This window comes from Streptomyces sp. G5(2025) (genome assembly GCF_049542075.1).
Lineage (GTDB): Bacteria > Actinomycetota > Actinomycetes > Streptomycetales > Streptomycetaceae > Streptomyces.
Genome location: NZ_JBMUZT010000006.1, coordinates 4,852,866 through 5,308,584, shown reverse-complemented (window position 1 = coordinate 5,308,584; position 455,719 = coordinate 4,852,866). Strand labels below are relative to the sequence as shown.

Below are 455,719 nucleotides of genomic sequence, written 5' to 3'. Positions count from 1 at the left end.
GGCAGGTGGTCCAGCGCCTGCGACTCGGCGGAGCGCAGACCGGTGGACATGTGCGACTCGGCGCGCGCCAGCTGCCAGTCCTCGATCTCCTCGGCGGCACTGCGCTGGGGCTCGCGCTGCTTCTTGCGGTACGAGTTGATGAACGTGTTCGTGAGGATCCGGTACAGCCACGCCTTGAGGTTGGTCCCCTCGCGGAACTGGTGGAACGACGCGTACGCCTTCGCGTAGGTCTCCTGGACCAGGTCCTCCGCGTCCGCCGGGTTGCGCGTCATGCGCAGCGCCGCCGAGTACATCTGGTCGAGGAACGTCAGCGCGTCCCGCTCGAAGCGGGCCGTGCGCTCCGCGGCCGTCTCGGAACCCTGCGCACCCTCTCGGGGCTGCTCCGCCTGGCCGTGCTCGGTCCCTGCGTCGGTCCCAGTGACCGGACCCACCTCCTCCAACGACGTGGCGGGGCCGAAAGCAGCCCCACTCGAATCGGAGGATAGACGACGATCCGCTCCGCGCGCCGCCCGAATAGTTGCGGTTTTGGGTGCGCTCAAGACCGTCCACTCCAGGTCAGAGGCGCTGGAGCGGTTCGGGCAGATGGTCGAACCCATGCGGCGGACTCCCTCTCGTACGAACACGTCTGCGACGGCGTTCACCGTCTGTTCGCGACAACAGGGGTCACCCGCTCAACATTCCCGCCCACCGTGTGACGCCGTCCGTGATGACCGCCACGGCCTCGTCCTGCGTCAGCTCCGCCTTCTTCGGCACCTTGAACCCGTGATCGCCGAAGGGCACTTCGAGCAGTTCGTACGAGCCCTCGGGGAACTCGGCGGGCTTTCCGAAGGGGTCGTTGCCGCCCTGCACGACGAGGGTCGGCACCCCGGCGCCGAGCAGTTCACCGGCGCGGGACTTCTCGGGCCTGCCCGGGGGGTGCAGGGGGAAGGAAAGCGCGAGGACGGCGGCGGCGCCCAGTTCACCGGCCGTGCGGCACGCCACGCGCGCGCCCGCGCTACGGCCTCCGGAGATCACCGGGAGCCCCTTCTTCTCCAGGGCGGGCCAGATCCCGCGCCACCCCACGTCCAGCGTCTTCGGCGCGGGCGCCAGCTTCTTGCCCGCGACGCGCCAGGGCTGCTCGACGAGGGCGACACTCACGCCGTGCTCGGGCAGCGTGGCGGCGAGGGCCTGGAGGTCGCGGGCCTCGATGCCGCCGCCCGCCCCATGGCTGACGGCCAGCAGGAGGCGGGCCTTCTTCTTCGCCTGGTGCCAGGTGATGCGCGCCGTACCGGCGTCGGTCTCGACGGTCTCGCTCACAGGCGTGTGTGTTTCGTGCGTCACGTCAGAAGAGTGTGCCCTCTTCGGGGCCGTCCAGCTCCTTGAGCAGCTCCGGGCCGTTGTTGCGTACGTTGCTGACCGCCGTCGACACGGGGTACGCGCGCATCAGCCCGACCGGGGGCGGCTCCAGGAGGGCGCGCAGGTCCTCGACGTCCGTGCGGGACGGGTCGAGCCAGGCGTCCCAGCGGTCGGGGGTGAGCATCAGCGGCATCCGCGGGTGGATGTCGGCGAGCGCGCGCGGGCCCTCGGCGGGGGCGACGGCGAGCGGGGTGGTCTCGGCCTCCGTGGTGATCACCGTGCAGGTCACCCACCAGGCGAGGGGGTGCTCGTCGGGCAGGGTCTTGTCCCGCCAGAACTCGTAGAGCCCCGCCATGGCGAAGACGGAACCGTCGGCCGGGGTCACGAAGTACGGCTGCTTGCGGGGCCGCTTCTTCTTGCCCTCGACCTCCAGCCGCCGTTCCTCGGGAGCGGTCACCCACTCGTAATAGCCGTCGGCGGGCAGGAGGCAGCGGCGCGCGGCGAAGGCGCGGCGGTAGGAGGGCTTCTCGTGGACGGTCTCGGCACGGGCGTTGATCATCCGCGCGCCGCCCTCGGGCGTCTTGGACCAGGACGGGACGAGGCCCCACTTCAGGGTGCGCAGCTGGCGAACCGGGGCCGGGTCCTCGGCGTCTTTCAGTGGACGGTCGAGGACCGCGTAGACCTCTTTGGTGGGGGCCACGTTGTAATCGGGGGCGAGGGTCTCCTCCGGCTCCTCCCACTTCTGGATCTCGAAGATCCCCGCGAGATCCTCGGGCCTACGACTCGATGCATACCGTCCGCACATACGTGCCAGACTGCCACGACCCCGTCCCCCAGAGGAGCCGGTTCCGCCCATGGAAAGCACCGCCAACGCCAGCCTGGCCGACCTCTGGGGCCGCGTCTTCGGCACGCAGTCCGCGCCCGAGCAGTGGCTGGTGATCGCGGCCGGCGTCGTCGCGCTCACCGTCGTCGTCCCGCACGGCATATGGCGCCTCGCCCGTAACGCCATCACCATCGCCCACGAGGGCGGCCACGGCCTGGTCGCGCTGCTCACCGGGCGCCGCCTGGACGGCATACGGCTGCACTCCGACACCTCAGGCCTGACCGTCTCGCGCGGCAGGCCCACCGGGCTCGGCATGATCCTGACCGCGGCGGCCGGCTACACCGCGCCCCCGCTGCTCGGCCTCGGCGGCGCGGCCCTGCTCTCCTCGGGGCGCATCACGGCCCTGCTGTGGATCGCCACCGCGCTGCTCGTCGCGATGCTGGTGATGATCCGCAACGCGTACGGCGCCCTGACGGTCGTCCTGACCGGCGGCACCTTCCTGCTGGTGTCCTGGCTGGCGGAGACGGACGTGCAGGCGGCGTTCGCGTACGCGGTGGTGTGGTTCCTGCTCCTCGGCGGTGTCCGCCCCGCCTTCGAGCTCCAGGCCAAGCGCCGGCACGGGGGCGCGGGCGACTCGGACGCCGACCAGCTCGCGCGGCTCACCCACGTCCCCGCCGGGCTGTGGCTCTTCCTCTTCCACGCCGTCTCGCTCTGCTCCCTGATGGGCGGGGCACGCTGGCTCCTCGCCGTCTGAGCGGGGTCCGCGGCAGCCACTAAAGTGAGGGCATGACCGAAACCCCGGCGCACACCGCCCTCTGGCCCGCCCCGCACGCAAGCGGAGCCGTCACCGCGACGGTCCACGTCCCCGGTTCGAAGTCGGTCACCAACCGCGCGCTCGTCCTCGCCTCCCTCGCCGCGGAGCCGGGCTGGCTGCGCCGCCCCCTGCGCTCCCGCGACACGCTACTGATGGCGGGCGCCCTGCGCGCGATGGGCGTCGGCATCGAAGAAGGCATCGGCCCCGACGGCACCGGCGAGGCCTGGCGCGTGATCCCCTCGGGCCTGCACGGCCCGGCCACGGTCGACGTCGGCAACGCCGGCACGGTCATGCGCTTCCTGCCCCCGGTCGCCGCCCTCGCCGACGGCCCGATCCGCTTCGACGGCGATCCCCGGTCGTACGAGCGTCCCCTGACCGGTGTGATCGACGCCCTGCGGGTGCTCGGCGCCCGCATCGACGACACCTCCCTCGGCAGCCCGGGCGCGCTGCCGCTGACCGTGCACGGCGCCGGGGCCCTGGACGGCGGCGCGGTCGAGATCGACGCCTCGTCCTCCTCCCAGTTCGTGAGCGCCCTGCTGCTGTCGGGCCCGCGCTTCAACCAGGGCGTGGAGGTCCGGCACGTGGGCGGCCCGCTGCCCTCCATGCCGCACATCCGGATGACGGTCGACATGCTGCGCTCGGCGGGCGCCCAGGTGGACACCCCGGAGGCGGGTGGCGAGCCGAACGTCTGGCGGGTCACCCCCGGCGCGCTGCTCGGCCGGGACCTGACCATCGAGCCGGACCTCTCCAACGCCCAGCCGTTCCTCGCCGCGGCCCTGGTCACCGGCGGCACGGTCACCGTCCCCGACTGGCCCTCGTACACCACGCAGCCCGGCGACGCGCTCCGCGAGATCTTCACGGAGATGGGCGGCTCCTGCGAACTGACCGAGCAGGGCCTGGTCTTCACGGGCTCCGGGTCCCTCCACGGCCTCGACGTGGACCTGAGCGAGGTCGGTGAGCTGACCCCCGGCATCGCGGCCGTCGCGGCGCTCGCCGACTCCCCCTCGACGCTGCGCGGCGTCGCCCACCTGCGCCTCCACGAGACGGACCGCCTCGCCGCGCTCACCAAGGAGATCAACGAACTCGGCGGTGACGTCACCGAGACCGCCGACGGCCTGCACATCCGCCCGCGCCCGCTGCACGGCGGTGTCTTCCACACCTACGACGACCACCGCATGGCGACCGCGGGTGCGATCATCGGCCTCGCGGTGGACGGCGTACGAATCGAGAACGTCGCGACGACGGCGAAGACCCTCCCGGACTTCCCCGCACTCTGGGCCGGGATGCTCGGGAACTGACGGGCGGAACGAGAACATGCGCCGCTACGGCAAGAACCCCGACGAGGACGACATCCGCGTCCGCCCCAACCGCAAGGGCAACCGCCCCCGCACCCACATCAGGCCCAAGCACGAGGACGCCGCCGAGGGCATGGTCCTCACCGTCGACCGCGGCCGGCTGACCGTCCTGGTCGACGACCGGATCGTGATGGCCATGAAGGCCCGCGAGCTGGGCCGCAAGGCCGCCGTGGTGGGCGACAGGGTCGCGGTGGTCGGGGACCTGTCCGGCAAGAAGGACACCCTCGCCCGCATCGTGCGGATCGGCGAGCGCACCTCCGTCCTGCGGCGCACCGCCGACGACGACGACCCCTACGAGCGGGTGGTCGTCGCCAACGCCGACCAGCTCGCCATCGTCACCGCCCTCGCCGACCCGGAGCCGCGCCCGCGGCTGATCGACCGGTGCGTCGTGGCGGCGTACGACGGCGGGCTCGAACCGATCCTCGTGCTGACCAAGTCGGACCTGGCGTCGGCCGACAAGCTCCTGGAGACGTACGCCACCCTCGACATCCCCTACGTGGTCACCAGCCGCGAGGAGTTCACCGACGGCGCGGAGCTGGCGCGGGTGCACGAGCTGCTCGACGGCAAGGTCACGGCCTTCGTCGGGCACTCCGGGGTGGGCAAGACGACGCTGGTGAACGCGCTGGTGCCTAAGGAGCGGCGCCGCACGACGGGCCACGTCAACGCGGTCACGGGACGCGGCAGGCACACCACGACCTCCGCGCTCGCGCTGCCGCTGGCGGATGTGGGCGGCTGGGTGATCGACACCCCCGGCGTGCGGTCCTTCGGCCTCAACCACATCGACCCGTCGCGCGTCATCCTCGCCTTCCCCGACCTGGAGCCGGGGACCGTGGACTGTCCGCGCGGCTGCACTCACGACGAGGTGGACTGCGCGCTGGACGCATGGGTCGCCGACGGGCACGCGGACCCGCAGCGCCTGTACTCCCTGCGCCGGCTGCTGGCCACGCGCGAGCGGCGCGAGGAGGACTGACTCCCGTTGCTTCGGTGACCTCCCCGTTGTTTGCGCCCCCCGTGGCGCAGGTAAATGCATAGTCGCACCACACCGGGTCGATCGGACCGAGCCGGGCGAAGCGGTCGCGGAACGTGGACGAGCGCGGGAGGCAGGGACACATGGCGTGGCTGCTGGTCATCGTGGCGGGGATTCTTGAGACCGGCTTCGCGGTCTGTCTGAAGCTCTCGCACGGCTTCACCAGGCTCTGGCCGACGATCGCGTTCGCCTGTTTCGCACTCGGCAGCTTCGGTCTTCTCACGCTGGCGCTGAAGAAGCTGGACGTCGGGCCCGCGTACGCGGTCTGGACCGGCATCGGCGCTGCGGGCACCGCGATCTACGGCATGATCTTCCTCGGTGACCTGGTCTCCACGCTCAAGATCGTCTCGATCTCGTTCGTGATCATCGGTGTGGTGGGGCTCCAGCTGTCGGGTTCCGCGCACTGAGCGCCACCGCGCGCGTGAGCTGAGCGCCACCGCCCGCGTGAGCCGAGCGCCACCGCGCGCTTACTTGCCCGCCACCCACCGCCCTATGGCCCCCCGGACCAGCTCTGCGGGGTCGTCCTCGTCCCGGGCGGGCGCGACGACGTACGACAGGGCGAGGCGGACGGCGCTCTCGCAGGCGAGGGCCAGCTCCGGGTCCCGCGCCCTGCCCCGGCCGCCGAGCGCGGCCACCGCCCGGTCCCGCACCAGCCCGAGCAGCTCCGCCGACGAGGGCACCCCGGCGTCCGCGCGGCGCTGCGCGGGCACCGACGCCGTGGACCCGGTGACCCTGCTCGGCGCGGGCAGCCGCTCGCTCCAGCAGCCGGTGAGCGCGGCCCGCACCAGGGTGTTGGCGCGCGCGGCACCCACCGTCCAGGCGGCCACGGCGGCCAGCCGCTCGGCCGGCTCACGCTCCTGTGCGAGCGCGCGGTCGACTCCGTGCAGATAGCCGTCGGTCTCGCGGCGCAGCAGGGCGCGGGCCAGGCCTTCCTTGCTGCCGAACTCGTTGTAGAGGGTCTGCCGGGACACCCCGGCGACGGCCGCGACATCGACCATGCGCACACCCGGCCAGGGGCGCCGGGCGAGCGCCGTGCAGGCCGCGTCCAGTAAGGATTCCCGTGCTGCGGGCATCGTCGCCTCCCCGGGCCGATGCGGCTCCGGCTGCCAGCGTTGACGCGCTCGGAGGCACTGTCAAGAGCTCCGGCGTGAGCCCGCGCGAGCGCATGCGATATGGCGCTGTAGCTCGGGTGGTTCGAGATCGATACTGTTCACCCATGCCCGACTACCACGATGATCTGCGTCTCGCCCACGTCCTCGTGGACGCCGCCGACGCCCAGACCATGGACCGGTTCAAGGCCCTCGACCTCAAGGTCGAGACCAAGCCGGACATGACGCCGGTGAGCGAGGCCGACAAGGCGGCCGAGGAGCTGATCCGCTCCCAGCTCCAGCGCGCGAGGCCGCGGGACGCGATCCTCGGCGAGGAGTACGGCGTCGAGGGCACGGGCCCGCGCCGCTGGGTGATCGACCCGATCGACGGCACCAAGAACTACGTACGCGGTGTCCCGGTCTGGGCCACGCTCATCTCCCTGATGGAGGCGGGCGAAGGGGGCTACCAGCCGGTGGTCGGCGTGGTGTCCGCGCCCGCGCTCGGCCGCCGCTGGTGGGCGGCGAAGGGCGGCGGCGCCTACACGGGGCGCAGCCTCACCTCGGCGACCCGGCTGCACGTCTCGAAGGTCTCCCGGCTCTCGGACGCGTCCCTGGCGTACTCCTCGCTCTCGGGCTGGGAGGAGCAGGGCCGCCTGGACGGCTTCCTGGACCTCACCCGCGCGGTGTGGCGCACGCGTGGCTACGGCGACTTCTGGCCGTACATGATGGTGGCCGAGGGCGCGGTCGACATCTGCGCCGAGCCCGAGCTCTCGCTCTGGGACATGGCGGCGACCGCCATCGTGGTGACGGAGGCGGGCGGCAGCTTCACCGGACTCGACGGCAGGCCGGGCCCGCACAGCGGCAACGCGGCGGCGTCGAACGGCCTGCTCCACGACGAGCTGCTGGGTTATCTGAACCAGCGCTACTGAGCGGGCCCCGCGCGGCCGTTCCCCTCGCGCCCCCCGAACTGACCACGCACGCCCCCTTGTTGCCCTCGGCTCCGGCTGCGACATTGAGAGTCCCCCCACTTGTGAACTTGTGAATCCTTTCTCCAAGCAGGGAGCGGAGGCAATCCTTCGCCCACCGGGAGGTCGTGGATTCACCAAGGAGGTGGCTCACGCCCATGCTTGTCCGCGACGCCATGAGCACGGTGGTCCTGACCATCGGCCCCACCCATACCCTGCGCCAGGCGGCCAGGCTGATGTCCGAGCGCCGTGTCGGCGCCGCGATCGTCCTCGACCCCGACACCTGCGGGCTGGGGATCCTGACCGAGCGCGACGTTCTCAACTCCGTGGCCCTCGGCCAGAGTCCGGACACCGAGATCACAGGCACCCACACCACGACCGACGTCGTCTTCGCCACCCCGGCGTGGACCCTGGAGGACGCGGCGGACGCCATGGCGCACGGCGGCTTCCGGCACTTGATCGTGCTGGAGGCGGGCGAACCCGCGGGCATCGTCTCGGTCCGCGACATCATCCGCTGCTGGGCTCCGGTCCGGCGTGCGGCGGCACAGGAGCTGGCGGTCTGAGAAGACAGCGGCAGACGGAGAAGAAACGGCGGCGGGCCGGGCCCCCGAGGGGATCCGGCCCGCCGTCTCGACGACAAGTGGTACTGGTCAGCCGCGCAGGGCCTGGACCGCGGCCTCCAGCCGCTTGCCGAAGTCGCCGTCCGCCTGACGGAAGTTGTTGATCGCGCGCTCGGCGATCTCATCGCGCGAGACCTTGGCGATGAAGCCCGACAGGTTCTCGATCAGGCGGTTCTTCTCGTCCTCGGACATCAGGCGGTAGAGGTTGCCCGCCTGCACGAAGTCGTTGTCCTCGGCGTGCCGGGGCGTCTCGTGGTTTCCGGTGCCGCCCGCGACGGGGACGGACCCCCACAGTGGCCGGTCCGTCTGGAACGGGCCGCCGAAGCTGTTCGGCTCGTAGTTCTTCGCGCCCTTGTGGCGGCCGTCGTACAGGAAGCCGTCACGGGAGTGGGTGCGCGCCTCGGTGGCGTGCGGGCGGTTCACCGGCAGGTGGTCGGCGTTGATGCCGACGCGGTAGCGGTGGGCGTCGCCGTACGCGAAGAGACGGCCCTGGAGCATCTTGTCCGGGGAGGGGCCGATGCCCGGCACGAAGTGGGCGGGGCTGAAGATGGACTGCTCGACCTCGGCGAAGACGTTCTCCGGGTTGCGGTTGAGCTCCAGCTTGCCGATCTCGATGACCGGGTAGTCCGCGTGCGGCCACACCTTGGTGAGGTCGAACGGGTTGAAGCGGTACGTCGCCGCCTCGGCCGCCGGCATGATCTGCACGCCCACGGTCCAGGTCGGGTACTCGCCCCGCTCGATGGCCTCGCGCAGGTCGCGCTGGTGGGAGTCGGGGTCCTCACCGGCGAGCCTGTTGGCCTCGGCCTGGGTGAGGTTCTTGATGCCCTGGTCGGTCTTGAAGTGGTACTTGACCCAGAAGACCTCGCCGGCCTCGTTGTTCCACTGGAACGTGTGCGAGCCGAAGCCGTCCATGTGGCGGTACGAGGCCGGGATGCCGCGGTCGCCGAAGAGCCAGGTCACCTGGTGGGTGCTCTCCGGGCTGAGCCCCCAAAAGTCCCACACGTTGTCGGCTTCCTGCGAGCCCGTGTACGGGTCGCGCTTCTGCGTGTGGATGAAGTCGGGGAACTTGATGGCGTCCCGGATGAAGAAGACCGGGGTGTTGTTGCCGACGAGGTCGTAGTTGCCCTCTTCGGTGTAGAACTTCAGCGCCCAGCCGCGCGGGTCGCGCACCGCGTCGGCCGCGCCGAGGTTGCCGGCCACGGTGGAGAAGCGCAGGAACGTCTCGGTCTCCTTGCCGACCTCGGAGAGGAACTTCGCCCGCGTCCACTGCGAGACGTCACGGGTGAGCGTGAAGGTGCCGTAGGCCCCCGCGCCGCGTGCGTGCACGACGCGCTCCGGGATCCGCTCGCGGTTGAAGTGGGCGAGCTTCTCCAGCAGCAGCTGGTCCTGCACCAGAACCGGTCCGCCGGCGCCCGCGGTCTCGCTGTTCTGGTTGTCGGCGACCGGCGCGCCGGCCTCCGTGGTGAGCGGTCCCTGCGTCACGTGCGCCTCCTGCGTATTCAAAACCTGCGGTCCTGTCCCTTGGCCAATGCCGTACCTGATCCTACAATGGACTCTGTCTAAGTCAAGCAATCATCCAAAGTCACACCCGTTCGGGACTGGCTCCCTCGCCTGTTAGGCTGGTTTTCATGAGTGACCTGTTGGAACGACTGCGCGGACGCGGCTGGCGCATGACCGCACAGCGGCGCGTCGTGGCCGAGGTCCTCGACGGGGACCACGTCCACCTCACGGCGGACGAGGTGCACGCCCGCGCCGCGGACAAGCTGCCAGAGATCTCCCGGGCGACCGTCTACAACACCCTGGGCGAGCTGGTGAGCCTCGGCGAGGTCCTCGAAGTCTCGACGGACCGCCGCGCCAAGCGGTACGACCCGAACGCCCACCGCCCCCACCACCACCTGGTCTGCGCCCGCTGCGGCGCGATCCGTGACGTGCACCCCACGGGCAACCCCCTGACCAGCCTCCCCGACTCCGAGCGCTTCGGCTTCACAGTCGAGGGCGTCGAGGTCACGTACCGCGGCGTGTGCCCGAGCTGCGCGGCGGCGTAGCGCTTTTCCGTACCCCCTGAGGCAGGCGCTTCCCGCCCGTACGCCCTGAGGCAGGCGCTTCCCGCCCGTACGCCCTGAGGCAGGCGCTTTCCCGTACGCCACCGAAGGCCCCGGCACCGAAAGGCGCCGGGGCCTTCGGCGTGCGGCGGCCTCGAAGCGGGACGGCTGACCCCGGCCAGCACATTCCGGAATCTGACGGAGCGTCATATCGTCGGGGCGCCCGGACCATCCGCCCGCCCTCCGCGAGGAGACCCCCGTGGGAGACCCGCACCCCAAACTAGAAGCCCACGCACTGACCGGGGCCTTCGGCCGCGCCACCAAGGCGGTGCACGCGCTCGGCCCCGTCGACCTGGAGATCGCCCCCGGCGAGTTCACCTGCGTGATCGGCCCCTCCGGCCGCGGAAAATCGACCCTCCTCCGCATCGCCGCCGGCATCCTCCGCCCCAGCACCGGCGAGCTGACCATCCGCACCCGGGCCCGATGCCCGGCCGCGATGCCCGGTGTGGCGCAGGGTCGACGGCCACAAGCGGTACGCGTTCCTGGGCGGCCAGCCCCGGGGCGAACCGCTGGGCGGCCTCCTCTTCGGCCCGAGCCTCCTCAAAAAGGACCCGGACGCGGGCGTCGCCCTGCTGCGCGCGTACATCAGGACGGTAAACACGTACTTCGCCGGTGACTACAAGTCCGACGAGGCCTTCACCAAGGAGCTGGCCGAGCTGCTCAAGACGGATGAGAAGGTCATGCTCGCCACGCCGTCCCTGCGCATGGACTGGGAGATCCGCGCCGGCACGACGGACCGCCTCCAGGACGTGTACCGCGCGGCGGGCGTCTCCAGGGGCGACAGTCCCGGAGGAGAAGGTGGTCGACCGGGAGCTGTACGGGGAGGCAGTGGGCCACCAGTAGGCATACAGCTGCGTACATCCGCGAGCGGGGCATCCGCGTACATCCGGATACATGCCGAAGGCCCGGAGTCCATTCGGATTCCGGGCCTTCGGTTTCAGTAGCGGGGACAGGATTTGAACCTGCGACCTCTGGGTTATGAGCCCAGCGAGCTACCGAGCTGCTCCACCCCGCGTCGATGAACACAACAGTACGTCAGGGCCACGACCAGCGCAAATCCGTTCCGCGGGCAGGCGCTCGCGCCGGAGGTTCCACGACGCCGTGGGGCGGTTACGACGCCGTGGCGCGGTTACGCGGACAGTTCCTGCCGCAGCGCCTCGCGCAAACGTCCCGCCCTCTCGGAGACCTCCGCGGGGCCCAGCTCGACCGCCCGCGACGCCCACCGCTGCCCCTGCGCCAGCTGCCCGCGCCGGGCGTAGAGGAGGGCGAGCCGCAGGGCCGCCCTGCCGTGCCCCGCGTCGGCGGCCCGCGTCCACCAGAGCGCGGCCTCGGGCTCGCTCCCCTCACGGGCGAGCAGCAGGCCGAGGTTGAACGCGCCGTTGCGGCTGCCGGCCTCCGCGGCCTTGCGGTACCAGCGCGCGGCCTGGACGACATCGCCCCGCCCGGCGGCCAGCATGCCGACCCGGACCTGGGCCCGGCGGTGGCCCTGCTCGGCCGCGCGCTCGTACCACTCCTCGCACTCGGTCTTCTCCGCCGCGGGCTCGCCGAGGGCGGGCGGCGCCGCCGCGGGGCGGCGCGCGTCGAGCAGCGTGCCGAGCCGGTACGCCGCCTCCGCGCTGCCGCCTCCGGCCGCGCACCGCAGATGCCGCTCGGCCTCCTGCTCGTCACCCTCGCGCAGCCGCGCGGTGCCGACCTGGAGGGCCGCGTCGGTGTGCCCGTCGGCCGCCGCGCGCTCGTACCAGCGCAGGGCGGAGGTCTCGTCGCCCCTGCTCGCGTAGAGGATGCCGAGGTTGAACGCCGCGTCGACGCTGCCCGCCTCAGCGGCCTTGGAGAACCACGGCTCGGCGCCCGCCGCGTCCCCGCCCTGGAGCAGCAGCACGGCCAGGGCGTTCGCGGCTTCGCGGTGCCCGGCGTACGCGGCGCGGCGATACCACTGGTCGGCCTGCGCGGTGCGGCCCTGCTCGGCGCAGAGCAGGCCGAGGTTGTACGCGCCGTTCACGTCGCCCGCGTCCATGGCGGCGCGGTACCACCGCTCGGCGGTCTGCGTCTCGCCGCGCTCGGCGTGCAGCGCGCCCAGCGCGTTCGCGGCGTTGCCGTCGCCGTCCTGCGCGGCCTTGAGCCACCACACGGCGGCGCTCTCCTCGTCACCCGCGTCCCGCAGCAGGAAGCCGAGGGCGCAGGCCGCGCGGGACTCGCCGTCCTTGGCGGAGTTGAGGTACCAGCGCCCGGCCTCCTTCAGCTCGCCGCGGTGCTCCAGGATCGCGCCGAGGTGCAGCGCGGCCCGCCGGTGGCCGCGCGCGGCGGCCTGGCGGTACCACTGCTCGGCCTCGCCGGCCGGCGTGCCCACCTCCGCACGTCCGGTGCGCGCGGCGCGACGGACCGGCACGGGGCCCTCTCCGCACTCGGCGGGCTCACCGCGCTCCGCCGCCGCCCGCCGGTCCAGCGCACGGGCCAGGCGGTACGCGGCCTCGCGGTGGCCGCGCTCGGCGGCGACCCGCATCCAGCGCTCGGCGCCGACGTCACCGCGGTGTTCCAGGAGGTCGGCGAGCGCGTACGCCCCGAGGGTGTGGCCCTGCTCGGCGGACTGGCGCAGCCAGTACTCGGCGGCGGGCTCGTCGCCGCGCTCGCGGTGGTGCCGGCCGAGCGCGTGCGCGGCCGCGGCGGAACCGGCGACGGCGGCGACCCGCCACCAGCCGGCCGCCTCGTCCGCGTATCCGCGCTGGTGAAGAAGGACACCGAGGTTGTTGGCGGCGGCGCGGTCACCCTCCGCGGTCGCCGCGCGCAGCAGGGATTCGGCCCCGTCGAGGTCACCGCGGCGCAGCAGAAGGCTTCCCAGGACGCTCATCGCTTCGACATCCCCGGCCTCGGCGGCCAGCCGATGACGCATCTCTTCGGCGGCCGTCCCGGGATCGTCCTCCCGGTCGGCCGCCTGCACAAACCGCCCTGTATCCAACAGAGTTGCCTTGTCCCCCATAACGTCCATCGTCGCACCACCTGCAACCTGGGTATACCTGATATACCGCAGCCAGTGAGGTCACTTCAGCGTTTTGTCGACATGCCCACAGAGAGATAAGTGAAACACAGATCCCCCAACTCTCCCCCGGCACCGCGCCGTTCACATGACTTGGCATAGGACACCCGCACACGACCGGCATCGGCCCATGGCACACGACGAAGGCCCGGATCCATAAGGATCCGGGCCTTCACCTTGCAGTAGCGGGGACAGGATTTGAACCTGCGACCTCTGGGTTATGAGCCCAGCGAGCTACCGAGCTGCTCCACCCCGCGCCGTTGTGTTCAAACCGTACCACGGCGCGGGGCGGGTCCTTGACCAGCCGCTAGCCGCCGCTGCCGGCGCCCTTGTCGGAGGCCTTGTCGCCCTCCTGGTCGCCCTCCTTTTCGGAGGCCTTGTCCGCGCCCTTGTCGGCGTTGTTGTCAGCGCCCTTGTCAGAGGCCTCGTCGGCACCCTTGTCAGAGGCCTTGTCAGCGCCCTTGTCGGCGTTCTTGTTCGCGCCGTCGGCGGCGCCCTTCTCCGCCGCCTTGGCCGACGCCTCCTCGGCCCGCTCCAGTGCCTCCTGGAGACGGTCCTGAGCCTCGCCGTACTTCTTCCAGTCGCCTTCCTTCATGGCCTTCTCGCCGTCCTCGAACGCCTGCTGGGCGTCGTCGAGCGCGGCCTGGACCGTCGGGTCGTTCGTCTTCGGCGGCTTGGTCGGCTCGTCCGTGTCCGCGTCGCCGTCCTGGTCCTCGGCCGGTGGCTTCGTGCCGCCCGCCGCGCCGAAGACCTGATCGAGGCCCTCGCCGAGCGTGTCCGCGAAGACGGTCTCCGTGCCGTACGACACGGCCACCTTCTTCAGCAGCGGATACGCCGACTTGCGGCCCTGCACATAGACGGGCTCGACGTACAGGAAGCCGTCGTCCAGTGGCACGGTCAGCAGATTGCCGTAGAGGACGTCGGAGTCGGCGCCCTTCATGTCCCGGACGAAGGTGCCGACCTCCTTCATGGAGTTCAGCTTGTTCTGCACCTGTTCAGGGCCGTCGACGTCGCCGGTGACTCTCAGCAGCTGCATCTTGCCGTAGTTCTTGCTCCTGGCGTCGGCGTCGACCGTCATGAAGGCCCGTAGGTTGGGCCGCTCACTCGGGGTGAACGTCGTCGTCAGCGCGAACTGCTGCTTGTCCTGGCCCGGCGCCTTCAAGGACAGGTAGTACGGCGGGACCGCGCTGTCGTCCTTCTTCGTCGGGTCGTTCGGCACCTGCCAGGCGTCACTCGCGTTGTAGAACTGGCCTGCGTCCGTGACGTGGTAGAGCGTCAGGAGCTCACGCTGCACCTTGAACATGTCCTGCGGATAGCGCAGGTGGTCGTTGAGCGCCGACGGGATCTCGCTCTTGTCCTTGACGGTGCCCGGGAACGCCTTCTTCCAGGTCTTCAGGACCGGATCCTTCTCGTCCCACGTGTAGAGCTTGACGTCGCCGGTGTACGCGTCGACGGTCGCCTTCACGGAGTTCCGGATGTAGTTGACCTGGTTCTGCTGGGCGATCACCGTGCGCTGGCTGTCCGCCTGCGACAAGGAGTCGGCCGTGGTGTCACCGAGCGTGGTGCGCGAGGCGTACGGATAGCCGTTGGTGGTCGTGTAGGCGTCGACCACCCACTGGATGCGGCCGTCGACCACCGTCGGGTAGACGTCGCCATCGATCGTCAGCCAGGGGGCCACCGCCTCGACGCGCTCCTTGGGGGTGCGGTTGTAGAGGATCCGCGAACCCTCGCCGATCGCCCCGGAGTACAGGATCTGGGGCTCTCCGAAGGACACCGCGTATGCGGCGCGGTTGATCGGGTTGGAGAGGTTGACCCCGCTGTCGCCCTTGTAGCTGTACGTCTTCTGGCCGCCGTGGTCCTCTTCGTAGTCGAGCTCCTTCTGGGGCCCGCCCACGATCGAGTACTGCGTCGTCTTCTCGCCGTAGTAGATCCGCTGCTCGTACTTGCCGAGATTGCCCTTGGTCGGCAGGCCGGACTCGGTGAACGCGGGAGCGCCCTTGGAGCCCTCCTTGGTCTCCGTGCCCTTGGCGGCGACGACGCCGTAGCCGTGCGTGTACGCGAAGTGGTCGTTGATCCAGTTCCGCTTGTCGAGCTTGTTCACGTTCAGCTCGCGCAGGCCGACGATGGTGTCCTGGCCGTTGTAGCGGTCCACGTCCAGCGTCGTCGGGAACTGGTAGTAGCTGCGCTCCTGCTCCAGCTGCTGGAACGTCGGCGAGACGATGTTCGGGTCGTTCAGCCGGTAGTTGGCCGCCGTGTCGGCGTTCTCACGCTTCTTCTGGCGGTCCTCGTCGACCCTGCCCGCGCCCCGGAAGTCCTCGGGCTTCACGCCGCTGATGCCGTAGGCGTCGCGGGTGGCCTGGATGTTCTTCTTGATGTAGGGCGCTTCCTTGGCCTGCTCGTTCGGCTGGACCTGGAACTTCTGCACGATCGCGGGGTAGAGACCGCCGATGAGGATCGCCGAGAGGACCATCAGGCCGAAGCCGATGACCGGCAGCTGCCAGGTGCGCCGCCACAGTGTCGCGAAGAAGAGCAGGGCGCAGATGACGGCGATGCAGAACAGGATCGTCTTCGCCGGCAGGTAGGCGTTGGCGTCGACGTACCTCAGGCCGGTCCAGTTGCCCGTCGCCTTGAAGTCACTGGACTTCACCGCGAGGCCGTACCGGTCGAGCCAGTACGCGATGGCCTTGAGCGAGACGAAGACACCGAGCAGCACCGAGAGGTGGCCGGTCGCGGCCGCGGTCGCGCGCGCGCCGGGGCTGGTGATCCGCAGCCCGCCGTACAGGTAGTGCGTCAGGGCGGCGGCCACCAGGGAGAGCACCGCGGCCGCGAAGCCGAAGCCCAGCAGGAAGCGGTACCAGGGCAGGTCGAACGCGAAGAACGACACGTCCATGTGGAACTGCGGGTCCTTCTGGCCGAAGGGCACGCCGTTGACCCACAGGAGCCAGGTGCGCCACTGCCCCGCCGCGGAGGCGCCCGCGATCAGGCCCACCAGAGCGGTGATCCCGATCAGCAGCCACTTCTTGTAGGGGGCGATGCCCATGCGGTACCGGTCGAGGCTCTGCTGCTCCATCGACATGGCGCTGAGCGGCGGGCGCAGCCGGTGCGCCAGCCAGATGTTCACGCCGACCGCCGCCGCCATGAGGAGGCCGAAGAAGAAGAACAGGCCGATCTTGGTCCACAGGGTCGTCTTGAAGACCGATGAGTAGTTGACCGATCGGTACCACAACCAGTCCGTCCAGAACCCTGAGAACATGACGAAGGCCATGGCCAGCACGGCCAGCACACCCAACGTCATGAGCAGGGTCCGGACGCGACGGGAGGGTCGGCCCACTCTGATCCGTGGCCCCGTCGGGCCTCCGCCGCGGTCCGGCATCTGGAAAGCCAAGGTGCGCACCTCGAAGTTCGCTGTTGATTCGGTGTTGGTCCGTCAGGCCCCCGAGATCGCGGACCCACACCTATGCAACTTACTCACGCTTTACTCGGTTCCCGATTCCGGGGACGAACGAGGCAGGATTGTGACCATGTCCAACACTCCCATGGCAGCGAGCCCCCTCACCCGGGCCGTGCTCGAGATCGACGAGTACGTGTCCGGCCTGGGCTGGGACCGGCCCGCCCGCCTCTTCGCGCTCGTCGACACGGCGCGTCTGCGCACCCAAGAACCCGGCCTCGCCTCCCAGCTCGGCCTTGACGACGGCGTGGAACACGCCGGTTTCACCCCCATCGAGCAGGAGGAGATCCCCGCGGACAAGCCGCTGGACGAGTTCCTCGGCACCATCGCCTGGCCGGACGCCGTGACGGGCTGCGCCCTCACGGTGGAGCGCCTGATGCTGCCGCCGTCCGCCGAGACGTCCGTACCCGAGGGCCTCAGCGAGGCCCAGCTGGCGAAGTGGGTGGCGCAGCACCCCGACCGCCAGGAGGTCCGCATGACGGTGGCGGTGCTCCGTGACGGCGCGCGCGAGTCGGCGCTGCGGCTGCGCGAGAAGGACTCGCCGACCGAGGTCCTCACGGGCTCCGACCTGGTGCCCGGCCTCGCGGACGCCCTGGCGGCGACCTTCGCGTAAGAGTCCTCTGCCGCGCGTACGCGGGTGGGGCGCCGGCACGCCGGTACGCCGAGGGGTGCCCCCGCCCGTGTACGAACGACGTACGGCTGTGTCCTGACCGAGCCGTTACTTCGCAGTGGCGGTGCAGCTCGGCAGGGCGCCGGTGTCACCCTTGCGGATCTTGTCCAGGGACTTCACCGCGTCCTCGATCGTGTCGACCTCGACCAGGGTGAGGCCGTCCGGGACGTCGCTCGCGGCCGCCGCGCAGTTGTCCTTCGGGGTCAGGAAGTACTCGGCGCCCTTCTCGCGCGCGCCGACGGTCTTCATCTCGATGCCGCCGATGGGTCCGACCTTGCCCCTTTCGGTGATGGTGCCGGTGCCTGCGACGAACTTGCCGCCGGTGAGGTCCTTCGGCGTCAGCTTGTCGACGATGCCGAGGGCGAACATCAGTCCGGCGCTGGGACCGCCCACGTCGGCCAGCTTGATGTCGATCGTGAACGGGAAGGTGTGGTCGGTGCCCGCCTCGATGCCGACGATCGCGCGGTCGCCGCCCTCCGCCTTCTTCGTCGTGATCTTGATCTCCTCGGTCCTGCTCGCCTTCTTGCCCGACTTCTCGGCGGCGGCCGCTTCCTTGACCGGGACGATCGTGAACGTGACGCTTTCACCGGGCTTGTGCTCGGTGACGAGCTTGGCCACGTCCGTCATCTCCTTGACGGGCTTCCCGTCGACCTTCTGGATGACGTCACCCGCGTGGAGCTTGCCCTCGGCCGGGTCCCCCTTGAAGACGGTGGCGACGATGACCTGGGACTCCACCGGGAGGTCGAGCTCCCTGAGCGCCGCCACCTTGGCGCTCTCCTGGGACTGACTGAACTCCTCGGCGTTCTCCTGTGTGGACTGCTGTTCGGTCTTGCCGTTCGGGTAGAGCGTGTCGTGCGGCACCACGATGTTGTCGTGGGCCAGCCAGCCGTAGACGGCCTCCGCGAGGTTCATCTTGTAGTCGGCGCTGGTCACCCTGACGGTCGTCATGTTGAGGTTGCCGCTCGTGGGGTACGTCTTGTGCCCGGAGATCTGCAGCACCGGCTCGCCGTCGTGATCACCGAGGGTGTTCACCGTGGGGCCCGGGGACATCTCCGAGTAGGGCACTTTGATGAGCACTCCGGCGCAGAGCAGCGCGATCAGCATCAGGGTGGAGGCGAGCATCGTCGCAGTGCGGCGTGGCATGGAACGACAGTACGGGACAGGCCTGTCGCCGCACCTGTGGGGCCGGTCCGTACGGGGACACGGCCACCGGAGCCCCGATAGTGGAACATCACGTACCGGAGCGGGACTTCTCCATCGCCTCACGGAAGGCGGCGTAGCCGTTGAGCTCCACGTTGTCGCCGGTCCTGCCGGACTTGCGGTTACGGGCGGCCCAGCCGCCCCACAGTCCCGCCCCGACGGCCGCCAGCAGCGGAATCAGCAACCAGGCAAGTGATGCCATGTCGAACTCCCGACCCCATGAGCGACCACAACTGACTGATCAGCAGATTAATCATCCGCAAGGTCAACGCTCGCGGCAGGGGTCCGGTTACGCAACTGGAGCCGCACGAGTCATCACGGGGCCGGGGGCTCCAACCCTCCGGGAGTCTGCCTCAACAGGCGCCGACCCACTCCTCCTTGCCGTCGGAGAACCGCTGGTGCTTCCAGATCGGCACCTCGTGCTTGAGGTCGTCGATCAGCTTGCGGCAGGCGTCGAAGGCCTCGGCGCGGTGCGGGCAGGAGACCGCCACGACCACCGCGAGGTCGCCGACCGCGAGATCACCGACACGGTGCACGGCGGCCAGGGCGCGCACCGGGAACTCGGCGACGACCTTCTCGGCCACACGGCGCATCTCCGCCTCGGCGGTCGGATGCGTCGAATAGCCCAGCTCGTCGACGTCCGCGCCGCCGTCGTGGTTGCGCACGGTCCCGACGAAGAGCGCCGTACCTCCCGCCGCGTCGTCACCGACGGCCCGGAAGACCTCATCCAGGGAGAGCGGGGTCTCGCGGATCGCAAGGAGGCGGATCGGGTCCTGGGCGCCCTGCTCGCCGGGGTGGTCCATCGTGGTGCGTGCCATGCGGCCATGGTGCCGCACGACACGCACGACACGGAATAGGACGTCCCTACAGCGGTCCGCCCCGCAGCCAGGCATTCCACACGGCAGACACCCATCAGTCTGCGGGCAGACCCCCGCCCGACCCCCTCACCCCCGGCTGCGGACAGACGCCCCGCACAGCGCCCCCGGCCCACAGCCGCGGCACTCCGCACGGCGATCCCCACCCACACAAGCCGCCCCCGCTGTGGGCAGGCGTTCCGCACGGCGGAACGGGTGGGCACAGCGCCGGCTGCCGGGTGCGGTCCAGCGAGGCGGCCCGCCAAGCCCTAACCGGGCGCGCAGCAGGGCGGCGCCCACCAGGACGCCTACAGGGCGCGCACAGCACGGCGGCGCCCGCCAAAACGCCTACAGGGTGCCCCAGCACGGCGGCACCGACCAAGGCACCGGAGCCCTCAGATCCGCCGCCGCGCCTTCCGCGCCCGACGCACCACCGCCGCCGCCCCCAACAAAGCCACCGTCGCCCCCGCAGCCCCCGCAGCCGTCGCATCCTTGCGCCCAAGCCGCCGCCCGGCCACGGTCCGCCGCCCGGACACCTCTTCGAGCAGCTCCGCGAGGACCTCCTCATTGGTCCACTGCGGCCGCCACCCCGCGTCGTGCAAGCGGCTGACGCTGACCACCCAGGGATACATCGTGTAGGCGAGGTCACCGGCCGGGGACGGCGTGAGCCCGATGCGGTGCAGCCGTGCCGCCGCGCCGAGCGCGACCGCCGAGGGCAGCTCCATCCGGCGGATCCCGCTGAGCTCCTCGACCTCCTCCTGCTCCAGCCAGCCGTCACAGCCCACGGCGAGCTCACCGTCGACCTTCTCCAGGACGGCGTACTCCAGAGCGCTGCACAGATCCTCGACGTGACAGAACTGCCAGGCCGGCCGGGAACCGGCCACGACCAGCAGGCGGGGCGACTCGAAGTAGCGCGTGAGGGCCGTGTCGGTGCCGCCCACCAGCGTCGCGGGCCGCACGACGGTGACATTGAGCCCGGGATGCGCCCGGGGCGCCCTACGGGCGAGCCGCTCGACCTCCAGAAGGTCACCGACACCGGTGGCCTCCGCCGTCGCCCGCAATTCGGCGTCTTCGGAGAGGGGCAGTTCGTTCTCGGGCAGCGCTCCGTAGACCATCGCCGAGGTGCACAGGACGACACGGTGGACGCCCGCGGCTGCGGCAGCGGTCAGAACGGTCTGCGTGCCGCGTACGTTGTACGCCGTGCGGGCCGCGCCATCGGTCTCCAGGTCGAGATCGAGCGCCAGGTGCACGACGACATCCGCGCCGCGAAGCTTCTCGGCGATCGCGGGGTCCCGCACGTCCAGGAGGTGCCACTGGGCCTGCGAGCAGTCGCCTCGGCGCTCGTCGATGGCGATGACCTGCTTGATCTCCTCCGACGAGGCAAGGCGCTCGGCCAGCAGCGCGCCCACGCCGGAGGCGGCGCCGGTGACTGCTACTACGGGCCCACGTGCGGGCGCCGGGGTTGACGGGTTTCGCGCTGCGCGAACCTGTGGATCTGGGGAACTCACCGGGCGTCTCCAGCGGTTGTCTTCAGTACGTAAGCGAATGACGCGTACGTACCAGGTGGCATCCATCCTGCCGCAGGCCATCAGTCGGCGAAGCACCGAGGCTCGAACCCGTCACGGTGTCTACGCTGGGTGGTGTTGTAGGGCAGCCGCCGCCGGAACGATACCGGCGGCCTGACGAGCCGAGGAATCCCGTGAGTGACACCCCATTCGGATTCGGCCTTCCGCCGGAGGAGCCGGAAGACGGCGACGAGGGCAAGAAGAAGGAATCCCCCGGACAGGGCCAGGGCGGGGGCCAGAGTGCCGGCGGCCCCGGAAACCCGTTCGGTTTCGGGTTCCCCGGCGCGGGTGGCCCGGGCGGCGGGGACAACCCGTTCGCCGCCATGTTCGGTTCCATGAACCCGAACGACCTGGGGGCCGCCTTCCAGCAGCTCGGCCAGATGCTCTCGTACGAGGGCGGTCCGGTGAACTGGGACATGGCCAAGGACATCGCCCGCCAGACCGTCTCCCAGGGCACGCCTGACGGCACCAAGGACGCCAGCGTCGGCCCCGCCGAGCGCTCCGCCGTCGAGGAGGCCGTGCGCCTGGCCGACCTGTGGCTCGACGACGCGACGTCGCTGCCGTCCGGGTCCGGCACCGCCGTGGCGTGGAGCCGCGCCGAGTGGGTCGAGGCGACCCTGCCGGTGTGGAAGGAGCTCGTCGACCCGGTCGCCGAGCGCGTCGGCCTCGCCATGGGCGACGTCCTCCCCGAGGAGATGCAGGCCATGGCCGGCCCGCTGATCGGCATGATGCGCTCCATGGGCGGCGCCATGTTCGGCCAGCAGATCGGGCAGGCCGTCGGGGTGCTTGCCGGTGAGGTCGTCGGCTCCACCGACATCGGTCTGCCGCTGGGCCCCTCCGGGAAGGCCGCGCTCCTGCCGGTGAACATCGAGACCTTCGGCAAGGACCTCGGCGTCGACAAGGACGAGGTGCGGCTCTATCTGGCGCTGCGCGAGGCCGCCCACCAGCGGCTCTTCTCCCACGTCCCGTGGCTGCGCTCGCACCTGTTCGGCGCCGTCGAGGGGTACGCCCGCGGGATCAAGGTCGACACGGCCAAGCTGGAGGACGTCGTCGGCCAGCTCGACCCGCAGAACCCCGAGCAGCTGCAGGAGGCCCTCCAGCAGGGCATGTTCCAGCCGGAGGACAGCCCGGCCCAGAAGGCCGCCCTGGCGCGCCTGGAGACCGCTCTGGCGCTCGTCGAGGGCTGGGTGGACGCCGTCGTGCACGCCGCGGCAAAGCCCCGCCTGTCGTCCGCCGACGCCCTCCGGGAGACGCTGCGCCGCCGCCGTGCCTCGGGCGGCCCCGCGGAGCAGACGTTCGCCACGCTGATCGGCCTGGAGCTGCGTCCGCGCCGCCTGCGGGACGCCTCGCGCCTGTGGGCCTCGCTCACGGACGCGCGCGGCGTCGACGGCCGCGACGGCCTGTGGGAGCACCCGGACATGCTGCCGACGGCGTCCGATCTGGACGACCCGGACGGCTTCGTCCACCGGGAGCAGCTGGACTTCTCCGAGCTGGACAAGATGCTCGGCGAGGCCGCGGGCGGCACTTCCTCCGCCAAGCCGGACCTCACGAAGGACGAGCGCGACGACCAGTCCCCGGAGGACGGCGGTAAGTGAGCCTTTACGACGACGCCGTACTCGTCCTGAAGGGGTACGAGGGGCGGGCCGACCAGGCCGAGCTGCGCCAGGCCTATCTGGACCACCTGTCCACGCACGGCGACGACGGCATGTGGAAGGCCTGCACCGCGGGCCATGTGACGGCGAGCGCCCTGGTGGTCGACCCGTCCAGCGGTCGGGTCCTGCTCACCCTGCACAAGAAGCTGCGGATGTGGCTCCAGATGGGCGGCCACTGCGAGCCGGGCGACACATCACTGGCCGTGGCCGCGCTGCGCGAGGCCACGGAGGAGTCCGGTGTGCCTGGCCTGACGCTGCTCTCGGGCGGCCCGATCCGCCTGGACCAGCACCCGATTCCGGGCCCGTGCACGCAGCATCTGGACGTGCAGTACGCGGCGCTGGCCCCGGCCGACGCGGTCGAGGCGATCAGCGACGAGTCTCTGGACCTGCGCTGGTTCGCGTACGACGAGGTGGCGTCCGTGGCCGACGAGTCGGTCGTACGCCTGATGGAGGCGACGAGGGCGCGCCTGTAAGAGGCAGCCGTCAAGGAGCTCCCGAAGGGGCGCGGGGAACTGCGCGACCAGCCACATCCGGCCCGCAGACAACCCGCGCCCCTTGCGTCACCGCTTGACCCGCGGAGCGCTCAGCTCCAGACGCTGCCCTGGTTCTGTCCACGGGCACCCTGCTGCCCCACGCCGAACTGCGCCCCGGCGCCCCGCCCGATGACGGCGTTCTGCGGCGGCAGCATCTCGCTCGGCTGGACAAGCGCGTAGCCCTGTCCCATGAAGCTGAGCTCCCAGCCCTCGCCGGTGTTGCCGCGGCGCCGCCAGACGCCCGAGGAATGGGTCTGGGCCTGCATCTGCACCCGCAGGCCGTTGGACCAGGCGACGATGGCGTCCGCGTCCGCGTTGACGTACCGGTCGGGCGTGACCTGGAGCATCAGCGGCTGACCGGACGTCATGAGAGCGACCTTGCCGCGCCCGGAGATGTTGAGCTGGTACTTGCCCGAGCCGGAGATGCCGTACTGGCTGTCCACGGCGATGACCTGGTGGGTCAGCGACGAGTCCATCGCCAGGACGTAGCTGCTGTCCACGGTCAGACCGTCCTGGTCCACATCCACTACGTGGATGTACTGGGCGAGGTTGGCGAGGTAGACGGTGCCCTGGCCGTGGCAGCGCATCAGCTCCAGGCCCTCGCCGGTCTGCGCGCGGGCGCGCTGGTTGCCCCGGCTCTGGTACTCGGCGTCGAACTCGATCAGCCCCTGGTAGGCGACCATGGCGCCCTTGCGGGCCAGGACGTCGTCGTGCCCCTCCAGGGCGACCCGCAGCAGCTGCGGGTTCTGGACGGAGTAGCGCTCCGGGGTCTGCTGTTCTGCGTGCGCGAAAAGCGGGCTCTGCATGGTGTGTTGCTCCCCCTCAGCCCCGTGCTCGGAGACGGTCGGTGCTGTCCTCGCTGGGCTGTACGACGACGATGCCCTCTCCGGAGAAGCCCATCTGATAGGCCTCGCCGCTGCCGCGCCCGATGAGGGAGCCGGCCTTGAAGCTGCGCTTGCCCTTCACCTTGAGGTTCGGGGACCAGGCGATCAGGGCGTCCGGGTCGACGTACGTCTCGTCCTCGCCGCGGCCGCAGTCGACGACGATGGGCGTGCCGCGGGAGGTCAGCGCGACCCATCCCTGGCCGGAGATCGTGATGTTCCACAGGCCCTGGCCGGCGAACTTGGCCATGCCTTTGACCCGCTCGACGCCCCACTGGAGGGACGCGTCGAAGGCGAGCAGGTTGGTGCCGTTCACCGAGAGGGAGTCGCCCGCCAGGTTGATGACGACGACGTCCGCTCCGTAGTCGGCGAGGTAGAGCAGGCCGTCTCCGGAGCACTTCATCAACGGCGCGCCCTCGCCGGTCATCCACTCGCGCGCGACCTGGCGGACGGCTGGAGGGTTCGGCTCGTACTGCACGAACCCTTCGTAGGCGACCATCGAGCCCACGCGCGCGAACAGGTCGTTGCCGGTCTGCATGGCGACCTTGACCATGTGGTGGCCGTGGTTCTCCATGCGGGTGGTGACGGGTGCGGGAGCGAAGCCCGCGAGCTGCTGATTCATGACGGGCTCCCTCAGACCTCGTACGGCTGGACGACGATGAAATTGCCGGGCGCGCCACGGAACTGGAGGTTCACGCTCTCCCCCGTGGAGCCCGCGTAGGCGTTGCTGCGCAGCCGCACCTGGCTGGAGACGATCGCCTGTGAGGCGGCCGACCAGGCGACGACGGCATGGCAGTCGGCGAACGTCGTCGGCGTGACGGGCAGCACCACGGGCACGCCGTGGGTCTTCACGATGACCGTGCCGTTGCCCTGGAACTGCATGACGAACAGTGCGCCGCCGGGGATGCCGTGGCCCTCGATCCTGCGCACCTCGTGCTGGAGGGACTCGTCGAAGGCGAGGACGTTCTCCGCGGAGACGCAGATCGCGTCGCCCTGGAGTTCGATGGGGTGCAGGTGCGTGCCCTCTTCGGCGAGGAAGACCTGGCCGCGGCCGGAACAGCGCATCAGCTGCATCTCCTGGCCGGTGGCGTTGCCGACGATACGGCCGGCGAAGCCCGCGCCCTTGTAGCTGAACTCGACCTTGCCCTGGTAGAGCACCATGGAGCCCTGGCGGGCGAGGATCGGCTGGTCGGCCACGCCGAGGTCGACACGGATCAGCTTCTCGTTCTGCTGCGTCCAGCGCTGGCCGGTGGGAGCTTCGCGGTACTTCTGGAGAGCGGCGGCGACACCGGCGCCCTGGGGGGCGGCACCCTGCGGGGCTCCCTGGGGTGCCGGGGGCGGGAACTGGCCGCTCGGCGGCTGCTGGCCGTATCCGGGCGGCATGGGGGTCTGCGGCGGCTGGCCGTACCCGGGAGGCAGCGGAGCCGGCGGCTGCTGGCCGTACCCCGGCGGCAAGGGCGCGGTCTGGCCGAGGGCCTGCTGCTGGTTGGGTACCTGGCCGTACTGGGGCTGCTGCGTGGGCTGCTGACCGGGCCCGCCGTACGGCGCGGGGCCGGCGCGGGCGGCATCGTGCCACCGGACGGCTGGTTCACCGGCGCCACGATGGTCTGCGCGGCGTGCGCCGGCGGCTCGGCCGGGGCGGGCGCCGGGGGCGGGGTGGCGCCCTGCGGCGGCGCGAAGCTCTGCGCGGGGGCTTGGGGCGGCGCGGCAGCCGCGGGGACGCCGAACGCGGGTGGGGCCGCCTGCGCCGGGGGCGCGAAGGAGGGCGCTGCGGCCTGCGGCTGTGCGGGCGCGGGCTCCTCCTCGGCGACCTCGCCGCCGAAGTTCCTCAGGAGGGCGTCGAGTCCGCCGTCGAAGCCCTGGCCGATCGCGGCGAACCGCCAGACGTCCTTCAGGTAGAAGTCGCCCAGCATGACGGCGCGCTCCGTGGAGAACTCCGCGCCGGTGAAGGCGTAACGCGCCACTTCCTCACCGCCCGCGACGATGCGGATGTATCCGGAGGCGACCTGCGACATCTGCCCGGCGCCGTCGATCGTCGCCGTGAACGAGAGCCGCTGAATCTGCGGCGGAATGCGGTCGAGCGTGACGCGGAAGGACTCGGTGTCGCCCGCCTGCGCGCCCAGGAGCTGGATCGACTCCTCGGGAGACTTCGGCTGGTTGAAGAAGATGAAGTAACGGTCGTCCGACAGTCGCTCACTGGCGTCGAGGCCGAAGCAGCTGATGTCGAAGGTCAGCCCGGGAGCCGAGATCTGCACGCCTACGTACAGATCGGTCCCTGCGGTGAGGTCACTGATCTTGGCCTTGTGGCCGCGTTGGAATTCCCTGGCCATACGTAACGACCGTCCCCCATCCCGAATGTGAATGCGTCGCGCCAGGCTAACCGCAAAGTCTGACAGCGAGCGAAGCCGGTACAGACCCGCTACACAGCCGTGGAACGCGGCGCACCTTCACTCCTCGCGGGCGGCGGGCAGGTGCGGCAGCCGACTGGCGGCGACGACCCCTTCGAGGTAGCCCCTGGCCCGTTCCGTACGTGGATAGGCCTCCAGCAATCGCCAGAAACGCGGCCCGTGCCCTGGGACGAGGAGGTGGGCGAGCTCGTGGACGAGGACGTAGTCCACGACGTACTCGGGCATGCCCTGCAACCGGTGCGAAAGGCGGATGCTGCCCTCCGACGGGGTACAGGATCCCCAGCGGGTGTTCTGGTTCGTGACCCAGCGAACGGAGGCGGGCCGCGCCCGGCCGTCGAAGTACTGGTCGGAGAGCTGCTCGGCCCGCTCGCAGAGCTCCACGTCACCGAGGAGCCGCTTGCTCTCCTGTGCCGCGAGCTTGTCGAGCATCACATTCACCCAGCGCTGCTCCTCCGCCTCGGACATGCGGGCGGGGATGAGGACGACTGTGCGATCACCCTCGCGGTACGCCGAGACCGTTCTGCGCCGACGGGCGCTGCGTCTGACCTCGACCGCGCTGGGCCCCGCGCCGGAGGGCGGCGGACTGGTCGTGCTGCGCTGCGGAGTTCCGGCGCGACGCGCTGAGGTCTCCCCAGCGACGCGGGAGGAAGGGTCGGCGGGCACGCCCCGACGTTACCCGCTGGGCAGGGGGGAAGTCCCGCCTCCGGGACGGTTCGGCGGCGATCCGCTTCCCGGTGGTTTGACCCGTGCGGCTGATTAGTACGACAAGCATCCCCTGCCTGTGGATAACTCGACGCGGACAGGCGGCGGGGCGGGCATTCTGGCAGTCGATCGGCGCGGCGGACGGGACCGCGCCGGGCGGACGACGGGGGACGACCATGCATCCGACCTTGAAGCCGGCGCTGCGGCGCGGCTGGCGGGACATGAGCACCATGCAGTTCGGGGTGGCGCCCGCGCACGCCTTGGTGCTCGGCCCGATGGACACGGCGACCGGCAGCTTCCTGACGCTGCTGGACGGCACCCGCGGGTTGCCGCTCCTGCGGGAGGAGGCCAGGCGGATGGGCCTGCCGGACGGTCACGTGGACAAGTTGCTGGGGGAGCTGTCGCGGGCCGGTCTCCTCGACGACTCGACGGGCGGCGGTCCCGCGGCCGACGCCCTGCGCAAGCGGAGCGGAGCCATGGACCGGCTGCGGTCCGACCTGGCCTCGCTGTCGCTTCTGTCGTCCGAGCCGGGGGAAGCGGTCGAGAGGCTGGCGGCGCGCCGGGCCATGCGCGTCCGTGTCCAGGGAGCGGGGCGAGTGGGCGCCGTCGTGGCCTCGGTCCTCGCGGGGGCCGGGGTGGGCCGGATCGAGGTGCTGGACGGCGGGCATGTGGAGCCTTGGGACGTCGCGCCCGGCGGGCTGCCGGCGGAGGCGATCGGCGAGCGTCGGGACATGACCGCGCGCCGGCTCGTACGGCAGTCGGCGCCGGACCGGCCGCCCCGTGCGAACCGCCCCGCGTCGCCCGGGTCACAGGCCGCGCCGCTCTCGGCCTGGCAGGCGTCGGTGGCCGAGGGCCAGGCCGGACTGTCGCTCGTGATCATCGCCCCGCGAGACGGCCTGGACGCGTACGCCCCCGACCCGGTCCACGCCGAGGGCTTCCTCGCGGCCGGCACACCTCATCTCTACGCCGGGGTGATCGAGGGGACGGGCGTCGTCGGCCCCTTGGTCCTGCCCGGCGCGACCGCCTGCGCGGGCTGCCTCTTCCGGCAGCGGGCGGACCGCGATCCCACGTGGGGCCGGATGCTGGCGCAGTGGCGCTCGGGGCGTGCGCGGCCCGTACCCGCGTGTGACCTCGCCCTGTCGACCTCGGTCGCCGGGCTGGTCGCGGGGCATGCGCTCGCTTTCCTGGACGGGGCGTCCATGGCCGCCTCGGGAGTCCGTTGGGAGGCGTCCGTCCCGGGATTCGACTGGCACGCGCGTCCGATTTGGCCGCATCCCGCATGTCCGTGCGGGGCGGGTGCGGAGGTCACGGAGGACGTTAAGGGGGATCGGCTCACCGCAGCCGGGGAGCGGCACGCAACAATGGCCGGGTAACCGCCTGAGAAGGCGTGGCTGTCTGGGACTTGGAGGGGCGCATGTCTGATCTTCCCCGGAAGGCGGTCACCCGAACCGCCAAACTGGCCGCGCTGCCACTCGGCTTCGCGGGACGCGCGACCTGGGGGCTCGGCAAGCGGATCGGGGGCAAGTCGGCGGAGATCGTCGGGCGCGAGCTGCAACAGCGCACGGCGGAGCAGCTCTTCAAGGTTCTCGGCGAGCTCAAGGGCGGCGCCATGAAGTTCGGGCAGGCCCTGTCCGTCTTCGAGTCGGCGCTGCCGGAGGAGGTCGCCGGGCCCTACCGCGCGGCGCTGACCAAGTTGCAGGAGGCGGCGCCGCCGATGCCGACGAGCACCGTGCACGCGGTGCTCGTGGAGCGGCTCGGCGAGGGCTGGCGTGACCTGTTCCTGGAGTTCGAGGACAAGCCCGCGGCCGCCGCGTCGATCGGCCAGGTGCACCGGGCGGTCTGGGCGGACGGACGCGAGGTCGCGGTCAAGGTGCAGTACCCGGGAGCGGGCGAGGCACTACTGTCCGATCTGACCCAACTCAGCCGATTTGCCCGCCTTCTGGGCCCGTTGATTCCGGGGATGGACGTCAAACCGCTCATCGCGGAGCTGCGGGACCGGGTGTCGGAAGAGCTCGACTACGGCCTGGAGGCACGGGCACAGCAGGCGCACGCCTCGGAGTTCGCCGACGACCCCGACGTGGTGGTGCCCGAGGTGGTGCACCAGGGCGAGCAGGTTCTGGTCACGGAGTGGATCGACGGCATCCCGTTGTCGGAGGTGATCGCGGACGGCACTCAGGAGCAACGCGACCGGGCGGGCCAGCTCCTGGCCCGCTTCCTCTTCTCCGGCCCGGCACGCACGGGACTCCTGCACGCCGACCCGCACCCGGGCAACTTCCGCCTGCTGCCCGACGAGAAGGGCGGCTGGCGCCTCGGCGTCCTGGACTTCGGCACGGTGGACCGGCTGCCGGGCGGGCTGCCCACGACCATCGGTGAGTCGTTGCGGATGACGCTGGACGGCGAGGCCGACGCGGTCTACGAGATGCTGTGCGCGGAAGGCTTCGTCAAGGAGACGGTTGAACTCGAACCGGCCGCGGTGCTCGACTACCTCCTGCCGATCATCGAGCCGATGCTGGTGGAGGAGTTCACATTCACCCGCGGCTGGATGCGCAGCCAGGCGGCTCGCGTGGCCGATCCCCGCTCCCCCGCCTACCAACTGGGCAAGCGGCTGAACCTCCCGCCGTCGTATCTGCTGATACACCGTGTGACGTTGAGCACCATCGGGGTGCTGTGCCAGCTGAACGCGACGGTGCGGATGAGGACGGAGCTGGAGGAGTGGCTGCCTGGTTTCGTCATCGAGGAGGGCGAGGCCGTGGCCGGCGCCTGAGACCGAGCCCTGAAGCCGGAGGCACCGGAGGCACCGGCGCCGGACGTCTCAGGCTTTTCGGGGGCTACGGCTACCACCAGTCGGAGTCGAGCCGGCCCTCGATGGCTCGGATGTCTCCCGCGCACAGGCTTCGCAGTAGTAGCGGCGGACGCCGCTCTCCACGGAGCAGGTCCAGGTCGGCGGTGTGCCTTGGACGACCGTGCCGCAGCGGGCGCACACCCGGTTCTCCGCGGCGGTGTGCTGCGGCTTCTGCTCGTCCACCCGGCGACGATATCGCCGGGCAGTCAGCTTCGGTGAGCGCGACGCACTACGGGGGCCGGTCCGTTGGGACCGGCCCCCGTCGGGACTTACTGCATGACCGCGATGGCGAGCGCGCGCCGGGCACGCAGCGAGGCGCGCTCCGCGCGGCGCTGCATGCGGCGGGCCGCCATCAGGCGCTCGGCCGGGCGTTCCGCCTCGGCTTCACGCAGTCGTTCGTGCATATGCGCACGAGCCATGGCTTCTGGGATGAGTTGCATCTCTCGGGTCCTGTTCTGGCGCGAGGTGTGCGCGCTGGTGGTGGTGAAGTCTCGGGTCGCGGAGCCTGCGGGCTCGCGGGTGGCTGCCTTCATCGGGGCCTGCTTCTTGGGGTCGTGCGTCAGGGGGCGGTCAATGGTTCCGGCGGTGCTCATGCGACGACCGGGTTCTTGCGCGGGCGGCCACGGGGCCGCTTGCGGGCAACGACCACGCCTTGGACGAACAGCTCGCCGCCCCAGACGCCCCACGGCTCACGCCGCTCCTTGGCGCCCGCGAGGCAGGCCTCCACCAGCGGGCAGGTGCGGCAGAGGGACTTCGCGTATTCGACGTCGGCCGGGGACTCGGCGAAGAAGACCTCGGGGTCGTAGGCGCGGCAGGGGACGGGAACGCCGAGGTTCTCGATGGCGTCGTCGAGCGCGGTGAGCGCGGTGAGGGGAGTCAAGGTCGGGTCCTCCGTGGGAGTGGGCGGGGAGATCACCTGTGAAGGCGGTACGGACGGGGCGTGCGCTTCGAGTTGCACGGTGGTGTTTTCCTCGTCTGGTCGTGCCGGCCTGGGTCGGCCGGTTGGCGGCTGGTACCGGGTCTTGCTCTTGACCCCTTCGCTGTGTCTCCCTGTTTCGGGGAAAACAGAAGGGCCGCGGATCCCGGGTGGGGTTCCGCGGCCCTGAAGGCGCCTGTCTGATCGAGGATCAGACTGGATCACTCCAGGGTTCGAGCCCACGGAAGGCCCACATCATGTGGTGGTGCGTCGTCTGCTTCCGGAATCCGGCACCGGCCGCGGCAAAGGCATAGGCCTGAGCCTGCGCCTCCGCTACTGCTGCTTCCGGTGCCTTGGTCGGTCGCTCATTGCCCTCATTGGCCTCGCGAATGGAGAGACCGGAGAGAGGCAGGGAGGAGGACATCGGCAGGACGGCGGGGATGCCGCCGGACAGACCGGTGCCCTGGTTCGAGAAGCCGAGCAGGCAGGAAGCGACGACCGAGCGATCGGTCATTTTGGCGGTGCTGATGAAGCTCTTGTTGATGCTGATCACTGGAATTCGCCTCCTCTCGGCGTCTGAGGGATCGACCGGAACCGATCCTGCGGACTGACAAGTACAGCACGGCCCAGGGGCTTCGAAGAAGCCGCTGTTCCGTGCTTAAGAACCTATGGGTCTTCCTTGCGCATGCGCAAACTATTTTTTCGACGAGTTTGAATCATTCTCCATCGGCGCCCCTTACACCCTCCTGACCTGCGCAGATGGCGAGGACCTCGGCGCCGAAGCGGTGGAACTTGCGGACACCGACACCAGGGATCCGCGCCAGCTCGCCCTCGTCGTCGGGCACGGCTTCCGCGATGGCGATCAAGGTCTTGTCCGTGAAGACGCAGTACGCGGGCTGTCCCAGCTGCTTCGCCTGGGCCGATCGCCACTCCCGCAACCGCTCGTAGAGCCCTTCGTCCATGTCGGACGGGCAGTCCTCGCACCGCATGAGCTTCATCTCGCCGGCGTCGGTAAGGGTCCGGCCGCAGACGCGGCAGCGGGCCGGAGTGCGGCTCTTGCGCTGGCGGCGGCCGACCACCGGGGCCGCGCCCTCACCGGCGGTGCCGCGCTCGACGCCGCCGGGGCCGCCGCCCGCGGCCCGGCCTGCCGTGCCCGCTCCGGAGCCCGGGCGCAGACCGTCCAGGAAGCGGCTGGGCCGGCGGTTCGGACGGCCGCCCGGTGAGCGGGACAGGGCCCAGGACAGCGAGAGGTGGACGCGGGCGCGGGTCACTCCCACGTAGAGGAGACGGCGCTCCTCCTCGATCTGCTCGTCGGTCTTGGCGTAGGTGATCGGCATCATGCCTTCGGCGAGACCGACGAGGAACACGGCGTCCCACTCCAGTCCCTTGGCCGCGTGCAGCGAGGCCAGGGTGACGCCTTCGACGGTCGGTGCGTGCTGTGCGTTGGCCCGCTCGTCGAGCTCGGCCACCAGATCGGCGAGGGTCGCCTCCGGCTTGGCCCGCACGAAGTCCTCGGAGAGGCGCACCAGCGCGGCCAGGGACTCCCATCGGTCACGGACCGCGCCGGAACCCGCCGGGGGCTGTGTCGTCCAGCCCTTCGTCGAGAGGACGGCCCGCACCTGGGAGGGCAGGTCGACCACGTCGTCCAGGAGTGCGTCGTTGCCCCCGAAGCGGGCGGCGCCGCGCAGGGCCGCGCCCGCTTCCCGGACCTCGGTGCGCTCGAAGAACCGCTCGGCGCCGCGCAGCTGGTAGGGCACGCCCGCGTCGGCGAGCGCCTGTTCGTAGATCTCCGACTGGGAGTTCGTGCGGAAGAGGACGGCGATCTCGCTGGCGGGGACGCCGTCGGCGAGCAGGGCGCGGATGCGGCGGGCGGCGCCTTCGGCTTCGGCCGGTTCGTCCGCGTACTCCGTATAGACCGGATCTGCGCCGGGGTCGCGCTGGGAGATCAACTCCAGCCGGTGGTCGGCGGCGCGGCCGCGGGCCTGGGAGAGGAGGCCGTTGGCGAGGCGGACGACCTGGGGCGTGGAGCGGTAGTCGCGGACCAGTTTGACGACCGTCGCTCCCGGGTGGCGGGTGCGGAAGTTCAGCAGGTGGTCCGGGGTCGCGCCGGTGAAGGAGTAGATCGTCTGGCTGGCGTCGCCGACGACGCAGAGGCTGTCGCGGTCGCCGAGCCACAGCTCCAGGAGGCGCTGCTGGAGGGGGCTCACGTCCTGGTACTCGTCGACCACGAAGTGCTGGTACTGGGCGCGGACCTGCTCGGCGATGTCGTGCCGGTCCTCAAGGATGCCGACGGCGAGGAGCAGGACGTCCTCGAAATCGATGACGGCGCGGTCGCGCTTGAGGTCCTCGTAGGCCGCGTACAGCTGGGCGATCTCGGCGGGGTCGCGTGGGACGTCGCGGCCGGACTTGGCGGCCGCGGCGGCGTAGTCCGCGGGGACGGTCTGGGTGACCTTGGACCACTCGATCTCGCTGGTCAGGTCGCGCAGCTCATTGCGGTCCAGGCGGATACGGCAGGCGGCGGCCGCGTCCGCGACAACTTTGATCTTGCGGTCGACGATCCTGGGCAGGGAGCCACCGACTGCTTTCGGCCAGAAGAACTGGAGCTGACGCAGGGCCGCGGAGTGGAAGGTGCGGGCCTGGACGCCGGAAGCGCCGAGCTGGCGCAGACGCCCGCGCATCTCGCCCGCGGCCCGGTTGGTGAACGTGACGGCGAGGACACTGGCGGGCTGGAGGATCCCGGCACGCACCCCATAGGCGATCCGGTGAGTGATCGCCCGAGTCTTGCCCGTGCCGGCGCCCGCGAGGACGCACACCGGCCCGTGCAGGGCGGTGGCCACCTCGCGCTGCTCGGGGTCGAGCCCGGCGAGCACCGCGTCGGCCGAGTCCGGGACCTGCGGGAAGAGGGTGGAGTGCGTTGCTGATGTCACCCCGCCATGCTGCCAGGTCGCCAGGGGCAAGTGAGCCGGTTGTCCACAGGGGAGCCCTGCGGTCGTACTAATGCGGGAATGGGGGCCGTGTCTCGTACGTTCGATCCATTGCGATGATGACGGACCCCCGCGTCATCGCGATGACGCACCCCGAGCGACGAAGGAGCACACGAGACATGCCGGGCACTGTGACGATGTACAGCACCACGTGGTGCGGCTACTGCCGCCGCCTCAAGGGCCAGATGGACCGCGAGGGCATCGCGTACACCGAGATCAACATCGAGCAGGACCCGGACTCGGCGGCCTTCGTCGAGAAGGCGAACGGCGGAAACCAGACAGTTCCCACCGTTCTCTTCCCGGACGGCTCGACGCTCACGAACCCTTCGCTGGCGCAGGTCAAGCAGAAGCTGGACGTCTGAGTCCGGCGCCTGGCCTCCGAGCCGGGCAGTCCGGCTAAACCACGGTCCCCGGCTTCGGCAGGGGCTTGCCGTACCAGAGTTCGATCAGGCGGGCCGCGATCGAGATGCCGTAGGGAGGCACGACCTCACCGGACTCGAACGCGGCTCGCAGCTCGTCCCGGGAGAACCAGCGGGCCTCGTGGATCTCCTCACCGTCGACGTTGATCTCCGAAGAGGTCGCGTCGGCCATGAAGCCCAGCATCAGGCTGGAGGGGAACGGCCAGGGCTGGCTCGCGACGTACTCCACGTCGCCGACCGTGACGCCCGCCTCCTCGAAGACCTCGCGGCGCACCGACTGCTCGATGGACTCCCCCGGCTCGACGAAGCCGGCGAGGGTCGAGAAGCGTCCCTCGGGCCAGTGCACCTGGCGGCCGAGGAGGATGCGGTCCTCGCTGTCCCGGACCGCCATGATCACGGCGGGGTCGGTGCGCGGGTAGTGCTCGGCGCCGCACGCCTGGCAGCGGCGGATGTGGCCCGCCGCGGCGATGACGGTGCGCTCGCCGCAGCGCGAGCAGAAGCGGTGCAGGCGCTGCCAGTTCTCCAGGGCGACGGCGTGCACCATCAGTCCCGCGTCCCGGGGTGAGAGCAGCAGGCCCGCCTCGCGCAGTCCCGCGGGGCGCGCCGACTGGTCCATGCGGCCCGGCAGGGTGTCCTTCTGGAGCGCGAAGTAGCTCACGCCGTCGTCGTCCGTACCGAGGAAGTAGCGGTGCTCCTCGGTGAGCGGCGCGTCGAAGGCCGGGGTCATCAGCAGCTCGGTCTGGCCCTCGGGCGTCTCGTCGATGAGCACCTGACCGCCGGACACCACGAAGACCCGGGTCGTCGGGTGGCTCCAGGCGGCGGCCAGCCACGCCTCGTCCATGCGGTGGTGCGCCGCGCGGTCGATGCCGCTCGGCGCGGTCAGCGAGACGGGGCGGTCTGCGGTGCGGTCGGTCCAGGTGGTCACAGGTGCTTCCAACTCCCCCGATGGAATGGGTGGTGCGGCAAGGCGGGCGGCAGGGCGGGCTCGGCTTCGCGGCGACGGTCAGTGGGCGTGGGCGTCCCGCCAGGTCTCCGCGAGGTCACCCCACAGGTAGGCGGTCGTCTCGACGCCCTTCAGGAGCAGGTCGATCTCGACCTTCTCGTTCGGCGCGTGCCAGCCGTCGGACGGGACGGAGATGCCGAGGAAGAGCACGGGTGCGGCGAGCACGTCCTGGAGGTCGGCGGCAGGCCCCGAGCCGCCCTCACGCGTGAAGAGGATCGGCTGCTCGAAGGCGCGGCCCATCGCGCGGACCACGGACTGGAGGGCCGGGTGGTCCAGCGGGGTCAGGCAGGGGCGGGTACCGGGACTGAAGGTGACGGTGTGCCGGATCCCGGCGGGCACGGTGTCCGCCACCCAGGCGCGCACGGCCTCCTCCAGACGGTCCGGGTCCTGGCCCGCGACCAGCCGGAAGGAGAGCTTCACGAGGGCGGACGACGGGATGATCGTCTTGCTGCCCGCTCCTTGGTAACCGCCGCCGATGCCGTTGACCTCGGCCGTGGGGCGGGCCCAGATGCGCTCCAGGGTGGTGTACCCGGCCTCTCCGTGGGAGCCGTGCGACTTGGCCGTACGCAGCCAGCGCTCCTCGTCGAAGGGCAGCTCGGCGAAGAGCGCGCGCTCCGCGGCGGTGAGTTCCGTGATGCCTTCGTAGAAGCCCGGGATCGCCACGCGCGCGTGCTCGTCGTGCAGGGCGGCGACCAGCCGGGCGACCGCGGTGGCGGGGTTGGGCACGGCGCCGCCGAAGGAGCCGGAGTGGATGTCCTGGTCGGGGCCGCGCAGCTCGATCTCGCACTCGGCGAGGCCGCGCATGCCGGTGCACACGGTCGGGGTGTCCTCCGCCCACATGCCGGTGTCGGAGACGATCACCGCGTCGGCGGCGATGCGGTCCTTGTGGGCCTCGATGAGCTGCCGGAAGTGCGGGGAGCCGGACTCCTCCTCGCCCTCGACGAGCAGCTTCAGGTGCACGGCGGGGGCGGTGCGGCCCGTGGCGGCGAGATGGGCGCGGACACCGAGGGTGTGGAAGAAGACCTGGCCCTTGTCGTCGGCCGCCCCGCGCGCGTGGAGGCGGTTTCCCTGGACGACGGGCTCGAAGGGGTCGGTGTGCCAGCCGTCCTCGCGGGCGGCGGGCTGGACGTCGTGGTGGCCGTAGACGAGGACGGTGGGCGCCTGCGGGTCGTCCGATGGCCACTCGGCGAAGACGGCGGGCGCTCCCGCGGTCTCCCAGACCTCCGCGGTCGGGAAGCCGGTCTCCTTGAGGCCGGCGGCGAGCCATTCGGCGCTGCGGCGCACGTCCCCGGCGTGCTCGGGCTGAGCCGACACCGACGGGATGCGCAGCCACTCGGCGAGGTCGTCGAGGAAGGCGGCACGGTGGTTCTCGATGTACGTACGGACGGCGCTGTCCGGTGTCTCGCTCATGGTCACGAGCCTATCCGCCATCCGGGGTGGGCTCGTCCGACGGTTCGCCGCCCTGGGCACCGGCCGGTTCTTCGAGCAGGAGGCGTTCGAGAGCGGCGCGGCCGGGGAGGTTCCTGGGGCGGGCCACTTCCCCGCTGCGCACATACAGGAAGGCGGCCTTCACCGATTCCGGCGGGACGCCCTGCTGCTCGGCCCAGGCGAGGCGGTAGACGGCGAGCTGGAGAGGGTCGGCGGTGCGGGTGCGGCTGGTTTTCCAGTCGATGATCTCGTACGTCGTCTCGTCGCCGTCGCCTTCCTTGTAGACGGCGTCGATACGGCCCCGGATCACACGGTTGGCGATGACGAACTGGAAGGGCACCTCGACACGGTGGGGTGCGCGACGGGCGTACTCGGTGCGCTCGAAGGCTTCCTTGAGTGCTGCCAGGTCACGCTCGTCGGCGATCTCCGCCTCGCCGGGGGCGCCGCCCGGCAGGTCCTCCGGGGCGAGCATCGGCAGCGGGAGCTCCTCGAAGCGGGATTCGACCCAGGCGTGGAAGCGGGTGCCGCGGCGGGCCGCGGGCTGCGGCGGGCGGGGCATGGGCCGGGCGAGGTCCTTGGCGAAGCCATCGGGGTCGGCGGCCAGGCGTATCAGCTCGGACGCGGTGAGCGAGGGCGGTACGGGGATGTCCCTGACCGCCTCACGGGCGCGCAGGAGCTCTCCGGTGAGGGCGTCGAGGTCGCGGTCCCAGGAGGCGAGAGTGCGGGCTTCCTCGGGGGTGAGGCGGGTGCGCGTGACGCGGTCGCCGCCTTGATCGCCTTCGTGACCTTGGTCGCCTCTGTGGTCGTGATCGCCTTCGTGCTCGGGGTCTGCGGGGTGCGGGCGGGCCTCCGAGGGCTGGGCGGGGAGCGGCACGCGCGCGTGGGCGGTGTCCCGGGGCTCGGGGACCTCCGGGGCTCCCAGGACCTCCGGGGCTTCGGCGGGGTGCGGGATCGTCGGGCGCTCCGTCGGCAGGGAGTCCCACTCGGCCAGGTCCACCTCGGCGTCCGGGTCGGTGAAATCGGCGTCAGCGAGACCGGCGTCCGGGAATCCCGCGTCTCCGTAGGGCGCTTCTTCGTCCTCCGGAGGGGGCGGCCACTCCGGGTCGTGGGCCAGGGGGGCGGCTTCATACGCCGAAGGGTGAGCCGTCTCGTGGGAGTGGGCGGCCTCCTGGCCTCCCGTGAGGCGCTCCAGGTGGTCGAGGACGGTTTGGGCGGCGGCACGGCGGCGGGCAAGGGAGGCGTCGTCCAGCGGCAGCGGCCACGCCTGCTCGGCGCTCGCCTCGCTCAGGGCGGGGTTCTCCTCGTCGTCGGCCGGTTCGTCCGCCCACGCCTCGATCTCGCCATGGCCCGCCACGCAGTGGTCGTGCAGGGCCCACAGGAAGTCCGAGGGGCCGCGCGGCTTCTTCTGGGAGGGACCCCACCAGTGGCCCGACCCCAGGAGCAGGGAGCGGGGGCGGGTGAAGGTCACGTAGCCGAGGCGGAGTTCCTCGGTGCGCTGGTGGTCCTTCATCGCTTCGTGGAAGGCCTTCATGCCCTTGGCGCCCCACGCCTCGATGTCGGGCAGGGTGGCCGCGTCGCCGCGCAGCTCGTGGGGGACGACCTTGGCCTGGGCTGTCCATTTCTCGCGGCCCTGCGCGCTCGGGAAGGTGCCGGTGACCAGCCCGGGGACGGCGACGACGTCCCACTCAAGGCCCTTGGACTTGTGGGCGGTGAGCACCTTGACGGTGTTCTCGCCACCGGGCAGGGCGTTGTCGAGGCCCTTCTCGTACTGCGCGGCGGTGCGCAGGAAGCCGAGGAAGGCGAGGAGCGACGCGCTGTTGTCGTTGGCGGCGAAGGAGGCGGCGACGTCCAGGAAGTTCGAGAGGGTCTCGCGGCGGCGGGCCGCCAGAGCGCCCGGCGACGCGGAGAGCTCCACCTCAAGGCCGGTGACCGCGAGCACCCGGTGCAGTACGTCCATCAGCGGGTCGGACAGCGAACGGCGCAGCTCACGCAGCTCGGTGGCGAGCCGGGCGAAGCGCACTCTGGCGTCCGCCGAGAAGGGCAGGCCGTCGTCCCTGGAGGCGTCGGCCGGGTCGAGGGGCGACTCCAGGAACGTGTCGAGGGCGTCCGCAAGCGATATCACCTCGGCCGGGTCAACCCCCTCGACGGCTTCGGCGAGGCGCCGGTCCGGGTCGTCGGGGGCGGTGTGCCCGGGGCGGACGAGCAGACGGGCCCGGCGGCCCAGGAGAGCGAGGTCGCGGGCGCCGATGCGCCAGCGCGGGCCCGTGAGCAGCCGCACCAGCGAGGCGTTCGCCCCGGGGTCCTGGAGGACTTCGCAGACGGCGACGAGGTCGGCGACCTCCGGGAGGTGGAGGAGTCCGGAGAGGCCGACGACCTCCACGGGGATGTCGCGGGCGACGAGCGCGCCCTGGATCTCGGCGAAATCCGTGGCCGTGCGGCACAGGACGGCGATCTCGCCGGGCGCCTTGCCCGTGCGCACGAGGTGGGCGATCGAGTCGCCCAGCCAGTCGATCTCCTCGGCGTGTGTGCGCAGCAGGGCGCAGCGGACCACGCCGTCGCGCTCGGCGCCGGGCGCGGGGCGCAGCGCCTCCACGCCCGCGTGCATCGCGCGCAGGGGCGCCGCGAGGCCGTTGGCTAGGTCCAGGAGGCGGCCGCCGCTGCGGCGGTTCTCGCTGAGCGCGTGGCGCGTGGCGGGGCGCCCGTCGGCGTACGCGAAGTGCTCGGGGAAGTCGTCGAGGTTGGCCACCGAGGCGCCGCGCCAGCCGTAGATCGCCTGGCAGGGGTCGCCGACCGCGGTCACCGGGTGGCCCGTGCCGCCGCCGAACAGGCCGGACAGGAGGATGCGCTGCGCCACCGACGTGTCCTGGTACTCGTCGAGGAGTACGACGCGGAACTCGTCCCGCAGGATGTCGCCGACCTCCGCGCGGGTGCGGGCGAGCGTCGCGGACAGGGCGATCTGGTCACCGAAGTCGAGGAGGTCGCGGGAGCGCTTGGCCGCGCGATACCGCTCGACGAGTTCGGCCAGCTCCAGCCGGGCCGCCGCCGTCTCCGGGACCTTGCGCAGGTCGGCGTTGGTGAGCTTGGCGCCGTCCAGGGCGCGCAGCAGCTCGGTGTCGTACGCGCGGAGGCTTTCGGGGCGTACGAGGTGCTCGGCGAGCTCGCTGTCGAGGGCGAGGAGGTCGCTGATGAGGTCCGGGAAGGACCGGGTCAGCGCGGGATAGGGCCCGGGGGCCTCGCGCAGCACGCGCGCGGCGAGCTGGAAGCGGGTGGCGTCGGCGAGGAGGCGGGAGGTCGGCTCCAGGCCGATGCGCAGGCCGTGGTCGGTCAGGAGGCGGCCGGCGAAGGCGTGGTACGTGGAGATGACCGGCTCGCCCGGAGGGTTGTCCGGGTCGACGGTCTCGGGGTCGGTGACGCCCGCCTTGATCAGGGCCTGGCGCACGCGCTCGGCGAGCTCGCCCGCCGCCTTGTTGGTGAACGTCAGGCCGAGGACCTGCTCGGGGGCGACCTGGCCGGTGCCGACCAGCCAGACCACGCGCGCCGCCATCACCGTCGTCTTGCCGGAGCCGGCTCCGGCCACGATCACCTGAGGAGCAGGCGGCGCGGTGATGCAAGCCGTCTGCTCCGGAGTGAAGGGGATCCCGAGGAGCTCCTTGAGCTGCTCGGGGTCGGTGATACGAGGTGGCACGTCAGAGAGGCTAGCGGTGGCCACTGACAACCGGGACGAATCCGGTCGTCCGTGACCACCGCCTCACGTGTGGACCACCGCCTCGCGTGTGGGCCGATGCCTCACATGTGGGCCGATGCTCCTCATGTGGGCCGATACCTCACGTGTGGCGTCAGGAGGACATGAGTTCCTTGAGGTCCATGACCTCGCTCGCCGGCGGGGCCTTGACCTCGACGGGCTGGCCGTAGTCGGAGAAGTGCATCGTGCCCGGGTCGTCCTTGCCCGTGGTGACGACCTTCAGGAAGTAGGGCTTGCCCTCGGTGGCGACGTAGAAGGTGGACTTCTTGCCCGACTTGTTCTTCGTCAGGACGGCCGCGTTCTTGCCGTCGACCTCGGCGTCCTTCTCACGCTTGAGGCCCTTGAGCTCGCTCGACTTGAACATGTCGTCCGCGTCGCAGAAGCCTTCCTTCTTCTCGTTCGGCGTCTTCACCCACTTGTCCTTCATGCGGGAGGCCTGGGAACCGCCCATGGCCTCCTTCCAGAACGCCTCGTCGCCCTTCATGTACTGGGTGTCGCCCGTGACGAGGAATTCGGCGGCACCCTTCGCGCCACCGTCCATCTTGCCCTTGCAGTCACCGGCCTTGGACACGGAGAAGTCCACCTTGAGCGGCTTGCCGTCCTGCTTGCCCTCACCGGAGACCGTGAAGGAGCCCGCGCCCTTGGACGCGTCGGCCGCCTTGTCGGCGATCTTGTCCGCGCTCATGCCCTCGAAGGGGTCCTTCTCCTCGTCGCTGCCGCAGCCCGCCAGGCCGATGACGGCGGCGGAGCAGGCGACGGCCACCGCAAGGAGCTTCCGATTGGCTGCCATATATGTGCATCTCCTCAAAAATGGTGCACCATCAGTCGGTGCACAGCATGTCTTTACTGAGACTTTAGATCGCTGGAGAGGGTGCTCCGGCACCAGGTCACTCCACCACGTGCCGGCCCTCCGGGCGCGCGCTGCACGAGGCGCGGAACGCGCAGTGGGTGCAGTGCTGTCCGGTGGTGGGCGTGAAGCGTTCGTCGAGCACCTTGCCCGCGGCCGTCGCCAGGAGGTCGCCGATCCACTCCCCGGAAAGGGGCTCCTGGGCCTGCACCTTGGGCAGGGCGTCACCGCCGTTCTTCTTTGCGGCGCCCTGACGCAACTGCACCAGTTCGGCGCCGCCCGGCTCGGGACGCACCCCTCCGAAGGCCTCGTCCGCGGCGCCCTCGCGGATCGCCAACTGGTAGACGGCGAGTTGCGGGTGGCGGGCGACCTCCGCGCTGCTCGGGGCCTGTTTGCCGGTCTTGAAGTCCACTACGTAGGCGCGGCCTTCCGCGTCTTGTTCGACGCGGTCCATCGAACCTCGTACGCGTACTTCGTAGGGGCCCGCTTCGAGTGTCACGTCGAAGCCGTGTTCGCTCGCGACGGGGGTGCGGCTGCCGCGGGCGCCGTTGGAGTCGACGTGCCACTGGAGGAAGCGTTCGAGCGCCACGCGCGCGTGCTCCTTCTCCTGCGCCGACTTCCACGGGGCGTCGAAGGCGAGGGCGTCCCACACCGAGTCGAGGCGCGCCATGAGGACGTCCAGGTCGGCGGGCGTGCGTCCGGAGGCGACCTCGTCGGCCAGGACGTGCACCACGTTGCCGAAGCCCTGGGCGGCGGTCGCGGGTGCGTCCGCCTTCACCTCCCTGCCCAGGAACCACTGCAGGGAACAGGTGTTGGCGAGCTGGTCGAGGGCGCTTCCGGAGAGCACCACGGGCTTGTCGCGGTCCCTCAGGGGCACCTCGCTCGCCGTCGGCTCGTACATGCCCCACCAGCGGTACGGGTGCGCGGACGGCACGAGCGGACGGCCGTCCGCGTCGTTGAGGGCGGCGAGGCGGGCCAGCCGCTGGGCCGCCGCCTCGCGCAGGGTGTCCGAAACGCGCGGGTCGACGGTGGTGGCGCGCAACTCGGCGACGAGCGCCGCGACGGACAGGGGACGGCGCGGACGGCCCGTCACGTCCTTGGGTTCGACGCCGAGTTCCGTGAGGAAGCGGGAGGGCTGGTCGCCGTCGTCCGCGGGCGCCTTCACCGCGGTCACGACGAGCCGCTCACGCGCGCGCGTGGCGGCCACGTAGAACAACCGGCGTTCTTCGGAGAGAAGCGCTCCGGGGGGGAGCGGTTCGGCGAGGCCGTCGCGGCCGATGCGGTCGGCCTCCAGGAGGGAACCGCGGCGGCGCAGGTCGGGCCAGAGGCCTTCCTGGACGCCCGCGACCACGACGAGGCGCCACTCAAGGCCCTTGGAACGGTGCGCCGTCATCAGGCGCACGGCGTCGGGGCGTGCCGCGCGGCGCGTGAGCGTGTCCGCCGCTATGTCCTGCGCCTCGGTCTCCTCAAGGAAGTTGAGGGCGCCACGGCCGCCCGTACGCTCCTCCGCGCGGGCCGCGGCGGCGAACAGGGCGCACACCGCGTCGAGGTCGCGGTCGGCGTTGCGTCCGGCCGCGCCACCGCGCCGCGCCGCGCGCTCCAGGCGTCCGGGCCACGGTGTGCCGTCCCACAGCTCCCACAGCGCCTCTTCGGCCGTGCCACCGCCCGCGAGGCGCTCACGGGCCTTGCGGAGCAGCGCGCCGAGCCGCTGGGCACCTCTGGCGTACGTCGGGTCGTGCGCGACGAGCCGCTCCGGCTCGGCGAGGGCGCGGGCCAGCAGCTCGTCGGAGGGCGGCGGCAGGTGGTTGCCCGCCGCGCGCTCCTCCTCGCGCAGCGCACGGCCGAGCCGACGCAGGTCGGCGGCGTCCATCCCGGCCAGGGGCGAGGTCAGCAGAGTCAGCGCGGTCTCGGTGTCGAGCCAGGCGGGGGGCGTTTCCAAGGCTCCGGGCTCGTCGGAAGTCCCGGCCCGCTCCCCGTCCTCCAGCACGGCGGACGCCACCACCCGCAGCGCCGTCAGCAGCGGCGTCACCGCGGGCTCATGGCGCAGGGCGATGTCGTCACCGTCGATCTCCAGAGGGACGCCCGCCGCGCTGAGGCTGCGGCGGACGGCGGGGATCACGCGGGCGCCGGCGCGGACGAGGACTGCCATGTCGCCCCAGGGGACGCCGTCCTCCAGGTGCGCGCGGCGCAGGATGTCCGCGATGTTGTCCAGTTCCGTGCCGGCCGTCGGGTACGTATACACCTCGACCCGGCCGCCGTCCCGGGCCGGTGTCAGCTCCCGGTGGGCGCGCACCTTCTCCGCGGGCAGCCTGGTCAGCGGCATGCGCCGGGTGAGCAGCCGGGTCGCGGCGAGCAGCTGTGCGCCGGACCTGCGGGACGTCGTCAGGACCTCGACCGGCGCCGGGGTGCCGTCCGCGCGCGGGAAGTCGTACGGGAACTCCAGGATGCCGTTCACGTCGGCGCCCCGGAAGGCGTAGATCGACTGGTCGGGGTCTCCGAAGGCGACGAGTGTCCGGCCGCCCCCGGCGAGCGCGTGCAGCAGCCGTACCTGTGCCGGGTCGGTGTCCTGGTACTCGTCCACGAAGACGGCGTCGTACTGGGCGCCCAGGGCGCGCGCGACCTCGGGGCGGCGCGCGAGCAGGACCGCGCGGTGCACCAGTTCCGCGTAGTCGAGCACTCCTTGCAGGTCGAGTACGTCCAGGTACTCGGCGAGGAAGGAGGCCGCCGCCCTCCAGTCCGGGCGGCCGCTGCGGTGGGCGAAGGCATCCAGGGCGCCCGGGCCGAGCCCCAGCTCACGGCTGCGGGCGAGCACCGCGCGCACCTCGTCGGCGAAGCCGCGGGTGGTGAGGCAGGCGCGCAGTTCGTCCGGCCAGCGGACGTGCCCGTGGCCTTCCTTCGCCAGGTCGATCTGGCCCGCGAGCAGCTCACGTACCGCCACGTCCTGCTCGGGACCCGACAGGAGCCGCAGCGGCTCGACGAACAGGTCGGCGTCCTGGTGGGCCCTGACCAGGGCGTAGCAGAAGGAGTGGAACGTCGTGGCCTGCGGGGCGCGCGCCGCCCCTATGCGCAGCGCCATGCGGTCGCGCAGCTCGACCGCGGCCTTGCGGCTGAAGGTGAGGACCAGCAGCCGTGCCGGGTCCGCGCCGCGGGCGACGCGTTCGGCGACGGCCTCCACGAGGGTGGTCGTCTTGCCGGTGCCCGGACCCGCCAGGACGAGGAGCGGGCCGCCCTTGTGGTCAACCACCGCGCGCTGACCTGCGTCCAAGCGAGGGGGCTCCAACGGGTCCTGCGGGGTACGCACCAGTCGGTAGGCACCCGGAGTCCCCTGTCGTACCTGGTGGTGCGACAGGTGCCGAACGTGCCGGGCAGAAGAGGGGAACTCACGTGGGTCGCCGGTCCTGGTGGGGGTGCTGGTCGAAAAGTCGCCGCGCGGGAGCCGCGGGATGATGGGGATGTGTGCTGTCGACGCTACGCCAGTGGGCGCGGTGGACGCGTGGCTTCCCCCGTACGGGCCACCGGTCCCCCCTCGGGCCGCCGGATGCCGGAAGCTGTCAGGTGTGAGCCTTCGGAGTCTGCGGGCGAGCGTCACCCGCGGCGTCGCCTCCCGCGCCGCCGTCCCACCGCGCCCGCCGCATGTCGAGCTTCGGCACGTGCCCCAGGGCGGCGGGCGAAGCCTGCCGCAAGGGCGTGCCCTCCTCACGGTAGCGTTCCAGGGCCCGCAGTTCGTGGCCCGGCAGCAGGACACCATCCGAGCGGACGACCCGCCACCATGGAACGGCGCCTCCGTAGAGGGCCATCGCCCGGCCCACCTGGCGCGGGCCGCCCTCCTCCAGCCACTCGGCGATGTCCCCGTACGTCATCACGCGCCCCGGAGGGATCAATTCCGCGACCTCAAGGACCCGCTCTGCGTACTCGGGGTACTCGGGGTACTCGGGGTACTCGGGGTACTCGGGGTACTCGGGGTACCCAGGGTCCTCAGGCACCGCGTCGCCCGCAGCGTCGATCGGCGCCTGTCGCTCTCGCTCTCCGCTCTCGTCGCTCATCCTGACCATCCTGCCGTACCCCACCGACACCGTGACCGGCCCGCCACAGAGCGTCCCGCAGGGCGGCCGACAGGGCACAAAGTGTCGTTTCGTGACCACTTCGCGTCCTTGTGTTGCCCCCTGCCGCCCCCCTGTAGCGATCCGGCATGCCACCATCGTGCGGGCGGTGACTGGTGATACGAGATCAAGAAGAGACGACGGAGCAGCAGGGCGTGCATCCCGATGAGAAGGCGGGCAGCTCTGCGTCCGAGTCACACCTGGACACCGGTGGGCCTGCCCTGAACGCCGAGAACGACAGCAACGACAGCAACGACAGCAACAGTGACAAGGGCGGCAAGGGCGGGGCCTTCGGCAGCGACGACTGCGCCGAGAGCAGCGGCGCCCACACCGACCAGGTCGAGCGGGACGAACCGCTCCTCTCCGCGCGCGTGCACCGGCCTTCCGACCTCATGCGGCTACTCGTCGGCATTCTCGCGATCGTCGTGCTGCTCGCGATCGCCGCGTTCGCGCACGGCACGACGTCCGGGCTCGAACAGGACATCGACAAGGGCACGGACCAGGCGCCCGACCTGCTCATCAAGGTGGCGGGCCTGGTCGCCAGCATCGGGGTGCTCCTCGTCCCCGTCGCCTTCGCGATCGAACGGCTCATCAAACGGGACGGGCTGCGCATCGCCGACGGCGTCCTCGCGGCCGTCCTCGCGCACGGTGTGACGCTGGCCACCGACCTATGGGTCGCCAAGGCCGCCCCCGACTCCATCCAGGACGCGCTCACCAAGCCGTCCCCCGCGGACCTCCACGCGTTCACCGATCCGGTGCACGGCTACCTCGCGCCCGTCATCGCGTACATGACCGCGGTCGGCATGTCCCGCCGACCGCGCTGGCGCCTGGTGCTCTTCGTCGTGCTGTTGCTCGACGCCTTCACGATGCTGGTCACCGGCTACACGACGCCCTTCTCGATCCTCCTGACGGTGCTCATCGGCTGGGCCGTGGCGTACGGAACGCTCTATGCCGTCGGCTCGCCGAACGTACGGCCGACCGGACAGACGCTGCTCGCGGGTCTGCGGCATGTCGGATTCCACCCGGTGAGCGCCTCCCGCGAGGAGTCCCCGGACAGCGAGCACGGCGACCGCGGCCGCCGCTATTTCGTCACCCTGGAGGACGGCCCGCCCCTTGACGTCACGGTCATCGACCGCGAACAGCAGGCGCAGGGCTTCTTCTACCGCGTCTGGCGCCGGATGACGCTGCGCGGCATCACACAGCGGCGCAGCCTCCAGTCGCTGCGTCAGGCCCTGGAGCAGGAGGCCCTCCTCGCGTACGCGGCGATCGCCGCCGGGGCCAACGCGCCGAAGCTGATCGCCACCTCCGAGCTCGGCCCCGACGCGGTGATGCTCGTCTACGAGCACACCGGCGGCCGCTCCCTGGACTCCCTGCCGGACGACGCCATCACCGACGACTTGCTGCATGACACCTGGCGGCAGGTGCGGGCGCTCCAGTCCCGGCGGATCGCGCACCGCAGGCTCGCGGGCGACGCCGTCCTGGTGGATCGTTCCGGCACGGTGATCCTGACGGACCTGCGCGGCGGCGAGATCGCCGCGGGCGACCTGGTCCTGCGGATGGACGTCGCCCAGCTCCTGACCGCGCTCGGACTGCGCGTGGGCGCCGAGCGCGCGGTCGCCTCCGCCGTCGAGATCATCGGTCCGGACGCGGTGGCCGACTGTCTGCCGCTGCTCCAGCCCATCGCCCTGACCCGCTCCACCCGGTCCACGCTGCGCAGGCTGGCCCGGGAACGGTCCCAGCGCGAGCGCGAGGCCGTCCTGGAGGCCTCCCGCAGGGCCAGGAGCGTACGCGAGGAGGCGTCCGAGGACGGCCCGGCGCAGGAGCCGGGTCCGGCGCAGGAGCCGCCCCAGGAGCTGTCGCAGAAGCCATCGCAGAAGGCGGAGAAGCAGGCGGCCAAGCAGGAGCAGCAGGCCGAGAAGCAGGCCATGGACGACGCCCTGGAGCAGGCCCGCGAGGAGGATCTGCTCACCCAGATCCGCCACCAGGTGCTGCTCATCCGCCCGACGGCACCGGTCGAGCCGGCGCAGCTGGAGCGGATCAGGCCCCGGACGCTGATCAGTTTCATCGCCGGGGCCATCGGCGCGTACTTCTTGCTGTCGCAGCTCACGCACGTCGAGTTCGGCACGCTCTTCCAGGAGGCGGAGTGGGGCTGGGTGGCCGCCGCGGTGGGCTTCTCCGCGCTGAGCTACTTCGCGGCGGCGATGAGCCTGCTGGGCTTCGTACCGGAGCGGGTGCCGTTCCTGCGGGCGGTGGCGGCGCAGGTCGCCGGGTCGTTCGTGAAGATCGTGGCGCCGGCGGCGGTCGGCGGTGTCGCGCTGAACACCCGGTTCCTACAGCGGTCCGGGGTGCGGTCGGGGCTCGCGGTGGCGAGCGTCGGGGCCTCGCAGCTCTTCGGGCTCGGCTCGCACATCCTGCTGCTGCTGGTCTTCGGCTATCTGACGGGAACGGAGAAGACCCCGTCGTTCACGCCGTCCCGCACCGTCATCGCCGGCCTGCTGTCGGTCGCGGTGCTGGTGCTCGTCGTCACCGCGATCCCGTTCCTGCGGAAATTCGTCGTCACGCGCGTGCGGTCGCTTTTCGCCGGTGTCGTGCCGCGCATGCTGGATGTGTTGCAGCGGCCGCAGAAGCTGCTCACCGGCATCGGCGGGATGCTGCTGCTCACCCTGATGTTCGTGCTCTGCCTGGACGCCTCGGTGCGGGCCTTCGGCAACGAGCAGATGACGTCGCTCAGTCTCGCGAGCGTCGCGGTCGTCTTCCTCGCGGGCAACGCCCTGGGGTCGGCGGCGCCGACGCCCGGCGGTGTGGGCGCGGTCGAGGCGACGCTGACCGTCGGTCTGATCGCGGTCGGTGTCCCCAAGGAAGTGGCGGCGCCCGCCGTGCTGCTCTACCGGCTTCTGACGCTGTGGCTTCCGGTGCTCCCGGGGTGGCTGTTCTTCAACCACCTCACAAGGAAGGGGCTGCTTTAGCGCTCTGCGGAGGTGACCGCCTCGGAGGGCGTGCCACCGCATCGGCGCCAAACCGCAGCCGCCGAAGGAAAGCGGCACCCGCGCCCGCCGACGCGCTGCGCGACCCGGCACCCCGGCACCCCGGCGCACCGCCGCACCGCCGCACCGCGGAGGGTTGCGCCCCCGCACCCTGAGCCCCGGCCCCACCCCCGGCCCCCAGACCTCAGCCCCTAGCCCTCGGCCCTCAGCCCCCAGACCTCAGCCCTCAGCCCTCAGCCCTCAGCCCTCAGCCCTCAGCCCGCGCAATCTCACCCGCACGGCCCGCGCCCCGAGCGTCCCGTCAGGACCGCCGTCAGGATGGGCACATGCCCTCACAGCCCCCGCCACGCGCCGCCGCCCTGGCCGCCGCCGTCCTGCTCCTGTCCGCCACGCTCGCGGCGTGCGACGGCAGCGGCAGCGGCTCGAAGGACTCCAAGGACGACGACCTGTCGGCTCAGAAACTGAGCTGGAAGGACTGTCCCGCGCCGGCCGACTCCCAGGGCGGCGGCGGCACCCCCTCCCCGCTGCCCGGCGGCACCGAGTGGCAGTGCGCCACCATGAAGGCGCCCCTCGACTGGGCGAAGCCGAAGGGCGACACGATCGACATCGCGTTGATCAAGGCCGCCGCGAGCGGCGGGAAGGGGGAGCGCATCGGGTCCCTCGTCTTCAACTTCGGCGGGCCCGGCGGCTCCGGGGTCACCACGCTGCCGGCCTTCGCCCCGGACTACGCCAAGCTGCGCACCCGCTACGACCTGGTGAGCTTCGACCCGCGCGGCGTCGGCCGCAGCGCGGGGATCGAGTGTGAGGACGCCGAGCAGCTGGACGCGTACTTCCAGGAGGACTCCACACCCGACGACGGCGCCGAGACGAAGAAGCTGCTCGACAACGTCAAGGCGTTCAACGACGCCTGCGAGAAGAACTCCGGCAGGACGCTCCCCCACGTCCGCACCACCGACGCGGCCCGCGACATGGAGCTGATGCGCCAGGTCCTCGGCGACGACAAGCTGCACTACTTCGGCATCTCGTACGGCACCGAACTCGGCGGCGTCTACGCACGCTTGTTCCCCAAGCGGGTGGGCCGGGCCGTCTTCGACGCCGTCGTCGACCCCACCCAGAACGCCGAGCAGGGCTCGCTCGGCCAGGCCAAGGGCTTCCAGCTCGCGCTCGACAACTTCGCGAAGGACTGCACGTCCCAGGAGGCCGACTGCCCCGTCGGCGACACCGAACAGGACGTCAAGGACAAGATCGCGAAGCTCCTGAAGGGCCTGGACGCCAAACCGATCCCGGGCCTCCCGCCGCGCGAGCTGACCCAGACCGCCGCCACCAACGGCATCGTGCAGTCCCTGTACTCCAAGGACTTCTGGCCCTACCTCACCCAAGGCCTCGAAGAGGCCTACGAAGGTGACGGCAAGATCCTCATGCTGCTCTCCGACTCGATGAACGGACGCAACGAGGACGGCGAGTACAGCAACATCCAGGCCGCCAACGTCTCCATCAACTGCGCGGACGACAAGGCGCGTTACTCCCGGCAGGATGTCGAGGAGAAGCTGCCCGCCTTCCGCGAGGCCTCGCCACTGTTCGGCGAGTACCTGGCCTGGGGCATGCTCGGCTGCACCGACTGGCCGGTCGAGGGTCAGGCCGACCACCCGGATGTCAGCGCCGAGGGCGCGCCGCCCATCGTCGTCATCGGCAACACCGGCGATCCGGCCACACCGTACGAGGGCGCGCGCAAGATGGCGCGGGCACTCGGCGAGGGCGTCGGTGTCGAGCTGACGTACAAGGGCCAGGGACACGGGGCCTACGACAGCAAGAACACCTGCGTACGCGACGCGGTGGACGGCTATCTCCTCGACGGCAAGGTCCCGAAGGCGGGAACGGTCTGCTCCTGACCGCGCCGGGACCGACCCCGCCGAAACCCCTCCACGTCACTGTCAGTGGCCCCGCCTACTATGGCTGGACTGTCTTCCAAGGGGGGAAGCGCCTTCATGCAGCGTTACGTACGATCCGCGGCACTGGCCGCCGCAGGGGTTCTGGTGGCGGGACTCGCCGTTGGCTGCGGCGGTTCGTCCGACGACGGCAAGAGCGACGGTCAGGGCGGCAAGGGGGATGAGAAGGGCGGCGGGAAGGGCCTCGCCTCCCAGACGCTGGACTGGGGTCGCTGCGACGCCCCCGAGGGCGGCAGCGCGCCGGGCTCCGAGTGGCAGTGCGCCACGCTCAAGGTCCCGTTGGACCACGCGAAGCCGAGCGGCGAGACCATCGGCCTCGCCCTGATCCGCGCCAAGTCCACCGGCAAGGGCGACCGCATCGGCTCCCTCGTCTTCAACTTCGGCGGACCCGGCGGCTCCGGCGTCTCCGGCCTGCCCTCCTTCGCCGACATGTACGGCTCGCTGCGCGAGCGTTACGACCTGGTGAGCTTCGACCCGCGCGGGGTGGGAGCCAGTGAGGGCCTGCGCTGCCGCGACGACAAGGCCACCCAGGCCGCCGAGGAGAAGGTCGACCTCACGCCGGACACTCCGGCCGAGGAGAAGGCGTACTTCAAGGACGCGGCCGACTTCGGAGCGGGCTGCGCGCGTGGCGCGAAGAAGCTCATCGGTCACGTCTCGACCACCGACGCCGCCCGTGACATGGACCTGATGCGCCAGGCCCTCGGCGACGACAAGCTGCACTACATGGGCATCTCGTACGGCACGGAACTCGGCGGGACGTACGCCCACCTGTTCCCCAAGCGCGTCGGCCGCCTCGTCATGGACGCGGTCGTCGACCCCAGTGCGGACTCCGTCGGCCACGCGGAGAACCAGGCGCGGGGCTTCCAGCGCGCCCTCGACAACTACTTCACGTCCCGCGGCCAGGACCCGAAGGCGGGCACCGAGAAGGTGGCGAAGCTGTTCGAGCGCCTGGACGCCGAGCCGATGCGCACCTCGGGCGACCGGAAGCTGACCGAGTCCCTGGCGAGCACGGGCGTCCTGGTCACCCTGTACAGCAAGCAGACCTGGCCCATGCTGACCAGCGCCCTCAATGACGCCGAGCAGGGCGACGGCACGGCGCTGCTCCGGCTCGCCGACGCCTACAACGAACGCGACCCGTCGGGGCGTTACAGCACGCAGAGCCACTCGCAGCGGGCGATCTCCTGCCTGGACACCAAGGCGCGCTCCACTCCGGAGGAGGCCAAGAAGCGCCTGGACCGGTTCCGGGAGATCTCGCCGGTCTTCGGAGGGTTCCTCAGCTGGGACACGGCAGGCTGGTGCTACGACTGGCCGGTGGCCGGACAGCACGACTCCCCCGAGGTCAGCGCGCCGGGCGCCGCCCCGATCCTGGTCGTCGGCAACACCGGCGACCCCGCGACCCCTTACGAGGGCGCCCGCAAGATGGCCGATGAGCTCGGCAAGGGCGTGGGCATCCACATGACGTGGAAGGGCGAGGGCCACGGGGCGTACGGCAACGGCAGCGACTGCGTGGACGACACGGTCGACGACTACCTTCTGAAGGGCGAGGTCCCCAAGGACGGCAAGGTCTGCGAGTCCTGACCCGCACATACCTGATCGTCACCTGACCCGCGCATGGCAGTGGCCCCGCAGCATCACATCGCTGCGGGGCCACTGCTCAGGCGCTACGGCCAGGAGATCTGCTCAGGCGCTACGCCTAGTAGACCGGCTTCTGGGGCTCGATCTGGTGGACCCAGCCGATCACGCCGCCGCCGACGTGGACCGCGTCGGAGAAGCCCGCGGACTTCAGGACCGCGAGGACTTCCGCACTGCGGACACCCGTCTTGCAGTGCAGGACGATCTTCTTGTCCTGCGGGAGGCTCTCCAGGGCGGTGCCCATGAGGAACTCGTCCTTCGGGATCAGCTTGGCGCCGGGGATCGAGACGATCTCGTACTCGTTGATCTCGCGGACGTCGATGATCTCGATGTTCTCACCGTCGTCGATCCACTCCTTGAGCTGCTTGGGAGTGATCGTCGAACCGGCCGCCGCCTCCTGCGCCTCCTCGGACACGACACCGCAGAAGGCCTCGTAGTCGATGAGCTCGGTGACGGTGGGGTTCTCGCCGCAGACCGCGCAGTCGGGGTCCTTGCGGACCTTGACCTGGCGGTACTGCATCTCCAGGGCGTCGTAGATCATCAGGCGGCCGACCAGCGGCTCGCCCGTGCCCGTGAGGACCTTGATCGCCTCGGTGACCTGGATGGAGCCGATCGACGCGCACAGCACGCCGAGCACGCCGCCCTCGGCGCAGGAGGGAACCATGCCGGGCGGCGGCGGCTCCGGGTAGAGGCAGCGGTAGCAGGGGCCGTGCTCGGACCAGAAGACGGAGGCCTGGCCGTCGAAGCGGTAGATCGAACCCCAGACGTACGGCTTGTTGAGGAGCACGCACGCGTCGTTGACCAGGTAGCGCGTCGCGAAGTTGTCCGTGCCGTCGACGATCAGGTCGTACTGGCTGAAGATGTCCATCACGTTGTCGGCTTCCAGCCGCTCTTCGTGGAGGATCACGTTCACGTACGGGTTGATGCCGAGGACCGAGTCCTTCGCGGACTCCGCCTTCGAGCGGCCGATGTCCGCCTGGCTGTGGATGATCTGCCGCTGGAGGTTGGACTCGTCGACCTCGTCGAACTCGACGATGCCGAGCGTGCCGACACCGGCCGCGGCGAGGTACATCAGCGCCGGCGACCCGAGGCCTCCGGCGCCCACACAGAGCACCTTGGCGTTCTTCAGCCGCTTCTGCCCGTCCATCCCGACATCCGGGATGATCAGGTGGCGGGAGTACCGGCGGACCTCGTCGACGGTGAGCTCAGATGCGGGCTCGACCAGGGGTGGCAGCGACACGGGGACTCCGTTGGTCGGTTCCTACGTACGGTTGTTCTCTCCGTAACACTGCCACGCCCTTCTTCATTCCGAGACACCCGTTCCGACCCGCGAGACAATGTCGTCCCAGTAGCCGGGCAGGGACTCCCAGGGGCCGCCCGCCCCGCCCCTGTCCACGCGGTCGGTGAAGTAGATCGTCGAGGCGCCCTGCCAGCGGGCGATGCGCAGCGCCTCGTCCAGATGTCCGCGTGGCATGCCGTGCACGAAGTGGCAGAAGCGCTCGGGCGGGTGGTCGGCGGTCCACTCGGCCACCTGCGACCAGCGGTAATCGCTCCACGGGCCCGCGAAGGTCACCAACTGGTCGCCCGTCTCGGCGTATCCGGGGTGCGGATGCGTCCCGTGGCCGAGCACGATGTGCGCGTCGTCGACGAGTGCGCGCAGGGTGGTGACGGCTCTGCGCACCTCTGGGACCGCTGCCCGCCCCGTCGGGCAGCGGTCCAGGGAGAAGCCGTCGACCAGGTACCAGTCGAGGTAGCGGTGCGCGTCGGAGATCAGCTCCCCGAAGGGCCGGGCGCCGTACATCGTGTCGAGGTGGCCGAGGACGCGGATGCCGGCGTTCCGCAGGCGGCCCGCCGCCTCCAGGCAGTGCGGATCGGGCCGTTCGCCCGGGCCGTTCGCGACATTCAGGACAACCCACTTCAAAGGGGCACCGGGTCGGGCGAGTTCGGCCCATTCGACGGGGGCGACGAGGGGGTGGGCGAAGCCCGGGACGCCGAAGCCGATGCGCACCTCGGTGCTCGCGGCACCCCGCGTGGTCCTGGTCAGATGCGGCATGCGGCCTCCATCCAGATGTCGGCGAGTGACTCCTCGAGGTTGATGCGGGGCCGCCAGCCGAGCCGGTCGCGCGCGGTGCGCACATCGGCCTGCTGCCAACTGCCGCAGCCGTCGGGGTAGGGGTACGCGGTCGGCATGCCGTGCTCCGACTCGGAGCGCGGATGGCCGATGGTCGCCCGCATGGGCACTTGGTCGAGTTCGTGCAGGGCGCCGCCGTACCCGGCGACGCGGGCCAGTACGGCGGCCGCGTCCCGCAGGCGTACGGCACGGCCCGAGCCGATGTTGACGACGCCCTGGGCGGCGGAGAGCGAGGCGGCGTGGACGGCCCGTGCCACGTCGCGTACGTCGACGAAGTCCCGCTGCACGCCGAGTCCGCCGAGTTTGAGCTCGCCGTCCCCCGCCTGCATCGCGCGCCGCATGGCTTCCGCGAGGCGGCCGAGGGGCGAGCCCGCGGGCGTGCCGGGTCCCGCGGGCGAGAACACCCGCAGGACGACGGCGTCGAGCCCGGAGCCGAGGACCAGCTCCGTGGCGGCCAGTTTGCTGACGCCGTAGGGGCCGCCGGGGCGGGGCACGGCGTCCTCCGCGGTGGAGGAGCCGGGCTGGCTCGGCCCGTACTCGGCACCGCAGCCCAGTTGCACGAGGCGTGCCCCGCAGCCGCTGCGGCGCAGGGCCTCGCAGACGGTGGCGACGGCGACGGTGTTGTGCCGGGTCAGTTCACGGGCGCCGCCGCGGGTGGCACCGGCGCAGTTGATGACGACGCCCGGGTGCACGGCGTCCAGGAAGCGGGTGAGCGCGCCGGGACTGCCGCTGGCGAGGTCGAACCGTACGTCCGAGTCGTCGCCGCGGCCGAGCGCGGTGAGCTGCACCGCGGGGTCGGCGAGCAGCCGGTCTGCTACGAACCGGCCGAGGTATCCGTTGGCTCCGATCAGCAGCACCCTCATCGGGCGCCTCCTGGAGTGGCCGCTCGGAGGCGGAGACGGCTGCGGGTGGTCATCTGGTGTTCTCCTTCGAGGTGTCGCCGTGGGTCACGGGATCCGGCCCGCGGTGTCGGCCCCGCGGGAAAGTGGTCTGGTGGGTCGGTGGTCGGGACGGCTCATGGCGTGTCGCCGATAGCGGCGTGGGCGAGGGTGGCGCCCGCGTGGGCCGAGGCCTCTGGGTTCGGGACAGCTCATGGCGTGTCGCCGGTAGCGGCGTGGGCGAGGGTGGCGCCCGCGTGGGCCGAGGCCTCTGGGTTCGGGACAGCTCATGGCGTGTCGCCGGTAGCGGCGTGGGCGAGGGTGGCGCCCGCGTGGGCCGAGGCCAGGGGCAGGGTCCTGGCCGCGTGGATGAGGAGGGCGAGTGCGGCGGCACCACACGCGACGGTGGGGACGGCGCCCGGGCCCCAGGCGGTGACGGCCGCGTCCACGGGTGCCGCCGCCGCGTCGCACCCCGGCAGGCGCCCCGCGAAGACCAGGGCCAGGGCCCCGGCTTCGCAGGCGCCCGCGGCGCCCAGCAGCAGGGTGGGCGCGCGCGTGAAGCCGTGGACGCCGAGCAGCCGGGCGAGCAGCAGCAGCGCGCCGAGCGCCCAGGCTCCGGCGAGGGCCGAGGGACCGCCGGGAGCCGCGCCGGGCAGCGCGTCCGTCGCCGCGAGCAGGGCGCCGAGGGCGGCGAGGAAGAGCGTGACGACGCCGAGCAGCAGCGGCCTCACGGAGGCGGCGAATTCGTCGAGCCCCCGGCTCGCCCGCAGCCGCCCGCCGGCCCGGACGGCGAAGAGGCGGGCGCACCAGGTCGCGGGCGCGACGGCGAGGGTGAGGGCGAGCAGCGCGGCGGTGGCGGGCTGCCAGAGCTCGCCCGGCCCGTCGGGCCCGCCCGCGACGGCGCTCCGCAGCAGTGCGTCGCCGAGCAGTGCGTACGTGAGGAGCCAGCACACCCACGCGCGCGTGGCGGGCGTCAGGCGGGTGACGGCCCGCAGCGGTCCCTTCCGCAGGGCGGTCCGCAGCGCCAGGGCCACGGCGAGCACCCCGCCGAGCACCACCGCGAGCCGCGCGCCCCCGGTGGCCGACCCGAGCCCGGCCACGGCTGCCGCGCACACGACGCCGGGCAGCAGCGCGAACAGAGCCCATCCGGGGGGCGTTTCGGGCACGTGGCGTACGTCGCCTGGTGCCCGGCCCGCGCCCTTGCCACGCGCCGTGGTGCCGGGGTGCGGCCCCCCACCGCTGTCGTCGTCACCGCGCGGCACGCGCGCGTACATCTCCTCGGCCAGGGCGAACACGTCCCGGTGCCGGTACCGCGCGGCGACCCGGTCGGTCACACCGTGCGCCTCCAGCCCCGCGGCGATCTCCAACGGGTCGACGGCCCGCTCACACAGTTCGCGGTGCCGGTGCATGAGGGCTTTGACGGGGTCGGGGGTGCCGCGTCGGGCGGGGGGCGTCTGGGGAGAGCCAGGCTCGGCGCCACCACGCGGCGTGGGGCCGGCCGTCGTCTCGGGGATGGGCGCATCGGAGACGCCGCGCCGGGGGACGGTGGCGGTGGCGGTCGGTACAGGGGAGCACACCTGGTCGGCGGCTCCGCGCCGCGTGGGGCTCGCCGTCGCCTCGGGAGGGAGCGCGCCGTCCCCCTCCACCGCACCGTCGCCCCCCACGGCGCCATCACCCCCCACCGCGCCATCACCCCCCACGACCTCCGCAACGCCCTCCCGCCCCGTCATACCCCGGCCCCCTTCAACTGCTCCCGTTCCCCCGGCTCCTGGGCGGCCCAGCTGGGCGCCCCTCCGCTGTCCGCCGCGGAGGCTGGGCCCGGGGCCGCCCACCGGCCCGGCACGTACGCCTCGGCCGGGTTCGCGAACGGCACCGGCTCGCCCGCCGCGTCCAGCGCGTCCCGCCGCACCGGGCAGTGCGAGACGATCTCCAGGTAAATGCCGCGAAATGCCGCGACGTTCTGCTCGACGGTGAAGAGTTCGAGGGCCCGCGCCCGCGCCGCCGCGCCCAGGCGTGCGCACCGCTCGGGGTCGCGCAGCAGCGCCACGCACGCCTCCGCGAGCGCCCGCGGGTTGCGCGGCGGCACGACGAGGCCCGTGCCGCCGATGACCTCCACCACCGCGCCGACGTCCGTCGAGACGGTCGCCCGCCCGCAGAACATGGCCTCGACCAGGCTGATCGGAAAGCCCTCGACGACGCTGGAGAGCACCACCACCCCGCCCGCGGCGTACGCGTCGGCGAGGCCGGGCACCCCGGGCCCGCCGATCTCCTCGAAGGAGACGGGGTTGTCGCCGACGGCGTGCGCCCCCGCCGCCTCGTCCGGGAAGAGCTGCGCGGCGAGCGCCCGGCACTGCGCGAGACAGTCCTCGCTCTCGCGCCCCTCAGGCGGCGCCCCGACGATCCGCAGGCGCGCGCTCGGCCGCTCCTTGCGCACCTCGGCGAAGGCGTGGAGCAGCGAGATCAGGTCCTTGGCGGGTTCGACGCGGCCGACCCACAGGAGCGTGTCGGGGTCGGCGGCACCGTCGTCGTAACCCCGCTCGCCGATCTCCGCGAAGCGCTCGGAGTCCATGCCGGGGTGGACCGTGCGCAGCTTGGCCCGGTCGGCTCCGCAGCGCTCCTGCCAGCGGCGGGCGTGGGTGTTGCCGGGGGTGATCAGCACGGCCTGGTGGTACACCTCCGCGGTGAGGAGGCCGTGGAAGGAGGCGAGCAGCGCCCGCGCCGGCGCGCTCAGTTCCATGCTCCCGGCGGCGAGGAGGTGCGCGCGCAGGTGGACGCCGTACTCGGTCACGAGGAGCGGCACTCCCGCGAAGTGCCCGGCGAGCAGCCCCGTCAGCGCAGCGGGTCCGCCGGAGGTGGCGTGGCACAGGTCGACCGCGCCGAGCCCATCGTCGTCGTACCAGTCGAGGGAGAGCGGGCGCAGCGCCCGCTCCATCAGACTCGCGGCGACGAGCAGGTCGGACACCCGCGCGCCACGGGCGGCCCGCAGCGCGCCGGGCGCGCGGCAGGCGCTCTCCAGCGCGCGCACGGCGGCCTCGGAGCGCAGCGCGCCGACCAGGCCGCCCTCGTCGCGGGCGAGTTCGGCGAGCCCGTACAGCGCGTTGGCGAAACGGTCCGCCACATCGTCGGAGTGGCCCTCCGGGGTGGCGGTGTCGGGACTTCGCGTAAGGGCCGCCGCGCCGGGTCGCGATGAGCCACCGGCCAGCGATGAGCCGCCGGGTCGCCATGAACCGCCGGGCCCCGCTGAGCCACCGAGCCCCGGTGAGCCGCCGAGCCCCGGTGAGCCGCCGTGTCCCAGTGAGCCCCCGGCCCCGGCAGCGCCACCCCGGCAGACCACATCCGCCAGCTCCGCGAAGCACTCCGCGAACCGCCGCCGGGCCCGGCGCCCATGCCCGCCGCGCGGCCCAGCGCCATAAAGCGTCGCCCGGTTGTCGGTATTCCACAGGGGGGCCGTGCGCACCCGGCGCACGTGGGGCGGCAGTTCGAGCCTGCCGAGGGCCTCCTGCCGCTCGTCACGGCTGAGCGCGTACACGTCGAACTCGTGCTGCCCGAGCCCGCGCACGAGCCGGTCGCACCAGAGTCGGCCCTCACCACCCACATACGGATAGCCACCCTCCGTAAGCAGTGCAACGCGCACGAGTGCACCCCCGATCTCCCGTTTGGGGAGCCGCCGTTGGCTCGGCGGCTCGCAGCGGGATGAACGTATGCGGTCATGCAGGTGGCGCGACGGACGGTTGTCCATCGCGCCACCAAAAGGGGTGAACGTCCGTAACTTTCCCGCGCCGGTGGCGTTCCGTCGCGCTATGGCGTCCCGCAACCCCGCTTCCGCTACGGAGAGTCAGGCCGCCGCCAGCTCCCTGCGGGCCGTGCGACGTCGCAGGGCCGCCTCCGGATCGAGCGACGGCACGGCCGCCAGCAGCTGCCTCGTGTAGGGGGCCCGCGGCGAGCCGTACACCTCGCCCACGCTGCCGTACTCGACGAGCCGCCCCCGCCTCAGCACCGCGACACGGTCACTGACCTGGCGTACGACCGCCAGATCGTGCGCGATGAAGACGAGCGCGAGGCCCAGCTCCCGCTGCAACGCGGCGAGCAGCGCCACCACTTGGGCCTGTGTCGTCACGTCGAGTGCGGACACGGGTTCGTCGCAGACGATGATCCGCGGCTCGGCGGCCAGCGCACGCGCGATGCCGACGCGCTGCCGCTGTCCGCCGCTGAACTCGTGCGGATAGCGGTCGTAGTGCGCCGGTTCGAGCCCCACGCGCTCCAGGAGCTCGCGCGCACGCCCTCGTACGAAGGTGTCGCTCTCGCCCCGCGCGCGCAGTGGGTCGGCGATGGACTCGCCGACGGAGCGGCGCGGGTTGAGCGAGGAGACGGGGTCCTGGAAGACCATCTGCACCTTCGGGTCCACCCGGCCGCCGGGCCGCTCGGCGCCCTCGTGCAGCAGCCGGCCCGCGCTCGGCTCCAGCAGGCCCACGAGCATGCGCCCCAGCGTCGTCTTGCCGCTGCCGCTCTCGCCCACGATGCCGAGGGTCTCCCCGCGGCGGACGGCGAGCGAGACGTCGTCGACGGCGGTGACGGCGCGCTTGCCGCGTCCGAACTCCCGGCGCAGCCCGACCGCTTCGAGCACGACGTCCCACTCATCCACCTCCTTGGAGGGCGACAGGAGCGGCGCGTCGACCCTGGGGACAGCACTCAGGAGTTCCCGGGTGTACGGCTCCTTCGGCGCCGCGAGGACGTGCCGCACCGCGCCCCGCTCCACCGCGCGCCCGCCCCGCATGACGAGGACCTCGTCGGTGCTCTCCGCCGCGACGCCCACGTCATGGGTGACCAGGAGCAGCCCCATGCCGGTTTCCTCCCGCAGCGTGTGCAGCAGGTCGAGGATCTGGGCCTGGACGGTGACGTCGAGCGCGGTGGTCGGCTCGTCGGCGATCAACAGCGCGGGTTCGCACGCCAGGGCCATGGCGATGAGGGCGCGCTGCCGCATGCCGCCGCTGAACTCGTGCGGGCGCGAGCGCGAGCGGCGCGCGGCGTCGGGGATGCCGACCCGGCCGAGCACGTCCACGGCACGCGCGCGTGCCGCCCGCCGGGACGCCCCGGTGTGCACGCGGTACACCTCGGCGATCTGGTCGCCCACGGTGCAGTACGGGTCGAGGGAGGAGAGCGGGTCCTGGAAGACCATCGCGGCCCGCCCGCCCCGCAGCCGCCGCAGCTCGGCCTCGGTCGCCTCTTGTACGTCGATGCCGTCGACCCGTACGGCACCGGCGACGCGCGCTCCGGTGCCCCGGTGGAGCCCGAGCAGCGCCGACGCGACGGTCGACTTGCCGGACCCGGACTCGCCGACGAGGGCGAGCGCGCCGCCCGCCTCCAAGGTGAAGGAGAGCCCGTCCACGGCGCGCACCCCCGAGGCGAACTCCACGCTCAGGTTTTCGACCCGTACGAGACTCACGACAGCACCACCCTTCGGTCGGCCACCGCGTACAGCACGTCCGCGACGGCGTTGGCGAGCACCACGAAGAAACCGGTGACCAGGACCATCCCGACCACCACCGGCAGGTCGACGACCTTGACGGCGCGGACGAGTTCGCGTCCGATCCCGGGCAGGCCGAACAGCGTCTCGGTGAGCACGGCACCGCCGAACATCGACCCGACGTCGTTGGCGGTCAGCGCGATGACCGGCGCCACGGCGCCCCGCAGCGCGTGCCTGCCGATGATCGAACGCTCCCCCACGCCGTACGCGCGAAAGGTCCGCACGTGGTCGTCGGCGAGGGTCTCCAGCATCGAGGAGCGGGTCAGCCGCGCGTACTTGGCGGCCTCGATCAACGCGAGCGACAGCCAGGGCAGCAGCAGGTTCCACCCCCACTGCGTCGGGTCGTCGCCGAAGGCCACGTACTGCGGGAACGGCAGCCACTGGAGCCGGCCGCAGACCAGGATCATCAGCAGCAGGCCGATCACGAAGACGGGCGTGGCGGTGCCCGCGAGCGTGAGGGCGGTCAGGACGCGCTCGCTGACCCGGCCGCGCCGCCAGGCGGAGAGCACACCGGTGCCCACGCCGAGGATCAGCCACATCACCATCGCGCCCAGCGCCAGCGACGCCGTGACCGGCAGCTTCGCCAGGATCAGCGCGGTGACCTGCTGGTCGCTCCGGTACGAGACGCCGAGGCAGGGCGCGGCGCAGTGCTCGGTGCCCGTGCCGGTCGAGTAGTCGTGGCCGACGAAGAGGCTCTGGAGGAAGTCCCCGTAGCGGACGTACAGGGGATCGTCGAGGCGCAGTTGCTCGGCGACCTGCTGGACCTGGGCGGGTGAGCAGCGCGGGCCGCAGGTGATCTGGGCGACGTCGCCGGGGGCCGCGTAGAACACCCCGTAGACGATCACAGAGAGGGCGAGGAGGGTGACGAGGGCGCCGAGGAGACGCCGCGGCAGGAAGCCGGAGAGGCGCGTGAGCCCTGTCATGAGCGGACCTCCCGCCCGCTTGCCGTCGGTGCCCCGCGCCCGCGCCCGGTCCCGACGCGCAGCCGGGAGGCGGCCCGCGGGTCGAGCGCCGTGCGCACCCCGTCGCCGAGGACGGTGAGCGCGAGCACGGTCACGAACAGCGCGCCCGCCGGGTACAGCAGGTACTGCGGTGCCGCCTGGTACCAGACGTCCGCGGACGTGAGCATCTGTCCCCATGAGGCGGTCGGCGGTGTCACGCCGACGCCGAGGAAGGAGAGGGCGGCCTCGGCCGTGATGTTCGCGGGGACGAGCAGCGCGGCGTAGGTGATGACGGGCGCGGCGAGCGCGGGCAGCAGCTCGCGCCGGGCGATCCGTACGGGGCCCCAGCCGCTGAGCCGCGCCGCGGCCACATGGTCGAGCTCCTTGAGCGTGACCGTCCTCGCGCGGACGATCTTGGCCATGGTGCCCCAGGCGACGAGCCCGATGACCAGGGCGACGAGCACCGGCCGCGGGAACCCGCTCGGCACGACCGCCATCAGCGCGAGCGCCAGGACCATCAGCGGCAGGGCCACGATGACGTCGGTGGCGCGGCTGAGCACCTGGTCCACCCACCGGTTGCCGATCCCGGCCGCGACGCCGACCACGACCCCGACGAACACCTGGACGACGGTGGCCGCGAGCGCGACGCCGAGCGAGACCCGTGCCCCATACACGAGGCGGGCGAAGAGATCCCGCCCGGTCTGCGGTTCGACGCCGAGCCAGTGCTCGCCGCTGATCCCGCCGAGCGGCCCGACCGGCACGCCACCGCGTGCCGAGTCGATCAGATCCGGGTGGTACGTGGTGGGGTCCTGCCCCTCCAGGGCCGCGAGCAGCGGCGCGGCGAGCGCCACGAGAACGAGCAGGGCGACGACGCCCGCCGCGACGAGGGCGGCGGGCCGCTCGCGCAGCCGCCGCCAGAAGCCGGAGGCGTCGGTCACGACTGCTCCACCGCGACCTGGGAGACGTCGAGGACGCCGGTCCAGTCGCTGATCACGACGTTCGTGACGTCCTTGCCGTACAGCCGCTTGTAGACCGGGTGGAAGAGCGGCACGGTCAGCGCCTTCTCGCCGATCTTCTTGTCGAGGGCGCCCCAGCGCTTGGCGGCGGCGTCGAGATCCGTCAGCTTGTTGATCTCGTCGATCTCGTCGTTGACGGACTTGTCGTCCAGGAAACCGGTGTTGAAGTTGGCGCCGTCCTCCACGATCTGCCGCCCGTCGAAGATCGGGGCGAGGAAGGGACCGCCGGAGGGCCAGTCGGCGCCCCAGCGGGTGAGGAAGAGGCCGGGCTCGTCCTGGACGCTGTGGATCTTGTCGGCGTAGTCGTTCTCCTCAAGTCCCTCCAGTTCGACGGTGATGCCGGCCTTCTTCAGGGCGTCCTGGATCGCGGTCGCGATCTCGGGGCTCGTCTCGAAGTCCTTGGCGTCGGAGTGCGTGAGCGTGATGGTCAGCCCGTCCCCGTGACCGGCCTCCTTCAGCAACTCCTTGGCCTTCTTCGGGTTGCCGTTCGGTCCCGCCGGGAAATGGTCGTACTTCGTGTATCCGAAGGACTTCTGGTTCGGCAGATACGTGGTGGCGGGCTCGGCGAGCGAGGAGCCGCCGGCGGCGTTGACCACGGAGGAGCGGTCCACGGCGTACGAGATGGCCTGCCGCACCTTGGGATCGTCGAAGGGCTTCACCTTCGGGTTGAAGGCGAGGTAGTTCGTGTACCCGAAGTGTCCGGTGCCGACGTGCGAGGCCAGTTCCTTGTCGCCGGTGACCTTGGCGAGTTCGGCCGGGCCGAGGTTGGTGTCGGTGGTGACGGCGGCGGCGTCCGCGCCCTGGCTCGCGGAGAGCCGCTGGTTGATGACGGACGAGTCGAGGCCGGAGCGTACGTCGATGACATCCGGGTAGGCCTTGCGCTCCGCGTCGGTGGCGGCGGACCAGTGCGGGTTGCGCTCCAGCCGCAGCCGTTCCCCGTCGTTCTCGTTCCTCACGACCTTGTAGGGCCCGGACGAGAGGGGGTGCTCCTCGTACTTCGTGCCCTTGTCCTTGCTCTTGGGGACGGGGGCGAACTGCGTCTGGGTGGCCAGGAACGGGAACTCGCCCTCGGGCTTGGCGAGGTGGAAGACGATGGTCCGCTCGTCCGGCGTCTCGATGGAATCGAGCCCCTTGCCGCTCTTGTCCTTGTAGGGGCCCTGGTAGGTGTCCCCGCCGATCAGCCAGTCCCTCACGTAGGGCGCGCCGCCGCTGAGTTCGGCGGCGAAGGAGCGCTCGATGCCGTACTTCACGTCGGCGGAGGTGATCGGCGTACCGTCCTCGTACTTGAGCCCCTTCTTCAGGGTGTACGTCCACACCGTGGCGTTCTTGCTCGGTCTGCCCAGGTCGGTGGCGAGGTCCGGCACGACCTCGGCACCCTTGGCGCCGTCCTCGCGGTTGCGGGTGGTCAGCGTACGGAAGACGAGCGAGGGGATGTTGCCGCCGCCGGAGGTGTAGAGCCGCGCGGGGTCGAAGTCGGTCTGCGGGTCGCGGTTGAGAACGGTGAGCGTGCCGCCCTTCACCGGCCGGCCGCCGCCACCGCCGCCGCTCCCGGCGCCCTCGCCCTTCGGGCCCGCGCAGGCGGCGATGCCCGAGACCAGGATCAGACTGACGGATGCCGCTGCCGCGCGGCGGGCTATGACGGACGCTTGACGCATCGGGAAGTACCTCTCGGGAAACACCGCGAAAACGCGGCGGGTCAGCGGGAATTGGGCAGAGCTGACCCCGGGGAGGCGCGGGAGAAAACGGCACGGAGCTGTGGGACGGAACCAGCACGAGAAACTGTGGACGGAACCGGCACAGGAAACTGTGGGACGGGACCGGCACAAGAGGCTGGAGGATGGGACCAGCACAGCCGAGGAGCCGTGGGAGAAAGCGACGCACTCGCCGGGGCGGGCGTCAGCAACAGTGGATGTCGGCCACGCAGAGCGCGGTCACGCCGAGCAGCGCGCGCTCGATGGCGGCGCTCGAAGGGGCGTGACGGTTCGACATGCGCAGAAATATGAACGAACTTCCGGCAGATGTCAAAGCGTCCGCCTCGACCGGCCTCGGCGCCCGACTCAACTCTTGGGGAACGCCCAGGGGTTGGCCTTGCACTTGATCCCGTCGTGGTTGAGGAACTTGGTCTGCTGCTGCATGACCGGCGCGAGTTGGCCGTCCTCCGTGCAGTCCGTGTGATTGAAGCCGAGCCGGTGCCCGACCTCGTGGTTGATCAGCATCTGGCGGTACGGGAAAATGGCGCTGCCGTACTTCTTCTTGACGGCATCGCCGTAGGTCTTGGCGCCCTGCGCCCACCGAAAGGCATTGATCATCACGCGTTCCGTCGCCGCGGAATCGCACGAGACATTGTCCTCGGTCGTATCCAGGCCGGATTTCGCGCACCATGCGGCGGTCGTCCCGGGGCTCGCCAGCGTGATGACGAAATCAGGCTTTCCCGACGAGATCCGCTCGAAGGCGCGGGCTCCGCCATGCGCCCAACTCCGGTCGTCGTTCAGGGTTTTCTGTACTGCCTGCGCGAAAAGGGTGCCGTCCAGACCGAGCCCCTGCTCGACGTCGACGCGGTAGCGGTAGAGCTGCCCCTTTCCGGGCGCCTTGTCGAATCCGGGAATCACCTCGAAGTCACCGGAGGCCTTGAGTTCGGCGTCCAGCGGGTATTTCTTGGCCATTTTCTGGTCGTACGTCACCGGGGCCGCTTTCGGTCCCTTGAGAGGCGCCGTGGGCGGCGGCGGCCGCTCGTCGGAGCGTGAGGCGGGGTCCTCGGTGTCGCGCGGGCCACCGCCGGGGGCGGCCTGAGGGTGAACATCGGCGTCGTCGGTGCCGTCGGCGACCTGGCCCGCCACGACGACCGCGAGGACGGTGGTCACCGCGGCGGCCGCGATGCCGGTGAGGACGCGGGCCCGCCCGCCGCCCTTCTTGACGCTGCGGTCGCCACTGTCGCCGCCGGGGGAGTCATCGCGGTGCGCGGGGCTGTCGTTCCAGTCGGTGACGGAGGCGTACGGATCGCGGGCCGGCGGCGCGCCCGGCCCGGCGGCCGCGGCCGCCGGGTCGCCCTCGGGGAAGGCCTCCACGTAGTCCTGGCGGGGCCCTGGCCGCCTCCGCCGACCGCGAGGCGGCCGCGGCAACCCCCCGCGCCCGGCAGCGTGACCCCACCCGCCACCGGCCTCCCGCTGCTCCGGATGCCCACCGCGAACCTGCGGGGCTTCGGGCGGTGGCGGTGACTGGGGGGTACTGAGACTTTCATGGTCGACGGTGCCGGGCTTGGGGGCTTCGTGCGCGGGGGCCACGGAGCCGGGGGCGCCGGGCTTGGGGGCTTCGTGCGTGGGGGCCACGGAGCCGGGGGCGCCGGGCTTGGGGGCTTCGTGCGTGGGGGCTTCGTGCGCGGGGGCTTCGTGCCCGGGGGTCCCGGCCCCGTGGCCACCGTCAGCCGGCGCCTCGTGCGCGGGCGCTCCGGGGGCGGGGACAGGGGACGTGGGCGCGCCATGCCCGGGAACCTCGGGCGCGGGCGTGCCATGGCCGGGGGCACCGTGGGGGGGCGTTCCGTGAGTGGGCGTGCCGGGCGCGGGCGTACCGCCATGCCCGGAGATTTCGTGGCCGGTGGCCCCAAGCCCGGCAGCACCGTGCCCGGGTGCTTCATGCCCGGTGGACCCGGCCCCGGCGGCGCCGTGAGCGGGCACCTCACGCACAGGCGTTCCATGCCCGGAACCCCCATCGGCAGCCGCCCCGTGCCCTGGAGCACCATGCTCGGGGCCTCCCTGAGCGGGCGTGCCGTGCCCTGGAGCACCATGCTCGGGGCCTCCCTGAGCGGGAGTGCCGTGCCCTGGAGCACCATGCTCGGGGCCTCCCTGAGCGGGCGTGCCGTGCGCGGGCGTTCCATACCCGGGAGCGCCGCACCCGGGAGCGCCGTGCGCGGGCGTGTCGTCCGCCTGCACCCCGCGCACGGGCTCGCCGCGCCCAGGAGCCCCATCAGCAGCCGCCCCATGCGTCAACTCCCCGGACAGCGGCATGCCCTGGGCCGGCGCCCCATGAACGGAAGCCCCATGACCAGGCGCCCCGCCCACAGGCGCCCCTTGTGAAGACGCCCCGTCGCCCCCGGACGCCCGCCTGCGACGCCCCGTGCCCGGCCCTGGCTGGGTCCTGGGCTGGGCGCCGGGCTGGCCGCCCGCACCGCCCCCGGCGCCCCGCGCCCGCGGCGTACCCGTGGTGCTCGTGTTGTCAGCGTTGGCTGCCGGGCCGCGGCGGCTGTGTCGTCCCACGCTCCGCCTCAGCTCCCCGAACCCGTGCGGGCGTCACGAGTACCACCGGCAGCACTGGCACCACCGGCAGCGGTGCCACCACTGCCACCACTGCCACCACCGCTCTCACCGGCGCCATCAGCCTCAGGAGAGCGGGCCACCCCCGAACCGCCCCGCGTCACACTCAACTCCCCCACGTCGTAGAGGAGTTCACGGAAGGCCGTGGCCACGCTCTGCGGGTCCTCCATCATCGCCACGTGCCCCACCTCGGTCAGCGTGAGCAGCCGCGAGTCGCGGAACGCCGCGGCCGCCTTGCGCGCCATGCGGTACGAGACGAGGAGGTCCCGCGCGCCGTACACCAGCAGGGTCGGCGCGAGCACCCGCTCGGCCTGCCGCCACAGCCCGTGCTGCCCGCCCAGCGTGTACGCGTCCACGACCCCGCGCGCCGAGCGCGCCATCGCGTCCCAGAAATAGGGGAGCTGGAGCCGGCGCTCCATCTCGCGGACCGCCGCGCTGAAACCTTCCGGCGTGACCTTGGCAGGGTCGCCGTAACAGAGCCCCATGACCCCGCGCACCCGCTGCTCGGCGGTCCAGTCCCTGGTGAGCCGCGTGAACAGCCCGGCGACTCCCGGCACCGCGAGCAGCCCGGTCGGCACCGCTGTGCGCTGCACCCGCAGCTCGGGCAGCGCGGGCGAGACCAGCGTCAGGGTGCGGACGAGATCGGGCCGCACCGCGGCGACGCGCGTGGTGATGGCGCCGCCCAGCGAGTTCCCGATGAGGTGGACGGGCCCGCGGGCGCGGGCGTCGAGATAACGGATGACCGCGCGGGCGTGCCCGGTGATCGAGTAGTTCCCGTCGTCCGGTGGCGGTGAGTCACCGAACCCCGGCAGGTCGATGGCCTCGCAGTCGACGACGTCGTCAAGGAACGGCATCAGGGCCGACCAGTTCTGCGAGGAGCCGCCGAGCCCGTGCACGAACAGGGCGGGCGGGAGCCCGCCGCGGACCGAGGGCCGCGAACGCACGGTCAGCGTGAGCCCCGGCAGCCCGACCGAGCCGAGCCGCTCACCCTCCGCGACCGCGACGGCACCGGGCTTCGGCGCGGCGGTGGCGGCCAGCAGATTCGGCAGCTCGGTCGAAGACATGCGGCAATGTTACGAGACGATCACGCGCCAGCTCACGTGTTCGCCGTCACAGATGGCCCACGGGTTTCGCACGGGACGGCCCGCGGATCGCACACGGGATCGCGCATGGATCGCGTAGCGCCACATCCGGGTGTCTCCTACGCTCATAGAAAGCGGGCGAAGAGGGCACTCGCACCACGAAGGGCCGCCAGTACCGCAAGGGAAGAGAGAGCCACACATGAGTGTCGACCCGACCGACCCCGAGACCTTCGAGCCGGACGAGGACGCGAGCGCAGCCGAGGCGGACGTGGAGGCCCCGGAGGCCGACACCGCCGAGCAGCAGGCCGATCTCGCCCCGCGCAGGGACGACTCACTGAAGGACGCCGACCCGAACGCCGCCAACGAGGCGGACCTCGCCGAGCAGGCCCGCGTGGTCGATCTCGACGAGGACGACTACCGCTGAGCCGTCCCCCAGAGCGGCGGCCGACACGGCCTGACCGTGTTTGCCCCGCTACGCACCGCCGCGAAGCGCTTCTGCGGCGGTCCAGTCCGTGAAATTCTGCGCCCGCACCGCACACATCGCTGTTACCGAAAAGTACGATGGCGGCGCGGCGCTCACCGCACACCGGACGATTTGGGAGGCGGCGTGACAGCCATCGAGCAGACAGAGGCGGCACGCCCGCGGGGCACCCGCCTGCCGCGTCGTGCCCGACGCAATCAACTTCTCGGCGCGGCCCAGGAAGTTTTCGTCGCACAGGGTTACCACGCGGCCGCGATGGACGACATCGCCGAGCGCGCCGGAGTCAGCAAGCCGGTGCTCTACCAGCACTTTCCCGGCAAGCTCGACCTCTATCTGGCCCTGCTCGACCAGCACTGCGAGTCGCTGCTCCAGTCGGTGCGCACCGCTCTCGCGTCCACCACGGACAACAAGCTGCGCGTCGCGGCGACGATGGACGCCTACTTCGCGTACGTCGAGAACGAGGGCGGCGCCTTCCGGCTGGTCTTCGAGTCGGACCTGACGAACGAGGCCGCGGTCCGCGAGCGCGTCGACCGCGTCACCCTCCAGTGCGCCGAGGCGATCTGCGAGGTCATCGCCGAGGACACCGGCCTGCCGCGCGACGAGGCGATGCTCCTGGCCGTGGGCCTCGGCGGGTATTCGCAGGTGGTCGCCCGTTACTGGCTGGCCAGCGGCAGCACGGTTCCGCGCGACAAGGCGGTGGAACTGCTCACCTCGCTCGCCTGGCGCGGTATCGCGGGCTTCCCCCTGCACGGCACCGAGGGCCACTGACGCCCCACCCCGGCCGCCGCCTCTTTTGTTCCCGTTCCGTGTTCGCTACCGGCGTGCACGGCAGCGGCCGTCCACGTCCCCTCACCGGGCTAATGTGTGCTGGGTACGGCGCGGACGGCCGCGCACAGTCTGACCGTCGGAGGGACAAAGCCGTGGAGGTCAAGATCGGCGTGCAGTACGCGCCCCGCGAGATCGTGCTGGAGAGCGGCCAGAGCGCCGAGGAAATCGAGCACGCGGTGTCCGAGGCGCTGACCGGCAAGTCGCCGCTGCTGAGCCTCGTGGACGACCACGGCCGCAAGGTCCTGGTTCCGGCCGACCGCCTCGCGTATGTGGAGCTCGGCGAGCCCACGGCGCGCAAGGTGGGCTTCAGCGCCCTGTAGAACGCTCCGCTCAGGACGCGCATACGAGCGTACGAGTACGGCCCGGTGGTTCTTCAACCACCGGGCCGTACTCGTACGTCCTCGTACGTGTGTGGCATACGGACTTGCGTGACTTGTGTGGTGTACGGGGTGACAGCGGGGCCACCGGGTCATGGAGGGTTGCGTTCCGGCTGCCGGGGGTAGACCGGCTACGACCGATTTGCACCTGGCCGCGAAGGAGGGCACCACCGTGATTCTGGAAGCACTCGGGTCCACCTTGCTGGGCCTCGCGCTGGCCTGGGCCGCGGCCCACCGACTGGCGCACCGGCTGCCCGCGCGCAGCCTGGTCCTGTCGACAGGCCCCGCCGGCGCCCTCATCGGCGCCTTCATCACCCACATGGCACTGGGCTCCGGCCACGCCCCCGCGGTGATGCTGGGAGCGGTGACCGTCTCGGTGGCCCTGCTGTCCCTGCTGATCCGCCCGTCCCGAGCCGGAATGCACCGCTCAGCGACGGCGTGACCGGGGCGCGCGGGGGCGCCCCGCAGGGGCGGGGGGAACTGCGCGCTCAGCGCAAGACGCCCCGCACCGGCACACCCGACCTCAGGCGGCCAGCCCCAGGGCGGCCATCCGCTTGGTGTGCGCCTCGGTGATCCGGGAGAACATCCGCCCGACCTCGGCGAGGTCGAACCCGTCCGCGACGCCGCCCACCAGCATGGTGGAGAGCGCGTCCCGGTCCGCGACCACCCGCTGCGACTGCGAGAGCGCCTCGCCCATCAGCCGCCGCGCCCACAGGGCGAGCCGCCCGCCGACGCGCGGGTCCGCCTCGATCGCGGCCCGCACCTTCTCCACGGCGAAGCTCGCGTGCCCGGTGTCGTCGAGGACGGCGAGGACCAGCTCGCGCGTGTCGGCGTCGAGCCGGGCCGCCACCTCGCGGTAGAAGTCACTGGCGATCGAGTCGCCGACGTACGCCTTGACGAGGCCCTCCAGCCAGTCGGACGGCGCGGTCTGCCGGTGGAAACCGTCGAGCGCCGCCACAAAGGGCTCCATGGCCTCGGTCGGCTCCGCGCCGATCGCCGAGAGCCGGTCCCGCAACTGCTCGAAATGGTGGAACTCCGCCGACGCCATCTTCGCCAGCTCCGCCTTGTCGCCGAGGGTCGGCGCCAGCTTCGCGTCCTCCGCGAGCCTCTCGAACGCCGCGAGCTCCCCGTAGGCGAGCGCGCCGAGCAGGTCGACGACCGCGGCGCGGTAGTGGGGCTCGGCGGAAGCTTTCGCCCAGTCCTGGGCAGCGACTCCGGTGACTTCGGCGGGGGTCTCGGGGGCGGATTCGGCGGGGATGTCAGGCGTCTCCATGAAGCGCACAATAGCCCGCTTGCCGTAAGGCGTAAGGCCCTGGTCAGTCACTGTGACCACGACCATGTGACGAATTCGCCGGACACGCCTGCGGGATTCCGGGGTACAGTGGTAAAGCGCCTGCCGAATATTCGACGGGCCGTATGAATGAGGATGCCCGGTCGGTGGCCCGATCGGCTCCGACCCGACAGCCCTCCGGGCGGTACGCGCAGATGCGTACGGCACGAGGAGGGAACCTCAGCGGTAAGAGCGCTCGAGCGCAGGCAGTGGTCCCGCGCCCCCGGCAAGCCCCCCAGCAGCCGGCGGTAGTGGCACGGTCACGACCCCCAGCGTTCGCCTCACGCCGCGTCTCACAGAAGAGGCATAGCCCTGACTACGACTTTCCGAGAGCTCGGGATTCTTCCCGAGACAGCCGAAGCCCTTGAAGCCGTCGGCATCATCAACCCCTTCCCCATCCAGGAGATGACGCTCCCCGTCGCCCTTTCGGGCAAGGACGTCATCGGCCAGGCCAAGACCGGCACCGGCAAGACGCTCGGCTTTGGACTCCCGCTCCTGGAGCGCGTGATCGTCCCCGCCGACGTCGAGGCGGGCCGCGCGAAGCCCGAGCAGCTGACCGAGGCGCCGCAGGCCCTCATCGTCGTCCCCACCCGCGAGCTCTGCCAGCAGGTGACGAACGACCTCCTGACCGCCGGCAAGGCGCGCAACGTCCGCGTCCTCGCCATATACGGCGGCCGCGCCTACGAACCACAGGTCGAGGCCCTCAAGAAGGGCATCGACATCGTCGTCGGCACCCCCGGTCGTCTGCTCGACCTCGCGGGCCAGCGCAAGCTCGACCTCAAGCACGTCAAGTGCCTCGTCCTCGACGAGGCCGACGAGATGCTCGACCTGGGCTTCCTGCCCGACGTCGAGCGGATCATCAACATGCTGCCGCCGAAGCGTCAGACGATGCTGTTCTCGGCGACCATGCCGGGCGCGGTCATCGGCCTCGCCCGCCGCTACATGTCGCAGCCCACGCACATCCGCGCCACCGCGCCGGACGACGAGGGCCAGACCGTCGCGAACACCGCGCAGTTCGTCTACCGCGCGCACAACATGGACAAGCCGGAGATGATCTCCCGCATCCTCCAGGCCGACGGCCGTGGGCTCGCGATGGTCTTCTGCCGCACCAAGCGCACCGCCGCCGACATCGCCGAGCAGCTGGAGAAGCGCGGCTTCGCCTCCGGCGCCGTGCACGGCGACCTCGGCCAGGGCGCGCGCGAGCAGGCCCTGCGGGCGTTCCGCAACGGCAAGGTGGACGTGCTCGTCTGCACCGACGTCGCCGCCCGCGGCATCGACGTCGAGGGCGTCACGCACGTCATCAACTACCAGTCGCCGGAGGACGAGAAGACGTACCTCCACCGCATCGGCCGCACCGGCCGCGCGGGCGCCAAGGGCATCGCGATCACGCTGGTCGACTGGGACGACATCCCGCGCTGGCAGCTGATCAACAAGGCGCTGGACCTGGGCTTCAACGACCCGGTCGAGACGTACTCCAGCTCCCCGCACCTGTACGAGGAGCTGAACATCCCGGCGGGCACCAAGGGTGTTCTGCCGCGTGCCGAGCGGACCCGTGCGGGTCTGGGCGCGGAGGAGATCGAGGACCTCGGCGAGACCGGCGGGCGTGGCCGTGGCGGCCGCGGCGGCCGTTCGCAGGACCGAGACCGTGACCGCGGTCGCGACCGTGACCGTGACCGTTCCGGTGGTTCTGGTTCCGCTTCGGGTCCGGGTTCCGCGTCGGCCGAGCGGGAGCGCCCCGCGCGTACGCCGCGACGCCGTCGGCGCACGCGTGCGGGTTCCCCCTGGAGAACACGGGCACGGCCTCGGCGTCGACGGCCACGGCCACCGCTCCGGTCGTCGAGGAGTCCGCTCCGGCCGCCGCCGAGCCGACGGAGGCGCGCACCCCGCGTCGCCGCCGCCGGACGCGTGGTGGCGCCGCCGCCGAAGCGGTGACCGCCGCCGAGACGACCGTCACGGAGCCCGAGGCCCCGGCCGCGGAGCCGAAGGCCCCCGTCGCCGAGCCGGAGGCTCCGGCCGCGGAGAAGCCGAAGCGGCGTACGCGGAAGACCGCCGAGCCCGTCGCCGACGCCGCAGCCGAAGCTCCGGTCGAGGAGAAGCCGAAGCGCCGTACACGCAAGGCCGCGGAGACGGTGACCGAGGCGGACGCCCCGGCTCCGGTTGCCGAGAAGCCCAAGCGCCGTACGCGGAAGACCGCCGAGCCCGTGGCTGACACCGAGGCCGAGACCCCGGTTGAGGAAAAGCCCAAGCGCCGCACCCGCAAGGCCGCCGAGCCCGTCGCCGACGCCCCAGCCGAAGCTCCGGTCGAGGACAAGCCCAAGCGCCGTACACGCAAGGCCGCGGAGACGGTGACCGAGGTCGACGCCCCGGCCGCCGAGAAGCCCAAGCGTCGTACCCGCAAGGCCGCCGAGCCCGTGGCTGACACCGAGGCCGAGGCCCCGGTCGAGGAAAAGCCCAAGCGCCGCACCCGCAAGGCCGCCGAGCCCGTCGCCGACGCCGCAGCCGAAGCTCCGGTCGAGGACAAGCCCAAGCGCCGTACACGCAAGGCCGCGGAGACGGTGACCGAGGTCGACGCCCCGGCCGCCGAGAAGCCCAAGCGTCGTACCCGCAAGGCCGCCGAGCCCGTGGCTGACACCGAGGCCGAGACCCCGGTCGAGGAAAAGCCGAAGCGGCGTACCCGCAAGGCCGCCGAGCCCGTCGTCGAGGCCGAGATCCCCGCGCAGTCGACGGAGGAGCCGAAGCCGCGTCGCCGTACGCGCAAGGCGGCCGCCGCCCCGGTCGCGGACGTGACCGAGGCCGAGGCGCCTGTCGCGGCCCCGCGCCGCCGCACGCGCAAGAAGGCGGAGCCCGTGAAGTCCGCGGAGAGCTGAGCCTCCGCCCTTCCGCACCGCCGAAGGCCCGCCCCTCACCAGGGGCGGGCCTTCGCGCGTTCCCGGCACGAAGCACGAAGCCGCGGAGTCACGAAGCCGCCCGGTACCCCCCGGGGTGACGGGCGGGTGGGTGGGAGAGCCCCCGTCGCGCAGCGGCGGAAACGGCCACCCAAATCCCGGGCCCCGCCGACCCACGCCTACGCCCACGCCCACGCCCGAGAACCCGCCCGGGGCCCCGCCACCAGAACCCGTTAGCCTCGCCCCATGAGCAGGCCTCCCACCTTCACGCCGCCCCCGTGCACGACCGCCCGCGTCCTCCACACCGCCCGCGGCGACTTCGCCGTCCTCGACGCGCTTCCGCCCGAGGGCGCCCAGGTCAACGGGACCGCCCTCCTGCTCCCCGGCTTCACCGGCAGCAAGGAGGACTTCATCGCCCTCCTGGAACCCCTGGCCACCGCCGGTTACCGCGCCGTGGCCGTGGACGGCCGGGGGCAGTACGAGTCACCGGGGCCGGACGACCAATCGGCGTACGCCCAGGGCGAGTTGGCCCGCGACGTACTGACGCAGACGGCGGCCCTGGCGGCGCCGGTCCCGCCCCACCTCGTCGGTCACTCCCTCGGCGGCCAGATCGCCCGCGCCGCCGTGCTCCTGGACCCCGGCGCCTTCGCCTCGCTCACGCTGATGTCCTCGGGCCCCGCCGCGATCACCCCGGCCCAGCAGGCCCGCGCCAAGATGCTGGCCGACGCCCTCGCGGTGCTCTCGATGGAGGAGGTGTGGCAGGCCATGCAGGCCATGGCGCCGCCGCCCCCGGAGGACACCGACACCGGCGGCGCCCTCGCGGACGGCGGCGACGACAGCGCGGCCCTGCGCGCCCGCTGGCTGCGGCACAACCCCGCCCAGCTCATCGCGACCGGCGGGCAGCTCTCCACGGAGCCGGACCGCGTGGCGGAACTCGCCGACACCGGGCTGCCCAAGCACGTCATCTCGGGCGAGCGTGACGACACCTGGCCCGTGCCGCTCCTGGACGACATGGCACACCGCCTGCGCGCCCACCGCACGGTGATCACCGGCGCCGAGCACTCCCCCAACACCGACCGCCCGAAGGAGACGGCTGCCGCCCTGACCGGCTTCTGGGACGGCCTCGGCCACCGCCGGGACGGCTAGTTTCAGTACTGCGTCCGCAGGTGGTCCCAGAATCCGTCCCGCAGCGCCCTGCGCAGATCGGACTGGCCCCGCAGCGAGTACTGCAGCATCCGCTCCGCCTCCACCAGCAGCTCCTGGTCCACCGACCCCGGCAGGTACGGGTGACCGGGCAGCAGCCCCACCAGCGCCTCCCGCCCCCGCGCCGCGAGCCACTTCGCGGCGATCTGCGCGCCGACGAAGCGGACGTCCTCGCGCGTGGGCCGCTGCGCGGCGGGCCCCGCCTCGTACGTCGGGGTGGCGGCGCGCCGGGACACGTACGGCTTGAAGAAGTCGAGGTCGAACGTCCGCTGGCTGTCGACCTCCCAGAGCAGCGGCTCCGCCTGGTTGCGTCCGTCGGGTGCCTCGATGCCCCACAGATGGACCCGCGCGCCGTACCCCTGCGCCGCCTCGACCGCCGAGACGAGGTCCTCGTCGCCACCGATGAGCGCCGCGTCGCTGATGGCGCGGTGCCGGGCCAGGGACTCCAGGTCGCTGCGGATGAGGGAGTCGACGCCCTTCTGCTGATTGTTGGCGTTCAGGTTGCCGAGCCTGACCTTGACGTCGGGCAGCTCCGCGATCGACTGCTGTTCGGTGGTGTGGATGCGGCGCCTGGCCCCGTCGTACCAGTAGACGCGCAGCAACCGGCTGTCCGCGAAGATCGTGCGGGCCTTGTCGATGAGCGCCTCGATGAGGCCCTCGGCGTCGAGGTCGAAGGACCGCCGGTCCTCGGTGCCCGCGGCGAGCCGGCCCGCGGCCGCGTAAAGGTACCCGGCGTCGACGAAGATCGCGTGCGTGGACGGGGTCTTCGCCACCTCCGCGAGCACGCGTTCGAGCAGCCCGTTGGCGCGCTCCAGCTGAGCGCTGATGTGCCCGGCGGCGCCGTGGTCGGCTGTGCCATGGTCGGCTGTGCCATGGTCGGCGGCACCATGGTCGGCTGCGCCGTGTTCGACGTTGTTCATAGGGAACCCAGTCTCCCGCCGGTCACACAGCGAACACAACTGGTGCCGCTACTCGCGGGTAATTAGGTACTCGAAAAATTTCCTTAGCGTAGGGAATGTTTGCACGGGGCAACTCGTTGTACCCATCAGGAACGCGGGCACGGGAGCCCGCAACCGACACTTCATGGCCGGGAAACAGCCTGGCCATCTCCAGTAGTTCTCCTTCAGGAGGATGACCAGACGAAGGGAGAAGCCTCATGCGCTTCGAAATCATGCGACTCGACGACGTCGACGGCAACGCCGTGGACAGCACCGTCGTGGACGCCGCCTCCGTCAATCGGATCGTGCAGCAGGCCGCAGCGATAGGCCAGCGCATCTACATCCGACCGGCCGAGTCCTCGGCCTCATAACGCAGGACGACCCGGTCGTCGTAGGGCCCCCGTACGAAAGCCGTACGGGGGCCCTTCGTGTGTCCGCCCCCCCCAGGGCGGGACGGCGGGACCTCACGCCCCGTCGATCACCTGCATCACGCCGTTGATGATCTGTTGGACCGCGATGGCGGACAGCATCATGCCCGCGAGCCGCGTCACGAGCACCACGCCGCCGTCCTTGATGACGCGGATGATCAGCAGCGAATACCGCATCACCAGCCACAGCACCACGTGCATCGCCACGATCGCCGACCAGACGGAGAGCTGCGTACCGACACTGTCGGCGTTCTGGACGGCGAGGATCACCGAGACGATCGCGCCGGGCCCGGCGAGCAGCGGCATGCCGAGCGGGACCAGCGCGACGTTGACGTCCTTGGTCTGCTTCGGCTCGTCCGTCTTGCCGGTGAGCAGGTCGAGCGCGATGAGCAGCAGCAGGAGCCCGCCCGCGATCATCAGCGCCGGAACGGACACGTGCAGGTAGTCGAGGATCTGATGGCCCACGAGGCCGAAGACGGCGATCACGCCGAAGGCGACACAGACGGCCTGGAAGGCCATCCGCTGCTGGACCTTGGCGGGGCGGCCCGCGGTCAGGCCCAGGAAGATCGGGGTGATCCCAGGGGGGTCCATGATCACAAAAAGCGTGAGAAAAAGGGATCCGAAAACGGCGACGTCGAACACAGTGATGCCTTGCAGAGAGTCGTACGAAGGAACCGCACCGGACGCCGCCATGCACAGGGCACGTCGGCCACCGGCACGGAACACGGGAACGGTGGAGCGAAGGAGGAAAAGAGGGTGCGCGCGGTGTGCGTGGTGCCCGCGGTGCGCGCGGTGCGTTACGCGGCCGTGCCGCTGCGGCTTCCGCCCGCCCCGGGCACGGGGAACGCCCCGGTGGCCCGGCGCGTGATCTCGCCGTAGACCTCGGGATCGGTGGTGAACTCCCCGAGTACGCAGGTCTTGCGGCTGCCGTGGTAGTCGCTGGAGCCGGTGACCAGCAGGCCGAGGTCAGCGGCGAGGCCGTGCAGCCGGGTGCGCGTCTGAGGCAGGTGATCCATGTGATCGGCCTCGATGCCGTCCAGACCCGCCGCCGCGAGTTCGGCTATCGCGCTCTCCGGCACGACCTGGCCGCGCTTGGCGGCGGCGGGGTGCGCGAAGACGGTGACACCGCCGGCCGCCTTCACCAGGCGGATCGCATCGAAGGGGCCCAGCTCGTGCTTCTCGGCGTACGCGCGGCCGCCGTCGGCGAGCCACTCGGGCGTGAAGGCGTCGGAGACGGTGGGCACGACACCCAGCTCGACGAGCGCCTCGGCGATGTGCGGGCGGCCGACCGAGCCGTCCCCCGCGATCCGTGCGACGTGCTCCCAGGTCACGTCCACGCCGAGCCCCTGGAGCTTGCCGATCATCGTCTTCGCGCGCGGCACCCGGTCGTCGCGCACCAGCTCGCGCTCGCGGGCGAGCTCCGGCTCCTCGGGGTCGAAGAGGTACGCCAGCAGGTGCAGCCCCACGCCGTCGAGACGGCAGGAGAGTTCGGCGCCCGTGACGAGGGTCAGGCCGCAGGGCAGCGCGGCGATCGCTTGCGCGTAGCCGCGCGTCGTGTCGTGGTCGGTCAGGGCGACGACGTCGAGACCGGCGGCCGACGCGTTCCGCACCAGTTCGGCCGGGGTGTCCGTGCCGTCGGAGGCGGTGGAGTGAGTGTGCAGATCGATGCGCACGGCGCTGACTCCAGGCTCTGACGGGGCGGAGGGGCGGACGAAGGGAACGCTCAAGGATGACGAAGGGGACGCCCAAGGATAAGGACGCTCAAGGATAACGGGAATCGAACACTCCCCCGCCCGCCCCGGAAGAGGCATCGCTCACCCCCGCGCGGCCCGGCGGGCCCTGCCTCACGGCGTGAGCAGCCGGGGCGACAGCGCCCCGCACGGCAGCAGGTCCACCTCGGCGCCCGCGTCCCGCAAATCGGTGAGTACCAGCTCGTCGTACATCAGGAGTCCCGACTGCTCGGGCCACGCGATGGCCCACAGCCACAGGCCCCGCGCCTCGCCCGCGAAGACGGCGCGGTCGTCCGGCGTCCCGGACACGTGCCACAGCGGCGTGGGCCGACCGGCGGCGTGGACCTTGGCGTGCGCCGGCTGGTCCACGCTCAGGTAGGGGCCGGGGTCGGGGCCGTCGACGCCCGCGTACCGCGCGCCGAGGCCGATGCCCAGTTCCTCGGCGACCAGGACCAGTTCGCCGACGCCGCCGAGCGGCGCGGGGCCCGAACAGGCCACCGCGGTCGCGCGACCACCGCTCCTGTCGTCGCCCGCGCACGCCACACCGGTGAACAGCCAGCCGACCGGCAGGGGCCATGGCATCCACACCGGGACCTGCGCGCGGTGCACCACGACCTGGAGGGCCTCGACGCTGGGCGGGATCACGGGTTGAAGCGGGTGCACGGTGCCGTGCACGTCGCACTGCCAGGAGTCGGCAAAGAGACCGGGAGCCCTGACCCGGCCACCACACTTCGGGCAACTGGGTTCGCCCCTCATAGCGACCAACGGTCCTCTTCGGTCGTCGGTCCGTCAAGGACGATCACCCGTCCGGTGGCCCTGTCACCGGAGAAATTTAAATGTAGCTTGCACTCTTTAGTCTATCTAACTTAATATATGCATACGTCAACGAACTCGCCCGAGTAAGGAAAGCGAAGGAGCGGCTGTATGAACAGCAGGACAGGAGGCCCCGCCGAAGGGGACCCGTTCGACGCCGGGGCAGGTGGCATCCTGCGGCAACCGAAGGCGGTGTGGGCCACGGCGGGCGCCTCCGTCGTCGCCTTCATGGGCATCGGGCTCGTCGACCCCATCCTGCCCTCCATCGCCGAGGGCCTGGACGCGAGCGCCGGTCAGGTCTCCCTCCTCTTCACCTCGTACTTCCTGATCACGGCCCTCGCCATGCTGGTGACCGGCTTCGTCTCCAGCCGCATCGGCGGCAAGAAGACGCTGCTCCTCGGCCTCGCGCTCGTCGTGGTCTTCGCGGGCCTGTCCGGCACCTCCGGCTCGGTCGGTGAACTCGTCGGGTTCCGCGCGGGCTGGGGCCTCGGCAACGCGCTCTTCGTGTCGACCGCCCTCGCCGTGATCGTCGGCGCGGCGGCCGGGGGCAGCGCGGCCGCGATCCTGCTGTACGAGTCGGCGCTCGGCCTCGGCATGGCCTGCGGCCCCCTGGTCGGCGCGCTGCTCGGTGACGCCAGCTGGCGCTATCCGTTCTTCGGCACCGCGGTGCTGATGGCGATCGGCTTCCTCTGCGTCACCGCGTTCCTCAAGGAACAGCCGAGGCCCGCCAGGAAGACGTCCCTGCTCGACCCCCTCAAGGCCCTCGGCCACGGCGGGCTCGCCTCGGCGGCGGCCTCGGCCTTCTTCTACAACTACACGTTCTTCACCGTGCTGGCGTTCACGCCGTTCGTGCTGGACATGACCCCGTACAAGTCGGGCGCCGTCTTCTTCGCCTGGGGTGTGCTGCTCGCGGTCTTCTCGGTGCTCGTCGCGCCCCGGCTCCAGGCACGGTTCGGGTCCCTGAAGGTGCTCGGCGGTTCGCTGGTGCTGCTCGCCGTGGACGTGCTGGTGCTCGGGTACGGCGACCACACCGCGGCCATCGTCTGCACGATCCTGTCCGGCGCCTTCATCGGCGTGAACAACACCGTCTACACCGAGCTGGCCCTCGGCGTCTCCGACGCGCCTCGTCCCGTGGCCAGCGCCGGCTACAACTTCGTCCGGTGGTTCGCCGCGGCCGCCGCGCCCTTCTTCGCGCCGAAGATCGAGGAGTGGAGCGACATCCACATCCCGTTCGTCGTCGCGGCCGTCACGGCGGTGCTCGGCGCGGTCGTGGTCTGGGTACGCCGCGCCTCCCTCACCCGCGAGGCCGAGGAGCTGGAGCCGCAGCACGCCACGGAGGACGGCGTCGGCGTCTTCGCCAACTGAGGCCGCGCGTGCGGTCGTTCAGTCCAGGGACACGGACTTGCGCAGAGGGTCGCGCAAGTCCGTCCCGCTGTTCAGCCAGCGCTCCTGGAGAGCCGCGGCGCCGTGCACCCGCTTCCAGGCCGCCTCGTTCGGCGTCATGGGCAGCAGCGGCAGGAACCGTACGGGATCCATCGGGGCGTCGAGCTCCAGGTCCTCCAACAGGCCGCCGGACTCCGCGACCAGGACCGAGGTGAAGGGCGCGCCCGGCCACAGCGGGTCGCCGACGTCCAGCGAGGCGCCGGGCGCCACGACCAGGCCCTCGACCTGCGGCGAGGCCGCCAGCACCGCGAGGGGCCGCAGCACCTTGTCCGTGTCGGCGACTCCCGCGCGTACGGAGAGCACGAGCTCGGCGCGCGGACCCTTGACGGGGTCGGCGAGCGCGGCGGTGGGATCGGTCATCGGCTGGGCGGACATACCGAGCGTGGCGTAGCGCACTACGTCGCCGTCCGTGAAGCGCAGCACTTCGATCCGGTCGGTGCCGAGGAAGGTCACCGCGGCGCGCGCGTCCGGCTCCCCGAGGCCAGTGCGGTATCGGGCCTCGACCAGCGCAAGAACATCAACCATGACGCGAGCATAGAACTCGTCAGTGAAAGGCAAAGCGGCAGCTTGACACTGCGGTCGGCTGATAGTGTTGGCCGCTGGCCCAGGGCAGCACGCAGAAGCGTCGCTTTCAAGCCCTGCGGACAGACACTGACTTTGCGCCACGGGCGCAGAGGGCGCATGGGACTTCCCTTACGGGGGACCGGCCGGAGGAGGTGGGGCTGCAATGGACCGAAGTCGACCGTGCAGTACCACCCGCTCTTCCGCCCGGTGAATCACGCAGCTCGGTAGCTGCACAAGCACAGGCACGCGCCGCATGCACCGCATGCGTTTGTCGTGCCGGGTGCGACGGAAGAGCACTTCGTTTCCACCTGATCTGTCTGAGTTCTCTGATCTGTGTCAGTAGCGAAGCTGCCACCGCGACGGTGCGGTGCTCCCCGCTTTGTGGACGTGCCAAACATCCCGTAGCAGGACGTCCCCATTCCGGGCAGTTCCAACCGTCGTAGGCGGCCTCCCTCACAAGGAGCCTGCCCATGTCGATGATCCGCGACCTTCGTGCCGCCGTCCGCCCCTCCCTGCGCAAGGACGGCACCTCCCCCTACTCCTCCTACGACGCCACCCGTGACGCCGCGTCCGCCGTCGTCGACTGCGCGGTCTATCGCGACGGGCGGCGCATGGAGTGCGCCGACGCCCTCTCCCCGCACGAGGCGATGCTGGAGGTGCGCCGCCAGGGCGGCTTCGCCTGGATCGGCCTGCACGAGCCGACCGAGGCCGAATTCGCCGGTATCGCCGCCGAGTTCGGGCTGCACCCGCTCGCCGTGGAGGACGCCGTCCACGCGCACCAGCGGCCCAAGCTGGAGCGGTACGACGACACGCTGTTCACGGTCTTCAAGACCATCCACTACGTGGAGCACGCCGAACTCACCGCGACCAGTGAGGTCGTGGAGACCGGCGAGGTGATGTGCTTCACCGGCCGGGACTTCTTCATCACCGTCCGGCACGGCGGACACGGCTCGCTGCGCGCGCTGCGCCGGCGCCTCCAGGAGGACCCTGAGCTGCTCGCCAAGGGGCCCTCCGCCGTCCTGCACACCATCGCCGACCACGTCGTCGACGGCTACCTCGCGGTCGCCGACGCGATGCAGGACGACATCGACGACGTCGAGACCGAGGTCTTCTCCGCGCCGAGCAAGGGCAAGGGGTCCGCGCGCGGGGTCGACGCCGGGCGGATCTACCAGCTCAAGCGCGAGGTCCTGGAGTTCAAGCGGGCCGTCGCGCCGCTGCTGCGCCCGATGCAGCTGCTCAGTGAGCGGCCCATGCGGCTGGTCGACCCCGACATCCAGAAGTACTTCCGTGACGTCGCCGACCACCTGACGCGCGTCCAGGAGCAGGTCGTCGGCTTCGACGAACTGCTCAACTCGATCCTCCAGGCCAACCTCGCGCAGGCCGCCGTCGCCCAGAACGAGGACATGCGCAAGATCACCTCGTGGGCGGCGATCATCGCCGTGCCGACGGCGGTCTGCGGGGTCTACGGCATGAACTTCGACCACATGCCCGAACTGCACTGGCGGTTCGGGTACCCGATGGTGCTCGCCCTCATCGGCGGCGTCTGCTTCGCGATCCACCGGACGCTGAAGCGCAACGGCTGGCTGTGAGCCGTGACGGGGCGGCTCGCCCCGGCCGTCACTCGATAGGCTGCCGTCATGACTGCTGACGCGCTGCTCGGCCCCGCCCTCATCGAGGAGGCCACCAAGAAGTCCGGCCTCATCTGGGTGCGGGGCGAGGGCTCCCCCGAGCGGGCGCTCTGGCACGTCTGGCACGAGGGCGCCGCGTGCCTCGTCGGTGACGGGCCCGGCGAGCAGCCGCTGCCGGGGCTCGTGGACGGCGGGCTCGCCGAGGTGACCGTACGCAGCAAGGACAAGGGCGGCCGGGTCATCGCCTGGACGGCGGAGGTGCGGGAGCTCGCGCCGGGCTCGGAGGCGTGGGACGCGGCCGTGGCGGAGCTCAAGGGCAAGCGGCTGAACGCGGTGGACGCGGAGCGGATGCCGCAGCGGTGGGCCTCGGAGTGCCGCGTCGTGCGGCTCACCCCGCGTGAGGCGGTGACGGAGTTGCCCTCGGACTCGCTCGCGGCGGTGCCGTTGGCCACGGGGGTCACCACTCGGCAGGCGGTGCCTGCGGGGCTTCCCCGGTTGCTGTTCAAGCGCAAGCGACGCTGACCCCTGCCCCTTTGGAGGGCTTACGACGTCGGGAGCTGCTCGCCGTAGTCGACCATCTCGGACTTGTCCGGTTCCTGGAGGGGGAAGTCCTGGTTCCAGTCGGTGAGTTTGAGGGTGCCCGCGTGGCCGCCCCGGTCCAGGCGCAGGGGGTACGGCTTTCCGTCCAGGGACACGCTCAACGTGCCGCCCGCGCCCTCGTCGCCGGTGATCCTGATGGTGCGTACGGCGCCCGACTTGCCCCGCTCGCCCTTGGCCAGTGCGCCGTGCAGGGTGAGCATGCCCTCCAGGAGCACGTCCTTGTCCGTGAAGCCGCTCAACTGTTCGTAGGCCGGGTCACCCTTGGGGACCTTCACGTACTTGCCGTCGAGCTTGGCCGCCGCCGCCTCGTCCGCCGGCTGAGGAGTCCCGTCCTTCTGGGGGGTTCCGTCGCCCTTGCCGCTGTCGTGGGTCCAGAACCGCGAGTCGGCCTTCAGGAACAGCTGCTCGCCCACCCGCAGCAGCTGGAACGTCTGCCCCTTGGAGGTGACCGAGCCGGTGCCGCCCTCGGCCTTGAGGCGCATGTCCAGGCTGTAGGTGTGCCCCTTGCTCACCACCGTGCCGGAGAGCCGGACCGCCGACGCCGCCTCCGCCACCCTGGTCGACTTGCTCTGGATCTTCGGCGCCGAGAGCTTCCCGACGCCGTTCGTCCCCGCGTCCGGATCCTCGGTGCTGCCGCCGCAGCCGGCCAGACTCGTGACCGCCGCGACCGCGCCCACGCACATCGCGCTCACGAACGCTGCCCTACGGGCGCGGCTGACCAGGGGAAGTACGGTCACAGGGGGCGCTGCCTCTCGTGCGGACGACCTCTACGGCTTCGGCAGTACGGCAGCGTACCCGGGCCGGCACGGCGGAGCGGAGCCAGTCCGTCCGGACTCTCCGCCGGGGCGTATCCGACCGGGACGGGCTAGCCTGAAGCCCGTATTGCCGGACAGAACGGCAGGAATCGGTTCAGCGCGCGAGACGCTCGCGAGAAGGAGGCGCACGCATGGCGGCAGGCGCCCCCAAGGTCTTCGTGTCCCACCTCTCCGGCATCCCCGTCTTTGATCCGAACGGCGACCAGGTGGGGCGGGTGCGCGACCTGGTGACGATCCTGCGCGTCGGCCGCAAGCCCCCGCGGCTGCTCGGCCTCGTCGTCGAGCTGGCCACCCGGCGCCGCATCTTCCTGCCCATGACCCGCGTCACCGGCATCGAGTCGGGCCAGGTCATCACCACCGGCGTGCTGAACGTGCGGCGCTTCGAGCAGCGGCCCACCGAGCGGCTGGTCCTCGGTGAGATGCTCGACCGCCGGGTCCACCTGGTCGAGACCGGCGAGGAGGTCACCGTCCTCGACGTGTCGGTGCGGCAGCTGCCGGCCCGCCGCGACTGGGAGATCGACCGGGTCTTCGTACGCAAGGGGAAGGGGGGCACCTTCCGGCGCAAGGGCGAGACGCTGACCGTGGACTGGACCGCCGTCGACGGCTTCTCCCTGGAGGAGCACGGGCAGGGCGCGGAGAACCTGCTGGCCACCTTCGAACAGCTGCGCCCCGCCGACCTCGCCAACGTGCTGCACCACCTGTCGCCGAAGCGGCGGGCCGAGGTGGCCGCCGCCCTCGACGACGACCGGCTCGCCGACGTCCTCGAAGAGCTGCCCGAGGACGACCAGATCGAGATCCTCGGCAAGCTCCAGGAGGAACGCGCCGCCGACGTCCTGGAGGCCATGGACCCCGACGACGCCGCCGACCTCCTCGCCGAGCTGCCCGAGGACGACAAGGAGCGCCTGCTCACCCTGATGCAGCCCGACGACGCGGCCGACGTGCGGCGTCTGATGGCGTACGAGGAGCGCACGGCCGGCGGTCTGATGACGACCGAGCCGATCGTGCTGCGCCCCGACGCCACCGTCGCCGACGCCCTGGCGCGGGTGCGGCAGCAGGACCTCTCCCCCGCACTCGCCGCACAGGTGTACGTGTGCCGGCCGCCCGACGAGACGCCGACCGGCAAGTACCTGGGGACCGTGCACTTCCAGCGGCTGCTGCGCGATCCGCCGTACACGCTCGTCGGCTCGATCCTCGACGACGACCTGCAACCGCTGGCCCCGGGTGCCGCGCTGCCCACCGTCGCCGGGTTCTTCGCGGCGTACGACATGGTGGCCGCGCCCGTCGTGGACGAGGGCGGCGCGCTGCTCGGGGCGGTCACCGTGGACGACCTGCTGGACCACATGCTGCCCGACGACTGGCGTGAGACGGAGTTCCATCTGGAGGAGGAGGCCGACCATGGCGGCGGCTGACCGGGAGCGCGAGAACCGCGCCGAACCACGGAGCCCCCGGTTCCGCCTCGACCAGCCGCGCACCCCGCGGCCCAGACTGCTGCCCGACTACGACCCGGAGGCGTTCGGGCGGCTCTCGGAGCGGATCGCGCGGTTCCTGGGCACCGGCCGGTTCATCGTCTGGATGACGATCGTCATCATCCTGTGGGTGGTGTGGAACGTCTCGGCCCCGGCCCACCTGCGCTTCGACCAGTACCCGTTCATCTTCCTCACGCTGATGCTCTCGCTCCAGGCGTCGTACGCAGCTCCGCTGATCCTCCTCGCGCAGAACCGTCAGGACGACCGCGACCGCGTCAACCTCGAACAGGACCGCAAACAGAACGAGCGGTCGATCGCGGACACCGAGTACCTCACCCGGGAGATCGCCTCGCTGCGCATGGGCCTCGGCGAGGTCGCGACCCGCGACTGGATCCGCTCCGAGCTCCAGGACCTGGTCAAGGAGCTGGACGAGCAGCGGCACGGGCAGCGCGCGGAGAACCGCGTCGTATTCCCGCCGGAGGGCTCGCGGGGACGTGACGTAGGCGACCGCTGACGGCCCTTTCCCGGGCGGGGTTACCGCGCCGTACGCCCACCCGTCGCCCACCACCACCCTTCCAAGGAACGGCGCTGCGCGCCGCCGTACTATCGGGGGTATGGCTACGGAAGACGCGGTGCGTGAAGCACTGGCGACGGTGAACGACCCCGAGATCCAGCGACCCATCACCGAGTTGGGGATGGTCAAATCGGTGGACATCGGCGCCGACGGGGCGGTGGCGGTCACCGTGTACCTGACGGTCTCCGGCTGCCCGATGCGCGAGACGATCACCAAGAACGTGACGGACGCGGTCGCCGCCGTCGAGGGCGTCACGCGCGTCGACGTCACCCTCGACGTGATGAGCGACGAGCAGCGCAAGGAGCTGGCGTCCGCGCTGCGCGGCGGCACCGCCGAGCGCGAGGTCCCCTTCGCCAAGCCCGGCTCGCTCACCCGCGTCTACGCGGTCGCGTCCGGCAAGGGCGGCGTCGGCAAGTCCTCGGTGACGGTGAACCTCGCGGCCGCGATGGCGGCGGACGGCCTGAAGGTCGGCGTCGTGGACGCGGATATCTACGGTCACTCCGTGCCGCGCATGCTGGGCGCCGACGGCAAGCCCACCCAGGTCGAGAACATGATCATGCCGCCGTCCGCGCACGGCGTGAAGGTCATCTCGATCGGCATGTTCACCCCGGGCAACGCCCCGGTCGTGTGGCGCGGCCCTATGCTGCACCGCGCCCTCCAGCAGTTCCTCGCGGACGTCTTCTGGGGCGACCTCGACGTGCTCCTCCTCGACCTGCCGCCGGGCACCGGCGACATCGCGATCTCCGTGGCGCAGCTGGTGCCGAACGCCGAGATCCTCGTCGTGACGACGCCTCAGCAGGCGGCGGCCGAGGTTGCCGAGCGGGCCGGTTCCATCGCCGTACAGACCCACCAGAAGATCGTCGGCGTCGTCGAGAACATGTCGGGGCTGCCCTGCCCGCACTGCGGCGAGATGGTCGACGTGTTCGGCACGGGCGGCGGCCAGAAGGTCGCCGAGGGCCTCACGAAGACGACGGGCGCCACCGTGCCGGTCCTCGGCTCCATCCCGATCGACGTCCGCCTGCGCGAGGGCGGCGACGAGGGCAAGCCGGTCGTCCTGACCGACCCGGAGTCCCCCGCCGGTTCGGCGCTGCGCACCATCGCGGGCAAGCTGGGCGGCCGCCAGCGCGGCCTGTCGGGCATGTCGCTGGGGATCACGCCGCGCAACAAGTTCTGAGCGGCTTCGCTTCGAGCGCCCCGTCAGGGGCGCGGGGAACTGCGCGACCAGCCACGACCGCCCGCAGCCGACCACGCGCCCCGCGGAGCGTCAGGCGTACGCCCCGATGTCCTGGATCACGGCGAAGCCGAGTCCGTACGCGCTCATGCCGCGCCCATACGCACCCAGGTGGACGCCCTCCTCCGTGGAACCGGCGAGCACCCACCCGTACTCGGACTCCCGGTAGTGGAACGGCGTCGGCACCCCGTCCACCGGCAGCGAGAGCGTCGACCAGTCGGCGCCCTCCAGGTCGTCCGCGAGGACCCAGGCCGTCTCGGTCTGCTGGTCCAGCCAGTCGTCGCGCAGACTGTGGTCCATCTGGCCCGGCCAGGTGTAGGCCAGCAGGCCGACGCCGGCGAGCCACGCCGCCGAGGAGACCGAGGTGGCCTCCAGCAGGCCGGTGCCGTCCGCGCTGCGCCGCACCGGGTTGGCCGCGACGGTCACCACCACCGCGAAGCGCTCCTTGTCGCTGTTGCCGAGGCTTCCCTCGGCCAGGACCGACGGCTCGTCACCGTGGCCGATCGACCCGTGCTCCACGGAACCGTCCGCCGTCGAGCCGACCTGCATCAGCCAGCGCTGCCCCGTGAAGGCCTCGTCGAGGCCGTACCAGGGGAAGGGTGCCAGCAGGTAGCCGTCGACCGTGCGCCGGGCGGAGGGCACCGCTTGTGCGGTGCCGTCCGCGGCCGGCGCCTGCGCGCCTACGCGACTTGTCGTCTCCATGTACCGGCCGCCTCCTCGCTCTCGTCCGTCCGGAGCGGCCCGCCCCCCTCGGGCGTCCTCACGCCGGACAACAAGGCAGGATAGCCACACCGGTCGGCGGCGGCGGTTCAGGCGATCCTCTAGGTGGCGTCCGCGTCGAACGGCGGACGGTCGCCGGAGTCGAGCTTCTTGGGTTCGGCGGAGTTCTTCCGCATGTCCACGCGGGCCCCTGCCGAGGTGGTGGCGGCGGCTCCCGAAGAGGCGTCGGACGAGTCGCTGTCACGGCCGTGCACGGCGTCCGCGACCTCGTTCATCTCCTTCTTCAGGTCGAAGCCGTTACGGATCTCCTTGAGCCCGAGCTCGTCGTTGTCGAGCTGCTTGCGGATGAACTTCTTGGGGTTCAGATCCTCGAACTCGAAGTCCTTGAACTCCGGGCCCAGCTCCTCGCGTATGTCCGCCTTCGCGCTGTCCGAGAACTCGCGGATCTTGCGGATCGTGCGGGAGATGTCCTGAATGACCTTCGGCAGCTTGTCGGGGCCGAAGATGAGCACGGCGAGGACGACCAGCGCCACTATCTCGAGTGCGCCAATGTCATTGAACACCTAGAGCTCCTTGCGATGTCCTCAGCCCGCAACAGGTCGTCGTCCGAGGTCTGGACCGTGACCACGGTACCCGCCGCTCATGGCTGTCCGGTAGCCGCTGCGCCACAACCCGGGGCGGACATGGCCGGACCTTTGCGGACCCTTGCCCGGCCGCCCGGCTCAGTCCCCGTCCGCCGAGCCGAGCACCAGGGTGACCTCGCGGTCCCGGCCGTCGCGCTCGATGGTCAGGTCCAGGCGGTCCTTGGGCCGGTGGGCACGGACCTTGACGATCAGTTCGTCGCTGGAGTGCACGGGCGCGCCGTCCACCTCGGTGATGATGTCGCCCGGCTTGAGGCCCGCCTTGTCGCCGGGGCCGTCGGCGTTGACCGCGGGGCCGCCGTTCTTGCCCTTGTCGGCGATGCGGGCGCCGTCGCCGCTGAACTGGGTGTCGAGCGTGACGCCGATCACGGGGTGTGTCGCCTTGCCGAAGTTGATCAGCTCTTCGGCGACGCGCTTGCCCTGGTTGATGGGGATGGCGAAGCCGAGGCCGATGGAGCCGGCCTGGCCGCCTTTCATGTCCGAGCCGTCGCCGGCGGAGCGGATGGCGCTGTTGATGCCGATGACGCGTGCCTTGGAGTCGACCAGTGGGCCGCCGGAGTTGCCGGGGTTGATGGGGGCGTCGGTCTGGAGCGCGTCCACGTAACTGACGTCGCTGCCGTCGCCCTTCTCGCCGCCGGCGGTGATGGGCCGCTCCTTGGCGCTGATGATCCCGGAGGTCACGGTGTTCGCCAGGTCGAAGGGGGCGCCGATGGCCACGACGGGGTCGCCGACCTGAACGTTCTCGGAGTTGCCGAGGGTCAGGGGCTTCAGGCCCCGTACGTCGGTGACCTTGACGACCGCGAGGTCGTAACCGGAGTCGCGGCCGATCATCTTCGCCTCGGCACTCTCGCCGCCGCTGAAGGTCACCGATATCTCGCCGCCGGTGCCCGCGGGCTCGACGACGTGGTTGTTGGTGAGGATGTGGCCCTTGCGGTCGAGGACGAACCCGGTGCCGGTGCCCTGCGCCGAGTCACCGCTGACGTGCAGGGTCACGACGCCGGGCAGGGCCGCGGCGGCGATGCCGGCCACGCTGCCCTTGGGGCGGTCGGCGGACTCCGAGCCGACCTGCGGGAGTTCGACCTCGCCGACGCCGTTGCGCTCCAGGTACGAGCCGAGGGCGCCGCCGATGAGGCCGGACACCAACGCGATGAGGACGACCCCGACGACGACGAGCCGCTTGGCCCGCTTGCGCTGCTTCTCCCGCGTCTCCGGGGGCAGCGAGCCGATCTGCTGAAGCGGTTGGTTCCACGGGTCATACGGCTGCCGGTGCCCCGCCCCCTGAACAGCCTGGGGCTGCCCTGCCTGAGGCTGCCCTGCACGAGGCGCGGAAGCCTGAGGGTGCGGGGCAGGAGCCTGGCCGTGCGGAGCGGGGGCGTGCGGGGCAGGAGCCTGGCCGTGCGGGGCGCCGCCATAGGGGGTGGGCGTGGGGGCGGCTGCGCCGAGCGGGGGCGGTGTGGTGCCGTGCATCGGGGCGGGGCCCTGGGTGCCGTGCGGGGGCGTCGCTCCAGGCGCCGGCGTCAGGTCGGGCGTGCCATGCGGGGGCGTGCCGCCGTGCATCGAGGCGGGGCCCTGGGTGCCGTGCGGGGGCGTCGCTCCAGGCGCCGGCGTCAGGTCGGGCGTGCCATGCGGGGGCGTGCCGCCGTGCATCGAGGCGGGGCCCTGGGTGCCGTGCGGGGGCGTGCCGTTCTGGGGGGTCGCAGGGAGCGTGGTGCCGTGGGCCGGGGTCGCCGCCGGGTGCTGCACCGGGGGTGCGGGCGCCCAGGGGCCCGGCTCGCCGTACGGCGGCGTGCTGTACGGGTCGGGATCGTGCAGGGGACGGGGCCGCTCGACCTGCGTGGACGAGGCGGCGCCCGCGGGCTGCACCGTGTCCGGGCCGGTGCCCCGCGCGGGCACGGCAGGGCCCTGTCCGGCCTGGACCGCCCCCGGCCGCGGGGCCACGGGCCGCTCCAGGGGCTGGCCCTGAGCGAAGGCCCCGGTGTGGCCGGTGGCGGACTGCTCCAGGGGCTGACCCTGTGCGAAGGCCCCGGTGTGGCCGGTGGCGGACTGCTCCGTACCCGTGGCGGGGGTGCCCTGCGCGGGCACGGCAGGGCCCTGTCCGGCCTGGACCGCCCCCGGCCGCGGGGCCACGGGCCGCTCCGGGGGCTGACCCTGCCCGAAGGCCCCGGTGTGGCCGGTGGCGGGATGTTCCGGCTCTGTCGGGGGTGGCTGATGCGTGGTCCCCGGCGATTCCTGCCGGGGACGGCTCCACCACTTGGCCTTCGTGGGCCTGCCCTCGTCCATGCTCTCCCCGCAACTGGCCCTCGGCGGACGCCGATTACATGCTCGAACCCCGCGCCCGCCAAATCCCCCCGGCAGGCACGGCCCACCGAGATTCAACCAGGTTCCCGCGCCGAAGCGCAGGGCACCGTTCCTTCGGCCGTCGCTTCACCGGGCCCGCGAGGTGCCAGGCAGAGGGCCCGACCCCGGGGGCGTGGCGGCCGCGTCGGTGACGGCGGCAGTCTCCAACGGATCCGCACCCGTGCCGAGAGGCCCCACCGCGGGCGGCCGGGCCAGGCCGGGCGTCGCTGGAGACCGGCGGTCCGGCTGCGGCGGGCGTATCAGCGGGGAGATCGTGGCGGCGCCCGCCAGCATCGGCGCCGTCAGTTCGTACACCGCGTCGTGGGCGCGGGGCGGCCTCGCGGTCCCGGGCAGCAGCGGGCCCGTCACCTCGGTCGGGGCGACCGGGGCGGACAGGGCGCCGGGGCGCTGGCCCTGGGCCGACAGCGGATTGCCGGCGCCGCGGCGCCGGACGGAGTCGGAGGTCGCGGCGACGCCCGAGCCCTGGGTCCGCTGCGGCGTCACATTGCTGTTGGCCTTGGAACCGCTGGCCCTGGGGTCGCCGGTATCGGCGGGGACGCCCGCCGTGACCCCGCCCAGCGCGATGGCCGCCAGCGACACCGCGCCCGCCGCGGCGAACGCGAAGCGCCGTCCTCGCCAGAGCGAGCGGTCGCCGTCGTGCCGGGTGACGCCGTGGATGCGGAAGCCGCGCCCCTCGCCGGGCAGCACCGCGGCGTGGACGCCCGAAGGGTCGTACGCCACGAAGGACTCGGTGCTCACGCCGAAGAGCCCGGTCCGCGGCAGTCCGGCGGAACCGGTGGATCCGGTGGCGAAGCCGTCCCCGCCGCCGGTGGGCCCGGGGCCGTCGGGCGGCTCCGTGCCGCCCGCTGGGAGGCCTTGGAGGCGGGCGAGGAAACTCTCGGAGGGCGGCGGCAGCGCCGCCTGCGCGAAAACGCTCTTCAGGCGACGCTGGGCGTCGGCCTCGGTCTTGCACATCGGGCACGTCGCCAGATGCGCGAGGACGCGCTCGCGCGCGTCATGGCCCAACTCCCCGTCCACCAGGGCGGCGAGTCGGTCCCCCAGATGCTGCTCGGCGTCGGCCAGATGCCGCTCGGCAGGATTCGACCGTGATCCACTCACGCGGTCGCGCCCCCTCCTCCCAGCGCCAGAGCCCCCGTGACCGCGAGCGAACGACGCTCGGCGCGGGCCTCGGGAGAGCGGTGCTGGAGGGCCTTGCGCAGCTGCGAGCGGCCCCGGTGGATACGGCTGCGGACCGTACCGAGCTTCACGCCGAGGGTGGCGGCGATCTCCTCGTACGAAAGGCCCTCGATGTCGCAGAGGACCACGGCGGCGCGGAATTCGGGCGCGAGGGTGTCGAGCGCCTGCTGGACGTCCGCGTCGAAGTGCGTGTCGTTGAACACCTGCTGGGGCGATGGCTCGCGGCTCGGCAGGCGCTCCGCCGCGTCCTCCCCGAGGGCGTCGAAGCGGATGCGCTGCTTGCGGCGCACCATGTCAAGGAAGAGGTTCGTGGTGATGCGGTGCAGCCAGCCCTCGAACGTGCCGGGGGTGTAGGTCGAGAGGGACCGGAAGACACGGACGAAGACCTCTTGGGTGAGGTCCTCGGCATCGTGCTGATTGCCGGTCAGGCGATACGCCAGGCGGTATACGCGGCCGCTGTGCGTGCTGACGATCTCCTCCCAGGTGGGCGGAGTCCACGCCTGCGATTCCGCGTCAGCGGCAAAGGTCGCGGTCTGAGCGGAGTCGTTGGCACGGATGCGGTCAGCGGTGTCGGTCACGGATTTCGGCTCACCCGCCAATCCGAGAAAACGCCGGAGCGCTCCTCCCCGATCCGCGGACGCAGCCGCACCTCCCCTGTCGGCTCTGGTGGTGTCCAGTGGAGCCCCTACCATAACCACCTCGCCCGTTAGCTCCGGATAAGCGTTTTTACGTGAATTTGGTACGGGCTTCTCCGCGGCTGTCCTGCCGCTGCGACGCGCCCACTTCCGGTCTCGGTCCATCAGTGCCCCCCGCTGTCTTCCCACCCCCTGTAAACGCGCGGTCCCATCTGCGGGTTCCCGGCACCAACGGATACAGTCACGGCCAGGCAACCACGGGGACAGGAGAGGGCCATTACCGGCAACCGGCAGACGAGCTGGGCGTTCGCCGACGCCTTTGTCGCCGAGGACGAGGCGGTGCGCTGGGCCCGGGACCGGGCCCGGGAGGCAGGGCTGCCCTCGGTGTCGCCCGGCACCGGCGCCGCGCTGCGGATGCTCGCCGCCACGGTTGACGCGAAAGCGGTGGCCGAGATCGGTACCGGCACGGGTGTGTCGGGGATTCACCTGCTGCACGGCATGCGGCCCGACGGCGTGCTGACCACCGTCGACCCCGAGCCGGACCGCCAGCAGTTCGCCCGTCAGGCCTTCCGCGCCGCCGGGTTCGCGGGCAACCGCGCGCGCTTCATCCCGGGGCGGGCCCTGGACGTCCTGCCGCGCCTCGCGGACGGCGGTTACGACCTCGTGTTCTGCGACGGCGACCGCGTGGAGTCCATGGAGTACCTCGCTGAATCGTTGCGCCTGCTGCGGCCGGGCGGTCTCGTCTGTTTCGAGGGTGCCTTCGCGGACGGCAGGACCGTGGACTCCGGGCCGCAGCCGGTCGAGGTGCTGCACCTGCGGGAGCTGTTGCGCACCGTGCGGGAGAGTCCGGACCTGGTGACGTCGCTGCTGCCGGTGGGGGACGGGCTGCTCTGCGCCGTCAAGCGGTAGCGCTGCGCCGGCTTGGGCGGTTCTCTGTTCTGCGCGATGGGGGCTGGCGGCGGGGCGGCGGCTGTGGTTTGTCACATGCGGGCCGGTTGTGGCTGGTCGCGCAGTTCCCCGCGCCCCTTTCGGGGCCTGACGCACGCACTCCGGTGCGGGTTGTCCGTGGCTGAGCGCGCAGTTTCCCGCGTCCCTTCAATGCCTGCGGCCGAGCCTCAGGCCCGCGCCCCTTCCGGGGTGGGTACAGCACTGCCCCGGATCGGCTTCGCGGATCCGGGGCAGTGAAAAAGTGTGGCGCTTGCGCGTCAGCCGACGACCTTCTTCAGAGCGTCGCCGAGTGCGTCGGCCTCGTCCGGAGTGAGTTCGACGACAAGTCGTCCGCCGCCTTCGAGCGGAACGCGCATGACGATGCCCCGCCCCTCCTTGGTCACCTCGAGCGGGCCGTCGCCCGTCCGCGGCTTCATGGCCGCCATGCTCGTTCCCCTTCCTGAAACCAGCTCATCGCAGCCGACAACCCAGGTGTCACCGGCATCGAACACATTGCTTCCAGGTCATTATCCCGCATGGCGGGACCCGATGACCAACATCGGCCGGCATCGCTTGCGCAACGCGCGCCCGCAAAACCACCCAATTCGCCGATGTGGCTGCGATACTTCGCCGCCCCATACGCCTCACAGACCCGAAATTCTTTGACGCAGGTCACATATCCGGCCTCATGCCGGACCTCGATGATCTCCGTCATGCTGAAGTCCACGTACTGGACCGACGGAGGGGAACACCATGGCCGACAGCGTGCTCTACGAAGTGAGCGACGGACTCGCGACGATCACGATCAACCGTCCCGAGGCGATGAACGCCATGAACGCGGAGGCCAAGGTCGCCCTGCGGGAGGCCGCGCGGTCGGCCGCCGAGGACACCGCCGTGCGCGCCGTTCTGCTCACCGCGACCGGGCGCGCCTTCTGTGTGGGGCAGGACCTCAAGGAGCACATCGGCTCCCTCGCGGCGGACCGCCAGGCCGGCACCGGCCAGACCATGAGCACGGTCAGGGAGCACTACAACCCCATCGTGCGGGCGCTGGCGGGCATGCCGAAGCCGGTCGTGGCCGGGGTGAACGGCGTCGCCGCCGGCGCGGGCCTCGGCTTCGCGCTCGCCGCCGACTACCGCGTGGTCGCGGACACCGCCGCGTTCAACACGTCCTTCGCCGGGGTGGCCCTGACCGCCGACTCGGGCGTCTCCTGGACGCTGCCGCGCGTGGTCGGCCCCGGCCGCGCCGCCGACCTGCTGCTCTTCCCGCGCAACATCAGCGCCCAGGAGGCCTACGAGCTGGGCATCGCCAACAAGGTCGTCCCCACGGCCGAGCTGGCCGCCGAGGCCGCGAAGGTGGCCCGCGCCCTGGCCGAGGGCCCGACCCTCGCCTACGCGGCACTCAAGGAGTCCCTCGCCTACGCTGCGGGCCACTCCCTGGACGAGGCGCTGGACAAGGAGGACGAACTCCAGAGCCGGGCGGGCGCGTCGGAGGACCACACGATCGCCGTGCAGGCCTTCATCGCCAAGCAGAAGCCGCAGTACCTGGGCCGTTGACCGAAGTACTTGGGCCGTTAATTCGTGCGGGTCGGGCGCGACGCCTCGCGGGCCACGCAGTCCGCGAGGTGGTCGTCGACCAGGCCGCAGGCCTGCATGAGGGCGTACGCCGTGGTGGGGCCGACGAAGCGGATGCCGCGCTTCTTGAGGGCCTTGGACAGGGCGATGGACTCGGGCGTGATCGGCGGCACGTCGGAGAGCGCCTTCGGGGCCGGGCGCGAGGCCGGGTCCGGGGCGAACGACCAGATCAGCCCGTCCAGTTCGCCCTCGGGCCAGTCGGCGAGCACGCGCGCGTTGGCGAGGGTCGCGTCGATCTTGGCGCGGTTGCGGATGATCCCCGGGTCGGCGAGGAGCCGCTCGCGGTCCTCGTCGGTGAACTCCGCGACCGAGGCGATCTCGAAGCCGGCGAAGGCCGCGCGGAAGCCCTCGCGGCGGCGCAGGATCGTGATCCAGGAGAGGCCGGACTGGAAGGCCTCCAGGCAGAGCCGTTCGTAGAGCGCGTCGTCGCCGTGGACCGGGCGGCCCCATTCGTCGTCGTGGTACGCGACGTAGTCCTCGGTGGACAGGCCCCAGGGGCAGCGCAGCGCCCCGTCCGGACCCGGGACCGCGCCGCTTTCGATCTCGGTGCTCACTGGCCGTCGTCGCCCTTCTGGTCCTGCGCCTGAGCGGTGCCCTCGGCCTTGTCGTCGGCGGCCGCCTCGCGCGGGCGCGGGTCGTACCCCTCGAAGAGGGCGGGGCCCGCGACCGCCGTGGCCTGGGCGCCCGCCAGGGCGGCCTCCAGCTCGGCGATGCGGGCGTCCCGCTCGGCCAGCTCGGCACCGACGCGGCCGAGCACGTCGTCCACCTCGCCCATGTGATAGCCGCGCAGGGTCGTCGGGAAGCGCACCGCGTCGACATCGGCCCGGCGCAGCGGCCGGTCGACGGGCAGCGGGTCGGTGAACCGCTCGGGCGGGGCGTCGGGCAGGGCGGCGCTCTCGCCGCCACCGACCACGGCGAGGGTCACCGCGCCGACCACCACCACGAGGGCGATGACCAGGAACAAGAACAAGACCATGTCGTCAGGCCCCCACGCTCTGCTGCCGTGCTGAAACTGTCGCTGAAACTGTCAGGGTCCGATCGTGCCATGCGGCTGTGACAGTTAAGGTCGCAGGCGGCCGAACGCGACGAGGACCCAGGAGGGCCACAGGGGATGCTCAGGCTTGGCAGGCGCGAGTTCGACGCGCACGAACCGGTGATCATGGCGATCGTCAACCGGACCCCGGACTCCTTCTACGACCAGGGCGCCACCTTCCGCGACGAACCCGCGCTCGCCCGGGTGGAGCGGGCGGTGGCCGAGGGCGCCGCCGTCATCGACATCGGCGGGGTCAAGGCGGGCCCCGGCGAGGAGGTGACGGCCGAGGAGGAGGCGCGCCGCACGGTCGGCTTCGTCGCCGAGGTGCGCAGGCGGTTCCCCGAGGTGGTGATCAGCGTCGACACGTGGCGGCACGACGTCGGCGAGGCGGTCTGCGAGGCCGGCGCCGACCTGCTCAACGACGCCTGGGGCGGTGTCGACCCCAAGCTCGCGGAGGTCGCCGCGCGGTACGGGGTGGGGCTGGTGTGCACGCACGCGGGCGGCGCCGAGCCGCGTACGAGGCCGCACCGCGTCACGTACGACGACGTGATGGCCGACATCCTGCGCGTGACGGTGGGTCTGGCCGAACGCGCGGTCGAGCTGGGCGTCCCGCGCGAGTCCGTGCTGATCGACCCGGGGCACGACTTCGGCAAGAACACCCGGCACAGCCTCGAAGCGACCCGCAGGCTCGGCGAGATGGTGGAGACGGGCTGGCCGGTGCTGGTCTCCCTGTCCAACAAGGACTTCGTGGGCGAGACCCTGGACAAGCCCGTCAAGGAGCGCGTGCTCGGCACGCTGGCGACGACGGCGGTCTCGGCGTGGCTCGGCGCGCAGGTCTACCGCGTGCACGAGGTCGCGGAGACCAAGCAGGTGCTCGACATGGTGGCGACGATCGCGGGCCACCGCCCACCGGCCGTGGCCCGCCGAGGACTGGCCTGAGAAACCACGCCAGCCCAGCCGGCCCGGCGGAGCCCGGCACAGCCGCGTGAGGCTCGGGGGCCGCGCCCGCGCCGAGCGGTGCGAGGCGGCACGAAGGAATGGCCGTGGTGGCGACGGCCACGGGGCACCGGCCCCCGACCGTGGCCGGGCGGGGCCGGCCTGAGAAACCACGCCGGCCCAGCCGGCCCGGCGGAGTCCGGCACAGCCGCGTGAGGCCCGGGGGCCGCGCCCGCGCCGAGCGGTGCGAGGCGGCACGAAGGAATGGCCGTGGTGGCGACGGCCACGGGGCACCGGCCGCCGACCGTGGCCGGGCGGGGGCTGGCCTGAGAGACCGCGTCCGCCCCCGGCGGTCGGCCGCCGGGGGCTTGCCTGAACTCCCCCTACGGGGGAGCTACTTTCCGACTTCCTTGGTCACCAGGGAGATCGCCTCTTCCACGTCGTCCGTGACGTGGAAGAGCAACAGGTCGGCCTCCGAGGCCTTGCCCTGGGCGATGACCGTGTTCTTCAGCCAGTCGATCAGGCCGCTCCAGTACCGCGAGCCGAAGAGGACGATCGGGAAGCGCGTCACCTTGCGGGTCTGTACGAGGGTCAGCGCTTCGAACAGTTCGTCCAGCGTGCCGAGGCCGCCGGGCAGCACCACGAACCCTTGTGCGTACTTCACGAACATCGTCTTGCGGACAAAGAAGTAGCGGAAGTTCACGCCGATGTCGACGTAGGGGTTCAGGCCCTGCTCGAAGGGGAGCTCGATGCCGAGGCCGACCGAGGTGCCCTTCGCCTCTACCGCGCCCTGGTTGGCGGCCTGCATGGCGCCGGGCCCGCCGCCCGTGATGACGGCGAAGCCGGCCTCCACGAGCGCCTTGCCGATCTCCACCCCGGCCGCGTACTCCGGTGAGCCCACGGGTGTGCGGGCCGAGCCGAAGACGCTGATGGCGGGCGGGAGTTCGGCGAGGGTGCCGAAGCCCTCGATGAACTCCGACTGGATGCGCAGGACCCGCCAGGGGTCGGTGTGCACCCACTCGGAGGGTCCCGCGGAGTCGAGGAGACGCTGATCGGTGGTGCCTGCCTGGACCTTGTCGCGCCGGCGCAGCACCGGGCCGAGCCGCTGCTCCTCGGGACGCTTCCTGGCAGCGGGGGCACCACTGTTATCGGGACTTGTCATCGTCTGCTCCCTCCATGCGTGCGTGACTCACAGCGTAGGTCTACGCGGGTTACGCCCGAGGGACCTCGGGAGGACCGGCCCCGAAGCCCGCTCCGAAGCCGCTCCGAAGCCGCCTACGAAGCCGCCTACGAAGCCGCCTACGACGTCAGCCAGGACCGCAGCCGCTCCTCCGCCTCCGGGATCAGCGACGCCTTCACGCGCTCGTCGATCTTGTGGGCGAGCAGCGGGTCTCCGGGGCTGAAGTTCACCGCGGGTACACCGAGCGCGCTGAAGCGGGACACGTCCGTCCAGCCGAACTTGGGGCGGGCCTCGCCGCCGACGGCCGCCATGAACGCGGCGGCCGCCGGGTGGGTCAGACCCGGGCGGGCCGGGCCCGTGTGGTCGTCGACGATGAACTCGTCGACGCCGCAGTCCGCGAAGTAGTCCCGTACGAAGGCGAGGGCGTCCTCCTCGCTGCGGTCGGGCGCGTAGCGGAAGTTGACCGTGACCGTGCACTCGTCGGGGATGACGTTGGTGGCGACGCCGCCCTCGATGCGGACGGCGTTGAGGCCCTCGTGGAACTGGAGGCCCTCGACGACCGGCTTGCGCGGTTCGTACGCGGCGAGCTTCGTCAGGATCGGGGTGGCCGCATGGATGGCGTTGGAGCCCATCCAGGCGCGCGCGGAGTGCGCCCGTACGCCCTTGGTCTTCAGCAGGACCCGCAGCGTGCCCTGGCAGCCGCCTTCGACCTGGCCGTCGGTGGGCTCCAGGAGGACCGCGAAGTCGCCCGCGAGCCAGTCGGGGTGGGCCGCGGCGACGTGCCCGAGGCCGTTGAGGTGCGCGGCCACTTCTTCGTTGTCGTAGAAGACGAAGGTGAGGTCGCGGTTGGGCTCGGTCACCGTCTGGGCGATCCGCAGCTGGACGGCGACGCCCGACTTCATGTCGCAGGTGCCGCAGCCCCACAGGACGCCGTCCTCGTCGAGGCGGGACGGCACATTGGGAGGGTTGTCCGCGATCGGCACCGTGTCGATGTGCCCGGCGAGGACGACCCGCTCGGCGCGGCCGAGGTTCGTGCGGGCCACCACGTTGTTGCCGTGCCGGTCGACCGTGAGGTGCGAAAGGCCGCGCAGGGCCGTCTCGATGGCGTCGGCGAGGTCCTTCTCCGAGCCGCTCGGGGACGGGAAGTCGACGAGCCGGGCGGTCAGCTCGGCGGCGTCCAGCGTGAGGTCAAGCGGGGTCTGAGGCATGCGGAAGACCCTAACGTCACAGGAACTCCTGAGGGCGCGTCGGCCTGTCAGTGGACTCCAGTACCTTGGACGCGTGCCTGAGCCCCCCGCCCTCCTCCTCCGGCGCGGCCGCCTGAGCCGTCTCACGACCGCGGTCGTCGTGCTGCTCGCCGTAGCGGGCTATGTGGCGGTCCAGTACGTCTACGGGGGCAAGCCCTCGCCCCGGTGCACGGTGGTGTCGGCGAACGACGACGGCGCCTCGTACGAGTTCACGGCGGAGCAGGCGCAGAACGCCGCGACGGTCGCCGCCGTCGGCACCTCGCGCGGCATGCCCGAGCGCGCCGTGACCATCGCCCTGGCGACCGCGCTCCAGGAGTCCGGGCTGCGCAACATCCGGCACGGCGACCGGGATTCGCTCGGCCTCTTCCAGCAGCGCCCCACGCAGGGCTGGGGCGATGAGCGCCAGATCATGGACCCGGCGTACTCGGCGGGCCGTTTCTACGAGCATCTCGCCGAGGTCCCCGGTTATTCGCGGCTGCCGCTGACGGTCGCCGCGCAGCGCGTGCAGCGCAGCGGCTATCCACAGGCCTACGCCAAGCACGAGCCGGACGCCGTGCTGCTCGCCGCCGCGCTCACCGGCCGCGCGCCCGCCACGTTCACCTGCGAGGGCCGCCCGGGCCCGGATCCCGGCGGCCCGGCGAGGGTGCGGGCCGCGCTCGTGCGCGACTTCGGCCGCGAGGTGCGGCCGAAGGCGGGTCGGGGGCGCACGGTGACGGTCCCGGTGCCCGCCACGGCCGCCGCCGACGGCAGGGCCCCGCAGCGGGGCTGGGAGCTGGCGCACTGGGCGGTGGCGCACTCCTCGGCGCTGCGGGTCGAGCGCGTCTCGTACGGCGGGCGGGAGTGGCGCGCCTCGGACTCCGGGGCGTGGCGCACGGTGCGCCGGGACGGGGCCGCGGGGCCCGGCGGCGCCACGGACGAGGTCCGAATCGTCACTGGGCAGTAGTGCGGCCGGTCCCCCGATCGGGGGACGGCGAGCACGGCGGGGCGGCGCGCCGCCCGGAATTCCCGCGGGCCTGCCACGGCATCCGCGAAATCCTTGCGGGCCAAGAGGATTAAGGATTCGGCAGCGCATCGGAAACGCGAGCTTTTTGCCCGTTTTTATCCAGAGCCGATAATGCGACGCATTGCCAACTCTTTACGTTGGCGCACCGCAACCTTCGCGGACTTCGAGCGGTAGTCACTGTGTCCGATCGCCGGAAGCCATCCGGTGGGACGCCGGAGCCGATCCGGCCGGACACCCCAACGTTCTCTCCCCGTCTGAAGGAGCATCATGTCCCTCCCCCTGACCCGCCGGATCGCCCGCGCCGCGCTGCTCAGCGCAGCAGGCGCAGCTTCCGTGGTCGGTGCGGCCGGCTCCGCGAGCGCCGTTGGCCTGCCTGCCGCCCCCGACCTGGGCGGGCTGACCGCGCTGGACGGCGCCGGCCTCGGCAACACCGTCGACAGCGCCGCCCAGAAGACCACCAAGGTCGCCGGCGACACCGGCAGCAAGGCCGTGAAGAAGGGCGTCCCGACCGCGGGCAAGGTCGTCGGCAAGAGCGCCAAGACCGCGACCCCCGCCGCGCAGAAGGCCGCCGGTGAGGTCGCGGGCAGCGCCGGCGAGGTGGTCGGCGAGACGGCGGGCACGGCCACCGGCGCCGGTCTGCCCACCGACTCGGTGGCCAAGGGCGGCCTGCCGACCCAGGGCCTGCCCCTCGGCTGAGCCGCCGTCCCTCATGACGCGGGGCCCGGAGCCATCGGCTCCGGGCCCCGCGTCATGCTCAAGGGGGCGGGCTCATCCCAGGCGCTCGACCGCCGCGGCCACCCGCTCGTCCGTCGCCGTGAGGGCCACGCGTACGAAGCGGTCGCCCGCCGGGCCGTAGAAGTCGCCGGGCGCCACCAGGATGCCGCGCTCGGCGAGGTGGCCGACGGTGTCCCAGCAGGACTCCTCGCGCGTCGCCCACAGGTACAGGCTCGCCTCGCTGTGCTCGATGCGGAAGCCGTGCTTCAGGAGGGCGTCGCGCAGGGCGGCGCGCCGGGCCGCGTACCGCTCGCGCTGCTCGCGGACGTGCTCGTCGTCGCCGAGCGCCGCGACGACGGCGGCCTGGGTCGGCGCGGAGGTCATCATGCCGCCGTGCTTGCGGATCTGGAGCAGGTCGCCGAGGACGGCCGCGTCACCGGCGATGAACGCGGCGCGGTAGCCCGCGAGGTTCGACCGCTTGGAGAGCGAGTGGACGGCGACGATCCCCTCGAACGAGCCGCCGCACACGTCCGGGTGCAGCACCGAGACCGGGTCGGCCTCCCAGCCGAGCTCCAGGTAGCACTCGTCGCTGACCAGGAGCACGCCGTGCTCGCGCGCCCAGGCGACGGTGCGGGTCAACTCGTCGCGCGTGAGGACCCGGCCGGTCGGATTGGAGGGGGAGTTGAGCCACAGGAGCTTGAGGCGGGTGGGGTCGAGGTCCGTGGGCTCGTCGTAGGCCACGTGGTCGGCGCGGGCGAGCCGGGCGCCCACCTCGTACGTGGGGTAGGCGAGGCGCGGGTGGGCGACGACGTCGCCGGGGCCGAGGCCCAACTGCGTGGGGAGCCACGCCACCAGCTCCTTGGAGCCGACGACCGGCAGGACCTCGCGGTGCGTGATGTCCCGTACGCCAAGACGCCGCCGGCACCAGCCGGTGATCGCGTCACGCAGTTCGGCGGTGCCCCACACGGTCGGATAACCCGGGGAGTCGGCCGCCCCGATCAGGGCCTTCTGGATCAGCTCGGGGACCGGGTCGACCGGCGTGCCGACGGACAGGTCGACGATGCCGCCCGGGTGCGCGGCCGCCGTGGCCTTGTAGGGCTCCAGCTTGTCCCAGGGGAAGGCGGGAAGCCGATCGGAGACTGCGGACACGTGCTCACTCCCGTGGTGCGCTTGTACGTCGGGGCGTCTCGCGCGCCCCCGTGGAAACACCTCGGCCCCGTACGCGGGACGTGCCGTACGGGACCGGGGCGGTGATCGGGTTGCCGTTACTGGTTCTGCGGCGGCAGTGCGGCGATGAAGGGGTGGTCACGCTCGATCAGGCCGAGCTTGCTCGCACCACCGGGCGAACCGAGCTCGTCGAAGAACTCGACGTTCGCCTTGTAGTAGTCCTTCCACTCCTCAGGAGTGTCGTCCTCATAGAAGATCGCCTCGACCGGGCAGACCGGTTCGCAGGCACCACAGTCGACGCATTCGTCCGGGTGGATGTACAAGGACCGGGAGCCCTCGTAAATGCAGTCGACCGGGCACTCCTCGATGCACGCCTTGTCCTTGACGTCGACACAAGGCTGCGCGATGACGTAGGTCACGCTGTCGTTCCTCCTCGATACGGGCGCTGGCGGGCCGTCCTCAGGCTCCGCTCGCCTGGCGCGCGGGAGCGCGGCGTCGTCGATGCCCGCCCCTAGTATCTCCGTTCCTGGGCATGATCCGAACAGGAGGGGCGTACAGAGCTGTGGAATTCACTGCGGGCGGACGGCTTGAGGTCCGCATCACCCCTGCTGACGTGGGAAAACGCGTCTCCGTTCGTTGCTTGCGTGAGGCGTCATCACCTGGCGGCAAGTTCACCGACACGGTCGGTGTTCTCACATCGTGGACCGGAGGTGTGGTGCTCATCACACGACGGGACGGCGAGAGCGTCCGCATTCCGGAACAGTCGCTGGTCGCGGGAAAGGTCGTGCCGTCCGCGCCGGCGCGCCGCCGGGGGCCCGCCGCCTCGTACGCGGAGCTGGCCCGGGTCTGTGCGCGGGCCTGGCAGCCGGTGGAGAGCGAGCGGCTCGGCGACTGGGAGCTGCGGGCCGCCTCCGGGTTCACGCGGCGCGCCAACTCGGTGCTGCCGCTGGGCGATCCGGGACGGCCGCTGGATGAGGCGCTGACGTACGTACGCGAGTGGTACGCGGCGCGCCACCTGCCTGCCTACGTGCAGACCGCGACCGGCGCCGAGGGCACGCAGGAGGTGCTCTGCGCCGAGTTGGAGGCGCGCGGGTGGGAGCGCGAGGTGAGCGCCGAGCTGCACGTCTGCGCTCTCGCGCCGGTCGCGGATCTGGACGTGGACGTGTCGCGCGTAGACCTGTCCCGGTCCTGCGACGAGGCGTGGTTGCGGCGGTACGGGCGGGCCGGGGACTTGGCACCTCATGTGCCCAAGGTGCTGGCGAGCGGGCCCTCGGTGTGGTTCGCTTCCGTGCCCGGGAGCGGTGACTCCACGGCCGCGATCGGGCGGTGCGTGGTGGACGGGCGCTGGGCCGGGTTCATGGCGGTCGAGGTGGACCCGGAGCACCGGCGGCAGGGACTCGCCACCGCGGTGATGGCCGCGCTGGCCCGACAGGCCCTGTCCGACGGCGCGTCGGCGGCCTGGCTCCAGGTCGAGGACGGCAACGACGGCGCGCGGGCGCTGTACGGCCGGATGGGCTTCGCGGCACATCACGCCTACCACCACTACCGGCACGGCGGGTCCTGAGCGGGACGGACCGGCGAGGCGGCACGGCCCGGCGGGCGGAACGGCACGGCGGGCCCGAACAGGACGGCCCGGCGGCAGAACGGCACGGCACGGCACGGAAAGCAGCCCGGCTAGGGCATGAGACACGAGGCACGTATGCACGCGGAGTCCGGCGAATGGCGGCGGCGGTTCGCCGAAGAGGCACGGTCCGAACGGCCCGGACTCGCCCTGCTGTGCCTGCTGATCGGCGCGGAGGCCGACCCCGCCCTGGACGAGGCGGGCATCGACGCCGCCGAGATCGAGCTGGACCGGCTCGCGGGGCTGCTGCCCTTCAGGCCCGGCGGCCCGCGCGCGTGGGCTACCGCGATGGCTGAACTCCTCGGTGAGCGGTGCGGGTTCGAAGGGACGCCGGGCGACTACCAGCGGCTGGAGTCCTCCCTGCTGCACCAGGTGCTGCGGCGCCGCAGAGGGCTGCCCATCCTGCTCTCCGTGGTGTGGATGGAGGTGGCGCGGCGGGCGGGCGCCCCGGTGTACGGGGTGGCACTACCGGGCCACTTCGTGGTCGGCTTCGGGCCCCGGGACGACCAGGTGCTCGCCGACCCGTTCGACGGCGGGCGGCTGCTGACCGGGCAGGACGCGGAGCTGCTGGTGGCGGGGACCGCGGGCACCGGTATCCAGCCGTCGATGCTGACGCCCGCCGATCCGCTGAACATCGTGCAGCGCATCCTGAACAACATCCGCGCCTGGGCCGCCGCGCGCCCCGAGCGCTCGGAGGTCGCGCTGTGGGCCCTCGACCTCTCCCTGCTCCTGCCCGCGCACCCGGCGCGCCTGCGCTACGAACGCGCCCAACTCCTCGTCCAGCGCGGCGACTTCCTCGGCGGCGCGGCGGAGCTCGACGAGTACGCCGACGTGGTCACGGCCGTGGAACCCACCACGGCGGAGCGCGTACGCCAGCAGGCACGGGCGGCCCGGGCCATGCTGAACTGAGCGAACGACAAGCGGAACGGTCCGCGCACGGCCACCGGGGCCGGGCCGCCGCCCTCGGCGGGCAGCGGGGCTTCGGGGGCGGCAGCCGGGTGACCGCCGACAGGCGGGACCGCACGCCGCTGAGCCGAGCCAACACCAAGCGGAACAGGCCGCGCACGGACACCAGGGCCGGGCCGCCCGCCCTCGCCACACCTCTGCGGACAGCGGGGCGTCAGACGCAGCCGGATGACCGCCGACAGGCGGGACCGCGCGCCGCCGAGCCGAGCCAACACCAAGCGGAACAGGCCGCGCACGGACACCAGGGCCGGGCCGCCCGCCCTCGCCACACCCCTGCGGACAGCGGGGCGTCAGACGCAGCCGGATGACCGCCGACAGGCGGGACCGCACGCCGCTGAGCCGAGCCAACACCAAGCGGAACAGGCCGCGCACGGACACCAGGGCCGGGCCGCCCGCCCTCGCCACACCCCTGCGGACAGCGGGGCGTCAGACGCAGCCGGATGACCGCCGACAGGCGGGACCGCACGCCGCCGAGCCGAGCCAACACCAAGCGGAACAGGCCGCGCACGGACACCAGGGCCGGGTCGCCGGCCCCGCCGAAGGCTTCGGCGGACATCGCGGGTTCACGGGCAGCCGGGTGACCGACGGCGGGCGCAGGTCCGGCGCGCGCGGACGCCACTGAACCGGGCAAGCGGCAAGCGGAACGGCCCGCGCAGGGCCACCAGGCCCGGGCCGCCCGCCCCCCGCCGAACACCTCGGCGGACAGTGCGGGTTCAGACGCGACCGCGCGCCCGGAGCGTGCGGTGGGCGCCGCTGAGCTGAGCGGGCGGCAAGCTGGACAGGCCGCGCCGGCCGCTGGCCTCGCCGAAGGCCCCGGTGCTCAGTGGCCGGGTGATCGACGGCGGGCGCGGGCGCCCCTGAACCGGGTGGGGCGGGCGTCGGTCAGAGCCAGCCCTTGTCGCGGGCCGTCCTGACCGCCTCCGTGCGGTTGCGGACGGCGAGCTTCTGTATGGCCGTCGAGAGGTAGTTGCGGACCGTGCCCTGGGAGAGGTGCAGGGCGGCGGCCAGCTCGGCGTTGGTGGCTCCGTCGGCCGCGGCCCGCAGGACCTCGCGCTCGCGGTCGGTGAGGGGGTTCGCGCCCTCCGCGAGGGCGGCCGCCGCCAGCGTCGGGTCGATGACCCGCTCCCCCGCGAGGACCTTGCGCACCGCCGCCGCGAGCTGGGCGGCCGGGGCGTCCTTGACGAGAAACGCGTCGGCGCCGGACTCCATGGCGCTGCGCAGGTAGCCGGGGCGGCCGAAGGTCGTGAGAATCACGATCTTCACGTCGGGGCAGGCGGCGTGCAGTTCGGCCGCCGCCTCGATGCCCGTGCACCCGGGCATCTCGATGTCGAGCAGCGCCACGTCCACCGCGTGGGCGCGGGCCGCCGCGAGCACCTCGTCGCCGCGGGCCGCCTGGGCGACCACCTCCATGTCCGGCTCCAGGCCGAGCAGCGCCGCGAGGGCCTCGCGGACCATCGACTGGTCCTCGGCGAGGAGCACCCTGATCGTCGCGCTCCCGTCCCCTGCCACCCCGTGGCCGTCCTCGCTGGTCATGAGGGGGATCCTACGGCCGCCCCGGTCATCGGGACGCGGGCCGCCAGGCGGAAGCCCCGGCGGCCCGCCGGGCCCGTCTCCAGGGCGCCGCCGACCGCCTCCACGCGCTCGGCGAGGCCCGTCAGGCCGTTGCCCGCGGCCGTGCCCGGGCCGCCCACGCCGTCGTCCTCCACGGACAGTTCCAGGAGCGGCCCGGCGAGGGTCTGGCGGGCCGCGAACGCCACCGTGCAGCGCCGGGCGCCGCTGTGCCGCACGACGTTGGTCACGGCCTCCCGCAGCGCCCAGGCGAGCGCCGCCTCGCCGTCCTCGCCGGGCAGTTCGGCGGGCGCCTGGGGCGGGACGTCCGCCTCGATGCCCGCGGCGGTCAGTGCCGTGCGGGCGCCCGCCAGCTCGCCGGCCAGGGTGCGCCTGCGGTACCCGGAGACGGCCTCGCGGACGTCCACCAGGGCCTGGCGGCTGACCTGTTCGATGTCGGCGACCTGCTGGGCGGCCTTGCCGGGGTGGTCGGGCAGCATCCGCCCGGCCAGCTCGCTCTTGAGCGTGATCAGGGAGAGCGAGTGGCCGAGCAGGTCGTGCAGGTCCCGGGCCAGCCGCAGCCGCTCCTCGTTGGCGGCGAGCTGGGCGACGGTGGCCCGTGCCTGGCGCAGCTGGATCGTCGTACGCACCAACTGGCGTACGCCGCTCATCGCGAAGCCGGTGAGGACGCTGAGGATCGCGAGGTTGCCGAGGAGGTCCTGGAGGCTGTCGGTGCGCAGGCCCACCCCGATCAGCACGGCGGTGACCGCCGGGATGAGCCACGCCGCGTGCCGCAGCGGCAGCACCGCACCCGCGGCCACGGAGACGTAGACGAACAGCCCGAGCCAGTTGGTGCCGAAGCTGAAGGCGAGGATCACCGCCAGGACGAACTGCGCCGCGAACCAGCCGTGCACCCTGCCCCAGTCGAGCACCCGTGTGGTGTACCGGAAGACGAGCGCGAGGTAGCAGACCACGAAGACCGACAGGCCCAGCCAGCCCAGCGCGGTGGCCGCGGTGCCGCGCTCCGCCGTCAGCAGGTCTCGCACGGGGCTCGCCATGAAAACCAGCCAGACGCCGATCCACAGGGACTTGGCGAGGATCTGGCGGCGGTCGTGGACGGGCCGGCCGAAGGTGTGCAGCGGGTGGGCCTCTTCGAGGCGGTCGATGGCGCGCGCGTCCTCGGCGCGGGGGATCTCGCTCACGCCTTCAGTGTGTCCTTCCGGTACAGCCACGCCGCGCCACCCGCGAAGAGGAGGAAGTAGGCGACCAGCAGGGTGACGTCCTTCGCGTGCGGGGCGTCGCCCAGTTCGATGGCCTGCCCGAGGGCAGCGTACGCGTGGGTGGGCAGCCAGGACGCGACGTCCCGCAGCCACTGCGGGAAGGTCGTCGTGGGCATCCACAGGCCGCCGAGGAGGGAGAGCCCGAAGTAGACGATCATCGTGATCGGGCGGACCGCGTCACCGGAGGCGAGATAGCCGATGGCCACGCCGAGCGCCGCGAAGCAGAGGCTGCCCGCCCAGATCGCACCGGTCAGCGCCAGCCACTGCCAGGCCTCGAAGCGGACGTCCTTGAAGACCGCGGCGACGACGAACACCACGACGATGGACGGCAGGCTGACCACGGCCGCGCTCGCCGTCTTGGCCAGCACATAGCCGCGGCCGGGCAGCGTCGTCAGGCGCAGCTGCCGCACCCAGCCGCTCTCCCGTTCCTTGGCGATGCGCTCGCTGTTGCCCATCAGGACGGCGGTGAGGGCGCCGAAGGACGCCATCGACACCATCATGAACGCGGGTACGGACAGACCCGAGCCGTCGTCGACCTCGTCGGAGGCGCCCTGGGTGCCCGCGATGATCAGGAACAGCAGCGAGGGGTAGAGGACGGAGAAGAAGAGGAACTTGCGGTTGCGCAGGGCGCGGGTGATCTCCAGCCGGACCAGGGCCCAGGACGTCAAGGTGTTCAGCATGCCGACTTGGCCTCCTCGGCCGCGGTGATCGCCACGAAGGCCTGCTCCAGGCCCAGTCCGGCGACTTCGAGGTGGTGGGGGTAGACGCCGAGTCCGTACAGCGCGTGCACGGTCGCGTCGGCGTCGGTGGACTGGAGGCGGACGGTGTGCCCGGCGACGTCCAGCGACGTCAGGAACGGCAGCTGCCCGAGGCGCGCGGCCAGCTCGGCGTCGATCTCCGCGAGGTCGAAGGAGACCTTGCGGGCGCCCGCCTTCGCCTTGATCTCGGCGGCGGTGCCGTCGGCGAGGAGGCGGCCGCGGTGCAGGACCAGGACGCGGTCGGCGATGGCGTCGGCCTCCTCCAGGTAGTGCGTGGCGAAGACCACCGCGCGGCCCTGGTCCGCCTGCTCCCGCATGGTGGCCCAGAAGGCCTGACGGGCGGTGACGTCCATGCCGGTGGTCGGCTCGTCCAGGACGATGAGGTCGTTCGCGCCGGCCGTGGCGAGCGCGAAGCGCACCCGCTGCTCCTGGCCGCCGGAGAGCTTGTCGACCTTGCGGTCGGCGATGTGGGTGATGCCCGCGCGGGCGAGCACGTCGCTCGCGCGGTGGCGCCTCGGGTGCAGGGCGCAGGCCAGTTCGACCATCTCGCGCACGGTGACCTCGCCCATCAGGCCGCCGCTCTGGAGCATGGCGCCGACCCGGCCGTCGGTGATGGCCTCGCGCGGGCTCGTCCCGAAGACGCGGACGGTGCCGCTGTCCGGGCGCCGCAGGCCGAGCAGCAGGTCGAGGGCGGAGGACTTGCCCGCGCCGTTGGGGCCGAGGAGCGCCACCGTCTCGCCGGAGCGCAGGTCGAGCGTGAGGCCGTCCACGGCGCGGACGTCGCCGTAGGACTTGGTCACCCGCTCGAAGCTGACCGCGCTGGTGGCCGCGGGTGGTGCTGTGGTCGTCGTCATGCCGACCATCGTGACAAAAGCGCAGGTGGGGGCGGCAGTGCCGGGAGTGATGTCTCCGGGATGACAGATGTCATGCCGGAGGCCGGACGGTTCGCCCGGTCACCTGGGCGGGCCGTCCGGCCTCCTCGCGACGTACGGGCGTACGGGCGTACGGGCGTACGGGCGTACGGGCGTACTGGCGTACTGGCGTACGAGGATCAGTCGGCGTTCGTCTCGATCACACCGATGCGCTCGGCGGGCGTCTTGCCGAGCAGCGCCTTGTTCATGGCACCGGCCACGTCCGTGGGCTGGACGGGTGTCTTATCGCCATTGCCGCGCTGGACCAGGACGCCATCGAAGATGTTGCCGTACAGCTTCTTGAGCTCTTCGAGGTTGTAGTGCGGCTGGAGGGTGCCGTGGTCGGTGGCCCTCGCCTCCAGGATCTTCGGCAGGGACCTCGCCGGGCCGAACGGGATCTCCCGGCCGCCCGCCTTGATCGTGACGTTGGCGGACATGGCCGGCTTCGCGAAGCGGGTCATGAACTTGTCGACCTCGGTCTTGGAGACCGTCGGCTTGCGGGTGGTGACCGGCACCTGGACGGCGCCCGCGCCGCCCGTCTCGACCTGCTTCTTGTACGCCTGCGCGACGGCGGTCGTCGATGCGTCGGCGTCGATGCCCTTGCCTGCCCTGCCGTAGACGGGGACGGCCTTGCCGGGCAGGAACTTGACCGTGCCGTCCTGCGCCGAGCCCGAGCCGCCCGCGGCGCGCTCCAGGGCGGCCGCCAGCTTCTCCTCGTCGACCGGCATGACCGGCTCGACGACGCGCTGGTTGCCGAGGAGCGAGCCGATCACGGAGACGGGGTTGTAGTCGCTGCCGGCCGCCGCGCGGACGGTGGCCTGGCTGTCCAGGGTCAGGCCGGCCTGGTCGGGCTTGAGCGTGACCGTTTCGCCGCCCACCGCAAGCTTCAGGGGCTTGGCGACGCGCGCGCCGAGGGCGTCGTCGAGCTTCTTGACGGCCTCGTCACGGGTGCCGCCGCCGATGTCGACGCCGAGCACCGTGGTGCCCTTCGGCACGTCCGCGTGATTCATCAACAGGCCCGCGCCGTACGCCCCACAGGCCACGACGACCACGGCGGCCGCGAGGAGGACGAGCTTGTTGCGGCCCTTCTTCTTCTTTGCGGGCGCGGCGGGCGTGGCGGGCGGCACGTCGGAGCGCACCGGCTCCGGCAGCTTCGGCGGGGTGTGCGACATCGCGCCGTCGCCCTGCGGACCGGCCGGGAAGGGGGAGTTGTCCTGCGTGGGCGGCACGACGGGGATGCCGCTGGTCAGCGTGTCCCCGGAGACGTTGGTGCCCGGCGTCGGGGCGCCGGGGCCGCCGGGCAGCGAGCCGGGGCCGCCCGCGGGCGGACGGGGACCGCCGGGGGGCGGCGAGCCGGGCCCGCCCTTCTGCGGCGTCAGGATGGCGGTGTCGTCGCTCATGACACCCGAACGCGGCGGGCCCCCCGCGGGACCACCGGAGCCGCCGGGACCGCCAGGTCCGCTGACGCCGCCGGGACCCGAGGGCCGGGCGCCGGGCGCGGCCAGCGGGCTGTCACCCGTCACCGGGCCGCCCGTCGGGCCCGCGGGCCCCCTGGAGTCCCGCCCGTCCCGGGAGCCGCCGGAACCGGCGCCAGGTCCCTGGGAGAAGTACGGCAGGTCGCCGCCCTGCGGCGCCCCCGAGCCGAGGGGACCCGACGCCACGGCGCCGGACACGTCGAAGGAGCCCGAACCGGAGCCGCCGGGGCCGCCGGAGCCACCCTGGCCGCCCGGACCGTTCGCGGGCGAGCCGCCGCCCGCCGCACCGCTCTCGTTCCGCGCGGGCCTGCGCGGCGCGAACCAGTCGCTGGTCTTCTCCTCCGAGCCGCCGGAGCCACCGGAGCCGCTGGAGCCCGCGCCGCCGGAACCACCCGCACCGCTCTCACCGGGGACCGGCCCGGCATCGCCGCCGCTGCCGGCACCGCCGCCGAAACCGGAACCCTGGGAGCCGGAGCCGCCGCTCGCGTCCGCCGCGCCGGGAGCCCCTGGCGCACCGTCACGGCGGCTCTCGCCATCCGAACGGTCCGCACGCGGGGCGTCGCCCCGGGAGCCGCCCTCGTCACCGACGGGCGTCCGCATGACGACCGGCGGGATGGGCCGGGAACCGGGGATGTTGATCCGGATGCGGGTGGTCAGCGTGGTCTGGGTCTCGGGTTCGCCGGGCCGCCCGCCGTCCGCGCCGCCATCCGCGGCAGCGCCCTGCGCGGGGGAGCCGTACGGCGGCGTCCCCGAGGGGTATGCGGCTCCACCGCGCCCCTGGGGCCCGGAGGACGAACTGTCAGTTTCACGACTCAAGGCAGGTTCTCCTGGTTGACTCCGCCGCCCGTCTCGACCTCATCCGGGGTCCCCCCGGCCGGAGGTTGGGGGAGGCTCGGCGGCCGCACCACCATACTGGCCGCCGTCGGCGCTCATCCTGTGACCGGCGTCAAACCCGTGCGGGACACGGGCTGAAGTGGTACGTCACTTGCCAAGTCGGGCGGTGGGCGGGCCCGGTTGCGGCCGCTGCCCGAGCGTGGCGCACATCACAGCCACCGCCATGCCGCCGAGCAGGAAGCCGTACGAGCCGAGGCCCGCGCCGAAGAGGAAGTCCCCCTCGGGTCTGGTGGCGGTGAGCAGCATGACGGCTACCAGCCAGCCGGCGGCGGCCGCGACGGCCCCCGCCTTCGTGCCGACCGCGCGCGCCCCGCCGTAGAAGGCACCGGAGGCGCCGAGGAGGGCGAGCAGCAACCCGGCGGGGAAGAAGCCGCCTTGGACGAGCGCGCCCGCGACGCCGACGACGGCGCCGAGCACGAACAGCGCGGCGTACACGGCGAGTCGCCCCGCCCTCAGGGGCTGGGCGAGGAAGCTCCCCGCGGGCGCCTGCACCGAGGGGTCGGGTCCCGAAGCGGAAGCCGCCCCGGAGGCCTTGGCGGCCCCGGAACCGGCCCCGGAACCGGCCCCCGACGACGCACGAGGTCGCGTACTCACAGCGCGGTCACCTCCGCCACATCCGTCACCCTTTCGAGTCCCGCGAAGAGATCGGTCTCGCGGGCCGCGCTCCGTCCACGCGCGCCTTCCGCCGACGCTTCTCCCCGTGCCAACTCGTAGTACTCCACCTCGAAGAGCGGCTGGGCGAGGTCGTTGGAGAGGACGAAGAGCGGCTCGCTGACCGTGATCTGCGTGGCGTGGGCGCGCATCGCCGCCGCCTTGGCCGCCTTGAAGGGGCCGCCGTCGATCTCCGTGGTGATCCGCTCGTCGTCCGTCACACCCGGCACGTCGGCGACGGCGGCGGCCTTCGTGAACGGAGAGAACCGCAGTGGGTCGGCGATCCGCCGGAACCGCTCCTCGACCACGGACCGCGGGACGCGGTTCCAGTAGACCTTGGCGATGGCGTGCGGCTCCCCGAGGTCGCGGCGGAAGCCCGGCTCGGCGGCGAGGTCGGCGGCGCGCATGGCGACGCGGTGCGCCTGGATGTGGTCGGGGTGGCCGTAGCCCCCGTCGGGGTCGTAGGTGACCAGGACCTGCGGCCGGACCTCGCGGATCACCTCCACGAGGTGGGCGGCCGCCTCGTCGAGGTCGGCCGACCAGAAGGCGCCGGGGCGGTGGTTCTGCTCCGTACCCATCATCCCGGAGTCGCGGTAGCGGCCGGGGCCACCGAGGAAGCGGTGGTCGGTGACCCCCAGCTCCTTCATGGCGGCGGCCAGCTCGCCCACGCGCCAGGACCCCAGGGAGTCCTCGCGGTCGGCGGCGAGGTGGGCGAGCCCTGCCGGGATGACCTCGCCCTCCTCGCCCAGCGTGCAGGTGACCAACGTGACATGGGCGCCCTCGGCCGCGTACTTGGCCATGGTCGCGCCATTGTTGATCGACTCGTCGTCGGGGTGCGCGTGCACGAGCAGCAGGCGCCGGGCGGGCGGTTCCGTCATGGGACCACCCTACGAGGAGGGTGAAGGACAGAAGGGACGGGAGGGACCGGAGGGAGGCGTCAGAACTTGATGTCGCCGATCATCCCCGCCACGTTCGTCGTCAGCTCGCTGATCGTCGGCGCGATGGACGAGCTCGCCAGGTAGAAGCCGAGCAGCGTACAGACGACGGCGTGCCCCGCTTTCAGCCCTGACTTCTTGACCAGCAAGAAGACGATGATCGCCAGCAGCACCACCGCCGAAATCGAGAGTGCCACGGCGGTCACCTCCAAGTCGTTGCCGTAACCCAGTGCGGACGCCGGCAGGTTCATACCCACCAAGCGCTACGGATCATAACTATCCGTGCGGACGCATGACTCGGAGCACGGCAGCACAGGGGGGCGCATGCGGCCTAGGCTCGGGGGATGACCACCGAGAACCCCGGAATCCGCAGGCCCGACGAGAGCCCGGCGCCACGGCTCTCCTTCCCGCGCCAAAGCGCCCGCACGCAGCGGTTCACCCTGGGCGCGCCCCGGGCGTTCACGGTGGCGCCCGACGGCTCCCGGGTGGCGTTCCTGCGCTCGCCGTCCGAGACCGACCGGGCGAACCAGCTCTGGGTGCTCGACCTTTCGGACGGCGTGGGCGAGCGGCTGGCGGCCGATCCGGGCCTGCTGCTCGGCGGCGCGCCCGAGCGGCTCTCGCCGCAGGAGCGGACGCGGCGCGAGCGCAGCCGGGAGAGCGGCGCGGGCATCGTGGGCTACGCGACGGACGCGGCGGTGGAGCTGGCGGCGTTCGCGCTGTCGGGCCGGCTCTTCACGGCGGAGCTGCGCGCGGGCACGGCGCGCGAACTGCCCGCCCGGGGTCCCGTGATCGACCCGCGCCCCTCGCCGGACGGCCTGCATGTGGCGTACGTCGCCGGGGGCGCCCTGCGCGTGATCAGTGCCGACGGCGGGGGCGACCGGGCGCTCGCGGAGCCGGAATCCGGCCATACCGGAACGGTCACGTACGGTCTCGCGGAGCATGTCGCCGCCGAGTCGATGGCGCGGCACCGCGGCTTCTGGTGGTCACCCGACTCCACGCGGCTGCTCGTCGCGCGGGTCGACGACAGCCCCGTCCAGCGGTGGTGGATCACCGATCCCGCGCATCCGGACCGCGAGCCCGTGAAGGTCGCGTATCCCGCCGCGGGCACGGCCAACGCGGACGTACGCCTGTTCGTCCTCGGTCTGGACGGGGCGCGCACGGAGGTGGTGTGGGACCGCGTCCGCTTCCCCTATCTGGGCCGGGTGCACTGGTCGGCGGACGGTGCCCCGCTGCTGCTCGTGCAGTCCCGCGACCAGCGGAGCCAGTTGTACCTGGCGGTGAACCCGGAGGACGGAACCACCCGAATGGTGCACGCCGAGGAGGACGCCGACTGGCTGGAACTGTTCCCCGGAGCGCCCTCCTGGTCCCCCAGCGGCAAGCTGGTGCGAATCGTCGACGAGGGCGGCGCGCGGGTCCTGGCCTGGGGCGAACGGCCGCTGACGGGCGGGCAGTTGCACATCCGCGCGGTCCTGGACGTGACCGAGGAGGACATTCTCGTCTCGGCGTCGGCGGGCGAGGCGGCGGCCGACCCGGAGACCGGTGAGCTCCACGTCTACCGGGTCAACGAACTAGGGGTGGAGCGCCTCTCGCGGGAACCCGGCGTGCACTCGGCGGTCCGCGCGGGCGGGGTCACCGTGCTCGTCTCGGCCACCCTGGAGCGTCCCGGCGCGTCGGTCCAGGTGCTGCGCGACGGCAAGCGGATCGCCACCGTCGCCTCACACGCCCAGCGTCCGGGGCTCACGCCGCGCGTGACGCTGACCGAAGGGGGCACGCGGCGGATTCCGTGCGCCGTCCTGCTCCCCACGGATTACAAGGCGGCGGACGGGCCGCTTCCGGTACTGCTCGATCCGTATGGCGGGCCGCACGGACAGCGCGTCCAGCGGGCGCAGCACGTCTTCCTCACCTCGCAGTGGTTCGCCGATCAGGGCTTCGCGGTGGTCGTCGCGGACGGCCGCGGCACCCCGGGTCGCTCCCCCGCCTGGGAGAAGTCGATCAGGAACGACCTCACGCTGACCCTCGACGACCAGGTCGAGGCCCTGCACGCCCTCGCGGCGACCGGGGCGTACCCCCTGGACCTGGACCGGGTCGCGATCCGCGGCTGGTCCTTCGGCGGCTACCTCGCCGGGATGGCCGCGCTGCGCCGCCCCGACGTCTTCCACGCGGCGGTGGTCGGCGCGCCCGTGACGGATATGCGGCTGTACGACACCCACTACGAGGAGCGGTACCTGGGCGACCCGACCCGGACCCCGCAGACGTACCGCCACAACTCCCTGGTCTGGGACGACGGCCTGGTCGAGGCGGCCGAGCCGCACCGCCCGATGCTGATCGCGCACGGTCTCGCCGACGACAACGTGGTGGTGGCGCACTCGCTGCGGCTTTCCTCCGCGCTGCTCGCCGAGGGCCGCCCGCACGAGGTCCTGCCGCTGCCCGGCGTGACGCACATGACGGGGCGGGAGGACGTCGCGGAGAACCTCCTGCTGCACCAGGTGGACTTCCTGAAGCGGTCGCTGGGCCTCGTGTGACAGCCACTCGGGCGCTACGGCACGACCTGCTTCTCCTCGGCGAAGTGGCAGGCCGAGTCGTGCGCCGCGGGCCCCTCCGCGTACCGGAACTCCGCGGGCACCGCGAGCGCGGGCACCTCCAGGGCGCACCGCTCCCGCGCCTTCCAGCAGCGGGTGCGGAAGCGGCAGCCCGAGGGCGGGTTGGCGGGCGAGGGCACGTCGCCGCTGAGGATGATCCGCTCCCGGTGTTCGCGTGCCTCGGGGTCGGGGACCGGGACGGCGGAGAGCAGCGCCTGTGTGTAGGGGTGCGTGGGGTGTTCGTAGATCTCCGCGTCCGTGCCGGTCTCGACGATCCGGCCGAGGTACATCACCCCGACCCGGTCGGAGATGTGCCGCACGATCGACAGGTCGTGGGCGATGAAGACGTAGCTGAGGTCGAACTGGCTCTGGAGCTGGTCCAGGAGGTTGATGACCTGCGCCTGGACGGAGACGTCGAGCGCGGAGACCGGCTCGTCGGCGACGATGACCTCGGGCCTGAGCGCGAGGCCGCGCGCGATGCCGATGCGCTGGCGCTGGCCGCCGGAGAACTGGTGCGGGTAGCGGTTGATGTACTCGGGGTTGAGCCCCACCACGTCCAGGAGCTCCTGGACCTTCTGGCGGCGCGAACCCTTGGGGGCCACCTCGGGGTGGATCTCGTAGGGCTCGCCGATGATGTCGCCGACGGTCATGCGCGGGTTCAGCGAGGTGTAGGGGTCCTGGAAGACCATCTGGATGTTGCGGCGGACCGCTTTCAGGGCCCGGCCCGAGAGCCGCGTGATGTCCTCGCCCTTGTAGCGGATCTCGCCGGCCGTCGGCCGCTCCAGGTTGACCAGCATCTTGGCGACGGTCGACTTGCCGCAGCCCGACTCCCCCACGATGCCGAGCGTCTCGCCCTGGAAGAGGTCGAAGTCGACGCCGTCCACGGCCTTGACGGCGCCGATCTGCTTGCGGACCACGATGCCCTGGGTCAGGGGGTAGTGCTTGACCAGGCCGCGCACCTGGAGGATGGGTTCGCGCCCGGGTTCACCGTGAGGCATCGAGCGTCTCCTTCCAGAAGTGGCAGGCGCTCCTGCGTTCCGCGACGAGGCCTTCGTACGTCACGCGCGCCAGCGGCGGTTCCTCGGTGACGCAGATGTCCTGGGCCATGGGGCAGCGGGGGTGGAAGGCGCAGCCGGGCGGGATGTCCATGAGGTTCGGCGGCAGGCCCTTGATGGCGTAGAGGTCCTGGCCCTTCTGGTCCAGGCGTGGGATGGAGGCGAGCAGACCGCGGGTGTACGGATGGGCGGGCGCCCGGTAGATCTCGTGGACAGGGGCCCGCTCGACGATGCGGCCCGCGTACATGACGGCGATGGTGTCGGCGACGTCGGCGACGACCCCGAGGTCGTGGGTGATGAGGATCAGGCCCATGCGCAGCTCGCGCTGGAGCTCCGCGAGGAGGTCCATGACCTGCGCCTGGACGGTGACGTCGAGGGCGGTGGTCGGCTCGTCGGCGATGATGAGGGAGGGCTCCAGGGCCATCGCCATGGCGATCATGATGCGCTGGCGCATGCCGCCGCTGAACTGGTGCGGGTACTGTCCGACGCGTTCGCGGGCGGCCGGGATGCGTACCCGGTCCATCAGTTCGATGGCCTTGGCTCTGGCGTCCTTCTTGGACATGCCCCGGTGGACGACGTACATCTCGGCGAGCTGGTCGCCGACGCTGAGCACCGGGTTCAGGGACGACAGCGCGTCCTGGAAGATCATCGCCATGCCGGCGCCGCGGACCTTGCGCCGCTCGTCCTCCTTGAGCTTCAGCAGGTCGCGGCCCTGGAAGAGGATCTCGCCCGCGGTGATCCTGCCGGGCGGCGTGTCGAGGATGCCCATGACGGCCTGGGCGGTCACGGACTTGCCCGATCCCGACTCGCCGAGCACGGCCAGTGTCTCGCCCGCGCTGACGGCGTAGTCGACGCCATTGACGGCCTTGGCGACGCCGTCCCTGGTCCGGAACTCGACGTGCAGGTCGCGTACTTCGAGGAGCGTGGCCGGCCTGTTGTCCGACGTCCTGTCCGACGTCTCGGAAGCGGTTGCCATGGCGCCTACCTCAGCTTCGGGTCGAGGGCGTCGCGCACCGCGTCGCCGAGCATGATGAACGCCAGGACGGTGACGGCCAGCGCGCCGGCCGGCCAGAGCAGCATGTGCGGGGCGTTGCGGATGTAGAGGGAGGCGGCCGAGATGTCGATGCCCCAGCTGACGGTCGGCGGCTTCAGCCCGACGCCGAGGTAGGAGAGCGTGGCTTCGAGCGCGATGAACGTACCGAGCGCGATGGTCGCGACGACGATCACGGGGGCGACGGCGTTCGGCGTGATGTGGCGCAGCAGCAGCCGGGAGTTGGAGGCGCCGAGCGCCCGCGCCGCCTGGACGTAGTCGTTCTGCTTGGCGGTGATGACCGAGCCGCGCGCGATGCGGGAGATCTGCGGCCAGCCGAGCAGCACCATGAAGCCGACCACGGGCCAGACGGTGGAGCTGGTCACCACGGACAGGAGTACGAGGCCGCCGAGGACGACGGGGATGGCGAAGAAGACGTCGGTGATGCGGGAGAGGATCGCGTCCCACACACCGCCGAAGAACCCGGCGAGGCCGCCGAGCACGCTGCCGAGGAGCGCGACGCCGAGCGTGGCGCAGACGCCGACGGTGACGGAGACGCGGGTGCCGTGGACGACGCGGGTGTAGACGTCGCAGCCCTGTTCGTTGAAGCCGAAGGGGTGGCCGGGGGCGGAACCTTTCTGCGCGTTGGCGAGGTCGCAGGCCAGCGGGTTGCCGGTGGCGATGAGCGAGGGCCACAGGGAGATGACGAGGAGGAAGACGATGATCAGGCCCGAGATGATGAAGACCGGGTTGCGCCGCAGGTCGCGCCAGGCGTCGGACCAGAGGCTGCGGGCGGGGGCCGCGGGACCGGTGCCGTCGGGGCCGCCGGGGCCGCCGGGCGTCGCTTCCAGCGAGGTCGCCTCGCTCGCGGCGAGATCCATGGCACCGCCCGCGCCGGTCGCCGCGATCGCGCGCTCCGGCTGATGGGGTTCAGGCATAGCGGATCCTCGGGTCGAGTACGGCGTACAGGAGGTCGACAATGAGGTTGGCCAGCAGGAAGACCAGGACGAGTACGGTCACGAAGCCGACGACGGTCTGGGTGCTCTGGCGCAGGATGCCCTGGTAGAGCTGGAAGCCGACGCCGTGGATGTTGAAGATCCGTTCGGTGACGATCGCGCCGCCCATCAGCGCGCCCACGTCCGTGCCGATGAAGGTGACGACGGGGATGAGGGAGTTGCGCAGCAGGTGCCGGGTGATGACGCGGCGCCGGGGCAGGCCCTTGGCGACGGCGGTGCGGACGTAGTCGGCGCGCCGGTTCTCCGCGATGGAGGTGCGGGTCAGGCGGGTCACGTACGCGAGGGAGACCGAGGCGAGGACGAGCCCTGGGATCAGCAGTTCGTCGAGGGGCGCCTCGGCGGACACGGACGGTTTGATGACGCCCCATTGGACGCCGAGCAGCAGCTGGAGCACGAGCCCGGTGACGAACGTCGGGATGGAGATCACCACGAGCGTGAGCAGCAGGACGCCGGTGTCGATGGGCCGCCCGCGCCGCAGCCCGGTGAGGACGCCGAGCGAGATGCCGATGACGATCTCGAAGACGATGGCGACGAGGGTCAGCCGGATGGTGACGGGGAAGGCGGCCGCCATCAGCTCGGTGACCTTCTGGCCGTTGAAGGCGGTGCCGAAGTCGCCGACGAAGACGTTGCCCATATAGGTCAGGTATTGCTGCCCCACCGGCTTGTCGAGGCCGAACTCCTGCTTGAGCCGGGTGGCCGTGGCGGGGTCGCACCGGCGGTCGCCGCACAGGCCCGCGACGGGGTCGCCCATCACGTGCACCATCAGGAAGATCAGCAGGGTGGCGCCGAAGAAGACGGGGATCATCTGCAACAGACGCCGGATCACATAACGTCCCATGAGCGGCTCCGGGGTCGGGGGCGCGGCCCGGCACGAGGTGCGAGGGGGCCGCTCCCGGCGGCTCGGTCGTCAGTCGACCTTGATCTGGTCGTACACCGGCACGCTGAACTGGTTCAGCGCGACGTCGGAGATCCGCTCCGAGTGGCCCGCGCTGCCGTTCTGGTACCAGAGCGGGATGGCCGGCATCTTCTCGGCGAGGATCTTCTCGGCCTCCTGGAACGTGGCGACGGCCTTGGCGTCGTCGGTCTCCGCGTTGGCCTCGTTGACGAGCCTGTCGAACTTCTCGTCGGAGAACTTCCCGTCGTTGGACGAGGCGTCCGTGAAGTAGTTCGGTTCCAGGAAGTTCTGGATCAGCGGGTAGTCCATCTGCCAGCCCGCGCGCCAGGGCCCGTCGAGCTGCTGCTGGGACGCCTGGCTGCGGAAGTCGGCGAAGGTGCCGACGGGGTTGCCGACGCAGGCCTTGTCCTTCTCCAGCGCCTTGTTGATGGAGTTGCAGACGGCGTCGACCCACTCCTTGTGCGAGCCGGTGTCCGCGTTGTACGTGATCCTCAGCCGGCCGCCGGGGATGCCGCCGCCCTCCTCGACCAGCCGCTTGGCCCGCGCGGCGTCGTACGTGCAGGCGTCGCCGCAGAGCCCGGACTTGTAGCCGCCGTCCTCGCCGAGCACCGGGGAGGTCCAGTCGGTGGCGGGCGTGCGCGTTTTCTGGAAGATCGCCTCGGTGATCTGCTCACGGTTGATCGCCATGGAAAGTCCCCGGCGGACCTTCTCCCGGCCCGGCTTGCTCCACTCGGGGTCGTAGAAGGGGAAGGCGAGGGTCTGGATGATGCCCGCGGGGGTGTTGATGTAGCGGTCGCCGAGGTCGCTCCCGGCGTTCCTGAGCTGCGCCGCGGGCACGTCGTCGACGAGGTCGAGGTTGCCGGCCATCAGGTTGGTGTAGGCGGTGTTGTTGTCGGTGTAGACCTGCATGTCGACCCCGCCGTTGCGGGCCTTGTCCGCGCCCGGGTACGCGTCCCACCTGCGCAGGGACATCTGCGAGCCCTTGGTGTACGCGTCGACGGTGTACGGGCCGTTGCCGACGGGCTTGGACAGCCAGGCGTCGTGGTCGTCGTAGAACGCCTTGGGCAGCGGCGCGAACGTGGGGTAGCCGAGGGTGTCGGGCCAGGTGGAGAACTTCTGGGTGAGCTTGACGGTGAAGGTGGTGTCGTCGACGACCTTCAGCCCGGAGAGGGTCTTGGCGCTCGGCTCGCCCTTCTCGGGGTGGACCTTGTCGTATCCGTCGATGTAGCCGAAAAAGTACGCGTTCTTCTGGTTGTTCTCGATGTTGGCGCCGTAGTTCCAGGCGTCCACGAAGGACTTTGCGGTGATCTTCTCGCCGTTGCTGAACGTCCAGTCCTTCTTGATCTTGACGGTGAAGTTCTGCGCGTCCTTCGTCTCGATCGACTCGGCGACCATGTTCTTGGCCTCGCCGGTCTTCGGGTCGTACCGCTTGAGACCCCGGAAGATCATGTCGAGGATCTTGCCGCCCTGGACCTCGTTGGTGTTCGCGGGTTCGAGCGGATTCTGCGGGTCGCCCCAGGAGGAGGTCACGATTCCGTCGTCGCCACCGCCGCCGCCGCTTCCCCCGCCGCCACAGGCCGTCGCCACGAGGACGGCGGTCACCGCGCATGCGGCCCACTTGGCGTGCGTGGCTCCACGCATGGAGATCTCCTGTTCCGGGTTCCGGGCTGTCACCTGAACGAGTCACCTGATCCAGGTCGGTCACGTACGCCCCAATATCGCCGCAAGCGGAATGAACCGCATATTTACTCCACCCGTACGAGGCCGGGCCCCTCCGTACGAGAACCGGACCCATCCGGATGTACGCATTCCGAGACGGCGGCGCCCGCATATCGGACTCATTGCCGTGCTTGCCGAAACTTCCGCCCTTTTGTCCATCACGCTTGATTACGCCAAGGCAATGCGGAGGCATTGTTCGAGCAAAGGGATGGTCAAGGACCTCAAGAGCCCCTCAAGTCGGACCAACATTCATTGACCGCGTGGGAAACGCCTTGCGAAAGTCGCGCCTAGCCCGTGGGCGCCTGGTTGTCCTGCGGAATCCTGATGACCCCTCCGGGCCTGGAGCGCCATGACCTCGCCAACCCCCGCCGCTGCCGCCGCACTTGACGTGACGGACAGAACCGACGGCACCCCCTCCTCGCCCAAGAAGCAGGGCAGCGAGGGCCGTTCGCCGGGGCGGCTCGCCTGGACTCGGTTCAAGAGGGACAAGTCGGGGGTGATCGCGGCGTGCGTCGTGCTGTTCTTCTTCGTCGCCGCCCTCTGCGCGCCGCTGATCGCCAAGGTATACGGCAAGAATCCGTACGACACCTACGGACTCGACCGGCCCGGGCTGCTCAACGACTTCAACTACCCGGTCAAGCCGAACGGCGGAATCGACGGGGAGTTCTGGTTCGGCATCGAGCCCGTCCTCGGCCGGGACGTCTTCACCTTTCTCCTGTACGGGATCCGCAACTCCCTGCTGATCGCGACCGCGACGACGATCCTGGTGACGCTGCTCGGGATCACCGTCGGTATCACCGCCGGCTACGTCGGCGGCAAGACGGACTACCTCATCGGCCGGGTCATCGACATCCTGCTGGCCTTCCCCTCCACGCTCTTCTACATCGCCTTCTTCCCGGTGATGATCTCGATCCTGGTCAGCCCCGAGGACAAGATCCCGCAGTGGCTGACCGTCACCAGCCTCATCACCGTCATGACCGCCTTCGGCTGGGCCCCCATGGCCCGCCTGCTGCGCGGCGAGGTACTCGCCCTGCGCGAGCGGGAGTTCGTGGAGGCCGCCAAGGTCACGGGAGCCTCTCCGGCGCGCATCATCTTCAAGGAACTGCTCCCGAATCTGTGGACGCCCATCCTGATCCAGGCGACGCTCCTGCTCCCCTTGTTCGTCACGGCCGAGGCGGGACTCGCCTTCCTGGGCGTCGGACTTGAGGAGCCCACCCCGGACTGGGGCGTGATGATCCAGAACGGCTCGAAGTACTACCAGGACGACATCACGTTCATGGTGTTCCCGGGCCTCGCCATGGTGATCTTCGTGGTGGCCTTCAACCTCCTCGGCGACTCGGCGCGCGACGCGCTCGACCCGAAGACCAAACGCTGACACTCCCCGGGACCGGCGCGCGCGACGGGGCGGCGCCGGTCCGCTCTCCGCTCTTCTCCTTCACACAGGGTTGGTGGCCACATGGCAATCTCACGCAGAAACCTCCTCATCTCGACGTCCGTGGCGGCGGGCGGTTCGCTCGTCCTGTCCGCGTGCAGCAGCGGTGACTCGGGCGGGGGCAACGGCGGATCGCACGGCGGTGCCACCGAGTACACGAACGCGTCCGTGAAGATCGGCACCAAAGAGGACTCCACCGGGCCCGCGCCCGAGGTTCCCGGCGGGCGGAAGGGCGGCACGATCTACGGCGTCGCCGAGGACGACGTGTCGCACATGGACCCCCAGCGCATCTACTTCGCGTACAACGCCTCCATCGCCAACCTCTTCGCGCGCTGCCTGACCGGCTACCAGACCGACATGAAGGGCCGCCAGATCCTCGTCGGAGACCTCGCCACCGACACGGGCACGGCCTCCGACGACAACAAGACCTGGACCTTCACGCTGAAGGACGGCCTGAAGTGGCAGGACGGCAGCGAGCTGACCGTCGACGACGTCCGGCACGGCTTCGAGCGCGCCTGGGCCTCGTTCGTCACCGAAGGTGCCATCTACGTCCAGCAGGCGCTGACCGGCAAGGGCGCCAAGTGGCGTGACGGATACGAGGGTCCGTACAAGGGAAAGCACCTGGACTCGATCGTCACCGACAAGGCGAAGAAGACCATCACCTTCCACCTGAAGGAATCCCGCCCGGAGTTCAACTTCACGCTGGCGATGCACTCGTACGCCGCCACGCCCGTGAAGCACGACACCAAGGAGAAGTACGACAAGGCGCCCTTCTCCTGCGGCCCGTACATCGTCAAGCACCGCTCCATCGACAAGTCGCTCACGATGACGCGCAACAAGCACTGGGACCCGAAGACCGACCCGATCCGCAACGCCTACCCGGACAGCTTCGAGTTCGAGTTCGGGCCGACCGGTCCCGAGTCCTGCGACCGCTTCATCGCGGACCAGGGCACGGACCAGCAGATGGTCGCCATCTACGAGCCGATCCCGGCCGAGCGCATGCAGAAGGTGCTCACCACGCCCGACCTCAAGAAGCGCAGCTTCAACGGCCTGTCGTCGGGCACCTACTACTTCGCCATCAACATGACGCGCGTCACCGACGTCGAGGTCCGCAAGGCCCTCCTCGTCGCCTGGCCGCTGGAGCAGAGCCGCAAGATCTACGGCGGCTCCACCGCGGGGGACTACGCGACCACGATCCTCAGCCCCGACATCGTCGGCCGCGAGAAGTTCGACCTCTACGGCAAGCTGGACAAGCCGCAGGGAGACGTCAAGAAGGCCCGCGAGATCCTGAAGGCGGCCGGGAAGCTCGGCACCAAGATCGTGTACGCCTTCCCCCGTCGTCCCACCTACGACAAGACCAAGATCGTCATCGAGAAAAACCTGAAGGCCGCGGGCTTCGACCCGGTCATCAAGCCGCTCAACTCGACGGACTTCTACGACCAGGCGCAGCGCCTGGACAACAAGTTCGACGTGATGTGGTTCGGCTGGTCACCGGACTGGCCGACCGCCTACACCATGATGCAGCCGATGTTCGACGGCTCGGCCATCGGTGACGGCCAGAACAACGTCTCACAGTGCGACGTCCCCTGGATCAACGAGGCGATCAAGAAGAACGCCGTCATCTCGGACCCGAAGGAGGCCGGCAAGGCCTGGGCCGAGCTGGACAAGCGGATCATGAAGGAGGTCGTGCCGATCATCCCGGAGACCTACCAGCGTCGCTGGTACCTGCACGGCTCCAAGGTCGGCGGCGCCATCCACGACCCGCAGTTCGCCGCGACGCTGCTCCACAAGACGTACGTCAAGGCCTGACGACCGGCCCTCCGGGGCGGGCTCCCGCGCGGCAGCCCGCCCCGGCCCCCACTTCCCTTACGGCATCCGTCAGGAACCCCAACTCCCATGCTCCGCTTCCTCATTCGCCGCATCATCGGCGGCGCGGTGATCCTGCTGATCATCAGCGCGATCGTCTTCCTTCTCTTCTACGCCGCCCCGCGCGATCCCGCCCGTCTGGCCTGCGGCAAGGTCTGCCCGCCCGACACGCTGGCGCTGGTGAAGCAGAACCTGGGGATCGCCGATCCGCTGCCCATGCAGTACTGGCACTGGTTCGAGGGCCTGTTCGTCGGCCGCGACTACGACACATACGGCTTCTGTGACGCGCCCTGCCTCGGCTACTCGTTCCGCAACCGTGAGCCCGTCCTCGCCACCATCCTCGACCGCTTCCCGACCACGGTCTCCCTCTCGCTGGGCGCCGCCGTCGTGTTCGTCGTCTTCGGCGTGGGCACCGGCATGCTGGCCGCCCTCAAGCAGGGGAAGGCCCTCGACAAGATCGCGTCGTCCGCGTCCCTCATCGCGTCCTCGATGCAGATCTACGTCGTCGGCGTCTTCGCCGTGTACCTCCTCACCGACCAGATGCACCTGCTGGAACGGCCTTCGTACACACCGATCTCCGAGAACCCCGCCAAGTGGTTCTCCGGGCTGCTGATCCCCTGGCTCGTGCTCGCGCTCATCTTCACCGCGAACTACACCCGCATGTCCCGTTCGCAACTGGTCGAGACCATGAACGAGGACTACGTCCGTACGGCCCGGGCCAAGGGTCTCTCCCGGCGCACGGTCTTCTTCCGCTTCGCGTGGCGCGGCGCGATGGGCCCGATCGTCACGATCTTCGGCCTCGACGTCGGCGTCCTGCTCGGCGGCGCGATCATCACCGAGAAGACGTTCGCCCTGCACGGCATCGGCGAACTGTCGGTCAAGGCCGTCGACACCAGCGACCTGCCCCTGCTGCTCGGGGTGGTCCTCGTGGCGGCCGCCGCGATCGTCGTCTTCAACATCATCGTCGACGCCCTGTACGCGTTGATCGACCCGCGCGTACGCCTCGCCTAGGGCTCAGGGAGAGAGATCTGATGAGCACCCCCTTCTTGTCCGTACGCGACCTGCGCGTCCACTTCTCCACCGAGGACGGCGTGGTCAAGGCCGTGGACGGCCTCGACTTCGACCTGGAGCAGGGCAAGACCCTCGGCATCGTCGGCGAGTCCGGCTCCGGCAAGTCCGTCACCAACCTCGCCATCCTCGGCCTGCACCACAAGGACAGCACGGCGATCGACGGCGAGATCCTGCTCGACGGGCAGGAGTTGCTCACCGCCACCGAGCGGGAGCTGGAGCGGCTGCGCGGCAACAAGATGGCGATGATCTTCCAGGACGCCCTCGCCTCCCTTTCGCCGTACCACACCATCGGCCGGCAGATCGGCGAGACGTACCGCAAGCACACCGGCGCCTCCAAGAAGGAGGCGCGGGCGCGCTCGATCGAGATGCTGACGAAGGTCGGCATCCCGCAGCCGGACCTGCGCGTGGACGACTATCCGCACCAGTTCTCCGGCGGCATGCGCCAGCGCGCGATGATCGCGATGTCGCTGGTCTGCAACCCGACGCTGCTGATCGCCGACGAGCCGACCACGGCCCTCGACGTGACGGTCCAGGCGCAGATCATGGACCTGCTCAAGGAACTCCAGCAGGAGTTCGGCACGTCGATCATCTTCATCACCCACGACCTCGGCGTGATCGCGGACATCGCGGACGACGTCCTGGTGATGTACGGCGGCCGGTGCGTGGAGCGCGGCACGAAGAAGGAGGTGCTGCGCTCGCCGCAGCACCCCTACACCTGGGGGCTGCTGGGCTCCATGCCGTCGCTGGACGGCCCGGTGGACGTACCGCTCTCGCCGATTCCCGGTTCGCCGCCGAGCCTCCTCAACCCGCCGTCCGGCTGCCGCTTCCACCCGCGGTGCACGTTCACCGAGCAGGTCGGGGGCGGGCGCTGCTCGGGCGAGCAGCCGCTCCTGCAACTGACCGGGGGCCGGGGCGCCGCCTGCCACCTCACCTCGGAGCAGCGGTCGGAGTTCTTCGCGGACTTCGCCGGCTCGGCGGGGTCCGCGGGCGGTGCCGGGCGGGGCGCGCGCACCGCCGATCGACGCGACCGACGCGACCGACGCGACTGACGTACAAGAGACGGGACTTCACGACGATGAGCAGCACCACTCCCACTCCTCTCCTGGATGTCAGCGGGCTGACCAAACACTTCCCGATCATGGGTGGCTTTCCGTTCAGACGGAAGGTCGGCGCCGTGCAGGCGGTGGACGGCCTGGACTTCACCGTCGCCGAGGGCGAGAGCCTCGGCCTGGTCGGCGAGTCCGGCTGCGGCAAGTCGACGACGGGCCGCCTGATCACGCGCCTGCTCGAACCGACCGGCGGGAAGATCTCCTACCAGGGCAAGGACATCACGCACTCCTCGCGCAGGGAACTGGCGCCGGTCCGCTCCGAGATCCAGATGATCTTCCAGGATCCGTACGCGTCGCTGAACCCCCGCCAGACGGTCGGCAAGATCATCTCCGGCCCGATGGAGGTCAACGACATCAACCCGGCGGGCGGCCGGGAGGCACGGGTCCGCGAGCTCCTGGAGACGGTCGGCCTCAACCCCGAGCACTACAACCGCTTCCCGCACGAGTTCTCGGGCGGCCAGCGGCAGCGCATCGGCGTGGCCCGCGCCCTGGCCATGGAGCCGAAGCTGATCGTCGCGGACGAACCGGTGTCCGCGCTCGACGTGTCGATCCAGGCGCAGGTGGTCAACCTGCTCCAGAAGCTCCAGAAGGAACTGAACATCGCGTTCCTGTTCATCGCTCACGACCTGGCGGTGGTCCGGCACTTCTCCCAGCGGGTCGCGGTGATGTACCTGGGCCGGATCGTGGAGATCGCGGACCGTGAGGACCTGTACGGCAATCCTCGCCACCCCTACACGAAGGCCCTCCTGTCCGCCGTCCCCGAGGCGACGGCGGACGACGTCCCGCGCCGCGAGCGCATCCTGCTCACGGGCGACGTGCCGTCCCCGGTCAACCCGCCCTCCGGCTGCCGCTTCCGCACGCGCTGCTGGAAGGCGACGGACAAGTGCGCGTCGGAGAACCCGCCACTGGTCCAGATCGACGGCAACCGCGACGGTCACCTGACGGCATGCCACTACCCCGAGGGCTCAGCGGAGTTGGCCGTCCCGGCGGCACGCAAGTCCCTCTGACCGCCGCCCCCCTGACTGCCGCCCGGCCGCCCGCCCCCAGCTGCCGAGCCGGGGCCCCGCCCCCCACCCCTCCGGGTCCGGGCCCCGCCGCCCGGGACCGGCCCCCGCCCTTCCCCCTTGACCCGAGCGGGGCGCGGCCGGTTCCGGGGCGGCTGGGGTTGGGGTTGGTAACGGGGTCGGTTCATGGCTCTTCCTTCTGTCGGGCTGTGGACCAGAAAGGTACGAGGACGCGTCCTTCGTCACCGGCCCCTCGCCGACTCCTCGACCTCCACCTCCACCACCGAGACCCACTTCCCCCAGCGCTCGACCTCCACCCGCAGCCACGAGGAGGACTCGGTCGTGCCGGACCAGTGGGCGGCCGTTCCCTTGCCGTGCCGCTGGAGACCGCACTCCGTCAGCGCCTCGTCGAGCAGGGCGGCCTCGCGTCGTGCGACAGACGCGTTCTCGTACGAGGTGACGCGCTGCCGCGCGTTGGCCCCCTTGTCGCTGTAGTACTCCGTGCCGTACTGGGTCTGGTCGGGCGCCGACCGCTCGGCGTACGAGGCCGGGCAGCTGTCGCGTCCCCCGACCCTCGGCAGCGGGTTGTTCTCCATCGTTTCCTCCCCGTACCCCGTCCACTGCCACTTTCCGGCGGCCGGCATCCGCTCGGGAGGCAGCAGGCGCACCATGCCGTCCACCAGGAAGGGGTTCTTTGTGGGCGTGGCCGCGGGGCGTATGTCCCGGCCCTCCTCGCCGCCCCCGGACAGCGCCGCCATCGCCAGCGCCCCTCCGGTGACCGCCACCGCCGCGGCCACCAGCGCGGCCCGCCGCCGCACCCTTCGGCGGCGGCCTCGCGTCCGCAGCTCCGCGCCGCTCGGCATCCGTACGGTGACCTCGTCCAGCAGCTCCTCGACCTCGACCTCAGCCATGGCTGGTCGCCCCCTCGGCAGTGTGTGCGGATGTGTCGGACAGTCGCTCCCCCAGGACCTTCCTGGCCCGGCTCAGCCGGGTGCGGACCGCGCCGTTGGAGGAGCCCGTCTCGCGGGCGACCTGCTCCAACGGGAGGTCCAGGAGGTGGTGCAGGACCACCGCCTGCCGCTGCTGGGGTGGCAGTTGGCGCAGGGCGGCCACCAGGGCCACCCGGTCCGGTGACAGCTCCGGGGCATCCGAGGCCGCGCCGTGCCGCAGCTGCGCCCGCAGCCGGTTCCGGGTCCGCCGCCAGGTGCTGATGGCCAGCCGCGAGGCCACCGTCCGCACCCACGGCAGCGGATCGCCCTCCCTGGTCAGCCGCTCCCACCGCTGCCAGGCCCGTACATACGCCTCCTGCACCGCGTCCTCCGCCTCCGCCAGGTCCCCGGTCATGGCATAGACCGTGGCGACCAGGCGCTTGGCAGTCGCGGCGTAGAACGCGTCGAACTCCGCGGAATCCGCAGAGCCTTCCGACCGCGTCGCCATCGTCTCTCCCCCGTCTGTCCCCGCCCGCGCTTGCGCTTGCTTCTGCTTGCTTTTGCCGGCTTCTGGTTGATACACGCACGGTGACCACGGGTTGTTACACACGAAGGCGCCCCCGGCCCTGACGGCCGGGGGCGCCTTCGGTCTCGTGCAGGCCGGAGGGCAGGAAAGTCACGCCGCGTGCACGACGTCCTTCTCCTCCGCGAAGTGGCACGCCGACTCGTGCGCCGCCGGCGTGTCCTGGCCGACGAAACGCTCCGGGATCGCCAGCAGCGGCACCTCCGTCGCGCACTTGTCCTCCGCCTTCCAGCAGCGGGTACGGAAGCGGCAGCCCGAGGGCGGGTTCGCGGGCGACGGCACGTCTCCCGTCAGGATGATCCGCTCGCGGCCCTCACGCGCCTCCGGGTCCGGGACCGGCACCGCCGACAGCAGCGCCTGCGTGTAGGGATGCGTCGGGTGGTCGTAGATCTGCTCGTCGGAGCCGATCTCCGCCATCTTGCCGAGGTACATGACGCCCACGCGGTCCGAGATGTGCCGGACGATCGACAGGTCGTGCGCGATGAAGAGGTAGGAGAGGTTGAACTCGTCCTGGAGCTTCTCCATCAGATTGATGACCTGGGCCTGGACGGAGACGTCCAGGGCCGAGACCGGCTCGTCGCAGATGATGATCTCGGGGTTGAGGGCCAGGCCGCGCGCGATGCCGATGCGCTGGCGCTGACCGCCCGAGAACTGGTGCGGGTAGCGGTTGATGTACTCGGGGTTCAGGCCCACCACGTCCAGGAGCTCCTGGACCTTCTGGCGGCGCGAACCCTTCGGGGCCACCTCGGAGTGGATCTCGAAGGGCTCCCCGATGATGTCGCCCACCGTCATACGGGGGTTGAGCGAGGTGTACGGGTCCTGGAACACCATCTGGATGTTGCGGCGGACGGCCTTCAGCGCGCGCCCGGACAGCTTGGTGATGTCCTGGCCCTTGTAGAAGACCTCGCCCGCGGTGGCGCGCTCCAGCGTCATGAGGAGCTTGGCGACCGTGGACTTGCCGCAGCCGGACTCGCCCACGATGCCCAGCGTCTCGCCCTGGTAGAGGTCGAAGGAGACGCCGTCGACCGCCTTGACCGCACCGATCTGCTTCTTGATCAGGATTCCCCGCGTGAGCGGGAAGTGCTTGACCAGGTTGCGGACCTGGAGGATCGGCTCGCCGCGCTCGACCGGGGCCTCGATGGCGGCCACGGCCTCCATCTCGGTGGCGGCGTCGACCGTCTCCACCTCGGAGACGTTCGGCGTCGCGGCCAGCGGCTTCTCGGCCTTGGCGGCCTTCGGGGCCTTGGCGGCCTTGGAGGCCTTCGTCGGCTCAGCCATGGATCGTCTCCTTCCAGAAGTGGCACGCGCTGCGGCGGCCCGGCAGCGACGCGCCGTCCTGCTCGGTGACCGGCACCAGGGCCGGGACCTCCGTGCGGCAGATGTCCTGCGCCTTGGGGCAGCGCGGGTTGAACGCGCAACCGCCGGGGATCTTGAGCAGGTTCGGCGGCAGGCCCTTGATCGCGTAGAGCTCCTGGCCCTTCTGGTCCAGGCGCGGGATCGAGTCGAGCAGGCCACGGGTGTACGGGTGCGCGGGGCGCTTGTACAGCTCGTGGACCGGTGCCGTCTCGACGATCCGGCCCGCGTACATCACCGCGATCTTGTCCGCGACGTCGGCGACGACACCGAGGTCGTGGGTGATCAGGATCAGGCCCATGTTGTACTCGCGCTGGAGTTCCGCGAGCAGGTCCATGACCTGGGCCTGGACCGTCACGTCGAGCGCCGTGGTGGGCTCGTCCGCGATGATCAGGTCCGGGTCCAGGGCGAGCGCCATCGCGATCATGATGCGCTGGCGCATACCGCCGGAGAACTGGTGCGGGTAGTCGTTCACCCGCTCCTTGGCGGCCGGGATCTTGACCTTGTCCATCAGCTCGATGGCCTTGGCCTTGGCTTCCTTGCGGCCCATTCCCTCGTGCACCCGGAACATCTCGCTGAGCTGGTAGCCCACCGAGAGGACGGGGTTGAGGGACGACAGCGCGTCCTGGAAAATCATCGCGATCTTACGTCCGCGGATCTTCCTGCGCTCCTCCCCCGACATCTTCAGCATGTCCTGGCCGCGGAAGAGGATCTCGCCCTGCGGGATCTTTCCGGGCGGCATGTCGAGGATGCCCATGATGGCCTGCGCGGTCACGGACTTGCCGGAGCCGGACTCGCCGAGGACGGCGAGGGTCTCGCCCGCGCTGACGGTGTAGTTCACACCGTTGACCGCTCGGACGACACCGTCACGGGTGTGGAACTCCACGTGCAGGTCACGGACTTCGAGCAGCGGACCGCCGTCGTCCGCGCCGTCGCGCGGCGCGGGAACACCCGCGGTTTTCTCGATGATGGTCACGTACGCCTCCCTCAGCGCAGCTTGGGGTCGAGGGCGCTGCGTACCGCATCGCCGAACATCAGGAACGCCAGGACGGTGATCGACACCATGACCGACGGGATCAGCAGGACATGCGGCGCGGTGCGCAGCTGGTCCTTGGCCGCCGAGACGTCCAGGCCCCAGGAGACGGCGGGCTCGGCCAGTCCGATGCCGAGGAAGGACAGCGTGGCCTCGGTCGCGATGTAGCCACCGAGCGCGATGGTCGCCACGACGATCACCGGCGCGACGGCGTTGGGCAGGATGTGCCGCAGCATGATCCGCGACGTGCTCGCGCCGAGCGCCCGGGCGGCCACCACGTAGTCGTTGTGTTTGATCGAGATCACCGCGCCGCGCGCCACACGGGCGATCTGGGTCCAGCCGAGGAAGGCCAGGGCGAGGATGATCACCGGCAGCTTGCGCTCGGCGAAGGTGGTGAGTACGACCATGGCACCGAGCAGGAAGGGGATACCGAAGAAGATGTCGATGATCCGGGAGAGCACGGCGTCCAGCCAGCCGCCGAAGTAACCGGCGGTCATGCCGACGACGGTGCCGACGGCGGTGACGATCAGGGTCACGCCGACGGCCACGGCGATGGAGTTGCGGGTGCCGTGCACCACGCGGGCGTAGATGGAACGCCCCTGCACGTCGTAGCCGAACCAGTCGGGGGCGAAGAAGTTGCCCCAGTGCGGCTTCTGCAGATAGCGGTTGGCCAGGTCGCCGTCGCGCGGTGAGGCGCCGGTGAAGAGCCCCGGCGCGATCGCCATGACGAGCAGCAGCACGATCAGGATCGCGGAGACCACGAAGAGCGGGTTGCGCCGCAGTTGGCCCCAGGCATCGGTCCACAGGCTGCGCGCCTTCTCGGGCTTGCCCGTCCCGGGCAGCACCTCGACGGTCGGCGTCTTCGGGCTCGTGGTGGTGGGTTCGATTACCTCAGGCATAACGGATCCTCGGGTCCAGAACCGCGTAAAGCAGGTCGACGATCAGGCTGGCGACGAGGTAGATGATCACGATCAGCGTGACGATGCCGACCACGGTGGATCCCTCACGCCGGGTCAGCGCCTCGAAGACGGTGTTACCGATACCGCGGACGTTGAAGATGCCCTCGGTGACGACGGCACCGGCCATCAGCGTGCCCAGCTCCGTGCCCAGGAAGGTGACGACGGGGATGAGGGAGTTGCGCAGCAGGTGGACGGTGACGATGCGGCGGCGCGGCAGACCCTTGGCGACCGCGGTGCGGACGTAGTCGGCGCGCAGGTTCTCCGCCACGGACGTCCGCGTCAGACGCGCGACATAGGCGAGGGAGAGCGCCGCGAGCACCACGGCGGGCAGCATCAACTGCCCCAAATTCTCCGAGTCCTGGACGTTGGGTGTGGTCAGCCCCAGCTCGAAGGCGAAGACGTACTGCGCCAGGTAACCCATCACGAAGGACGGGATGGAGACCAGGAGGAGCGTCAGGATGAGCAGAGCCCGGTCCACCAGGGTGTCGGGGCGCAGGCCGGCGATCAGACCGATCGTGATGCCGACGACCGACACGAAGACGAAGGCGAAGAGCGCGAGTCTGAGGGTGACCGGCAGCGCCTCGGCGATCACTTCGGAAACCGGTCGCTGGCTGGCGATCTGGGTGCCGAAGTCGCCCTGGAACAGCCCCGTGAGGTAGTCCCAGTACTGCAGCAGGAAGGGCTTGTCGAGACCGAGGCTGTGCTTGATCTCGTGGATCTGTGCCTGGTCGAGTGCCTGTTCTCCGTAGAGCGCCCGTACGGGATCACCGGGAAGGGCGAACATCATGCAGAAGATCAGGAAGGTGGACCCGATGAACACCGGGATCATCTGGAGCAGTCGCCGTGCGACAAAGCGCCCCATGGTGCCTCCGAGGGGTTTGAGACGGCCCGGAGGGCCGCTCCGCGTGTGCGGTGGAGCGGCCCTCCCTGGGCTGGCCCGGCGGCGCGGGCTGCGCGCCGCCGGTATTCGGCCGAGTGGGGAAGTGGCCCGTGGGCCCGCTTACTTGACGGTGATGTCCGTCATGATGATGTCGCCGTGGAAGTCGACCGTGACGTTGTCGACGTTCTTGCTGTGGCCGGCGTCGATGCCGTAGTTCCACAGCGGGATGGCGGGCATCTTCTTCAGCAGGGCCTTCTCCGCCGCCTGGTACAGCTTGATCGACTCGTCCAGGTCCTTGGCGTTGTCGCCGGCCTTGAACATGTTGTCGATCTCCTTGTCGGAGAAGTGGCCGTTGTTGGCCTCGGCGGTGGTGCCGTACAGCTCCCGCATGAAGTTGACGTTCAGCGGGTAGTCGGCCGTCCATCCACCCCGGTACAAGCCCTTGACCTGCTTGTTGTCACGAGCCTCAAGGTCGGTCGGGAAGTCCGGCTTGGCGTCCGGCAGGCACTCGATGCCGGTGGACTTGCGGATGGACTCGCAGACCGCGGTCACCCACTCCTTGTGGCCACCGTCGGCGTTGTACTGGATCCAGAGCTTGTTGCCCGGGACGCCGCCGCCGTCCTTGATGAGCTTCTTGGCCTTCTCGGGGTTGTACGTGAAGACATCGGTGTCGAGCTTCTGGTTGCCCAGGACCTGGGGCGGCGTGAAGCTGGTGGCCGGCACGCGGGTGCCGTGCAGGATGTTCTTGGTGATCGTCTCGCGGTCGATGCCCATCGACAGACCCTGAAGGACCTTCGGGTCGACGTCCTTGAAGGTCTTGCTGTAGAACGCCGGGACGATCGACACGACGCCCGCGAAGGGCTGGTTGACCGCGCCCTCACCGAGGTCGGACTTGTACTTCGGCAGGTCCTTCGGGCCGATCTGGCGGCTCACGTCGAGGTTGCCGGAGCGCAGGTCGGTGTAGGCGGCCTCAAGCGAGGTGTAGCTCTTGAAGAGGACGCCCTTGTTCTTGGCCTTGTTCGGACCCTGGTAGTCAGGGTTGGCCTTGACCTGGATCAGCTTCTTGTGCTGCCACTTCTCGAACTTGTACGGGCCGGAGCCGATCGGCTTCTGGCCGAACGCCTTCGGGTCCTTGAAGAACGCCTTGGGCAGTGCCGCCCAGGTGTAGTAGCCCAGCTTGTACTCGAAGTACGGGACCCGCTTGGAGAGCGTCACCTCGATGGTGGTCTCGTCCAGCGCCTTCAGGCCCGACATCTTGTCGGCCTTGGGCTTGCCCTTCTCGGGGTGGACGTCCGCGTAGCCCTTGATGTCCTCGAACCAGAAGCTGTTCTGCTGCTTGTTCTCAAGGTTGGCGTTCCAGTTCCACGCGTCCACGTAGGACTGGGCCGTGATCGGCTCACCGTTGTGGAACTTCCAGCCCTTCTTGAGCTTGATGGTCCACGTCTTCGAGTCCTTGGTGTCGACCGAGTCCGCGTGTACGTACTGGATCTTGCCCTGGTTGTCGAAGTCGATGAGGTGGGCGTAGAGGGCGTTGACGACGTACGCGCCGTTGGCCTCGTTCGTGTCTGCCGGGAGGAGCGGCTTCTGCGGCTCACCGACCTCGATCGACACATAGCCGTCGGGCTGGCCCGCAGTCTTGTTGTTGTCACTGCCACCACCGCCACAGGCGGTTGCGGCCAGGGCGACGACTATCGCGCCCGCGACACACTTGGCACTCTTGGCACCACGCACAGGGTTCCTCCTCATGAGACCACTTGATCGCTACAAGAGGGGGTACGAGAGATCACGCCGACACCCCTGACGGCGGAGATCAAGTACCCCAGTGTGCTCGTGAGTCGGCGCTCCCCACAGCGCGTGACCCATTGACCCGAGCCATATGAGCCCAACTATTAGCCATGAGTCCCCCGCCGACCACAGCCTTTTGGTCTCGGTTCAATCACACCTGGCCCGTACAACTTCCAATATCCGGACATATCGATCCGAGATAGATGGCCGCGAAACGGACTCGTTACACATCTATCGGTCAAGGGCGTCCGTTAACCGGACGTCTGGCGCAGAGAAACCAGTTGCGCGGGCGCCACTCGCGTTGCAGGACAAGCGGACGACCGTTGCGAAGCCGTGACGGGACGATGACCGTGCGTGACTGTCGGGCCGGGCGGCCGTGGTGCCGCACACGACGCTGGGCCCGGCATCCTGGAGGATGCCGGGCCCAGCGTCGATCAAATCAAGCCAACGAGCCGTGGTGACGAATCAGCAGTAGCGCTTCTGCACGTACTTCGCGAGGGACTTCTTGGAGACGCGCTCACCGCAGCGCACCGCGCCGTCCACCTCCGCGCTGAAGGTCCTCGCCTTGCCCCACGACGACTTGATCCACTGGGTGCCGCCGTCGCAGCGGTAGCCCTGCCACGTTCCCGTGGCCTTGACGGTGCCCCGGTAGAAGAAGTACTGGCCCTTCTTCGTGAGCTTGTCCTTGACCTTCACGGTCCGCGTCGTGGTGTTGTCCTTCTGGTGCGTGAAACTGCCCGAGACCTCCACGTCGAGGCTCTTCAGGATCTTGCCCACACTGAATCCCGCGGAGCCGCCGGCCTCGACGGACCTCCCCGAGGTGACCGTACTGGTGTGCGTAAGGGTCTTGGTGATCGTGCGGGCGCCGCCCGAGTAACCCTTCTCGTACCCCTTCACCTTGTGCGTGAGCTTGCGCCCCCGGTCGGTGGTCACCCAGTCCACCTTGCTCGTACCGCGCTCACAGATGATCGGCGCCGCACTCGCCGTCGTGGCCGGAACCGCGACGAAGAACGAAGCGGCGAGGCCGGTCGTCGCCATGGCCGCTGCCAGTCTCCTGGTCAATGTGTCTCCCCGTGAAACAGGGGGAGACGCATGCCGCCCGCTCCCCCAGTTGACGCCCCATCACCTGACGGAACACGGTCACCTTAAGAGCCGGAGAACACGCCCCGCCACAGAGTTGAGCGAAGCTTGAGCTTCAACTCGTCTTGTGGCAGCCGTAGTTACAAATTCACCCATCCGAAACCCGTCCGGAAACCTGCCGGAATCCCCACCGGAAACCCGCCGGAGGTGAGAACCACGGGCGGCGACGTCAAAAGAGGGGCCGCCCCTCCGTGGAATTCCACGGAGGGGCGGCCCCTTCGCATGTCGCCATGCGGTCGGCCCCCAGCGGGGTCACCGCACCGCCGGCGTCAGCTGTGCTTGGCGCGCGACGCGGCGCGCCCGCGCTCCTTCTGGTCCAGGACGACCTTGCGGATACGCACGGTCTCCGGGGTCACCTCGATGCACTCGTCGTCCCGGCAGAACTCCAGGGACTGCTCAAGGGACAGCTTGCGCGGCGGGACCACGTTCTCCGTGGAGTCGGCCGACGCGGCACGCATGTTGGTGAGCTTCTTCTCCTTGGTGATGTTCACGTCCATGTCGTCGGAGCGCGAGTTCTCACCGATGATCATGCCCTCGTACACCTCGGTGCCGGGCTCGGTGAAGATGACACCGCGCTCCTGGAGGTTGATCATCGCGAACGGCGTGACCTTGCCGGCGCGGTCGGCGACCAGCGAGCCGTTGTTACGGGTCTTCAGCTCGCCGAACCACGGCTCGTGGCCCTCGAAGATGGAGTGCGCGATGCCGGTGCCGCGGGTCTGGGTCAGGAACTCCGTACGGAAGCCGATGAGGCCGCGGGACGGGACGATCCACTCCATGCGGATCCAGCCCGAACCGTGGTTCGTCATGGTCTCCATGCGGCCCTTGCGGGCGGCCATCAGCTGCGTGATGGCGCCGAGGTGCTCCTCGGGCGAGTCGATCGTCATGCGCTCGATCGGCTCGTGGACCTTGCCGTTGATCTCCTTGGTGACCACCTCGGGCTTGCCGACGGTCAGCTCGAAGCCTTCCCGGCGCATGGTCTCGACGAGGATGGCCAGCGCCAGCTCACCGCGGCCCTGCACCTCCCAGGCGTCGGGGCGCTCGGTGTCCAGGACGCGGAGCGAGACGTTACCGATCAGCTCCTTGTCCAGGCGGTCCTTCACCTGGCGGGCGGTGACCTTGTGGCCCTTGCCGCCCTTGCCGACCAGCGGCGAGGTGTTCGTACCGATGGTCATGGAGATCGCCGGCTCGTCGACCGTGATCAGCGGCAGCGCGATCGGGTTCTCGGGGTCGGCCAGGGTCTCGCCGATCATGATGTCCGAGATACCGGCGATGGCGCAGATGTCACCGGGGCCGGCCTTCTCGGCGGGCTTGCGGGTGAGCGCCTCGGTCATCATCAGCTCGGTGATGCGGACGTTCTGCTGGGTGCCGTCGCGCTTGATCCACGTGACGGTCTGGCCCTTGCGCAGCTCGCCCTGCTCGACGCGGCAGAGCGCGATACGGCCGAGGAAGTTGTCGGCGTCCAGGTTGGTGACGTGGGCCTGGAGGGGGGCCGACTCGTCGTACTCCGGAGCGGGGACGTGCTGGAGGATCGTCGAGAAGAACGGCTCCAGGCTGTCGCTGTCGGCCGGGACGGTGCCGTCCTCCGGCTTGGTCAGCGAGGCGATGCCGTCACGGCCGCAGGCGTAGACGATCGGGAACTCGATCTGGTCCTCGTCGGCGTCCAGGTCGAGGAAGAGGTCGTACGTCTCGTTGACGACCTCGTCGATCCGGGAGTCCGGGCGGTCGGTCTTGTTGATGCACAGGATGACCGGCATCCGGGCCTGGAGGGCCTTGCGGAGCACGAAGCGGGTCTGCGGCAGCGGGCCCTCGGAGGCGTCGACGAGCAGGACGACCGCGTCCACCATCGACAGACCGCGCTCGACCTCACCGCCGAAGTCGGCGTGGCCGGGGGTGTCGATGATGTTGATGGTGATGACGTCGCCGCCATCCTTCGGGTGGTACTTGACGGCCGTGTTCTTGGCCAGGATCGTGATGCCCTTCTCACGCTCCAGGTCGTTCGAGTCCATCATGCGGTCGTCGAGCGACTCCGCGGCGTGGGCGGCGAAGGCGCCGGCCTGCTTGAGCATGGCATCGACGATGGTCGTCTTGCCGTGGTCGACGTGGGCGACGATGGCGACGTTACGAATGTCGTGGCGCGTGGGCATACAGCTGCGCTTCTCCCGGGAAGAGTGGACGGCGGCGCGTACGGTCCGGTACGCGTACCCTGCCGGGCAGACAACACGCCACGGCCTTACCCCAGTCTACGTGGCTTGCGCGGAGGCAGCCTCCGCGGGGGGTTTCCGGGCAGCGGCGAGCGCGCGCCCGGGATAGGGGTGTCAGGGGTGAAACCGCAGGTCAATGGGTTGATACGACCTTGCCCGCCGAGGTGGTCGGCGGGCAAGGGAGTTGAGCGGAATCTGAGCGTCGGTCCCGTGAAGAGATGGTGTACGTCACTTATACCGGGCGTACGTCACGGTGTGCGGGTCAGTTCTTCGAAGGCGCCCCCGACGGCTTCGCACCCGGCTTCAGGAAGCCGATGTCCTCGTAGTTCGGGGCCTGGAAGCCGAAGGCTCCGGCGTTGGCGAGGTTCGGGCGGGCCGCCATCAGCTGGGGCCGCTGGTAGAGGGGGATGGAGCCCGCCTCGGCCCAGATGCGGGCGTCCGCCTTCTTCACCAGGGAGCGTGACGTTTCTTCATCGAGCTCGCTCATCGCCTGATCGAACAGCTGGTCGATGTGGTCGGTGCCGACGCGCGTGTAGTTCTGCTCGACGTTCAGCGAGCCGTCCGCGGCCGGGACCGGCTTGGCGTAGATCGGGCGGGCGTCGGTGGCGGGGAAGGCCGACGCGGGCCACGAGTAGAGGGCGAGGTCGTACTGACCCGAGGCGATGTGGTCCTTGAAGTAGCTGCTGTCGGAGACCCTCGCCGTCTCCGTGCGCACGCCGATCTTCTCCAGCATCCGCGAGATCCGATCGGCCACCGCCCGCAGCGGTTCCGAGCCGTCTCCGGAGGGCAGCACGAAGCGGAGGGTGAGGGGCTTGCCGTCCTTGGCGAGCGGCGCGCCCGCGGCGGGCGCGGGGGTGCCCTTGGGGGCGTACGCGCCGGGGGCGCCGCCCTTGGCCTGGTCCCGGGAGTGGGATCTGACCGCGGACTGCCGGTCGCCCTGCTGCCCCGTGCGGTCGGCGGTGTCCTTCCTGTCCAACTTCTGCCCGGCTCGCTCCTCGGACCGCTGCTCGGAGTCCAGCTCGGACCTCAGCTCGGATCGCGGTCCGAACCGCTGTCCGGACCTCTGCTCGCGCTCCTTCTCGGCTTTCTTGACGGCCTTCTTTGCGGCTTTCTGCGCGGCCTTCTCGCTAGCTTTCTGGGCGGCCTTCTCCTTCTCCGCCCGCTTCTTCTCGGCCTTCTTCTCGGCCTTCTTCTCGGCCTTCTTCTCCGCCTTCTTCTGCTCCGTCTCGGCCTCGGCCGGCAGACGCAAGATGTCCGCCTGACGCGTCAGCGCGGCCTTCTGGCGGGCGGCGGCGGGGGCGGGCGCGAGCACGGGGGAGCTGCTGTCGCCGGGCTTCCCGTCGTCCTCGCCGACGATGTACGTGCCGTCGCCGGAGCGGGACCCCGAGCCGGACTCCGAGCCGGACTCCGTGTCCGATGGCTCGGCGGAGGACTCGCCGCCCGCCGTCTTCGTCTTCTTCTTGTCCTTCAGCTCGTTCTTGACCGGCCCACCCGGCACCCATCCCGCGTCCGCGAGGAGCGCCCGCGCCTCGGCGGTGTCCTGCTCGCCGAGGGCCCCGCTGTTGTCCGCGTACGCCTCCTGTCCCGCGAGCGCGAGGTGGCTGCCGACCGGCACGGCGGGCAGGCCGAGCGGCTTGAGCACCGCCTCGGCGATCTCCTCGCGGTCCAGGGCGCGGGCCACCGCCCGGCGCACCCGGTCGTCCGCGAGCGGGCCCGCGGAGCCGTTGAGGGCGAGCTGCGTGTAGGCCGGTTCGAGGGACTTGCGCACTACGTAGCCGCTCAGGCCCGCCTGCTCGGTCGCGTACTTCTTGACCGCCCTGCGGGTCTTCTCGCGGGCCTCGTACTCGGCCTGTGCGGCCTCCTCGTCGGAGCCGTTGACGATCGCCCAGGAGCGCAGGGCCTTGGCGGGCGTCAGCTGTGCGCCGGGACCGTGGGCCGGTGACCCCTCGCCGGCCTTGTCGTGGGTGGCGAGCGAGATCCGCCCGGCCTCCGTGGAGTCGATCTCGGCGAGGTCCACCTTGCCCTTGGCCAGCGCCTCGGCGCGTTCGCTCCGGGACACCTCGCGCAGCACCAGCTTGTCGAGCTTGGCCGGCCGTCCCCACCAGCGCGGGTTGCGCCCCAGGGTCACCTCACCGGCCGACCGGTCGATGTCCGTGACCGCGAAGGGGCCCGCGGTCGCCTTCAGCTTGCGGCGGGCGCCGTCGTTGAAGGAGTCGGGGCTGCCCATGACCTGCTTGGGGTAGAGCGGGGAGAACAGGGAGCGCCAGTCCGCGTACGGCTTGTTGAAGGTGACCCGCACCTCCAGGTTGTTCGCGCCGCGCTCGATCTTCTCGATGCGGTCGTATCCGGCGTTCCGCGCCGTCCAGTACGCGGTGTCCTTGCCGGACAGGGCGCGCCACTGGGCGGCGAAGTCGTCGGCGCCGATCTCGCGGCCGTCGCTCCAGACCGCCTGCTGGTTGAGCTTGTACAGGACGACCTGCCGGGGCTCGCGCTCGACGACCTTCGCCGACTCCAGGTAGTCGGCGTTGCACTGCGGCCTGCCCCGCGCGTCGAGGCGGAACAGGGAGGGCAGGACCGCACCCGCGATCCGCGAGGTGCCCGCGTCGGCGTCGGACTGGAAGGTGTTGAGGGTCTCGGGCAGCGCGTCGAGCGCCCAGTTCATGGTCCCCCCGTCGGCGACCATGCCCCGGGCCGCGGGAGCGACGTCCTGGCCAGCGGCCAGCCCGCCGGCCTCGTCGTGCGAGCTGCATCCGGTGAGGGCGGGCAGAGCCAGCACCCCCGTCGCGAGGAACACGACAGATCTGACTCCGACGCGGTCGTGGGACATGGCTGGTACCTCCGGGGTCCGGGGCTCGCCCGGCCCCCCGCTACCAGGACCGGGCCGGGATTGATCACGTTTGGCGGTATATGGAGCTGATCACATCTATGGCCCCACTGAAGGTGACCGGGCGGGGCGCGCGCCGCAGACACGGCGTGGCGGGGTCCGGATGCCACCCGTGCGGCCCAACGCGCCGGAGTGCTCGGGGCCGGGAGCGGTGCGACGGGAGCGGCGCGATGGGGCGGTGCTACGGGAGCGGCGCGATGGGGGCGTGTTCCGGCGCATTCGTGGCAGGGGCGTGATCCGGCGTATCCCCGGCAGGGGCGTGATCCGGCGTATTCACCGCCCTCGATCCGGCAATCGGTGCAGATCTCTTCACAAGCCGGGATGTGACGCGCGACACTCGCTGGCGCATGAGCGTTGCCACCGCACCCCAGAAGTGAGGGCAAGTCATGGCTCTGCACGATGAACTGACAGCCGTACAGCGCTGCGTCGACGAGTTGGTCCGCACCGTCGGCAGGCTGGAGCGCCAGGCCGGCGACCAGTTGGCGGGCGTCGACGTACGCCGGGTGCGCACGGACACCGACCGGCTGACCGAGAGCGTCGCCCTGCTGCGCTCCGCCACCGCGCCGCCCGCGCCGCGCGAGCAGCCGCTGCGGACCGACCTCGTGACCATTCCCGACACGCCGTACGACAGCTCGCTGTGGACGAACGCCGGGGACTGCGACGACGAGGGCCTGGGGGCCCGCGACCGCCACGCCCCCTGACGCCCGTCCCGCCGAGCCCCTCCCCCGCGTACGCCCGTACGCCCGTATGCCTGACACCGCGGTACCCGAGGACAAAGGAGTGGAGCCTCGTTGGCCACCGGCACGGAACCCCAACCGAAGAGCGGAACGGCCCCCGGCGGCGGCGTGCGCGACGGCACGCGCGCCGCGATCGCCGCTGCCCACCTGCGGACCGACCGCTGGTGGCTGGCGCCCGCGGCGACCGCCGCCGGGTTGCTCGCCTTCGTCGTCTACTCGACCTGGCGGGCGTTCGCGAACGCGGACTACTACCAGGCACCCTACGTCTCGCCGTTCTACTCGCCGTGCCTGGCCGACAACTGCGAGCCGATGCGCTCCGGCCCCAACTGGGAGATCTTCGGCAGCTGGTGGGGCCTGTCGCCGGCGCTGCTCATCCTGATCTTCCCGCTCGGCTTCCGGCTGACCTGCTACTACTACCGCAAGGCCTACTACCGCGGCTTCTGGGCGTCACCGCCCGCCTGCGCGGTCGCCGAGCCGCACAAGAAGTACACCGGTGAGACCCGCTTCCCGCTGGTGCTCCAGAACATCCACCGGTACTTCTTCTACGCGGCGGTGCCGGTCGCGGGCATCCTCACGTACGACACCGTGCTCACGTTCCGCGACGAGCGCTACGAGTGGGGCCACATGGGCCTCGGCACGCTCGTCTTCCTGGTCAACATCGGGCTGATCTGGGCGTACACGCTCTCCTGCCACTCGTGCCGGCACATTGTCGGGGGCAAGCTCAAGCACTTCTCCAAGCATCCGGTCCGCTACCGCCTGTGGCAGTGGGTCGGGAAACTGAACGCACGCCACATGCAGCTCGCGTGGGCGTCGTTGGTGAGCGTCGCGCTCGCCGACTTCTACGTGTACCTGATCGCGTCCGGCGCCTTCGACGATCCGAGGTTGTTCTGATGTCTCAAGTGGAACGGCAACAGTGGGATGTTGTCGTGGTGGGCGCCGGGGGTGCCGGTCTGCGGGCCGCGATCGAGGCGCGTGAGCAGGGCGCCCGTACGGCCGTGATCTGCAAGTCGCTGTTCGGCAAGGCCCATACGGTGATGGCCGAGGGCGGCATCGCGGCCTCCATGGGCAATGTGAACTCCGGCGACAACTGGCAGGTCCACTTCCGCGACACCCTGCGCGGCGGCAAGTTCCTCAACCAGTGGCGGATGGCCGAGCTGCACGCGCGTGAAGCACCGGACCGGGTCTGGGAGCTGGAGACGTGGGGCGCTCTGTTCGACCGTACGCCGGACGGGCGGATCTCCCAGCGCAACTTCGGCGGGCACGAGTACCCGCGCCTCGCGCACGTCGGCGACCGCACCGGGCTCGAACTGATCCGCACTCTCCAGCAGAAGATCGTCGCGCTCCAGCAGGAGGACTTCCGGGAGCTGGGCGACCACGAGGCGCGGCTGAAGGTCTTCCAGGAGTGCACGGTGACCCGTGTGCTCAAGGAGGGCGAGAGGGTCGGCGGGGCCTTCTGCTACGACCGCGAGTCGGGCCGCTTCTTCGTCCTTGAGGCGCCGAGCGTGGTCCTCGCGACCGGCGGCATCGGCAAGTCCTTCAAGGTGACGTCGAACTCGTGGGAGTACACCGGAGACGGGCACGCTCTCGCGCTGCTCGCCGGGGCGCCGCTGCTGAACATGGAGTTCGTGCAGTTCCACCCGACGGGCATGGTCTGGCCGCCGTCGGTCAAGGGCATCCTCGTCACCGAGTCGGTGCGCGGTGACGGCGGGGTGCTGCGGAACTCCGAGGGCAAGCGGTTCATGTTCGACTACATCCCCGACGTCTTCAAGGAGAAGTACGCGCAGTCGGAGGAGGAGGGCGACCGCTGGTACGACGACCCGGACCACAACCGCCGCCCGCCCGAGCTGCTTCCCCGCGACGAGGTCGCGCGTGCCATCAACTCCGAGGTGAAGGCGGGCCGCGGCTCGCCGCACGGCGGCGTCTTCCTGGATGTGTCGACGCGGATGCCCGCCGAGGTCATCAAGCGGCGGCTGCCGTCCATGTACCACCAGTTCAAGGAGCTCGCGGACGTCGACATCACCGCGGAGGCGATGGAGGTCGGGCCGACCTGTCACTACGTGATGGGCGGCATCGCGGTGGACTCCGACTCCGCGGCGGCGCGCCGCGTGCCGGGGCTCTACGCCGCGGGCGAGGTCGCCGGCGGCATGCACGGCTCCAACCGGCTCGGCGGCAACTCCCTGTCCGACCTGCTCGTCTTCGGACGGCGCGCGGGGCTGCACGCGGCGCGGTACACGGCCGGGCTCGCCGCGCGGCCCGTCATCGACGAGGCGCAGGTGGCCGCCGCGGCGGCCGAGGCGCTGCGGCCGTTCAGCGCGGAGGGCCTGGCGGACGGGGCGACGCCGGAGAACCCGTACACCCTGCATCAAGAACTCCAGCAGACCATGAACGACCTGGTCGGCATCATCCGCCGCGAGGCCGAGATGGAGCAGGCCCTGGAGAAGCTCGCCGAGCTGCGGGTGCGGGCGCGGCGGGCGGGCGTCGAGGGGCACCGCCAGTTCAACCCCGGCTGGCACCTCGCGCTCGACCTGCGCAACATGCTGCTGGTCAGCGAGTGCGTCGCCCGCGCCGCCCTGGAGCGCACGGAGAGCCGCGGCGGCCACACCCGCGAGGACCACCCGGAGATGAGCCGCGAGTGGCGGCGCGCCAATCTGCTCTGCCAACTGACCGACCCCAGTGACGGATTGGCCGCGACGGACCCCGTGCGTGGCCAGATCGACCTCGTCCGTGTCACGACCGAGCCCATCCGCCCGGACCTGCTCGCCCTCTTCGAGAAGGAGGAGCTGGTCAAGTACCTGGCTGAAGAGGAGCTGTACGAATGAGCTCGACGAGTTCGTACGACGCGCGGTTCAAGGTCTGGCGCGGGGACCTCGGCGGCGGTGGCCTGGAGGACTTCAAGGTCGAGGTCAACGAGGGCGAGGTCGTCCTCGACATCATCCACCGCCTCCAGGCGACCCAGGCGCCCGACCTCGCGGTGCGGTGGAACTGCAAGGCGGGCAAGTGCGGTTCGTGCTCGGCGGAGATCAACGGCCGGCCGCGGCTGATGTGCATGACGCGCATGTCGGTGTTCGAGCGCGACGAGGTCATCACGGTGACGCCGCTGCGGGCCTTCCCGGTGGTGCGGGACCTGGTGACGGACGTCGGTTTCAACTACACGAAGGCGCGGGAGGTGCCGGCGTTCGTGCCGCCGGCGGACCTCGGACCCGGCGAGTACCGCATGCAGCAGGCGGACGTGGACCGTTCGCAGGAGTTCCGCAAGTGCATCGAGTGCTTCCTGTGCCAGGACACGTGCCATGTGGTGCGCGACCACGAGGAGAACAAGGGCGCCTTCGCCGGGCCGCGCTTCTTGATGCGGGTCGCCGAGCTGGACATGCATCCGCTGGACGCGGCGGCGGAGTCGGGCCTCGACCGCAAGCGGACGGCGCAGGAGGAGCACGGGCTCGGCTACTGCAACATCACGAAGTGCTGTACGGAGGTGTGTCCGGAGGGCATCAAGATCACGGACAATGCGCTGATTCCCTTGAAGGAGCGGGCGGTCGATCGTAAGTACGATCCGCTGGTGTGGCTGGGGAACAAGATCCGGCGGCGGAGGGAGTAGCCCTCGGGGGCGAGCCTCAGGGTTCGTGGCGCTTGGGGTTTGTGGCTCTGGGGGCTCGTGACACTCGGGGCTTGCGGGGGCTCTTGACGCCCGGGGTCGTGGCTCTTGGGGCTCGTGACACTCGGGGCTTGCGGGGGCTCTTGACGCCCGGGCTCGTGGCTCTTGGGGCTCGTGACACTCGGGGCTTGCGGGGGCTCTTGACGCCCGGGGTCGTGGCTCTCGGGGTTTGTGGGGGTAATCCCCCAGTCGGGATTTCCGTGGTTTCCCCCATGGTGGCGGGGGGTCGGCAACGATCAGCATGGAGGCATGACTTCTCCTGCCTCCCTGACCCGTCGCTCGCTCCTCGGGTTCACGGCCGCCGGGCTCGCGGCGGGCCTGGTGCCGACGCCCGCGGCCGCCGCCACGCCCCGCACCGGTGCGCGGGTCCGACTGCCCGCGCCGACCGGCCCGTTCGCGATCGGGACCGTGTCCGCCCGGCTCGTCGACCGGTCACGGCCAGACCCGTGGGTGCCCCCGCTGCCGTACCGCGAGCTGATGATCGACGTCTGGTATCCGGCCGCGTCCGACCCCGGCGGTGGGCACCGCCGCGCGCCCTACATGGCGCCGGGCGCCGCCGCCCACTGGGACGCCGCCGCGCCGCACGGCATCCCGCAGGGCGCCCTCGACTTCGCCGCCCTGCGGACGCACGCGCGGCAGGCGGCGCCCGCCGAGGCGCGCGGCGGGCGCCGTCCCGTCCTTCTGTACGCGGCGGGCGCGGGCGACCCGCGCACGTGGGGCACCACACTGGTCGAGGAGTTGGCGAGCCGCGGCTATGTCGTGGTGACCGTGGACCACACCTACGAGAGCCCCGGTGTGCAGTTCCCCGACGGCTCGGTCAAGGACAACGGTCCGCTGCGAGCGGCCATCGCCGAGGCGCAGCGTGACGGGACGATGTCCGAGCTGCTCAAGAAGGTCCTCGGGGTCCGGGTCGCCGACGCCACGTTCGTCCTCGACCACCTCGGCTCGCTGCCGCACGGCCTGTCCGCGATCGTCGACCGGGGCCGCGTCGGCATGGTGGGGCAGTCCGCGGGCGGGGTCTGCGCCGCCGAGACGATGTACGAGGACCGCAGGGTCAAGGCGGGCGTGGACCTGGACGGCACGCTGGAGCTCAACCCGGAACCGAACGGCACGAACCTGCTGCCGGTCGCGCGGCACGGCCTGGACCGCCCCTTCCTGCTCATGGGCCGCGAGGGCAGCGACCGTACGACCGAGCCGTCATGGCGGTCCTTCTGGTCCCACAGCACCGGCTGGAAGCGGAACCTCACGCTTCGGGACTCCAGACACCAGACGTACACCGACCTGACCACCCTGCTGCCGGCGGCCGGGGTGGACCGCGCGACCATCGAGGAGAAAATCGGCACGATCGACCCGGCCCGGGCGGTGACGGCCCAGCGGGCCTACGTGGTGTCGTTCTTCGACCGGTGGCTGAAGGGTGAGGACGACGGCCTCCTGAAGCGGCCCTCCGAACGCTACCCGGAGAATTCGCGGGCTGACGGTTCATGAGTGGACGGTTCGTTCCCTCGGGCGGGGCGTGGGTGATCTCCGAGGGCCGCGTCGCCCGGTGTTCTGCGCGGTTCAGCCAGTGGAGGTACCAGGCGGCGAACCAGTGGAGGTACCGGGCGGCGAAAGTGACCCGGCCGGGTCCGTCCACGAACTCGACGGGGAGTACGCCCTCGGCGGCCGCTCTCGCGTCGTGCCACATCGTGCCGCGGTCGGGGCCGGTGACGGCCGGCAGCGTGCAGGAGCCGCAGCCCTGCTCGCTCACGCGGAGCGTGCCCTCGGTCAGGACCTCAAGGAGCTCGTCCTCGCGCCGGTCCCAGGCGTGGTGGTCGCGGCGGAACCGCGCCTCGTCCTCCGGCGTGTTGCCGTACGCCGCGCGCAGCGGCTCCGCGTCCTGGTGGTCCGCGAACTCCCGGGTGCGTTCGGGGCGGAAGGGGCGCGCGCAGTGGTGCCTGGCGGGTGGCGTGTCCGGGCCGGGCGGGCGGACGGGGAACAGGCCGTAGTCGGGTCCGGCGCCGCCCGCGCCGACCTCCAGCAGGAAGCCGCGGTACTCCGCGGGGAAGGTCACGCCGCGGTGCCGTTGGACCGCGGCCACCTGCTCCTCCGTCAGCACGGGGAGCAGCGCGAAGCCATGACCATGCCCAAGGAACTCGGCGCCGAACACCGCCCTTGCGGTTCGGCGCGGAGCGCAACGCGAGCACCCGCTCCCGCCCCCGGTCCAGACCCCGCCCACCTGCGCCCCTCCCACCCGCACCCTCTCTCCCGGCCGCCTGTCGACGCGTACCGCGCCGCGGTCACCGTACGCGTCCGGCGTACGCGGCCCTCGGGGCGGTGGCGGCCTGCCGCCCGGGGCCGCCGTCCGGTCGCGGCGCCCCGGAAGCCGCCATACGCTCGCCCATGTGACGCCTGCGACGCCGTCCCCCGGCTGCCCGCGCGGGCAGCCGCGGTCGCCGTGGCCGCGCTGCTCGCCGGGTTCGCGCTGCTTTGCCCCCCGGCGGCCTTCGCCGAGGACCCCGTCACGCTCTCCCGCACCGGCCAGATCACCGACAAGGCGGCCGCCCTCGGGGAGCGCGGGGACACCGCGGAGCAGGCGCTCGACCGGCTCTACGACGACCACGGCGTGCAGCTCTTCGTCGTCTACGTACGTGATTTCTCCGGCCGTTCCCCGCAGAGCTGGGCGGACGCCACCGCCGAGCGCAACGGCCTCGGCCTGGACGACGTGCTGCTCGCCGTCGCCACCCACGACCGGCAGTTCGCCTACTCCGTGGACGAGGCCTCCCGGCTCGGCGACGCCCGGCTCCAGGAGGTCGCCACCACCGCCATCCGGCCCGCCCTGCGGCAGAACGACTGGGCCGGGGCCGCCATCGGCGCCGCGAACGGCTACCGCGCGGTCCTCGCGGGCCGTCCCGTGCCGGCCCCGGCGATCACCCCGGGCCCGGCCGACCCCGGCGGGCGGGACGACTCCGTGGCCGGTGACCTCGTGCTGCCCGTGGCGGCGGCGGGCGCGGCCGGGATCGCCGCGCTGGTCGCCTACCGGCGGCGCAAGAAGCGGGCCGCCACGCGTACGACGCCCGGCGGTGGCTGGGGCCGTGGCGCGGGCGCCGGCCTCACACCGCTTCCCGAGCTCGACACGAAGGCCCGGCTGCTGCTGGTCGAGACGGACGACGCGACCCGCACCAGCACCGAGGAACTGGGCTTCGCCACCGCCCAGTTCGGCGAGGACGCGGTCAAGCCCTTCAGCGAGGCGCTCGCGTACGCCCGTTCGGAGCTGATGGCGGCCTTCCGGCTGCGGCAGGAGCTCGACGACGCCTACCCCGAGGACGAGCCGACCAGGCGCCGCATGCTCGACGAGATCATCGCGCGCTGCACGGAGGCCGACCGCCGCCTGGACGCGGAGACGGCCGCCTTCGACGAGCTGCGTTCCCTGGAGAAGAACGCCCCGCGGGCCCTGGAGCAGGCCGAGACGGTGTTCCGGCAGGTCGCGGTGCGGACCGGCACGGCCGATGAGAGCCTTGCGGCGCTGCGCCGGACGTACGCGCCGAGCGCCTTCGCGGGCGTGGTCGGCCATGTCGAGCAGGCCAAGGACCGCCTGGTCTTCGCCACCACCCACCTCAACCAGGCCCGGCAGTCGCTCGACGCGGGTGAGAACGGCGTGGCCGCCGTTCATCTGCGCGCGGCGGAGGGCGCGGTGGACCAGGCGGGCACGTTCGTGGCCGCCGTCGAGCGCCTCGCCGGGGAGCTGGCACTGGCCGCCGAGCGGCTGCCCGGCGCGCTCACGGAGACCGAGACCGACCTCGCCGACGCGCGCGGGCTGCTCGAAGGCACCGCGACCGGGGTGCCCACGGCGGACCTGCGGGGCCGTCTCGCGCGGGCGGAGGCCGTAGTCGCCGAGGTGCGGGGCGAACTGGCCGCGGGGCCCTGCGACCCGATCGCGGCGCTGCGGAGCGTGGAGGAGGCCGACGCGGCGCTCGACGCGGCGCTGGGGGGCGCCCGGGAGCGCGAGGTCACCGACCGGCGCTCCCGCGACCTGCTCGGGCAGGCCCTGCTCACCGCCCGCAGCGCCGTCGGGGCGGCCACGGACTACGTCACCACGCACCGCGGCGCCGTCGCCAGTGAGGCGCGGACCCGCCTGGCCGAGGCGGGGCGGCACCTCGCGCAGGCGGAGGCCTTGCAGGACGGCGACGTGACGGCCGCGCTCGCCGAGGCGCAGCAGGCGGACGCGCTGGCCCGCCAGGCCCACCAGCTCGCCGAGCGTGACGTGCGGGGCTACGGCAATCCGTACGGAGGTCTCGGTCCGGGCGGCAGCCAAGGCGGCGGCATGGGCGGCGCGGTCCTCGGCGGCATCATCCTGGGCGAGCTGTTCGGCGGCATGGGCCGCGGGGGCGGCGGCTTCGGGGGCGGTGGTCTCGGCGGCGGCTTCGGGGGCGGTGGTCCCGGTCCCGGGAGCTTCGGCGGCGGGGGGACGCGGGGGCGCAGGGGCGGGGGCGGCAGGTTCTAGTTCCGCCTCGCGGTCCAGCCGGCCTGACCAGCAGTTTCCGTACATCCGTCACGGAACACTTGTTACGCACCATCCGTCACGCACCATCCGTCGCGCACCTCGGACAAGGAGGACCAGGCCATGACGAAGCAGACCGTCCTCGGCCGTGTCACCCAGCTCGCCAAGGCGAACATCAACGCGCTCCTCGACCAGGCCGAGGATCCGCAGAAGATGCTCGACCAGCTGATCCGCGACTACACGAACAACATCAAGGAGGCCGAGGAGGCGGTCGCGACCACCATCGGCAATCTGCGGATGCTGGAGCAGGACCACAAGGAGGACCAGGACGCGGCCGTCGAGTGGGGCGGCAAGGCGCTCGCGGCGAGCCGCAAGGCGGACGAGCTGCGCGCGGCCGGCAGCGCGGGCGAGGCGGACAAGTTCGACCGGCTCGCGAAGGTGGCCCTGGGGCGGCAGTTGCAGTCCGAGAAGGAGGCGCAGGCGGCCGAGCCGACCATCGCCTCGCAGACCGAGATCGTGGACCGGCTCAGGTCTGGACTCGACCGGATGAAGATGAAGCTCGCCGACCTCCGGGCGCGCCGCGACCAGTTGGTGGCGCGTGCCAAGACGGCACAGGCGCAGAACCGGATGACGGACGCCGCCGGGGCCATCGACGTACTGGACCCGACCAGCGAGCTGAGCCGCTTCGAGGAGAAGGTGCGGCGCGAGGAGGCGCGGGCGCTCGGCAAGCAGGAGCTCGCCGCGTCGTCGCTCGACGCTCAGTTCGAGGAGCTGGAGGGCCTGGGCGACGCGGCGGAGGTGGAGGCCCGCCTCGCCGCCCTCAAAGCGACCACTTAGAGACCGGCGCGGGTCAGGACAGGCTGACGCGGGTCGGTCAGAACAGACTGAGCAGGGCCTCCGCCGCGTCCATCGGCTCCGTCTCCCCGTCCGGCAGCGGCAGTTCGAACCAGACCGTCTTGCCCCGCGGGGTCCGGCGTGAGCCCCACGCGGCGCTGAGCAGGCCGACCAGCTGGAGTCCGCGCCCGCCCTCGTCGGTGTCGCGTGCCCGGCGGCGGCGCGGCTGGACGAAACCGCCGTCCCAGACCTCGCAGACCAGGGTGCGGTCCAGGAGGAGCCGCAGCCGGATCTCGCCCTCGCCGTACCGCAGGGCGTTGGTGACGAGTTCGCTGACCAGCAGTTCCGCCGTGTCGCAGAGCGGTTCCAGGTCCCAGGCGCGCAGCTTGGCGCAGGCCAGTTCGCGGGCGCGGCCGACCGACTTGGGGTCGCGCGGCAGCGTCCAGTCGCCGACGTGTTCGGCCGGCAGCCCTTCGACGCGGGCCATCAGGAGGGCGATGTCGTCCTCGCCGTGGTGGGTGTCGAGGGTGTTCAGGACGTGGTCGCAGACGTCCTCCAGGGCCGCGGGCGCGTCGCCGAGTGCGCGAACGAACGCGTTCAGCCCCTCGTCCAGCGGGTGGTCGCGGGACTCGACGAGGCCGTCGGTGTAGAGCGCGAGGAGGGCGCCCTCGGGGAGTTCGACCTCCACGTCCTCGAAGGGTTCGCCGCCGACGCCGAGCGGCAGCCCCGGCGGCACGTCCAGCATGAGCGCGGGCTGACCGGAGTCGCCGGGCTCGACGAGGGCGGGCGGCAGGTGTCCCGCGTTGGCGAAGGTGCAGCGGCGGGTGACGGCGTCGTAGACCGCGTAGACGCAGGTGGCGAGGTACACCTCGCTGAGGTCGGCGTCCGCCGTCTTGCGGGCCGCACGGGTGTTCTGCTGGGGCCCGGCCGGGTTGCCGAGGCCGCGGGCGATCTCGTCGAGGGCGGCGAGGACCTCGGCGGGCTCCAGGTCGAGCAGGGCCAGCGTGCGCACGGCGGTGCGCAGCTCCCCCATGGCGACGGCGGCGCGCAGGCCGCGGCCCATGACGTCGCCGACGACCAGGGCGGTGCGGTGGCCCGGCAGCTCGATGACGTCGAACCAGTCGCCGCCCACCTCGTTGGCGGCGTTGCCCGGCAGATAGCGGCAGGCGATGTCCAGGCCGGACGCCTCGGGGTCGCCGGGCGGCAGCAGGGAGCGTTGCAGTATCAGCGCGCGTTCGTGCTCGCGGCGGTAGAGGCGGGCGTTGTCGATGCAGACGGCGGCGCGGGCGGCCAGTTCGACGGCGAGCGCCCGGTCGCGCTCGCCGAAGGGTTCGCTGCCCTTGGTACGGGAGAACTGGGCGAGGCCGACCACGGTGTCGTGGGCGACCATCGGCACGGCGAGCGTCGACTGGATGAGACCGCCGGTGAGGCGGCTCGCGGAGCCGTCGTCCTGCGCGGTGGTCAGCCGGGGCCGGGCCGCGCGCAGGGCGTCGGCGCAGGGCGAGGTGAAGGGGAAGCGGTGCACGGCGCCCACCTCGACGGGCGCGCCCCCTTCGGGGAACGGGGCGTCGGCGACGGCGCTCGCGAAGGCCACGCGGCGCAGCTCCGCGCTGCCGTCGGCGAGGCCGGGCGGGGTTTCGTCGCCGGCGAGCAGGCCTTGGTAGAGGTCGACGGAGGCGAGGTCGCAGAAGCCGGGGACGGCGACGTCGAGGAGTTCCCTGGCGGTGGTCTCCAGGTCGAGGGAGTTCCCAATGCGGGCGCCCGCCTCGTTCAGGAGGGCGAGGTTGCGCCGGGCGTGGGCGGCCTCGCGGGCGGCGGCGTGCCGCCGGGTGACGTCGGTGCCGAGGCCGGCGACTCCGATGGGGCGGCCGGAGCCGCTGTGCACGCGGTAGAGGTTGATCGACCAGTGCCTGCGGTCGTTGCTGCCGGGGGCGGGGCCCACGATCTGCATGTCCGTCACGGAGTCGCCGGTCTGCAGGACCCGCTTCATGGCGGCGGCCATGCGGTCGGCCTCGTGGCGCGGCAGGTAGTCGTGGACGGTGCGGCCTCGGTGGTCCACGGCGTCGCCGCCGAAGACGTCGGCGAAGCGGCGGTTGGCGCGCTGGACCCTGAGGTCCGTGCCGAAGAGGAGAAAGCCGAACGGAGATTGGCCGAAAATGGCCTGCGAGGCGGCGAGGTCCGTCTCGATCTGCCGGAGCGCGCGGACGTCGACGACGATGCAGACCGCGGCCCGCTCGCCGTCCTCCGTGCGGGTCGGCATGACGTAGACCTCGGCGACGCCCTCCAGGCCGGATTCCCCGGCGCGCTCCCCCTCGGGCACCCGGAAGGGGACGACGCCCGTCCACTCCCGTCCGTCCAGGATCTCCGCCATCTTGCGGTAGCCGCCGGCGCGCAGCTCGGCGGGTACGAACGCCTCGATGGGGTCCTTGCCGACGGCATCCCGCGCCACCACACCGAACAGCCGCTCGGCGCGCGCGCTCCACTGGTCGACGAGGCCGTCGGGGCCGATCGAGAACGAGGCGACCTTGATGTAGTCATAGATCGACCCGGGCGGACTGCTGTGCCACGTCTCATGGACCGCCCGGCCCTGGCCTGGCACGTCACCGGGGGCCTCGCCCGGTGCGTCGCCGGGGGACTCGCCCGGCGCGTCGCCGGGGGCCTCGCCCCCCGGTACCTCCTCGGGGGCCCGGCCCGGTGTGTTGCCCGTTGGTTCGCCGGTCGTCGGGGCGCCCGACGGCCGCTGCGTCTGCGCGTCGCCCGACGGCCCGTCCTGCTCCGTCGCCTTCGCTGGTATCTCGCTCACGCGAACCGTCCCCTCCAGCTCACCGCGTCCGGCACCGGTCACCGCGTACGGCTGACCGCAGTATCCAGCACTACGGCGCAGCACCACACGGCGTTCACGATCACAGCACGGTCTCGACGCTTTTTGGCCCGTGCCGCTCTTGTGCCCGACGCCCTTCGCACACTGCAAGTCTTCTAACCCGGCAGCGCCAGCTCGAACCACACCGTCTTCCCCGTCCTGCCCGTGCGGCCCTGCCGTGTGCCCCAGCGCCGCGAGGCGCGGGCGACCAGCTGAAGGCCGCGTCCGCTCTCGTCGTCGGGCGCGGCGGCGCGCGCCAGGGGCGGGTCGGGCAGAGGGTCGGACACCTCCACGAGGAGGCTGCCGAGGGGGTCGGCGGGGCGTACGAGGCGTACACCGATGGGCCCGGTGGCGTGCCGCAGGGAGTTGGTGACCAGCTCGCTCACCAGCAACGCGGTGATGTCACCGAGGGGTGCGAGGTCCCAGTCACCGAGCTGCTCGCGGACGACATGGCGAGCGGTGCGGACGGCGCCGGGGTCCGCCGGGAAGTCCCACTCGGCGCAGTCGCCTTCGATGTCGATCACGCCGATCACTTCCAGACCAGAAGCGGAACCTGTCCGGTTTCGGGCGGTTAATCCCCACATACCCGGTATCCCGGCGGCCTTACCGCGTAATGGGGCGCACAGTGGCACGAACGGCGTAGGAACGGCGCAGGGACGGCGCGGAAGAGATCAACGCGTGGCGCGCGCCACCGCGAGCGCCGCCGTCACCGCGGGCACGTCCGCGGTCAGCCACCCCACCGACCACACCTGGTCAGGGGCGAGCCAGCGCAGTTCGTCGTGGTCCTGGAGGGGCTCGGGGACGCCCGAGCGGAGCCGGGCCGTCCAGACCCGCAGGACGTACCCCTTGGCGAGCGGCCACTGCCCGGGCACGCGCTCCACCACTTCCGCCTCGACGCCCAATTCCTCACGGAGCTCGCGCACCAGCGCGTCCTCGCACCGCTCACCGGGCTCGACCTTGCCGCCGGGCAGCTCCCAGCCGCCCGCGAGTTCGGGGGGCGCGCTGCGGCGCGCGGCGAGCAGGCGTCCGTCGTCGTACAGGGCGGCGCCCACCACGATGCGTTCGTTCATGCGCCGGAGCCTAGGGCCCGCCGGTCCGTCGGCCCGCCCCGGGGCGACGAGTCAGCGCCCGCCGCCGTTCTGGTTCAGCTTCTCGATCCAGTACAGCTGTTTGTGTCCGTGGTCGTCGAGGCTGTCCGCGATCTTCTGCGCCTCGGCCTTCGTCGCGAACCTGCCCACGCGATAGCGGTTGCCGTTGTCGTCCTGCCGGATGACGAGCCAGGGCAGCAGGACCGTCCCGTCGTTCATCGCGCCCCTCCGCTCGCCGCCCCCGGCGCGCGCCACGCCTCGATCACTAAGGAAACCGCACTCCGCATATGCCCGAGCCTACGCCCGACCTTTACTGTGCGGATACGCGTTTACACAAAGAGATACGCGGCACGGCGTGCCGGACGTAGGCAATCGGCCATCTGTACGGTGACGAAGGGGGCGCACGCGCGCGATGCGCCCCCGGACGGGGCCGGCCGGGCGCGTCACGCATGGCGCATGACACGGGACACCTGACGCGTGACGCGGGGCACAGCCCTCTGCCGTGACTGCTCGGCATCGCCATCCGCAAGGCGGACAGCGCCCGCCGGGGGCCGCGCAGACGGAACCTCTTCCTGGCCCGGCAGCCGCAGCCGCGCGTGGCGGAGGACTTCGCGCCGCGCACGGTGGGCCGCATCGACGACGCGCGGCGCCTACGCGCCGTGCAGGCCCGCCCTCGGCAGGCCGCGCCGCCAGGAGTGGGAGGTCCTGACCCTGTACACACACCGGCAGGCATGTCCCGCCCCACCTGCCCCACCTATCGGTGGGGCGAGACCTTGACCACCGACCCCGACGAGCTCCTGGACAGCTGCAGGCCACGACCCCGGCGGCGCGGGGCCGGGAACGCGACCGGGCGGTGTTCGAGCAGATCGGTTCCCTGCTCGGCGGGGTGACGCCGCGCCGCACGGCCGCCGCCCGGGCCTTGGCATCGCGCGGGACCACACGCGCCACGGCATCCGCACGGAGTGGGTCTTCGGCAAGGAGGGCTACTCCTTCCTCGGCTCCCGCAGCCGTCTGACCAAGGACACGTCGTACGGCAAGGCGGGCACGCTGCTGTCCAGCTCGGCCGAGCTGCGGCACGCCGCCGTGGACGAGGCGGGCCGCCGCCCTACCGGATCCACGGACGGAGGCAGGGACTGATGCGGGGTCACTTCACCGGCTGATCCGGGCCGCCGCCGAACCGGGTCACTTCACCGGCTGATCCGAGCCGCCGCCGAACCGGGTCACTTCACCGGCTGATCCGAGCCGCCGCCGAACCGGGTCACTTCACCGGCAGGTGGTACGCGACGCGGTAGCGGTCGGCGGGCACGACGACGTCGGCCGTCTCCACCGGACGGCCCGAGGCGTAGTACGTCCGCTGGACGACGATGACCACATGGCCGGGGACGCCGCCGAGCGCCGTCAGCTCCTCCGCGAGGCCGGGCCGGGCGCCCACCTCCTCCGCGACGTTGTCCACGACGATGTCGATGGCCGCCATGCGCTCCACCACCCCGCAGCCGCCGAGCGGGCCTTCCTCGGGGAGCATCACCGGGGTGCGGCCCGTCACGGCGAGGGGTTCCCAGGAGGTGGAGAGCATCATGGGCTCCCCCGCGTCCCGGAAGACGTACTTCGTGCACATCACGCGGTCGCCCGGGCGGATGGCGAGCCGCTCAGCGATCTTGGCGCCCGCCTCGACCTGCTCGCTGCGCGACTCCCAGGTGCCGCGCGCGCCCTCGGCCGCCTGCTCCTGGCGGAAGGGGGTCGAGCCGCCGCTCACCGCGCGGTAGCCCGTGCGGGCGATCTTGCGGGGGACGGGGCGCTCGCGCACGTACGTACCGGAACCGGAACGGCCCTCGACCAGGCCTTCGGCCATCAGGACCTTGCGCGCCTCCAGGGCGACGGTGTCCGAGACGCCGTACTCCTCGCGGATCCTGGCCTGCGAGGGGAGCCGGGTGTGCGGCGGCAGCGAACCGTCGACGATCTTCTTGCGCAGATCGCCCGCGACGCGCAGATACGCCGGCTGCTCACCGAAAGCCACTGGCCACTCCCATCAGGTTGACAGACAGCTACAGCCTGGCAACCGTCGGTTGTTGCCTGCAACCCAAGGCCAAGGAATCACTCGAAGTGATGATTTCTGTGAATTCTTGTCGAGACGCGCCGCGTCCCCGCGGCGGCCGGGTCACCGACCCGAAGCCGTACCGCGAGGACGAGGTTCACCGCTGGGGCGGTCTCAGAACTGCAGGCTCCAGGAGTCGATCTTCCCGGTGTCCTGCGCCGCGTTGTCACTGACCCGCAGCTTCCACGTGCCGTTGGCCGTCTCCGAGGAGGCGTTCACCGTGTACGTGGTGTTGATGTTGTCCGAACTGCCGCCCGTGCCATAGCCCTTGAGGGTGTAGGCGGTGCCGTCCGGGGTGATCAGCTGGACCTGGAGGTCGCCGATGTACGTGTGCTGGATGGTCACCGGCACGCTCAGGGCGGCGGGCGCGTTGCCCGGCACCTCGGTCACGGTCACCGGGGACTCGGCCGTGGCGTTGTCCTGGATCGCGTAGTCCGTGTCGTTGGTGAACTTCTTGCCCGGCGGGTTCGTGGTGCCGCCCGTCACGTTCAGCAGGCGGTTGGGCGAGCCGGAGCCGGGGCTGGTGACGACGCCGGTCGAGGAGGCGCTGACGAGGGCCGAGGAGACCTGTGCCGGGGTCGCCGACGGGTTCTGGCCCACGTAGATGGCGGCGGCGCCGGCGACGTGCGGGGACGCCATCGACGTACCGGAGATGGTGTTGGTCGCCGAGTCGCTGGAGTTCCACGCCGAGGTGATCGAGGAGCCGGGCGCGAAGATGTCCAGGATGCTGCCGTAGTTGGAGTAGCTGGCCCGGGCGTCGGTGCTGGTCGTGGCACCGACGGTGATGGCCTCCGTCACGCGCGCGGGCGACTTCGTCGACGCGTCGGTCGACTCGTTGCCGGCCGCGACGGCGTAGGTGATGCCGGAGGCGATGGAGTTGCGTACGGCCGTGTCGAGCGCGGTGTCGGCGCCGCCACCGAGGGACATGTTGGCGACGGCGGGCTTGACGGCGTTCTTCGTCACCCAGTCGATGCCCGCGACGACCTGGGCGGTGGTGCCCGAGCCCTGGTTGTTCAGGACGCGGACGCCGACGATCTTGGCCTTCTTGGCGACGCCGTGCAGGGTGCCGGCGACGGTGCCCGCGACGTGTGTGCCGTGGCCGTGGCCGTCCTGTGCGGTGTTGTCGTTGTCGATGGCGTCGTAGCCGTAGGAGGCGCGGCCGCCGAAGTCGCCGTGGCTGATGCGGACGCCGGTGTCGATGACGTACGCGGTGACGCCCTCGCCGGCGGAGTCCGGGTAGGTGTACTTCTGGTCCAGCGGCAGGGCCTTCTGGTCGATCCGGTCCAGGCCCCACGAGGGCGGGTTGGTCTGGGTGGCGCTGGCAGTGAACGTCCGGTTCTGGACGACCGCGTCGACGGCCGGGTCGGCGGCGAACCTCTTCGCCTCGGCCTCCGTGAGCTCGACCGCGTAGCCGTTGAGGGCCTTGTCGTAGATCCGCTCGATCGTGGCGCCGTACTCCTTCGCGAGGGCCTTGCCCTCGGCGGAGCGGGCCTTCGGGCCGTTCTTGTCGAGGCTCACGATGTAGCTGTTCTTGATCGTGCCGGGGGCGCCGGCGTTCTCGATCCTGCCTTCCGCCTGCCGCGCGTCGGCGGTGGCCGGGAGGGCGGAGACGACACCGAGGGCGAGGGCCGCGACCGCTGTCGCGCTGATCCCGGCCAGTCTTCGGCGGTTATGACGCATCACTGCCATCTGAGGGGTCCTCCTCAATAGGTGGTGCGCTGGTGGGGGAATGGTGCCTGTGGTGCCCACACACGCGGAGGCGCGCCTGTTCGACAGGGGCATGTCAATGCATTGCTACGGACATGCCGCCCGGCCGCACGGGATCCCGCCTCCGTCGGGACGAAAGATTGGCTGATCCATAGGAATCCCACAAGGGCCAGGACCGGACGGAACGCGACCGCCGCGGGCGCCCTTCACCTCACGCACCCCAAGGGCCCCACGGTCTATGTGACACTCCGTCAGGCATCGCCGCCACTGTTGCCTCTCTGTCTCGATCCGGGCGGCGATGGCGCGGGCGCAGGCCAGGGAGTCGGTGTGCGTGGTGCCCGCCTGGGAACTGGAGCCGGCCTTTCCGTGGCGAGCCGCCCCGGGTCCGGCGCTAGCCTGCGCGCATGACCGCCGAGACCCGCATGACCGCCCTGACCGCGCTGCCGGACTGCTTCTGTCCCACCGACGGGACCCGTGTACCCGCGGGCTCGCTGGAATGGGCCTGCCCGCTCTGCCGCGGCCCTCTCGACCTGGACTTCTCCCCCACTCCGGCGCCGCTCACGTCCCTCACCGGGCGGGTCAACTCCCTGTGGCGGTACGCGGAGTGCCTGCCGCTGCCCGCCCCCGCGGTCTCCCTCGGCGAGGGCCGCACGCCGCTCGTGGAGCTGACGGGGGCGGTCCGCGCCAAGCTGGACTTCCTGATGCCGACGCTCTCCTTCAAGGACCGGGGCGCGGTCGTGCTCGCCGCCCTCGCGGGGCATCTCGGCCCGGACCGCGTCATCGCCGACAGCAGCGGCAACGCGGGCACCGCGGTCGCCGCGTACTGCGCGCGGGCCGGGCTGCCCTGCACGGTGTACGTCCCCGCCGGGACGTCGCCGAAGAAGCTGGAGCAGATCCGCGCGCACGGGGCGCGGCTCGAAGTCGTCGACGGGGGCCGGGAGTCGGCGGCCCGCGCGGCCCGTGCCGCCGCCGACGCGCCCGGGACGTTCTACGCCTCGCACGTCCACAACCCCTACTTCCTCCAGGGCACCAAGACGTACGTACACGAGCTGTGGGAGGACCTGGGCGGCCGGTTGCCGGACGCCTTGGTGGTGCCCGTCGGCAACGGAACCCTGCTGCTCGGAGCGGCCCTCGCGGTGCGTGAGCTGCACGCGGCGGGGCTCATCGCGAAGGCGCCCGCGCTGTACGCCGTGCAGGCCGCGGCGGTCGCCCCGCTCGCCGAGGCGTGGCGGGCCGGCGCCGACGACCTGCTCGGCGAGACCCCGGCGGCGGCCACCTCGGCGGAGGGCATCGCGATCCTCCGCCCGCCGCGCGCACGGCAGATCCTGTCGGCCGTACGGGAGTTCGGGGGCGGCTTCCTCACGGTGACGGACGAGCAGATCGCGGCGGCCCGACGCGACCTGGCGACGCGCGGCCTGTACGTCGAGCCCACCGGAGTGGCCTGCTGGGCGGCCGTGCGGGACGGCGCCCTCGACGGCCGGACGGCGGTGGTGCCGCTGTGCGGGGCGGGGGCGAAGACGGGCGCGGCGGGGGGTTCGTAGGGCCGGGGGCTTCTCGCATGTCAAGGGCTCGGCATCAGCCGGGCAAGTCCTGGGCCTGCCCGGTAAGGGATCGCCTTCGCGTCTCGGCGCGGTGGAACTTACGGTTTGTGGGTCACCCAGAGCAGTTCCGCCGGCCAGCGGTGTGCCCAGTCGGGTGGGTCGGTTTCGTTGTAGCCGTTGGGTGTCGCGGGTTCGGGCCGCGGCTCGATGAGGTCGTCGATGATGAGACCCGCGCCGCGCAGGACCTTGACCCAGTCGCCGTAGGTGAGCTGATAGCTGGTCGCGCCGTCGCCTTCGGCGATGGTGCTCAGCCCGAAGTAGTTCTGCCGCAGCGTCGTGGTCACGCGGCCGGCGGCTTCGTCGTAGCAGGCTTCGAACCATGGGCTGGCGACGTTGAACACCAGGCGCCCGCCTCGGCTCAAGACGCGTGCGGCCTGCGGTACGGCCACGTGCGGGGGCGCCCAGCTGAGCCCGCCGAAGTCGCAGAACACCAGGTCGAAGCTGTCGGCGGCGAAGGGGAGCTGTTCGGCGGCGCCTTGTACCAGCGGGTAGCGTACCGCTCCCATCGCGCGCTCCGCCGCCGTGAGTTGGGCCTCGGACAGGTCGAGCCCGACCACGGTGGCGCCCTCGGCGGCGAGCGCCCTGGACCACTGGCCGGCGCCGCAGCCGAGTTCGAGGACGCGCTTGCCGGTGACGTCGCCCAGGGCGTGCAGGTGTGCGTCGGGGATGGAGTACATGCCCCACAGCCGGGGTCCGGCGCCGATCCGCGGGTCGTGCTCGTGCTGGTAGGCGCTGCTGATCCGGTTCCAGAGCCGCCGGTTGGCGGGGATGCTGTCCACGTGCCGACTCCAGCACTGTCTGCCGAGGGCGGTCAACACGATTGGAGCACTGGCCGGCCCTCGCCCCGGTCCGGCCCCGGCTCGGCCCGTGACCCGCCGGACGAGCCCTGGCCGCAGGCCAGCGCCCCCACCCGGACGGCGTGCCCCACCTCGTCCAGCATCGGCAGGTCGGACGGGTCGTCCCCGTAGCCGTAGCAGTCCGCCGGGTCGATGTGCGCGTACCGGAAGAGTAACTCCCGTACCAGACGCCGCTTTTCGGTGCCGATGACCGGGGCGCCGAGGAGCGCGCCGGTGTAGACCCGGCCGCACCGCTCCGGGCGCGCGCACAGCACGTGCTCCGCGCCCACCGCCTCGGCGAGGGGCTCCAGGAGCGGACGGAAGGAGCCGGAGACCAGGGCGATGCTCGCGCCGCCCGCCCGGTGGGCCCGCAGTTCCTCGGCGACGCGGCGTACGTAGAAGCCCTTCGCGGCACTGCGTTCGGTGAACCAGCGGCGGGCCCACTCCTCGACCGCCGCCACCGGCTCGCCCCGCCACGCCCGGTAGTACGCGCGGTTGGCCTCCTCCCTCGGCAGGCCGGCCGCCGTCCTCGCGCACAGGTCCTCACGGAGGGCGGCCGCGCGGCGCGATCCCTCGGCCCCGTACCGCCCCGCGGAGTAGTAGTCGTGGAAGTCGAAGAGGCTCTTGCAGGTGATCAGCGTCTCGTCGACGTCGGTGAAGACGAGGCGGGAGTTGTGGGGGTTGTGGGGGTTGTGGGGGTTTTCAGATGATGTCGGCATGGGGTCCCTCCGGGTGCAAGTTGGCTACGGAGTCGGAGACTTCGGTCGCTTCGGTCGCTTCGGTCGCTGCGGTCGCTGCGGCCACTTCGGGCGCTTCGGGTGCTTCGGATACTTCGGAGAAGACGCTGCGCGCGTAGTCCACCGCCGCCTGCTCCCGGCGCAGCATGCGGTGGCCCGCCACGGTGCGTACGTCGCGGCGGCACCGTTCGACGGTGTCCGGTCCTGCCGCGCCGGGGCGGACGCCGGTGCGGTGGAGCCGCTCGACCGCGCGGGCGAGCAGCCCGATGACCGAGGCCGCGATGCGCCGGTTGCGCGCGACGTCCCGCTCGGTCCAGGCCTCGGCGTCGGCGCGCTGTCCGGCGTCCCGCAGCAGGAGCTGGGCGGCCTCGATCTCGTCCGTCGAGAGGGCGAGGACCCGGTGCAGCCGTAGCGCCTCGGCTTCGGAGACGCCCCGCATGTGGCGCACCGCCCACCGCGACCACGCCTCCAGGGCGTGGCGCGCGGCGCCGAGGGCCGGGGCGCAGAAGAGGAGGCCACCGCCCAGCTGGGCGGGGACGGTGTGGCACCTCGCGCGTCCGGGGCCGGGGGTGCCCGCGGTCAGGTCGGTCATGAGGAAGGAGCGGTGCCGGGGCACGGTGACGGAGTCGACGACGACGGTGTGGCTCCCGGTGCCGCACATCCCGTCGGCGCGCCAGGTGTCGAGGACGTCCGCCTGCCCGCGCGGGACGGCGAACACCCGGCAGCGGCCGCCCTGTTCGGCGGGTTCGGTGGAGGTCAGCAGCAGCCAGTCCGCGAAGGCCACCCCGCTCGCGTACGCCCAGGAGCCGCTGAGCAGCCAGCCGTCCGGGGTGGGCGTGGCCTCGCCCGACGCGCCCATCACGGCGGTGATGCGCGTGTCGGGCGAGGCCGCCCAGAGGTCGCGCTGCCCGTCGGGGGGCAGGTAGGCGGCGAATCTGCCGTGCGCGGCCCACAGCACGCCGCACCACGCGGCGGACGCGCAGTCGGCGCCGACCGCACAGGCCGCGTCGAGCAGAGCGCTGAAGGTGCCTTCGGTGCCGCCCCAGGCGCGGGGCACGAAGTGCCGGGCGAAACCGGCGCGGGTCAGCAGCAGCACGGTCTCGTCGTGCAGGCGCCGTCGGCGCTCGGCGCCGTCGGCGTGGACGGCCGCCGAGCGGGCGGCGCTCGCGACCGCCGCGGGCGGCAGGAGCGCAGGTCCGGCGGCTCGTCGATGTCCGGCGGGTGAACTCTGTGACTGAATCATCTGTGGCATACACCCCTGGGGCAGATTAGAATTCGTTCTCGAACGTATCTTTAGCGCCGTCAGTCCCTCGCCGCCGATTCCCAGTGAAGGAGGTGTGCACCTTGCCGAAGCAAGCACGGGCCTTGCGCACATACGACGCCGTCCTGGACGCCGCCGCCTACGAGTTCGCGCGATACGGCTACGCGAACACCAACTTGCAGAAGATCGCCGACCAGATCGGCCTGACGAAGGGCGCCCTCTACGGCCACTTCTCCAACAAGGAGGAGCTGGCCGCCGTCCTGTCCACTCATCTGGCCGCCGCGGTCGAACTCCCCTTGGGCGAGGCGTGGGCCTCCACCGATCCGGCGTTCGACCGGCTGCGGACCCTCATGCTCACCCTCGGGGAGCTCTTCCAGGGCGATGTGCGTGCCCGCGCCGCGCTCAGACTGACGCTGGAGACCGCTCAGGCGTCAGGGGTCACGGCGGCCTTGCTGGAGGAGACCCACGCGGTGGTGCTGCGGCTGGTGGGCGAGGTGCAGCAGGAGGGGCGCTGGGAGGCCTCGGCGTCCGCCAAGGCCGTGGCCGACCTGCTCGTGGCCGCGTTCTTCGGTGTGTTCTGGATGGGCTCCGCCGCCGAGCGGACGGAGTCCGGCGGCCGCGTGGCCGCGATGTGGAACGTCCTGGCCCACGCCCTACGGGGCAAGGCCGGCCAGTGAGGCGGGCTCGGGCCGCCGGCCGCCGCCTCCCCGGGCTCGCGCGGGCCCACGCCCGCCCACGTCATGTCGGCCCTGGCCAGCAGGGTGTCGCCCTGGAGGGCCGCGACACGCAGCCGGAAGGCGTCCGCCGCGCCGGCGCCCGGCACGCTCTGCTCGACCAGCAGCCGGATCGGGGCGTCCAGTTCGGCGAAGGCCGCGCACTCCACCTGGGTGCCGATCAGGGCGTATGCCCGGCCGTCGAGCGGTTCCCCGACCTGTTCGTGCACACACAGGTGGCCGAGCTGGCGGAAGCCCTCCATCAGGACCATCAGCGGCACATGGTCCGTGGGGTGGTCGAAGAGGACCGCGTGGTCGCGGTCGAGCCGCAACCGCCAGTCGCCGCCCGGCCGGCAGCGCTCCAGGACGCAGTCCTTCCAGCGCAGCCGGCCCACCCGGCGCGGCGGTACGAGCGGCGCGGCGGACCCCACGTCCACGGCCAGGACCGGCGGGGCGTCGCCACCCCACGCCATCCGGCGCAGCAGGCCGTACCGCCTGTCGTCCATCACGAACACCCCGATCGTGCCGGTGCCGCACGGCTTGCCGTCCACGAGGAGGCGTACGTCGAGCCGGGCCCCCCGCGGCCGGCCCTCCTCCCAGGTCCACTCGGTTTCCAGGACCACCGGGACGGGGACGCCGGTGACCCGCAGCGCGGCCGGGTCGGTGATGTCGAAGGACAGGTCACGCCCGACGAACCGGTGCCCGAGCGGCACCTCGCAGTACTCGTGGGCCACGTAGAGCATGGCCTGGCGGATGGTCTCCGCGAAGAGCATCGGATCGCTCAGGCCCTGCTCGTCGGGGTGGTAGAGCGCGTGATCGCGCGGCCACTGGGCCGCGACAGAGAAACGGCTGCCGCTCGTGCGACAGCCGTCCGTGACGAAGACCTCCGCGATCGAGCTGCGGTGCACCAGCTCGCGCGGGACGGGTCTGAGGAAGGTGAGGACGGGTGCCGCGGCCATTGATGCGGCATCCACGTTTCTGGAATCATCGATGAGCACGACCGACTTCTGAGACAACGCTTCCCCCAAATCAGGACGAACTCTTGCCAGAGAACAGACGTGTGAAGCCTTGCTGCGCGGGAATTAATATACCTGCGGGAAGGTATATTTCAAGGGTCGAAACCACGTTCCATTGCCATCAACCCGCCTTGTTCACCCACCAGTTGGCGCACGGCTAGCCGGAAGCCCATCGATCGACCAAGCACGATATGGAAGCCATGAGCAACCAACGCAAGGCACCGCTGCCCCCACTCCCCCACACCACGTCCGCCGACGACACCTCGCACCTCAAGCAGGAGCGGGCCATCCACACCCGCAAGACGATCCTCGACGCGGCGGCCTCGGTCTTCGCCGAGACCGGCTTCCCCGCTGTCACGATCAAGGACGTCGCCGACAAGGCGGAGCTGACCAAGGGCGCGGTGTACTTCCACTTCACCAACAAGGAAGCGATCGCCGTCGCCGTGGCGGACGAGTTCTACCGGCGGCTGAACGAGATCATCGCCCCCGTCCTGGAGCACGGCGACCCGGCCGCGCCGCAGACGGTGGTCGATGTCCTGATGGCCGTGGCCGGCGGCTTCCGCGACGACGACTACGTCAAGGCGGGCTCCCGGCTCCAGATCGAACGCCCCTACATCAAGGGCGACATGCCGGTGCCCTACGTAGGCTTCACCGACCTGCTCACCGAGCTCCTGGAGAACTGCCACAAGGCGGGGACGCTGCGGGCCACCGACCCGGCGGCGCTGGCGCGCGTGCTGCGGGCCGCGCTCTTCGGCGCGCAGCACATCTCGTGGGTGCAGGCCAACCGCCAGGACGTCGTCGACCGCGTACAGGAGATCATCGACGTCTTCCTGACGACGTACGAGAGCGTGCACTGACGGTCCGGCGACGAGCGCGCGGCGCCCGCGCGCTCCCGGCCGGCGCGTGAGCCCGGCGCTCAGTCGAGGAAGGCCGCCTCGATCCAGCGGCGCACCCCGCGCGGCCGCATCCGGTGCAGGGCGCCCACGGTGTCGGCCACCTGATGCGCTCCCCCGACGGCCAGGAACTTCTCGCGGACCATCTCCGAGTGCCGCGAGCGCGTGTCGGGACCTGCCGCGCCGACCGGGATGAGACGGCCGCGCGTGACCGTACGACCGTCCGTCAGCCGTACGGTGACCCGGGCGCCGGTCGCCTTGGTCGAGCGGGAGAAGTCCTGGCCCGCCGTGCCGAGGTCGCCGATGAGGTCCACCAGTTCGTCGCCGCCGAAGCCGCGCAGCCACGGCGCGGCCAGCGGGCCCGCCTCGCGCACCGCCTCGCCGAACGGCGCGTCGGACAGGAAGAGTTCGCGGGTCATGCCCGTGTCGTGCTCCAGGCGGACCCGCCCGGCCAGCTCCCAGCGGTCCGGGTCGTCCAGGCGCGGCGAGGAGAAGTCGTCCACCGAGAACTCCCCGGTCAGCAGCGTGGTGGCGACCGGGTAGGGCACGTCGAGGACGAGGGCGCCGAGCGGGGAACCGGGGCCGTTGACGTACTGGGCGGCGCGCTCCCCCGCGAAGAGCGTGTAGAGGGACGCCTCGACGACGATCTCCGCCACGTCCCGCGGGCTGACCGGGCCCAGCTCCCGGTGGATCTCCGCGGCGCAGTCCACCGCGGCGTCGATGCCGGGGCCGCCCGGGTGCATCTTGAAGGAGAGGGTGTCGGTGTGCCAGCGGCGGCCGAGGCCCTTGGCGACCGCCTGCGGCAGCGGGACGGTGGCGAAGCGGGCCAGGAAGCCGTCCCGGTGCTCGATGATGTCGGGGGCGCCGCGCAGCCCGGCGGCCGCCGCGTCGCAGGCGTCCATGGCGGTGCGTACGGGCGTGAAGGTGTTGAACAGCCGGGCGTCGCTGGCCAGGAAGGCGCGCATCAGCGGCCAGTTGGGCATGGCGAAGGCCAGCCCGAAGCTGTTCTCCCACTCTGCGGCCGGGGCCCGGTCGCAGTGCAGCCGGCCGGCGACCGCGCCCGCGAGGTGGGTGTGCACGGCGCTCTGGCCGCGCAGGGGGCCGAGCGTCGCGGAGGCGGTGATGCGGGCCGCGCACTCGTTGGCCGCGACCACGGCCGTCAGCAGCGAGAGCCCGTCGAGTTTGCGGGCGTACGCGAAGGCGAGGGGCACCGCGACGGTGGAGTTCGACAGATGACCGGCGTACGCGGTGTCGTCGAGGTTGAGCCAGGAGCCGAGGGCGGCGAAGACTCCGGCGGCGGCCCGCGGGTCGCGCTGCATGGGGTGCCCGAAGGCGGCGACGAGCTTGCGGCCCAGGGGGTGGGCGAGGCCCGCCCGGATGGAGGCGATCTGCGACAGCACCTGGCTGGCGGCGAGCTTCAGCACCCGGCAGGGGACGTCCTGGGGGCGCAGCCGGGCCGCCCACCGGGACAGTTCGCGCAGTGGGGTGTCCGTGGAGGCGCGGGGCGATGCGGCCCGCGGCGGCTCCCACTGCTCGCACAGCGTCCGGGCCACCCGCTCGGCGAGGACAGCCGACATGTGACACTCCCTGCCTTTCCTGTGCGGGCCCGGCGGTGTCGGCTGCCGGGCCGGTGGGGTCCGGGGCGGCGGTACGCCGGTGGCGCACGGCCGCCCCGGGGGCGATCAGGCCGCGGGGACCTTGTCGAGGAAGCCGTAGACGCCCTTGATGCGGCCGTCCTCGGCGGTGACCGCGACGTCGAAGCCGATGGCGATCGGCTCGGCGCCGGGCTCGGTCACCAGGCCCCACTGGAAGCGGGCGAGGTTGTGGTGGGTGTCCACCGTGCCGATCAGCTCGAAGCTGAGGCCCTTGAACTGGTCGCGGGCGCCCGCGATGACCGCGCCGACACCCTCGTGGCCCTCGACCGCGGCGAGCGGGTCGATGTAGGGGGCGTCGGCGGTGAACAGCTCGGCGATGGCCGCGGCGCGCTTGTCGGCGTCCGCCTCGTTCCAGATGGCGAGGTAGCGGGTGACGGTGCTGGTGAGGTCGCTCATGAGGTCTCCTTGAATTCGAAAAGGTCGCGCGCGGGGCGCGGGTCGTACCGTCGTACGGTCGGATCAGGGCCGGTGGCTCCGGATGGTCAGGCGGGGTCCGTCGGCGCCCAGGCGGGGAGCGCTCCGGGGAGCACCTCGAAGGTGGCCGAGGCGCCGATGGAGTGCTGGTACTCGCCGTCGTGCTCCAGGGGCAGCCGCTCGCCGTCGGTGCGCTCGACGGTGATCGTGCGGCCGCGGGCGTACACGGTCGCCGGGTGGGCCATGTGCGCGGCTTCCAGGGTCAGTCCGGGCACGTCGGTGGCGGTCATGCCGTCACCGATGACGCAGACGTCGAGCAGTCCGTCGTCGAGCAGCGAGTCGGGCAGCACCAAAAACCGGCCGCCCCGGTGCCGGCCGCCCCCGACGTTGGCGAGGACGGTCGGGCCCTCGTGCACCACCCGCCCGTCGACGACGACCCGGCCCGGGTACGGGACGTAGTGCTCGGCGGTCTCGGTGAACGCGCGGGCGTAGCGCTCGCGGCCGCGGAGCGGGATGCTCTTCGCGGTGATGAGCGCGTCGGCGATCACCCCGCTACAGGCGCCGAGGTAGACGTAGTTGCGGGTCTCGGTGAGCCGCGCGAGGTCCAGGTGGCGCAGCCGGGCGCTGCCGCCCGCACCGGAGTCGGCGAGCACCGCCTTGAGGGACTCGGTCCAGGGCCGCTCGCCCCAGAGCATCTTGTACCCGGAGTTCCCGGTGCCGCCGGGGACCACCATGAGCGCGGCCCGTCCGGTGGCGCCGACGAGGCCCTGCACCACCTCGCGCACGGTGCCGTCGCCCCCGATGGCCACGACGAGGTCCGGCGCACCCTCGGAGCGGTCCAGGGCGCGGCGCACGAAGCCGGTCGCGTCGCCTTGGGCCGTGGTGAGGTGGAGCTCGGTGTGGCGCAGGTGGGCGGAGCACAGTTCCTGTACGTCGCGCACCAGTTCAGGGCTGTGGCTGCCGGATGCGGGATTGGCTATGACCAGGGCCCTGGTGGGGCCCGCGGCGTCGCTGCTGTCGGCCATGTCGGGCTAACTCCTTGATCTGGAAGCACCTGCGAACGACTCTTCCACCGGGCGCTGACGCGGATCTGACGCCCTGCTGACGGCGTGCGGGGCGGCGGGCGGGCGCCGGGGCGAGTGACCTAGGGGGGTGGCTCCGGTGCGGCTCTTACCAGGTCACGACCAGGGAGTTCAGGCCGTAGTTGATGGTGTTCTCGCGGAACGAGACCGCCTCGGGCACGTCCGCCAGGCGCAGCCCCGGCAAGCGGCCCACCAGGGCCCGCAGGGCGACCTCCAGTTCCATGCGGGCCAGCGAGGCGCCCGGGCACAGATGCGGGCCGTATCCGAAGGCGATGTGCCGGCTCGCGTCCCGATCCAGGTCGAGGCGGTCGCCGCCGGGGAAGACGCTCTCGTCGTGGTTGGCGCTCGGGTAGGCGAGGATCACGCCGTCGCCGCTCGCCATGCGGGCGCCGCCGATCTCCGCGTCGTCGACGGCGACGCGGACCTGGTTGTCCTGGGTGATGGACCAGTAGCGCAGCAGTTCCTCGACGGCCGGGGCGAACAGGTCCGGTTCGCGGCCCAGCCGGTCCCACAGCCCCGGTTCGCGCAACAGGCTGAGGACACTCAGGCTGAGCTGGTGGGCGGTGGTCTCGTGGCCGGCCACGAGGAAGAGCCGGGCCATCGCCACCAGGTCGTCGTGGGCCAGCTCGCCCGTCGCCACGTACCGCGTGACCAGGCGGCTGAGCAGGTCGTCCCGCGGGTCACCGGCCTTGCGCCGGATCAGCCCGTCGAGGTACGCGGTCATCTCGACGAAGGAGCCGTAGATCTCCGCGGGCGTGGCGTCCTGCGAGAGGACGGCCTGGCTCAGCACGGTGAAGTCGCACTCGTCCTCCTGCGGTACGCCCAGCATGCGGGCGATCACCAGGGACGGCAGCCGGACGGTGAAGCGGGCCACCAGGTCGGCGGGCCGGGGCCCTTGCTCCAGCTCGTCGACGAGCTGGTCCACCAGGAGCTCCACCGAGGGCCGCAGCGCGCGGGTGCGGCGGGCGGTGAACTCGGTCATCGCCATGCGGCGCAGCCGCCCGTGCTCGGGTCCGTCCATGCGCGTGAAGGACATCACCCGTGGTGTGGGCGGCAGTTGTATACGGACCGGGAAGCCGGGCAGCGTGTCGTCCGAGCTGAAGCGCGGGTCGACGAGGATCGCGCGTACGTCCGCATGGCGGGTGACAAGCCATGCCTCGCCTGTCCTGATCCTTACCTTCACGGGCGCGCCCTCGCGCAGCTCGGCATAGGCCTCCGGCGGCGCGTACGGGCAGGTGCGCGGCATGGGCCAGGCGGCGAGGCGCTCCTCGGCGACCGGCATGACAGGAGTGACCGTCATGATATTTCCCCCTGATTTCTGACTGAGTTGTGGCTGATTCCTTTCCGTCATGCTGGCCGAAACCTCTGATGCTCCCCTGACGCCCGGCTGACCCTCGCGGAGCCTTCCGCACCGCTTCCGACCAGCGCACGAAACATGGCCGTAACACACGGATCCAAGCTCCCGGGACATGCGAACGGCGGGTGCCCCGGAGCGAAAAGCTCCGGGGCACCCGCCGTTCGGACCGCCCGTCGCCGGGCGCCTGTTCAGGCCTTCTCGGCCTTGCGCGGCAGGAACTGCACCAGTACCGCCACCAGGACGCAGATGCCGGCCTGGACGTACAGGCTGTAGCCGAACCCGTCGGTGTAGCCCTGCGCGGACGGATGCTCCCCGACCTGGTCGAAGAAGACCACGCCGATGACCGCGATGCCCAGCGCGTTGCCCATCTCCTGGCCGGTGGAGAACACCCCGGAGGCCGCCGCGGCGTGCGAGGGCGCTACGCCCTCCAGGACGAGGGAGGTGAGCGGGGCGACCACCAGGCCCATGCCGAAGCCGCAGACCACCATCGCGGGGACGCACCAGCCGACCGAGCCCGTGGTGCCGAGCCGCTCGGCGGTCTGCGCGAAGGCCACGTCGCCCGCGGCCACCACCAGGGCGCCGAGCGCGAGCGCCTGGCGTCCCAGCCGCGCGGCGAACTTGGGCGCCATCGCGGAGGCCACGAAGAAGCCGAGCCCCAGCGGCACGAAGAGCAGCCCCGACTTCAGGGCCGAGACGCCGTGCCCCTGCTGGAGGTAGAGCGCGAGGACCAGGAAGAAGGAGGCCATCACCGAGAAGTAGACGAGGATGGTGGCCGACCCGACGGTGAACGCGCGGTCCCGGAAGAGGGACGGGCTCACCAGCGGCGACCTGTCGCGCGCCGCGAGCCGCCGCTGAGTGGCCCAGAAGGCAGCGAGCAGCGGCACCGCGGCCGCCATGCACAGCCACGTCCACGCGGGCCAGCCCTCCTCGCGGCCGATGACCAGCGGCAGCACGACGGCGGTGAGCCCGGCGGTGACCAGCAGGACACCGGTCAGGTCGAGCCCGGTGCGGCCCTCCGACTTCGACTCCGGCACCAGCTTCGGGGTGAGCACGAGGACGAGCACGCCGATCGGCACGTTGATCAGGAAGATGGTCCGCCAGTCCCAGCCGAAGACGTCTGCCTTGATGAGCAGGCCGCCGATCAGCTGCCCGAAGACCGCCGCCGCGCCGAGCGCCACGCCGTACGCGTTGAACGCGACGGCCCGGTGCTTGCCCGAGTACGTGGTGGTCAGGATGCCGAGCACCTGCGGGATGACCAGGGCGGCGGCCGCGCCCTGGATGCCGCGGGCGATGATCAGCTCGGCCATGTTCTGCGCGATACCGCAGGCCAGCGAGGCGAGCGTGAAGACCGCCACGCCGATCGAGTAGACCTTGCGGCGCCCGTAGATGTCGCCGAGCCGGCCGCCGGTGATGAGCAGCGCGGACAGGCCGATGGTGAAGGTGACGGCGATGAGCTGGATGTCCGCCGCCGTGGCGTGCATGTTCGTCTGGAGCGAGGGGATCGCCACGTTGACGATGAAGAAGTCGAGGTTGGTGACGAAGAGGCCGGCCAGGACGACCAGGAGCGCCCCGTAGGACGGCTTGGCCGCCGCGGCCTCGTCCGGTGGCGCGGCTGCCGGCGCGAGCGGTGGTGCGGCCGCGCTCTTGATTTCCGCTTCGGTGGTCATGACCGACCTTCCTGAGTCGTTCGCTCAGCGGGCCGTCGCGGCGACGAGCCGCCGCAGCCGCTGGGCGAAGTGCGTGGTGACGGCCTCGGCGTGGCTGTCGATGTAGAAGTGGCCGCCGGGGTACTCGCTGTGGCCCAGGTACTGAGGGCTGCGCCCGGCCCAGTGCGTCATGGCGTCCGGGCTCTCCATGAGCGGGTCGGAGGCGCCGCCGTAGGAGACCAGCGGGCAGGTGGTGCCCGCGCCGTCGTCGACGTACTGCGCGGCGACCCGCAGGTCGGCGCGGAGCGCGGGGACGACGAGGGCGAGCATCTCCGGGTTGTCGTAGATCTCGGCGGGGAAGGAACCCAACTTCTTGATCCACTCGACCAGTTCGGGGTCGGGCATCCGGCTCTGCTCCTCCGTCGGCTGGAAGAAGCCCTCGGGCGACCAGCCGGACATGCCGACGAGGACCGGCGCGGGGCCGCTCTCCGCCTCCATGCGGATGGTGAGCCGGAACGCCAGCTGGGCGCCGAGGCAGTGCCCGAAGAACGCGAAGGGCCGCTCGTCCAGGTCGTCGAGCACGGCCTCGTGGAGCGCGTCGAGCAGCGGGTCCCAGTCCTCGTACGACATTTCCTCGCGCCGGTTGTGGCGGCCGGGCAGCGTCACCGCCTGCGGGGCGATGTCACCGGGCAGCAGCCGTTCCCAGTCGCGGTAGATGATGGCGCCGCTGCCCGCGTGCGGCAGCATGAACAGGCGTACGGAGGCGTCCTCGGACGGCTCGGCGGGGTGGAACCACTCGCCCGCGGCGGACATGTCCTGGCCCAGGGCGGCGGTGGTGGTGGTCACGACTGTGCTCTCCCAACAGTTGTCTGCTCCCCGATGGCGCGCAGCGCGGGCAGCAGCACCTCGGCGATCTCCTTCAGCTGCGGCTCCGGGTCGAGCGATCCGATCCGGATGACCAGGTGGCGGGCGCCGGCCCGCACATAGGCGCCCAGCCACTCGGCGCAGCTCTCGGCGCTGCCCCAGCCGTAGGCCTGGATGGCCGACATCTGCTCCAGGGAGCGCCCGTAGTAGTGCTCGATGTAGTGCTCCAGCTCGGCCTTGGCCGCCGCCTCGTCGCGGTCGACGGTGACCGTCGCGTACAGCGCGGGGGTCACCGCCTCCGGGGCGCGGCCCGCCGCCTCGGCGAGTTCGGCGATGCGGGCGCGGGCCCTGCCGTACGCCTCGGCGTCGGGCAGGAACGGCAGCCAGCCGTCGTACTTCTCGGCGACCCTGGCGAGCACCTTCGGGGTGTCGCTGCCGGCCAGCCAGAGCGGCGGGCCGCCGGGAGAGGCCGGCTTGGGCAGCCGCTGGAGCCGTTCGGCCTGCCAGAACCTGCCCGCGAAGTCGGAGGGCTGCCCCTCCTCGCCGGAGCGCCAGGCGGTGCGCCACAGCGCGGCGATCTCGTCGAGCCGTCCCACCCGTCCGGCGAAGGACGCGCCGACCGAGGCGAACTCCTCCTCGGTCTCGGGCATCGGGAAGCCGGAGCCGAGCCCGAGGACCAGCCGGTCGGCGGCCACGTGGTCGAGGCTCGCGATCATGTTGGCGCCGATCAGCGGGTGGCGCAGGGCGGGGGTGAACGCGGCCGTGCCGACGGTGATCCGCTCGGTGGCCGCGGCGGCCGCGGAGAGCACGACGAGGGGGTCAAGGCGCGGCCGGGCGGTCAGCGAGTCGCCCGCCCACAGCGAGTCGAAGCCGAGCGCCTCGGCCTGCCGGGCGAAGTCGAGCAGCGGGGCGGCCGCGTAGGCGCCGTTGATGGCCTGCTCCCGGGTGGGCAGCAGGATGCCGATGCGAAGGGGCCCGGCTGAGGACTGCATGGGGGTGCTCCGTTTCGTGTGGCGGAGGTTGCTGACGGTGCGCTGACAGGGCAGGCGTGTCAGATGTGCTGTCGCTGCGGCGGCAGCGAGGCCGCCCGCGCCGAGGTGCGGCGCTGGAGGGGAAGCGTGACGCGCTCGGCCGGCGCGGGTGCCTCGGCGGTCAGCCGCTCCCGCACGGCGCGGCGCAGGATCTTCCCCGAGGGGTTGCGCGGCAGGTCGTCGGCGAAGTGGAAGTTGCTCGGGATCTTGTAGTCGGCGAGGTGGCCGCGGAGCGCGACGAGCAGTTCGCGGGGCTTGACGGTGGCGCCGGGCCGCAGGACGACGACGGCGTGCACCGCCTCGCCCCAGTGCGGGTCGGGCACTCCGACCACTGCGGCGTCGGCGACGGCCGGGTGCGCGGCGAGCGCCTTCTCGACCTCGGCGGGGTAGATGTTCTGCCCGGCCACGATGATCGTGTCATTCATGCGGTCCCGGAGGTGGACGTAGCCGTCCTCGTCGAGGTACCCGGCGTCGCCCATGTGCAGCCACTCCCCCACCACGGTGCGCTCGGTGGCCTCGGGGAGGTTCCAGTAGCCGAGCATCCTCGAAGGGGTGCGTACGCATATCTGGCCGGTCTCGCCGGGCGGCAGTGTCTCGCCGTCCGGGCCGACGACCTTCACCTCGTTGCCGGGGCAGGGTCTGCCGACCGAGGTGAGGAGGCTCGTGCCGGGGTGGTGCGCCTCGGGCGGCAGGCACACCGCGACGCTGCCGGTCTCCGTGCTGGCGTAGATCTGGGCGAACTCGCAGCCGAACACCTCCAGGCAGCGTTCGAGCAGCGTCGGGGACATCGGCGCCGCTCCGTAGGCGATCTTGCGCATCGAGGCGAACGCGGCGGGGCCCGCGCCGCGTTCGGCCATCATCATCTGGAGCATGGCGGGCGCCGCGAAGGTGATCGTGACCCCGTGCTCCCGGATCAGCCGCACCGCCTCCTGCGGGATGAACTGCGGCATCACCACGTTCGTGCCGCCCGCGTTGAAGGTGTGCATGAACCAGCCGATGCCCGCGATGCCGAAGCCCGGCAGCGAGATCAGGCTGACGTCGTCCGGCAGCCAGTCGAGCCAGTTCGCGCCGTGCTCGCGCATCGCGGCGGGCAGCGTGAAGAAGCTGCGGTGGGCGAGGACCGCGCCCTTGGGCAGGCCGGTGGTGCCGCTGGTGTAGATCTGCACGACGGCGTCGTCGGCGCCGGTGCCCGGCTCCAGGTCGGTGTCGGGGTGGTCGGCGTACCAGGCGGGCAGCCCGGTGCCGCGCGCCGGTTCGCCCTCGCCGTCGGTGCCGTCGACCCGCACGACGGTGCGCAGCCGCGGGAGCTGCGGCCGGACGCGGTCCGCCGTCTCCCAGAACTCGTCGTCGACGAAGAGGAGCACGGCGCCCGCGTCCCGCAGGATGTGGTCGACCTCGTCCCGGGTCAGGCGCCAGTTGACCGGGACCAGGACGGCGCCCGCCTTCGCGCAGGCGAGGATCGTGAGGTAGTAGTTCTCCGATTCGCGGCCCAGGTAGGCGACGCGGTCGCCGTGCCCGACCCCGGCGCCGCGCAGGGCGTGGGCGGCGCGGTTGCTGTCCCGGTGCAGCTTCCCGTACGTCGTGGTGCGGTCCTCGCAGATGATCGCCGCGTGCTCCGGCCGGGCGCCCGCGTGGACTCTGGAGGTCCGGGTCAGCGTCCAGCCGCTGGTGGTGTGGTCTCTCACTGTGGTCTCCCCGCTGCGTAGGACATCTCGGTGGGTGTCGTGAGGTGGGTGGATGCCGTGGGGGGTGGCTGCTGTCGTACGGGGACGGTCAGGGGTGCTGCTGCGGTGCCGGGGCCAGGCGTCCGTCGAGGAACTCGGTGAGCCTGCGGACCGTCGGGTGGTCGAAGGTCAGCGAGGCGGGCAGCGGCAGCCGGAACAGCGACTCCAGGCCGCCCTTGACGGTCTGGGCCATCAGTGAGTCAAGGCCGAGCGAGACGAACTCGGCGTTCTGGTCGAGGTCGTCCTCGGCGTCCATGTGCAGGGCGGCGGCGACCTGTTCGCGCACGGCCGAGGCGATCAGGGCCGTGCGTTTTGGCTTCGGCAGGGCGCTCAGCGCGGCGAGGTCGAGGCCGGTGCCGCCGTCGCCGCCCTGGTCCTGCCGGGCGAGGCGGTCGTAGAAGGCGTCGTCCACGACACCGCCCGCCACATAGCGCGCCCAGTCGAACTCGCCCACCACCCGGCGGCTGCCGGCCCGGTGCCAGAGCCGGGCCAGGGTGTCCAGCGCCCTGGTGGGCGAGAAGAAGCGGACGCCGCTGCGGTCGATCTCCTGGGCCAGCTGCTCGTCCAGCCGGGCGGACATGCCGACCCTGGCCCAGGCGCCCCAGTTGACGGAGAGGCCGGGCAGACCGTGCAGGCCGCGCCACTCGGCGAGGCTGTCGAGCCCCGCGCTGGCGGCGGCGTAGTGCCCCTGCGTCGTGCCGCCGAGGACGGCGGCGATCGAGGAGTACGTCACGAAGAACTCCAGCTCGGGGAAGTGCTCCTCGGCGGCCTCGTGCAGCAGCCAGGCGCCGTACGCCTTAGGGGCCAGCTGGGCGTCGATGGACTCCCAGGTCAGCTCGGCGATCAGCTTCTTGTCGAAGGAGCCGGCCGCGTGCACGAGGCCGCCGACGGGGTGGGGTCCCGCCGCCAGCTCGGCGGCCAGGCGCCGCACGTTGTCGGCGTCGCTCACATCGGCGCGTACGACGGCGACCTCCGCCCGCTCCGACAGCTCCGCGAGGACCGGCGCGGCCTCTTCGGTGGCCCGCCCGCTCCGGCTGACCAGGGTCAGGTGCCGTGCGCCCAGCTCGACGAGCTTGCGGGCGGTGACCAGACCGAGGCCGCCGAGGCCGCCGGTGACGAGGTAGGTGCGGTCCGGGCGGACGCGGACCGGTGCGGGCGCCGTCTCCGGGCCGCCGGGCACATCCACCCACACCTCGGCGCGGGAGCCGCAGGCCGCGGTGCGCAGCGCCTCGCCGATCTCCTCCAGGCGGAAGGCCGGGGACCCGCCCGGCGCCGTGCCGCGCGCCGCGCCGGGGGCGAGCGCCACGGCGGTCGCGGGGACGGTGAGGGTGGCGCGCAGGGCCCCGTCATGGCGTACGTAGACCTCGTCGCCCGCGGTGAACGCGGCCTCGGCGCCGGCCGCGACGACCGTCCCGGCGGCCAGCGAACCCAGCACGGGACCGGCACCGCCGGACTGTTCGCCGTCCAGGGCGGCCCGGGCGTCCTCGGCGGTGAGGGCGACCGAGGCGACGCGCACCTGGACCTCACCGGCCGCGGGCGCGCGGTCGTCGACGGGCGCGAGGGAGAGGTCGGAGAGGTCCCCGGACCCGGGTGTGCGCAGGGCGAAGCCGCCGGGCCAGGTGCGGGCCGCGTCGCCGGGCAGCAGCCTGCGGACGTGGCGGGTGCCCGTGCGGTGCGCGACCTGGAACTCGCCGGGAGCCTCGGCGCGGACCTCGTCGAACAGCGCCGTCAGGTCGCCGCCGGGTTCGAGGTCGACCAGGGTCGCGCGGTACTGCGGGGACTCGGTGAGCAGGACCCGGCCGAAGCCCCACAGGGTGGCGGCGCCGAGGTGGGCGCCGTCGCCGGGCCGGTCGCCGGGCAGCTTCTGGGCGCCCTCGGTGACCAGCCAGAGCCGGGGCGGGCGCTGCTGCGCGGCGGCGTCCAGGGCGGTCAGCACGCCGAGCAGGTCACGGTAGTTGCGCTCGCACTCGGCGCGGTACAGCGCGGCGGACATGGCACCGGGCAGCGGCTGCCAGCTCCAGCAGACGTCGGTGACGGAGGTGTCCTCCAGGGCGGCCTTGAGCGTGGCGGGGTCCGTGACGGACGTGACGCGCAGGCCGTCGCCGCCGGTGGGGCCGGTGGCTTCGGTAGTGCCGTCGCCGCCGGTGGGGCCGGTGGCTTCGGGGCGGCCCAGGAGCAGGACGTGCCGGGGGGCGGTGCCCGACGCGAGGGCGGGCAGGGCGCGGCGCACCCACTCGGAGCGGTGCAGGAACTGCCGCTGCCCGGCGGGGCCTTCGGGGCGGGCCAGGGTGACTCCGCCGAGTTCGAGGACGGGGTTGCCGTTCTCCAGGACGAGGATGTCGGCGAGGCGCCGGTCCTGCTCCGTGGCGACGCGGGCGACGACGTTCAGCCGCTCGCCGCGGGGCTTCTTGAAGTGGCGTACGGAGGTGATCTCCCGGGGCAGGAACACCGGGCCCTCGGGGTCGAGGACGACGGCGGCCTCCAGCACGGCCTCGATCAGCTCGGCGGGCACCTGCTCGACGGCGGTGGTGACGCGGCAGTCCAACGCGGCGGAGTACAGCCCCTCTTGGTGCCGTGCCGCGGCGGCCAGGGCGCGGGCCCGCGGACCGTGCGGGCGGCCCACCGACGCGAGGTCGGTGTAGAGGTCCTCGGCATCGCTCTCCAGGGTGGCGGGGCCCGTCACGAGCCCGGTGAGTTCCGGCTCGGTGAGCTCCACGGTCTGCTCCGGCCCGGCGGTGAGCACGGCACTCGCGTGCACCCGCTCCTCCCGCTCGCCGCCGCCGGCCTTCTCCTCGGCGGTCAGGACCGTCACGTCGGCTCCGCCGTCCGGGCGCGGCCGCAGCCGGGTGGTGAGCGTGCGGGGCGTCTCGGCCTTCAGGGTGAGGGGTTCGCCAAGACGCAGTTCGCGGACGGCGGCGCGGGTGTGGCCGTGCACGGCGTCCTGGAGCGCGAGCAGCAGGTCGACGTAGGCACCGGCGGGCAGCGTCGTACGGTCGCCGTCGGCGAAGTCGGCGAGGGAGCCGAGCTCCTCGACGGTGAACTCCGCGGTGAACTCGCGTGCGGCGCCCTCGCACGGGACCTCCGTGCCGAGCAGCGGGTGGTGCGCCGCGCCGCCCGGGGCGCCGCCCCTGCGCGGGGTGACGGTGGGCAGCCAGTAGCGCTTGCGCTGGAAGGCGTAGGTGGGCAGCGCCACCTTGGCCGGGACGGCGCGGCCCTCGTGGTAGCCGGACCAGGAGACCGGCAGACCGGCGGTGTAATAGTCGGCGAGCGCCCGCAGCGTGGTGTCGCCGCCCCGGTCGCGGCGGCGCAGGCCGGCCAGCCACAGGTGGTCCTCGACGGGCAGCGAGCGCCGGGCGAGGGCGGTGAGCGCGGTGGAGGGGCCGATCTCGACGAGGGCGTGGCGGCCGCGCTTGGCGACGGCGCGGATACCGGCGAGGAACTGCACCGGCTCCCCGATGTGCCGCACCCAGTAGTCGGCGGTGCCGATCTCGGCGAACCGCGCGAGCCTGCCGGTGACGTTGGAGATCAGGCTGATGGCCGGCTCGTGGAAGGTGACGGCGTCCAGGGCGGTACGGAAGTCGTCGTACACCTCGGCCATGAGCGGCGAGTGGAAGGCGTGCGAGACGGCCAGCTGTTCGACGCGCAGGCCTCGCCCGGCCAGTTCGGCGGTGACCTGGGCGAGCGCCTCGGTGCCGCCCGAGATCACACACTGGTCGGGGGCGTTGGCCGCGGCGAGCGCCAGGTCCGGGTGGGCTTCGAGGAGCGGCAGGACGTCCTCGGCGGGGGCGGTGACCGCGGCCATGCCGCCCTTGGCGCGCACGGCCTGCATGAGGCGGGCGCGGGCGGCCACCAGCGTCACGGCGTCCGGGAGGCTGAAGAGACCGGCGACGGCGGCGGCCGCGGCCTCGCCGATGCTGTGCCCGATCAGCACGTTGGGGCGCACGCCCCAGGACATCCACAGCTGGGCGAGCGCGTACTCCAGGGTGAACAGGGCGGGCTGGGTGTACTCGGTGCGGTCGATCGCCTCGGGGTCCTCGGCCGTGCCGAGGACCAAGCCCCGTATGGAACGCCCCAGTTCGGCGGCAAACAGCCGGTCGCACTCGTCGACGTGGCGGCGGAAGACCGGGAAGCCCTCGTACAGATGGGCACCCATGCCCGCGTACTGCGAGCCCTGCCCGCTGAACATGAAGGCGACCTTGCGGATGCCGGCGGGGCCCTGGTGGTCGCGGTCCGCGGCCTTGTCCAGGAGCTTGGTGAGGGCGGCGCGGTCGGCGACCGGGCCCGCGAGGCGGTACGGGTGGTGGGTGCGGGCGACGTTGCCGGTGTAGCAGAGCGCGTCGACCGGCAGGGCGGGGTCCGCGTCGAGCAACTGGCGGTAGTTCGCGACCTGTTCGCTCAGAGCGGCCGCTGTCTTGGCGGAGAGCGTGAACATGGGGGTCGCGGGCGCCTCGCCGGACGTTGCGTCGCCGGTCACCGCCGCCGGGGGCTGCTCCAGGACGACCGCGCCGATCGTGCCGGCGAAGCCGAAGCTGTTGACGACCGCGCGCCGCACCGGCGCCTTCCACGGCTCGCACGCCGTGGGCACCCGCACCGGGTACAGGTCCCAGGGGATGCGACCGGAGGGGGTGTCGAGGTTGAGGTGCGGATAGATCGTGGCGGACCTGATCTGGAGGACCGCCTTGATGACGCCGACGATGCCGGAGGCGGGCTCCATGTGGCCGAGGTTGGTCTTCACGGAACCGACGAGCAGCGGGTCGCTCTTGGTGTGCGAGTCGGCGAAGGTGTCGCCGATGGCGCCGAACTCGATGGGGTCGCCGAGCGGGGTGCCGGTGCCGTGCGCCTCGACGTACTGGATGTCCTCGGGGGCGAGCGCGGCGGCGGCGAGCGCGCTGCGGATGACCTTCTCCTGGGCGGGGCCGTTCGGCACGGTCAGGCCCGCGCTGTCGCCGTCCTGGCCGACGGCGGTGCCCCTGACCAGGGCGAGGACGGTGTCGCCGTCGCGGGTGGCGTCCGTAAGCCTCTTGAGTACGAGGATGCCGCAGCCCTCGGCGCGGGCGTAGCCGTCGGCGGACTCGTCGAAGGTCTTGCACTGCCCGTCGGGGGAGAGCATCTGCGCGTTGGAGAACATGACGGGGATGCGCGGGTGGTGCAGGGCGTTGACGCCACCGCACAGCGCGATGTCGGTCTCGCCGGCGCGCAGCCCCTGGACGGCGACGTGCAGGGCGGCCAGCGACGACGAGCAGGCGGTGTCGATGCTCATGCTCGGGCCGCGCCAGCCGAGGAAGTAGGAGAGGCGGCCCGACAGCGGGAACATGGTGATGCCGGAGGCGAGCAGGCCGTCCAGTTCCTCATACGGCAGGGAGTCCAGTTCCAGGGCGTAGTCGATGGAGCTGGCGCCGATGTAGACGCCGCCGTTGCCGCGGCGCAGCGGCGCGGGGTCGATGTTGGCGTGCTCCAGGGCCTGCCAGGCGGTCTCCAGCAACATGCGCTGCTGGGGATCCATGTACTGGGCCTCCTTCGGGGAGATGTTGAAGAAGGCCGCGTCGAACCGGTCGATGCGGTCGAGGAATCCGCCGGACGTGGTGTGGATCTTGCCCTTGTCGTCCGGGCTCTGCGGGGTGAAGGCGTCGACGTCCCACCGGTCGCCCGGAATGGGTCCGATACCGGAGCGCCCCTCGCGCAGAAAGGCGTCGAATTCGTCGAACGAATTGCTGCCGCCGGGGAAACGCAGGCCGACGCCGACGATCGCGATCGGTTCGGGCGCCCGGCCGGACACCTGGTTGTTCTCTGATTCCTCGTGCGGCATTGAGCGTCTCCTTGTCGTCCGGGTCCCTGCTGGGCCGTCCGGTCCCTGCTGGATCAGTTGCTGCCGGGTATCGCGCCGGTCGCGGCACGGGCGGGATCGGTCACCGCGTCGACGAGATAGTCGAGGAGCCGGCCGACCGTCGGCTCGTTGAAGAGCACGTTGGCGTTGATGGAGAGTTCCAGGATGCCTTCGAGGGTCTGCCTCATCCGCGTCAGCTTCAGCGAGGTGAGGCCGAGGTCGAAGTAGCTGATGTCCAGCGGCAGTTCCTCGGTCTCGTCCATGAGCAGGCTCGCCCTGAACTGGGTGACGAGGAGCCGCTCCATTTCTTCCGCGAGTTCCGGCCGGGGCAGTTCCCGGAATTGCTGAAGTGTCATGTGTACGGGAGACATGGAGCCATGGAATCAATGACGGCTGACGCCTCACTGACGTCGCGCGCGTACCCCATGCACGTGCCACTCAGTCTTTCTTCGGTGTACTCGCCACAGGGTTGGCTCAAACAGTGCGGAACCGGCAATCAGTACGGCGTCAGCGGCAGGTCAGATCCTGCTGCCACGATCGAGATGCTTCGAAACAAGAGTTCGCCAGATCGGAATCCACTCGGAGAACACCCACCCCGAAAGGCTGATAATGCTGCGCGGCGCCATACAAGAGGAAAGTGCTCCGGCACGTTCCGGACTCAAGAGCTATGACCTCTACATCGCGGGCAAGGACGTCGCGGGTGACGGGTGGGTCTACACCGTCAGCGGGCGCTCCCTGCTGGAGGACGTCTTCACGAGCGTGAGCCTCAAGCGCACGCTGGAGCAGGACCCCGAATCCGACGCGGCGAACCACCCTTATGTGGTGGGGCGTTGCGCGATCGCCGACGACTCCGCCATCGACCTGGCCACGCAGGCGGCCGCGGCGGCGGCCCCGGACTGGGCGGCCGTCCCTCAGGAGCGGCGGATGCGCCTCGGCACCCGCTTCCGCGAGGAACTCATCAAGCACCAGGACGAGTTCCTGGAGATGCTGGTCGCCGAGTCGCACCCGGTGAAGCTGGCCCGCTGGGAGCTGAGCTGCCTGCTCCAGATCTACGCCCCCGGCTCCCTGCGCTGGTACACGAAGCAGATGCGCGTCGAGAAGGAGTACGGCGGCCGCAAGCTGATCCTCCAGCGCCAGCCGGACGGCGTGGTGGCCTTCAACCCGCCGCAGAACGCCCCGCTGCCCAGCGCCGCGCTCTCCGTCCTCGCCCTGATGGCCGGCAACGCCGTCGTGGTGCGGGCGCCGCGCAGCATCGCGCTGTCCACCATGTGGCTCCTGCGGGACATCGTGGCCCCGCTCCTTGAGGAGTTCGACGCGCCTCCCGGTGTCCTGAACGCGGTGTGCTCCAACCCCAAGCAGACCCTGGACCGCTGGGTCGCCGACCCGCTGATCAACGACATCTTCTACATCGGCGGCAGCCAGGAGGGTCTGCGCTTCGAGCAGGCCTGCGTCGCCAACGGCAAGAAGCCGATCCTCGAACTGGCCGGCAACGACGGCATCGTGGTGTGGAAGGACGCCGACGTGAAGTGGGCGGCCGAGGCGATCACCGAGTCGTTCTTCGGCTCCGGCCAGATCTGCATGGTGCCCAACTACGTCCTGGTGCACCCGGCGGTCGCCGACCAGCTCATCGCCGAGGTCAAGGAGCAGGTCAAGGCCATCAAGCCGGGCTTCCCCGAGGAGGAGGACGTCCTGCTCTCCCCGGTGCGCCGCAGCGAGCGCTTCTTCCGGCTGCTGCGCCAGGCCCTGGACAACGGCGCCGAACTGGTGACCGGTGGAAACCGCACCGAGCTCGACGGCACGCCCTCGGAGACCGGTGTCTTCCTCCAGCCCACCGTCGTCCGCGTCGACGGTCTCGACCGGGCCCGCACCTACGACGTCGTGCGCGAGGAGACGTTCTTCCCGCTGATCCCCGTCATCGTGCCGGAGGCCGACAACGACGACGCCCTCCTGGAGGACTTCCTGAGGTTCGTCAACTCCAACGAGTACGGGCTGCGCAACTCCCTCTGGTCCCGCTCCGACCACGTCATCGACACCTTCGTGCGCCGCGTCGTCAACGGCGGCCTGCTGAAGGTCAACGACTCCCACATCGGGTTCCTGCCGTACCTGCCGAGCCACGGCGGCACCGGCCGCACCGGCGGCGCCTTCGGCGAGGCCAACTACCCGATGCTCAAGACCTCCCACGTGCAGGGCGTCAGTATCGCGCGCGACGTCAGCCCCTACGACGCGGTCTTCGGCGCCTTCGACGACTGACGGCACCCATCCCACCTGACCCACGGAGGTTGTGACGTGCGTTCCCTCGATGCCGCTCGGGCCGTCTGCGAGCGCTACCACCCCGGCCTGCTCAAGGAACTGGAGCAGATCCCCTATGCCGAGCGGGAGAAACCCGGCAGCTCGATCATCGACCTCTTCCGCATCCACGGCGGGGTCGGCTTGCTGATACCCGAGGAGTACGGCGGCCACGGCGCCGACCCGCTGGACGCGCTCCACACCCAGCTGGCCCTCGGCTCCCTCTCGCCGTCCCTCGTCGCGGCCGTGTCCATGCACCACTTCACCGTCGCCATGCTCTACTCGCTGGCCGTCGCCAAGGGCCGGCTCACCGACGCGCAGAGCGACCTGCTGCGCCGCGTCGTCCCGGACCAGCTGGTGATGGCCTCCGGCTGGGCCGAGGGCCGCACCGAGCAGAACATCCTCACCCCCTCGGTGACCGCCCGCCCGGTCGAGGGCGGCTACCTCCTCTCCGGCTCCAAGAAGCCGTGCAGCCTCTCCGCGTCGATGAGCATGCTGACCGCGAGCATCGCCATCCACGGCCTGGAGGGCGACCCCGAACTGGCGCTCGCCCTGGTGCCCGCCGACGCGCCGGGCCTGTCCGTCCACCCCTTCTGGGGCAACGAACTACTGGCCGGCGCCGAGAGCGACGAGGTGCGCCTGGAGGACGTCTTCGTCCCCAAGGACATGGTCGTCCGCGCCGGAGCGGACGACCCGCGCCGCCTGGACGACCTCCAGACCGCCGGGTTCGTCTGGTTCGAGATGCTCATCACCGCCGGGTACCTGGGCGGCGCCGCGGCCCTGGTCGAGCAGGTCCAGGAGCGGGAGCGCGGCAGCGTCCAGGAGCGGGCCGTTCTCGCGGTCGAACTGGAGGCCGCCCTCGCGCTGCTCGAAGGCGTGGCCCGCGCGATCGGCCCCGAGCCGGGCGACGAGGCGTCGGTGGCCCGGGTGCTCGTCGCCCGCTACGCCGTGCAGAACGCGCTGCCCCGTGTCACCGCCCGCTCCCTGGAGCTCCTCGGCGGCCTGGACTTCATCCGCTCCTCCGCCCACGCCCAGGCGGCGGCCGCGTCCACCGCGCTCGCCTTCCACCCGCCGGGCCGGGGCGCCGCCGCCGAGCCGCTCCTGCGCTACTTCGACGGGGGCCCGCTCGTCCTCGCCTGACCGCCGCCCCGCCCGCACCGCTTCTTTGGAGTGAGAGATCCGTGACCGTAATCCAGGAAAACCCGGCTTCCGCGGCAGGCGCGGCCCCCGCGGCCCCCGCGGCCTCCGCGGCCGACACCGAGGCGGAGGTACTCGGCCTGTACCGCGCCCACCTGAGCAAGGGCCGGGCCACCCTCGCCGAGCTGTTCGGCAGCCACATGGAGGTGGCCTCCGAAGGCGCCTGGCTGACCACCAGCGACGGGGAGCGCTTCCTCAACGCGGGCGGCTACGGCGTGTTCATCATGGGCGCCCGCCACCCCATCGTGATGGAGGAGGTGGAGCGCCAGCTCCGTACGCACCCCACCGCCACCCGCATCCTCCTCGAACCGACGGTGGCCCGCGCCGCCGAGGCCCTGGTCTCCGTCATGCCGCAGGGCCTGGACCGCGTGCACTTCGGCCTCTCGGGCGCCGAGGCCGTGGAGACCGGCCTGAAGCTGGCCCGCGCCGGCGGCTTCAAGCGGACCGTCTCCATGCGGGGCGGCTACCACGGCAAGACCCTCGGTGCCCTCTCCGCCACCGCGAAGGAGGTCTACCAGAAGCCGTTCCGGCCGCTGCTCCCCGACTTCCACCACCTGCCGTTCGGTGACGCCGACGCCCTGGAGGCGGAGCTCGCCGCCCATCCCGGCGAGGTCTGCGTCATCCTGGAGCCCGTCCAGGGCGAGGGCGGCGTCATCATCCCGCCCAAGGGCTATCTCAAGCGCGTCGAGGAACTGGTCCGCGAGCACGACGGCTTCCTGATCCTGGACGAGATCCAGTCCGGCTTCGGCCGCCTCGGCGAGTGGTGGGGCGCCGACTTCGAGGACGTACGCCCCGACGTCCTGCTCGCCGGCAAGGCGCTCGGCGGCGGCGTGCTCCCGGTCTCCGCCGCCATCGCCACCCGCAAGGCGTTCCGGCCCTTCGACAAGGACCCCTACATCCACACCGCCACCTTCTCGGGACAGCCCGTCCTGATGGCCGCGGTGCAGGGCGCGGTGCGGGCCATGAAGGAGGACCGCCTGGTCACCCGGGCCACCGACCTGGGCGCCGCGCTGCTGCCGCGGATCGCCGAGATCGCGTACCGCAACATCCCCGAACTCGTCGTCGACGTGCGCGGGCAGGGCCTGCTCATCGGCGTGGAGCTCGTCGAGGCGGGCCTCGCCGGCGAGCTGCTGATCGAGCTCTTCAACCACGGCGTGGTCGCCAACCACTCCATGAACGGCAGCTCGGTGGTGCGGTTCACGCCGCCCGCCGTCCTGAGCGACACCGATGTGGAGTTCCTCCTCAACTCCTTCGACCTGGCCACCCGCGACCTCGTCAGCGGTGCGGCCACCATGCCGGAAGGCGGTAACTGATCGTGCGGCACGTAGAACTGGAAGCAGTGGTCCCCGCGGAGCAGGTCTCGACGGTCTTCGACGCCGTGATGCGCTGGGAGAAGTACCCCGACCTGGCACCGCACGTGAACTCCACGACGGTGCACGCCACCCTGCCGGACACGCGGTGCAGTTCCAGCTGGGAGCTGCACTTCCGCAGCGGCCTGCTGCGCTGGACCGAGGACGACGTCTTCCTGCCGGAGGAGGGCGAGATCCGCTTCGAGCAGTCCGACGGCGACTTCGACTCCTTCACCGGGGTGTGGGCGCTGACGCAGGCCGGTGACGATGTCGCCGTGCGCTTCGACGCCGACTTCGACTTCGGCATCCCGAGCCTGGAGGGCATCCTCGACCCGATCGCCGAGCGGGTCATCAAGGAGACCGTCGCCTGGTCGCTGACCGGACTCTTCCCCGGCACGCGCATAGCGGGCGGCATCGAGCTCTCCGAGCCCGCCGCCGTCGGCGCCTGAGACCTCTGCCAGGAGCTGACCATGGACCAGGCCAATCCCTTCGAGACACCGAAGACGTTCTCCCTGCACCGCGCCGAGTACCTGGTGGGCTTCGCGGTCACCACCGGGCTGCTCATCGCGCACATCGGCGAGATCCGCTGGATCCCGGCGGTCGCGCTCTTCCTCTACATCGACCTGATCGGCTACATCCCCGGCGCCATCGCCTTCAAGCGCAGCGGCGGCAAGCCGATCTCCAAGGTGTACTACGTCCTCTACAACGTGATGCACAGCCTCATCACGCAGGCCGCGGTGGCCGCGCTGTGGTGCTGGCTGATCGGTCCCGAGTGGGCGCTGCTCGTGCTGCCCTTCCATCTCTTCGGCGACCGGGGCCTTTTCGGCAACTTCATGAAGTCGTTCGCGCTGCCCTTCGAACCGGTGCGCCAGAGCGGCTACCTGCGGCTCCTGGACGACCTCGGGCTCGCCCACCCCAAGCCGGTCGGCCACGCCCAGGACCCGGTGCCGGTCGGTCACATCGTCACGCTGCCGAAGCCGGCGGCCCGCCCCCGTGAGGAGGCGCTGCGATGAGCACGCTCACCCCACTGCGCCGCCCGGTGCGCCAGGACCCGGCGGAGCGCCGCAGGGCGCTGTACCACCTGGCGTCCCCGGTGTCGGTGCTGACCGTCGACCACGCCGGGCAGGCGCACGGCACCACCGCGAGCACGGTCACCCTGGTCTCGCGCGAGCCGCTGCTGATCGGGGTGGCGCTGCGGCCCGGCTCGTCGTTCGCGCGGCTCGCGGTGGCCGAGGGCCGCTTCGTCGTCAACGTACTGGACGGCACCCAGGGCGACCTGGCCCGCTGGTTCGCGGACAGCACACGGCCCGACGGCAGCGCGCAGTTCGACGGCATGTCCTGGACGGCGGACTCCTACGCGGGCGCCCCGCGCCTCGCCGGGGCGCTCGCCCACTACACCTGCCGCCTCCACTCCTCGCACCGCGCGGGCGACGGCGAGGTGCTGCTCGGCCACGTCGTGCGCGCCACCGCCGTGAGCGGCCCGCCGCTGTTCAGTTACGCGGGCGGCCTGGTCGCCGGCGCCCTGCATCCCGCCCGCACCACGAAGGAGACTTCGGCATCATGACCGGTTCTGTGGCCCCCGAGGCCGACTGGGACAAGGCGCCCGGCCTGCTCGACGGCGCGAAGGAACTCACCCTCGGCCCCGACGACTGCGACCTCGCGTACTGGTTCACCTCCGTCGCCCAGGGCACCCTGCGCGACCGCGGCGAGACCGGACACCACGCGAACGCGACCGTCCCCGACTTCCTGAAGGCACCCGGGCCGCTGCGCGACGCGCTGGTCCTGGAGTTCGGCTTCCGCGGCCTGTCCGAGGAGATCGCCACGCGCCTCCTCGGCCACTACGTCTCGCTCGCGCCCGGCGTGCCCGAGATGGAGTTCTACGCCACCCAGCTCATCGACGAGGCCCGGCACGCCCGCGTCTTCCGCAACCACCTGGTGGAGCTGGGCCACCCCGCGGACACGCTCCTCAAGGACATCGACGAGATGGCCGCGGACTACCGCGAGCGGGTCCTGGACCCGGTCGTCGACTTCACCCTCGACATCGTCCGCGACCAGGCCGACTTCGCCGGCGGCGTCGCCGTCTTCGCCATCGTCATCGAGGGCGTCCTCGCCCCGGCCGCCGAGCTGAGCGAGCGCAAGTGGACACCGCTGTCCCCGGCCACCGGGGAGATCTCGCGCGGCACCGCCATCGACGAGATCCGTCATCTGACGGTGGCCAGCACCATCCTGCGCGACCACGTCGTGGCCCACCCCGAGTACCGCCCGCGCCTGATGGAGATCCTGCGGGCCGGGGTGAAGCTGTGGGACGAGATCCCCGACCGGGAGTTCGTCATCCACCGCGAGGAGCTCTTCCAGAAGGGCATGGCCGACCACGCGGACAAGATCGGCGACTACGAGATCTGGCCGGGCGTACGCATGCTCGACACCACCCCCGAGCAGCGCTACGACATGGCCGAGCAGTGGACCGACGAGATGGCCGAGTCCCGCATGGCCTACATGGGGCTGCCCGTGGAGGTCCTCAGCAGCACGGAGCAGGCCGCATGAGCGGCGCCCCGCCGCCGGGCCGGTCGGCGGTGGTCTGCGGCATCGGTTCGTACGTGCCGCCGAACAAGGTGACCAACGACGAGCTTTCGCAGCGTCTGGACACCTCCGACGCGTGGATCCGCTCCCGCACCGGGATCGCCGAGCGCTACATGGTCTCACCGGGCACGGCCACCTCCGACCTGGCGGTGGAGGCCGGCCAGCGCGCGCTGAAGTCGGCCAGCACCGAGCAGGTCGACGCCGTCGTCCTGGCCACCACCACCCCCGACCAGCCGTGCCCGGCGACCGCGCCGACGGTGGCCGCCCGGCTCGGCCTCGGCCACGTCGCGGCGTTCGACGTCGCCGCCGTCTGCTCCGGGTTCCTGTACGGGCTCGCCAGCGCCTCGGGGCTCATCGCCTCGGGGATGGCGGAGCGGGTGCTGCTTGTGGCGGCCGACGCGTTCACCACCATCGTCAACCCGGAGGACCGCACCACCGCGGTGATCTTCGCGGACGGCGCGGGGGCCGTGGTCCTGCGGGCCGGGAACGCCGGTGAACCGGGCGCGGTGGGGCCGCTGGTGCTCGGCAGCGACGGCGAGCTGAGCCATCTCATCGAGGTGCCTGCCGGCGGCTCCCGGCAGCGCTCGTCGCGGACTCCGCCCGAACCGGGCGACCAGTACTTCCGGATGCTCGGCCGCGACACCTACCGGCACGCGGTGGAGCGGATGACCGCCACCTCGCGGGAGGCGGCGGAGCGGTCCGGCTGGCGCCTGGACGACGTGGACCGGTTCGCCGCCCACCAGGCCAACGCCCGCATCCTCGACTCGGTCGCGGAACGCCTCGGCATCCCCGCCGAGCGGCAGCTCAGCAACATCGAGCAGGTCGGCAACACCGGGGCCGCCTCGCTCCCGCTGCTCCTGTCCCAGGCCGCGGCCGACGGCCGGCTCACGGCCGGGCACCGGGTGCTGCTCACCGCGTTCGGCGGCGGGCTCTCCTGGGGGGCCACGACGCTTGTCTGGCCCGAAACGCAGTCCGTCTGACGCCCACCGGCGCCCGGCGGTACCTCCTCAAGACCCGTACGCCGCACAGCGCGTACGCCTTCCGAAAGGGATCGTCATGATGCTGGAGCAGCTCAAGGAAATCCTGTCCAACAAGCTCAAGGTGTCGCCCGAGGCCATCACCCCCGAAGCCACCAAGGACGACATCGAGCTGGACTCGCTGGCCGTGGTCGAGCTGTCGCTGCTGCTCAAGTCCGAACTGGACATAGACGTCAGCGACGACGACCTCCTGGAGGCCGAGACCGTGGCCGACATGGTGGAACTCATGGAGACGAGGAGCGCGAAGGTCTGATGGCCGGCATCGATATCGCCGTCACCGGGCTCGGTCTCGTCACCCCCGGCGGTATCGGGGTCGGGCCGAGCTGGGCGGCGGTCTGCGAGGGCCGGTCGGGCGCGGCGTTCGACCCCGTACTGGCGGACAACCCGGTACGGATCTCCTGCCGCGTGCCCGGCTTCGACCCCGAAGCGCTGTTGTCCGCCCGCCGGGCCCTGCGCCTGGACAGATTCGTGCAGTTCGCGCTGGTCGCGGCGCGCGAGGCCATCGCGGACGCCGGGCTCGACCCGCTGACCTGGGACGGCGCCCGGGTCGGGGTGGTGCTCGGCTGCGCGGACGGCGGCCCCGGCACCGTCGAGGAACAACACCACGCCCTGCGGGAGAAGGGCGCCGACCGGGTCTCGCCGCTGCTGCTGCCCATGCAGCTGCCGAACATGCTGGCCGGTCAGACGGCCATCGAGTTCGGGGCGACGGGCCCCAACCTGGTGGTGGCCACCGCCTGCGCCTCCGGGGCGACGGCCATCGGCACGGCCCGGGACCTGCTCGCCCTCGGCCGCTGCGACGTCGTCCTCGCGGGCGGCAGCGAAGCCATGATCACGCCGCTGGTGATGGCCGGGTTCGCGCAGATGGGCGCCCTGTCCAAGCGCGAGGACGACCCGACGCGCGCCTCGCGTCCCTTCGACGCGGAGCGGGACGGCTTCGTCGCGGGCGAGGGCGCCGGCATCCTCGTCATGGAACGCGTCGAGGACGCCCGGGCCCGCGGGGCGCACCAGCACGGCCGGATCATCGGCTACGGCGCCACCGCGGACGCCCATCACATGACGTCGCCGCATCCGGACGGCGCCGGGGTGGAGGCGGCGGTCCGCGCGGCCCTCGCCGACGCCGGCGCCGATCCGGACGACGTACAGCATGTGAACGCCCATGGCACCTCGACGCCGCTCAACGACGTCGCCGAGGCGCGGATGATCAAACGGACCCTCCAGGGGGACCCGCTGGTCACCTCCACCAAGGGTGTGACGGGGCATCTGCTGGGCGCGGCGGGCGCGGTGGAGGCGGCGTTCACGCTGCTGAGCATCGAGCACGAACTGGTGCCGCCCGTCGCCAACCTCGTCATGCCGGACGCGGAGGTCGACATCAAGCTGGCGTACTCGGCGACCTCCATGCCCATCGACCTGGCGCTCAGCAATTCCTGCGGGTTCGGCGGCCAGAACACCGTCCTGGCCCTCGCCCCCGCGTGAGCACCGGAGCGGACCCGCTCCCATCCCCGCCCCCACCCCCCGCCCTGCCCCGGCAGGAGCCGCAGCCGCCCCTCCGCCAGGGGGGCGGCTCGGCGCATCTCCCCCGTCCCGCACCGCAGACCCAGGAGAAGCCATGCACGATCCGCGCGAACTGATCGCGTCCGGGCCCGAGGCGGTGCGGCGCCTGGCCCGCCGCCGCCACGACCTCGACGTCGCCGCGCTCGACGCGGCCCACCGCGGCCGGGCCGACGCCCAGGCCGAGGTGACGCGGCTGCGCACCGAGATGAACCGCGCCGCCCGCGAGCGCGGGGCCGGGCCGCCCTCCGAGGAGGAGAAGGAGGCGGCCCGCGCGCTGCGCGCCGAGGTCCAGCGGGCCGAGGCCGCCGCCAAGGAGGCGGGCAGGCGCCTCGCGGACCTGGTCCTCGCCATCCCCAACATCCCCCTCGACACCGTGCCGGACGGCGACTCCGAGAAGGAGGCGGTGGAGGTGCGCCGCGGCGGTCCGCCCCCGTGCGCGGCGGCCGACGACCGGCACCACGCCGACATCGGGGAGCGGCTCGGCCTCTTCGACGGCAAGGCGGCGGCCCGGCTCTCCGGCGCCCGCTTCACCGTGAGCCGCGGCCCCGGGGCGCGCCTGGAGCGGGCGCTCGCCGACTTCTTCCTCGACCTGCACACCGCCGAGCACGGCTACACCGAGCACTCGGTGCCGTTCCTCGTCAACCGCGACACCATGACGGGCACCGGCCAGCTCCCCAAGTTCGAGGAGGACCTGTTCGCCACGCGGGTCGGCGACCGGGAGCTGTTCCTGATCCCCACCGCCGAGGTCCCGCTCACCAACCTGCTCGCACAGGCGACGCTGGACGCCCGCGACATGCCGTACGCGTTCACGGCGCGCACCCCGTGCTTCCGCGCCGAGGCGGGGGCGTACGGCAGGGACACGCGGGGCATCCTACGGCTGCACCAGTTCGAGAAGGTGGAGCTGGTCCGCGTCTGCGCCCCCGAGGACGCCCAGGAGCAGCTGGAGCTGATGCTGGGGCACGCCGAGGAGTGCCTGCGGCGCCTGGAACTCTCCTACCGGGTCGTGCTGCTGCCCGCGGGTGACCTCGGCTTCTCGGCCCGGATGACGTACGACATCGAGGTGTGGCTGCCGGGCAGCGGCTCCTACCGGGAGATCTCCTCGGTCTCCGACTGCGGCACCTTCCAGGCCCGCCGCGCCGGCATCCGCCACCGCGCCGCGGACGGCCGCAAGGAGCCCGCGGCGACCCTCAACGGCTCGGCGCTGCCGGTCGGGCGGACGGTGGCCGCGCTCCTGGAGCAGGGGGCCAGGCCGGACGGTTCGGTGGAGCTGCCCGAGGCGCTCGTCCCGTACACGGGATTCCGCCGCATCATGCCGGACGGCACGACCGAGTGAACAACGGCTGGGGGGAGTTCAGGTGATCACCTGAACTCCCCCTCCGTCATGCGTTCGCGGGTCACACGCCCATCATGTGCGCCCCGCCGTCCACGTGGACGATCTCGCCCGTCGTGCGGGGGAAGAGGTCCGAGAGCAGCGCGACGATGCCGCGGGCCGCGGGCTCCGGGTCGGTGAGGTCCCAGCCGGCCGGGGCGTGGGTGTGCCAGTCGTCGGCGAGCTCGGAGAAGCCGGGGATGGATTTGGCGGCCATGGAGCGCAGCGGACCGGCGGCGACGAGGTTGCAGCGGACGCCGCGGGGCCCGAGATCACGGGCGAGGTAGCGGCCGGTGGACTCCAGGGCCGCCTTCGCGACGCCCATCCAGTCGTACTTGGGCCAGGCCACGGTCGCGTCGAAGGTGAGGCCGACCACGGAGCCGCCGCGCGGTTCCATGAGCGGCAGGCAGGCGGTGGTCAGGGACTTCAGGGAGTACGCGGAGACGTGCACGGCGGTCGACACGTCCTCCCAGGTGCCGTCGAGGAAGTGGAAGGCGCCGGGCGGGCCGTAGGCGATGGAGTGCACGACACCGTCGAGGCCATCCGCATGCTCACGCACGCGGTCGGCGAGCCCGTCCAGGTGCTCCTGGTCGGTGACGTCCAGCTCGACGACCGGGGCGGGCTTCGGCAGCAGGGCGGCGGTGCGCTCGATCAGGGACAGCCGCCCGAAGCCGGTCAACACGACCTCGGCGCCCTCCAGTTGGGCGACGCGCGCCGCGTGGAAGGCGATGGACGCCTCGGTGAGGACGCCCGTCACCAGGACGCGCTTGCCCGCCAGCAGCCCGCTCATGACGCCACCGCCTGCGGCAGCGACGCGACCAGGGCGGAGTCGTGCGGCTGCGCGCCGAGCGCGGCGGCGCCGCCGGGCGAGCCGATCCCGGCGAAGAAGGCGGCGTTGGAGCCGCGGTGGTCGCCCCACCCGGCGGGCACGTCGTCCTCGAAGTAGATGGCCTCCACGGGACAGACGGGCTCACAGGCACCGCAGTCCACGCATTCCTCGGGGTGGATGTAGAGGGCGCGGCCGCCTTCGTAGATGCAGTCCACAGGGCATTCGTCGACGCAGGACATGTCCTTCACGTCGGCGCAGGGCTGAGCGATGACATAGGCCATGAGGGGTTCCTCATCGGGTCGGCGGAACGGGTCGGGGACAGTGGGGTCAGCCGGCGGGCGCGCGGTCGACCGAGGCGCCGGTGGTGCGCTCCCCCAGGGAGAGGACCGTCGTGGCGAGCGCGGCCATCACGGCGGCGATGACGCCGAACAGCGCGCCGGGACCGTACGACTGGAGGACCGGGAGCAGGACGAACGGCAGGGCCGCGGCGCTGAGTTTGGACAGCGAGTAGGCGGCGCCGGACGCGGCCGCGCGGATGGCGGTCGGGTACTGCTCGGCGAGGTAGACGTGCGAGACGTTGGAGAAGATGTTGCTGCACACGGTGTAGACGAAGCCGAACACCATGATGAGCGCCGGTGAGCCCGCGAAGGAGAAGCCGAGCCCGGCGACGACCATCGAGGCGGCCGAGGCGGCCACGAGCTTCTTGCGCTCGAAGCGGTCGATGATCGGCACGGTGAGCGCGGAGCCGACGGGGTAACCGAGGAAACACACCGCGGTGAAGCCGATCCCGGCGACGATCCCGTACCCCTTGGCGGCCAGGATCTGCGGCGCCAGCGTGCCGAAGCCGTAGTAGCCGACCGTCGACAGCGAACAGAAGATCCAGAGCATGACGGTACGGCGGCGCAGGTGGGGCTGGAAGATGTCGCGCAGGCGGGTGGCGGGGACGGTGTCCTGCGCGGCACCTGTCTTCTCCGCGACGACGGACGCCCTCGCGGTGACGGGTTCCGCGGCGACGGACGACCTCGCGGTAGCGGGTTCCGCGACGACGGACGACCTCGCGGTAGCGGATTCCGCGGCGACGGAGAGGTCGGCGGGGGCCTCCTTCGCGGCGACGGAAAGGCGGGCGGCGGCCTCCTTCGCGGCGGCGGGTACGGCGAGAGCCCCCTCCGCGGCGGCGGACGCCCTCGCGGTAGCGGGTTCCGCGGCGACGGACGCCCTCGCGGTAGCGGGTTCCGCGACGACGGAGAGGTCGGCGGGGGCCTCCTTCGCGGTGACGGAAAGGCGGGCGGCGGCCTCCTTCGCGGCGGCGGGTACGGCGAGAGCCCCCTCCGCGGCGGCGGGGGCCTCCTTCGCGGCGACGGAAAGGCGGGCGGCGGCCTCCTTCGCGGCGGCGGGTACGGCGGGGGCCCCGTTCGCGGCGGCGGAATCCGCAGCGATCTCCCCCTTGGCGGCGAAATCCGCAGCGGCCCCCTTCGCTACGGCGGACAGGCCGACGGCGGCCTCCTTCGCGGCGGCGGGTGCGGCGGGGGCCTCCCTCACGGCGGCGGGTCCGGCGTGTGCCTCGGGAGCCACCGGGGCCGCGGTGGCCGACGAGGTGACCGGCGGCGCGGAGACCACGACGTCCGACGCGGCTACCGGGGACACCGGGACAGCCGGGGCATCCCGGATAACCGGAGCAACCGAAGCAACCGAAGCAACCGAAGCAACCGGGATCACCATGGCAGCTGGGGTCGCCGAGGGCACCGGGGGCACCGGGGGCACCGGCGTCGCCGAGGGCACCGAGGTCGCCGGAACCCCGCCCGGAACCTCGGCCTCCATCCGCGAGACCAACGCGTCCGCCTCGTCCTCGCGGCCGACCGCGGCCAGCCAGCGCGGCGACTCGATCAGCCGCCTGCGCAGCACCCACACCACGGCCGAGCCGAGCGCGCCGATGACGAAGAGCCAGCGCCAGCCGTCGATGCCGAGCGGGGACAGCGGGACGAGCCACAGCGCGGCGAAGCCCACGGCGGGCACGCCGCAGAAGGCCAGGGTGTAGGCCCAGGCGATGAACCTGCCGCGTTTCCTGGCGGGCAGCACGTCGGACAAGTAGCAGTCGGAGAGCGACTGTTCGGCGCCGATGCCGACGCCGGCGAGGAACCGGGTCACGATCAGCCAGGCCGCGTTCGGCGAGAAGGCCCCGAGCAGCGAGAAGCCGGAGTAGATCGCGAGGTTGATGAGGAACGCCCGGCGCCGCCCGTACCGGTCGGCGATCTTGCCGAGCACGAGCGAGCCGATGAACTGGCCGATGAAGGCGGAGGCGAGGACGAGCTTCAGCTCGGTGGCACCGAACGCGAAGTCGTCCTGGAGGACCTTGGCGATGGTGCCGGAGAGGTTGTTCTCGAACGTATCGAAGAGCAGCCCGACGCCGATGACCGCGGTGACGCTGCGGTGGGTCGGGGTGATCGGCATCCGGTCGAGCCGGGCGCCGATCGAGGCACCCGATGAACTCGCACCCGTACCCGTACCCGTACCCGTACCCACGCCCACGCCCACGCCCACGCCCGCACCCGCGCCCGCGACCGCGCTCCGGACGGCCGGTCTGGTGACCGTGTCGACCATCAGGCGGCCCGTTCGATGTGCGCGTCGACCTCGCCCCGGCGCACCGGTGCGCTGACCTCGTGCAGGTAGGAAGCCACCTCACGGTAGGACGCCCAGAAGCCGACCTCGTGGTAGGGCACTCCGCGCTCGGCGCAGTACTCGCGGGTCAACTCCCGGGCGCGGCCCAGGTTCTTCTGCGGCATGGCCGGAAACAGGTGGTGTTCGACCTGGTAGTTGAGGCCGCCGTACAGGAAGTCGATGAACCAGGACGGGCGGATGTTGCGGGAGGTGAGGACCTGCCGCTCCAGCCAGTCCAGGGTCTCCTCGTCGCCGTCACGGACGTCCATGCCCTTGTGGTTCGGGGCGAAGATCATGCCGAAGTAGACGCCGAGGGTGGCCTGCTGCACGAGGATGAAAGCGACCGCGAGGACCGGCGACAGGACGGTGAAGACGCAGGTCAGATAGATCGCGGCGCGGGCGAGGAGCAGCGTGGACTCCAGGACGGGACGCTTGGTGAGGCCCTGCGCGATCGACTTCACGGCCGTCTTGTGCATCTTGAAGGACTCAAGGACGAGCAGCACGAAGAAGAGCACGCTCTGGTAGCGCACGATGAAGCGCTGCCGGGTGGTGCGGGTCGCGTACTGCTTGATGTCGAAGATCGCGGTGCGCCGGCCGATGTCCGGGTCCATGTCGAGGTGGTTGGGGTTGCTGTGGTGGCGGTTGTGGTGGTTGACCCACCAGCCGAAGCTGACCCCGTTGACGAAGTTGGCGTGGAAGTAGCCGACGGCGGACGCGGCCCGCTTGTCGCGGAACATGGCCTTGTGGCCGGCGTCGTGCCACATGAAGGAGGACTGGCCGCCGCAGAGGCCCATCCACACCGCCACGGCGAGCTGCCACCACGAGTCGCCCAGCAGGAAGAACGCGGTGAGCCCGGCCACCAGCAGCGTGGTGTTCCGGGTGAGGCGCCCTATGTAGTACCGCGGGTCGAGGTCGAGCAGCCCCTCCGCCTTGACGCGTTTGAGGAGCTCGGAGAACGTTGCGGATGCCCCGGTGCGCTGCGGGGCGGCGGTGTGCTGCGGGACCTCGGTGCGCTGCGGGGCGACGGCGACACCGGTCTCTTGGACGTGCGGACGCTGCATACGAAGCTCTCCTCGGAAGAAGTGCCCGAACCGGGCGGCGGCGCCCGCCCGGCGTCGGGTATCCCACCGGACGGACGCCGGGCGAACGTGTGTGCAGCGTTCCGTGAGGCGCTGATGTGGCGCTGATGCTGGGCTGATCGGTGCTGCTCGGCGCCGCTCCGCGCTGCTCGGCGCCGCTCCGCGCCCGGTCAGGCCGCGGGGGCGGGCGCGGCCCGCAGCAGGGCGTCCAGGTCGCGCACCACGGTGTCCGCGGCGCGGGCGACGTCCTCGTCGTCGGGGGCGGCGATGACGCCCATGAGCTGTTCCACCATGGCGTGTTTGAGCGTGTCGATGGTCTCCGCGTTGCCACTCATCGTCGTTCACTCCTGTGGGTCGTATGCGGTCTACGGGGGTCTGACTGGGCCTCAGAAGGCGTTGCACGCCCGGAAGATGTGCGCGAACGACGCGAGCGACGCGGGCCCGTCGAAGGCGACGTACTCCGGGATGGTCGCGTCGGGCGCCCACTTGTGCTTGTACGAGAGCTGCGTCTGCGCCGGGTAGAGCGCGGCGCCCTCCGCCCACAGGGCGTGCATGAGCCACTGGAACGCCGGGCTGTGGCCGTCCAGTTCGTGTGCCGCGTCCAGGCCGGTGAAGGGCGTGAAGCCGAAGTGCAGCCACGGGACGCCCTCGCCGCGGAACACCTCGATGGCGTGCGCGTTGATGGCCTCCATCAGGCCCGGCGACCCGTCCGGGACGCGTCGGCTCAGGTCGTGCATCCAGCCGGCGCGGGTACCAAAGACCGGGGAGTACGAGATGTACGCCACCGGGGCGTCGTTGATCGTGCCGACGAACAGCCGCCGGTGCTCCTGGGCCTCGCCGCCGATCTCGCCGACCAGGAACTCCAGGGGGCGGGCGGCGCCCTTGCTGGACAGCCAGGCGCCGTCGATGGTCTCCAGCGCGTCCCGCCAGGCGTCGGCCCCGACCTCCTGGATCTGGAGGCCGTTGCGGTAGGCGCGGGAGATCTTGTTGCGCAGCTGCATGAAACGGGTGCCGCGCAGGGTGAACTCCGCGAGGCTCACGGCCCAGGAGGCGCCGATCTGGTTGACGGTGAACCCGCGGCGCGCGTACCGCTCGGCGTCGTCGCGCTGGAGCTGGACGCCGACGTGCGTGAGCCCCTGCTCCCGCACGTGATCGCGGAAGGCGTCGAGAAGAGTGTCGTACGCCTCGGGCGCGGCGAAGGGCCCGCCGAACTGGACGGCGAACCGGCCGGTCCTGCGGTAGACGACGACGCCGTCCGTCCCCGGCAGCGTGAAGGAACTGTTGCCGCTGTTGAGCGCGAGGAACGCGCTGGGGTTCTCGGCCCGCGTATAGCTGCTCACAGCCTTGAGAATCGGGTTTTCCACTACGGTCACGGTCATGATCCGTATTCCTTTCGGAAGCCGTTGCGGTCGTTGAGAGTAGAGCACCGCCGCCCCTTTGATGGGAAGGGCGGAAAGCTCACACGGCAGGTACCGAAAGGCATGTCAGAGAGGCGTCAGCGATCCGTCAGAAGGGCCTGGCAATGTTGTTCTCGTGAACGGCACGGGAAACGGAAAACCGGGCCGGGAACACGGAGAGGTGCCCGGAGTGGTTTATCGGGGATCTCGGGCTCCAGTCCATCTCGGACTTCAGCTCAAGGTCGGGTCGCTCGCGGCCCACGCAGGTTCGAATCCTGCCCTCTCCGCCGGCACAGAACACCGTGCCCGCACCACCAGGAGAGGTGCCCGGAGTGGTTTATCGGGGATCTCGAGCTCCAGTCCATCTCGGGCTTCAGCTCAAGGTCGGGTCGCTCGCGGCCCACGCAGGTTCGAATCCTGCCCTCTCCGCCAGTGGAACCACGACGGAACCACGACTTCCACCGCCAGCGGAACTACGACTACCACCGCCAGCGGAGCTACGACTTCCACATCCACTTCGCCGGGCCTCCCCCGCTCCGGTGAAGCGACCGCCCCGGCGCCCCGCGAGAGCGGCTCGGCGCGCCGGGGCGGGTCTGCGTCCGGCGGGCGCGTCCCTCTTTTCCTGACATAACCAGCAGGTCAGCCCCATATCCGCCCGCCCGGCCAGGCTGCTTCAAAAAAATACCTTCCCAAAGGAATGATACCGTGAGAGGGTCTTCGCTGGAAGGGAGCCAGAGGGTGTGCCCGCTGCCTCCCCCTGGTCGGGGACGCCAGAGATCGCCACGCCGACCTCCACCCGCGGTCCCCCACACCGCAGCACCGATGGCCCTGGCGACCCGGAAGGTGAACCGCCCCGACGTTGCAGCAACGAAAGCCAAGGGGGAAACGGCATGCTGAGCTTTTCGATTCTCGGAGCACTGCAGATCCGCACCGCGTCAGGGTTCGCGGAGATCTCGGGAGATCTCCAGCGCAACCTCATCCAGACCTTGCTCGTCAGCGAGGGCCGCCCGATCTCGGGAGAGAGCCTGGTCGAGGAAATGTGGGGCGATTCCGTCCCCGACAAGCAGGCCAATGCCCTGCAGGCGCACATCAGCCGGCTCCGTCGAAAACTGAAGAGCCTGGAGCCCGACCTCACGGTTTCCCGGGTGACGATCCACCCTTCCGGATACCGCCTCACCATTCACGAGGGCGAATTCGACGCCGCGGAGTTCACCAAGGCCGTCCGCCAGGCCGAGGCCGCGGGCCCCGCGGACGCCGCCGCCACGGCCCCCTTACTCGGCCAGGCGCTCGCCATGTGGCGTGGCCCCGTATTCGGCGACTTTCCCGGCGGCACCATCTGCCAGCTCGCCTGCGCCCGTTACGAGGAATACCGTATGCGCGCCATGGAGCTGCGCTTCGAGGCCGAGCTGCGCCTCGGCCACCACGCCGCGATGCTCGCCGAACTCCACGAGGCGCACAGCAACCACCCGCTGAGGGAACGCTTCTGCGAGCAGCTGATGGTCGCCCTCTACCGCTCCGGCCGCCAGGCCGACGCCCTCAACGTCTACCGCAACATGCGCCGGCACCTCTCGGACGAGCTCGGCATCGACCCGTCCCCCGCGCTGCGCCACATCGAGCACGCGATCCTCGCGCACGACCCGGCCCTGACCGGCACCGGCACCGTCGCCCGCACCACGCTGCTCCAGCCCGCCTGAGCGTCGACGCCGGTATCCCGCAGGCAGGGCGTGACAAAGGCGCGGCACGGCACGGCACAGCGAGGCACGGCACGGCATGGCACGGCCGGCAAGGCGTCAGCGGCCGGTCAGCGCCGGTTGCCACCATCGGTACGGAAACAGCGGGCGCCCGCCCTCCGCGCGGCTCCCTCGTACGCGCCCCGCGCGGCGCGCATGAACCCCGACCACCGTATCCACCAGGAGATTCCATGACCACGAGCCAGACCTCCGCAACGCTTGGAACCGCGGCCACGAGCTCGTCCGCCGCCGCGCGCCCGCTGCGTCTCTTCCTCGGCCTCGACGCCGCAGTGACGGCCGGCAACGGCCTGATCTACCTGATCGCCGCGGGCCCCGTCGGCGACCTGCTCGACATGGACGCCGGTCTGCTGCGCGGCATCGGCGTCTTCCTCACCGTCTACGGCGTGCTCGTCGGCTTCCTCGCCGCCCAGCAGGTGCCGTCCACGGCCGCCACCAAGATCGTCATTGAGGCCAATCTGCTGTGGGCGGTCGCCAGCATCGCCACCGCGCTGTTCGGCTGGTTCGACCCGAACACGATCGGCACGGTGTGGATCCCGATGCAGGCCCTCGTCGTGGGCGCGTTCGCCGTCCTCCAGATCAACGGCCTGCGCAAGCTCACCAACTGACCACACGCAGCGTCCACGTCCACGTCCACGTCCACGTCCCCGGTGACGGCGACCGGTAAGGGGAGAGATGAGACTGCACGTCGCGGAGCTGGCGGCCATCAAGGAGCGGGTGCACGCAGGACCCGGCGAACCGGCCACCGCCGCCCAGAAGGCCAAGGGCAAGCTCACCGTGCGGGAGCGGATCGAACTGCTTCTGGACGAGGGCTCGTTCCGCGAAGTCGAACCCTTGCGCCGGCACCGGGCGACCGGTTTCGGCCTGGAGGCGAAGCGGCCGTACACCGACGGTGTCATCACCGGCTGGGGCACGGTCGAGGGCCGCACGGTCTTCGTCTACGCGCACGACTTCCGCATCTTCGGCGGCGCCCTCGGCGAGGCGCACGCCACGAAGATCCACAAGATCATGGACATGGCCATCGCGGCCGGTGCCCCGCTGGTCTCGCTGAACGACGGCGCGGGCGCCCGTATCCAGGAGGGCGTCAGCGCGCTCGCGGGCTACGGCGGCATCTTCCAGCGGAACACCAAGGCCTCCGGCGTGATCCCGCAGATCAGCGTGATGCTCGGCCCGTGCGCGGGCGGCGCGGCATACAGCCCCGCCCTCACCGACTTCGTGTTCATGGTCCGTGACACGTCGCAGATGTTCATCACCGGGCCCGACGTGGTCCGCGCGGTGACGGGCGAGGAGATCACCCAGAACGGCCTCGGCGGCGCGGACGTGCACGCCGGGACGTCGGGCGTCGCGCACTTCGCGTACGACGACGAGGAGACCTGCCTGGAGGAAGTGCGCTACCTGCTGTCGATGCTGCCGTCCAACAACCGGGAGAACCCCCCGGCGGCGGCGGCCGACGACCCGCCGACCCGCACGTGCGAGCCGCTCCTGGACCTGGTCCCGGTGGACGGCAACCGCCCGTACGACATGCACCAGGTGATGGAGGAACTGGTCGACGACGGCGACTACTTGGAGGTCCACGAGCGCTGGGCCCGCAACATCATCTGCGCGCTGGCCCGTCTGGACGGCAAGGTGGTGGGCATCGTCGCCAACCAGCCGCAGGCGCTGGCGGGCGTCCTGGACATCGAGGCCTCCGAGAAGGCGGCCCGCTTCGTCCAGATGTGCGACGCCTTCAACATCCCCATCGTCACCCTCCTGGACGTCCCGGGCTTCCTCCCGGGAGTCGACCAGGAACACGGCGGCATCATCCGCCACGGCGCGAAACTGCTCTACGCCTACTGCAACGCGACGGTTCCCCGCATCTCCCTGATCCTGCGCAAGGCGTACGGCGGCGCGTACATCGTCATGGACTCCCAGTCCATCGGCGCCGACCTCACCTACGCGTGGCCGACGAACGAGATCGCGGTGATGGGCGCCGAGGGCGCCGCCAACGTGATCTTCCGCCGCCAGATCACCGCCGCCGAGGACCCCGAGGCCACGCGCGCCCGCATGGTCAAGGAGTACAAGACGGAGCTGATGCACCCCTACTACGCCGCCGAACGCGGCCTGGTGGACGACGTCATCGACCCCGCCCAAACCCGCCAGGTCCTGATCGACTCCCTCGCGATGCTCGCCAACAAACACGCAGACCGCCCGGCCCGCAAGCACGGCAACCCTCCGCAGTAAGGCCCCACACACCGGGAGGCCCCCTTGCCCACTACAGAGACAACAGACACAACAGACACAACAGCTGACGGCCCTGCCGACATCCGCATCGAGAAGGGCGAGGTCACCGACGACGAACTGGCCGCCGTCACGGTACTGCTGCTCTCGCGTACCGCGCCCCCGCCCACGACGACCACCAACGCCCCGGCCCCGACGACGGCCTGGCGCCGCGACGACTTCCACCCCCCGCACAGCTGGCAGGGCTGAGCCGAGGCGAACGCGGAGCGACGCGCCCCCTGGGGGCGCGTCGCTCCGGCGTCACCCGGCGATGGTGAGCTGCATCAAAGCCTTGGCGGTGTGCATGCGGTTCTCCGACTGGTCGAAGACCCGGCTGCGCTCCCCTTCGAAGACGTCGTCATCCACTTCACGGATGTCGGGGTTCTCGATCGCGGTCTCCGTGTCGAGGAGGTGGAAGGCCGGCAGGCAGTGCAGGTAGATGCTGTCCTCGCGGCCGGTGAGGGCCATGAGGTCGCTCGTCACCTTCAGGTGGCGCAGCAGTTCGATGCGCTCCTGCATCCGGTCCTCCTCGCCCATGGAGACCCACACGTCGCCGTAGACGCAGGCGGAGCCGCGCAGCGCCTCCTCGGGCGAGTCCGTGACCAGCACCCGGGCCTTGTCCGACTCACGCCCGTCGAGCAGTTCCTTGATCACCTCGGGGGCGGGCTGGAGCTGCGCGGGGGCGAGGATACGCAGGTCGAGGCCGAGCTTGGCGGCGGCGATGGCGAGGGTGACGGCCATGTTGTTGCGCCCGTCACCGACGTACGTCAGCGGCAGGCCTTCCAGGTCGCCGAAGTTCTCCCGGAGGGTGAGGAGGTCGGCGAGGACCTGGGTGGGGTGGTAGCTGTCGCACAGACCGTTCCACACGGGGACACCGGCGTACTGGGCGAACTCGGCGACCGTGGCGTGCTCATAGCCGCGGAACATGATGCCGTCGAAGACGCGGCCGAAGACACGCGCGATGTCCCGCACGGACTCCTTGATGCCGAAGCGGATGTCGTCGCGGTTGAAGATCTCCGGGTGCGCGCCGGACTGCGTCGAGGCGACGACGAAGGAGACACGCGTACGGGTGGAGGGCTTCAGGAAGATCAGGGCGATGTTCTTGCCGGCCAGAGCGGGCACGTCCTGCCCCAGAGCCGTGCGCTCCTTGAGATCGGCCGCCTTGTCGAGGAGCTCCCGGATCTCGTCGCCGCTGAGCTCGCGCAGGGACAGCAGGCTGCGCCCCTTGAGGCTCGAAATCGTCACGGCACTACCTCCGAAGTCTGACCAGCGTCGACGATCACTGGGATCACTGGATCGATAAACATGCAGACTATTACATTAACATGCAGCCATCTGGGGTCAACCGCGTCGGTGGAGGTCGCCCGGAAACGTAGGGCGCCGCCCAGGCCGACCATGGCAGGCAGGCGAATTCCTCGGGCGCCCGTTTCTCTCCGGACCTCTTCCCGGAACATGCGATGGCCGATCTGCTCTTCGTCGTCGCCATGGTCGCGGTGTTCGCGCTCATGGGCTTGAGCGGCGGCCACGACCAGCCCGACGATGTTCTCGGCAGCTGCTGGGCCGGTGATGAGCACAGCTGATCGAGATCGCCCGGATCGGCAAGCAACTCCTCATACCCGGGACGCCCCTGCCGACCCTCTCGATCACCAACGACGTCGCCTCATCGTGGCTCTCATCCCGCTCGCCCTGCGCGGCGTCCGCTGCGCCCCGGCCTCGGCGCCCGACCTCCTGCGCCGCAACCTCACGCTGTACGGGCTCGGCGGCCTGGTTCTGCCGTTCGCCGGCATCGAGTTGATCGACCTGGCCGTCTCCACCGTGGACCCGGCCTCGGCCGAGAACCCGGCAGGAGCACATCAGAGGACGGTCAGGAAAGGCCCGTCGGCCTTGTTCCGGACGACAGCCGCGGGTTCGATGAGAGGCATGAACAGCGCGTGGCTTCTGTTGGACCGGCCGCCTCATCAGGCGCCGCCGTGTCGCATGCCCCGCTGCCCGGGCGTGTCCGCCATGCGCTGACGCCGACCCGTTTCGTCTGCTCCGGGCGCCGTGACCGTACCCGGTCCGGCGCCCCTTCTTTCACGTACGGGTACCACTCACTCGAACCCTGGACCAACCATGTCTTCTTCCCTGTCCGGACGCACCGTTCTCGTCACCGGAGCCACGTCCGGCATCGGCCATCAGACGGCGCGGCTGCTCGCCGAACGCGGCGCCACGGTTCTCGTGCACGGCCGCACCATCGAGGAGGCGCACGTTGCCGTCGACCGGCTCGTGACCCTCCCGGGCGTGCGGGCAGACCGCCTGTGCGCGTACGGCGCCGACTTCGCCCGCCTGAAGGAAGTCGAACAGCTCGCCCACCACGTGGCCGCGGCCCATCCCCACATGGATGTCCTCGTCAACAACGCCGGCATGGCCGCTCCCGAGCGTCACACGGTCACCGCCGACGGCAACGAGATCGCCTTCCAGGTCAACTTCCTCGCGCACTACCTCCTCACGCATCTGCTGGAGCAGGCACTGACGAGCGACCCGGGCGGGCGGGTCATCAACGTATCCTCCGCGCTGCACCGCACCGGGTCCATCCAGTGGAACGACCCCAACCGGACCCGCCGCTACTCCCGACTCGCCGCCTACGCCCAGTCGCAGCTCGCCCTCACCGTGTTCGCCGCCGACCCCCGGGTGACCGCCGTCTCCGTCCACCCCGGCATCTGCGCAACCAGCCTTCTGCCGCTCTACGCACACGAGGGCACCTCCCCCGCCGAGGGCGCCGCCCACGTCGTACGGCTCTGCGACCCGGCGACCGAGATCGTCAACGGCGCCTACTACGACCGCGACCAGCGCGTCTCACCCGCCACTGCCGCCACCGAGACCCGCACCGTCAAGCGCCTCACCAAACTCGCCGACCTCCTCGTCGGCCACACCGCCTGAAGGAACGGGACAGCTCAAAGGGCCTGACTCCGAAGAGTCAGACCCTTATGAACTGCATGTTTGCCAGATCAGCGAAGTGGCGCCAAGTCACCGGTCAGACATTGAAGCGGAACTCCACCACATCCCCGTCCTGCATCACATAATCCTTGCCCTCCATGCGCGCCTTGCCCGCCGCCCGGGCCTCCGCCACCGACCCCGTCTCGACCAGGTCCGCGAAAGAGATGACCTCGGCCTTGATGAAGCCCTTCTGGAAGTCCGTGTGGATGACGCCCGCCGCCTCGGGGGCCGTCGCGCCCTTCTTGATCGTCCAGGCGCGGGACTCCTTGGGGCCCGCCGTGAGGTAGGTCTGGAGGCCCAGCGTGCGGAAGCCGACGTGGGCGAGGGTGGCGAGGCCCGGCTCCTCCTGGCCCACCGACTGGAGGAGCTCCAGCGCCTCCTCGTCGTCCAGCTCGGCGAGGTCCGCCTCCAGCTTGGCGTTGAGGAAGATCGCCTCCGCGGGGGCGACCAGCGCGCGCTGCTCGGCCTTGAAGTCGTCGTCCGTCAGCTCGTCCTCGTCGACGTTGAAGACGTAGAGGAAGGGCTTGGTGGTGAGGAGGTGCAGGTCGTGGAGGAGCTCTTCGTTGCCCGAGCCCTGGACGATGCCCTGCGAGAAGAGCGTGTCACCGCGCTCCAGGATCTCCTTGGCCTCCTCGACCGCCTTCACCTTCGGCGCGATGTCCTTCTTGATGCGCGACTCCTTCTGGAGGCGCGGCAGGACCTTCTCGATGGTCTGGAGGTCGGCGAGGATCAGCTCGGTGTTGATCGTCTCGATGTCGTCCTTGGGCGAGACCTTGCCGTCGACGTGGACGACGTTCTCGTCCTTGAAGGCCCGGATGACCTGGCAGATCGCGTCCGACTCGCGGATGTTCGCGAGGAACTTGTTGCCGAGGCCCTCGCCCTCGCTCGCGCCGCGCACGATGCCCGCGATGTCGACGAAGTCGACCGTCGCCGGGAGGACCTTCTGCGAGGAGAAGACCTCCGCGAGCTTCGTCAGGCGGGGGTCGGGGACGCCGACCACGCCGACGTTCGGCTCGATCGTGGCGAACGGGTAGTTGGCCGCCAGCACGTCGTTCTTGGTCAGGGCGTTGAACAGGGTCGACTTGCCGACATTGGGCAGACCGACGATTCCGATCGTGAGCGACACGTTGCGACTTCCCGTACGTCAGGGCTGGGTGGGGCGGCCCTTCGTACCCGCGCTTGGTGCGTGCGCTTCGTACGTGGGCCGATCCACCAGTCTACGGCGTACCGCCGACTGCCCCTCCGGACGGCCGCCCGCCCGGCCCTCCCCCTGTCGAACGCATGGCCAAGGTCACCCAAAGGGCGTGTCCCGTGGCGGCTTCCGCGCGGCGGCCGACCTAGGTTGGTCCAGTGGAGCAACACAGGACGCGTCCCCCTCAGTCCGAACCGAAGGCCGACCCGAAGGCCGCCGCGGCGGCCCGGCCCCGCCGGACCGCGCCGCTGCCCCCGCAGGGCAGAACCGCCGAGCCCGGCACGGTGTACCGGGCCGCGGCTCGTCCGCGCCGTCCCGTCCCGCCGTTCGTACGGGCGCTGCGCCGCTCCCCGCTCTACCGCCAGCTGCGGCGGATGCCGAACCCGCGCCTGACGGGGCTCGGCAGCGGCCTGTTCTGCGCGGCCACGATGTTCGTCCTCGCCTGTCTGCTGCGGCTGCTGTTCGACAGTCCCCTCGTCGCGTACGGCGTGCTGTTTTTGCCCGTGGCCGCGCTCACCGCGCTGTGGGTGCGCCCGGCGGACCTGGTCAGCGCGCCGGTCGCCGTGCCGATCGCCTTCGCCGCCGGGATCATCCCGATCGCGGGGGGCTCCGGCGGGTTCGGCGGCCAGTTCATGGGGCTCGTGACCGCGCTGGCGCTGCACGCCGGATGGCTCTACGGGGGCACGCTCGTCGCCGGGCTCATCGTGACCGGGCGCAAGATCCGGCTGATGACCGAGCGCCGTAAAACCCCGCGGCCGGCGCCCCGGCGACCCGACGGCAAGCGCGTACCCGCCGCCTGACCGCCCGGCCCGCCGGGACCGCCAAGACCGGCGGAACCCCACCTGACCGCCCGAACCGCCCGACCTCACCTGACCGCCTGGCCCGCCGCCTGACCGCCGGCGCCCGGAACTCACGCGACCGCCCAGACCACCACCTGACCGCCGGCGCCCGGAACTCACGTGACCGCCCAGACCACCACCTGACCGCCGGTAGCCCGCCCGACCGCGCGGACCACCGCCTGACAGCCCGAACCGCCGGGACCCCAGCATGCCCGCCAGGAACCCACCCTGCCCGCCGGGAACCCACCCTGCCCGCCGGACCCCACCTTGCCCTCGGGGACCCGACCGGACCACCCATGACACCGCCGGAACCGCCACCTGACCGCCCGGCGCCGCCCAACCTCCCGGCCGCCCGACCACCCGGCCGCCTCCCGCGACCATGCCGTGAAGGCCTACGCCTCGCCCGCCGCCGCCATCGCCGCCCCCACGATCCCCGCGTTGTTCTGCAACTGCGCCGGGACGATCTCCGCCTCGATGCCCTCGATCAGCGGCAGGAACTTGTGCGCCTTGCGGCTCACGCCGCCGCCGATGATGAACAGCTCCGGCGAGAACAGCATCTCCACATGCGCGAGGTACTTCTGGACGCGCCGCGCCCAGTGCTCCCAGCTCAGGTCCTCGTCCTCGCGCGCCTTGGAGGAGGCCTTCTTCTCCGCGTCGTGGCCGTTCAGCTCAAGGTGGCCCAGCTCGGTGTTGGGCACCAGGCGGCCGCCGGTGAACAGGGCGCTGCCGATGCCCGTGCCGAGGGTGAGCATCAGGACCGTGCCTGTGCGCCCCTTGCCCGCGCCGAAGTGCATCTCCGCGACACCCGCCGCGTCCGCGTCGTTCAGTACGGTCACGGAGGCGCCGCCGAGCCGGTCGGAGACCAGCCCCCGGATGTCCGTACCGATCCAGCTCTTGTCGACGTTGGCGGCCGTACGCGCCGTGCCGCCGGTGATCACGCCGGGGAACGTGGCCCCTACGGGCCCCGTCCAGCCGAAGTGCTCCACCACCTCGCGCACGCCCTCGACCACCGCGTCCGGCGTCGCCGGATGCGGGGTCAGTACCTTGTGCCGCTCTTGCGCCAGGTCTCCGCGGTCCAGGTCTACGGGCGCGCCCTTGATCCCGGATCCGCCGATGTCCACACCGAAGATCTGCATGGCCCCACCGTACGACCCACTCAGCGCTGTAACAGCCGGGTCGACACGATCAGCGCTGTGACAGCCGGGCCGACACGATCAGCGCTGTGACAGCCGGGCCGACACGATCAGCGCTGTGACAGCTCCGCCGCCTCCGCGCGCAGGTCCCTGCGCAGTTCCTTGGGCAGCGAGAAGGTGATCGACTCCTCGGCGGTCTTCACCGTCTCCACGTCTGCGTAACCCCGCTCGGCCAGCCACTCGATGACGCCGTCGACCAGGACGTCCGGCACGGAGGCGCCCGAGGTCAGGCCGACCGTGGTCACGCCCTCCAGCCAGGCCTCGTCGATCTCGTCGGCGTTGTCCACCAGGTGGGAGGCGGGGGCGCCGGCGTCGAGGGCGACCTCGACCATGCGGATCGAGTTGGAGGAGTTCTTGGAGCCGACGACGATGACGAGCTCGGCGTCCTCCGCGAGCTTCTTGACCGCGATCTGGCGGTTCTGCGTGGCGTAGCAGATGTCGTCGCTGGGCGGCGAGAGGAGGTTCGGGAACTTGTTCTTCAGGGCGTCGACCGTCTCCATCGTCTCGTCGACGGAGAGCGTGGTCTGGGAGAGCCAGACGACCTTGTCGGGGTCGCGGACCTCGACGTTCGCGACGTCCTCGGGGCCGTCGACGAGCGTGATGTGGTCGGGCGCCTCACCGGAGGTGCCGATGACTTCCTCGTGGCCCTCGTGGCCGATCAGGAGGATGTCGAAGTCCTCCTTGGCGAACCGGACCGCTTCCTTGTGGACCTTGGTGACCAGCGGGCACGTCGCGTCGATCGTCGCGAGCTTGCGCTCGGCGGCCTCCGCGTGGACGGTCGGGGCCACGCCGTGCGCGGAGAACATGACGATGGAGCCCTCGGGGACCTCCGCCGTCTCGTCGACGAAGATGGCGCCCTTCTTCTCCAGCGTCTGCACCACGTACTTGTTGTGGACGATCTCGTGGCGTACGTAGATGGGGGCCCCGTACTGCTCCAGGGCCTTCTCGACGGCGATCACGGCACGGTCCACGCCCGCGCAGTAGCCACGGGGAGCGGCGAGCAGGACACGGCGGGAGCCAGGCGTTGCAGTCATGCCCACCATCGTAAGGCCGCGCCCAGCGCGTCAAAGATCGCCCGGTTGGGGAGACTGGAGGCTGCGTTGATCTCCTGCGTTGATCTACGGAGGCACGATGTCCGGTCAGTCCGGTCAGTCCGGTCCTCCCGGTCGGTCCGCCGGCCCGGGAGCCCACTCCGCCGGCCCCGAGCCCGAGCCCGGGTCCAAGGCCGCCGAGGGCACAGGGCTGCGGCGCAGTCTCGGCTTCCGGGACCTCGTCGTCTACGGCCTGCTCTTCATCGCCCCGATGGCGCCGGTCGGTGTCTTCGGGACGCTCGACGCGAAGTCGCACGGCGCCGTCGCCCTCGTCTATCTGATCGCCACCATCGCGATGGCGTTCACCGCTTTCAGCTACGCCCAGATGGTGCGGGTGGTCCCCCAGGCGGGGTCGGTCTTCGCGTACGCGCGCGTGGGGCTCGGCAAGGGCCCCGGGTTCATCGCCGGGTGGATGGCGATGCTGGACTATCTGCTCATCCCGGCGGTCGCCTATCTGTTCTCCGGGATCGCGATGAACTCGCTGGTCCCCTCGGTGTCGCGGTGGGTGTGGACGGCGCTGGCGGTGCTCATCACGACCGCCCTCAACCTGTGGGGCGTGCGGACTGCGGCGCGGGTCGGCTTCGCGGTGCTCGCCATGGAGATCGCGGTGCTCGTCGTCTTCGTCGTCGCGGCCGTGGTCGTCCTGGTCCAGGACGGGGCCCAGCGGGACTGGCTCTCGCCGCTCACGGGTGACGGCTCGCAGGGCGCGTTCGCGCTCTCGGCGGTGGTGGGCGCGGTGTCGATCGCCGTCCTGTCGTACCTGGGCTTCGACGCGATCGCCTCCTTCGCGGAGGAGGTCACGGGCGGCTCGGCGAAGGTCGCGCGGGCGGTGCTGTTCTGTCTGGCGCTCGCGGGCGTGCTGTTCATCGCGCAGACGTATCTGGTGGCGCTCCTGGAGCCGGTGTCGTCGGCTGAACTGGCCGCCGAGCCCGGCAAGCAGGGGACCGCTTTCTACGATGCCGTGAACTCGGCCGCGGGGGCGTGGCTGCACGACCTGGTGGCCGCCAGCAAGGCGATCGGCGCGGCGTTCGCGGCGCTGGCGGGGCAGGCCGCGGCGGGGCGGCTGCTGTTCGCGATGGCGCGGGAGCGGCGGCTGCCGAAGGCCCTGTCCCGGACGGACTCCGGTACGCCGCGGATCGCGCTGCTGTGCGCGGCCGTGGTGACGCTGGTCGCGGCGGTCTGGGCGGCGCGGCGTGACGACGGCATGGACCACCTGGTCTCGGTGGTGGACATCGGGGCGCTCACCGCGTTCCTGCTGCTGCACGCGAGTGTGGTGGGGTGGTTCGCGGTGCGGCACCGGGAGGACGGGTTCAGCTGGTGGCGGCATCTGCTGGTGCCGGTGCTGGGGGCGGTGATCGTGGTGGCCGTCATCTGGGAGGCGTCGGGGTCGGCGCAGGTGGTGGGGGCGGTGTGGCTGGCGGTCGGGTTCGTGGTGCTGGGCGTCCAGCGGGCGCGGCGGGGGGTGGACCAGGCCGCCGCTTCACGGTGAGGGCTCCCGCGGTCGCCCCGCGGCGAATCGGCCTCGCGCGAGCGTCACCCGGGCTGTCACACCCTCCCGCTACGCTCGCCGCATGGCTCTCAACACGTCCGCGGACGCCCCGCTCCCCGTGGGGCAGGTGTCGCGGCTCATCGGCGGCTGGATCGACCGCCTCGGTGCCGTGTGGGTGGAGGGGCAGATCACCCAGCTGTCCCGCAGACCCGGCGCCGGCGTCGTCTTCATGACGCTGCGCGACCCGTCGCACGACATCTCGGTGAGCGTCACGTGCTACCGCCAGGTGTTCGACGCCGTGGCGGACGTCGTCTCGGAGGGCGCCCGCGTCGTCGTCCACGCCAAGCCGGAGTGGTACGCGCCGCGGGGGCAGCTGTCCCTGCGGGCCGCCGAGATAAGGCCGGTCGGCGTCGGTGAGCTGCTGGCGCGGATCGAGCAGCTGAAGAAGAGCCTCGCCGGGGAGGGCCTCTTCGCCCCGGAGCGCAAGAAGGCGCTGCCCTTCCTGCCGCAGCTCATCGGCCTCGTCACCGGCCGCGCGTCGGCCGCCGAGCGCGACGTCCTGGAGAATGCCCGGCACCGCTGGCCCGCCGTCCGCTTCGAGGTGCGCACCGTCCCCGTCCAGGGGGTGCACGCGGTGCCGCAGGTCGTCCAGGCCGTCAAGGACCTGGACGCGCTCGACGGCGTCGACGTGATCATCGTGGCGCGGGGCGGCGGCAGCGTGGAGGACCTGCTGCCGTTCTCGGACGAGCAGCTCATCAGGGCGGTCGCCGCGTGCCGTACGCCGGTGGTCTCCGCGATCGGGCACGAGCCGGACAGCCCGCTGCTCGACCTCGTGGCCGACCTGCGGGCCTCCACGCCCACGGACGCCGCCAAGAAGGTCGTACCGGACGTCGGCGAGGAGTACGAGCGCGTGCGCTGGCTGCGCGACCGTGCCCGGCGGTGTGTGGACGCCTATCTGGACCGCGAGGACCGCGGCCTCGCGCATGCCTTGGGCCGGCCCTCCATGGAGCATCCGCACCGCATGGTCGAGGAGCGCGAGGAGCAGGTGGCGGCGCTCACCGACCGCGCCCGCCGCACGGTCGGGCATCTGCTGGACCGGGCCGCCTCGGAGCTGACCCACACGCACGCGCGCGTGGTGGCCCTCTCCCCCGCGGCGACCCTCCAGCGGGGGTACGCGGTGCTGCAGAAGACGGACGGCGCGGTCGTCCGGGCCCCGGCGGACGCGAGCGCCGGTGACGAGCTGCGGGCGCGGGTGGCCGAGGGCGAATTCACCGTACGAGTCGACACTTAGGGTGGGCGCATGACCAGCAAGACGGACGAAGCGGACGTGGCGGGCGAGGCCACGGGCTCGGGCTCGGGCTCGGCGGACACGCTCGGCTACGAGCAGGCGCGGGACGAGCTGATCGAGGTCGTACGCCGCCTCGAAACCGGCGGCACGACGCTGGAGGAGTCGCTCGCCCTGTGGGAGCGGGGCGAGGAGCTGGCGAAGGTGTGCCGCCGCTGGCTGGACGGCGCGCGCGCCCGCCTGGACGCCGCCCTCGCGGGCGAGAGCGCCGGGGACGACGCCTACGCCGCCTCCGACAGTGCGGCGACGGAGACAGCGGACACGGCGGGCACAGCGCGCACAGCAGGCACAGCGGACTGAACAGGCGAAAACCTGTGAAGCGGATCACGGCACACCGACTTTGGTTGAATCTTAAACGTAACGTGTCGTAGAGTCGGACGTGCCAGCTGATCCACAGCACGTTTCGAGAAGGTTGATCCATGTCTCTCGCTCTTGACCCCGCCGCCCAGGACCTGCTCTTCCGCGAGGCCCGCACCGCGAACACCTTCACCGACGAGCCGGTCACCGAGGAGCAGGTCCAGGCGATCTACGACCTGATCAAGTTCGGCCCGACCGCCTTCAACCAGTCGCCGCTGCGCGTCACCCTGGTCCGCTCCCCCGAGGCCCGCGAGCGCCTGGTCCAGCACATGGCCGAGGGCAACCGCCCGAAGACCGCGACCGCGCCGCTGGTCGCGATCCTCTCCGCCGACAACGAGTTCCACGAGGAGCTCCCGGCGTTGTTCCCGCACTTCCCGCAGGCCAAGGACATGTTCTTCGCCGAGCGTCCGGCCCGTGAGCAGGCCGCGCTGGTGAACGCCACGCTCCAGGCCGGTTACTTCATCGTGGGCGTGCGCGCCGCCGGCCTCGCCGCGGGCCCGATGACCGGCTTCGACTTCGCGGGCGTCCAGAAGGAGTTCCTGGACGACGACCACACCCCGCTGATGATCGTCAACATCGGCAGGCCGGGCGAGGACGCCTGGTTCCCGCGCTCCCCGCGTCTGGCCTACGAGGACGTCGTCACCACCGTTTGAGCGACGGCGCACACGCCGACAGCAGCTGCGCGAAGGGCCCCCGGCACACCGCCGGGGGCCCTTTCGCGTACGCACGTCAGGGCGTCGCCGTCCTGCGCGAGCACACCCCGCTCACGACGTCTTCAGCGCCTCGACCATCTTCGTCAGCTGCCCGAACGAGGCCGTGCCCGCGACAACGGTCGTGGCGCCCTTCTCGGTGCTCACCAGGGCGTCGTACGTCGACCCCTCGTACCGCCGCCAGTCCCGGCCGCCGATCTTCTCCACGGTGTCGGTCTTGGCCGCTTCCCGGGTGGCGTCGTCGATGAACCGGGCCGGCTTCTCGGTGGACTGCTTGATCGCCACGTACTCGCCGTCCGGGTCGAGGAAGCCCAGATGCCAGTTGTCGTGAGCGGCGCCGTTGAACCGCACGGACGTCGGCTTCCACTCCCTGGACAGGCCCTCGGGCGCCGCAACGGGGTACGCCGCGGCCCGCCGGGCCGTCAGGAGCTCCACGCGGTAGTCCACCCGCTTGACGGGGGTCTTGGACTCGTCATGCGGGATGAAGAGATAGATGACGCCCGCGACCAGGGCGATCACCACCAACGACCACAGCATGTTCTTGACGGTCTGGTTGCCTTGTCTGCCTGCCACGCCCTCATGGTCTCAGGCGCCCGCTCCGCTCATGCGTGGGGTCCACTGCTCATTTTGTCGGCCTACGGATAGAGTCGTGCGCAATCCCTCATCCGGCCGTCGTCGTATCAGCAGAAAGGTGCGCTCCGATGACCGAGCATCATCTCCCGTCCGAGCTCGAAGTCTCTCCCGAGGCTCCCGACCGCAATCTCGCCCTGGAGCTCGTCCGGGTCACCGAGGCGGCCGCCATGGCCGCGGGCCGCTGGGTCGGCCGCGGCGACAAGAACGGCGCGGACGGCGCCGCGGTCAGGGCCATGCGGACCCTCGTCCACACCGTCTCGATGAACGGCGTCGTCGTCATCGGCGAGGGCGAGAAGGACGAAGCCCCGATGCTCTTCAACGGCGAGCGCATCGGCGACGGCACCGGCGCCGAGGTCGACATCGCGGTCGACCCGATCGACGGCACCACGTTGACAGCCAAGGGCATGCCGAACGCGATCGCGGTGCTGGCCGCCGCCGACCGCGGCGCGATGTTCGACCCGTCCGCCGTCTTCTACATGGACAAGCTGGTCACCGGCCCCGAGGCCGCGGACTACGTGGACATCAACGCGCCCGCGTCGGTCAACATCCGCCGCGTCGCCAAGGCCAAGAACTCCTCGCCCGAGGACGTCACGGTCATGATCCTGGACCGCCCCCGGCACGAGGGCATCGTCAAGGAGATCCGCGAGACCGGCGCCCGCATCAAGTTCATCTCCGACGGGGACGTGGCGGGCTCGGTCATGGCCGTGCGCGAGGGCACCGGCGTCGACCTGCTGATGGGCATCGGCGGCACCCCCGAGGGCATCATCTCGGCCTGCGCGATCAAGTGCCTGGGCGGCGTGATCCAGGGCAAGCTGTGGCCCAAGGACGACGCCGAGCGTCAGCGCGCCCTCGACGCGGGCCACGACCTGGACCGCACACTCTCCACGGACGACCTGGTCAAGGGCGACAACGTCTTCTTCGTCGCGACCGGCATCACCGACGGCGAGCTGCTCCAGGGCGTGCGCTACCGCGCGGCGACCGCCTCGACGTCGTCACTGGTCATGCGCTCCAAGTCGGGCACCATCCGCAAGATCGACTCCGACCACCGCCTGTCGAAGCTGCGCGCCTACAGCGCGATCGACTTCGACCGCGCGAAGTAGGAGCGCGCCGACCAGGACGGTTCGTACGAGTAAGGGGGCGTCCCGTGCGGGGGACGCCCCCTTACTCGTACACCCGCATCCGAGACCTATCCCGCGGCGGCGATTCCCGCCGCGTGCGCCGCCTTCTGGAGCTCCAGGTCGCGCCTGCGGCGGCGGGCCAGGACCACGCGGCGCTCGGCGGCGGTGAGACCGCCCCACACGCCGTACGGCTCGGGCTGGAGCAGGGCGTGCTCGCGGCATTCGACCATCACGGGGCAGCGGGCGCAGACACGCTTGGCCGCCTCCTCGCGCGAGAGCCTGGCCGCGGTCGGCTCCTTGGACGGGGCGAAGAACAGTCCTGCCTCGTCGCGGCGGCACACGGCCTCCGTGTGCCATGGGGCGTCATCGGTACGGTCCCGCACCTGCCGCTGGGCCGGAACAGCGGCGACCTGCAGGGACTGACGCGACGGTTGCTGCACGGTCTACTCCTGACGACGGCTTCGCGAGCGAGAGACGATGGAGCAGCTCTACCCGCTGTGTCCGCGCCTATGCACTGAGTTCCGACGCACGGCCGTTCACGCGCGCCCCTCGCGGCGCGGACCGTCAGCGCCCGAGGTGTCCGCGGAGCCGTCGGTGCAGGTCGCGGACGAGTTTGCCGCGCTTCGGCCGCGCCTCGACGGTGCCGAAGATCGCCGCGCCGTCCACGAAGACGACCGGGGCGTCCTGCTCAGCGGAGTCGAGCGTGTCCACCTCGAAGCTGCCGAGTACGCCGGCGCCGCTGCCGCGCAACGAGACGTTCTCCGGGACGCGGATCTCGACCGAACCGAAGACCGCGACCGCTTTGATGACCACCTGGCGCTGCTCGAAGATCGCCTCGCTCAGGTCGATCTCGACGCTGCCGAAGATCGCGTACGCATGGGTGCGGCGGCCCACGCGCCAGCGGCCCTTGCGGACGGAGCCGCTGAGGACCGCGACCAGGTTCTCGTCGGCGACCGGGGGCACCGCGCCGGGTGAGGGCCTGCCGGGCGCGGGCGCCGGCGCGGACCCGGACGAGGGGCCGCCGGTCCGGCTGTGGGCCGCGGGGAGGTCCGCGATCAGCGGCTCCAGCTCACCCAGAGTCTTGGCGCGGTACACCCCCTCGATGCGGTCCGCGTGTTCCTCGGCGGTGAGGCGGCCCTCGGCCATGGCCTCGCGGAGGATGTCCGCCGTGCGGTCCCGGTCGGCGTCGGAGGCACGGAGCGACCCCGACTCCTCGGTTGTGGCGGGAGCGGTCTGCGGGAGGCGCTTTTCGAGGTCCACATCAGAAGCGTACCCAAACGCGATAGATCGCGACTACCCCCTGTGGACAACCGGCGTGGCGGCCCGGAGCCCAGTGAGCCTTACCTCACAGACTCGGCCCGCCGAGCGCGTTCTACGCTGGTTGGCGCGTCGCCAATGGAGGCAACGCCGCTGTCTGCCGAGTGAGGAATGGCCGCAATGTCTGTTAGCCCCCGCCCACCCATCCCGGCGTTCGAGTACTCCGAACTGCTCCCCCTGGGAGAGGACACCACCCCGTACCGGCTGGTGACCTCCGAGGGCGTCTCCACCTTCGAGGCCGACGGGCGGACGTTCCTCAAGGTCGAGCCCGAGGCGCTGCGCACGCTCGCCGCCGAGGCGATCCACGACATCCAGCACTACCTGCGCCCCGCGCACCTGGCGCAGCTGCGGCGCATCATCGACGACCCAGAGGCGTCGTCCAACGACAAGTTCGTGGCGCTGGACCTGCTGAAGAACGCGAACATCGCGGCGGCCGGCGTGCTCCCCATGTGCCAGGACACCGGCACCGCGATCGTCATGGGCAAGCGCGGGCAGAACGTCCTCACCGAAGGTGAGGACGAGAAGGCGCTCTCCCAGGGCATCTTCGACGCGTACACGAAGTTGAACCTGCGCTACTCGCAGATGGCCCCGCTGACCATGTGGGAGGAGAAGAACACCGGCTCCAACCTCCCGGCGCAGATCGAGCTGTACGCGACCGACGGCGGCGCCTACAAGTTCCTCTTCATGGCCAAGGGCGGCGGCTCCGCCAACAAGTCGTTCCTCTACCAGGAGACGAAGGCCGTCCTGAACGAAGCCTCCATGATGAAATTCCTGGAGGAGAAGATCCGTTCGCTCGGGACGGCCGCCTGCCCGCCGTACCACCTGGCGATCGTGGTCGGCGGCACCAGCGCCGAGTTCGCCCTGAAGACCGCGAAGTACGCCTCGGCGCACTACCTGGACGAGCTGCCCGCAGAGGGTTCGCCGACCGGGCACGGGCTCAGGGACAAGGAGCTCGAAGAGAAGGTGTTCGAGCTGACGCAGAAGATCGGGATCGGCGCGCAGTTCGGCGGCAAGTACTTCTGCCACGACGTGCGCGTGGTGCGCCTGCCCCGGCACGGCGCCTCGCTGCCCGTCGCCATCGCCGTGTCCTGCTCGGCCGACCGCCAGGCGACCGCGAAGATCACCGCCGAGGGCGTCTTCCTGGAGCAGCTGGAGACCGACCCGGCGCGCTTCCTCCCGGACACGACGGACGAGCACCTCTCCGAAGAGGGTGACGTCGTGAAGATCGACCTCAACCAGCCGATGGACGCGATCCTCGCCGAGCTGACCAAGTACCCGGTCAAGACCCGCCTGTCGCTCACCGGCCCCCTGGTCGTCGCCCGCGACATCGCGCACGCCAAGATCAAGGAGCGGCTCGACGCGGGCGAGGAGATGCCGCAGTACCTGAAGGACCACCCGGTCTACTACGCCGGTCCCGCCAAGACCCCCGAGGGCTACGCCTCCGGTTCCTTCGGGCCGACCACAGCCGGGCGCATGGACTCCTACGTGGAGCAGTTCCAGGCCGCCGGCGGCTCCAAGGTGATGCTCGCCAAGGGCAACCGCAGCAAGCAGGTCACCGACGCGTGCGGCGCGCACGGCGGCTTCTACCTCGGCTCCATCGGCGGCCCGGCCGCGCGCCTCGCCCAGGACTGCATCAAGAAGGTCGAGGTCGTCGAGTACGAGGAACTCGGCATGGAGGCGGTCTGGAGGATCGAGGTCGAGGACTTCCCGGCCTTCATCGTCGTCGACGACAAGGGCAACGACTTCTTCCAGAACCCGGCCCCCGAGCCGACGTTCACGCACATCCCGGTGCGGGGCCCGGGCCTGGCGTGATCTTTTAGGGCGCGGGGAACTGCGCGACCGGCCACGACGCGCCCGCAGCGAAAGGACGCGCAGTTCCCCGCGGAGGCAGACGCCTAGACGAACCGCTGGTTCGCCGCTCCCGTGCACTTCTGGAGCCGCAACGGCTCCTTGGCCCCGGCCAGGGACAGGCAGAGCCCGTCCGCGGCAGCGGGCCGCACCGTCCCCGCCTCACGGACGAACTTCTGGTTGCCACCCCCGTGGCAGTTCCACAGGACGACGGCCGCGCCTTCCTTGTAGGCGCCGTCAGGCACGTCCAGGCACCGGTCCTGCGTCAGTCCGGTGTGCAGGGACCGCCGCGTGCCGTCGTACCACCAGCTCTGGTTGCGGTTGCCGGTGCAGTCCCAGCCCTGGACCTCGGTGGAGTTGCGGCTCTTCGAGGCGTCGACGTCCACGCACGTACCGGTGCCCTCGTTCTTCAGGGGCTTGTACGCGTCGTCCCAGGCGCCCTTGTACAGCTTCGGGCGGCCCGTGCTCGCCGGGTCGGCGCAACTGGCCTCGCGGTAGCCCGACTCGTGCAGCTGCGTCAGGCAGGACGCGAAGGCGGCGTGGCCGCGGGCGTTGGGGTGGAAGGACTGGCGTACGGAGTTGGAGTCCGGCGGGAAGGGGTTGGACACGTCCACGTAGAGGCCGCGCGCCCAGGTGTCCTCCATGCAGACCTCGTGGCCGTGGAAGAGGCGGGAGTTGTCGAGGTAGGTCGCGCCCGCGTCGCCGGCGGCCTTGCGCATGCCCTTCTCGAAGGTCGGCACCGCGTAGTTGCGGCCCCACTCGGTGTCGGAGTCGTAGCCGAGCCCGCCGCAGGCGAGCTTGCCGGGGAACTTGGGGTTGTCGCGGAAGTCGGGGCCGATCGGGCTCGGGTAGCCCATGGCGACGAGCTGGTAGTCGCCTTCCTGGTAGCCCGCGTCCTTCATGACGGTCTTCAGGTCGCGGATGGACTGCTCGACCTTGGGCACGAGCGCGTCCACGCGGGCCTGCCAGCCGTCGTGGTACTTGCCCGCGCAGGCGCCCTGGCTGAGCAGATAGCGCGTCACGCAGTCCGTCATCACCGGGGCGAACTGGAGGTCGTCGTTGGCGCCGATGACGAGCAGGATCGTCTTGATCCGCGTGTTGCGCGCCTTGACGGCGAGGTTGTCGCTCTGCACCAGTTCGTCGGCGTACTGCTTCTGGCCGCCGATCCTGATGTTGACCGTCTGGGCCCCGGAGCAGGCGACGTTGTACGTCACGTCGGCGGGGATGCCGGTGCGGTGGATCGCGGCGTCCGGCGAGCGGTGGCACCAGTTGTCGGGGCCGTCGGTGCCGGGTTCGTACGTGCCGACGCCCTCGCCGGAGATCTCGCTGTCGCCGAGTGAGATCAGGCCGGTCTTGCGCTCCGCCATCGGGCGTTCGGCAGGGCTGCCGTAGAGCTCGGTCGCCTCGGCCGCCCGGATCTTCTCCAGCTCCGGCGGCAAAGGAGCCGCCCCGGACACCCGAGGCCCGCCCCCGTCCGCCGCCTGGGCGGGTACGGCCGCCGCTGTGCCGAGTACGGCCGCCATCGCGACGGCCGCCGCGAACGGACCCCGCAGCCGCGTCCGTCGTCCGCTGCGTCTGATGCGCTTCATCGCGCCTCCCCGGATCGGTGTTACCCACGGTTTTTACTGGTGGGTAGAGGGCTTGGGAATACCTGGAACAAGACAAGTGCTCAACTTTTTACGGGGTTTGGACGGAGAGGTAGGTTCGAGAGCATGACCAGCGACGCCAGCGACGCGACCGGCAACCACACCGGCGAGTACCGGATCGAGCACGACTCCATGGGCGAGGTACGGGTTCCCGCCGACGCCAAGTGGCGTGCGCAGACCCAGCGCGCGGTGGAGAACTTCCCCATCTCGGCCGGCGCCTGGAGCGCGCCCACATCGCCGCCCTCGCGCAGATCAAGGCGGCCGCCGCCAAGGTCAACGCGGGGCTCGGGGTGCTGGACGAGGACATCGCCGAGGCCGTCGCGGACGCGGCGGCCGAGGTCGCCGAGGGGCGCTGGGACGCGCACTTCCCCGTCGACGTCTTCCAGACCGGCTCCGGCACGTCGTCCAACATGAACACCAACGAGGTCCTCGCCACGCTCGCCACCGAGCGCCTCGGACGCCCCGTCCACCCCAACGACCACGTGAACGCCTCGCAGTCCTCGAACGACGTCTTCCCGTCCTCCATCCACATCGCGGCGACGGGCGCCGTCACCGGTGATCTGATCCCGGCCCTGGAGCACCTCGCCGCCGCCCTGGAGCGCAAGGCGCAGGAGTTCGCGGACGTCGTGAAGTCCGGGCGTACGCACCTCATGGACGCGACGCCGGTCACCCTCGGCCAGGAGTTCGGCGGGTACGCGGCCCAGGTGCGGTACGGCATCGAGCGCCTGGCGGCCTCCCTGCCGCGTCTGGCCGAACTGCCGCTCGGCGGCACGGCCGTCGGCACCGGCATCAACACCCCGCCCGGCTTCTCCGCCGCCGTCATCGCCGAGGTCGCGCGGGCCACGGGGCTGCCGCTGACCGAGGCGCGCGACCACTTCGAGGCGCAGGGCGCGCGGGACGGCATCGTCGAGACCAGCGGGCAGCTGCGGACCATCGGCGTGGGCCTGACGAAGATCGCCAACGACCTGCGGTGGATGGCCTCGGGTCCGCGCACCGGCCTCGCCGAGATCAACCTCCCCGACCTCCAGCCCGGTTCGTCGATCATGCCGGGCAAGGTGAACCCGGTCATCCCGGAGGCCGCGCTGATGGTCGCCGCGCAGGTCACCGGCAACGACGCCACGGTCGCCGCGGCGGGCGCCGCCGGCAACTTCGAGCTGAACGTGATGCTGCCGGTCATCGCCAAGAACGTCCTGGAGTCCATCCGACTGCTGGCCAACGTCTCCCGGCTGCTCGCCGACCGGACCGTCGACGGCATCACCGCCAACCGCGAACGGGCCCGCGAGTACGCCGAGTCGTCGCCCTCCGTCGTGACGCCGCTGAACAAGTACATCGGCTACGAGGAGGCGGCGAAGGTGGCGAAGAAGTCCCTGGCCGAGCGCAAGACGATCCGCGAGGTCGTCCTGGAGGCCGGCTACGTCGACCGCGGCGACCTGTCCCTGGAGCAACTGGACGAGGCGCTGGACGTGTTGCGCATGACGCGTCCCTAGTCTTCCCGTCACGCGTCCCTGATTTCCGCGGCACGCGTCCCTGGTTTCCGCGTCACGCAACCTTGCGACGGCCCCACCCCCGCCACAGGAGCGGCGTCTAATATCTGTTCATGACAGACCTCGACGGAAAGACGGCGACAGCAGGCGGCCCAGCGGCCCGGTGGACCCCCGGCGACCACATCCTGTGGCGCTACCGGGAGAACGCCGGGGACCATGTGCACATCTGCCGTCCCGTCACCGTCGTCCAGGACAGCGCGGACCTCCTCGCCGTGTGGATGGCGCCCGGCACCGAATGCGTGAAGCCGGTACTGGCCGACGGAACCCCTCTGCACCAGGAGCCGCTCGCCACCCGCTACACCAAACCGCGCGTTGTCCGCAGGGACCACTGGTTCGGCACCGGCGTCCTGAAGCTCGCCCGCCCCGGCGACCCGTGGTCGGTGTGGCTGTTCTGGGAGCCGGGCTGGCGGTTCAAGAACTGGTACGTGAACCTGGAGGAGCCGCGGACCCGCTGGACGGGCGGCGTGGATTCCGAGGATCACTTTCTGGACATCTCCGTGCGGCCCGACGGCAGCTGGCGGTGGCACGACGAGGACGAGTTCGCGCAGGCCCTGCGGGTGGGCCTGATGGACGCCGAAAAGGCCGCTGACGTACGCGCCGCGGGTCGGGCCGCCCTTGACGTGATCGAGGCCTGGGGGGCACCGTTTTCGGACGGCTGGCAGCACTGGCGTCCCGATCCGTCCTGGGTCGTACCGCCCCTTCCGGATGACTGGGACCGCACCCCCGCGCGCGTGTCCTCATGAGACCCTTGATGCGCCCCCGTGGTTCAAACGTAGGATCGTCCTCCGCAAGGGCGCACAGCAGCAACTCCGGGGGTCTGCGCGCTGTCTGACAGGAAGTCACCGAGGGGCGGCAGAACGTGAGCGAGGACCGCAGGGGCCGAGCCGAGGCCTTTGACGCCATCGGGCGGCACTACGACGACGCCTTCCCTCACAAGGAGGGTCAGCTCGCCGCGGGACGCCACCTGGCCGACGCGCTGGCGCCCGGCTCCCGGATCCTGGACGTGGGCTGCGGCACCGGGCTGCCCACCGCTCTGCAATTGGCCGAGAAGGGCCACACCGTCCTCGGTACGGACATTTCGGCGGGCATGCTCGAACTGGCCGAAAAGAACGTCCCGGCAGCGGAGTTCCGGCTCATCGACATCGCGGACCTCACGGCCGAGGGCCCGGCCGGAATCGGCCGGTTCGACGGCATCGCCTGCTTCTTCGCCCTGCTGATGCTGCCGCGCCCCGAGATCCCGCGGGCGCTGCGGCGGCTGCACGGTCTGCTGCGGCCAGGAGGCCTGATGGAGCTGTCGATGGTCGAGGCCGACCTGGACGACGCGGCGATTCCGTTCCTGGGGCACACGATCCGGGTATCGGGTTACCTGCGGGACGAACTGCGGCAGGTCGTGCGGGACGCGGGTTTCGACATCACCGGCGAGGACACGTACTCGTACGCCCCCGCGAGCACCGACGCTTCCCCACGCTCTCAGCTTCGTTCGAGCAGGGGAGGCCCCAATCCGGAACATCAGATCTTTCTGCACTGCCGACGCGGCTGAGCGACGTGCAACGCTGGACGGCGCGCACGGCGCGCAGCCCCGGACGGACGGATTCGAAACGCGTGACGGAGCACCTCACCCCCCACGAGGGTCGCAAGGCACCAGCTGCCCGGCCGACCGCCCCCGCGGATCCCCGCGGGGCGCTGCTGCGTTCGACGGAGACGCCGCAGGGCGCGCGTGACACATCCCCGGGAGCATCGGTGCCGCCGACCAGTGAGCATTCCCAGCCGTCCGCCTCCGAGCCCGACCCGGGCAGGCCGCGCCCCGCGCCCGACGGCGTACCGGCGCAGCCCGGCCCCGCGGGTCCGCCCGAGGGCGAGGAGCGGCGCACCGGCCGGCCGCGGCCGCCGGGTGCGGGTCCCGTGGCGATGCGGCGCGACGGCGACCGGCTGCGGTTCGTGGGCGCCGCGACCCGGCGCATCGCGCGCGGCATCGACCTCGACGAGATCGTGATGGGGCTGTGCCGGGCGACGGTCCCGACGTTCTCCGACGCGATCCTCGTCTATCTGCGTGACCCGCTGCCCGTCGGTGACGAGCGGCCCACCGGCCCGCTGGTGCTGCGCCTGCGCCGCACCGACCGGCTGCGCTCCATCGAGGAGGGCGCCGAGGAACCGGACACCGAGGGTGGCGGCACGCTGCCCTCGCTCCAGGTGGTGCAGCCCGACATCACCGACGTGACGGGCACCGCCGAGCTGTGCGAGGTGCGGCACGGCGGCGCGCTCGCCGAGGTGCTGCGCGGGGTGCGCCCGGTCTTCGCGGACTCGGTGGCGGCGCGGGCCGCCCTGCCCGAACTGCTCGGCGAGGGGCGGACCGTGCCGACCGGTCAGCGGGCGATCCTCGCGCCGCTGCGGGGCCGGCGCCGGGTCATCGGCGCCGCCGTGTTCCTGCGCCGCCCGGACCGCCCCGCGTTCGAGGCCGACGACCTGCTGGTCGCCGCCCAGCTGGCCACGCACAGCGCGCTCGGCATCGACAAGGCCGTCCTGTACGGCCGCGAGGCGTACATCGCCGACGAGTTGCAGCGCACGATGCTGCCCGAGACGCTGCCGCGCCCGACCGGGGTGCGGCTCGCCTCTCGCTATCTGCCGGCCGCCGAGACGGCCCGGGTCGGCGGCGACTGGTACGACGCGATCCCGCTGCCGGGCAGCCGGGTCGCGCTGGTCGTGGGCGATGTCATGGGGCACTCCATGACGTCGGCCGCCATCATGGGCCAGCTGCGCACGACCGCGCAGACCCTCGCCGGGCTCGACCTGCCGCCCCAGGAGGTCCTGCACCACCTGGACGAGCAGGCGCAGCGGCTCGGCTCCGACCGCATGGCGACCTGCCTGTACGCGGTCTACGACCCGGTCTCGCACCGCATCACCATCGCCAACGCCGGTCATCCGCCGCCCGTCCTGCTCCACCTGGGCGGCCGCGCCGAGGTGCTGCGTGTGCCGCCGGGCGCGCCCATCGGCGTCGGCGGAGTGGACTTCGAGGCCGTGGAGCTGGACGCCCCGGCGGGCGCCACGCTGCTCCTGTACACGGACGGGCTCGTCGAGTCCCGCCTGCGGGACGTGTGGACCGGCATAGAGCAGCTGCGCGAACGGCTCTCGGCCACCGCCCAGCTGACGGGCCCCGACCATCCGCCGCCGCTGGAGGCGCTCTGCGACGAGGTGCTCGACATGCTCGGGCCGGGCGACCGGGACGACGACATCGCCCTGCTCGCCGCCCGCTTCGACGGCATCGCGCCGAGCGACGTCGCGTACTGGTTCCTGGAACCGGAGGACGCGACGCCCTCCCGCGCCCGTCGCCTGGCGCGCAGCGCGCTCGTCCGCTGGGGCCTGGAGGAGCTGACCGACTCGGTGGAGCTCCTGGTCAGCGAGGTCGTCACCAACGCCGTGCGGTACGCGTCGCGGCCGATCACCCTGCGGCTGCTGCGCACCGACGTCCTGCGCTGCGAGGTCGGCGACGACGTCCCGCAGCTGCCGCGCCTGCGCCAGGCACGCGCGACGGACGAGGGCGGCCGCGGGCTGTACCTGGTCAACAAGATGGCGCGACGGTGGGGTGCCACGCGGCTGAGCACGGGCAAGGTGGTCTGGTTCGAGCTGAACCGGAACTGAGCGCCCGAGAACGGCGGAGGGCGCCCCGGAACCTCATGGGTTCCGGGGCGCCCTCCGCCGTATCGACGAGACCTCAGTCCCGGCCGGGGGCGCGGTCGTCGGGGTCCTCGGGGAGCTCGATCGTGTGTGTGGGGTCCGGTTCCTGGGTCGGCGGCTTCGACGTCGGGGTCTGGGTCGGCGGCGTGGTCGGCGGGGACGACGACGGCGACTGCGACGGGGACGGCGACGGCGGCTTCGACGTCGGGTCCTTCTCCGGCTTCGACGGCGTGCTCGACGGCTCCTTGGGCTCCTTCGACAGCGTCGGCTCCGGGGGCGGCGCGACGGCCGCGCCCATGTCCGTTTCGAGGTCGAACCTGCTCGGCGCGCCCATCGCGTCGAAGGTGTACGCCGCCCAGATCTGGGCGGGGAAGCTGCCGCCGTCCACGCGCGCCCGGCCGCCGGCGCCCTTCATCGACACCTGCTGGCCCTTCTCCTTGGTGCCGACCGCTCCCTCGCCGAAGAGGCCCACGGAGGTGACCAGCTTCGGCGTGTAGCCGGTGAACCAGGCCGACTTGTTGTCGTCGGAGGTACCGGTCTTGCCGGCCACGTCCTGCACGGGGTGGCGCACGGCCTGGCCCGTGCCGTCGTCGACCACGCCGGTCAGGACGGAGGTCAGCGAGTCGGCGGTGGTGCGCTTGACGACCTGCTCGCCGATCGGGTCGGGCAGGTCGACCGTGCGGTCCTTGTGCTCCACGGAGCCGACGAGGGCCGGGGTGACCTTCTTGCCGTGGTTGTCGAGCGTCGCGTACACGCCCGCCATCTCCAGCGGGCTCGCGCCCATGGAGCCGAGGGTCTGTGCGGGCACCGCGGGCAGGCCCTTGACGTCCATGCCGAGCGTGCTCGCCATCTCCATGACCCTGGGCATCCCGACGTCCACGCCCATCTGTGCGAAGACGGAGTTGACGGACTTGTTCATCGCCTTCTGCACGGTGACGGGGCCGTAGTTGACATCGTCCTCGTTCGGCGGCGCGAAGGCGACGTCGCCGCCCTTGACCGGGCGCCTGCTCGTGCCGTCGTAGACCGTGCCGGCGGTGATCGGCTTGCCGTCCTGGGTCGTCGCGCCGTGCTCCAGGGCCGCGGCGAGGATCAGCGGCTTGAAGGTGGACGCCGACTGGTAGTCGCGGCGGGTGGCGTTGTTCGTGAAGTGCTTCACGTAGTCCTCGCCGCCGTACATGGCGAGGACCTTGCCGGTCTTCGGGTCGACGGAGGCCGCGCCCGCCTGGACCCGGGCGTCCGCCTTGTTCTTCTTGCGGTCGAGCCGGTCGTTCAGCTTCTTGTCGACGGCCTTTTCGAGCTGCTTCTGCTTCTTGGGGTCGATGTTGAGCGTGACCGTGTAGCCGCCGGCCTCGAACTCGGCCTCGGACAGGCCGCTGTTGCGCAGCACCTCGCGCTTGGCCTCATCGACGAGGTAGCCGACCTGTCCCGCGCGGCCGGGCGGGGCCTTGGGGTCGATCGGCTTGGGAAACTTAAGGCCCTGCCGCGTGCCCGAGTCCAGCCAGTCCTCCTCGACCATGTTGTCGAGTACGTAGTTCCAGCGCTGCTTGACGAGCTTTTGGCCGGTCGGCGTGGCGGACGACCAGTCGTACTGGCTCGGGGCCTGGAGCAGGGCGGCGAGGTAGGCGCCCTGCGCCACGTCCAGCTTCTTGGCGTCGACGCCGTAGTAGGCCTGGGCGGCGGCCTGGATGCCGTAGGCGCTGCGGCCGTAGTAGCTGGTGTTGATGTAGCCCGCGAGGATGTCGTCCTTGCTCTTCTCGCGGTCCACCTTCAGCGAGATCACCAGTTCCTTCAGCTTGCGGCTGACGGTCTGCTCCTGGCTGAGGTAGTAGTTCTTCACGTACTGCTGGGTGATCGTCGAGCCGCCCTGTTTGCCCTTGCCGGTCACCGTGTTGAGCACGCCTCGGGCGGTGCCCTTGAAGTCGATGCCCTCGTCCTTGTAGAAGGACTTGTTCTCGGCGGCGACGAAGGTCTTCTGCACCTTCTCGGGCACCTTGTCCAGGTCGACGATCTCGCGGTTGATGTCGCCGGTCCGGGCGATGACCTCGCCGTTGCTGTACTTGTAGACGTTGCTCTGCATCTTGGCCGCGGCGTTCCCCTTGGGGATGTCGACGACCATGTACAGGATCACGAAACCGAGCATGCCGAGCAGGCAGAGCCCGAAGAACGTCCCGAGGAGCTTCTTCCAGGTGAAGAAGCGGCGTATGCCGGTGCGCTTGCCGCCGGACGGACGCCCACGCGCTGCCCGGCGGGCACCGCGCTGCCGCGCTTGTCGTGCTTCGGCTCGGCCCATGACTGAGAGTGCTCCGCTTCCGTCTCGTACGACTCGTACTTCTCGTACTTCTCGTACGTCTCGTCTTCTCACTGGCAAGTCAGCTGGTCGCTAAGTCAGCTCATGAAGCTAACACCGCACCTGGGGACAAAGGTCATCCGATCCGGTCTTTTCCGGACGTGAGAATGAGCACCTGCCCCTAAGGAACCGACCGCCTCAGAGCCCATAAGGTTGCTCTCCTTTCGAACTCACGATCTCCGCAGCGGGCGTATACATCGTGGGTATACACGCCGTGTAGAGTGCTCCGCATGTCCATTGGCCACACCCTTCTGGGGCTCCTGGAGTCCGGCCCGCGGCACGGCTACGACCTCAAGCGCGCCTTCGACGAGAAGTTCGGGCACGACAAGCCCCTGCACTACGGACAGGTCTACTCGACCATGTCCCGGCTGCTGAAGAACGGCCTCGTCGAGGTCGACGGCATCGAGGCGGGCGGCGGTCCCGAACGCAAGCGGTACGCGATCACCGAGGCCGGCGTCACGGATGTCCAGCGGTGGCTCGCCACCCCGGAGAAACCAGAGCCCTACCTCCAGTCGACGCTCTACACCAAGGTCGTCCTCGCGCTCCTCACCGGCCGCGACGCCGCCGAACTCCTCGACGTGCAGCGCGCCGAGCACCTGCGCCTGATGCGCATCCTCACCGACCGCAAGCGCAAGGGCGACCTCGCCGACCAGCTCATCTGCGACCACGCGCTCTTCCATCTCGAAGCCGACCTGCGCTGGCTGGAGCTGGCCGCCGCGCGCCTCGGCAGGCTCGCCCAGGAGGTGCGCCCCGCATGACCCCCGCCGGTTCCCTCCTCACGGCCCACGGGCTGCGCAAGGCCTACGGCCCGACCACCGCGCTCGACGGCGCGGAGTTCTCCATCCACCCCGGCGAGGTCGTCGCCGTCATGGGCCCCTCGGGCTCGGGCAAGTCGACCCTGCTGCACTGCCTCGCCGGGATCGTCCGGCCCGACGAGGGCTCCATCACGTACGACGGCCGTGAGCTGACCGGCATGCCGGACTCCGCGCTGAGCGCCCTGCGGCGCAGCGAGTTCGGGTTCGTCTTCCAGTTCGGGCAGCTCGTGCCCGAACTGACCTGCGTCGAGAACGTCGCCCTTCCGCTGCGGCTGAACGGCGCCAGGCGCAAGGACGCCGAGGCCACCGCCCGCGCCTGGATGGAGCGCCTGGAGGTCGAGGACGTCGCCGCCAAGCGGCCCGGCGAGGTCTCCGGCGGCCAGGGCCAGCGCGTCGCCGTCGCCCGCGCGCTCGCCACCGGCCCGCGCGTGGTCTTCGCCGACGAGCCGACCGGCGCCCTGGACTCGCTCAACGGCGAGCGGGTGATGGAGCTGCTGACCGACGCCGCCCGCTCCACCAACGCCGCCGTCGTCCTCGTCACCCACGAGACGCGGGTGGCCGCCTACTCCGACCGCGAGATCGTCGTGCGCGACGGCAGGTCCCGCGACATGGAGCGCGTCGTATGAGCCTCGACACCCGCGCGAGGGCCGCCACCCGGCCCGAGCCTCCGGACTCCGGGCACGCCGGGCACACCGCGCCCACCGGTGTACGCGCCTGGCTCCGCGACCTCGGCATGGGCCTACGTTTCGCCGTCGGCGGCGGCCGTGAGGGCTGGACCCGCACGCTCCTGACCGCCGTCGGCGTGGGTCTCGGCGTGGCGCTGCTGCTCGGTGCCTCCTCCGTGCCCAACCTGCTCCAGAACCGCGAGAACCACACGGCGGCCCGCTCCGGCGACGACTTCTCCGGCAAGCGCGTCAAGCGGAGCGACTCGACCGTCCTCCAGCGCGACGCCCCGACCGACTTCCGTGACTCCACGGTCGGCGGCCGCGTCCTGCGCGCCGAGGGCGACCACCCGGTCCTGCCGCCCGGCCTGGAGAAGATCCCGGCGGACGGCGAGATGGTCGTCTCGCCCGCCCTGCGCGACCTCCTCGGCAGCTCCGACGGCGCTCTGTTGAAGGAGCGGTTCAGCGGCTACCGGATCGTCGGCACCATCGGCGACGCGGGCCTGGTCCACCCCCAGGAGCGTTACTTCTACGCGGGCTCCGACGCGCTCACCCCGGCCAAGGGCGGCCATCGGGTGGCGGAGTTCGGCTACGAGACGCCCGCGGAACCCTTCGATCCGCTGCTGGTCGTGCTCGTCGTCCTGATGTGCGTGGTCCTGCTGACGCCGGTCGTCATCTTCATCGGCACGGCGGTCCGCTTCGGCGGCGACCGGCGCGACCGCCGCCTCGCCGCGCTGCGCCTGGTCGGCGCGGATGCCCGCGCGGTGCGGCGGATCGCGGCGGGCGAGGCCCTGTGCGGCGCGCTGCTCGGCCTCGTGGTGGGCGGCGTCCTCTTCCTGGGGCTGCGTCAGCTGATCGGCACCGTCGACATGTGGCAGATCAGCGCCTTCCCCGCCGACCTGACACCGGTGGCCTCCCTCGCCGCGCTGGTCGTGCTGGCCGTCCCGGTCACGGCCGTCGTCGTCACGCTGATCTCACTGCGGGCCGTGTCCATCGAACCGCTGGGTGTCATGCGCAGCACCAAGGTCCGCAAGCGGCGCCTGTGGTGGCGTGTCCTGATGCCGCTCGCGGGCTTCGGCATCCTGCTGGCCGCGGGCCGCGTCGCCGGTGACTACGGGCCGCCGGTGTACGCCATCGGCGCGGGCGCCACGCTCACCCTGGTGGGCCTGGCCGCGCTGCTGCCCTGGCTCGTCGAGACGAGCGTGTCCCGGCTGCGCGGCGGTCCCGTGCCCTGGCAACTGGCCACCCGCAGGCTTCAGTTGAGCAGCGGCACAGCGGCCCGCGCGGTGAGCGGCATCACGGTGGCGGTGGCCGGCGCCGTCGCCCTGCAGATGCTGTTCGGCGCGATGCACGACGACTTCAACCGGATGACGGGGGCGGACACCGCCCGCGCCAAGATCTCGGTCCGCGCCGATGTCGGCGACGCCGCGCTCGCCGACAAGATGATCGACGGCTTCCGCACCACCAAGGGCGTCAAGCGGGTCATCGCCACGGTCTCCACGTACGCCGTCAGGCCCGGCAGGCTGAAGGACTCCGAGGACATCCGCCCCACCACGCAGCTGACGGTCGGCACCTGCGCCAACCTCCGCGAACTGGCCCGCATCGACACGTGCCGGGACGGCGACACCTTCGTCGTCCACACCAAGGACAAGGAGATGAACAGCTGGGTCGACGAGTCGGCCCGCCCCGGCAAGCAGCTCGACCTGAACCCCGTCAGCTGGGACGAGCCCGGCCACGAGCACGTGCTGTGGACGCTGCCCGCCGACGCCCGCGAGGTCACCGCCCGCCCCGACCCGAGCGGCGACCTGCACGACGGCGTCTACGCCACTCCCGGCGCGGTCGACAAGTCCAAACTGGTCGACGCCTCGACGAGCGCCATGATCCAGGTCGACCCGGACACCCCGGACGCCGAGGAGTACGTCCGCAACACCGCGGCCCGCGTCGACCCGTTCCTCGACGTGATGACGTTGCGCGCGGTCGAGCGCGACCAGCAGTACGCGACCGTCCAGACCGGCCTCCAGGCCGGCGCCCTGGCGACGATGACGCTGATCGCCGCCTCCATGCTGGTGTCGATGCTGGAGCAACTGCGCGAGCGCAAGCGCCTCCTCGCGGTGCTCACCGCCTTCGGCACGCGCCGCGCCTCGATGGCGTGGTCGGTCCTGTGGCAGACGGCGATCCCGGTGGTGGTCGGCCTGGCACTCGCCGTCGCGGGCGGCCTCGGCCTCGGCTGGGTCATGGTCCGCATGATCGACAAGTCCGTCACCGACTGGTGGAAGTTCGTGCCCCTGACGGGCGCGGGCGCCGTCCTTGTCGCGGTCGTGACGCTCTTCAGCCTGCCGCCGCTGTGGTGCATGATGCGGCCGGAGGGCCTGCGCTCGGAGTAGCTCCTGAGGTGGTACGTCCGTCGCCGGTGCGGGGTCACACCACCCGCACCGGCAGCGGCCGTACCGCGCCCCTGAGCGCCTCGGCCAGCTGCTCGTACTCCGCCGCGCGCGCCGCCCCCGTCCGCATCGCGAGCGCGATCCGCCGGGTCGGCGCCGGGTCGGCGAAGTAGCCGGTGAGCAGCTGGTTGCTGCGGCTGGTCTCCACGCGCACGGCGGTGCGCGGCAGCAGCGTCACGCCGAGCCCGCCGGCGACCAGCTGGACGAGGGTGGAGAGCCCGGCGGCGGTCGTGGTCACCGGGGCGTCGGCGCGGCCCGCCTCCCGGCAGATGTCCAGGGCCTGGTCGCGCAGGCAGTGCCCCTCGTCGAGCAGCAGGAGGTTCAGCTCCTTCAGCGCCTCGCGCGGGATGCCCTCGCGGCCGCCGAGCCAGTGGTCCAGCGGCGTGACGAGTACGAAGTCCTCGTCGAAGAGCGGCAGTTCGGTGATGCCCGGCACGCCGAGCGGCACCGCGAGCAGCAGCAGGTCGAGCCGCCCGGCCGCGAGCCCATCGAGCAGCGAGGACGTCTGCTCCTCGTGCACCTGGAGGTCCAGGTCCGGGTACTTCTCGTGGACCAGCGTGATCACCGTGGGCAGCAGGTACGGCGCCACGGTGGGGATCACGCCGAGACGCAGCGCCCCGGTGAACGGCGCCTTCACGGCGTCGGCCTCCTCCAGGAGCGCCTCGACCTCGCCGAGGACGCCCCTGACCCGCACGGCGAGGCGTTCCCCAGCCGGGGAGAGCAGCACCTTGCGGGTGGTGCGCTCCAGGAGCTGGACACCCAGTGCCTCCTCCAGGGCCGCGACGGCGCCGGACAGGGCGGGCTGGCTCATTCCGATCGCCGCGGCCGCGTCCCTGAAGTGCAGATGTTCCGCCACCGCGGCGAACGCGCGCAGCTGGGCCAGGCTGGGCTGTTTGCCGTTGCTCTGCTTGCCCCTATTTATGGCTCGCACTGATAGCAACCTCCGATCAACATGACCCAGTCTAGCTATTTCCCTAATCAATGCACCCTGTGCCACCATCGACATCCGTCCAACCCGCAGGAAAGTCCTCAAAAGGGATTTACCTCGTCGCAAGGAGTACGTGTGCTCACTGTCGGTGACAAGTTCCCCGAGTTCGACCTGACCGCCTGTGTCTCCCTGGAGAAGGGCGCGGAGTTCGAGCAGATCAACCACAAGACCTACGAGGGCAAGTGGAAGATCGTCTTCGCGTGGCCCAAGGACTTCACCTTCGTGTGCCCGACCGAGATCGCGGCCTTCGGCAAGCTGAACGACGAGTTCGCCGACCGTGACGCCCAGATCCTCGGCTTCTCCGGTGACTCCGAGTTCGTGCACCACGCCTGGCGCAAGGACCACCCGGACCTGACCGACCTGCCCTTCCCGATGCTGGCCGACTCCAAGCACGAGCTCATGCGCGCGCTCGGCATCGAGGGCGAGGACGGCTTCGCGCAGCGCGCCGTCTTCATCGTCGACCAGAACAACGAGATCCAGTTCACGATGGTGACCGCCGGTTCCGTGGGCCGTAACCCCAAGGAGGTCCTCCGGGTCCTCGACGCCCTGCAGACCGACGAGCTCTGCCCGTGCAACTGGAGCAAGGGCGACGAGACCCTCGACCCGGTCGCGCTGCTCTCCGGCGAGTGAACGGAAGGCTCTGACATGGCACTCGACGAACTGAAGTCCGCTGTACCGGACTACGCCAAGGACCTGAAGCTGAACCTCGGCTCGGTCATCGGCAACAGCGACCTGCCGCAGCAGCAGCTGTGGGGCACCGTGCTGGCCTGCGCCATCGCGTCCCGCTCCCCGAAGGTGCTGCGCGAGCTGGAGCCGGAGGCGAAGGCGAACCTCTCCCCCGAGGCGTACACCGCCGCCAAGTCGGCCGCCGCCATCATGGCGATGAACAACGTCTTCTACCGCACGCGCCATCTGCTCTCCGACCCGGAGTACGGGACGATGCGCGCCGGTCTGCGGATGAACGTCATCGGCAACCCGGGCGTCGAGAAGGTCGACTTCGAGCTGTGGTCCCTCGCGGTCTCCGCGATCAACGGCTGCGGCCAGTGCCTGGACTCGCACGAGCAGGTCCTGCGCAAGGCCGGCGTCGACCGTGAGGTCATCCAGGAGGCGTTCAAGATCGCCGCGGTCATCCAGGCCGTGGGCGTCACGCTGGACTCCGAGGCGCACCTCGCCTAGGTCATACGAGAAGGGGCCCGGAACCATTGTGGTTCCGGGCCCCTTTCCGTATGCCGGTCTACTGCGGCGGGGGATCCGACGCGGACACGTCCGACGCGGTCGCCCCCTGCGGTTGCGGCTCCCGCGCCGCCCTCAGCGCGGCCTCGCGGGAGTACGCCCGCAGATAACCGACCACCGTGTTCGTCACGGCGACCAGCGGCACCGCCACGACCGCGCCGCCGATCCCGGCCACCATGCCGCCCGTGGCGACCGAGAGGATCACGGCCAGCGGATGGACGCGCACCGCGCGGCCGAGGATGAACGGCTGCAGGATGTGCCCCTCGATCTGCTGCACCGCGAGGACCACCGCCAGCGCCATCACCGCCGTGAACACGCCCTGCGTGACGAGGGCGACGACGACCGCGAGAGCGCCGGAGACCACGGCGCCGACCAGCGGCACGAACGAGGCCAGGAAGATGATGACGGCCAGCGGCACCGCCATCGGCACCCCGAGGAAGTAGATGCCCAGGCCGATGAAGATGGCGTCGATCATGGCCACTATCACCGTGCCGCGCACATAGGCGGTGAGCGTGCGCCAGGCCCGTGGCCCCGCCCCCGCGATGCCGGGCCGCGCCTGGGCGGGCACCAGCTTCAGGAACCACTGCCAGATGCGCTTGCCGTCGTACAGCAGGAAGAGCGTCGAGAACATCGCGAGCAGGATGCCGGTCAGCGCCTCGACGATGACCGTGACGCCTTCGAGGCCGGCGGAGGTCAGCTCCTCGGTGTTGGCACCGACGGCGTCGCGCAGGCTCGTGGCGATGTCGTTGATCTGGTCCTCGGTCACGTGGAAGGGGCTGTTGAGCAGCCACTTGCGCAGATCCTCGATGCCGTCCTGGACCTGACCGGAGAGTTCGTCGGCGTTCTCCATGACCTGCCAGACCACGAACCAGCCGACCAGGCCCATGACGACGAAGCCGAGGACCGCGGTGACGGCGGTCGCGAGGCCGCGGGGCAGGCCGACCCTTCGGAGCCGGGCCACAGTGGGCTGGAGCAGCGCGGTGATGAGCAGCGCGGCCACGAAGGCGAGGACCACCAACTGCACCGCGCTGATGACCTTCATCAGCACCCAGAGGGTGCCCGCGAGGACGAGCAGCCGCCACCCGGCCTCGGCGGCGACCCGCATGCCCCACGGCACGGCCGCCGCGGGGTCGGGCCTGGCCGCCACGGCCGGTGCGTACGTCGGCGGCGGCGGCACGTGATCGAGCTCCTCGTCCACGACGTCGTCCGGCTCGTGGCCGTCCGGCTCGTCGTCCTTGGCCCGCCGCTCGTTCAACCGCTCGCCCATCTCACTCAGTCCGGCACCGATCCGGCCGAGCCACCCTGGCACTCTGGACATGATCCGTCCTCTACCCCCGTCTTTCCCCACCACTCCCCCCTGGAGCCGTCCGCACCGACCGTACACGGGAGAAACCCCCCACCGTAGGACGGTGAGGGGTCTCCCGAGGTTGAGCGCGGTACGGCCGGGGGGCCTAGTACCAGCTGTTCGCCTGCCAGAAGCTCCAGGCTCCGCACGGGCTGCCGTAGCGGTCGTTCATGTAGTTCAGGCCCCACTTGATCTGCGTGGCCGGGTTGGTCTGCCAGTCGGCGCCCGCCGAGGCCATCTTGGAGGCGGGCAGCGCCTGGACGAGGCCGTAGGCACCCGAGGAGGCGTTGGTCGCCTTGTAGTTCCACGTGGACTCGTGGTTGACGATGTTGCTGAAGCACTGGAACTGGTCGCCGGGGACCATCTGCCGTGCCATTGCCTGGACCTGAGCCACCGTGTAGGAGCTCTGCGGTGCGAAGTCCTTGGCGTCGCGGGCGGAGGAGCGGCTGGCCTTCGTCTCGGCCTTCTGCTCGCGCTCCTTCTTGGCGGCGGCCTTCTTGTCCGCCTCCGCCTTCTCCGCGGCCTTCTGCTTCTCGATCGCCGAGGCGGCGGCCTGCTTGCGGGCCTCCTCCGCGGCGGTCTTCTTCGCGGCGGTGTCGGCGGCCATGGCCTGCGCGTCGGCCTGCTGCGTCAGGGACACGGTCTGGACCTGGGCCTGCTGACCCGCGGGGATCTCTGCGAGGAGCGTCGCGTCGCTCGCCGCTGCCTCGAAGTCGTTCGTGTTCGAGGGCTGGGTGTTGCCCGAGGCGACACCCACGACAGCTCCGACGGTGGTGACCGCGGTGGCGGACGCCACGGCGAATCCCCGGACCGAAATCCGGCTCACACGGTTTCCTTCCAGCATCGCCCGCATAGGTGACCTCGCGGACGCAATCGTGCCCCTGGCGCTGGCCTCCGCTTGCGATCGGTCACGGGAGGCACGGGCCCGGTGGGCAACTCCCGTGAGGGGAGCGCCGCGTGGTGCTCGGGCGGCATGCGACGGCCACTATGAAGTTCTGGGGTTCAGTACCGCTGGGGGTACAGGTGTGTCGCATGCGGGGCCTGACAGGACTGAGACTCTGCCGCAGCCGGACACCGCAAGGCAATTCCCGGTTGCGTGGGAAAGCTCACACGCCGTTTACCCCAGGAGTTTTCCGGAAACAGGCGCACACGACGGTGCCGCCCGGCTAAGCTCCTTCGCTTCGCCGGACGGCACCAACTACCGCGCGTTCACCGCGAACCGACTCAGATGTGGCCGTCCTCCAGCATTTCGGTCACCAGGGCCGCGATCTGCGAACGCTCGGACCGCGTGAGGGTGACGTGCGCGAAGAGCGGATGGCCCTTCAGTTTCTCGACGACGGCGACCACTCCGTCGTACCGCCCCACGCGGAGGTTGTCGCGCTGGGCGACGTCATGGGTCAGTACGACACGGGAGTTCGCCCCGATCCTGGACAGCACGGTCAGCAGGACGTTCCGCTCCAGGGACTGGGCCTCGTCCACGATGACGAACGCGTCGTGCAGGGAGCGCCCGCGGATGTGCGTGAGCGGCAGCACCTCCAGCATCCCGCGCGCGCTGATCTCCTCGATGACCTCTTTGCCCGCCACCGAGCCGAGCGTGTCGAAGACCGCCTGCGCCCACGGGCCCATCTTCTCGGCCTCGGTGCCGGGCAGATAGCCGAGCTCCTGCCCGCCGACCGCGTACAGCGGACGGAAGACCATCACCTTCTGGTGCTGGCGGCGCTCCAGGACGGCCTCCAGGCCCGCGCAGAGCGCGAGCGCCGACTTGCCGGTGCCGGCGCGCCCGCCCATGGAGACGATCCCGACGTCCGGGTCGAGGAGCAGATCGAGCGCGATCCGCTGTTCGGCGCTCCTTCCCTTGATGCCGAAGGCCTCCCGGTCGCCGCGTACGAGACGGACGTTGCCCTCGGCGGTGACGCGGCCGAGGGCCTTGCCCTTCGCGGACTGGATGGTGAGGCCGGTGTGCACGGGCAGGTCGGCCGCCTCGGGGACGTACAGCTGGTCCTCCTCGAAGAGGAGGTCCACCTGTTCGCCGGAGAGCGCCAGCTCGGACATGCCGGTCCAGCCGGAGTCCGTGATGGCGAGTTCGGCGCGGTACTCCTCGGCGAGCAGGCCGACCGAGGACGCCTTGATCCTGAGCGGCAGGTCCTTGGAGACGACCGTCACGTCGTACCCCTCGGCCTGGAGATTGCGGGCCACCGCGAGAATCCGTGAGTCGTTGTCCCCCAACCGGTAGCCGGCCGGGAGCACGCCGGGATCGGAGTGGTTGAGCTCGACGCGCAGCGAGCCGCCCAGATCCCCGATCGGGATGGGGGCGTCCAAACGGCCGTGCCGGATGCGGAAGTCGTCCAGCAGGCGCAGGGCCTGCCGGGCGAAGTAACCGAGCTCCGGATGGTGCCGCTTGGCCTCCAGCTCCGTCACCACGACGACGGGCAGCACGACTTCGTGCTCGTCGAAGCGGGTCGGGGCGTTCGGGTCGGCCAGCAGGACGCTGGTGTCGAGAACATAGGTGCGCCTGTCGGGCATGCGGCGCTTTGTGCTGGTCACCACGGAAGGACGTACCCCCTCGGATGAGGTCGCTGAGCGACGGGAGGGATGCCGGGCGGGCCGGCGGGTGTGAACCGGACCGGACGCGGCCGCGATGCGCGGGCCGAGCGCCGGCCCTCCACGTCGCCCGCGTGGTGCACACGGTCGTCCTGGTGCAAAGGGCCTCCCGGGCGGACGGCCCACGCCGCCCGCTGAGATACGACGTCCCTTTCGGACACTGCTCGGACGTCGACCTGGAAGGCTTATTCCCTCCAACGAGCGCGGCCATGCCAGGGCATATGACGACGCGTTGGTTAACTCCCGGTTACCCCGACCTCGGGGGCTGTACGCGGGTCAGCCGCCGTAGCGGCGGTGGCGGGCCGCGTAGTCGCGTAGCGCACGCAGGAAGTCGACCTTGCGGAACGCGGGCCAGAAGACTTCGCAGAAGTAGTACTCGGAGTGAGCGGACTGCCAGAGCATGAATCCGGACAGCCGCTGCTCGCCGCTGGTGCGGATCACCAGGTCGGGGTCGGGCTGGCCGCTGGTGTAGAGGTGCTTGGAGATGAGGTCGATGTCGACGCTCTCCGCGACCTCCTCCAGGCTGGTGCCCTTGTCGGCGTGTTCCAGGAGCAGCGAGCGGACGGCGTCGGCGATCTCCTGGCGGCCGCCGTAGCCCACGGCGACGTTGACGAGTATGCCGGTGTTGTCGTGGGTGGCCTGTTCGGCTTCCTTCATGACGGCCTGGGTGCGGGCGGGCAGCAGGTCGAGCGCGCCGACGTGGTGCACGCGCCAGCGGCCGTCCGCGACGAGCGAGCGGACCGTGGCCTCGATGATGCCGAGGAGCGGGGTCAGCTCCTCCTCGGGCCGGTCGAAGTTGTCGGTGGAGAGCATCCACAGCGTGACGACCTCGACGTCGGTCTCGGCGCACCAGCCGAGGAACTCCTCGATCTTGTACGCGCCGGCCTGGTGGCCCTGTGCGGTGGTCCCCCCGGACGCCTTGGCCCAGCGGCGGTTGCCGTCAAGGATGACCCCGATGTGCTTGGGCACCTGGTCGTGGTCGAGGCGGCCTTCCACCCGGCGTGCGTAAAGTCCGTACACCAGGTCGCGCAGGTTCACGTCTGTCAGCCCCTCCAGCAGATGGTGGTCCTCAAGGGGTGTGCGTAGGGCAGTCCCCGAGGGCGACACCCTACCGCTGCGGGGGTCGTCCGCCGAAGTCGGGCCCGGTCGCCGCGGCCGGTTCCCGGTCGCTGAAGGCCTCGCCGAAGGTCTCGCCGAAGGTTGCGCGAAGGTCTCGCGAAGGTCGCTGAAGTAGCTTCTCCTCATGAACGACACGTCTACGTACCGCGCGGCCCCGGGCCGTTACGACTCGATGGAGTACCGGCGCACGGGCCGCAGCGGCCTGAAGCTGCCCGCGGTCTCCCTCGGGCTCTGGCACAACTTCGGTGACGACAAGGCCCTGGACACGCAGCGCGCCATCCTGCGCCGCGCCTTCGACCTGGGCGTCACGCACTTCGACCTGGCGAACAACTACGGTCCGCCGCCCGGTTCGGCGGAGCTGAACTTCGGCAAGGTCTTCGCGCAGGACTTCGCCGCGTACCGCGACGAACTGGTCATCTCCACCAAGGCCGGCTACCTCATGCACCCCGGCCCGTACGGCGAGTGGGGCAGCCGCAAGTACCTGCTGTCGTCGCTGGACGCCTCGCTGGAGCGGATGGGTCTCGACTACGTCGACATCTTCTACTCCCACCGCTTCGACCCGGAGACCCCGTTGGAGGAGACGATGGGCGCGCTCGCGTCCGCCGTCCGGCAGGGCAAGGCGCTCTACGTCGGCGTGTCGTCGTACAACAGCGAGCAGACCGCCGAAGCGGCGCGCCTGCTGCGGGAGATGGGCGTGCCCGCGCTCATCCACCAGCCGTCGTACTCGATGATCAACCGCTGGACCGAGGAGGACGGCCTGCTCGACACGCTGGAGGAGGCGGGCATGGGCTGCATCTCCTTCGTGCCGCTCGCCCAGGGTCTGCTCACGAACAAGTATCTGAAGGGCATCCCGGAGGGTTCGCGCGCCACGCAGGGCAAGTCCCTGGACCCGGACCTGCTGAGCGACGAGGTCGTGCGCCGGCTCAATGGCCTCAACGACATCGCGGCGGACCGCGGCCAGTCGCTCGCCCAGCTCGCGCTCAACTGGGTGCTGCGGGACGAGCGGATGACGTCGGCGCTGATCGGCGCGTCGAGCGTCACGCAGCTGGAGGAGAACGTGGCGGCGCTGGCCGGGCCGAAGCTCACGGACGAGGAGCTCGCGGCGATCGACACCTTCGCGGTGTCGACGCCGGGGACGAACATCTGGGCGGGACGCGGCTGACGCGTCGGGCGCGTTCGCCGCGGTCGTTCCGCGGGGGGGGCGCGTCGGGTCAGTTGTGGGCGCGTGGGCGCTTGAACCACGCGCCCGCGGCGCTCTGGGAGAGCAGGACGACGACGGCGATGGCGCCGAGCAGAGGCAGGAGCCCCGCCCCGTTGCCGTTCGCCGCTCCCCCGAGGGCGAACGCTATCTGCACGCTCATCAGGACGATGCAGGTGACGCGGATGCCGTTGCCTACGCTTGCGAAGCGGAAGGCCATGCCCGCCGTGACCAACAGGCAGAGGTTCACGCCGAGGGTGGCGCCCCCTGTCTCGGGGTTGACCACGGCGACCGCGAGGGCCGCGCCGAGGACGGTGAGTCCGGCGAGGACCCAGGTGATGATCTGCGCGGCGCGGACGACGCCGGGCATCCGCTGCGGGGCCTGCGGGCCGTGGGCGAAGCCGTGCTGACCGTGGGCGGGGCCGGGGTCCTGCGATGGGCCCGGGTACGTGGGGAGGCCTGCCTGCGGGGGGTGCGGGGCGTTGGACGGCGGGGGGAACTGATCAGACATGTACCTGACCATACGGGCCGCCCGCCGGCGTCCTGGCCCGGCCTGAACGCGGGCACAAAACGGGCCGGTCCGTGGGGGGAGACGGACCGGCCCGAGGGGGGGTTTCCACCATAACCCTTCGTAAGGGATTTCGCGTGCACCGGCGTGCCACAACTACTCTCCGAGACCATCCGACGACTCCGAGAGCCCGTTCCACCGGCGGAATCCGGGGTTCTGCGGTGGATTTCGGCCGCACGCGGCATTACTCCACATGGGGGACCCCGCGGGGGGTCGCGCGCTTGACGCGCCGGGTGTGCGCGCCGCTAACTTCACCGGATGGCGACGATGAGGGTCTTCGGCCCGCCCCTGGGGCCCGGCCAGGAGATCGCCGCGGCGGCCACGGAGGCCTTCACGGAGGTCCCTCTGGAGATCGCGGACTCGGCGCGGGCGCGGCGGCGGGGGTTGCTCGGCCGTACGGGTGTCACGGGGGCGCTGCTGCTGACGCCGGCGCGAGGCGTGCACACCGTGCGGATGCGGTTCGTCGTTGATGTGGCATATCTGGACCGCGAGGGGCGCGTGCTGTCCGTCCGGACGATGCGCCCGGGCCGGATCGGGCTGCCGCGCCCGCGCGCCCGGCACGTGATCGAGGCGGCGGCCGGCTCGCTGACGGAGTGGGGCGTACGCCGGGGCGCGCGGATCGCCGTGCACGGCACAGGATGACGGCTCGCGGTGCCGTGCGGCCCCCTCCACCGCACGGCACCGCATGCATAGCTTTGCTCACGCGAATTAGCCTTGGTATGAACCTACGTGACGCCGAGGAGCAGATCGAGCCAGTATTGATAACGATGCGGAATCAAGGCTTCGATTCTGGGGCTTGAGGGGCGGCCCGGGGCCTGCGGGACGGTGTGCCGCGTAGGGGAGCTTTGCCCGGATCGCCCCATCAGGCGGCGTTCTCCGCCTTGTTCGCCGTGTCCGCCTTGCCGCGGCCGGTGCCGGCACAGCTGTTGGCGGTGCCGCCGGCACCGCTGTTCGTCTTGCCGGCCACGATCTGCTCCATGTGCTGGTCGCCCCACAACCCCAGGGGCAGCAACGCCGCGTTGAGGGACTCGCCGAGCTCAGTGAGCGAGTACTCGACCTTCGGCGGCACCTCGCGGTAGACCTCGCGGTGCACGATGCCGTCCGCCTCCAGCTCGCGCAGCTGCTGGATCAGCATCTTCTCGCTGACGCCGGGGATGTGCCGCCTCAGCTCACCGAAGCGCAGCGTCCGGCCCGCATACAGCGCCCAGAGGATCATGGGCTTCCACTTGCCACCGACGACGTCCACCGCGGCGTCGAGCCCGCAGGCGTACGGCTCTCGTTCCTTGCGCACGGCCAACTCCTCTGCTCTGTCCTGTACTTACTGGGCCGACGGTACCGACTGTGCGGGGCGTACGGGTAGGCCGTCGGCTCTGGGGCGCCGGTGGGCTAGGCGGGTTGGGCGGGCTAGGCGGCTAGGCGGGCTTGCGGAGGTCGAAGAGGTGGCGGGTGCTGTGCGCCACGAAGGGGCCTTCGGCCTGGATCAGGTCGTGCAGCTCGCGCAGCCGCGGGCGGTACTTCTCCACGCTGAAGTCCGGGACCATCCACACCACCTTGCGCAGGAAGTGGACGACGGCTCCCACGTCGAAGAACTCCATCCGCAGCCGCTCGGCCCGCAGGTCGGCGACCTCCAGGCCCGCCGCCTCGGCCTCGGCGCGCTCCAGGTCGGGGTGACGGCTGTTCCTGACCTCCGCCGGCTGCGGCCCGAGGAAGTACTCGACGACCTCGAAGACGCTGGCGGGCCCGACGTGCTGCGCGAAGTACGTGCCGCCGGGGCGCAGCACGCGTGCGATATCGGTGAAGCGGGCCTCCACCGGGTGGCGGCTGGTGACCAGGTCGAAGGCGCCGTCCGCGAACGGCAGCGGGGCGTCCTCGGGCGAGGCGACCACCGCCACGCCTCGCGGGTGCAGCAGCGCGGTGGCCTTGGCGACGTTCGCGGGCCAGCCCTCCGTGGCGACGGCGAGCGGGGGCAGGGTGGCCGCGGAGGCCAGCACTTCGCCGCCGCCGGTCTGGATGTCGAGCGAGGCCTTCGCCCGCGCGAGGCGCTGTGCCATCGCCTCGGCGTAGCGCCACGAGGGCCGCGCTTCGGTGGCCCGGCCCTCGAACCAGGAGAAGTCCCAGCCGGCGGTGGGCGCCGCCTCGGCTTCGGCGACGAGGTCCTCGAAGGTACGGGGGGAGGGGTGAGCGGGGGTGGGCGGCGAGGTGCGGTCGCTGCCGGAGGGGCTCGTGGGGTGTGGGGGGTGGCCGGGGCTGTTGCTCATGGGGCAATCGTGGCATTGGTGCGCTTCTTGTTCACGCGGGTTTCGGCTCGGTCCGGCGGGGGTGTTCGCGGTCGCGGGGCCGGGGGTGTCAGGGGGTGGGGCTGGTGTCCGCGCTGGTGTTGGTGCCGGTGCCGGTGCCGGTTGCTCCGCGAGGGAAGGAGACTTCCACGCGGCGGTTCTTTTTCCGGCCCTCCTCGGAGCCGTTGTCCGCGATCGGGTAGTCCTCGCTGTAGCCGCGTACGGAGAAGGTGACCTCGGGGCCGAGGTGCCCGGCCAGTTCGTCGTGCACCGCTTCCGCGCGCTGCCGGGAGAGTTTCTTGCCGTGGCCGTAGGAGCCGAGGTTGTCCGTGAAGCCGAACACCCGGACGTCCGTGGCCTTCTGCGCCCTGGCCTCCTCGGCGATGGCCTCGATACGGGCGTTCGCCTCCGGGTTCAGTTTCGCGCTGTCCTTGGGGAACAGGACCTCCGCCTGTAGCGCGAACTTCACGTCCGTGTTGGTGTCCTCGCGGCGCTCCTCGCCGCCGAGGTCCTCGACGACGGACTTGATGTCCAGCACCTTGGCGGGCGCGAGCGTGGCCCCGTCGGCCAGCCTCAGCCCCGGGCTGTTGGAGTCGACCTCGGGGGGCGGGGAGGTGGTGGTGCTGCCGGGGGGCGCGCTGGGGTCCCCACCGTCGGCCAAGGCCGGGGCGGGGCCGAGGAGGAGGATCAGAGCGGCGAGGGTGACGGTGGTTGTGGAGGGGCGGGGGTGGGGACGGGGGCGGGTCATGGGTTACTCACCCTCGGAGAGCTCTATGGGGGCGGGGGGCATTGACCCCACTTGGAAGGTGACTTTGTTGGTGGCCTCAGGGGGCGCGGGGAACTGGGCGAACCAGTCGACCGTCTGTCCTGAGTCAAGGCCGCCCTCGAACTTGGTGCAGAGGCAACGCCCACTTGTGTCCCGCAGGACCAGGTACCGCTTCTTTCCCACACCGTCCACAAGGCTCGCCCCAGCGACGGACCCCCCATTCTTCTGCAGTTCCTGCTCGTCGCCGCGCCACTGGCCGCCCGTCCAAAGACCACCCGACGTGTTGGTCACCTTTCCTGAGACGGTGACGAAGCCGCCCCCGTCACGATTCGCTGAAGTGATCACGAGGGTCACCCCGTCGTCCTTGGCTTCGGCCAGAACCTGGTCGTCGGCGGACTCCTGGGAATCCGTGCCCTTACCCTCACCCTTATCAGGAGGCACGGACGACTTGGCTGCCTTGTCGGGCTCGTCTCCGCCGCCACCTCCGCCACAACCGGCGACGGTGAGGACCAGCCCGACCGCGAAAGCCACGGCGGCTGTTGACCTGCGGGTCAGGATAGAGCGCCGAATACTCATCACTACCGCTTCCTTCTTTCGTCGATCTCCGGTCAGTCGGCCAGGTGGACAGAGAAGAGGACGGATGCGTCAGGGAGATCACCCGATTGGAAGTCGTCAGGATCGATCTCGAAGGACTCGTCGCCGACGCAGTCGAATTCCACGGCCTTCTCCGGGTCGGCTGAAGGATCGACGTCACAACGCGGTTTGATGATGGCGGTGGCCTCCGCGTTCGCATGCTTGGTCTCCGTACCCGGAATGATCGAGTCGCCGACCGTGTAGTTGGTGCGGATCTTCACCCGGTAGCCGGGAAAGCCGTTCACGTCGGTTGACACAAAACCGGTGACCGTCGAATCGTTCTCCCCGGCCAAAGCGTCGGCGGCTCCCTGCGCCCCGGCGCCGGTGTACTTATCACCCGCCAGCCAGACGAGCCAGTCACCTCCCTCACCGATGGACAGACTCAACCCTTCGACCAGTTCGTCCCGTGAGTCCTGGGCCGCCGCCAACGCAGCGGCGTCCGCCGCCGTCTGGGCTCCGTTACGTGCGGATGCGGCCTGAGCGAAGGCAAAGAAGGCAAACGCAACAAAGAGCAGAATCCCCGTAAGCCAGATGTAAATGGGGAGAGTCTGCCCTAGGTCGCTCCGCAGGCGGCTGCGTGTCACCCCCCGACGACGTCGCTCACCGCATTGCCGATTGCCGTGGAGATCTTGTTGTCGAGGGCCAAGCCATCGATCAACGTATAGATCCCCGCAATAAGAATCATCAACCCCGCATACTCCACGAACCCCGCCCCCACGTCCCGCCCCCTCCCCCGGATCCGCGAAGCGACAGTCACCGTCCAGTCGACCCAGACTCTGAGCACGCGTTCCTTCAGCACGACGGCCCCTTCTCTCCCACCCGATTCGACGACTGCCGACAGCAACTCTGCGCGACCGGCGGCGCAACAGAACACCGCTGTGCGCAAGTTGGCGGATTCTCTTCCCCCTCGGTGAGATCACCATGCACGAAGCCCCCTCCCGCGAACCGTGAACTCGACTCCGACTGTCCCACACCGCATTGCATCCGCGAAGCCGTTTCGCACAGTTGGTGGACTTCGCATCTCAGCGCCCCAGAATCGAACCGAAGTCCGACCCCGAGCCGAGGAACATGCCCGCCGCGATCAAAATCATCGTGGCCGGGAGCATGAAGACCAGCGTCACCATCGTCGCCTTGGGAATGGTCTTCGCGGCCCTGCGGCGCGAATTCTGCGCGTCCGTGCGTCGCATGTCCGTGGCGAGCTGGATGAGCGTCTCCGCGATGGGCGAGCCCAGCTCCTCGCCCTGCTGGAGCGCCGAGACGAACTGGGCGACCTGCTCCGACGCGTTGCGGCGGCGCAGCTCGTCGAAGGCCTGGCGGCGGCTGACGCCCATGTCCATCTGGCGCAGCGTGATGCGCAGCTCGTCCGCCCACGGCCCCTCGTACCGCTCCGCCACGCGGTCCAGCGCCTGGCGGAAGCCGAGGCCCGCCGAGACGACGACGGCGAGGACGTCCAGGAAGTCGGGGAGCGTACGGTCGATGACCTCGCGGCGTTCGCGGATCGCCTGCCAGATCAGCGCGTCCGCCGCCGTCGCCCCGAAGGCGAGGGTGAGCAGGCCCAAGAGCGGGGAGCCGTTCACGAGGAACACCAGGCCGAGGACGACTCCGAAGACACCGTAGACCGCCCGCCGCGCCGCGTAGCGGTCGATGGTCAGGCCCCCGGGGTTGCCCGCCATGTCGATCCGCCGGCGCTTGGCGTCGACCCGCCGCCGGCCCATCAGGCGCAGGACGAGGGGCGCGAAGCGCATGCCCAGCCGGTCCACCGCCGAGCCCGCCGCCGAGACGCGGGTGGCGCCGACCTCCAGGGCGATGGCCAGGTCGGAGGGCAGCTTCGCCTCCGCGCGGTACATGCGCACGCCCTGGCAGACGCCGGCCACGGCGAGGCCCATCGCGACCGCTAGCAGCAAGCCCAGCAACGTAACTCCCCTTCCCGCACGGCCATGACCGCCACTTCTAGACCTCGATCTTGCCCAGGCGTCTGATCACGAAGAAGCCGATCCCGTACAGGCCCAGGGAGATCAGGATCAGCGTCTGGCCCACCGGGGAGCCGGTCACCCGCTCCAGCGCGCCCTCGTTGGAGGAGTTGATGAGGAGCAGCGAGCCGAGGCCCAGCAGCGGGACCGTGAACGCCGTCGCGTGGACCTCCGAGAGCATCGTGCGGACCTCGCGCCGCGTCTCCTTGCGGTCCTCCAGGGTCTGGGTGAGGTTCCGCAGGGAGTTGACCACCGTGCCGCCCGCCTTGTTGGACAGGACGAGGGTCGTGACGAGGACGATGAGCTCGCGGGAGGGCAGGCGTTCGGCCAGTTCGCCGAGGGTGTCGTCGATGGAGCGGCCGAGTGACAGCTGGTCGGCGACGAGGGACAGTTCCTCGCCCGCCGGGGCTTCCAGTTCCTCCGCCGCCATCGCCAGGGACGTGCGCAGGGCCAGGCCCGCCGCCGTCGCGTTGGCCAGGATGCGGGCCACGTCGGGGAGCTGGTTGATGAACGCCTCGATGCGTTTCTGGCGTTGCCAGTTGAGGAAGGCGGCCGCGCCCCACACCGCCACCAGCCCCGCGATCGGGCCGAAGAAGGGCGCGAGCGTCGCCGCCGCCAGCAGCCAGAGCGCCGCGACGACGGCGACGACGTACGTGAAGAACTCGCCCGCGGTCAGATCCAGGCCCGTCGAGGACAGCCGCAGGTGGATGGCCCGGCCCAGGCGCGTGCGGCGCAGGCGGCGGTCGACGGCCGCGAAGCGGCGCGCGCGGCCCGGCGGCCCGCCGTCCCCCGTGCCGGGGCCGAGCGCCAGCCGGTCGACGAGTACCTGGCGCTGGGCGCGCCCGGACGCGTACGTGTGGACGCCCGCGACGGCCAGCGTGCCGGTCAGGATCGTGGCGCCGAGGGCGAGCAGCGCGGGGTCGCTCACCGACCGACCTCCCTCATGAACATCCGCGTGGTCATCCGGTCGCTTCCCTCGTGTTCAGTACGTCGACGGCCTCCGCCACCCCGTACGCCGGTGGCACCGGCTCCCCCGCCCCGTACAGCTTGTCGGCGATCTCGCGCGGCAGCGGCAGGTGCTCGAAGTAGCCGCGTACGACACGGTCGGCGCCGATCGGGTGCGGTACGAAGCGGGTGACCGGGGCGATGCGGAACTGCTGGCGCCCGTGCGAGACGAGCAGCACGATCTCGGAGACCTTGCGGGAGCCGTCGCTGTGCCGGGCGAGCTGGATGACGACGTCGACAGCCGAGTTGATCTGGTCCTTGAGCGCCTCGAAGGGGATCTGGACCTCCGACATGGAGCCGAGGGTCTGTAGGCGCATCAGCGCGTCCTCGGCCGTGTTCGCGTGGACGGTGGCGAGGGAGCCGTCGTGGCCCGTCGACATCGCCTGGAGCATGTCCAGGGTCTCGCCGCCGCGGACCTCGCCGACGATGATGCGGTCGGGACGCATGCGCAGGCTGTTGCGGACGAGGTCGCGGATGGTGATCTGGCCCTTGCCCTCGACGTTGGCGGGGCGCGATTCGAGGCGGATCACGTGGTCCTGCTGGAGTTGCAGTTCCGCCGAGTCCTCGATGGTGATGATGCGTTCGTGGGCCGGGATCAGGCCGGAGAGGGCGTTGAGGAGGGTCGTCTTGCCGCTGCCCGTGCCGCCGCTGACGATGAGGTTGAAGCGGGCGCGCACGAACGCGGCGAGCAGCATCAGCATGTGCTCGTCGAGCGAGCCCAGGCCGATGAGTTCGGGGAGCGTGTACGCGCGCGGGAAGCGGCGGATGGTGAGGGTGGCGCCGGTCAGGGCGAGCGGCGGGATGATGACGTTGACGCGTTCGCCGGTGGGCAGGCGGGCGTCGACCATGGGGTTGGACTCGTCGACGCGGCGGTTGACGGTGGAGACGATGCGTTCGATGGTCTGCATCAGCTGGTCGTTGGAGGCGAAGCGGAGCGGGAGCTGCTCCACGCGGCCGCCGCGCTCGACGAAGACGGAGTCGGGGCCGTTGACCATGATCTCCGTGATGGAGGCGTCGGCGAGCAGGGGTTCCAGGACGCCGAGGCCGAGCGCCTCGTCCACGACGCGGCGGATCAGCTGGGCGCGCTCGGAGGTGGAGAGGACGGGCCCCTCGCGGCTGATGATGTGGCTGAGGACGCGCTCCAGGCGGACGCGGCGGTCCGCGGCCGTGAGCGACGACATCTCGGCGAGGTCGATCTCCTCCAGGAGCTTGGAGCGGTAGACGGCGACGAGGCCGTCGTCGCGGCTCGGCTCGGTGTGGTGGGTGGGGGCCACGCGGTCGCGCAGGCTCATGGCGTCCTTCGACCTCCCTCGGGGATACGTGTGTCTCAGTACTCGGCTGTTTCAGTACTCGGTTGTCTCAGTACTCGGTTGTCTCAGTACTCGGCGTCCTGGTCGTTGGGCATCGTCGCTTCCTTCGTGACGCTCCAGCCGCTGTCCACGAAGGGCAGCAGGAGCGGTACGTCGACCTTCACCGTGGCGGTCGTGGTGTCGCCGCCTCCGCCGACCGTGACGGAGGAGCTGAGCCCGCCGTCCATGGCCGCCGTGCCCGCCGCCTGCCCGGAGTCGCCCTGCGAGGCCGCGCGGGCCGCCGCGCGGGCGCCGGAGCCGGCCTGGCCGGCGGCGTATCCCACGAGCCCCAGCTGAATGGCGGCGAGGCCGACGAGCAGCAGGATGGGCAGGAAACCGGCGAATTCGAGGATCGAGACGCCACGGTCGTCCCAGCGGCGAGGCCGCCGTCGGTCACCACGCCTGCGCGGCCACCTCATCCGTCCTCACCCTCCTTCGCCGCCCCCGCCTCCCCGTCGACGTGCCACCCCGCGTCGAAGCCCGGGAAGAACACCGGCACGTCCACCGATACGTGGGCCTTCCACACCGAGCCCTCGTCCGTGCAGGACACCTCCGCGTCCTGCCAGGCGGCCGGCAGATGCTCCTGGGCCGCCGCGGAGCAGGCGCCGGCGCCGCCCTCCCCCACCGCGTACGCGGCCGTGGCCGCCCGGGCCGCCTCGTCCGCCGCGTTCCCGGCGAGGGAGTACGTGTAGCCGTACAGCGCGCACTGCCACAGGATGGCCATGACGGCGAGCAGCAGCGGGAACATGCCGGCGAATTCGAGCGTGACGGCGCCACGGTCGTCCGCCGCCGCCGCTCTCCTGCGCAGGCCGAGGCCGCCCCGCTTCTGCCCGCCCGCGGCCTTGGTGTCGACGAGGCCGAGTTCGCCCGCGAGCGCCCACAGCGCCTGTTTCACGGAGGAGCGGCTGTCGAGGTCCTGCACGCGGCCCGCGTCGACGGCGGCCTGGAGTTCCTTGAAGGCGGCGGGCACGGTGGTGCGGGCGGCCCGGGTGCCGGTGACGCGTTCGACGAGGGAGGGCTGGATCTCGGTGCCCTTGCCGTGGCGGTTGACGACGGTGAGGGTCTCCTCGGCCTTGCGGATCTGGAGGCGGTCCCAGAGGCGCACCATGCGCTTGGCGGCCCGTACCGCCACCACGTCGGGGGTGAGGAGCAGCAGGGCGTGGTCGGCGAGCTCCACGGCGGCGGCGCTCGCGGCGGTGACGTAGGCGCCGCAGTCGACGACCACGACGTCGTAGCGGGCGCGCAGGGCGCCGAGGATCTGGCGGGCGACCCGGTCGGTGACCTCCTCGCCGCGCTCGCCCTCGGCGGGGGCGAGGAGCATGGCGATGCCGGTCTCGTGGGTGTAGACGGCGTCCTGGAGGACGCGGGGCGTGATGTCGGTGATGGCGGCGAGGTCGGCGACCGAGCGGCGGAACTGCACGTCCAGGTACGAGGCGAGGTCGCCGGACTGGAGGTCGAGGTCCAGGAGGGCGACGGTGCGGCCCGACGCCTGGGCAGCGAGGGCGAGTTGGGCGGCCGCCAGGGTCGCCCCGACGCCGCCTTTCGCCCCGCTGACGGTGACGATCGTCCCCGTGCCGCCGGGCGCCCCGGGCCCGCCCGTGCCGCCGTACAGCTCAAGTCCGCCGCCGGTGCCGAGGTGGCGGCGCATCCCGGAGGACCAGGCGGCGGCCGCCTGGACGCGCTCGGCCAGGGCGTCGTAGGCGAGCGGGAGGCCGACGATGCCGCGCGCGCCGGAGTCCATGGCGGCGGTGAGGAGGGCGGGGCCGGTGTCGGCGGTGATCAGGACGACGCCTACGGCGGGAAAGCGCAGGACGAGGTCGCGGATGAGGTCGAGCGCCGGGGCCGGCCCGATCCGCTCGTGGACGAGGACGACCTCCGGAAGCTCGTCGACCGACTCGGCGGCGAGCCGCGCGAGGGTGTCGAGCAGCGCGGTGGAGTCAGCGACCGCCAGGGCGGGTTCGGCGTCGGGCAGCTGCCCGGTGAGGGTGGACAGCGCGCGGGCGGCCTCGATGTCCCCGACGGCGGGCAAGATCCGAGTGGCCATACGAGACCTCCTACCTGTCCTCGTCGAGGGTGTACGTCCGGTCCCGCGGCGGCACCGTCGGTTCGTCACCCGCGCCGATGAGGGCGAGCCGGACGTGCGTGGCGAACGACTCGGCGTAGGCGACGCGCTGCGCGTCCGCCGTGCCGAGGGCGAACGTGATCGGCACGGCCTCGCTCGCCCTGCGGCGTGCGCGGTCGTCCTGGTCGGGTTCGAGCGGGGTCAGCTTGCCGACGTCGAGCACCTTGGCGCCCTCCACGATGACTTTCGACTGGTCCTTCGCCTTGTCGGCCTCGCCCTTGAAGGTGGCGTAGATGTTGACCGTCGCACCGGGCGTGATCTTGCCCGCGACGCCGGTCGCCGCGTCGATCATGATGGCGATCTCCTGTTGCCCCGGGCCGAGTTCGGGTCGCTTGACGATCATGTCGGACTGGAGCAGCGAGCCCTTGCGCAGCTGGGTGACGGCGATCTTGCCGCGGATCTCGCCGAGGTCGGTGACGGCGTTCTCGGACAGCCACCGCTCGGGCATCTCGATCTTCTGGAACTGTTCCGCGGTCAGCTCCTTGTAGGGCGCGATGTCCCCTTTGAGCTTGTACGCGGCGACCTCGGGGCCCACCTTCGCGTTCACGTCGCGGATCACCGAGAGGACGCCCGCGAAGGCGCCGAAGGCGCACAGGACCGACAGGACCAGCAGGATGACGCCGCGGCGCTGGCGTGAGTTCATGGGCCGGACTACCTCGATCGAGTGCGGTTGGCTACGGTCAGTGAGCGAAGTGGCGCATGATCGGTCGTCGGGTCGCGAACGGACGGGGTGCGGGTGGTGCGGGCTAGGTCGCGCCTCTGGGCAGGGCGGTCGCGCCGCGCCGGGTGAGGGCGCGGTCGGGCGGGGCGGGGCGGTCCTCGGGCGGCGGCAGCGGCGCGGCGCAGAACGCGCAGCGGTCGCCGATGAGTTCGAGCCCGCACCAGTGGCAGTCGTCGCGCCGGACGGAGGACACCAGCTGGTAGAGGACGGAGATGTCGGGGATGGCGGCGGCGAACTCGACGAGTCTGCCGGTCGCCCACCAGCGCGCCGACTCGGCGGGCAGCCGCGCCTCGGCGAGACCTTGGACGTGCCACGCGGGGGCCAGGGACTCGGTGACCCAGCCGGGCGCGAGCCGGCCGGGCGCGTACAGCATCTTCGTACCGAATCCCGGACCGCTCAGGCTCGCCCCGCCGTCGCCCGAGACCTTCACCAGCTCGGGTCTCGGCGTGGCGAGGACCGCGAACTGGGCGCCCGGCAGCCAGGACTTGGCGTGCGACTGGAGGGTGACGGGGACGCGGTCGAGGCGGGTGACGGAGCCGAGGAGGGCGCCCGCGTAGATGTAATGGGAGAGCAGCCGGGCGGCGGAGGCGAGGACGCCGGGGCTGAAGTCGCAGACCGACAACTGCCGTAACTGGAGGGCGAGTACGGCGAGCCCGAGGGGCGGCAGGTCGGAGCGGATGACGGCGACGCGGTCGCTCTCCAGGACCGAGCGGACGGCGTGGAGGCGGTGGGCGACGGCGGCGGGGGCCGAGGCGGGGCACAGGACGATCACGTAGCCGTGGTGCTCGATGAGCGTGTCCATCTCGGTGAGCGCCTGGTCCAGTGAGTACGTCCGCGGGGGCTGCACGGCGGACTGGAGGACGGCGGCCGAGGGGGTGTGCCGGTCGGGTGAGGGCAGCACGAGATCGGGTCCGGTGACGGCTATGGCGGTCGGCAACGCGTACACCCCCGGTCCTCGTGCACTCCTGCCTCAGCACCATATCCACGTCATGGGTGCCTCAACACCCAACTTCCCGGTGTTCATGCGGAGGTTCATGCGGAGGTGGGGACTCCTCTCCACCTCAGGGCGGCCGACAGAAGACCGCCGGGCCGCCGCTCACCCCAGGTGCTCGATCGTGACGTCACCCCACTTCTGTGCGAGATACTCCGCGACCAGTCGGCGGTGGCAGTGCCGGGCATGCTCCTCACTACAGAGCAGGACTGCGTTGTCGAGCGCTTCAGGACGGACCCTGTCCTCGATCTGCCGTACCTTCATCAATTCGAGGAATTGCTCTTCGTAGGCCGCCCAGCCGACACCTTGCTTCTTGTAGGCGTCGAGCATGTCCTTGGTCGGTGCCAGCTCGGTACGGTGGGTGTACTGCGCACCGCAGATCTCGCGCAGGAAGTACCTCAGGTCGTCGCGCTTGGCGAAACCGGACAGTTGCGAGACGTTGTTGAGTCGGACGTCGACGAGCGCCGTCACTTCAGCTTCACGCAAGAGACCGAAGAACTTCTCGGCGGATTTCTTCGTGAACCCGATGGTGTAGAGTTTCATTTTTCCGGTGTCCCGTCGCCGCGAAGCTCCTCATTGACATAAGCGATCCGCTGTTCCTGACGGTCGAGGGCTTCTTGAAGACGCTCGGTCGAGGTCCGGAACAGATCTTCCTGATCCAGCCCGAAATTGACCATCAGGCGTCGCATGGTCGAAGCGTGGTCCTCGACGTGCCCATCGCCATGAATGTGTTCGACAGCGACCCCGCACTCTTCGAGGACTCGCGCGACGAGCACGCAACGATGGCAGTCGAGGGGTTCCTGTTCGGTGCACATGACGGCGATTCGCTCGGTCTGTGAACCCTTGCGCAGCCGCTTGATGCCGCTGACGAAATCCGGGGTCCGGGCAAGAAGGCCGTACTGCACCCGTCCGTCGACATAGCAGGTGAGGTCTTCGGTTCGCGCGCCCAGTTCTTTGCCCAGGAAGACATACTTGATATCCGCTTCGGACAGCATGCGCTCCAGGGCGTACCGGTTGAACTGGGGCGTGAAGCGGCTGACGGGCATCGACCGCACATCGGCGACCGCCGTGATCCCATGCTTCTGTAGCAGACTGAGGAAAACCGATCCGCTGTGCGTGGAGTGGCCGACGGTGAATACTGTAAGAGGTGTCATTGCCCGCTGCCTGTTTGGATCTTGGTTCGTTCGATGACGGCCGCCACTAATTTGTAGACGTAGCCGTCAAATGGCTCGCTGAGGCTCACCGTGAGGAAGGATTCGCCCAGCGTGTAGATCCCTTCCGGCTTGGCCAGGTACTTCAGCTCGTATTCGGGATCGGTCACCCGCAGCGTATGTTCATGCCCGGAGTAAGAGAAGCAGGCACGCAAGGCCGGCCTCGGATCCCCGTACCTTGCTCCGGGGACGTGTGCTCGTAACGTCAGCTTGGTGACGCGTATCAGCTTGAGCGAGTCCGGCAGAGTGATCGCTTCTTCGGTCGGTACGCGGTCGTTGATGCCGTGATAGGAGCTGGAGCCGTTGGTCCACAGAGTGCTGGGGTGCTGTTCCAGCCTCAGTAATTCTCGCCACCCGGCCCTGCCGCTGCGCTTCCAATAGTATCCGGGGTCAAGGAGCCAGTTCTCACTCTGGAAGTCGTGCGGCTGGGGCCGGAGAAGCGGTATCGAGACAATATCGAGGACATTCGGGTCCGTTCCGTCTTGATACTGTCTTTCGCCGGCCGAGACTTCCCGGCTGGGGCGAGCGCTGACCGGGCGCAGCCACTCCCCTGAGCCGTTGGCAACGATTCCTGCCACACACCGGCCCGAAAGCTTCCGGGAATTCGCCAGACATACGAGCTTCTTCACCGATACCATGTGCACCCCCCTGAATCAAAAGAAGCTGCTCCAGTCCTGATCCGAGATCTGCTTGACGCACAGCACCAGGAAGAGCAGCCCCGCGACCGTCAGCATGCCGTTGCTGAGCCAGCCGTTGCGCCATTCCCTGGGCGTGCGCGAGGAGTTGAGCAGCCAGACCAGGGTGAGGGCCAGGAACGGCATGAAGGCGGCGCCCAGGACGCCATAGATGATGATGAGGCGGAACGGCTGCCCCTGGAAGAGCAGGATCATCGGCGGGAACGTCAGCCACAGCAGGTACGCGCGGAACGGCACCGACTTCTCGCGGGCGCCGGAGGCCACCTCCTCGCCGCTGAGCGAGGCGGAGTCGGCGCCCGCCCGCTGCTTGCGGTAGCGCTCGACGAAGTCCGCGAACATCAGGCTCACGCCGTGCCACACGCCGATCAGCGAGGTGAACGACGTGGCGAAGAAGCCGACCAGGAAGAGCTTGGCGGTGGCGGTGCCGTACTCCTTCTCCAGGATGTCGGAGAGCTGGACGAGGCCCTTGTCGCCGCTGGCGAGGGCGACGTTCGCGGAGTGCAGCAGCTCGGCGCCGACGAAGAGCATGGCGACGACGAAGACGCCGGTGGTGATGTACGCGACGCGGTTGTCGAGCCGCATCACCTTCATCCAGCCGGTGTCGGTCCACCCCTTGGCGTTGACCCAATAACCGTACGCGGCAAGGGTGATCGTGCCGCCGACGCCGCCGATCAGGCCGAGCGTGTTGAGGATGGAGTCCTTCTCGTCGGGCAGCACCGGCAGCAGCCCCGCGAAGGCGTCGCCGAGGTGCGGGGTGACGCGGATCGCGAGGTAGACGGTGACGACGAACATGATGCCGACGAGCACCGTCATGACCTTCTCGAAGACGGCGTACTTGTTGAACCAGACGAAGACCAGGCCGACCAGGCCGGTGAGGATGCCCCACCACTTGAGCTCCATGACGTCGGGGAAGAGCGCCTGGAGGGGCAGCCCGGACGACGACATGGCGGCGGCGCCGTAGACGTACCCCCAGATCACGACGTAGACGACGAAGAACCACGTCGTCCAGCGGCCGAGGCTGGCCCAGCCGTCGAAGAGGGTGCGCCCGGTGGACAGGTGCCAGCGTCCGGCGGCCTCGGCGAGCGAGATCTTCACGACGCAGCCGATGACGGCGGCCCACAGCAGCGTGTAGCCGAAGTTGCTGCCCGCGATGAGGGTCGCGACGAGGTCGCCCGCGCCCACGCCGGTCGCGGCGACGACGATGCCGGGGCCGATGTACTTCCAGCTCGACTTGCGCGGCTGGGGTGCCGACGCGTCGGTGGTGGTGCCACTGCCTGTGGATTCAGCCATGCCGATCAAGAAAGCGCATCGCGGCGCGCAGCACAAGGGGTTGGCCGAAGACGACCGTTGACGGGAGCATGCCATGCCCCGACGATGAGGCGGCGTACCGCGTACCACGCACCACGCCCCCGCGCCCCGCACCTCCGGGGCCCACCCCCGCATCCCGCACCCCACGCGTCGCACTGAACCACCCCCCACCCCTGAGGAGACTTCATGCGACTCCGCATACGCGGCAGGAGATCCGCCGCCCTCGCGGCCCTGCTCGCCCTCGCCGTGGCGGCCCCGCTCACCGCCAACGCCGCACCCTCCGACCCGGCTGCGCATGGCTCGGCGGCGACGGCGGACGACAGCGACACGACACGGCAGTACGAGATCCCCCTGGCCGACGACCGGGCCGCGCGCACCGCGCTCGCGCGCACCGGCGTCACCATCGACGAGGTCGACGCCCGCGCGGTGGTCGTCTCCGCCGACGACAGGGAGGCCGCCCGGCTCAGAGCGGCGGGCTACGAGCTCAAGGCCCTGGCCGGCCCTCCGAAGCGTACGAACGGACAGGCGGTGGAGCCGAGGGACTTCCCGCCCGCCGACGCGAAGTACCACAACTACGCCGAGATGACGGCGGAGATCGACCAGCGCATCGCGGCCCACCCGAACCTGATGAGCAAGCGGGTGATCGGCAAGTCCTACGCGGGCCGGGACATCGTCGCCATCAAGATCAGCGACAACGCCGCCGCCGACGAGGCCGAGCCGGAGATCCTCTTCACCCACCACCAGCACGCCCGCGAGCACCTGACGGTGGAGATGGCGCTGTACCTGCTGCGCGAGCTGGGCGACGACTACGCCACGGACGCCCGGATCAAGAAGATGGTCGACTCACGCGAGATCTGGATCGTGCCGGACATGAACCCGGACGGCGGCGAGTACGACATCGCGACCGGTTCCTACCGCAGTTGGCGCAAGAACCGCCAGCCCAACAGCGGCTCGACGAGCATCGGCACGGACATGAACCGCAACTGGGCCTACAAGTGGGGTTGCTGCGGCGGCTCCTCGGGCTCCGCGGGGTCGGACACCTACCGGGGCCGCGCCGCCGAGTCGGCCCCCGAGGTCAAGGTCGTCGCGGACTTCGTACGCAGCCGGGTCGTCGGCGGCAAGCAGCAGATCAAGGCCTCCATCGACTTCCACACGTACAGCGAACTGATCCTGTGGCCCTACGGCTACACGTACGCCGACACCGCTCCCGGCCTCACACAGGACGACCGCGACGCCCACGCGGCCGTCGGCAGGAAGATGGCCGCGAGCAACGGCTACACGCCCGAGCAGTCCAGTGACCTCTACATCACGGACGGCTCGATCGACGACTGGCTGTGGGGCGCGCAGAAGATCTTCAGCTACACCTTCGAGATGTACCCGTCGTCGGCGGGCGGCGGCGGCTTCTACCCGCCCGACGAGGTGATCGAGCGCGAGACGTCGCGGAACCGTGACGCGGTGCTGCAACTGATGGAGAACGCGGACTGCATGTACCGGTCCATCGGCAAGGAGCAGCAGTACTGCACGGGTTGACGTCCCCTTTCGGCCGACCGCGGCCCCGGGTCCCTTGGTGAGTCGAGGGGCTCGGGGCTGGCCGCTCAGCCGGCAGCCGTGCGGCGCCGGTAGTAGTGCACTGTGACCGCGCCCAGTAGCGGGCCCCAGAGGAGCAGTGGCGCGTAGACGATGTTGAGCAGCCACATGCCCCAGGTGGTGGCCTCCATGTCGGCGTTGAGCGACGTGAGGACGAACAGCACGCCGAAGACCGTCGTGGCCAGCGCGCCGAGCCCCGCCAGGGCGGTCCCCAGCATGACCGGGACGCGGCGGCCGCGCAGTCGAGGCACCCAGCGCGGCCACACCTCCCCCCAGCTCCGCACCAGCCCGAGAGTGAGGAACGCCAAGGCCTCGGAGAGCAGGCTGAGGCCGACCAGGACCAACGATCCCGGGCCAGGAGCGCCCATCTGGTCGTATTCGGATCGCGCCAGCCCCACGGGGACGCCGACGGCGATGGCCACCCGCCAGAGCGCCGAGGGTACGTTGGTCAACGCGGCGCCCAGCGCGGCGAGTTGCGCCCAGCGCGGCACATTGGGCAATACAGTCGCTTTCGGCATGTGAGCCAGGCTCGCCGACGGGGCGCTCGCGCGCATCAGCCGGCGGTTTCACCTCTTCTCCCCCGCGAGGCGTAACCACGCGTACGACCGGGGGTGCCGTCAGCCGCGCCCGAACGCCGCTGCCCCGCCGTACGGCACCGTGACCCACATCCGCGTGCCCCCCCGCCCGGCTCCCGCGCCTCTGAGGGTAACGGCTCACCGCCGCACTCGAAGAGGGCCCGTGACAAGAGTCCGTCCGGGTCCTCTCGCCTGCACAAGATGGGCTCACTGCCGGCATGGCTGACGCCACTGAGTTGATTGAGCGAAGTCGCCTCGACTCTCGCTCCCTTGACGCACTCACTCGGCTTGACGGAAAATGCCCTATGCCCTTTCGCTCGCGCGTGACGCAGAACAAGGTCGTCGCGAGGCGTATGCGTCGCTTCTTCCAGCAGTTGCCACCTGGCCTTGACCCGAGCACGGTCGCGGCAGAGTACGGGCGTCACCTGTGGGATTCGGGGGCTCACAGCCTGGTTGACGAAAAGAAGCTCTCTCGATCCCGATTTTATGTCGGACTGTCCGTCGAAGACACGAGCCTGGCAGAATTCACGAAACGCACCGCGCTCATATCCGACACGTTACTTCTGTCGCATGACCGGCATGGGGAGTTCCGTGAACTTGACAGCTACGCTTCCCACGCCATCGGATTCGACATGACGCACGTCCACTCCTCCACCGTGCGCGACCCCTTCACGTTACGTTACGGGATGCACTGCCCCAGCCTCGAGGTGCTGGGCCGATGGATACTCGATGCCGAACCCCTCCTCAAAGCGGGCCTCGTCTGGTATCTCCCGAGCTACTCGACCATCACACGGAACTCACCAGGGCCACCACAACCACTCGATGCGATCGACTATCTGATCCGGGACGGGCGAGTCATAGACGCCTCCGGGGGTGAGCCCGTCAAGGGTCGACTGGTGCGCCCAATATGCCAAATGGACTTGCCGTTCATCGATGGAGTCGACCTCGCCGACTTCAGCCGGATCACCATCGACGAGCTTGATTCCTATTCGGCGTTCCGAGACTTCCTTCGTCTCAGTCTCCTCAATATCGACGACGCCCTGAACGAGACCCAGTCCGACCGTGAGCTGGTAAAGATCGGCTTGGAGATCGCAGGCCAGGTGCGATCTGTCCGGTCCGAAATGAAAAGAGCCAAGGGGCGGAGGGCCGTAGCCGCCAGTGGAGCTGTTGTCGCAAGCGTGTCGGCAACACTTGTGGCTGTATACGGTCCGGCCCTCCAATGGGTCGTCGGAGTGATCGGCGGCGCAACCCCTGGGCTATGGGGACTACTTCAAGCCAGAGAAGAAAACAGCACCCGGCCACTGCGGGAAGACAAGTGGTACTACGTCTGGGCCCTCTCCAAGAAGAGCAACCGCAGTCTCCTTTGAGCCTGCGGTTGTCCGCGAGGGCCTATACGAACAGGCTCACCACCGCCGCCACCGCGAAGCCCGCCACCGACAGGACCGACTCCAGGACCGTCCACGTCCTCAGGGTGTCCCGCTCGCTGATGCCGAAGTACTTCGCCACCATCCAGAACCCGCCGTCGTTCACGTGCGAGGCGAAGATGGAGCCCGCCGAGATCGCCATGATGACGAGGGCCACGAAGGCCTGGGAGTAGTCGCCCTCGGCGAGGAGGGGGGCGACAATGCCCGCTGTCGTGACGATCGCCACCGTCGCCGAGCCCTGGGCGACCCGCAGGACCAGGGAGAGCAGGTAGGCGAGGACGATGATCGGCAGGCCCACGTCCTGGAAGGTGTCCGAGAGGGCCGCGGCCACGCCGCTCGCCTTGAGGACCGCGCCGAAGATCCCGCCCGCGCCGACCACCAGCAGGATGTTGCCGACCGGCTTCAGGGATGAAGTCGACACGCGTTCAAGGGACTTGCGGGACCAGCCGCGCCGGATGCCCAGCAAGTAGTACGCCATCAGGAGCGCGATCGTCAGGGCGACGAAGGGGCTGCCGAAGAACTCGATGACCGACCGGAACGTCGAGGGGTCGAAGGCGATCGAGGAGAAGGTGGCGAGGAGTATCAGGAACAGGGGCGTACCGATGATCGTGAAGACGACGCCCAGCGGCACCGGCTTCTCCTGCGGGGGCACCCCCGCCGCCCGCTGCTCGGCGACGACCGCCGCCTTCGCCTCCTCGGCGGCCTCGACCATGTCCTGCGGCACGGGTACGAAGATGCGCTTGCCGACCCACGCGGAGTACCCCCAGGCGGCGAGCACCGCCGGGATGCCGCAGACGACGCCCATCAGGATGACCCAGCCGAGGTCGACCTTGAGCAGGCCGGCCGCCGCCACCGGGCCGGGGTGCGGGGGCAGGAACGCGTGGGTCATCGACAACCCCGCGAGGAGCGGGAGGCAGTAGAGGAGGATCGACTTGCCGCTGCGCTTGGCGGCGGCGTACACGATCGGCGCGAGGACGAAGATGCCGACGTCGAAGAAGACCGGGACGCCGAAGATCAGGCCGGTGAGACCCATCGCCAGTGGAGCGCGCTTCTCGCCGAACAACCCCAAGAGCCGCGACGCCAGTACCTCGGCTCCGCCCGACACTTCGAGGATCGCGCCGAGCATCGTGCCGAGGCCGATGATGATCGCCACATGCCCGAGGATGCCGCCCATGCCGGACTCGATGACGGAGACGGCGTCGGACTTCTGGACCGTGCCGAAGAGTTCGGTGACGGAGAGGCCGGCCGCGAGGCCGACGGCTATGGAGACCGCGAGCAGCGCCACGAAGGGCTGGAGCCTGACCTTGATGATCAGGAAGAGCAGCAGGACGATGCCGAGCGCGGCGACGGTCAGCAGGCCCGCCGTGCCGTCGATCAGGGCGAGGAGGCCGCCGGAGTGGGGTGGCGGCTCGGCGGCGGGGGCGGCCGCGAGCACGGCGGTGTGGGACGGGGACATCGTTGACCTCGTAAGTGCATGGGGAGGGGGTCTGGGGGCCTCCCCCAGAAGACACGGCCGGGGCAGGGGGGATCGCGGCACGGCGCCTCCGCGGACGGGAAGGGCGCCGTGCCGTGACGACGTACGGCTTGCGGGGAGTTGATCTGTCTCAGCCGAGGACGGCGAGCGCGTCGATCTCGATGAGCAGGCCCTTGGGCAGGCCCACGTAGACGGTGGTGCGGGCCGAGGCCGGAGCCTTCAGGCCCTGCTCCTCGAAGTACTCGTTGTAGATCTGGTTCATCTCGGCGAAGTGGTCCACGTCCGTGAGGTAGACGCGCATCATCATCACGTCGTCCCAGGTCGCGCCGCCCTCTTCGAGGATCGCCTTGACGTTGGCGAAGGTCTGGAGGGTCTGCTCGCGCAGGGTGGGGCCGGCCGGGGTGGGGGCCTTGCCCGCCTCGGCGGGGAGGAAGCCGACCTGGCCGGCGACCTGAAGGATGTTGCCCTTCTTGACGCCGTGGGAGAACTTCGCGGGCGGGGTGGTGTGGGTGGCCGGGGTGAGGGCGGTCTTCACGGTGTTGCCGGTGTTGCCGGTGTTGCCGGTGTTGCCGGTGTTCTCGGTGTTCTCGGTCATGAGCTGTCCTTCAGGCTTCTTTCAGGGGGGCGTGGCCGGAGTACTCCCGGCTGATGGCTTCCGCCGTACGGCGTACGAGCGGGAGCAGTGCGAGGAGTTCCTCGGCGGTGACGACGACATTCGGCGCGGAGACCGACATGGCGGCGACGACGCGTCCGTCCGCGCCGCGGATGGGGGCCCCGACGCAGTTGATGGACTCCTCGTGGCCACCGAGGTCGGTGGCCCAGCCCTGTTCGCGCACCTTCTCCAGCTCCCGCAGGAACGCGGCGGCGTTGGGTGTCGAACGGGACGTGTAGGTGGGGTAGTCGAGCTTCTCCGCGAGGGCGCGGCGCTCGGCTTCCGGGAAGTCGGCGAGGAGCAGTTTGGCGACGGCGGCGACCGTGATCGCCACCGGCTTGCCGATGCGCGAGTACATGCGCACCGGGTAGCGGCTCTCGACCTTGTCGATGTAGAGGACTTCCCCGTCCTCGTAGACGGCTAGGTGGACCGTGTGGCCGCACCGTTCGTTGAGGGCGAGGAGGTGGGGGTGGGCGATCTCGCGCACGTCGAGGTTCTCCACGGCCTCCTGGGCGAGCGCGAACAGGCGTGCGCCGAGGCGGTAGCGCTGGTCGGACTGGCGGAAGACCAGGCCGTGTTCGTGGAGGGTGCGCAGGAGCCGGAGCGCGGTGGACTTGTGGACGCCGAGCCGGTCGGCGACCTGGCCGAGGTCGGCGGGGCCTTCGGCGAGCAGCGGCAGGATCGAGAGCGCTCGGTCGACGGTCTGGCTCATGGGGTGGGTACCTCCTCGTCGGCCCCGCCGTGCTCTGGGGCGTTCGCCGTCCAGCCGGGGCCGAGACGAAGTGTCTCCCAGGCGGTGTCGTCCAGGGCGGCGAGGCGGTCGGCGTGTGCGCGGGCGGGGGGCGTCGCGAGGTCACCGGGGTCGGTGAGGGCGGCGGCGGCCATGAGGTGGCCGTGGCGCAGCCGCTGCGCGGCGGGCAGGCCGCGCAGGGTGGCGGAGAGGAACCCGGCGGCGAAGGCGTCACCGGCGCCGACGGGCGCGACGACGTCGACGTGCAGGGCGGGCTGGAAGACGGGGTCCTCGCCATGCCGGAAGACGGTGGCGCCGCGGGCGCCCTGCTTGACGACGAGGGCGGCGGGTTCGGGCAGGGCGGCGCGCAGGGCGTCGGGGCCGCCGGTCACGCCCCAGGCGGTCGCGGCCTCGTCCTCACCGACGAAGACGAGATCGGCGCCGCGCGCGAGGTGGAGCAGCACGTCGGGGCCGGGGGTGGCGTCTTTCCAGAGGCCGGGGCGGTGGTTGACGTCGAAAGAGACTAGGGGGATGCGGGGGGTGTGGGGGGTGTGGGGGGCGTACGAGGTGCAGGGGTCGATGGGGGCGCGGGAGTCGACGGGGTCGATGGGGGCACGGGAATCGACGGGGGCGCGGGAGTCGACGGGGGCGCGCGGGCCGACGGGGTCGATGGGGACTCGGTCGGGGCTCCGGGCGGGGCGTCGGGTGCAGAGGTGGCGTACTAGGGCCAGGCAGTCGGCGGAGAGTGCGGGTGTGATGCCCGACAGGTGCAGGATGCGGGCCGCGGCGAGCGCGTCCTCGTCGACGGAGCCGCGCGCCATGGCCGAGGCGGCGGAGCCCGCGCGGTAGTAGACGACCTCGTGGGCGTCGGTGTCGCGGTCGTCGGCGGTGCGGAAGTAGATGCCGGTGGGGCGGTGCGGGTCGCGGCCGACCGCGGAGGTGTCGACTCCGTAGCGGGCGATCGTCTCGACGAGGTGGTCGCCGAAGCCGTCGGCGCCGACGCGGCTGACCCAGCGGGTGGTGTGTCCGGCGGCGGCGAGCGCGCACAGGACGTTCGACTCGGCGCCGCCGATCCCGCGGTCGAAGGAGGGCACGTCGGCGAGGCGGCCGGGGCGCGCGGGCCGGAACGTGACCATGGACTCGCCGAGTGCCACGACGTCCACCATCGCCTGCGCGGCCGCCCTCGCGGCTGCCTGTGCGGTCACGATCTCCAGCCCCTCAACCGTCTCTCCGGATCCGTTGACCCGGGGTTGGCTCGGATGTTAGACAGCTGTCAGCGACATACGCAATGACTGTTGCACACGCTGCAACGCACCTCTGGAGGAGGCGCCCATGGCCGCCGACAACCCCGCCTTCGACGCCGTCGACAACGCTCTCCGCAGCACTGTCGACACCGCCGCCGACGCCGCCGCCGACCGTGCTGCGGATGCGCTCGCCGCGCTCGCGGACGAGCGGATCGACCACCGCTTCAAGGGCCTCCCCGGACGCCGACGGGCTGACGGTCGGCGAGCTCGCGGCCGAGCGCAGGAACCTCTTCACCGGCGGCTTCACCACCCCCGTCCTCGCGCTCTCCGCCGAGCGCCTGGAACACAACCTCGCGCTCATGGAGACGTACGCCGAGCGGCACGGCCTGGCCTTCGCGCCGCACGGCAAGACGTCGATGGCGCCGCAGCTCTTCGCCCGGCAGCTGGAGCGCGGGGCGTGGGGCATCACGCTGGCGGTGCCCCACCAGGTGCGCGTGGCACGGGCGTTCGGCGTCTCGCGGATCTTCCTGGCGAACGAACTGGTCGACGCGGCGGCGCTGCGCATGGTCGCCGCCGAGCTGGACGCCGACCCGTCCTTCCGCTTCATCTGTTACGTCGACTCCGTACGCGGCGTCGAGCTGATGCACGCGGCGCTCAGCGATGCGGGCGCCAGCCGTCCCGTCGACGTCGTGCTGGAACTGGCCGCCGGTGACGAGGCGCGCACCGGTGTGCGGACCGAGGCCGAGTGCTTCGAGATCGCCAACGCCGTCGCGGGCGCGGACACGCTGCGGCTCGTGGGCGTCGCCGGGTACGAGGGCGAGGTGCCGCAGGCCACCACGGAGCGGGTCACGGCGTGGCTTCGGCGGCTGACCGCGCTGGCCGTCGAGCTCGACAAGGCGGGGCGGTTCGCGGACCTGCCGGAGGTCGTGGTCAGCGCGGGTGGCAGCGCGTGGTTCGACGCGGTGGCGTCGGTCTTCGCGGAGCTTCCCGAACTGTCCGTGCCCGTACTGAAGTTGCTGCGCTCCGGTGCGTACGTCTCACATGACGACGGTCACTACCGGCACCTCACGCCCTTCAACCGCGTCCCGCAGGAGGGCGCGCTCGAACCGGCGTTCCGGCTGTGGGCCCAGGTGGTGTCGAGGCCTTCCGCCACGCAGGCGTTCGTCAACGCGGGGAAGCGGGACGCGGCGTACGACCTGGATCTGCCCGAGGCGCATGTGGTGCGGCGCGACGGTGTGGAGCGGGCGGCGGCCGGGATCACGGTGACGGGGCTGTCCGATCAGCACGGGTGGGTGCGGACGGGGGCTGAGGCGGAGCTGGCCGTGGGGGACTGGGTGGGGATGGGGCTTTCGCATCCGTGCACGGTGTTCGACAAGTGGCAGCTGATTCCGCTGGTGGAGGCGGATGGGACGGTCACGGATTACGTGCGGACGTTCTTCTGAAGCGGGGGGTGGGGTGGCTCCCGGCGGCCACCCCCTGAACCGCCGCTCCGCGCCGGACGTCTCCCACCCACCGGCCGTAACCCGGCAGCCATCCCCCAAACCGCCGCTCCGCGCCGGGAGGGCCTTCGCCGTCGGCCGCCGACGGCACCCGGCCCCCACGGGATCCACCGGCACCCGACAACGGCCCCGCACGGACGGGCGGGCGGGTGGGGACACCTCCGGCCGAAGGCCGAACACCACCCGGGACCGGCACCCGCCGACGCTCAGCCGCCGCCACCAGAAGCCACCCGCACCCGACAACGATCCCGCACGGACGGGCGGGCGGGCGGGCGGGGGCAGAAGGCCGGGGCCCACCTACGGCCCGCACCCGCCGACGCCCACCGCCCCCACCGGGGCCACCCGCACCCGACAACCAACCCGCAAGGACGGACGGGCGGGCGGGGCCCGATCCGGCCGAAGGCCGGGAAAAGCCGACCGCCGGCCGCCGACCACCGGCGGATAACCGCCGGCCAACCTCCACCCCCGCAACCAAGAGAGGCCCCCCATGGACCTGGTGATCCGAGACGCCCGCGTCATCGACGGCACCGGACGTGCCTCCTACCGCGCCGACATCGCCGTACACGAGGGCAGGATCACCGAGATCCACCGGCAGGACAACGACAACGGCAACGGCGGCGGCCCGCGCCCCTCGGCCGCGAAGACCCTGGACGCCGAGGGTCTCGTCCTCGCGCCCGGCTTCATCGACATGCACGCCCACAGCGACCTGGCCCTGCTCCGCGACCCCGCGCACACCGCGAAGGCGGCCCAGGGCGTCACCCTGGAGGTCATCGGCCAGGACGGCCTGAGCTACGCCCCGGTCGACGACCGTACGCTCGCCCAGGTCCGCCGGGCCATCACCGGCTGGAACGGTGACGGGGACGACATCGACTTCGACTGGCGGACGGTCGGCGAGTACCTGGACCGCCTGGACCGTTCGCACGGCGGCCACGGCATCGCTGTGAACGCCGCGTATCTCATCCCCCAGGGCACCGTCCGCATGTACGCGATGGGCTGGGACGACCGTCCCGCGACCCCCGCCGAGCTGGACCGCATGCGGCAGCTCGTGGCGGACGGGATGCGGGAGGGCGCCGTCGGCATGTCGTCGGGCCTCACCTATACCCCCGGCGTGTACGCCGACGACTCCGAACTCACCCAGCTCTGCCGGGTCGTTGCCGCCCACAAGGGCTATTACTGCCCGCACCACCGCAGTTACGGCGCCGGCGCGCTCCAGGCCTACGAGGAGATGGTGGAGCTCACGCGCTCCGCGAACTGTCCCCTTCACCTCGCCCACGCGACGATGAACTTCGGCGTGAACAAGGGCAAGGCCCCGGACCTGCTCGCTCTCCTCGACGACGCCCTCGCGCGCGGCGCGGACATCACCCTCGACACGTACCCCTACACCCCGGGCTGCACGACGCTCGTGGCGATGCTGCCCAGTTGGGCGAGTGAAGGGGGGCCGGAGGCGATCCTCGCGCGCCTGCGGGACGACGCGAGCGCCGAGAAGATCCGCCACCACATGGAGGTCATCGGCGCCGACGGCTGTCACGGCGTACCCATCGAGTGGGACACCATCGAGGTCTCCGGCGTCTCCGACCCGGGGCTCGCCTCCTGCGTCGGCAAGACGATCGCCCGCTCCGCGGCTCAGCGCGGCGAGGAGCCGTGGGTCACCGCCCGGCGTCTGCTCATCGACGACAACCTCGGCTCGACGATCCTCCAGCACGTGGGCCACGAGGAGAACGTCCGGGCGATCATGCGCCATCGCGTGCACACGGGCGGCAGCGACGGCATTCTTCAGGGCTTCAAGCCGCATCCGCGCGCGTACGGCACATTCCCGCAGTATCTGGGGCGCTACGCGCGGGAGTTGGGCGTCATGTCCCTCGAAGAGACCGTCGCCCACCTCACCTCACGGCCCGCCGCCCGCCTCCGGCTCCCCGACCGGGGACTCGTACGCGAGGGCTACCGCGCCGATCTGGTCCTGTTCGACCCGCAGACCGTCGCGGCGGGTTCCACTTTCGAGGCGCCGCGCACGCTTCCCACCGGGATTCCGCATGTGCTGATCGACGGCCGGTTCGTGATGCGGGACGGCCGGCGCACGGACGTCCTCGCGGGACGCGCCATACGCCGGACTCCGTGAAGGGCCCGCCCCGGGGTCAGACGAGGGTCGTCGGCCAGGCCTGCGGTACGGCCGGTTCGGCGGCGGGGGCGGGCGCGGGCGCGGCGCGGCAGGTGAAGCCGAGGCCGGAGAGGGCCCGGGTCACCTCCTGCGCCGAGAAGTCGCGGCGGTCCTGGCGCGTGATGACTTCCCCGACCTGCTTGACGGGGTAGTGGCGGCGGCCGATGATCACGGACTCACCGGTGACGGGTTCGGGCTTGACGCCCTTCATGGCCTGCTCGACCTCGTTCTTGAACAGGTCGAAGGGGAAGCGGGCGATGACACAGCGCATGGTGCCTCACAGGGAGCGGGAGAGGAACGGGGAGAGAAGGGAGAGGGTGAGGGGGAGAGACCGCCGCCGGGCGGGCTGGGACGGAAAACGGCCCGGCCTGCCGGCGATGACGACGGCGGGGGCGGGCCCAGGCCCGCCCTCTCAGGCTGCCGCGCCCTGGCCATCCCCGCCCTGCGTACGCGCGGCGTACGCGCGGCGGGCGCGGCCGTCGCGGGGGCGTCGGCCGCGGGCGGGCGCGCTGCGGCGGGAGCCTTCCTTCGGCGGGGCGGCGATGGTCACCGGTACGCCGGAGGGGGTCCTGGCCCCGGTGATGCGCGTCAGCTCGGCCTCGCCGGAACGCACCTGCGCGGTCTGCGGTGTGATCCCGGCGGCGACCATCAGACGGTTCATGTCGCGGCGCTGCGCAGAGGTGACGAGCGTGACGACGCTGCCGGAGCCCCCGGCGCGGGCGGTGCGGCCGCCGCGGTGGAGGTAGTCCTTGTGGTCGGCGGGCGGGTCGACGTTGACGACGAGGTCGAGGTCGTCCACGTGGATGCCGCGTGCCGCGACGTTCGTCGCGACGAGCGCCGTGACCTGACCGGACTTGAACTGGGCGAGCGTACGCGTGCGTTGGGGCTGTGACTTGCCTCCGTGCAGCGCGGCGGCCCGTACCCCGCTCTGGAGCAGGTGCGTGGTGAGCTTGTCGACAGCGTGCTTGGTGTCCAGGAAGAGGATCACGCGTCCGTCGCGGGCGGCGATCTCCGTCGTGGCGGCGTACTTGTCGGCACCGTGGATGTGCAGCACGTGGTGCTCCATCGTGGTGACCGCGCCGGCCGAGGGGTCGACCGAGTGAACGACCGGGTCGCTGAGGTAGCGGCGGACGAGGAGGTCGACGTTGCGGTCCAGGGTGGCGGAGAACAGCATCCGCTGACCGTCGGCCCGGACCTGGTCGAGGAGTTCGGTGACCTGCGGCAGGAAGCCCATGTCGGCCATCTGGTCGGCCTCGTCGAGGACGGTGACGGCGACCTGGTCGAGCCGGCAGTCGCGCCGCTCGATGAGGTCCTTGAGCCGGCCGGGTGTCGCGACGACGATCTCGGCGCCGACGCGCAGGGCGCCGGCCTGGCGTCCGATCGACATGCCGCCGACCACCGTGGCCATGCGCAGCCGCACCGCCTTGGCGTAGGGGGTGAGGGCGTCGGTCACCTGCTGGGCGAGCTCGCGGGTGGGGACGAGGATCAGGGCGAGGGGGCTGCGCGGTTCGGCGCGCTGCCCGGCGGTGCGGGCGAGCACGGCGAGGCCGAAGGCGAGGGTCTTGCCGGATCCGGTGCGCCCGCGGCCGAGGACGTCGCGGCCCACGAGGGAGTTGGGCAGCGTGGCCGCCTGGATCGGGAAGGGCGCGGTGACGCCGAGCCGGGTCAGGGTCTCCACCATGGCGTTCGGCAGGCCGAGCGCGGCGAAGTCCTCGACGGGCGGCAGGGCCGGGGTGACGGTGACCGGGAGGGCGAACTCTCCCTGGAGCGCGGCGGGGCGGCGGGAGGGGCCCTTGGAGTAGGAGCGGGAGCCACCGGTTCGCGGGCCGCCGCCGGAGCGGGAGCCCTCCGAGGCGCGGAAGCCGCCGGAGGAGCGGGGGCCACCCGCGTGTCGGCCGTTCGTGCGTGTTGAGCGGTTCATGGAGAACCTTCCTCGATGCGGCGCGTATCGAGGAATTCTCGGCGACACTGACTTCAGTGCCCGGAATTGCAGGAACGGCCGGTGAAAAATGAAACAAAATTCCGGCCGCCGGAATATTCCGTGACCGGCCGGTCAAAAGAGACGGGATGCGGACTCCGGGTGGATTCACCGGACTGGTCCGTCGTGCCACGTCGACAGCGGGGGAAGGTGACACGCCCCCCGGAAACAGCACGAGCTGGGGCCCGCACCCAAGGTGCGGGCCCCAGCTACGAAGTGCGCGTCAGCGTCAGGCGGGAACGATGTTCTCGGCCTGCGGGCCCTTCTGGCCCTGCGTGACGTCGAAGGTCACCTTCTGGCCCTCCTGGAGCTCACGGAAGCCCTGGGTGGCGATGTTCGAGTAGTGAGCGAAGACGTCGGCGCCGCCGCCGTCCTGCTCGATGAAGCCGAAGCCCTTTTCCGCGTTGAACCACTTCACGGTGCCAGTAGCCATGTCATATCTCCTTCGGGGCAGTGCCCGTGGAATCCACACTGTGCGAACTCCGCGTCGCCGCGATGATTAACCCGTCCGGAATGACCCGGCAATACAAAGTGCCCCGCCGACACATAACGCCGACCGAGCACTTGAAGTCTCTGGGAACCACAACTGCAACTGATATCGACAGTAGCACGCCATCGCCGACGGTGCAGGGTTTTGCTTATCGCTCCACTCGTCGGCGGATAAACCCTCATCGCGCATCGCTCGAAATTCTGCATCTGCCGTCACAGATATACGACGACGGCGCCCTCAGGACGACGGCGCCCCCTCGGCCTTGGCGGCACGCAGCTGCTCGTTGATGCGCTGGGCCTCTTCGAGCTGATCCTCAAGGATGACGATGCGGCAGGCGGCCTCGATCGGCGTGCCCTGGTCGACGAGCTCGCGGGCGCGCGCGGCGATGCGCAGCTGATAACGCGAGTAGCGGCGGTGGCCGCCCTCGGAGCGCAGCGGGGTGATCAGACGGGCGTCGCCGACGGCTCGGAGGAAGCCGGGGGTGGCGCCGATCATCTCGGCGGCCCGGCCCATGGTGTAGGCGGGGTAGTCGTCGTCATCGAACCGGTCGGGGCCTTGCGTGAGGGTCTCTGGGGGCATTTGCACCTTTTTCTGGAACGCGTCGAGGGGCCTGGTGCCGTTGGCACCAGGCCCCGAGGGGTTTCAACACCATCTACCGGCCCTGTGTGCCGGCTCTCTGTATCCGCACGGCCGCCCGACGGGACGGGGGTGCGGGGATCGTGAATGCGTGACCGGGGACCACCTTCCAATCCGGGGCCTTCGGTACCCGAACGACGTCCTGCCCCGCCCGGGCGATCCTGATGGCGTTCGCTCCCTTCCTTGCACTGTCTTGCAACGTCTTTGACTACACCAAGAACTCTAACAACGACGGTTGCGCATGTCTACTCCCGTCGCGATAGATTTTCGGAAGCGGACGTGGAGGGATCCAAGGGCCCACGGACCCTCTGCCGTCGGTAGGCTCACCAGTCATGTCGAAGCCTGACGAACTGCTCGTCGACATCGCCACCCTGGTGGAGTCCGAGCACAGCAATCAGATGTCCCTCACCGTGGTCGTGGCCGGTGCCGTCATCACCGGACGACTGGCCCCCGAAGCCCTGTGGCGGCGGCGCGTCGCCGAAGTCCTCAAGGACTCCGACCGGCTGGGCCCGTTCGCCTCCGTGTTCGAAACCGACGAGGCGCCCGACGGAGCGCCCGACGACCCGCCGCGGGACACCGCCCCCACCCACCTCCACTTCCACCTGGCCCGGATCCTCCAGGGCACCCTGGGCCTGCCGGAGACGGGCGGGATGTACCGCATCGCCCTCCAGGACGTGAGCGCCTGGAGCGTGGGCGACCTCAGCTACTCCTGACCGTCTGACCCGCGCCGGGCTCAGGTCCGGTTCCGCGCCACCCGCGGAACCGGACCTGAGTCCGGCCTTGTCAATTTTCCTCCTCCGAGCTATATAGAAATCCGTAGGGCATCGCACCCAGCACCGTCGAAGGGAGTGACCCGTGATGCTCATGCGTACCGACCCATTCCGTGAGGTCGACCGCCTCGCCCAGCAGGTCTTCAACAGCGCCCGTCCGGCCGGCATGCAGATGGACGCCTACCGCCAGGGCGACGAGTTCGTCGTCCACTTCGATCTGCCGGGCGTCGACCCCGAGTCGATCGACCTGGACGTGGAACGCCACGTACTGAACGTCCGTGCCGAGCGCCGCTCCCCCGCCCCCGAGGGCGTGGAACTGATCGTGGGCGAGCGCCCCACCGGCACCTTCTCCCGCCAGCTGTTCCTGGGCGACACCCTGGACACCGAGCGGATCGAGGCCTCGTACGAGGCGGGCGTCCTGACGCTGCGGATCCCGGTGGCCGAGCAGGCCAAGCCGCGCAAGATCCAGATCAGCGGCGGCGACAGCGGGCGGCGGCAGATCAGCGGCTGACCCGGCCGGCGCGCGAGGCAGGTCGGCGCGCGAGGCCGGCCACGTGAGAGTCGGCCGCGCGGGGAGCGCGGCCGGTCGACAAGAGAAGACGGAGGAGAACGCACGATGAGATGGAGCGAACTCATCGAGGCGGTAAGGGAATCCGGGCAGTACGCCACCGCCGCGGAGGCGGAGCGCGTGACGCGCACCGTCCTGTCCGCCCTCGGCGGCCAAGTTGTCGGGGTCATCGGGGACGAGCGCGTCGAACTGGCGGCCCGGCTGCCGGTCGAGGCGGCGAAGCTGATCGCGGACGAGGTGCCCGTGAGGCGGCAGCTCACGGCCGCCGAGTTCGTCGAGAGCGTGGCGCTGCGCCTGGAGGGTGCCACGCCGGCCACCGCTCGATGGGACGTCAGCTCCGTCCTCGCCGTCCTGGCGCAGGCGGTCGACGGGGAGCTCGTGGACCGCCTGCTGGGCCTGTTGCCGCCGGGGTACGCCCTGCTGTTCGGCAGGGCCGAGCTGGCGCAGGCGGCCTGAGACGAGCCGCGCGGGTGCCGCCCCCGGACCTCCGGGCCCGAGGCGCGGGGACGGCACCCGCGGCGGCGTCAGGCGGCTACCGGCCCCCGGCCGGCTTCGGCAGAGTGCAGCCGGTCCGGCCGAGGTCGATCTTGTTGCCGGTGCCGACGCACGGCACGAGGGTGTAGGTCTGCTGCGCGTAGTTGATGCCTTCGCGCACCGTGACCCGGCCGCTCTCGTCGACCTCACAGGGGTTGTTGTCCGTGCAGCGGCCGCCGCTCTCGTTGCCGGTGTTGTTGACGGCGACGACCTTGCCGGTCGCGTCGTCGATCACCGGGGAGCCCGAGGTGCCGCCGATCGTCTTGCACTCGGGGGTGTAGCGGACCGAGTCCTTCCAGGTCCAGCTGCCCTCCTTGAGGCGGTACGCGAAGCCGTCGATGCCGCACTTGTACAGCTTCTTCCAGTACCCGGAGGCGACGGTGATCGCCCGGCCCCGCTCGGGGCGCGCCGTGTTCAGCTCCAGTGCCTTGATCCCGTACTTGGTCTCGATGTCGCGGTAGGTGGTGGTGAGTTCGTAGAGCGACATGTCCGTGTCGGTCATCGTGGCGTACGCGATCTTGCTCGCCCGGAGTGTGGCGAGGCTGCCGCCGGAGGCGTTCAGGAGCGTGAAGCGGCGCGACGAGGGCTTGTCGACGACGACCTCGCCGGGGGCGGGGAAGCCGCTCTCCAGGCAGTGGCCGTTGGACAGGACCAGGGCGGGGTCGCCGGGCTGCGAACCGGGTACGCGCACGACGGAGCCGGAGCAGTTGCTGAGCGCCACGGTCCCGGCGAGGCTGACGGCCTTGACCGCGGGCTTCTCGGCCCGTTCGGCACCGGCGGCCGCCGCGGGCGCGGCCGTCGCTCCGCAGAGCAGGGCGGCGAGACACGCGCCGACGAGAGGCTTGTTCATGTGGGGGTCCCCTCTGGATGACTGCATGACCGAAGGTCCTTCGGTTTGTCATGCGCATTGTTGGGGGCCCGGCGCCCGAGGACAAGACCGCGCGCCGACGAAGGCGCTCCGGGGCGCTCCGGGGATATTCGCCGAACCGCCGCAAGAACACCCCGTAAGCTCGCCGCCATGCAGGTCATCCAGTCGACGAAGCTCGCCAACGTCTGTTACGAGATCCGGGGCCCCGTGCTTGAGGAGGCGATGCGGCTGGAAGCAGCGGGCCACCGCATCCTCAAGCTCAACACCGGCAACCCGGCCGCCTTCGGCTTCGAGTGCCCGCCGGAGATCCTGGAGGACGTCCTCCGCAACGTCGGTTCCGCGCACGGCTACGGCGACGCGAAGGGCCTGCTCGCCGCCCGCCGCGCGGTGGTCATGCACAACCAGACCCTCGGCATCGAGACCGACGTCGAGCACGTCTTCATCGGCAACGGCGTCTCCGAGCTGATCGTCATGGCCATGCAGGGCCTGCTCGACGACGGCGACGAGGTCCTCGTACCGGCGCCCGACTACCCCCTGTGGACCGCGGCCGTGTCCCTGTCCGGCGGCACCGCCGTGCACTACCGCTGCGACGAACAGGCCGACTGGATGCCGGACCTCGCCGACATCGAGCGCAAGGTGACCGACCGCACCAAGGCGATCGTCATCATCAACCCGAACAACCCGACCGGCGCGGTCTACAGCGACGAGATGCTGCGCGGCCTGACCGACATCGCGCGCCGCCACAATCTGCTGGTCTGCTCCGACGAGATCTACGACAAGATCCTCTACGACGGTGTGACGCACACCCCGACCGCCGCCATCGCCCCGGACCTGCTCACCCTCACCTTCAACGGCATGTCGAAGGCGTACCGGGTCGCGGGCTACCGCGTCGGCTGGATGGCGATCTCGGGGCCGAAGGCGCACGCCTCGTCGTACATCGAGGGCCTGACGATCCTCGCCAACATGCGGCTGTGCGCGAACATGCCGGGCCAGCACGGCGTCGTCGCGGCGCTGAGCGGGCGGCAGACGATCAACGACCTGGTACTGCCGGGCGGGCGGCTCCTGGAGCAGCGCGACACCGCGTACGACCTGCTGACGCAGATCCCCGGCGTGAGCTGCGTGAAGCCGAAGGGGTCGCTGTATCTCTTCCCGCGGCTCGATCCGAAGGTCTTCAAGATCAAGGACGACCGGCAGCTGGTCCTCGACCTGCTGCGCGCCGAGAAGATCATGGTCGTGCACGGCACGGGCTTCAACTGGCCGGAACCTGACCACTTCCGGGTCGTGACGCTGCCGACGGCGACCGACCTCGCGGAGGCGGTCAGGCGGATCGGCAACTTCCTGGACGGCTACAGCCAGCCGTGAACGGGGCCCGCGCCCGGCCTCCCGGACGCGACTCAACTTTAGACGAAATCTAAGATAGGATGGTCCCCATACCGCTTGGAGGCCACCCATGTACGAGCCGATCCGCACCAAGTCGGTCCACTCGATGGCCGATGACGCGGACTTCCCCCACCGCTCCCGCGAGGAAGAGCTGGACATCCAGCTCGCCGGGCACCTCGCGGCGCTCCTCGCCGTCACCGACGAGCTGCGCGCCCTCGCCCCCGCCGCCGACCTGGACGCCGCCGCCGAGCGACTGGCGTGCGAGGTGGCGCGGCTGCGGGGCGGCGCCCAGCCGGCGCGCTCGTCGGTCGCCACGGCAATCCACGAACCCGCCCTGACCGCCCTGCACCAGCGCGCGCACGCCCTCGCCGGCCGCGCCCTGGTCGTGGCGGCCTCCCGCGCCGACACCGCGGCGGCCATCCTGGCCGCCGAGCGCATGGACGCCCACGCGGACGCCACGCGCCTGGTCGGCGCCTCCTGATCGGCCCCGGTCCGCGGCCGGGAAGGCCACGGACCGGGTGCCACCCACGACGCTCCGCCCCGGCGGTGATCTTCACCGTGGCCCGGCCGGACGGTAGCCCGCCGGGCGGGATCAGCAGCTCCGGCGAGCTGCCGAAGACGCCCACGGCCCGCGCCTCGCACGTGCCGTTGCCGCGGCCGGCCGCCGCCGAGGCCCTCACGCAGTCCCCCTCGGCACCCACCAACCTGATCGCCCACGTGACCGGCACCGGGGAGCGCGCCACGCCGCCGCCCGGCGCCGACGCGCCACCTCGGCCGGCGCGTCCGGCCCGCGCCGGCTCCGCCGGGTCGTCGGCCGCGAGCAGCGCGTGCCGTGCCGTAGGTCGCCTCGGTGCCGGTGACCTGGTGCCGGTGACCCGCTTGCCGTCGGCGCTCCGGGCGATGTCCTTCGGCGGGGCGTGTCCTCGCCTTCGGCGTCCGCGAGCCGCCGCGACGGGGCCGCGAAGTATGTGCGTACGTAACGCACAGCGGCATGCGCGCGTACGTACGCGGAGGGGCCCCGCACGCCGTTGTGCGGGGCCCCTCCGGGATGGCGGGTGCGGTCTCAGCCCAGGCGCTGCACCAGTGCGCGGTACTCGTCCCACAGCTCCTTGGGCGTGTGGTCGCCGAAGGTGTTGAGGTGCTCGGGGATCAGCGAGGCCTCGTCGCGCCAGACCTCCTTGTCGACCGTGAGCAGGAACTTCAGGTCGGCGTCGGCCAGCTCCAGGCCCTCGGTGTCGAGCGAGTCGACCGTCGGCAGGATGCCGATGGGGGTCTCGACGCCCTCGGCCTTGCCGTCCAGGCGCTCCACGACCCACTTCAGGACGCGGGAGTTCTCACCGAAGCCGGGCCACACGAAGCGGCCCTTCTCGTCCTTGCGGAACCAGTTCACGTAGTAGATCTTCGGCAGCTTGGACTGGTCCTTGCCCTTGGCCACGTCGATCCAGTGCGCCATGTAGTCGCCCATGTTGTAACCGCAGAACGGCAGCATGGCGAACGGGTCGCGGCGCAGCTCGCCGACCTTGCCCTCGGCGGCGGCGGTCTTCTCGGAGGCCACGTTCGCGCCGAGGAAGACGCCGTGCTGCCAGTCGAAGGACTCGGTCACCAGCGGGACCGCGCTCGCGCGGCGGCCGCCGAAGAGGATGGCCGAGATCGGCACGCCCTTGGGGTCCTCCCACTCGGGCGCGATGATCGGGCACTGGGCGGCCGGGGTGGTGAAACGGGCGTTGGGGTGCGCGGCCGGGGTGCCGGACTGCGGCGTCCAGGCGTTGCCCTTCCAGTCCGTCAGGTGGGCCGGGGTCTCCTCCGTCATGCCCTCCCACCAGACGTCGCCGTCGTCGGTGAGCGCGACGTTGGTGAAGACGGAGTTGCCCCACAGCGTCTTCATGGCGTTGGCGTTGGTGTGCTCGCCGGTGCCGGGCGCGACGCCGAAGAAGCCGGCCTCGGGGTTGATCGCGTAGAGGCGGCCGTCCTCGCCGAAGCGCATCCAGGCGATGTCGTCGCCGATGGTCTCGACGGTCCAGCCGGAGATCGTGGGCTCCAGCATGGCGAGGTTCGTCTTGCCGCAGGCGGACGGGAAGGCGGCGGCGACGTACTTCGACTCACCGCGCGGGGGCGTGAGCTTGAGGATCAGCATGTGCTCGGCGAGCCAGCCCTCGTCGCGCGCCATGACGGAGGCGATGCGCAGGGCGTAGCACTTCTTGCCGAGCAGGGCGTTGCCGCCGTAGCCCGAGCCGTAGGACCAGATCTCGCGGTCCTCGGGGAAGTGCGAGATGTACTTCGTGGAGTTGCACGGCCACGGCACGTCGGCCTCGCCGTCGGCGAGCGGGGCGCCGAGGGTGTGGACGGCCTTGACGAAGAAGCCGTCCTCGCCCAGCTCGTCCAGGACCGCCTGGCCCACGCGGGTCATGGTGCGCATGGAGACGGCGACGTACGCCGAGTCGGTGATCTCGACGCCGATCGCGGACAGCGGCGAGCCGACCGGGCCCATGCAGAAGGGCACGACGTACATCGTGCGGCCCTTCATCGACCCGCGGAAGACGCCGCCCTTGCCGTCGGTGCCCCGGAAGATCTCCCGCATCTCGGCGGGGGCCTTCCAGTGGTTGGTCGGGCCCGCGTCCTCCTCCTTCTCGGAGCAGATGAAGGTGCGGTCCTCCACGCGCGCGACGTCGGTCGGGTCCGACACGGCGTAGTAGGAGTTGGGGCGCTTGATCGGGTCGAGCTTCTTGAACGTGCCCTTGGCGACGAGTTCCTCGCACAGGCGCTCGTACTCCGCCTCGGAGCCGTCACACCAGACCACACTGTCCGGTTGCGTCAGTTCGGCGATCTCGTCGACCCAGGAGACGAGCTCCTTGTGGCGGGTCGGGACGGTGTTGGTCGGAACGGTGCTGGGAGCCGCGATGTCGCGCGCCACGATTGCTCCTAATCGAGGGGTTTTTGGGATGTATGCCCCGTGGGGGCTGCGACCCGGACGCTTCACGTGTATTTCCCTTGGCGCTCATCCGGTGCCGACCGCACTCATTTGATCATCCGACGCGTCCGCCCATCTGTCCAGAGGGCATCACACTTGAGCGGAGTGAGCATCGCCACTTGTACGGCTTCGGGCACGAGGGTGGCGTTCCACCCGATTTGATGACGGGTACTGCCCCGATTGACCCCGCCGCCGACTGATCCCTGACTTACGGGCCCGTAGGTACCATGCCGAACATGACCGCCTCCGTCTCCGAAGCGATCCCGGAACCCGAGGGCGCCCCCTCCCTCGTACCGCCCCCGCAGGACATGCCGCTGCCCGTGAAGCCGAAGATGCGCGGCTGGCTGCACGCCGGCATGTTCCCCGCGGTAGTCGTCGCCGGCCTGGTGCTGACCGCGCTCGCGGACTCCACCCGCGGCCGGATCGCCTGCGGCGTCTTCGCCCTGACCGCCTGCCTGCTCTTCGGAGTGAGCGCGCTGTACCACCGGGGCGACTGGAGCCCGCGCGCGGACGGCGTGCTGCGCAGACTCGACCACTCGAACATCTTCCTGATCATCGCGGGCACCTACACCCCGCTGACGATGCTGCTGCTCCCCGACGCGAAGGGGCGGTGGCTCCTCTGGGGCATCTGGGGCGCGGCCGTCGCAGGCATCGCCTTCCGCGTGTTCTGGGTCGGCGCCCCGCGCTGGCTCTACACGCCGTGCTACATCGCGATGGGCTGGGCCGCCGTGTTCTTCCTGCCGGACTTCATGCGGACGGGCGGCGTCGCCGTCCTCGTCCTGGTCGTCGTCGGCGGACTGCTCTACAGCGCGGGCGGCGTGATCTACGGCATCAAGCGGCCGAACCCCTCCCCCCGCTTCTTCGGCTTCCACGAGGTCTTCCACTCGCTGACCCTCGCGGCCTTCGCCGTGCACTACATCGGCATCTCGCTGGTCGCCTACCGGCACGGGTGATCCGGCACGTTCCTCCTTCCGCCATCCGGGTGGCCGCGGCTCTTGAGCCGCGGCCACCTTTTTCGCGCGCCCGGCCGTTTGCGCGCCGACCGTTTCTGCGCCCGGCCCGTCTGCGCGCCCGCACACATTGACAGTGAACACCTTTTGAGAGTTACTCTCAATTCATGGTGACCGTCACGAACTCTCCCGCCGCCGCGCGGCAGAACCCCCGTCGCTGGTGGGCGCTGGCCGCCCTGGTCGCGAGCTTGCTGGTGCTCGGCTTCGACATGACGATCCTCAACGTCGCGCTGCCGACGATGGCCGAGCAGCTCGGCGCGAGCACCGGCGAGCAGCAGTGGATGGCGGACGCGTACGTCGTCGTCCTCGCCGCTCTGATGCTCCCCGCCGGGCTCCTCGGCGACCGGTTCGGGCGGCGCAGGATGCTGATGACCGGGCTCGGCATCTTCCTGGCCGGGTCGCTGATCGGCACCCTCGTCGACGACGTCTCCCTCGTCGTGGTCGCCCGCGCCGTCATGGGGGCGGGCGCCGCCCTCGTCATGCCGCTCGCGCTGGCCGTGCTGCCCGCGCTCTTCGGTCCCGGTGAACGGACCAGGGCCATCGGCATCGTCTCGGCCGCCTCCGCGCTCGGCGCGCCCCTCGGGCCGATCGTCGGCGGCTGGCTGCTCGACCACTTCTGGTGGGGCTCGATCTTCCTGATCAACGTCCCCATGGTCGCGACAAGCCTCGCCGCCTGCCTGTTCCTGCTGCCCGAGACCCGCGACCCCGCGGCGCCCGCGGTCGACGTCGTCTCCACGGCGCTGACCGTCGCCGGGCTCGGCGCGCTCGTCTACGGCATCATCGAGGCGCCCGTACGCGGCTGGGGCGACCCCCTGGTCCTCGGCGTGCTCACCGGCGCCATCCTGCTGCTCGCCGGGCTCGTGCTGCGTGAGCGGCGGATGACGCGGCCCATGCTCGACATGACGCTGCTGCGCGACCGTGCCTTCTTCCTCAACACGATGGCGGCGACGCTCGTCATGTTCGTGCTGTCGGGCCTGCTGTTCGCGCTGCCGCCGTACCTCCAGGCCGTCCTCGGCCACGACGCGTTCGGCACCGGTGTGCGGCTCCTGCCGCTGATGGGCGGACTGCTGATCGCCGCGAAGGGCGCCGAGCCCGTCGTACGCCGCTTCGGGGCGCGGGCGGTGATCAGCAGCGGACTCGCGGTCCTCGCCTTCGCCGCGATCCTCGGCAGCCGCACGGAGCTCGACAGCGGCTACGGCCTCACCGCGCTGTGGCTCTCGGTGGCCGGCCTCGGCTTCGGCTTCGCCGTCGTGCCGTCCATGGACGCGGCGCTCGGCGCGCTGCCCGTGGAGCGCGCGGGCTCCGGCTCGGGGCTGCTCATGACCGTACGGCAGGTGGGCAGTGCCCTCGGCATCGCGCTGCTCGGCTCGCTCCTCGCCGGGGCGTACACCGACCGGCTCGACACCGGCGGCCTGCCGGTCCCCGCGGCCGACGCCGCGGGCGACTCGGTGGTCGCGGCCCACGGGGTGGCCGACCGGCTCGGCGACGGCGGCCTCGTCGACGCCGCGAACTCCGCGTACGTCCACGGCATGGGCCTCGTCCTCCTTGTCAGCGGTGTCGCCGCCCTGGTGACGTCCCTGCTCGTGGCCGCGCTCCTGCCGAGGACCGACGGCACGGCGGCCGACACGCCTGACCTGGGCAAGGCCTCGGTGGATGCCCGACAATGAACGCCATGACGGCCGCACGGATCCCCACCGCCGAGACCGCGCCCCCGCTGGGGCTGCGCGAACGGAAGAAGCTCAAGACCCGCCTCGCGATCCGGGAGGCGACGTACCGGCTGATCCGCGAGCAGGGGTACGAGGCGACGACGGTCGAGCAGATCGCGGAGGCGGCGGAGGTCTCCCCCTCCACGGTGTTCCGTTACTTCCCGACCAAGGAGGACATCGTCCTCACCGACGAGTTCGATCCGCTCCTGGAGAGCGAGTTGCGGGAGCGGCCCGCCGACGAGCCGATCGTGGAATCGCTGCGGGTCGTGCTGCGCCGGGCCGTCAGCCTCGGCTTCGCGGAGGAGCCCGAGGTCTCCAGGCTCCGTACGAAGCTGATGATCGAGGTCCCCGCCGTGCGCTCGCGGATGCTGGAGAGCATGTCGGTCACCGGCGGCATCCTGTGCCGGGTCATCGCCGAGCGCACCGGCCGCGAGCCCGGCGACCTGGAGGTGCGGACCTTCTCCATGGGCCTGATCGGCGCGCTCACCGAGACCGCCGCGTACTGGGCCGAGCGCGACCACCGGGACGACCTGCCCACGCTGGTGGACCGCACCCTGTCCATGCTGACCAGTGGCTTCGCGGGAGCGGACAGGAGCGGAAAATCGTCGGTGCCGTCCGGTCCCGGCATGCCATCCTGACCGCATGAACGGTCCGGAGATCCTCGTCGGTTTCGACCCCGCGCTCGGCACCTTCGTCCCCCAGGAGCGAAGGCAGGGCCCCACCACGGTCGTTACGGACGGCGCCTCCACGCTCGGGCACGTGGTCGAGTCCCTCGGGGTGCCACTGACGGAGGTCGGGGCGCTCGTGGTGGACGGCCGCGAGGTCGCCCCCGGGCACGTGCCGGCGGAGGGCGAGACCATCTCCGTACGCGCGGTCAGTCGCCCCCAGCCGGTGCCGGGCGCCCCGCTCCGCTTCCTCCTGGACGTCCATCTCGGCACACTGGCCCGGCGGTTGCGCCTCCTCGGTGTCGACGCGGCGTACGAGAGCACGGACATCGGCGACCCCGCCCTGGCCGCGCGCTCGGCGGCCGAGCGGCGCGTCCTGCTCAGCCGTGACCGGGGGCTGCTGCGGCGCCGGGAGCTGTGGGCGGGGGCGTACGTCTACAGCGACCGCCCCGAGGACCAACTCCGCGACGTCCTCGGCCGCTTCTCCCCGCGCCTCGCCCCGTGGACGCGCTGCACCGCCTGCAACGGCACGCTCCGCACGGCCACCAAGGAAGAGGTGGCGGACCTCCTGGAGGGCGGCACGCGCGGCTCGTACGACGTCTTCGCCCAGTGCGGGGAGTGCGCGCGCGTGTACTGGCGCGGCGCCCACCACGACCGTCTGGAGGCGATCGTGGCGGGCGCGGTGGCGGAGTTCGGGAGCGGGCCGGTCGGGGCCCAGGCGTGACCTGAGTGGAGGTGGCGTGTCCCCGGGAGCACCATGGAAGAGGGGCACGTCCGCCTTGCCGAGGAGCGAGTGCCGAGGAGTGAGTGCGATGGCCAAGTTCATGGACGTCCATCACGGCATGCAGAACATCACCGCCGACCAGCTCAAGGAGGCGCACGCCGCTGACCTGGCCATTCAGGACCAGGAAGGTGTCAGCTTCGAGCACGCGTGGGCCGACCCCACATCCGGGGACGTCTTCTGCCTGTCCGAGGCGCCGTCCGCGGATGCCGTTCAGCGCGTCCACGAGCGGGCGGGCCACGCGGCGGACGAGGTCCACCCCGTGCCGCTCATGGTCTGACCGGGAGCCCCAGCGACAGGTATGTTGACATAGGTATCTTGCCATACTTATCCTGGCGGCATGCCCACCTCCAGCGCGTCCGAACGGGACATCCAGGACATCGCGTCAGCGATGTCCTCTGTCCTGCCCGCGCTGCACCGGGCCCTTGAGCGGCGTTTCGCCCAGGACTTCCCCTATCCCCAGCTGCCCGAGGGGCAGCTGGCGCTGCTGCGGCTCGTCGGGGAGCGGGACGGCGTCACCGTACGGGCGGCGGCCGACGCGCTGCTGATGAAGCCGAACAACGTGAGCGCCCTGGTCACCCAGCTGGCCGGGCAAGGACTTCTGGAGCGCGGGCAGGACCCGGCCGACAAGCGGATCGCGCGGCTGCACCTCACCGCCGAGGCGCGGCGCAGGCTCGACCAGGCCGCGCACCTCATGGACGGGTACGTCATCGAGGCGCTGCACACCCTCACCGACGGGGACCTCGACGCCATCGGCTCGGCCCTCGGCGCCCTCCGGGGCCTCGCCCGGCACATCCACCCGGCCGCCGCCACCTCCTGACGGCTGCGGCGTACCCGCACCGGCAACCCCGCCGCCGTGCGGCCGTGCGGTCGTACGCCCCCGCACATCCCCCTCTTCTTCCAGGAAGCAAGGCACCTCCATGCCCGCCACCTCCGTGGACCGCTCACCCCTGCCCGCAGCCAGCCCGCCGGACGCCCCGGCCGGGCGACGCGGCCGGCCCTGGCTGACGCTCGTCGCCGTCGCCTTCGGCCTGTTCATGGTCGGCCTGGACGGCTCGGTCGTCTCGATCGCCAACCCTGAGATCGGCCGTGACCTGCACGCCTCCACCTCCGACCTGCAATGGGTCACCAACGCGTACCTGCTGGCGCTCGCCGCCGCGCTGATCCTCGGCGGGAAACTCGGCGACCGCTTCGGACGGCGCACGTTCTACCTGACCGGCGTCGTCGGCTTCACCCTCGCCTCGGTCGCCATCGGCCTGGCGGGCTCGATCGAGGGCGTCATCGCCTTCCGTGCCGTACAGGGCTTCTTCGGCGCGCTGCTGATGCCCAACACGCTCGGTCTGCTGCGGGCGGTGTTCCCGCCGCGGAAGTTCGGCATGGCGGTGGGCATCTGGGCGATGGTGTCGTCCGTGTCCACGGCGCTCGGCCCCATCGTCGGCGGGCTGCTCGTCGAGCACGTCAGCTGGGAGTCGGTCTTCTACATCAACGCCCCCATCGGCGTGGTCGCGGTCGCCTTCAGCGCGCTGGTGCTGCCGCAGAGCAAGAGCGCCGCCGGCCGGCACCGCTTCGACGTCCTCGGCGTCGTCCTGCTCGCCCTCGGCCTGCTCGTGGTCGTCTTCGGCGTCGTCAAGGGCGAGACGTGGGGCTGGAGTTCGAGCGCGACGCTGGGCACACTCGCGGCCGGGCTCGTCATCCTGCTGGCCTTCGGGTGGTACGAGACGCGCCTCGGCCGCCCCTCCCCGAGCGCCCGGCCCGGCTCGGACAGGGGTCACCCCCTCCTGCCGATGCGGCTGTTCCGCAGCCCCGCGCTGACCATCGGCACGATCATCACCGCCGTCAACTTCTTCGTGCTGCTCGGCGTGATCTTCTTCGTGATGCTGTACCTGCAGAACGTACGCGGCTACACGCCCGTCGAAGCCGGGGTGCGCACCCTGCCGCTGAGCCTCGCCTCCGTCGTCGCCTCGCCGCTGGGCGCCGCGCTCACCGAGAGGTTCGGCGCCCGGCTGTCGATGCCGCTCGGCATGGCGCTCCAGGCCGCCGCGTCCTTCGGGGTGCTGGGCTGGGGCGTCCACTCCTCGTACGCCGCGATGTGGCCGCCGTTCGTCGCGCTCGGCCTCGGCGTCGGCATGGTGATGGCGGCCTCCTCCGACGCGATCGTCGGCAACGCGCCCGTCGAGGACGCGGGCGTCGCGGGCGGCCTCCAGGCCACCGCGCTCCAGGTCGGCGGCGCGCTCGGGACCTCCGTACTCGTCTCCCTGATCAGCGGCCGCGTCGGCGCCACGCTGACCGGCGAGCTGACCTCGGCGGGCGTGCCGGGGCCCATGGCCCAGGAGCTCGGCAAGGCCAAGGACGCCGTCGCGATGGGGATCTCCCCCGCCTCCGGTGCCATGCCGACGCCCCTGAGGACAGCGGTGACCGAGGCCGGCGGCCAGGCGTTCATCAACGGCGTCCACACCGCGGCCCTTGTCACGGGCGTGCTGTGCGCGGCGGGCGCCGCCCTCGCGGCGGTGGGGTTGCGCCGCGGGGCGGAGGGTGGCGCGGGCGGGCGCTGAGGGGGCGGGGCGGGGGGCATGGCCAGGTGCTGAGCGGGGCGGGGGTGGGTCAGAGCGGGATGCTCCGGAGTACGGGGCTCCGGGCCCACCGGCCGTCCGCCCACCGCAGCCCCGCCGCGCGACGCAGGCGGGGCAGGGCAGGGGCGGGGGCGAGGCGGGAGGCTCCCAGCCGATTCGGAAGCCGCCCCCAGGGAACGCCGCCGGGAACGCCCCGCCGCCGACGCCCCCTCAGGAAAGCAACCGAGCCAGTTCCGCCGGATCCGTCGTAGGGGCGTCGCAGACGAAGCCGCGGCAGACGTAGGCGGCGTCGCGGCCGTCCACCAAGGGGCGGTCGGCCAGCAGGGGGAGTTCACCGGAGCCGGGCCGGCCCGCCGCGACCGCCGCGCCCGGCGCCGTGCCGAGCAGTGCCGTCCGGTGCAGGTCCCCGAGGATCTCCCCGACGACCGCCACCTCACGCGGCCCGTCCAGCGCCGCCTCGGCGACCGCGAGGCCGTGCCCGATGAAGCGCGGCACGCGGGGCCCGAGGGCCTTGACGATGCCGAGGGACCGCTCGGCCGCGGTGCGGTGCGGCGAGGCGCCCGTGTGCGCGGCGTACGTGAGGAGCGCGCCCGCGGCCGCCGTCCACCCGGAGGGCGCCGCGTTGTCCGTGGGGTCCTGCGGGCGGCGGATGAGCCGCTCGGCGTCGGCGGCCGTGTCGTACAGCGCCCCGCTCTCCTCGTCCACGAACTGCGCGAGGACGTGGTCGAGCAGGAAGCCCGCGAACTCCAGCCACACCCCCTCCCCCGTCACCGAGGCCAGCGTGAGGAAGCCCTCGGCCACGTCGGCGTAGTCCTCCAGCACACCCGCGTTGGCGCCGGCCTGCCCGTCCTTCGAGGTGCGGACGAGCCGCGCGCGGGCGTCCATGTGGAGGCGTACGAGAAGGTCCCCCGCGCCCACGGCCGCCGCGACGAGGTCCGGCCGGTCGAAGTACGCCCCGGTCTCGGCGAGCGCGGAGATCGCGAGGCCGTTCCAGGCGGCGACGACCTTGTCGTCACGGCCGGGCGCGGGCCGCTCGGCGCGGGCGGCGAAGAGCCGCTCGCGGATCGAGGCGAGCCGGGTGGCGCCCGCCAACGGCCCATCCAGCGGGGGGAGTTGCAGTACGGAGGCGCCCTCCTCGAAGGTGCCCTCCTCCGTCACGCCGTAACAGGACATCGCCAGCTCCGCGTCGGCTTCGCCCAGCACGTCCCGCAACTGCTGTGGCGTCCATACGTAGTACGCGCCCTCGACGTGCTTGCCCGTGGCCGGGTCCTCGCTGTCGGCGTCGAGCGCGGACGCGAACCCGCCCTCGTCGGTGCGCAGTTCGCGGACCATGAACTCCGCGGTCTCCAGGGCGACACGGCGCGCGAGCTCCGAGCCGGTGGCCCGCCACAGATGGGCGTAGGTCCGGCAGAGCAGGGCGTTGTCGTACAGCATCTTCTCGAAATGCGGCACGACCCACTCGCGGTCGACGGAGTAGCGGGCGAAGCCGCCGCCGAGCTGGTCGTAGATGCCGCCGCGCGCCATCCGCTCGCAGGTGTCGGCGGCCATCTGGAGCGCGCCCTCGGAGCCGGTGCGGGCGTAGTGCCGCAGCAGGAACTCGATCACCATGGACGGCGGGAACTTGGGCGCGCCGCCGAAACCGCCGTGCGTCGCGTCGTAGTCGCGGGTCAGGCCGAGCAGTGCCTGCGCCAGCTCGTCCTCGCCGGGCTTCTCGCCGGAGCCGTGGGTGAGCTGCCGCTCCCCCAGCTCGCGCACGATCTTGCCCGCGACCTCGTCGACCTCGCCGCGCCGGTCCGTCCACGCCCGGTGAACGCCGTCGATCACCTGTACGAAGGACGGCATGCCGTGCCGCGGCTCCGGCGGGAAGTACGTGCCGAAGTAGAAGGGCTCGGCGTCAGGGGTGAGGAAGACGGTCATGGGCCAGCCGCCCTGACCCGTCGCGGCCTGCACGGCCTCCATGTACACGGCGTCGACGTCGGGCCGCTCCTCGCGGTCGACCTTGATGTTCACGAACTTCTCGTTCATGACCGCGGCCGTCGCCTCGTCCTCGAAGGACTCGTGTGCCATGACGTGGCACCAGTGGCACGCTGAATAGCCGACTGACAGCAGTACAGGCACATTGCGCCGCCGCGCTTCCTCGAAAGCCTCCGGCGTCCAAGGCCACCAGTCGACCGGATTGTCCGCGTGCTGAAGCAGATAAGGCGAGGTCACACCAGCCAACCGATTCATACGACCCAGCCTCTCACAGCGCCTGGCGCGGCCGGTGAAACCCTGACGAGTCCGCTCCGCTTGGCCGCATTGCGCTTGTGCGCCACCACGTGGTGGGCGCCTCCATACCCCTCCAGGCCGGGCAGCCCGGCACCTCGGAACAGTAGGCTGGGCGCAGCGACGCTGGACCTGCCGAGGCTCCTCGAAGGAGGTACACCATGACCCCCGAGATGGTGGCGCCCGCGTGGATGCACACGCAGATCAGCGCGGAGCAGTACGACTCCTGGTCCGAGGAGCAGTGCGCCGGCATCGAGATTGTGGACGGAATGATCGTCGTGAGCCCGAGCGCCTCCAAGCGGCACAACCGGCTGGCTCGGATCCTGGCCAATGCCCTGGACGCCGCCGCGGGCCCGGACTGGAACGCGGACACGGACTTCGACGTCCGCCTGCAGGACGTTCCACTCACCAACCGCCGCCCGGACGTCACCGTCTACCGGGCGGAAACCATCGATCTCACACCCACCCGCCCCGAGCACGTACTGCTGGTCGTCGAGGTCGTGTCGCCCGGCTCGGAAACAACTGACCGGATCGTGAAGGTGGACCAGTACGCCAAGGCCGGCATCCCCTTCTACTGGCGGGTCGAACAGGCCGCCACCGGGGTCCCGATCATCTATACCTACGTTCTTGATCCCGCCACCAGGGCCTACCGGGACGGCGAGATGTTCACCGGCGCAGTGGAAGCCACGGCGCCTTTCCCCATCACGGTCGATCTTGGAGTCTCGTAGGAACGGGTAAGTCGCCCCGCTATCGACGTTCGGCCGGTGGCGGTGAAGCCGCGGCCGCGCTGCCATGCCGGCCGATCCTGCAACTGGTCACGCAAGCCGATCTCGCTGTCGGGCGCCGAGAGAATGGTGCGGGCCATCTCGACCGCTTCGGCAAGTCCGTGGTGGTGAACTCGTCGCCGCGCGGCTGATGGGACGGCAGGAGCGCGAGTACCCACCAAAAGCAGAATGAGCACCGCTCACAGGGTGCGTCACAGGCCAGTAGGGATGCCTGGCCGACCGCCACCGCTCCGGATCGTGCTCCCCGGCAGCGGGCAGCGCAGACGGCTTGCTTGCGGCTCATGGGTACACGCCCCGATACGAACTCCCGCCCAGGCAGGGGGTTCCGCAGCGCGAACCAACTCGTCAGCCGGGCCTGCCTGCGTACTGGAGCGGATACGGCGGTGTCTCGCTCCCGAGGGGGTCCGGCAGGTGGCCAAGCTATGCCATGCCTCGTCCGCCACGCGGGCCCGGCACGGCACGACCCTTTGAGCGGCCGGTTCCGACGGCGCACTCCGCCCATGTCCCACAAAGCCGGCCCACACCAGTCGTCCCGGCCACAGCTGGCGAAGCAATTGTCTGAATCCGCACCTGTGACAGCCACGGTTTTGCGATGATCACAGCGTTCCGAGGTAGACCGACCGGGGAAACCAGTGACTGACGACGCGGTGGACGGCAGTACGGACGCGCCTCTGGGGCGAGCCTCCTACCTGATCGAAGGGCGGCGGGTGCTGGTTTCCGACCTCGTCCGCGCCGGTCTGCTGAGCCCAGGGACGCGCCTCACTTTCCGGCAGCGGCGGTCCGGGCAGGAGCACCGCGCGCAGGTGTCCGCGGACGGCAGAATCGAGCTGAGTGACGGCCAGCGGTTCAAATCCCCTTCGGCGGCGGCAGCCGCCGCCACCGGGCGCGGTCCATATGACGGGTGGACCGCCTGGGCACTGGAGGACGGCACCCTGCTGGACGCGGTGAGGCAGAGCCTCCTGGACACGGCGGCGGAGCTGCCGCCTTCCGGCGACATCGCGGCAGAAGACTCCGCCGTCCGGCACACGCGGTTGAAGGACGGGGTCGCCGAGCGGGTAGCCGACGAGCTGGCCAACCACGGCCTGTCCACAGTGCCGGACTTCGCAGCCGTGGGGATCGACGACCGGGTCACCTTGACCGGTCCCTCCGGGGACACCGCGGACGAGGAGGAGACAGCCGAACAGGGGCCGGTGACGGGGCAGGAGGAGTCGAGGGAAACCGGCGCCCCAAGGCCCTCCGCCCCCTCCGTCAACGAGGGGGACGAGGGGGAGCAGATTCAGGGTCAGACGGTCGGCAACCTGCCCTCAGCACTCAAGGGAGTGGTGTCGGTGCCCTCCTCGGCGAGTTTCGAGGAGGTGTTCGCCAAGATGCGGCTCAACGGGTACTCGCAACTGCCGGTACTGAGCGGACCTCGGAATCTGCGGGGTGCCGTCACCTGGGAATCCATCGCCCGAGCGCACTACGCGAACTCCGAGGCCCCCTTCTGCGATGCCATCGTCGCCGCTCACGCGGTCAGCTATGCCGACCACCTGATCGACGTGCTTCCCGATCTGGAAAGGTTCGGCTTCCTCCTGGTCAAGGACCAGACGAATCAGATCGCCGGCATCATCACCATCGCCGACGTGGCCGCAGAATACGGCGCCACCGCCCGGCCGTTCCTGCTCATCGGCGACCTCGACCGGCAACTGCGCCATGTCACCAGCCCCGTGACCAGCAAACTCAGGATGAACGATCTTCATTGTTCACCTCGTCCGGGCCGTCCTGGCTGTGCCACCGGACATGCGCTGCTTCCAGGCCCACGGGGTTCCGGCCGAGTGCACCGTCGAAGCCGCAGAAGGCGCACGCATACGCATAGGTCTGCAGCACCTCTTCCGCGAAACCGGCGCGCCGCTTGCGGCGCTTCCTCATTCCAGGGACATCTATCGCGTCCTCGAGACCCGCCAGGTCCAAGCCGACGGCGTCGCAGATCGGCCCCTCCAGAGCTGGGGTGAAGTGCTGGTCGAGGAGGAGTCGGACCGAAGAGGCGAAGGTTCCCGGGTCGGCCGGCAGTAGCTCGATCTCGGGGTGCCGCCGCCCGTGAGCACCGCGGGCTCGCAGCCAGGTGCCTCGCTCGGAGGCGTCCGGCCCGATGGCGGCGCCGTGGCAATCCCTGAGATCCCACAGGTTACTCTCCAGGTGGACGAACGGCATCGCGGCTCGCTGTCGCGCCCGGGCTCGGCTGGACCGAGTCGTTGATCATGCGGCTGGCGGGCACTTCAGCCTCGTCGTAAGTGACCACCGTGCTGCCGTCGGCGGCGTACCTCCCGAGCAGCCACAGAACGAGCAGCGGTTTGTGCGGCGCGCGGCGACTGCCCATCTGTGCTCGCCGCAGCCCGGCCAGTGCGGCAAGCAGTTCGTCGCGTGTCATGTACGCCACTCTGCCACCGCCGCCGGAGCCGCACCCCAGGAACAAACGCCGCTTTGCAGATGGCGATCGCGGCCAGAGGCGGCCAGGTCAACGGCGTCATCTTGCACACGGACCGCGGCAGCGAGTACACGTCTGAGGCGTTCGGGCAGTTGTGCGGCCGCTGGGGCGTGGCGCAGCCCATGGGGCGCGTCGGGTCGGCCCTGGACAATGCCGCCGCGGAGTCGTTCACTCCGCACCGAGGCACGGCTGAAGACCACCACGTGGATCGCGGACTTCCACAACACGAAACGGCGCCACAGCGCGGTCGGTGGGAGACCACCCCGTCGAGTTCGAACGGATCATCCAGCAAGCGCGAGTCTCGGCCCATCAGGCGAGCCGGACCGCATAACCAACGTCTCCAAGAAACCCGTGGATGCACACTCCCGAGACTGCTCGTGACCTGCATAAGCTAAGTTGCTCGTTCATGACACACGTGACGCCGCCACAAAGCCTCGATGATGGCGCAGGGGACATCCTCGCAACCCAGCTGGCTCAGGCCTGGCATATGACGTTCGGCACCCCTCCGGACGAGAACAGCAACTTCTACGAGGCCGGCGGACAGTCCATCGACGCCGCCCGAATGGCCTCTGTCGCAGCCCAGTCCCTGCCACAGGTAGAGGACCTGGACGCGCACCTCATGACCTCTCTGCTGAACGAGGAGCGCTGGGCGGATGTGGTGCGGTCCGGGCGCGAGTTCATCGCGCAGTCACCCCGCGATCCAGACTTGGGCACCGCGGGGTAGCGCCGTGACGTAGCCGAGCGGGCCTTAGCACAGAAATTCGGCGGATCAGACTGGTCGCCGAGAACGGCTTGTTGGTGGACAAGGACTGACCTCCGGCGAGCGGCCATCCGGTGGATGCGCGCGTCACTGACCAGGGCTTCGGCGTAGTTCGGTGTCGTCCGTTTTGATCATGTGAGGCCGAGGAGGGCGAGGGGCCGGGTGTGGTCTCGGGCTGCCCGTCGGAGGCCGGCGGCGATGTTGCGGATGCCGGCGAGGCGAAGGGCTCCGATCGCGAGGTTTCTGCAGGTGGCCATTGCTCGGGGTGCGTTTCCGGTCCGCAACTGGGAGGCGTCCTCGGTGAAGGTGACGTCCCTGAGGTGGTGCAGGGCCGTGTCGGCCAGGTCCTCGAGGGTGTCGAGCAGAGGCCGGAAGCGGGTGATCTCGTTGGTCTTCTCGCCGACATCCATCTTCAGCGAGGACCAGTGCGCTCACGTGGTCGCAGGCGGCCAGGAGGTGGATCTTCCGTCCTTTCGCGCGGGCAGCACCCCGCAGCGACTTCCCGTCGACCGCCAGTCCCCGTAGTCCTTCGTCTCTGGCCTGCCGGTCCACGAGCCAGGCTCCGACCGCGCGGTCCAAGGCGTCCGCGTCGATTCTGGCCAGCAACCGCCGGATCGTGGATTCCGCGGGCCAGGACCGTTTCGGTACCAGCGGGTCGATGACCGTGCCGAGCCGTTCGAGCAGGGCTGGCGGTGCGTCGGCCATCCATTCACTAACTGCGAGCAGGGATCTCGCTCCGGCGAGGACCGCGCAGGCCGTCAGCGCGAGGAGCGTCACGAGCGGATGCCGTTCTCCCCGCGGATCACGCGGGTCCTGGACCTGCGCGAGGCGTTCCAGCAGAAGCGGAAGCTCTCTCCCGGACACTTCCGGATGCGGTCTGAGCTGGTCAAAGACAGGAGAGATCAAAGATGATGCAGCAGCAGGCACGGGCAGTCCAAGGTCACAGAGCGTAGAGAACTCCATGATCACGGACGTCCGTGCCTGCTCTGTATCGGACCCTGCCCAACACGACGAGACGTCAGCAACCGGGCGTCAACCGACTACGCCGAAGCCCTGGCCCCGCACCAACCTGACCAAGTACTACTGGAACTTGCCCGGCAGTTTCGAGAGGAACGGCGCTTCCGGCGATCATGCTTACTCCAACCTCAATCGCTGGGCGGAGCTCCGTTCTCGTTTACGAAACCACGATGGGGTTACGGAGGGTCCCGGCAACCTGCACGCTGCTTGAGGGGTCCGCCAGGTCCACCATCTGCCGGTTGTTGCGCAGCTGGAGCCGGTTGTGGCAGGACAGCGGGAACTCCCGCGCAAACAAGTCGTACTTACGGAACTGGTCACGGAGTCTGGGCGCTGTCGCCTGGTAGTCGACGACGCACTCGGCGACCAGCTGCCAGAACTCCCGTTCCTCCATCACGCCTTCAGTGTCAAGGATTGCCGAGAGGAAGCGGAAGAACCCGTCGAAGACGTCGGTGAAGATCGGCAGGATCTTGTGTTCCTCGGGCAGGTTGACCCGGATGCGTTCGACCTCAGGAGGCAACGGCATCTCCTGGTCCATCACGATGACCTCTTCCGCGATGTCCTTGAAGATTGCCCGGGAGACGGCTCCTTGCGCGTCGAGGACGAGGATCACGTTCTCGCCATGCGGCATGAAGGCCAGCTCATAGGCGTAGTAGCAGTGCAGCAGCGGTGTGAGATAGGCGCGCAGATATTGCCGCAGCCAGGTAGCGGGGTCCAGGCCCGACCGGCGGATGAGCGCGCCCACGACTGACTTTCCCTGGTGGTCCACATGCAGCAGCGAAGCCATGGTCGCCAGGCGCTCGCCGTGCTTGAGCGACGGGACGGGACTTTCGCGCCACAGCGCTGCGAGCATCTTGCGGTAGGGCGAGGTCCGGTCGGTGGCGGATTCGTACTCCAGGTGCCGATAGCCAACGGCCGCCAGCTCACGGATGATGGTGAGTCCGGTCGAGCGCAGGATCTCGTCCTTCTCGATGAGATCGGCGACCCAGTCATTGATGGCGGGAGTGGCCGCCATATACGCGGCGGAAAGGCCCCGCATAAAACCCATGTTGATGACGGACAGAGACGTCTTCACATAGTGCTTGGCTGGGTTCGTGATGTTGAAAAACGTGCGGATGGACTGCTGGGCGAGGTATTCGTCATCGCTCTCGCCGAGGTGGACGAGGTGCCCACGGGCCAGTTCCGCGGCGAAGGTGACACACAGTATGTTCGTCCACTGCCAGGGGTGGACGGGTATGAATAGGTACTCATGCGGATCGAGGCCGCGCTCGCGCAGCACAGAGCGGAAGCGGCCGACGGTGCTGTCGCCGAGCTCGCCGCGCAGCAGCAACTCGTAGTCCACACCGGCCCCGGCGGTGAACGCGGCACGTGAGCGGTGGGCCGCGAGCCAGACGAGGCGGACAGGGGACCCGGCCTCCGGTGCGTAGGCGACGTAATCGTCCGAGCCGAAGCCGAGACGGCCGTTGTTGGCCACGAAACAGGGATGCCCTTCGGACATTCCAGTCTCGATGGCTTGGAAATCGGCCGAGGCCAATTGGTCGGCACTTTGAATGGTCCGTGATGCCTTGTAGCAACTGCTTGCGAGAGTGGAGGAGATCTCCTCGAGGTACACCGGAAGAACCTGGTCGCTCAGCCCCAGCGTCACACGCAGATCGATAAAAAACTCCAGTGGATCCAGGGGGAGTTCTGAGTCAAGGAGGGAGTCGCGACGGACGATAGAGGAGGCATCGACGTCCCAGTGGTTCAGCGCCAGTACACGTGCTTTGTACCGGTAGGAGATGCGCCCGTCGTCGCTGTTGACGCGGTAGTGCCCGTCACCGAGTTCCTCGGGGACGAGGAGGCGCTCATGGGCGAACTCCGAGAGCGCCTTGCGAATGAGCGAGCGGCCGGCTACGGCCCAGGCCTCGGGGGTCAGGTGGCGCATGGGCGTCTTCTTCACGCTCGTACTCCTTGAGTCGCGGAGAACTGCGCGCGTGTGCAGCAGCTCAGCAGCGCGCGCTTCTCCGGCTTGTCGATCTCATACTCCGGTACGAATCCGACGGTCGCGTTGAGGGCATGTACCGCCGTATTCCGTACATCGGGCTCGACGACGACTCGGCGGGTCGTCGGAGTGGCGAACAGGAACTCCATCACCGTACGGATGACCGCCCGGGTGAATCCAGGAATGCGGGTGTCGGTCGGGGCGCACAGGAAGTGCATGCCGACATCGCCCGCTACGGCCGGGTACAGCCCTTTGAGCTCGACCTCGGTGGGGTCGTACCGCTCAGCCAGGAATACGGGCTCCCCTTGATGCAGCCCGATGAAGGCCTCGTGGTGCGGTGATGCCGTGATGGCCGAATACTCGCGTACAACGTCCTGCAGTGAGGCGTCCTGCATCATCCAAAATCTGGCTTTGGGATGGGTCATCCAGCGGTGCAGCAAGGGGCCGTCGGCCACGGGATCGAGGGCACGTAGAGAGAACTGGCCCAGGGCCGGGTCAGTGGCCGTGAAGAGGATCTCAGAAGAGTGCTCGGTCATGCCACGGTGCCTTCCGGTGCTCCGAACTCCTGGAAGGAGGTGCGCTTCTCCACCGGGTAGTACTCGAAGCCGAGGAGTTCGCTGATGATGCAGGAGTTCCGGTACGGGCCCATGCCAAGGTCCGGGCTTGTGACGCTGTGGGTGTGGGCGGCCGCGTTCTGGAGGAAGATCTCGCTCCCTGCGACATCGATCGAGTAGTTGCGTCCCACATCGAAGCGGCCATGACGGTCCCATTTGATGCGGTCGCGCACCGGATCGAGGAAGGCGGGCGGTTCATACTCATAGCCGGTGGCGAGGACCAGGCCCTCGGTCTGAATTCCGAAGTCCCGGCCCTGTTCCTCCTGGTGCAGGCCAAGGGTGTAGGTGCCGTTGGACGGATCGAACGTCGCTGTGCACAGGCTGGTGTTGGTGAACAGCTGAGTGAGGACTGGGCCTTGTACGCTTTTCTCATACAAGAGATCGAAAATAGCGTTGATGAGGTCGGAGTCGATCCCCTTGAAAAGGCCCTTCTGTGAGGACTCCAGCCGGTAGCGGGTCTCCTCGGGAAGGGCGTGGAAGTAGTCGGCGTAGTCCGGGGAGGTCATCTCAAGCGTGAGCTTGGTGTACTCCAGAGGGAAGAACCGGGGTGAGCGAGTGATCCAGTTCAACTGGTAGCCGTGCACATCGATTTCAGCCAGCAGGTCCTGGTAGATCTCCGCCGCGCTCTGTCCGCTTCCCACCAGCGTGATGGACTTCTTCCGCTGAATGTCACGCTTTCCGTACAGATAGCGGGAGCTGTGGAGGAAGTCGCCGCCCAAATTCTGGCAGGCCGCGGGGACGTGGGGCGGAGTGCCCGTGCCCAGGACGACTCGCAGTGCCCGGTACGAGTGCCCCTGAGCAGTGGTGATCGTGTAATGACCGTCCGCGTGGGTGATGCTCTCTACCCTGGAGTTGAAACGCACATTGGTCAGTCGTGCGGAGGCCCAGCGGCAGTAGTTGTTGTACTCGACGCGAAGCGGATAGAAGTTCTCGCGTATGTAGAACGAGTAGAGTCGCCCGGACTCCTTCAGGTAATTGAGGAAGGAGTACGGCGATGTGGGATCGGCAAGGCTCACCAGGTCGGCCATGAATGGGGTCTGGAGATGCGCACCGTCCAGGAACATCCCGGGGTGCCATGAGACATCCGGCTTGGCATCCAGGAAAACCGCACTCAGTTCCTCGATCGGCTCGACCAGGCAGGCGAGCCCCAAGTTGAAGGGACCCAGGCCGATCCCGACGACGTCGTAGATCTCATCAGGCGCGGTCAAAGGACTCTCCCTCGGCATACTGGTGTGAACAGGGTACATATTGTCATCACAGCGATGTCGGTCCGTCGTCGCTCCGGGCACACTTCCAATACCCGTAGGCACGTCGCACCGTTCGGGAAGGGGCCGTCGGAAAAGGACCCGAACCACGGGCACCTCGTCGGCGGCCTACTTCACTCGCCCACTGGCGACAGGACGGCGTCTTCGAGCAGCTCACCGGCCTGCTGCGGCGCCTCGTGCGCCGACAAGAGGGCCGCAACACGGAACCGTCGGCCTGCGTGCTCGACTCCCAGACCTTCAAGACCTCCGCCAACGTGCCTCTGGCCGACCAGGGCACCGACGCCGGGAAACGCATCATCGGGCGCAAACGCCACCTGGGCTGCGACACCCTCGGCCTGCTGCTGACCGTCCCGGTCACCGCGGCGAGCGTGTCCGACACCGCAGCCGGCATGACGCTGCTGTCCCGCATCGCCGCCGCCCACCCCCGCGTGCGCAAGGCCTGGGTGGATGCCGCATACCGCACCACGGCCATCGACCACGGCGCCCGCCTCGGCATCGACGTCCACCCCGTCCAACGCCCACCGGGCGCCAAGGGATTCACGATTATCCCAAGACGTTGGACCATCGAGCGCAGCATCGGCTGGCTCATGCACCACCGCCGCCTCGCCCGTGACTACGAGAGACACCCGCACCGCTCCGGAGCCATGATCCCACTCGCGATGATCGACCTCATGGCCCGCCGCCTCACCGGCGAAAGCACCCCCAACTGGCGCGGAACCTAACCCACAGGAGCCAAACACGAATCACAGGACCAAACGCTCAGTAAGGGCCTGCGACTCCCGCGGCCGCCGCGGTTGCGCCGCACAGAGTCGGACGGAAGCGCTCCTTGAGCTCCTGCAGCCGTGCCTGGGACTTCGGCCCTGAGTAGAGGTGCGTCGATCCGATCTCCTCAAGCGTAAGCCGGTCGAGGAAGTATAGGTTGATCACGTCCGACGGCGTGGCGCACGTCTTACAGAAGCCGAACCGCGGCCTGTCATGCATGAACAGGTCGTAGTGCTGGTGGGAGCCGTACTGGTCCAGCAGCAGGCTTCGGTCGCCGACCAAATTGCCCATCGGCTTGACCCAGGCGTGTGGGCAGGCGGACACGTCGCCCTGACCGAACAGCTGGGCCATGGTCGCGGGCACGAAGCAGCCCAGCGTCCGCACATTGGTCTGCAGCTGCGTGGCCACGTGCTCGACGTACGCCCGCGGCGGCAGCACCGAGGCGAACTCGTCGTACCGGTCTACCAGCGGCATCAGGTGGTCACCCGGAGGGGGGCCCATCCGCTCGGCGGTGTCGCCGCGCACGGGGAAGAAGTAGAGGGTTGTGCGCCCCGCATAGCGGGCACGCAGGTACTCCGCGAACTCCAGCTGCCCGTGGTAGTTGGCGTCGGTGAGCACGGACTGGATGTCGATCTGCAACCCGGCCTCGGCCGCCGCGCCGAGGTTGCGCATGATCACGTCGTGCAGCTTGGCCTGCTTCGGCGGCAGACGGTGGCGATTGAGCTCCAGGGTGTGGCCGTCCAGCGAGATGTTCAGCTGGACGTTCCCCATCGAGGCGAGGGCCTCGATGCGCCGCTCGTTGAGGAAGACGCCGTTGGTAATAACCTGGACCGTCTCGTAACGGTTGCTGGCCTCCTTAACGAATTCGGTGGAGCCCTTCAGCCAGAAGAACTCGCCGCCGGACAACCGCAGGATGGGCGCGTCCACGTGCTCGTGGTAAAGGTCCAGTATCTCGAGCCAGTCCTGGCTCCGGTCGGTGGTGATCCGCAGCCGCGCGTCCGGCACGTCCATGAGGAGGTTGAATTCCTCGGTGAGGCAGTAGGAGCAGCGCATCTGACACAACTGCTCTTCAATTACCATGTCGTTCACAAGGAATGGCAGTCGACCGCCTTCGGACACGGCCGTCGTCATTGCGGCACGAAACTGTTCCTTGAGACGCATTTAATTCCTTGCTAGTTGCGGTAGTTCTTGGATTTCTAGTACACATGCCCTGCATCACGTGTTGACACGGCTGGGAGTCACGCGACGCCGCGCAGCAACCCTATCCGCTGGTCAACCCCGTGCACCAGATGGCTTCCTGGCGCCCAGTGCTGGATTCCGCTTTCGCTGGGTATGTGTCCTTGTGGCGGGGTGGTTCGGGTGCTCGGGGGCGGGTGCTGCACGGTGGTGTTACGGGCACGGCAGAGTCGTGACGAGAACGAGGAGCGGGTCGTACGTCGGCTGTCGCGGGCGCGCAAGGCTCATGTGATCTGGTGCTGCGGGCACGGATGGTCGAGCTGAGCTGGTCCGGGCAGCGGGTGCCGGCCATCGCGGACGAGTTGAGGTGCAGCCCCAAGACAGTCCGTTGCTGGTTGCACCGCTTTAACCGCTCAGTCTGGACGGACTGGAGGACCTGGGCGGGCAGGGCCGCAAGCGGCGGATCACCGAGGGGGAACGCTCAAGGATCATCGGCCTGGTCAGGCAGTCGCCTCTAGGTCGGCTGACCGTGCAGGCGGACGGTGAGCTGGCCGAGGGGGTGCGATGGCGCCGACGACCGTCGCACCCTCGGGCGGGCAGGTGTAGAGCTCGATGATCCTCGTCCTTTTCCCTCGAAGTCCGGATCCTTCGAGCGGGTCCAGGACCGGGTGCACGGTCACCGCATCAAGTCGGAGGTCGACTACGGTCGCGGGCCGGAGAAGACCTGGGTCTACGGTGCTTTACGCGTGCGGGACGGACATCAGGTGACCATGGCCGCATCCTCCCGCAACAGTGCCTTCTACCAGCAGTTTCTTCAGAAGGTTGAGGCTGCCAATCCTGTAGGTGACATCTACGTCGTCACCGACAACCTGTCCTCGCACAACAGCCTGTCCACCCGCACTTGGCTGGAGGACCACCCCCGAATCCGGCACGTCTTCATCCCCGTCGGCGCCTGCTGGCTCAACCTCCAGGAAGGCTGGTGGCGCATCTTCCGGCAAGGCCGCCCTCGCCGGCCAGTCCTTCGCCGGACCACCCGAGATCGAACACGCCACCCGCCTCGCAACATCCCAGCTCAATGCCCGAGCCAGACCCTGGATATGGGGAAGACCCGCCCCACCCACCCGACAACTACGGCGCCGATACACGTACACCGTTTGAGGAATCCAGCACTAGCACTCCAGTCTGACTTCGCGATCTTGCCGGGGACCCGGCTGGGAAAGGGTGCGGCCACCGCGTGATCACCGGGGGTTGTGTGGACTCCTGAAGATCGTGCGGTGGCCGCAGGCCATAGCGTAGACCCTGCCCGCTGGCGGGCAACGTTCGACCATGTCATGGCCCGGATCGCGGGCCGGTTCGGGCGAGTTGAACCCCGGGCCACGGCCCGCGCCTACCTGCTCGGACTACTGTCGAGCGTCGAGCGTCGAACGGAAGAACTGCTGGCAACTGGCCGGCCCGGGCCGGCCATGCCCGGCCCGGGCCGAGGCCAGCGTCTGCTGTGCTACGCCCGCTGGGACGCCGATGCCGTCCGCGACGATGTACGCGCGTACGTCGCCGAACACCTCGGCGCCGACGGCGCCGTTCTCGTAGTCGACGAGACCGGCTTCCTGAAGAAGGGCAGGGCCTCGGCGGGAGTGCAACGGCAGTACACCGGCACCGCGGGACGCATCGAAAACTCCCAGGCCGGCGTGTTCCTCGCCCTGGCCACCCGCCGGGGAAGAGCTCTGATCGACCGTCGGCTCTACCTGCCCGAGCACTCCTAGTGCTCCGATCCCGAACGCCGTCAGGCGGCCGGGATCCCCGAGGGCATACCGTTCGCGACCAAGCCCCAACTGGCCGGGGAGATGATCGCCGCCGCGCTGGACGCCGGGATCACCGCGTCCTGGGTGACCGGTGACGAAGCCTACGGCCAGGACCCCCAGCTCCGCGCCGCCCTCGAGGCACGCGGCACCGGCTACGTGCTGGCCGTCGCCTGCTCGACGCGGGTGAGCATCAACCACGGCCGCACCCCTGTCCGCGCGGACACCGTCGCCGGCCGCCTGCCCGCCACGACCTGGCAGCGGCACAGCGTCGGCAACGGGGCGAAAGAGCCGCGGTACCACGACTGGGCCTGGATCCACATCGGCACCGGCAGCCACCGCCACCTGCTCATCCGACGCAACCGGTCCACCGGCGAACTCGCCTTCTACCTGTGCTGGTCACCCACCGGAGTGGCCCTGTCCGAACTGGTCCACGTCGCCGGTGTCCGCTGGAGCGTGGAGGAGTGCTTCCAGGCCGCCAAGGGCCAGGTCGGCCTCGACCACTACCAGGTCAGGCATGGACCTCCTGGCACCGGCACATCACGCTCGCCATGCTCGCCCTGGCCTTCCTGACCGCCGCGGCCGGCGACGCGGCCCCCGAAAGGCCCATCGATCCGCACCACTGCGTCCGCAGCCGCGACCCGATCACGCTGACCGTCCCGGAGATCCGCCACCTACTCGTCGCCGTCTTCGACCCACCAGCCGTGACCGTGGCCAGGCTGCTGCACTGGTCCGCCTGGCGCAGACGCCACCAGGCAACAGCCCGACGCAGTCACTACCGACGACGAACCACCGACGAACCCGCTGAATAGATCACGAAACCGCACTGGAGTACTAACGCGGACGACGAGTGCTTGAACTGGTGGAGCAGGGCGGAAGGTCTGCTCGGCGACGTGGCAGAGTTTGCTTCATGGTGATGTCGGCCACTGTGCACCCAGGACGCGGCCTGGCACCTCCGGTCGCTGGACCTGGGGTTCGGCTCCCGTCGTACCTGCTGGCGAAGGCTGAACCGACGGGCAGCAAGCCGGCGTCTTCGATCAACCGCATCAGATCCTGTTCGCACGAGTCGTGCGCGACGAGCCACGCTGCACCATTGAGGTCTCGAGCGTGTAGTTGTCTCCCCTCGATGGGGAGAACAGGCATGCTGACATGCGCGGATGTGCTGTGCGATCATATCCGAGTGATCCAACGCACCCAGTCCGTAGCGCTCGCGAAGCGCGCTCTGACACACCTTGAGGCCGGCACTACGGACCAGGCGCCTGACGTGATGCGCATTCCCGTCGAGGACTATGTCGACGCGGACTTGTGGCAGAGGGAGATCGACCTAGTCTTCAAGCGGGTGCCTCTGGCGCTCGCGCTGTCCGTCGAGCTTCCGGGGCCGAGGTCCTTCAAGGCCATGGACGCCATGGGTGTCCCGGTGCTGATATCCCGGGGCACGGACGGTTCCGTCCGCGCGTTCCTCAACGTCTGCCGCCACCGAGGCGCGCAGCTGTGCCCCGTGGGTACCGGCACGCGGCACCGTTTCCGCTGCCCCTATCACGCGTGGGTGTACGACGACCGCGGCGATCTCGTCGCAGTTCACAAGCCCGGCACGTTCGGCGAGATCGACACCGCCGAGTTCGGGCTGCGACCGCTGGCGGCCGAGGAACGGCACGGGATCGTCTGGGTCCGGCTGACCGGCGAGGAGCCGCTCGGCCTGGAGAGCTGGCTCGGCGAGTACGAGCGGGAGCTGGGGCAACTGGACCTCGCTGACTGGCACGTGTACGAGCAGCACGAGACGTCGGGCCCCGGCTGGAAGGTGGCGCTCGACGGCTACCTCGAGAGTTATCACGTACAGGCGCTGCACCGGGCGACCTTCGCCCCGACGAACACCTCGAACCTGATGGTCGTGGACGACTTCGGACCGCACCAGCGCATCCTCTACCCCGCCAAGTCGATCAAATCGCTGCGCGGTGTACCGGAGGAGGAGTGGGATCCCGCTCCGCACTGCGGCACAGTTTACACTCTCTTCCCGAATGTCTCGCTCGCCGGGGCCTGGGACGACTACGCGGTGCTGTCTCAGATCTTCCCCGGCCCCACTCCCGACACGAGCCGAACTGTGCAGACGGTGATGACGCGCGTTCCCCCCAGGACGGACGAGGCGCGCAGGTTCGCCCAGGAGTTCAGCGAGCTCGTCCGACGGGGTGTTTTCGAGGAGGACTACCGTATCGGTGCCGACGTCCAGTCGGCGTTCGCATCCGGAGCAAATACGCACTTCGTATTCGGCCGCAATGAGCTGGCGCTTCAGCACCACCACCGTTGGCTGAAGCGTGTACTCGCCGAGCACGAAGACGATTAGCCGAGTCTGATTTCACGGCAACTCTGCGTAGTCCACACTCTGTTCATCGAAGATCGAGTGGGGCAGCGCTCCGCACGGTTACTAGATCTGCCACCCAATCAAACGACGGAAGGTCAGCAATGCAACACAAGGAAGTTCAGCAGGAGATACGCCAGATCGCCAAGGAGTTCGCAACCTCCAGCGGTCGTACCGTGAATGAGAACAGCACAAACTTCCTCGAGGCATACGGCTTTACTTCGCTGGACGCCCTGGAGTTCCTCCTCCTCCTTGAAGAGCACTTCGGTGTGACGTTTGAGGACGAGGACCTCACTGAAGAAACGCTGACCTCCGAAGAGCGGCTCGTCGACTATGTCGCCGAACGGCTCGTCTGAGCGCGGGAATATCGACGCGATGATGGTGCCGAAGGCGACGGAGGTGGCAGCAGGCCTCTCCGTTCACGCGGCCAGCCCGCTGGACGCGCGTTTCCTCTACCAGGAGATCTTCGAGCACGGCACGTACGCCGATGTCTCCCTCGGCGAGGAGCCGTTCGTGGTCGACGTCGGCGCGAACATCGGTCTGTTCACCCTCTTCGTCAAGACGCACTGTCCGCGAGCCCACGTCGTCGCTTTCGAACCGCTGCCCGAGCTGGTCTCGGCTCTGCGTGCGAACGTCGCGAAGTTCGACCTTTCCGACGTTGAGGTGTACGAGTTGGCGCTGGGCGGTGAGGAACGGGACGAGGTCACATTCACCTACTACCCGCTCCTCCCGAGCAGTTCCACGCTGTTTCCCCATGACCAGGAGCGGCTGAAAGGCGTGCTCTCCAAGAGCTTCCCGCCCCGCGTCGTGGAGCGAATGTTTCAAGGGCGCGAGGTGTCGGTACGGGTCGACCGGCTGTCCCAGTACCTCGACGGAGGACGCCCGGTCGATCTACTGAAGATCGACGCGGTGGGGTCCGAGCTAGCAATCCTGCGGGGCATCGACAGGTCACTGTTCCCGCTGCTCCGCAATGTGTTCATCGACGTGCAGGACATCAACGGCCGGGTCGCGGAACTCTGTGTGCTGCTCGAGGAGATGGGCATGAAGCCCGCCGTTCGAGTGCCGCCCATGTCCGATGGTGACGGTCTTAACTATCTTATCCACGCCGTACAGGCGTGAGGCCGGGTTCCTATCGGTACCCGGAGAGGGGGTATGAAAACATGCTGACGCTTGGTCTCGGCGGTTCCAACCATGACTTTGCAGCGTGCCTGGTATCCGACGGCAGGATCGCCGCGGGCATCGAGGAGGAGAGAGTCCGCCGAGTCAAGTACTCGGTCGGCGTCAACTCACTCTTCAATCAGTCCTGGCGGTACTGCCTGGACATGGATGAACGCAAATTGGCCGACGTGGACGTGATCGTCGCCGACGACACCCTGCTGGCGCCCGCTTACTTCCCCTTCCGTAAGCGAATACATCTGATCAAACACCACATGGCGCACGCGGCAAGTGCGTTCTACCCCTCACCGTTTGAGCGGGCAGCGATCCTTGTCGTCGACGGGGCGGGAAGCCTTTTCGAGGGCAAGGGTGTCGAGACCCTCACCACCGCCATCGGTGACGGCACCGCCATCACCGAGCTGAGCAAGGTATTCGGGACGAACTGGTCCACCGACGGCCTCAGCGCGCTCCAGGTCTACCAGGCCGGGGACAGCGACCACTCCCTCGGTTACATGTACAAGGCGGTCAGCAAAGCCATCGGCTTCGTCCTGTACGAGGACCGTCACTGGTACTTGTCAGAGGACGGCAAGACCATGGGGCTGGCACCGTATGGTGGCCCGCGCTACTGCGAGACGTTCCGCAAGTACGTGACTCTTCTGCCCGACGGTCGCTTCGAGCTGCACCTGAAGAACGGCGGGCTCCTCGACTTCATCGAGCACGCCCTCGACGGCTACGAGGGCGAGGAGCGCTTCGCCCGTGGTGCCGACCTGGCGTACGCCGCGCAGGACACGCTGGAAGAGGTCCTGCTGCACGTGGTCCGCCAGTTGCACGCGGACACCGGCCTCACCGACCTGTGTCTGGCCGGCGGCGTCGCGCTCAACTGCGTGGCCAACGGCCGTATCCTCCGCGAGACGCCCTTCGAGAACGTCTTCGTCCAGCCTGCCGCCGGCGACGGCGGCTGCGCGGTGGGCAACGCGTACTACGGCTACCACGTCATCGGGGAACAGCCACGCAAGGAGCCCGCGCGCACCGCGCAGCGGCACGCCTACCTCGGCCGTTCGTACAGCGACGCCGAGATCCGTACCGCCCTCGACGCCTCCGGCCTGCCCTACCGCAAGATCGAAAAGCCTGCGGAAACCGGTGCGGAGCTTCTCTCCAGGGGCGCGCTGCTGGGCTGGTTCACCGGCGGGTCGGAGTTCGGACCGCGTGCCCTGGGACACCGGAGCATCCTGGCCGACCCGCGGCGCGCGGAGATGAAGGACATCATCAACATGCGGGTGAAGCACCGGGAGGAGTTCCGGCCGTTCGCGCCGGCCGTGCTCCGGGAGCACGCATCGGAGTACTTCGACCTCGACATCGAGTCGCCCTACATGCTCATCGTCGCGCCGGTCCGGCCAGACAAGCAGCAGGAGGTCCCGGCCATCGTCCACGTGGACGGCACGGCACGGGTGCAGACCGTGACCCGCGCCGACAACGGCAGATACCGCGAGCTCATCGAGCACTTCCACGGACTGACCGGGGTGCCGGTCGTGCTCAACACCTCGTTCAACGACCGGGGCGCCCCCATCGTGGAGACGCCCGAGCAGGCCCTTGACTTCTACGGTGGCAGCCGCCTCGACCATCTGATCATCGAGGACTACCTGGTGACGCACTCCGTCGAGGACCTGGACTCGGCTCTGCAGAGCGGCTCTGCCAACTGAGCGAAATCACAGTGGTGTTGTCACTCGACGCCGGAGCGCAACGGTATGGACGATCCGTGCCGCCAACGACATCTCGGTTGTCGTGGACGCCTGGTACCTTCCGGCAGGCACATGCCTGCTAGTTGGCCCGCGGCGGACCTGACCACCCCGGCACCTCGCCCCGCGCCGTCCGTCTCATTCCGTCCTCAACCGGAGAAATAGTCTTCATGACGTCGATCACCCTTCCCGTGCGCCCGCGCTATGAGCCCTCGCGAGGGCTGGCGTTGTGGTGCCAGGACGAGAAGCAGGCAGCACTGGAAGTTCTGGAGAGCCGCTCCCTCTTCCGCTACTACGGGCCGGCCCTCCAACGACGCGTCGAGCGGTTTGAGGACAGCTTCGCGGCCTTCCACCATTCGCCGCACGCCGTCGGGCTGTCCTCCGGTACCGCCGCGCTGACCTGCGCCCTCATTGGTATGGGGATACCCGCCGGCGCCGAGGTGATCGTGCCCTCCGCCACTTTCATCGGCTGTGTCAACGCCGTGGTGGCCGCACGGGGCATTCCCGTCTTCGCGGACATCGATGAGTCGCTGACCCTGGACCCGACGGCCTTTGAACACCTTGTCAACGAGCGCACCTTCGCGGTCATGCCGGTCCATCTGGGCAACGCGGCAGCGGACATGGACCCGATCCTGGAGGTCGCACGCAAGCACGGTCTGCGCGTCCTGGAGGATGCCGCCCAGGCGTGCGGCGTGACGTATCGGGGCCGTCCGGTCGGCACGATCGGCGACGCGGGAGCGTTCAGCTTCCAGCTGGAGAAGAACATCACCGCCGGAGAGGGCGGGGCGGTCATCACCGGCGACCCTGAAATCTTTGACCGGGTCGTGTGTTACCAGGACCAGGGCGGCCAGTTCACCACCTCGCATGGGGCTGAACGGGACGCGAGGGGCAGCACGTGCCTCGGCGCCAACCTGCGCATGACCGAGATCGCGGGCGCCGTGCTGTCCGTGCAGCTGGAGCGGCTCGCCCCCATGCTGACACGGCTGCGCGACATCGCCCGGCACGTCCGCGAGCAGCTGTCGGACCTGGACCTCGAATGGCGCCGTCTGCCCGACGAGGACGGCAGCGGCGGCGACATCACGCTGCTGTTGGAAAACCGTCTGGCAGCCCGCCGCGTCGTCACCAGTCTCACGGCCGCGGGTATCCCCGCAGGCACGCTGTACCAGGGGCGACTGGTGCACCAGAACCCAGCCGTCCGTGCCGGGCGCACGGCCTGGGGCACCGAATGGGACGCCAGCGGCAGGCTGCGTACCAGCGAGGCGATCCTCGGCCGGTCCGTGACCGTCAGCCTCGGTGCCACAATGACGGACGACGATGTCAGCCACCTGGTCAAGGCCCTGCGCGAGGCCGCAGCGGGAGGGTGATCAGAGAGGCGAGCTGGCTCGACCTGGCCACACGCGAAATCATCGGATACTCGATGGCGTACCCGCCCCCGTGCCGAACTTGCTGTCGACGTACTCGACATGGCCGCGGTCCTGGACCGCGTGTGACCAGGCTGCGTTATCCACCCCAAACCGGGAATTGGAATTAGCTTCCCCCTCAACTCCGCAACAACTTATGAGAGTTGCGAAGCCTGGTGTGCCGCGTCGGAAAGGAGAGGTGAAAGTGGCTGGGGCGTTTTCGTGTCTCCGGAGCTTCGTGCTGTCCAAGTATTGCTATCTGCCGTGGAGTTGAGCGGGTCGACCCGGGGATCGCGCCGCCGCCCGGGCGCTACCCAAGCGGTGGATGAATGAACCGTCCCGGCTCTACCGCCCATCCCCGCGCCAGCAGGCGAGTCACCGTCAACTGCAGGGTCTCCACCGCAGCCCTCGAGCCCGGAAAGACAACAGCCGCTCAAAAGGCAAGGTCAGGGGCATCACCGGTGGCTGATGGAGAGAGGCGCGGTATACAGTAATGCCGATCTGCTGACATGGGGTGTAGCTAATGCTTGTCGCATCGGGGTTGAAATGGTGACATCGACTGACAAACCGGCAGTCAGTGTCGTGATACCCAGCGTCGGCCGCCCCACCCGCCTCTTTCTCACCCTGTCCGCGCTGTGCCGGCAGATAACCTCGGATCAGTTCGACGTCATAGTTGTGGACGACAGCGCCGACCACCGCACCATCGCCGATGTGACGGATTCGCTCGACCGGCCACTTCCCCTGCGCACCATCCACACCGGCGGATTGGGGGCGGCGAGCGCGCGTAACGCCGGAGCGCGAGCGGCGCGCGGACAGCTCCTTCTCTTCCTCGACGACGACACCGTGGCCGACGATCTCGTGATCGAACGGCACATACAGGCCCATAGCCGGAACGAGGTCACCGTCGCGCACGGAGTCGTCATCGACCTCACTGCCTTCACCTCCGCCGCAGAGCCAGTGCCACCGGCCCGCCGCCTGACCGGCCTGCGGGACAGGCATCTCGCGCTGGAAGATCTCGGAAACCTCCCACTCGCGGCGCGACGGCTGGGTCCACGCCGATCATTCATTGAGCGGACCGCACAGGCCGTGGTGGCCGACGATCGGTACGAGTCGCTGCGCTGGCTGCTGTGCATCGGCACCAACACCAGCATGCCGCGGGCGTTGTTCGAGAAAGTGAATGGCTTCGACACGCACTACGACCGTCGATGGGGTGGCGAAGACCTCGAGCTCGGGCTGCGCCTCATGACGGCCGGCGCCCAGTTCACGTCGATCGACGCGACGGCGTACCACCTGCCGCTGGCCAGGGGAGACGTCAGTCAAGTGCTGCCTGCGTTCTGGCGTACCGTTGCCGAGCGCCAGGGTCGGCCGCCACTTGCGTTGGTCGGCGACTTTCTCTGCGGAGACATTCCACTCGAGACCCTCGCGGCACATTTGAGTACTTAGGAGGCCCACTTTGAACGACCACCAAACCAAGCAAATCACCAACGAAGAGACCTACCGCAGGATCTCCGCGGTGGTCGCCGGTGGGGTGAGCAGCACGATGCGCGCGGTGGCGATCCCCCGCCCGCTGGTGGTGCGGCGTGCCGAAGGCTGTCGGCTGTGGGACGTCGAGGGCAACATGCTCATCGATCTCAACATGGGCTACGGTCCACACTTGTTCGGCTACGCGGATCACGAGGTGCTCGACGACGTCGCCGAGCAGTTCCGCAATGGCCATATGACGGGGTTTCCCCATGAGCTCGACTACAGGGCCGGTGAACTCATCACCGAACTCACGCCGTCGATCGAGCAGGTCCGATTCGCCAACTCGGGTACGGAAGCCATTACTTCGGCCATCCGCCTGGCCCGCGCCACGACTGAGCGGCCCCTGTTGCTGACGTTCGAGGGGCACTACCACGGGTGGAGCGAAACGGTGCTGCGAGCCGGAAAGCTCGGCTCCGAGCCGAGCCGCCAGGGCGACGGCCCGCCCGCCCCCGGCGCGCTCGGCATGATTCCAGAGGCGCTGAACAGCACCCTGCAGATACCGTGGAACGACCCCGACGCCCTGGAAGAGGTCTTCGCCAGCCATGGCGACCGGATCGCCGCCGTCATCGCCGAGCCGGTCATGGGCAATTCAGGGGTGGTCCCTCCGATGCCGGGCTACCTCGGCCGGCTGCGCGAAATCACCAAGCGCCATGGCAGCATCCTGATCTTTGACGAGGTCATCACCGGGTTCCGGGTGGCACTCGGTGGTGCCCAGCAGCGGTACGAGGTGACGCCGGATCTGACGATCCTGTCCAAGGTTCTCGGCGGCGGAATACCGGTCGCCGCGTTCGGCGGCAGCCGCGAGGTGATGGCGCTGCTCGCCGAGAACAAGGCACTGCACGCCGGCGTTTACGCGGGCAATCACGCGTCGGTCCGCGCGGTGGTCAGCACGCTGGAGAAGATTCGCCGGCGGCCGCAGGTGTATGCGGACCTCGAAGCCCTCGGAGAGTACGCCCAGGGCCAGATCCAGGAGGCGTTCGCCGCCGAGGACCGGCACGTGCTCGTGCAGCGCGCCGGCAGCCTCATGTCGGTCGCGTTGCTGACCCGTCCGGTCGATCCTTCCGCCCCGCTGCGAGAGGTAATGGCGGCGATCGACTTCGACGGTCACCGCCAGCTGCAGATGGCCGCGCAGACGCTCGGCATCTACTTCCACCCCAACCCGCTCGAGCCGTGGTTCCTGAGCACCGCGCACACTCGCGACGACCTCGCCAAGGTGGTCGCCACGCTGCGACTGGCGCTGTCGGGTCTGCGCCGGTGAACGTGACTCCGTCCAACAGCGGACCGGAGGGCGCCCGCCTGGCTGCCATGGTGTGCGCACGGGCGGACCGGCACGGCGAGCGGATGCTCATCGACGACGGCGTACACGCCGCCACCGGCGCCGAAGTCGCCGCGCTCATACGGTCCAAGATGGATGCGTACTGGCGGGCGGGTGTCCAGGAGGCCCAGCGCGTCGGCGCCGTGGCGTGGCCGCCACTGGAGTTCATCACCGATGTCTTCGCGGTCCTGGGACTGGGAGCGGTCGTGGTTCCGCTGCCGCGCCGGGTGAGCCCGTGGGAGCTGGACCGCCTGGATGCGGTGGCCAGCCTGACCCACCTCGCCGCCGCCGAAGACTCTCCGCTTCGTCTGGGCCAGGTCCGGGCCTTGATCGGACCTCGGCGGCTCAGTTCCTGCGCCCAGCACACCGTCGTGGACAACCACGGCGCGGCCAGCGGGCAGCTCACGTCGGGAACCACCGGGCGGCAGCGACTAGCGCTACGTCCGGCCGACGCACTGGCCGTGGAGGCAGAGGCCTACTCGGCCGTGCTCGGCCTGACGCCGGATGAGACGATCCTCTGCCCGGTCCCGCTCCATCACGCGTACGGCTTTGGGTTGTGCGTCCTCGCCGCAACACTGTCGGGGACGCCAGTCCGGTACGTCCCGGCCGACCGGCCCCGCTCGCTGCTCAATCACATGGATGCCGCCGGTGCCTGCCTGGTGCCGCTGGTGCCGCCCATGCTGCGAGTGCTCGCCAAGGCGTCCAGGGCGCGTTCGGGCGCAAGCGAGGCCCGGTTGATGACGGCCGGTATGCCGGTCGACCAGCGCACCGCCGAGATGGTGGACACGGTACTGCGGGCCCGACTGGGACAGGTCTACGGGACGACCGAGACCGGGCCCATCTGCGTGGCCGCGCCTACCTCGCCGGATGTCGTGCTTCGCTCACTTGGCCCGACACTGCCGGGTGTGGCGGTCCGGCTGGCGCGGGACCCGTCCGCCGATGGGGCGGCAGCCGCGCCGGACACCGGCCTGGTCACGGTCTCCTCCCCGATGGCGATGCTGGGGTATGCCGACGGGGCCAGACTCGATACCGACGCCGTCACCGGACCGGGATTCGTTACTGGAGACCTCGGCCGGATCACCCAGGACGGGCTGGTGTTGGTGGGCAGAGTTTCCAACTGCATCAACGTCGCGGGCGCGAAGGTGAGCCCCGAGGAGATCGAGGCGGTCATTCTCGGGTTTCCCGCAGTCCGCTCCTGTCTGGTGCATGGTGTGATCGATGAATATCTTGGGCAGCGAATAAACGCGATCGTCACGCCGGACTCCGTCGACCTGGTCGAGCTGGAGCGTCACTGTGCCGAGCGGCTCTCGCCACCTCGTCTTCCGCACGTCTTCAAGGCGGTGTCGACGCTGGCAACGACCGAGACGGGAAAGGTCATCCGGCCCAGCGGATAAAGGATCTCTCACTGAACCTCTTTCATCCTGCTCTGCAGGATGAAATGGGCTGGTCGAAAGGCTTGGTAACGAGGCAGGGCCCCTCATCGTCGGCGTGGTGATCTCACTCACCACAGCGGCAACCCGAGGGGCCCTGTCGGCTCCGTACCGAGCCGTGCTCGATGTCCCGCACGAGCTCGTTGAGCACGTGTTCTGGCTTCTGTACGAACATCGGTCGCGGGCACCGGACGGCCGGACGGTGGCGGAACTGCGCTAAGGCCCGCTCGATCAGTGCACGAGAGCCGCTCCGTGAGTGAGTCAGAGCCCCCCCGCCTATGCCACGGCCCCATTCTCACTCTCAACGTGCAACGTGCTGCCGCAGGACGGGGCCTGCGTCCCTTTCCAGGAGCATGACGTCTTCGCTTCCGCTGAGACAGACCGTCGCGGGATGCAGCCCGCCGACCAGCATATCGATCAGGCGCACGTCGCGGGGCAGGTCGGGCTGGTCCGGCCACCCGAGGACCTCGGGGTCCCGCTCGGGGGCGGAGACCTCCAAGCGGTGGAGCGGCACGTGCAGGCCTGTACCCCAGCACTTCAGCACGGCCTCCTTGCGCGTCCAGTAGCGCAGGAACGCCTGAGGTCGTTCGGCAGGTGGCTGGCCGAACAGGTCGGCCCGTTCGGTCTCCGACAGGACTCTCGGAGCAAGGACCTTCAAGTTCCGCATGTGGTCGGTCTCCTCGACATCCAGGCCGACCTCGGCACCCTGGCCGAAGGCCACGCCGACCGTGTCGCCGCTGTGCGTGACGGAGAAGCGGAGGTCGGTGTCGGGGGAGGTCGCCGGGAGGTCGAGAACCACCTTGCCGTGCGGCCCGCCGCAACGCGGGCAGACCCGCTTCAGGGGCACATCGCCGGGCGGCATGCCGAGCCGGTCGCCGAGACCGATACGGCTCATGGAGCAACCCAGCAGGAACCGTCGTCTGTCGCCGGAGTCGAGGGTGGCCTCGTATCTCGCCCGCTCCACGGGGTCGAGCATCCCGACAAGCCCATCGTGTCCGTCGGCGAGGCGGGCCCACCAGGTCTCTACGACGCGCGGACGGCTGCTGGGTTCCGTCACGGATTGCTCTTCAGGCGGACTTCACCGACCAGCCGGAAGCCCATGTGCGGCACCTTGAGGATCTGGGCGCCCGAGCCGACCTCGCGGAACCGCTTCTGCAGGGCCTGGACGAGGTCGCGGGGATCCTCGCCGGCGAGGCGCATCAGCTCGGGACGAGGAACGATCACCGCCCTGCGGGTGCTCAGCGCACGCAGGGCCTTCCCCTCGGCAGGGGAGAGTTGGACGGTGGCGGACGGCGTGGCGAGTACATCGGACGAGTCGAGGTCCAGGACCTGGGTCGACTGCGGGGCGGCAACATCGCGCAGATACGTCAGGAAGGAGGTCAGCCGGGAGGCGCCAAGCGGTTCGGACATGGCGAAGCTGGACCCAGAGTGAAACGCCGTCAGCATGTCTCCGGGCGTGGGAGCGTGATGCACGCTCACGACATAGGCGCCGGTACGACTGATGTCCTCGGCGGACAGGGGCGCGGGCAGAGGTGTGGTCGAAGAGACGAACGCGCCCAGCAGATCCTCGCGGAGCACGAGGGGCTCTCCCAGCTCGGCGTCCGCCGAAGGGCACTCCAGCGGCAGTCCGGTGCGGTCACATGCCTCACGCAATGAGGCGAGGGCGTCCTCGGTGAGCGCCCAGGCAAGTATGTACATGTTGATCCAACCCTTCCCGATGTGCCGGAGAGGGCCACGCCACACTCCTCCGATCATCATTTCATGCGGGTGTCGTGCCATACTCCTGCCCATGTCACAGCCTCCCGCCATGTCCCTGTCCAGGCGGTTGCCGAAGGCCCTTGCGCTGACCGACAGGCCCACGAGGCTGCCACACATGGAGCTCGGCGACTCGACGGCGCACTTCCTCGGCGGTGAGGTCGACCCGGCAGCGTTTCCCTCCTCCGCGGCGGACCTGTGGTCCGGATGCGACGGCACCCGCCCCCTTGAGTCCTGGGGCCCCGCAGACCGTGAGCTGATCGGCCGCTGGCATGCGGCGGGACTCGTGGTCGCCGCTCCGTCGCCGCGGCCGGCGTCCGCCTTCTCCTTGACGTTCGTCTCGCCCCATCCGGATGACGCACAACTGGCGCTGGGCAGCACGGTGTTCCGTTTCGGGGGACGCGTGGTCGATGTGTTCTCCCACGAGACCTGGACACGCGTCCCGTACTACCAGGACCGTCCAGAGCTCGCCTCTCGTCTGCTGATCGAGGAAGAACGGGTGGCCTGTCACGTGCTCGGCGCGGACCTCACCCTGCTGGGACACCTGGACGGCGCCAACCGCCCTGCGTGGCGTGAGGGGTTCCTGCTGGGCGCGGATGCCGCGGACGAAGTCCGGAGCACGGAACCGGAGCTCTTCGAGCGGATCACGGACGACCTGGACCGCGAACTTTCCGACGGCTCCCTCGTTCTGGCACCGCTTGCCGTCGGCGGTCACGTCGACCATCTCTTGGTTCGCGAGGCAGTCTGTGAACTGGTGGCGAACAAGTCCGTGGAGCCGGAACGGGTGGTGTTCTACGAGGACATGCCCTACTCCCTGTTCACCGACGCCGTGGTCGACACCGGCCGGCTGTCCGAGCGCATGGGAGGGCCTACCCTCACCCCTGTACTCATTCCGGGCTCACCCCAGTCCGCCGAAGCCAAACGTGAGTCGTTGTGGCCGTACCGTCTCCAGGTCTTGGAGACGGTGGCGAACCGCATTGGCCGCTACGGCCGCAAGCTCATGGAGGCGGATCCGACGGCCGGATTCGCCGAGCGTGTCTGGGTATCGGCGGACTCCGCCAAAGCCGTACGGGAACTCGCTGCCGCGGCCCGCGAGGATCTCAGCAGTCCGGCTGAGTAGGGTCCACAGGATGCGCCTGCACACGGCGACTTGGGGAGACGGGGGGCGAGTGGCCCTCCTCGTCCACGGGCTCATGGCCGACCACCGTACCTGGCACGAGGTGGGCCCCGTACTGGCGGACAGGGGCTACCGCGTCGTCGCCGTCGACCTGCGAGGGCACGGACGCAGCGGTCGCGGCGGGTACGCGCCGGAGCTCTTCGCGGAGGACCTGGCTGAGACGTTGCCCGCAGGTGCCGAGCTCGCGCTGGGGCACTCGCTGGGCGCCCTCGCCCTCGCCCTCGTCGTGGAGAGGCTGAGGCCCTCACGCGTCGTCTACTCCGAGCCCGCGTGGCGGCTCGGGGGGCCGCACGGCACGCTCGACCCCGCGGCCTTCGCCTTGTTCAAGCGTGCCCCCCGGTTCCTGGTCAGGAGTTTCCGGCCGGACTGGGACGCCGAGCGCGTGACGGAGGAGACGCGTGCGCTGGAGGCATGGGACGAGAAGACCGCGCACGCACTGAGCTCTTACCGCATGATGGATCACACCCCCAAGGCACCTCTCGTCCCCTCTCTCGTACAGCTGTCGGATCCCAGCACGCTCGTCAGCTCCGAAATGCGGGAGGAGATGGTGTGCCGGGGATTCGAGGTACGCACCGTGCCCGGCGCGAGCCACACCATCCACCGGGATCACCTCGACGAGTTCCTGCGGTCGCTGACTGGCTGGCTGTGACGGAGCCCTTGTGGTCCGCCGTCGCCTCGGCCAGGGGCCCCTGTCCTGCCTGGAGAGGTTGACCGTGCTTGCCGATGCGGAGGCCCGCTGGGAGTTGACCGAGCCGACGTGCAGGACGCCGTGGCCGGCAACACCCTGCTCGACCGGATAGCCGCCACCCATCCCGCAATCCGCAGGGTCTGGGTCGACGGCGGCTACCGCAAGCCCGTCATTGACCCGACTTCCCGGGCGATACGTCCGCTGATGCCCCATGCATGGCTTTCCTGATGGATTCGTTCCAGTCCGCTTCCAGGGCTGCAGCCTCCTCCAGGAGATCAGATATACGCAGCACGGCGCTGACGCCCGTGCGGAAACGCAGGAAGAAGTAGTTCCTGGTCCTTTCCCAGTGGCGGGACAGGTCGTCCGCCGCGTCGGCGCCTTCGGTCAGCCCTGGAACGCCGGCCGCGACGGCGGCCCGCAGGAACCGAGCATTGAGGGCTCGTTGGCTGGCGAGCTCTCCGAACCAGGCGCTGACCTCGATCATCCCGGCGGGGCTTAGGGTGGCGTACGCTTCCGGGGCAGCGCGCAGCTGCCCGGCACACGTCCGCAGCGCCGTCGTGCCGGAAAGCGTCGCGGCCGGTTCGGTGTTCTGCACGATGGCGGCGTGGGCGGAGGTCGCGTACGACGGCCGATCGCCAGGGGACCCGGAAGAGACGCATATCGTGCGATTACGCCAGTCCGGATCGCCCCTGCGCCCCTCGGCGAGCGCTTCCGACGACATGGCCGACAGCAGCTCGGGGGCGCCGATGACACCCTCGAACAGCGACCCCCGATAACGATCGATGATCGCGAATTCCGGCCCCTCGTCCGAATGGACGACGATTCGGTGCGCGTGGTGCTGGAGGTGATAGTTGGAGCTGTGCGGGAGGTGGAATGCGTCCACGAGGACGATTACCGGCTCATTGCGCCCGAGCCGCTCTCGGAGGTATTTCTCGACCGCGTTCGTGTCCTGGTGCTGAATGAGTTCGGAATTGATTCCGTACCAGTCGAGGAGCGTCTTCTCAAACGACCGCCGATGGAAGGCGAACCGCTCCACCGGCCATTCACTTTCAGGTAGTTCAACGGGGTGGTAGCCCCAGTCGGCCCCCAGTACGCTCGGGTCGTACCCGAGCGTCACCAATACGTGCCCGTACGTAGCCGTGATGCAGTCCAATGAGGTGAATTCACCTCTACGGACAGACAGATCAATCACGGTTCCCTTCCCTTCCACGCCTTTGACCCGCGGGTGGCATTAGCGCAGGCCAAGATCGCCTGACAGGTGCCGCATCACACTACTCCGACGGGCTTGAGGGGACTCCAGCAGGAGCTCCGCGGATTCGGCGACAGCCCCGCGACCATTGTCCAGGACAACACGGCTCCCGGCAGCAGGGCAGCCATGATCACGTACACCGGTGCCTGCACGGCGAGCGCGACCGCGACCGCGAAGGCACCGAGCCCGAAGGTGCAGAAGGCGGTGGCCATCAGAGGGCTGCGGAAACCTACGCGCACAATCTGAACGCCGCGCAACTGTTGACCAGTTGGCGCAGAAGGCCTCAGCAGCGCAGAACAGACGGAGATTGCGCTCCCCGAGAATGCCCGGCAATGGCTGCTCTGCGGGACTGCCCGCCACCCGTCTCCCCCTTGTCTCCACCATGAAGCGCCTTCAAGAACTCGCTCCAGGAAGGACCCCGCCAGGGGGTGGCACCGTCATCGGCACGACGAATTCCCGGCGCTCTGCCATGAACATTCCGCCGCCCTTGCGCAGCGGTTTTGCGGACGCCGTCGTGGAACCACGCGGTATCGGAGGAAGCCAAGAGGCGCTCTCGGTAGGCGACTTCGGCTCTGTCAGTGATCTTGGGGTTCCCTCGCCCGTAACCAACGGGAACAAACCCGCACACTCCGAGAGCATTGGCGGCAGGTCGGACAGCAGGCCGCACAGGTAGTCTAACGGGTGCGCGCGAGGCTCGCGGCGGAGGGAAGAGCCGGGGCCGACCCGGCCGTGACCTCGTCGAACTTCCCCTGGAAGGACAAGGGATCTATGCTGGCCGCGGAGGCCGCCTGAGGATCTGGATGCGTCACAACACCATGATCAGCAGGTGGCCTCGCCCATGCTCCGTCATCCCCAGCGGCCGTGCCCGTCCCCTCGGATCACGAAGTTCAAGTGAATACCCGGCCGTTCGGGCTGAACGGCTCCTATGTACGATCCAAGTCCGCTTTACGCGGGGCAATTTCCGGGAAGGTTCGAACTTTCAATGACGGACGTTGTTCTACTGACTCCACGCGAGATAACCACCGGAACAGCCAGCCTGAACAACCAGAACGTGATGATTACCGACGAGGAGTACGTCACGCTCGACCCGGCCCTGCGGATCTTCTACGAGAAAGTGCGGGAGAATCTGGGGCTCGCTTGCATCACCGGGTATCTCCGCAATGCCGGTTACTCCGTCAAGTCGATGAACCTGCACGGTCGCACCCCCAGCGATGAGGCCATCATCGACCTGATTCGCCGGGAACGTCCCCGCTTCATCGGCATCAGCATCATGTACGACCTGCACATCATCGATGCGATCCGGCTGATCAGGTGCGCGCGGATCGCCCACCCCGAGGCGCTCGTCGCCATCGGTGGAGCCTTCTGCACATACAACGCCAAGCTGATCGCCGAGCAGGTGCCCGAGGCCGACTGTGTCGCCTTCGGGGAGGGGGAGCTGACCCTGGTCGGCATCATGGACCGCCTGTCGGCCGGGGTCGACTGGCGGCAGACGCCGGGCCTCTACTACCGCGACGGTGACCGCATACGCACCAGTGGCATGCCGGTGCTGCCCGACCTCTCCCAGATGGTCTGGCCGGCGCGCGACCTGCTGGAGGCGCACCGGGCCGCGGGGATCCCGACGCCGGTGGCTTCTACGTTCACCAGCCGCGGCTGCCACGCCAAGTGCACCTTCTGCTACGCGCCCCGCCAGCCCGGAGTGGTGGACGGCTTCTGGCGCATGCGCCCGACCGGCGACGTCGTCGACGAAATCGAGTACCTACAGCGTGAGTTCGGCACCCGATTCATCTGGTTCAACGACGACAACTTCGGCGGAGCGTTCAGCAATGGATTTGCGCATGCCGTCGAATTTGCCGAGACGGTGCTCCAGCGAGGCCTGAAGTTCCAGTTCCATTGCGAATTTCGGGTCGACTCGGGGCTCATCGACCACGAAGCTCTGGACCTGCTGCACCGCGCCGGTCTGGCGTCGGCGCTTCTGGGTATCGAATCGGGCTCGCCCGGAATGCTGCGGCGCTTCAAGAAGGGCACCACGGTCTCGTACAACCTCGATGCCGCCCGGATGTTCAAGCGCAAGGGACTGGGCCTCGACCCCGGCTGGATCATGATCGAGCCGAAGACGAGCCTCGACGAACTCTGGGAGAACTTGGGGTTCATCGTCGCCGCCGGCATCCACAAGACGGACAACCCGTTCTTCCTCATCAACCGAGCCATCGCGCTTCGCGGCACGGAGATGTACGACAAGATCGAGGAGCCGCTGATCCCGGCGGACATCGAAGGCCTGGAAGGCGCGGCCTTCGAAATTCTGCGCACCGCACGGCGTGATTACCAGGTGCCAGACCCACGGGTCGAGGCGCTGTGGGCTGCCTGGAGCCTGATCGGCGAGGAGATCAGTGACCGGAAGGAAAACGTTCTTCCGTTCGTCGCGCAGAAGATCGTCCTCGCCGCCCGTCTCCTGCGCGGTACCACCCAAGAGAGCCCCCGCGGTCTGCTCAGCCGGCTGCGTGCCTGGCGTAACGGCCTGCCCGAGCTGTTCCTCACCTTCATCAACTACGGCCTGGTCCTCGCCGACGGCAACCCGCCGAACTTCGAGCAGCGGTTGGTAACCGATCTGAGAAAGCTTCTGTCGGACTACGATACCCAACATCTCGGCTCCTCCTTCGAGGACTTCACCACCCATGTGGAAGAGGTCTGCCGGACTGCTGATCTCGTCCCGGGAAGGGCAGGCCGATGAGTCTGAGGTACGGGGTAGTCGGATGTGGCCGGGTCTTCCAGCGCTACCACCTGCCGGTTGTCACGGCGGATGAGGACGTCACTCTGGTGGCGGCCTTCGACCCGGACGTGGACAGTGCCCGCACCGTTCTCAGGGCGGCGGCGGAGGGCGTTCTCGTCACTGCGGACCTGGAGGAGTTCCTCACGGTCGGCCGGCCCGACCTGGTGGCGGTGTGCAGCCCCAACGACGCCCACGTGGCGCCCGCGCTGGCGGCGTTGGAGGCCGGGGCCCAGGTGCTGTGTGAGAAGCCGCTGGCGGCTGAAGTGACCGACGCGCGTCGGCTCGCACGGGCGGACTCGAACGGGCGACTGGCCGTCAACCTGCCTTACCGCTTCCACGAGTTGGTGCCGTCCTTCGTCAAGGCTCTCCCAGAGGGGCCTTATGACATCACCCTCACCTTCACCACCGCGGGGCAGCGGCTGTGGCGGCCCGTGACGAACTGGTACACAGATGCCGCGCGGGCGGGCGGTGGGGCACTTCTGGACCTTGGGTCACACGCCCTTGACCTGCTAACCGCCGTCTTCGGCAAGCCACGGCCCGTCGCCTGCCAGGTGGACCGGCTCGGGGCCGAGGAGCGGGTGGTCGCCAAGCTGGAGTTCGCCGGCACGCCCGCCACGGTACGGATCGACCGGGCGAGCCGAGCCCTGGCCCTGCGGTTGGAAGCAGTCGGCGCCGACGGCGAGTCGGTCGTCCTCGACGTGAAGCGGGGGGAGGTCCGCACCTCCTCGGGCGTGATCGTGGCTGAGAGCCGACAGCCCGAGCTGGCAGCCATCCGGGGATTCCTCGACCATGCGGCCGGCCGGCCGGGCGGTCGTGTCGTCACGGCGGCCGAGGCGCTGGACCTGCAGGAAACCATCGCGTCGCTGTACGGTCACGCGGAGTGCGTTCAGGAGCTGGCGTTCTAAGAGCTCGTAGCGTTGGCCGTACGGCGGTCACGGCGCTGGAGCGGCTCGTCGCGTCGATGGCCGGGGCCAACTACCGGCCCCGGCTCCCTGGCTGGTGTGCGTCGGGGCCAACACCTCTACGCCACGCGCCCTTTCGCAGCGGCCGGGGGGAGCCCGGAGCGATATCTGGAGAGACTGCACACCCTGGAAGGACGCATCACCCCATGACCACTTACTCTCGAGCGGCGACCACGACGCACGGCTCAACCAGAACAGCTGATCCGGGCATTCTGCCGGCCTCCTCGCGGCAGGACTGGTGTTGGCACTGGATGCGCAGCCACACGGGGGACTCCACTCCGCTGGAGATTCCGCACGTCTTGGTGTTGCGCGGGCCTCTCGACGTCGGGGCTCTAAGGGATGCGCTCGCCGAGATCGAGATGCGACATGAGGCCCTGCGGATGCGCCTGGCTGGTCATGCGGGGGCCGCTGCCGACGCCACCTGGCCTGGACAGCGGCTGTTGCCGGCGCCGAGCGTCCTGAATGTGCTGTCGGCCGGCTCCGAAGATGGGCAGCCCGAGGTGCTGCACACGGTGGCGCACCGGCTGGACCTGACGGACCGTATGATCCGTCACACGCTGGTGTCAGCAGCCCACGGGGAACATCACCTGGTGACACAGTTCCACCACCTGGCCGTCGACGCCATCAGCCACGATCTCTTCCAACAGCAGCTCGCCGCCGCCTACGCCGCACGGATCGGCGCGGGCGGTGGAACTTCCGCCGACGGACTCGCGCCGTTCAGTTACGTGGACATGATCCAGCGGGAGCAGTCCGCCCAGGTTCGCGCTGATCACCGGCGCCGAGCGGCCGACCTGGCCCGTGCTTTGCAGGCGCACGGCGCGGAGCAGCCTCTGCCCGGCCGCGGCGGGGCCGAGATGTCCCTCGTTTCGCGGTTCGCCGGTATCCCGCTGACGCTGTCCTCCGCGGACACCGAGAACCTGAACCAGTGGTGTCGTGAGCAGCGCACCACCCCGCACAACGCTCTGCTGGCTCTGCTCGCCCGAGGCGTGGCCGACGTGTACGAGCGGGACCGGCTTGTCGCCTCGCTGTACATGCACGGCCGTACGACGCCTGCGTCGCGCCAGGCCATTGGCCTCATGTGCAATGTGCTGCCGGTACCGCTGGATCTCAGCGCTCGGTGTCCCTCTGGTCTGGCCCGGCAGGTGGGTGAGCGGATACTGGAGACCTGGGACGCGATCGACGTTCCGCTGAGTGTTGTGGCGGATGAGGCGGCGGTACGGACCGGCTCCGAGGCGTTCTACCGTGCGGGCCTGTCGCATCTGGAATTCCGGACGATCGGTGACGCGGGCCAAAGGAGGAGGAATACCGATGCACCGCTGCAGCTCGGTCCCGGACTCTCGGCACGGTATGTGACCCACGAGGCACCGGACCGGGGGATGCGATTCGCCACTAGGCGCCAGGCACTGCAGAGCGCACAGAGCCTTTACGTCACCGTGGACTTGGCGGGAAGCGTGATCACCGGTTCCCTCTGGTTCGACGAGCAATATCATGATGCGGAGCGGCTTGTTCACGTGGTGGACGCCTTCCACGCAGGCATTCGCGCTCTTACCGCAGCGTAAGCGAACGTGCCCCGACTGGGACCGGCAGGAGCGTTCGGTGTCCCGTTATCTCGCGCTATCGGGTCGGCACGATTCGGTGAGTGAGTTGCGTGCACCTGTAATGCTCGACTTACCCACTTTGGAGAAGGCGTCATGACCCCAGTTCGGGAACCGCAGTTCGAATCTATGATGCGTCAATCGCTTCGCCTCTTGCCTCTCGAACAAGAACTGCGTCCAGACCTCCACGCCAAGGCCACCACCGCAACGATCCGCGCCCACCTGATCAACGTGCCGGCCCGGCTGGCACGTTCGGCCCGCTACCTCACCCTTCACCTGCCCCAACACTGGCCCTGGCCGACGACTTCCACCAGCTCTTCGACCTCACGCACGCACCACCACCCGCCACCTGAAAAGCCCTGAACCACCCGAAACGATCACTCCGAAATCAAGCCGGTGGATCCGGGTTCAGGTACAAGCCCCCGCGGTGCCGGTGTACTGGCGCTGCACCCCGACGGTCGCATTGCCCTTCTTCACGTCGCCGGTCTCGTCGACGACCAGGACGGCCTCCTTGGCGCCGAGGTGGTCGACGACGTACTCACGCAGGTCATCGCGGACCGCGTCCGCGTCCCACTTGGCCCGCTCCAGCAGGTGCTGCATGCCGTCCGGGGTGGGCTCACCGGGCCCACTCCGCGATTGCCCAGCAGTTCTTGCGGGGGAGGTCGGCCAGCAGGCCACGGACGAACTTGCCGACCCGGCGCCGGGGTTCGGCGCGAGCGAACCGTCCGGCTATCCGCTCCATCAGCCCCTCGAAGTCTTCGTCCCAGCGGGCAGGGCCTACGCTGTGACCTGCGGCCACCGCCTGATCTTCAGTCTTCACACACCGATGATCACCGGTGGCCGCACCCGTCCCCGCACCGTCTCAGCCCTCAAGATCCACAACTACGGCTGGAGTACTAGTAGTGCTTGGTCAGGTGTGTTCGCTGAGTTGGCCGCGGTCCGGAGTGATCTGGAGGACTTCGCGGCGGAGATGTTCGAACCGTTCGCGCGGGCGGATCAGCGCCGGTGGGGCGAGGTCTATCTGCGAGGGCTGCTGCTGGATGGGCGGCGCAAGGCGGTGGAGCCGATGGCCGCTCGTCTGGGAGAAGACGGCAACCGGCAGGCGCTGGTCCACTTCATCACCTCCAGCCCGTGGGACCCGGCGCATGTGCGTGCCCGCCTCGCCTGGCGGATGCAGCAGGTGATCAAGCCGACCGCGCTGATCGTGGACGACACCGGCTTCCTCAAGGACGGGGACGCCTCGGCGTGCGTGGCGCGGCAGTACACCGGCACGGCGGGCAAGGTCACCAACTGCCAGGCCGGGGTGTCGCTGCATCTGGCCTCCGACGCGGCATCGGCTGCCGTCGACTGGCGCCTGTTCCTGCCCGAGAGCTGGGACCCCTCCTCGCCGAAGGCTGATCCGGCCAAGGTGGCCCGCCGCGCGAAGTGCGGCATCCCCGAAGAGGTCGGTCATGTCGAGAAGTGGCGGCTGGGCCTGGACATGATCGACGAGACGAGGTCGTGGGGCATCGAGGTTCCGCTCGTCGTCGCCGACGGCGGCTACGGCGATGCCGCAGCCTTCCGCCTCGGCCTGGAAGAACGCGAACTCAGCTATGCGGTCGGCATCTCCCCCACGACCACCGCCCACCGGGAAGAAGCCCGGCCGCACGTCCCGCCTTACGGCGGTCGTGGTCCACGGCCCCAGCCCGTCTACCCCGAGCCAGCCCAGACGGTGAAGAAGCTCGTCATCGCTGCCGGCAAGCAAGCAGCCCGGCCGGTGCAGTGGCGGGAAGGCTCCCGCCCGGGCAGCGGCCGCAGCGGCGTCAAGCGGATGTACTCGCGGTTTGTGGCCCTGCGGATCCGGCCCGCCGGACGCGAGATCCGCAAGAGCACCGACGGCCTGGAACTGCCCGTGCGCTGGCTGCTGGCCGAATGGCCCGCCACCGAGCCCGAACCTGTGCAGTTCTGGCTGTCCAACCTGCCCGCCGACACCCCGCTGGCCACCCTCGTGCGCACCGCGAAACTGCGCTGGCGCATCGAGCACGACTACCGCGAGATGAAGCAGGCCCTGGACCTGGCCCATTTCGAAGGCCGCCCCTGGCGAGGCTGGCACCACCACGTCCCCTCGTCTCCGCCGCCCACGCCTTCTGCACCCTGCAGCGCATCACCCGATCCCCAAAAGAGACGGCGTCGGCCTGAGCCTCTACAAGGTCGCCCGCGAACTACAACTACTCCTCGCAGTCTGGACCGGCGCCTGCCCCACCTGTCACCGCGACATGCCAGAACCCATACCAACATGACCAAGCACTACTAGCTCTTCGGTAGGTACCACGCGGAACGGGGGACTGGTGACGGCGGTCTCTGTCACCGTCCCAGGCCGCGGGGGAGACGGCGAATCTGCATGGTGTCCTGGCAATGAAGGTGGTTTGGTTGCTGACGTGTGACCAAGCTAGGTTGACCGTGAGGTAGGCGGAAAGCAGCAGGGATCAGTGCCAACCGGGGCTCAGCAGAGCTGTATGAGCGCAATGGACCGTTTACGGAGCGGACATTGAGACCGGGTTCGCCCCGGTGTGAGGCAGGCCACACATCCCCTATGCCTCTCTTGCTTGAAATGCTTTACCATATCCCCCATTCGGAGCAGGAAAGGCTAGGCGTGAGCAGCGAAGTTTTCCGGGACGCGTGGGGGATTCCTCATCTGCGCGCCGACAGTTTTCTGGAACTCGCTTTCGCTCAGGGCCAGAACGCCGCCGTAGACCGAGGGTGGCAGATCGAGGTCGAACGGCATCGCTTCCAGGGCACGACGGCCGCTGCCTTCGGGGCCGACGCGCTCGAGTGGGACATCTTCGCGCGACGGGCCAGACTGGTGGATACCGCCAAACGCTGCTTCGACGCCCTGCAGCCAGAGACGCAGGCCTGGATCGAAGCATATGTGGACGGCGTGAACTCCGGTCTGCAAGAGGCAGAAATACGCGGGGCGGTTCAGTTCGACGAGGTCGGACTGCGTCCCGGGCACTGGGAGCGCTGGACGCCATTGGGTATCTGGCTCTCCACCCATATCCTGTTCACCGGCTTCCCAACCAAGCTATGGCGAGGGGAAGTTGCTCGCTCTCTGGGTCTCGAAAACATCGGGCTGCTGGCCGCGGCTGGTACCGACACCGCGGGCAGTAATGGCTGGCTGGTGGCCGGTGACCGCACACTCTCGGGGCGGCCGATTCTCGCGGGCGACCCGCACCGCGTCATTGAGGTCCCCGGGGTATACCAGCAGATCCGTCTCGCGTGCCCCGAGTTCGACGTCGTGGGCTTCGCTGTGCCCGGCGTTCCGGGCACTCCGCACTTCGGCCACACCGGTCATGCGGCCTGGTCCATCACCAATGCCATGGCCGACTGCCAGGACCTCTATCGAGAACGGCTCAGGCGTGGCACTCAGGGAGTGGAGGCACTGGGGCCGGATGGCTGGGAGCCGGCCGAGGCGCAGGTCGAGATCGTGAGCGTGGCGGGTGGTGAGCCCGTCGAGATCGAGGTCGTCGAGACCGCGCGCGGCCCCGTGGTGGTTGGTGGTCCGGATGACGCGGAGGCCGTGAGCCTGAGGTACGCGCCGCGGGCGGGCGGTGACGCGGGCTTCGACGCGTTGCCCGCGCTGCTGCGAGCAACCTGCGTCGCCGACGTGGACGCCGCGCTTGAGTACTGGGTCGATCCCGTCAATGTCGTGCATGCCGCAGACACCGCTGGCGCAGTGCTGCACCGGGTCGCAGGTCGCGTTCCCGAGCGGGCTCAGGACAATGTTCTCCAACCCGTCCCGGCGTGGGAGCGGGGTCACGAGTGGCGGGGCTGGCGCTCACTGCCTCGCGCGGACGTCGACGGTGTGTCGGTGATGGCCAATGAGCGCGGCGTGGCGGCACCACTCGGAGTGGAGTTCGCACCGTCCTACCGGGCGGACCGCATCCGCGCCCTCCTGGGAGAGGGAAAGAGCTGGACCGCCGACGACATGGCGGCTATCCATGTCGACACCTACGCGGGTTCGGCCGCGCCACTGCTGGAGGTGCTGGGCGAGCTCACGGGACTCGAAGGACCAGCCCTGGGAGTACGGGACAGACTGCTGCGGTGGGACCGCCGAATGACAGCCGACAGCACGGAGGCGACCCTCTTCGCGAGAGTCAGGTCCGCGGCCGTCCGGCGACTTGCGGCTCAACCGGAGCTGGCTGCGCTCGCCGAACCCGCCCCGTACCCGGACGTCTTCCTTCCGTGGCTCTTCCTCGCCCCCCGTGTCGCGGCCGGCCTCGACAACTTCCTGGGTGGGAAAGCGCCCTTCGTTGTGGACCGGACAGCCCTCGTGCGAGCTGCCCTTGAAGAAGCCGCCTCCGGCCCCGAACCGGAGCCTTGGGGGCAGATACACCGGTTCTCCCCGTGGGCGATGCTGGCGCGCGACAAGGAGGCGGTGTCCTGGCCGGGGTTGGCCGGTGACTCCGAGTGCGTCCTGTCCACCACCCGTATCGCCGACGTCGAGGGTCACCTCATACGCGGCCCCGCTGCGCGTTACGTCTGGGATCTCGCAGACCGTCAGAACAGCAAGTGGATCGTTCCGCTCGGGGCCTCGGGTGCCGCCGGCCCGCATCACCATGACCAACTGCCGTTGTGGGAGCGAGGTGAGCTGGCTCCGGTGATCACGGACTGGCACAGGTTGAAGAAGGAGAGCTGAACCCGTTGGCCGGGACACCCGCGCCCGCCGCCTCGGCGCCGGACAGGGATACACGCTAGATCCAAGTGGCTTCTGATCGGAAGAAAGCACCCATGAACCCCCTCCTGCAGCAATCCGAACCGTTCCCGTTGCCGCCTTCAGTACCAGCCGTCTCACGGCCGTACGCGCAGCTCCTCAACCAGGCGGCCGCGGAAGATTACCGGAACGCGGTCGTGGAAGGGGTCGAACGCGTCGCGACCAGGCTTCAGGAGGTGGAACGGCCCTTCACCGGCATCTCTCCCGCTGAGCTGGAGCCGGACATCGCGGCCATCGATCTGGAGCAGCCGCTTGGGGACCTGGCCGAGGTACTCGACGAGGTGGAGGACATATACCTCCGGGACGCCGTCTACTTCCACCATCCGCGTTACCTCGCTCATCTCAACTGCCCGGTTGTGATACCCGCAGTGGTCGGGGAGGCGGTCCTGTCCGCAGTCAACTCCTCGCTGGACACCTGGGACCAGAGCGCCGGCGCCACCCTCATCGAGCGGCGTCTGATCGACTGGGCCGCCGGAAGGGTCGGCTTCGGCCCTCTTGCGGACGGCGTGTTCACCAGCGGAGGCACACAGTCCAACTTCCAAGCGTTGATGATGGCGCGGGACGAGGCCTGCCGCCAGGTGCGGGAAGCCTCCACGGAACCCCTGCGCGATGTGGAGGTGCTGCCCCGGCTGCGTGTCCTGACATCGGAGAGCGGCCATTTTTCCGTCGTCAAGGCGGCGGCGTTGCTCGGACTGGGCCGTGAGGCCGTCGTCACCGTCGCATGCGATGGTGACATGCGTATGCGGCCAGAGGCGCTGGCCGCGGAGCTTGAGCGGTGCGCTCAGGAGCAACTGGTCCCCGCAACAGTGGTGGCGACGGCGGGAACGACCGACTTCGGATCCATTGACCCTCTTCCAGCCATCGCTGAGCTGTGCGAGCGGTGGGGCGTCTGGCTGCATGTCGACGCCGCGTACGGTTGTGGACTCCTCGTATCCGGCAGGCGCCGCCACCTTCTCGAGGGTGTGGAACGAGCGAACTCGGTGACGGTCGATTTCCACAAGTCCCTCTTCCAACCCGTCAGTTCCAGCGCGGTACTTGTCCGCGACCGGGAGATGCTCCGGTACGTCACGTTGCACGCTGACTACCTCAACCCTGCGCACCGTCTTGAGGAGCGCATTCCTAACCAGGTGGACAAGTCCATTCAGACGACGCGCCGTTTCGATGCGCTCAAGCTATGGATGACGCTTCGGGTCATGGGGGCCGAGGGCATCGGGGAGCTGTTCGACGAGGTCGTGGACCGCGCGGACCATGCCTGGAGGCTCATGGCGGGGGACCGGCGGTTCGACGTTGTGACCCGGCCTACGCTCAGCACGCTGGTCTTTCGCTACGAGCCGCGGAGCGCAGCCGGCCCCGAGGCGGTGGACCGGGCCAATCTGCATGCACGGGAGATGCTTTCCTCCGCAGGCGTGGCCGTGATCGCCGCTACTGTCGTCAGGGGCCGTCACCACCTCAAGTTCACTCTGCTCAATCCGGAAACATCCATAGCGGATATTGCGTACGTACTGGAACTCATCGCCGTGTACGCGGAGAAGTACCTCGCCGGCACGGCGGATGGAGCCCCATCTCGCCTGGCGTCGAACGTCCGCGATCGGGGTGCCTTCGAAGAAGCTCAGGAGCTACGCGCTTAGTACTCCAGCAGGACTTTGACGCTTGACCTGGGGAAACGTCGAGCGGTGGGAGTGTAGCGGCCGATCGGCGGTCACGGGCGGGTTCCGTGCTCCCGCCCCTCGAACGAGTGCTCCCGCCGACGAGGACGCCCCTGGCCTGGGCAGTCATCGCCGGTGAGCACTGTGAGCGCACCCGAGACTGGGACCGACACCTCGACAACCTGTTCACCGACATCGGCCACCGCTGCGGCCGCGTCGAACCACGCCGCCGCATGCGTGACTACGTCCGTGGCCTGCTCGCACCGGTGGCCCGCAAGAACAGCTGGCAACTGGCCGAGCAGGCTGGCCACACCACCCCCGATGGCCTGCAGCACCTGCTCCCCCGCGCCCGCTGGGACGCGGACGAGATACGTGACGACCTGCAGACCTACATCGCTGAGCAACTCGGCCGCGAAGACGGTGTGCTGATCATCGATGACACCGGGTTCGTGAAGAAAGGCACCACCTCCGCCGGGGTGCAACGGCAGTACTCCGACACCGCCGGACGCACGGAGAACTGTCAGATCGGTGTCTTCGCCGCCTACCCCAGCTCCGCCGGACGCGCGCTGGTGGACCGGGAGCTGTATCTGCCCAAGTCCTGGACGGGTGACCCGGACCGATGTCATGCCGCCCGGGTGCCTGCCGAGCGCGAGTCCGCCACGAAGGGCACTTTGGCCAGGGCCGTCGTGTTGCGTGCTCTCTCATCCCCGCTGCCGATCGCCTGGGTGACCACAGATGCCGCCTACGGCCAGGAGGGCGTTTTCGCCGGATGCTGGAGCTGGCCGGCGTCGGCTACGTGCTCGCGGTCCCCAAGTCACAGTTCTCCCTCGCCGGCCCGCGCATCGATCACGTCTTCGATCAGGCCCACGACCAGGCGTGGGAGCGCCGCTCCTGCGGCCCGGGCGCGAAGGGGCAGCGGATGTACGACTGGGCCGCCGTGCAGTTGCGCGCCGTGGCCGAGTTCGACTACGACGACGGGCAACTCATCGGGTGCTTGAAGGAGCGCAGGCTGGGGACGTCTCCAGGTCATCGTCGATGACTAGCCCGCTGCTGGGCGGAATGGATTCATGTGTGCGGGCCCTTCGGCAGGAAGTCGATGGTGCCGGTCCGCATGCCCATGGCGCAGGAGAAGCGCAGGCTGCCTGCCTTGCGGGTGCCCAGATCGATCTTCGTGTCGCCGTTCTCCTTCACGATCTCCTGAACGCCGAGCTCGGGGATGGTGAAGGCGCGGGCGCAGCCACCCGAGTCCTTGCCGCGGAGCACGAGTGTGGTGGGCACGTCGGCCTCGGCGGCGAAATGGGTGGTCTCGTAGAAGTCGGTCACCGTCAGGGTGAGGATCTGCCGACCGGAGGCATCGACGCGTACAGGGGCATCGGTACCCGCCGCCCCTTCTCCGCTGCCCGACCCCGTCCCGGGGCCGCTCTGATCACCGACCTCGCCAGTGAACGGCTCGGTCGTGGTGGCCCCGTCCGGGAAGTCGAAGGATATCCATGCCCCGGCCTGCAGTCCGGAGGCCACGGTCCAGCCCGCAACTGCCAGGACCACCACACCGGTCAGTGCCGCCAGCCGGCCCGACAACGCACGGCTCGCGCCCTGGAATACATAGCCCAGCGCCGCGGACAGCGGGGCCGTTCCCACGACAAACCCGAACATGACCGCTGCCCCGGCCACCGGCGACCCCGAGGTGATCGCCAGCAGTTCCATGGACAGCGTGACTCCGCAGGGCACGAGCACCGTGGCACAACCGATCAGCGTGGGCGTGAACGCTGATTCGGTCCTGGCGCTGCGCGGTAGCAGCCGCCCGAACGAGGCCGGAGGCCGCGGGACCAGCCTGCTCACTACTTTCACCCCGAAGAGATCCAAGGCGAAGAGAACCATCAGCAGACCGGCGGCCACGACCAACCCGGCCTGGACGCGCGGGCTAGGCTGCAACGCGGAACCGAACACGCCCAGCAAGGCCCCAAGGACCGTGTGGGACAGCAGCTTGCCCGCGAGGAAGGCGCTCACACGCCCTAGGGATGCTGTCCCGGGCGCCGTGGCCCGCGCCGTCACGGTCGTACAGCCTGCCGCCTTCGGCCGCCTTCCGGTGGACGTGGGGGCACCGGCACGGGCAGGGTCACGCCGGGCGACCGCACCCGCCAGAAGGCCCCCTTGTACGGCGGCACATGAGGCGCCACCGGCGAGAAGACCGGTGCTGGCACCGGTGATAAGCAAAGTGATGGACGACGGCATGCGTCGTTACTCCTGTTCTGCGGCAACAGCACGCACACCGATATCCGGGGATGCCGAGACGGACATAGACAACTGAGTCCAGCGAGGCTAAGACCTCATAGGACGGGATCTGCCATGTCCGTGATATCTGAGACGGATGCAGATCAGGAGTGGAGAGCACCGACGGCGGCGCCTTCGACTGAGCCACCAGTGCGGCAGCCGAACTGTCCGCCGCCACCGGCAGATCGGAGAGAACCGGAGCAGTCGGACTCTCGTGGGCACCGGTCGAACACCGCTGACGCGCCGGATCTCCACATGCACATGCCGTACCGCGCGGCCCGGACAGTGATCAGTCCCACGATCGAGCGATCACGAACCGAGGAAGACCGGACTTAACGCCCACTCAGGCCGAAGGTGGTGAAGGCGGTCCGTTCAGGTAGCCGGTAGGCACATCCGGCGCTCACCGAGTTCAGGATGACGGCGCTGCGCCAGGCGGCGAGCCCGAGGTCTGGGGTACCCACGCCATGCGTGTGGCGCTCCGCGTTTTGTACGAAGACGGAGCCGCCGATCGCCTCGTCGAGGACAAGACGGTGCTCCTCGTCGACCTGCGGGCGGCCGGCGCCGTCCGTGCGAAGGTGCGGCAGCAGCGACTCGATCAGACCCTTGGCAGGGCGCTCCGCGTATCCGGTGGCCAAGACAACGGCATCCGTGGCCAGGAATCGGGTCTCCCTCTGCTCCCGCTGTGCAACCTGGAGTTCGAGTCGATCACCTCTGCGCTCGATGGAGCGCAGCTCGACGCCGGGCGTCAGCGTCGCGTCCGGCCAGTCACCGTGCATGGAACGCTGGTACAGCTCGTCCTGGATCTGCCCAAGGGTCTCTCCGCTGACGGCCTTGTAGAGCTGCCACTGCTGCGGCACCAGCTGGTCCCGGACGGACTCGGTGAGACCGTGGAAGTAGCGGGTGTAGTCGGGGGTGAAGTGCTCCAGGCCCAGCTTGCTGTACTCCATGGGCGCAAACGCGGAGGTGCGCGTCATCCAGGTCAGCTTCTCGCGGCCTACAGGACGTCGGCGGAGCAGATCGAGGAAAACCTCCGCGCCGGACTGTCCGGAACCGATCACGGTGACGTGTTCCGCGTCGAGCAGTCGCTCGCGGTGCGCGAGGTAGTCCGCAGAATGCAAGACCGGTACTGACTCATCCTCCACCAAGGAGGTCAGTGGCTTGGGAACGCGGGGTGTGGTTCCCACACCCAGAACGAGATTGCGCGCGAAGAGTCGCCCCGCCCCGCTCGCTTCGCCCCCCTCGCGGACCAAGGTGAAGTCCACTTCGAAAGCCCCGCGTCCGGCGTCCCAGCGCACCGTGTCCACGGTATGACCGAAGCGGCAGCCCGGCAGCCGTTCGCTGACCCAGCGGCAGTACGCGTCGTACTCCGAGCGCTGTATGTGGAACCGCTCGGCGAAATAGAGCGGGAAGAGCCGTTCCCTGCTGCGCATGTAGTTGAGGAACGACCAGGGACTGGTCGGATCGACCAGGCTGACCAGATCGGCCAGGAAAGGCACCTGGAGTGTCGATCCCTCGATCATCATTCCCCAGTGCCACCTGAAATTCGCGCGCTGCTCGAGGAAGGCGGTCCGCAGCTCCGGGAGCCCGTCGGCGAGTGCGGCGAGAGACAGGTTGAAGGGACCGATCCCCACCCCCAGGAGGTCGAGAGGCTCTTCCTCGGTGTTGGTGGTGGTCACGGCTCTTCTCCAAAGGTGTGGGGGGTTCTGCATGCGACGGACGCACTGTCGGCGACGAGGCCCAGCAGCCGGTCCAAATCGGCCGGGCCGGTCCGGGGATTCAGCAGAGTGGCCTTGAGCCAGAGTCGGGTGTCGCCTTCTGGGCCGCCGCTTCGGGCTCTGCCCAGCACGGCTTGGCCGTCCGAGAGCAGCTCGCGTCGTACTGCCGCGACCAGTTCATCGCCTTCATTTCCCGGTAGGTCGTCGGCGGCAAGCGGCCGGAACAGCACTGTACTGATGCCGACTCCATCAGGGTGCAGGCGGAGTCCGGGATGCTGGGCGACCGCCTGCGCGAACTCTTCGGCTTGGCTGATACACCGGTCGACCAGATCACCGAGACCCCTGCGGCCGAGCGCCCGCAGTGTGACCGCGATCTTCAAGGCGTCGGGCCTGCGCGAGGTACGGATCGAGCGCCCCAGCAGATCGGGAAGCCCAGTCTCCGTGTCGTCGTCTGCGTTCAAGTAGTCGGCCTGGAGGGCGAGAGGCTCCAGCATCCGCCGATCCCGTACGGCGAGGACTCCCGCTGCGACGGGTTGCCAACCAAGCTTGTGCATGTCAAGGGTGACGGAGGCGGCCGACTCCAGGCCCGTGAGGCGGTGGGTATGGCGGTCGCTGAACAGCAGCATCCCTCCGTAGGCCGCGTCCACATGCAGTTCCGCGCCATATCTGGCGACAACCTCCGCCAGTTCAGGCAACGGATCGATCGCTCCCTGGTCGGTCGTACCGGCCGTGGCCACGACGAGGACGGGTGCCGTCCGCCCATGTACGGCGAGCAACCGGTCGAGGGCCGCGGGGCCCATGCGCCCGTCAGCGCATGGCACCACCAACGGCGTGGGCAGCCCCAGAGTCCATGCCGCGCGAGCCACGCTGTGGTGGGCGTTGGCTCCGCACACCACTTGCAGTGCCGCGGCTCCCCGATCACGGGCTCGTTCCCTGGCCAGCAGCAGCGCTACGAGATTGGACTCGGTGCCCCCGCTGGTGATGAGGGCGTCGGCGTGTACTGCCCGTGGATACACGAGCCCTGCCAGCGCGGTGGCCACGCCCTCCTCGATCACCGTGGCGGCGGGTGCCTGGTCCCAGGAGTCCATCGATGGATTGAGCACCGCGGCGGCCAGGTCTGCGGCCGCCGCGACGGCCAACGGAGGACAGTGCAGATGGGCCACGCAGTGCGGGTCCGCCGGGTCGGCGGAGCCTTGGGCAACGGCGTGCACCAGGGTGCGCAGTGCCTCGTCCGCTCCGGTGCCATGCTCGGGCAGGGCCATGGGCCAGACCTTGCGTACATCGGCTTGGACAGCATCCGGGCCGCCATGGGGCAACGGTCCGCCACGATCGCGAGCGCCGTCGGCCAACGCGTCGAGCACGACCCCGGTGAGGTCACGGAGCAGACCTGGGCCGTCGACACCGCCGGCCAACGACGCGGCGGAGTCATTCCAGCTCACATCAGTGCCCTTCACGGTTGAATGAATGAGATAGGCGATCTTAACGTCTCTGTGTCATATGCCGATTGGACAATTCACCTCAACCCACCATCTTTATTGATTTTTAACGCGTGAAGTCACGGTGGTGGGCGGGTCAGGGCATTCCCGGCGAGGCAGTCGTCGATCAGGTCCGGCCGGTACCGCAGCTGCTCGAGTCCGCGCTTCATCGCGGTGACGAGCTGGTCCAGGCTGGACGTCGCGAAGTTGGTCAGGATGCCGCGATCCAGTTCTGCCCGGATCCCCTCAGCCGGAAGGAAGTCGGTGGCGTACAAGGGTAGTTGGCTCACCCTCGGTCTCAGCCAGTCCGGTCAGCACGAGGATCAAGCTCATCGAACGGCAAGGGATCAACGTCCTCGCCGGCTACTGCGGCGATCGTGCAACCGACAACCCGTAGCCCCCGGCGTCAGCACAAACAAGCAACGTGACCAGGGCTTACACGAAGATCAAGGCAGTCGGCGGGCCCCCTGAGCGCGGGGTATCGTGAGGCGGCCCTCGGACCAAGCGGGGGCAGGTCATTGAGAGAGGGACACGGGTGGGGAACCGTCAGACTGCACGGCCTTCGTCGGGGCTCCTCAGGGAAAGAAACCTCCGCTTGCTCTTCGCGGCTGAGGCCTCGACGGTACTGGGCAGCAGGATGACGCCCATAGCCCTGTCGTTTGCCGTACTGGAAAGCGGTGGCGGCGCGAGCGGTGTGGGATTGGTGCTCGGCGCCCAGGTCGCACCTGCCATGGTATTTCTGCTGGTTGGCGGCGTGTTCGCGGACCGGTGGGGCCGCCGGGTCACCATGATCGGCAGTGATCTGACCAGCTCGATGGTCGGACTCATCGTCGTCGCACTGCTCCTCACGACGGGCCTGCCAATTGCCGGATTCGTGGCGTTCGCAGTGCTACTCGGCATAACCTCGGCGTTCTTCACCCCAGCGCTCTACGGGATTCTGCCGGAGCTGGTGACCGGCAGTCGACTGCAGGAGGCCAACGGGCTCCGCTCAACGATTAACTCGGTGGGTTCGCTGCTTGGTCCAGCTCTCGGCGGAGCTCTGGTCGCGTTCACCAGCCCTGTCTGGGCAATCGCCATCGACGCGCTCACATATTTGCTGAGCGCATGGCTCATATTCAAGCTGCGTGTTAAGCAGCCGACCCACATCAGTCGCCCGAAGGACGAGTCGTTCTGGCGACAGCTGCGGGATGGATGGCAAGAATTCAGCTCACGCACATGGCTGTGGTCGCTGCTCCTGTACACCTCCCTGACATGCACCTTGGTCCTGGGGCCGGTGATGGTGCTGGGCGTGGTGCTCGTCGGTGGCGAGGGTGGTGCTCATCAGTGGGGCATCGTCATGGCGGCCGATGGTGCCGGCGCGATCCTTGGCGGGCTCGCGGGAATGCGCTTGACGTTCCGCCGCCCGCTACTGGCCTCGGTCTTCTGCACCTTCGGACTTGGTGCGTTCGCGGTCATGCTCGCCGTACGAATGCCTGTGTACGTGCTGGTCGCAGGGGCCTTGCTGTCAGGGGCCGGGTTCGCCTTGCTGTCCATTCTGTGGACCAGCTGCCTGCAGGTCGATGTTCCCACCGAGACTCTTTCGCGGGTCAGCGCATACGACGGAGTGGCCACTGTGTTGTGCATGACGCTGGGGTACTTGTGGGCGGCTCCGGCAGCTGCCTGGGCAGGAGCCGCGCAGGTCCTATGGCTCGGTGCTGCGTGGACTGTACTCAGCTCGGTCGTGATGCTCGCCGTTCCGGTGATCCGTCGGCAGTGGCCGCTCTCAAAGTCCTCGGAACCGGCCGAACGAAGCACGCTGGTGCCGAGTGCCCACGAGAACTTGGCCAGCTGAGTACATGTGACCAACGACCTCATGTGCCGTCACGCTCAGCAGCGACCCGCCCCTCGAACTCCAAGCCCTCCTCGACGCAGTCGCCACCGGAAGAGCCCTTGATCTCCACCCCGGTTTGACGAACTACCGCTGGTCCGGGGGCGCCCAAGTCTCGGGAAGGGGCGGAGAAAGCGCGCTGCTCGTGCAGGTCAGGCCCCCGAATGGCTCAGCACCTATGACGGCGTCGATGTGATCCATGGCGCCGCGATGACGCTGCGACCCGGCGAAGTCACCGTGCTCGTCGGCCCGAACGGCAGCGGCAAGTCGACGCTCCTGCGAACGATCGCCCGGCTTCAGCAGCCCCGCACCGCGGACATCACCCTGGACGCGCAGACCGACGGACTCGCCCTGCGCACCCGGGAGTTCGCGCGTCACGTCGCCCTGCTCACCCAAGGCCGGCCCACACCCAGCGGTCTGACTGTGCGCGATGTCGTCGAGTTCGGGCGCTATCCGCACCGCGGACGCTGGGGCAAGTCCGACCCTGGAGGCAAGGACGCGGTGGACCGTGCGCTCGCCATGACGGACATGACCGATTTTGCTGAGCGCGGCGTCGAGCATCTGTCCGGAGGTCAGCTGCAGCGGGCCTGGCTCGCCAGCTGCCTCGCCCAGGAGACAGGCGTACTGCTCCTCGACGAACCCACCAACCACCTCGACCTGCGCTACCAGGTCGAACTCCTCGACCTGATGCAGGACCTGGCGGACGACCACGGCATCGCCGTCGGTGCCGTTCTGCATGACCTCGACCAGGCCGCGTCCGTGGGCGACCGGATCGTGCTGCTCGGCGAGGGCCGGGTGATCGCCGACGGCGGCCCCGGGGACGTACTGACCGCACAGCGGCTCACCAACACCTATGGCATACGTATTGAGATCGACACCGACCCCGTCACCGGCCTGCTGCGCACCCGCGCGATAGGCCGCCACCACTCGCGAAGCGAAAGGCTCTCCACCCGCTCATGAGGCGCACCCTGCTCGCCGCGGCCGTCACTACGGCAGCGGCTCTCACCCCCGGACTCCCGCATGCACGCGTGGATCACTGACCGGGACTGGCTGACCGTGCTGCCTAGCCGTATTCAGGCTGAGTTGATCGTCGCGTAGTGGGACTGGCGGGGTTGGCGGACCGCCGACGCGTGCTTGCCGCGCTAGTGGTCCGCCGTTGCCTCGGCCAGGAGCCCCTGTCCTGCCTGGAGTTGGTCGGCCAGTCTGGCCCGGACTTGGTGGCGTCGAAGGTGGAGGCCCTGCGGTTGAAGGTGAATCGCCTGGTGGCACGGGAAGGGGCGGTAGAGCCTGAGCCGGATAATTGATTCCGACTCGTACCGCCCCTGCCCCTGCCCCTGCCCCTGCCCCTGCCCCTGCCGGACAATCTGCTACAGACCGCTCGCCGACGGGATCTGACCGCCTCAGCCGCTGTGACAGTGTCCTCCACCGCTGCTGGGCGGCACGTCAAGGGTCGGGTTCCGGTCGAAGAAACCGACCGGTTTCAGCGTGAAACCGGCGCTGTCCACGGGCATGATCGGCCAGTCCTCCGGACGAGGCCAGTGCGTGAGGCCGAAGGTGTGCCACAGCACGATGTCCTCGCCGTCAATACTCCGGTCTGCCTCGGTCCATGCCGGCAGCCCTGCGCCACCAGGATGCTGGTTCACCAGATGGCCGGCCGGGTAGCGTTCGTCGTCGGAATGACTGGTCACCCACAGGTGGTGCCTCGCGAATTCCGCACGCGCTGCGATGGATGACCGTTCGTCGGCGAGCAGGGTGGGCAGCCCCTCGGGGACCAGCGCATAAGCGACCGGTTGCCCCAGATGGTTGGTGACCTCCGGGTTGATGACGTGCCACTCCCGATTGAGAGCCGGATTCGCGTCACGCTTCGCCATCTGCTCGGACACCAGCCGGGTCGCCTGGCGCCCGAAGGCGTTCCCGTACGGGTTCTCCTCGCTGATCGGGAACCGTGCGACCTCGACCTCGTCAACCGCGTTGCGGTGTCCGTCCACCGCCATATCGAGCCGTGCGGAGAAGAGATGCTGGTGAAAGGGCGCTCCCAAACCTGGGGCGATCTCGGTGGTGTAGGCGCCTCGCTCCTTCTGATAGCCAGAAGGGAACACGATTCCGGTGGCCTTGACCTCAAAACCAATTGTTCCATCAAGGTACAGATACCAGTAGAAGCCGTAGTCGTAGTTGCCGACAGTGCTGAAGAAGGAGATGACCAAGCGCCGCTGACGACGGGTCTCACGTACTCCTACGAGGAGATCAGTGTGCTTCCACAGCACTCCAAAATCCTCTTCGTGCATGCATATCGCGTTGGGAATGGTCATTGGCTGACCAATCTCGTCGGCGATCACCACGTCGGTGTAGTGGATTTCTCCCAGACAGTCGCATCCCAACTCCAGCGGGTTGGCGTACCTGCCGAACAGGTACTCCCCACCGTCGAAGTAGTTCTGCCAGAAGCGCGTCGGAGACGGATCGGCATAGGGGACGACCATTTCGGCGATTGAGGCCCGATGGACCACGGAACGGTCCCGGTCCTTGTCGAAAAATGAGATGTCGTGCAGCGTCAGCCCCTCGCGCACGTTATACCCAATGCGCAGGGACCAGTTCTGCCACTGGATGAAATTCTCGTTGACGGAGAAGCTGGCCCCTTCGGGCTGCGTAATCTCGATGGGCTTCAGTGAAGTGCGGTGCGGTCCGGTGTACGCGGGATCGTGGAAGTTCCCGGGGTCCGTCGGCACCGGGACCACTGCGTGGTCGATGACCTCACGCACCTCACGCTTCGTCAGGTCGACATAGGCGACCAAGCCGTCAATGGGCTGTCCCCAAGGTAGGTCGTGCTTGTGAGGCTGGTTGAGGCCGAAAGCGCGGACGATGCGGTGGCCTTCCTCGCCCGGGAAGTCGAAGTGCCCCGCTGAGAGGGACGTAGCCAGAACGGTCTCGACCGTAAGTCCACGCCGGGCCAGGGCTTGCTGCCACTGAGAATCGCCCTCCAGAATCTCCTGAACAGTCAGGAACTCCTCATTCAGAATCGGCAGTTGAGCCTGTCGTGTATCCAGTTGCTCACAAGAGACAACAATTCCGCGAGTGACGGAGACGAGCGCTTCGAAGGAAGTGCCATCCGAGCGCTCCAGCAGCTGTACGCGGAGGACACGGTCCACTGCAGAACCAGGAGCGAATGCAGACAGGTCCGCCTTGCTCGGTTCCTCCGGTATGACGGAGACGAAACGCGTCGAGGGACCAAGCCGCCCGGATGCCTCCAGGATGGCACGCATTGCGTGCACTTCCTCAGCGGTGAGCAGGGCAATCGGATGGGACGGTGGCGCTGTAGTCACATCGCGGTCAGTCATGAGAAGGGGGCGCACCTTTCAGTGGGTCCTGCGTTGTTGGTGGGTTGGACGAGCCGCATAAGGTCCAGATCGTTTATCGCTGAGCAGCGCCGACCGCCTGGTCGGCTCCTTGGCCTGAGTGATACCGGTGCGCCGGTACGCGGGCACCACCAGCGCTAACCTGCGCCAGCCCCATCGTCAGCGCCACGGCCTCCAAAGCGCCTTCAGTACCTCCGCAGCTGATGAGCATCTGCACCTGCGACGCCTCTCGGCGCTTCTGCGAACGCACGCGCCCATAAGGTCGACGTCACGTCCAGGCGTTCCTCATCCACGTCCTTCAGGGCTTGCTTCGTGACGGATGATGCCGTCACGAAGAACTCCCAATCACAGCTGCGGCTTGACGGCCTATTAGCAGATGGGGCCCCCTGGGCGGACTCCGGCGCACATGCTAGCTTGGGGGCTGCTCGCAGGCCCAGTGGGTCTCTTGGCGCCTTCACCGACGAAGCAACGCGAATGGAATACTCATGCGCTCGACTACTATATACGGCGCTGGCGATGTGCGCGTCGAGGACGTTGCTGACCCTCGGGTGCAGGACCCCACCGATGCTGTAGTGCGTGTGCTGCGTTCGGCCATTTGCGGCTCCGATCTCCTACACTACGCTGCGATGCCTCCTTCCGAGGAAGGCATGCGCATCGGACATGAATTTATCGGGGTCATTGAGGAAATAGGCTCAGCGGTATCCGGTTTGAAGGTCGGCGACCTAGTGGTCGCACCATTCATGTACGCGGATAACACTTGCTCCTTTTGCGCGGAGGGTCTGCATACATCCTGCTCGCAGGGTGGCCTGTGGGGCCTGGACGGCGTGGACGGTGGGCAGAGCGAGGCCGTGCGGGTGCCGTGCGCACAGGGAACGCTGGTCAGATTGCCGGTAGGGAACGACTCCGCACTCCTGCCCTCGCTGCTTACCCTGGCAGACGTGTTCTCCACTGGCCACCACGCTGCCGTGACCGCAGGAGTCGGCCCGGGCACGACCGTGACCGTGATAGGTGACGGCGCTGTCGGCCTGTCGGCGGTGCTCGCCGCCAAACGGCTCGGAGCCGAGCACATCATTCTGATGGGGCGTCACTCGGCGCGTACGGAACTCGGACGGGAATTCGGGGCGGCTGAGGTCATCGCGGAACGCGGTGAGGAGGGCGTCGAGTCCCTGCGGGAACGCACCGGCGGTATGGGCACACGAGCGGTGCTGGAGTGCGTTGGCACCCTGACCGCGCTGGAGACCGCCTTCGCCGTCGCACGCGACGGCGGTACGGTCAGCCGGGTCGGCGTACCCCTGTACCCGCAGGGACCGGTCGGCTTCGATATCTTCCATCGCAATGTGACACTCACCGGCGGCGTCGCACCCACTCGCGCTTACATCGAGGAACTGATGCCCGATGTCCTTTCGGGCCGGGTGGAGCCTGGACGGGTCTTCGATCGGACCATCGGCCTTGAGGAAACACCGGACGGCTACCGCGCAATGGCCGATCGCGTAGCGCTCAAGGTCCTGCTCCGGCCCTGATCGTAACTTTCGAGCTCAGCTCGCCGACCGGCCGTCGCCTGAGGCGCCACGGACTCCATCAGCTCACCAAGGAAGCCAATGTCTGACCGCACAACTGATACGTATCAGTCGCGGAACGCCGTCCACGAACAGTTCCTCGATGGCTTCGGCACGGTCCGTGTGCTGCCCCTTGACGCCGCTGCCGACGCGGAGGTGATCCACCGTTGGGTGAGTGAGGAACGGGCCGCCTTCTGGGGCATGATCGGCCTTTCCCCCGGTGATGTGGCCGATATCTACGCCCACATGGACACCCTCGACACTCACCACGGCTTCCTGGTGCTCAAGGACGGGGAACCGGCCGCCTTGCTCCAGACGTACGAACCGGCCGCCGACCGGGTGGGCGAGTGCTACGAGGTTGAACCCGGCGACATCGGTATCCACCTACTGGTCGCCCCAGCCGGAGCGCGCGGTATCCGCCCCGGCTGGACCTCCCAGTTGATGACTGTTCTGCTCACGTATGTCCTGCAGAATCTGCAGCACACGCGTGTAGTGGCCGATCCGGATGTGCGGAACGTCAAGGCCGTCGGCCGTTTCCTCCGTCAGGGATTCACTCTTGGGCCCGTCGTCGCCCTCCCCGAAGTGGACCTTCCGGACGTGTACCTGCCGGAGAAGGAGGCCCAGCTGACCTTCCTCACGCGTAAGGAGACGTTCCCCTCGTAGACCGGTCGAGAGGAGACCGTTGCACGGTCTCCTCTCGAGACGTCGTCCGATGCCGGGTCACGAAGTCGACGAGTGTGTCAATGGATTCCAAGCAGTCCAGGCTCAGGTCTTCGGTCGCGATATCGACACCGAGGTGGTCAGTGATGGTGGACAGCAGAGTGACGCCGGCGAGGGACGACAGCGAGATCTCGCTGCCGAACAGCTCTGGCTGTGCGGGCAGTTCGTTGATGCGAGACCGGCTCACGCCCGTCGCATCGGCCAGCATCCAGCGGATCTCCTCGTCCACCTGTGACCGTTGTTCACGCTGGGAGACTTCAGTCATGGGTCGGTCCAATCGACAGCGTAGGCACCTGTATCCAGGTCGGCCAAGAGGGTAGATCGCCTGTCAGGGCCTGCGTCAGCGTTACCGTCGATCCCGCGGCGTGACCGTCTTCGACGGCTACGCGCAAACCGGCCTGACGAAACAGCAGCCGTAGCTCGGTGTTGGTCTCTGTAGGCCGCATTTGAAGAGTGAACACTTCCGCACTGGCCGACCTGGCCTGTTCCATGAGCCAGCGCAGGAAGGCCACGGACGCCCCGCGGCCCGCGATCCGGCAGGACAAAGCCAGCAAGGGCACCGACCACGTCATGGAACCGGGCCGTACGAGGGCCATGCCCCACCGATCTCCATCCGCATATTGCACCAGCGCAGGAACTCCTCCCTGCTGCCGTTGAAGCGCTCACCGGCCTGGCGGCGCTCGTCTTCGGTCCGGTACAGCGCCACTCGCGCCCGCGCTTCGGAGGTGACCGTCCAACGCGTCCAGAAGCGCGGGCACGTCCTCGGGGGCGATCGTGCGCACCCCGGGCAGTCGGGCTTCAACCTCCGCCCTGCAACGAGCTGATGCATTTCAACGACAAGGACAAGGCCGGTGACTCGGCGATACCGATGCTCCGCAATATGATCGAACTTCTACGCGAACACGGCGGCTGAGGCGAGGCGACTTCCCGGGCCCGCCAGACGATCTCCCGGCAGGGCAGTCTCCCCCACAGCCAACCGCAGAACAGCTCGGCACAGGGGCTGCTCCGGCGTGCCGGAAGCGGGTGCTCTCCAGGCTGCGGGTGGAACCGGTGAGATGGACGCCCACGTCACCGCGCTCGCCCTCCATGTCCCGGGCCCCCGTGATCGTCCTGTCCTCCGGCCGCGACGACTGGCCGAAGCGTTCGCGTGCCTCCTCGAAGGCCTCGGCCGACCAGGGCCACCAGTCGACGGGGTTGTCGGGCCCGGGGCCCGCGCACGCCGGGCCCCGATCCGCCGACTCCCTCGCGCCGAGGCCCCGTACGCAGCACACTTGTGGCCGCAGAGACTTGTGGCCGCTGGAGACTGTTGCTCTCGGAGGGGGAACCCATATGCGGGACAGCCATCAGGCCGAGGCCGAACGGCTGTTGGCACGGGCCGTGGAGGAGGAGGTGCGGCGCTCGGGCGGCCGTGTCGACGGGGGTGTGCTGCTCGGGCGGGCGCGCGGAGCGCTCGACGCCATGGCGCAGACGGCCGCCGAGGAGTACGAGGCGTACACCCGGGCGCTCGACGAGGCGGGCGCGGGCCGGCTCACCTTCGGGCAGCGGTACGCGCGCGAGGGCGCCGGAACCCCCCTGCTGGTGGCGGTGGTTGCCGCCGTCGCCGCCGGGGTCTCCGACCTGTCGTTCGGTACGAGCGTCGGCACGGCCCTGGCCACCGGCGCGGTCGTGGCCGTGGCGGGCGCGGCGGCGACCGCGGCGAAGGTGACGGCCTCCCATGTGCCGGCGGCCAGCCGCCGCGCCGGGGCGCTCAGCCAGCCGGGCGGACCCGAGCAGCTGCGGCTCCAGTGGCTGACGGCGCTGGAGGTGCGGGGCATCCGGCCCTTCCTCGACCAACAGCGGGTCCTCGCCGCGACGACCGGTACGGCGGCGAAGAAGGCGGCGCCGCGGCTGCGCGGCACGGACAAGAGCGCGGCGGCGCGCAGGCGCTCCGTACTGGAGCAGTCCTTCGGCCAACTGCCGGAGGTCGAGGGGCCGTTCGTGGGGCGCAGGACCGAGCTCGCGCGGATCGCCCAGTGGGTGCACGCGGCCCGCGCCAGCACCGAGACGCGGCCCACGGTGGTCATGCTCCACGGCGCGCCGGGCTCGGGCAGGTCGTCGCTCGCGGTGCGGGCCGCGCTCGACCTGCGGGACCAGTTCCGCGGCGCGTGCGTGGTGGACCTGCGCGGCGACGCCCCGCAGGAGGCGCCGCTGTCCACGCGGGACGCCCTGCTGCACCTGCTGAATCGATTGGGCGCGCCGCGCGAGCAGCTGCTCTTCCGGGAGCGGTCCTCGAAGGAACAGCAGGTCAAGCGGCTCAGCGAGCTCTACCACCAGTATCTGACGGGCATCGCGGTGACGATCGTCCTCGATGACGCCAGCGACGCCGAGCAGGTCCGCGCCCTGATCCCCGAGCGCTCCGACAGCCTCGTCCTCGTCACCGCCCGCGAGCCCCTCGCCCTCCCCGCGGACCTGTCGGCCTGGGTGCACCGCCTCCCCGTCGAGGCGCTGGACGCGGCGGGCGCCGAGGAGCTGCTGCGGGAGTCCGCCGAGGACCCCTCCGGGCCCTACGACGCCGAATCCGCCGACGCGGTGTGGGAGTTGTGCGGTGGCCTGCCGCTCGCGCTGCGCGCCGCCGGTTCCTCGCTCGGCCCGCGCTCGCCGCGCCAACTGGCGGCCGACCTGGCCGCGTACGGCCCGCTGGAGAAGGCCGGTCCCGTCGAGCGCGTCCTGTGGCTGCGCTACACCGACCAGCCCGAGACCGCCCGGCGGCTGCTGCGGCGACTCGCGCTCGCCGGGCGCGCCTCGCTGGGCCCGGCCGCCGCGGCGGCGCTGCTCGCCACGGACGAGCAGGAGGCGGGTCGGCAGCTCACCGCGCTCTCCCGGGCGGGCCTGGTCGACAGGCTCCGGGGTGGCCGCTACCGCCTGCACGACCTCGTACGCTCCTTCGCCCACTCCCGCCTCGTCGACGAGGAGGAGCCCGCCGAGCGCACCGCCGCACAGGAGCGGCTCATCGCCAGCTACGGTGAGCTGGCCGACACGGTGATCCGGCTGGTCGACGGCAAGACGTCCACCAGGGCCGACCAGTTCGGGCCGCACGGTTTCGCCTCCCTCGACGCGGCACTGCGCTGGCTGGACGACGAGTCGACGTTCATCACGGCGGCCCTGCGGCACGCGGAGGGCGTCGACCAGCGGGCCGTGCTGAATCTGCTGGGCGCCCTGTGCGACTACTGCCTGCTGCGCGGCGACCTCTACCGCCTCGGCGAGATCAACGAACTGACCCAGGCCATCGACCAGGGGCTGCTCGGCCGCAGCGTGCAGTGGCGCACCGGCATCGCGGCCCGCCAGCTCGGCGAGCTGGACCAGTCGCGTACGACGCTGAACTCCGTGGTCGACCTCTACTTCGAGGCCCACCAGGACGCCGCCGCCGCCCGTGCGCTCGGCTCACTCGGCATCACGCTGCACCACCAGGGCAATCTGACGGAGGCCGCGGCCCGGCTGACCGAGGCGCTGGAACTCCAGGCCGCCGACGAGCTGGCGGGCGACCGCGCCTGGACGCTGCACGCGCTCGCCGCGGTGGAGCGGGACCGCGCCCACCTCGCGCACGCCCTCGACATGCTCGGCCAGGCGCTCACGCTGCACCGCCGGAGCGGTTCCGTGCACGGCGAGGCGTGGACGCACTTCCAGCTCGGCCAGCTCCGCCTGCGCATGGGTGACGTACCGGGTGCGGAGAGCGCGCTGCGCGACGCGCTCGACCTGTACGGACGTACGCGCGACCAGCGCGGCGAGGCGTGGGCGATGACGCAGCTGGCGCGGGCCCGGCTGGTGGACGGCGACCCCTCGCCGGCGATCGACGGCCTGCGCCAGGCGGTGTCCCGGCACCGCGACAACGAGGACGCGCGGGGCGAGGCCTGGTCCCTGTACTACCTCGGCCAGGCCCTGGAGGAGACCGGCAGCCTCGACATGGCGGTGCGGGACCTGGAGCGGGCGCGCACGATGTTCTCCCGGATGCGCGACGTGTACGGCCTGGCGTGCGCCCGCCACCACTCCGCGCGCGTCACCCGCGACCAGCGCGCCGCCCAGACCGGCTCCCTGCGCAACTCCGGCTTCGCCCGCCAGCTCCTGGTGGACGCCCGCGCCGACTTCCAGCGGATCGGGGTCGCGCACGGCGAGGCCTGGACGTGCCTGGAACTGGTGGTCGTGGACGCGGGCAACAACCGCACCCAGCAGGCGCTCGCCCTGTGCGACGAGGCCATCGAGCTCTTCGCCTCGTACGGCGACCGGCGCGGCGGCGACTGGGCCCGCTTCCTGCGCTGCACCCTGCTGCCGTACGCCTCGCCGGGCGGCTGGGAGATCGGCACGGCGGTCGCCCAGGAGGAGCTGAGCCAACTCGCCCGCGCCGACCACCCGACCCGCGACGGCAAGCTGGCCGAATACGTGGAGGCGTACGGCCTGCTCCTCGACCGCGGCGCCGACCTGGAGGCGGGCTGGCAGGCGTGGCGCCTCGGCATGGTGCCGAGCCGTCACGCGCGGGAGGTGATGGGGGTGGACATGCCGCAGCCGCAGGGGGGCGCCGCGTAAACGGTGGTGAACTCCGGGCCGCTCGCCGCGTACCGGGCCGGGATCATCCGCGACAACCTCGGCTCGTACCTGAACGAGACGTTCATGGGCCGGCCGGTGATGTTCTCCGACGACTCCCTGCTCACCCTGTACGCGCAGGAGCGTGGCCTGACCGTGCAGCAACCCACGGCGGTGGTGTTCACCGCCGTGCCGGAGAAGTGGAGCCATTTCTCCCGCATGTATCTGCGGTGGATGCGTGGCTCCACGATCCGCTCCGTGTGGCGCATGCGGTACCTGTCGATGGCCCTGCTGATGCCCCTGGCGATCGTCCTGGCCTGGACCGCGCTGCGGTGGCTGCGCTGGTACGGCATCGTGACGTGCGCCCGCACGGGCTGGGGCATCCGCCAGAACGGCACGGAGGTCTCCCTCGGAGCCCCGGCTCCGGCCACGTCCGCCTCACCGTCGATGTCTACGTCTACGTCTACGTCGCCACCGGTTTCCCCGCCGGGCGGTCGAGGGGAGGCGCCGGGGGCGTATGGGGCGCGTCGGCAGGAGGTGGGGTCTTCGCCGTACGCGGCGTCTCAGACTTACGCAGGGGCTTCGCCGTACGCGGCACCTCAGCCGTACGCAGGGGCTTCGCCGTACGCAGCACCTCAGCCGTACGCGGCGTCTCAGCCGTACGAGGGGCAGCACGGCACACCGCAGCTCTACGACGCACCCCAGCCCGTCCACGCACCGCACGGTTACGAGACGTCCCAGCCCTACAGCGCGCCCCACCCCTACAACTCGCCCCGGCCCTACGACTCACCGCAGACGCACGACGACGCCCCTCAGCCGTACGACCCGCAGCCATACGACCCGCCGCTGCCCGTCCGGTAGACCCCGCCCGGTAGTCCCGGCCCCGTACCGGGCCTCCGCCTCCCCCAGGGGTGGAGGCCCGCAGCAATGCCGGGAGCGTCGCCGCGGCCCGGCCGGCGGAGCCTGAGGCGCTAACTCTTGGGCTTGCTCTCGGGGCCCGTGTCCCCGCCGCTCGCCGCGCCGACCCGCTCGCTCGGCGACTCGGACTCGGCCCCGGCCTCGGACTCCGGCACCGGCCGGGTCTCCGGCTCCTTGAAGTCGACCTTGCCCATGTGCCGGTTCATCGACTTCATGAGGCCCCACACGGCCAGGGCCATCACCGCGAAGACGATGAACCCGAGGACGCCGGGGGTCACCTTGTCGTCGTCGACCTCCTTGGCAAGAGGGACGAGATGCGTCATTGCCAGATGTGCGTTCACGCTAGGCATTGTCGCGGATGCCCGCAAAGAGGTCGTCCTCGGGGAGGGACGTATCGACGAGCGACTTCGCGAGCTCGTACTCCTCCGTGGGCCAGACCTCCTTCTGGATCTCCATCGGGACGCGGAACCAGCCGCCGTCCGGGTCGATCTGCGTGGCGTGCGCCATCAGGGCCTTGTCGCGGATCTCGTAGAAGTCGGCGCACGGAACGTGCGTGGTCAGCGTGCGCTCGACCCGCTCGAACTCGTCCCACCGCTTGAGCCAGTCCCTGTACGGCGACTCCAGGCCGCGGTCGAGCATCGCCTGGTGCAGCGCCTCGGTGCGCGGACGGTTGAAGCCCTGGTTGTAGTAGAGCTTCTGCGGCTGGAAGGCCGGGCCGAACTCGCTCTCCGGGTACTTCTCGCGGTCCGCCGCGCCCTCGAAGGCCACCATCGTGATCTTGTGGGTCATGATGTGGTCGGGGTGCGGGTACCCGCCGTTCTCGTCGTACGTCGTGATGACCTGCGGACGGAACGAACGGATCTGGCGCACCAGCTCACCGGCGGCCTTGTCCACGTCCTCCAGCGCGAAGCAGCCCTCCGGCAGCGGCGGCAGCGGGTCGCCCTCGGGCAGCCCCGAGTCGACGAAGCCGAGCCACTCCTGCCTGACGCCGAGGATCTCGCGCGCCTCGTCCATCTCCTTCTTGCGCACCTCGTGGATGTGCTCCTGGATGTAGGTGTCACCCTGGAGCTTCGGGTTGAGGATGTCGCCGCGCTCTCCGCCCGTGCAGGTCACCACGAGCACGTCCACCCCCTCGGACACGTACTTGGCCATGGTGGCCGCGCCCTTGCTCGACTCGTCGTCGGGGTGGGCGTGCACGGCCATCAGTCGAAGCTGCTCAGTCAAGACTCGATCCTCAAGTAATCGGGCGCCCTCGGTGATCCGGCGCAACACGCGGCTTCTATAGTGACGGAACCGGGGGGCGGAAAATTCCGGCATCCCCTGTTCCTGGAGGACGATCATGGCGGCGGTGGGCTCGAAGCCTTCTGAAGGGCCCACTGAAGGGTCTTCCGCGGGACTTCCCCATGGGCGGTACGGCCGCTCTCGCACGGCTGACGAGGCCGCCGACCGCAAGCTGAAGATCGTCGGCTCGGTGCTCGGCGTCGTCCTGCTCGGCGTCGTCGGCTGGTTCGGCTACGACTACATCAACGGTACGAAGATCAGCGCCGAGGTCATCAAGTTCGACGTCGTTTCGGCCACGACCGTCAAGGCGCATCTCGAAGTGCGCAAGGACGCCGACGCCAAGGGCTACTGCACCCTGCGCTCCCAGGCCGAGTCCGGCGCCGAGGTCGGCCGCGCGGACTTCCGCTTCGACCAGCGCGAGGACCGGATCGACAAGGTCGTCACGCTCCGTACGATGTCGAAGGCGACCAGCGTCGAGCTCCTGGGCTGCCACTCCGGCTGACGCGGCCGGCTGCTGACGCGGCCGGGCTTTACGGCCCTCACCCGGCCCTCACCTGCGTTGACGTAATTCTGAGGGCTTATGTCCTCCCCTTGGCGCACCTGAATTGTTAGGCTCGTGGTTTCGCCCACCCGTGAGGGAACATCCTTCTGGGTAGGGCGATGCTTTGTATTCCCAGTACCTACGAGGAGCACCTGTGACCCAGACCAGCGAGAACGTCACCTGGCTGACCCAGGAGGCGTACAACCAGCTCAGGGCCGAGCTGGAGTACCTGTCTGGTCCCGCGCGCACCGAGATCGCGGCCAAGATCGCGGCAGCACGCGAGGAGGGCGACCTGCGCGAGAACGGCGGGTACCACGCGGCCAAGGAGGAGCAGGGCAAGCAGGAGCTCCGCGTCCGCCAGCTGACCCAGCTCCTGGAGACAGCCAAGGTCGGTGAGGCCCCGGCCGCCGACGGCGTGGTGGCGCCCGGCATGGTCGTGACCATCGCCTTCGACGGCGACGAGGACGACACCCTGACGTTCCTGCTCGCCTCCCGGGAGTACGCGAGCGAGGAGATCGAGACGTACTCGCCGCAGTCCCCCCTCGGCTCGGGTGTGAACGGCAAGCGGATCGGCGAGGACGCGCAGTACGAGCTGCCGAACGGCAAGCTCGCCTCCGTCAAGATCCTGGAAGCCAAGCCGTACCAGGGCTGAGCCGCATCGGACACGGGCCCTCGCACCTCGCGGTCAGGGGTGCGGGGGCCCGTCGCGTGTGTCAGGCCGTCGCCGAGCGGTACTTGCGGACCGCCGGGGTGCGGAAGACCAGGACGGAGTAGATCACCGAGGCCCAGACCGGGTGCTGCATGGGCCAGGCCGTGGAGTCGGAGACCCCGGGGTTGCCGAAGAGCTCGCGGCAGGCCTGGACGGTCGCGCTGAAGGGGTTCCAGTCGGCGACGTGCCGCAGCCACGGCGTCGAACGAACCGCCACTCTCGTGGCATGAGTAACCCACCATTGCCGCTGAGCCTGCGGTTTGCGAGTGAGTGTTCGTCAGGGCAGCTCGCGCACCCGGTCCGCCTGGATGACGAGATCGGGCTCCGCCGTCCGACGGAGGTGAACGCTCCCCGTGGTGGACGTACACGAACAGGGTGATGTCCGAGGCTGGAGTTCCTGCGGAGAAGGGGGCATCCAGGTGGAACGCTGGGACCGGGTCGGACGGTGCGCGGGATACGGGGCGGCGCTGGCAATATCGCCCTATTTGTTGATCAAGGTGTCGTGGGTCGTCGGCTCGCTGCTGGGACTGGCACCGATAGGGAAGGGCTTCAACCTTGCCAGTTGGGTCCTCCTCAATACCGTGACCATCGGCATGGCCGGGACCGGTATCGCCCTGGCGCTCGCCTTGGTGCGGCCCTGGGGCATGCGGATACCGGGGTGGCTGGCGGCCTTCTGCGCCTGGACGGGGACAGGATTCCTCGTGTCGATCCTGCCGTACGCCGTGCTCAGCACGGTGCTGGATGCCGCGCGCGGCGACACAGCGAACAGCGGGGGCGACGACTCTGCCATGCCCGGCTGGGAAGGCGCTCTGATCCAGTTCAGCTTCATCGGGATGGGACTGGGGCTGACCCTCGCCCTCCCCGCCTACCTGCGGCGGCGCTGGCCGGAAGCTTTCACCGCGCGAGTCGGGGACAGCACCCGTACCGCTGTGCCATGGTCCGCGTTCGTCGCAGCCGTCGTCGGACTTGCGTGGCTGTACTGGGCGGTTGGCGGCACCCTCGGAGTCACACACCCGGCGGAGCAGGACACCAAGTGGTACCTGCTGACGGGTGTAGGTGCGTTCTGGGCACTGGCCGGATCCGCCGCCATCCGAACGCTCGCCCGATCACGTCTGACCCGAGTACCCCACCACCTCCTGCTGACGCTCGGCTGGCTCGGGTCGGGCTCACTCTTCGCGTGGAGCGGCTGGAAACTGCCACTCACCCTGTTCGTAGCCCTGGCCCACCCGACCGACGTCACCCTGCCGGAAGACCTCGCCGTCGCTGCAGTGCTGCACCTCGCCGCCGTTGTGGCGGGGGCCGGCATGCTGAGATCACTTGTCGGCTCACGCCCACGCACCACCGCTGGCGCCAGCCCGACCCCCCAGCACACATAAGAGCTGGGTTGATACCAGTGGCAAAGCCCGCCGACGGAGGCGTTCAGCCACACCAACCGATCCACAGGAATTGACAATTACTCAACCGATCACGTCCTACTTAACTGATCTTTCTCAGCTTGCGGGCTCTGGCCATCGCATCGCAGATACGACAGAACCCGCACAAGGCGGCTGATGGCCCTGTGCGGGTTCTTGGGGTCGCTATGCGGCTTCGGCGGGATGATCAACCGTCTGCCCGACGGTACTTGCGGACCGCGAGGGTACGGAAGACCACCAGGATCAACAGTGACCACAGGACCGACGCGAGCACCGGGTGCTGCATGGGCCAGGCGTCCGGGGTCTTGAAACCGGGCGGCAGGTTGCCGAACAGCTCACGGCAGGCTTGGACCGTGGTGCTGAACGGGTTCCACTCGGCGATGTGCCGGAAGACCGTGGGCAGGTTGTTGGAGTCCACGAAGGCGTTCGAGATGAACGTCAGCGGGAACAGCCAGATCAGCCCGCCCGAGGTCGCTGCTTCCGGGGTGCGGACCGAGAGGCCGATGAGCGCGCCGATCCACGAGAACGCGTAACCGAGCAGGAGCAGCAAGCCGAAGCCCGCGAGCACCTTGCCGAAGTTCTCGTGCGTGCGCCAGCCGATGAGCAGGGCGACGCCCGCGAGCACTACGAGGGTCAGCGCGGTCTGTACGAGGTCGGCCATCGTTCGGCCGGTGAGGACCGCGCCGCGCGCCATCGGCAGCGAACGGAAGCGGTCGATGAGGCCCTTGTGCATGTCGTCTGCGATGCCCGCGCCCGCTCCGGCCGTGGCGAACGTGACCGTCTGGGCGAAGATGCCCGCCATCAGAAACTCGCGGTAGTCCTGCTGGGAGAGCGAGCCGCCAACCTGGATGGACCCTCCGAAGACGTACGTGAACAGCACCACGAACATGATCGGCTGAATGAGCCCAAACAGGACCATCTCAGGAATTCGGGACATCCGAATCAAGTTCCTGCGGGCAACGACCACGGAGTCTCTGATCGACTGGCCGACGCCGCCATCAGGCCGTGGCGCCGTCACCTGCCCATTGTCAGTGATGGCGCTCACCGCTCCTGCTCCTTCCAAAGGGTGCTCACTTGCCGGCCTCCTTCGTGCCGTTGCCCTCGTCCGTCAGTTCGGCGGCGTGGCCGGTGAGGGAGATGAAGACGTCGTCGAGGGTCGGGCGGCGCAGGCCGATGTCGTCGATCTCGATGCCGCGGACGTCCAGCTCGCGGATGACCTCGGCGAGGAGCTTGGCGCCGCCGGTGACGGGCACGGTCAGCTTGCGCGTGTGCTCGGCGACGGCGACATCGCCCTTGCCGAAGCCGCGCAGCACCTCGGCGGCCGTGGTGATGTGGCCGTGCTCGTGCACCACGACCTCCACGCGCTCGCCGCCGGTCCTCGCCTTGAGCTGGTCGGAGGTGCCGCGGGCGATGACCCGGCCGTGGTCGACGACGCAGATGTCGTGCGCCAGATGGTCGGCCTCTTCGAGGTACTGGGTGGTCAGCAGGAGCGTCGTACCCCCTGCGACGAGTTCCTGGATGACCTCCCACAGTTGCTGGCGGTTGCGCGGGTCGAGGCCGGTGGTGGGCTCGTCCATGAACATCACGGGCGGCGACACGACGAGCGCGGCCGCGAGGTCCAGGCGGCGGCGCATGCCTCCGGAGTACGTCTTGGAGGGGCGGTCGGCGGCGTCCGCGAGGTTGAACCGGTCGAGCAGTTCGCCCGCCCTGGCCTTGGCCTCCTTGGCCCGCATCTGGTACAGCCTGCCGACCATCTGGAGGTTCTCGCGGCCCGTCAAGTACTCGTCGACGGCGGCGAACTGGCCGGACAGGCCGATCGAACGGCGCACCTCGTCGGGGTGCTTGAGGACGTCGATCCCCGCGACGACGGCCCTGCCGCTGTCGGGTGTCAGGAGCGTCGTGAGGCAGCGGACCGCCGTCGTCTTCCCCGCGCCGTTCGGGCCGAGGAGGCCGAGCACGGTGCCTTCAGGGACATCCAGATCGACGCCGTCCAGGGCTCGTACGTCACCGAAGGTCTTCACCAGGCCTTCGGCGTAGATGGCGCCTGGCATATGGGTTCTCCCAGTGGTTTGGGTGACTTCCTGGAGAAAAGCCTAGATTTGCCGGGCGCGGCATGCCCGGCGATCAGCGATACGCGACTCACCATAACGCGATACATCGCGTCGGCGCAGCTGTTTTTCGCGAAGTCGTCCGGCCCGGCGCGCACGACCTCGCGCAGGCGGCGTGAAGGCGGCGCGCAGTGCGTGCGCAGGCCGCGTGAAGGCAGCGCACGGCCGCGCCCAGGCGGTCAGCCGATGATCGTGTAGCCCGCGTCGCGCAGCGCCGCGGCCACCTCGGCGCAGTGCTCGGGCCCCTTCGTCTCCAGGTGCAGCTCGACCTCCGCCTCCGTGAGGCCGAGGCGCGGGTCGGTGCGTACGTGGCTGATGTCGAGGACGTTGGCGTCGACCACGGTCAGCTCGCCGAGGAGCGTGGCGAGGGCGCCGGGCCGGTCCGTCAGGCGCAGCCGCAGCGAGAGGTAGCGGCCCGCCGCCGCCATGCCCTGGCGCAGGATGCGCTGCATCAGGAGCGGGTCGACGTTGCCGCCCGAGAGCAGGGCGACCACCGGGCCCTCGAACGACTCGGGCTTGCTCAGCAGGGCCGCGACGGGGCTGGCGCCCGCCGGTTCGACGACCATCTTGGCGCGCTCCAGGCACAGCAGCAGGGCGCTGGACAGCTCGTCCTCGGAGACCGTCACGACGTCGTCGACCAGATCTTCGATCAGCTGAAACGGTACGTCGCCGGGGCGCCCCACCTTGATGCCGTCGGCCATGGTCGCGGGGTTGTCGATCGACACCGGGTGCCCGGCGGCCAGCGAGGGCGGGTACGCCGCGGACCCCGCCGCCTGCACGCCGACCACCCGCACGTCCGGACGCAGCGCCTTGACCGCCACCGCGATGCCCGCCACGAGGCCACCGCCCCCGACGCCGACGACGAGGGTGCGCACCTCGGGGCACTGCTCCAGGATCTCCAGGCCGACCGTGCCCTGCCCCGCGATGATGTCGGGGTGGTCGAAGGGGTGGATGAACACCGCGCCCGTCTCGCGCGCGTACTCCTGCGCGGCGGCCAGCGTCTCGTCGACGACCTGTCCGTGCAGGCGCACTTCGGCGCCGTACTCCCTGGTCGCCGCGACCTTGGGCAGCGGCGCGCCGACCGGCATGAACACTGTGGAGCGCACGCCGAGCAGTGAGGACGCCAGCGCCACGCCCTGCGCGTGGTTGCCCGCGCTGGCGGCGACGACGCCCGCGGCGCGCTCCTCGGGGAGCAGGCCCGCGATCCGTACGTACGCCCCGCGCAGCTTGAACGAGCCGGTGCGCTGGAGGTTCTCGCACTTGAGGTGCACCGGGGCGCCGACCAGCTGTGACAGGTGCCTGCTGCCCTCGATCGCCGTCATCCGCGCCACTCCGGAGAGCATCTTCCGCGCGCCGCGCACGTCGTCGAGGGTGACCGTCGGCAGGGAGTGAGGCGTGCGGTAATTCATGTCTCAAGTCTTGCAGTCCGGGCCCGGGCGCTCCTGAGGTGACCAAGGGACGAGACCGTTATGCGCGTAGGTTTGCGCAGCGCAGGTACGGTCCACGCCGAGGCCGCGTACCCTGTCCCCAACCCACCGCCCTCGCATGAAGTGAGCCCCCGGCCATGCCCACAACTCCGGACATGACGACCGCCAGTGATCCCGGCCTCCTCGACAGCCTGCAGCACCAGGTGGCGGTCTTCGCCCGCCGTGCGGAGCAGACCCGTCTCGGTGGCGTAGGCCAGGTCCGCAACTCCATGGACCGCGCCGCGTACCTGCTGCTCAACCGCCTCGACAAGGAAGGCCCGATGGGCGTCAAGGCGCTCGCCGCGAGCATGGGCATCGACTCCTCGACGGTCACCCGGCAGGTCGCCCCGCTGGTCGACACCGGTCTCGTCAAGCGCACCTCGCACCCGGAGGACGGCCGTGCCGTGGTGCTCCAGCTGTCGCCGCGCGGCCAGGCCCGGCTCGACGAGGTGCGTTCCTCGCGCCGCGAGCTGATGGCCGAGCTGACGCAGGACTGGGCGCCGGAGGAGCGCGAGAGCTTCTGCACGCTCCTCACGCGCTTCAATTCCGCCCTCTCGGCGCGCCAGACGTCCCACACGGCGCCCGGCGGTGAGGTTCCGGCCACTCCGGAGTCTTGACCCCGGCCGCGCCTCTGGCCTCATATGAGACCGGGAGGCGCGGTGCGAGAACGGCAGGCGTTCCAGGACGCCCGCCGTGCCCGGGAGTTCGAGGCGTTCGTCGCGGGCGCGGCAGGCAGGCTCCTGCATGCCGCGACGCTGCTCACCGCCGAGCCTCCCCAGGACAACCCACGCGCGCGTGCCCTGCTGACCGCCGCCCTCGCGCACACGTACGCGACGTGGGACCGGCTGCGCGGCGAGGACCCCTACGACCGCGCCCGCCAGCAGGTCGCCCTGCGTTTCGCGCGCGGCGCGTGGCGCCGCCACCGCGGCCACGGCGGGGTGCTTGAGCGGCTCGGCCCCCAGGAGCGGCTGATCCTGGTGCTCCGGATGTACGAGGGGGTGGGCGAGGAGCAGACGGCGGCGCTCCTCGGGCTGCCCGCCGAGCGGGTCTCGGCGATCTGCGCCCGCGCGATGGCGAGGGTCCTGCACCCGCCACGCGGCCCGGCGCCGGCGCGGACGCTGAGCGGGGCGGTGCCGTCATGAGCGGGCCCCGGGCCCTCATGAGCCCGGCGGTGCCGTCATGAGCCAGTACGAGCGCAAGGAGAGCGCCGTGCGGCGGCTCCTGGAGGAGGCGCGGACCGCCGCCGTCCCGCCGGAGCTCTTCGAGGAGGCGGTGCGGCGGGGCGGACGGTCGTTGCGGCGGCGCAGGGCGCTGCGGCGGTTCCTGTGGCTGGCGCTGCTGGCCGCCGCCCTGGCGTTCACGGTGTGGGCGTGCGCCGCCCGGCCCTGGGTGGAGCCGCCGTCGGACACGACTCCACCCCTGACACGCTGGTGACGGGCTGATTCCGCCGTGCTTCTAGCCCAGCGCCTGCTGGAGATCGGCGAGCAGGTCGTCGGCCGCCTCGATGCCCACCGAGAGGCGTACGAGGTCCGCGGGGACCTCCAGGGCCGAGCCCGCCACCGAGGCGTGCGTCATGCGGCCGGGGTGCTCGATGAGGGACTCCACGCCGCCCAGGGACTCGCCGAGGGTGAAGAGCTTGGCGCGGTTGCAGACCTCGACGGCCGCCTCCTCGCCGCCCTCGACCTGGAAGGAGACCATGCCGCCGAACGCCTTCATCTGCTTGGCGGCGATCTCGTGGCCGGGGTGCTCCGGAAGGCCCGGGTAGAGGACGCGCGTCACGCGCGCGTGCCGGGTCAGCATGTCGGTGACCTTGGTGGCGTTCTCGCTGTGCCGGTCCATGCGCACCGCGAGGGTCTTGATGCCGCGCAGCACCAGCCACGCGTCGAAGGGCCCGGCGACGGCACCCATGGCGTTCTGGTGGTAGGCCAGCTCCTCGCCCAGCGCCTCGTCGTTGACGACGAGCGCGCCGCCGACGACGTCCGAGTGGCCGCCCATGTACTTCGTCATGGAGTGCACGACGACGTCGGCGCCGAGCGCGAGCGGCTGCTGGAGGTAGGGGCTCGCGAAGGTGTTGTCGACGACGAGGCGGGCCCCGGACTCGCGGGCGATCTGCGCGACGGCCGCGATGTCGGTGATGCCGAGCAGCGGGTTGGAGGGCGTCTCCACCCAGATCGCCTTCGTACGGTCGGTCACGGCGGCGCGGACCGCTTCGGGGTCGGAGGTGTCGGCCACGGACCACTCCACGCCCCACCGCGAGACGACCTTGGCGAAGAGGCGGAACGTACCGCCGTACGCGTCGTTCGGGATGACCACGTGGTCGCCCGGGGCGAGCAGCGCGCGGAGGAGGCAGTCCTCGGCGGCGAGGCCGGACGCGAAGGCGAGACCGCGGCGGCCGCCTTCCAGGGCGGCGAGGTTCTCCTCCAGGGCGGTTCGGGTCGGGTTCGCGCTGCGGCTGTACTCGTAGCCGCCGCGCAGGCCGCCTACGCCGTCCTGCTTGTAGGTCGAAACCTGGTAGATGGGCGGGACGACGGCGCCGGTGAGCGGGTCGGCCGTGTTGCCGGCGTGGATCGCCACGGTCTCGAAGCTCTGCGTGCTGGGCGTGCTGGGCGTGCTGTGCAAGTCACTCATACGGCCTGAGCGTAGTGTGCGCGAGGGCCGTCGCGCCTGGTCGGTCCCGGTACGTCCGGGCAGGTTGGCCAATTGTCGGACCCGTCTGGTTCGCTTGTGTCATGGAGATTCTCTGGTTCCTGTTCGCGGTGGTCCTGATCGGTGCGGTCCTCGGGCCCGTGCTGCTGCGCAGGCGCGGCGGAATCCGGCAGGTGGCGCCCGGCTCACCGGACGCCGCGGACCCGGCGGACTACGGCTTCCTGCGCCAGGAGGAGCTGGACATCCGCATGCCGGGGGCGGACGCCGATCTCCTCGAAGTGCTCGACCTCGTGCAGCGCACGCAGGGGTGGAAGGCCGCCTCCCAGCTCCTCGCGGGCACCGAGACGCACGGCGAGCTGCGCTGGCAGCGCGTGCAGGCCTTCGCGGGCGCGGCCTCGCTGGAGCTCCAGCAGCGGCCGGGTGCACAAGAGGGGCAGCGCGAAGCGCTTCAGCCAGGGGTGGTGGCCGGGAGACGGGGGGCGACAGCCCCGGTGGGCAGTGGCTGCGGGTGTGGCGGGCCGAGGCGCCGAAGGACGCGGGCGGCGCCGCGGTGCACGCGGAGTTCCTGGTCCAGCAGGCGTGGCGGACCGCCGCCCAGGGGACGGACGAGTTCCGGATCATCCTGGAGGAGGCCAGGGAGGCGTGCGCGCAGGCGGCGTTGCTGGCACCGGGTGACCCGATCCCGTACATCATCGAACTGTCGATCGCCCGCGGACTCGCATATCCGCGTGCGGAGTTCGAGCAGCTGTGGCTGAAGATCCTGGACCGCGCGCCCGCGCACATGGGCGCCCATCTGGCGGCGCTGCACTACTGGTGCGAGAAGTGGCACGGCTCGCGCGACCTCGCGTACAGCTTCGCGGAGGCGGCCGCGGCCCGCGCGCCGCGCGCCTCCCTCCTCGCGGCGCTCCCGCTCTTCGCCGTGTACGAACACATGCCCGAGGTCAATCTGGTCCGCGGCTTCTATCAGAGCGAGGTCGTCACCAAGGCCGTCGAGGGCGCCCTGTTTGCGGTGCACGCGGCGCGCCCCGACGACCCGATGCTGGCGCATGTCCGCCACCTCCTGGTGCTCTTCCTGGTCCACTGCGAGCGGTGGGCGGAGGCCATGAACCAGCTGGTGCATGTGGACGGCCACGTCGGGGCCCTGCCCTGGACCCTGACGCCCGACCCGGCCGAGAGCTACGCGCTGTACCGCGCGCTGGCGGTCGCCGGGTACGAGGCGAACGGCGGAAGTCCGGCGACGCTGCCGCACTGACCGGTGGCGACGCCGCCGTGGCCGGGCCGCCCGGAATGCCGGGGCCGGTCCACACGTTCCCCTGATGACGCCCCTTCTGATGACGCCCCCGCTGATGAGGCGCCTGCTGATGACGCCCCCGCTAACGACGACGCCCTTGTCAGGTCCCGCACGAGGAGAGACCCCATGATCTTCGGCCGCACGCCCGAGCTCCCCACCCCCGAGCAGGCCCTGAAGGGCCGGGCGACCCCGGAATTCGAGGTGCCCGCGCGCCACACGGTCCTCGGCAACCCGCTGCTCGGCCCCTACCCCGAGGGCCTGGACGTCGCGGACTTCGCGCTGGGCTGTTTCTGGGGCGCGGAGCGCAAGTTCTGGCAGACGGAGGGCGTCTGGACGACGTATGTCGGCTACCAGGGTGGTTACACCGAGAACCCCTCCTACGAAGAGGTCTGCTCCGGCCTGACGGGCCACACGGAGGCGGTCCGCGTCGTCTTCGACCCGAAGCGCGTCTCGTACGCCTCCCTCCTGAAGCTCTTCTGGGAGTCCCACAACCCCACGCAGGGCTTCCGCCAGGGCAACGACGTCGGTACGCAGTACCGCTCGGCGATCTACACGCACTCCCCCGAGCAGGAGGCCGGCGCGAAGGCGTCCCTGGAGGCCTATCAGCAGGTGCTGACGGCCGCGGGCCACGGCATGATCACGACGACGGTCCTGCCCGCCGACAACAAGCCCTTCTGGCCGGCCGAGCCGTACCACCAGCAGTACCTGGACAAGAACCCCGACGGCTACTGCGGCATCGGCGGCACGGGCGCCCTCCTGGACACCCCGTCGGAAACGAACTGGGGACGAGCTTGCCCGACGGGCATCGCCCCGGCCGGTAGCTGAGGGTCCCGGTCCAGCACCCCTCTGTGCGGCTGGAACCCGTCTTGCCCGGGGCCTCAGGGTTGCCCCTCCGAGGCCCTGAGTGGGTGGCGTGCCGTACAGGCTCTCCATCTCGCTGAGGGCCGCCTCCAAGGCCGTGAGTCGGGTCTCGATCGGCGTGCCGTCCTTCACGTGCTCCTGGCACTGTCTGAGCACGGACTCCAGGACCTCAGCCTGGCCTCATAAAAGGCGACGTAGTCCGCCATCGCCGTCCGCAACGGATGGGCCGTGCTCCCTGATCACCTCCGATGTCCCCAATCCGGCAGGCTGTACCCCGCGGCGACGAGCAGGCCCCTCACCGCCTCACGTGCCACGACGGAGACGACCTGCCGCGTGCGGCGATCACCTGTCGCGTGCACCGCGCACCTGTTGCCTGCACCGTGTCGGCAGCGTGCTGAGGCCCACTGACAACACCCACGCCCTCAAGAGCGGCCGCTGCCGCCCCTCTGCCCTCAGCGAATCTGCCCCCAGCCGATATGTCGGACAGCCGTGTCCGCGGCGGGCAACAGTGGGGGTACGGCGCGGCGTTGGGGCCGCGGTACTTCTGGGAGGTTCTATGTCAGTGCTCGACAGTGGATGGGAGGCGGGGACGCGGTCGGCGCGGGCCGGGGACGGGGAGAGTGCCCCGTCGCGGTTCGACGACCATCTCGCCGCACAACTGCTCAACCAGCGCATCGTGTTCCTCGGGACGCAGGTCGACGAGGTGTCCGCCAACCGCGTCTGCGCGCAGATGCTGCTGCTGTCGGCCGAGGACCCGAAGACCGACATCAGTCTGTACATCAACAGCCCCGGCGGGTCCGTCACCGCCGGGCTCGCCATCTACGACACCATGCGGCTCATCCCGAACGACGTCTCCACGCTCGCCATGGGGTTCGCCGCCAGCATGGGGCAGTTCCTGCTGAGCGTGGGCACGCACGGCAAGCGGTTCGCGCTGCCCAACGCGCGGATCATGATGCATCAGCCGTCGGCGGGCATCGGCGGCACCACCGCCGACATCGCCATCCAGGCGGAGAACCTGGAGTTCACGAAGAAGGCCGTCGAGCGGATCACCGCCGAGCACACCGGCCAGAGCGAGGAGACGATCTCGCGCGACGGGGACCGCGACCGGTGGTTCACCGCCGAACAGGCCAAGGAGTACGGGATGGTCGACCGCGTGGTCGAGTCCCTGGAGGACGTGCGGCCCGCCGGGTCGAAGCGGCGCATCGGGCTCGGGATCTGAGGGAGGGACGGACGTCATGAGTCAGTACACGATTCCCACCGTCGTCGAACGCACCCCGCAGGGTGAGCGCGCCTACGACATCTACAGCCGGCTGCTCTCCGAGCGCATCATCTTCCTCGGGACGGAGATCGACGACGGGGTGGCCAACGCCGTCATCGCGCAACTGCTCCACCTGGAGTCGTCCGCCCCGGAGCGCGAGGTCGCCCTCTACATCAACTCGCCCGGCGGCTCCTTCACCTCGCTCATGGCCATCTACGACACCATGAGCTTCATCACCGCCCCCATCTCCACCTTCTGCGTGGGACAGGCCGCCTCCACCGCCGCCGTGCTCCTCGCCGGGGGCGACCCCGGCCGGCGGTTCATCCTCGACCACGCGCGCGTGCTGCTCGGGCAGCCCGCGAGCCGCGGCCGGCAGGGGACGGTGTCCGATCTCGCCCTGGAGGCACAGGAGATGCTGCGGATCCGCTCCCAGGTGGAGGAGGTGCTGTCCCGGCACACGCGCCACGACGTCGCCACCCTGCGCGCCGACATGGACCGCGACAAGGTCTTCACCGCGCAGGAGGCGGTCGCGTACGGGCTGGCCGATCAGGTGCTCAGCAGGCGGGCCGTGCCCGTGGCTGCTTGAGGCCGACCGTGCCCGCGGCTGCTTGCGGCCCAACCGGCCCGGCGCTCATGCCGCCAGGCGCACATCGCCCCGGTACGCCGACCTGGCCGGCCTCGCACGGGGAGGCCGGCCAGGCGGCCCTGCGCCAGCGACAGCAGGTCCGTCAGGCTCAGGCCGAGCGCGTGGGCCGCGGCCGCGAGGACCTCGGACGAGGCCTCCTTGCGGCCGCGCTCCAGCTCGGAGAGGTAGGGCATGGAGATCCGGGCGGCCTCGGCCACGTCCTTGAGCGTGCGCTCCTGCGCGAGGCGCTCGCCGCGCAGGACGTCCCCGACGACGTCACGCCACAGGGGCTCCTTGGCCGCGGGGCCGGGCTCCCGCGCCGGGTCCGGCACCGCCCTGACCGGGCGCAGGGGGATCACGCGGGCGTCGTTCGGCATCTGCCGCTCTTGGCTGCTCACCCCCTCAGCCTAGGAGGGAACCCGGCCGCCGGGCAGGGCGGAACGTTCCGCCGCCCGCGAAATCCCGTACGGAGCAAGCCTCCTCGGCTGCCGCTCCACGCCGCCGCCCCACGCTGCTTCGCGCCGCTGCGCGCTACTTCGCTCCCGACCCCACCGACGACGCGTCCTTGCCCCAGCTCGCCAGCAGCCGCAGGCCCTGCGCCGACGCCGAGCCCGGCTCCGCGTGGTACATCACCAGCGACTGGTCGCAGTCGTCCGGCAGCCGCAACGTCTCGTAGGAGAGGGTCAGTTCGCCCACCAGCGGGTGGCGCATGCGCTTGACGCCGTGACCCTTCTCCTTCACGTCGTGCGTGGCCCACAGCCGCCTGAAGTCCTCGCTCTTCACGGACAGTTCACCGACGAGGGCGGACAGCTCCGGGTCGTTGGGGTAGCAGCCCGCGTCCATGCGGAGGAAGCTGACGATGTCGGAGGCCTTCTGCTCCCAGTCGACGAAGAGGTCGGGCGAGCGGGCGTCGAGGAAGCAGATCCGGGCCCAGTTGCGGTCCTTGGGGTCGAGGTCGCCCCAGTCGCCGAAGAGGGCCGCCGCGGGCGCGTTCCAGCCGAGGATGTCCGAGCGGCGCCCGACGACGTACGCGGGCACGCCCTCGATGGAGTCGAGCAGCGCCTGGAGCGCGGGCCGCATGTGCTGCCGGCGCGTGGCGCGCTTCTTCTTCAGCGCCTTCGGCTTCGCGAGGTGCGTGAGGTGGGCGTGCTCGGCGTCGGACAGGCGCAGGGCGCGCGCGATGGCGTCGAGCACCTCACCGGAGACGTTGCGGCCGTTGCCCTGCTCCAGGCGCGTGTAGTACGCGACGGAGACCCCCGCGAGCTGCGCGAGCTCCTCGCGGCGCAGCCCGGGCACCCGGCGGTGGCGGCCGAAGCTGGGCAGTCCGACGTCCTGCGGCTGGAGCCGGGCCCGGCGCGAGCGCAGGAACTCGCTCAGCTCGGCCCGCCCGTCGAGCGGCCTGCTCTGCGCGCTCGACGCCGCACTCCGCGCGCTCGGCACGCCCTGCGAACCGTGCGGACCCGGGGGGCCCGGGGAGCCCTGCGGACCCTGCGGACCCTGCGGCTGAGGGGCCGCGCCCTCGGCGGTGTCGTCCATGCGTTCCATTATCCCGGGCCGCCCCGACGGTCGTACGCCCCTGAGCCTGTCCCCGCCAGTAGCAGGACCGCTGGACGTAGGCAGAACGGGTGTCTGGGTGACGTCGCAGGTCATGGGCAGTGTCGTAGCCATGACTGAGCAGATCACCACCGTTTCCGCCTACGCCGCTCCCGCCCCCGACGCACCCCTGGAGCGGACCACGGTCCCGCGCCGCGCCGTCGGCGAGTTCGACGTCCTGATCGACATCAAGTACGCCGGGATCTGCCACTCGGACATCCACCAGGCCCGTGACGGCTGGGGCGAGGGCATCTTCCCGATGGTGCCCGGCCACGAGATCGCCGGAGTCGTGACCGAGGTCGGACGGGGAGTCACCAAGTTCGCCGTGGGCGACCGCGTCGGCGTCGGCTGCATGGTCGACTCCTGCCGGGAGTGCGAGAACTGCCGGGCAGGTCTGGAGCAGTACTGCCTGAACGGCAACGTCCCGACGTACAACGGCCTCGGCAAGGACGGCGAGCCGACCTACGGCGGCTACTCCACGCACATCGTCGTCGACGAGGCGTACACCGTGCGCATCCCGGACGGGCTCCCGCTGGACGTGGCCGCGCCGCTGCTGTGCGCCGGCATCACCACGTACTCCCCGCTCAAGCGCTGGCACGCGGGCCCCGGCAAGAAGATCGCCGTGGTGGGCCTCGGCGGCCTCGGCCACATGGCCGTCAAGATCGCGCACGCCATGGGCGCCGAGGTGACCGTCCTGTCGCAGTCCCTGCGCAAGAAGGCCGACGGCGAGCGGCTCGGCGCCGATCACTACTACGCGACCGGCGACGAGGCCACCTTCGAGCAGCTGGCGGGGTCCTTCGACGTGATCCTCTCCACGGTCTCGGCGCCGCTGCCGCTGGACAAGTACCTGGGGCTGCTGCGCACCGAGGGCGCCTTCGTGAACGTCGGCGCGCCCGAGGAGCCCGTCTCCCTCAACCTCTTCTCCGTGATCGGCGGCGGCAGGACCCTCGCCGGTTCCATGATCGGCGGCATCCGGGAGACGCAGGAGATGCTGGACTTCTGCGCGGAGCACCAGCTCGGCTCCGAGATCGAACTGATCCGCGCCGACCAGATCAACGAGGCGTACGAGCGGGTCCTGGCCAGCGATGTGCGCTACCGCTTCGTGATCGACGCGGCGACGATCTGAGGGTCCTCGACGCTCGCTGCGACAAACGGTCCTCGTGGCCGGAAAACGCCTCGGTCGCGGGGCCTGGTCCGCAGGACGCGGCAGAACCGGGACCCGTGACCGATCCGGGCGCCCTGTGTCCCGGCCTAGCGTGGTTCGTGTCAGCGCAGGACCACGGGGGTTCCGGCGGGACTCCGGCAGACAGGGAGGTCACACGATGTCCATCGAGTTGAACCACACGATCGTCGCGGCCACGGACAAGAAGGCGTCGGCGCGGTTCCTCGCCGACATCCTGGGGCTCGAAGTGGGCCCGCAGTACGGCCCCTTCGCCCCCGTGGAGATTCCCAACGGCGTCACCCTCGACTTCTACGACGGCGGTGACGGTCCGGTCGTGCCGCAGCACTACGCCTTCCTGGTCTCCGAGGACGAGTTCGACGCGATCTTCGGGCGGATCAAGGAGCGGGGCCTGGCCTACTGGGCCGACCCGTACCACCACCGCGCGGGCGAGATCAACACGAACGACGGCGGCCGGGGCGTCTACTGGGACGACCCCGACGGGCACAAGCTGGAGATCCTCACCAGGCCCTACGGCAGCGGCGCCTGAGGCGGGGCGGCCCCGGCCAGGAACGCGAGCACCGGCTCTGTCGCCACGTCCGCGAACTCCTCGAAGTACGCGTGCCGGGCGCCCGGGACGAGAAACGTCCTGGCGTCCGGGATGCGGCCGGCGAGCAGCGGCGCGTTGGCGGCCGGGTTGAACGCGTCGTCCGTGCCGTGCACGACGAGCGTCGGCGCCGTGATGCGGGGCAGCGCGTCCCACGCGTCGTGGCGGGCGCTGGCCCGCAGATGGCGGCGGCGGGCGTGGGCGGGCATGGTCGGGTCGCCGAGGGTGTGGAACTCCCGCCCCGGGTGCTCACGCTCCTGCTCGGCGAGCCAGGCCGGGGTGTACATCAGCTCCAGCAGAGCGCGGCGCGCGGCGTCCGGATCGGTCTGGCTCAGGGCCGCCCGGACCTCGGGGCCGCGCTCGACGCCGTGCGGGGCCCCCGGCGACGTACAGCCGAGGACGAGGCGGCCGACGCGATCCGGACGGTCGGCGGCCAGCAACTGCGCGATGCGGCCGCCCATCGAGGTGCCGTAGACGTGGGCGCGGTCGATGCCCGCGTGGTCGAGGACCGCGACGACGTCACGGGCGAAGCCGGGTGTGCTGTACGTGTCGCTTTCCGGGCGGCTGCTCTCCCCGGTGCCGCGGTGGTCGAGTACGACGGTGGCGAAGCGCGCGGCGAAGTCGTCGCGCACGCAGTCCCACCAGTGGTGGTTGTTGGCCTGTCCGGCGAGCAGCACCAGCGGTTCGCCCGTGCCGTGCAGTTGGTAGTGGATCGCGGCGCCGTCGGCCGCTTCGGCGAAGGGCACGGCCGGTCACTCCCCGCGCAGGTCGGCGACGAGGCGGAAGCGCTCCAGGACGAGTTCGGTGCCGTCGTCGACGGTGAACGTCTCGTCGCCGAGCGCGGCGCGCAGCTCGGCGCCGTGCCAGAAGCTCTCGTGCCCCGCCCGCCAGGCGGCGACGGTCGTGTACCCCTCGCCCTCGTCCACGGCGTGGGCGAGGGCCACGTCGGCCAGCGGTACGACCCGTACCTCTGTCGTCTCGATGACGGCCACGGGCCGGTCGCCGGAGTCGACGACGACCGCGCGTTCACCGGCCGCCGGGAGCGGGTCGCCGCCGCGCTCGTAATCGGCCAGGAGGCCCGTCGTCGACGTCTTGGAGCCGTCCAGGATCGCCGCCACGAGCCGGTCGCGCAGCGGTCCGGGGAAGGCGAACTCCGCTCTGGGGAACGAGGCGTGGCCGCTCGGGCCGTCCTGCGGTGACGTGGTCATGGGAGCACGGTAGTGGCGCCGCCCGGCTCACTCCTGGGGCGGGCGGGACGCGCCCCGGTCCCCCAGCGCCTGGAGCACGGGGCGGAGCGCGCGGCCTCGTCGACTGGGAGATCGGCGACGGCATGGTGTACACCGCCACGGAAGCAGCACGACGCGGCGTCGAAAGATACTGGCGACACGTGATCGACAGTCCCTTCGGCGCCGCGCCGCGGTCAACGTGACTCTTCGAACGCGCGACGACGGTCCCAAGGGGCGGGGAGCCTATTCAGCAGTTGGACGCACTGGTGGTCGCCCAACGCACCGAGACGATGCCGCTCTCCTGGTAATCGGTGTCAACAGGGGTGTCGCTGCCACATATGACCCAGTCACGGGAGTAGCTGCCGATTTTTGTGGTGAGAAGCGTCGCGCCGTCGCTGAGCGACTTGTCACGCAGTGTTCCGACAAGTCGGATACGACCGTCGTCCCATGTGCACTTCTTCAAACTGCCAGTGACCTTTACGTGGGTTACAGATTGCTCACAGGCTCCTGTGGTGCTCTGCGCTACGGCAGGTGCAGCCGCAAAGGCGAAGGTGACGGTCGAGAGGGAGGCCGCCATGGCAAACACAGCGGTACGGAAACGTCTCATGGAACTCCTCATATGCACGGAGGAAGAAGCCGTCGAGGGCCGAGGCCGACAAGCCTGCGAAGTCTTCCTTTTGTATGACCGGGATGGCGGGGCTCCCGCCCCCTGGAAATGGCCAGGAGCCCAGCCGATCAGCATTGACCCTCAAGAGCAACTATTCGGTCACCTTGAGTTCGACCTCGCAATCCAACGTCTGGGTGTAGACCTCACCGTCCTGCTTGTAGGTGAAGCTGCACTTTCGAGCGGAGTCCTTCGGTGGCGCGACGATCTGCAGCTCTGCCAGGTAGAAGATTTCACTTTCCTTCCCGGCCGCGACTTGCACCGAATCCGTCGCATAGTTCTTCAGCTTCTCGAAGTCAGGTGTATGGGGCCCGTCTTTCTTCGTGAGAACCGGCAGCCCCTGTGTGTCTTCAATATCGTATGCACGATATCCGAGCGTTTTCATTCCGGCGGGGATGTGCTCGACTGCGACTTCCGTTATCTCGATAGGCTTCGTGGAGGTGTTGTACGGCACCGGAAGCGCGAAGTACCACACCTCCCCGACGCGGGCATGCTTGTTGCCCACAACACCGCTCGACTGGGCACCGTCAGTCCCAAGAGCCGTTCCCCGCCTGGGCTGGTCTGCCTGCGTACTCGACGAGCAGCCAGTCAGCGCGAGTGCAGCCGCAAGCATCAGCGCTCTAATAGGAATAGAAGACGCCCGGCTTGCCCGAAACCCTGTCATTCTTTCCCCAGATATCATGCCGCGAGGTCTTCCGTTTGCCAGTCGTGATGCGCTGCTTGTGTTCTCTGTCGTACTGTGTACTGGCTCCCAGCTTGACACCGAAGGCACTGACGGAGGACGACCACTTGACGCTGCGGTTCTTGTTGATCTGGAAGTAGCTCTGCGGCTCGACGTACGCGCGGTGCCTCTTTGGCGAGTGGCGGAAGCCGTACGCACCATCCTTGGAAGAGACATCTTTTCCGTACTTACCGACGGCGCCACCGGACGGCACCTTGTAACGACCCGCCGTCATCGTGTACGTGTAGTACGTGTCACGCCCGTAGTTGCACTTGTAGGTGGTCTTCCTCTTCTTGTACTCCAGCGGGACCTTCCACTGCTTGGCGAAGTACGGCCCTCGATTGGTGTAACCGGTAGTTACAGACATTGCCGAGCCGAGTGTGACCGAGCCGTCGATCTGCCATTTACCCCCGATCTTCATCGCCGTCTCGACAGTTGAGGACAGCTTCGAGTCGTAGTCCACAGTGGCCTTGGCATCCCAGTAGGCATGCCCTTCTCCGACCACCGTGTAATAGATCTTCTTGGCATAGATCTTGCTGCCGACCCTGTCACAGCCGCCGTCCATGGGCCCGACAGCCATCGACTTGATGTCTGTCCCGTTCACCACGTACGGATCACCGGTGGGCAAGCCGCCCGTGTCGCTCTGATACTCGGGCAGCGGCTTGTCGCCAAGCTCGTCGACCGAGATGGCCTCGCCTTTCGAAGCCCAGCTCTGGGCATACTGCGCTTCGGTGGGCTCCGACTCCTCTTGCTTCATGTCGTCGGTGAGGGGGAGCAGCTTTTCCGGGGCTTCCATGTCCTCCGCGGCGTTGGCGACGAGGGCTCGGGTGGCGGCCGAGGCACTGGCCGGCGCCGCAGACACGTGGCGCGTCCCTATGAGTGGGACGTCGGATGCGGTCTCCCCGAAGACGGTGGCCTTTGCATTGACGGCTCCACCATTGGCGGTCGCCGCAGCCTTCACCGATTCCGGCAAGGATTCGGGCAGCTGGATTTTCCAGCTTCCGTCGGCGTCAGTCACGGTCTCTCCGAGAGCAGGAATGTCCTCCTCGCCGAGGGTGTCGTTGAGTACGTCAACAGCTTCGAGCTTCACCGGCAATCCTGCGGCAGGTCTGCCATCACCCAGGATGAATTTCCCAGAGAATTCCGTAGGATCCTGGGGTGCCGGGTCGGGAGAATCATCGTTGACCGCTACGGGAGGTGTCTCGGTCTCCGGTATCTCAGCCCCTACATTGGGCTTCACATCCTCCGAGGGGCTGGCCAGACATGAAGCAATGTCAGCGTGAACGTCACCGTAGATGCCGGCGCCAACCTCGGCATTCACCAGTGACATGGTTTGGGATCCGGTGTAACTGTGCGCAATACCGGTGTAGTCGGGAGTGTCACCCGCCGTGTAGACAGTCCCCGGGCCGGGGCTCCACCCACGCGTCGTCTTGGTTCCAATACCGTTGATGACATTGGTGGAACCGGCGGAGAATGGGGAGCCTGTCGCAGATTCGGCGTAGGGCCATGCCTTGACGACGCCGGGCCTGTCAGCGACACCACGCTTCAACGTGTAGACCGTGGCCCCTGCGGACCACACGTCATCGGCCTGCTCCATCGCCACAACTGCGGGGTCGGTGCTGGGGACGGTACGAATCTTCTTGATCGCTCCGGTCCCCGAGGACGGGTTGTCGATGGAGTAGACATCCAGTGCACCGCGCGCATTCCGGGCGAAGATCCGGTTGTCGCCGCCTGACCACACGTCACTGTAGCCGTTCCAGTTGCCACCGTATTCATGGACGGGGGTGAGGAGGCTGCCACCGGTGGCGGTGTTGTCCTTGTACGTCTTGAGCTCACCGCTTGACGCGATCACATAGATGATGCCCTTGCCGCCAGTGAAGAACCGACTGTCCCTACTGAGTTCCGCCGTCATACCGGAGTCAAGGAGGGATCCAGCGGCGTTGCCGGTCAGCGGGTCCCAGTCGAGATACTTGCGCAGCACGGGGGCGGGACCGCTGGTCAGGTCATGCACATAGGTTGCGATACCGCTCTGGCAGGCTTCGGCAGCCTGCGCAGAAGTGGCCGTCAGGGCACCCGGCACCGCAAGGGTTCCGGCGAGAAGAGCCGCTATGCATGCCGCATGGAGAGTGGTGTGGCGTCGCGGCGTAGCCGTCGACTTCGTTCGGCACCGACGATTCACTAACGTGGCCCTTCGGGTAAGCCGGTGTGGGTGCTGCCGTGGATGCACAAATGGCCTTGATGCACAAGTGGCCTTGAAAACCGATGCACCGGGCGGCGCCCGCATCTCCGATTCTGTTTCGGAGGTAGCGGGACAGTAACCCTGCGTTCCCACTTCCCGATAGATCACCCGGACCGCGCGACTGAAAGCACTCGATCGAACAAACGGGACAGGCGGGATGATCCACCCCCTGAGCCAAGGGCATTCGGGACCTACCGCCACCAATGGAAGCATCCACCTGAAGCGGACTGACCGATACCGCCCTCATGGGAATCTCAGATTCCACTCAAACGAACAAGGGCGACTTGTTGGATACTGGTGGTGGCGTCGCTACGTGTCCATTTTGCCGATCAGCGCTGGACGGCACGTTCGAGCCCGGTGGACCGCCGTCCGCTCTCCCTCATCACGGGGAACTACACCAAGGACGGCATCCATCTCGCCATCGTCCCGGGACGACCCGGGTATACCGAATCGCCCCGGGACAGCGCGCGTCGCGCCCGAGCGCCCTGATGACAAGAGCTGCGGCCCCCACCGCATCCGGACCTTTCGCGCGGTAGGCAGTCGGCCACACTCACGTCAGGAGCGGTGCGGTGTCACGCGTTCACTTTCCGTAGTACGCGTTGTGGACCGACAGCGTCGACTTGTTGCCCTTCTTGTCCGCGATCTTGGCGTGGAAGGAGATCCCCTTGTCCTTCTCGGGGTTCTTCACCGAGATCTTCCCGTTGACCACCTTGACCTGCTTCCAGGTCTGGCCGTAGTCGTACGAGACGTAGACGAGCAGCGACTTGAGGTTCGCACCGGCCGCCGCGCCCTGGACCGTGACCGGCACGGACTGGGTCTGGCCGGCCTCGGCCCTGCTGCGCAGGTCGACCGCCGGGCTGAACCGCACCGTGGAGGCGGGAAGCTTCGCGCTGTCCACCTTCTTGGAGCGGAACTTGAAGCTCGCGTCGATGCGAGTGCTGGCGGCGGCCACCTTCACGCTGCGCTTCACGGACGTCTTCAGCTCGTACGCCGCGTCACCCGACGGCACCTTGAACTGCGCCCCGCCGGCCAGCGGGTCCTCGTTCCCGCCGACCTTGGTGCCGTTGCGGTACAGCGTGGTGTTCACCGACGTGTAGAGCGATGAGCCCGCGTGACCCTTGCCATCGGCGAACAGCGGCAGGTAACCCGCGATCTCGTTGCCCTCACGGAAGACACCGAAGTCGCCTCCGAGACGCGGCCCGAACACGGCCGTGTTGAAGGTCTTCTCGTAGCTCTCGCCGCCCTTGAAGGCCTGCGCGGCACCGAGCGTGTAGCCGGCGTCGATGGTCGGCCGACCGTTACCGTCAGTCCCGTGCTGCTCCAGGTCGATCTCCCACCGCGCCTTGTCCACGGTGGACAGGTAGAGCGTCCGGGTGGTGGGCAGCGGGCGCGGAATGCCGGCCGAGGAGCCGCTGGAGCTGCCCGGGAGGATACCCATGGCGCTCAGGACGCCCTTCTTGCCCGAGGACGACGCGCCGACGTTCACCTTCACCTTGGCCAGCTCGGCCGCCTTGAAGTGCTTGGTGTACCCGGTCGCGACCTCCTTGACCTCGCCGCCGGTGACGATGTCGTACTCGGTGTCGTCGCCCTTGGTCCAGTGCCCGCCCCACTGCTGGGACAGCGAGCCGTCGGTGACCTGCGCACCCTGGTGCTTGGTGCGGAAGTTGGTGTACGAGTCGAGGAACCAGCCGAAGCCATAACCCATCCGCGGGGTGTCGACCGAGTATTCGGCGGAGGCGAACTCCGCCTTCGCACCGGCCTCCGGCACCGTGATGTCCACCGGCTTCGTCGTCCGCGCGTCCAGCGTCACCGTGGTGTCCTTGGTGACGCTCAGCTTCGGCTGCGCGATCCAGTCGGCGCCCTTGGTGAAGTCCTCCGGGTCGACGTAGATCCCGGCGTTCAGGAGGTAACCGCCCTTGGGCACACGGACCGTGACGGTGCCCGACTTGTCGTACGGGTCGAAGGACTGCTGGGCGGCGAGGCCGCTGATGCCCTCCAGGCCACCGTCGTAGGACGTGGCCGGAGCGCCGTCCCGTCCGATGAACTTCAGCGTCAGGTCGTACGACTCCACCTCGTTCACCACGGCGGCGGCGGTCCGCACGGACTGCCCGCCGCCGGTCGCCACGACGTACGCGGAGTACGCGCCGTCGAGGGCCGCGCCCCGCTGGGAGTCGGCGGTCAGGTCGACGGAGGCGGTGCCGCCCGCGGGGACGGTCACCTTCTGCGCGCCGAGGCCGAAGAACCCGGCGGGGGCCGGGCGGCCCTTCGGGTCGGTGCCGCTCACCGTCAGGTCGAGGGTGACGTCGGCCTTGCCGGTGTTCCGGTACGTCACCTTCTTGGTGACCGGCTTGTCGTCGGTGTGCGGCCACGCCTGCGTGCCGAAGTTCACCGACACCGGCTCGGCGAAGACCGTCTGCTTGATGGCCTTGTCGACGGCGATACGGCCCGAACCCTGCTGGAACGGCGTGTACTTGCCGCCCTTCGTGGACGCCGTCAGGGCGCCCTTCAGCTCGGAGTACTTCCAGTCGGGGTGCTGCTGCTTGAGCAGCGCGGCGGCGCCCGCGACATGCGGGGCGGCCATCGACGTACCGGAGATCGTCAGATAGCCCTCGGGGCTCTCGCCGAACTCCTTCGCGAGGACGCTGCCCGGCGCGGAGGCCGCCGTGATGTCCACGCCGGGAGCCGTCACGTCGGGCTTGATCGCGCCGTCGCCGACCCGCGGGCCCTGGCTGGAGAAGTCCGCCAGCTTGTCGTCGCCGTCGACCGCGCCGACGGTGAGCGCGGAGTCCGCGCTGCCCGGTGAGCCGACGGAGCCGGGCTCGCCTTCGTTGCCCGCCGAGATGGCGAAGAGGATGCCCTTCTCCGCTGAGACCTTGTCGACCTGCGCTTCGAGGGGGTCGACCCCGGGGGTGTCGCCACCGCCGAGACTGAGGTTGACGATGTCGGCGCCCTCACCGGCCGCCCAGTCCATGGCGGCGATGATGCCGGAATCCTCGCCGTAACCGGTGTCGTCGAGGACCTTGCCGTTGAGGAGCTTGGCGCCGGGTGCGACACCCTTGAACTTGCCGCCCGACTTGGCTCCCGTGCCGGCCACCGTGGAGGCGACGTGTGTGCCGTGGCCGTAGCGGTCCTTGGCGTCCTCGGGCGACGTGCCGGGCGTGAAGTTCTTCTCGGCGACGACCTGGCCCTTGAGGTCCGCGTGGTCGGCGGCGACACCGGTGTCCAGGACGGCGATCTTCACGCCCTTGCCGTCGTACCCTGCGGCCCACGCCTTGTCGGCGCCGATCTGCTTGACGCTCTTGTCCAGGCTCGCCTTGCGGATGCCGTCCAGCCAGACGTGGCCGATGCCGGACGCCGCGCTGCGGGTGTCGCCCTTGCCGCTGGTGAGCGCCGCCCACAGGTCGGCGGCGTCGTGCTTGGGGGTGGTGACCGCGTCGGCGTTCAGCGACTTCAGGGTCCTGCGGACCGTGGTGTCACCGGCCGAGCGGACGTCCGCCCTGGCGGCGGTCGCGGCTCCCTTGTAGCCGACGATGACCTTGAGGCCCTTCTTCTGGGCCGCGCGGTTGCGCTTGTTGCTCAGCTCGGTGACGTCGAACAGCCGCTGGTCGATCTTGCCGTCGGCTATCAGACGCTGCGCGTCGGCGGGTATCAGCAGCGTGTGCCCACCCTTGCGCCGCACCTGTACCGGGATGTGCTCCCGCCCCTTGGCCCGGTCGAGCCCGACCACGCGGCCCTTGGCGTCCAGGACGGCCCGGTCGCCCGTGATCAGCGTGACGTGGTCGGTGCCCACGGCCTTGCCCGCCGCACCGTGCGCACCGGTCGGCCGCGCCGCCGGGTCCGCGGAGGCCGGGCTGGTCATGCCCGCCGCGAGCGCCACGGCGACGGCCGCGGCGACGGTGGCCCCGCCCGCTCTCTTCACTTGTCTGTGCAAGTCTCCCCCTGGAGTTGAAGGGGCTGCCGCCCCTCGGACCCCGAAGTATGCCGAGAGTCGAACATCTGCTCAATAGTGGGGAGAAAGCGGGTAGTTGGTGCCGGTGGGTTTTTGCCCGGACATGGCGGTGGCCCGCACCCTCGCCGGGGTGCGGGCCATCTCCTGCCCTATGGACGTACGCGGTGGTGCCCCGCGGACGTACGCGGTGGATCAGACGGCGGAGCCGGCCTTCCACTGCGCCCAGTCCATGTTCCAGCCGTTGAGGCCGTTGTCCGGGGCGATGGTCTTGTCGCCGGTGTTGCGGACGTCGACGACGTCACCGGTGATGGTGTTGTCGAAGAACCAGGCGCCGGGCTTGCTCTTGTCGCCCGCACCCTTGGCGTCCTCCAGGCCGATGCAGCCGTGGCTGGTGTTGGCGTTGCCGAAGATCGACGGCGAGCCCCAGTAGTTGCCGTGGATGAAGGTGCCCGAGGAGGACAGACGCATGGCGTGCGGCACGTCCTTGATGTCGTACTCGCCCTTGCCGTCGTTGTCCTTGAAGCCGACGGTGGCGCCGTCCATGCGGGTCTCCTTGAACATCTCGGAGATCACCATCTTGCCGTTGTACGTCTTGTTCTCGGGCGAGCCCGCGGAGATCGGGATGGTCTTGATGACCTTGCCGTCCCGCGTGACCTTCATCGTCTTCGTCTTCGCGTCGACGATGGAGACCTGGTTACGGCCGATCTTGAACTGGACGGTCTTCTGCTGGACGCCGTAGACACCGTCGGCGCCCTCGACGCCGTCGAGGTTCAGCTTCAGCGTGACGGTGGAGTTGCCCTTCCAGTACTCCTCGGGGCGGAAGTCCAGGCGGTTGTTGCCGAACCAGTGGCCGACGACTTCCTGGCCGCTGGTGGACGACACCTTGATCGCGGACTGGACTTCCTTCTTGTTCGTGATGCCCTTGTCGAAGTTGATCGACACGGGCATGCCGACACCCACCGTGGAGCCGTTCTCGGGCGTGAAGTTCGCGATGAAGCTGTTGGCCTGCGAGACGGTCGTGAACGACGAGTTCTCGTGCGCCTTGCGGCCCTCGGAGTCCTTGGCGGTGGCCGAGATCTTGTACTTCGTGGCGCGTTCGAGCTGGGCCGCGGGCTTCCAGCTCGTCTTGTCAGCGGATATCTGACCGGCCACAGCCTGTCCGTCGGCCGCCTTCATGACCACCGAGGTGAGCGTGCCCTCGCGGACCGTGACCTTGGCCGCGCTGTTGATGCTGGCGTTGTCGGAGCCGTTCTTCGGCGCGATCTCGATCCGGGCCGCGGAGGTCTTCTCGGCCGCCGCCTCGTCCACCTGGTTCTGCGACTCCTTGCCGCCGGAGGCCTTGCCGCCGTCGTCGCCGTTGCACGCCGAGAGCACGAGCACGCCGCCGACGAGGGCGGACACGGCCGCCAGGCCCTTGCGTCCACGCCCCGGCTTGCGACGCCTACTGTCCGTCATCACACGCATCTCCATAGTTGCCGAATCCCCCGAACCAGCCCTGCTCAGCCCTGCTCAACCGGGACCGGCCCTGATAGTCCTCGTCACCCCGCATAACGTCCTGCCCGGTTCGTCCCGTTCCACTTCCGCGCGGAGTGTGGGGAACACCACGTCCGCGGTGCTGGTGCCGGCCCCCGCCACCACTGTGCGGCATGGGGCCGCCGCGAGGAAACCCGATCACCGCGCACGGAGGAGACGACGGGACCCCGGACGGCGGTTGCTGTCCGGGGTCCCCGATTCAGGAATCCCTAATCGGGATCACGGAATCCGACCGCACTGATCCCGATGCGCTGATCCGGATCGCGCCGCCGACTACGCCTACGCGAGCCGGTCGTCGCGGCCGTACATCGCCTCATGGCCGTACTCCGCGTCGTGCTCGTCGTCCCCGTCGCTCTCGCCGTCGTCGTCATCATCCTCGTCCGGGTCCCAGTCCGGCGCGTCGGGGTCGTAGTCGATCATCTCGCTGCTCCAGGAGGCCTGCGTCAGCTCGATCCCGGGCACGTCGCTGACCAGGTCGAACGGATCCACCAGATAGGCGAGCGCCTCCGCGCCGTCCTCCTTGACGACGGACTCGGCGTGCGCGCGCTCCTCGGCGGGCATCCGCTCGTCCTCCGCGACCCGGGCCAGCGCGGCGCCGGTCAGCTGTTCGGCGTCCTCGACCTCCACCACCATTTCAACCCGCAGTCGCACAAACCGTGATGTCTCGTCTCCAGTCATACGAGGGAGCGTAAGGCCCGGTTCCCTCGCGGGTTTCCCGCGACCCGCGCCTTTCACTACCATCGCCCCACACGGCCAATTCGCCAGCGCCACAAGGGGGATCCGATTCCGTGTCCGCACGTCGTTCGATGCTGACCGCCACCGCCGCCGGAGCCCTCCTCGGGGCCCTGTGGTTCGTCCCCTCCGCGAACGCGACCTCCACCGGTCCGCACGACGCCCTCCGGGACGACCGGTCCGCGACTTCAGCCTCCGCCCCCCACCACGAGACGACCGCGTCCTCCGGCCGCCTCGCCGACACCGGCAGCTTCGACACGACCCCTTATGTGGTCGGCGGGACGGCGTTCCTCGGTCTCGGAGCGGGCTTCGTGGCCTACTCCGTACGCAGAGAACGCGCGGGCGAGGCGCGCGGCGCGGCGTTCTGAGAAGCCGAATGGCCTTGCCAGGGCCTGGATCCCCAGGGCCATGGAGCTCCAAGGCCCTGGCTCAGGCGCGGTTCAGGCCAGTGCCCCCGTCACCGGCTCCACCGCCGCGAGCAGCGCGCCCGAGCGGACGAACGCGTCCGCCGCCGCCAGGTCCGGGGCGAGGAAGCGGTCCGGGCCCGGGCCCTCGACGCCCGCCTTGCGGATCGCCTCGATGACCGCCTGGGTGGCGGGGGCCGGGGTGAGGCCCTCGCGGAGTTCGACGGCGCGGGTGGCGGCGTAGAGCTCGATGGCCACGATGCGGGTCAAGTTGTCGACGGCGGTACGCAGTTTGCGCGCCGCCGACCAGCCCATGGAGACGTGGTCCTCCTGCATGGCGGAGGACGGGATGGAGTCGGCCGACGCGGGGACCGCGAGGCGCTTCATCTCGCTGACCAGGGCGGCCTGCGTGTACTGGGCGATCATCAGACCGGAGTCGACGCCCGCGTCGTCCGCGAGGAACGGCGGCAGGCCGTGCGAGCGGTTCTTGTCCAGGAGCCGGTCGGTGCGGCGCTCGGCGATGGAGCCGAGGTCGGCCGCGGCGATCGCGAGGAAGTCCAGGACGTAGGCGACCGGAGCGCCGTGGAAGTTGCCGTTGGACTCGACGCGGCCGTCGGGCAGGACGACCGGGTTGTCGACGGCCGCCGCCAGCTCGCGCTCGGCGACCGTGCGGGCGTGCGCCATGGTGTCGCGGCCGGCGCCGCGACCTGCGGGGCGCAGCGCACCGAGTACGCGTCCTGGACGCGCGGCGCGTCGTCCTGGTGGTGGCCGGTGAGGCCCGAACCGGCGAGCACCGCGAGCATGTTGGCGGCGGCGGCGGCCTGGCCCGGGTGCGGGCGGATGGCGTGCAGCTCGGGGGCGAGGACCTTGTCCGTGCCGAGCAGGGCTTCGAGGGTGAGGGCGGCGGTGACGTCGGCCGACTTGTAGAGGGTCTCCAGGTCGGCGAGGGCCATGACCAGCATGCCGAGCATGCCGTCGGTGCCGTTGAGGAGGGCCAGGCCCTCCTTCTCGCGCAGCTCGACCGGGGTGATGCCGTGCGCGGCGAGCAGCTCGCCCGCCGGCTTCAGCTCGCCGTCGGGACCCTCGGCGTCGCCCTCGCCCATCAGCGTCAGCGCGCAGTGGCTGAGCGGGGCGAGGTCGCCGGAGCAGCCGAGCGAGCCGTACTCGTGGACGACGGGGGTGATACCGGCGTTGAGTACGTCGGCCATGGTCTGCGCGACCTCGGGGCGCACGCCGGTGTGGCCCGAGCAGACCGTCTTCAGGCGCAGGAACATCAGCGCGCGGACAACCTCGCGCTCCACGCGCGGGCCCATGCCGGCCGCGTGCGAGCGGACGATGTTGCGCTGGAGCTGGGCGCGGAGGTCGGGGCCGATGTGGCGGCTGGCCAGGGCGCCGAAGCCGGTCGAGACGCCGTAGACGGGGTCGGGCTTGGCCGCGAGCGCGTCGACGATCTCCCGGGAGGCGGCCAGGGCGGCCCGCGCCTCATCGGTCAGTTCGATCCGCGCGTTTCCGCGCGCGACGGCGATGACGTCCGCCGCGGTCGTCCCGGACGTCCCAAGGGCCACGGTGCCCACGCTGTGCATATCCATATTCAGCAGCGTACGGACTGAATCGTCGAGTGTCACGAGCGGGTTCGGCGCAGGTTTTGTCACAGGTGGGTTCCGTCCGGGCCACTTACCCCGCGGGCGGCAGCCCTCGGCCCCTGAAGCGGCGCCGCTCCCCCGGCTCGTCCACCCGCGGCGGCGAGTCGGCGAGCCGGACCACCGGGTCGTCGCCGCCTTCGCCACCCTCACCGCCCTCGCGCCCCGCGACCACCGGCTTCGCCGCGCGCGCCGCCTTCGCGCGGTACTGCGCCGCGTCGGCGAGGCGGAACAGGCGGCGGGCCGAGCGCACCGGACCGATCGGGTCCCCGGTGGACGCGACCCCGCAGGCGACCCCATCGCCCAGCTCCAACTCGGCTGCCCGCACGCACAGTTCATCGGCGACACGCACCACCTCGTCGGCGCTCGGCCCCACCGACAGGAGGCAGAACTCGTCGCCGCCGAGCCGCGCGGCCAGCGTCCCCGGCAGCATCGCGCCGCAGAGCGAGAGGATGGAGCCGAAGCGCTCCAGGAGCCGGTCGCCGATCGCGTGCCCCCGGGTGTCGTTGACCCGCTTGAGTCCGTTGACGTCGCAGACGGCCAGGCTCACCACGGCACCGTCCACACGGTGGCGTTCCACCGCCTCGTCGAGCCGCAGGTCCACCGCGCGGCGGTTGGCGAGCCCGGTCAGCGCGTCCGTGAAGGCCAGGCGGCGCACCTCCTCCAGCCGCTCGGTCTGGGCGATCCCGGCGGCGGCCACCGCCGCGAGGACGGTCGCGAAATCGGCGTCGGAGCGGCCGAAGACGGGCGCGCCCACCGGCCGGGCCACGTACAGCTCGCCCCAGGCGCGCCCGTGCAGCACGATCGGCGCGACCACGCAACAGCCACGACCGCGCCGGCGCAGCGCCGAGACGCGCTGGTGGCAGTAGCCCGCGGAGTGCCCGCCGCTGGGCCCCTCGGCCGTCTCGACCCAGGCGTTCGGCTCGCCGCCGCCGGCCCAGCGTTCGTGCAGGAACTCGGTGATCTCCGGGAACTGGTGGACGGGGTACGCCTCCCCTTCCGGGAACTCCTCCTCGCCCTCGGTGCGTTCGCCGGCGTTCACCAGGACCCGCAGCCGGCCCAGGTCCCGCTCCCACACGGACAGCGCCGCGAAACTGCCGCTCAGCGCGCGACAGGCACCGAGGGCCGCCGCCCGCCAGGACTCACGCGGAGTCTGCGCGGCGGCCATGGCCTGCGCCAGCTCCACCACGGCCCGCAGCCGGACGTCCTCACCCATCCCACCAGGCTAAGAGGTTTACGACAATTTGGAACTTCGGGGCATAGAGGGCAGGGCGGAAGGCGGGGCCAGGCAGGGCCAAGCAGGGAGGCAGGGTCGGCTACTCCCCTGGCCACTCCGGCTTCCGCTTCTCGTTGAACGCCGCGACACCCTCCGCCCGGTCGCCCGAGAAGGCCACCGTGCGCCACGCCGCGTCCTCCACCTCAAGGCCCGCCCGCAGGTCGAGACCGTGCCCGAGGCGCAGGGCACGCTTGGCGGCGCGCAGGCCGACGGGCGAGTTGGCGGCCATGCGGGCGCCGAGCGCGAGCGCCTCCGTACGGGCTTCCCCGTCCCCCACCAGCAGATCGACGAGGCCCAACTCCCGCGCCTCGGCCGCCTCCACGCGCCGCGCCGAGAAGATCAGCTCGGCGGCGCGGGCGGCGCCGACGCGGCGCGGCAGGAGCTGCGTACCGCCGCCGCCGGGGATGACGCCGACGGAGACCTCGGGCAGCCCGACGACCGCGGTCAGGTCGGCGACGATGACGTCGCAGGAGAGCGCCAGTTCGAACCCGCCGCCCAGCGCGAACCCGCGCACGGCCGCGATCGTCGGCACGGGCAGCTCCAGCACGCCCGTGTAGCAAGCCCGCGAGGTGGGGCGCTGGCGCAGCAGCTCGGCGTCGCTGAGGGAGTTGCGCTCCTTCAGGTCGGCGCCTACGCAGAACGCCCGGTCGTGGGTGGACGTCACCACGACGACGCGGGCGTCACGGTCCTCGGACAGGGCGGCGCAGGCGGCGGCGATGGAGCGGGCCATCTCCGAGGAGACCGCGTTCATCGCCTTCGGGCGGTCCAGGACGAGTTCCGCGACATGGCCGTGCCGCCTGACCGCCACGTACTCCCCGTACCGCTGCTCGTCACCCATGACCGATGCCTCCCGCCGGTTAACGACCGTTACCCGAGGATCATGTCAGCCGGGCCCGGCGCCGGGAAGAGGCCGAGGGCCCCGGGCCTTCGCGGGGCGGCGGGCTCACGTACGGCGGGCCAGCAGCCACGGCTCGACGACGCCGAGGCCGCGGACGGGCCGCTGCCACATCGGCTGGAGCGCGAAGCGGTACGAAGGCGGCTCCTCGCCCTCCTTCTCCGCCGCGGCCGCCGCCTCCGCGGCCTGCGCCTCGGAGGCGGGCGCGTCCCCGGTCCGCGTCAGCTCCTCCGCGAAGGCGCCGTCCACGAGCACCGCGTCCCGGGGCGCTATCGACGTGAGGCGGCTCGCGAGGTTCACGGTCGTGCCGAAGACATCGCCCATCCGGGTCGTCACGGTCCCGAAGGCCATGCCGACGCGCAGCTCCGGCATCGTCTCGTCGTTGGCCATGGTCTCGATGAGCCGCAGCGCGATCTCCGCGGCGACACCCGCGTCGTCGGCGGCGTACAGGACCTCGTCGCCGAGGGTCTTGATGAGCCGCCCGCCGTGCGCGGCCACCAGGTCCGCGGCGGTGGTCTCGAAGGCCTCGACGAGTTCGCCGAGCTCCTCCTCCTCCATGCGGCGGGTCAGCCGCGTGAAGCCGACGAGGTCGGCGAAGCCGACGGCGAGGCGCCGGTCGACCATCTCCTCGTCGTCCGCGGCCTGCACGACACGGCCGGTGGCGGCGGCGAGCTGGCGGCGCCAGACGTAGACGAGGAACTCCTCCAGCTCGGGCAGGAGCAGCTCGATGAGCGGATACGTGACCTCGGTACGGGTCATCCCCGGCTCGGGCGGTTCGGTCAGCCCCTCCAGGAACGAGTCGATCTGCCACTCGGCGAGCCGCGCGGTGGTCTGCCCGGTCGACCGGGCCACCTGGACCGCCATGGCCTCGCTGAGCAGTCCGGCCTCGACCAGGCCGGCCAGGCGCCGCAGCGCCAGTACGTCGGCTTCGGTCAGGGCCTTGGCCTGGCCGATGTCGGGAAAGCCCATGGCCCGCCAGAAGCGGGAGGCCAGCTCCATCGAGACGCCCGCGCTGCGCGCCGCCTGGAAGGGGGTGTAGCGGCGGTCCGCGCCGAGGATCAGCTGTTCGAGCTGGAGGGCGAGGGGGTTCTTCGTGGACTCGCCGTCCGCCTTCTCGTCCTCCACGTCGGGGATCGCGGAGGCGTCCGTCCCGGCGGGCCCGGCCGGGCCCGCGGTACGGCCGGATCCGCCGTCGGGGCCGCGCTGTGCACCCGCGCCGGAGCCCGTGTCGTCGACGGTCACGCCTGCTGCCCTTCCGATCTGCCGCGGTCAGGTATCGACCGGCGTCAACTTTACGGCAGGTGTGCCGCAGCTCACTCCCGACTCCCCGTGACCCGGGGAGCCGCGTCCGGGGGGCGTCCGGGGGGCCGCGTCCACGGGGGGGCAACGGGGGGGGTCAACGGGGGGTCCACGGGGGGATCGGCCGCGGGTCGGTTCGTGGTTGCTCGCGCCGTTCCCCGCGCCCCTTACGGGGACGTCCCCTCGGCCGCGGGTTTGTAGGGGTTGCTCGCGCCGTTCCCCGCGCCCCTTACGGGGCCGCCCTTCGGCCGCGGGTTGGGTCGTGGTTGCTCGCGCTGGTCCCCGCGCCCCTTATGGGGACGTCCCCTCGGCCGCGGGTTGGGTCGTGGTTGCTTGTGTCTTCGCCGCGGCCCCTTCGGGGACCGTGCACCCCGCAGCCGGGGGCCTCAGTTCGCCGGGCGCAGGTGCACGATGTCGCCCGCCCCTACCGGCTCCTGCACCCCCTCCTCCGTGGCGAGGACCAGGCGGCCGTCGCCGTCCACCGCTACCGCCTCCCCTACGATCGCCCTCTCGCCCGGGAGTTCCGCCCGTACCCGGCGGCCCAGCGTCGCGCAGCCCGCCGCGTACGCCTCCTGGAGGCGGGAGGCGGCCGGGTCGCCGCCCGCCCCGCGCCAGACGCCGTACCACTGCTCCAGCGAGCGCAGCACGGCCCGCAGCAGCGGATCGCGGTCCGTGGTGGTCGCCCCGGCGAGCGCCAGCGAACCGGCCGTGGGCACCGGCAGCTCGTCCTCGCGGAGCGTGACGTTGAGGCCGATGCCGATGACCACGCCGGCGCCGGAGCCCCCGGCAGACCCGGCCCGCTCGGCGAGGATGCCCCCGGCCTTCCGTTCCTCGTCACCGACGGTCACCAGGACGTCGTTGGGCCACTTGAGCGCGGTGTCCACGCCGGCCACCCGCGAGAGCCCCGTCGCGACGGCGACGCCGGTGAGCAGCGGCAGCCACCCCCACCGCTCGACGGGCACCTCGGCGGGCTTGAGCAGGACGGAGAAGAAGAGCCCGGAGCGGGCGGGCGCCGACCACCGCCGGTCCAGGCGCCCGCGCGCCGCGCTCTGCTCCTCGGCGACCAGCACGGCCCCCTCGGCGAGGTCGTCGGCCCGCGCCACGAGGTCGGTGTTGGTGGACCCGGTGCGGGGCACCACGTCCAGGGAGGACCACAGCCCGCCCTCCCGCAGCAGTGCCCGCCGCAGGGAGGCGGCGTTCAGCGGCGGCCGGTCGAGGTCGGACCAGCGGTTGTCTTCAGCATCTGGCGGCGTCATGCAAGCCACCCTAGGTGTGGTAAACGCCGCACTGCCGAACGGTATCCGCGCCGATACGCTACGGGTCAGTAGCCAGCCGTAAGCCGCCATACGCACCTTTGAGCAGGCAGGGAGCCGCATCCCTATGTCCGAGACCGACATCCACACGACCGCCGGCAAGCTCGCGGACCTCCAGCGCCGCATCGAGGAGGCGAAGCACGCGGGGTCGGCCCGCGCGGTCGAGAAGCAGCACGCCAAAGGGAAGCTGACGGCGCGTGAGCGGATCGAACTGCTTCTCGACGAAGGCTCCTTCGTGGAGTTCGACGAGTTCGCGCAGCACCGCTCGACCAGCTTCGGCCTGGAGAACAACCGGCCCTACGGCGACGGCGTGGTGACCGGTTACGGCACCGTCGACGGCCGGCCCGTGGCCGTCTTCTCGCAGGACTTCACGGTCTTCGGCGGCGCGCTCGGCGAGGTCTTCGGACAGAAGATCGTCAAGGTCATGGACTTCGCCCTGAAGACGGGCTGCCCGGTCATCGGCATCAACGACTCCGGCGGCGCCCGCATCCAGGAGGGCGTCATGGCCCTCGGCATGTACGGCGAGATCTTCCGCCGGAACACGCACGCCTCCGGTGTCATCCCGCAGATCAGTCTGGTCGTCGGGCCCTGCGCGGGCGGCGCGGTCTACTCCCCCGCGATCACCGACTTCACGGTCATGGTCGACCAGACCTCGCACATGTTCATCACCGGTCCCGACGTTATCAAGACGGTCACGGGTGAGGACGTCGGTTTCGAGGAGCTGGGCGGCGCCCGCACCCACAACGCCACGTCGGGCGTGGCGCACCACATGGCGGGCGACGAGAAGGACGCCATCGAGTACGTCAAGTCGCTGCTGTCCTACCTGCCCTCGAACAACCTCAGCGAGCCGCCCGCCTTCCCCGAGGAGGCGGACCTGGAGCTCACGGACGAGGACCGCGCCCTCGACACGCTGATCCCGGACAGCGCGAACCAGCCGTACGACATGCACGGCGTGATCGAACACGTCCTGGACGACAACGAGTTCTTCGAGACGCAGCCGCTGTTCGCGCCGAACATCCTCACCGGCTTCGGCCGCGTCGAGGGCCACCCGGTGGGCATCGTCGCCAACCAGCCGATGCAGTTCGCCGGCTGCCTGGACATCGACGCCTCCGAGAAGGCCGCGCGGTTCGTGCGCACCTGCGACGCCTTCAACGTGCCGGTGCTGACCTTCGTCGACGTGCCGGGCTTCCTGCCGGGCGTCGAGCAGGAGCACACGGGCATCATCCGCCGCGGCGCGAAGCTCATCTACGCCTACGCCGAGGCCACCGTCCCGCTCATCACGATCATCACGCGCAAGGCGTTCGGCGGCGCGTACGACGTCATGGGCTCCAAGCATCTCGGCGCCGACCTGAACCTCGCGTGGCCGACCGCGCAGATCGCGGTGATGGGCGCGCAGGGCGCGGTGAACGTCCTGCACCGCCGCACCATCGCCGCCGCCGGCGACGAGGAGGCCCAGGAGGCGGCGCGGGCTCAGCTCATCCAGGAGTACGAGGACGCGCTGCTCAACCCGTACACCGCGGCCGAGCGCGGCTACATCGACGCCGTGATCATGCCGTCGGAGACCCGCTCGCACCTCGTGCGGGGCCTGCGTCAGCTGCGTACGAAGCGGGAATCCCTGCCTCCGAAGAAGCACGGCAACATTCCCCTCTAGTCCCCCAGGGAGCGGTCATGATCAAGGTCGTACGGGGCAACCCGACCCCGGAGGAGCTGGCCGCCGCACTGGCGGTGGTCCAGGCGCGCGCCGCGGCGGTGGCCGACCAGCCGTCGAGCGCGCCCGCACCGCCCGCCGCGTGGGCCGACCCCGCGCGCGTGGCCCGTCACCGGCTGCCCGCACCCGGTCCCACGGCGTGGGGCCGCACGTACTGGCCCGGCTAGGCGGATCGGGCCGGGGAAAGTTGAGTACGCGTACTCAGGCGCCCCCGGCCCGCCCGGCCGCAGTATCGACGTCATGCTGTGGTCGGACCCGGAGAACAACCCGCCCAAGGACATGCGGGACATGCAGGCGAAGATGCGCCGTGCGGGCTTCGTCCTCGCCCTTGCCATGGTGATCGCGATGTTCGTGCTCGGCATCCACTGAGCGGCGCGCACACGGCGTGCGGGTGCTCGCTACGCTGACCGGCATGAGTGATCAGCCACGCCGCCTCGTGCTCGCCTCGCAGTCCCCCGCACGCCTCGGCCTGCTCCGGCAGGCGGGCCTCGCCCCCGAGGTGATCGTCAGCGGCGTCGACGAGGACAAGGTCTCCGCGCCGACCCCCGCCGAACTCGCCCTCGCCCTGGCCGAGGCCAAGGCCTCCGTGGTCGCCGCGCGGCCCGAGGTCAAGGGCGCCCTGGTCATCGGCTGCGACTCGGTCCTGGAGCTGGACGGCCGGGCGCTCGGCAAGCCCGCCGACGCCGAGGAGGCGACCGCCCGCTGGAAGGACATGCGGGGCCGCGCGGGCGTCCTCCAGACGGGGCACTGCGTCTACGACACCGCGTCCGGGAAGTACGCCTCGGCGACGGCGTCGACCGTGGTCCGCTTCGGTGAGCCCTCCGACGAGGAGATCGCCGCGTACGTCGCGAGCGGCGAACCGCTGCATGTGGCGGGCGCGTTCACGCTGGACGGCCGCTCGGCGCCGTTCATCGACGGCATCGACGGCGACCACGGCAACGTCATCGGCCTGTCGCTGCCGCTCCTGCGCCGCCTCCTCGGTCAACTGGGCGTCGGCATCACGGAGTTGTGGGCGTAGGACCCGCCGCGGGCGCCGGGAGGCCGCCCTCGCGCGCCCGCTTCTCGTACGCCACGAGCGTGAGGACGATCAGGCCGAGCACGGCCATCATGAAGGCGAAGGCGGGCCAGCCCGCCAGGCCGACGCAGAAGGCGCCGAGGACGCCGTGCACGACGGCACAGCTGATCAGCAGCAGGTGCCCGAAGCGGCCGGGGGCGCGGTCCCGGGCGCCGGTCAGGGCCAGGACGACGCCGCACAGCGCGAGGTAGCCGCCGAAGAGGGCCCCGCCGATCCAGGTCGAGACGGTCATCGCGTGCGGATCGAGGCCGGCCAGGGACATGTGCTGCTTGTCGACGACTGTACCGAGGAACCAGTTGAGCAGCACGATGCCGACCGCCTCCGCGAGGAGAACGATCGCACCCACCCAGGCCACCGGTCTGCGCGCCACGGCGCCCCACCCTCTTTCCGCTTCGTGCGTTACCGCTGGTACGTCGAGCCATCCGGCACGCTACTCACCGGTAAAGCGGGGGACAAGGGTCCGGCCGGAGGCAAAGAATCATTGGGCCATTCGTAGGGACTCCACAAAGAAAGCGGCTCCGCCGCAGTGCGGCCTCACAGAGACCTTGACCACACCGGAGGGCTACGCTGCCGGGGAGGAACCCTGCGTACCGTGGTACGACAAGGGTTTTCGCGGGACGAGGGGACCTCGCATCACACTCCGTGTGGGCAAGCTCACCCTTGGGGACGGGTCGTAAGGCCGTGTCGGCAGTCCCTAAACTCGGCTTGTTTCAAGGAGGGAGCCATCGTGCGCAAGGTGCTCATCGCCAACCGTGGCGAAATCGCTGTCCGCGTTGCTCGGGCATGCCGGGACGCAGGGATCGCGAGCGTAGCCGTCTACGCAGACCCCGACCGGGACGCTCTGCACGTCCGGGCGGCCGATGAGGCGTTCGCGCTGGGCGGTGACACTCCGGCCACCAGCTACCTGGACATCTCCAAGGTGCTGGCGGCGGCCAAGGACTCGGGGGCGGACGCGATCCACCCCGGTTACGGCTTCCTTTCGGAGAACGCCGACTTCGCGCAGGCCGTCATCGACGCGGGCCTGAACTGGATCGGCCCGCCGCCGCAGGCCATCCGCGACCTGGGGGACAAGGTCGCCGCGCGGCACATCGCGCAGCGCGCCGGGGCCCCGCTCGTCGCGGGCACCCCCGACCCGGTCTCCGGCGCCGACGAGGTCGTCGCCTTCGCCGAGGAGCACGGGCTGCCCATCGCGATCAAGGCCGCGTTCGGCGGTGGCGGGCGCGGCCTGAAGGTGGCCCGCACCCTAGAAGAGGTCCCGGAGCTGTACGACTCGGCGGTGCGCGAGGCCGTGGCGGCCTTCGGCCGCGGCGAGTGCTTCGTGGAGCGCTACCTCGACAAGCCGCGGCACGTGGAGACCCAGTGCCTGGCCGACAAGCACGGCAACGTGGTCGTCGTCTCCACCCGTGACTGCTCCCTCCAGCGACGCCACCAGAAGCTGGTGGAGGAGGCCCCGGCCCCCTTCCTCTCCGAGGCTCAGGTCGCGGAGTTGTACGCCTCGTCCAAGGCGATCCTCAAGGAGGCCGGCTACGTCGGCGCGGGCACCGTCGAGTTCCTCGTCGGCGTGGACGGCACGATCTCCTTCCTGGAGGTCAACACCCGTCTCCAGGTGGAGCACCCGGTCACCGAAGAGGTCGCCGGCATCGACCTGGTCCGCGAGATGTTCCGCATCGCCGACGGCGAGGAGCTCGGTTACGGCGACCCCGAACTGCGCGGTCACTCCTTCGAGTTCCGCATCAACGGCGAGGACCCGGGCCGCAACTTCCTGCCCGCGCCCGGCACGGTGACGAAGTTCGAGGCCCCCTCCGGTCCCGGTGTCCGCCTGGACGCGGGCGTCGAGTCCGGCTCGGTCATCGGCCCGGCCTGGGACTCGCTCCTGGCCAAGCTGATCGTGACCGGCGCGACGCGCGAGCAGGCGCTCCAGCGTGCCGCCCGCGCGCTCGCGGAGTTCAACGTGGAGGGCATGGCCACCGCCATCCCGTTCCACCGCGCCGTCGTCAAGGACCCGGCGTTCGCGCCCGAACTGACCGGCTCCAGCGACCCGTTCACGGTCCACACCCGGTGGATCGAGACCGAGTTCGTCAACGACATCCCGGCCTTCACCGCGCCCGCCACGGACGCCGAGGCCGACGAGGAGCCGGGCCGCGAGACGGTCGTCGTCGAGGTCGGCGGCAAGCGCCTGGAGGTCTCGCTCCCCTCCTCCCTCGGCATGACGATCGCGCGCACCGCGGCGGCGGGCGGCGCCCGCCCCAAGCGCCGCGCGGCCAAGAAGTCCGGCCCGTCCGCGTCCGGTGACACCCTCGCCTCGCCCATGCAGGGCACGATCGTCAAGATCGCGGTCGAGGAGGGCCAGGAGGTCAAGGAGGGCGACCTGGTCGTCGTCCTGGAGGCCATGAAGATGGAACAGCCCCTCAACGCCCACCGCTCGGGCACCATCAAGGGCCTCACGGCGGCGGTGGGCGCGAGCCTGACCTCCGGCGCGGTGATCTGCGAGATCAAGGACTGACGCGCAAAGCTGCCGCATGCGCCGGGCCGGGCTGGAAACTCCAGCCCGGCCCGCTCGCGTACGGGGCCGTCCCGGGGGTGCGGGGCGGGGTGGGGCCGTGGCCGCTCGTCCGGCTCTCCGCACCCGTCAGAGGGCCCGCGCCTGTCAGACGGCCGCGCCCCGCCAGGGCGGCCCGCTCCGTCATGAGACCCGACTCCTCAAGGGGCCCGGCCCCGTCAGGGGCGCGGGGAACTGCGCGCCCAGCCACAATCCACCCGCACCCGGCCCACCTACGGGCCCTGGCCGTGTCCGCACCGACGCCCTTCCCGGCGCCCCCACAGGGGCGCGGGGAACTGCGCGCCCAGCCACGAACCACCCGCACCCGAAGTCACACCCGCACCCGCACCCACCACGGACGAGGCACGCAGGCATACCGCCCCCGGCCCCGCGGGTATACCAAGCCCGTCCGGCGTGTGAGGACGAACTCGGCGGAGCCGGTGACAGACCTCGCCACAACGCAGGGCGCTTCCGCAACCACCGCGCCCCCGCCCCGCGTCCTCCCCCACGTAGAGCCGAAGACCACGGGGGGCTTCAGTGACTCGCACAGGGGACTTACTGGCGCTGGCGGTCGCCGCAGGCGTCACCACCGGCGCCGTCTGGCTCGCGGCAGCCGCCGCCGCCGGGCAGCGGTACGAAGCGGGACTCGTCCTGGGGCTGGCCGCAGGCCTCTCCGTGGCGCTGTTACGCCGCTTCACCCGGCTGCCGCTGGGACGGCGCCGCCCCTACACCTACGCCCTGCCGCTGCCCGCCCCGGACTGGCGCGCCCCGCTGCCGGACCCGCACGGCGACCCCGAGGCCCTGCGCCCCCACGCCGAGCTGTTGGCACAGGTGCTGAGCGACGCGTCCGCGCTCGGCGGCGCACTGCGTCACAGCTGCGCGGCGCTGGAGCCCCAACTCCGCGAGGAACTGACCGCGTTCGCGACCACGGCGTCGATCCAGGCCAGCAACTGCGTGCTCCACCCCGCGGGCGACGGGCCGCTCGGCCCCGATCCCGCGTACGACACCGCGTACGCCCTCGGAGAGCTCGTCGCGGCCGTCGAGTTCAGCCGCATCGGGCTGCGGGCCCTGGAGGCCCTGGTGACCGAGCGGCCGCCGCGGGCCGACCCGCCCTGCTACTTCAACCCGCTGCACGCGCGCGGGGAGGCACGCACCGTGATCGCGGGCGCCGCCGAGGTCGCCGTCTGCCACGGCTGCGCCCGGGAACCCGCGCCGCTCCTGGTGCCGTCGGCGGCCGGGCCCGTGCCGTACCACGAGAGCGACGCCGTCGACCCGCGCTGGCGGCTGCTCGGCTACGGCGCGGCGGTCCCGGACCCCGGTGCCGCGATGATCACCGCCGCCCAGGACGGCTTCCGCGCACGGCCCCGCAACCGCGGCCCCCGCGCCGACAACACCGACGGCACCGAGAAGACCGGCAAGAAGACCGGCGCGAAGGTGAGTTGATGATCATGGGAGAGCTGGTCGCCGGTGTGCTGAGCGGGCTGCTGGTCGGCGCCTGTGTCACGTACCCCTTGGTGCTGTGGCTCGTCAGCGAGGTGCGCGGCGGCGGGCTTCCGCCGTCCCGGCGCGAACGCAGGGCGAGGGCGGAGCTGGACGCCTTCTTCGGCCGCGAGAAGGCCTGACCGCCACTGATCACGGCCCGCCGGCAGTGGCATCCTTGAAGGACGCGTACGTTCACGAAGGGTGCGGGGATGACGACCGGCATGGACCAGCAGGCGACAGCGGCGCAGCAGTCCGCGCGGGCCATGCGTGCCGACGCGCGCCGGAATCACGACCGGCTGCTCGCCGAGGCCCGCGCCGCCTTCGCCGAGCACGGCACCGGCACCTCCCTGGAGGACGTGGCGCGCCGCGCGGGCGTCGGCATCGGCACCCTCTATCGGCACTTCCCCAACCGGCACGCTTTGATGAGCGCGGTCTGGGAGGACGCCGTACGCGATCTGCTCGCGCGCTCCCGCGCCCTGCTCGACGACCCGCAGCCCTGTTCGGCGCTGGTGACATGGCTGCGTGCGATCGTCACTCATGCGGGTGAGTACCGGGGCCTCTCCAGCGCCCTCATGTCGGCGTCGCACGACGACACTTCGGCCCTGGCGCGGTGCAGCAAGCCGATGCGCGAGGCCGGCGCGGCCCTGCTCGCCCGCGCGCAGGAAGCGGGAGCCGTGCGGCCCGCCGTCTCCATCGCCGACCTGCTGCAACTGACCAACGCCATCTCACTGGCGGCCGAAGAGACCCCGGACGATCCGGAGATGGCCGACCGCCTGCTCATGCTGACCCTGCGGGGTTTGAAGGCCGACGGGTGCGCGGCGGCGTAAGAACCCCCGAAGGCCCCCGCCGCCCCGGCCCCGCCCCGCGGTCAGCGGCGGCGCAGATCCGCGACGCGCGCGGCCCGCTCCCCCGGCTGCTCCGCGAGGAGCGCGTTGCGCAACTGCTGACCCGGACCCGCCCCGTGGTTGCGCCGCTGACCCGGCAGGGGCACCTCCCGGCGCTGCTGGCGCCCGGTGGGGACGGAGTCGACCCCGGATCCGGCGTCAGGGGCTCCGGAGCCGCCCGTCACCGCGATCTGCACGCCTTGGTCGGCCAGGGCCTGCAGTTCCGTGGCGGCCCGGTCGTCGTGCGCCGGGGGCTCGTCCGTGACCAGGCGGGTGATGACGTCCGTCGGCACCGTCTGGAACATCGTGTCGGTGCCGAGCTTGGTGTGGTCGGCGAGGACCACGACCTCGGCCGCCGCCTGGACCAGGGCGCGGTCCACGCTCGCGGAGAGCATGTTGGACGTGGACAGGCCGCGCTCGGCGGTCAGGCCGCTGCCCGACAGGAACGCGCGGGATACGCGCAGCCCTTGAAGGGACTGCTCGGCGCCGCTGCCCACGAGGGCGTAATTGGAGCCGCGCAGGGTGCCGCCGGTCATGACGACTTCGACGCGGTTGGCGTGGGCCAGCGCCTGTGCCACCAGCAGGGAGTTGGTGACGACGGTCAGGCCGGGGACCCGCGCGAGCCGTCGGGCCAGCTCCTGCGTGGTCGTACCGGCCCCGACGACGATGGCTTCGCCCTCTTCGACGAGGCCCGCCGCGAGATCGGCGATGGCCGTCTTCTCGGCGGTCGCGAGATGTGATTTCTGCGGAAAGCCGGACTCCCGCGTGAATCCGCCCGGCAATACCGCACCGCCATGTCTGCGGTCGAGGAGTCCTTCTGCCTCCAGCGCGCGCACGTCCCGCCGTACGGTCACTTCGGAGGTCTGGACGACGCGGGCGAGCTCACGGAGCGATACCGCTCCGTTGGCCCGCACCATTTCGAGGATCAATTGGCGACGTTCTGCAGCGAACACGAAACTGACAGTAACCCCAACGACCGTCTGCTTTCAGCAGTTTGCGCCGAATTACAGAAGTTGTTCGCACAGCGGGACGGGAAGTGGTATAGCCGCCCATCCTGCCGAGTCCGGGCCGGTCAGCCCTCTCCCGCCGTCTTCCGGGTGTGCAGCTGACGCGCCACTTCGGCGATCGACCCCGAAAGCGATGGGTACACGGTGAACGCATTCGCGATCTGCTCGACCGTCAGATTGTTGTCGACCGCGATCGAGATGGGATGGATCAATTCCGAGGCGCGCGGCGCGACGACCACGCCGCCGACCACGATGCCCGTGCCCGGACGGCAGAAGATCTTGACGAAGCCGTCGCGGATGCCCTGCATCTTCGCGCGCGGATTGCGCAGCAGCGGCAGCTTGACGACGCGGGCGTCGATCTTGCCCGCGTCGACGTCCGCCTGGCTGTAGCCGACGGTCGCGATCTCGGGGTCCGTGAAGACGTTCGAGGAGACGGTCTTCAGGTTCAGCGGCGTCACCGCGTCCCCCAGGAAGTGATACATCGCGATGCGCCCCTGCATGGCGGCGACGGAGGCGAGCGCGAAGACGCCGGTGACGTCACCGGCGGCGTACACACCCGGGGCGGAGGTCCTGGAGACCTTGTCGGTCCAGATGTGCCCGGAGTCCTTCAGCTTGACCCCGGCCTCCTCCAGGCCCATGCCGCTGCTGTTGGGGATGGCGCCGACGGCCATCAGGCAGTGGCTTCCGGAGATGACGCGGCCGTCGGCCAGCGTGACCTCGACGCGGTCGCCCACGCGCTTGGCGGAGGCGGCGCGGGAGCGGGACATGACGTTCATGCCGCGGCGCCGGAAGACGTCCTCCAGGACGGCGGCGGCGTCCGGGTCCTCGCCGGGCAGGACTCGGTCACGGCTCGACACGAGGGTGACGTTCGACCCGAGGGCCTGATAGGCACCGGCGAACTCGGCACCGGTCACACCCGAACCGACAACAATAAGTTCCTCGGGCAGCTCGTCCAGGTCATACACCTGGGTCCAGTTCAGGATCCGCTCGCCGTCGGGCTGGGCGTCCGGGACCTCGCGCGGGTGACCGCCGGTGGCGATGAGCACGGCGTCGGCGACGAGTGTCTCCTCGGTCCCGTCGGCGGCCCGTACGACGACCTTGCGCGAGCCGTCGATGTCCTGCTGGCCCTCAAGCCGGCCGCGGCCGCGCAGCACGCGCGCGCCCGCACGCGTGACGGACGCGGTGATGTCGTGGGACTGCGCGAGCGCGAGCCGCTTCACACGGCGGTTGACCTTCCCCAGGTCCACGCCGACTACGCGCGCGGGGGTGTCGACGTGCGGGGTGTCGTCGGCGACGATGATCCCGAGCTCTTCGTACGACGAGTCGAAGGTGGTCATCACCTCGGCCGTCGCGATCAGAGTCTTCGACGGCACGCAGTCGGTGAGCACCGACGCCCCGCCCAGACCGTCGCAGTCGACGACGGTCACCTCCGCGCCGAGCTGAGCGGCCACGAGAGCCGCCTCATATCCGCCGGGTCCGCCACCAATGATCACGATCCGAGTCACGTACTCCATTGTCCCGCACGCTTCAAGGTCCGGACGCGCCGGGGCCCTCCGTCCGTGCGAACGCCGTCGGCCGGACCGTCCTGCCGCCACAGGACCTGCGTCCTTGATTGCTGCCGTACCCTCGACGTCATGTCGCTCTACGCCGCGTACGCCGGCAATCTGGATCCGCGGCTCATGTCACGCCGCGCCCCTCACTCACCGCTGCGCGCGACCGGCTGGCTGACCGGCTGGCGGCTCGCCTTCGGCGGGGAGCACATGGGGTGGGAGGGCGCCCTGGCGACGATCGTCGAGGCCCCTCGCTCGCAGGTGTTCGTGACCCTCTACGACATCGCGCCGATGGACGAGGAGTCCATGGACCGGTGGGAGGGCGTGGGCATGGACATCTACCGGCGCATGCGGGTCCGCGTGGACACCCTGGAGGGCAAGGAGCCCGCCTGGGTGTACGTCCTCAACGGCTACGAGGGCGGCCTCCCCTCGGCGCGCTACCTCGGCGAGCTCGCGGACGCCGCGGAGTCGGCGGGGGCCCCGCACGACTACGTGATGGAACTGCGCAAGAGGCCCTGCTGACGCTCCCCGCGCGGCCGGCCGGCGGGCCTTCGTCGGAAACGACAAGACAACGATGTGAATCCCGTGAGCATCGTCATCTACGCGCGTAGGCCACGACCGGCTACCCTCGTCGGCGTGAACGCTTCTGTTATTCCGGACGACATCCAGGGCGACCCCTACGCCGCCGCCGACGCCGCCGCCGCGCGCCTGCGTGAGCTGACGGGCGCCGAGACCCACGACGTCGCCCTCGTGATGGGCTCCGGCTGGGCGCCGGCCGTCGACGCGCTGGGCGAGCCCGAGGCGGACTTCGCCGTCACCGAGCTGCCGGGCTTCCCGCCGCCGGCGGTCGAGGGGCACGGCGGACGCATCCGCTCCTTCCAGATCGGCGACAAGCGCGCCCTGGTCTTCCTGGGCCGCACCCACTACTACGAGGGCCGCGGTGTGGCCGCCGTCTCGCACGGGGTCCGCACGGCCGTGGCCGCCGGCTGCAAGACCATCGTGCTGACCAACGGCTGCGGCGGTCTGCGCGAGGGCATGCGCCCCGGGCAGCCGGTGCTGATCAGTGACCACCTCAACCTCACGGCGACGTCCCCGATCGTCGGCGCGAACTTCGTGGACCTGACGGACCTGTACTCGCCGCGCCTGCGCGCCCTGTGCAAGGAGATCGACCCCTCCCTGGAGGAGGGCGTCTACGCACAGTTCCCCGGCCCGCACTACGAGACGCCCGCGGAGATCCGCATGGCCCGCACGATCGGCGCGGACCTGGTCGGCATGTCCACCGTGCTTGAGGCCATCGCCGCGCGCGAGGCCGGCGCGGAGGTCCTCGGCATCTCCCTGGTCACCAACCTCGCCGCGGGCATGACCGGCGAGCCGCTGAACCACGAGGAGGTCCTCCAGGCGGGCCGCGACAGCGCGACCCGCATGGGCGAGCTCCTGGGCAAGGTCCTCAACCGGATCTGAGGGTTCTCCGGCGGGGGCCCCGGACCACCCGCTTCCACGCCCCCGCCGGCCGACCGGCCCGCACCCCGAATCGATCCCGACGGCCGACCGGCCCGCACCCCGAATCGATCCCGACGGCCGACCGGCCCGCACCCCGGATCGAAACGTAAGGGGACGTGCCGGTATGTCCGCCCGGAGCACATGGCCTGCCGCCCGGGGCCCCGAAGCGGCAGCGCTCCCAGGCCCCGATGGCGAGGACGGACATACCGGCGCGGCCCCGCCCCCAGTCGAACCGGGCAGGCACACCTGAGCCCGTCCCACCCCCGCACCGCCAAAGCGACGCCGCAACGAGAGGCTGACGACACGTGCAGGACAACTCCGAACTCATCGCGCGAGCCCAGGCCTGGCTGGCCGAGGACCCGGACCCCGAGACCCGCGAGGAGCTGGCGAAGCTCATCGACGCCGAGGACACCGCCGAGATCGCCGCACGTTTCGCCGGCACCCTCCAGTTCGGCACCGCCGGCCTCCGCGGCGAACTGGGCGCGGGCCCCATGCGGATGAACCGCTCCGTGGTCATCCGCGCCGCCGCGGGCCTCGCCGCGTACCTCAAGGCCAAGGGCGAGACCGACGGCCCGGTGGTCATCGGCTACGACGCCCGCCACAAGTCCGCGGATTTCGCCCGCGACACCGCGGCCGTGATGACCGGCGCAGGCCTGAAGGCAGCCGTCCTGCCCCGCCCCCTGCCGACCCCCGTCCTCGCCTTCGCCATAAGGCACCTCGGCGCGGTCGCGGGCGTGGAGGTCACCGCCAGCCACAACCCGCCGCGCGACAACGGCTACAAGGTCTACCTCGGCGACGGCTCCCAGATCGTGCCGCCCGCCGACGCGGAGATCGCCGCGCACATCGACGCGGTCACCAGCCTGCACGACGTCCCCCGCCCGGAGTCCGGCTGGCAGACCCTCGCCGACGACGTCCTGGAGGCCTACCTGGCCCGCACGGACGCCGTCCTGGCCCCGGAGTCCCCCGCACCGCCCGCGTCGTCTACACGGCCATGCACGGCGTCGGCAAGGACACCCTCCTCGCGGCCTTCGACCGCGCCGGCTTCCCGCCCCGACCCTCGTCGCCGAGCAGGCGGAGCCGGACCCGGACTTCCCGACGGTCGCGTTCCCGAACCCGGAGGAGCCGGGCGCGATGGACCTGGCCTTCGCGACAGCGGCGCGTACCACCCCCGCGCCGGACCTGATCATCGCCAACGACCCCGACGCGGACCGCTGCGCCGCCGCTGTCAAGGACGGCGCCGACTGGCGGATGCTCCGGGGCGACGAGGTCGGCGCCCTGCTCGCCGCCCACCTCGTCGGGCGCGGAGCGCGGGGCACGTTCGCCGAATCGATCGTCTCCTCCTCCCTCCTCGGCCGGATCGCCGAGAAGGCGGGCCTGCCGTACGAGGAGACGCTCACCGGCTTCAAGTGGATCGCCCGCGTCGACGGCCTGCGCTACGGCTATGAAGAGGCGCTCGGCTACTGCGTGGACCCCGAGGGCGTACGCGACAAGGACGGCATCACCGCCGCGCTGCTCCTCGCCGAGCTGGCGTCCGAGCTGAAGGAGCAGGGCCGCACCTTCCTGGACCTCCTGGACGACCTCGCCCTTGAGCACGGTCTGCACGCCACCGACCAGCTGTCGGTCCGCGTGGAGGACCTCTCCCTGATCGCGGACGCGATGCGCCGCCTGCGCGAGCAGCCGCCGACGGAGCTGGCGGGTCTGCCCGTGACGAAGGCCGAGGACCTGACGCGGGGGACGGACACGCTGCCGCCCACCGACGGTCTGCGCTACACGCTCGACGGCGCCCGCGTCATCGTGCGCCCGAGCGGCACGGAACCGAAGCTCAAGTGCTACCTCGAAGTGGTGGTCCCGGTGGCGGCGCGGCCGGACCTCCCGGCGGCCCGCGCGCGGGCGACGGAACTGCTCGCCGCGATCAAGCGGGACCTGTCGGCGGCGGCAGGCATCTGACGCACCGGACGGGCACGCCGGACGGGCACGCCGGACGAGCACGCCGGACCGGCACCCCGAGCGGAAACCCACCCGTCCGAGTGATTTGACTCCCGCAGTTGCCGCAGTGGAACGGTGCGCTGCCGGTCCCCCAGGAAGGGACGACCGGTAGCGCACGTTCACGTTCGGGGAGCTGCCGCAGTGCCGTACGGACCGATTCCCTCCACCGCCGCGCCGTCCAGGGTCCCGGCGTCCCGGCGCCCCCTCACCGCCGCCCGGCCGCGCCCCGGCCTCCGCCGCCGCGCCGCCCGCGCGCTGCGCCACGCCTCCCCCGCGCTGCTCGCGTACGCGGCCGTGCGCACGCTCGGCCTGCTGGTCTTCGTCCCCTGGGCGCACGGCGACCGTCGCAGCGTCCGGCATCTGCTGATGGCGTCATGGGACTGCGACTGGTACCTGAGGATCGCCCGGCACGGCTACGCGCACACCCTGGGCACCGCGTACGACGCGAACAACCTCGCGTTCTTCCCGCTGTACCCGCTGCTCGTCCGGGCCGGTGACGCCCTCGCGCCCGGCCTGCCGCGCGGCGCGGCGGGCCTCGGCATCTCGCTCCTCTGCTCGTTCGTCGCCGCGTGGGGGATCTTCGCGGTGGGCGACCGGCTGTACGGCCGCCGGGCGGGGGTCGTCCTCGCGGTCCTGTGGGGCAGCCTGCCCGTGGCGCTCGTGCAGTGGATGGGCTACACCGAGTCCCTCTTCACGGCGCTCACCGCGTGGTCGCTGTACGCGGTGCTGAGCGGCCGCTGGCTGTGGGCGGGCTCCCTGGCCGCGCTGGCGGGCCTCACCCGCCCCACGGGCGTGGCGCTGGCGGCGGCGGTCTCCCTGACGGCGCTCCACGCGCTGCGGCGCGGCGGCTTCTCCGTACGCCCGCTCCTGGGCGCCCTCCTGGCACCCCTCGGCTGGCTCACGTACGTCACGTGGGTGGGCGTGCGCCTCGGCCGCTGGGACGGGTACTTCGCCGTACAGAAGCTGTGGCACAACAAGTGGGACGGCGGCGTCGAGACGGTCCGCCGCATGCAGGGGCTGTTCATGGCCGAGCGGCCGCCGCTGTTCTACGCGATGGTGACGGCGGTGCTGTTGGGCTCAGTCGTCCTGTACGCGCTCTGCGTCGCCGACCGGCAACCGCTCCCCTTGCTGCTCTTCACCGGCCTGCTCCTGGTGATCGTGCTCGGCAGCAGCGGCGTCTACTTCCCGCGGGCGCGCTTCCTGATGCCCGGTTTCCCGCTGCTGCTACCGCTCGCCGCGGCCCTGGCGCGGGCGAGGACGACGGTGGCGGTGACGCTGCTGACGGCGGCGGCGTTCGGGGCGGCCGTGTTCGGCGGCCACATGCTCCTGGGGTGGCACGGCCCGCCGTAAGCGCTGTTGCGTCCCGGTCAGGCCACCGCGAGGAGCACGGCGAGCAGCACCGCTCCGGCAGCGGCCGGCGCGAGGACCTCGTAGGCCCAGCGCACCACGGGCTCGCCCTGCGCGGACTCGACGGCTTCCTGCCGCTGCGCGAGCTCGCGGAGCTCGTCCATGGCCTGGTCGCCGTTGGAGCGCGTGGGCGGGGCGTGGGGGTCGAGGAAGGGGCGGCCGCCCGTCGGGTCGCCGGAGGCGGCGGCCTGCGACTGCCTGCGCGCCGCCCTCTTGCGGCCGCGCAGCGAGACGGGGATGGCCCAGAGCTGGTACTTGGCGCCGGCCCGGGTGAGGACCTCGTTGGAGTAACCGGAGCGGAGCGAGGCGATGGACGCCCAGGGCAGCGTGATGGTCCTGAAGGGGTTGCGGACGCGCAGCCGGTCGTCATCGGCGTACACGGCGGGCCGCACGGTGTACGCGACGACCAGCGGCACCGCGAGCAGCAGTCCGGCGAGCGCCAGCCACGGTGCGCGGCCCTCGCCCCGGATGACGGCGTCGACACCGAGCCAGGCCCCCAGGGCGAGCAGCAGGACGCCACCGGCGATACCGGCGGGGGACCGGAAGACACGGTCCTTGTGTGCGGGCTCCGCCACGGGGTTCTGAGGGTCGCTCATACCCTGATTCTGCCTGACCCGCGGCGCGGGGCCCCGGCCCCCACCCCTGTACAGCAGCTACGCGCGTAGATATGCTCCCCTCGTGACCATGCCCACTGCATTCGCTGACGTGACCGCGTCCGACAGCACGCTCCGCCGCTTCCTCCACGGGCTGCCCGGCGTCGACGCGGTCGGCCTGGAGGCGCGTGCCGCCTCGCTCGGAACCCGTTCGATCAAGACCACGGCGAAGGCGTACGCCATCGACCTGGCCATCTCGATGATCGACCTGACCACGCTGGAGGGCGCCGACACCCCGGGCAAGGTCCGGGCGCTCGGCGCGAAGGCCGCGAACCCGGACCCGACGGACCGCGGGACGCCGCGCACCGCGGCCGTCTGCGTCTATCCGGACATGGTCGCCACCGCCAAGGAGGCCGTCGCGGGCAGCGGCGTGAAGGTCGCGTCCGTCGCGACCGCCTTCCCCGCGGGCCGCGCCGCCATCGAGGTGAAGCTCGGTGACGTACGCGAGGCCGTCGCGGCAGGCGCCGACGAGATCGACATGGTCATCGACCGCGGAGCCTTCCTCTCCGGCGACTACATGACCGTCTTCGAGCAGATCCGCGCCGTGAAGGAGGCCTGCGGCGCCGCCCGCCTCAAGGTCATCTTCGAGACCGGTGAGCTGTCGACGTACGACAACATCAAGCGCGCCAGCTGGATCGGCATGATCGCGGGCGCCGACTTCATCAAGACCTCGACCGGCAAGGTCGGCGTCAACGCCACCCCGGCCAACACCCTCCTGATGCTGGAGGCCGTCCGCGACTTCCGCGCGCAGACCGGGGTGCAGATCGGCGTGAAGCCCGCGGGCGGCATCCGCTCGACCAAGGACGCGGTGAAGTTCCTCGTCCTGGTGAACGAGACTGCGGGCCCGGACTGGCTCGACAACCACTGGTTCCGCTTCGGTGCCTCGTCGCTCCTGAACGACCTGCTGATGCAGCGCCAGAAGCTGGCCACCGGCCGCTACTCCGGCCCCGACTACGTGACGGTGGACTGACCCATGACCTCCACTCCCTTCGAGTACGCCCCCGCGCCGGAGTCCCGCTCCGTCGTCGACATCGCCCCGTCGTACGGCCTGTTCATCGACGGCGAGTTCGTGGACGCCGCCGACGGCAAGGTCTTCAAGACGGTCTCGCCGTCCACCGAAGAGGTCCTCTCCGAGGTCGCGCAGGCCGGTTCCGAGGACGTCGACCGCGCCGTGAAGGCCGCCCGCAAGGCCTTCGAGAAGTGGTCGGCGCTGCCGGGCGCCGAGCGCGCCAAGTACCTCTTCCGCATCGCCCGGATCATCCAGGAGCGCAGCCGCGAGCTGGCCGTCCTGGAGACGCTGGACAACGGCAAGCCCATCAAGGAGACCCGCGACGCCGACCTCCCCCTGGTCGCCGCGCACTTCTTCTACTACGCGGGCTGGGCCGACAAGCTCGACCACGCCGGGTACGGGAAGAACCCCGCGCCGCTCGGCGTCGCGGGCCAGGTCATCCCCTGGAACTTCCCGCTCCTGATGCTGGCGTGGAAGATCGCCCCGGCGCTCGCGACCGGCAACACGGTCGTCCTGAAGCCCGCCGAGACGACCCCGCTGTCCGCGCTCTTCTTCGCGGACATCTGCCGCCAGGCGGGCCTGCCCAAGGGCGTCGTCAACATCCTTCCCGGGTACGGCGACGCGGGCGCGGCCCTGACCGCCCACCCCGACGTGAACAAGGTCGCCTTCACCGGCTCGACCGCCGTCGGCAAGGCGATCGCCCGCCAGGTCGCGGGCACGGACAAGAAGGTCACCCTCGAACTGGGCGGCAAGGGCGCGAACATCGTCTTCGACGACGCCCCCATCGACCAGGCCGTCGAGGGCATTGTCACGGGCATCTTCTTCAACCAGGGCCAGGTCTGCTGCGCCGGGTCGCGTCTCCTCGTACAGGAGTCGGTCCAGGAGGAGCTGCTGGACTCGCTGAAGCGGCGCCTGTCCACCCTGCGCCTCGGCGACCCTCTCGACAAGAACACCGACATCGGCGCCATCAACTCCGCCGAGCAGCTCGCCCGCATCACCGCGCTCGCCGACACCGGCGAGGCCGAGGGCGCCGAGCGCTGGTCGCCGTCGTGCGAGCTGCCGTCCACCGGATACTGGTTCGCTCCGACGCTCTTCACGAACGTCACGCAGGCGCACACCATCGCCCGCGACGAGATCTTCGGCCCGGTGCTCTCGGTGCTGAGCTTCCGCACGCCGGACGAGGCCGTCGCCAAGGCCAACAACACGCAGTACGGACTCTCCGCCGGCATCTGGACGGAGAAGGGCTCGCGCATCCTCGCGGTCGCGAACAAGCTCCGGGCGGGCGTCGTCTGGGCCAACACATTCAACAAGTTCGATCCGACCTCGCCGTTCGGCGGCTACAAGGAGTCGGGTTACGGCCGCGAGGGCGGCCGTCACGGACTGGAGGCGTACCTCGATGTCTGACCGACTCACGGTCCTGAAGACCTACAAGCTGTACGTCGGCGGGAAGTTCCCGCGTTCCGAGAGCGGCCGGGTGTACGAAGTGACCGACGCAAAGGGCAAGTGGCTGGCGAACGCGCCGCTGGCGTCCCGCAAGGACGCCCGTGACGCCGTCGTGGCGGCGCGCAAGGCGTTCGGCGGCTGGTCGGGCGCCACCGCGTACAACCGCGGTCAGGTCCTCTACCGCATCGCCGAGATGCTGGAGGGCCGCCGAGACCAGTTCGTCCGCGAGGTCGCCGACGCCGAGGGCCTGTCGAAGTCCAAGGCCGCCGCCGTGGTGGACGCGGCGATCGACCGCTGGGTCTGGTACGCGGGCTGGACCGACAAGATCGGCCAAGTCGTGGGCGGGGCGAACCCCGTCGCGGGCCCGTACTTCAACCTCTCCGCCCCGGAGCCGACGGGCGTCGTCGCGGTGCTCGCGCCGCGGGAGTCGTCGTTCCTCGGTCTGGTCTCGGTGCTCGCCCCGGTGATCGCCACGGGCAACACGGCCGTCGTCGTCGCCTCCGAGACGGCCCCGCTGCCGGCGCTCTCCCTGGGCGAGGTCCTGGCGACCTCCGACGTGCCCGGCGGTGTGGTCAACATCCTCACCGGCAAGACCGCCGAGATCGCGGCCCCGCTCGCCGCGCACCAGGACGTCAACGCCATCGACCTGACGGGCGCGGACGCGGACCTCGCCCGTGACCTGGAGATCGCGGCCGCCGACAACCTCAAGCGCGTCCTGCGTCCACAGCCTGTGGACGCGGCGGCGGGCACGGAGGCGGGCGCGGACGCGGACTGGACCGCCGATCCCGGCACGCGCCGCCTGACGGCCTTCCTGGAGACCAAGACGGTCTGGCACCCCACGGGCTCCCTGGGCGCCTCGGGCTCGGCCTACTGACCGATTCCGCACGACGCGAAGCCCCGGCCTCCTCCGTCCAGGAGGCCGGGGCTTCGTCATGCGCCCGTCCGGTCACAGGCCCAGACGCGCCGCGATCCCGTCGAGCACGCAGTCGAGCCCCGTCTCGAACTCCCAGGCCGGGTCGTCCTTGCGCGTCGCCTCGTGGATGTACCGCCGATAGGTGGGGTAACGGCCCGTCCCGATCAGGTAGCTCATCTGGGGCGCGAGGCCCTTCCGCGCCTCCTCCGCGCTGTCCCACTCCCGCTCGCGCAGATACGCGCCCAGCGCCACCTCGGAGCGGACCATGCCGCCCACGTAGGCGGTGACGGTGCGGAAGGCGGCCATCATCGTGTCGACGTCCAGGCCGTGCCCGTCGAGCGCGGCGAGCTGACGCTCCGCGACCGCGAGCCGGTTGGGGGTCAACGCGTGCAGCGGAGTGGGCAGTTCGGCCATCCACGGGTGGCGCAGCGTCACCTCGCGGGTCGCGATCCCCGCCTCCCGCAGCACCTCGCGCCAGCCGGTCACCTCGGGCGGTGGACCGAGCCCGGCCGATGCGAGGTCGACCATCAGCGCCAGGAGGTCCTCCTTCCCCGAGACGTGGCGGTACGCGGCCATGGGGGCGACGCCGAGTTCGGTGGCGAGGCGGCGCATGGTGACGGCGGCGAGGCCCTCGGCGTCGGCGACCCGGACCGCGACGGCGGCGATGCGCTGCGGCGTCAGGGCGGCGCGGGGCGCGGCGGGTCGCTCCAGACGCTCCCAGAGGGAGACCTCGGGCCCGCCCTTCTTCTGTGTGGCCATGCGTACAGCGTATCCCGTGTAGACGCCGTACACACTGGTGTGTACGTTGTACGCGAGAAATACGTCGTACACATCCCAGGGGGCACTCCCATGACCGCAACCACCTCGGCCCCGGCCGCTCTCCGCGTCGCCGTCCTCGTCGGCAGCACCCGCGAGGGCCGCTTCGCGCCCGTCGTCACCCGGTGGATCAGGAGCCACCTCAACCGGCGCGCGGACATGGAGGCCGACGTCGTGGACCTCGCCGAGACCCCGCTGCCCACCGTCCTGCCGGCCTTCGGCGGCCCGCCGGCGCCCGGCACCGAAGAGGCGCTCGCGCTGGTCTCGCCGCGCCTGGCACGGGCGGACGCGTTCGTCTTCGTCACGCCGGAGTACAACCACAGCTTCCCCGCGTCCCTGAAGAACGCCATCGACTGGCACAACGAGCAGTGGCACGCGAAGCCGGTCGGCTTCGTCTCCTACGGCGGCGTTTCGGGCGGCTTGCGCGCGGTCGAGCAACTCCGCCCGGTGATGGCCGAGTTGAACGCCACGACCATCCGCAACACGGTCAGCCTGCACAACGTCTGGGGCCTGTTCGACGAGGAGTACGCGATGAAGGACCCGCAGAGCGACGCCGCCGCCAAGTCGATGCTCGACCAGCTCGCCTGGTGGGCCGAGGCCCTGCGCGAGGCCAGGTCCGCCCGCCCGTACGCCGCCTGACGTCCACACCACCCAAGCCCGGGACAGCCATGAATCAGCGTACGAACGAGACCACCCCTCCCCTCACGGACGCGCGACCAGCCGCCCCAGAGGTGGAGCCACCCTCGCGCCTCGCCCTCCTCGGGCTCCTGCTCGGCATCGTCCTGGCGACCCTCGACGGCACGATCGTCGGCACCGCCCTGCCCAGGATCGTCGGTGACCTCGGAGGCCTCGGCCACTTCTCCTGGGTGGTGACGGCCTATCTGCTCACCACCGCCGTCGCCACCCCGATCTGGGGCAAGCTCGGCGACCTGTACGGCCGCAAGGGCAGCTATATGACCTCCATCGTGGTCTTCCTCATCGGCTCCGTGCTCTGCGGACTCGCCCAGGACATGGGCCAGTTGATCGCCTTCCGCGCCCTCCAGGGCATCGGCGCGGGCGGCCTCTTCGTGGGCGCGCTCTCCCTGATCGGGACGCTGCTGCCCCCCGCGCAGGCGGGGCGCTCGCAGTCGCTGATCGGCGTGATGCTGCCCGTCGCCATGATCGGCGGACCGCTGCTCGGCGGCGTCCTCACCGACCAGCTGAACTGGCGCTGGGTCTTCTACGTCAACGTCCCCGTCGGCGCGGCCGCGCTCCTGATCGTCGGCCTCCTCGTCCGGCTGCGCGGGGAGCGCGGCACGGCCCGCGTGGACTACGCGGGCGCGGGGCTCCTCACGGCGGGCATCCTGGCCCTCACGCTGATGGGCACGTGGGGCGGATCGGCGTACGACTGGATCTCGCCGCAGATCGCGGGCCTTACGCTGCTCGCGGCGGCCGCGCTCGCAGCCTTCGTCCGCGTGGAGCGGCGCGCGCCCGAACCGATCATCCCGCCACGGCTGTTCCGCGACCGCAACTTCACGCTCGCCCAGGTCCTCACCTTCCTCGCGGGCGCCGCGATGCTGGCGGCGGCGAGCTATCTGCCGCAGTACATGCAGTTCGTACGCGGCATGTCCTCGACGCGGAGCGGGCTGCTGCTGCTCCCGCTGATGCTCGGCATGATGGGCGCGCAGCTGTACATCGGCCGCGCTGTGGGCAACGGCGGCGGATACCGCGCCTATCCGCTCATCGGCGGCGCGGTCGCCACGGCGGGCGCCCTGGCCCTGCTCACGCTCGGCGTGGACACCGCCACGTACGCGGCCTCGGCGCTGACGTTCGTCCTCGGCACGGGCCTCGGCTGTCTGCTGCAACCCTCGCTGCTGATCACCATGAACAGCGCGGAGCTCCGCGACATGGGTGCCGCCGGCGGCACCAACACGCTGCTGCGCACCATCGGCGGCACCCTCGGCGTCGCCGTGCTCGGCTCGGTCTACACGAGCCGGCTGACCGACGCCCTCACGGACCGGCTCGGCAAGGACGGCGAACGCCTCACGGGCGGCGGCCACGAGCTGAGCCCCACGGTCCTCGACGGCCTGTCCGGGCCGGCCCGGGACGCCTACCGCACCGCGGTCACCGGCGGCCTGCACGGCGTCATGCTCGGCACGGCCGCCCTGTGCGCCGTCAGCTTCGCGACGGCCTGGCTGATCCGCGAGGCACCCCTGCGCTCCCACACCGGGGCGGCCCCGAAGACGGACCCGGCGGACTGACGCGGACTGACGGCGAGGGTCTCCCCCGGCCGGACCCGCGTACGACGCGTCCCGGCCCCGGCGCGAGCGCGCACGGGGGCCGGGACAAGGTCATGCGGATGTCACGTGCGGTGCCGTTGTCACGTGCGGTGCCGTGAGCACACCAGAACGCCATGAGCCACCGGCCGCCTCGCCGGAAAGCCATCGGGCGAGCCTCAGACGAGCCACAGCTGGCGGACGGACTTGCCGTCCTGAGACTTCAGGAGCACTTCGTTCCCCTTGGCGGTCTCCTTCTCCACCAGTTCGAGCAGCGCGATCGCACGCCGCACCGTCTCGGTGATCGAGATGCCCTTGTGCTCCTTGTACCAGCGAAGCTTCGCGGCGGTGTCTTCGTTGATGTTCACGCTGAGCCGGGTGATCTGGGGCTCGGCCATCGCCCCCGACGGCACGGCTGTTTCGGTCCGGTGTTCGGACATGCCAAGGCTCCTTGAGATTCGAAGATGTCGCACGAATGGCCGCGCACGTCAGCGTGCGGGCCCCGTCCCGCCGGACATCGCCGGCGGTCCCCGACCGCATGCAGATCAGCCAGCGCCTCGGCCGCACATACGAACGATGCAACCCCCCGCATCGCACACGCGTGGTTCCCCCCACAGAAACTGCGGCCCCGGCACTCGCGCCGGCCAGGCCTGTCAGGCAGAGCTGATGGGACGTAAATGCACCATATCTATCTCTCTTCCACCAGACCGGGCGGCGCTCGGATAGGTGCCATGGTGCCCGCTGCGCGCACCCAATGTCAAGTAATTCTGCACCACATGATGCTCGGATACACTCGTCGTGTGTATCTGATACGCATAGGATCAACACAGAATGTGGCAGAAGATCACATCATATGTGGTATGGTTCCACCCAAGCACCGCTTGGGTGTCTCGAGCTCTGTTGCCAGTCCTGCCGCGGCGAGCGGCGATCACCGGAGGGGCCACCCCCGAATGCCGAATGAACGGAACTCCGAGTACGAGGTACTGCACCAACGGGGCACCCTGACGCCGTTCCAGGAATGGCACAACGAACCGGCCGGCGACGCGGTTCCCGAACTCCCCGAGAGGGACGGAGAGTTGAGCGGTAGCGACCGCTTCATGGGGCACAACCGCGCCACCCGGGTCGTGCGGCAGCAGCGGTCCGAGTTCTGCGAGAGCGACACCCACCCGGCCCCGGCGCCCGCGGAGACGTGCGGCTTCGGGCCACCGAAGCCCGCGCGCTTCTGCATGTGCCGGCGAGGTGATCACGAGTGACCGGCATCCCGATCGCCGCCGTACTTGAGGAGGACGAGGAGCCCTCCGACGAGACCTTCTTCCTCGTGAGCGCCCCGCGCCCGGTCACGGCCGCCGAGACAGCTTCCCCGCCCGACGCGGCAGGTGAGCCGGAGGAGAGCGGGCAGGGCTTCGTCGAGGACGAGACACCCGGCGGCGACGGCGACCCCGCCTTCGGCCCCCGCCAGTTGAGCGAGAACGAGTCCCCCGAGAACCGCGAGGTCGTGGGACTCCGCGAACCGAGGAAGATCGACGAGACGCGGCACACCCTGGCCATGGGCCTGCTGTGGCTCGTGGGACTGATCGCCGGTGCGCCCACCCTCGCGCTTCTGGCCGGTCACTGGACGCACTTCAGCACCGAGGCCTACCGGGAAGTGAGTCTGGTCTTCACCCCGGTCGTGGCCCTCGCCAGCGCGGCCTTCGGGTTCTTCTTCGCCAGCGATGACCGGAGCCCCCGCCTCTGACCCGGCCCCGGCACGGCACGGCACGGGTCGGCGGCCCGCCCGACCCGTGATAATGGCTCCCGACCACGCTGACGAGCCGTGCCGGAGAAGCGGTCCATCGGGACTCCTGAGCTGCGCCGACGTCCGATTCGCCGGCGAAACCACTGGTGAAAAGGTTCATTGCCTTGGGATCCCATCCCCCGATACCGACCCGCGTCGTGCTGCTCTGCGGCCCCTCAGGCTCGGGCAAGTCGTCCTTCGCCGCCCGCTCCGGGCTGCCCGTGCTGTGTCTGGACGACTTCTACAAGGAAGGCGACGACCCGACGCTGCCGCAGGTCCCGGGCAGTTCGGACATCGACTGGGACTCCCCCGCGTCATGGGACGCCGACGTGGCGGTCGCCGCCATCGCGGAGCTGTGCCGCACCGGGCGTACGCGCGTCCCGGTGTACGACATCGCGTCCAGCGCGCGCGTCGGGCACGAGGCACTCGACATCCAGCGCACGCCCGTGTTCATCGCGGAGGGGATCTTCGCCGCGGACATCGTGGAGCGCTGCCGGGAGATCGGCGTGCTCGCCGACGCGATCTGTCTTCGGGGCCGGCCTTCCACGACGTTCCGGCGGCGGCTGCTCCGGGACCTCCGGGAGGGGCGCAAGTCCGTGCCTTTTCTTCTGCGCAGGGGCTGGCGGCTCATGCGGGCCGAGCGGGCGATCGTCGCGCGGCAGGTGGGGAAGGGGGCGTATCCCTGCGGGGCCGAGGAGGCGCTGGGGCGGGTCGTCTCCGCCGCGGCCGGGCGCTGCGTCCCGGAGGGCCGCTTGGCGGCGGATCCGCTCCCACCCACCCGACCGTTGACCCCCCAGTAAAAGCAGAAGGACCGGAAAGGCCCCCCGGCCTTCCGGTCCCGCTACTTGTTTCCCCGTACTCCCCCGTGCTTCCCCCTGCTCCCGCCGCCTCCCCCGAAGCGACGGCCCCCGTTCCCCCGATCCTCAGGCCACCAACTCGCCGAAGGACTCCTCCTGGTCACGGCCGAAGCTGAGGACCTCGTCCTCGCGCAGCCGGCGGAGCGACCGCCAGATGCTGGACTTGACCGTGCCCACGCTGATGTCGAGGATGTCCGCGATCTCCGGGTCGGTGCGGCCCTCGTAGTAGCGAAGGACCAGCATCGTGCGCTGGAGCTCGGGCAGCCGGGCCAGGGCCTGCCACAGGACCGCGCGCAGCTCCGTGCCGCGCATCGCGTCCGTGTCGCCCACCGTCTCCGGCAGTTCCTCGGTCGGGTACTCGTTCAGCTTGCGGCGGCGCCACGCGCTGATGTGCAGATTGGTCATGGTGCGGCGGAGGTAGCCCCCGACCGCGGCCTTGTCGCTGATCCTGTCCCAGGCGCGGTACGTCGAGAAGAGGGCGCTCTGCAGCAGGTCCTCCGCCTCGAAGCGGTCGCCGGTCAGGTGGTAGGCCGTTGCGTACAGAGAGGCGCGGCGTTCCTGGACGTAGGCGGTGAACGCCGCTTCGGCGTTCACCGCCTCCGACGAGGTCTTCCGCTCCCCCGAGCCCTCCCTGTACGCGCTTCCCCCGTGCGGCGCGTCAACCACCGTCATGTACACGGTGTGCTGACGCCCGGCGCCGCGAGCGCACCCCCGCCCGCTCACGGCACCGGACTTCTCAGAGCCCCGCCCGACGTCGTGGAGACGCGTGACAACTGCGCTTGAGCTGGTGCTGTGCAGCGTGTGCATCTTGCGCCCCCCGTCGGTGGAGTCCGGCTTGTTCCGTCGTGCTTCCGTGCTTCGTTGCTTGTGACCAGAACTCTGCCGGACCCACTTCATGACGGTGTCTGCCGACTGTCACAGGCCTGTCACAGGGCTTCGGCACCCCTTCCACGCGTGAGGGTCGGGTGTGGGAGCGCCTCAGCAGTCGAACTGGGGCCGAGCATGGGACAGAATGACGTCCGTGCCTTCCCTGTTGCTGATCGAGGACGACGACGCCATCCGGACGGCCCTGGAGCTTTCGCTGACGCGCCAGGGGCACCGGGTGGCCACTGCTGCCACCGGCGAGGACGGCCTGAAACTGCTCGGTGAGCAGCGGCCGGACCTGATCGTGCTGGATGTGATGCTGCCGGGCATCGACGGGTTCGAGGTGTGCCGTCGCATCCGGCGCACCGACCAGCTGCCGATCATCCTGCTCACCGCGCGCAGCGACGACATCGACGTGGTGGTGGGCCTGGAGTCCGGCGCCGACGACTACGTGGTCAAGCCCGTGCAGGGGCGGGTCCTTGACGCCCGGATCCGCGCCGTGCTGCGGCGCGGGGAGCGGGAGGCCAATGACGCGGCGACGTTCGGTTCGCTCGTCATCGACCGAGCCGCGATGACCGTGACGAAGAACGGCGAGGACCTCCAGCTCACGCCGACCGAGCTGCGGCTGCTCCTGGAGCTGAGCCGCAGGCCCGGCCAGGCCCTGTCGCGGCAGCAGTTGCTGCGTCTGGTGTGGGAGCACGACTACCTCGGTGACTCGCGGCTCGTCGACGCCTGCGTGCAGCGGCTGCGCGCCAAGGTCGAGGACGTCCCGTCGTCGCCGACGCTGATCCGCACGGTGCGCGGGGTCGGATACCGGCTGGACACCCCTCAGTGACCACGGCGCAGGACAAGCTCCGCGGCCTGCCCGCGGCACGCAAGGCGGTCCTTGCCGGGCTGCGTTTCACGAGCCTGCGGCTGCGGCTCGTGGTGGTCTTCGGCCTGGTGGCGCTCACCGCCGCCGTCTCCGCTTCCGGCATCGCGTACTGGCTCAACCGCGAGGCCGTGCTGACGCGCGCCCAGGACGCGGCGCTTGAGGACTTCCGCCAGCAGATGCAGACCCGGGTGGGCGCGCTGCGCCCCAACCCCTCGCAGGACGAACTCCAGGCGGCGGCCGGGCAGATGGCGAACAGCAGTCAGCGCTACAGCGTGCTCCTGGTCGCCGAGAAGAAGGACGGCGGCCGGATCGTCGGCTACTCCGACCTGGACGCGTTCACGCTCGCCGAGGTGCCGGACTCGCTCCAGAAGACGGTGGGCAAGAAGCAGCCGCTCACCTCCGGCAACGACGCCGCCCATCACCTGTACTGGCAGCGGACCGTGGACGACGGCACGCCGTACCTGGTCGGCGGTGCCACGGTGATCGGCGGCGGCCCCACCGGTTACATGCTCAAGTCGCTGGAGCCCGAGGCCAAGGACCTCAGCTCGCTCGGCTGGTCGCTGGCGATCGCCACGGCTCTGGCGCTGATCGGCTCCGCGCTGCTCGCGCAGGCCGCGGCCACGACCGTGCTCAAGCCCGTGCACCGCCTCGGCATCGCCGCGCGCAGGCTCGGCGAAGGCAAGCTCGACACGCGGCTGCGCGTCTCCGGCACCGACGAACTCGCCGATCTCTCAAGGACGTTCAACAGAACCGCCGAGAACCTGGAGAAGAAGGTCGCCGACATGAGCGCCCGCGACGAGGCGTCCCGGCGCTTCGTCGCCGACATGTCGCACGAGCTGCGTACGCCGCTGACCGCGATCACCGCGGTGACCGAGGTCCTGGAGGAGGAGCTCGACGCGGAGACCGGTTCCGTCGACCCGATGATCGAGCCGGCCGTGCGGCTCGTGGTGAGCGAGACGCGGCGCCTGAACGACCTCGTGGAGAACCTCATGGAGGTCACCCGCTTCGACGCGGGCACCGCGCGCCTCGTCCTGGACGACGTGGACATCGCCGACCAGATCACCGCGTGCATCGACGCGCGCGCCTGGCTGGACGCGGTCGAGCTGGACGCCGAGCGCGGCATCACCGCCCGCCTGGACCCGCGCCGCCTCGACGTCATCCTGGCCAACCTCATCGGCAACGCCCTCAAGCACGGCGGCTCCCCGGTGAAGGTCTCCGTACGTCTGGCGGACGCCAGGCTCGTCATCGCCGTACGCGATCACGGGCCGGGCATCCCTGAGGACGTCCTGCCGCACGTCTTCGACCGTTTCTACAAGGCGAGCGCGTCCCGGCCGCGGTCCGAGGGCAGCGGGCTCGGGCTCTCCATCGCGTTGGAGAACGCGCACATCCACGGCGGCGGGATCAGCGCGGCCAACTGCCCGGAGGGCGGTGCCGTCTTCACGCTGTGGCTGCCGTGCGAGAGCGACGGCGAGGGTGACGGGGGCCGTGACAGTGAGGACGCCGTCGGCTGTACCGAGGGAGGCCAGGCGTGAACGGGCGACGGATGCGTGCCGCGGTGGTCACCACGCTGCTGGCGGTCGCGCTCGCCGGGTGCGGGATCAGGTCGACGGAGGTGCCCACGGACTTCGGGCCCGCGCCGTCACGGGTGCCGTGTGTGATGTCGGGCTCCAGCATCGCCACGCAGTCGGGCAGCGGGGCTTCGGCGCAGGTGTTCCTGGTGTGCGCGGCCCAGCTGGTGACCGTCGACCGGACGGTGCGGGTGGCCGAGGGCAAGGCGGCCGAGGCGGCCACCGACCGTGTGGCGATCGCGCAGGCCCTCCTCGACGAGCTGGCCACGCCTCCGTCGGAATCCGAGAAGGACGCGGGCTTCGCCACGGACGTACGCGGCGGCACCACGGTCTCCGGTCCCGGCGAGGGCGACCCGAGGGGCGCGCTGCGCCTCAGTACGCCGCCGGAGGAGCTGTCCGCGTTCGCGCTCGCCCAGATCGTCTGCACGCTGGCCGACAGCGCGACGGACCGCACGGTGCTCATGGGCGGCCCCGCGGACGCCCCCCTGCGGCGCTACGCGTGCACCCAGGAGGTCCGCTCCCGGCCCGGCACGGTGGCGCCGCCCACCAAGACCGTCAAGCCCGGGAAGTAACCGCCGCCGGTACGCGGAACCGATCCTGCCGCCTCTGGCGTCTTGTGGGGCGTGCGTCAAGGCTCGGGCGGCCGCGTTGCCGCCATCCGCTTCCGTGCGGCGGGAGGATTCCTCCTCGTCGCGCACCTTCTGCTCGTCGGGTGGATCACGCTGCGTCCGCTGGACGTCCCCTGGGTGAGCGCCGCGAATCTGCGGCCACTCGCCGGGATCAAGGCGGATCTGGCACTCGGCGGCCTCCAGGCGGCCCGCCGGATCGGCGAGGCCCTGCTGCTGCTCGCTCCGCTCGGCGTGCTGCTGCCCCTGGCCGGCGGCCGGCTCCTCGTCTCGCCGTGGGGTTCCCTGGTGCGCACGGTCGCCGCGGGGGCGCTGCTCTCGCTCGGCATCGAACTGCTCCAGACGGGGGTGCCCGGGCAGGTCGTCGACATCGACTCGCTGCTCCTGAACACCCTCGGGGTGGCTCTCGCGCATGTCGCCGTGGTGCCCGCGGCGAGGGCGAGGCTCCGCCGCCGGGACGATCCGCGGCGTGTCACGGCCCGTCTGCGGGATGAGGCCCCTCAGGGGTCGACCCCGACGATTCCCAGGGTCGGAATCGCACCTTAGAGCGACGCTTTGGGGTACTTGATGACCGTAACGTGGAGACATCGAGGCACACAGAGAGGCCTCTTCCCTACGGTTCGTTGAGGAGCCCGCCATGACCGCCCTTGCCCGCCCCACCCACGGCCGGATGATCGGCGGAGTGTGTGCCTCCCTGGCCCAGCGCTTCGGCACCTCCGCGACCACGATGCGCGTGATCTTCGTGGCCTCCTGCCTGCTCCCCGGTCCGCAGTTCCTGCTCTACATAGCCCTGTGGGTGTTCCTGCCCTCCGAGGACAAGGCCCGCCGGACCTGGTGACGACGTCCGCCGGACCTGGTGACGACGCGATGGGGCGCCCCTCCTGGTGGAGGGGCGCCCCATCGGCACGTACGCGAGAAGGGTCAGCCGAGCGGCAGACCGTTGAGACCGCTGCCCCCGAGGGGCACACCGCCGAGCAGTCCCTGGACCGGGGAGGCGGGCTTGCCGCCCCCCTTGCCGCCCTTGCCATTGGCCTGCTGGGCCGCGGCGGCCCTGTCGGCGTTCCCCGCGGCCTGCAGACCACTGGTGAGGACGCCCTTTCCGGCGGCCACGGCCTCGGGGCTGCCCGCGGGCAGCGTCTTGGCGGCCTGCTCCAGGGGGAGGACCGAGGCGACCTGGCCGAGGGCCGCGGCCGCGTCCGGGACGCCGGGGGCGGCGTTCGCGGCGCCGGCACCGGCGGCGGCGAAGGCGGCACCGAGGGCGGCGACACCGAGGGTCTTGGCAGCAGACTGCTTCATCTTCAATGCGTCCTTGTGAATTCGATGACGGGGATCTGCGCGGTTCAACGACCGCGCACATCACAAATCACGGGCAGCGGACAGCGAAAAGCGGCCGGGTGACGAGCACCCGGCCGCCGAAGCGACGCGCGAAGACGCCCTATCGCCCGTCAGTCGCCGACGGAAGCGCTGGTCGAGACGGTCTGGCGGAACAGCCATTCGGACTTCAGCTCGGCGTAGCCGGGCTTGATCACGTCATTGATCATGGCGAGGCGTTCATCGAATGGAATGAACGCTGATTTCATCGCATTGACCGTGAACCACTGCATGTCGTCGAGCGTGTAGCCGAAGGTACCGACCAGGTGCTCGAATTCGCGGCTCATGCTGGTGCCCGACATCAGACGGTTGTCGGTGTTCACCGTGGCGCGGAAGTGCAGCTTGCGCAGCAGCCCGATGGGGTGGTCGGCGTAGGAGGTGGCGGCGCCCGTCTGGAGGTTGGACGTCGGGCACATCTCCAGGGGGATGCGCTTGTCGCGTACGTACGACGCGAGGCGGCCCAGCGTGACACTGCCGTCCTCGGCGATCTCGATGTCGTCGATGATCCGCACACCGTGGCCGAGGCGGTCGGCGCCGCACCACTGGAGGGCCTGCCAGATCGACGGCAGGCCGAAGGCCTCGCCGGCGTGGATCGTGAAGTGGTTGTTCTCGCGCTTGAGGAACTCGAAGGCGTCGAGGTGTCGGGTGGGAGGGAAGCCTGCCTCGGCGCCCGCGATGTCGAAGCCGACGACGCCGTGATCGCGGTAGCGGTTGGCGAGTTCGGCGATCTCCAGGGCGCGGGCGGCGTGCCGCATGGCGGTGAGCAGGGCTCCGACGCGGATGCGGTGACCGTTCGCCTTCGCGCGGCGCTCGCCCTCGCGGAAGCCGTCGTTGACCGCCTCGACGACCTCTTCGAGGGTGAGGCCGGCCTCCAGGTGCTGCTCGGGGGCGTAGCGGATCTCGGCGTAGACGACGCCGTCCTCGGCGAGGTCCTCGGCGCACTCGGCGGCCACGCGCTTGAGGGCGTCCCTCGTCTGCATCACCGCGCAGGTGTGGGCGAAGGTCTCCAGGTAACGCTCCAGGGAGCCGGAGTCGGCCGCCTCGCGGAACCAGATGCCGAGCTTGTCGGCGTCGGTCTCGGGCAGGCTTTCATAGCCGCACTCGCGGGCGAGGTCGACGACCGTGCCGGGGCGCAGGCCGCCGTCGAGGTGGTCGTGGAGGAGCACCTTGGGGGCGCGGCGGATCTGTTCGGCGCTGGGCGTGTCGCGGTCCGTGTGACCGCCCGTGATGGTCTGGCTCGTCATTTCGGCACTCTAACGCCTACGCGCGTAGAACTCACTGGTCGATACGTAACAGTGACCCTGCGGACGGGTGGCGTACACCATCGCTTCTGACACTGTTCTGTCATGGCACAGCAAGGGACAGCGGGGCCTGCGGGCGCCCCGGGACTCGGGCGCGTGATCGGGACGGCACCTTCGGCGGTGAGCGGCGTGGTCCTGCTGCTGCCCGGCGGCTGCGAGACGTCCACCCGCAGGCCTTCGCCGCTGGCGGCCGGGGCGGTGCGGGCACTGGGCCGCAGGCTGGCCCAGGACGGACGCGCGGCGGGCCTCGCCACGCATGTCGTGCGCTACCGCTGCCGGGGCTGGAACGGCGCGCAGGCGCAGCTGGCCGAGGACACGGCCTGGGCGACGGACGAGGTCGTACGTCTCTACGGCGACGTCCCGGTCTGCCTGGCCGGAGTGGACATGGGCGGCCGGGCGGCGCTGCGCGCGGGCGGTCACCCGGCCGTCAACTCCGTCCTCGCGGTCGCCCCTTGGCTGCCCGAGGACGATGTGGCGGCGCCGCCCGAGCCGGTGAAGCAGCTCGTGGGGCGGCGGGTCCTCATCGTGCACGGCACGAACGACGAGCGGACCGACCCGGAGCTGTCGTTCCGCTTCGCGGAGCGCGCGAAGAAGGCGAACCGCGACGTGTGCCGGTTCGAGGTGCACTCCGACGGCCACCGGCTCCATCAGCACCAGGCCGAAGTCCAGGCGCTGGCCTCGGACTTCGTGCGCGGCACGCTCTTCGGGGCCCACTTCGCCCGCCCCTTGGAGGACGCGCTTGCGGCGCCGCCGCCGCTGGGGCTGCGCATGCCGCTCGCCTCCGGCTTCGGGCGGTCGTCGCGCCGCTGAGGCCCGCCGGGACGGTCACGTCGACTGTTGCAGCAGCTTTCCCTTCCTGCTCAGCAGGAACTCCTTGAACGCGGCCACCGGCGGGGTGTCCGGGCGCCCCGCCAGCCAGGCCACGCCGATCTCACGGACCGCCCGCTGGCCCGTCACCGTCAGTTCCACGACGCCCGGGCGGGGCACGGCGGGCGGCGGCAGGAGCGCCACGCCGAGCCCTGCCGCGACCAGGCCGCGCAAGGTCTCCGCCTCCTCGCCCTCGAAGGCCACGCGGGGCTTGAAGCCCGCCTCCTGGCAGAGGTCGTCGGTGATGCGGCGCAGGCCGTAGCCGGGCTCCAGGGTCACGAAGGCCTCGTCGGCGGCCTCGGCGAGGCGGACCCGCTTCCGGGAGGCGAGGCGGTGCTCGTCGGGCACGACCAGGCGCAGGCGTTGCTCGTCGAGGCGGCGGGCGACCAGGTCGGGGGCGTCGGGCACGGGCGAGGTGAGGCAGAGGTCCAGCTCGCCCGCGCGCAGCCTCTCCAGCATCGCCTCGCCGTAGTTCTGTACGAGGCTGAAGCGCACCCTCGGGTGGTCGGCGCGGAAGGCGCGGATCAGGCCGGGCACGGTCTCGGAGCCCATGGTGTGCAGGAACCCGAAGGCGACCTTGCCGGAGGCCGGGTCGGCGTCGGCGCGCACGGACTCGGCGGCGCGCTCCACCTCGGCGAGGGCCCGCTCGACCGAGGCGAGGAAGGTGCGGCCTGCCGGGGTGAGCGAGACGGTGCGGCCGCGGCGCGTGAACAGGCCGACGCCGAGGTCCCGTTCGAGTCGTACGAGCGCGCGGGAGAGGGTGGACTGGGGGATCTGCATCTCGTGGGCGGCGCGCGTGACGTGTTCGGTGCGGGCGACTCCCGCGAAGTACGCGAGGCGTGGCGCGAGCAGCGTCACGATGTCCTCCACGTCACTGTTGTGTGACAGGCGCGGCTGTGACCTCTGCTGATGCTGCATGGGAACGATTATGGCGTTTCCATGCATTGGACGCATCAAAAAACCGGCCGTACGTTCGTGGCATGCCTCCTGCCAGTAGCGGGGCGTCCGCCACCCACGCGGTCGCCCTCTCCTCGTCGTCCCCTGCCGCTGATTCCGCCGCCGATTCCCGGCTGACCCCGGGCGGTCCCGGCTACCGCAGGATGAGCTTCGCGCTCTTCCTCGCGGGCGTCGCCACCTTCGCCCTCCTCTACTCCACGCAGGCCCTGCTGCCGCTGGTCTCCGCCGACTTCGGCGCGAGCGCGAGCACGGCGAGCTGGACGGTGTCGGCGGCCACGGGCGCACTGGCTCTCTTCGTCCTTCCGCTGAGCGCGCTCAGCGAGCGCTTCGGGCGGCGCGCGATGATGACGGCGTCCCTGAGCGTCGCGGTCGCGGTCGGGCTCCTCGTACCGTTCGCGCCCTCGGTGGAGGTCCTCATCGCGCTGCGCGCGGTGCAGGGCGCGGCCCTCGCCGGGCTCCCGGCGTCGGCAATGGCGTTCCTCGCCGAGGAGGTGCGGCCCAAGGCACTGGTCGCCGCGATCGGCATGTTCGTCGCGGGCAACTCCATCGGCGGCATGAGCGGCCGCATCATCACGGGCTGGGTCGCGCAGGCCTGGGGCTGGCGCGCGGCGCTGGCCGTCGTGGGCGTCGTCGCGGTGCTGTGCGCGGTCGCGTTCCGCGCGCTGCTGCCCGCGCCGCGGCACTTCGCGCCGGGCTCGCTGAACCCCAAGTCCCTGGCGCGGGCGGTCCGTACGCATCTGTCGAACCCGCTCCTGTGCCGGCTGTACGCGATCGGGGCGCTGTTCATGACCGTCTTCGGCGCGGTCTACACGGTGATCGGCTACCGGCTCACCGAGGCGCCGTTCTCGCTCCCCCAGGGCGTCATCGGCTCGATCTTCCTCGTCTACCTCGTCGGTACGGTCTCCTCGGCGGCGGCCGGGAAGCTGGTGGCCCGGCTCGGGCGGCGCGGGGCGCTGTACCTGGCGGTGGGCACGACGGCGGGCGGGCTGCTGCTGTCCCTGTCGGCCTCGCTGGCCCTGGTCCTGCTGGGGCTCGTGCTGATCACCGCGGGCTTCTTCGCGGGCCACGCGGTGGCGTCGTCGTCGGTGAGCCGTACGGCCACGACCGGGCGAGCGCAGGCCTCGGCCCTCTACCAGTCGGCGTACTACCTGGGTTCGAGCGCGGGCGGCACGCTCGGCGCGGTCGCCTTCCACGCGGGCGGCTGGGCCGGGACGGTGGGGCTCGGGCTGCTCGCGGTGCTCGGCGTCGTGTCGGTCACGGTGTGGGGTTCGCACGTGGCGCGGGTGGAGCGGCGGCGCGATCTCGTGGCCCGCTCCTGCTGATCCGTCCCGGACGGCCGGCGGCGTGAGTGGCGGCTCCGACCGATTTCACCTGCGGGTTTTCCCACTCCGGGGGCCGTTGTCAGTGGGCTGCGGTAGCTTCCGGTGTGTCGGGCCTCACTGTCGGGCCCTTCTCAGAATCCGCAGGGGTGGGTTGGGATGAGCGACATCGCAGGGACGACGACCGATCTGGACGTCACGCTGGAGAAGTACCGGGTCGAGCTGACCGGGTACTGCTATCGGATGCTGGGCTCCGCCTTCGAGGCCGAGGACGCCGTGCAGGACACGATGGTGCGGGCCTGGCGCAGCTTCGAGAAGTTCGAGGGCCGCTCCAGCATCCGCTCCTGGCTGTACCGCATCGCGACGAACGTCTGCCTGGACATGCTGAACGCGGGCAACCGCCGCGCCCGCCCCATGGACCTGACGGCCGCCGCCCCGCTGGCGCAGGCGGCGCTCACCCCCCGCCCGGACAACACCTGGCTGGAGCCGATGCCGGACGCCCGTGTGCTGCCCGCCCCGAGCGATCCCGCGGAGGCCGCCGTCGCCAAGGAGTCGGTGCGCCTGGCGTTCGTCGCCGCCCTGCAGAACCTGCCGCCCAAGCAGCGGGCGGTGCTCATCCTGCGCGAGGTGCTCGCCTGGAAGGCCAGCGAGGTCGCCGAGCTGATCGACACCTCCGTCGCCTCGGTGAACAGCGCGCTCCAGCGGGCCCGCGCCACCCTCGCCGAGCGCCCGGCGGACGGCACGGCCGTCTCCGATCCGCTCGACGAGGAGCAGCAGAAGCTCCTGGAGCGCTATGTCGCCGCCTTCGAGGGTTATGACATGGCGGCGCTCACGGCGCTCCTCGCCGAGGACGCCGTGATGACGATGCCGCCGTTCGACCTGTGGCTGCGCGGCACGGCGGACATCACGGGCTTCATGTCCACGATGGGCGCGGCCTGTGCCAACGGCCGCCTCCTGCCGGTGGACGTGAACGGCACGCCGGGCTTCGCCCAGTACAAGCCCGACCCGGACAACGGCGGCTTCATGCCGTGGTGCATTCAGGTCATCGAGATCTCACAGGGCCGTATCGCTGGCTTCCACTGCTTCCTGGACACCCCGCGGTGGTTCCCGCTGTTCGGGGTGCCCCTCCATCTCGACGACTAGACCGAGCAGTTCGGTCAGTCCGACGAGGCCGAGCAGCGCCAGCAGGGCGGGGGTGGGGTTCCTGAGCCGGATCCGGCCCCCTGCCCTGCGGGCGGCGAGGTGCAGGCGGGCGACGGCGTCGACGGTCGTGAGGTCGGCGGTGGTGACGGCGCCGACGTCACAGACCACGTCGTGGCCGGGCCCGTGGCGGGCGGCCGTGACCAGCGCGCACAGCCGCGGGACGTCGCTCGCGCGCAGGGGGCCCTCGATGACGATGAGGTTCGCTTCGGATGCAGCCACGCAGGGTTGACTCGCGGGGCGGACGGAACTCATCGGTGCCCGTACCGGAGCCGTACACGCGCGGTTGATCGAGTACCCCAAGCTCGGCTTCGCCATCGAGAAGGCGTCCCGGAGGACGTGCGCAGCGCCTATGAGGGCCTCCTCGCCGCAGGCTTCACCCGCCGTCTCATCACGGGCTGGCGAATCGGCGCCCTGCCCGCGTCAGTCCTGCGGGAAGGCGCTCGTGTCCATGTCCAGGTCGAAGGGCCCGGGAAGCTTGATGAGCTCGCCGAACTTGCAGGCCTGAAGGATCCGGTAGACGTCACCCGTGGGCTCGCCGTACAGGGTGATGGTGGGGCCGCCGGGGGCCCAGCGGTCGGCAAGGAGGTAGAGGGGCACGCCGCCGGCTGCGTAGCCCGCGACCTTGCTGATGCGGTCGTGGCTGGCATTGGACCGCGACGTGACCTCGACGACAAGTTCAGCGGCAGCGGCCGGAATGCACTGCTCCCCCTTCCCCACCACATCCGCTCGCGGCGCCACGACCAGGTCGGGGATGTAAGCACCCTCCCGAGAAGGCACGAGGATGGTCTGCTCGTGATAAATGCCGAGTTCGAATGGAATGACGCCCAGCTGCCGGTGGATCAGCTCAGCGATTTCGTTGTGGTTGTTCGAGGGACTGGGCGACACGGTGATGACCCCTTCGATGATCTCCACCTTGCTGCCCTCGGGCCACTCCTTCTCCTCCCGGAAACGAAGGAGATCTTCCCAGTTCTGGCCGGGGTCGTGGCCGACGGTGAGTGCACTCATGGCGGCCTCCTTAATCGGTGTGTCACCGATCCCAGCATGCCGAACGGGACCGGCGGTGGTCCACCGATCCCGTTCACCCGTACGAGTAAGCCCTGGTCAGAGGGTTGCCCCCGCAGCCCCGAGAGACCCCCTAGCCGATTCGGTCCAGCACGATCGGCGTCGCCGAGAAGTCCGTGCCCGCGGCAGCGATGTCGTACGAACCCTCCACCGACTCCAGGGCGTACGCGAACCGCTCCGGCGTGTCCGTGTGCAGCGTCAGCAGCGGCGCGCCCGCCTCGACCGTGTCGCCCGGCTTCGCGTGCAGTTCGACGCCCGCGCCCGCCTGGACGACGTCCTCCTTGCGGGCGCGGCCCGCGCCCAGGCGCCAGGCGGCGACGCCGATGTCGTACGCGTCCAGGCGGGTCAGGACGCCCGAGGACGGCGCCGTCACCACGTGCTGCTCGCGCGCCACCGGGAGGGCCGCATCCGGGTCGCCGCCCTGCGCCGCGATCATGCGGCGCCATACGTCCATCGCCGAGCCGTCGGCCAGGGCCTTCGCCGGGTCGGCGTCCTTCAGACCCGCCGCGTCCAGCATCTCGCGGGCCAGCGCGAGGGTCAGTTCGACCACGTCCGCCGGGCCGCCGCCCGCCAGGACCTCCACCGACTCGCGGACCTCCAGGGCGTTGCCCGCCGTCAGGCCCAGCGGGGTCGACATGTCCGTCAGCAGAGCGACCGTGCGCACGCCGCTGTCCGTGCCCAGTTCCACCATCGTGGAGGCCAGTTCGCGGGCGTCGTCCAGGTTCTTCATGAACGCGCCGGTGCCGACCTTCACGTCCAGGACCAGCGAGCCCGTCCCCTCGGCGATCTTCTTCGACATGATGGACGAGGCGATCAGCGGGATCGCCTCCACCGTGCCCGTGACGTCGCGCAACGCGTACAGCTTCTTGTCGGCCGGCGCCAGGCCGTCGCCCGCCGCGCAGATCACCGAGCCGACGCCGTCGAGGACGTTCAGCATCTCCTCGTTGGAGAGCAGCGCGCGCCAGCCGGGGATGGCCTCCAGCTTGTCCAGGGTGCCGCCGGTGTGGCCGAGGCCCCGGCCCGACAGCTGCGGGACGGCCGCGCCGCACGCCGCGACCAGCGGGGCGAGCGGCAGCGTGATCTTGTCGCCGACGCCGCCCGTGGAGTGCTTGTCGGACGTCGGGCGGGACAGGGAGGAGAAGTCCATGCGCTCGCCGGACGCGATCATCGCGGCGGTCCAGCGGGCGATCTCCTTGCGGTTCATGCCGTTGAGGAGGATCGCCATCGCCAGGGACGACATCTGCTCGTCGGCGACCGCGCCGCGCGTGTACGCGTCGATGACCCAGTCGATCTGCTCGTCGCTCAGCTCGCCCCGGTCACGCTTGGTGCGGATGACGGAGATGACGTCCATGGCATGTCCTTCCAGCAGTACAACGGCTGACGTACAGAAGTACGCACACAAGTACGTACATGAGTACGTACACAAGTACCTCGCGACTCTACGCGCATAGAGTCACGGCGTGAAGAAGCCCCCGCCAACAGACGGGGGCCCTCGTTCAGTTGAGCCGCTGCGGCCCGAACGCGTCCGGCAGCATGTCCGCCAGCGTCCGCACCCCCGAGGCCGTCTCCAGGAGCAGCTCCGGGCCGCCGAACTCCCACAGCAGCTGGCGGCAGCGGCCGCACGGCATCAGGATCTCGCCCTTGCCGTCCACACACGTGAAGTGGGTGAGGCGGCCACCGCCGGTCAGCTGGAGCTGCGAGACCAGGCCGCACTCGGCGCACAGGGCGAGGCCGTACGAGGCGTTCTCCACGTTGCAGCCGGAGACCGTCCTGCCGTCGTCGACCAGGGCCGCGGCGCCGACCGGGAACGCCGAGTAGGGCGCGTAGGCGCGGGACATCGCCTCGCGCGCGGCCTCCCGCAGGGCGTGCCAGTCGGTGTCCGCCGCGGCTGTCGTCACTTTCCTTGTCCCTTCCGGTACGGCATCCCGTCCGCCTTCGGCATGCGCAGCCGCTGGGCGGAGAGCGAGAGGACCAGCAGGGTCACCACGTAGGGGGTGGCGGTGACGACCTGGTTGGGCACCTCGTCGGTCAAGCCGTACCACAGGAACATCAGCGCGGAGACGGCCGCGGTGATCACCGCGGGGACGTACCGCTTGCGCCAGGCGAGGTAGACCGCGCCGATGACCAGCAGGATCGCGATGAGCAGCAGCAGCGCGTGGACGTTCGTGCCGCCACCCCGGAGCTTGAGGCTGTCGGTGTAACCGAACAGGCCCGCGCCGAGCGCGAGTCCGCCCGGCATCCAGTTGCCGAAGATCATCGCGGCGAGGCCGATGTAGCCGCGGCCGCCGGTCTGGCCCTCCAGGTAGATGTTGGAGGCGACCAGCGAGAGGAACGCGCCGCCGAGGCCCGCGAGGCCGCCGGAGATGACGACGGCCAGGTACTTGTACTTGTAGACGTTCACGCCGAGCGACTCGGCGGCGATCGGGTTCTCGCCGCAGGAGCGCAGCCGCAGGCCGAACGAGGTGCGCCACAGCACCCACCAGCTCAGCGGCACCATGGCGACGGCGACGACGGTGAGCGGCGACAGGTTGGTGAACAGGCCGCCGAGCAGCCCCGCGAGGTCCGAGACCAGGAACCAGTGCTTGCCGTTGAGTTCGGCCAGCCAGTCGGAGAGCCCCGGCACGGAGAAGCTGCCGAGCGATTCGACGGGCGGCGACTGCTTGGACGTACCGCCCTCCTCGCCCTCGAAGGCGAAGGTGGAGAGGTAGCGCGTGGCGCCCAGGGCGAGGATGTTGAGGGCCACACCGGAGACGATGTGGTTGACGTTGAAGGTGACCGTCACGATGGCGTGCAGCAGGCCGCCGAGGGCGCCGCCGGCGATGCCGAACAGGACACCGACCCACGGACCCCACTGGAAACCGGCCCAGGCGCCGAACCAGGTGCCGAGGATCAGCATGCCTTCGAGGCCGATGTTGACCACGCCCGCGCGCTCGGCCCACAGGCCGCCGAGGCCCGCGAGGCCGATCGGCACGGCGAGTTGGAGGGCTGTCGACATCTGGCCGGTGGACGTGATGCCGTCGGCGCCGGTGATCATGCGGACCACGGAGGTCAGCACCAGGACGCCCGCGATGATCAGCATGAGGACGGGGAGCGAGATGCGGCGGCGGCCCGGGGCGGGCTGCTTGGCCGGGGGCTTGACCACGGATGCCGTGCTCATCGGGCAGTCGCCTCCTTCACGGTGTCGTTGGTGCCGTCGTTGCCGCCGGGGCTGTCGGGGCTGTCGGGGCCGTCGGTGCCGTTCTTGGCGTTGGCCCGTGCGGCGGCGGCCAGTTCCTCGCCCACGCGCTGCTGCTGGCGGCGCAGGCCCCAGCGGCGTACGGCCTCGTAGGAGACGACGACCGCGATCACGATGATGCCCTGCATGATCACCGCGATCTCCTTGTCGTACGGCTCCGGCTGGGCGTAGTCGAGAGCGGGCGACGCCTTGTCGAGGAAGGCCCAGAGCAGGGCGGCGAGCGCGATGCCGATCGGGTTGTTGCGGCCGAGCAGGGCGATGCCGATGCCGATGAAGCCGAGCCCCGAGGGGAAGCTGAGGCTGTAGGTGTGGGTGTCTCCGAGCAGGATCGGCAGGCCGGAGAGGCCCGCCACCGCGCCGGAGATCAGCATCGCGGTGAGCGCCATGCGCTTGGCGTTGACACCGCTGGCCGCGGCGGCCGACTCGGAGGCGCCGGTGGCGCGCAGGTCGAAGCCGAAGCGGGTGCGGTTGAGGACCAGCCAGTACAGGACACCCGCGAGAACGGCGACGAAGACGAAGCCGTAGACCTCGCCGCCCGCCAGCTTGATGCCGGGGAACCAGCCCGACTCCTTCATCACGCCGGTGGTCTGGTTGTTGCCGACCGGCACACCGAAGTTCTTGGTGAGCGTGAGGTAGCCGATGACGCTCGTCGCGATGGCGTTGAGCATGATCGTCGCGACGACCTCGCTGACGCCGCGGGTGGTCTTCAGCAGACCCGCGATGCCGGCCCAGAAGGCGCCGGTGAGCATGGCGACCACGATCAGCAGCGGGATCTGGAGCGCGGCGGGCAGCGCGACGTGCGCGCCGACGACCGCGGTGATCATCGCGGCGAGGCGGTACTGGCCGTCGACCCCGATGTTGAACAGATTCATCCGGAAGCCGATGGCCACCGCGAGGGCGGCCAGGTAGTACATCCCGGCCTGGTTGATGATCAGTACCTGGACGTCGGAGTAGGTGGCCTGCTCGAACATCAGGGCGTAGGGCTCGATCGGGCTCTTGCCCGAGGCGAGCAGCACGCCCGAGGTCAGCACCACGGCCACGATCAGCGCGATGACCGGTCCGGCCACGGCGAGGAGCAAGCGCTCCTTGTCGAACTTCTTCATCGGGTCTCGTCCTCCTCGGAGCCGTCACCGGACTCGACGTGTTCCAGGTGACCGGAGGCGGCACCCGTCATCGCCGACCCCAGCTCCTCGGGTGTGATGGTGGCCGGGTCGGCGTCCGCGACGAGCCGCCCGCGGTAGATGACGCGGAGGGTGTCGGAGAGGCCGATCAGCTCGTCCAGGTCCGCGGAGATCAGCAGGACGGCGAGGCCCTCGCGGCGGGCCTCGCGGATCTGGTCCCAGATCTGCGCCTGCGCGCCGACGTCCACGCCACGCGTGGGGTGGGCGGCGATCAAGAAGCGCGGCTTGTGGCTCATCTCGCGGCCGACGATCAGCTTCTGCTGGTTGCCGCCGGAGAGCGAGGCGGCCGTCACGTCGATGCCGGGGGTACGGACGTCGTACTCCTCGACGATGCGGCGGGTGTCGGCCTGGGCGCCCTTGATGTCCAGCCGGAAGCCCCGCGCGTTCGGCTTCTCGGTGACGTGGCCGAGGATGCGGTTCTCCCACAGCGGGGACTCCAGGAGGAGGCCGTGGCGGTGGCGGTCCTCGGGGATGTAACCGATGCCGTCCTCGCGGCGCTTGCGCGTGGGTACGGCGGTGATGTCCTCGCCCGCCATGCGGATCACACCGGAGTCGGCGTGCTTGAGGCCGATGAGCGCGTCGATCAGCTCGGTCTGGCCGTTGCCCTCGACGCCCGCGATGCCGAGGACCTCTCCCTCGTGGATCGTGAAGGAGATGTCGTCGAGCAGGGCGCGGCCCGAGTCGCCTCCGGCGAGCAGCTTGAGGCTCTCGACCTGGATCATCGGGCGGTCGGTGACCGTCGACTCCGCGGTCTCGGGGGTGGGCAGTTCGCTGCCCACCATCAGCTCGGCGAGCTGACGCGGCGTCGTCTCGGACGGGATCGCCGTGCCGACGGTCGTACCGCGCCGGATGACGGTGATGTCGTCGGCGACGGACAGCACCTCGCCCAGCTTGTGCGAGATGAAGATGACCGACAGGCCCTCGGACTTGAGCTCGCGGAGGTTGTCGAAGAGCGCGTCGACCTCCTGCGGCACGAGGACGGCCGTCGGTTCGTCGAGGATCAGCGTGGTGGCGCCGCGGTAGAGGACCTTGAGGATCTCCACGCGCTGGCGGTCGGCCACGCCGAGGTCCTCCACGTACGCGTCGGGGCGCACCCCGAGGCCGTACCGGTCGGACAGCTCGACGATCTTGCGGCGGGCGGCGCCGCCGATGCCGTGCAGCTTCTCGCTGCCGAGAACGATGTTCTCAAGCACCGTCAGCTGGTCGGCGAGCATGAAGTGCTGGTGCACCATGCCGATGCCGCGCGCGATGGCGTCGGCGGGGCCGGCGAAGGAGACCTGCTCGCCGTCGACGGTGATGGTGCCCTCGTCCGGCTTCTGCATGCCGTAGAGGATCTTCATCAGCGTCGACTTGCCGGCGCCGTTCTCGCCGACGAGGGCGTGGACGGTGCCCTTGCGGACGGTGAGGTGGATGTCGTGGTTGGCCACGACTCCGGGGAAGCGCTTGGTGATGCCGACGAGTTCGACGGCGATGGGCGGAGGGTTGGTGGACGCGTCGATGGCGCACTCTCCTCGGGGGCCAAAGGGCCTGAAGGGCCTGAAGGAAAGGGGCCGCCTACGCGCGCAGTGCCCCTGCTATTTGGTGCTGCTGAGTGCTACTAGGTGCTGCCGAGCTGCGTGTGGTCCGCGCGAACGGGGCGCGGGGGAAACATCGTCCCCCACACCCCGTCGTACGAGAATCACGCCGCCGTCACGGCAGTCGGTCCAGCGGTCACGCCATTACGGCGTTACGGCGTGGTCCTGACCTTGATCTTGCCGCTCTTGATGCCCTCTTCGGCCTTCTTCAGAGCCGCCTGGACATCCTTCATCTTCTGGAACTCGGGGTTGGAGTCGGCGAGCGCGACACCGCCCGACTTGAGGTCGGCGCGGACGACGCCGCCCTTGGCCTTGCCGTCCTCGACGGCCTTCGCCAGGTTGTAGACGGAGGCCGCGACGTCCTTGGTCGCCGAGGTCAGGATGTACTTCTTGTACTTGGCGAGCGCGTCCTGCTTGTACTGGTCCGAGTCGACGCCGATCGCCCAGATCTTCTTGGCGGCGGCGGCCTCGATGACGCCCTGACCCGAGAGGCCCGCGGCGTGGTAGACCACGTCGGCGCCCTTCTCGATCTGGCCCTGGGCGGCGGTCTTGCCCTTGTCGGGGCTGGTGAAGCCGCCGTCCTCGGCCTTCTCCGTCAGGTACTGCTTGACGACCTTGACCTTGGGGTTCGTGTCCTTGACGCCCTGCGCGAAGCCCGCCTCGAACTTGTGGATGAGGGGGACGTCCACGCCGCCGATGAAGCCGACGGTCTTGGACTTGGTGGTCTTGGCGGCGGCGACGCCCGCGAGGTAGGACGCCTCCTGCTCGCTGAAGACGAGGTCGGCGACGTTGTCGGCCTTGACGGTCTCGTCGTCGACGATGCCGAAGGTGACCTTCGGGAACTTCGCCGAGACCTCCTTGATCGCCGGGGCGTAGGCGTAGCCGACCCCGATGACCGGGTTGTAGCCCTGCTTGGCGAGCTGCGTCAGGCGCTGCGCCTTGTCGGCGTCGGACTCGCCGTCGACGGGCTCGACAGCCTTCTCGCCGGTCTGGAACTCCTTGGCGGCCTTCTTCATGCCCACGGTCGCGGCGTCGTTGAAGGACTGGTCGCCGGCACCACCGAGGTCGTAGGCGATGGCGACGCCCTTGCTCTTGTCGTCCTTGCTCGCGGCAGCGTCGCTGGACGTGCCACCACAGGCGGAGACAGAGACGGCGAGGGCTGCGGTCGCGGCGCCCGCGACAGCTATTCGAGACACCCGGCGCATAGAGACGAACTCCTTGAGTCAAGCAAGCACAAGCACGTACGCGCCGCACCCGGCGCTGATTTCGCCGCAGCGTAACGCGCGTAGACCGGACAGAAGAACCCTTCTGTCCGGTCCGTTATCGACCTGTGGCCACGAGGCGTCCGGCGGGCGAACGCACGGTGGGCGCCCCCGTGATGGAGGGCGCCCAGTCGCCGCAGCACGTTCTACGTACAACGGCATGAACCCTGCGGGCGGGGTGCTACGTACAACGTCCCCGCGTCCGTCCTACGGCACGGTCTTGACCTTCACCTTGCCGCTGACGATGTCCTTCTCAGCCTTCTCCACGGCGGCGACGACGTCCTTCATCGCCTTGTACCTCGGGTTGGAGTCGGAGAAGCCGACGCGGCCCGATCCGAGGTCGTAGCGCCGCTCGCCCGTCATCGGCTTGCCCTCGACGACCGACTTCGCCAGGTCGTACACCGCGCCGCCGACGTCCTTGAGCGCCGAACCGAGGATGTACTGCTTGTGCTTGGCGAGGGCCTTCTGCTGGTACTGGTCGGTGTCGACGCCGATCGCCCACTTCTTCTGCGAGCCGGCCTCCTGGATGACGCCCTGCCCGGAGAGACCGGCCGCGTGGTAGATGACGTCCGCGCCGGCCTCGATCTGCCCGCTCGCGGCGTTCTGCCCCTTGTCGGGGCTGCTGAAGCCGCCTTCCTCGGGCTTTTCCGTCAGATAGCGCTTCTCGATTTTGATCTTCGGATTGATCGACTTCGCGCCCTGCACGAATCCGGCCTCGAATTTGTGGATCAGCGGAATGTCCACGCCGCCGACGAATCCGATGTGCTCGGCCTTGCTCGCTTTCGCGGCGGCGACCCCCGCCAGATAGGAACCCTGTTCCTCGTGGAAGACCAGGTCGGCGACGTTGTCCGCCTTCACGGTGTTGTCGTCGACGATCCCGAAGGTGGTGTCGGGGAACTTCTTCGCGGCGGCCTCCACCGCGGGCGCGTAGACGAAACCGACGCCGATCACCGGGTCGTAGCCCTGCTTGGCGAGCTGTTCGAGGCGCTGGACCTTGTCGGCGCTGGACTCGCCGTCAGCCGGCTCCATGTCCACGCCGCCGATCTTGAACTCCTCACGGGCCTTGCTGTAGCCCGCGTAGGCGGCGTCGTTGAAGGACTGGTCGCCCTGCCCGCCGATGTCGTACGCCAGACCGATGCCCTTGCCCTTGTACGACGAGGAGGTGCCGGAGCCCTTCTCCTTGCCGCCCTCTTCCTTGGAAGCCTCGCTGCTGGTCTTGCCGCACGCCGAAGCGGCGAGGGCGAGCGACGCCACGGCCACGGCCACTTGGGAAAGTCTTGATACACGACGCACAGGACGTACTCCTCACGTTCCCAACGTTCCCCAACGCACCGCTGACGGCGCTGATTTCGGCGCACATTAACGCGCGTAGAAAGGGAGGGAACGGGTTTTCGCGCGGCCGTTACCTATTCGTGCCGGGCGTCGGGCACGTCCCGGTGAACCGGACGGGTGAAAGGGTGCCGGGCGGCAGCGGGCGCGGGCACCCCTTCACGCCGTACCGCTCACTCGCGCGCCGCGTCCAACAGGGCCGCGGCGGTGAAGAGTTCGACGCCGACCGCGATCGCCGTCTCGTCCGCGTCGAAGTCGCCCTGGTGGAGGTCGCGCACGGCACGCTCCCCCGGCTTGCGGACGCCGAGCCGGGCCATGGCGCCGGGCACGTGCTCCAGGTACCAGGAGAAGTCCTCGCCGCCGAGGCTCTGTTCGGTGTCCTCGACCGCGTGCAGGCCGCGCCGCTCGACCATGGCGTCGCGCAGCAGGTCGGCGACGGCTCCGTCGTTGACGACGGGCGGCACGCCGCGGACGTAGGTGATCTCGGACTTGGCGCGGTAGAGGTCGGCGATCTCCTGGATGGCGTCGTGCACCAGGTCGGGCGCCTGCCGCCAGGCCCTGAGGTCCAGGCAGCGCACGGTCCCGGAGAGCTCGGCGTGCTGCGGGATGACGTTCGGGGCGTGGCCGGACTCGATGCGGCCCCAGGTCACCGACAGGCCCGAGCGGGCGTCGGCGCGGCGGGCGACCAGGGCGGGGGCGTCGGTGACGACCTTGGCGACGGCGGTGACGAGGTCGGTGGTGAGGTGCGGGCGCGCGGTGTGTCCGCCGGGTCCGTCGAGCGACACCTCCAGGCGGTCGCAGGCGGAGGTGATGGGTCCGTGCCGCAGCCCGATGCGGCCCGCGTCGACGCGGGGGTCGCAGTGCACGGCGATGATCTTCCCGACGCCGTCGAGCACGCCGTCCTTGATGGCGTCGGCGGCGCCGCCCGGCATGACCTCCTCCGCGGGCTGGAAGATCAGCCGCACCGGAAAGGGCAGCTGCCCCTTGCCCGCCAGGTCGGCGAAGATCAGGCCGGCGCCGAGGACGACGGTGGTGTGCACGTCGTGCCCGCAGGCGTGGGCGCGGTCGGGCACCGTGGAGCGGTAGGGCACGCCGAGCTTGGTGTCCGGGATGGGCAGCGCGTCGATGTCGGCGCGCAGGGCGAGCATGGGGCGCGTCCCGTCCGACGCACCGACGTCGCAGATCAGCCCGGTGCCGCCGGCGAGCACCCGGGGCGCGAGGCCCGCCTCCTCAAGGCGGGCCTTGATGGCGGCGGTGGTGCGGAACTCCTGGTTGCCGAGCTCCGGGTGCATGTGCAGGTCGCGACGGAAAGCGACGAGCTCGGCACGGAGCGCTGCGGGCAACGCGCCGGGAAGCGTCTCCGCGGGCGCGGACTCCGTTCCGAACACGTCGGCGGACACCTCTTCGGTCGCACAGGACATCAGTTGGTTCACCCTCTGAAGGGTAGGGCGATGCAACGGCCAACTAACCCACGATCAACAAAAGTTCAGCCCGATAGGGGAAGAAAGAGTGGCCTCGTGGCGCATGGCCGCTGATCGGGATGGGTAAACTTTCACGCCGCCTCAGGGGATGCGCAGGCCGTCCGGCGCCTGTGGTAGGCGAGGGCGACCGCCGTCAGCAAGGGCGGCCAGGCGATCAGCGGTATATAGCAAAGCACAAGCAGGGCGGTTTGCGCTGTACTGTCCGTCACACCCGATTCACTCCCCAATCCGGCGATCTGAGCGTAGAAGGCCCAGCCCAGCAGCCCGAAGAGTCCGGCGGCGCCGAGCAGGGCGGGCACGACGGCCGCCATCGTCGGCACCGGCCGTCCGCCGAGCACGGGTACCCATCCGGGCACGACCTCACCCCACCCGCGCACCAGACCGAGCGTGAGCAACGCCAGCCCTTCGGACACCAGGCTGAGGATCACGATGTACACGGCCTCACCGGCGCCGCGCTGCTCCTGCGCGGCCACGGGGAGCCCGGCCACCAGGGCCACCCGCCACAGTCCGGAGGGCAGGGTGATCCAGGGCACGGCGTGGGCGGCGAGGGCGGCCCAGCGGGGGACGTCGGGCAGTGCGGAGATTTTCAGCATGGGGTGATGCTGGCGCCGGGGCGGCGCGGGGGGCGTCACCGCGGGGGCGGGTTGTGCGGGGGCGGACTCCGCCGGGCGGCGGAGGGCGGGGTCGTTCCGGGCGGGGGTCGTTCCGGGGCGGGGGTCGTTCCGGGGCGGGGTCACGTCACCCCGCCACCTCCAGCGCCGTCCTCGCGAACGCCGCCACCGCCCCCGTGTCGTGCCCCAGGCGCCACACCAGGCCGTACCCCGTCGGTGCCGCGTCCGCGAAGGGGACGTATGTGACACCGGGGCGGGTGTGGTACGTCGCCGTGTGCGCGGGGGCGAGCAGCGCTCCCCTGCCGCCCGCGACCAGGATCAGGCCCTCCTGGAGGTTGACCACGCCGGGGCCCCGCTCGATCGGGCGGCCGCTCGGTGTGCGGGCGGGCACGTGGTGTTCCAGCCAGTAGTCGGGGACCTCGCCCGCGATGGTGAGCAGGGGCACGGCGGCCAGGTCCTCCGGCGTCACCGTCTCCCGCGCGGCCAGCGGATGGGCGGCGGGCAGGGCCAGGACGCGGTCCTCCGCGAGCAGCGGCGGGCCGCCGCCGAGGTCGTCCTCCCGTACGGGGAGTTCACTCAGCTGTACGTCGAACTCGCCTCTGCGCAGCTGCCCGTAGGGGTCGCCGAGCGGGACCTCGCAGACCTCCACCGCGAGGCCGGGGTGGCTGACGCGCAGCGCCTCCGTCGCCTTCATGACGATCTCGCCGGTGAGCGGGGTGGAGAAGCCGACGTGCAGCACCGCGTCGATGCCGCGCGCGGTGGCGGCCGCCCGCTCCAGGGCCTCCTCGATACCGCGGTGGTGCGGCGCCAGGTCGGTGCGCAGCTGCCGGCCGAGTGAGGTGAGGGCGACGCGGCGGCTGGTGCGGGTGAATCTTCGGCGGGCTGCTTCTCGCCGCCCTGTCGTACGCGCTGTTCCTGCCGGTCGCCGCCGACTGGACGTACGCGATGATGTTCCCCAGCCCGATCGTCCTCGGCCTCGCGTTCTCGCTGGTCTACGGCCCGCTCACCATCGTCGCCACCGAGGGGGTCGCCGAGGAGGAGCAGGGGCTCGCCGGAGCGCTGCTCTACACCGCCTTCCAGTTCGGCGCCGCGCTCGGCCTCTCGGCAGTGACGGCCGTCAACGTCGCGGCCACCGACTCCGGTTCACCGGCAGCGGTCCTCGACGGCTACCGCGCCGCCCTGTGGGTGCCGCTCGCCGCCGTCCTGCCGGCCGCGCTGGTCAGCGCCTTCGGCCTGCGTACGAAGAGGGGTGCGCCGGTGGCCTCGGGCGCGCCGGCCGAGGAGGGTGCCGCGGCGGAGCTGCCGGTGGCGGGCTGAGGGCGGGGCGGGGGCCGGGTCCGATGAAACCCCTGCGCCCAGCGGGTGCCGGCGTGAGAATGAGACGTCCGCCCACCACACCCCCGGGAGCGCTGACCGGCCATGACCGCAGAACGCGACGCGACGACGGCGACCTGGCGGCCCACCGCCCCCGGCGTGCTACGGCTGCCCTCCGGGCGGCTCGTCCGGGGGCGTGGGCTCCGCCATCCGCTGCCCGACGGCGACAGGCCCGGCCTCGGCGTCCACCTCCTCGGCAAGGAGCCGCCCGAAGTCCCCTGGGAGTCACGCTGGTTGCGCTGGCCCGACTTCCGGCTGCCGAGCGACCGCGCGCGGGCGCGGGAGCTGCTGCGCGAGGTGTGGGACCGCTCGGCCACGGAGCGCGTGGAGGTGGCCTGCGGGGGCGGGCGCGGGCGGACCGGGACCGCGCTCGCCTGCCTCGCCGTGCTCGACGGGGTGCCCGCCGGGGAGGCCGTCGCCTTCGTACGGACGCACTACGACCGCCGCGCGGTCGAGACGCCCTGGCAGCGGCGGTACGTGGAGCGCTTCACCGACCAGGCCTGAGGGCGCCGACGGATCAGACCATGCTGTGAGCGACGAGAGGCAGCCATGAGCGACGAGCGGATGCCGCCCCTGCGAGCCCCCTCCCGCCGGAGGCCGCCGCCGTCCTGCGGCGCATGATGCCGCCGGGCCAGGAACCCATCGCCCTGTTCCGCATGTTCGCGCGCAACGTCCCGATGGCCACCGCGATGCACGGCTGGGGCTCCTACGAACTCGGCCGGAACTTCAGCGCCGGGCTGCGCGACCGGGAGATCGTCATCGACCGCGTCTGCGCCCTGTGCCACGCCGAGTACGAGTGGGCCGTCCACGTCGCCCGCTTCGCCGCGAAGGCCGGCTTCGACGACGCGCAGATCGCCTCCCTCACCCACGGCACGAGCACCGACCCGTGCTGGCAGAGCGAGCGCGACCGGCTGCTGATCGAGCTGAGCGACGCGCTGCACGCGGGTAGCGACATCGACGACGCCCTGTGGGAGCGGCTCGCCGCGGAGTTCACCGACGAGCAGCTCCTGGACCTGCTGATGCTCGGCGGCTGGTACCACGCGATCAGCTTCGTGGCCCGCGCCACCCGGCTCACCCCGGAGCCGGGGACCCCACGCTTCGAGGACTTCCGGCCGAGGCGATGACCGTCGTCAGCCGGTGCACGTCCCGCGCCGTCCCCGTCACCCCGGACAGGAAGCCCTGGGCACGCGGTGAGGCGTTCTCGGTGAGCCAGGACGGGTCGATGTCGCAGACCGCCACCTTCACCTCTGTGCCCGCCAGGGCCAGGGGCAGCGTGTGGACGACCGTGGAGGGGAAGCTGAGGATCGTACGGCCGACCGGGCCGCGGCGGGCGATCAGTTCCAGGGGCAGGTCGGGGCGGACCACCTGGAGGCCCGTCTCCACCGCCAGGCGGTGCAGTTTCTCGGAGCTCTCGCGGCGGTGCGCGAAGTACCGCGTCGCCCCGTGGGTCACGGCGAGGGCGCGGACCGCTTCCACATAGCGGTCGGGGTCCACGACGCCGGTCTCGACGAGGGACGTGCCGACCAGGTCCGCGCCGCGGGTGATGCGGGGCGGGCCGAAGCGCTCCCTGGTCCAGGCGAAGGCGTTGACCACGACGTCGACGCCGGGCGGCGCCTGGTCGATCGGCATGGCGGAGAAGACCTCCACCGTGCGCGCCCCGCCGGGCGTCAGGCGGCGCCGGGCCGAGGCGGAGACGGGGGCGAAGACCAGGTCGCGGGGGCCGGGGCGGCCGCCCTTGCGGTGCCAGCGCACCAGGCGCTCGCCGCGGGCCAGCTGGGCGATGAACTCCATGGTCGCCGTGCCGTCGTCCACCACCACCAGGGAGCGGGCCCGGGTGATGGTCAGGAGCAGTTGTACGTAACGGGAGAACGGGTCTCCTATGACGATCCGGTCGGCCTTGCGCAGGGCTCCCGCGAGGCCCCCTATCGTCTGGAAGGGAGCCGTCGCGCCGCCGCGCGCCTCCTCCCAGCGGACCTCGACGCCCTCGTCGCGCGCGAGCTGCGCCATGCGGCGCAACTGGCCGCGCGTCATCGGGTCGTTGGGCGACAGGACGACGACGGTGAGGCCCCCGGCCGGGCCGGTCGCGGCCGCGGCGTACGCCCACTCCAGGACGTTCAGCAGCTGAACAGGGCTCTCCACGAAGGCGAGCGTGGAGGGGGCGGTGGCGTCGGCGGCGGCTCGGCCGGCTCGGGGGCTCATCGTCGTTGCGTCCGTGTCCGGTAACCGGTGGGCGCTCAGACCGCGACCGGCTCGGCGCCGGCGTCCGCCGAACCCGACTCCGACTCCGACTCGGCGACGACGCCCGCGACGCGGCGGAGCTTCTTCATGGGGCCGAGCTCCGATTCGTAGACCTTCTTGACGCCGTCACCGAGGGACGCCTCGATGGTGCGGATGTCGCGGACCAGGCGGGTCAGGCCCTGCGGCTCGACGGAGGCGGCCTGGTCGGAGCCCCACATGGCGCGGTCGAGGGTGATGTGGCGCTCGACGAAGGTGGCGCCGAGGGCGACGGCGGCGAGGGTGGTCTGGAGGCCGGTCTCGTGGCCGGAGTAGCCGATCGGGACGTTCGGGTACTCCTGCTGGAGGGTGTTGATGACGCGGAGGTTGAGCTCCTCTGCCTGCGCCGGGTACGTCGACGTGGCGTGGCACATCAGGATGTTGTCGCTGCCGAGGACCTCGACGGCGTGGCGGATCTGCTTCGGCGTCGACATGCCGGTGGAGAGGATGACCGTGCGGCCGGTGGCACGCAGGGCGCGCAGCAGCTCGTCGTCGGTGAGGGAGGCGGAGGCGACCTTGTGGGCGGGCACGTCGAACTTCTCCAGGAAGGCGACGGCCTCGGTGTCCCACGGGGAGGCGAACCAGTCGATGTTCTTGGTCCTGCAGTACTCGTCGATCTGGCGGTACTCGTCCTCGCCGAACTCCACGCGGTGGCGGTAGTCGATGTACGTCATGCGGCCCCAGGGGGTGTCGCGCTCGATGTCCCACTGGTCGCGCGGGGTGCAGATCTCGGGGGTGCGCTTCTGGAACTTGACCGCGTCGCAGCCCGCCTCGGCGGCCACGTCGATCAGCTTGAACGCGTTCTCCAGGTCACCGTTGTGGTTGATGCCGATCTCGCCGGTGATGTACACGGGCTGACCGGGACCGGCCGTCTTCGCACCGAACTGGCGCAGACGGGAGGTGGCGCCGAGGGAGGTGACGGGGGTGAGGGAGCTCATGACAGGAACTTTCCTTAACTGTGGAGGGAGTCGAGAGAGGGGCCGAGGATCCAGCTGGCGATCTCTCGGATCGCGCCTTCACCGCCGGGGACGGTGGTGACCGCGCGGGCCGCGCCGCGTACGACGTCGTGGGCACTGGCGACCGCCACGGGCCAGCCCACGAGGGCGAAGCACGGGAGGTCGTTGACGTCGTTGCCGACGTAGAGCACGCGCTCGGGCGCGATGCCCTGTTCCTCGCACCACTGCTTCAGTGCGAGGTCTTTCCGGTCGATGCCGTGCAGGACCGGAAGCCTGAGCTTTTTGGCGCGCGCGGCGACGACCGGGTTCTGCTCCGTGGACAGGATCAGCATCCGCAGGCCGCTGTCGCGCAGCGCCGCGATGCCGAGGCCGTCCCCGCGGTGCACGGAGACGAATTCCCTTCCGTCGGAGTCGATCAGCACCCTGTCGTCGGTCTGGGTGCCGTCGAAGTCGAGGACGACCGCGTCGATGTCGGCGGCCGTGGGCAGAGCTTTGGCGTGACCCGTGTCGAAGAGGGGGGCCAGCGCGCGGGCCCGCGCGAGGTCGTGCGGGTCGTCGACCTCCAGGACGCGGGCGGGGTCGGTGCGGACCGGTTCGGTGTGCCCGAAGAAGCGGTGCTTCTCGGTACGGAACCCGGCCGCGTCCATCGCGTAGGCGGCGCCGGTCTCCAGGAGGTCCTGGGGGCGGTCCTGGCGGCGCGGGCGGAAGGACTTGTCGTGGTTGACGCCGTAACCGCCGCGGGTGCGGGTGGAGTTGGCGAGGGTCGCGGTGCCGCCCACGGAGTCGGTGCGCTGCGCGGGTACGTCGGCCGGACCGTCGGCGTCGTCGGCGGCGTCGCGCCAGATGAAGCCGTGGAAGGGGGCGACCGTGACGGCCGTGTCCGCGCCGTTCTCCACGACGGCCGCGGCCACCCCGTCGATGTCCTCGGGGGTGAGGAAGGGGCTGGTGCACTGCACGAGCAGTACGACGTCGATGCCGACGCCGGTGCCGTGCCGGGCCTCGTGGGCGTCCATCGCGTGCAGGACGGCGGCCTCGCTGGTCGCGGTGTCCCCGGCGATCGCGGCGGGGCGCAGGACCACCTCGGCGCCGGCGGCGCGGGCCGTCTCGGCGATCACGTGGTCGTCGGTGGAGACCACGACGTCCGTGACGAGCCGGGCGCTCGAACACGCACGGACGGCCCTGACCACCAGCGGCACGCCGCCGACCGGCGCGAGATTCTTGGCGGGCACACCCTTGGACCCGCCGCGCGCGGGAATGACGGCGAGAACGCGACGGGCCTGCGGACTCGCCGGGCCGGGGTGGGACATGGGGGCTCCTGGGAGTGGGAGGAGGTCGGGGGTGGTCACGGTGGGCTCCTCCACCGCCGGTTGCTTCTCGGCCGCGGAACAGCCGTGCGAGGTCGTCGCGGCGTGTTCCGCCGCCCGGTGACGGGCCCGGCCGGTCACAGCTCGCCCATTCGGCGGATGACGGGGGCCACGCGCTGTACCCCGTGGCGGTAGGCCCCGCGGGCGGCGCGGCGGACTATCTGGCGTACGGGGCCCGGGTCCTTGTCGGTCGCGGGGGCGCCCGGCAGCGGGGAGCCGTCGGGGGCCAGGTGGTGGCGGGCGAGGATGCCGGGCAGGTAGCCGCGGGCGGTGGTGAGGCTGTAGTACGGCTTCAGGGGCGGGATGCGGCCGGCCGCGGCGTCGGCGAGGAGGTCGGTGACCTTCCGCTTCACCTCGTCGAAGGCCCGTTCGTACGTCCCGTCGGCGGCGACGCCCTGCCGGGCCAGCCACTGCTCGTCGGGCACGGGCAGGTGGCCCGCGTCGAGCTGGTCGAAGGAGGTGAGGCACCCGGAGCCGGTGAAGTGGTGGTTGCCGAGCGCCTCGCGCACCCCGAGGTCGGTGAGGACCGCGGTGGGGATGCGGCGGTGCAGGGACTCCAGGGCGGCCGTGGAGCTGACGGTGACCAGCAGGTCGGTGCGGTCCAGGACCTCGCCCATGTGCCCGTAGACGAGGCGGACGTTGGCGGGCAGGCCGTCTTCCAGGCGCTGCGACAGCTTCTGGTAGGGCAGCTCCTCGATGTGCGTGGTGTGCTCGCCGGGCTTGCTGCGCAGCTTGAGCAGGACCTCGCGGTCGGGGTGCAGCCGGGCGTGCTCCGCGAGGCGGCGCAGGAGGTAGGTGCGGTGTGCGGCGCTCTCCGGGACGGAGGGCTGGGCGGCGAAGACGACCGTGTACGGGTCGTGCTTCCGGTAGGGGGCGCCGCCGAGGAAGGGCAGCGCGGCCTCGGTGACCGACGAGGCGTCGGCGCCCACTCCTTCGTAGACCGCGCGGAAACGTTCCGCGTCCTGGCGGGAGTTGGCGAGGACGACGTCCGCGCCGTGCCGCAGGAGGAGGCCGTCGGCGAGCTTCTCGTAGACGACGCCGACGTAGCCGGTGACGACGACGGGACGCTTCTTCGCGGCGCCCGTGAGGCGGGCGTCCTCGGTGACGCGGGCGAGTCCGTGCAGCACCGCCTGGACCGCCCCGCCCACCAGGGCGAGCACGATCACGTCGGGCGCGTCCCGCTCCATCTCGCGCAGGAACTCGACGGCGGTGACCTCGCGCAGGCAGTCCGCGCGCACCCCCACCTCTTCGAGCTGCCGTGGCGTGGGTGTGGCCCGGCCGCGGAGCAGGTACCCGCTGAGGCGGTGGCCGTCGGACTCGGGCCGACTGTCCGATACGATGCGGTTCGCGGTGAGAGCGCCCCATTTCCATCGCGTATCGGAATCGGCGAGTACGGCCACCCGCAGCGGGTTTCGGTTACTTGCTGGCACGTCCCAGACGCTAGGAAGCCATTTCGATTCGCGGCCCAACTCAGGTGCAACAAACGGTTAACAGCACGCCGACGAATGGCGAATCGGCCCGGGAAACGCCTTCTCAGCGGCCCGGTTAACCGTTCCGCCATGCGTCGTTCACCTGGCATACCTCTGCGGGTCGACACGAATGACGGGCCGACACCTAACGTCACCCACGTGGTTAAGCTCTCCGTCATCGTGCCGTTCTACAACGTGCAGCAATACGCGCCCGACACCTTGAAGAGTCTGCGTGCGAACGCGCGCGACGACTTCGAATTCATTCTCGTCGACGACTGTTCGCGCGACGAGACCCCGACATCCTGGAGCGTGCGGCGCGCGAGCTTCCCGGCGCCGTCCACCTCAGACACGAGAAGAACGGCGGGCTCGCGACCGCCCGCAACACGGGCCTCGACGCGGCGCGTGGCGAGTACCTCACCTTCCTGGACGGTGACGACTGGCTCGCGCCCGGGTACTACGAACAACTCCTCGGTCACATCGAGAAGTTGGGGTGCGACTTCGTGCGCACCGACCATGTGCAGTGCACCGCGCGGGCCCGCACGGTGCACCGTGTCCCGCACGGCGGGCGAGGCGTCGTGATGAGCCCGCGCGAGGTGATACTCCCCGCCGACCGGTCGACGTCCGTCGACTACGCGTACGCGTGGGCGGGCATGTACCACCGCCGGCTCGCCGACGCGGGTCTGCTGCATTTCACCGACGGTCTGCGCACCGCCGAGGACCGGCCGTGGATCTGGCGGCTGCACCGCGAGGCGGAATCCTTCGCCTCGGTCGGTCTTCTCGGCGTGTTCTACCGCCGCGGGGTCGCCTCGTCGCTCACCCAGATCGGCGACGTACGCCAGCTCGATTTCATCAAGGCATTCGACCAGGTGATCCGGGAAACCGCGGCCGACCGGGACGCGGAAATGCTGCTGCCGAAAGCCGTGCGCACCTACTGCGCGATCATCTCCCATCACCTGGGTTCCATCGAAAGGTTCGAGCCATCCGTGGCGCGCAAATTGAAGTCAATGAGTGCGGCCGCGCTGAAGCGCATGCCGCAGGGCGTGCTCGATGAGGCGCTCGACTCCATGGATCTCCAGCGGGCGACCCGGCTGCGCAGGCTGCGCCGCCTGCCGTCTCGGCGGAGGTGGCGGCGTGATGGCGACGACCTCCCCCACGGCCGGCCGGACGCAGATCTTCCTCGCCTCCACGCTGTACGGCGTCGCGACGCTCGCCGCCGCCCTGGACGCCGACCGCTTCGGCCCCGCCGACCGCCGCATCCTGCTCGTCAGCAACAACGCGGCGACGCCGGAGACCACGACCGCGCTCGACGAGATGCCGGGGTTCGAGCGGCTGCGCGGCCGGTTCGACGACGTACGCTCCTGGAACGAGGCCATCTCCCCCTTCCATCCCGGCGGTTGGTCCCCGCGCGGCGACGACGTCGTGCTGTGGGAGCGGTACGTGCGGCTGCTCTGGGACCTCGGTGACGACGACGTCGAACTGGCCGTCGAGTCGATCCAGGTCAACCCGGCGCTGGCGCTCACGCAGATCTTCACCGGCGCCCCCGTGGACGTCTACGCCGACGGCCTGATGAGCTACGGCCCCACCCGCAACAAGCTCGACCCCCTGATCGGCACGCGCGTGCGGCGCCTGCTCCACCTGGACCTGGTGCCGGGGCTCACGCCGCTCCTGCTCACGGAGTTCGGTGTCGCGCCGGAGATCGTGCCGACGGACGCGTTCGTGAAGGTGCTGGCGGAACTGGCCGAAGGTGACGGCGCGTTGACGGACGTCGGGCTGCCGGAAGCGCAGGCTCCCGCCCTCGTCCTCGGCCAGTACCTCTCCGCCCTGAACATCCTCACCGCCGAGGAAGAGGAGGAGCTGCACATCCGCATGGTGCGCGGTGCCGCCGCCCTCGGCCACACCCACGTGGTGTTCAAGCCGCACCCCACGGCCCCCGCCCGCTGGTCGCGCGCCCTGGAGAAGGAGGCGGGGGCGATCGGCGTCGAGCTGACCGTGCTCGACACACCGGTGCTCGCCGAGGTGCTGTACCAGCGGATGCGGCCCGCCCTGGTCGTCGGCTGCTTCTCCACCGCCCTGCTCACGGCGTCCGCGCTCTACGACCTGTCCGTCGCCCGCACCGGCACGGAACTCCTCCTGGAGCGGCTCGCGCCCTACCAGAACAGCAACCGCGTCCCCGTCACGATCGTCGACGCGCTCCTGCCCGACCTGAGCGACCGCACGGCGGTCACCGAACGGCGCCCGGCCATCGGCACCGGCGAGCTGACGAACCTCCTCAAGGCCGTCGGCTTCGCGATGCAGCCGCAGATCTACCCGGGCCTGCGCGCCGACGCCGAGCGCTACCTCGCCCGCAACCTCGGCGCGGGCACCTGGCGTTACTTCAAGCGGCGCCGCCTGACCGCGCTCGCCCTGCCCGGCGCGCTGCCCTCGCAGCTCGCCTTCATCCCGCGCAACGCCGCGGTGCGGCGCGTCGCACGCCGGGCCCGCTCGGTGCAGCGCTCGATCAAGCGGACCGCTCTCGGATGACGGCCCCCGCACCGACGCTCCCGGACATGGCGCCAGGGGCGGGCACCAGCACGCCCGCGGTCTCCCTCGTCCCCGCGCGGGCGAAGCCCCGGCTGCGCGCCCTGGACGGACTGCGCCTGATCGCCGCGCTCATGGTCGCCGCCTACCACTACGGCGGCCGTGACGGCGAGATAACCGAGGCCTGGGGCAGCTCGCCCAAGGCCCAGTTCCCCACCGCGCACGCATGGTTCGCGTACGGCTGCCTCGGCGTCCAGATCTTCTTCGTGATCAGCGGCTTCGTCATCTGCATGAGCGGCTGGGGCAGGCCCCTGCGCTCCTTCTTCGCGTCCCGGGCCTCCCGCCTGCTGCCCTCCTACTGGGCGGCGATCGTGCTGGTGACGGCGGTCTTCGCGCTGCCGGCCGTGGCGTACGACGCGGTCTCCCCCAGCGACGCGCTGGTGAACCTCACCATGCTCCAGCAGCCGCTGGGCGCGGACCGGGTGCTCGGCGTGTGCTGGACGCTCTGGGCCGAGCTGCGCTTCTACGCCCTCTTCGCGCTCTGCGTGGTGCTGCCGGGCGCGACCCGCGCGCGGGTGGTGCTGTTCTGCGCGGTGTGGACCCTGGCGGCGGCGATGGCCCAGGCCGCGGACCAGCCGCTGCTCGACGTGGTGCTCATGCCGGAGTACGCCCCCTTCTTCGTCGGCGGCATCGGCGTCCACCTGATCCACCGCGACCGGCGCGACCTCACGGCGTGGGGCATCACGGGCGTCAGCTGGCTGATCGGCCAGCACTACGCGGTCTCCGGGCTGTGGCACGCGCCGGACCCGGACTTCTTCTCGTACCGCTCCTCGCTCGTGATCATCGCGATCGTCACGGCGGGCTTCGCGGCGGTGCTCCTGATCGCGCTCGGCCACCTGCACCGGGCGAACTGGCGGTGGCTGACCGTCGCAGGCGCCCTGACGTACCCGTTCTACTTGGTGCACGAACACCTGGGCTGGGTCTGCGTCCAGGTGTTGCACCAGGGCTTCGGCCTGCCGTCGTACGTGACGCTCGGCCTGACGATCGCCGCGATGCCGGCGCCGGCATGGGTCCTGCACCGGTACGTGGAGGCGTGGCTGACCCCGGCGCTCCGCACCGGACTCGGCCGGAACCTCACCGCTTGACCTCAAGCCGACTTGAGGTCCTACCTTCGCAGCCATGACGACCTTCACGTACTCCCACAGCGACGAAGACCTGCTCAACCAGCCCATCGGCTACTGGAGTTCGGCCGCGGGCGCGGCCGTGGTCCACCACATCCGTACCGCCCTCGCCGAACTCGGCCTCACCCAGCCCCAGTGGTGGGTCCTCAACCAGCTCGTGGACACGCCGCCGGAGGGCCGTGACCGCGACGAGGTCGTGGCGGTCCTGCGGGGCTATCTCGAAACCGGTGAGAGCGCCCTGCGGCACAACATCGGCGCGCTGCACGACCGCGGTCTGATCACCGAGGACGCCGCAGGCCGCATCGCCCTCACCGACGCGGGCCACGCCCTGCGGGCCCGCGTGACCGAGCGGCAGCGTGGCATCCTCGCGGAGATTCGCGAGGGCGTGACGGACGAGGAGTACGTACGCACGCTGAAAGTCCTCCAGCGGATGATCCACAACGTGGGCGGCACGGCCTGGCACCACTGACCGGGCCCCCTTGCCGCGCGACGCCTCAGACGCTGCTGAGCGACAGCTTCACCGCGAAGCCGAGGAACAGCGCGCCCGCCGCCGAAGTGGCTCCCGCCGAGAGCCGCTTGCGGCGGCGGAAGGCGGCCGCGAGCCTGGTGCCGCCGAAGATCAGGGCGGTGAGGTAGAGGAAGCTCGCGACCTGCGCGAGGGCGCCGAGCACGACGAAGGAGAGGGCCGGGTAGGCGTACCCGGGATCGACGAACTGCACGAAGAAGGCGATGAAGAACAAAATCGCCTTCGGATTGAGCAGGCTGATCACGAGCGCCCTGCGGAACGGCCGCTCCCCCGAGCCCTCCGTCGCGCCCTCGCCCTCACCGCCCGCCGGGCCGTCCTGCGCCGCCTTCTCGTGCCGCGCCCGCCACATCGCGACCGCGGCCCGCAGCATCCCGAACGCGAGCCAGCTCAGATATCCGGCACCGGCGTACTTCACGATCCCGAAGAGCAGCGCGTTGGCCTGGAGCAGCGACGCCACCCCGGCCGCCGACAGCGTCATCAGCACGGTGTCGCCGCACCAGACACCCGCGGCGGCGGTGTACCCGGTGCGCACGCCCCGGCGCGCGGCCACGGAGAGCACGTACAGCGAGTTCGGTCCCGGCAGCAGAACAATCAGGACGAGGCCCGCGAGATAGGTCGGAAGATCGGTGACACCCAGCATGGGCGGAGTCTCGCACGGGCGTACGGCATCAGGGGAGCATGTCCGGGTAACGGACGGACTCACTCCGCAAGGCGTGCGCGCCGTCTCGTGGACCGCTCCTGGTTTCTAGAACGCGTCCACCGGAACGTACGTCCCCCACACCTCCCGCAGCGCCCCGCACACCTCCCCCACCGTGGCCCGGGCCCGCAGGGCGTCCTTCATGGGGTAGAGGACGTTCGCGTCACCCTTGGCCGCGTCCTTCAGCGCGGCGAGGGCGGTGGCCACCGCCTTCTGGTCGCGGGTCGCTCGCAGGTCGGCGAGGCGGGCGGTCTGCTGGGCCTCGATGGCGGGGTCGACGCGCAGCGGCTCGTAGGGTTCCTCCTCGTCGAGCCGGAAGCGGTTGACGCCGACGACCACGCGCTCGCCGCTGTCCGTCTCGCGGGCGATGCGGTAGGCGTTGCGCTCGATCTCCTCCTTCTGGAAACCCCGTTCGATGGCGTGCACCGCGCCGCCGAGGTCCTCGACGCGCTCCATGAGCCGCAGGGCCGCCGACTCCACGTCGTCCGTCATGCTCTCGATGACGTAGGAACCCGCGAAGGGATCGACGGTGGCGGTCACGTCGGTCTCGTACGCGAGGACCTGCTGCGTGCGCAGGGCCAGGCGGGCCGATGTGGCGGTGGGGAGCGCGATCGCCTCGTCGAAGGAGTTGGTGTGCAGCGACTGGGTGCCGCCGAGGACCGCGCCGAGGCCCTGAACGGCGACCCGGACGAGGTTCACCTCGGGCTGCTGCGCGGTGAGCTGCACTCCGGCCGTCTGCGTGTGGAAACGGAGCATCAGGGACTTCGGGTTCCGCGCGCCGAACTCCTCCCGCATGACGCGGGCCCAGACACGCCGCGCGGCGCGGAACTTGGCGACCTCCTCCAGGATCGTCGTACGCGCCACGAAGAAGAAGGACAGGCGCGGCGCGAAGTCGTCCACGTCCATGCCCGCCGCGACGGCGGTGCGGACGTACTCGATGCCGTCGGCGAGGGTGAAGGCGATCTCCTGCGCGGGCGAGGCACCCGCCTCCGCCATGTGGTAGCCGGAGATGGAGATGGTGTTCCACCGCGGGATCTCCGCCGTGCAGTACTGGAAGATGTCCGCGGTCAGGCGCAGGGAGGGCTGGGGCGGGAAGATGTAGGTGCCCCGCGCGATGTACTCCTTCAGGACGTCGTTCTGGATCGTGCCGGTCAGCCGGTCCGCGGTGACCCCCTGCTCCTCGGCGACCAATTGGTACAGAAGGAGCAACAGCGCGGCGGGCGCGTTGATCGTCATCGAGGTGGAGACCTTGTCCAGCGGGATGCCGTCGAACAGCACGCGCATGTCGTCGACCGAGTCGATCGCCACCCCCACCTTGCCGACCTCACCGTGCGCGAGGGGCGCGTCGGAGTCATGACCCATCTGTGTCGGCAGGTCGAAGGCGACCGACAGGCCGGTCGTGCCGTGTTCGATCAACTGCCGGTAACGGGCGTTGGACTCCGTCGCCGTACCGAAACCCGCGTACTGGCGCATCGTCCAGGGGCGGCCCGTGTACATGGTGGGGTAGACGCCGCGGGTGAAGGGGTAGGCACCGGGGGCGCCGAGCTTCTCTTCCGGGTCCCAACCCGCCAGGGACTCGGGGCCGTACACGGGCTCGATGGGCAGTCCGGATTCCGACTCGTGTGTCATACCTTCAGCTTGCGCCCGCCTCGCTGAGGCGTCACGCGCGCCGAACCGGGAAACACTCCCAGAAGTGTTGTCCACAGGCTCGGAGAGGTGTGATGGGCAAGGGCGTGGTGTCGGTGGGGGCCGTGACGGTGCTGGCGCTGGTCGCGGGGTGCAAGACGGTGGAGGTCGGCAGCGACGGGGCGCGGCCGGGCGAGCAGGAGCCGAGGAGCGCGGGCCTGGCGCCGGGCGCCCCGACGGCGCGCACGCCTCCGGCAGGTCAGTCCCCTCCGGCGGGTCAGTCCCCTCCGGCGGTGCGGACTCCCCCGCCCGCCCCGGCGCCCCGCGGCACGCCCGCCCCGAAGATCGTGATGCGGCAGGGTGACCGCAGCGACCAGGTGCGGGGGCTCCAGGCGAGGCTCCGGCAGATCGGCTGGCTGGCGGTGAACCCCTCGGGGCTGTACGGCCCGCTGACGGTCAACGCGGTCAAGGGCTTCCAGGCCAGGCGGGGCCTGCCGCCCACCGGCGCGACGGACGCCGTCACCTGGCAGCGGCTGCTCGGCATGTCGCGCGAACCGACGCGGGAAGAGCTGTACGCGGGCGGCGGGATGCCGCCGGCCCCGCCGGACAAGCGGTGCATGACGGGGCGCGTCCTGTGCCTCGCCAAGAGCAGCCGGACCCTTACCTGGATGGTCGACGGCAGGGCCGTGTCGACGATGGACGTGCGGTTCGGCTCGCAGTACACGCCGACGCGGGAGGGCACGTTCACCGTCTACTGGAAGTCCCGCCACCACGTCTCGACCCTGTACGACACGGCGATGCCGTACGCGATGTTCTTCAGCGGCGGTCAGGCGGTGCACTACTCCGCGGACTTCGCGACGAGAGGTTACGCCGGCGGATCGCACGGCTGTGTGAATGTCCGGGACGAGCAGAAGATCGCGAACCTCTTCGCCCAGGTGCGGATGGGCGACCGGGTCGTCATCTACAAGTGACGTCTCCCCCTGGGAGGGGAAAAGCGGCGTGGGCGGGATCGGGGGAACGTATCCCGCCCACGCCGGTGGCACGGAGCCGAAGGTACGGGGGAACCCCCGGCTCGTGCGCGGGCCGATGACCAGTCGGCTCACTTCTTACTGCGTCACGCCTTCAAAAAACGTCACACCTTACGGCGCGATCTTCCCGTCACCGCCGCGGGGCGGGGTCACGGCAGGTGGGGCAGGGCGCTGTAGGAGCCGGTGGACACCGGTTCGGGCAGGGCCGGGGGCGGGGGCGGGACAGGGGCGGCGCCGCCCGTGCCGCCGCCGGAGCCGCCGCCCTCCTCGCCGCCGTCGCCGCTGTTCCCGTCCCCGCCGCTGCTGCCGCTCTTCCCGCCGCCCTGGCCCTGGCCCTGGCCGCCGTTGCCCGGGCCGCCGCCGTTGCCGCCGAGGACCCGGCCGCAGAACTCCTCCACGCGGGTGGCCCCCTGGGCGACCTCTTCGAGGTGGCGGCGCCGGTCGCCCCTCAGCTCACCGCTGCGGTAGTCGCGGCAGGCGGCGACCACCTTGCGGCGCACGTCCTTGGTGCCGCCACCGGGCGGGGTGCCGTCGTCGGCGGGCCGCCGCGTCGCGTCGTCGGTGTGGTCGCCGCCGGCGTCATCCTCGGGGGACGTACCAGCCCCGGGGGCGCGCGTCGGCTCGTCGCCGGGCACCGTGCCGTCCTCCGGCGACGAGCCGACGGCCCCCCGCGAACTCTCCGCGCTCTCCGCGCCCTCCGCGGACTCACCCGCCTCGCCCGACTCGCCCGTCCCGTCCGACGGGGACGCCGACGGCACCTCCGAGGTGTCGACGGGCGACGCGGAGGCGGCCGGGCTCCGCTCGTCGTGCCGGCTGAACGGCGAGGGCAGGACGCCCGTCCCCGCGGCCACGGCCACACCGCCGACCATGCAGCCCGCGAGCGCGGCGGCGAGCCCGAAGCGCACCGGGCGGCCCCAGCGGCTCGGCTCCGGCCGGCCGACGGTCCGGCTCCTGCGTACGCTCTCGGCGGCCGCGGTCTCATGGGCGGGCGTCGCATACGCGGCCGAGCGGGGACCGGGCTGCGCGGAGGCCGCCCTGGCGACCCGGAAAGCGGCCAACGCGGCGGCCTCGCCGGGGAGTTCACCGGCAGCCGCGCCAGCGGTCCCGTCCGTCTGCGCGCGCGCCGCCGGGCCGTCCGCGGCGGCCAGCGCGCCGAGTGCCTGGGCGAGCCGGTCGGCCTTCGCGCGCGCGTGAGGGTCGACGCCTTCGAGGGGCTCCCCGCGCAGCAAACGCTCCGCCGCGTCGCGGTCCAGCCACTTGTCCTGCTCGTCGGCCATCACATGTCCTTCTGCGTCCGCGTACGCGTTTGCGTCACACCGGCGGACGTCACCGCGCGGCCGCGCGGCTCTCTCTGAGGGGGTACGGCGGCGAGCGCCTCCGCGGGGTCGGCGGCGTCCGCGCCGAGCAGTTCGGCGAGCCGCTTCAGGCCGCGGTGCGCCGCTGTGCGGACGGCCCCGGGGCGCTTGCCGAGGGTCTGGGCGGCGCTCTTGGCGTCGAGGCCCACCACGACCCTGAGCACCACGGCCTCGGCCTGGTCCTGCGGGAGCTTGGCGATCAGCGCCATCGCCTCACCGGTGGCCAGGGACTCCATCGCCTCGCCCGCTGTGTCGGCCTCGGCCGGTTTCCCGGTCAGCTCCGACTCGTCGCCGCCTATCGCGGGGCGGCGCCCCCGCATGCGGATGTGGTCCAGGGCGCGATTGCGCGCGATGCGCGCCGCCCAGCCCCGGAACCGGTCCGCGTCTCCGCTGAACCGGTCCAGGTCGCGCGCTATCTGAAGCCAGGCCTCGGAGGCGACGTCCTCCGCGTCCGGATCGGCGACCAGCGTGCGTACGTATCCCAACAGGCGCGGGTGCACAGCGCGGTACACAGTCCGGAACGCCGTCTCGTCCCCGCCCTGCGCCGCACGCACCGCGGCGGTCAGCTCCGCGTCGTCCCCCAGCACTCTCTCAATCCTGCCACTCGGAGATCTGCGCCCGGCCCCGGCGCGAACCAGCACGCTACGGCCTTGTCCGGGCCTACGTCCATGTTTGTACAACGTGCAACTAGCGGGTGACGCAGCGCGGTGTGACAGAAAACGCACGCACGGCGCTGAAGGGAGTACGGGCCGCACGCGGTTCGTACCGTGCGTCGGCCGGAGCCTCTCCTGTGGGGGGTGGCGGCTCCGGCCGTCGCCTTGGTCTCCGAGATGTCGATGGTCGCGGACCACCTGGTAGTGGCCGACCCCGGACACGGACGTATGGGTCACAGCCCTGTCAGTGGTGCGGGCCCTGTTGCCCGTGGTGGGGTCGGCCCTTCGCCCGTCCGTCCTGATGGCCGCCCCGTCCCTCGCCTCCCGGCTTCCCCGGGTTTTCCGGCTTCCCCGGCGGCTTCGGCGGCTTCCCGTTGCCGTGGCCCGGTGGCTTCGGCTTGCCCTGCCCCGGCCGCTCCGGCTTCCCCGGCGGCTTCCCCGGCTTCCCGTTGCCGTGGCCCGGTGGCTTCGGCTTGCCCTCCCCCGGCCGCTCCGGCTTCTCGGGCGGCTTCGGCGGCTTCCGCTCCTGCGGCGGCTTCACCGGCTTCGGCTTGTCCTGCGAGCGGCTCGGTGTCACGCCGTCCTTGTCTCCCTCGCTGCCCTTGCCTCCCTTGCCGCCTCCCTCCGGGCCGGGCGGCGCGGACATGGTGTGTCCCGGAGTCGTGCCCGGGGTGCCCGGGGTGCCAGGGGTGTGGGGGGACGACGGAGCCGGACGGGGGCGTTCCCGCGGGGCCGGGTCGTCGGTCACCGTGCCCGCCGCCGCCAGTGCCACTCCGCCGAGCAGACCGCCGGCCAGCACCACGCCACCGGCCGCCTTGAGCGAGATCCGGGCGGGGCGGCGACGCTCCCGGGGCCGCCAGTCGTCGCGTCGGCGGGTCCGCGCCCGGTGCGCTCCCGCGTCCCGCGCCGCACGGAACGCCGCGACCGCCTCGCGCTGCGCCTCCGCGTCCACCGTTCCGGCCGCACCCGCCGCGTCGGCCCGCACGGCTTCGGCGAGCAGTTCGAGCGGGGAGGCGCGGCCCGGCGCGCCCTCGGGGCCCTTGGGCTTGTCTGCGTTCATCTCGACTCCCCCAGCGTGCCGGGACCGTCATCCGTCACACCGTCGAGCCCCAGCCGCTCGCCCAGCTTCCTCAACCCCCGGTACGCGGCCGTGCGTACCGCGCCCGGCCGCTTGCCGAGGACCCGCGCCGCCGCGGGGCCGTCGAGACCGACGACCACCCGCAGCAGCACCGCCTCCGCCTGATCGCGCGGCAAGGTCGCGACCAGGGCGAGCACCCGCTCGGTCGTGACCGCCTCCAGGGCCGCCGCCGACGTGTTGTGCGGGCCCGGCAGTTCGAGCAGGTCCTGTTCCAGCGCGGCGGGGCGCGGCCGCGCCTTCTGCCGGCGCAGATGGTCGAAGGCCCGGTGCCGGGCGATGGTCGCGGTCCAGCCGCGGAAGCCCGCCCCGTCCCCCGGAACCGTCCGAGGTCCCTGGCTATCTCCAGCCACGCCTCGGCGGTGACGTCCTCGGCGGTCTCGCCGTCCGTGCCGACGAGGCCGCGCACGTAGCCTATGAGTCCCGGCTGCACGATCCGGTACGCGACCGCGAAGGCCGCCTCGTCGCCCTCCTGGGCGGCCGCGACGGCCCTGCCCAGCTCCTCGTCGTGCGCCTTCGCACGACGGGGCTCCCCACCCTGGCCCAACGTTCTCCCATCCGGCCGAACGCGGCACGGTCCGACGTGCCGTTGCCCCCATGGTCCGCCGCGCCGCGGGGGCGCGGATATGTCACCGTGCGAGAGCGTACGGCCACCTGGCCCTTCGCGCCCGGCGATCCCTGCTACCGGGCAGCTCATCGGTCCCCGCCGCCGGGTGGCTCATCGCTTCGCCCCGCGCGTCTCAGACCTCGAACAGCGACCCGCCCGAACCCCCGGGGCCGACCTGAGAGATGTCGACCGTCAGCCCGGCGGCCGGGGCCACCGCGACGACCGGCTCGTCGTAGTCGGTCACCCGCATCGACATGGTCTGGTCGTCCGAGAACGCGCCGCCGCTCTTCCTCGCCTCGACGCCGAGGATGTACGGCTCCCCGGTGGCCGCCACGTACACCGTGGTCTCCTCACCGTCCTTCTTCTCGGAGAGCGGGGTGACGTCGGTGCCGTACCGGTGGGTGGTGGGCCGGGCGGTGATGACCTCGCCCGGTTCCGGACTGCCGATCTTCGCGGTGAGCTTGTCGAGGTCACAGCTGCCCATCGGCGTCGCGGGGCCACGGGTGGCGGTGCCCTTCGGGAGCTTCAGGTACTTGCCGCGCGCCAGCGCAGTCCGCTCCCGGACGCGGTTGGCGATCTCGGGGCCGCGCCGGGCCGCCTGCTCACGGATCTCGTCCAGCGCGCCGTCGGTGAAGCGTATGTACATCGCACTGCCCGCGATCACGATGAAGTCGCCGCGCTGCGTCGGCCCCGAGTCGAAAGTGCCGGTGCAGTTGCTCTCGCGGTCCATGTGCAGCGAGACCTTCTGCCGGCCCTTCTCGGTGTCCATGGCGACGCCGATGCGCACCGTGTCGGCCGTCCTGAACAGCTCCATGCCCTTCAGGGCGAGCTTCCTGCCGCGCACCTCGTCGGCGGAAGCGGGCTCCTCGCCACCGTCGGCCGCGGTTCCGGCGCGGCCCACCTCTTCCAACGTGCCACCGGCGTACGTCACTTCGCCGCGCGAACCGCAAGAGGTGAGCGTGCCCACCGCCGCGCCCATCGCGAGGCAGAGGGCGGTCGGCCGCGTCCACCGGCTCCGCCGACTGCGCCTCGCCGGCCGGTCGTTCACGCGATGTGCCGCCTGTTCATCCACCGGAGTCCCCGCCCGTTCCACCACGTCACAACTGTCACATGACCCAGCGCATGCGGGCGCCGGGCCGTCACACCTCGGGCATGCGGGAAACATCACGCCGACAAACATCCGCCCTCGTACAACCCTTTGGCGCGTCGTGATGTCGTATGAACTCGCTTGATTCACCTGTGATTCGCTGAGGGGTGGGGCACTTGAGCTCGCGCAAAAGGCGTGAAAAGGCGCGTACGACGCATGCGTACCGACCGCTGAGTCCGAAGCGCCGGGCCTGGCTGACGATCGGCGCCGTCGTGCTGGGCGGCGCGGGGGCGGTGACGTACGCCGCGGCCGGACCGAACGCCGGGGACGAGCCCGGCGCGGACCCCTACGCCAAGCGGCCGGCGAGCGTGCACGACCTCGCGCTCAAGGCCGACGGCGCCGCGCGGGAGCTGCCGCGCACGTCGACCGGGCAGTTCTCGCTGCTCGGCGTCTCGTGGAGCGGTGCCACACGGGAGCTGGCGGGCACCGCGCAGGTCCGCACGCGCGCCCTCGGCTCCGGCAAGTGGAGCGGCTGGCGCGCCCTGAAGCCGGAGGCGGGTGCGCGTGCCGCCTCCGAGCCGCTCTGGGTGGGCCCGTCGGACGGGGTGGAGGTCCGTGTCGCCGCGGCCGACGGACCGGCACGTCGCGAGCTGCCCAAGGACCTTGAGGTCAGCCTCGTGGACCCGGGTGTGACGTCCCAGGAGGCGAAGAGCCCGGCGCTCGGCCCGGCCCGCGGTGGCGGCACGCGCACGGGCGCGGGCGCCGCCACCGCCCCCGACGACACCGTGCCGCCCACCCCGCCGGACGACGACACCGTGCCGCCCACCCCGCCCGACGAGACCGGCCCGGCCCCGACGGACTCCGGCGAGCCGACCGGCACGCCCTCCTCACCGACCGCGCCCCCCTCGGCCTCGGGCGAACCGACCATTCCGAGCGGCTCCCCCACCGGCCCCCCGACCGGCTCCCCCTCGTCCACCCCGGAGCCCACCCCCACCAAGCCGACACCGCCGCCGTCGACGGTCAACCGGCCGCCGATCATCGGCCGCGCCGCCTGGGGCGCCGACGAGTCGCTCGTGAAGGACCCGGCGGAGTACGGGGCGAAGGTCGCGGCGGTCTTCGTCCACCACACGGCCGGTACCAACGACTACCGCTGCGCCGAGTCCCCCGCGCTGATCCGCGCCCTCATGACGTACCAGGTGCGGACCGAGGGCATGAACGACCTCGGCCACAACTTCCTCGTGGACAAGTGCGGCCGCGTCTTCGAGGGCCGCGCGGGCGGCGTCGACGTACCCGTGCGCGGCGAGCACACCGACGGCTTCGACGGCGAGTCGACGGGCATCGCCGTCCTCGGCGACTTCGAGGGCGACCCGGCGACCGGCAGGAGCGCGGGCAGGCCGACGCGCGCCGCACTGGAGTCGGTGGCGCGCGTGGCGGCCTGGAAGCTCGGCCAGTACGACGGCGACCCGGCCGGCGAGGTCACGCTGACCGCCACCGCCGACACGGGCGTGTGGAAGAAGGGCGAGCGGGCCTCGCTGCACACGGTCTCCGGCCACCGCGACGCCGCCACGACCACCTGCCCGGGGAAGAACCTGTACGCCGGGCTCGACGACGTCCGCCGCTTCGCGGCCGGCGCGGGCCGCAGCTCCGCGGCCCCGACCGCCGACTTCAACCGCGACGGCGCCACCGACCTGGTCGCGGGCACCCCGAAGGCGTCGGGCGACCGCGGCCGGGTGACGGTCGTGCCCGGCGGCCCCGGCGGCCCGGTGGGCGGGCGGAAGATCTCCCTGACGCAGACGAGCGCCGGTGTCCCCGGTGCCTCCGAGGCCGGCGACGCCTGGGGGTCGGCCACGGCGTGGGGCGACCTGAACGGCGACGGGTACGCGGACCTCGTCATCGGCGCCCCCGGCGAGGACGACTCCTCGGGCCACACCGACCGCGGCGCGGTCACCATGCTGTACGGCCCGGCCTTCACGTCGGGCACGGACATGCGGCTCTCGGACGACTTCAACTACACCAAGGCCCGCTTCGGTTCGGCGGTCGCCGTCGGCGACTTCAACGCCGACGGCGAGGCGGACGTCTTCGCGGCGGCGACCGGCACGGGCGGCTCGTGGGCCGCGCGCCTGGGCCCCGACCGTGAGTCGGGCGGCAGCCTCACGCCGGGCGACACCGCCATCGCGTACGCCGACGCCGCGTCCGGCGACTTCAACCGCGACGGCTACGCGGACGTGGCCCTCGCCTACCGCGACCAGGCCGGCAAGGGCAAGGTCGCGTGGTTCAGGGGCGGCCGCTCGGGCCTGAACCGGGTGGGAGTCCTGTCCGTGCCGGGCGGCCGTTCGGTCGCCGTGGGCGACGTCAACGGCAACGGCTACGACGACCTGGTCATCGGCCAGCCGTACACCGCCGAGTCCGGCGCGCACGCGGGCGGCCAGGTGACCGTGGTCCCGGGCACGCCGACAGGGCCCTCCGCGGCGGGCACGAAGACGGTCCACCAGGCGACGAGCGGCGTGGTCGGCGCCGCCGAGGCGGGTGACGCGATGGGCTGGTCGGTCGCGGCGGGCGACTACGACCTCGACGGTTACGCGGACGTCGCCACCGGCGCCCCGGGCGAGGACATCACCCGCGCCGGCGCCAACCGCAAGGACGCCGGTACGTCCCTGCTCCTGAGGGGCTCCGCGTCCGGCCTCACCGGCACGGGCGCGCTGGCCGTCTCGCAGGACGAGCCCGACGTCCCCGGCGCCACGGAGAGCGGCGACCGCCTCGGCTCCTCGGTCACGCTGGCCGACCTGTCCGGCTCCGGCCGGGCGGACCTCGCCATCGGCGCCGAGGGCGAGGACGCGGGCGACGGCACGATCCTCCAGCTGGACAGCGGCAGTGCGGGCGTACCCGACGCGAGCGGCGTCTCCTACGGACGTACGCTGCTGGGCACCCCGGCGGGGGCCCGCCTGGGCCAGGCGCTGACGCCCTGAACCACAGACCGCGCGCCGCTCCCCCTGGCCCGGAGGGGGCGGCGCGCGGTCGTTTCCGGGTTCAGCGGGTGTCGCTCGGCACCCGGCAGTCCTCGGGCTGGCGCTTGTCCTCGGGCCAGCCGATGCCGACGAACCGCAGCTTCTCGGTGCGCGGCTCCAGTTCGACCACGGCCACCGGCTTGTCGTAGGCGTTGCCCGCGTTGGTCAGACAGATCCAGCCGCTGGTCCCGTGGACCCGGTTGACCGCTTCGAGGCGCTGCCACATGTCCGAGACCCGCCTCAGGGGCGGCACCGTCCCCTCCGTCTGGGCGTTGGCGAGCAGCACGGCCTTGGCGACGGTGCGCACGCCGTCGTACACCAGCATGGTGCGGGAGTCGTCCAGGCTGGTGGGGCCGATGTCCCCGGCGCTCCCCTTCGCGATCAGGGCGCGCAGTTTGTTCAGCTCCTCCTGCGGTTCGGTGAAGTAGGCCGGGCGGTCCTTGGCGTCCTTTTCCCCGCTCAGCTGCCTGTCCCAGGCCGCGGGGTGCCCGGGGGCCGCGTACTGCACCGTGATGACGGGTTCCTTCCCGCCGCCGCGCAGCCGCGCCCAGTCGTCGCCCTTCATGTAGCGCTCCAGCGTGGCCGCGCCCGAGCCGCTGACGATCGTGTACTTCTTCCCCCGGCACTGCACGTCGGCCAGCTTCAGCGCGAAGAGCCGCAGGTGGACGGGACGGCCCGCGAAGTAGACGTAACGGGCCGTGGACTGGCAGATGTTCTGGGCGATGAGGGTGAAGTCGTTGCCCGTGTCGCCCGGGTCGGTGATCGAGGGGGACTGGAAGGTCTGGTCCTTGGGCCCCGGCGGGCCGTCCTCGTCGCGGCCGAACGCCTTGGCGAGCGAGTTGTTGTAGATGTCGTGCGGCCGCTTGTCCCGGACCAGGACGGTCTGCTCGTCCCTGAGTTCGCCGTGGAAGTTGGCGAGCGCGTCCGCCTGCTGGCGGTTGGTCGGGATGATGCGGGCGAGGCCGGGATAGGGGTCCTTGCCGGTGCTCTTCTCCGGGTTGGCGAGCTCGTCCGCGCTGACGCGGCCGGCGAGGACCGGGATGCTCAGTTCGTTGGTCAGGCGTGCGATGGCCTTCTCCGTGGCGTCCAGGCTGAGGTTGAAGCCCGTGACGGCGCGGAGGTTGACGTGATCGTCCCGCGACATTTGCGCCAACTGGTCGACGACCCGCCGCTGTTGGGCGTACGCGTCGCCGGGGTTGGCGAGCACGAGACGCAGCAACGGGGTGTTCTCCTCGCGGTTGGCCCGGTACTGGGCGAGGTAGGCGCCCTGGATCTCGCTGCGGAGCTGCTTGCGCTCGGCGGCGATGTCGGGCTGGAGCGGCAGCATCAGGGCCACGGTGACGTGCGGCTTGTCGCCGACGAACTCCTCGTTCTCCTTCGCGATGGCCCCGGCCACCTTCTCGATCTCCGGGGTGCCGAAGGCGTAGCCGGTGCCGTTGACGCCGACGCACTCGCCGTCGTGCCGCTCGACGCCGATGGCGCAGCTCTCCGGTTCACCGACCGGGGGCAGGAACATGTACACGAGGACGCATCCCGCCACGAGGCCGAGCAGCGCGATGACCCTGCGCGTCCAGTTGGCCCACAACGTGTTGTACAGCCAGTTCCCGAACCGTCTCAACGCTGCTCTCCCTCCGCCGGTGAAACCACGTATCGCCTGGTCAGCCGAACCCGATGTGCTCCGTGCACCCGCACCGCCGCAGCGGCTGCTTGTCCTCCGCCCGATCGCCCCACTCCCGGGCCACGCGGACGAGCAGCGCGGCCCCCTCCGCCGCCCTGGCCACGTCCGCCCCTTCGGGCCCCTGGTCGCGCACCGCCTCGTCGGCGATCCGCGCCAGTTCCTCGCTGAGGCCGCGGAGCGGACCGCGCAGCGCGCCCGGCGCGGTCTCGTCGAGCGGCTGCGTGCGGTCCTCCGTGAGCCACACCGCGTGCAGCAGGCGGTCGATGAGCCGCCGCCGGGTGTCGCCGTGGACGTGGATCTCACCGAGAGCGCGGGCGTACCGGTCGTCGTCCGCCCCGATCAGCGCGGCGTCCGCGATGGCGAGGAGCTCCTCGCACCAGGCGGCGATGGGACGGGTGAGGAAGGTCCCGGCCAGGTACCGCGTGACGAGGTCCGCGCCGTCGGAGGCGAGGAGGTGGTGCATCCGGTGCGCGCCCGCGGTCGTGAACAGCGGGTCGGGGTGGTCGTTCCCCAGGTCGCGGTAGTGGCCCTGGAGCAGCGCGTGGTCCCTGTGCCAGGCGGCGCCGCCGTCCCGCAGCCGGTGCAGCCGCCGCGTCAGCAGCCGGCGCAGGCCGAGGTCGCCGATGAAGTGCCGGGGGCAGCGCGGCCAGCCGCTGTCCTCCAGGAGGTCGGCGATGAGGTAGGCGGACAGCTGGTCGTCCCGTCCCTCCTGCACCGCGCGCATCAGGGTCTGGGCACACTCCACGTCGTGCGCCACCGACAGATGGGTGAGCAGGTCGAGCCAGTGGCCGCGGTGCTCCGGCGGCAGTTCCTCGGGGTGCTGACAGGTGACGAGTTCCCCGATGAGTACATCGGCCACGGGGCGGTCGGCCACCCGGCGCCCCTCGCCGTCGTCCCCCGCGGGCACCCGGGCGTCCAGGAGCGTCCAGTCGGTGCAGTCGCCGGATGCCGGGCCGGATGCCGGGAACGACAGGGCCGCGGCCGCCTCCCCGAGCCGGGTCACGAACAGCGGACGGCCGCCGCTCAGCCGGTGCACACCGCTGTGGACGCGCAGCCGGACGGCGGTGTCCGGCTGCTCCTGGTCCCCCCGCAACCGGCTCAGCTCGGCCTTCTGCTGGTCGCGGGTGAGCACGGGCATGCGGACGAGCAGGACGCCCCGCCACAGCGGCGCGTGATCGGGTACCCCGCCCGGCGGACGGCTCCAGTCGGGCAGCGCTCCGGTGAACGGCTCCCACCTGGCCATCTCCGCCGGAGCGCCGCCCGCGCGGTGGAGGAAGCGCCCGCCGTCCGCACGCCGGGCGGTCGCGAAGACGACGAGCCGGTCGTGGTGGCCGCGCTCCCGGTCCTCCAGGACCGGTTTCAGCAGCCGCCTGCCCAGGGAGTTGTCCGCGTGGTCGAGGAGCAGGGCGGGCCTCCCCACCCGCGACAGGCGTCCCCGTACGGAGCGGTAAGCGGTGTCGACGTCCTGCCGCAGGGCACGGAAGAGAAAGCCTTCGGCGATCCGCCGCGCCTCGCCGCCTTGCTGGAAGTCGCCGCCGAGCGACCGCAGCCCGGCCTGGGGGTTGCCGCCCGCGCCGGGGTAGTCGCCGTAGCACTCCGCGAGGGCCGCCCTGCCCTCCGGCGAGAGGCGGGCGAACAGCCCGTCGAGGAGGGCGTTGATGAAGGGCCCCGCCAGCGGCGTGGTGACCAGCCCGCCCAGGAAACCGAGGTAGTTGTTGGCCGCCCCCATCAGCACGCCCCGCCAGAAGGACTTGGGCGGCAGCAGACCCTCCAGGCGGACCACCTCGTCCACCAGGGGCGCCGCGTGGGCGAGGCGGTCGCTGGCCGCCACGGCCGCGAGACCGGCGTACAGCCGCGGTACGGCGATCTTGCCGCCGTCCCCCGCCCAGTCCCCGTACTGAAGGGCGATCTGGCGCAGCGCCTCGGTCACGTCCGACCGGCTGCCGGGCCGCTGTTCGGCCTGCTCCCGGCAGTCGCTCAGGCCGCAGTCGAGGTACGCGGTGGGAACGCGCGGCCCGAAGCGGTCCCGCACGCACCGCAGGAGGCGCCCTTTGCCCATGCCGGGGCCGCCGACGAGCAGCACCACGGGCAGATCCGTCCCGTAGAGCAGCTCCCTCTTGCGCCCGGCCGCGGTCCTGCCGAGCAGCCGGGCGATCAGGCCGCCGTCGTCCAGCAGCTCGTCGAATCCGAGTTCATCAGGCACGGGCTCCTCCGTGGCCGCTGTGACGGTCGGGTCGCCGGTGATGGCTCGTCAGGTTAACCAAGGGCCAAGGGCTTTGGGGAGAGAACGCGCA

Annotated in this window: 389 protein-coding genes, 3 tRNA genes and 24 pseudogenes (1 of these 416 running past the window's edge); 189 read left to right on the top strand and 227 right to left on the bottom strand. The window is 70.6% G+C overall.

The genetic code is table 11. The annotated features are described in order from the left end of the window. From sigR to ACOBQB_RS35055, 3 genes are all read right to left on the bottom strand, one after another. Positions 1–431, bottom strand: partial view of an RNA polymerase sigma factor SigR gene (gene sigR / locus ACOBQB_RS35065; RefSeq protein ID WP_423597644.1) — the 5' portion only. 253 nt of this gene lie to the left of the window's left edge; only the first 431 of its 684 coding nucleotides appear in the window; it begins with the start codon at positions 429–431; its stop codon lies off the left edge, out of view. 232 nt (positions 432–663) lie between these two features. Further along, entirely contained in the window at positions 664–1,296 is a 633-nt protein-coding gene (locus ACOBQB_RS35060) for an alpha/beta family hydrolase (RefSeq protein WP_423598965.1), read from the bottom strand. Between the two features lie 25 nt (positions 1,297–1,321). After that, positions 1,322–2,140 carry an SOS response-associated peptidase gene (locus tag ACOBQB_RS35055; RefSeq protein WP_423597642.1) on the bottom strand — a complete coding sequence of 273 codons (819 nt, stop codon included), beginning with the start codon at positions 2,138–2,140 and terminating at the stop codon, positions 1,322–1,324. Positions 2,141–2,189: 49 nt separating this feature from the next. Between ACOBQB_RS35055 and ACOBQB_RS35050 the strand changes: the two genes are divergently transcribed. The 4 genes from ACOBQB_RS35050 to ACOBQB_RS35035 all read left to right on the top strand — a co-directional run bounded on the left by ACOBQB_RS35050 (position 2,190) and on the right by ACOBQB_RS35035 (position 5,761). Further along, on the top strand, positions 2,190–2,912 hold the full coding sequence (locus ACOBQB_RS35050) for a M50 family metallopeptidase (protein ID WP_423597640.1): 723 nt from the start codon (positions 2,190–2,192) through the stop codon (positions 2,910–2,912). A gap of 32 nt (positions 2,913–2,944) precedes the next feature. Next, positions 2,945–4,270 carry a 3-phosphoshikimate 1-carboxyvinyltransferase gene (aroA, locus tag ACOBQB_RS35045; RefSeq protein WP_423597638.1) on the top strand — a complete coding sequence of 442 codons (1,326 nt, stop codon included), beginning with the start codon at positions 2,945–2,947 and terminating at the stop codon, positions 4,268–4,270. A 16-nt stretch (positions 4,271–4,286) separates the two neighbouring features. Beyond that, positions 4,287–5,297, top strand: a complete 1,011-nt coding sequence (gene rsgA / locus ACOBQB_RS35040) for a ribosome small subunit-dependent GTPase A (RefSeq protein WP_423597636.1) — start codon at positions 4,287–4,289, stop codon at positions 5,295–5,297. A gap of 140 nt (positions 5,298–5,437) precedes the next feature. Further along, entirely contained in the window at positions 5,438–5,761 is a 324-nt protein-coding gene (locus tag ACOBQB_RS35035) for a DMT family transporter (protein ID WP_127911081.1), read from the top strand. Positions 5,762–5,821: 60 nt separating this feature from the next. Here the strand turns inward: ACOBQB_RS35035 and ACOBQB_RS35030 are convergent, their stop codons facing one another. Further along, complete coding sequence (locus ACOBQB_RS35030) at positions 5,822–6,427, bottom strand: TetR/AcrR family transcriptional regulator (protein WP_423597634.1); 606 nt, start codon at positions 6,425–6,427, stop codon at positions 5,822–5,824. Positions 6,428–6,570: 143 nt separating this feature from the next. Between ACOBQB_RS35030 and hisN the strand changes: the two genes are divergently transcribed. After that, entirely contained in the window at positions 6,571–7,371 is an 801-nt protein-coding gene (gene hisN / locus ACOBQB_RS35025) for a histidinol-phosphatase (protein WP_423597632.1), read from the top strand. A gap of 194 nt (positions 7,372–7,565) precedes the next feature. Then, the gene (locus ACOBQB_RS35020) at positions 7,566–7,970 is read left to right on the top strand and encodes a cyclic nucleotide-binding/CBS domain-containing protein (protein WP_423597630.1); all 405 of its coding nucleotides are present in this window, start codon (positions 7,566–7,568) and stop codon (positions 7,968–7,970) included. A gap of 87 nt (positions 7,971–8,057) precedes the next feature. Here ACOBQB_RS35020 and ACOBQB_RS35015 read toward each other — a convergent pair whose 3' ends face one another. Then, the gene (locus ACOBQB_RS35015) at positions 8,058–9,509 is read right to left on the bottom strand and encodes a catalase (RefSeq protein ID WP_423597628.1); all 1,452 of its coding nucleotides are present in this window, start codon (positions 9,507–9,509) and stop codon (positions 8,058–8,060) included. 146 nt (positions 9,510–9,655) lie between these two features. Between ACOBQB_RS35015 and ACOBQB_RS35010 the strand changes: the two genes are divergently transcribed. The 3 genes and pseudogenes from ACOBQB_RS35010 to ACOBQB_RS35000 form a co-directional block, all read left to right on the top strand. After that, entirely contained in the window at positions 9,656–10,072 is a 417-nt protein-coding gene (locus ACOBQB_RS35010) for a Fur family transcriptional regulator (RefSeq protein WP_392137924.1), read from the top strand. Positions 10,073–10,328: 256 nt separating this feature from the next. Next, positions 10,329–10,568: pseudogene (locus ACOBQB_RS35005) on the top strand (ATP-binding cassette domain-containing protein); the annotation flags it as partial. A 1-nt stretch (position 10,569) separates the two neighbouring features. Next, positions 10,570–10,972: pseudogene (locus ACOBQB_RS35000) on the top strand (hypothetical protein); the annotation flags it as partial. 98 nt (positions 10,973–11,070) lie between these two features. Here the strand turns inward: ACOBQB_RS35000 and ACOBQB_RS34995 are convergent. From ACOBQB_RS34995 to ACOBQB_RS34980, 4 genes are all read right to left on the bottom strand, one after another. Then, positions 11,071–11,144: transfer RNA gene (locus tag ACOBQB_RS34995), tRNA-Met, on the bottom strand. Positions 11,145–11,258: 114 nt separating this feature from the next. After that, positions 11,259–13,112, bottom strand: coding sequence for a sel1 repeat family protein (locus ACOBQB_RS34990; RefSeq protein WP_423597626.1), 1,854 nt, complete (start codon positions 13,110–13,112; stop codon positions 11,259–11,261). Positions 13,113–13,343: 231 nt separating this feature from the next. Then, positions 13,344–13,417: transfer RNA gene (locus ACOBQB_RS34985), tRNA-Met, on the bottom strand. A 50-nt stretch (positions 13,418–13,467) separates the two neighbouring features. Further along, complete coding sequence (locus ACOBQB_RS34980; RefSeq protein WP_423598963.1) at positions 13,468–16,533, bottom strand: UPF0182 family protein; 3,066 nt, start codon at positions 16,531–16,533, stop codon at positions 13,468–13,470. A gap of 148 nt (positions 16,534–16,681) precedes the next feature. Here ACOBQB_RS34980 and ACOBQB_RS34975 point away from each other — a divergent pair, with 148 nt between their 5' ends. Next, positions 16,682–17,221 (top strand): PPA1309 family protein, encoded by a 540-nt coding sequence (locus ACOBQB_RS34975; protein WP_423597624.1) that lies wholly within the window; start codon positions 16,682–16,684, stop codon positions 17,219–17,221. 105 nt (positions 17,222–17,326) lie between these two features. Here the strand turns inward: ACOBQB_RS34975 and ACOBQB_RS34970 are convergent, their stop codons facing one another. The 4 genes from ACOBQB_RS34970 to ACOBQB_RS34955 all read right to left on the bottom strand — a co-directional run bounded on the left by ACOBQB_RS34970 (position 17,327) and on the right by ACOBQB_RS34955 (position 20,840). Beyond that, positions 17,327–18,421, bottom strand: a complete 1,095-nt coding sequence (locus ACOBQB_RS34970) for a YlbL family protein (RefSeq protein ID WP_423597622.1) — start codon at positions 18,419–18,421, stop codon at positions 17,327–17,329. Positions 18,422–18,509: 88 nt separating this feature from the next. Beyond that, on the bottom strand, positions 18,510–18,680 hold the full coding sequence (locus ACOBQB_RS34965) for a hypothetical protein (RefSeq protein WP_167516019.1): 171 nt from the start codon (positions 18,678–18,680) through the stop codon (positions 18,510–18,512). Positions 18,681–18,831: 151 nt separating this feature from the next. After that, a complete protein-coding gene (locus ACOBQB_RS34960; RefSeq protein ID WP_423597620.1) occupies positions 18,832–19,296 on the bottom strand; it encodes a molybdenum cofactor biosynthesis protein MoaE in 465 nt (154 codons plus the stop codon). A gap of 431 nt (positions 19,297–19,727) precedes the next feature. Beyond that, complete coding sequence (locus ACOBQB_RS34955; RefSeq protein WP_423597618.1) at positions 19,728–20,840, bottom strand: SDR family oxidoreductase; 1,113 nt, start codon at positions 20,838–20,840, stop codon at positions 19,728–19,730. Between the two features lie 191 nt (positions 20,841–21,031). Here ACOBQB_RS34955 and ACOBQB_RS34950 point away from each other — a divergent pair, with 191 nt between their 5' ends. Continuing rightward, entirely contained in the window at positions 21,032–22,492 is a 1,461-nt protein-coding gene (locus ACOBQB_RS34950; protein WP_423597616.1) for a zinc-dependent metalloprotease, read from the top strand. Continuing rightward, positions 22,489–23,022, top strand: a complete 534-nt coding sequence (locus tag ACOBQB_RS34945; RefSeq protein WP_423597614.1) for an NUDIX hydrolase — start codon at positions 22,489–22,491, stop codon at positions 23,020–23,022. Before ACOBQB_RS34950 ends, ACOBQB_RS34945 begins: the two co-directional genes overlap by 4 nt. A 110-nt stretch (positions 23,023–23,132) precedes the next feature. Here ACOBQB_RS34945 and ACOBQB_RS34940 read toward each other — a convergent pair whose 3' ends face one another. From ACOBQB_RS34940 to ACOBQB_RS34925, 4 genes and pseudogenes are all read right to left on the bottom strand, one after another. Further along, complete coding sequence (locus ACOBQB_RS34940) at positions 23,133–23,888, bottom strand: AIM24 family protein (RefSeq protein ID WP_423597612.1); 756 nt, start codon at positions 23,886–23,888, stop codon at positions 23,133–23,135. A gap of 16 nt (positions 23,889–23,904) precedes the next feature. Next, on the bottom strand, positions 23,905–24,585 hold the full coding sequence (locus ACOBQB_RS34935; protein WP_423597610.1) for an AIM24 family protein: 681 nt from the start codon (positions 24,583–24,585) through the stop codon (positions 23,905–23,907). 11 nt (positions 24,586–24,596) lie between these two features. Further along, a pseudogene (locus tag ACOBQB_RS34930) lies at positions 24,597–26,293 on the bottom strand (TerD family protein). A gap of 117 nt (positions 26,294–26,410) precedes the next feature. Further along, positions 26,411–27,034, bottom strand: a complete 624-nt coding sequence (locus tag ACOBQB_RS34925; RefSeq protein WP_423597608.1) for a M48 family metallopeptidase — start codon at positions 27,032–27,034, stop codon at positions 26,411–26,413. Between the two features lie 215 nt (positions 27,035–27,249). On the opposite strand from ACOBQB_RS34925, the gene ACOBQB_RS34920 reads away from it, so the two are divergent. Both ACOBQB_RS34920 and ACOBQB_RS34915 read left to right on the top strand, forming a co-directional pair. Then, positions 27,250–28,446, top strand: a complete 1,197-nt coding sequence (locus tag ACOBQB_RS34920) for a TOMM precursor leader peptide-binding protein (RefSeq protein WP_423597606.1) — start codon at positions 27,250–27,252, stop codon at positions 28,444–28,446. A 41-nt stretch (positions 28,447–28,487) separates the two neighbouring features. After that, positions 28,488–29,837 carry an ABC1 kinase family protein gene (locus ACOBQB_RS34915; protein WP_423597604.1) on the top strand — a complete coding sequence of 450 codons (1,350 nt, stop codon included), beginning with the start codon at positions 28,488–28,490 and terminating at the stop codon, positions 29,835–29,837. Positions 29,838–30,184: 347 nt separating this feature from the next. Here ACOBQB_RS34915 and ACOBQB_RS34910 read toward each other — a convergent pair whose 3' ends face one another. The 4 genes from ACOBQB_RS34910 to ACOBQB_RS34895 all read right to left on the bottom strand — a co-directional run bounded on the left by ACOBQB_RS34910 (position 30,185) and on the right by ACOBQB_RS34895 (position 33,758). Next, positions 30,185–30,508, bottom strand: a complete 324-nt coding sequence (locus ACOBQB_RS34910) for a hypothetical protein (protein WP_423597602.1) — start codon at positions 30,506–30,508, stop codon at positions 30,185–30,187. Continuing rightward, positions 30,505–30,873 (bottom strand): WhiB family transcriptional regulator, encoded by a 369-nt coding sequence (locus ACOBQB_RS34905; protein ID WP_127913289.1) that lies wholly within the window; start codon positions 30,871–30,873, stop codon positions 30,505–30,507. The genes ACOBQB_RS34910 and ACOBQB_RS34905 overlap by 4 nt, the downstream gene beginning before the upstream one ends. A gap of 169 nt (positions 30,874–31,042) precedes the next feature. Further along, positions 31,043–31,384 carry a hypothetical protein gene (locus ACOBQB_RS34900; protein ID WP_423597600.1) on the bottom strand — a complete coding sequence of 114 codons (342 nt, stop codon included), beginning with the start codon at positions 31,382–31,384 and terminating at the stop codon, positions 31,043–31,045. A 163-nt stretch (positions 31,385–31,547) separates the two neighbouring features. Further along, positions 31,548–33,758 (bottom strand): ATP-dependent DNA helicase UvrD2, encoded by a 2,211-nt coding sequence (locus tag ACOBQB_RS34895; protein WP_423597598.1) that lies wholly within the window; start codon positions 33,756–33,758, stop codon positions 31,548–31,550. Between the two features lie 176 nt (positions 33,759–33,934). Between ACOBQB_RS34895 and ACOBQB_RS34890 the strand changes: the two genes are divergently transcribed. Continuing rightward, on the top strand, positions 33,935–34,177 hold the full coding sequence (locus ACOBQB_RS34890; protein ID WP_127912822.1) for a mycoredoxin: 243 nt from the start codon (positions 33,935–33,937) through the stop codon (positions 34,175–34,177). A gap of 34 nt (positions 34,178–34,211) precedes the next feature. Here the strand turns inward: ACOBQB_RS34890 and nudC are convergent, their stop codons facing one another. The 6 genes from nudC to ACOBQB_RS34860 all read right to left on the bottom strand — a co-directional run bounded on the left by nudC (position 34,212) and on the right by ACOBQB_RS34860 (position 45,297). Next, the gene (gene nudC / locus ACOBQB_RS34885) at positions 34,212–35,159 is read right to left on the bottom strand and encodes an NAD(+) diphosphatase (RefSeq protein ID WP_423597596.1); all 948 of its coding nucleotides are present in this window, start codon (positions 35,157–35,159) and stop codon (positions 34,212–34,214) included. 78 nt (positions 35,160–35,237) lie between these two features. Next, a complete protein-coding gene (locus ACOBQB_RS34880; RefSeq protein ID WP_423597594.1) occupies positions 35,238–36,647 on the bottom strand; it encodes a dipeptidase in 1,410 nt (469 codons plus the stop codon). A 10-nt stretch (positions 36,648–36,657) separates the two neighbouring features. Beyond that, entirely contained in the window at positions 36,658–40,350 is a 3,693-nt protein-coding gene (locus tag ACOBQB_RS34875; protein WP_423597592.1) for an ATP-dependent DNA helicase, read from the bottom strand. A 151-nt stretch (positions 40,351–40,501) separates the two neighbouring features. Then, positions 40,502–41,197, bottom strand: coding sequence for a hypothetical protein (locus ACOBQB_RS34870; protein ID WP_423597590.1), 696 nt, complete (start codon positions 41,195–41,197; stop codon positions 40,502–40,504). 97 nt (positions 41,198–41,294) lie between these two features. Then, positions 41,295–44,555 (bottom strand): ATP-dependent helicase, encoded by a 3,261-nt coding sequence (locus tag ACOBQB_RS34865; RefSeq protein ID WP_423597588.1) that lies wholly within the window; start codon positions 44,553–44,555, stop codon positions 41,295–41,297. Between the two features lie 250 nt (positions 44,556–44,805). Next, a complete protein-coding gene (locus ACOBQB_RS34860; protein ID WP_423597586.1) occupies positions 44,806–45,297 on the bottom strand; it encodes an MGMT family protein in 492 nt (163 codons plus the stop codon). A gap of 173 nt (positions 45,298–45,470) precedes the next feature. On the opposite strand from ACOBQB_RS34860, the gene ACOBQB_RS34855 reads away from it, so the two are divergent. The 3 genes from ACOBQB_RS34855 (at position 45,471) to ACOBQB_RS34845 (ending at position 51,862) form a co-directional block, all read left to right on the top strand. Continuing rightward, positions 45,471–48,320 (top strand): lysylphosphatidylglycerol synthase domain-containing protein, encoded by a 2,850-nt coding sequence (locus ACOBQB_RS34855; protein WP_423597584.1) that lies wholly within the window; start codon positions 45,471–45,473, stop codon positions 48,318–48,320. Positions 48,321–48,664: 344 nt separating this feature from the next. Then, positions 48,665–50,227 carry an alpha/beta hydrolase gene (locus ACOBQB_RS34850; protein ID WP_423597582.1) on the top strand — a complete coding sequence of 521 codons (1,563 nt, stop codon included), beginning with the start codon at positions 48,665–48,667 and terminating at the stop codon, positions 50,225–50,227. Between the two features lie 96 nt (positions 50,228–50,323). After that, a complete protein-coding gene (locus ACOBQB_RS34845) occupies positions 50,324–51,862 on the top strand; it encodes an alpha/beta hydrolase (RefSeq protein WP_423597580.1) in 1,539 nt (512 codons plus the stop codon). Positions 51,863–51,977: 115 nt separating this feature from the next. On the opposite strand, the gene moeZ is transcribed toward ACOBQB_RS34845, so the two are convergent. From moeZ to ACOBQB_RS34785, 12 genes are all read right to left on the bottom strand, one after another. Then, positions 51,978–53,156, bottom strand: coding sequence for an adenylyltransferase/sulfurtransferase MoeZ (moeZ, locus tag ACOBQB_RS34840; RefSeq protein WP_423597578.1), 1,179 nt, complete (start codon positions 53,154–53,156; stop codon positions 51,978–51,980). A gap of 63 nt (positions 53,157–53,219) precedes the next feature. Next, on the bottom strand, positions 53,220–53,969 hold the full coding sequence (locus tag ACOBQB_RS34835) for a spherulation-specific family 4 protein (RefSeq protein WP_423597576.1): 750 nt from the start codon (positions 53,967–53,969) through the stop codon (positions 53,220–53,222). Beyond that, on the bottom strand, positions 53,957–54,910 hold the full coding sequence (locus ACOBQB_RS34830) for an NAD-dependent epimerase/dehydratase family protein (protein WP_423597574.1): 954 nt from the start codon (positions 54,908–54,910) through the stop codon (positions 53,957–53,959). Before ACOBQB_RS34830 ends, ACOBQB_RS34835 begins: the two co-directional genes overlap by 13 nt. Before the next feature lie 302 nt (positions 54,911–55,212). Further along, entirely contained in the window at positions 55,213–56,589 is a 1,377-nt protein-coding gene (locus tag ACOBQB_RS34825; RefSeq protein ID WP_423597573.1) for a hypothetical protein, read from the bottom strand. A gap of 62 nt (positions 56,590–56,651) precedes the next feature. Next, entirely contained in the window at positions 56,652–58,559 is a 1,908-nt protein-coding gene (locus ACOBQB_RS34820; RefSeq protein WP_423597571.1) for a DUF3492 domain-containing protein, read from the bottom strand. Between the two features lie 201 nt (positions 58,560–58,760). Then, the gene (locus ACOBQB_RS34815) at positions 58,761–60,368 is read right to left on the bottom strand and encodes a dipeptide ABC transporter ATP-binding protein (protein WP_423597569.1); all 1,608 of its coding nucleotides are present in this window, start codon (positions 60,366–60,368) and stop codon (positions 58,761–58,763) included. Next, entirely contained in the window at positions 60,365–61,372 is a 1,008-nt protein-coding gene (locus tag ACOBQB_RS34810; RefSeq protein ID WP_423597567.1) for an ABC transporter permease, read from the bottom strand. The genes ACOBQB_RS34815 and ACOBQB_RS34810 overlap by 4 nt, the downstream gene beginning before the upstream one ends. After that, positions 61,369–62,328 carry an ABC transporter permease gene (locus ACOBQB_RS34805; RefSeq protein WP_423597565.1) on the bottom strand — a complete coding sequence of 320 codons (960 nt, stop codon included), beginning with the start codon at positions 62,326–62,328 and terminating at the stop codon, positions 61,369–61,371. The genes ACOBQB_RS34810 and ACOBQB_RS34805 overlap by 4 nt, the downstream gene beginning before the upstream one ends. Then, complete coding sequence (locus ACOBQB_RS34800) at positions 62,325–64,061, bottom strand: ABC transporter substrate-binding protein (protein WP_423597563.1); 1,737 nt, start codon at positions 64,059–64,061, stop codon at positions 62,325–62,327. The genes ACOBQB_RS34805 and ACOBQB_RS34800 overlap by 4 nt, the downstream gene beginning before the upstream one ends. Positions 64,062–64,302: 241 nt before the next feature. Then, a complete protein-coding gene (locus ACOBQB_RS34795) occupies positions 64,303–64,395 on the bottom strand; it encodes an Ms4533A family Cys-rich leader peptide (RefSeq protein ID WP_423597561.1) in 93 nt (30 codons plus the stop codon). A gap of 68 nt (positions 64,396–64,463) precedes the next feature. After that, the gene (locus tag ACOBQB_RS34790) at positions 64,464–65,732 is read right to left on the bottom strand and encodes a DUF3152 domain-containing protein (RefSeq protein ID WP_423597559.1); all 1,269 of its coding nucleotides are present in this window, start codon (positions 65,730–65,732) and stop codon (positions 64,464–64,466) included. Positions 65,733–66,664: 932 nt separating this feature from the next. Further along, entirely contained in the window at positions 66,665–67,777 is a 1,113-nt protein-coding gene (locus ACOBQB_RS34785; protein ID WP_423597557.1) for an alpha/beta fold hydrolase, read from the bottom strand. Positions 67,778–67,994: 217 nt separating this feature from the next. Between ACOBQB_RS34785 and ACOBQB_RS34780 the strand changes: the two genes are divergently transcribed. The 4 genes from ACOBQB_RS34780 (at position 67,995) to ACOBQB_RS34765 (ending at position 69,923) form a co-directional block, all read left to right on the top strand. Continuing rightward, the gene (locus tag ACOBQB_RS34780) at positions 67,995–68,219 is read left to right on the top strand and encodes a hypothetical protein (RefSeq protein ID WP_423597555.1); all 225 of its coding nucleotides are present in this window, start codon (positions 67,995–67,997) and stop codon (positions 68,217–68,219) included. A 183-nt stretch (positions 68,220–68,402) separates the two neighbouring features. Then, entirely contained in the window at positions 68,403–69,044 is a 642-nt protein-coding gene (locus ACOBQB_RS34775; RefSeq protein WP_205040194.1) for a TetR/AcrR family transcriptional regulator, read from the top strand. A gap of 152 nt (positions 69,045–69,196) precedes the next feature. Then, entirely contained in the window at positions 69,197–69,424 is a 228-nt protein-coding gene (locus tag ACOBQB_RS34770; RefSeq protein WP_194138286.1) for a DUF3107 domain-containing protein, read from the top strand. Between the two features lie 229 nt (positions 69,425–69,653). Continuing rightward, complete coding sequence (locus tag ACOBQB_RS34765) at positions 69,654–69,923, top strand: hypothetical protein (RefSeq protein WP_423597552.1); 270 nt, start codon at positions 69,654–69,656, stop codon at positions 69,921–69,923. A gap of 81 nt (positions 69,924–70,004) precedes the next feature. Here ACOBQB_RS34765 and ACOBQB_RS34760 read toward each other — a convergent pair whose 3' ends face one another. Then, positions 70,005–70,763, bottom strand: a complete 759-nt coding sequence (locus tag ACOBQB_RS34760) for a ferritin-like fold-containing protein (protein ID WP_423598961.1) — start codon at positions 70,761–70,763, stop codon at positions 70,005–70,007. Positions 70,764–71,216: 453 nt separating this feature from the next. Between ACOBQB_RS34760 and ACOBQB_RS34755 the strand changes: the two are divergent. Both ACOBQB_RS34755 and ACOBQB_RS34750 read left to right on the top strand, forming a co-directional pair. Then, positions 71,217–73,678 (top strand): annotated as a pseudogene (locus ACOBQB_RS34755) (DEAD/DEAH box helicase). A 264-nt stretch (positions 73,679–73,942) separates the two neighbouring features. Beyond that, complete coding sequence (locus ACOBQB_RS34750) at positions 73,943–74,842, top strand: alpha/beta fold hydrolase (RefSeq protein ID WP_423597550.1); 900 nt, start codon at positions 73,943–73,945, stop codon at positions 74,840–74,842. Between the two features lie 2 nt (positions 74,843–74,844). Here ACOBQB_RS34750 and ACOBQB_RS34745 read toward each other — a convergent pair whose 3' ends face one another. Further along, positions 74,845–75,819 carry an NYN domain-containing protein gene (locus tag ACOBQB_RS34745; RefSeq protein ID WP_423597548.1) on the bottom strand — a complete coding sequence of 325 codons (975 nt, stop codon included), beginning with the start codon at positions 75,817–75,819 and terminating at the stop codon, positions 74,845–74,847. Positions 75,820–76,055: 236 nt separating this feature from the next. Here ACOBQB_RS34745 and ACOBQB_RS34740 point away from each other — a divergent pair, with 236 nt between their 5' ends. Continuing rightward, entirely contained in the window at positions 76,056–76,208 is a 153-nt protein-coding gene (locus ACOBQB_RS34740) for a hypothetical protein (RefSeq protein WP_162933566.1), read from the top strand. Between the two features lie 93 nt (positions 76,209–76,301). Here the strand turns inward: ACOBQB_RS34740 and ACOBQB_RS34735 are convergent, their stop codons facing one another. The 3 genes from ACOBQB_RS34735 to ACOBQB_RS34725 all read right to left on the bottom strand — a co-directional run bounded on the left by ACOBQB_RS34735 (position 76,302) and on the right by ACOBQB_RS34725 (position 78,751). Then, the gene (locus ACOBQB_RS34735) at positions 76,302–76,907 is read right to left on the bottom strand and encodes a MarC family protein (protein WP_423597546.1); all 606 of its coding nucleotides are present in this window, start codon (positions 76,905–76,907) and stop codon (positions 76,302–76,304) included. Positions 76,908–77,062: 155 nt separating this feature from the next. After that, complete coding sequence (locus tag ACOBQB_RS34730; RefSeq protein ID WP_423597544.1) at positions 77,063–77,938, bottom strand: PHP domain-containing protein; 876 nt, start codon at positions 77,936–77,938, stop codon at positions 77,063–77,065. Positions 77,939–78,109: 171 nt separating this feature from the next. After that, positions 78,110–78,751 (bottom strand): DUF6758 family protein, encoded by a 642-nt coding sequence (locus tag ACOBQB_RS34725; protein ID WP_423597542.1) that lies wholly within the window; start codon positions 78,749–78,751, stop codon positions 78,110–78,112. Between the two features lie 168 nt (positions 78,752–78,919). Between ACOBQB_RS34725 and ACOBQB_RS34720 the strand changes: the two genes are divergently transcribed. Next, positions 78,920–80,173 carry an MFS transporter gene (locus ACOBQB_RS34720; RefSeq protein ID WP_423597540.1) on the top strand — a complete coding sequence of 418 codons (1,254 nt, stop codon included), beginning with the start codon at positions 78,920–78,922 and terminating at the stop codon, positions 80,171–80,173. Between the two features lie 18 nt (positions 80,174–80,191). Here the strand turns inward: ACOBQB_RS34720 and ACOBQB_RS34715 are convergent, their stop codons facing one another. Next, positions 80,192–80,776: a suppressor of fused domain protein gene (locus tag ACOBQB_RS34715; protein WP_423597538.1), complete on the bottom strand. Its 585-nt coding sequence runs from the start codon at positions 80,774–80,776 to the stop codon at positions 80,192–80,194. A 509-nt stretch (positions 80,777–81,285) separates the two neighbouring features. Between ACOBQB_RS34715 and ACOBQB_RS34710 the strand changes: the two genes are divergently transcribed. Further along, positions 81,286–82,404 (top strand): magnesium and cobalt transport protein CorA, encoded by a 1,119-nt coding sequence (locus ACOBQB_RS34710; protein WP_423597536.1) that lies wholly within the window; start codon positions 81,286–81,288, stop codon positions 82,402–82,404. A gap of 48 nt (positions 82,405–82,452) precedes the next feature. Further along, on the top strand, positions 82,453–82,965 hold the full coding sequence (locus tag ACOBQB_RS34705; RefSeq protein WP_423597534.1) for a hypothetical protein: 513 nt from the start codon (positions 82,453–82,455) through the stop codon (positions 82,963–82,965). A 20-nt stretch (positions 82,966–82,985) separates the two neighbouring features. Here the strand turns inward: ACOBQB_RS34705 and ACOBQB_RS34700 are convergent, their stop codons facing one another. Continuing rightward, entirely contained in the window at positions 82,986–83,726 is a 741-nt protein-coding gene (locus ACOBQB_RS34700) for a hypothetical protein (RefSeq protein ID WP_423598959.1), read from the bottom strand. Positions 83,727–83,989: 263 nt separating this feature from the next. Between ACOBQB_RS34700 and ACOBQB_RS34695 the strand changes: the two genes are divergently transcribed. The 3 genes from ACOBQB_RS34695 (at position 83,990) to ACOBQB_RS34685 (ending at position 87,072) form a co-directional block, all read left to right on the top strand. After that, positions 83,990–85,267, top strand: a complete 1,278-nt coding sequence (locus ACOBQB_RS34695) for a magnesium transporter MgtE N-terminal domain-containing protein (protein WP_423597532.1) — start codon at positions 83,990–83,992, stop codon at positions 85,265–85,267. After that, positions 85,254–85,838 (top strand): DUF1003 domain-containing protein, encoded by a 585-nt coding sequence (locus ACOBQB_RS34690; RefSeq protein ID WP_423597530.1) that lies wholly within the window; start codon positions 85,254–85,256, stop codon positions 85,836–85,838. The genes ACOBQB_RS34695 and ACOBQB_RS34690 overlap by 14 nt, the downstream gene beginning before the upstream one ends. 100 nt (positions 85,839–85,938) lie before the next feature. Continuing rightward, positions 85,939–87,072 (top strand): Mrp/NBP35 family ATP-binding protein, encoded by a 1,134-nt coding sequence (locus tag ACOBQB_RS34685; RefSeq protein ID WP_205038926.1) that lies wholly within the window; start codon positions 85,939–85,941, stop codon positions 87,070–87,072. A 90-nt stretch (positions 87,073–87,162) separates the two neighbouring features. Here ACOBQB_RS34685 and ACOBQB_RS34680 read toward each other — a convergent pair whose 3' ends face one another. The 5 genes from ACOBQB_RS34680 to sigE all read right to left on the bottom strand — a co-directional run bounded on the left by ACOBQB_RS34680 (position 87,163) and on the right by sigE (position 92,716). After that, complete coding sequence (locus tag ACOBQB_RS34680) at positions 87,163–87,831, bottom strand: hypothetical protein (RefSeq protein WP_423597528.1); 669 nt, start codon at positions 87,829–87,831, stop codon at positions 87,163–87,165. A 119-nt stretch (positions 87,832–87,950) separates the two neighbouring features. Further along, positions 87,951–88,412, bottom strand: coding sequence for a sec-independent translocase (locus tag ACOBQB_RS34675; RefSeq protein ID WP_423597526.1), 462 nt, complete (start codon positions 88,410–88,412; stop codon positions 87,951–87,953). Between the two features lie 159 nt (positions 88,413–88,571). Beyond that, positions 88,572–90,770 (bottom strand): trypsin-like peptidase domain-containing protein, encoded by a 2,199-nt coding sequence (locus tag ACOBQB_RS34670; protein WP_423597524.1) that lies wholly within the window; start codon positions 90,768–90,770, stop codon positions 88,572–88,574. A 144-nt stretch (positions 90,771–90,914) separates the two neighbouring features. Next, positions 90,915–91,946, bottom strand: coding sequence for an anti-sigma factor family protein (locus tag ACOBQB_RS34665; protein ID WP_423597522.1), 1,032 nt, complete (start codon positions 91,944–91,946; stop codon positions 90,915–90,917). Further along, positions 91,943–92,716, bottom strand: coding sequence for an RNA polymerase sigma factor SigE (gene sigE / locus ACOBQB_RS34660; RefSeq protein ID WP_423597520.1), 774 nt, complete (start codon positions 92,714–92,716; stop codon positions 91,943–91,945). Before sigE ends, ACOBQB_RS34665 begins: the two co-directional genes overlap by 4 nt. 153 nt (positions 92,717–92,869) lie before the next feature. On the opposite strand from sigE, the gene ACOBQB_RS34655 reads away from it, so the two are divergent. After that, positions 92,870–93,568, top strand: coding sequence for an O-methyltransferase (locus ACOBQB_RS34655; protein WP_423598957.1), 699 nt, complete (start codon positions 92,870–92,872; stop codon positions 93,566–93,568). 296 nt (positions 93,569–93,864) lie between these two features. Here ACOBQB_RS34655 and ACOBQB_RS34650 read toward each other — a convergent pair whose 3' ends face one another. Beyond that, on the bottom strand, positions 93,865–94,032 hold the full coding sequence (locus tag ACOBQB_RS34650) for a DUF3117 domain-containing protein (protein WP_003966491.1): 168 nt from the start codon (positions 94,030–94,032) through the stop codon (positions 93,865–93,867). Continuing rightward, on the bottom strand, positions 94,020–94,301 hold the full coding sequence (locus tag ACOBQB_RS34645; protein WP_423597518.1) for a hypothetical protein: 282 nt from the start codon (positions 94,299–94,301) through the stop codon (positions 94,020–94,022). Before ACOBQB_RS34645 ends, ACOBQB_RS34650 begins: the two co-directional genes overlap by 13 nt. Before the next feature lie 38 nt (positions 94,302–94,339). On the opposite strand from ACOBQB_RS34645, the gene ACOBQB_RS34640 reads away from it, so the two are divergent. After that, on the top strand, positions 94,340–95,140 hold the full coding sequence (locus ACOBQB_RS34640; protein ID WP_423597516.1) for an enoyl-CoA hydratase/isomerase family protein: 801 nt from the start codon (positions 94,340–94,342) through the stop codon (positions 95,138–95,140). Between the two features lie 17 nt (positions 95,141–95,157). Here ACOBQB_RS34640 and ACOBQB_RS34635 read toward each other — a convergent pair whose 3' ends face one another. Together ACOBQB_RS34635 and ACOBQB_RS34630 are read right to left on the bottom strand one after the other, a co-directional pair. Further along, on the bottom strand, positions 95,158–95,760 hold the full coding sequence (locus ACOBQB_RS34635; RefSeq protein WP_423598955.1) for a DNA-3-methyladenine glycosylase I: 603 nt from the start codon (positions 95,758–95,760) through the stop codon (positions 95,158–95,160). Between the two features lie 8 nt (positions 95,761–95,768). After that, positions 95,769–96,194 (bottom strand): DivIVA domain-containing protein, encoded by a 426-nt coding sequence (locus tag ACOBQB_RS34630; RefSeq protein ID WP_423597514.1) that lies wholly within the window; start codon positions 96,192–96,194, stop codon positions 95,769–95,771. A 135-nt stretch (positions 96,195–96,329) separates the two neighbouring features. Between ACOBQB_RS34630 and folP the strand changes: the two genes are divergently transcribed. Continuing rightward, the gene (folP, locus tag ACOBQB_RS34625; RefSeq protein WP_423597512.1) at positions 96,330–97,190 is read left to right on the top strand and encodes a dihydropteroate synthase; all 861 of its coding nucleotides are present in this window, start codon (positions 96,330–96,332) and stop codon (positions 97,188–97,190) included. 391 nt (positions 97,191–97,581) lie between these two features. Here folP and ACOBQB_RS34620 read toward each other — a convergent pair whose 3' ends face one another. Both ACOBQB_RS34620 and dapE read right to left on the bottom strand, forming a co-directional pair. Continuing rightward, entirely contained in the window at positions 97,582–98,349 is a 768-nt protein-coding gene (locus ACOBQB_RS34620) for a TIGR00730 family Rossman fold protein (protein WP_423597510.1), read from the bottom strand. A gap of 137 nt (positions 98,350–98,486) precedes the next feature. After that, positions 98,487–99,575 (bottom strand): succinyl-diaminopimelate desuccinylase, encoded by a 1,089-nt coding sequence (gene dapE, locus ACOBQB_RS34615; protein WP_423597508.1) that lies wholly within the window; start codon positions 99,573–99,575, stop codon positions 98,487–98,489. Between the two features lie 73 nt (positions 99,576–99,648). Here dapE and ACOBQB_RS34610 point away from each other — a divergent pair, with 73 nt between their 5' ends. Then, complete coding sequence (locus ACOBQB_RS34610; protein ID WP_423597506.1) at positions 99,649–100,557, top strand: heavy metal transporter; 909 nt, start codon at positions 99,649–99,651, stop codon at positions 100,555–100,557. Between the two features lie 327 nt (positions 100,558–100,884). Further along, complete coding sequence (locus tag ACOBQB_RS34605) at positions 100,885–101,313, top strand: ATP-binding protein (protein WP_423597504.1); 429 nt, start codon at positions 100,885–100,887, stop codon at positions 101,311–101,313. A gap of 72 nt (positions 101,314–101,385) precedes the next feature. Here the strand turns inward: ACOBQB_RS34605 and ACOBQB_RS34600 are convergent, their stop codons facing one another. Together ACOBQB_RS34600 and fdxA (ACOBQB_RS34595) are read right to left on the bottom strand one after the other, a co-directional pair. Beyond that, positions 101,386–102,480, bottom strand: a complete 1,095-nt coding sequence (locus ACOBQB_RS34600; RefSeq protein ID WP_423597502.1) for a bifunctional succinyldiaminopimelate transaminase/glutamate-prephenate aminotransferase — start codon at positions 102,478–102,480, stop codon at positions 101,386–101,388. A 116-nt stretch (positions 102,481–102,596) separates the two neighbouring features. Next, complete coding sequence (gene fdxA / locus ACOBQB_RS34595; protein ID WP_018089397.1) at positions 102,597–102,917, bottom strand: ferredoxin; 321 nt, start codon at positions 102,915–102,917, stop codon at positions 102,597–102,599. A gap of 143 nt (positions 102,918–103,060) precedes the next feature. On the opposite strand from fdxA (ACOBQB_RS34595), the gene ACOBQB_RS34590 reads away from it, so the two are divergent. Both ACOBQB_RS34590 and ACOBQB_RS34585 read left to right on the top strand, forming a co-directional pair. Then, positions 103,061–104,062 carry a GNAT family N-acetyltransferase gene (locus ACOBQB_RS34590; RefSeq protein WP_423597499.1) on the top strand — a complete coding sequence of 334 codons (1,002 nt, stop codon included), beginning with the start codon at positions 103,061–103,063 and terminating at the stop codon, positions 104,060–104,062. A gap of 117 nt (positions 104,063–104,179) precedes the next feature. Further along, a complete protein-coding gene (locus ACOBQB_RS34585) occupies positions 104,180–105,028 on the top strand; it encodes a tetratricopeptide repeat protein (RefSeq protein WP_423597497.1) in 849 nt (282 codons plus the stop codon). Between the two features lie 939 nt (positions 105,029–105,967). On the opposite strand, the gene ACOBQB_RS34580 is transcribed toward ACOBQB_RS34585, so the two are convergent. The 8 genes from ACOBQB_RS34580 to ACOBQB_RS34545 form a co-directional block, all read right to left on the bottom strand. Continuing rightward, positions 105,968–106,618: a response regulator transcription factor gene (locus ACOBQB_RS34580; RefSeq protein ID WP_423597495.1), complete on the bottom strand. Its 651-nt coding sequence runs from the start codon at positions 106,616–106,618 to the stop codon at positions 105,968–105,970. Beyond that, complete coding sequence (locus ACOBQB_RS34575) at positions 106,615–107,772, bottom strand: sensor histidine kinase (RefSeq protein WP_423598953.1); 1,158 nt, start codon at positions 107,770–107,772, stop codon at positions 106,615–106,617. The genes ACOBQB_RS34580 and ACOBQB_RS34575 overlap by 4 nt, the downstream gene beginning before the upstream one ends. 59 nt (positions 107,773–107,831) lie before the next feature. Next, on the bottom strand, positions 107,832–108,593 hold the full coding sequence (locus ACOBQB_RS34570; protein WP_423597493.1) for an ABC transporter permease: 762 nt from the start codon (positions 108,591–108,593) through the stop codon (positions 107,832–107,834). Continuing rightward, positions 108,587–109,525 carry an ABC transporter ATP-binding protein gene (locus ACOBQB_RS34565; protein WP_423597491.1) on the bottom strand — a complete coding sequence of 313 codons (939 nt, stop codon included), beginning with the start codon at positions 109,523–109,525 and terminating at the stop codon, positions 108,587–108,589. The genes ACOBQB_RS34570 and ACOBQB_RS34565 overlap by 7 nt, the downstream gene beginning before the upstream one ends. 197 nt (positions 109,526–109,722) lie before the next feature. After that, complete coding sequence (locus ACOBQB_RS34560; RefSeq protein ID WP_423597489.1) at positions 109,723–111,873, bottom strand: hypothetical protein; 2,151 nt, start codon at positions 111,871–111,873, stop codon at positions 109,723–109,725. A 165-nt stretch (positions 111,874–112,038) separates the two neighbouring features. Next, a complete protein-coding gene (locus ACOBQB_RS34555; RefSeq protein ID WP_423598951.1) occupies positions 112,039–112,443 on the bottom strand; it encodes a DUF6113 family protein in 405 nt (134 codons plus the stop codon). 98 nt (positions 112,444–112,541) lie between these two features. Continuing rightward, positions 112,542–113,480: an N-acetyl-1-D-myo-inositol-2-amino-2-deoxy-alpha-D-glucopyranoside deacetylase gene (gene mshB, locus ACOBQB_RS34550; RefSeq protein ID WP_423597487.1), complete on the bottom strand. Its 939-nt coding sequence runs from the start codon at positions 113,478–113,480 to the stop codon at positions 112,542–112,544. 59 nt (positions 113,481–113,539) lie between these two features. After that, the gene (locus tag ACOBQB_RS34545; protein ID WP_127909498.1) at positions 113,540–113,734 is read right to left on the bottom strand and encodes a hypothetical protein; all 195 of its coding nucleotides are present in this window, start codon (positions 113,732–113,734) and stop codon (positions 113,540–113,542) included. A gap of 147 nt (positions 113,735–113,881) precedes the next feature. Here ACOBQB_RS34545 and ACOBQB_RS34540 point away from each other — a divergent pair, with 147 nt between their 5' ends. Continuing rightward, positions 113,882–116,059 (top strand): prolyl oligopeptidase family serine peptidase, encoded by a 2,178-nt coding sequence (locus tag ACOBQB_RS34540; protein WP_423597485.1) that lies wholly within the window; start codon positions 113,882–113,884, stop codon positions 116,057–116,059. Between the two features lie 14 nt (positions 116,060–116,073). Here ACOBQB_RS34540 and ACOBQB_RS34535 read toward each other — a convergent pair whose 3' ends face one another. From ACOBQB_RS34535 to ACOBQB_RS34515, 5 genes are all read right to left on the bottom strand, one after another. Next, a complete protein-coding gene (locus tag ACOBQB_RS34535) occupies positions 116,074–117,114 on the bottom strand; it encodes an ABC transporter ATP-binding protein (protein WP_423597483.1) in 1,041 nt (346 codons plus the stop codon). Then, positions 117,101–118,147 (bottom strand): ABC transporter ATP-binding protein, encoded by a 1,047-nt coding sequence (locus ACOBQB_RS34530; RefSeq protein WP_423597481.1) that lies wholly within the window; start codon positions 118,145–118,147, stop codon positions 117,101–117,103. Before ACOBQB_RS34530 ends, ACOBQB_RS34535 begins: the two co-directional genes overlap by 14 nt. Before the next feature lie 5 nt (positions 118,148–118,152). Continuing rightward, entirely contained in the window at positions 118,153–119,139 is a 987-nt protein-coding gene (locus ACOBQB_RS34525) for an ABC transporter permease (protein ID WP_423597480.1), read from the bottom strand. Further along, on the bottom strand, positions 119,132–120,055 hold the full coding sequence (locus ACOBQB_RS34520) for an ABC transporter permease (RefSeq protein ID WP_423597478.1): 924 nt from the start codon (positions 120,053–120,055) through the stop codon (positions 119,132–119,134). The genes ACOBQB_RS34525 and ACOBQB_RS34520 overlap by 8 nt, the downstream gene beginning before the upstream one ends. Positions 120,056–120,124: 69 nt before the next feature. After that, positions 120,125–121,753, bottom strand: coding sequence for a peptide ABC transporter substrate-binding protein (locus ACOBQB_RS34515; RefSeq protein WP_423597477.1), 1,629 nt, complete (start codon positions 121,751–121,753; stop codon positions 120,125–120,127). A gap of 427 nt (positions 121,754–122,180) precedes the next feature. Here ACOBQB_RS34515 and ACOBQB_RS34510 point away from each other — a divergent pair, with 427 nt between their 5' ends. The 5 genes from ACOBQB_RS34510 (at position 122,181) to ACOBQB_RS34490 (ending at position 128,316) form a co-directional block, all read left to right on the top strand. After that, positions 122,181–123,206, top strand: a complete 1,026-nt coding sequence (locus ACOBQB_RS34510) for an ABC transporter permease (RefSeq protein ID WP_423597475.1) — start codon at positions 122,181–122,183, stop codon at positions 123,204–123,206. 81 nt (positions 123,207–123,287) lie between these two features. Then, positions 123,288–125,072, top strand: coding sequence for an ABC transporter substrate-binding protein (locus ACOBQB_RS34505; RefSeq protein ID WP_423597474.1), 1,785 nt, complete (start codon positions 123,288–123,290; stop codon positions 125,070–125,072). 87 nt (positions 125,073–125,159) lie between these two features. Next, on the top strand, positions 125,160–126,140 hold the full coding sequence (locus tag ACOBQB_RS34500) for an ABC transporter permease (RefSeq protein ID WP_423597472.1): 981 nt from the start codon (positions 125,160–125,162) through the stop codon (positions 126,138–126,140). A 20-nt stretch (positions 126,141–126,160) separates the two neighbouring features. Beyond that, positions 126,161–127,249 carry an ABC transporter ATP-binding protein gene (locus tag ACOBQB_RS34495; RefSeq protein ID WP_423597471.1) on the top strand — a complete coding sequence of 363 codons (1,089 nt, stop codon included), beginning with the start codon at positions 126,161–126,163 and terminating at the stop codon, positions 127,247–127,249. Positions 127,250–127,275: 26 nt separating this feature from the next. Beyond that, on the top strand, positions 127,276–128,316 hold the full coding sequence (locus tag ACOBQB_RS34490; RefSeq protein WP_423597469.1) for an ABC transporter ATP-binding protein: 1,041 nt from the start codon (positions 127,276–127,278) through the stop codon (positions 128,314–128,316). A gap of 239 nt (positions 128,317–128,555) precedes the next feature. Here the strand turns inward: ACOBQB_RS34490 and ACOBQB_RS34485 are convergent, their stop codons facing one another. The 10 genes from ACOBQB_RS34485 to ACOBQB_RS34440 all read right to left on the bottom strand — a co-directional run bounded on the left by ACOBQB_RS34485 (position 128,556) and on the right by ACOBQB_RS34440 (position 142,003). After that, entirely contained in the window at positions 128,556–129,224 is a 669-nt protein-coding gene (locus tag ACOBQB_RS34485) for a hypothetical protein (protein WP_423597468.1), read from the bottom strand. Beyond that, positions 129,217–129,750, bottom strand: coding sequence for a SigE family RNA polymerase sigma factor (locus ACOBQB_RS34480; RefSeq protein ID WP_423597466.1), 534 nt, complete (start codon positions 129,748–129,750; stop codon positions 129,217–129,219). Before ACOBQB_RS34480 ends, ACOBQB_RS34485 begins: the two co-directional genes overlap by 8 nt. A gap of 168 nt (positions 129,751–129,918) precedes the next feature. Then, complete coding sequence (locus ACOBQB_RS34475) at positions 129,919–131,103, bottom strand: ABC transporter ATP-binding protein (protein WP_423597464.1); 1,185 nt, start codon at positions 131,101–131,103, stop codon at positions 129,919–129,921. Then, a complete protein-coding gene (locus ACOBQB_RS34470; protein WP_423597462.1) occupies positions 131,096–132,154 on the bottom strand; it encodes an ABC transporter ATP-binding protein in 1,059 nt (352 codons plus the stop codon). Before ACOBQB_RS34470 ends, ACOBQB_RS34475 begins: the two co-directional genes overlap by 8 nt. An 11-nt stretch (positions 132,155–132,165) precedes the next feature. Beyond that, complete coding sequence (locus tag ACOBQB_RS34465) at positions 132,166–133,110, bottom strand: ABC transporter permease (RefSeq protein WP_423597460.1); 945 nt, start codon at positions 133,108–133,110, stop codon at positions 132,166–132,168. Continuing rightward, positions 133,103–134,032: an ABC transporter permease gene (locus ACOBQB_RS34460; RefSeq protein ID WP_423597459.1), complete on the bottom strand. Its 930-nt coding sequence runs from the start codon at positions 134,030–134,032 to the stop codon at positions 133,103–133,105. The genes ACOBQB_RS34465 and ACOBQB_RS34460 overlap by 8 nt, the downstream gene beginning before the upstream one ends. Positions 134,033–134,170: 138 nt before the next feature. Continuing rightward, the gene (locus ACOBQB_RS34455) at positions 134,171–135,781 is read right to left on the bottom strand and encodes a peptide ABC transporter substrate-binding protein (protein ID WP_423597457.1); all 1,611 of its coding nucleotides are present in this window, start codon (positions 135,779–135,781) and stop codon (positions 134,171–134,173) included. Positions 135,782–136,300: 519 nt separating this feature from the next. Then, positions 136,301–136,873 (bottom strand): hypothetical protein, encoded by a 573-nt coding sequence (locus ACOBQB_RS34450; protein WP_423597456.1) that lies wholly within the window; start codon positions 136,871–136,873, stop codon positions 136,301–136,303. A 371-nt stretch (positions 136,874–137,244) separates the two neighbouring features. After that, positions 137,245–139,119: a translational GTPase TypA gene (typA, locus tag ACOBQB_RS34445; RefSeq protein ID WP_423597454.1), complete on the bottom strand. Its 1,875-nt coding sequence runs from the start codon at positions 139,117–139,119 to the stop codon at positions 137,245–137,247. Positions 139,120–139,438: 319 nt separating this feature from the next. Next, positions 139,439–142,003, bottom strand: coding sequence for an ABC transporter substrate-binding protein (locus ACOBQB_RS34440; RefSeq protein ID WP_423597452.1), 2,565 nt, complete (start codon positions 142,001–142,003; stop codon positions 139,439–139,441). A gap of 443 nt (positions 142,004–142,446) precedes the next feature. Between ACOBQB_RS34440 and ACOBQB_RS34435 the strand changes: the two genes are divergently transcribed. The 7 genes from ACOBQB_RS34435 (at position 142,447) to ACOBQB_RS34405 (ending at position 151,763) form a co-directional block, all read left to right on the top strand. Further along, positions 142,447–142,761 (top strand): hypothetical protein, encoded by a 315-nt coding sequence (locus tag ACOBQB_RS34435; protein WP_423597450.1) that lies wholly within the window; start codon positions 142,447–142,449, stop codon positions 142,759–142,761. A 90-nt stretch (positions 142,762–142,851) separates the two neighbouring features. Continuing rightward, a complete protein-coding gene (locus tag ACOBQB_RS34430; RefSeq protein ID WP_423597448.1) occupies positions 142,852–143,688 on the top strand; it encodes a hypothetical protein in 837 nt (278 codons plus the stop codon). Continuing rightward, a complete protein-coding gene (locus ACOBQB_RS34425; protein ID WP_423597446.1) occupies positions 143,688–145,616 on the top strand; it encodes a fumarate reductase/succinate dehydrogenase flavoprotein subunit in 1,929 nt (642 codons plus the stop codon). The genes ACOBQB_RS34430 and ACOBQB_RS34425 overlap by 1 nt, the downstream gene beginning before the upstream one ends. Beyond that, positions 145,613–146,392 (top strand): succinate dehydrogenase/fumarate reductase iron-sulfur subunit, encoded by a 780-nt coding sequence (locus ACOBQB_RS34420; protein ID WP_423597445.1) that lies wholly within the window; start codon positions 145,613–145,615, stop codon positions 146,390–146,392. Before ACOBQB_RS34425 ends, ACOBQB_RS34420 begins: the two co-directional genes overlap by 4 nt. A 306-nt stretch (positions 146,393–146,698) precedes the next feature. Then, positions 146,699–147,934, top strand: a complete 1,236-nt coding sequence (locus ACOBQB_RS34415; protein WP_423597443.1) for an alpha/beta hydrolase family protein — start codon at positions 146,699–146,701, stop codon at positions 147,932–147,934. 922 nt (positions 147,935–148,856) lie between these two features. Further along, on the top strand, positions 148,857–150,929 hold the full coding sequence (locus ACOBQB_RS34410) for a TPM domain-containing protein (protein WP_423598949.1): 2,073 nt from the start codon (positions 148,857–148,859) through the stop codon (positions 150,927–150,929). Between the two features lie 120 nt (positions 150,930–151,049). After that, a complete protein-coding gene (locus ACOBQB_RS34405) occupies positions 151,050–151,763 on the top strand; it encodes a PspA/IM30 family protein (protein WP_423597441.1) in 714 nt (237 codons plus the stop codon). Between the two features lie 37 nt (positions 151,764–151,800). Here the strand turns inward: ACOBQB_RS34405 and ACOBQB_RS34400 are convergent, their stop codons facing one another. The 6 genes from ACOBQB_RS34400 to ACOBQB_RS34375 all read right to left on the bottom strand — a co-directional run bounded on the left by ACOBQB_RS34400 (position 151,801) and on the right by ACOBQB_RS34375 (position 159,489). Further along, positions 151,801–154,605, bottom strand: a complete 2,805-nt coding sequence (locus ACOBQB_RS34400; protein WP_423597439.1) for a SpoIIE family protein phosphatase — start codon at positions 154,603–154,605, stop codon at positions 151,801–151,803. A gap of 131 nt (positions 154,606–154,736) precedes the next feature. After that, a complete protein-coding gene (locus tag ACOBQB_RS34395) occupies positions 154,737–155,204 on the bottom strand; it encodes an ATP-binding protein (RefSeq protein WP_423597437.1) in 468 nt (155 codons plus the stop codon). An 87-nt stretch (positions 155,205–155,291) separates the two neighbouring features. After that, entirely contained in the window at positions 155,292–155,690 is a 399-nt protein-coding gene (locus tag ACOBQB_RS34390) for a (deoxy)nucleoside triphosphate pyrophosphohydrolase (RefSeq protein ID WP_423597435.1), read from the bottom strand. 51 nt (positions 155,691–155,741) lie between these two features. After that, positions 155,742–155,927 (bottom strand): SPOR domain-containing protein, encoded by a 186-nt coding sequence (locus tag ACOBQB_RS34385; RefSeq protein ID WP_423597433.1) that lies wholly within the window; start codon positions 155,925–155,927, stop codon positions 155,742–155,744. 1,039 nt (positions 155,928–156,966) lie between these two features. Next, a complete protein-coding gene (locus tag ACOBQB_RS34380) occupies positions 156,967–157,722 on the bottom strand; it encodes a GntR family transcriptional regulator (protein WP_423597431.1) in 756 nt (251 codons plus the stop codon). Between the two features lie 192 nt (positions 157,723–157,914). Then, positions 157,915–159,489 (bottom strand): S8 family peptidase, encoded by a 1,575-nt coding sequence (locus ACOBQB_RS34375; RefSeq protein WP_423597429.1) that lies wholly within the window; start codon positions 159,487–159,489, stop codon positions 157,915–157,917. A 422-nt stretch (positions 159,490–159,911) separates the two neighbouring features. Here ACOBQB_RS34375 and ACOBQB_RS34370 point away from each other — a divergent pair, with 422 nt between their 5' ends. Next, positions 159,912–161,048, top strand: coding sequence for a threonine synthase (locus ACOBQB_RS34370; protein ID WP_423597428.1), 1,137 nt, complete (start codon positions 159,912–159,914; stop codon positions 161,046–161,048). 98 nt (positions 161,049–161,146) lie between these two features. Here ACOBQB_RS34370 and ACOBQB_RS34365 read toward each other — a convergent pair whose 3' ends face one another. From ACOBQB_RS34365 to ACOBQB_RS34355, 3 genes are read right to left on the bottom strand one after another with little or no spacing between them, the layout of a single operon-like run. Continuing rightward, on the bottom strand, positions 161,147–161,887 hold the full coding sequence (locus tag ACOBQB_RS34365; protein ID WP_423597426.1) for a class I SAM-dependent methyltransferase: 741 nt from the start codon (positions 161,885–161,887) through the stop codon (positions 161,147–161,149). Between the two features lie 32 nt (positions 161,888–161,919). Then, a complete protein-coding gene (locus tag ACOBQB_RS34360) occupies positions 161,920–162,663 on the bottom strand; it encodes an HAD family hydrolase (RefSeq protein ID WP_423597424.1) in 744 nt (247 codons plus the stop codon). Continuing rightward, complete coding sequence (locus tag ACOBQB_RS34355; RefSeq protein WP_423597422.1) at positions 162,647–163,924, bottom strand: oxidoreductase; 1,278 nt, start codon at positions 163,922–163,924, stop codon at positions 162,647–162,649. The genes ACOBQB_RS34360 and ACOBQB_RS34355 overlap by 17 nt, the downstream gene beginning before the upstream one ends. Before the next feature lie 92 nt (positions 163,925–164,016). Between ACOBQB_RS34355 and ACOBQB_RS34350 the strand changes: the two genes are divergently transcribed. Further along, entirely contained in the window at positions 164,017–164,619 is a 603-nt protein-coding gene (locus ACOBQB_RS34350; RefSeq protein WP_423597420.1) for a TetR family transcriptional regulator, read from the top strand. Positions 164,620–164,687: 68 nt separating this feature from the next. Here the strand turns inward: ACOBQB_RS34350 and ACOBQB_RS34345 are convergent. Further along, a pseudogene (locus ACOBQB_RS34345) lies at positions 164,688–165,614 on the bottom strand (ScbA/BarX family gamma-butyrolactone biosynthesis protein); the annotation flags it as partial. A gap of 257 nt (positions 165,615–165,871) precedes the next feature. Here ACOBQB_RS34345 and ACOBQB_RS34340 point away from each other — a divergent pair. Further along, entirely contained in the window at positions 165,872–166,528 is a 657-nt protein-coding gene (locus ACOBQB_RS34340) for a ScbR family autoregulator-binding transcription factor (RefSeq protein ID WP_423597418.1), read from the top strand. A gap of 59 nt (positions 166,529–166,587) precedes the next feature. Here the strand turns inward: ACOBQB_RS34340 and ACOBQB_RS34335 are convergent, their stop codons facing one another. From ACOBQB_RS34335 to ACOBQB_RS34290, 10 genes are all read right to left on the bottom strand, one after another. After that, complete coding sequence (locus ACOBQB_RS34335; protein WP_423597416.1) at positions 166,588–168,141, bottom strand: MmgE/PrpD family protein; 1,554 nt, start codon at positions 168,139–168,141, stop codon at positions 166,588–166,590. A gap of 105 nt (positions 168,142–168,246) precedes the next feature. After that, complete coding sequence (locus ACOBQB_RS34330; RefSeq protein WP_423597414.1) at positions 168,247–168,615, bottom strand: nuclear transport factor 2 family protein; 369 nt, start codon at positions 168,613–168,615, stop codon at positions 168,247–168,249. A gap of 86 nt (positions 168,616–168,701) precedes the next feature. Beyond that, the gene (locus ACOBQB_RS34325) at positions 168,702–169,658 is read right to left on the bottom strand and encodes a diacylglycerol/lipid kinase family protein (RefSeq protein WP_423597412.1); all 957 of its coding nucleotides are present in this window, start codon (positions 169,656–169,658) and stop codon (positions 168,702–168,704) included. Between the two features lie 145 nt (positions 169,659–169,803). Continuing rightward, positions 169,804–171,015: a cytochrome P450 gene (locus ACOBQB_RS34320; protein WP_423597410.1), complete on the bottom strand. Its 1,212-nt coding sequence runs from the start codon at positions 171,013–171,015 to the stop codon at positions 169,804–169,806. A gap of 245 nt (positions 171,016–171,260) precedes the next feature. Further along, entirely contained in the window at positions 171,261–172,739 is a 1,479-nt protein-coding gene (locus tag ACOBQB_RS34315) for an MFS transporter (protein ID WP_423597408.1), read from the bottom strand. A gap of 24 nt (positions 172,740–172,763) precedes the next feature. Continuing rightward, positions 172,764–173,531, bottom strand: a complete 768-nt coding sequence (locus ACOBQB_RS34310; RefSeq protein ID WP_423598947.1) for a thioesterase II family protein — start codon at positions 173,529–173,531, stop codon at positions 172,764–172,766. Between the two features lie 29 nt (positions 173,532–173,560). Further along, positions 173,561–174,574 carry an LLM class flavin-dependent oxidoreductase gene (locus ACOBQB_RS34305; RefSeq protein WP_423597406.1) on the bottom strand — a complete coding sequence of 338 codons (1,014 nt, stop codon included), beginning with the start codon at positions 174,572–174,574 and terminating at the stop codon, positions 173,561–173,563. A 59-nt stretch (positions 174,575–174,633) separates the two neighbouring features. Next, the gene (locus tag ACOBQB_RS34300) at positions 174,634–176,298 is read right to left on the bottom strand and encodes a fatty acid--CoA ligase (protein ID WP_423597404.1); all 1,665 of its coding nucleotides are present in this window, start codon (positions 176,296–176,298) and stop codon (positions 174,634–174,636) included. Between the two features lie 88 nt (positions 176,299–176,386). Next, positions 176,387–182,143 carry an SDR family oxidoreductase gene (locus ACOBQB_RS34295; protein ID WP_423597402.1) on the bottom strand — a complete coding sequence of 1,919 codons (5,757 nt, stop codon included), beginning with the start codon at positions 182,141–182,143 and terminating at the stop codon, positions 176,387–176,389. 53 nt (positions 182,144–182,196) lie between these two features. Further along, complete coding sequence (locus ACOBQB_RS34290; RefSeq protein ID WP_423597400.1) at positions 182,197–182,532, bottom strand: acyl carrier protein; 336 nt, start codon at positions 182,530–182,532, stop codon at positions 182,197–182,199. Between the two features lie 238 nt (positions 182,533–182,770). Between ACOBQB_RS34290 and ACOBQB_RS34285 the strand changes: the two genes are divergently transcribed. From ACOBQB_RS34285 to serS, 11 genes are all read left to right on the top strand, one after another. Further along, positions 182,771–184,411: an aldehyde dehydrogenase family protein gene (locus ACOBQB_RS34285; protein WP_223776543.1), complete on the top strand. Its 1,641-nt coding sequence runs from the start codon at positions 182,771–182,773 to the stop codon at positions 184,409–184,411. A 36-nt stretch (positions 184,412–184,447) separates the two neighbouring features. Next, entirely contained in the window at positions 184,448–185,587 is a 1,140-nt protein-coding gene (locus ACOBQB_RS34280) for an acyl-CoA dehydrogenase family protein (RefSeq protein ID WP_423597397.1), read from the top strand. Between the two features lie 41 nt (positions 185,588–185,628). Further along, positions 185,629–186,957 carry an aspartate aminotransferase family protein gene (locus ACOBQB_RS34275; RefSeq protein ID WP_423597395.1) on the top strand — a complete coding sequence of 443 codons (1,329 nt, stop codon included), beginning with the start codon at positions 185,629–185,631 and terminating at the stop codon, positions 186,955–186,957. Positions 186,958–186,959: 2 nt separating this feature from the next. After that, complete coding sequence (locus tag ACOBQB_RS34270) at positions 186,960–187,442, top strand: type II toxin-antitoxin system RatA family toxin (protein ID WP_423597393.1); 483 nt, start codon at positions 186,960–186,962, stop codon at positions 187,440–187,442. Between the two features lie 21 nt (positions 187,443–187,463). Beyond that, positions 187,464–188,006: a hypothetical protein gene (locus tag ACOBQB_RS34265; RefSeq protein WP_423597391.1), complete on the top strand. Its 543-nt coding sequence runs from the start codon at positions 187,464–187,466 to the stop codon at positions 188,004–188,006. After that, entirely contained in the window at positions 188,003–188,557 is a 555-nt protein-coding gene (locus ACOBQB_RS34260) for a flavin reductase family protein (protein ID WP_423597389.1), read from the top strand. Before ACOBQB_RS34265 ends, ACOBQB_RS34260 begins: the two co-directional genes overlap by 4 nt. Then, positions 188,554–189,537: a VlmB-like protein gene (locus ACOBQB_RS34255; RefSeq protein WP_423597387.1), complete on the top strand. Its 984-nt coding sequence runs from the start codon at positions 188,554–188,556 to the stop codon at positions 189,535–189,537. Before ACOBQB_RS34260 ends, ACOBQB_RS34255 begins: the two co-directional genes overlap by 4 nt. After that, positions 189,534–190,553: a beta-ketoacyl-ACP synthase III gene (locus ACOBQB_RS34250; RefSeq protein ID WP_423597385.1), complete on the top strand. Its 1,020-nt coding sequence runs from the start codon at positions 189,534–189,536 to the stop codon at positions 190,551–190,553. Before ACOBQB_RS34255 ends, ACOBQB_RS34250 begins: the two co-directional genes overlap by 4 nt. Positions 190,554–190,629: 76 nt before the next feature. Continuing rightward, positions 190,630–190,863: an acyl carrier protein gene (locus ACOBQB_RS34245; RefSeq protein ID WP_423597383.1), complete on the top strand. Its 234-nt coding sequence runs from the start codon at positions 190,630–190,632 to the stop codon at positions 190,861–190,863. Further along, positions 190,863–192,083 carry a beta-ketoacyl-[acyl-carrier-protein] synthase family protein gene (locus ACOBQB_RS34240; protein WP_423597381.1) on the top strand — a complete coding sequence of 407 codons (1,221 nt, stop codon included), beginning with the start codon at positions 190,863–190,865 and terminating at the stop codon, positions 192,081–192,083. Before ACOBQB_RS34245 ends, ACOBQB_RS34240 begins: the two co-directional genes overlap by 1 nt. 133 nt (positions 192,084–192,216) lie before the next feature. Further along, the gene (gene serS, locus ACOBQB_RS34235; protein ID WP_423597379.1) at positions 192,217–193,494 is read left to right on the top strand and encodes a serine--tRNA ligase; all 1,278 of its coding nucleotides are present in this window, start codon (positions 192,217–192,219) and stop codon (positions 193,492–193,494) included. A gap of 61 nt (positions 193,495–193,555) precedes the next feature. Here serS and fabI read toward each other — a convergent pair whose 3' ends face one another. The 6 genes from fabI to ACOBQB_RS34205 form a co-directional block, all read right to left on the bottom strand. Continuing rightward, complete coding sequence (fabI, locus tag ACOBQB_RS34230) at positions 193,556–194,320, bottom strand: enoyl-ACP reductase FabI (protein ID WP_423597377.1); 765 nt, start codon at positions 194,318–194,320, stop codon at positions 193,556–193,558. Further along, on the bottom strand, positions 194,317–194,640 hold the full coding sequence (gene fdxA, locus ACOBQB_RS34225) for a ferredoxin (protein WP_423597375.1): 324 nt from the start codon (positions 194,638–194,640) through the stop codon (positions 194,317–194,319). The genes fabI and fdxA (ACOBQB_RS34225) overlap by 4 nt, the downstream gene beginning before the upstream one ends. Before the next feature lie 46 nt (positions 194,641–194,686). Beyond that, a complete protein-coding gene (locus ACOBQB_RS34220; protein ID WP_423597373.1) occupies positions 194,687–196,957 on the bottom strand; it encodes an MFS transporter in 2,271 nt (756 codons plus the stop codon). Continuing rightward, positions 196,957–198,075 (bottom strand): fatty acid desaturase family protein, encoded by a 1,119-nt coding sequence (locus tag ACOBQB_RS34215; RefSeq protein WP_423597371.1) that lies wholly within the window; start codon positions 198,073–198,075, stop codon positions 196,957–196,959. Before ACOBQB_RS34215 ends, ACOBQB_RS34220 begins: the two co-directional genes overlap by 1 nt. Before the next feature lie 188 nt (positions 198,076–198,263). Then, positions 198,264–198,428 carry a hypothetical protein gene (locus ACOBQB_RS34210; RefSeq protein WP_423597369.1) on the bottom strand — a complete coding sequence of 55 codons (165 nt, stop codon included), beginning with the start codon at positions 198,426–198,428 and terminating at the stop codon, positions 198,264–198,266. Between the two features lie 51 nt (positions 198,429–198,479). Then, positions 198,480–199,472 carry a DUF2156 domain-containing protein gene (locus ACOBQB_RS34205; protein ID WP_423597367.1) on the bottom strand — a complete coding sequence of 331 codons (993 nt, stop codon included), beginning with the start codon at positions 199,470–199,472 and terminating at the stop codon, positions 198,480–198,482. 335 nt (positions 199,473–199,807) lie between these two features. On the opposite strand from ACOBQB_RS34205, the gene ACOBQB_RS34200 reads away from it, so the two are divergent. The 5 genes from ACOBQB_RS34200 to ACOBQB_RS34180 all read left to right on the top strand — a co-directional run bounded on the left by ACOBQB_RS34200 (position 199,808) and on the right by ACOBQB_RS34180 (position 203,704). Then, positions 199,808–199,922, top strand: a tRNA-OTHER gene (locus ACOBQB_RS34200). Positions 199,923–200,380: 458 nt separating this feature from the next. Beyond that, positions 200,381–201,184, top strand: a complete 804-nt coding sequence (locus tag ACOBQB_RS34195; RefSeq protein WP_423597365.1) for an AfsR/SARP family transcriptional regulator — start codon at positions 200,381–200,383, stop codon at positions 201,182–201,184. A 227-nt stretch (positions 201,185–201,411) separates the two neighbouring features. Beyond that, entirely contained in the window at positions 201,412–201,846 is a 435-nt protein-coding gene (locus ACOBQB_RS34190) for a hypothetical protein (RefSeq protein ID WP_423597363.1), read from the top strand. 67 nt (positions 201,847–201,913) lie between these two features. After that, a complete protein-coding gene (locus ACOBQB_RS34185) occupies positions 201,914–203,458 on the top strand; it encodes an acyl-CoA carboxylase subunit beta (RefSeq protein WP_423597361.1) in 1,545 nt (514 codons plus the stop codon). Positions 203,459–203,482: 24 nt separating this feature from the next. Beyond that, the gene (locus ACOBQB_RS34180; RefSeq protein ID WP_423597359.1) at positions 203,483–203,704 is read left to right on the top strand and encodes an acyl-CoA carboxylase epsilon subunit; all 222 of its coding nucleotides are present in this window, start codon (positions 203,483–203,485) and stop codon (positions 203,702–203,704) included. A gap of 51 nt (positions 203,705–203,755) precedes the next feature. Here the strand turns inward: ACOBQB_RS34180 and argF are convergent, their stop codons facing one another. Beyond that, positions 203,756–204,739 carry an ornithine carbamoyltransferase gene (gene argF / locus ACOBQB_RS34175; RefSeq protein WP_423597357.1) on the bottom strand — a complete coding sequence of 328 codons (984 nt, stop codon included), beginning with the start codon at positions 204,737–204,739 and terminating at the stop codon, positions 203,756–203,758. Positions 204,740–204,951: 212 nt separating this feature from the next. Between argF and ACOBQB_RS34170 the strand changes: the two genes are divergently transcribed. From ACOBQB_RS34170 to ACOBQB_RS34160, 3 genes and pseudogenes are all read left to right on the top strand, one after another. Beyond that, positions 204,952–205,074 carry a hypothetical protein gene (locus tag ACOBQB_RS34170; RefSeq protein ID WP_423597355.1) on the top strand — a complete coding sequence of 41 codons (123 nt, stop codon included), beginning with the start codon at positions 204,952–204,954 and terminating at the stop codon, positions 205,072–205,074. After that, positions 205,068–205,326, top strand: a pseudogene (locus ACOBQB_RS34165) (potassium-transporting ATPase subunit B); the annotation flags it as partial. The gene ACOBQB_RS34170 and the pseudogene ACOBQB_RS34165, both read left to right, overlap by 7 nt. A 280-nt stretch (positions 205,327–205,606) precedes the next feature. Continuing rightward, positions 205,607–206,413, top strand: coding sequence for an SDR family NAD(P)-dependent oxidoreductase (locus ACOBQB_RS34160; RefSeq protein WP_423597353.1), 807 nt, complete (start codon positions 205,607–205,609; stop codon positions 206,411–206,413). Positions 206,414–206,507: 94 nt separating this feature from the next. Here the strand turns inward: ACOBQB_RS34160 and ychF are convergent, their stop codons facing one another. Beyond that, positions 206,508–207,596: a redox-regulated ATPase YchF gene (gene ychF, locus ACOBQB_RS34155; RefSeq protein WP_423597351.1), complete on the bottom strand. Its 1,089-nt coding sequence runs from the start codon at positions 207,594–207,596 to the stop codon at positions 206,508–206,510. A 224-nt stretch (positions 207,597–207,820) separates the two neighbouring features. Between ychF and ACOBQB_RS34150 the strand changes: the two genes are divergently transcribed. Next, positions 207,821–208,462, top strand: a complete 642-nt coding sequence (locus tag ACOBQB_RS34150; protein ID WP_423597349.1) for a DUF6542 domain-containing protein — start codon at positions 207,821–207,823, stop codon at positions 208,460–208,462. A 431-nt stretch (positions 208,463–208,893) separates the two neighbouring features. Here ACOBQB_RS34150 and ppgK read toward each other — a convergent pair whose 3' ends face one another. After that, positions 208,894–209,637 carry a polyphosphate--glucose phosphotransferase gene (gene ppgK / locus ACOBQB_RS34145; RefSeq protein WP_423597347.1) on the bottom strand — a complete coding sequence of 248 codons (744 nt, stop codon included), beginning with the start codon at positions 209,635–209,637 and terminating at the stop codon, positions 208,894–208,896. 107 nt (positions 209,638–209,744) lie between these two features. Beyond that, a complete protein-coding gene (locus ACOBQB_RS34140; protein ID WP_423597345.1) occupies positions 209,745–210,728 on the bottom strand; it encodes a 4-hydroxy-3-methylbut-2-enyl diphosphate reductase in 984 nt (327 codons plus the stop codon). 97 nt (positions 210,729–210,825) lie between these two features. On the opposite strand from ACOBQB_RS34140, the gene ACOBQB_RS34135 reads away from it, so the two are divergent. The 4 genes from ACOBQB_RS34135 to ACOBQB_RS34120 all read left to right on the top strand — a co-directional run bounded on the left by ACOBQB_RS34135 (position 210,826) and on the right by ACOBQB_RS34120 (position 214,629). Beyond that, complete coding sequence (locus ACOBQB_RS34135) at positions 210,826–212,274, top strand: APC family permease (protein WP_423597343.1); 1,449 nt, start codon at positions 210,826–210,828, stop codon at positions 212,272–212,274. Between the two features lie 82 nt (positions 212,275–212,356). Beyond that, positions 212,357–213,565, top strand: coding sequence for an exodeoxyribonuclease VII large subunit (xseA, locus tag ACOBQB_RS34130; protein WP_423597341.1), 1,209 nt, complete (start codon positions 212,357–212,359; stop codon positions 213,563–213,565). Between the two features lie 9 nt (positions 213,566–213,574). Beyond that, positions 213,575–213,919: an exodeoxyribonuclease VII small subunit gene (locus tag ACOBQB_RS34125; protein WP_423597339.1), complete on the top strand. Its 345-nt coding sequence runs from the start codon at positions 213,575–213,577 to the stop codon at positions 213,917–213,919. A 119-nt stretch (positions 213,920–214,038) separates the two neighbouring features. Next, entirely contained in the window at positions 214,039–214,629 is a 591-nt protein-coding gene (locus ACOBQB_RS34120) for a malonic semialdehyde reductase (RefSeq protein WP_423597337.1), read from the top strand. 111 nt (positions 214,630–214,740) lie between these two features. Here the strand turns inward: ACOBQB_RS34120 and ACOBQB_RS34115 are convergent, their stop codons facing one another. Further along, positions 214,741–215,259 carry a DUF4245 domain-containing protein gene (locus ACOBQB_RS34115; RefSeq protein WP_423597335.1) on the bottom strand — a complete coding sequence of 173 codons (519 nt, stop codon included), beginning with the start codon at positions 215,257–215,259 and terminating at the stop codon, positions 214,741–214,743. Between the two features lie 128 nt (positions 215,260–215,387). Here ACOBQB_RS34115 and glpX point away from each other — a divergent pair, with 128 nt between their 5' ends. Next, the gene (gene glpX / locus ACOBQB_RS34110) at positions 215,388–216,419 is read left to right on the top strand and encodes a class II fructose-bisphosphatase (RefSeq protein WP_127909988.1); all 1,032 of its coding nucleotides are present in this window, start codon (positions 215,388–215,390) and stop codon (positions 216,417–216,419) included. A gap of 86 nt (positions 216,420–216,505) precedes the next feature. On the opposite strand, the gene ACOBQB_RS34105 is transcribed toward glpX, so the two are convergent. Beyond that, entirely contained in the window at positions 216,506–216,877 is a 372-nt protein-coding gene (locus ACOBQB_RS34105) for a WhiB family transcriptional regulator (protein WP_423597333.1), read from the bottom strand. A gap of 124 nt (positions 216,878–217,001) precedes the next feature. Continuing rightward, a complete protein-coding gene (locus ACOBQB_RS34100; RefSeq protein WP_423597331.1) occupies positions 217,002–217,697 on the bottom strand; it encodes a DUF1707 SHOCT-like domain-containing protein in 696 nt (231 codons plus the stop codon). A gap of 201 nt (positions 217,698–217,898) precedes the next feature. On the opposite strand from ACOBQB_RS34100, the gene ACOBQB_RS34095 reads away from it, so the two are divergent. Further along, positions 217,899–219,566, top strand: a complete 1,668-nt coding sequence (locus ACOBQB_RS34095) for a fumarate hydratase (protein WP_423598945.1) — start codon at positions 217,899–217,901, stop codon at positions 219,564–219,566. Positions 219,567–219,649: 83 nt separating this feature from the next. Here ACOBQB_RS34095 and ACOBQB_RS34090 read toward each other — a convergent pair whose 3' ends face one another. Beyond that, positions 219,650–221,191, bottom strand: coding sequence for a ricin-type beta-trefoil lectin domain protein (locus tag ACOBQB_RS34090; RefSeq protein WP_423597329.1), 1,542 nt, complete (start codon positions 221,189–221,191; stop codon positions 219,650–219,652). Between the two features lie 123 nt (positions 221,192–221,314). Here ACOBQB_RS34090 and ACOBQB_RS34085 point away from each other — a divergent pair. The 4 genes and pseudogenes from ACOBQB_RS34085 to ACOBQB_RS34070 all read left to right on the top strand — a co-directional run bounded on the left by ACOBQB_RS34085 (position 221,315) and on the right by ACOBQB_RS34070 (position 226,428). Continuing rightward, a pseudogene (locus ACOBQB_RS34085) lies at positions 221,315–222,735 on the top strand (class II fumarate hydratase). A gap of 110 nt (positions 222,736–222,845) precedes the next feature. Continuing rightward, positions 222,846–223,535: a cytidylyl-2-hydroxypropylphosphonate hydrolase gene (gene fomD / locus ACOBQB_RS34080; RefSeq protein WP_423597327.1), complete on the top strand. Its 690-nt coding sequence runs from the start codon at positions 222,846–222,848 to the stop codon at positions 223,533–223,535. A gap of 116 nt (positions 223,536–223,651) precedes the next feature. Then, a complete protein-coding gene (locus tag ACOBQB_RS34075; RefSeq protein WP_423597325.1) occupies positions 223,652–224,332 on the top strand; it encodes a class I SAM-dependent methyltransferase in 681 nt (226 codons plus the stop codon). 62 nt (positions 224,333–224,394) lie between these two features. Beyond that, the gene (locus tag ACOBQB_RS34070; RefSeq protein WP_423597323.1) at positions 224,395–226,428 is read left to right on the top strand and encodes a SpoIIE family protein phosphatase; all 2,034 of its coding nucleotides are present in this window, start codon (positions 224,395–224,397) and stop codon (positions 226,426–226,428) included. A gap of 73 nt (positions 226,429–226,501) precedes the next feature. Here ACOBQB_RS34070 and ACOBQB_RS34065 read toward each other — a convergent pair whose 3' ends face one another. After that, positions 226,502–228,754: a transglycosylase domain-containing protein gene (locus ACOBQB_RS34065; RefSeq protein ID WP_423597321.1), complete on the bottom strand. Its 2,253-nt coding sequence runs from the start codon at positions 228,752–228,754 to the stop codon at positions 226,502–226,504. Between the two features lie 287 nt (positions 228,755–229,041). On the opposite strand from ACOBQB_RS34065, the gene ACOBQB_RS34060 reads away from it, so the two are divergent. The 3 genes from ACOBQB_RS34060 to ACOBQB_RS34050 are packed head-to-tail and all read left to right on the top strand — an operon-like array spanning position 229,042 to position 232,672. Next, positions 229,042–229,569 carry a PadR family transcriptional regulator gene (locus tag ACOBQB_RS34060; RefSeq protein ID WP_127909980.1) on the top strand — a complete coding sequence of 176 codons (528 nt, stop codon included), beginning with the start codon at positions 229,042–229,044 and terminating at the stop codon, positions 229,567–229,569. Further along, a complete protein-coding gene (locus tag ACOBQB_RS34055) occupies positions 229,566–230,252 on the top strand; it encodes an ABC transporter ATP-binding protein (RefSeq protein WP_423597319.1) in 687 nt (228 codons plus the stop codon). Before ACOBQB_RS34060 ends, ACOBQB_RS34055 begins: the two co-directional genes overlap by 4 nt. Next, complete coding sequence (locus tag ACOBQB_RS34050) at positions 230,249–232,672, top strand: FtsX-like permease family protein (protein WP_423597317.1); 2,424 nt, start codon at positions 230,249–230,251, stop codon at positions 232,670–232,672. The genes ACOBQB_RS34055 and ACOBQB_RS34050 overlap by 4 nt, the downstream gene beginning before the upstream one ends. Before the next feature lie 34 nt (positions 232,673–232,706). Here ACOBQB_RS34050 and ACOBQB_RS34045 read toward each other — a convergent pair whose 3' ends face one another. Next, positions 232,707–233,660, bottom strand: a complete 954-nt coding sequence (locus ACOBQB_RS34045; RefSeq protein WP_423597315.1) for a LysR substrate-binding domain-containing protein — start codon at positions 233,658–233,660, stop codon at positions 232,707–232,709. Between the two features lie 132 nt (positions 233,661–233,792). On the opposite strand from ACOBQB_RS34045, the gene ACOBQB_RS34040 reads away from it, so the two are divergent. Then, positions 233,793–234,347 (top strand): peroxiredoxin, encoded by a 555-nt coding sequence (locus ACOBQB_RS34040; RefSeq protein WP_127909977.1) that lies wholly within the window; start codon positions 233,793–233,795, stop codon positions 234,345–234,347. Between the two features lie 15 nt (positions 234,348–234,362). Continuing rightward, positions 234,363–234,893, top strand: coding sequence for an alkyl hydroperoxide reductase (locus ACOBQB_RS34035; protein WP_127909976.1), 531 nt, complete (start codon positions 234,363–234,365; stop codon positions 234,891–234,893). Between the two features lie 58 nt (positions 234,894–234,951). Here the strand turns inward: ACOBQB_RS34035 and ACOBQB_RS34030 are convergent, their stop codons facing one another. The 4 genes from ACOBQB_RS34030 to ACOBQB_RS34015 form a co-directional block, all read right to left on the bottom strand. After that, complete coding sequence (locus ACOBQB_RS34030) at positions 234,952–236,268, bottom strand: AI-2E family transporter (protein ID WP_423597312.1); 1,317 nt, start codon at positions 236,266–236,268, stop codon at positions 234,952–234,954. A 133-nt stretch (positions 236,269–236,401) separates the two neighbouring features. Beyond that, positions 236,402–237,139, bottom strand: coding sequence for a lytic transglycosylase domain-containing protein (locus tag ACOBQB_RS34025; RefSeq protein WP_423597310.1), 738 nt, complete (start codon positions 237,137–237,139; stop codon positions 236,402–236,404). Positions 237,140–237,519: 380 nt separating this feature from the next. Beyond that, complete coding sequence (locus ACOBQB_RS34020) at positions 237,520–238,842, bottom strand: PhoH family protein (protein WP_423597308.1); 1,323 nt, start codon at positions 238,840–238,842, stop codon at positions 237,520–237,522. 330 nt (positions 238,843–239,172) lie between these two features. Next, positions 239,173–239,934, bottom strand: a complete 762-nt coding sequence (locus tag ACOBQB_RS34015) for an isoprenyl transferase (RefSeq protein ID WP_205038076.1) — start codon at positions 239,932–239,934, stop codon at positions 239,173–239,175. Positions 239,935–240,139: 205 nt separating this feature from the next. Between ACOBQB_RS34015 and mgrA the strand changes: the two genes are divergently transcribed. Then, positions 240,140–241,177, top strand: a complete 1,038-nt coding sequence (gene mgrA / locus ACOBQB_RS34010) for an L-glyceraldehyde 3-phosphate reductase (RefSeq protein ID WP_423597306.1) — start codon at positions 240,140–240,142, stop codon at positions 241,175–241,177. Positions 241,178–241,226: 49 nt separating this feature from the next. On the opposite strand, the gene ACOBQB_RS34005 is transcribed toward mgrA, so the two are convergent. Further along, positions 241,227–241,724: a hypothetical protein gene (locus ACOBQB_RS34005; RefSeq protein WP_423597304.1), complete on the bottom strand. Its 498-nt coding sequence runs from the start codon at positions 241,722–241,724 to the stop codon at positions 241,227–241,229. Between the two features lie 315 nt (positions 241,725–242,039). Here ACOBQB_RS34005 and ACOBQB_RS34000 point away from each other — a divergent pair, with 315 nt between their 5' ends. Then, a complete protein-coding gene (locus ACOBQB_RS34000; protein WP_423597302.1) occupies positions 242,040–242,423 on the top strand; it encodes a DUF192 domain-containing protein in 384 nt (127 codons plus the stop codon). Between the two features lie 220 nt (positions 242,424–242,643). On the opposite strand, the gene ACOBQB_RS33995 is transcribed toward ACOBQB_RS34000, so the two are convergent. The 17 genes from ACOBQB_RS33995 to ACOBQB_RS33915 all read right to left on the bottom strand — a co-directional run bounded on the left by ACOBQB_RS33995 (position 242,644) and on the right by ACOBQB_RS33915 (position 256,810). Further along, positions 242,644–243,072 (bottom strand): winged helix-turn-helix transcriptional regulator, encoded by a 429-nt coding sequence (locus ACOBQB_RS33995; protein ID WP_423597300.1) that lies wholly within the window; start codon positions 243,070–243,072, stop codon positions 242,644–242,646. Positions 243,073–243,193: 121 nt separating this feature from the next. Continuing rightward, positions 243,194–244,039, bottom strand: coding sequence for a class I SAM-dependent methyltransferase (locus tag ACOBQB_RS33990; protein ID WP_423597298.1), 846 nt, complete (start codon positions 244,037–244,039; stop codon positions 243,194–243,196). A gap of 88 nt (positions 244,040–244,127) precedes the next feature. Continuing rightward, complete coding sequence (locus ACOBQB_RS33985; RefSeq protein WP_423597296.1) at positions 244,128–244,805, bottom strand: OmpA family protein; 678 nt, start codon at positions 244,803–244,805, stop codon at positions 244,128–244,130. A 3-nt stretch (positions 244,806–244,808) separates the two neighbouring features. Next, entirely contained in the window at positions 244,809–245,399 is a 591-nt protein-coding gene (locus ACOBQB_RS33980; RefSeq protein WP_423597294.1) for a hypothetical protein, read from the bottom strand. A 32-nt stretch (positions 245,400–245,431) separates the two neighbouring features. Continuing rightward, positions 245,432–246,040 carry a pilus assembly protein TadG-related protein gene (locus tag ACOBQB_RS33975; RefSeq protein WP_423597292.1) on the bottom strand — a complete coding sequence of 203 codons (609 nt, stop codon included), beginning with the start codon at positions 246,038–246,040 and terminating at the stop codon, positions 245,432–245,434. Continuing rightward, positions 246,037–246,240 carry a hypothetical protein gene (locus tag ACOBQB_RS33970; RefSeq protein ID WP_423598943.1) on the bottom strand — a complete coding sequence of 68 codons (204 nt, stop codon included), beginning with the start codon at positions 246,238–246,240 and terminating at the stop codon, positions 246,037–246,039. Before ACOBQB_RS33970 ends, ACOBQB_RS33975 begins: the two co-directional genes overlap by 4 nt. A 238-nt stretch (positions 246,241–246,478) precedes the next feature. Then, positions 246,479–247,369, bottom strand: a complete 891-nt coding sequence (locus tag ACOBQB_RS33965; protein ID WP_423597290.1) for a DUF5936 domain-containing protein — start codon at positions 247,367–247,369, stop codon at positions 246,479–246,481. Between the two features lie 37 nt (positions 247,370–247,406). Next, on the bottom strand, positions 247,407–248,354 hold the full coding sequence (locus ACOBQB_RS33960; RefSeq protein ID WP_423597288.1) for a type II secretion system F family protein: 948 nt from the start codon (positions 248,352–248,354) through the stop codon (positions 247,407–247,409). Positions 248,355–248,385: 31 nt separating this feature from the next. Further along, the gene (locus ACOBQB_RS33955; protein WP_423597286.1) at positions 248,386–249,723 is read right to left on the bottom strand and encodes a CpaF family protein; all 1,338 of its coding nucleotides are present in this window, start codon (positions 249,721–249,723) and stop codon (positions 248,386–248,388) included. A gap of 83 nt (positions 249,724–249,806) precedes the next feature. Beyond that, entirely contained in the window at positions 249,807–250,199 is a 393-nt protein-coding gene (locus ACOBQB_RS33950; RefSeq protein ID WP_423597284.1) for a TadE/TadG family type IV pilus assembly protein, read from the bottom strand. After that, positions 250,196–251,824, bottom strand: a complete 1,629-nt coding sequence (locus tag ACOBQB_RS33945; RefSeq protein WP_423597282.1) for an AAA family ATPase — start codon at positions 251,822–251,824, stop codon at positions 250,196–250,198. The genes ACOBQB_RS33950 and ACOBQB_RS33945 overlap by 4 nt, the downstream gene beginning before the upstream one ends. A 10-nt stretch (positions 251,825–251,834) precedes the next feature. Beyond that, positions 251,835–252,545, bottom strand: coding sequence for a Flp pilus assembly protein CpaB (cpaB, locus tag ACOBQB_RS33940; protein ID WP_423597280.1), 711 nt, complete (start codon positions 252,543–252,545; stop codon positions 251,835–251,837). 103 nt (positions 252,546–252,648) lie between these two features. Then, positions 252,649–253,569 (bottom strand): hypothetical protein, encoded by a 921-nt coding sequence (locus tag ACOBQB_RS33935; protein ID WP_423597278.1) that lies wholly within the window; start codon positions 253,567–253,569, stop codon positions 252,649–252,651. A 150-nt stretch (positions 253,570–253,719) separates the two neighbouring features. Further along, the gene (locus ACOBQB_RS33930; protein WP_423597276.1) at positions 253,720–254,157 is read right to left on the bottom strand and encodes a DUF488 family protein; all 438 of its coding nucleotides are present in this window, start codon (positions 254,155–254,157) and stop codon (positions 253,720–253,722) included. Continuing rightward, the gene (locus ACOBQB_RS33925) at positions 254,154–254,768 is read right to left on the bottom strand and encodes a DUF488 family protein (RefSeq protein ID WP_423597274.1); all 615 of its coding nucleotides are present in this window, start codon (positions 254,766–254,768) and stop codon (positions 254,154–254,156) included. Before ACOBQB_RS33925 ends, ACOBQB_RS33930 begins: the two co-directional genes overlap by 4 nt. Beyond that, positions 254,765–255,463, bottom strand: a complete 699-nt coding sequence (locus ACOBQB_RS33920) for a dual OB domain-containing protein (RefSeq protein WP_423597272.1) — start codon at positions 255,461–255,463, stop codon at positions 254,765–254,767. The genes ACOBQB_RS33925 and ACOBQB_RS33920 overlap by 4 nt, the downstream gene beginning before the upstream one ends. Before the next feature lie 15 nt (positions 255,464–255,478). Further along, positions 255,479–256,810, bottom strand: coding sequence for an Nramp family divalent metal transporter (locus ACOBQB_RS33915; RefSeq protein WP_423597270.1), 1,332 nt, complete (start codon positions 256,808–256,810; stop codon positions 255,479–255,481). 204 nt (positions 256,811–257,014) lie between these two features. Between ACOBQB_RS33915 and ACOBQB_RS33910 the strand changes: the two genes are divergently transcribed. Further along, positions 257,015–258,358 (top strand): M14 family metallopeptidase, encoded by a 1,344-nt coding sequence (locus ACOBQB_RS33910; RefSeq protein ID WP_423597268.1) that lies wholly within the window; start codon positions 257,015–257,017, stop codon positions 258,356–258,358. A gap of 65 nt (positions 258,359–258,423) precedes the next feature. On the opposite strand, the gene ACOBQB_RS33905 is transcribed toward ACOBQB_RS33910, so the two are convergent. After that, on the bottom strand, positions 258,424–258,933 hold the full coding sequence (locus ACOBQB_RS33905; protein WP_423597266.1) for a hypothetical protein: 510 nt from the start codon (positions 258,931–258,933) through the stop codon (positions 258,424–258,426). Positions 258,934–259,313: 380 nt separating this feature from the next. Between ACOBQB_RS33905 and ACOBQB_RS33900 the strand changes: the two genes are divergently transcribed. Then, positions 259,314–260,357, top strand: coding sequence for a hypothetical protein (locus ACOBQB_RS33900; RefSeq protein ID WP_423597264.1), 1,044 nt, complete (start codon positions 259,314–259,316; stop codon positions 260,355–260,357). A 22-nt stretch (positions 260,358–260,379) separates the two neighbouring features. Here ACOBQB_RS33900 and ACOBQB_RS33895 read toward each other — a convergent pair whose 3' ends face one another. The 4 genes from ACOBQB_RS33895 to ACOBQB_RS33880 all read right to left on the bottom strand — a co-directional run bounded on the left by ACOBQB_RS33895 (position 260,380) and on the right by ACOBQB_RS33880 (position 264,436). Continuing rightward, entirely contained in the window at positions 260,380–261,870 is a 1,491-nt protein-coding gene (locus tag ACOBQB_RS33895; protein ID WP_423597262.1) for a GntP family permease, read from the bottom strand. A 148-nt stretch (positions 261,871–262,018) separates the two neighbouring features. Then, on the bottom strand, positions 262,019–262,483 hold the full coding sequence (locus ACOBQB_RS33890) for a RidA family protein (RefSeq protein WP_423597260.1): 465 nt from the start codon (positions 262,481–262,483) through the stop codon (positions 262,019–262,021). A gap of 10 nt (positions 262,484–262,493) precedes the next feature. Next, positions 262,494–263,252 (bottom strand): IclR family transcriptional regulator, encoded by a 759-nt coding sequence (locus ACOBQB_RS33885; protein WP_356575247.1) that lies wholly within the window; start codon positions 263,250–263,252, stop codon positions 262,494–262,496. Beyond that, positions 263,249–264,436, bottom strand: coding sequence for a PfkB family carbohydrate kinase (locus ACOBQB_RS33880; RefSeq protein WP_423598941.1), 1,188 nt, complete (start codon positions 264,434–264,436; stop codon positions 263,249–263,251). The genes ACOBQB_RS33885 and ACOBQB_RS33880 overlap by 4 nt, the downstream gene beginning before the upstream one ends. Positions 264,437–264,602: 166 nt before the next feature. Here ACOBQB_RS33880 and ACOBQB_RS33875 point away from each other — a divergent pair. Continuing rightward, positions 264,603–265,956, top strand: a pseudogene (locus ACOBQB_RS33875) (amino acid deaminase). A 544-nt stretch (positions 265,957–266,500) separates the two neighbouring features. Next, entirely contained in the window at positions 266,501–268,129 is a 1,629-nt protein-coding gene (locus ACOBQB_RS33870) for an N-acyl-D-amino-acid deacylase family protein (RefSeq protein WP_423597258.1), read from the top strand. 16 nt (positions 268,130–268,145) lie between these two features. Here the strand turns inward: ACOBQB_RS33870 and ACOBQB_RS33865 are convergent, their stop codons facing one another. The 4 genes from ACOBQB_RS33865 to ACOBQB_RS33850 form a co-directional block, all read right to left on the bottom strand. After that, positions 268,146–268,439 (bottom strand): SCO5918 family protein, encoded by a 294-nt coding sequence (locus ACOBQB_RS33865; protein ID WP_423597256.1) that lies wholly within the window; start codon positions 268,437–268,439, stop codon positions 268,146–268,148. Between the two features lie 141 nt (positions 268,440–268,580). After that, positions 268,581–270,089: a DEAD/DEAH box helicase gene (locus ACOBQB_RS33860; protein ID WP_423597254.1), complete on the bottom strand. Its 1,509-nt coding sequence runs from the start codon at positions 270,087–270,089 to the stop codon at positions 268,581–268,583. Positions 270,090–270,375: 286 nt separating this feature from the next. Further along, a complete protein-coding gene (locus ACOBQB_RS33855; RefSeq protein WP_010986199.1) occupies positions 270,376–270,579 on the bottom strand; it encodes a cold-shock protein in 204 nt (67 codons plus the stop codon). A 294-nt stretch (positions 270,580–270,873) separates the two neighbouring features. Then, on the bottom strand, positions 270,874–271,215 hold the full coding sequence (locus ACOBQB_RS33850; RefSeq protein WP_423597251.1) for a MerR family transcriptional regulator: 342 nt from the start codon (positions 271,213–271,215) through the stop codon (positions 270,874–270,876). 389 nt (positions 271,216–271,604) lie between these two features. On the opposite strand from ACOBQB_RS33850, the gene ACOBQB_RS33845 reads away from it, so the two are divergent. From ACOBQB_RS33845 to ACOBQB_RS33835, 3 genes are all read left to right on the top strand, one after another. Beyond that, positions 271,605–271,985 (top strand): hypothetical protein, encoded by a 381-nt coding sequence (locus ACOBQB_RS33845; RefSeq protein WP_423597249.1) that lies wholly within the window; start codon positions 271,605–271,607, stop codon positions 271,983–271,985. Positions 271,986–272,130: 145 nt separating this feature from the next. Then, positions 272,131–272,553: an Hsp20/alpha crystallin family protein gene (locus ACOBQB_RS33840; protein ID WP_398795825.1), complete on the top strand. Its 423-nt coding sequence runs from the start codon at positions 272,131–272,133 to the stop codon at positions 272,551–272,553. Between the two features lie 105 nt (positions 272,554–272,658). After that, positions 272,659–273,066 carry a DUF2267 domain-containing protein gene (locus tag ACOBQB_RS33835; protein ID WP_423597247.1) on the top strand — a complete coding sequence of 136 codons (408 nt, stop codon included), beginning with the start codon at positions 272,659–272,661 and terminating at the stop codon, positions 273,064–273,066. Between the two features lie 76 nt (positions 273,067–273,142). Here ACOBQB_RS33835 and ACOBQB_RS33830 read toward each other — a convergent pair whose 3' ends face one another. Continuing rightward, a complete protein-coding gene (locus tag ACOBQB_RS33830; RefSeq protein WP_423597245.1) occupies positions 273,143–273,994 on the bottom strand; it encodes a trypsin-like peptidase domain-containing protein in 852 nt (283 codons plus the stop codon). 168 nt (positions 273,995–274,162) lie between these two features. Between ACOBQB_RS33830 and ACOBQB_RS33825 the strand changes: the two genes are divergently transcribed. Beyond that, positions 274,163–275,374, top strand: a complete 1,212-nt coding sequence (locus ACOBQB_RS33825) for a pyridoxal phosphate-dependent aminotransferase (RefSeq protein ID WP_423597243.1) — start codon at positions 274,163–274,165, stop codon at positions 275,372–275,374. Between the two features lie 88 nt (positions 275,375–275,462). Beyond that, the gene (locus ACOBQB_RS33820; RefSeq protein ID WP_423597241.1) at positions 275,463–275,873 is read left to right on the top strand and encodes a hypothetical protein; all 411 of its coding nucleotides are present in this window, start codon (positions 275,463–275,465) and stop codon (positions 275,871–275,873) included. Between the two features lie 582 nt (positions 275,874–276,455). Here the strand turns inward: ACOBQB_RS33820 and ACOBQB_RS33815 are convergent. Continuing rightward, positions 276,456–278,303 carry a phosphoenolpyruvate carboxykinase (GTP) gene (locus ACOBQB_RS33815; protein WP_423597239.1) on the bottom strand — a complete coding sequence of 616 codons (1,848 nt, stop codon included), beginning with the start codon at positions 278,301–278,303 and terminating at the stop codon, positions 276,456–276,458. Positions 278,304–278,668: 365 nt separating this feature from the next. On the opposite strand from ACOBQB_RS33815, the gene trhA reads away from it, so the two are divergent. The 7 genes from trhA to ACOBQB_RS33780 all read left to right on the top strand — a co-directional run bounded on the left by trhA (position 278,669) and on the right by ACOBQB_RS33780 (position 285,074). After that, positions 278,669–279,313, top strand: coding sequence for a PAQR family membrane homeostasis protein TrhA (trhA, locus tag ACOBQB_RS33810; RefSeq protein ID WP_423598939.1), 645 nt, complete (start codon positions 278,669–278,671; stop codon positions 279,311–279,313). 164 nt (positions 279,314–279,477) lie between these two features. Continuing rightward, positions 279,478–281,037: an MFS transporter gene (locus ACOBQB_RS33805; protein ID WP_423597237.1), complete on the top strand. Its 1,560-nt coding sequence runs from the start codon at positions 279,478–279,480 to the stop codon at positions 281,035–281,037. A gap of 5 nt (positions 281,038–281,042) precedes the next feature. Then, positions 281,043–281,714: a TetR/AcrR family transcriptional regulator gene (locus tag ACOBQB_RS33800; protein ID WP_423597235.1), complete on the top strand. Its 672-nt coding sequence runs from the start codon at positions 281,043–281,045 to the stop codon at positions 281,712–281,714. 4 nt (positions 281,715–281,718) lie between these two features. Continuing rightward, complete coding sequence (locus ACOBQB_RS33795; protein ID WP_423597233.1) at positions 281,719–282,465, top strand: Mut7-C RNAse domain-containing protein; 747 nt, start codon at positions 281,719–281,721, stop codon at positions 282,463–282,465. Positions 282,466–282,553: 88 nt separating this feature from the next. After that, positions 282,554–282,802: an SCO4226 family nickel-binding protein gene (locus ACOBQB_RS33790; protein ID WP_423597231.1), complete on the top strand. Its 249-nt coding sequence runs from the start codon at positions 282,554–282,556 to the stop codon at positions 282,800–282,802. 60 nt (positions 282,803–282,862) lie between these two features. Further along, a complete protein-coding gene (locus ACOBQB_RS33785) occupies positions 282,863–283,342 on the top strand; it encodes a MarR family winged helix-turn-helix transcriptional regulator (RefSeq protein WP_423597229.1) in 480 nt (159 codons plus the stop codon). A gap of 100 nt (positions 283,343–283,442) precedes the next feature. Beyond that, complete coding sequence (locus tag ACOBQB_RS33780; protein ID WP_423597227.1) at positions 283,443–285,074, top strand: MFS transporter; 1,632 nt, start codon at positions 283,443–283,445, stop codon at positions 285,072–285,074. Positions 285,075–285,302: 228 nt separating this feature from the next. Here the strand turns inward: ACOBQB_RS33780 and ACOBQB_RS33775 are convergent, their stop codons facing one another. Continuing rightward, on the bottom strand, positions 285,303–287,321 hold the full coding sequence (locus tag ACOBQB_RS33775) for a thioredoxin domain-containing protein (protein ID WP_423597225.1): 2,019 nt from the start codon (positions 287,319–287,321) through the stop codon (positions 285,303–285,305). A 197-nt stretch (positions 287,322–287,518) separates the two neighbouring features. Here ACOBQB_RS33775 and ACOBQB_RS33770 point away from each other — a divergent pair, with 197 nt between their 5' ends. Together ACOBQB_RS33770 and ACOBQB_RS33765 are read left to right on the top strand one after the other, a co-directional pair. Then, on the top strand, positions 287,519–288,085 hold the full coding sequence (locus ACOBQB_RS33770; protein ID WP_423597223.1) for a Uma2 family endonuclease: 567 nt from the start codon (positions 287,519–287,521) through the stop codon (positions 288,083–288,085). A 689-nt stretch (positions 288,086–288,774) separates the two neighbouring features. Beyond that, positions 288,775–289,587 (top strand): annotated as a pseudogene (locus tag ACOBQB_RS33765) (hypothetical protein); the annotation flags it as partial. A gap of 292 nt (positions 289,588–289,879) precedes the next feature. Here ACOBQB_RS33765 and ACOBQB_RS33760 read toward each other — a convergent pair. Further along, positions 289,880–290,549: pseudogene (locus ACOBQB_RS33760) on the bottom strand (restriction endonuclease); the annotation flags it as partial. Here ACOBQB_RS33760 and ACOBQB_RS33755 point away from each other — a divergent pair. Both ACOBQB_RS33755 and ACOBQB_RS33750 read left to right on the top strand, forming a co-directional pair. Then, positions 290,501–291,001, top strand: coding sequence for a DDE-type integrase/transposase/recombinase (locus ACOBQB_RS33755; RefSeq protein ID WP_423597221.1), 501 nt, complete (start codon positions 290,501–290,503; stop codon positions 290,999–291,001). The pseudogene ACOBQB_RS33760 and the gene ACOBQB_RS33755 overlap by 49 nt on opposite strands. 11 nt (positions 291,002–291,012) lie before the next feature. Then, on the top strand, positions 291,013–291,330 hold the full coding sequence (locus tag ACOBQB_RS33750; protein ID WP_423597219.1) for a hypothetical protein: 318 nt from the start codon (positions 291,013–291,015) through the stop codon (positions 291,328–291,330). 167 nt (positions 291,331–291,497) lie between these two features. On the opposite strand, the gene ACOBQB_RS33745 is transcribed toward ACOBQB_RS33750, so the two are convergent. The 5 genes and pseudogenes from ACOBQB_RS33745 to ACOBQB_RS33725 all read right to left on the bottom strand — a co-directional run bounded on the left by ACOBQB_RS33745 (position 291,498) and on the right by ACOBQB_RS33725 (position 296,201). Then, positions 291,498–291,776 (bottom strand): hypothetical protein, encoded by a 279-nt coding sequence (locus ACOBQB_RS33745; protein ID WP_423599026.1) that lies wholly within the window; start codon positions 291,774–291,776, stop codon positions 291,498–291,500. A 202-nt stretch (positions 291,777–291,978) separates the two neighbouring features. Continuing rightward, positions 291,979–292,329: pseudogene (locus ACOBQB_RS33740) on the bottom strand (transposase family protein); the annotation flags it as partial. 211 nt (positions 292,330–292,540) lie between these two features. Next, the gene (locus tag ACOBQB_RS33735; RefSeq protein WP_423598937.1) at positions 292,541–294,304 is read right to left on the bottom strand and encodes an IucA/IucC family protein; all 1,764 of its coding nucleotides are present in this window, start codon (positions 294,302–294,304) and stop codon (positions 292,541–292,543) included. An 11-nt stretch (positions 294,305–294,315) separates the two neighbouring features. Then, complete coding sequence (locus ACOBQB_RS33730; RefSeq protein ID WP_423597217.1) at positions 294,316–294,897, bottom strand: GNAT family N-acetyltransferase; 582 nt, start codon at positions 294,895–294,897, stop codon at positions 294,316–294,318. Next, positions 294,894–296,201, bottom strand: a complete 1,308-nt coding sequence (locus ACOBQB_RS33725) for a lysine N(6)-hydroxylase/L-ornithine N(5)-oxygenase family protein (protein ID WP_423597215.1) — start codon at positions 296,199–296,201, stop codon at positions 294,894–294,896. The genes ACOBQB_RS33730 and ACOBQB_RS33725 overlap by 4 nt, the downstream gene beginning before the upstream one ends. Before the next feature lie 158 nt (positions 296,202–296,359). Between ACOBQB_RS33725 and ACOBQB_RS33720 the strand changes: the two are divergent. After that, positions 296,360–296,962, top strand: a pseudogene (locus ACOBQB_RS33720) (transposase); the annotation flags it as partial. Between the two features lie 37 nt (positions 296,963–296,999). Here ACOBQB_RS33720 and ACOBQB_RS33715 read toward each other — a convergent pair. After that, a complete protein-coding gene (locus tag ACOBQB_RS33715; protein WP_423597213.1) occupies positions 297,000–298,163 on the bottom strand; it encodes a radical SAM protein in 1,164 nt (387 codons plus the stop codon). Between the two features lie 326 nt (positions 298,164–298,489). On the opposite strand from ACOBQB_RS33715, the gene ACOBQB_RS33710 reads away from it, so the two are divergent. The 12 genes and pseudogenes from ACOBQB_RS33710 to ACOBQB_RS33655 form a co-directional block, all read left to right on the top strand. Then, positions 298,490–298,696 carry a helix-turn-helix domain-containing protein gene (locus ACOBQB_RS33710; RefSeq protein WP_423597211.1) on the top strand — a complete coding sequence of 69 codons (207 nt, stop codon included), beginning with the start codon at positions 298,490–298,492 and terminating at the stop codon, positions 298,694–298,696. A gap of 24 nt (positions 298,697–298,720) precedes the next feature. Continuing rightward, positions 298,721–299,416 carry a transposase gene (locus ACOBQB_RS33705; protein WP_423597209.1) on the top strand — a complete coding sequence of 232 codons (696 nt, stop codon included), beginning with the start codon at positions 298,721–298,723 and terminating at the stop codon, positions 299,414–299,416. Positions 299,417–299,509: 93 nt separating this feature from the next. After that, positions 299,510–300,567 (top strand): annotated as a pseudogene (locus tag ACOBQB_RS33700) (IS701 family transposase); the annotation flags it as partial. Between the two features lie 587 nt (positions 300,568–301,154). Beyond that, positions 301,155–302,312 carry an aromatic ring-hydroxylating oxygenase subunit alpha gene (locus ACOBQB_RS33695; RefSeq protein ID WP_423597207.1) on the top strand — a complete coding sequence of 386 codons (1,158 nt, stop codon included), beginning with the start codon at positions 301,155–301,157 and terminating at the stop codon, positions 302,310–302,312. A gap of 119 nt (positions 302,313–302,431) precedes the next feature. Further along, complete coding sequence (locus tag ACOBQB_RS33690) at positions 302,432–302,683, top strand: phosphopantetheine-binding protein (protein ID WP_423597205.1); 252 nt, start codon at positions 302,432–302,434, stop codon at positions 302,681–302,683. After that, entirely contained in the window at positions 302,661–303,446 is a 786-nt protein-coding gene (locus tag ACOBQB_RS33685; RefSeq protein ID WP_423597203.1) for an FkbM family methyltransferase, read from the top strand. Before ACOBQB_RS33690 ends, ACOBQB_RS33685 begins: the two co-directional genes overlap by 23 nt. 41 nt (positions 303,447–303,487) lie before the next feature. Beyond that, positions 303,488–305,182 carry a carbamoyltransferase gene (locus ACOBQB_RS33680; protein WP_423597201.1) on the top strand — a complete coding sequence of 565 codons (1,695 nt, stop codon included), beginning with the start codon at positions 303,488–303,490 and terminating at the stop codon, positions 305,180–305,182. A gap of 206 nt (positions 305,183–305,388) precedes the next feature. After that, positions 305,389–306,582 (top strand): DegT/DnrJ/EryC1/StrS family aminotransferase, encoded by a 1,194-nt coding sequence (locus ACOBQB_RS33675; protein ID WP_423597199.1) that lies wholly within the window; start codon positions 305,389–305,391, stop codon positions 306,580–306,582. A gap of 582 nt (positions 306,583–307,164) precedes the next feature. Next, complete coding sequence (locus ACOBQB_RS33670) at positions 307,165–308,061, top strand: glycosyltransferase (protein WP_423597197.1); 897 nt, start codon at positions 307,165–307,167, stop codon at positions 308,059–308,061. Positions 308,062–308,071: 10 nt separating this feature from the next. Then, positions 308,072–309,400: an aspartate aminotransferase family protein gene (locus tag ACOBQB_RS33665; protein ID WP_423597195.1), complete on the top strand. Its 1,329-nt coding sequence runs from the start codon at positions 308,072–308,074 to the stop codon at positions 309,398–309,400. 47 nt (positions 309,401–309,447) lie between these two features. Continuing rightward, on the top strand, positions 309,448–310,851 hold the full coding sequence (locus tag ACOBQB_RS33660; protein ID WP_423598935.1) for a class I adenylate-forming enzyme family protein: 1,404 nt from the start codon (positions 309,448–309,450) through the stop codon (positions 310,849–310,851). 94 nt (positions 310,852–310,945) lie between these two features. Then, positions 310,946–311,065 (top strand): annotated as a pseudogene (locus ACOBQB_RS33655) (IS5/IS1182 family transposase); the annotation flags it as partial. A gap of 123 nt (positions 311,066–311,188) precedes the next feature. On the opposite strand, the gene ACOBQB_RS33650 reads toward ACOBQB_RS33655, so the two are convergent. Together ACOBQB_RS33650 and ACOBQB_RS33645 are read right to left on the bottom strand one after the other, a co-directional pair. Continuing rightward, entirely contained in the window at positions 311,189–311,944 is a 756-nt protein-coding gene (locus ACOBQB_RS33650; RefSeq protein WP_423597193.1) for a 4'-phosphopantetheinyl transferase family protein, read from the bottom strand. Next, entirely contained in the window at positions 311,941–312,585 is a 645-nt protein-coding gene (locus tag ACOBQB_RS33645) for a hypothetical protein (RefSeq protein ID WP_423597192.1), read from the bottom strand. The genes ACOBQB_RS33650 and ACOBQB_RS33645 overlap by 4 nt, the downstream gene beginning before the upstream one ends. 91 nt (positions 312,586–312,676) lie before the next feature. Here ACOBQB_RS33645 and ACOBQB_RS33640 point away from each other — a divergent pair, with 91 nt between their 5' ends. Together ACOBQB_RS33640 and ACOBQB_RS33635 are read left to right on the top strand one after the other, a co-directional pair. Continuing rightward, positions 312,677–313,762 (top strand): PIG-L deacetylase family protein, encoded by a 1,086-nt coding sequence (locus tag ACOBQB_RS33640; RefSeq protein ID WP_423597190.1) that lies wholly within the window; start codon positions 312,677–312,679, stop codon positions 313,760–313,762. Positions 313,763–313,772: 10 nt separating this feature from the next. Then, complete coding sequence (locus tag ACOBQB_RS33635; RefSeq protein WP_423597188.1) at positions 313,773–314,468, top strand: alpha/beta fold hydrolase; 696 nt, start codon at positions 313,773–313,775, stop codon at positions 314,466–314,468. Positions 314,469–314,676: 208 nt separating this feature from the next. Here the strand turns inward: ACOBQB_RS33635 and ACOBQB_RS33630 are convergent, their stop codons facing one another. Further along, positions 314,677–315,699 (bottom strand): BtrH N-terminal domain-containing protein, encoded by a 1,023-nt coding sequence (locus tag ACOBQB_RS33630; RefSeq protein WP_423597186.1) that lies wholly within the window; start codon positions 315,697–315,699, stop codon positions 314,677–314,679. Between the two features lie 74 nt (positions 315,700–315,773). Further along, a complete protein-coding gene (locus tag ACOBQB_RS33625) occupies positions 315,774–315,968 on the bottom strand; it encodes a hypothetical protein (protein ID WP_423597184.1) in 195 nt (64 codons plus the stop codon). Between the two features lie 770 nt (positions 315,969–316,738). On the opposite strand from ACOBQB_RS33625, the gene ACOBQB_RS33620 reads away from it, so the two are divergent. From ACOBQB_RS33620 to ACOBQB_RS33610, 3 genes are all read left to right on the top strand, one after another. After that, positions 316,739–318,484, top strand: a complete 1,746-nt coding sequence (locus ACOBQB_RS33620; RefSeq protein WP_423597182.1) for a B12-binding domain-containing radical SAM protein — start codon at positions 316,739–316,741, stop codon at positions 318,482–318,484. Beyond that, positions 318,481–319,428, top strand: coding sequence for a Gfo/Idh/MocA family protein (locus tag ACOBQB_RS33615; RefSeq protein WP_423597180.1), 948 nt, complete (start codon positions 318,481–318,483; stop codon positions 319,426–319,428). The genes ACOBQB_RS33620 and ACOBQB_RS33615 overlap by 4 nt, the downstream gene beginning before the upstream one ends. 203 nt (positions 319,429–319,631) lie before the next feature. Next, a complete protein-coding gene (locus ACOBQB_RS33610) occupies positions 319,632–321,044 on the top strand; it encodes a condensation domain-containing protein (RefSeq protein WP_423597178.1) in 1,413 nt (470 codons plus the stop codon). Between the two features lie 456 nt (positions 321,045–321,500). Here the strand turns inward: ACOBQB_RS33610 and ACOBQB_RS33605 are convergent. Continuing rightward, a pseudogene (locus ACOBQB_RS33605) lies at positions 321,501–321,822 on the bottom strand (transposase); the annotation flags it as partial. Positions 321,823–322,050: 228 nt separating this feature from the next. Between ACOBQB_RS33605 and ACOBQB_RS33600 the strand changes: the two are divergent. The 4 genes and pseudogenes from ACOBQB_RS33600 to ACOBQB_RS33585 form a co-directional block, all read left to right on the top strand. Continuing rightward, positions 322,051–323,258 (top strand): annotated as a pseudogene (locus ACOBQB_RS33600) (IS701 family transposase). 454 nt (positions 323,259–323,712) lie between these two features. Continuing rightward, the gene (locus ACOBQB_RS33595) at positions 323,713–325,755 is read left to right on the top strand and encodes a penicillin acylase family protein (RefSeq protein ID WP_423597176.1); all 2,043 of its coding nucleotides are present in this window, start codon (positions 323,713–323,715) and stop codon (positions 325,753–325,755) included. Positions 325,756–325,847: 92 nt separating this feature from the next. Next, positions 325,848–327,458, top strand: coding sequence for a pyridoxal phosphate-dependent decarboxylase family protein (locus ACOBQB_RS33590; protein ID WP_423597174.1), 1,611 nt, complete (start codon positions 325,848–325,850; stop codon positions 327,456–327,458). 200 nt (positions 327,459–327,658) lie between these two features. Next, positions 327,659–328,449 (top strand): annotated as a pseudogene (locus tag ACOBQB_RS33585) (IS701 family transposase); the annotation flags it as partial. 92 nt (positions 328,450–328,541) lie between these two features. Here ACOBQB_RS33585 and ACOBQB_RS33580 read toward each other — a convergent pair. From ACOBQB_RS33580 to ACOBQB_RS33565, 4 genes are all read right to left on the bottom strand, one after another. Next, positions 328,542–329,708 (bottom strand): sulfite exporter TauE/SafE family protein, encoded by a 1,167-nt coding sequence (locus ACOBQB_RS33580; protein WP_423597172.1) that lies wholly within the window; start codon positions 329,706–329,708, stop codon positions 328,542–328,544. Positions 329,709–330,079: 371 nt separating this feature from the next. Beyond that, entirely contained in the window at positions 330,080–331,456 is a 1,377-nt protein-coding gene (locus tag ACOBQB_RS33575) for a lysine N(6)-hydroxylase/L-ornithine N(5)-oxygenase family protein (protein WP_423597170.1), read from the bottom strand. Further along, positions 331,420–332,916: a pyridoxal phosphate-dependent decarboxylase family protein gene (locus ACOBQB_RS33570; RefSeq protein ID WP_423597168.1), complete on the bottom strand. Its 1,497-nt coding sequence runs from the start codon at positions 332,914–332,916 to the stop codon at positions 331,420–331,422. The genes ACOBQB_RS33575 and ACOBQB_RS33570 overlap by 37 nt, the downstream gene beginning before the upstream one ends. Positions 332,917–333,017: 101 nt before the next feature. Then, on the bottom strand, positions 333,018–333,212 hold the full coding sequence (locus ACOBQB_RS33565; protein ID WP_423597166.1) for a transposase: 195 nt from the start codon (positions 333,210–333,212) through the stop codon (positions 333,018–333,020). 260 nt (positions 333,213–333,472) lie between these two features. On the opposite strand from ACOBQB_RS33565, the gene ACOBQB_RS33560 reads away from it, so the two are divergent. Next, positions 333,473–334,768: an MFS transporter gene (locus ACOBQB_RS33560; protein WP_423597164.1), complete on the top strand. Its 1,296-nt coding sequence runs from the start codon at positions 333,473–333,475 to the stop codon at positions 334,766–334,768. A gap of 246 nt (positions 334,769–335,014) precedes the next feature. Beyond that, entirely contained in the window at positions 335,015–335,764 is a 750-nt protein-coding gene (locus ACOBQB_RS33555; protein WP_423597162.1) for an ABC transporter ATP-binding protein, read from the top strand. 440 nt (positions 335,765–336,204) lie between these two features. On the opposite strand, the gene ACOBQB_RS33550 is transcribed toward ACOBQB_RS33555, so the two are convergent. Further along, positions 336,205–338,136: a primary-amine oxidase gene (locus ACOBQB_RS33550; RefSeq protein ID WP_423597160.1), complete on the bottom strand. Its 1,932-nt coding sequence runs from the start codon at positions 338,134–338,136 to the stop codon at positions 336,205–336,207. A gap of 503 nt (positions 338,137–338,639) precedes the next feature. On the opposite strand from ACOBQB_RS33550, the gene ACOBQB_RS33545 reads away from it, so the two are divergent. Both ACOBQB_RS33545 and ACOBQB_RS33540 read left to right on the top strand, forming a co-directional pair. Then, the gene (locus ACOBQB_RS33545; RefSeq protein ID WP_423597158.1) at positions 338,640–339,674 is read left to right on the top strand and encodes an alcohol dehydrogenase catalytic domain-containing protein; all 1,035 of its coding nucleotides are present in this window, start codon (positions 338,640–338,642) and stop codon (positions 339,672–339,674) included. Between the two features lie 78 nt (positions 339,675–339,752). Beyond that, positions 339,753–340,373, top strand: a complete 621-nt coding sequence (locus ACOBQB_RS33540) for a GNAT family N-acetyltransferase (RefSeq protein ID WP_423597156.1) — start codon at positions 339,753–339,755, stop codon at positions 340,371–340,373. Here ACOBQB_RS33540 and ACOBQB_RS33535 read toward each other — a convergent pair. Further along, positions 340,345–340,695 (bottom strand): acyl carrier protein, encoded by a 351-nt coding sequence (locus ACOBQB_RS33535; protein ID WP_423597154.1) that lies wholly within the window; start codon positions 340,693–340,695, stop codon positions 340,345–340,347. The two genes, ACOBQB_RS33540 and ACOBQB_RS33535, sit on opposite strands and share 29 nt — an antisense overlap. A 1,064-nt stretch (positions 340,696–341,759) precedes the next feature. On the opposite strand from ACOBQB_RS33535, the gene ACOBQB_RS33530 reads away from it, so the two are divergent. Then, complete coding sequence (locus ACOBQB_RS33530; RefSeq protein ID WP_423597152.1) at positions 341,760–344,987, top strand: tetratricopeptide repeat protein; 3,228 nt, start codon at positions 341,760–341,762, stop codon at positions 344,985–344,987. A 6-nt stretch (positions 344,988–344,993) separates the two neighbouring features. Further along, the gene (locus ACOBQB_RS33525; protein ID WP_423597150.1) at positions 344,994–345,845 is read left to right on the top strand and encodes a hypothetical protein; all 852 of its coding nucleotides are present in this window, start codon (positions 344,994–344,996) and stop codon (positions 345,843–345,845) included. 110 nt (positions 345,846–345,955) lie between these two features. On the opposite strand, the gene ACOBQB_RS33520 is transcribed toward ACOBQB_RS33525, so the two are convergent. Continuing rightward, entirely contained in the window at positions 345,956–346,252 is a 297-nt protein-coding gene (locus ACOBQB_RS33520) for a hypothetical protein (RefSeq protein ID WP_423597148.1), read from the bottom strand. Further along, positions 346,245–347,126, bottom strand: coding sequence for a mycothiol conjugate amidase Mca (gene mca, locus ACOBQB_RS33515; RefSeq protein WP_423597146.1), 882 nt, complete (start codon positions 347,124–347,126; stop codon positions 346,245–346,247). Before mca ends, ACOBQB_RS33520 begins: the two co-directional genes overlap by 8 nt. A gap of 115 nt (positions 347,127–347,241) precedes the next feature. Between mca and ACOBQB_RS33510 the strand changes: the two genes are divergently transcribed. Both ACOBQB_RS33510 and greA read left to right on the top strand, forming a co-directional pair. Continuing rightward, positions 347,242–347,685, top strand: coding sequence for a DUF4307 domain-containing protein (locus ACOBQB_RS33510; RefSeq protein WP_423597144.1), 444 nt, complete (start codon positions 347,242–347,244; stop codon positions 347,683–347,685). 193 nt (positions 347,686–347,878) lie between these two features. After that, positions 347,879–348,376 carry a transcription elongation factor GreA gene (greA, locus tag ACOBQB_RS33505; protein WP_423597142.1) on the top strand — a complete coding sequence of 166 codons (498 nt, stop codon included), beginning with the start codon at positions 347,879–347,881 and terminating at the stop codon, positions 348,374–348,376. Positions 348,377–348,437: 61 nt separating this feature from the next. Here greA and ACOBQB_RS33500 read toward each other — a convergent pair. Beyond that, a pseudogene (locus tag ACOBQB_RS33500) lies at positions 348,438–348,638 on the bottom strand (ABC transporter permease); the annotation flags it as partial. A 214-nt stretch (positions 348,639–348,852) separates the two neighbouring features. Here ACOBQB_RS33500 and ACOBQB_RS33495 point away from each other — a divergent pair. Continuing rightward, positions 348,853–349,809, top strand: a complete 957-nt coding sequence (locus ACOBQB_RS33495; RefSeq protein WP_423597140.1) for a hypothetical protein — start codon at positions 348,853–348,855, stop codon at positions 349,807–349,809. 223 nt (positions 349,810–350,032) lie between these two features. Here the strand turns inward: ACOBQB_RS33495 and ACOBQB_RS33490 are convergent, their stop codons facing one another. The 3 genes from ACOBQB_RS33490 to ilvA form a co-directional block, all read right to left on the bottom strand. Continuing rightward, positions 350,033–350,890, bottom strand: coding sequence for an ABC transporter permease (locus ACOBQB_RS33490; RefSeq protein ID WP_423597138.1), 858 nt, complete (start codon positions 350,888–350,890; stop codon positions 350,033–350,035). Between the two features lie 25 nt (positions 350,891–350,915). Further along, on the bottom strand, positions 350,916–351,896 hold the full coding sequence (locus ACOBQB_RS33485) for an ATP-binding cassette domain-containing protein (protein ID WP_423597136.1): 981 nt from the start codon (positions 351,894–351,896) through the stop codon (positions 350,916–350,918). Between the two features lie 236 nt (positions 351,897–352,132). Continuing rightward, the gene (gene ilvA / locus ACOBQB_RS33480) at positions 352,133–353,362 is read right to left on the bottom strand and encodes a threonine ammonia-lyase (RefSeq protein WP_423597134.1); all 1,230 of its coding nucleotides are present in this window, start codon (positions 353,360–353,362) and stop codon (positions 352,133–352,135) included. 155 nt (positions 353,363–353,517) lie between these two features. On the opposite strand from ilvA, the gene ACOBQB_RS33475 reads away from it, so the two are divergent. The 3 genes from ACOBQB_RS33475 to ACOBQB_RS33465 are packed head-to-tail and all read left to right on the top strand — an operon-like array spanning position 353,518 to position 354,853. Continuing rightward, positions 353,518–354,036: a MarR family winged helix-turn-helix transcriptional regulator gene (locus tag ACOBQB_RS33475; RefSeq protein ID WP_230902477.1), complete on the top strand. Its 519-nt coding sequence runs from the start codon at positions 353,518–353,520 to the stop codon at positions 354,034–354,036. Positions 354,037–354,078: 42 nt separating this feature from the next. Then, on the top strand, positions 354,079–354,561 hold the full coding sequence (locus ACOBQB_RS33470; protein WP_423597132.1) for a sigma factor-like helix-turn-helix DNA-binding protein: 483 nt from the start codon (positions 354,079–354,081) through the stop codon (positions 354,559–354,561). Positions 354,562–354,598: 37 nt separating this feature from the next. Continuing rightward, on the top strand, positions 354,599–354,853 hold the full coding sequence (locus ACOBQB_RS33465; RefSeq protein WP_423597130.1) for a hypothetical protein: 255 nt from the start codon (positions 354,599–354,601) through the stop codon (positions 354,851–354,853). Between the two features lie 21 nt (positions 354,854–354,874). Here the strand turns inward: ACOBQB_RS33465 and ACOBQB_RS33460 are convergent, their stop codons facing one another. Further along, a complete protein-coding gene (locus ACOBQB_RS33460; protein WP_423597128.1) occupies positions 354,875–356,047 on the bottom strand; it encodes a cystathionine gamma-synthase in 1,173 nt (390 codons plus the stop codon). Positions 356,048–356,148: 101 nt separating this feature from the next. Between ACOBQB_RS33460 and ACOBQB_RS33455 the strand changes: the two are divergent. The 4 genes and pseudogenes from ACOBQB_RS33455 (at position 356,149) to ACOBQB_RS33440 (ending at position 360,061) form a co-directional block, all read left to right on the top strand. Further along, a pseudogene (locus tag ACOBQB_RS33455) lies at positions 356,149–357,317 on the top strand (hypothetical protein). A 165-nt stretch (positions 357,318–357,482) separates the two neighbouring features. After that, positions 357,483–358,181 (top strand): peptide-methionine (S)-S-oxide reductase MsrA, encoded by a 699-nt coding sequence (msrA, locus tag ACOBQB_RS33450; RefSeq protein ID WP_423597126.1) that lies wholly within the window; start codon positions 357,483–357,485, stop codon positions 358,179–358,181. Positions 358,182–358,773: 592 nt separating this feature from the next. Continuing rightward, positions 358,774–359,436 carry a ClpP family protease gene (locus tag ACOBQB_RS33445; protein WP_423597124.1) on the top strand — a complete coding sequence of 221 codons (663 nt, stop codon included), beginning with the start codon at positions 358,774–358,776 and terminating at the stop codon, positions 359,434–359,436. A gap of 16 nt (positions 359,437–359,452) precedes the next feature. Then, positions 359,453–360,061, top strand: a complete 609-nt coding sequence (locus ACOBQB_RS33440) for a ClpP family protease (protein WP_423597122.1) — start codon at positions 359,453–359,455, stop codon at positions 360,059–360,061. Here the strand turns inward: ACOBQB_RS33440 and ACOBQB_RS33435 are convergent. Continuing rightward, positions 360,022–360,477, bottom strand: coding sequence for a helix-turn-helix domain-containing protein (locus tag ACOBQB_RS33435; protein WP_423598933.1), 456 nt, complete (start codon positions 360,475–360,477; stop codon positions 360,022–360,024). The genes ACOBQB_RS33440 and ACOBQB_RS33435 overlap by 40 nt on opposite strands. A 154-nt stretch (positions 360,478–360,631) precedes the next feature. Then, positions 360,632–361,636 carry a helix-turn-helix domain-containing protein gene (locus tag ACOBQB_RS33430; protein ID WP_423597120.1) on the bottom strand — a complete coding sequence of 335 codons (1,005 nt, stop codon included), beginning with the start codon at positions 361,634–361,636 and terminating at the stop codon, positions 360,632–360,634. 130 nt (positions 361,637–361,766) lie between these two features. On the opposite strand from ACOBQB_RS33430, the gene ACOBQB_RS33425 reads away from it, so the two are divergent. Next, positions 361,767–362,819 carry an NAD(P)-dependent alcohol dehydrogenase gene (locus ACOBQB_RS33425; protein ID WP_423597118.1) on the top strand — a complete coding sequence of 351 codons (1,053 nt, stop codon included), beginning with the start codon at positions 361,767–361,769 and terminating at the stop codon, positions 362,817–362,819. 196 nt (positions 362,820–363,015) lie between these two features. After that, positions 363,016–363,402 (top strand): VOC family protein, encoded by a 387-nt coding sequence (locus ACOBQB_RS33420; protein ID WP_423597116.1) that lies wholly within the window; start codon positions 363,016–363,018, stop codon positions 363,400–363,402. Here the strand turns inward: ACOBQB_RS33420 and ACOBQB_RS33415 are convergent. The 8 genes from ACOBQB_RS33415 to ACOBQB_RS33380 all read right to left on the bottom strand — a co-directional run bounded on the left by ACOBQB_RS33415 (position 363,384) and on the right by ACOBQB_RS33380 (position 374,469). After that, positions 363,384–364,205, bottom strand: a complete 822-nt coding sequence (locus tag ACOBQB_RS33415) for an alpha/beta fold hydrolase (RefSeq protein ID WP_423597114.1) — start codon at positions 364,203–364,205, stop codon at positions 363,384–363,386. The genes ACOBQB_RS33420 and ACOBQB_RS33415 overlap by 19 nt on opposite strands. Before the next feature lie 6 nt (positions 364,206–364,211). Then, the gene (locus ACOBQB_RS33410) at positions 364,212–364,667 is read right to left on the bottom strand and encodes an ASCH domain-containing protein (protein WP_423597112.1); all 456 of its coding nucleotides are present in this window, start codon (positions 364,665–364,667) and stop codon (positions 364,212–364,214) included. 265 nt (positions 364,668–364,932) lie between these two features. Next, positions 364,933–365,292: a hypothetical protein gene (locus tag ACOBQB_RS33405; RefSeq protein ID WP_423597110.1), complete on the bottom strand. Its 360-nt coding sequence runs from the start codon at positions 365,290–365,292 to the stop codon at positions 364,933–364,935. Between the two features lie 151 nt (positions 365,293–365,443). After that, the gene (locus tag ACOBQB_RS33400; protein ID WP_423597108.1) at positions 365,444–365,962 is read right to left on the bottom strand and encodes a hypothetical protein; all 519 of its coding nucleotides are present in this window, start codon (positions 365,960–365,962) and stop codon (positions 365,444–365,446) included. Positions 365,963–365,969: 7 nt separating this feature from the next. Next, positions 365,970–368,150 (bottom strand): hypothetical protein, encoded by a 2,181-nt coding sequence (locus ACOBQB_RS33395; RefSeq protein ID WP_423597106.1) that lies wholly within the window; start codon positions 368,148–368,150, stop codon positions 365,970–365,972. Positions 368,151–368,889: 739 nt separating this feature from the next. Then, positions 368,890–372,228: a S8 family serine peptidase gene (locus tag ACOBQB_RS33390; protein ID WP_423598931.1), complete on the bottom strand. Its 3,339-nt coding sequence runs from the start codon at positions 372,226–372,228 to the stop codon at positions 368,890–368,892. Positions 372,229–372,450: 222 nt separating this feature from the next. Then, the gene (locus tag ACOBQB_RS33385) at positions 372,451–373,713 is read right to left on the bottom strand and encodes a L,D-transpeptidase (RefSeq protein ID WP_423597104.1); all 1,263 of its coding nucleotides are present in this window, start codon (positions 373,711–373,713) and stop codon (positions 372,451–372,453) included. 357 nt (positions 373,714–374,070) lie between these two features. Next, complete coding sequence (locus ACOBQB_RS33380; RefSeq protein WP_423597102.1) at positions 374,071–374,469, bottom strand: hypothetical protein; 399 nt, start codon at positions 374,467–374,469, stop codon at positions 374,071–374,073. Positions 374,470–374,597: 128 nt separating this feature from the next. Between ACOBQB_RS33380 and ACOBQB_RS33375 the strand changes: the two genes are divergently transcribed. Next, complete coding sequence (locus tag ACOBQB_RS33375; RefSeq protein ID WP_423598929.1) at positions 374,598–374,891, top strand: LPXTG cell wall anchor domain-containing protein; 294 nt, start codon at positions 374,598–374,600, stop codon at positions 374,889–374,891. Between the two features lie 72 nt (positions 374,892–374,963). On the opposite strand, the pseudogene hutH reads toward ACOBQB_RS33375, so the two are convergent. The 5 genes and pseudogenes from hutH to ACOBQB_RS33350 form a co-directional block, all read right to left on the bottom strand. Continuing rightward, a pseudogene (gene hutH, locus ACOBQB_RS33370) lies at positions 374,964–376,501 on the bottom strand (histidine ammonia-lyase). A 100-nt stretch (positions 376,502–376,601) separates the two neighbouring features. After that, on the bottom strand, positions 376,602–377,783 hold the full coding sequence (locus tag ACOBQB_RS33365; protein WP_423597100.1) for a diguanylate cyclase domain-containing protein: 1,182 nt from the start codon (positions 377,781–377,783) through the stop codon (positions 376,602–376,604). 100 nt (positions 377,784–377,883) lie between these two features. Continuing rightward, positions 377,884–378,681: an enoyl-CoA hydratase/isomerase family protein gene (locus ACOBQB_RS33360; protein WP_423597098.1), complete on the bottom strand. Its 798-nt coding sequence runs from the start codon at positions 378,679–378,681 to the stop codon at positions 377,884–377,886. Between the two features lie 105 nt (positions 378,682–378,786). Then, positions 378,787–379,980 carry an adenylate/guanylate cyclase domain-containing protein gene (locus tag ACOBQB_RS33355; protein WP_423597096.1) on the bottom strand — a complete coding sequence of 398 codons (1,194 nt, stop codon included), beginning with the start codon at positions 379,978–379,980 and terminating at the stop codon, positions 378,787–378,789. A gap of 443 nt (positions 379,981–380,423) precedes the next feature. Continuing rightward, a complete protein-coding gene (locus ACOBQB_RS33350; RefSeq protein ID WP_423597094.1) occupies positions 380,424–381,293 on the bottom strand; it encodes a biotin--[acetyl-CoA-carboxylase] ligase in 870 nt (289 codons plus the stop codon). Between the two features lie 124 nt (positions 381,294–381,417). Between ACOBQB_RS33350 and ACOBQB_RS33345 the strand changes: the two genes are divergently transcribed. The 4 genes from ACOBQB_RS33345 (at position 381,418) to ACOBQB_RS33330 (ending at position 384,076) form a co-directional block, all read left to right on the top strand. Then, on the top strand, positions 381,418–383,001 hold the full coding sequence (locus ACOBQB_RS33345) for an acyl-CoA carboxylase subunit beta (RefSeq protein WP_423597092.1): 1,584 nt from the start codon (positions 381,418–381,420) through the stop codon (positions 382,999–383,001). 17 nt (positions 383,002–383,018) lie between these two features. Beyond that, positions 383,019–383,225 carry an acyl-CoA carboxylase epsilon subunit gene (locus tag ACOBQB_RS33340; RefSeq protein WP_423597090.1) on the top strand — a complete coding sequence of 69 codons (207 nt, stop codon included), beginning with the start codon at positions 383,019–383,021 and terminating at the stop codon, positions 383,223–383,225. A gap of 73 nt (positions 383,226–383,298) precedes the next feature. Further along, positions 383,299–383,427, top strand: coding sequence for a morphogenic membrane protein MmpB (mmpB, locus tag ACOBQB_RS33335; RefSeq protein ID WP_423597088.1), 129 nt, complete (start codon positions 383,299–383,301; stop codon positions 383,425–383,427). 43 nt (positions 383,428–383,470) lie between these two features. Beyond that, complete coding sequence (locus ACOBQB_RS33330; RefSeq protein WP_423597086.1) at positions 383,471–384,076, top strand: nucleoside triphosphate pyrophosphatase; 606 nt, start codon at positions 383,471–383,473, stop codon at positions 384,074–384,076. On the opposite strand, the gene ACOBQB_RS33325 is transcribed toward ACOBQB_RS33330, so the two are convergent. Next, positions 384,057–384,503, bottom strand: coding sequence for a hypothetical protein (locus tag ACOBQB_RS33325; RefSeq protein WP_423597084.1), 447 nt, complete (start codon positions 384,501–384,503; stop codon positions 384,057–384,059). The two genes, ACOBQB_RS33330 and ACOBQB_RS33325, sit on opposite strands and share 20 nt — an antisense overlap. A 357-nt stretch (positions 384,504–384,860) precedes the next feature. On the opposite strand from ACOBQB_RS33325, the gene ACOBQB_RS33320 reads away from it, so the two are divergent. The 4 genes from ACOBQB_RS33320 to ACOBQB_RS33305 all read left to right on the top strand — a co-directional run bounded on the left by ACOBQB_RS33320 (position 384,861) and on the right by ACOBQB_RS33305 (position 388,981). Then, positions 384,861–386,636 (top strand): acetyl/propionyl/methylcrotonyl-CoA carboxylase subunit alpha, encoded by a 1,776-nt coding sequence (locus ACOBQB_RS33320; RefSeq protein WP_423597082.1) that lies wholly within the window; start codon positions 384,861–384,863, stop codon positions 386,634–386,636. 573 nt (positions 386,637–387,209) lie between these two features. Continuing rightward, positions 387,210–388,115: a hypothetical protein gene (locus tag ACOBQB_RS33315; RefSeq protein ID WP_423597080.1), complete on the top strand. Its 906-nt coding sequence runs from the start codon at positions 387,210–387,212 to the stop codon at positions 388,113–388,115. Next, entirely contained in the window at positions 388,115–388,294 is a 180-nt protein-coding gene (locus ACOBQB_RS33310) for a hypothetical protein (protein WP_423597078.1), read from the top strand. The genes ACOBQB_RS33315 and ACOBQB_RS33310 overlap by 1 nt, the downstream gene beginning before the upstream one ends. Positions 388,295–388,363: 69 nt before the next feature. Beyond that, positions 388,364–388,981 carry a TetR/AcrR family transcriptional regulator gene (locus ACOBQB_RS33305; protein ID WP_423597076.1) on the top strand — a complete coding sequence of 206 codons (618 nt, stop codon included), beginning with the start codon at positions 388,364–388,366 and terminating at the stop codon, positions 388,979–388,981. 41 nt (positions 388,982–389,022) lie between these two features. Here ACOBQB_RS33305 and ACOBQB_RS33300 read toward each other — a convergent pair whose 3' ends face one another. Continuing rightward, positions 389,023–389,991: a DeoR/GlpR family DNA-binding transcription regulator gene (locus ACOBQB_RS33300; protein WP_423597074.1), complete on the bottom strand. Its 969-nt coding sequence runs from the start codon at positions 389,989–389,991 to the stop codon at positions 389,023–389,025. 119 nt (positions 389,992–390,110) lie between these two features. Next, positions 390,111–391,559, bottom strand: a complete 1,449-nt coding sequence (locus ACOBQB_RS33295; protein WP_423597072.1) for an NAD(P)H-quinone dehydrogenase — start codon at positions 391,557–391,559, stop codon at positions 390,111–390,113. Positions 391,560–391,679: 120 nt separating this feature from the next. Here ACOBQB_RS33295 and ACOBQB_RS33290 point away from each other — a divergent pair, with 120 nt between their 5' ends. The 4 genes and pseudogenes from ACOBQB_RS33290 to ACOBQB_RS33275 all read left to right on the top strand — a co-directional run bounded on the left by ACOBQB_RS33290 (position 391,680) and on the right by ACOBQB_RS33275 (position 396,431). Then, positions 391,680–392,117, top strand: a complete 438-nt coding sequence (locus ACOBQB_RS33290) for a gamma-glutamylcyclotransferase (RefSeq protein ID WP_423597070.1) — start codon at positions 391,680–391,682, stop codon at positions 392,115–392,117. Positions 392,118–392,231: 114 nt separating this feature from the next. Next, positions 392,232–393,056: a purine-nucleoside phosphorylase gene (locus tag ACOBQB_RS33285; protein ID WP_127912932.1), complete on the top strand. Its 825-nt coding sequence runs from the start codon at positions 392,232–392,234 to the stop codon at positions 393,054–393,056. A 344-nt stretch (positions 393,057–393,400) separates the two neighbouring features. After that, a pseudogene (locus ACOBQB_RS33280) lies at positions 393,401–395,042 on the top strand (phospho-sugar mutase). Between the two features lie 180 nt (positions 395,043–395,222). After that, positions 395,223–396,431 (top strand): hypothetical protein, encoded by a 1,209-nt coding sequence (locus ACOBQB_RS33275; protein WP_423597068.1) that lies wholly within the window; start codon positions 395,223–395,225, stop codon positions 396,429–396,431. Between the two features lie 17 nt (positions 396,432–396,448). Here ACOBQB_RS33275 and ACOBQB_RS33270 read toward each other — a convergent pair whose 3' ends face one another. Continuing rightward, positions 396,449–397,084, bottom strand: coding sequence for a PH domain-containing protein (locus tag ACOBQB_RS33270; protein WP_423597066.1), 636 nt, complete (start codon positions 397,082–397,084; stop codon positions 396,449–396,451). Between the two features lie 88 nt (positions 397,085–397,172). On the opposite strand from ACOBQB_RS33270, the gene deoC reads away from it, so the two are divergent. The 3 genes from deoC to ACOBQB_RS33255 are packed head-to-tail and all read left to right on the top strand — an operon-like array spanning position 397,173 to position 400,467. Continuing rightward, positions 397,173–398,111: a deoxyribose-phosphate aldolase gene (gene deoC / locus ACOBQB_RS33265; protein WP_423597065.1), complete on the top strand. Its 939-nt coding sequence runs from the start codon at positions 397,173–397,175 to the stop codon at positions 398,109–398,111. Positions 398,112–398,114: 3 nt separating this feature from the next. Then, positions 398,115–399,554 carry an aldehyde dehydrogenase family protein gene (locus ACOBQB_RS33260; RefSeq protein WP_423597064.1) on the top strand — a complete coding sequence of 480 codons (1,440 nt, stop codon included), beginning with the start codon at positions 398,115–398,117 and terminating at the stop codon, positions 399,552–399,554. Next, positions 399,547–400,467: an aldehyde dehydrogenase family protein gene (locus tag ACOBQB_RS33255; protein WP_423597062.1), complete on the top strand. Its 921-nt coding sequence runs from the start codon at positions 399,547–399,549 to the stop codon at positions 400,465–400,467. Before ACOBQB_RS33260 ends, ACOBQB_RS33255 begins: the two co-directional genes overlap by 8 nt. 72 nt (positions 400,468–400,539) lie before the next feature. Here the strand turns inward: ACOBQB_RS33255 and ACOBQB_RS33250 are convergent, their stop codons facing one another. Further along, a complete protein-coding gene (locus ACOBQB_RS33250; protein ID WP_423597060.1) occupies positions 400,540–401,265 on the bottom strand; it encodes a TetR/AcrR family transcriptional regulator in 726 nt (241 codons plus the stop codon). 90 nt (positions 401,266–401,355) lie between these two features. On the opposite strand from ACOBQB_RS33250, the gene ACOBQB_RS33245 reads away from it, so the two are divergent. After that, positions 401,356–401,961: an NADPH-dependent FMN reductase gene (locus tag ACOBQB_RS33245; protein WP_423597058.1), complete on the top strand. Its 606-nt coding sequence runs from the start codon at positions 401,356–401,358 to the stop codon at positions 401,959–401,961. Positions 401,962–401,990: 29 nt separating this feature from the next. After that, positions 401,991–403,562 (top strand): MDR family MFS transporter, encoded by a 1,572-nt coding sequence (locus tag ACOBQB_RS33240; RefSeq protein ID WP_423597056.1) that lies wholly within the window; start codon positions 401,991–401,993, stop codon positions 403,560–403,562. 194 nt (positions 403,563–403,756) lie between these two features. Here ACOBQB_RS33240 and ACOBQB_RS33235 read toward each other — a convergent pair whose 3' ends face one another. Beyond that, positions 403,757–404,017: a hypothetical protein gene (locus tag ACOBQB_RS33235; RefSeq protein WP_423597054.1), complete on the bottom strand. Its 261-nt coding sequence runs from the start codon at positions 404,015–404,017 to the stop codon at positions 403,757–403,759. A 510-nt stretch (positions 404,018–404,527) separates the two neighbouring features. On the opposite strand from ACOBQB_RS33235, the gene ACOBQB_RS33230 reads away from it, so the two are divergent. From ACOBQB_RS33230 to ACOBQB_RS33220, 3 genes are all read left to right on the top strand, one after another. Beyond that, entirely contained in the window at positions 404,528–404,830 is a 303-nt protein-coding gene (locus ACOBQB_RS33230) for a hypothetical protein (protein ID WP_423597052.1), read from the top strand. Further along, positions 404,827–405,312 carry a hypothetical protein gene (locus ACOBQB_RS33225; RefSeq protein ID WP_423597050.1) on the top strand — a complete coding sequence of 162 codons (486 nt, stop codon included), beginning with the start codon at positions 404,827–404,829 and terminating at the stop codon, positions 405,310–405,312. Before ACOBQB_RS33230 ends, ACOBQB_RS33225 begins: the two co-directional genes overlap by 4 nt. A 164-nt stretch (positions 405,313–405,476) precedes the next feature. Then, on the top strand, positions 405,477–406,151 hold the full coding sequence (locus tag ACOBQB_RS33220) for an ATP-binding protein (RefSeq protein WP_423597048.1): 675 nt from the start codon (positions 405,477–405,479) through the stop codon (positions 406,149–406,151). A gap of 123 nt (positions 406,152–406,274) precedes the next feature. Here the strand turns inward: ACOBQB_RS33220 and ACOBQB_RS33215 are convergent, their stop codons facing one another. Beyond that, positions 406,275–407,015, bottom strand: coding sequence for a SigE family RNA polymerase sigma factor (locus tag ACOBQB_RS33215; protein ID WP_423597046.1), 741 nt, complete (start codon positions 407,013–407,015; stop codon positions 406,275–406,277). Positions 407,016–407,229: 214 nt separating this feature from the next. On the opposite strand from ACOBQB_RS33215, the gene afsQ1 reads away from it, so the two are divergent. The 5 genes from afsQ1 to ACOBQB_RS33190 all read left to right on the top strand — a co-directional run bounded on the left by afsQ1 (position 407,230) and on the right by ACOBQB_RS33190 (position 410,978). Next, positions 407,230–407,907, top strand: a complete 678-nt coding sequence (gene afsQ1 / locus ACOBQB_RS33210; protein WP_030779097.1) for a two-component system response regulator AfsQ1 — start codon at positions 407,230–407,232, stop codon at positions 407,905–407,907. After that, entirely contained in the window at positions 407,904–409,478 is a 1,575-nt protein-coding gene (locus tag ACOBQB_RS33205; RefSeq protein ID WP_423597043.1) for an ATP-binding protein, read from the top strand. The genes afsQ1 and ACOBQB_RS33205 overlap by 4 nt, the downstream gene beginning before the upstream one ends. Positions 409,479–409,489: 11 nt before the next feature. Next, on the top strand, positions 409,490–410,086 hold the full coding sequence (locus ACOBQB_RS33200; RefSeq protein ID WP_423598927.1) for a hypothetical protein: 597 nt from the start codon (positions 409,490–409,492) through the stop codon (positions 410,084–410,086). 51 nt (positions 410,087–410,137) lie between these two features. Further along, positions 410,138–410,686, top strand: a complete 549-nt coding sequence (locus ACOBQB_RS33195) for a VanZ family protein (RefSeq protein WP_423597041.1) — start codon at positions 410,138–410,140, stop codon at positions 410,684–410,686. A 91-nt stretch (positions 410,687–410,777) separates the two neighbouring features. Continuing rightward, positions 410,778–410,978, top strand: a complete 201-nt coding sequence (locus ACOBQB_RS33190) for a PspC domain-containing protein (RefSeq protein WP_423597039.1) — start codon at positions 410,778–410,780, stop codon at positions 410,976–410,978. Between the two features lie 83 nt (positions 410,979–411,061). On the opposite strand, the gene ACOBQB_RS33185 is transcribed toward ACOBQB_RS33190, so the two are convergent. Then, the gene (locus ACOBQB_RS33185) at positions 411,062–411,436 is read right to left on the bottom strand and encodes an ATP-binding protein (RefSeq protein WP_423597037.1); all 375 of its coding nucleotides are present in this window, start codon (positions 411,434–411,436) and stop codon (positions 411,062–411,064) included. A gap of 149 nt (positions 411,437–411,585) precedes the next feature. Beyond that, positions 411,586–412,755, bottom strand: coding sequence for an adenosine deaminase (locus ACOBQB_RS33180; RefSeq protein WP_423597035.1), 1,170 nt, complete (start codon positions 412,753–412,755; stop codon positions 411,586–411,588). Positions 412,756–412,857: 102 nt separating this feature from the next. On the opposite strand from ACOBQB_RS33180, the gene ACOBQB_RS33175 reads away from it, so the two are divergent. Further along, positions 412,858–413,622, top strand: coding sequence for an alpha/beta hydrolase (locus ACOBQB_RS33175; RefSeq protein ID WP_423597033.1), 765 nt, complete (start codon positions 412,858–412,860; stop codon positions 413,620–413,622). A gap of 15 nt (positions 413,623–413,637) precedes the next feature. Here the strand turns inward: ACOBQB_RS33175 and ACOBQB_RS33170 are convergent, their stop codons facing one another. After that, positions 413,638–414,597 (bottom strand): LysR substrate-binding domain-containing protein, encoded by a 960-nt coding sequence (locus tag ACOBQB_RS33170; RefSeq protein WP_423597031.1) that lies wholly within the window; start codon positions 414,595–414,597, stop codon positions 413,638–413,640. Between the two features lie 62 nt (positions 414,598–414,659). Here ACOBQB_RS33170 and ACOBQB_RS33165 point away from each other — a divergent pair, with 62 nt between their 5' ends. Continuing rightward, a complete protein-coding gene (locus ACOBQB_RS33165; RefSeq protein ID WP_423597029.1) occupies positions 414,660–415,958 on the top strand; it encodes an MFS transporter in 1,299 nt (432 codons plus the stop codon). 156 nt (positions 415,959–416,114) lie between these two features. After that, positions 416,115–417,098 carry a sigma-70 family RNA polymerase sigma factor gene (locus tag ACOBQB_RS33160; RefSeq protein WP_423597028.1) on the top strand — a complete coding sequence of 328 codons (984 nt, stop codon included), beginning with the start codon at positions 416,115–416,117 and terminating at the stop codon, positions 417,096–417,098. Here ACOBQB_RS33160 and ACOBQB_RS33155 read toward each other — a convergent pair. From ACOBQB_RS33155 to ACOBQB_RS33100, 12 genes are all read right to left on the bottom strand, one after another. Further along, entirely contained in the window at positions 417,009–417,377 is a 369-nt protein-coding gene (locus ACOBQB_RS33155) for an STAS domain-containing protein (protein WP_423597026.1), read from the bottom strand. The two genes, ACOBQB_RS33160 and ACOBQB_RS33155, sit on opposite strands and share 90 nt — an antisense overlap. A 201-nt stretch (positions 417,378–417,578) precedes the next feature. Continuing rightward, positions 417,579–418,163: a Uma2 family endonuclease gene (locus ACOBQB_RS33150; RefSeq protein WP_423597024.1), complete on the bottom strand. Its 585-nt coding sequence runs from the start codon at positions 418,161–418,163 to the stop codon at positions 417,579–417,581. A 130-nt stretch (positions 418,164–418,293) separates the two neighbouring features. Next, entirely contained in the window at positions 418,294–419,571 is a 1,278-nt protein-coding gene (locus tag ACOBQB_RS33145) for a thymidine phosphorylase (protein WP_423597022.1), read from the bottom strand. A gap of 145 nt (positions 419,572–419,716) precedes the next feature. Continuing rightward, the gene (locus ACOBQB_RS33140; RefSeq protein ID WP_423597020.1) at positions 419,717–420,118 is read right to left on the bottom strand and encodes a cytidine deaminase; all 402 of its coding nucleotides are present in this window, start codon (positions 420,116–420,118) and stop codon (positions 419,717–419,719) included. Next, on the bottom strand, positions 420,115–421,377 hold the full coding sequence (locus tag ACOBQB_RS33135) for an ABC transporter permease (RefSeq protein ID WP_423597018.1): 1,263 nt from the start codon (positions 421,375–421,377) through the stop codon (positions 420,115–420,117). Before ACOBQB_RS33135 ends, ACOBQB_RS33140 begins: the two co-directional genes overlap by 4 nt. Further along, on the bottom strand, positions 421,374–422,558 hold the full coding sequence (locus tag ACOBQB_RS33130; protein ID WP_423597016.1) for an ABC transporter permease: 1,185 nt from the start codon (positions 422,556–422,558) through the stop codon (positions 421,374–421,376). The genes ACOBQB_RS33135 and ACOBQB_RS33130 overlap by 4 nt, the downstream gene beginning before the upstream one ends. Next, entirely contained in the window at positions 422,555–424,108 is a 1,554-nt protein-coding gene (locus tag ACOBQB_RS33125) for an ABC transporter ATP-binding protein (RefSeq protein WP_423598925.1), read from the bottom strand. The genes ACOBQB_RS33130 and ACOBQB_RS33125 overlap by 4 nt, the downstream gene beginning before the upstream one ends. A gap of 254 nt (positions 424,109–424,362) precedes the next feature. After that, entirely contained in the window at positions 424,363–425,415 is a 1,053-nt protein-coding gene (locus ACOBQB_RS33120; RefSeq protein ID WP_423597013.1) for a BMP family lipoprotein, read from the bottom strand. A gap of 264 nt (positions 425,416–425,679) precedes the next feature. After that, on the bottom strand, positions 425,680–426,765 hold the full coding sequence (locus tag ACOBQB_RS33115; RefSeq protein ID WP_423597011.1) for a BMP family lipoprotein: 1,086 nt from the start codon (positions 426,763–426,765) through the stop codon (positions 425,680–425,682). A 209-nt stretch (positions 426,766–426,974) separates the two neighbouring features. Beyond that, positions 426,975–428,234: a M20 family metallopeptidase gene (locus tag ACOBQB_RS33110; RefSeq protein ID WP_423597009.1), complete on the bottom strand. Its 1,260-nt coding sequence runs from the start codon at positions 428,232–428,234 to the stop codon at positions 426,975–426,977. 119 nt (positions 428,235–428,353) lie between these two features. After that, the gene (locus tag ACOBQB_RS33105; RefSeq protein WP_423597007.1) at positions 428,354–428,875 is read right to left on the bottom strand and encodes a hypothetical protein; all 522 of its coding nucleotides are present in this window, start codon (positions 428,873–428,875) and stop codon (positions 428,354–428,356) included. 145 nt (positions 428,876–429,020) lie between these two features. Further along, positions 429,021–429,632, bottom strand: coding sequence for a LysR substrate-binding domain-containing protein (locus tag ACOBQB_RS33100; protein WP_423597005.1), 612 nt, complete (start codon positions 429,630–429,632; stop codon positions 429,021–429,023). 131 nt (positions 429,633–429,763) lie between these two features. On the opposite strand from ACOBQB_RS33100, the pseudogene ACOBQB_RS33095 reads away from it, so the two are divergent. The 3 genes and pseudogenes from ACOBQB_RS33095 to ACOBQB_RS33085 form a co-directional block, all read left to right on the top strand. Next, positions 429,764–430,210, top strand: a pseudogene (locus ACOBQB_RS33095) (MFS transporter); the annotation flags it as partial. Between the two features lie 102 nt (positions 430,211–430,312). Beyond that, the gene (locus ACOBQB_RS33090; protein ID WP_423597003.1) at positions 430,313–430,771 is read left to right on the top strand and encodes a protein-tyrosine phosphatase family protein; all 459 of its coding nucleotides are present in this window, start codon (positions 430,313–430,315) and stop codon (positions 430,769–430,771) included. Positions 430,772–430,884: 113 nt separating this feature from the next. After that, entirely contained in the window at positions 430,885–431,391 is a 507-nt protein-coding gene (locus tag ACOBQB_RS33085) for a carboxymuconolactone decarboxylase family protein (protein ID WP_423597001.1), read from the top strand. Here the strand turns inward: ACOBQB_RS33085 and ACOBQB_RS33080 are convergent. From ACOBQB_RS33080 to ACOBQB_RS33065, 4 genes are all read right to left on the bottom strand, one after another. Then, the gene (locus ACOBQB_RS33080) at positions 431,339–432,466 is read right to left on the bottom strand and encodes a hypothetical protein (RefSeq protein WP_423596998.1); all 1,128 of its coding nucleotides are present in this window, start codon (positions 432,464–432,466) and stop codon (positions 431,339–431,341) included. The genes ACOBQB_RS33085 and ACOBQB_RS33080 overlap by 53 nt on opposite strands. Before the next feature lie 35 nt (positions 432,467–432,501). Next, a complete protein-coding gene (locus tag ACOBQB_RS33075) occupies positions 432,502–433,479 on the bottom strand; it encodes an N-acetylneuraminate synthase family protein (protein ID WP_423596996.1) in 978 nt (325 codons plus the stop codon). Positions 433,480–433,493: 14 nt separating this feature from the next. Next, the gene (locus ACOBQB_RS33070) at positions 433,494–434,804 is read right to left on the bottom strand and encodes a cytidylyltransferase domain-containing protein (protein WP_423596994.1); all 1,311 of its coding nucleotides are present in this window, start codon (positions 434,802–434,804) and stop codon (positions 433,494–433,496) included. 134 nt (positions 434,805–434,938) lie between these two features. Continuing rightward, entirely contained in the window at positions 434,939–436,291 is a 1,353-nt protein-coding gene (locus tag ACOBQB_RS33065; RefSeq protein ID WP_423596992.1) for a DUF6716 putative glycosyltransferase, read from the bottom strand. 198 nt (positions 436,292–436,489) lie between these two features. Here ACOBQB_RS33065 and ACOBQB_RS33060 point away from each other — a divergent pair. The 4 genes and pseudogenes from ACOBQB_RS33060 to ACOBQB_RS33045 all read left to right on the top strand — a co-directional run. Continuing rightward, a pseudogene (locus ACOBQB_RS33060) lies at positions 436,490–437,442 on the top strand (glycosyltransferase family 2 protein); the annotation flags it as partial. Between the two features lie 22 nt (positions 437,443–437,464). Further along, the gene (locus ACOBQB_RS33055; protein ID WP_423596990.1) at positions 437,465–438,850 is read left to right on the top strand and encodes a polysialyltransferase family glycosyltransferase; all 1,386 of its coding nucleotides are present in this window, start codon (positions 437,465–437,467) and stop codon (positions 438,848–438,850) included. A 26-nt stretch (positions 438,851–438,876) separates the two neighbouring features. Then, positions 438,877–439,992: an acyltransferase family protein gene (locus ACOBQB_RS33050; protein WP_423596988.1), complete on the top strand. Its 1,116-nt coding sequence runs from the start codon at positions 438,877–438,879 to the stop codon at positions 439,990–439,992. Positions 439,993–440,026: 34 nt separating this feature from the next. Continuing rightward, positions 440,027–440,497, top strand: a complete 471-nt coding sequence (locus ACOBQB_RS33045; protein WP_423596986.1) for a MarR family winged helix-turn-helix transcriptional regulator — start codon at positions 440,027–440,029, stop codon at positions 440,495–440,497. Between the two features lie 25 nt (positions 440,498–440,522). On the opposite strand, the gene leuE is transcribed toward ACOBQB_RS33045, so the two are convergent. Continuing rightward, positions 440,523–441,194 carry a leucine efflux protein LeuE gene (gene leuE / locus ACOBQB_RS33040; RefSeq protein WP_423596984.1) on the bottom strand — a complete coding sequence of 224 codons (672 nt, stop codon included), beginning with the start codon at positions 441,192–441,194 and terminating at the stop codon, positions 440,523–440,525. A gap of 105 nt (positions 441,195–441,299) precedes the next feature. Continuing rightward, positions 441,300–442,880 carry an acyl-CoA mutase large subunit family protein gene (locus ACOBQB_RS33035; RefSeq protein WP_423596982.1) on the bottom strand — a complete coding sequence of 527 codons (1,581 nt, stop codon included), beginning with the start codon at positions 442,878–442,880 and terminating at the stop codon, positions 441,300–441,302. 92 nt (positions 442,881–442,972) lie between these two features. Here ACOBQB_RS33035 and ACOBQB_RS33030 point away from each other — a divergent pair, with 92 nt between their 5' ends. Next, positions 442,973–443,848 (top strand): L,D-transpeptidase family protein, encoded by an 876-nt coding sequence (locus ACOBQB_RS33030; protein WP_423596980.1) that lies wholly within the window; start codon positions 442,973–442,975, stop codon positions 443,846–443,848. Positions 443,849–444,054: 206 nt separating this feature from the next. On the opposite strand, the gene ACOBQB_RS33025 is transcribed toward ACOBQB_RS33030, so the two are convergent. From ACOBQB_RS33025 to ACOBQB_RS33005, 5 genes and pseudogenes are all read right to left on the bottom strand, one after another. Then, a complete protein-coding gene (locus tag ACOBQB_RS33025) occupies positions 444,055–445,182 on the bottom strand; it encodes a hypothetical protein (protein WP_423596978.1) in 1,128 nt (375 codons plus the stop codon). Further along, positions 445,182–445,847, bottom strand: a complete 666-nt coding sequence (locus tag ACOBQB_RS33020) for an RNA polymerase sigma factor (RefSeq protein WP_423596976.1) — start codon at positions 445,845–445,847, stop codon at positions 445,182–445,184. Before ACOBQB_RS33020 ends, ACOBQB_RS33025 begins: the two co-directional genes overlap by 1 nt. Positions 445,848–446,157: 310 nt before the next feature. After that, a complete protein-coding gene (locus ACOBQB_RS33015; RefSeq protein WP_423596974.1) occupies positions 446,158–446,973 on the bottom strand; it encodes a hypothetical protein in 816 nt (271 codons plus the stop codon). Beyond that, a pseudogene (locus ACOBQB_RS33010) lies at positions 446,970–447,595 on the bottom strand (RNA polymerase sigma factor). The gene ACOBQB_RS33015 and the pseudogene ACOBQB_RS33010 overlap by 4 nt, the downstream one beginning before the upstream one ends. Positions 447,596–447,788: 193 nt before the next feature. Continuing rightward, positions 447,789–448,703 (bottom strand): hypothetical protein, encoded by a 915-nt coding sequence (locus ACOBQB_RS33005; RefSeq protein ID WP_423596972.1) that lies wholly within the window; start codon positions 448,701–448,703, stop codon positions 447,789–447,791. A 206-nt stretch (positions 448,704–448,909) separates the two neighbouring features. On the opposite strand from ACOBQB_RS33005, the gene ACOBQB_RS33000 reads away from it, so the two are divergent. After that, complete coding sequence (locus ACOBQB_RS33000) at positions 448,910–451,708, top strand: FG-GAP-like repeat-containing protein (protein WP_423596970.1); 2,799 nt, start codon at positions 448,910–448,912, stop codon at positions 451,706–451,708. Between the two features lie 61 nt (positions 451,709–451,769). On the opposite strand, the gene ACOBQB_RS32995 is transcribed toward ACOBQB_RS33000, so the two are convergent. Together ACOBQB_RS32995 and ACOBQB_RS32990 are read right to left on the bottom strand one after the other, a co-directional pair. Further along, positions 451,770–453,365 (bottom strand): amino acid ABC transporter substrate-binding protein, encoded by a 1,596-nt coding sequence (locus tag ACOBQB_RS32995; protein WP_423596968.1) that lies wholly within the window; start codon positions 453,363–453,365, stop codon positions 451,770–451,772. 40 nt (positions 453,366–453,405) lie between these two features. After that, positions 453,406–455,628, bottom strand: coding sequence for a hypothetical protein (locus ACOBQB_RS32990; RefSeq protein WP_423596966.1), 2,223 nt, complete (start codon positions 455,626–455,628; stop codon positions 453,406–453,408). Positions 455,629–455,719: the final 91 nt, after the last annotated feature.

What these genes read in the sequence shown, in the direction of transcription:
- ACOBQB_RS35055 (WP_423597642.1), bottom strand. Translation starts at nt 2,140, where the DNA reads ATGTGCGGACGGTATGCATCGAGTCGTAGGCCCGAGGATCTCGCGGGG.
- ACOBQB_RS35050 (WP_423597640.1), top strand. Translation starts at nt 2,190, where the DNA reads ATGGAAAGCACCGCCAACGCCAGCCTGGCCGACCTCTGGGGCCGCGTC.
- aroA (WP_423597638.1), top strand. Translation starts at nt 2,945, where the DNA reads ATGACCGAAACCCCGGCGCACACCGCCCTCTGGCCCGCCCCGCACGCA.
- rsgA (WP_423597636.1), top strand. Translation starts at nt 4,287, where the DNA reads ATGCGCCGCTACGGCAAGAACCCCGACGAGGACGACATCCGCGTCCGC.
- ACOBQB_RS35035 (WP_127911081.1), top strand. Translation starts at nt 5,438, where the DNA reads ATGGCGTGGCTGCTGGTCATCGTGGCGGGGATTCTTGAGACCGGCTTC.
- ACOBQB_RS35030 (WP_423597634.1), bottom strand. Translation starts at nt 6,427, where the DNA reads ATGCCCGCAGCACGGGAATCCTTACTGGACGCGGCCTGCACGGCGCTC.
- hisN (WP_423597632.1), top strand. Translation starts at nt 6,571, where the DNA reads ATGCCCGACTACCACGATGATCTGCGTCTCGCCCACGTCCTCGTGGAC.
- ACOBQB_RS35020 (WP_423597630.1), top strand. Translation starts at nt 7,566, where the DNA reads ATGCTTGTCCGCGACGCCATGAGCACGGTGGTCCTGACCATCGGCCCC.
- ACOBQB_RS35010 (WP_392137924.1), top strand. Translation starts at nt 9,656, where the DNA reads ATGAGTGACCTGTTGGAACGACTGCGCGGACGCGGCTGGCGCATGACC.
- ACOBQB_RS34990 (WP_423597626.1), bottom strand. Translation starts at nt 13,112, where the DNA reads ATGGACGTTATGGGGGACAAGGCAACTCTGTTGGATACAGGGCGGTTT.
- ACOBQB_RS34980 (WP_423598963.1), bottom strand. Translation starts at nt 16,533, where the DNA reads ATGCCGGACCGCGGCGGAGGCCCGACGGGGCCACGGATCAGAGTGGGC.
- ACOBQB_RS34975 (WP_423597624.1), top strand. Translation starts at nt 16,682, where the DNA reads ATGTCCAACACTCCCATGGCAGCGAGCCCCCTCACCCGGGCCGTGCTC.
- ACOBQB_RS34970 (WP_423597622.1), bottom strand. Translation starts at nt 18,421, where the DNA reads ATGCCACGCCGCACTGCGACGATGCTCGCCTCCACCCTGATGCTGATC.
- ACOBQB_RS34965 (WP_167516019.1), bottom strand. Translation starts at nt 18,680, where the DNA reads ATGGCATCACTTGCCTGGTTGCTGATTCCGCTGCTGGCGGCCGTCGGG.
- ACOBQB_RS34960 (WP_423597620.1), bottom strand. Translation starts at nt 19,296, where the DNA reads ATGGCACGCACCACGATGGACCACCCCGGCGAGCAGGGCGCCCAGGAC.
- ACOBQB_RS34940 (WP_423597612.1), bottom strand. Translation starts at nt 23,888, where the DNA reads ATGCAGAGCCCGCTTTTCGCGCACGCAGAACAGCAGACCCCGGAGCGC.
- ACOBQB_RS34935 (WP_423597610.1), bottom strand. Translation starts at nt 24,585, where the DNA reads ATGAATCAGCAGCTCGCGGGCTTCGCTCCCGCACCCGTCACCACCCGC.
- ACOBQB_RS34920 (WP_423597606.1), top strand. Translation starts at nt 27,250, where the DNA reads ATGCATCCGACCTTGAAGCCGGCGCTGCGGCGCGGCTGGCGGGACATG.
- ACOBQB_RS34915 (WP_423597604.1), top strand. Translation starts at nt 28,488, where the DNA reads ATGTCTGATCTTCCCCGGAAGGCGGTCACCCGAACCGCCAAACTGGCC.
- ACOBQB_RS34910 (WP_423597602.1), bottom strand. Translation starts at nt 30,508, where the DNA reads ATGAGCACCGCCGGAACCATTGACCGCCCCCTGACGCACGACCCCAAG.
- ACOBQB_RS34890 (WP_127912822.1), top strand. Translation starts at nt 33,935, where the DNA reads ATGCCGGGCACTGTGACGATGTACAGCACCACGTGGTGCGGCTACTGC.
- ACOBQB_RS34880 (WP_423597594.1), bottom strand. Translation starts at nt 36,647, where the DNA reads ATGAGCGAGACACCGGACAGCGCCGTCCGTACGTACATCGAGAACCAC.
- ACOBQB_RS34870 (WP_423597590.1), bottom strand. Translation starts at nt 41,197, where the DNA reads ATGGCAGCCAATCGGAAGCTCCTTGCGGTGGCCGTCGCCTGCTCCGCC.
- ACOBQB_RS34860 (WP_423597586.1), bottom strand. Translation starts at nt 45,297, where the DNA reads ATGAGCGACGAGAGCGGAGAGCGAGAGCGACAGGCGCCGATCGACGCT.
- ACOBQB_RS34850 (WP_423597582.1), top strand. Translation starts at nt 48,665, where the DNA reads ATGCCCTCACAGCCCCCGCCACGCGCCGCCGCCCTGGCCGCCGCCGTC.
- ACOBQB_RS34845 (WP_423597580.1), top strand. Translation starts at nt 50,324, where the DNA reads ATGCAGCGTTACGTACGATCCGCGGCACTGGCCGCCGCAGGGGTTCTG.
- ACOBQB_RS34835 (WP_423597576.1), bottom strand. Translation starts at nt 53,969, where the DNA reads ATGCCGCATCTGACCAGGACCACGCGGGGTGCCGCGAGCACCGAGGTG.
- ACOBQB_RS34830 (WP_423597574.1), bottom strand. Translation starts at nt 54,910, where the DNA reads ATGAGGGTGCTGCTGATCGGAGCCAACGGATACCTCGGCCGGTTCGTA.
- ACOBQB_RS34810 (WP_423597567.1), bottom strand. Translation starts at nt 61,372, where the DNA reads ATGACAGGGCTCACGCGCCTCTCCGGCTTCCTGCCGCGGCGTCTCCTC.
- ACOBQB_RS34800 (WP_423597563.1), bottom strand. Translation starts at nt 64,061, where the DNA reads ATGCGTCAAGCGTCCGTCATAGCCCGCCGCGCGGCAGCGGCATCCGTC.
- ACOBQB_RS34795 (WP_423597561.1), bottom strand. Translation starts at nt 64,395, where the DNA reads ATGTCGAACCGTCACGCCCCTTCGAGCGCCGCCATCGAGCGCGCGCTG.
- ACOBQB_RS34785 (WP_423597557.1), bottom strand. Translation starts at nt 67,777, where the DNA reads ATGTCTTCGACCGAGCTGCCGAATCTGCTGGCCGCCACCGCCGCGCCG.
- ACOBQB_RS34780 (WP_423597555.1), top strand. Translation starts at nt 67,995, where the DNA reads ATGAGTGTCGACCCGACCGACCCCGAGACCTTCGAGCCGGACGAGGAC.
- ACOBQB_RS34750 (WP_423597550.1), top strand. Translation starts at nt 73,943, where the DNA reads ATGAGCAGGCCTCCCACCTTCACGCCGCCCCCGTGCACGACCGCCCGC.
- ACOBQB_RS34745 (WP_423597548.1), bottom strand. Translation starts at nt 75,819, where the DNA reads ATGAACAACGTCGAACACGGCGCAGCCGACCATGGTGCCGCCGACCAT.
- ACOBQB_RS34740 (WP_162933566.1), top strand. Translation starts at nt 76,056, where the DNA reads ATGCGCTTCGAAATCATGCGACTCGACGACGTCGACGGCAACGCCGTG.
- ACOBQB_RS34725 (WP_423597542.1), bottom strand. Translation starts at nt 78,751, where the DNA reads ATGAGGGGCGAACCCAGTTGCCCGAAGTGTGGTGGCCGGGTCAGGGCT.
- ACOBQB_RS34720 (WP_423597540.1), top strand. Translation starts at nt 78,920, where the DNA reads ATGAACAGCAGGACAGGAGGCCCCGCCGAAGGGGACCCGTTCGACGCC.
- ACOBQB_RS34715 (WP_423597538.1), bottom strand. Translation starts at nt 80,776, where the DNA reads ATGGTTGATGTTCTTGCGCTGGTCGAGGCCCGATACCGCACTGGCCTC.
- ACOBQB_RS34710 (WP_423597536.1), top strand. Translation starts at nt 81,286, where the DNA reads ATGTCGATGATCCGCGACCTTCGTGCCGCCGTCCGCCCCTCCCTGCGC.
- ACOBQB_RS34705 (WP_423597534.1), top strand. Translation starts at nt 82,453, where the DNA reads ATGACTGCTGACGCGCTGCTCGGCCCCGCCCTCATCGAGGAGGCCACC.
- ACOBQB_RS34700 (WP_423598959.1), bottom strand. Translation starts at nt 83,726, where the DNA reads ATGTGCGTGGGCGCGGTCGCGGCGGTCACGAGTCTGGCCGGCTGCGGC.
- ACOBQB_RS34695 (WP_423597532.1), top strand. Translation starts at nt 83,990, where the DNA reads ATGGCGGCAGGCGCCCCCAAGGTCTTCGTGTCCCACCTCTCCGGCATC.
- ACOBQB_RS34690 (WP_423597530.1), top strand. Translation starts at nt 85,254, where the DNA reads ATGGCGGCGGCTGACCGGGAGCGCGAGAACCGCGCCGAACCACGGAGC.
- ACOBQB_RS34685 (WP_205038926.1), top strand. Translation starts at nt 85,939, where the DNA reads ATGGCTACGGAAGACGCGGTGCGTGAAGCACTGGCGACGGTGAACGAC.
- ACOBQB_RS34680 (WP_423597528.1), bottom strand. Translation starts at nt 87,831, where the DNA reads ATGGAGACGACAAGTCGCGTAGGCGCGCAGGCGCCGGCCGCGGACGGC.
- ACOBQB_RS34670 (WP_423597524.1), bottom strand. Translation starts at nt 90,770, where the DNA reads ATGGACGAGGGCAGGCCCACGAAGGCCAAGTGGTGGAGCCGTCCCCGG.
- sigE (WP_423597520.1), bottom strand. Translation starts at nt 92,716, where the DNA reads ATGGTAGGGGCTCCACTGGACACCACCAGAGCCGACAGGGGAGGTGCG.
- ACOBQB_RS34650 (WP_003966491.1), bottom strand. Translation starts at nt 94,032, where the DNA reads ATGGCGGCCATGAAGCCGCGGACGGGCGACGGCCCGCTCGAGGTGACC.
- ACOBQB_RS34645 (WP_423597518.1), bottom strand. Translation starts at nt 94,301, where the DNA reads ATGACGGAGATCATCGAGGTCCGGCATGAGGCCGGATATGTGACCTGC.
- ACOBQB_RS34640 (WP_423597516.1), top strand. Translation starts at nt 94,340, where the DNA reads ATGGCCGACAGCGTGCTCTACGAAGTGAGCGACGGACTCGCGACGATC.
- ACOBQB_RS34630 (WP_423597514.1), bottom strand. Translation starts at nt 96,194, where the DNA reads ATGGTCTTGTTCTTGTTCCTGGTCATCGCCCTCGTGGTGGTGGTCGGC.
- folP (WP_423597512.1), top strand. Translation starts at nt 96,330, where the DNA reads ATGCTCAGGCTTGGCAGGCGCGAGTTCGACGCGCACGAACCGGTGATC.
- ACOBQB_RS34620 (WP_423597510.1), bottom strand. Translation starts at nt 98,349, where the DNA reads ATGACAAGTCCCGATAACAGTGGTGCCCCCGCTGCCAGGAAGCGTCCC.
- dapE (WP_423597508.1), bottom strand. Translation starts at nt 99,575, where the DNA reads ATGCCTCAGACCCCGCTTGACCTCACGCTGGACGCCGCCGAGCTGACC.
- ACOBQB_RS34605 (WP_423597504.1), top strand. Translation starts at nt 100,885, where the DNA reads ATGTCCCTCCCCCTGACCCGCCGGATCGCCCGCGCCGCGCTGCTCAGC.
- ACOBQB_RS34585 (WP_423597497.1), top strand. Translation starts at nt 104,180, where the DNA reads ATGAGACACGAGGCACGTATGCACGCGGAGTCCGGCGAATGGCGGCGG.
- ACOBQB_RS34580 (WP_423597495.1), bottom strand. Translation starts at nt 106,618, where the DNA reads ATGACCAGCGAGGACGGCCACGGGGTGGCAGGGGACGGGAGCGCGACG.
- ACOBQB_RS34570 (WP_423597493.1), bottom strand. Translation starts at nt 108,593, where the DNA reads ATGCTGAACACCTTGACGTCCTGGGCCCTGGTCCGGCTGGAGATCACC.
- ACOBQB_RS34565 (WP_423597491.1), bottom strand. Translation starts at nt 109,525, where the DNA reads ATGACGACGACCACAGCACCACCCGCGGCCACCAGCGCGGTCAGCTTC.
- mshB (WP_423597487.1), bottom strand. Translation starts at nt 113,480, where the DNA reads ATGACGGAACCGCCCGCCCGGCGCCTGCTGCTCGTGCACGCGCACCCC.
- ACOBQB_RS34540 (WP_423597485.1), top strand. Translation starts at nt 113,882, where the DNA reads ATGACCACCGAGAACCCCGGAATCCGCAGGCCCGACGAGAGCCCGGCG.
- ACOBQB_RS34535 (WP_423597483.1), bottom strand. Translation starts at nt 117,114, where the DNA reads ATGCCTCACGGTGAACCCGGGCGCGAACCCATCCTCCAGGTGCGCGGC.
- ACOBQB_RS34530 (WP_423597481.1), bottom strand. Translation starts at nt 118,147, where the DNA reads ATGGCAACCGCTTCCGAGACGTCGGACAGGACGTCGGACAACAGGCCG.
- ACOBQB_RS34525 (WP_423597480.1), bottom strand. Translation starts at nt 119,139, where the DNA reads ATGCCTGAACCCCATCAGCCGGAGCGCGCGATCGCGGCGACCGGCGCG.
- ACOBQB_RS34520 (WP_423597478.1), bottom strand. Translation starts at nt 120,055, where the DNA reads ATGGGACGTTATGTGATCCGGCGTCTGTTGCAGATGATCCCCGTCTTC.
- ACOBQB_RS34515 (WP_423597477.1), bottom strand. Translation starts at nt 121,753, where the DNA reads ATGCGTGGAGCCACGCACGCCAAGTGGGCCGCATGCGCGGTGACCGCC.
- ACOBQB_RS34510 (WP_423597475.1), top strand. Translation starts at nt 122,181, where the DNA reads ATGACCTCGCCAACCCCCGCCGCTGCCGCCGCACTTGACGTGACGGAC.
- ACOBQB_RS34505 (WP_423597474.1), top strand. Translation starts at nt 123,288, where the DNA reads ATGGCAATCTCACGCAGAAACCTCCTCATCTCGACGTCCGTGGCGGCG.
- ACOBQB_RS34500 (WP_423597472.1), top strand. Translation starts at nt 125,160, where the DNA reads ATGCTCCGCTTCCTCATTCGCCGCATCATCGGCGGCGCGGTGATCCTG.
- ACOBQB_RS34495 (WP_423597471.1), top strand. Translation starts at nt 126,161, where the DNA reads ATGAGCACCCCCTTCTTGTCCGTACGCGACCTGCGCGTCCACTTCTCC.
- ACOBQB_RS34490 (WP_423597469.1), top strand. Translation starts at nt 127,276, where the DNA reads ATGAGCAGCACCACTCCCACTCCTCTCCTGGATGTCAGCGGGCTGACC.
- ACOBQB_RS34485 (WP_423597468.1), bottom strand. Translation starts at nt 129,224, where the DNA reads ATGGCTGAGGTCGAGGTCGAGGAGCTGCTGGACGAGGTCACCGTACGG.
- ACOBQB_RS34480 (WP_423597466.1), bottom strand. Translation starts at nt 129,750, where the DNA reads ATGGCGACGCGGTCGGAAGGCTCTGCGGATTCCGCGGAGTTCGACGCG.
- ACOBQB_RS34475 (WP_423597464.1), bottom strand. Translation starts at nt 131,103, where the DNA reads ATGGCTGAGCCGACGAAGGCCTCCAAGGCCGCCAAGGCCCCGAAGGCC.
- ACOBQB_RS34465 (WP_423597460.1), bottom strand. Translation starts at nt 133,110, where the DNA reads ATGCCTGAGGTAATCGAACCCACCACCACGAGCCCGAAGACGCCGACC.
- ACOBQB_RS34460 (WP_423597459.1), bottom strand. Translation starts at nt 134,032, where the DNA reads ATGGGGCGCTTTGTCGCACGGCGACTGCTCCAGATGATCCCGGTGTTC.
- ACOBQB_RS34450 (WP_423597456.1), bottom strand. Translation starts at nt 136,873, where the DNA reads ATGGCGACGACCGGCCTCGCCGCTTCGTTCTTCGTCGCGGTTCCGGCC.
- typA (WP_423597454.1), bottom strand. Translation starts at nt 139,119, where the DNA reads ATGCCCACGCGCCACGACATTCGTAACGTCGCCATCGTCGCCCACGTC.
- ACOBQB_RS34440 (WP_423597452.1), bottom strand. Translation starts at nt 142,003, where the DNA reads ATGTCCCACGACCGCGTCGGAGTCAGATCTGTCGTGTTCCTCGCGACG.
- ACOBQB_RS34435 (WP_423597450.1), top strand. Translation starts at nt 142,447, where the DNA reads ATGGCTCTGCACGATGAACTGACAGCCGTACAGCGCTGCGTCGACGAG.
- ACOBQB_RS34425 (WP_423597446.1), top strand. Translation starts at nt 143,688, where the DNA reads ATGTCTCAAGTGGAACGGCAACAGTGGGATGTTGTCGTGGTGGGCGCC.
- ACOBQB_RS34420 (WP_423597445.1), top strand. Translation starts at nt 145,613, where the DNA reads ATGAGCTCGACGAGTTCGTACGACGCGCGGTTCAAGGTCTGGCGCGGG.
- ACOBQB_RS34415 (WP_423597443.1), top strand. Translation starts at nt 146,699, where the DNA reads ATGACTTCTCCTGCCTCCCTGACCCGTCGCTCGCTCCTCGGGTTCACG.
- ACOBQB_RS34405 (WP_423597441.1), top strand. Translation starts at nt 151,050, where the DNA reads ATGACGAAGCAGACCGTCCTCGGCCGTGTCACCCAGCTCGCCAAGGCG.
- ACOBQB_RS34395 (WP_423597437.1), bottom strand. Translation starts at nt 155,204, where the DNA reads ATGTGGGGATTAACCGCCCGAAACCGGACAGGTTCCGCTTCTGGTCTG.
- ACOBQB_RS34390 (WP_423597435.1), bottom strand. Translation starts at nt 155,690, where the DNA reads ATGAACGAACGCATCGTGGTGGGCGCCGCCCTGTACGACGACGGACGC.
- ACOBQB_RS34385 (WP_423597433.1), bottom strand. Translation starts at nt 155,927, where the DNA reads ATGAACGACGGGACGGTCCTGCTGCCCTGGCTCGTCATCCGGCAGGAC.
- ACOBQB_RS34375 (WP_423597429.1), bottom strand. Translation starts at nt 159,489, where the DNA reads ATGGCAGTGATGCGTCATAACCGCCGAAGACTGGCCGGGATCAGCGCG.
- ACOBQB_RS34370 (WP_423597428.1), top strand. Translation starts at nt 159,912, where the DNA reads ATGACCGCCGAGACCCGCATGACCGCCCTGACCGCGCTGCCGGACTGC.
- ACOBQB_RS34360 (WP_423597424.1), bottom strand. Translation starts at nt 162,663, where the DNA reads ATGCCGACATCATCTGAAAACCCCCACAACCCCCACAACCCCCACAAC.
- ACOBQB_RS34355 (WP_423597422.1), bottom strand. Translation starts at nt 163,924, where the DNA reads ATGATTCAGTCACAGAGTTCACCCGCCGGACATCGACGAGCCGCCGGA.
- ACOBQB_RS34340 (WP_423597418.1), top strand. Translation starts at nt 165,872, where the DNA reads ATGAGCAACCAACGCAAGGCACCGCTGCCCCCACTCCCCCACACCACG.
- ACOBQB_RS34335 (WP_423597416.1), bottom strand. Translation starts at nt 168,141, where the DNA reads ATGTCGGCTGTCCTCGCCGAGCGGGTGGCCCGGACGCTGTGCGAGCAG.
- ACOBQB_RS34330 (WP_423597414.1), bottom strand. Translation starts at nt 168,615, where the DNA reads ATGAGCGACCTCACCAGCACCGTCACCCGCTACCTCGCCATCTGGAAC.
- ACOBQB_RS34325 (WP_423597412.1), bottom strand. Translation starts at nt 169,658, where the DNA reads ATGGCCGACAGCAGCGACGCCGCGGGCCCCACCAGGGCCCTGGTCATA.
- ACOBQB_RS34320 (WP_423597410.1), bottom strand. Translation starts at nt 171,015, where the DNA reads ATGACGGTCACTCCTGTCATGCCGGTCGCCGAGGAGCGCCTCGCCGCC.
- ACOBQB_RS34315 (WP_423597408.1), bottom strand. Translation starts at nt 172,739, where the DNA reads ATGACCACCGAAGCGGAAATCAAGAGCGCGGCCGCACCACCGCTCGCG.
- ACOBQB_RS34310 (WP_423598947.1), bottom strand. Translation starts at nt 173,531, where the DNA reads ATGTCCGCCGCGGGCGAGTGGTTCCACCCCGCCGAGCCGTCCGAGGAC.
- ACOBQB_RS34305 (WP_423597406.1), bottom strand. Translation starts at nt 174,574, where the DNA reads ATGCAGTCCTCAGCCGGGCCCCTTCGCATCGGCATCCTGCTGCCCACC.
- ACOBQB_RS34295 (WP_423597402.1), bottom strand. Translation starts at nt 182,143, where the DNA reads ATGCCGCACGAGGAATCAGAGAACAACCAGGTGTCCGGCCGGGCGCCC.
- ACOBQB_RS34290 (WP_423597400.1), bottom strand. Translation starts at nt 182,532, where the DNA reads ATGTCTCCCGTACACATGACACTTCAGCAATTCCGGGAACTGCCCCGG.
- ACOBQB_RS34285 (WP_223776543.1), top strand. Translation starts at nt 182,771, where the DNA reads ATGCTGCGCGGCGCCATACAAGAGGAAAGTGCTCCGGCACGTTCCGGA.
- ACOBQB_RS34265 (WP_423597391.1), top strand. Translation starts at nt 187,464, where the DNA reads ATGGACCAGGCCAATCCCTTCGAGACACCGAAGACGTTCTCCCTGCAC.
- ACOBQB_RS34260 (WP_423597389.1), top strand. Translation starts at nt 188,003, where the DNA reads ATGAGCACGCTCACCCCACTGCGCCGCCCGGTGCGCCAGGACCCGGCG.
- ACOBQB_RS34255 (WP_423597387.1), top strand. Translation starts at nt 188,554, where the DNA reads ATGACCGGTTCTGTGGCCCCCGAGGCCGACTGGGACAAGGCGCCCGGC.
- ACOBQB_RS34250 (WP_423597385.1), top strand. Translation starts at nt 189,534, where the DNA reads ATGAGCGGCGCCCCGCCGCCGGGCCGGTCGGCGGTGGTCTGCGGCATC.
- ACOBQB_RS34245 (WP_423597383.1), top strand. Translation starts at nt 190,630, where the DNA reads ATGATGCTGGAGCAGCTCAAGGAAATCCTGTCCAACAAGCTCAAGGTG.
- ACOBQB_RS34240 (WP_423597381.1), top strand. Translation starts at nt 190,863, where the DNA reads ATGGCCGGCATCGATATCGCCGTCACCGGGCTCGGTCTCGTCACCCCC.
- serS (WP_423597379.1), top strand. Translation starts at nt 192,217, where the DNA reads ATGCACGATCCGCGCGAACTGATCGCGTCCGGGCCCGAGGCGGTGCGG.
- fabI (WP_423597377.1), bottom strand. Translation starts at nt 194,320, where the DNA reads ATGAGCGGGCTGCTGGCGGGCAAGCGCGTCCTGGTGACGGGCGTCCTC.
- fdxA (WP_423597375.1), bottom strand. Translation starts at nt 194,640, where the DNA reads ATGGCCTATGTCATCGCTCAGCCCTGCGCCGACGTGAAGGACATGTCC.
- ACOBQB_RS34220 (WP_423597373.1), bottom strand. Translation starts at nt 196,957, where the DNA reads ATGGTCGACACGGTCACCAGACCGGCCGTCCGGAGCGCGGTCGCGGGC.
- ACOBQB_RS34215 (WP_423597371.1), bottom strand. Translation starts at nt 198,075, where the DNA reads ATGCAGCGTCCGCACGTCCAAGAGACCGGTGTCGCCGTCGCCCCGCAG.
- ACOBQB_RS34210 (WP_423597369.1), bottom strand. Translation starts at nt 198,428, where the DNA reads ATGAGTGGCAACGCGGAGACCATCGACACGCTCAAACACGCCATGGTG.
- ACOBQB_RS34205 (WP_423597367.1), bottom strand. Translation starts at nt 199,472, where the DNA reads ATGACCGTGACCGTAGTGGAAAACCCGATTCTCAAGGCTGTGAGCAGC.
- ACOBQB_RS34195 (WP_423597365.1), top strand. Translation starts at nt 200,381, where the DNA reads ATGCTGAGCTTTTCGATTCTCGGAGCACTGCAGATCCGCACCGCGTCA.
- ACOBQB_RS34190 (WP_423597363.1), top strand. Translation starts at nt 201,412, where the DNA reads ATGACCACGAGCCAGACCTCCGCAACGCTTGGAACCGCGGCCACGAGC.
- ACOBQB_RS34185 (WP_423597361.1), top strand. Translation starts at nt 201,914, where the DNA reads ATGAGACTGCACGTCGCGGAGCTGGCGGCCATCAAGGAGCGGGTGCAC.
- ACOBQB_RS34170 (WP_423597355.1), top strand. Translation starts at nt 204,952, where the DNA reads ATGGCCGATCTGCTCTTCGTCGTCGCCATGGTCGCGGTGTTCGCGCTC.
- ACOBQB_RS34160 (WP_423597353.1), top strand. Translation starts at nt 205,607, where the DNA reads ATGTCTTCTTCCCTGTCCGGACGCACCGTTCTCGTCACCGGAGCCACG.
- ppgK (WP_423597347.1), bottom strand. Translation starts at nt 209,637, where the DNA reads ATGCAGATCTTCGGTGTGGACATCGGCGGATCCGGGATCAAGGGCGCG.
- ACOBQB_RS34140 (WP_423597345.1), bottom strand. Translation starts at nt 210,728, where the DNA reads ATGACTGCAACGCCTGGCTCCCGCCGTGTCCTGCTCGCCGCTCCCCGT.
- ACOBQB_RS34135 (WP_423597343.1), top strand. Translation starts at nt 210,826, where the DNA reads ATGTCCGGTCAGTCCGGTCAGTCCGGTCCTCCCGGTCGGTCCGCCGGC.
- xseA (WP_423597341.1), top strand. Translation starts at nt 212,357, where the DNA reads ATGGCTCTCAACACGTCCGCGGACGCCCCGCTCCCCGTGGGGCAGGTG.
- ACOBQB_RS34125 (WP_423597339.1), top strand. Translation starts at nt 213,575, where the DNA reads ATGACCAGCAAGACGGACGAAGCGGACGTGGCGGGCGAGGCCACGGGC.
- ACOBQB_RS34120 (WP_423597337.1), top strand. Translation starts at nt 214,039, where the DNA reads ATGTCTCTCGCTCTTGACCCCGCCGCCCAGGACCTGCTCTTCCGCGAG.
- glpX (WP_127909988.1), top strand. Translation starts at nt 215,388, where the DNA reads ATGACCGAGCATCATCTCCCGTCCGAGCTCGAAGTCTCTCCCGAGGCT.
- ACOBQB_RS34090 (WP_423597329.1), bottom strand. Translation starts at nt 221,191, where the DNA reads ATGAAGCGCATCAGACGCAGCGGACGACGGACGCGGCTGCGGGGTCCG.
- fomD (WP_423597327.1), top strand. Translation starts at nt 222,846, where the DNA reads ATGACAGACCTCGACGGAAAGACGGCGACAGCAGGCGGCCCAGCGGCC.
- ACOBQB_RS34065 (WP_423597321.1), bottom strand. Translation starts at nt 228,754, where the DNA reads ATGGGCCGAGCCGAAGCACGACAAGCGCGGCAGCGCGGTGCCCGCCGG.
- ACOBQB_RS34060 (WP_127909980.1), top strand. Translation starts at nt 229,042, where the DNA reads ATGTCCATTGGCCACACCCTTCTGGGGCTCCTGGAGTCCGGCCCGCGG.
- ACOBQB_RS34055 (WP_423597319.1), top strand. Translation starts at nt 229,566, where the DNA reads ATGACCCCCGCCGGTTCCCTCCTCACGGCCCACGGGCTGCGCAAGGCC.
- ACOBQB_RS34050 (WP_423597317.1), top strand. Translation starts at nt 230,249, where the DNA reads ATGAGCCTCGACACCCGCGCGAGGGCCGCCACCCGGCCCGAGCCTCCG.
- ACOBQB_RS34035 (WP_127909976.1), top strand. Translation starts at nt 234,363, where the DNA reads ATGGCACTCGACGAACTGAAGTCCGCTGTACCGGACTACGCCAAGGAC.
- ACOBQB_RS34030 (WP_423597312.1), bottom strand. Translation starts at nt 236,268, where the DNA reads ATGTCCAGAGTGCCAGGGTGGCTCGGCCGGATCGGTGCCGGACTGAGT.
- ACOBQB_RS34025 (WP_423597310.1), bottom strand. Translation starts at nt 237,139, where the DNA reads ATGCTGGAAGGAAACCGTGTGAGCCGGATTTCGGTCCGGGGATTCGCC.
- mgrA (WP_423597306.1), top strand. Translation starts at nt 240,140, where the DNA reads ATGAACGACACGTCTACGTACCGCGCGGCCCCGGGCCGTTACGACTCG.
- ACOBQB_RS34005 (WP_423597304.1), bottom strand. Translation starts at nt 241,724, where the DNA reads ATGTCTGATCAGTTCCCCCCGCCGTCCAACGCCCCGCACCCCCCGCAG.
- ACOBQB_RS34000 (WP_423597302.1), top strand. Translation starts at nt 242,040, where the DNA reads ATGGCGACGATGAGGGTCTTCGGCCCGCCCCTGGGGCCCGGCCAGGAG.
- ACOBQB_RS33990 (WP_423597298.1), bottom strand. Translation starts at nt 244,039, where the DNA reads ATGAGCAACAGCCCCGGCCACCCCCCACACCCCACGAGCCCCTCCGGC.
- ACOBQB_RS33985 (WP_423597296.1), bottom strand. Translation starts at nt 244,805, where the DNA reads ATGACCCGCCCCCGTCCCCACCCCCGCCCCTCCACAACCACCGTCACC.
- ACOBQB_RS33980 (WP_423597294.1), bottom strand. Translation starts at nt 245,399, where the DNA reads ATGAGTATTCGGCGCTCTATCCTGACCCGCAGGTCAACAGCCGCCGTG.
- ACOBQB_RS33955 (WP_423597286.1), bottom strand. Translation starts at nt 249,723, where the DNA reads ATGAGCCTGCGCGACCGCGTGGCCCCCACCCACCACACCGAGCCGAGC.
- ACOBQB_RS33950 (WP_423597284.1), bottom strand. Translation starts at nt 250,199, where the DNA reads ATGAGGTGGCCGCGCAGGCGTGGTGACCGACGGCGGCCTCGCCGCTGG.
- ACOBQB_RS33945 (WP_423597282.1), bottom strand. Translation starts at nt 251,824, where the DNA reads ATGGCCACTCGGATCTTGCCCGCCGTCGGGGACATCGAGGCCGCCCGC.
- cpaB (WP_423597280.1), bottom strand. Translation starts at nt 252,545, where the DNA reads ATGAACTCACGCCAGCGCCGCGGCGTCATCCTGCTGGTCCTGTCGGTC.
- ACOBQB_RS33930 (WP_423597276.1), bottom strand. Translation starts at nt 254,157, where the DNA reads ATGAAACTCTACACCATCGGGTTCACGAAGAAATCCGCCGAGAAGTTC.
- ACOBQB_RS33925 (WP_423597274.1), bottom strand. Translation starts at nt 254,768, where the DNA reads ATGACACCTCTTACAGTATTCACCGTCGGCCACTCCACGCACAGCGGA.
- ACOBQB_RS33920 (WP_423597272.1), bottom strand. Translation starts at nt 255,463, where the DNA reads ATGGTATCGGTGAAGAAGCTCGTATGTCTGGCGAATTCCCGGAAGCTT.
- ACOBQB_RS33915 (WP_423597270.1), bottom strand. Translation starts at nt 256,810, where the DNA reads ATGGCTGAATCCACAGGCAGTGGCACCACCACCGACGCGTCGGCACCC.
- ACOBQB_RS33910 (WP_423597268.1), top strand. Translation starts at nt 257,015, where the DNA reads ATGCGACTCCGCATACGCGGCAGGAGATCCGCCGCCCTCGCGGCCCTG.
- ACOBQB_RS33905 (WP_423597266.1), bottom strand. Translation starts at nt 258,933, where the DNA reads ATGCCGAAAGCGACTGTATTGCCCAATGTGCCGCGCTGGGCGCAACTC.
- ACOBQB_RS33895 (WP_423597262.1), bottom strand. Translation starts at nt 261,870, where the DNA reads ATGTCCCCGTCCCACACCGCCGTGCTCGCGGCCGCCCCCGCCGCCGAG.
- ACOBQB_RS33890 (WP_423597260.1), bottom strand. Translation starts at nt 262,483, where the DNA reads ATGACCGAGAACACCGAGAACACCGGCAACACCGGCAACACCGGCAAC.
- ACOBQB_RS33885 (WP_356575247.1), bottom strand. Translation starts at nt 263,252, where the DNA reads ATGAGCCAGACCGTCGACCGAGCGCTCTCGATCCTGCCGCTGCTCGCC.
- ACOBQB_RS33880 (WP_423598941.1), bottom strand. Translation starts at nt 264,436, where the DNA reads ATGGTGGACGTCGTGGCACTCGGCGAGTCCATGGTCACGTTCCGGCCC.
- ACOBQB_RS33870 (WP_423597258.1), top strand. Translation starts at nt 266,501, where the DNA reads ATGGACCTGGTGATCCGAGACGCCCGCGTCATCGACGGCACCGGACGT.
- ACOBQB_RS33865 (WP_423597256.1), bottom strand. Translation starts at nt 268,439, where the DNA reads ATGCGCTGTGTCATCGCCCGCTTCCCCTTCGACCTGTTCAAGAACGAG.
- ACOBQB_RS33860 (WP_423597254.1), bottom strand. Translation starts at nt 270,089, where the DNA reads ATGAACCGCTCAACACGCACGAACGGCCGACACGCGGGTGGCCCCCGC.
- ACOBQB_RS33855 (WP_010986199.1), bottom strand. Translation starts at nt 270,579, where the DNA reads ATGGCTACTGGCACCGTGAAGTGGTTCAACGCGGAAAAGGGCTTCGGC.
- ACOBQB_RS33850 (WP_423597251.1), bottom strand. Translation starts at nt 271,215, where the DNA reads ATGCCCCCAGAGACCCTCACGCAAGGCCCCGACCGGTTCGATGACGAC.
- ACOBQB_RS33845 (WP_423597249.1), top strand. Translation starts at nt 271,605, where the DNA reads ATGTCGAAGCCTGACGAACTGCTCGTCGACATCGCCACCCTGGTGGAG.
- ACOBQB_RS33840 (WP_398795825.1), top strand. Translation starts at nt 272,131, where the DNA reads ATGCTCATGCGTACCGACCCATTCCGTGAGGTCGACCGCCTCGCCCAG.
- ACOBQB_RS33835 (WP_423597247.1), top strand. Translation starts at nt 272,659, where the DNA reads ATGAGATGGAGCGAACTCATCGAGGCGGTAAGGGAATCCGGGCAGTAC.
- ACOBQB_RS33830 (WP_423597245.1), bottom strand. Translation starts at nt 273,994, where the DNA reads ATGAACAAGCCTCTCGTCGGCGCGTGTCTCGCCGCCCTGCTCTGCGGA.
- ACOBQB_RS33825 (WP_423597243.1), top strand. Translation starts at nt 274,163, where the DNA reads ATGCAGGTCATCCAGTCGACGAAGCTCGCCAACGTCTGTTACGAGATC.
- ACOBQB_RS33820 (WP_423597241.1), top strand. Translation starts at nt 275,463, where the DNA reads ATGTACGAGCCGATCCGCACCAAGTCGGTCCACTCGATGGCCGATGAC.
- trhA (WP_423598939.1), top strand. Translation starts at nt 278,669, where the DNA reads ATGCCGCTGCCCGTGAAGCCGAAGATGCGCGGCTGGCTGCACGCCGGC.
- ACOBQB_RS33805 (WP_423597237.1), top strand. Translation starts at nt 279,478, where the DNA reads ATGGTGACCGTCACGAACTCTCCCGCCGCCGCGCGGCAGAACCCCCGT.
- ACOBQB_RS33800 (WP_423597235.1), top strand. Translation starts at nt 281,043, where the DNA reads ATGACGGCCGCACGGATCCCCACCGCCGAGACCGCGCCCCCGCTGGGG.
- ACOBQB_RS33795 (WP_423597233.1), top strand. Translation starts at nt 281,719, where the DNA reads ATGAACGGTCCGGAGATCCTCGTCGGTTTCGACCCCGCGCTCGGCACC.
- ACOBQB_RS33790 (WP_423597231.1), top strand. Translation starts at nt 282,554, where the DNA reads ATGGCCAAGTTCATGGACGTCCATCACGGCATGCAGAACATCACCGCC.
- ACOBQB_RS33785 (WP_423597229.1), top strand. Translation starts at nt 282,863, where the DNA reads ATGCCCACCTCCAGCGCGTCCGAACGGGACATCCAGGACATCGCGTCA.
- ACOBQB_RS33780 (WP_423597227.1), top strand. Translation starts at nt 283,443, where the DNA reads ATGCCCGCCACCTCCGTGGACCGCTCACCCCTGCCCGCAGCCAGCCCG.
- ACOBQB_RS33775 (WP_423597225.1), bottom strand. Translation starts at nt 287,321, where the DNA reads ATGAATCGGTTGGCTGGTGTGACCTCGCCTTATCTGCTTCAGCACGCG.
- ACOBQB_RS33770 (WP_423597223.1), top strand. Translation starts at nt 287,519, where the DNA reads ATGACCCCCGAGATGGTGGCGCCCGCGTGGATGCACACGCAGATCAGC.
- ACOBQB_RS33750 (WP_423597219.1), top strand. Translation starts at nt 291,013, where the DNA reads ATGACACACGTGACGCCGCCACAAAGCCTCGATGATGGCGCAGGGGAC.
- ACOBQB_RS33745 (WP_423599026.1), bottom strand. Translation starts at nt 291,776, where the DNA reads ATGGATGTCGGCGAGAAGACCAACGAGATCACCCGCTTCCGGCCTCTG.
- ACOBQB_RS33735 (WP_423598937.1), bottom strand. Translation starts at nt 294,304, where the DNA reads ATGCGCCACCTGACCCCCGAGGCCTGGGCCGTAGCCGGCCGCTCGCTC.
- ACOBQB_RS33730 (WP_423597217.1), bottom strand. Translation starts at nt 294,897, where the DNA reads ATGACCGAGCACTCTTCTGAGATCCTCTTCACGGCCACTGACCCGGCC.
- ACOBQB_RS33725 (WP_423597215.1), bottom strand. Translation starts at nt 296,201, where the DNA reads ATGCCGAGGGAGAGTCCTTTGACCGCGCCTGATGAGATCTACGACGTC.
- ACOBQB_RS33715 (WP_423597213.1), bottom strand. Translation starts at nt 298,163, where the DNA reads ATGCGTCTCAAGGAACAGTTTCGTGCCGCAATGACGACGGCCGTGTCC.
- ACOBQB_RS33710 (WP_423597211.1), top strand. Translation starts at nt 298,490, where the DNA reads ATGGTCGAGCTGAGCTGGTCCGGGCAGCGGGTGCCGGCCATCGCGGAC.
- ACOBQB_RS33690 (WP_423597205.1), top strand. Translation starts at nt 302,432, where the DNA reads ATGCAACACAAGGAAGTTCAGCAGGAGATACGCCAGATCGCCAAGGAG.
- ACOBQB_RS33685 (WP_423597203.1), top strand. Translation starts at nt 302,661, where the DNA reads ATGTCGCCGAACGGCTCGTCTGAGCGCGGGAATATCGACGCGATGATG.
- ACOBQB_RS33680 (WP_423597201.1), top strand. Translation starts at nt 303,488, where the DNA reads ATGCTGACGCTTGGTCTCGGCGGTTCCAACCATGACTTTGCAGCGTGC.
- ACOBQB_RS33675 (WP_423597199.1), top strand. Translation starts at nt 305,389, where the DNA reads ATGACGTCGATCACCCTTCCCGTGCGCCCGCGCTATGAGCCCTCGCGA.
- ACOBQB_RS33670 (WP_423597197.1), top strand. Translation starts at nt 307,165, where the DNA reads ATGGTGACATCGACTGACAAACCGGCAGTCAGTGTCGTGATACCCAGC.
- ACOBQB_RS33660 (WP_423598935.1), top strand. Translation starts at nt 309,448, where the DNA reads ATGGTGTGCGCACGGGCGGACCGGCACGGCGAGCGGATGCTCATCGAC.
- ACOBQB_RS33645 (WP_423597192.1), bottom strand. Translation starts at nt 312,585, where the DNA reads ATGTACATACTTGCCTGGGCGCTCACCGAGGACGCCCTCGCCTCATTG.
- ACOBQB_RS33640 (WP_423597190.1), top strand. Translation starts at nt 312,677, where the DNA reads ATGTCACAGCCTCCCGCCATGTCCCTGTCCAGGCGGTTGCCGAAGGCC.
- ACOBQB_RS33635 (WP_423597188.1), top strand. Translation starts at nt 313,773, where the DNA reads ATGCGCCTGCACACGGCGACTTGGGGAGACGGGGGGCGAGTGGCCCTC.
- ACOBQB_RS33625 (WP_423597184.1), bottom strand. Translation starts at nt 315,968, where the DNA reads ATGGCCACCGCCTTCTGCACCTTCGGGCTCGGTGCCTTCGCGGTCGCG.
- ACOBQB_RS33620 (WP_423597182.1), top strand. Translation starts at nt 316,739, where the DNA reads ATGACGGACGTTGTTCTACTGACTCCACGCGAGATAACCACCGGAACA.
- ACOBQB_RS33615 (WP_423597180.1), top strand. Translation starts at nt 318,481, where the DNA reads ATGAGTCTGAGGTACGGGGTAGTCGGATGTGGCCGGGTCTTCCAGCGC.
- ACOBQB_RS33610 (WP_423597178.1), top strand. Translation starts at nt 319,632, where the DNA reads ATGACCACTTACTCTCGAGCGGCGACCACGACGCACGGCTCAACCAGA.
- ACOBQB_RS33590 (WP_423597174.1), top strand. Translation starts at nt 325,848, where the DNA reads ATGAACCCCCTCCTGCAGCAATCCGAACCGTTCCCGTTGCCGCCTTCA.
- ACOBQB_RS33580 (WP_423597172.1), bottom strand. Translation starts at nt 329,708, where the DNA reads ATGCCGTCGTCCATCACTTTGCTTATCACCGGTGCCAGCACCGGTCTT.
- ACOBQB_RS33575 (WP_423597170.1), bottom strand. Translation starts at nt 331,456, where the DNA reads ATGCAGAACCCCCCACACCTTTGGAGAAGAGCCGTGACCACCACCAAC.
- ACOBQB_RS33555 (WP_423597162.1), top strand. Translation starts at nt 335,015, where the DNA reads ATGACGCTGCGACCCGGCGAAGTCACCGTGCTCGTCGGCCCGAACGGC.
- ACOBQB_RS33550 (WP_423597160.1), bottom strand. Translation starts at nt 338,136, where the DNA reads ATGACTGACCGCGATGTGACTACAGCGCCACCGTCCCATCCGATTGCC.
- ACOBQB_RS33545 (WP_423597158.1), top strand. Translation starts at nt 338,640, where the DNA reads ATGCGCTCGACTACTATATACGGCGCTGGCGATGTGCGCGTCGAGGAC.
- ACOBQB_RS33540 (WP_423597156.1), top strand. Translation starts at nt 339,753, where the DNA reads ATGTCTGACCGCACAACTGATACGTATCAGTCGCGGAACGCCGTCCAC.
- ACOBQB_RS33535 (WP_423597154.1), bottom strand. Translation starts at nt 340,695, where the DNA reads ATGACTGAAGTCTCCCAGCGTGAACAACGGTCACAGGTGGACGAGGAG.
- ACOBQB_RS33530 (WP_423597152.1), top strand. Translation starts at nt 341,760, where the DNA reads ATGCGGGACAGCCATCAGGCCGAGGCCGAACGGCTGTTGGCACGGGCC.
- ACOBQB_RS33520 (WP_423597148.1), bottom strand. Translation starts at nt 346,252, where the DNA reads ATGCCTAGCGTGAACGCACATCTGGCAATGACGCATCTCGTCCCTCTT.
- ACOBQB_RS33510 (WP_423597144.1), top strand. Translation starts at nt 347,242, where the DNA reads ATGGCGGCGGTGGGCTCGAAGCCTTCTGAAGGGCCCACTGAAGGGTCT.
- ACOBQB_RS33485 (WP_423597136.1), bottom strand. Translation starts at nt 351,896, where the DNA reads ATGCCAGGCGCCATCTACGCCGAAGGCCTGGTGAAGACCTTCGGTGAC.
- ilvA (WP_423597134.1), bottom strand. Translation starts at nt 353,362, where the DNA reads ATGAATTACCGCACGCCTCACTCCCTGCCGACGGTCACCCTCGACGAC.
- ACOBQB_RS33475 (WP_230902477.1), top strand. Translation starts at nt 353,518, where the DNA reads ATGCCCACAACTCCGGACATGACGACCGCCAGTGATCCCGGCCTCCTC.
- ACOBQB_RS33465 (WP_423597130.1), top strand. Translation starts at nt 354,599, where the DNA reads ATGAGCCAGTACGAGCGCAAGGAGAGCGCCGTGCGGCGGCTCCTGGAG.
- ACOBQB_RS33460 (WP_423597128.1), bottom strand. Translation starts at nt 356,047, where the DNA reads ATGAGTGACTTGCACAGCACGCCCAGCACGCCCAGCACGCAGAGCTTC.
- msrA (WP_423597126.1), top strand. Translation starts at nt 357,483, where the DNA reads ATGATCTTCGGCCGCACGCCCGAGCTCCCCACCCCCGAGCAGGCCCTG.
- ACOBQB_RS33445 (WP_423597124.1), top strand. Translation starts at nt 358,774, where the DNA reads ATGTCAGTGCTCGACAGTGGATGGGAGGCGGGGACGCGGTCGGCGCGG.
- ACOBQB_RS33440 (WP_423597122.1), top strand. Translation starts at nt 359,453, where the DNA reads ATGAGTCAGTACACGATTCCCACCGTCGTCGAACGCACCCCGCAGGGT.
- ACOBQB_RS33435 (WP_423598933.1), bottom strand. Translation starts at nt 360,477, where the DNA reads ATGCCGAACGACGCCCGCGTGATCCCCCTGCGCCCGGTCAGGGCGGTG.
- ACOBQB_RS33430 (WP_423597120.1), bottom strand. Translation starts at nt 361,636, where the DNA reads ATGGACGACACCGCCGAGGGCGCGGCCCCTCAGCCGCAGGGTCCGCAG.
- ACOBQB_RS33425 (WP_423597118.1), top strand. Translation starts at nt 361,767, where the DNA reads ATGACTGAGCAGATCACCACCGTTTCCGCCTACGCCGCTCCCGCCCCC.
- ACOBQB_RS33420 (WP_423597116.1), top strand. Translation starts at nt 363,016, where the DNA reads ATGTCCATCGAGTTGAACCACACGATCGTCGCGGCCACGGACAAGAAG.
- ACOBQB_RS33410 (WP_423597112.1), bottom strand. Translation starts at nt 364,667, where the DNA reads ATGACCACGTCACCGCAGGACGGCCCGAGCGGCCACGCCTCGTTCCCC.
- ACOBQB_RS33405 (WP_423597110.1), bottom strand. Translation starts at nt 365,292, where the DNA reads ATGAGACGTTTCCGTACCGCTGTGTTTGCCATGGCGGCCTCCCTCTCG.
- ACOBQB_RS33400 (WP_423597108.1), bottom strand. Translation starts at nt 365,962, where the DNA reads ATGCTTGCGGCTGCACTCGCGCTGACTGGCTGCTCGTCGAGTACGCAG.
- ACOBQB_RS33385 (WP_423597104.1), bottom strand. Translation starts at nt 373,713, where the DNA reads ATGACGGACAGTAGGCGTCGCAAGCCGGGGCGTGGACGCAAGGGCCTG.
- ACOBQB_RS33380 (WP_423597102.1), bottom strand. Translation starts at nt 374,469, where the DNA reads ATGACTGGAGACGAGACATCACGGTTTGTGCGACTGCGGGTTGAAATG.
- ACOBQB_RS33375 (WP_423598929.1), top strand. Translation starts at nt 374,598, where the DNA reads ATGCTGACCGCCACCGCCGCCGGAGCCCTCCTCGGGGCCCTGTGGTTC.
- ACOBQB_RS33365 (WP_423597100.1), bottom strand. Translation starts at nt 377,783, where the DNA reads ATGGGTGAGGACGTCCGGCTGCGGGCCGTGGTGGAGCTGGCGCAGGCC.
- ACOBQB_RS33360 (WP_423597098.1), bottom strand. Translation starts at nt 378,681, where the DNA reads ATGGGTGACGAGCAGCGGTACGGGGAGTACGTGGCGGTCAGGCGGCAC.
- ACOBQB_RS33350 (WP_423597094.1), bottom strand. Translation starts at nt 381,293, where the DNA reads ATGACGCCGCCAGATGCTGAAGACAACCGCTGGTCCGACCTCGACCGG.
- ACOBQB_RS33345 (WP_423597092.1), top strand. Translation starts at nt 381,418, where the DNA reads ATGTCCGAGACCGACATCCACACGACCGCCGGCAAGCTCGCGGACCTC.
- ACOBQB_RS33340 (WP_423597090.1), top strand. Translation starts at nt 383,019, where the DNA reads ATGATCAAGGTCGTACGGGGCAACCCGACCCCGGAGGAGCTGGCCGCC.
- mmpB (WP_423597088.1), top strand. Translation starts at nt 383,299, where the DNA reads ATGCTGTGGTCGGACCCGGAGAACAACCCGCCCAAGGACATGCGGGAC.
- ACOBQB_RS33330 (WP_423597086.1), top strand. Translation starts at nt 383,471, where the DNA reads ATGAGTGATCAGCCACGCCGCCTCGTGCTCGCCTCGCAGTCCCCCGCA.
- ACOBQB_RS33310 (WP_423597078.1), top strand. Translation starts at nt 388,115, where the DNA reads ATGATCATGGGAGAGCTGGTCGCCGGTGTGCTGAGCGGGCTGCTGGTC.
- ACOBQB_RS33305 (WP_423597076.1), top strand. Translation starts at nt 388,364, where the DNA reads ATGACGACCGGCATGGACCAGCAGGCGACAGCGGCGCAGCAGTCCGCG.
- ACOBQB_RS33295 (WP_423597072.1), bottom strand. Translation starts at nt 391,559, where the DNA reads ATGGAGTACGTGACTCGGATCGTGATCATTGGTGGCGGACCCGGCGGA.
- ACOBQB_RS33290 (WP_423597070.1), top strand. Translation starts at nt 391,680, where the DNA reads ATGTCGCTCTACGCCGCGTACGCCGGCAATCTGGATCCGCGGCTCATG.
- ACOBQB_RS33270 (WP_423597066.1), bottom strand. Translation starts at nt 397,084, where the DNA reads ATGAGCGACCCTCAGAACCCCGTGGCGGAGCCCGCACACAAGGACCGT.
- deoC (WP_423597065.1), top strand. Translation starts at nt 397,173, where the DNA reads ATGCCCACTGCATTCGCTGACGTGACCGCGTCCGACAGCACGCTCCGC.
- ACOBQB_RS33260 (WP_423597064.1), top strand. Translation starts at nt 398,115, where the DNA reads ATGACCTCCACTCCCTTCGAGTACGCCCCCGCGCCGGAGTCCCGCTCC.
- ACOBQB_RS33255 (WP_423597062.1), top strand. Translation starts at nt 399,547, where the DNA reads ATGTCTGACCGACTCACGGTCCTGAAGACCTACAAGCTGTACGTCGGC.
- ACOBQB_RS33250 (WP_423597060.1), bottom strand. Translation starts at nt 401,265, where the DNA reads ATGGCCACACAGAAGAAGGGCGGGCCCGAGGTCTCCCTCTGGGAGCGT.
- ACOBQB_RS33245 (WP_423597058.1), top strand. Translation starts at nt 401,356, where the DNA reads ATGACCGCAACCACCTCGGCCCCGGCCGCTCTCCGCGTCGCCGTCCTC.
- ACOBQB_RS33240 (WP_423597056.1), top strand. Translation starts at nt 401,991, where the DNA reads ATGAATCAGCGTACGAACGAGACCACCCCTCCCCTCACGGACGCGCGA.
- ACOBQB_RS33235 (WP_423597054.1), bottom strand. Translation starts at nt 404,017, where the DNA reads ATGTCCGAACACCGGACCGAAACAGCCGTGCCGTCGGGGGCGATGGCC.
- ACOBQB_RS33230 (WP_423597052.1), top strand. Translation starts at nt 404,528, where the DNA reads ATGCCGAATGAACGGAACTCCGAGTACGAGGTACTGCACCAACGGGGC.
- ACOBQB_RS33215 (WP_423597046.1), bottom strand. Translation starts at nt 407,015, where the DNA reads ATGCACACGCTGCACAGCACCAGCTCAAGCGCAGTTGTCACGCGTCTC.
- ACOBQB_RS33200 (WP_423598927.1), top strand. Translation starts at nt 409,490, where the DNA reads ATGCGTGCCGCGGTGGTCACCACGCTGCTGGCGGTCGCGCTCGCCGGG.
- ACOBQB_RS33190 (WP_423597039.1), top strand. Translation starts at nt 410,778, where the DNA reads ATGACCGCCCTTGCCCGCCCCACCCACGGCCGGATGATCGGCGGAGTG.
- ACOBQB_RS33185 (WP_423597037.1), bottom strand. Translation starts at nt 411,436, where the DNA reads ATGAAGCAGTCTGCTGCCAAGACCCTCGGTGTCGCCGCCCTCGGTGCC.
- ACOBQB_RS33180 (WP_423597035.1), bottom strand. Translation starts at nt 412,755, where the DNA reads ATGACGAGCCAGACCATCACGGGCGGTCACACGGACCGCGACACGCCC.
- ACOBQB_RS33175 (WP_423597033.1), top strand. Translation starts at nt 412,858, where the DNA reads ATGGCACAGCAAGGGACAGCGGGGCCTGCGGGCGCCCCGGGACTCGGG.
- ACOBQB_RS33170 (WP_423597031.1), bottom strand. Translation starts at nt 414,597, where the DNA reads ATGCAGCATCAGCAGAGGTCACAGCCGCGCCTGTCACACAACAGTGAC.
- ACOBQB_RS33165 (WP_423597029.1), top strand. Translation starts at nt 414,660, where the DNA reads ATGCCTCCTGCCAGTAGCGGGGCGTCCGCCACCCACGCGGTCGCCCTC.
- ACOBQB_RS33160 (WP_423597028.1), top strand. Translation starts at nt 416,115, where the DNA reads ATGAGCGACATCGCAGGGACGACGACCGATCTGGACGTCACGCTGGAG.
- ACOBQB_RS33150 (WP_423597024.1), bottom strand. Translation starts at nt 418,163, where the DNA reads ATGAGTGCACTCACCGTCGGCCACGACCCCGGCCAGAACTGGGAAGAT.
- ACOBQB_RS33145 (WP_423597022.1), bottom strand. Translation starts at nt 419,571, where the DNA reads ATGGACGTCATCTCCGTCATCCGCACCAAGCGTGACCGGGGCGAGCTG.
- ACOBQB_RS33135 (WP_423597018.1), bottom strand. Translation starts at nt 421,377, where the DNA reads ATGAGCACGGCATCCGTGGTCAAGCCCCCGGCCAAGCAGCCCGCCCCG.
- ACOBQB_RS33130 (WP_423597016.1), bottom strand. Translation starts at nt 422,558, where the DNA reads ATGAAGAAGTTCGACAAGGAGCGCTTGCTCCTCGCCGTGGCCGGACCG.
- ACOBQB_RS33120 (WP_423597013.1), bottom strand. Translation starts at nt 425,415, where the DNA reads ATGCGCCGGGTGTCTCGAATAGCTGTCGCGGGCGCCGCGACCGCAGCC.
- ACOBQB_RS33105 (WP_423597007.1), bottom strand. Translation starts at nt 428,875, where the DNA reads ATGCTGAAAATCTCCGCACTGCCCGACGTCCCCCGCTGGGCCGCCCTC.
- ACOBQB_RS33090 (WP_423597003.1), top strand. Translation starts at nt 430,313, where the DNA reads ATGACCGCAGAACGCGACGCGACGACGGCGACCTGGCGGCCCACCGCC.
- ACOBQB_RS33085 (WP_423597001.1), top strand. Translation starts at nt 430,885, where the DNA reads ATGATGCCGCCGGGCCAGGAACCCATCGCCCTGTTCCGCATGTTCGCG.
- ACOBQB_RS33080 (WP_423596998.1), bottom strand. Translation starts at nt 432,466, where the DNA reads ATGAGCCCCCGAGCCGGCCGAGCCGCCGCCGACGCCACCGCCCCCTCC.
- ACOBQB_RS33075 (WP_423596996.1), bottom strand. Translation starts at nt 433,479, where the DNA reads ATGAGCTCCCTCACCCCCGTCACCTCCCTCGGCGCCACCTCCCGTCTG.
- ACOBQB_RS33070 (WP_423596994.1), bottom strand. Translation starts at nt 434,804, where the DNA reads ATGTCCCACCCCGGCCCGGCGAGTCCGCAGGCCCGTCGCGTTCTCGCC.
- ACOBQB_RS33055 (WP_423596990.1), top strand. Translation starts at nt 437,465, where the DNA reads ATGGCGACGACCTCCCCCACGGCCGGCCGGACGCAGATCTTCCTCGCC.
- ACOBQB_RS33050 (WP_423596988.1), top strand. Translation starts at nt 438,877, where the DNA reads ATGGCGCCAGGGGCGGGCACCAGCACGCCCGCGGTCTCCCTCGTCCCC.
- ACOBQB_RS33045 (WP_423596986.1), top strand. Translation starts at nt 440,027, where the DNA reads ATGACGACCTTCACGTACTCCCACAGCGACGAAGACCTGCTCAACCAG.
- leuE (WP_423596984.1), bottom strand. Translation starts at nt 441,194, where the DNA reads ATGCTGGGTGTCACCGATCTTCCGACCTATCTCGCGGGCCTCGTCCTG.
- ACOBQB_RS33035 (WP_423596982.1), bottom strand. Translation starts at nt 442,880, where the DNA reads ATGACACACGAGTCGGAATCCGGACTGCCCATCGAGCCCGTGTACGGC.
- ACOBQB_RS33030 (WP_423596980.1), top strand. Translation starts at nt 442,973, where the DNA reads ATGGGCAAGGGCGTGGTGTCGGTGGGGGCCGTGACGGTGCTGGCGCTG.
- ACOBQB_RS33025 (WP_423596978.1), bottom strand. Translation starts at nt 445,182, where the DNA reads ATGGCCGACGAGCAGGACAAGTGGCTGGACCGCGACGCGGCGGAGCGT.
- ACOBQB_RS33015 (WP_423596974.1), bottom strand. Translation starts at nt 446,973, where the DNA reads ATGAACGCAGACAAGCCCAAGGGCCCCGAGGGCGCGCCGGGCCGCGCC.